General features: G+C 36.8%; 356 protein-coding genes, 8 tRNA genes, 3 rRNA genes and 1 riboswitch (2 of these 368 cut by a window edge). Of the genes, 202 read left to right on the forward strand and 165 right to left on the reverse strand.

The window, feature by feature from the left end; translation table 11 throughout:
• The 3 genes in view from tgt to KO02_RS03430 are tightly spaced (at most 22 nt apart) and all read left to right on the forward strand, a layout consistent with a single transcriptional unit that may run on beyond the window.
• Positions 1-1,053 carry the 3' portion of a tRNA guanosine(34) transglycosylase Tgt gene (gene tgt, locus KO02_RS03420; protein WP_038695853.1) on the forward strand. The gene continues 78 nt to the left of window position 1, outside the view, so 1,053 of the gene's 1,131 nt are visible here — the last part of the coding sequence; its start codon lies beyond the left edge, outside the window; the stop codon is at positions 1,051-1,053.
• Between the two features lie 22 nt (positions 1,054-1,075).
• Positions 1,076-2,155 (forward strand): LptF/LptG family permease, encoded by a 1,080-nt coding sequence (locus KO02_RS03425; protein ID WP_038695855.1) that lies wholly within the window; start codon positions 1,076-1,078, stop codon positions 2,153-2,155.
• Positions 2,156-2,167: 12 nt separating this feature from the next.
• Complete coding sequence (locus tag KO02_RS03430) at positions 2,168-3,079, forward strand: DMT family transporter (protein WP_038695857.1); 912 nt, start codon at positions 2,168-2,170, stop codon at positions 3,077-3,079.
• A 97-nt stretch (positions 3,080-3,176) separates the two neighbouring features.
• Here KO02_RS03430 and KO02_RS03435 read toward each other — a convergent pair whose 3' ends face one another.
• On the reverse strand, positions 3,177-4,634 hold the full coding sequence (locus tag KO02_RS03435; RefSeq protein ID WP_038695859.1) for a glutamate synthase subunit beta: 1,458 nt from the start codon (positions 4,632-4,634) through the stop codon (positions 3,177-3,179).
• 15 nt (positions 4,635-4,649) lie between these two features.
• Positions 4,650-9,164 (reverse strand): glutamate synthase large subunit, encoded by a 4,515-nt coding sequence (gltB, locus tag KO02_RS03440; protein WP_038695861.1) that lies wholly within the window; start codon positions 9,162-9,164, stop codon positions 4,650-4,652.
• 738 nt (positions 9,165-9,902) lie between these two features.
• Between gltB and KO02_RS03445 the strand changes: the two genes are divergently transcribed.
• From KO02_RS03445 to KO02_RS03475, 7 genes are all read left to right on the forward strand, one after another.
• A complete protein-coding gene (locus KO02_RS03445; protein WP_038695863.1) occupies positions 9,903-11,000 on the forward strand; it encodes a mandelate racemase/muconate lactonizing enzyme family protein in 1,098 nt (365 codons plus the stop codon).
• A 134-nt stretch (positions 11,001-11,134) separates the two neighbouring features.
• Positions 11,135-12,115: a deoxyhypusine synthase family protein gene (locus KO02_RS03450; RefSeq protein WP_038695865.1), complete on the forward strand. Its 981-nt coding sequence runs from the start codon at positions 11,135-11,137 to the stop codon at positions 12,113-12,115.
• 7 nt (positions 12,116-12,122) lie between these two features.
• Entirely contained in the window at positions 12,123-12,680 is a 558-nt protein-coding gene (locus KO02_RS03455; protein WP_038695867.1) for a hypothetical protein, read from the forward strand.
• Between the two features lie 65 nt (positions 12,681-12,745).
• On the forward strand, positions 12,746-13,321 hold the full coding sequence (gene rdgB / locus KO02_RS03460; protein ID WP_038695870.1) for an RdgB/HAM1 family non-canonical purine NTP pyrophosphatase: 576 nt from the start codon (positions 12,746-12,748) through the stop codon (positions 13,319-13,321).
• Positions 13,322-13,466: 145 nt separating this feature from the next.
• Complete coding sequence (locus KO02_RS03465; protein ID WP_038695872.1) at positions 13,467-14,285, forward strand: helix-turn-helix domain-containing protein; 819 nt, start codon at positions 13,467-13,469, stop codon at positions 14,283-14,285.
• Between the two features lie 80 nt (positions 14,286-14,365).
• The gene (locus tag KO02_RS03470) at positions 14,366-14,935 is read left to right on the forward strand and encodes a DUF417 family protein (protein WP_038695874.1); all 570 of its coding nucleotides are present in this window, start codon (positions 14,366-14,368) and stop codon (positions 14,933-14,935) included.
• Between the two features lie 195 nt (positions 14,936-15,130).
• A complete protein-coding gene (locus tag KO02_RS03475; protein ID WP_235212341.1) occupies positions 15,131-17,806 on the forward strand; it encodes a multicopper oxidase domain-containing protein in 2,676 nt (891 codons plus the stop codon).
• Between the two features lie 90 nt (positions 17,807-17,896).
• Here KO02_RS03475 and KO02_RS03480 read toward each other — a convergent pair whose 3' ends face one another.
• Positions 17,897-20,353, reverse strand: coding sequence for an OstA-like protein (locus KO02_RS03480; RefSeq protein WP_081918295.1), 2,457 nt, complete (start codon positions 20,351-20,353; stop codon positions 17,897-17,899).
• 142 nt (positions 20,354-20,495) lie between these two features.
• Here KO02_RS03480 and tilS point away from each other — a divergent pair, with 142 nt between their 5' ends.
• The 5 genes from tilS to KO02_RS03505 all read left to right on the forward strand — a co-directional run bounded on the left by tilS (position 20,496) and on the right by KO02_RS03505 (position 24,196).
• Positions 20,496-21,821, forward strand: coding sequence for a tRNA lysidine(34) synthetase TilS (tilS, locus tag KO02_RS03485; protein WP_038695876.1), 1,326 nt, complete (start codon positions 20,496-20,498; stop codon positions 21,819-21,821).
• A 1-nt stretch (position 21,822) separates the two neighbouring features.
• A complete protein-coding gene (locus KO02_RS03490) occupies positions 21,823-22,320 on the forward strand; it encodes a hypothetical protein (RefSeq protein ID WP_144243251.1) in 498 nt (165 codons plus the stop codon).
• A 91-nt stretch (positions 22,321-22,411) separates the two neighbouring features.
• A complete protein-coding gene (locus KO02_RS03495; RefSeq protein WP_038695878.1) occupies positions 22,412-22,738 on the forward strand; it encodes a DUF4834 family protein in 327 nt (108 codons plus the stop codon).
• A gap of 35 nt (positions 22,739-22,773) precedes the next feature.
• Positions 22,774-23,877: a DNA replication/repair protein RecF gene (recF, locus tag KO02_RS03500; protein ID WP_038695880.1), complete on the forward strand. Its 1,104-nt coding sequence runs from the start codon at positions 22,774-22,776 to the stop codon at positions 23,875-23,877.
• On the forward strand, positions 23,870-24,196 hold the full coding sequence (locus tag KO02_RS03505; protein ID WP_051959750.1) for a DUF721 domain-containing protein: 327 nt from the start codon (positions 23,870-23,872) through the stop codon (positions 24,194-24,196). Before recF ends, KO02_RS03505 begins: the two co-directional genes overlap by 8 nt.
• Positions 24,197-24,604: 408 nt before the next feature.
• Here KO02_RS03505 and KO02_RS03510 read toward each other — a convergent pair whose 3' ends face one another.
• From KO02_RS03510 to sucC, 3 genes are all read right to left on the reverse strand, one after another.
• Positions 24,605-25,225, reverse strand: a complete 621-nt coding sequence (locus KO02_RS03510) for an L-threonylcarbamoyladenylate synthase (RefSeq protein WP_038695882.1) — start codon at positions 25,223-25,225, stop codon at positions 24,605-24,607.
• Positions 25,226-25,324: 99 nt separating this feature from the next.
• On the reverse strand, positions 25,325-26,770 hold the full coding sequence (gene asnS, locus KO02_RS03515; protein ID WP_038695884.1) for an asparagine--tRNA ligase: 1,446 nt from the start codon (positions 26,768-26,770) through the stop codon (positions 25,325-25,327).
• Between the two features lie 182 nt (positions 26,771-26,952).
• Positions 26,953-28,146: an ADP-forming succinate--CoA ligase subunit beta gene (gene sucC / locus KO02_RS03520; RefSeq protein WP_038695886.1), complete on the reverse strand. Its 1,194-nt coding sequence runs from the start codon at positions 28,144-28,146 to the stop codon at positions 26,953-26,955.
• A 173-nt stretch (positions 28,147-28,319) separates the two neighbouring features.
• On the opposite strand from sucC, the gene KO02_RS03525 reads away from it, so the two are divergent.
• The 4 genes from KO02_RS03525 to KO02_RS03540 all read left to right on the forward strand — a co-directional run bounded on the left by KO02_RS03525 (position 28,320) and on the right by KO02_RS03540 (position 31,304).
• Positions 28,320-28,973: an ABC transporter ATP-binding protein gene (locus KO02_RS03525; protein ID WP_200878654.1), complete on the forward strand. Its 654-nt coding sequence runs from the start codon at positions 28,320-28,322 to the stop codon at positions 28,971-28,973.
• 142 nt (positions 28,974-29,115) lie between these two features.
• Entirely contained in the window at positions 29,116-29,604 is a 489-nt protein-coding gene (locus KO02_RS03530; RefSeq protein WP_038695890.1) for a hypothetical protein, read from the forward strand.
• 7 nt (positions 29,605-29,611) lie between these two features.
• Complete coding sequence (locus KO02_RS03535) at positions 29,612-30,169, forward strand: HAD hydrolase-like protein (protein ID WP_038695892.1); 558 nt, start codon at positions 29,612-29,614, stop codon at positions 30,167-30,169.
• 127 nt (positions 30,170-30,296) lie between these two features.
• Positions 30,297-31,304, forward strand: coding sequence for a LacI family DNA-binding transcriptional regulator (locus KO02_RS03540; RefSeq protein ID WP_144243252.1), 1,008 nt, complete (start codon positions 30,297-30,299; stop codon positions 31,302-31,304).
• Positions 31,305-31,378: 74 nt separating this feature from the next.
• Here KO02_RS03540 and lpdA (KO02_RS03545) read toward each other — a convergent pair whose 3' ends face one another.
• Positions 31,379-32,767, reverse strand: coding sequence for a dihydrolipoyl dehydrogenase (gene lpdA, locus KO02_RS03545; protein WP_038702079.1), 1,389 nt, complete (start codon positions 32,765-32,767; stop codon positions 31,379-31,381).
• A gap of 254 nt (positions 32,768-33,021) precedes the next feature.
• On the opposite strand from lpdA (KO02_RS03545), the gene KO02_RS03550 reads away from it, so the two are divergent.
• A complete protein-coding gene (locus KO02_RS03550; protein ID WP_038695894.1) occupies positions 33,022-33,315 on the forward strand; it encodes a DUF3817 domain-containing protein in 294 nt (97 codons plus the stop codon).
• An 18-nt stretch (positions 33,316-33,333) separates the two neighbouring features.
• Here KO02_RS03550 and KO02_RS03555 read toward each other — a convergent pair whose 3' ends face one another.
• The 3 genes from KO02_RS03555 to KO02_RS03565 all read right to left on the reverse strand — a co-directional run bounded on the left by KO02_RS03555 (position 33,334) and on the right by KO02_RS03565 (position 35,910).
• Positions 33,334-33,741, reverse strand: coding sequence for an acyl-CoA thioesterase (locus tag KO02_RS03555; RefSeq protein ID WP_038695896.1), 408 nt, complete (start codon positions 33,739-33,741; stop codon positions 33,334-33,336).
• Positions 33,742-33,810: 69 nt separating this feature from the next.
• Entirely contained in the window at positions 33,811-35,217 is a 1,407-nt protein-coding gene (gene lpdA, locus KO02_RS03560) for a dihydrolipoyl dehydrogenase (RefSeq protein WP_038695898.1), read from the reverse strand.
• Between the two features lie 159 nt (positions 35,218-35,376).
• A complete protein-coding gene (locus tag KO02_RS03565) occupies positions 35,377-35,910 on the reverse strand; it encodes a plastocyanin/azurin family copper-binding protein (RefSeq protein ID WP_038695900.1) in 534 nt (177 codons plus the stop codon).
• Between the two features lie 294 nt (positions 35,911-36,204).
• On the opposite strand from KO02_RS03565, the gene floA reads away from it, so the two are divergent.
• The 4 genes from floA (at position 36,205) to KO02_RS03585 (ending at position 40,239) form a co-directional block, all read left to right on the forward strand.
• Entirely contained in the window at positions 36,205-37,194 is a 990-nt protein-coding gene (gene floA, locus KO02_RS03570) for a flotillin-like protein FloA (protein ID WP_038695902.1), read from the forward strand.
• Positions 37,195-37,337: 143 nt separating this feature from the next.
• A complete protein-coding gene (locus KO02_RS03575) occupies positions 37,338-38,639 on the forward strand; it encodes a DUF3472 domain-containing protein (protein ID WP_038695904.1) in 1,302 nt (433 codons plus the stop codon).
• Positions 38,640-39,117: 478 nt separating this feature from the next.
• Complete coding sequence (locus tag KO02_RS03580) at positions 39,118-39,636, forward strand: KdsC family phosphatase (protein WP_038695906.1); 519 nt, start codon at positions 39,118-39,120, stop codon at positions 39,634-39,636.
• Complete coding sequence (locus tag KO02_RS03585; protein ID WP_038695908.1) at positions 39,637-40,239, forward strand: Maf family nucleotide pyrophosphatase; 603 nt, start codon at positions 39,637-39,639, stop codon at positions 40,237-40,239.
• Positions 40,240-40,260: 21 nt separating this feature from the next.
• On the opposite strand, the gene KO02_RS03590 is transcribed toward KO02_RS03585, so the two are convergent.
• The 12 genes from KO02_RS03590 to KO02_RS03645 all read right to left on the reverse strand — a co-directional run bounded on the left by KO02_RS03590 (position 40,261) and on the right by KO02_RS03645 (position 53,199).
• Entirely contained in the window at positions 40,261-43,188 is a 2,928-nt protein-coding gene (locus KO02_RS03590) for a TonB-dependent receptor domain-containing protein (RefSeq protein WP_081918296.1), read from the reverse strand.
• A 95-nt stretch (positions 43,189-43,283) separates the two neighbouring features.
• Positions 43,284-43,709, reverse strand: coding sequence for an HYC_CC_PP family protein (locus tag KO02_RS24325; protein ID WP_038695910.1), 426 nt, complete (start codon positions 43,707-43,709; stop codon positions 43,284-43,286).
• Positions 43,710-43,975: 266 nt separating this feature from the next.
• Positions 43,976-44,737, reverse strand: coding sequence for a tryptophan synthase subunit alpha (gene trpA, locus KO02_RS03600; protein WP_038695912.1), 762 nt, complete (start codon positions 44,735-44,737; stop codon positions 43,976-43,978).
• A gap of 3 nt (positions 44,738-44,740) precedes the next feature.
• Positions 44,741-45,925, reverse strand: a complete 1,185-nt coding sequence (gene trpB / locus KO02_RS03605; RefSeq protein WP_038695914.1) for a tryptophan synthase subunit beta — start codon at positions 45,923-45,925, stop codon at positions 44,741-44,743.
• Positions 45,906-46,544, reverse strand: a complete 639-nt coding sequence (locus KO02_RS03610) for a phosphoribosylanthranilate isomerase (RefSeq protein WP_038695916.1) — start codon at positions 46,542-46,544, stop codon at positions 45,906-45,908. The genes trpB and KO02_RS03610 overlap by 20 nt, the downstream gene beginning before the upstream one ends.
• Before the next feature lies 1 nt (position 46,545).
• Positions 46,546-47,535 carry an anthranilate phosphoribosyltransferase gene (gene trpD, locus KO02_RS03615; RefSeq protein ID WP_038695918.1) on the reverse strand — a complete coding sequence of 330 codons (990 nt, stop codon included), beginning with the start codon at positions 47,533-47,535 and terminating at the stop codon, positions 46,546-46,548.
• 211 nt (positions 47,536-47,746) lie between these two features.
• Complete coding sequence (locus tag KO02_RS03620; RefSeq protein WP_038695920.1) at positions 47,747-48,214, reverse strand: hypothetical protein; 468 nt, start codon at positions 48,212-48,214, stop codon at positions 47,747-47,749.
• Between the two features lie 77 nt (positions 48,215-48,291).
• Positions 48,292-48,513, reverse strand: coding sequence for a DUF2795 domain-containing protein (locus KO02_RS03625; RefSeq protein WP_021188822.1), 222 nt, complete (start codon positions 48,511-48,513; stop codon positions 48,292-48,294).
• 143 nt (positions 48,514-48,656) lie between these two features.
• Positions 48,657-49,415 (reverse strand): ABC transporter ATP-binding protein, encoded by a 759-nt coding sequence (locus KO02_RS03630; RefSeq protein WP_038695923.1) that lies wholly within the window; start codon positions 49,413-49,415, stop codon positions 48,657-48,659.
• Positions 49,416-49,443: 28 nt separating this feature from the next.
• A complete protein-coding gene (locus tag KO02_RS03635; RefSeq protein WP_235212343.1) occupies positions 49,444-50,043 on the reverse strand; it encodes a lysophospholipid acyltransferase family protein in 600 nt (199 codons plus the stop codon).
• A 240-nt stretch (positions 50,044-50,283) separates the two neighbouring features.
• Positions 50,284-51,654, reverse strand: a complete 1,371-nt coding sequence (locus KO02_RS03640; RefSeq protein WP_038695927.1) for a dipeptidase — start codon at positions 51,652-51,654, stop codon at positions 50,284-50,286.
• A gap of 369 nt (positions 51,655-52,023) precedes the next feature.
• Positions 52,024-53,199, reverse strand: a complete 1,176-nt coding sequence (locus tag KO02_RS03645; RefSeq protein WP_038694773.1) for an IS4 family transposase — start codon at positions 53,197-53,199, stop codon at positions 52,024-52,026.
• A gap of 127 nt (positions 53,200-53,326) precedes the next feature.
• Between KO02_RS03645 and KO02_RS03650 the strand changes: the two genes are divergently transcribed.
• Both KO02_RS03650 and KO02_RS03655 read left to right on the forward strand, forming a co-directional pair.
• A complete protein-coding gene (locus tag KO02_RS03650; RefSeq protein ID WP_144243253.1) occupies positions 53,327-55,966 on the forward strand; it encodes an outer membrane beta-barrel protein in 2,640 nt (879 codons plus the stop codon).
• Positions 55,967-55,975: 9 nt separating this feature from the next.
• Positions 55,976-56,770 carry a GLPGLI family protein gene (locus tag KO02_RS03655; RefSeq protein ID WP_038695929.1) on the forward strand — a complete coding sequence of 265 codons (795 nt, stop codon included), beginning with the start codon at positions 55,976-55,978 and terminating at the stop codon, positions 56,768-56,770.
• 135 nt (positions 56,771-56,905) lie between these two features.
• On the opposite strand, the gene KO02_RS03660 is transcribed toward KO02_RS03655, so the two are convergent.
• Together KO02_RS03660 and KO02_RS03665 are read right to left on the reverse strand one after the other, a co-directional pair.
• Positions 56,906-57,085 carry a hypothetical protein gene (locus KO02_RS03660; RefSeq protein ID WP_038695931.1) on the reverse strand — a complete coding sequence of 60 codons (180 nt, stop codon included), beginning with the start codon at positions 57,083-57,085 and terminating at the stop codon, positions 56,906-56,908.
• Positions 57,086-57,211: 126 nt separating this feature from the next.
• A complete protein-coding gene (locus KO02_RS03665) occupies positions 57,212-59,350 on the reverse strand; it encodes a S46 family peptidase (RefSeq protein WP_038695933.1) in 2,139 nt (712 codons plus the stop codon).
• Positions 59,351-59,536: 186 nt separating this feature from the next.
• On the opposite strand from KO02_RS03665, the gene KO02_RS03670 reads away from it, so the two are divergent.
• The 4 genes from KO02_RS03670 to KO02_RS03680 are packed head-to-tail and all read left to right on the forward strand — an operon-like array spanning position 59,537 to position 61,920.
• Positions 59,537-60,886, forward strand: a complete 1,350-nt coding sequence (locus KO02_RS03670; RefSeq protein ID WP_038695935.1) for a DEAD/DEAH box helicase — start codon at positions 59,537-59,539, stop codon at positions 60,884-60,886.
• On the forward strand, positions 60,886-61,125 hold the full coding sequence (locus KO02_RS23505; RefSeq protein WP_144243254.1) for a hypothetical protein: 240 nt from the start codon (positions 60,886-60,888) through the stop codon (positions 61,123-61,125). Before KO02_RS03670 ends, KO02_RS23505 begins: the two co-directional genes overlap by 1 nt.
• Positions 61,126-61,149: 24 nt before the next feature.
• A complete protein-coding gene (gene gldC, locus KO02_RS03675) occupies positions 61,150-61,500 on the forward strand; it encodes a gliding motility protein GldC (protein ID WP_038702085.1) in 351 nt (116 codons plus the stop codon).
• A 12-nt stretch (positions 61,501-61,512) separates the two neighbouring features.
• Positions 61,513-61,920, forward strand: coding sequence for an EVE domain-containing protein (locus KO02_RS03680; protein WP_038695937.1), 408 nt, complete (start codon positions 61,513-61,515; stop codon positions 61,918-61,920).
• Between the two features lie 62 nt (positions 61,921-61,982).
• Here the strand turns inward: KO02_RS03680 and KO02_RS03685 are convergent, their stop codons facing one another.
• The 7 genes from KO02_RS03685 to KO02_RS03715 all read right to left on the reverse strand — a co-directional run bounded on the left by KO02_RS03685 (position 61,983) and on the right by KO02_RS03715 (position 69,561).
• The gene (locus KO02_RS03685; RefSeq protein WP_038695939.1) at positions 61,983-62,510 is read right to left on the reverse strand and encodes an acyl-CoA thioesterase; all 528 of its coding nucleotides are present in this window, start codon (positions 62,508-62,510) and stop codon (positions 61,983-61,985) included.
• Positions 62,511-62,524: 14 nt separating this feature from the next.
• On the reverse strand, positions 62,525-63,442 hold the full coding sequence (locus KO02_RS03690; RefSeq protein ID WP_235212344.1) for an SDR family oxidoreductase: 918 nt from the start codon (positions 63,440-63,442) through the stop codon (positions 62,525-62,527).
• Positions 63,442-64,389 carry a M20/M25/M40 family metallo-hydrolase gene (locus KO02_RS03695; protein WP_081918297.1) on the reverse strand — a complete coding sequence of 316 codons (948 nt, stop codon included), beginning with the start codon at positions 64,387-64,389 and terminating at the stop codon, positions 63,442-63,444. The genes KO02_RS03690 and KO02_RS03695 overlap by 1 nt, the downstream gene beginning before the upstream one ends.
• 63 nt (positions 64,390-64,452) lie before the next feature.
• Positions 64,453-65,103 (reverse strand): lipoprotein signal peptidase, encoded by a 651-nt coding sequence (locus tag KO02_RS03700; RefSeq protein WP_038695942.1) that lies wholly within the window; start codon positions 65,101-65,103, stop codon positions 64,453-64,455.
• A 60-nt stretch (positions 65,104-65,163) separates the two neighbouring features.
• Positions 65,164-65,550 carry a TraR/DksA family transcriptional regulator gene (locus tag KO02_RS03705; RefSeq protein WP_038695944.1) on the reverse strand — a complete coding sequence of 129 codons (387 nt, stop codon included), beginning with the start codon at positions 65,548-65,550 and terminating at the stop codon, positions 65,164-65,166.
• Positions 65,551-65,553: 3 nt separating this feature from the next.
• Positions 65,554-68,967: an isoleucine--tRNA ligase gene (gene ileS / locus KO02_RS03710; RefSeq protein WP_038695946.1), complete on the reverse strand. Its 3,414-nt coding sequence runs from the start codon at positions 68,965-68,967 to the stop codon at positions 65,554-65,556.
• Positions 68,968-69,207: 240 nt separating this feature from the next.
• On the reverse strand, positions 69,208-69,561 hold the full coding sequence (locus KO02_RS03715; protein ID WP_038695948.1) for a HesB/IscA family protein: 354 nt from the start codon (positions 69,559-69,561) through the stop codon (positions 69,208-69,210).
• A 409-nt stretch (positions 69,562-69,970) separates the two neighbouring features.
• Between KO02_RS03715 and glyA the strand changes: the two genes are divergently transcribed.
• Positions 69,971-71,242: a serine hydroxymethyltransferase gene (gene glyA / locus KO02_RS03720; RefSeq protein WP_038695950.1), complete on the forward strand. Its 1,272-nt coding sequence runs from the start codon at positions 69,971-69,973 to the stop codon at positions 71,240-71,242.
• A 243-nt stretch (positions 71,243-71,485) separates the two neighbouring features.
• On the forward strand, positions 71,486-72,076 hold the full coding sequence (locus KO02_RS03725) for an RNA polymerase sigma factor (protein WP_038695952.1): 591 nt from the start codon (positions 71,486-71,488) through the stop codon (positions 72,074-72,076).
• 62 nt (positions 72,077-72,138) lie between these two features.
• Here the strand turns inward: KO02_RS03725 and KO02_RS03730 are convergent, their stop codons facing one another.
• Entirely contained in the window at positions 72,139-72,771 is a 633-nt protein-coding gene (locus KO02_RS03730) for a hypothetical protein (protein ID WP_038695954.1), read from the reverse strand.
• Between the two features lie 327 nt (positions 72,772-73,098).
• Here KO02_RS03730 and KO02_RS03735 point away from each other — a divergent pair, with 327 nt between their 5' ends.
• The 6 genes from KO02_RS03735 to purE all read left to right on the forward strand — a co-directional run bounded on the left by KO02_RS03735 (position 73,099) and on the right by purE (position 78,288).
• Positions 73,099-73,782, forward strand: a complete 684-nt coding sequence (locus tag KO02_RS03735) for a zinc metallopeptidase (protein WP_038695957.1) — start codon at positions 73,099-73,101, stop codon at positions 73,780-73,782.
• A gap of 154 nt (positions 73,783-73,936) precedes the next feature.
• Entirely contained in the window at positions 73,937-75,274 is a 1,338-nt protein-coding gene (gene ffh, locus KO02_RS03740; RefSeq protein WP_038695958.1) for a signal recognition particle protein, read from the forward strand.
• 237 nt (positions 75,275-75,511) lie between these two features.
• Positions 75,512-76,105: an NADH-quinone oxidoreductase subunit A gene (locus KO02_RS03745; protein WP_038695960.1), complete on the forward strand. Its 594-nt coding sequence runs from the start codon at positions 75,512-75,514 to the stop codon at positions 76,103-76,105.
• A complete protein-coding gene (locus tag KO02_RS03750) occupies positions 76,102-76,605 on the forward strand; it encodes an NADH-quinone oxidoreductase subunit B (protein WP_021188837.1) in 504 nt (167 codons plus the stop codon). The genes KO02_RS03745 and KO02_RS03750 overlap by 4 nt, the downstream gene beginning before the upstream one ends.
• 25 nt (positions 76,606-76,630) lie before the next feature.
• Complete coding sequence (locus KO02_RS03755) at positions 76,631-77,773, forward strand: 5-(carboxyamino)imidazole ribonucleotide synthase (protein ID WP_038695962.1); 1,143 nt, start codon at positions 76,631-76,633, stop codon at positions 77,771-77,773.
• Positions 77,774-77,778: 5 nt separating this feature from the next.
• On the forward strand, positions 77,779-78,288 hold the full coding sequence (gene purE / locus KO02_RS03760; protein ID WP_038695964.1) for a 5-(carboxyamino)imidazole ribonucleotide mutase: 510 nt from the start codon (positions 77,779-77,781) through the stop codon (positions 78,286-78,288).
• Positions 78,289-78,340: 52 nt separating this feature from the next.
• Here purE and KO02_RS03765 read toward each other — a convergent pair whose 3' ends face one another.
• From KO02_RS03765 to bshA, 4 genes are all read right to left on the reverse strand, one after another.
• Positions 78,341-79,321 carry a sugar phosphate isomerase/epimerase family protein gene (locus KO02_RS03765; protein WP_038695966.1) on the reverse strand — a complete coding sequence of 327 codons (981 nt, stop codon included), beginning with the start codon at positions 79,319-79,321 and terminating at the stop codon, positions 78,341-78,343.
• Positions 79,322-79,451: 130 nt separating this feature from the next.
• Positions 79,452-80,015, reverse strand: a complete 564-nt coding sequence (frr, locus tag KO02_RS03770) for a ribosome recycling factor (protein WP_038695968.1) — start codon at positions 80,013-80,015, stop codon at positions 79,452-79,454.
• A 29-nt stretch (positions 80,016-80,044) separates the two neighbouring features.
• Positions 80,045-80,749 carry a UMP kinase gene (gene pyrH / locus KO02_RS03775; protein WP_038695970.1) on the reverse strand — a complete coding sequence of 235 codons (705 nt, stop codon included), beginning with the start codon at positions 80,747-80,749 and terminating at the stop codon, positions 80,045-80,047.
• A 77-nt stretch (positions 80,750-80,826) separates the two neighbouring features.
• Entirely contained in the window at positions 80,827-81,963 is a 1,137-nt protein-coding gene (gene bshA / locus KO02_RS03780; RefSeq protein WP_038695972.1) for an N-acetyl-alpha-D-glucosaminyl L-malate synthase BshA, read from the reverse strand.
• Between the two features lie 158 nt (positions 81,964-82,121).
• Here bshA and KO02_RS03785 point away from each other — a divergent pair, with 158 nt between their 5' ends.
• The 5 genes from KO02_RS03785 to KO02_RS03805 all read left to right on the forward strand — a co-directional run bounded on the left by KO02_RS03785 (position 82,122) and on the right by KO02_RS03805 (position 86,533).
• Positions 82,122-82,826 (forward strand): DUF1003 domain-containing protein, encoded by a 705-nt coding sequence (locus tag KO02_RS03785; protein WP_038702091.1) that lies wholly within the window; start codon positions 82,122-82,124, stop codon positions 82,824-82,826.
• A complete protein-coding gene (arfB, locus tag KO02_RS03790) occupies positions 82,823-83,233 on the forward strand; it encodes an alternative ribosome rescue aminoacyl-tRNA hydrolase ArfB (protein WP_038695974.1) in 411 nt (136 codons plus the stop codon). The genes KO02_RS03785 and arfB overlap by 4 nt, the downstream gene beginning before the upstream one ends.
• Before the next feature lie 237 nt (positions 83,234-83,470).
• The gene (locus tag KO02_RS03795; RefSeq protein WP_038695976.1) at positions 83,471-83,845 is read left to right on the forward strand and encodes a BlaI/MecI/CopY family transcriptional regulator; all 375 of its coding nucleotides are present in this window, start codon (positions 83,471-83,473) and stop codon (positions 83,843-83,845) included.
• Positions 83,846-83,873: 28 nt separating this feature from the next.
• The gene (locus KO02_RS03800; RefSeq protein WP_038695978.1) at positions 83,874-85,613 is read left to right on the forward strand and encodes an energy transducer TonB; all 1,740 of its coding nucleotides are present in this window, start codon (positions 83,874-83,876) and stop codon (positions 85,611-85,613) included.
• 41 nt (positions 85,614-85,654) lie between these two features.
• Complete coding sequence (locus tag KO02_RS03805) at positions 85,655-86,533, forward strand: hypothetical protein (protein ID WP_038695980.1); 879 nt, start codon at positions 85,655-85,657, stop codon at positions 86,531-86,533.
• Between the two features lie 47 nt (positions 86,534-86,580).
• Here KO02_RS03805 and KO02_RS03810 read toward each other — a convergent pair whose 3' ends face one another.
• The 13 genes from KO02_RS03810 to KO02_RS03870 form a co-directional block, all read right to left on the reverse strand.
• Entirely contained in the window at positions 86,581-86,871 is a 291-nt protein-coding gene (locus KO02_RS03810) for a chaperone modulator CbpM (protein ID WP_038695982.1), read from the reverse strand.
• A 4-nt stretch (positions 86,872-86,875) separates the two neighbouring features.
• Positions 86,876-87,772, reverse strand: coding sequence for a DnaJ C-terminal domain-containing protein (locus tag KO02_RS03815; protein WP_038695984.1), 897 nt, complete (start codon positions 87,770-87,772; stop codon positions 86,876-86,878).
• Positions 87,773-87,818: 46 nt separating this feature from the next.
• Complete coding sequence (locus KO02_RS03820; protein ID WP_038695986.1) at positions 87,819-90,506, reverse strand: TonB-dependent receptor; 2,688 nt, start codon at positions 90,504-90,506, stop codon at positions 87,819-87,821.
• A gap of 260 nt (positions 90,507-90,766) precedes the next feature.
• Positions 90,767-92,341, reverse strand: coding sequence for a M28 family peptidase (locus KO02_RS03825; protein WP_038702100.1), 1,575 nt, complete (start codon positions 92,339-92,341; stop codon positions 90,767-90,769).
• A 155-nt stretch (positions 92,342-92,496) separates the two neighbouring features.
• Positions 92,497-92,943 (reverse strand): ribose 5-phosphate isomerase B, encoded by a 447-nt coding sequence (gene rpiB, locus KO02_RS03830; RefSeq protein WP_038695988.1) that lies wholly within the window; start codon positions 92,941-92,943, stop codon positions 92,497-92,499.
• Entirely contained in the window at positions 92,943-93,812 is an 870-nt protein-coding gene (gene tatC / locus KO02_RS03835) for a twin-arginine translocase subunit TatC (RefSeq protein WP_038695990.1), read from the reverse strand. Before tatC ends, rpiB begins: the two co-directional genes overlap by 1 nt.
• Before the next feature lie 76 nt (positions 93,813-93,888).
• Positions 93,889-95,238: an acetyl-CoA carboxylase biotin carboxylase subunit gene (gene accC, locus KO02_RS03840; protein WP_038695992.1), complete on the reverse strand. Its 1,350-nt coding sequence runs from the start codon at positions 95,236-95,238 to the stop codon at positions 93,889-93,891.
• Positions 95,239-95,321: 83 nt separating this feature from the next.
• Entirely contained in the window at positions 95,322-95,792 is a 471-nt protein-coding gene (accB, locus tag KO02_RS03845) for an acetyl-CoA carboxylase biotin carboxyl carrier protein (RefSeq protein WP_038695994.1), read from the reverse strand.
• A gap of 80 nt (positions 95,793-95,872) precedes the next feature.
• Positions 95,873-96,862, reverse strand: coding sequence for a beta-ketoacyl-ACP synthase III (locus tag KO02_RS03850; RefSeq protein ID WP_038695996.1), 990 nt, complete (start codon positions 96,860-96,862; stop codon positions 95,873-95,875).
• A 5-nt stretch (positions 96,863-96,867) separates the two neighbouring features.
• Positions 96,868-97,806, reverse strand: coding sequence for a phosphate acyltransferase PlsX (plsX, locus tag KO02_RS03855; protein WP_038695998.1), 939 nt, complete (start codon positions 97,804-97,806; stop codon positions 96,868-96,870).
• 106 nt (positions 97,807-97,912) lie between these two features.
• Positions 97,913-98,104: a 50S ribosomal protein L32 gene (rpmF, locus tag KO02_RS03860; protein WP_038696000.1), complete on the reverse strand. Its 192-nt coding sequence runs from the start codon at positions 98,102-98,104 to the stop codon at positions 97,913-97,915.
• Between the two features lie 14 nt (positions 98,105-98,118).
• Positions 98,119-98,655 carry a YceD family protein gene (locus tag KO02_RS03865; protein WP_038696002.1) on the reverse strand — a complete coding sequence of 179 codons (537 nt, stop codon included), beginning with the start codon at positions 98,653-98,655 and terminating at the stop codon, positions 98,119-98,121.
• 108 nt (positions 98,656-98,763) lie between these two features.
• Complete coding sequence (locus KO02_RS03870; protein ID WP_038696004.1) at positions 98,764-99,414, reverse strand: epoxyqueuosine reductase QueH; 651 nt, start codon at positions 99,412-99,414, stop codon at positions 98,764-98,766.
• 154 nt (positions 99,415-99,568) lie between these two features.
• On the opposite strand from KO02_RS03870, the gene KO02_RS03875 reads away from it, so the two are divergent.
• On the forward strand, positions 99,569-100,696 hold the full coding sequence (locus KO02_RS03875) for a hypothetical protein (protein ID WP_038696006.1): 1,128 nt from the start codon (positions 99,569-99,571) through the stop codon (positions 100,694-100,696).
• 3 nt (positions 100,697-100,699) lie between these two features.
• Here KO02_RS03875 and KO02_RS03880 read toward each other — a convergent pair whose 3' ends face one another.
• From KO02_RS03880 to KO02_RS03975, 21 genes are all read right to left on the reverse strand, one after another.
• Positions 100,700-101,548, reverse strand: a complete 849-nt coding sequence (locus KO02_RS03880; RefSeq protein ID WP_038696008.1) for a transglutaminase-like domain-containing protein — start codon at positions 101,546-101,548, stop codon at positions 100,700-100,702.
• Between the two features lie 77 nt (positions 101,549-101,625).
• Positions 101,626-102,285, reverse strand: coding sequence for an ABC transporter ATP-binding protein (locus tag KO02_RS03885; RefSeq protein ID WP_038696010.1), 660 nt, complete (start codon positions 102,283-102,285; stop codon positions 101,626-101,628).
• A 98-nt stretch (positions 102,286-102,383) separates the two neighbouring features.
• Positions 102,384-104,780 carry an ABC transporter permease gene (locus tag KO02_RS03890; protein ID WP_038696012.1) on the reverse strand — a complete coding sequence of 799 codons (2,397 nt, stop codon included), beginning with the start codon at positions 104,778-104,780 and terminating at the stop codon, positions 102,384-102,386.
• 232 nt (positions 104,781-105,012) lie between these two features.
• Entirely contained in the window at positions 105,013-107,421 is a 2,409-nt protein-coding gene (locus tag KO02_RS03895) for an ABC transporter permease (protein WP_038696013.1), read from the reverse strand.
• A 219-nt stretch (positions 107,422-107,640) separates the two neighbouring features.
• A complete protein-coding gene (locus KO02_RS03900) occupies positions 107,641-108,549 on the reverse strand; it encodes a DUF4097 family beta strand repeat protein (RefSeq protein WP_038696015.1) in 909 nt (302 codons plus the stop codon).
• Between the two features lie 251 nt (positions 108,550-108,800).
• The gene (locus tag KO02_RS03905; protein ID WP_038696017.1) at positions 108,801-111,245 is read right to left on the reverse strand and encodes an ABC transporter permease; all 2,445 of its coding nucleotides are present in this window, start codon (positions 111,243-111,245) and stop codon (positions 108,801-108,803) included.
• Positions 111,246-111,497: 252 nt separating this feature from the next.
• A complete protein-coding gene (locus tag KO02_RS03910) occupies positions 111,498-111,719 on the reverse strand; it encodes a helix-turn-helix domain-containing protein (protein ID WP_038696019.1) in 222 nt (73 codons plus the stop codon).
• A 163-nt stretch (positions 111,720-111,882) separates the two neighbouring features.
• Positions 111,883-114,324 carry an ABC transporter permease gene (locus tag KO02_RS03915; protein ID WP_038696021.1) on the reverse strand — a complete coding sequence of 814 codons (2,442 nt, stop codon included), beginning with the start codon at positions 114,322-114,324 and terminating at the stop codon, positions 111,883-111,885.
• A 605-nt stretch (positions 114,325-114,929) separates the two neighbouring features.
• A complete protein-coding gene (locus tag KO02_RS03920; protein WP_038696023.1) occupies positions 114,930-117,335 on the reverse strand; it encodes an ABC transporter permease in 2,406 nt (801 codons plus the stop codon).
• A 15-nt stretch (positions 117,336-117,350) separates the two neighbouring features.
• Entirely contained in the window at positions 117,351-119,729 is a 2,379-nt protein-coding gene (locus KO02_RS03925) for an ABC transporter permease (RefSeq protein ID WP_038696025.1), read from the reverse strand.
• A gap of 207 nt (positions 119,730-119,936) precedes the next feature.
• Positions 119,937-122,297: an ABC transporter permease gene (locus KO02_RS03930; protein ID WP_038696027.1), complete on the reverse strand. Its 2,361-nt coding sequence runs from the start codon at positions 122,295-122,297 to the stop codon at positions 119,937-119,939.
• A 202-nt stretch (positions 122,298-122,499) separates the two neighbouring features.
• On the reverse strand, positions 122,500-124,863 hold the full coding sequence (locus tag KO02_RS03935) for an ABC transporter permease (RefSeq protein ID WP_038696029.1): 2,364 nt from the start codon (positions 124,861-124,863) through the stop codon (positions 122,500-122,502).
• 51 nt (positions 124,864-124,914) lie between these two features.
• Positions 124,915-127,296 (reverse strand): ABC transporter permease, encoded by a 2,382-nt coding sequence (locus KO02_RS03940; RefSeq protein ID WP_038696031.1) that lies wholly within the window; start codon positions 127,294-127,296, stop codon positions 124,915-124,917.
• A gap of 131 nt (positions 127,297-127,427) precedes the next feature.
• Entirely contained in the window at positions 127,428-129,800 is a 2,373-nt protein-coding gene (locus KO02_RS03945; protein WP_038696033.1) for an ABC transporter permease, read from the reverse strand.
• A 180-nt stretch (positions 129,801-129,980) separates the two neighbouring features.
• On the reverse strand, positions 129,981-132,386 hold the full coding sequence (locus tag KO02_RS03950; RefSeq protein WP_038696035.1) for an ABC transporter permease: 2,406 nt from the start codon (positions 132,384-132,386) through the stop codon (positions 129,981-129,983).
• 52 nt (positions 132,387-132,438) lie between these two features.
• Positions 132,439-134,844 carry an ABC transporter permease gene (locus KO02_RS03955; RefSeq protein ID WP_038696037.1) on the reverse strand — a complete coding sequence of 802 codons (2,406 nt, stop codon included), beginning with the start codon at positions 134,842-134,844 and terminating at the stop codon, positions 132,439-132,441.
• Positions 134,845-134,904: 60 nt separating this feature from the next.
• On the reverse strand, positions 134,905-137,304 hold the full coding sequence (locus tag KO02_RS03960; RefSeq protein ID WP_038696039.1) for an ABC transporter permease: 2,400 nt from the start codon (positions 137,302-137,304) through the stop codon (positions 134,905-134,907).
• A 50-nt stretch (positions 137,305-137,354) separates the two neighbouring features.
• Positions 137,355-139,757, reverse strand: a complete 2,403-nt coding sequence (locus KO02_RS03965) for an ABC transporter permease (protein ID WP_038696040.1) — start codon at positions 139,755-139,757, stop codon at positions 137,355-137,357.
• 115 nt (positions 139,758-139,872) lie between these two features.
• Complete coding sequence (locus KO02_RS03970; protein WP_038702102.1) at positions 139,873-140,550, reverse strand: ABC transporter ATP-binding protein; 678 nt, start codon at positions 140,548-140,550, stop codon at positions 139,873-139,875.
• A gap of 91 nt (positions 140,551-140,641) precedes the next feature.
• The gene (locus KO02_RS23720) at positions 140,642-140,803 is read right to left on the reverse strand and encodes a hypothetical protein (protein WP_158500262.1); all 162 of its coding nucleotides are present in this window, start codon (positions 140,801-140,803) and stop codon (positions 140,642-140,644) included.
• Between the two features lie 292 nt (positions 140,804-141,095).
• Positions 141,096-142,349: an efflux RND transporter periplasmic adaptor subunit gene (locus KO02_RS03975; RefSeq protein WP_038696042.1), complete on the reverse strand. Its 1,254-nt coding sequence runs from the start codon at positions 142,347-142,349 to the stop codon at positions 141,096-141,098.
• A gap of 323 nt (positions 142,350-142,672) precedes the next feature.
• Here KO02_RS03975 and KO02_RS03980 point away from each other — a divergent pair, with 323 nt between their 5' ends.
• The 4 genes from KO02_RS03980 (at position 142,673) to KO02_RS03995 (ending at position 147,612) form a co-directional block, all read left to right on the forward strand.
• A complete protein-coding gene (locus KO02_RS03980) occupies positions 142,673-143,974 on the forward strand; it encodes a TolC family protein (RefSeq protein WP_158500263.1) in 1,302 nt (433 codons plus the stop codon).
• 17 nt (positions 143,975-143,991) lie between these two features.
• Positions 143,992-145,353, forward strand: coding sequence for a sigma-54-dependent transcriptional regulator (locus tag KO02_RS03985; protein ID WP_038696046.1), 1,362 nt, complete (start codon positions 143,992-143,994; stop codon positions 145,351-145,353).
• 2 nt (positions 145,354-145,355) lie between these two features.
• Positions 145,356-146,672 carry a sensor histidine kinase gene (locus KO02_RS03990; protein ID WP_038696048.1) on the forward strand — a complete coding sequence of 439 codons (1,317 nt, stop codon included), beginning with the start codon at positions 145,356-145,358 and terminating at the stop codon, positions 146,670-146,672.
• A 412-nt stretch (positions 146,673-147,084) separates the two neighbouring features.
• Entirely contained in the window at positions 147,085-147,612 is a 528-nt protein-coding gene (locus KO02_RS03995; protein WP_038696050.1) for a hypothetical protein, read from the forward strand.
• A gap of 75 nt (positions 147,613-147,687) precedes the next feature.
• Here the strand turns inward: KO02_RS03995 and KO02_RS04000 are convergent, their stop codons facing one another.
• Positions 147,688-148,851: a BamA/TamA family outer membrane protein gene (locus tag KO02_RS04000; RefSeq protein ID WP_038696052.1), complete on the reverse strand. Its 1,164-nt coding sequence runs from the start codon at positions 148,849-148,851 to the stop codon at positions 147,688-147,690.
• A gap of 456 nt (positions 148,852-149,307) precedes the next feature.
• Between KO02_RS04000 and KO02_RS04005 the strand changes: the two genes are divergently transcribed.
• From KO02_RS04005 to KO02_RS04170, 34 genes are all read left to right on the forward strand, one after another.
• A tRNA-Thr gene (locus KO02_RS04005) sits at positions 149,308-149,380 on the forward strand.
• Positions 149,381-149,401: 21 nt separating this feature from the next.
• Positions 149,402-149,482, forward strand: a tRNA-Tyr gene (locus tag KO02_RS04010).
• A gap of 54 nt (positions 149,483-149,536) precedes the next feature.
• A tRNA-Gly gene (locus KO02_RS04015) sits at positions 149,537-149,609 on the forward strand.
• A gap of 93 nt (positions 149,610-149,702) precedes the next feature.
• Positions 149,703-149,774 (forward strand) — tRNA-Thr (locus KO02_RS04020).
• Positions 149,775-149,830: 56 nt separating this feature from the next.
• Positions 149,831-151,018, forward strand: a complete 1,188-nt coding sequence (gene tuf, locus KO02_RS04025) for an elongation factor Tu (RefSeq protein ID WP_038696053.1) — start codon at positions 149,831-149,833, stop codon at positions 151,016-151,018.
• Between the two features lie 163 nt (positions 151,019-151,181).
• Positions 151,182-151,252: transfer RNA gene (locus KO02_RS04030), tRNA-Trp, on the forward strand.
• 19 nt (positions 151,253-151,271) lie between these two features.
• Entirely contained in the window at positions 151,272-151,466 is a 195-nt protein-coding gene (secE, locus tag KO02_RS04035; protein ID WP_038702104.1) for a preprotein translocase subunit SecE, read from the forward strand.
• Between the two features lie 18 nt (positions 151,467-151,484).
• Entirely contained in the window at positions 151,485-152,030 is a 546-nt protein-coding gene (gene nusG, locus KO02_RS04040) for a transcription termination/antitermination protein NusG (protein WP_038696055.1), read from the forward strand.
• 186 nt (positions 152,031-152,216) lie between these two features.
• Positions 152,217-152,660: a 50S ribosomal protein L11 gene (gene rplK / locus KO02_RS04045; protein ID WP_021191050.1), complete on the forward strand. Its 444-nt coding sequence runs from the start codon at positions 152,217-152,219 to the stop codon at positions 152,658-152,660.
• Positions 152,661-152,680: 20 nt separating this feature from the next.
• Positions 152,681-153,379, forward strand: a complete 699-nt coding sequence (rplA, locus tag KO02_RS04050; RefSeq protein WP_038702107.1) for a 50S ribosomal protein L1 — start codon at positions 152,681-152,683, stop codon at positions 153,377-153,379.
• Positions 153,380-153,381: 2 nt separating this feature from the next.
• The gene (rplJ, locus tag KO02_RS04055) at positions 153,382-153,900 is read left to right on the forward strand and encodes a 50S ribosomal protein L10 (protein ID WP_038696057.1); all 519 of its coding nucleotides are present in this window, start codon (positions 153,382-153,384) and stop codon (positions 153,898-153,900) included.
• Positions 153,901-153,980: 80 nt separating this feature from the next.
• Complete coding sequence (gene rplL, locus KO02_RS04060) at positions 153,981-154,352, forward strand: 50S ribosomal protein L7/L12 (RefSeq protein ID WP_038696059.1); 372 nt, start codon at positions 153,981-153,983, stop codon at positions 154,350-154,352.
• Positions 154,353-154,521: 169 nt separating this feature from the next.
• On the forward strand, positions 154,522-158,331 hold the full coding sequence (gene rpoB, locus KO02_RS04065) for a DNA-directed RNA polymerase subunit beta (protein ID WP_038696061.1): 3,810 nt from the start codon (positions 154,522-154,524) through the stop codon (positions 158,329-158,331).
• Between the two features lie 76 nt (positions 158,332-158,407).
• The gene (gene rpoC, locus KO02_RS04070) at positions 158,408-162,685 is read left to right on the forward strand and encodes a DNA-directed RNA polymerase subunit beta' (protein ID WP_038696063.1); all 4,278 of its coding nucleotides are present in this window, start codon (positions 158,408-158,410) and stop codon (positions 162,683-162,685) included.
• A gap of 1,147 nt (positions 162,686-163,832) precedes the next feature.
• Positions 163,833-165,362 (forward strand): 16S ribosomal RNA (locus KO02_RS04075).
• Between the two features lie 122 nt (positions 165,363-165,484).
• Positions 165,485-165,561 (forward strand) — tRNA-Ile (locus KO02_RS04080).
• An 11-nt stretch (positions 165,562-165,572) separates the two neighbouring features.
• Positions 165,573-165,646 (forward strand) — tRNA-Ala (locus KO02_RS04085).
• Positions 165,647-165,871: 225 nt separating this feature from the next.
• Positions 165,872-168,758, forward strand: a 23S ribosomal RNA gene (locus tag KO02_RS04090).
• Between the two features lie 111 nt (positions 168,759-168,869).
• Positions 168,870-168,981 (forward strand): 5S ribosomal RNA (rrf, locus tag KO02_RS04095).
• Together the 16S, 23S and 5S rRNA genes with 2 tRNA genes alongside form the textbook arrangement of a ribosomal RNA operon.
• A 213-nt stretch (positions 168,982-169,194) precedes the next feature.
• Complete coding sequence (locus KO02_RS04100) at positions 169,195-170,211, forward strand: LacI family DNA-binding transcriptional regulator (protein ID WP_038696065.1); 1,017 nt, start codon at positions 169,195-169,197, stop codon at positions 170,209-170,211.
• A 184-nt stretch (positions 170,212-170,395) separates the two neighbouring features.
• Positions 170,396-172,987: an alpha-amylase family glycosyl hydrolase gene (locus KO02_RS04105; protein ID WP_038696067.1), complete on the forward strand. Its 2,592-nt coding sequence runs from the start codon at positions 170,396-170,398 to the stop codon at positions 172,985-172,987.
• 22 nt (positions 172,988-173,009) lie between these two features.
• Positions 173,010-176,009, forward strand: coding sequence for a SusC/RagA family TonB-linked outer membrane protein (locus tag KO02_RS04110; protein ID WP_051959753.1), 3,000 nt, complete (start codon positions 173,010-173,012; stop codon positions 176,007-176,009).
• A gap of 19 nt (positions 176,010-176,028) precedes the next feature.
• The gene (locus KO02_RS04115; protein WP_038696069.1) at positions 176,029-177,591 is read left to right on the forward strand and encodes a RagB/SusD family nutrient uptake outer membrane protein; all 1,563 of its coding nucleotides are present in this window, start codon (positions 176,029-176,031) and stop codon (positions 177,589-177,591) included.
• A gap of 12 nt (positions 177,592-177,603) precedes the next feature.
• The gene (locus KO02_RS22685; protein WP_051959755.1) at positions 177,604-178,584 is read left to right on the forward strand and encodes a SusF/SusE family outer membrane protein; all 981 of its coding nucleotides are present in this window, start codon (positions 177,604-177,606) and stop codon (positions 178,582-178,584) included.
• A gap of 467 nt (positions 178,585-179,051) precedes the next feature.
• The gene (pgmB, locus tag KO02_RS04125) at positions 179,052-179,699 is read left to right on the forward strand and encodes a beta-phosphoglucomutase (RefSeq protein WP_038696071.1); all 648 of its coding nucleotides are present in this window, start codon (positions 179,052-179,054) and stop codon (positions 179,697-179,699) included.
• 15 nt (positions 179,700-179,714) lie between these two features.
• Positions 179,715-181,997: a family 65 glycosyl hydrolase domain-containing protein gene (locus KO02_RS04130; RefSeq protein ID WP_038696072.1), complete on the forward strand. Its 2,283-nt coding sequence runs from the start codon at positions 179,715-179,717 to the stop codon at positions 181,995-181,997.
• 19 nt (positions 181,998-182,016) lie between these two features.
• Positions 182,017-183,357 (forward strand): MFS transporter, encoded by a 1,341-nt coding sequence (locus KO02_RS04135; RefSeq protein WP_038696074.1) that lies wholly within the window; start codon positions 182,017-182,019, stop codon positions 183,355-183,357.
• 106 nt (positions 183,358-183,463) lie between these two features.
• The gene (locus KO02_RS04140; protein ID WP_038696076.1) at positions 183,464-184,354 is read left to right on the forward strand and encodes a DUF4886 domain-containing protein; all 891 of its coding nucleotides are present in this window, start codon (positions 183,464-183,466) and stop codon (positions 184,352-184,354) included.
• A gap of 162 nt (positions 184,355-184,516) precedes the next feature.
• Positions 184,517-185,005, forward strand: a complete 489-nt coding sequence (locus KO02_RS04145) for a DinB family protein (RefSeq protein ID WP_038696078.1) — start codon at positions 184,517-184,519, stop codon at positions 185,003-185,005.
• A 158-nt stretch (positions 185,006-185,163) separates the two neighbouring features.
• On the forward strand, positions 185,164-185,679 hold the full coding sequence (locus KO02_RS04150) for an RNA polymerase sigma factor (RefSeq protein WP_038696080.1): 516 nt from the start codon (positions 185,164-185,166) through the stop codon (positions 185,677-185,679).
• The gene (locus tag KO02_RS04155; RefSeq protein ID WP_038696082.1) at positions 185,645-186,298 is read left to right on the forward strand and encodes a hypothetical protein; all 654 of its coding nucleotides are present in this window, start codon (positions 185,645-185,647) and stop codon (positions 186,296-186,298) included. Before KO02_RS04150 ends, KO02_RS04155 begins: the two co-directional genes overlap by 35 nt.
• A gap of 5 nt (positions 186,299-186,303) precedes the next feature.
• On the forward strand, positions 186,304-186,774 hold the full coding sequence (locus KO02_RS04160) for a DUF4252 domain-containing protein (protein ID WP_038696084.1): 471 nt from the start codon (positions 186,304-186,306) through the stop codon (positions 186,772-186,774).
• A gap of 7 nt (positions 186,775-186,781) precedes the next feature.
• A complete protein-coding gene (locus tag KO02_RS04165; protein ID WP_081918298.1) occupies positions 186,782-187,309 on the forward strand; it encodes a DUF4252 domain-containing protein in 528 nt (175 codons plus the stop codon).
• 2 nt (positions 187,310-187,311) lie between these two features.
• On the forward strand, positions 187,312-187,797 hold the full coding sequence (locus KO02_RS04170) for a hypothetical protein (RefSeq protein ID WP_038696088.1): 486 nt from the start codon (positions 187,312-187,314) through the stop codon (positions 187,795-187,797).
• 66 nt (positions 187,798-187,863) lie between these two features.
• Here the strand turns inward: KO02_RS04170 and sucD are convergent, their stop codons facing one another.
• Together sucD and KO02_RS04180 are read right to left on the reverse strand one after the other, a co-directional pair.
• Complete coding sequence (gene sucD, locus KO02_RS04175; RefSeq protein ID WP_038696090.1) at positions 187,864-188,742, reverse strand: succinate--CoA ligase subunit alpha; 879 nt, start codon at positions 188,740-188,742, stop codon at positions 187,864-187,866.
• A gap of 91 nt (positions 188,743-188,833) precedes the next feature.
• On the reverse strand, positions 188,834-189,367 hold the full coding sequence (locus KO02_RS04180) for an RNA methyltransferase (protein WP_038696092.1): 534 nt from the start codon (positions 189,365-189,367) through the stop codon (positions 188,834-188,836).
• A 111-nt stretch (positions 189,368-189,478) separates the two neighbouring features.
• On the opposite strand from KO02_RS04180, the gene rpsT reads away from it, so the two are divergent.
• Complete coding sequence (gene rpsT / locus KO02_RS04185; protein ID WP_038696094.1) at positions 189,479-189,733, forward strand: 30S ribosomal protein S20; 255 nt, start codon at positions 189,479-189,481, stop codon at positions 189,731-189,733.
• A gap of 141 nt (positions 189,734-189,874) precedes the next feature.
• On the opposite strand, the gene KO02_RS04190 is transcribed toward rpsT, so the two are convergent.
• Together KO02_RS04190 and KO02_RS04195 are read right to left on the reverse strand one after the other, a co-directional pair.
• Entirely contained in the window at positions 189,875-190,717 is an 843-nt protein-coding gene (locus KO02_RS04190) for a DUF1080 domain-containing protein (RefSeq protein ID WP_038696096.1), read from the reverse strand.
• A 43-nt stretch (positions 190,718-190,760) separates the two neighbouring features.
• On the reverse strand, positions 190,761-191,594 hold the full coding sequence (locus tag KO02_RS04195) for a helix-turn-helix transcriptional regulator (protein WP_235212345.1): 834 nt from the start codon (positions 191,592-191,594) through the stop codon (positions 190,761-190,763).
• A 403-nt stretch (positions 191,595-191,997) separates the two neighbouring features.
• Here KO02_RS04195 and KO02_RS04200 point away from each other — a divergent pair, with 403 nt between their 5' ends.
• Positions 191,998-193,488 (forward strand): succinate CoA transferase, encoded by a 1,491-nt coding sequence (locus tag KO02_RS04200; protein ID WP_038696098.1) that lies wholly within the window; start codon positions 191,998-192,000, stop codon positions 193,486-193,488.
• A 209-nt stretch (positions 193,489-193,697) separates the two neighbouring features.
• On the opposite strand, the gene KO02_RS04205 is transcribed toward KO02_RS04200, so the two are convergent.
• From KO02_RS04205 to KO02_RS04220, 4 genes are read right to left on the reverse strand one after another with little or no spacing between them, the layout of a single operon-like run.
• Entirely contained in the window at positions 193,698-194,639 is a 942-nt protein-coding gene (locus KO02_RS04205) for a glycerophosphodiester phosphodiesterase family protein (RefSeq protein ID WP_038696100.1), read from the reverse strand.
• 10 nt (positions 194,640-194,649) lie between these two features.
• Positions 194,650-195,162 (reverse strand): shikimate kinase, encoded by a 513-nt coding sequence (locus KO02_RS04210; protein WP_038696101.1) that lies wholly within the window; start codon positions 195,160-195,162, stop codon positions 194,650-194,652.
• Between the two features lie 4 nt (positions 195,163-195,166).
• Entirely contained in the window at positions 195,167-196,354 is a 1,188-nt protein-coding gene (locus tag KO02_RS04215; protein WP_038696103.1) for a BT_3928 family protein, read from the reverse strand.
• Positions 196,355-196,358: 4 nt separating this feature from the next.
• Positions 196,359-196,904 (reverse strand): DUF1599 domain-containing protein, encoded by a 546-nt coding sequence (locus KO02_RS04220; RefSeq protein ID WP_038696105.1) that lies wholly within the window; start codon positions 196,902-196,904, stop codon positions 196,359-196,361.
• 187 nt (positions 196,905-197,091) lie between these two features.
• Here KO02_RS04220 and KO02_RS04225 point away from each other — a divergent pair, with 187 nt between their 5' ends.
• The 6 genes from KO02_RS04225 to KO02_RS04250 all read left to right on the forward strand — a co-directional run bounded on the left by KO02_RS04225 (position 197,092) and on the right by KO02_RS04250 (position 205,902).
• Positions 197,092-197,889, forward strand: coding sequence for a HipA family kinase (locus tag KO02_RS04225; protein ID WP_038696107.1), 798 nt, complete (start codon positions 197,092-197,094; stop codon positions 197,887-197,889).
• On the forward strand, positions 197,867-198,250 hold the full coding sequence (locus tag KO02_RS04230) for a DUF3037 domain-containing protein (protein WP_038696109.1): 384 nt from the start codon (positions 197,867-197,869) through the stop codon (positions 198,248-198,250). Before KO02_RS04225 ends, KO02_RS04230 begins: the two co-directional genes overlap by 23 nt.
• A gap of 68 nt (positions 198,251-198,318) precedes the next feature.
• Positions 198,319-199,128: a serine O-acetyltransferase gene (locus tag KO02_RS04235; RefSeq protein WP_400262445.1), complete on the forward strand. Its 810-nt coding sequence runs from the start codon at positions 198,319-198,321 to the stop codon at positions 199,126-199,128.
• A 2-nt stretch (positions 199,129-199,130) separates the two neighbouring features.
• A complete protein-coding gene (cysM, locus tag KO02_RS04240) occupies positions 199,131-200,003 on the forward strand; it encodes a cysteine synthase CysM (protein ID WP_038696113.1) in 873 nt (290 codons plus the stop codon).
• A 778-nt stretch (positions 200,004-200,781) separates the two neighbouring features.
• Positions 200,782-204,003, forward strand: a complete 3,222-nt coding sequence (locus KO02_RS04245) for a SusC/RagA family TonB-linked outer membrane protein (RefSeq protein WP_081918299.1) — start codon at positions 200,782-200,784, stop codon at positions 204,001-204,003.
• A gap of 12 nt (positions 204,004-204,015) precedes the next feature.
• Positions 204,016-205,902, forward strand: a complete 1,887-nt coding sequence (locus KO02_RS04250) for a RagB/SusD family nutrient uptake outer membrane protein (RefSeq protein ID WP_038696115.1) — start codon at positions 204,016-204,018, stop codon at positions 205,900-205,902.
• Between the two features lie 105 nt (positions 205,903-206,007).
• Here the strand turns inward: KO02_RS04250 and KO02_RS04255 are convergent, their stop codons facing one another.
• The 3 genes from KO02_RS04255 to KO02_RS04265 all read right to left on the reverse strand — a co-directional run bounded on the left by KO02_RS04255 (position 206,008) and on the right by KO02_RS04265 (position 209,212).
• Entirely contained in the window at positions 206,008-206,298 is a 291-nt protein-coding gene (locus tag KO02_RS04255) for a hypothetical protein (protein ID WP_051959756.1), read from the reverse strand.
• 61 nt (positions 206,299-206,359) lie between these two features.
• Complete coding sequence (locus KO02_RS04260; RefSeq protein ID WP_038696117.1) at positions 206,360-208,606, reverse strand: Tex family protein; 2,247 nt, start codon at positions 208,604-208,606, stop codon at positions 206,360-206,362.
• A gap of 96 nt (positions 208,607-208,702) precedes the next feature.
• The gene (locus KO02_RS04265) at positions 208,703-209,212 is read right to left on the reverse strand and encodes a twin-arginine translocase TatA/TatE family subunit (protein WP_081918300.1); all 510 of its coding nucleotides are present in this window, start codon (positions 209,210-209,212) and stop codon (positions 208,703-208,705) included.
• Between the two features lie 207 nt (positions 209,213-209,419).
• On the opposite strand from KO02_RS04265, the gene KO02_RS04270 reads away from it, so the two are divergent.
• Entirely contained in the window at positions 209,420-210,775 is a 1,356-nt protein-coding gene (locus KO02_RS04270; protein ID WP_038696119.1) for an MATE family efflux transporter, read from the forward strand.
• Between the two features lie 71 nt (positions 210,776-210,846).
• On the opposite strand, the gene KO02_RS04275 is transcribed toward KO02_RS04270, so the two are convergent.
• From KO02_RS04275 to KO02_RS04285, 3 genes are all read right to left on the reverse strand, one after another.
• The gene (locus KO02_RS04275; RefSeq protein WP_038696121.1) at positions 210,847-212,232 is read right to left on the reverse strand and encodes a dihydrolipoamide acetyltransferase family protein; all 1,386 of its coding nucleotides are present in this window, start codon (positions 212,230-212,232) and stop codon (positions 210,847-210,849) included.
• A gap of 107 nt (positions 212,233-212,339) precedes the next feature.
• Positions 212,340-213,602, reverse strand: a complete 1,263-nt coding sequence (locus KO02_RS04280; RefSeq protein WP_038696123.1) for a competence/damage-inducible protein A — start codon at positions 213,600-213,602, stop codon at positions 212,340-212,342.
• A gap of 94 nt (positions 213,603-213,696) precedes the next feature.
• Positions 213,697-216,342 (reverse strand): putative LPS assembly protein LptD, encoded by a 2,646-nt coding sequence (locus tag KO02_RS04285; protein ID WP_235212346.1) that lies wholly within the window; start codon positions 216,340-216,342, stop codon positions 213,697-213,699.
• 170 nt (positions 216,343-216,512) lie between these two features.
• Between KO02_RS04285 and KO02_RS04290 the strand changes: the two genes are divergently transcribed.
• Entirely contained in the window at positions 216,513-217,307 is a 795-nt protein-coding gene (locus tag KO02_RS04290; RefSeq protein ID WP_051959757.1) for an N-acetylmuramoyl-L-alanine amidase, read from the forward strand.
• A gap of 68 nt (positions 217,308-217,375) precedes the next feature.
• The gene (locus tag KO02_RS04295) at positions 217,376-218,323 is read left to right on the forward strand and encodes an MlaD family protein (RefSeq protein WP_038696125.1); all 948 of its coding nucleotides are present in this window, start codon (positions 217,376-217,378) and stop codon (positions 218,321-218,323) included.
• Positions 218,324-218,363: 40 nt separating this feature from the next.
• On the opposite strand, the gene KO02_RS04300 is transcribed toward KO02_RS04295, so the two are convergent.
• From KO02_RS04300 to KO02_RS04320, 5 genes are all read right to left on the reverse strand, one after another.
• Entirely contained in the window at positions 218,364-220,448 is a 2,085-nt protein-coding gene (locus KO02_RS04300; RefSeq protein ID WP_081918301.1) for an alpha/beta hydrolase family protein, read from the reverse strand.
• A gap of 364 nt (positions 220,449-220,812) precedes the next feature.
• Positions 220,813-222,255: a cell envelope integrity protein CreD gene (creD, locus tag KO02_RS04305; protein ID WP_038696127.1), complete on the reverse strand. Its 1,443-nt coding sequence runs from the start codon at positions 222,253-222,255 to the stop codon at positions 220,813-220,815.
• Positions 222,256-222,266: 11 nt separating this feature from the next.
• The gene (locus KO02_RS04310; RefSeq protein WP_144243256.1) at positions 222,267-222,770 is read right to left on the reverse strand and encodes a Coq4 family protein; all 504 of its coding nucleotides are present in this window, start codon (positions 222,768-222,770) and stop codon (positions 222,267-222,269) included.
• Between the two features lie 50 nt (positions 222,771-222,820).
• Positions 222,821-223,063: a winged helix-turn-helix domain-containing protein gene (locus KO02_RS04315; protein WP_200878655.1), complete on the reverse strand. Its 243-nt coding sequence runs from the start codon at positions 223,061-223,063 to the stop codon at positions 222,821-222,823.
• A 59-nt stretch (positions 223,064-223,122) separates the two neighbouring features.
• Positions 223,123-223,740, reverse strand: coding sequence for a hypothetical protein (locus KO02_RS04320; RefSeq protein ID WP_038696130.1), 618 nt, complete (start codon positions 223,738-223,740; stop codon positions 223,123-223,125).
• 158 nt (positions 223,741-223,898) lie between these two features.
• Here KO02_RS04320 and KO02_RS04325 point away from each other — a divergent pair.
• A tRNA-Leu gene (locus KO02_RS04325) sits at positions 223,899-223,980 on the forward strand.
• A 77-nt stretch (positions 223,981-224,057) separates the two neighbouring features.
• On the forward strand, positions 224,058-225,383 hold the full coding sequence (locus KO02_RS04330) for a trigger factor (protein ID WP_038696132.1): 1,326 nt from the start codon (positions 224,058-224,060) through the stop codon (positions 225,381-225,383).
• Positions 225,384-225,596: 213 nt separating this feature from the next.
• On the opposite strand, the gene KO02_RS04335 is transcribed toward KO02_RS04330, so the two are convergent.
• Positions 225,597-229,985 carry a translocation/assembly module TamB domain-containing protein gene (locus KO02_RS04335; RefSeq protein ID WP_144243257.1) on the reverse strand — a complete coding sequence of 1,463 codons (4,389 nt, stop codon included), beginning with the start codon at positions 229,983-229,985 and terminating at the stop codon, positions 225,597-225,599.
• Positions 229,986-230,004: 19 nt separating this feature from the next.
• Here KO02_RS04335 and tsaD point away from each other — a divergent pair, with 19 nt between their 5' ends.
• Entirely contained in the window at positions 230,005-231,006 is a 1,002-nt protein-coding gene (gene tsaD / locus KO02_RS04340; RefSeq protein ID WP_038702128.1) for a tRNA (adenosine(37)-N6)-threonylcarbamoyltransferase complex transferase subunit TsaD, read from the forward strand.
• Between the two features lie 71 nt (positions 231,007-231,077).
• On the opposite strand, the gene KO02_RS04345 is transcribed toward tsaD, so the two are convergent.
• On the reverse strand, positions 231,078-231,743 hold the full coding sequence (locus KO02_RS04345; protein ID WP_038696136.1) for a hypothetical protein: 666 nt from the start codon (positions 231,741-231,743) through the stop codon (positions 231,078-231,080).
• A gap of 298 nt (positions 231,744-232,041) precedes the next feature.
• Between KO02_RS04345 and KO02_RS04350 the strand changes: the two genes are divergently transcribed.
• Complete coding sequence (locus KO02_RS04350) at positions 232,042-232,935, forward strand: energy transducer TonB (protein ID WP_038696138.1); 894 nt, start codon at positions 232,042-232,044, stop codon at positions 232,933-232,935.
• A 149-nt stretch (positions 232,936-233,084) separates the two neighbouring features.
• Positions 233,085-233,594, forward strand: coding sequence for a hypothetical protein (locus KO02_RS04355; RefSeq protein ID WP_038696139.1), 510 nt, complete (start codon positions 233,085-233,087; stop codon positions 233,592-233,594).
• Positions 233,595-233,660: 66 nt separating this feature from the next.
• Here KO02_RS04355 and KO02_RS04360 read toward each other — a convergent pair whose 3' ends face one another.
• The 3 genes from KO02_RS04360 to aspS all read right to left on the reverse strand — a co-directional run bounded on the left by KO02_RS04360 (position 233,661) and on the right by aspS (position 238,114).
• A complete protein-coding gene (locus tag KO02_RS04360) occupies positions 233,661-234,797 on the reverse strand; it encodes an acyltransferase (RefSeq protein WP_038696141.1) in 1,137 nt (378 codons plus the stop codon).
• An 80-nt stretch (positions 234,798-234,877) separates the two neighbouring features.
• Positions 234,878-236,266, reverse strand: a complete 1,389-nt coding sequence (locus tag KO02_RS04365; protein WP_038696143.1) for a LutB/LldF family L-lactate oxidation iron-sulfur protein — start codon at positions 236,264-236,266, stop codon at positions 234,878-234,880.
• 93 nt (positions 236,267-236,359) lie between these two features.
• On the reverse strand, positions 236,360-238,114 hold the full coding sequence (gene aspS / locus KO02_RS04370) for an aspartate--tRNA ligase (RefSeq protein ID WP_038696145.1): 1,755 nt from the start codon (positions 238,112-238,114) through the stop codon (positions 236,360-236,362).
• Positions 238,115-239,029: 915 nt separating this feature from the next.
• Here aspS and mraZ point away from each other — a divergent pair.
• The 14 genes from mraZ (at position 239,030) to KO02_RS04440 (ending at position 256,163) form a co-directional block, all read left to right on the forward strand.
• The gene (gene mraZ, locus KO02_RS04375) at positions 239,030-239,503 is read left to right on the forward strand and encodes a division/cell wall cluster transcriptional repressor MraZ (protein WP_038702129.1); all 474 of its coding nucleotides are present in this window, start codon (positions 239,030-239,032) and stop codon (positions 239,501-239,503) included.
• Complete coding sequence (rsmH, locus tag KO02_RS04380) at positions 239,496-240,410, forward strand: 16S rRNA (cytosine(1402)-N(4))-methyltransferase RsmH (protein ID WP_038696147.1); 915 nt, start codon at positions 239,496-239,498, stop codon at positions 240,408-240,410. The genes mraZ and rsmH overlap by 8 nt, the downstream gene beginning before the upstream one ends.
• A gap of 20 nt (positions 240,411-240,430) precedes the next feature.
• On the forward strand, positions 240,431-240,841 hold the full coding sequence (locus KO02_RS04385) for an FtsL-like putative cell division protein (protein WP_038696149.1): 411 nt from the start codon (positions 240,431-240,433) through the stop codon (positions 240,839-240,841).
• 9 nt (positions 240,842-240,850) lie between these two features.
• Complete coding sequence (locus KO02_RS04390) at positions 240,851-242,974, forward strand: penicillin-binding protein (protein WP_038696151.1); 2,124 nt, start codon at positions 240,851-240,853, stop codon at positions 242,972-242,974.
• 1 nt (position 242,975) lies between these two features.
• Positions 242,976-244,433 (forward strand): UDP-N-acetylmuramoyl-L-alanyl-D-glutamate--2,6-diaminopimelate ligase, encoded by a 1,458-nt coding sequence (locus tag KO02_RS04395; protein ID WP_038696153.1) that lies wholly within the window; start codon positions 242,976-242,978, stop codon positions 244,431-244,433.
• A 4-nt stretch (positions 244,434-244,437) separates the two neighbouring features.
• Positions 244,438-245,682 (forward strand): phospho-N-acetylmuramoyl-pentapeptide-transferase, encoded by a 1,245-nt coding sequence (mraY, locus tag KO02_RS04400; RefSeq protein ID WP_038696155.1) that lies wholly within the window; start codon positions 244,438-244,440, stop codon positions 245,680-245,682.
• Positions 245,683-245,687: 5 nt separating this feature from the next.
• Positions 245,688-247,061, forward strand: coding sequence for a UDP-N-acetylmuramoyl-L-alanine--D-glutamate ligase (murD, locus tag KO02_RS04405; RefSeq protein ID WP_038696157.1), 1,374 nt, complete (start codon positions 245,688-245,690; stop codon positions 247,059-247,061).
• Between the two features lie 38 nt (positions 247,062-247,099).
• Positions 247,100-248,308, forward strand: a complete 1,209-nt coding sequence (locus KO02_RS04410; protein WP_038696159.1) for an FtsW/RodA/SpoVE family cell cycle protein — start codon at positions 247,100-247,102, stop codon at positions 248,306-248,308.
• Positions 248,309-248,321: 13 nt separating this feature from the next.
• On the forward strand, positions 248,322-249,431 hold the full coding sequence (gene murG, locus KO02_RS04415; protein ID WP_038696161.1) for an undecaprenyldiphospho-muramoylpentapeptide beta-N-acetylglucosaminyltransferase: 1,110 nt from the start codon (positions 248,322-248,324) through the stop codon (positions 249,429-249,431).
• Positions 249,431-250,786 carry a UDP-N-acetylmuramate--L-alanine ligase gene (gene murC / locus KO02_RS04420; protein ID WP_038702131.1) on the forward strand — a complete coding sequence of 452 codons (1,356 nt, stop codon included), beginning with the start codon at positions 249,431-249,433 and terminating at the stop codon, positions 250,784-250,786. The genes murG and murC overlap by 1 nt, the downstream gene beginning before the upstream one ends.
• A complete protein-coding gene (locus KO02_RS04425; protein WP_038696163.1) occupies positions 250,779-251,621 on the forward strand; it encodes a cell division protein FtsQ/DivIB in 843 nt (280 codons plus the stop codon). The genes murC and KO02_RS04425 overlap by 8 nt, the downstream gene beginning before the upstream one ends.
• A gap of 24 nt (positions 251,622-251,645) precedes the next feature.
• Positions 251,646-253,010 carry a cell division protein FtsA gene (gene ftsA / locus KO02_RS04430; RefSeq protein ID WP_038696165.1) on the forward strand — a complete coding sequence of 455 codons (1,365 nt, stop codon included), beginning with the start codon at positions 251,646-251,648 and terminating at the stop codon, positions 253,008-253,010.
• Between the two features lie 140 nt (positions 253,011-253,150).
• On the forward strand, positions 253,151-254,833 hold the full coding sequence (gene ftsZ, locus KO02_RS04435; RefSeq protein WP_038696167.1) for a cell division protein FtsZ: 1,683 nt from the start codon (positions 253,151-253,153) through the stop codon (positions 254,831-254,833).
• A 199-nt stretch (positions 254,834-255,032) separates the two neighbouring features.
• Positions 255,033-256,163, forward strand: a complete 1,131-nt coding sequence (locus KO02_RS04440; RefSeq protein WP_235212347.1) for a sugar phosphate isomerase/epimerase family protein — start codon at positions 255,033-255,035, stop codon at positions 256,161-256,163.
• A 25-nt stretch (positions 256,164-256,188) separates the two neighbouring features.
• Here KO02_RS04440 and KO02_RS04445 read toward each other — a convergent pair whose 3' ends face one another.
• Entirely contained in the window at positions 256,189-256,830 is a 642-nt protein-coding gene (locus KO02_RS04445) for a response regulator transcription factor (protein ID WP_038696176.1), read from the reverse strand.
• Positions 256,831-257,114: 284 nt separating this feature from the next.
• On the opposite strand from KO02_RS04445, the gene KO02_RS04450 reads away from it, so the two are divergent.
• The 6 genes from KO02_RS04450 (at position 257,115) to tsaB (ending at position 260,634) form a co-directional block, all read left to right on the forward strand.
• Positions 257,115-258,290 (forward strand): IS4 family transposase, encoded by a 1,176-nt coding sequence (locus tag KO02_RS04450; protein WP_038694773.1) that lies wholly within the window; start codon positions 257,115-257,117, stop codon positions 258,288-258,290.
• Positions 258,291-258,447: 157 nt separating this feature from the next.
• Complete coding sequence (gene mscL / locus KO02_RS04455; RefSeq protein WP_038696178.1) at positions 258,448-258,855, forward strand: large-conductance mechanosensitive channel protein MscL; 408 nt, start codon at positions 258,448-258,450, stop codon at positions 258,853-258,855.
• Positions 258,856-259,042: 187 nt separating this feature from the next.
• On the forward strand, positions 259,043-259,201 hold the full coding sequence (rpmH, locus tag KO02_RS23170; RefSeq protein ID WP_045753170.1) for a 50S ribosomal protein L34: 159 nt from the start codon (positions 259,043-259,045) through the stop codon (positions 259,199-259,201).
• 67 nt (positions 259,202-259,268) lie between these two features.
• A complete protein-coding gene (locus tag KO02_RS04460) occupies positions 259,269-259,706 on the forward strand; it encodes a ribonuclease P protein component (RefSeq protein WP_038696180.1) in 438 nt (145 codons plus the stop codon).
• A complete protein-coding gene (gene yidD, locus KO02_RS23175) occupies positions 259,657-259,911 on the forward strand; it encodes a membrane protein insertion efficiency factor YidD (RefSeq protein ID WP_081918303.1) in 255 nt (84 codons plus the stop codon). The genes KO02_RS04460 and yidD overlap by 50 nt, the downstream gene beginning before the upstream one ends.
• Before the next feature lie 15 nt (positions 259,912-259,926).
• Positions 259,927-260,634 (forward strand): tRNA (adenosine(37)-N6)-threonylcarbamoyltransferase complex dimerization subunit type 1 TsaB, encoded by a 708-nt coding sequence (gene tsaB / locus KO02_RS04465; protein WP_038696182.1) that lies wholly within the window; start codon positions 259,927-259,929, stop codon positions 260,632-260,634.
• Here tsaB and KO02_RS04470 read toward each other — a convergent pair.
• Positions 260,629-261,531: a CorA family divalent cation transporter gene (locus KO02_RS04470; RefSeq protein ID WP_038696184.1), complete on the reverse strand. Its 903-nt coding sequence runs from the start codon at positions 261,529-261,531 to the stop codon at positions 260,629-260,631. The genes tsaB and KO02_RS04470 overlap by 6 nt on opposite strands.
• A 113-nt stretch (positions 261,532-261,644) precedes the next feature.
• Positions 261,645-262,256 (reverse strand): OmpH family outer membrane protein, encoded by a 612-nt coding sequence (locus KO02_RS04475; protein WP_038696186.1) that lies wholly within the window; start codon positions 262,254-262,256, stop codon positions 261,645-261,647.
• Positions 262,257-262,449: 193 nt separating this feature from the next.
• Here KO02_RS04475 and gyrB point away from each other — a divergent pair, with 193 nt between their 5' ends.
• From gyrB to KO02_RS04495, 4 genes are all read left to right on the forward strand, one after another.
• On the forward strand, positions 262,450-264,408 hold the full coding sequence (gyrB, locus tag KO02_RS04480; protein WP_038696188.1) for a DNA topoisomerase (ATP-hydrolyzing) subunit B: 1,959 nt from the start codon (positions 262,450-262,452) through the stop codon (positions 264,406-264,408).
• A 580-nt stretch (positions 264,409-264,988) separates the two neighbouring features.
• Entirely contained in the window at positions 264,989-267,037 is a 2,049-nt protein-coding gene (locus tag KO02_RS04485) for a ComEA family DNA-binding protein (protein WP_038696190.1), read from the forward strand.
• Between the two features lie 65 nt (positions 267,038-267,102).
• Entirely contained in the window at positions 267,103-269,121 is a 2,019-nt protein-coding gene (locus tag KO02_RS04490; RefSeq protein ID WP_038696192.1) for a ComEC/Rec2 family competence protein, read from the forward strand.
• A complete protein-coding gene (locus KO02_RS04495; protein ID WP_038696194.1) occupies positions 269,118-271,019 on the forward strand; it encodes an ATP-dependent DNA helicase RecQ in 1,902 nt (633 codons plus the stop codon). The genes KO02_RS04490 and KO02_RS04495 overlap by 4 nt, the downstream gene beginning before the upstream one ends.
• Before the next feature lie 226 nt (positions 271,020-271,245).
• Here KO02_RS04495 and KO02_RS04500 read toward each other — a convergent pair whose 3' ends face one another.
• The 6 genes from KO02_RS04500 to KO02_RS04525 all read right to left on the reverse strand — a co-directional run bounded on the left by KO02_RS04500 (position 271,246) and on the right by KO02_RS04525 (position 277,829).
• Positions 271,246-272,073 (reverse strand): sulfurtransferase, encoded by an 828-nt coding sequence (locus KO02_RS04500; protein ID WP_038696196.1) that lies wholly within the window; start codon positions 272,071-272,073, stop codon positions 271,246-271,248.
• Between the two features lie 104 nt (positions 272,074-272,177).
• A complete protein-coding gene (gene rpsA / locus KO02_RS04505; RefSeq protein ID WP_038696198.1) occupies positions 272,178-274,112 on the reverse strand; it encodes a 30S ribosomal protein S1 in 1,935 nt (644 codons plus the stop codon).
• Positions 274,113-274,596: 484 nt separating this feature from the next.
• Entirely contained in the window at positions 274,597-275,568 is a 972-nt protein-coding gene (locus KO02_RS04510; protein ID WP_038696200.1) for a YihY/virulence factor BrkB family protein, read from the reverse strand.
• 2 nt (positions 275,569-275,570) lie between these two features.
• Positions 275,571-275,978, reverse strand: coding sequence for an acyl-CoA thioesterase (locus tag KO02_RS04515; protein ID WP_038696202.1), 408 nt, complete (start codon positions 275,976-275,978; stop codon positions 275,571-275,573).
• Between the two features lies 1 nt (position 275,979).
• Positions 275,980-277,020: an endolytic transglycosylase MltG gene (gene mltG / locus KO02_RS04520; RefSeq protein ID WP_038696204.1), complete on the reverse strand. Its 1,041-nt coding sequence runs from the start codon at positions 277,018-277,020 to the stop codon at positions 275,980-275,982.
• A gap of 29 nt (positions 277,021-277,049) precedes the next feature.
• A complete protein-coding gene (locus tag KO02_RS04525) occupies positions 277,050-277,829 on the reverse strand; it encodes a PASTA domain-containing protein (protein WP_038696206.1) in 780 nt (259 codons plus the stop codon).
• Between the two features lie 156 nt (positions 277,830-277,985).
• Between KO02_RS04525 and KO02_RS04530 the strand changes: the two genes are divergently transcribed.
• Entirely contained in the window at positions 277,986-278,990 is a 1,005-nt protein-coding gene (locus tag KO02_RS04530) for a D-alanine--D-alanine ligase (RefSeq protein WP_038696208.1), read from the forward strand.
• Between the two features lie 53 nt (positions 278,991-279,043).
• On the opposite strand, the gene KO02_RS04535 is transcribed toward KO02_RS04530, so the two are convergent.
• From KO02_RS04535 to KO02_RS04545, 3 genes are all read right to left on the reverse strand, one after another.
• Positions 279,044-280,228: a serine hydrolase gene (locus KO02_RS04535; protein WP_144243258.1), complete on the reverse strand. Its 1,185-nt coding sequence runs from the start codon at positions 280,226-280,228 to the stop codon at positions 279,044-279,046.
• Positions 280,229-280,347: 119 nt separating this feature from the next.
• Positions 280,348-280,842: a dihydrofolate reductase gene (locus KO02_RS04540; protein WP_038696212.1), complete on the reverse strand. Its 495-nt coding sequence runs from the start codon at positions 280,840-280,842 to the stop codon at positions 280,348-280,350.
• Between the two features lie 36 nt (positions 280,843-280,878).
• Positions 280,879-281,700 (reverse strand): thymidylate synthase, encoded by an 822-nt coding sequence (locus KO02_RS04545; protein WP_038696214.1) that lies wholly within the window; start codon positions 281,698-281,700, stop codon positions 280,879-280,881.
• A 384-nt stretch (positions 281,701-282,084) separates the two neighbouring features.
• On the opposite strand from KO02_RS04545, the gene mtaB reads away from it, so the two are divergent.
• Positions 282,085-283,404, forward strand: coding sequence for a tRNA (N(6)-L-threonylcarbamoyladenosine(37)-C(2))-methylthiotransferase MtaB (gene mtaB / locus KO02_RS04550; RefSeq protein WP_038696216.1), 1,320 nt, complete (start codon positions 282,085-282,087; stop codon positions 283,402-283,404).
• A 75-nt stretch (positions 283,405-283,479) separates the two neighbouring features.
• On the opposite strand, the gene KO02_RS04555 is transcribed toward mtaB, so the two are convergent.
• The gene (locus tag KO02_RS04555; protein ID WP_038696218.1) at positions 283,480-284,379 is read right to left on the reverse strand and encodes an EamA family transporter; all 900 of its coding nucleotides are present in this window, start codon (positions 284,377-284,379) and stop codon (positions 283,480-283,482) included.
• Between the two features lie 183 nt (positions 284,380-284,562).
• On the opposite strand from KO02_RS04555, the gene KO02_RS04560 reads away from it, so the two are divergent.
• The 3 genes from KO02_RS04560 to KO02_RS04570 all read left to right on the forward strand — a co-directional run bounded on the left by KO02_RS04560 (position 284,563) and on the right by KO02_RS04570 (position 287,378).
• The gene (locus KO02_RS04560) at positions 284,563-285,063 is read left to right on the forward strand and encodes a C40 family peptidase (protein WP_235212348.1); all 501 of its coding nucleotides are present in this window, start codon (positions 284,563-284,565) and stop codon (positions 285,061-285,063) included.
• 181 nt (positions 285,064-285,244) lie between these two features.
• Positions 285,245-285,670 (forward strand): hypothetical protein, encoded by a 426-nt coding sequence (locus KO02_RS04565; RefSeq protein WP_038702133.1) that lies wholly within the window; start codon positions 285,245-285,247, stop codon positions 285,668-285,670.
• 136 nt (positions 285,671-285,806) lie between these two features.
• Complete coding sequence (locus tag KO02_RS04570) at positions 285,807-287,378, forward strand: calcineurin-like phosphoesterase C-terminal domain-containing protein (RefSeq protein ID WP_038696222.1); 1,572 nt, start codon at positions 285,807-285,809, stop codon at positions 287,376-287,378.
• A gap of 242 nt (positions 287,379-287,620) precedes the next feature.
• Here the strand turns inward: KO02_RS04570 and KO02_RS04575 are convergent, their stop codons facing one another.
• The 5 genes from KO02_RS04575 to KO02_RS04595 all read right to left on the reverse strand — a co-directional run bounded on the left by KO02_RS04575 (position 287,621) and on the right by KO02_RS04595 (position 292,848).
• Positions 287,621-288,940 carry a mechanosensitive ion channel family protein gene (locus KO02_RS04575; RefSeq protein ID WP_038696224.1) on the reverse strand — a complete coding sequence of 440 codons (1,320 nt, stop codon included), beginning with the start codon at positions 288,938-288,940 and terminating at the stop codon, positions 287,621-287,623.
• 48 nt (positions 288,941-288,988) lie between these two features.
• The gene (locus KO02_RS04580) at positions 288,989-290,362 is read right to left on the reverse strand and encodes a nucleoside permease (protein WP_038696226.1); all 1,374 of its coding nucleotides are present in this window, start codon (positions 290,360-290,362) and stop codon (positions 288,989-288,991) included.
• A gap of 44 nt (positions 290,363-290,406) precedes the next feature.
• Complete coding sequence (locus tag KO02_RS04585; protein ID WP_038696230.1) at positions 290,407-291,015, reverse strand: bifunctional nuclease family protein; 609 nt, start codon at positions 291,013-291,015, stop codon at positions 290,407-290,409.
• Positions 291,016-291,113: 98 nt separating this feature from the next.
• Entirely contained in the window at positions 291,114-292,088 is a 975-nt protein-coding gene (locus tag KO02_RS04590) for an electron transfer flavoprotein subunit alpha/FixB family protein (RefSeq protein WP_038696232.1), read from the reverse strand.
• A gap of 22 nt (positions 292,089-292,110) precedes the next feature.
• Entirely contained in the window at positions 292,111-292,848 is a 738-nt protein-coding gene (locus tag KO02_RS04595) for an electron transfer flavoprotein subunit beta/FixA family protein (protein ID WP_038696235.1), read from the reverse strand.
• A 332-nt stretch (positions 292,849-293,180) separates the two neighbouring features.
• Between KO02_RS04595 and KO02_RS04600 the strand changes: the two genes are divergently transcribed.
• The gene (locus KO02_RS04600; RefSeq protein WP_200878600.1) at positions 293,181-293,516 is read left to right on the forward strand and encodes a tetratricopeptide repeat protein; all 336 of its coding nucleotides are present in this window, start codon (positions 293,181-293,183) and stop codon (positions 293,514-293,516) included.
• Positions 293,517-293,601: 85 nt separating this feature from the next.
• A complete protein-coding gene (locus KO02_RS04605) occupies positions 293,602-294,018 on the forward strand; it encodes a copper resistance protein NlpE (protein ID WP_038696239.1) in 417 nt (138 codons plus the stop codon).
• 61 nt (positions 294,019-294,079) lie between these two features.
• On the opposite strand, the gene KO02_RS04610 is transcribed toward KO02_RS04605, so the two are convergent.
• The 5 genes from KO02_RS04610 to mgrA form a co-directional block, all read right to left on the reverse strand.
• On the reverse strand, positions 294,080-295,207 hold the full coding sequence (locus tag KO02_RS04610) for a cysteine desulfurase family protein (protein WP_038696241.1): 1,128 nt from the start codon (positions 295,205-295,207) through the stop codon (positions 294,080-294,082).
• Positions 295,208-295,256: 49 nt separating this feature from the next.
• Positions 295,257-296,888, reverse strand: coding sequence for an apolipoprotein N-acyltransferase (gene lnt / locus KO02_RS04615; protein ID WP_038696243.1), 1,632 nt, complete (start codon positions 296,886-296,888; stop codon positions 295,257-295,259).
• Between the two features lie 2 nt (positions 296,889-296,890).
• Positions 296,891-297,556: a PH domain-containing protein gene (locus tag KO02_RS04620; RefSeq protein WP_038696245.1), complete on the reverse strand. Its 666-nt coding sequence runs from the start codon at positions 297,554-297,556 to the stop codon at positions 296,891-296,893.
• Positions 297,557-297,589: 33 nt separating this feature from the next.
• Complete coding sequence (gene rsmI, locus KO02_RS04625) at positions 297,590-298,255, reverse strand: 16S rRNA (cytidine(1402)-2'-O)-methyltransferase (RefSeq protein ID WP_038696247.1); 666 nt, start codon at positions 298,253-298,255, stop codon at positions 297,590-297,592.
• A gap of 69 nt (positions 298,256-298,324) precedes the next feature.
• On the reverse strand, positions 298,325-299,317 hold the full coding sequence (gene mgrA / locus KO02_RS04630) for an L-glyceraldehyde 3-phosphate reductase (RefSeq protein ID WP_038696249.1): 993 nt from the start codon (positions 299,315-299,317) through the stop codon (positions 298,325-298,327).
• Positions 299,318-299,574: 257 nt separating this feature from the next.
• On the opposite strand from mgrA, the gene serS reads away from it, so the two are divergent.
• From serS to KO02_RS04650, 4 genes are all read left to right on the forward strand, one after another.
• A complete protein-coding gene (gene serS, locus KO02_RS04635; protein WP_038696251.1) occupies positions 299,575-300,846 on the forward strand; it encodes a serine--tRNA ligase in 1,272 nt (423 codons plus the stop codon).
• A 528-nt stretch (positions 300,847-301,374) separates the two neighbouring features.
• The gene (locus tag KO02_RS04640; protein ID WP_038696253.1) at positions 301,375-304,578 is read left to right on the forward strand and encodes a SusC/RagA family TonB-linked outer membrane protein; all 3,204 of its coding nucleotides are present in this window, start codon (positions 301,375-301,377) and stop codon (positions 304,576-304,578) included.
• Positions 304,579-304,589: 11 nt separating this feature from the next.
• Positions 304,590-306,188 (forward strand): SusD/RagB family nutrient-binding outer membrane lipoprotein, encoded by a 1,599-nt coding sequence (locus KO02_RS04645; RefSeq protein WP_038696255.1) that lies wholly within the window; start codon positions 304,590-304,592, stop codon positions 306,186-306,188.
• 192 nt (positions 306,189-306,380) lie between these two features.
• Positions 306,381-307,415, forward strand: coding sequence for an endonuclease/exonuclease/phosphatase family protein (locus KO02_RS04650; protein ID WP_038696257.1), 1,035 nt, complete (start codon positions 306,381-306,383; stop codon positions 307,413-307,415).
• A 1,171-nt stretch (positions 307,416-308,586) separates the two neighbouring features.
• On the opposite strand, the gene KO02_RS04655 is transcribed toward KO02_RS04650, so the two are convergent.
• Entirely contained in the window at positions 308,587-308,850 is a 264-nt protein-coding gene (locus KO02_RS04655; protein ID WP_038696259.1) for a hypothetical protein, read from the reverse strand.
• A gap of 35 nt (positions 308,851-308,885) precedes the next feature.
• Positions 308,886-308,978: riboswitch (SAM-I-IV-variant riboswitch) on the reverse strand.
• 197 nt (positions 308,979-309,175) lie between these two features.
• Between KO02_RS04655 and KO02_RS04660 the strand changes: the two genes are divergently transcribed.
• Complete coding sequence (locus KO02_RS04660) at positions 309,176-310,105, forward strand: hypothetical protein (RefSeq protein ID WP_038696261.1); 930 nt, start codon at positions 309,176-309,178, stop codon at positions 310,103-310,105.
• A gap of 160 nt (positions 310,106-310,265) precedes the next feature.
• Here KO02_RS04660 and KO02_RS04665 read toward each other — a convergent pair whose 3' ends face one another.
• Complete coding sequence (locus KO02_RS04665) at positions 310,266-310,853, reverse strand: hypothetical protein (RefSeq protein WP_038696263.1); 588 nt, start codon at positions 310,851-310,853, stop codon at positions 310,266-310,268.
• Between the two features lie 888 nt (positions 310,854-311,741).
• Here KO02_RS04665 and KO02_RS04670 point away from each other — a divergent pair.
• The 4 genes from KO02_RS04670 to KO02_RS04685 all read left to right on the forward strand — a co-directional run bounded on the left by KO02_RS04670 (position 311,742) and on the right by KO02_RS04685 (position 320,090).
• Positions 311,742-312,407 (forward strand): hypothetical protein, encoded by a 666-nt coding sequence (locus KO02_RS04670; RefSeq protein WP_038696265.1) that lies wholly within the window; start codon positions 311,742-311,744, stop codon positions 312,405-312,407.
• Positions 312,408-312,702: 295 nt separating this feature from the next.
• Positions 312,703-317,451, forward strand: a complete 4,749-nt coding sequence (locus KO02_RS04675) for a SusC/RagA family TonB-linked outer membrane protein (protein WP_038696267.1) — start codon at positions 312,703-312,705, stop codon at positions 317,449-317,451.
• A gap of 11 nt (positions 317,452-317,462) precedes the next feature.
• Positions 317,463-318,821 (forward strand): RagB/SusD family nutrient uptake outer membrane protein, encoded by a 1,359-nt coding sequence (locus KO02_RS04680; protein WP_081918306.1) that lies wholly within the window; start codon positions 317,463-317,465, stop codon positions 318,819-318,821.
• 18 nt (positions 318,822-318,839) lie between these two features.
• Complete coding sequence (locus KO02_RS04685) at positions 318,840-320,090, forward strand: TlpA family protein disulfide reductase (RefSeq protein WP_081918307.1); 1,251 nt, start codon at positions 318,840-318,842, stop codon at positions 320,088-320,090.
• Between the two features lie 961 nt (positions 320,091-321,051).
• Here KO02_RS04685 and KO02_RS04695 read toward each other — a convergent pair.
• Complete coding sequence (locus KO02_RS04695; protein WP_038696275.1) at positions 321,052-321,903, reverse strand: hypothetical protein; 852 nt, start codon at positions 321,901-321,903, stop codon at positions 321,052-321,054.
• Positions 321,904-321,959: 56 nt separating this feature from the next.
• Complete coding sequence (locus tag KO02_RS04700) at positions 321,960-322,211, reverse strand: hypothetical protein (RefSeq protein ID WP_038696277.1); 252 nt, start codon at positions 322,209-322,211, stop codon at positions 321,960-321,962.
• A gap of 1,025 nt (positions 322,212-323,236) precedes the next feature.
• On the opposite strand from KO02_RS04700, the gene KO02_RS04705 reads away from it, so the two are divergent.
• The 11 genes from KO02_RS04705 to KO02_RS04760 all read left to right on the forward strand — a co-directional run bounded on the left by KO02_RS04705 (position 323,237) and on the right by KO02_RS04760 (position 345,667).
• Complete coding sequence (locus KO02_RS04705; RefSeq protein ID WP_038696279.1) at positions 323,237-326,245, forward strand: SusC/RagA family TonB-linked outer membrane protein; 3,009 nt, start codon at positions 323,237-323,239, stop codon at positions 326,243-326,245.
• Positions 326,246-326,258: 13 nt separating this feature from the next.
• Positions 326,259-327,623 (forward strand): RagB/SusD family nutrient uptake outer membrane protein, encoded by a 1,365-nt coding sequence (locus KO02_RS04710; protein WP_038696281.1) that lies wholly within the window; start codon positions 326,259-326,261, stop codon positions 327,621-327,623.
• A gap of 1,097 nt (positions 327,624-328,720) precedes the next feature.
• Complete coding sequence (locus tag KO02_RS04720) at positions 328,721-331,891, forward strand: SusC/RagA family TonB-linked outer membrane protein (protein ID WP_038696285.1); 3,171 nt, start codon at positions 328,721-328,723, stop codon at positions 331,889-331,891.
• A gap of 20 nt (positions 331,892-331,911) precedes the next feature.
• On the forward strand, positions 331,912-333,390 hold the full coding sequence (locus KO02_RS04725) for a SusD/RagB family nutrient-binding outer membrane lipoprotein (RefSeq protein WP_038696287.1): 1,479 nt from the start codon (positions 331,912-331,914) through the stop codon (positions 333,388-333,390).
• 21 nt (positions 333,391-333,411) lie between these two features.
• Positions 333,412-333,939 carry a lipid-binding protein gene (locus tag KO02_RS04730; protein WP_081918308.1) on the forward strand — a complete coding sequence of 176 codons (528 nt, stop codon included), beginning with the start codon at positions 333,412-333,414 and terminating at the stop codon, positions 333,937-333,939.
• A gap of 199 nt (positions 333,940-334,138) precedes the next feature.
• Complete coding sequence (locus tag KO02_RS04735; protein ID WP_051959759.1) at positions 334,139-335,452, forward strand: PDZ domain-containing protein; 1,314 nt, start codon at positions 334,139-334,141, stop codon at positions 335,450-335,452.
• A gap of 533 nt (positions 335,453-335,985) precedes the next feature.
• Entirely contained in the window at positions 335,986-336,876 is an 891-nt protein-coding gene (locus KO02_RS04740; protein WP_235212349.1) for an alkaline phosphatase, read from the forward strand.
• An 87-nt stretch (positions 336,877-336,963) separates the two neighbouring features.
• Entirely contained in the window at positions 336,964-337,791 is an 828-nt protein-coding gene (locus tag KO02_RS04745) for a glycoside hydrolase family 16 protein (RefSeq protein WP_038696290.1), read from the forward strand.
• Positions 337,792-338,138: 347 nt separating this feature from the next.
• On the forward strand, positions 338,139-341,393 hold the full coding sequence (locus KO02_RS04750) for a SusC/RagA family TonB-linked outer membrane protein (protein WP_200878601.1): 3,255 nt from the start codon (positions 338,139-338,141) through the stop codon (positions 341,391-341,393).
• Positions 341,394-341,403: 10 nt separating this feature from the next.
• On the forward strand, positions 341,404-343,188 hold the full coding sequence (locus KO02_RS04755) for a RagB/SusD family nutrient uptake outer membrane protein (RefSeq protein WP_038696292.1): 1,785 nt from the start codon (positions 341,404-341,406) through the stop codon (positions 343,186-343,188).
• A 106-nt stretch (positions 343,189-343,294) separates the two neighbouring features.
• A complete protein-coding gene (locus KO02_RS04760) occupies positions 343,295-345,667 on the forward strand; it encodes a PQQ-binding-like beta-propeller repeat protein (RefSeq protein ID WP_081918479.1) in 2,373 nt (790 codons plus the stop codon).
• A 63-nt stretch (positions 345,668-345,730) separates the two neighbouring features.
• Here KO02_RS04760 and KO02_RS04765 read toward each other — a convergent pair whose 3' ends face one another.
• Positions 345,731-346,465, reverse strand: a complete 735-nt coding sequence (locus KO02_RS04765) for an HAD family hydrolase (protein ID WP_038696294.1) — start codon at positions 346,463-346,465, stop codon at positions 345,731-345,733.
• Positions 346,466-346,752: 287 nt separating this feature from the next.
• Here KO02_RS04765 and KO02_RS04770 point away from each other — a divergent pair, with 287 nt between their 5' ends.
• The 4 genes from KO02_RS04770 to KO02_RS04785 all read left to right on the forward strand — a co-directional run bounded on the left by KO02_RS04770 (position 346,753) and on the right by KO02_RS04785 (position 350,784).
• Complete coding sequence (locus KO02_RS04770) at positions 346,753-347,334, forward strand: helix-turn-helix domain-containing protein (RefSeq protein WP_038696296.1); 582 nt, start codon at positions 346,753-346,755, stop codon at positions 347,332-347,334.
• 185 nt (positions 347,335-347,519) lie between these two features.
• Positions 347,520-348,857, forward strand: coding sequence for a DUF5690 family protein (locus KO02_RS04775; RefSeq protein ID WP_038702144.1), 1,338 nt, complete (start codon positions 347,520-347,522; stop codon positions 348,855-348,857).
• Positions 348,858-348,870: 13 nt separating this feature from the next.
• Entirely contained in the window at positions 348,871-350,028 is a 1,158-nt protein-coding gene (locus KO02_RS04780; RefSeq protein WP_038696298.1) for a TIGR03364 family FAD-dependent oxidoreductase, read from the forward strand.
• 282 nt (positions 350,029-350,310) lie between these two features.
• Positions 350,311-350,784: a hypothetical protein gene (locus KO02_RS04785; protein ID WP_038696299.1), complete on the forward strand. Its 474-nt coding sequence runs from the start codon at positions 350,311-350,313 to the stop codon at positions 350,782-350,784.
• Between the two features lie 116 nt (positions 350,785-350,900).
• Here the strand turns inward: KO02_RS04785 and KO02_RS04790 are convergent, their stop codons facing one another.
• From KO02_RS04790 to KO02_RS04800, 3 genes are all read right to left on the reverse strand, one after another.
• Entirely contained in the window at positions 350,901-351,602 is a 702-nt protein-coding gene (locus KO02_RS04790; protein ID WP_038696301.1) for a class I SAM-dependent methyltransferase, read from the reverse strand.
• Positions 351,595-352,767, reverse strand: a complete 1,173-nt coding sequence (gene pncB, locus KO02_RS04795; protein ID WP_038696302.1) for a nicotinate phosphoribosyltransferase — start codon at positions 352,765-352,767, stop codon at positions 351,595-351,597. The genes KO02_RS04790 and pncB overlap by 8 nt, the downstream gene beginning before the upstream one ends.
• Before the next feature lie 153 nt (positions 352,768-352,920).
• Complete coding sequence (locus KO02_RS04800) at positions 352,921-354,420, reverse strand: DUF6600 domain-containing protein (RefSeq protein WP_038696303.1); 1,500 nt, start codon at positions 354,418-354,420, stop codon at positions 352,921-352,923.
• Positions 354,421-354,679: 259 nt separating this feature from the next.
• On the opposite strand from KO02_RS04800, the gene KO02_RS04805 reads away from it, so the two are divergent.
• The 6 genes from KO02_RS04805 to KO02_RS04830 all read left to right on the forward strand — a co-directional run bounded on the left by KO02_RS04805 (position 354,680) and on the right by KO02_RS04830 (position 358,791).
• Complete coding sequence (locus KO02_RS04805; RefSeq protein WP_038696304.1) at positions 354,680-355,438, forward strand: MlaE family ABC transporter permease; 759 nt, start codon at positions 354,680-354,682, stop codon at positions 355,436-355,438.
• Positions 355,439-355,440: 2 nt separating this feature from the next.
• Positions 355,441-356,214, forward strand: coding sequence for an ABC transporter ATP-binding protein (locus KO02_RS04810; protein ID WP_038696305.1), 774 nt, complete (start codon positions 355,441-355,443; stop codon positions 356,212-356,214).
• A gap of 4 nt (positions 356,215-356,218) precedes the next feature.
• Positions 356,219-357,223, forward strand: coding sequence for an MlaD family protein (locus KO02_RS04815; RefSeq protein ID WP_038696306.1), 1,005 nt, complete (start codon positions 356,219-356,221; stop codon positions 357,221-357,223).
• A 140-nt stretch (positions 357,224-357,363) separates the two neighbouring features.
• Positions 357,364-358,059 (forward strand): RluA family pseudouridine synthase, encoded by a 696-nt coding sequence (locus tag KO02_RS04820; protein ID WP_038696309.1) that lies wholly within the window; start codon positions 357,364-357,366, stop codon positions 358,057-358,059.
• A gap of 40 nt (positions 358,060-358,099) precedes the next feature.
• Entirely contained in the window at positions 358,100-358,369 is a 270-nt protein-coding gene (locus KO02_RS04825) for a hypothetical protein (protein WP_038696310.1), read from the forward strand.
• Positions 358,370-358,380: 11 nt separating this feature from the next.
• Positions 358,381-358,791 (forward strand): DUF983 domain-containing protein, encoded by a 411-nt coding sequence (locus KO02_RS04830; RefSeq protein ID WP_051959760.1) that lies wholly within the window; start codon positions 358,381-358,383, stop codon positions 358,789-358,791.
• Positions 358,792-358,805: 14 nt separating this feature from the next.
• Here the strand turns inward: KO02_RS04830 and KO02_RS04835 are convergent, their stop codons facing one another.
• Positions 358,806-359,090, reverse strand: a complete 285-nt coding sequence (locus KO02_RS04835) for a DUF4286 family protein (protein ID WP_038696311.1) — start codon at positions 359,088-359,090, stop codon at positions 358,806-358,808.
• Positions 359,091-359,248: 158 nt separating this feature from the next.
• Here KO02_RS04835 and KO02_RS04840 point away from each other — a divergent pair, with 158 nt between their 5' ends.
• From KO02_RS04840 to KO02_RS04880, 9 genes are all read left to right on the forward strand, one after another.
• Positions 359,249-361,138, forward strand: a complete 1,890-nt coding sequence (locus KO02_RS04840; RefSeq protein WP_038696314.1) for an alpha/beta hydrolase family protein — start codon at positions 359,249-359,251, stop codon at positions 361,136-361,138.
• A 5-nt stretch (positions 361,139-361,143) separates the two neighbouring features.
• On the forward strand, positions 361,144-362,802 hold the full coding sequence (locus tag KO02_RS04845; RefSeq protein WP_038696316.1) for a sensor histidine kinase: 1,659 nt from the start codon (positions 361,144-361,146) through the stop codon (positions 362,800-362,802).
• 14 nt (positions 362,803-362,816) lie between these two features.
• Complete coding sequence (locus KO02_RS04850; protein WP_038696317.1) at positions 362,817-363,515, forward strand: response regulator transcription factor; 699 nt, start codon at positions 362,817-362,819, stop codon at positions 363,513-363,515.
• 145 nt (positions 363,516-363,660) lie between these two features.
• Positions 363,661-364,134, forward strand: coding sequence for a transcription elongation factor GreA (gene greA, locus KO02_RS04855; RefSeq protein WP_038696318.1), 474 nt, complete (start codon positions 363,661-363,663; stop codon positions 364,132-364,134).
• A 117-nt stretch (positions 364,135-364,251) separates the two neighbouring features.
• A complete protein-coding gene (locus tag KO02_RS04860) occupies positions 364,252-364,665 on the forward strand; it encodes an HIT family protein (protein WP_038696319.1) in 414 nt (137 codons plus the stop codon).
• Positions 364,666-364,841: 176 nt separating this feature from the next.
• Positions 364,842-365,495 carry a DedA family protein gene (locus tag KO02_RS04865; RefSeq protein WP_038702148.1) on the forward strand — a complete coding sequence of 218 codons (654 nt, stop codon included), beginning with the start codon at positions 364,842-364,844 and terminating at the stop codon, positions 365,493-365,495.
• 5 nt (positions 365,496-365,500) lie between these two features.
• A complete protein-coding gene (locus KO02_RS04870; protein WP_038696320.1) occupies positions 365,501-366,043 on the forward strand; it encodes an inorganic diphosphatase in 543 nt (180 codons plus the stop codon).
• Between the two features lie 8 nt (positions 366,044-366,051).
• Complete coding sequence (locus KO02_RS04875) at positions 366,052-367,365, forward strand: hemolysin family protein (RefSeq protein ID WP_038696322.1); 1,314 nt, start codon at positions 366,052-366,054, stop codon at positions 367,363-367,365.
• A 5-nt stretch (positions 367,366-367,370) separates the two neighbouring features.
• Positions 367,371-368,084, forward strand: coding sequence for a 16S rRNA (uracil(1498)-N(3))-methyltransferase (locus tag KO02_RS04880; RefSeq protein ID WP_038696324.1), 714 nt, complete (start codon positions 367,371-367,373; stop codon positions 368,082-368,084).
• A 36-nt stretch (positions 368,085-368,120) separates the two neighbouring features.
• Here the strand turns inward: KO02_RS04880 and KO02_RS04885 are convergent, their stop codons facing one another.
• The 3 genes from KO02_RS04885 to KO02_RS04895 form a co-directional block, all read right to left on the reverse strand.
• On the reverse strand, positions 368,121-368,597 hold the full coding sequence (locus KO02_RS04885; RefSeq protein ID WP_038696326.1) for a hypothetical protein: 477 nt from the start codon (positions 368,595-368,597) through the stop codon (positions 368,121-368,123).
• A gap of 92 nt (positions 368,598-368,689) precedes the next feature.
• Positions 368,690-370,036, reverse strand: coding sequence for an ABC transporter permease (locus KO02_RS04890; protein ID WP_038696328.1), 1,347 nt, complete (start codon positions 370,034-370,036; stop codon positions 368,690-368,692).
• A 1-nt stretch (position 370,037) separates the two neighbouring features.
• Positions 370,038-370,703 carry an ABC transporter ATP-binding protein gene (locus KO02_RS04895; RefSeq protein WP_038696330.1) on the reverse strand — a complete coding sequence of 222 codons (666 nt, stop codon included), beginning with the start codon at positions 370,701-370,703 and terminating at the stop codon, positions 370,038-370,040.
• A 276-nt stretch (positions 370,704-370,979) separates the two neighbouring features.
• Here KO02_RS04895 and KO02_RS04900 point away from each other — a divergent pair, with 276 nt between their 5' ends.
• A complete protein-coding gene (locus tag KO02_RS04900) occupies positions 370,980-373,853 on the forward strand; it encodes a TonB-dependent receptor (RefSeq protein WP_038696332.1) in 2,874 nt (957 codons plus the stop codon).
• Between the two features lie 66 nt (positions 373,854-373,919).
• Positions 373,920-375,296 (forward strand): hypothetical protein, encoded by a 1,377-nt coding sequence (locus KO02_RS04905; RefSeq protein WP_038696334.1) that lies wholly within the window; start codon positions 373,920-373,922, stop codon positions 375,294-375,296.
• A 153-nt stretch (positions 375,297-375,449) separates the two neighbouring features.
• Here KO02_RS04905 and KO02_RS04910 read toward each other — a convergent pair whose 3' ends face one another.
• Entirely contained in the window at positions 375,450-376,652 is a 1,203-nt protein-coding gene (locus tag KO02_RS04910) for a hypothetical protein (RefSeq protein ID WP_235212350.1), read from the reverse strand.
• 249 nt (positions 376,653-376,901) lie between these two features.
• On the opposite strand from KO02_RS04910, the gene KO02_RS04915 reads away from it, so the two are divergent.
• The 3 genes from KO02_RS04915 to rlmB all read left to right on the forward strand — a co-directional run bounded on the left by KO02_RS04915 (position 376,902) and on the right by rlmB (position 380,469).
• Positions 376,902-377,621 carry an MIP family channel protein gene (locus tag KO02_RS04915; protein WP_038696336.1) on the forward strand — a complete coding sequence of 240 codons (720 nt, stop codon included), beginning with the start codon at positions 376,902-376,904 and terminating at the stop codon, positions 377,619-377,621.
• Between the two features lie 152 nt (positions 377,622-377,773).
• On the forward strand, positions 377,774-379,585 hold the full coding sequence (locus tag KO02_RS04920) for a DNA polymerase III subunit gamma/tau (protein WP_038696338.1): 1,812 nt from the start codon (positions 377,774-377,776) through the stop codon (positions 379,583-379,585).
• 107 nt (positions 379,586-379,692) lie between these two features.
• Entirely contained in the window at positions 379,693-380,469 is a 777-nt protein-coding gene (rlmB, locus tag KO02_RS04925) for a 23S rRNA (guanosine(2251)-2'-O)-methyltransferase RlmB (RefSeq protein WP_038696340.1), read from the forward strand.
• A 102-nt stretch (positions 380,470-380,571) separates the two neighbouring features.
• Here rlmB and KO02_RS04930 read toward each other — a convergent pair whose 3' ends face one another.
• From KO02_RS04930 to KO02_RS04945, 4 genes are all read right to left on the reverse strand, one after another.
• Positions 380,572-382,476, reverse strand: coding sequence for a DEAD/DEAH box helicase (locus tag KO02_RS04930; RefSeq protein WP_038696342.1), 1,905 nt, complete (start codon positions 382,474-382,476; stop codon positions 380,572-380,574).
• 299 nt (positions 382,477-382,775) lie between these two features.
• Positions 382,776-384,116 (reverse strand): OmpA family protein, encoded by a 1,341-nt coding sequence (locus KO02_RS04935; RefSeq protein ID WP_038696344.1) that lies wholly within the window; start codon positions 384,114-384,116, stop codon positions 382,776-382,778.
• A 202-nt stretch (positions 384,117-384,318) separates the two neighbouring features.
• Positions 384,319-385,194 (reverse strand): universal stress protein, encoded by an 876-nt coding sequence (locus tag KO02_RS04940; RefSeq protein WP_038696346.1) that lies wholly within the window; start codon positions 385,192-385,194, stop codon positions 384,319-384,321.
• Positions 385,195-385,199: 5 nt separating this feature from the next.
• Positions 385,200-386,042: a universal stress protein gene (locus KO02_RS04945; RefSeq protein WP_038696348.1), complete on the reverse strand. Its 843-nt coding sequence runs from the start codon at positions 386,040-386,042 to the stop codon at positions 385,200-385,202.
• A 380-nt stretch (positions 386,043-386,422) separates the two neighbouring features.
• Here KO02_RS04945 and alaS point away from each other — a divergent pair, with 380 nt between their 5' ends.
• The 7 genes from alaS (at position 386,423) to KO02_RS04980 (ending at position 395,652) form a co-directional block, all read left to right on the forward strand.
• Entirely contained in the window at positions 386,423-389,038 is a 2,616-nt protein-coding gene (alaS, locus tag KO02_RS04950; RefSeq protein ID WP_038696350.1) for an alanine--tRNA ligase, read from the forward strand.
• A gap of 10 nt (positions 389,039-389,048) precedes the next feature.
• Positions 389,049-390,149: a TlpA family protein disulfide reductase gene (locus tag KO02_RS04955; protein ID WP_235212351.1), complete on the forward strand. Its 1,101-nt coding sequence runs from the start codon at positions 389,049-389,051 to the stop codon at positions 390,147-390,149.
• Positions 390,150-390,250: 101 nt separating this feature from the next.
• Positions 390,251-390,943: a response regulator transcription factor gene (locus KO02_RS04960; RefSeq protein ID WP_038696352.1), complete on the forward strand. Its 693-nt coding sequence runs from the start codon at positions 390,251-390,253 to the stop codon at positions 390,941-390,943.
• A gap of 254 nt (positions 390,944-391,197) precedes the next feature.
• A complete protein-coding gene (locus KO02_RS04965; RefSeq protein ID WP_038696354.1) occupies positions 391,198-392,535 on the forward strand; it encodes a dihydroorotase in 1,338 nt (445 codons plus the stop codon).
• Between the two features lie 18 nt (positions 392,536-392,553).
• On the forward strand, positions 392,554-393,606 hold the full coding sequence (locus KO02_RS04970; RefSeq protein ID WP_038696356.1) for an LD-carboxypeptidase: 1,053 nt from the start codon (positions 392,554-392,556) through the stop codon (positions 393,604-393,606).
• 64 nt (positions 393,607-393,670) lie between these two features.
• Complete coding sequence (locus KO02_RS04975) at positions 393,671-395,071, forward strand: M14 family zinc carboxypeptidase (protein ID WP_235212352.1); 1,401 nt, start codon at positions 393,671-393,673, stop codon at positions 395,069-395,071.
• 92 nt (positions 395,072-395,163) lie between these two features.
• Entirely contained in the window at positions 395,164-395,652 is a 489-nt protein-coding gene (locus KO02_RS04980; RefSeq protein ID WP_038696358.1) for a GNAT family N-acetyltransferase, read from the forward strand.
• A 76-nt stretch (positions 395,653-395,728) separates the two neighbouring features.
• On the opposite strand, the gene KO02_RS04985 is transcribed toward KO02_RS04980, so the two are convergent.
• The 4 genes from KO02_RS04985 to KO02_RS05000 form a co-directional block, all read right to left on the reverse strand.
• Positions 395,729-397,186: a RagB/SusD family nutrient uptake outer membrane protein gene (locus KO02_RS04985; protein WP_038696360.1), complete on the reverse strand. Its 1,458-nt coding sequence runs from the start codon at positions 397,184-397,186 to the stop codon at positions 395,729-395,731.
• 18 nt (positions 397,187-397,204) lie between these two features.
• On the reverse strand, positions 397,205-400,360 hold the full coding sequence (locus tag KO02_RS04990) for a SusC/RagA family TonB-linked outer membrane protein (RefSeq protein WP_038696362.1): 3,156 nt from the start codon (positions 400,358-400,360) through the stop codon (positions 397,205-397,207).
• Between the two features lie 138 nt (positions 400,361-400,498).
• Positions 400,499-401,554 carry a dipeptide epimerase gene (locus tag KO02_RS04995; RefSeq protein WP_051959762.1) on the reverse strand — a complete coding sequence of 352 codons (1,056 nt, stop codon included), beginning with the start codon at positions 401,552-401,554 and terminating at the stop codon, positions 400,499-400,501.
• A gap of 9 nt (positions 401,555-401,563) precedes the next feature.
• Complete coding sequence (locus tag KO02_RS05000) at positions 401,564-402,790, reverse strand: NlpC/P60 family protein (RefSeq protein WP_038696364.1); 1,227 nt, start codon at positions 402,788-402,790, stop codon at positions 401,564-401,566.
• Between the two features lie 301 nt (positions 402,791-403,091).
• On the opposite strand from KO02_RS05000, the gene KO02_RS05005 reads away from it, so the two are divergent.
• Both KO02_RS05005 and msrA read left to right on the forward strand, forming a co-directional pair.
• Positions 403,092-404,117, forward strand: coding sequence for a N(4)-(beta-N-acetylglucosaminyl)-L-asparaginase (locus KO02_RS05005; RefSeq protein WP_038696366.1), 1,026 nt, complete (start codon positions 403,092-403,094; stop codon positions 404,115-404,117).
• Positions 404,118-404,192: 75 nt separating this feature from the next.
• On the forward strand, positions 404,193-404,708 hold the full coding sequence (gene msrA / locus KO02_RS05010) for a peptide-methionine (S)-S-oxide reductase MsrA (protein WP_038696367.1): 516 nt from the start codon (positions 404,193-404,195) through the stop codon (positions 404,706-404,708).
• Between the two features lie 58 nt (positions 404,709-404,766).
• Here msrA and KO02_RS05015 read toward each other — a convergent pair whose 3' ends face one another.
• From KO02_RS05015 to KO02_RS05035, 5 genes are all read right to left on the reverse strand, one after another.
• Positions 404,767-407,460, reverse strand: a complete 2,694-nt coding sequence (locus tag KO02_RS05015; RefSeq protein WP_038696369.1) for a DNA gyrase/topoisomerase IV subunit A — start codon at positions 407,458-407,460, stop codon at positions 404,767-404,769.
• Between the two features lie 177 nt (positions 407,461-407,637).
• Positions 407,638-408,177, reverse strand: coding sequence for a GNAT family N-acetyltransferase (locus KO02_RS05020; protein WP_038696371.1), 540 nt, complete (start codon positions 408,175-408,177; stop codon positions 407,638-407,640).
• A 204-nt stretch (positions 408,178-408,381) separates the two neighbouring features.
• Positions 408,382-409,581, reverse strand: a complete 1,200-nt coding sequence (locus tag KO02_RS05025; protein ID WP_051959763.1) for an AI-2E family transporter — start codon at positions 409,579-409,581, stop codon at positions 408,382-408,384.
• A 48-nt stretch (positions 409,582-409,629) separates the two neighbouring features.
• Positions 409,630-410,805 carry an MFS transporter gene (locus KO02_RS05030; protein WP_410528208.1) on the reverse strand — a complete coding sequence of 392 codons (1,176 nt, stop codon included), beginning with the start codon at positions 410,803-410,805 and terminating at the stop codon, positions 409,630-409,632.
• 67 nt (positions 410,806-410,872) lie between these two features.
• Positions 410,873-411,622: a TrmH family RNA methyltransferase gene (locus tag KO02_RS05035; RefSeq protein ID WP_038696375.1), complete on the reverse strand. Its 750-nt coding sequence runs from the start codon at positions 411,620-411,622 to the stop codon at positions 410,873-410,875.
• 6 nt (positions 411,623-411,628) lie between these two features.
• Here KO02_RS05035 and KO02_RS05040 point away from each other — a divergent pair, with 6 nt between their 5' ends.
• Entirely contained in the window at positions 411,629-413,974 is a 2,346-nt protein-coding gene (locus KO02_RS05040) for a BamA/TamA family outer membrane protein (protein ID WP_038696377.1), read from the forward strand.
• Here KO02_RS05040 and KO02_RS05045 read toward each other — a convergent pair.
• Positions 413,971-414,498, reverse strand: coding sequence for a hypothetical protein (locus KO02_RS05045; RefSeq protein ID WP_038696379.1), 528 nt, complete (start codon positions 414,496-414,498; stop codon positions 413,971-413,973). The genes KO02_RS05040 and KO02_RS05045 overlap by 4 nt on opposite strands.
• Before the next feature lie 286 nt (positions 414,499-414,784).
• Here KO02_RS05045 and KO02_RS05050 point away from each other — a divergent pair, with 286 nt between their 5' ends.
• On the forward strand, positions 414,785-415,042 hold the full coding sequence (locus tag KO02_RS05050; RefSeq protein WP_038696381.1) for a hypothetical protein: 258 nt from the start codon (positions 414,785-414,787) through the stop codon (positions 415,040-415,042).
• 259 nt (positions 415,043-415,301) lie between these two features.
• Here the strand turns inward: KO02_RS05050 and KO02_RS05055 are convergent, their stop codons facing one another.
• The 5 genes from KO02_RS05055 to KO02_RS05075 all read right to left on the reverse strand — a co-directional run bounded on the left by KO02_RS05055 (position 415,302) and on the right by KO02_RS05075 (position 420,961).
• Positions 415,302-415,715 carry a hypothetical protein gene (locus tag KO02_RS05055; protein ID WP_038696383.1) on the reverse strand — a complete coding sequence of 138 codons (414 nt, stop codon included), beginning with the start codon at positions 415,713-415,715 and terminating at the stop codon, positions 415,302-415,304.
• A 45-nt stretch (positions 415,716-415,760) separates the two neighbouring features.
• Positions 415,761-417,407 carry a M20/M25/M40 family metallo-hydrolase gene (locus tag KO02_RS05060; RefSeq protein ID WP_038696385.1) on the reverse strand — a complete coding sequence of 549 codons (1,647 nt, stop codon included), beginning with the start codon at positions 417,405-417,407 and terminating at the stop codon, positions 415,761-415,763.
• 2 nt (positions 417,408-417,409) lie between these two features.
• Positions 417,410-418,027, reverse strand: a complete 618-nt coding sequence (locus KO02_RS05065; protein WP_038696387.1) for a hypothetical protein — start codon at positions 418,025-418,027, stop codon at positions 417,410-417,412.
• Between the two features lie 103 nt (positions 418,028-418,130).
• Positions 418,131-419,744 carry a DUF4139 domain-containing protein gene (locus KO02_RS05070; RefSeq protein ID WP_038696389.1) on the reverse strand — a complete coding sequence of 538 codons (1,614 nt, stop codon included), beginning with the start codon at positions 419,742-419,744 and terminating at the stop codon, positions 418,131-418,133.
• 131 nt (positions 419,745-419,875) lie between these two features.
• Positions 419,876-420,961 carry a Fic family protein gene (locus KO02_RS05075; RefSeq protein ID WP_038696391.1) on the reverse strand — a complete coding sequence of 362 codons (1,086 nt, stop codon included), beginning with the start codon at positions 420,959-420,961 and terminating at the stop codon, positions 419,876-419,878.
• Between the two features lie 650 nt (positions 420,962-421,611).
• On the opposite strand from KO02_RS05075, the gene recN reads away from it, so the two are divergent.
• Positions 421,612-423,279: a DNA repair protein RecN gene (recN, locus tag KO02_RS05080; protein WP_038696393.1), complete on the forward strand. Its 1,668-nt coding sequence runs from the start codon at positions 421,612-421,614 to the stop codon at positions 423,277-423,279.
• 281 nt (positions 423,280-423,560) lie between these two features.
• Here recN and KO02_RS22690 read toward each other — a convergent pair whose 3' ends face one another.
• On the reverse strand, positions 423,561-424,028 hold the full coding sequence (locus KO02_RS22690; RefSeq protein ID WP_051959764.1) for a helix-turn-helix domain-containing protein: 468 nt from the start codon (positions 424,026-424,028) through the stop codon (positions 423,561-423,563).
• A gap of 1,077 nt (positions 424,029-425,105) precedes the next feature.
• Between KO02_RS22690 and KO02_RS05090 the strand changes: the two genes are divergently transcribed.
• The 3 genes from KO02_RS05090 (at position 425,106) to KO02_RS23510 (ending at position 426,453) form a co-directional block, all read left to right on the forward strand.
• Positions 425,106-425,918 carry an RNA polymerase sigma factor gene (locus KO02_RS05090; RefSeq protein ID WP_144243259.1) on the forward strand — a complete coding sequence of 271 codons (813 nt, stop codon included), beginning with the start codon at positions 425,106-425,108 and terminating at the stop codon, positions 425,916-425,918.
• A 69-nt stretch (positions 425,919-425,987) separates the two neighbouring features.
• Positions 425,988-426,158: a hypothetical protein gene (locus tag KO02_RS23725; RefSeq protein WP_158500264.1), complete on the forward strand. Its 171-nt coding sequence runs from the start codon at positions 425,988-425,990 to the stop codon at positions 426,156-426,158.
• A 52-nt stretch (positions 426,159-426,210) separates the two neighbouring features.
• Positions 426,211-426,453: an IS200/IS605 family element transposase accessory protein TnpB gene (locus KO02_RS23510; RefSeq protein WP_144243260.1), complete on the forward strand. Its 243-nt coding sequence runs from the start codon at positions 426,211-426,213 to the stop codon at positions 426,451-426,453.
• Between the two features lie 222 nt (positions 426,454-426,675).
• Here the strand turns inward: KO02_RS23510 and KO02_RS05100 are convergent, their stop codons facing one another.
• From KO02_RS05100 to istA, 3 genes are all read right to left on the reverse strand, one after another.
• The gene (locus KO02_RS05100) at positions 426,676-428,265 is read right to left on the reverse strand and encodes a hypothetical protein (RefSeq protein ID WP_144243261.1); all 1,590 of its coding nucleotides are present in this window, start codon (positions 428,263-428,265) and stop codon (positions 426,676-426,678) included.
• Between the two features lie 191 nt (positions 428,266-428,456).
• A complete protein-coding gene (istB, locus tag KO02_RS05105) occupies positions 428,457-429,206 on the reverse strand; it encodes an IS21-like element helper ATPase IstB (RefSeq protein WP_038696399.1) in 750 nt (249 codons plus the stop codon).
• A gap of 69 nt (positions 429,207-429,275) precedes the next feature.
• On the reverse strand, positions 429,276-430,841 hold the full coding sequence (istA, locus tag KO02_RS05110) for an IS21 family transposase (RefSeq protein ID WP_051959765.1): 1,566 nt from the start codon (positions 430,839-430,841) through the stop codon (positions 429,276-429,278).
• A gap of 64 nt (positions 430,842-430,905) precedes the next feature.
• Here istA and KO02_RS05115 point away from each other — a divergent pair, with 64 nt between their 5' ends.
• Positions 430,906-431,232 carry a hypothetical protein gene (locus tag KO02_RS05115; protein WP_038696401.1) on the forward strand — a complete coding sequence of 109 codons (327 nt, stop codon included), beginning with the start codon at positions 430,906-430,908 and terminating at the stop codon, positions 431,230-431,232.
• A gap of 403 nt (positions 431,233-431,635) precedes the next feature.
• Here KO02_RS05115 and KO02_RS05120 read toward each other — a convergent pair whose 3' ends face one another.
• The 3 genes from KO02_RS05120 to KO02_RS05130 all read right to left on the reverse strand — a co-directional run bounded on the left by KO02_RS05120 (position 431,636) and on the right by KO02_RS05130 (position 434,068).
• Positions 431,636-432,286, reverse strand: coding sequence for an HIRAN domain-containing protein (locus KO02_RS05120; protein ID WP_038696403.1), 651 nt, complete (start codon positions 432,284-432,286; stop codon positions 431,636-431,638).
• Positions 432,279-433,031 (reverse strand): hypothetical protein, encoded by a 753-nt coding sequence (locus KO02_RS05125; RefSeq protein ID WP_144243262.1) that lies wholly within the window; start codon positions 433,029-433,031, stop codon positions 432,279-432,281. Before KO02_RS05125 ends, KO02_RS05120 begins: the two co-directional genes overlap by 8 nt.
• Positions 433,032-433,561: 530 nt before the next feature.
• Entirely contained in the window at positions 433,562-434,068 is a 507-nt protein-coding gene (locus KO02_RS05130; protein WP_038696407.1) for a hypothetical protein, read from the reverse strand.
• Positions 434,069-434,941: 873 nt separating this feature from the next.
• Between KO02_RS05130 and KO02_RS05135 the strand changes: the two genes are divergently transcribed.
• The 4 genes from KO02_RS05135 to KO02_RS05150 all read left to right on the forward strand — a co-directional run bounded on the left by KO02_RS05135 (position 434,942) and on the right by KO02_RS05150 (position 441,691).
• Positions 434,942-435,637, forward strand: a complete 696-nt coding sequence (locus KO02_RS05135) for a hypothetical protein (protein ID WP_038696409.1) — start codon at positions 434,942-434,944, stop codon at positions 435,635-435,637.
• 97 nt (positions 435,638-435,734) lie between these two features.
• Positions 435,735-439,079 carry a SusC/RagA family TonB-linked outer membrane protein gene (locus KO02_RS05140; protein WP_081918309.1) on the forward strand — a complete coding sequence of 1,115 codons (3,345 nt, stop codon included), beginning with the start codon at positions 435,735-435,737 and terminating at the stop codon, positions 439,077-439,079.
• Positions 439,080-439,089: 10 nt separating this feature from the next.
• Complete coding sequence (locus tag KO02_RS05145) at positions 439,090-440,442, forward strand: RagB/SusD family nutrient uptake outer membrane protein (RefSeq protein ID WP_038696412.1); 1,353 nt, start codon at positions 439,090-439,092, stop codon at positions 440,440-440,442.
• A gap of 4 nt (positions 440,443-440,446) precedes the next feature.
• Positions 440,447-441,691, forward strand: a complete 1,245-nt coding sequence (locus KO02_RS05150) for a TlpA family protein disulfide reductase (RefSeq protein WP_038696414.1) — start codon at positions 440,447-440,449, stop codon at positions 441,689-441,691.
• A 60-nt stretch (positions 441,692-441,751) separates the two neighbouring features.
• Here KO02_RS05150 and KO02_RS05155 read toward each other — a convergent pair whose 3' ends face one another.
• Positions 441,752-441,979, reverse strand: a complete 228-nt coding sequence (locus tag KO02_RS05155; RefSeq protein ID WP_038696416.1) for a hypothetical protein — start codon at positions 441,977-441,979, stop codon at positions 441,752-441,754.
• 26 nt (positions 441,980-442,005) lie between these two features.
• A complete protein-coding gene (locus KO02_RS05160; protein ID WP_038696418.1) occupies positions 442,006-442,335 on the reverse strand; it encodes a hypothetical protein in 330 nt (109 codons plus the stop codon).
• 326 nt (positions 442,336-442,661) lie between these two features.
• On the opposite strand from KO02_RS05160, the gene KO02_RS05165 reads away from it, so the two are divergent.
• Together KO02_RS05165 and KO02_RS05170 are read left to right on the forward strand one after the other, a co-directional pair.
• A complete protein-coding gene (locus tag KO02_RS05165) occupies positions 442,662-443,189 on the forward strand; it encodes an RNA polymerase sigma factor (RefSeq protein ID WP_038696420.1) in 528 nt (175 codons plus the stop codon).
• 44 nt (positions 443,190-443,233) lie between these two features.
• A complete protein-coding gene (locus KO02_RS05170) occupies positions 443,234-444,529 on the forward strand; it encodes a FecR domain-containing protein (protein WP_038696422.1) in 1,296 nt (431 codons plus the stop codon).
• A 222-nt stretch (positions 444,530-444,751) separates the two neighbouring features.
• On the opposite strand, the gene KO02_RS05175 is transcribed toward KO02_RS05170, so the two are convergent.
• Both KO02_RS05175 and KO02_RS05180 read right to left on the reverse strand, forming a co-directional pair.
• Positions 444,752-445,204, reverse strand: coding sequence for a hypothetical protein (locus KO02_RS05175; protein ID WP_038696424.1), 453 nt, complete (start codon positions 445,202-445,204; stop codon positions 444,752-444,754).
• A gap of 124 nt (positions 445,205-445,328) precedes the next feature.
• Entirely contained in the window at positions 445,329-447,863 is a 2,535-nt protein-coding gene (locus KO02_RS05180) for an ATP-dependent Clp protease ATP-binding subunit (protein ID WP_038696426.1), read from the reverse strand.
• A 181-nt stretch (positions 447,864-448,044) separates the two neighbouring features.
• On the opposite strand from KO02_RS05180, the gene ettA reads away from it, so the two are divergent.
• The 7 genes from ettA to ccoS all read left to right on the forward strand — a co-directional run bounded on the left by ettA (position 448,045) and on the right by ccoS (position 456,579).
• A complete protein-coding gene (gene ettA / locus KO02_RS05185; protein ID WP_038696428.1) occupies positions 448,045-449,727 on the forward strand; it encodes an energy-dependent translational throttle protein EttA in 1,683 nt (560 codons plus the stop codon).
• Between the two features lie 3 nt (positions 449,728-449,730).
• A complete protein-coding gene (locus KO02_RS05190; protein WP_038696430.1) occupies positions 449,731-450,921 on the forward strand; it encodes a PAS domain-containing sensor histidine kinase in 1,191 nt (396 codons plus the stop codon).
• Between the two features lie 6 nt (positions 450,922-450,927).
• Positions 450,928-451,989, forward strand: coding sequence for a response regulator (locus KO02_RS05195; protein ID WP_038696432.1), 1,062 nt, complete (start codon positions 450,928-450,930; stop codon positions 451,987-451,989).
• A 196-nt stretch (positions 451,990-452,185) separates the two neighbouring features.
• On the forward strand, positions 452,186-452,599 hold the full coding sequence (locus tag KO02_RS05200) for a lactate dehydrogenase (RefSeq protein WP_038696434.1): 414 nt from the start codon (positions 452,186-452,188) through the stop codon (positions 452,597-452,599).
• Positions 452,600-452,603: 4 nt separating this feature from the next.
• A complete protein-coding gene (gene hemN / locus KO02_RS05205; RefSeq protein ID WP_038696436.1) occupies positions 452,604-453,980 on the forward strand; it encodes an oxygen-independent coproporphyrinogen III oxidase in 1,377 nt (458 codons plus the stop codon).
• A 9-nt stretch (positions 453,981-453,989) separates the two neighbouring features.
• Positions 453,990-456,377, forward strand: a complete 2,388-nt coding sequence (locus KO02_RS05210; protein WP_038696438.1) for a heavy metal translocating P-type ATPase — start codon at positions 453,990-453,992, stop codon at positions 456,375-456,377.
• Between the two features lie 25 nt (positions 456,378-456,402).
• Positions 456,403-456,579, forward strand: coding sequence for a cbb3-type cytochrome oxidase assembly protein CcoS (gene ccoS, locus KO02_RS05215; protein ID WP_038696441.1), 177 nt, complete (start codon positions 456,403-456,405; stop codon positions 456,577-456,579).
• 19 nt (positions 456,580-456,598) lie between these two features.
• Here ccoS and KO02_RS05220 read toward each other — a convergent pair whose 3' ends face one another.
• The 4 genes in view from KO02_RS05220 to KO02_RS05235 are tightly spaced (at most 23 nt apart) and all read right to left on the reverse strand, a layout consistent with a single transcriptional unit that may run on beyond the window.
• Entirely contained in the window at positions 456,599-457,564 is a 966-nt protein-coding gene (locus KO02_RS05220) for an FAD:protein FMN transferase (protein WP_200878602.1), read from the reverse strand.
• Positions 457,565-457,587: 23 nt separating this feature from the next.
• Positions 457,588-459,771 (reverse strand): PepSY domain-containing protein, encoded by a 2,184-nt coding sequence (locus tag KO02_RS05225; RefSeq protein WP_038696445.1) that lies wholly within the window; start codon positions 459,769-459,771, stop codon positions 457,588-457,590.
• Between the two features lie 6 nt (positions 459,772-459,777).
• On the reverse strand, positions 459,778-460,263 hold the full coding sequence (locus tag KO02_RS05230; RefSeq protein WP_038696447.1) for a DUF2271 domain-containing protein: 486 nt from the start codon (positions 460,261-460,263) through the stop codon (positions 459,778-459,780).
• 4 nt (positions 460,264-460,267) lie between these two features.
• Positions 460,268-461,373, reverse strand: the 3' portion of a protein-coding gene (locus KO02_RS05235) for an ankyrin repeat domain-containing protein (protein ID WP_038696449.1). It continues 403 nt past the right edge of the window; the window shows 1,106 of its 1,509 coding nt (coding positions 404-1,509); the start codon falls outside the window, past its right edge — the gene reads right to left on this strand; the stop codon is at positions 460,268-460,270.

Below are 461,373 nucleotides of genomic sequence, written 5' to 3' on the forward strand. Positions count from 1 at the left end.
CAAACGCCTATTTTCATGCCTGTTGGTACCGCCGGTACGGTTAAAGGTATTCATCAACATGAATTAAAGAATGATATTGAGGCTCAAATAATATTGGGTAATACCTATCACCTGTACTTAAGACCGGGATTGGATGTTTTGAATAAAGCTGGAGGACTTCATAAGTTTATCGGTTGGGATCAACCGATTTTAACGGATTCAGGAGGCTATCAGGTGTACTCTTTATCTGACAACCGTAAGATAAAGGAAGAAGGGGTTACTTTTCGTTCGCATATAGACGGCTCTAAGCATTTGTTTACGCCAGAGAATGTGATGGATACCCAACGTGTCATCGGTGCAGATATTATTATGGCATTTGATGAGTGTACGCCATACCCATGTGATTATGGTTATGCGCGACGTTCGATTGAAATGACGCATCGTTGGTTGAAGAGGTGTTGTGACCGTTTTGATAGTACAGAGCCTTTATATGGTTATGACCAGACGTTATTCCCAATTGTTCAAGGGTCTGTTTATAAAGATTTACGAGAAAGATCTGCTGAGAAAATTGCTTCTTTCAATCGTGAAGGAAATGCGATCGGAGGCTTATCTGTTGGTGAACCGGCAGAGGATATGTATGCGATGACAGAAGTTGTCTGTAATATCCTTCCAGAAGATAAACCGCGATATTTGATGGGAGTGGGTACACCGATTAATTTATTGGAAAATATCGCACTGGGTATCGATATGTTTGATTGTGTGATGCCTACACGTAATGCACGTAATGGCATGTTATTTACACGTCATGGCACCATTAATATCAAGAATGAAAAATGGAAAGATGATTTTTCTCCGATTGATCCTGATAGTGATCTTTTTGCAGATCAGGTATATACAAAAGCTTATTTGCGTCATTTAATTCGTTCTCAAGAACTTTTAGGTGCACAAATTGCTTCTTTACATAACTTACACTTCTATTTGTGGTTGGTGAAGGAAGCACGTGAGAAAATTGTAGATGGTACATTCTACGATTGGAAAAATAAAATGGTAAAGGTTTTGGGTCAACGTTTGTAATTTTTTGCATCTTAGTAACATTATGTTTTCTATCATTGATCGTTATATTATTAAAAAGTACTTGAGCACATTTGTGTTCACGATGGCTATTTTTACAGTTGTCATGGTTATTTTTGATATTTCAGAGCGGTTGGACGATTTCTTGAAGTATAATGCTCCTATGGACAAGATCATATTTGAATATTATGCGGGATTCATTCCGTTTTATTTGAATTTCTTGTGTCCTTTAATCAACTTTATCGCTGTCATTTTCTTTACTTCGAAGATGGCCGATCAAACGGAAATTGTCCCCATATTAAGTGCTGGATATAGTTTTAATCGTCTTCTAAGGCCGTATGCGTTCTCTGCAACCTTAATATTTGCGGTTTCTTTTATTTTTAATCTCTACATTATTCCGAAAACGAATAGAATTAAGATTGGATTTGAGAATATCTATGTGAAACCACTTAAAGATAATACCAAGATTTCTACGCATATGCAGATTGATAAAAACAGTTATGTGTATATAGACAATTTTGATAATAATTCGAAGGTTGGCTATAAGTTTGTCTTAGAGAAGTTTAAGGGCGATACCTTGTTGGAAAAGATGATCGCTGAACGTATTACTTGGGATTCTGTGTCGACGAAATGGAAAATACACGATTATACAAATCGGGTTATTAATGGTCTTCATGAACGGATGGATAAAGGGGTCGTAAAAGATACGACCTTGGATATGAAACCAAGCGATTTCGAACTGTACGATAATATTTTTACAGCAATGGATACCAAGGAGCTGAATGAGCGCATCTATAAAGAAGAGATCAGGGGGACAGGGATGATGACGGACCTTAAGTTGGAAAAGTATAAGCGGTATGTTTATCCTTTTTCGGCATTTGTATTGACGCTGATGGGGGTAGCATTGTCTTCTAAAAAAGTAAGAGGGGGTATTGGTTTGAGTCTAGGGATTGGTATTGGTTTGAGTTTTACCTATATCGTTTTTATCCAGTTTGCCAATATGTTCTCGTTAAAGGGTGGGCTTCCACCTTTGATTGCGGTATTAATTCCCAATGTAACATTTTTAATTATTGCAATCTATTTGGCGATTAGAGCGCCAAAATAAATATTTCCACTGATGTCTAAAATAAAAATTAATCAGAATGTTCTTATTCTGCATTTAACGATTCTGATATGGGGCTTTACCGGTATTTTGGGGAATTTAATTTCGATTTCTGCGATACATCTTGTTTGGTATCGGGTTGCCATTGCGGCGATTTCCCTATTTATATATCTTATTGTAAGTAAGCAACAAATCCGTGTGACGCGCAGAGACTTGCTCTCCTTTACTATGGTTGGGGGGATAGTAGGTCTGCACTGGGTCTTGTTTTTTTATGCGATAAAAATATCGACAGTATCAGTGGCTTTGGTCACTTTGTCTTCCCTCACGCTGTATACTTCTATTTTGGAACCTCTTATCAATAAGCAAAAGATAGCGATGATGGATATGGTTGTCGGTATTGTGATTATAATGGGAATCTATATGATATTCCAATTTGAATCGAATTATATCGAGGGTATTATTGCGGGTCTGTCCTGTGCATTTTGTGCGAGTATTTTTTCTATTGCAAACTCAAGGATGGTAAAAAAATCGAGTGCTACCTTAATCACTTTTTATGAAATGGTGGGTGCTTTCTTTTGGGTATCTCTATTCATGGTTTTTAGTGGAGACTTCAATGAGCAGATGGCATTGAATCAATCGGATCTCATCTATTTATTGATTTTAGGTGTTCTATGTACTGCTGTTGCGTATGTGTTAGGTGTTGCGGTGATGAAAGAATTGAGTGCTTTTACGGTTGCGCTAACCACTAACTTGGAGCCTGTATATGGTATTCTGTTGGCGATGCTCATCTTTGGACAGAAGGAAACAATGAGTCTGGGATTCTATGGTGGCGCTGCTATTGTTTTGGGTGCGGTATTCTTTTATCCTTATCTGAAGACAAAAATTGAAAAACGGAAACAGGATTTGATTATTAGAAAGATTTATTAGTATGGTAAAACGCAGCTGACTTTGCGTTATATTTTCTTCAATGAATAAGCCTCGTAAATATACTTTACGAGGCTTATTTATTTTTAATAACTGGTATTTACGAGAATTGATGGATCATTTCTTTGCTTTCAAGTTCGGATACTCCCATGAGAAATTCATCGACTTTTCGGGCGCATTCACGACCTTCTGCTATCGCCCATACGACTAATGATTGCCCTTTTCTACAATCTCCGGCGGTGAAAATATGATCGACCGAGGTTTTAAAGGCTTTATCTGTTGCTATGATATGACCATGGATATCGACTTGAACACCTAATTTTTCTGGTAATTGTTGTTCTGTATGTTGATAACCAACAGCTAGTAGCACCAAATCTGCCGGAATTTCTTTTGGTTCGGATTTACTTATCTGGGTTTTTCGTCCATAATCATCCACTTCATATTCGACTTCTATGATTTGTACAGTTTTGACATTCCCATTTTCATCACCAATAAATGCTTTTGTTTCTGTTGCCCAGAGGCGCTCGCATCCCTCTTCTTGAGAAGAGGTCGTATTGAACGTGATTTTATCCATTGGCCAAGGGTTGTTTTTCAATCTTTGTTTTGCAGGGATGGGTTTGCGGGCGATCTGTCTGATGCTTTTGGCTTGTTGACGATTGGCCGTTCCGATGCAATCTGACCCTGTGTCACCATCACCAACAACGACAACATGCTTACCAGTTGTCATGATTTGAAACTCATGATCTTCAATTCCACTTACTTTCTTATTTTGCTGTTTTAAGAAATCCATTGCAAAATGAATACCTTTTAAGTCTTTTCCGGGGATATCGAGCTGCCAGGGCACAGTAGATCCTGTGGCTATAATAACAGCATCATAGGCCAGCAATTCGTGGATAGGAATATTTTTTCCGACTTCAGCATTTACCTTAAACAAGATACCTGATGCTTGCATGATGGAAATTCGTCTATCGATAATTTTTTTATCCAATTTAAAATCAGGGATACCATAGCGTAATAAACCGCCTACTTGATCATCGCGTTCAAACACCACCACATCATGTCCGGCCTTATTCAATTGTGCTGCGGCTGCTAATCCTGCAGGGCCAGAACCGATTATAGCGATTTTTTTATTCGTTTTAATATAATTTTTATGTGGTTTTACGTAGCCTTTGTTAAAGGCGATTTCGATAATATGCTTTTCAATCTCTTCAATGGCAACAGGTGAACTATGAATGCCGAGAACGCAGGCAGACTCGCAGGGGGCTGGACAAATTCGTCCCGTAAATTCAGGGAAGTTATTTGTTGAGGAAAGGATATTGTAGGCATCCTCCCATTTTCCATCGTATACGGCATCGTTAAATTCAGGAATAACATTGCCTAAGGGACAGCCTGAATGACAAAATGGTATACCACAGTCCATGCAACGTGCTGCTTGTTTATGTAGTTGGCTATCGGAATAGCCTTTGTTAAATTCTTGATAATTTTGTATCCTGCTTGCTACCGGTTCTTTTTGTGGAAGCTCGCGCGTGTATTCTTTAAATCCTGTTATTTTTCCCATGATTTTTCCTCCTGATTATGCTTCTACTAATTTTGTCCGTAATACCTGTTTGTATTCTTTTGGAAATACCTTGATAAAACTGACCTTTTTCGTTGTCCAATTTTCGAGTATATCTTGTGCAATGATGCTACTAGTCAATGAAATGTGTCTTTTTAAAAGGGCAATGATCGCCATCTCATCTTCTTGTTCTAATGGGTCTAGGTCAATCATTTCAGTATTGCAGTTTTCTCTAAAAGTTCCTAATGGATTATATACCCATGCGATACCACCGCTCATACCGGCGCCAAAATTACGTCCTGTCTCTCCTAATATAAGTGCTCTACCTCCTGTCATATACTCACAACCATGATCTCCAACTCCCTCTACGACTGCCGTAGCACCAGAATTACGGACCGCAAAGCGTTCACCTGCTTGTCCATTAATAAAAAGATGACCTGATGTGGCGCCAAAAAGGGCGACATTGCCGATGATAATATTTTCATGAGGTACTAATATGCTTTCGGCTTTTGGGTAAATGGCCAATTGTGCTCCAGATAACCCTTTTCCGACGTAATCGTTTGCTTCACCTTCCAGTTCGAAAGATAATCCTTTGGTCGAAAATGCTCCGAAGCTTTGTCCTGCGGACCCTTCGAATTTATAATTAATCGTGTTGTCAGGTAGCCCTACTGAGCCATATTTTTTGGATATTTCATTCGAGAGCAAGGTGCCAATAGTACGATCGGTGTTTTTGACAAGGAAAGTTCCAAAGACAGGAGTTTTGTTTTCTAAAGCCTGTTTTGCTTGTGTAAGCAATCCCCAATCTAAAATCATACCCATACCATGGTCCTGTTCTTCGGTATTGTATAGCGATTGATCGGAATCATTAGGTTCGACATATAGGATTCCTGAAAAATCTATCTTTGAGGCTTTCCAATGATCTATGTTCTCTCTTTTTTTCAAGAACTGAGCTTTTCCTACCATTTCATTGATGGTTCGGAATCCCAATTCAGCCATCGTTTCGCGGATTTCCTCTGCCATGAAGCGAAATAGGTTAACAATGTCTTCTGGTTTTCCCGTAAATAATTTCCTTAATTCAGGATCTTGCGTCGCTACGCCAACAGGACAGGTGTTTAAGTGGCATTTACGCATCATGATACATCCCCCAGCAATAAGAGCTGCGGTCGAGACACCCCATTCTTCAGCACCTAATAAGGTTGCTACAACAATATCACGGCCTGTTTTTACTTGACCATCTGCTTGCAATACTATGCGGCTTCTTAGTTTGTTTTTAACTAAAGTTTGATGCGCCTCCGCTAGACCCAGTTCCCAAGGTAAACCAGCATGTTTGGTCGAACTGATGGGAGAAGCGCCTGTTCCGCCATCGAATCCTGCTATTAAGATGACGTCGGCATGTGCCTTTGCTACACCAGCGGCTATGGTACCTACACCTGCTTTGGAAACTAGCTTTACATTGATACGTGCTGCCCGATTTGCATTTTTTAGATCAAAAATTAATTGGGCTAGATCTTCAATGGAATAGATATCATGATGTGGGGGCGGGGAGATTAACCCAACACCCGGTGTGGAATGTCGTGTTTTAGCAATCCATTCGTTGACTTTAGGACCCGGGAGCTGGCCGCCTTCTCCTGGTTTGGCACCTTGAGCCATCTTAATCTGTATTTCATCTGCTTGTGTCAAATAATTAGACGTTACGCCAAAACGTGCCGATGCCACTTGTTTGATTGCCGATCGCATAGAATCACCATTGGGTAAAGGTTGGTATCGTAATTCATCTTCACCTCCTTCTCCGGTATTTGACTTTGCTCCAATGCGGTTCATCGCGATTGCTAACGTGCTATGCGCTTCATGCGAAATGGATCCAAAAGACATCGCACCAGTTGCAAAACGTTTTAAGATCTCATTGGCAGATTCTACCTGATCCAATGGAATGGCAGTTCTATGTTTTGCGAAATCCAACAATCCTCGTAATGTAAATAGCTGTTCTTTTTGATTGTTTATTTTTTCAGCATATTTTTTATAGGTTAAATAGTCATCATTTCGACAGGCTTGTTGTAGTAAATGTACGGTCTCTGGATTCCAAAGGTGTCCTTCGCCGCGACGTTTCCACTGATATATACCCCCTTCTGGAAGTAATGTTTTTACGGTTCTACTTTCTTTGAAATTGCTCCAATGTTTAGTCAATACTTCTTGTGCAATATCATCGAGATTTAGACCCCCAATACGTGATACGGCTCCACAAAAATACTTATCAACTACGGTTTTGTCTATTCCTAGTACTTCAAATATTTGTGCTCCATGATAAGATTGTAGGGTGGATATCCCCATTTTGGAGAATATTTTTAAGAGTCCTGCATTAACTGCTTTTACGTAGTTTTTAGAAAGTTCTGGCCAGGTCAATTCGGTATCCAATTTACCTTGTTCTTTCATGGTACGGATACTTGCTAAGGCCATGTAAGGGTTTATTGCGGTGGCACCAAAGGCAAGTAGACATGCAAAGTGATGTACTTCCCAAGTATCTCCAGCTTCAACAACAAGTCCAACTGCTCCGCGATTACCGGTTTTAATGAGATGGTGATGTACTGCTGATACCGCTAAAATTGATGGGATTGGTGCATGTTGCGAGTCGATTGCACGGTCAGAAAGGATCAATACCTCGAATCCATCTTTTACCGCATCATCTGCATAGCGGCACAGTCGCTCTAAACCTGCTTCTAGTGAACCGTTTTGTCCATCTGCTCTGAAATATGCTTGTAAGGTTTTTGCTTGAAAAGCTCCTGTATCAATGGAACGTAGTTTCTCTAATTCTTTTGATGTTAGGATGGGGTGTTCAAGAGTTACACAATGACAGAATTTTTTATCTTCAATCAATATGTTCCCAGCATTTCCAATGAATGTGGCTAAGCTCATCACTAATCTTTCGCGAATAGGATCAATGGGAGGATTTGTAACTTGTGCAAAAAACTGTTTAAAGTAACTTGAAAGATGTTGTGGGTGATCCGAGAGAATGGCCAATGGTACATCGGATCCCATAGACCCTGTAGGCTCATAGCCATTGATTGCCATGGGTGTCAATATTGTTTCGAGATCTTCTCGGGAATATCCGAATGTCTGTTGGTATTTAAAAACCGATTCTTTGGATAAGTAGGTGTATGTAACTCGTGGTTCTGCTAATTCTGCTAATTTTATTTTGTAACTGTCTAACCAATTGCCATAAGGTTGTTGACGTACTAATGCTCCTTTCACTTCTTCATCGGATAAAATTTTCCCCTGCTCCATATCCACCAAGAAAATTTTCCCAGCTTGTTGTCTTCCTTTTTTAATGATTAAGGATTCGTCAATAGGAAGAGCGCCCGCCTCGGAAGCGACAATAACGCGATGGTCAGCTGTTATGGCATAGCGAAGGGGACGTAGTCCATTGCGATCTAAGGTAGCACCGATCGATTTTCCATCTGTGAAACAAAGGGCTGCGGGACCGTCCCAAGGTTCCATTAGTGTAGCATGATATTCATAAAATGCTCTTTTGAGTGGGTCCATCTGGGTATTGCCATCCCATGCTTCGGGTACAAGCATCAACATAACGTGTGCAAGGCTTCGGCCACTATGCAATAAGAGTTCTGCAACATTATCTAAGCAGGCCGAATCCGATTGCCCATAATCTACCACAGGTAATAAGATTTCCATTTCTTCTGGTGTAAAGTAGGGCGACGATAGTGCACGCATGCCTGCATAGAACCAATTGAGATTGCCTGTTAAGGTATTGATTTCACCATTGTGCGCTAACATCCGAAATGGTTGTGCTAATGACCAAGAAGGGAATGTATTGGTTGAAAATCTGGAGTGTACTAAGCCGAATGCTGATATTACTCGTGGGTCTCGGAGATCTTCGAAATAGGATCCAACTTGATAGGTGGTTAGTTGACCTTTATATATAATTGTTTTGCAAGATAAGGAAGCGAAGTAAAGCGGGAGTGGGTATTCTTGGTACTGTTTGATTTTTTGGATAATCAAGCGTCTTAGGACAAATAGTTTGCGTTCAAATTCTTCAGTGTTGTGAATGGTATCGGGTCTGTCGATAAAGAATTGAACGATTTCGGGCTCTGCACTTAATGCGGTAGGTCCTATGCCAGCTCTGTTTACTGGGACTTCCCGAAACCCAAGGAACTTCATTTCTCTTTCAGTTGCTGCTTCATGAATAACTGTTCTACATATTTTATTCATTTCCGGTTCTTTGGGAAGAAAAACCATTCCAGTCCCATAATATCCGGGTTCTTTTAATTGTATACCGAGGTTAATACACTCTTCCCATAGGAACTCATGCGGTAATTGGATCATAATACCTGCTCCGTCACCACTTTCTGGGTCGCAGCCACAAGCACCGCGATGTTCCATGTTTTCTAACATGGTTAGTGCATCTTTTACCTGATTATGTGATTTTATTCCTTTAATATGCGCTACAAAACCAACCCCACAGGCATCATGTTCAAAGCTTGGGTCGTATAGACCTTGCTGATTTTTGTTACTTTCAATCATCTTCCTTTTCAATTATTACTTTGCTAATATACGAATAAAATCACTATAATATTATAGATATTATAAGTTATTTTACATTAAATTGTGTTATTTATAATTAATACTGCTTTTATTAAAGATATTGTATTTACTTGTGCTTTTGGATTTTATTTTTTTTCAATTGTACTGCCGCTGTTATTTTGGTGTTATAGGTTAAACCGTGGTCTTAAAAATTGTCTATTGCAATTGGAAAAAAATAGTGAAATATTACACCTTCTTAAGTACTGGTCCTGATAAAAGCCGTAGCAAAAGCTTATTATTATGATCGCATGATTGGTGTTCGACGTACAATCGAGCTTGCTATAGGACTTGTAGGAGCCAAGTACGGTTGTTTATCGGGGTTTGTTCGGTTGTTGTTTGTCTTTTTGTCGACCCCAAGTTGAACAGCAGTCGAATGCAAGTCGAACAAGCCCCGAAGCATTGTCCTATCAGTGTCCTAGCATTCTCAGAGAGTTGTTAAGTATTGTATGCACTTTCATGCACTTCTATGGACTCCTGTGGACTTTTATAGGCTTATTGTCGTTCAGTGTATTCAGATCTTAAAAGGTGGATATAATTTCTTTGTTTTCTTAAAAAAGAACATTTTCAGGATAGGATAAGTTCTGCAACTTGTTTTTTCTGCTCTATATATTTGATATTCTTTCTATATCTTAGCTTTTATTATTTTCCTTATAGAAGGAAGTAGAAGACAGTTTAACCATGAAGATTACTGAAATAGAAATATATCGACTAAGTATTCCAATGGAACCTTTTGTGATTGCAACAGGAACCATGGATTTTGCCCAGAATACTTTTATTCGTATCCATACGGATGCCGGTATTTTTGGCGTTGGGGAATGTTCGGCGTTTCCGATGATTGTTGGCGAAACACAGGATACTTGTCTCGTCATAGCACGTGATTTTGCTAAAATATGGAAGGGAAAAGACCCTTTACAAATCAGTGAACGTCTAGCCGAGTTGGATCTATATATCGCTGGAAACACAACCATAAAGTCTGCATTTGATATGGCTTTATATGATATTGCTGCAAAAAATGCGGGATTACCCTTATATCAATTCTTAAAAGGTGCTCCTCGCGAAATAGTCACCGATATTACTATAGGTATTGGTTCTCCAGAGGAAATGGCAGCTAAGGCCAAGTTGTTGTACGATGCTGGTGCTGTCATGTTGAAAGTAAAATTAGGAAAAGAAGCTAAAACAGATATTGCACGTGTTCGTGAAATTCGAAAAGCTGTTGGATTTGATATGCCTATTCGTATAGATGCCAATCAAGGGTGGTCTTATCATGATGCGGTGGAGGTTTTGCAAGGTTTGGAACCCTTTAAGATTCAATTTTGCGAACAGCCTATGCGCACTTATTTAGATCATATGCTGCCTCAACTTAGAACAGAAACCACGGTGTTGATCATGGCCGATGAGTCTGTTTATTCGCATCACGATGCTGAGCGCCTTTGTCGTGCTGATGCTTGTGATTATTTGAATATCAAATTTTCAAAATCTGGAGGTATTCATGAAGCATTGAAAATTGCTGCAGTGGCATCTGAATTTAATATGCCATGTATGATAGGAGGGATGTTGGAAAGTCGTTTGGCACTATCCGCTAAAGTTCATTTTGCATATGCTGTGCCAATTGTGAAATTTTATGATTTGGATACGTGTATGGTCGGCCATTTGGCAGATCCTGTTATTGGGGGTATTCAGTATAATGGTTATCGGATAAGCATTTCAGATAACCCAGGGATTGGGGCTGATATGGAACAGGAGTATTTGAATTCCTGTGAGTCTTGGATTATTTAGTCCTTGCTATCATTTTTTAACATTTGTTAAAAAATGATAGCAGAGCGTGTTGTTTGCTAGTCCTCTGGATTTAAAATAAATAATATTCAGTACCTTTGTGACACTTATTATTGTATTAAAAGTAGCAAAATATTATGAGTACACAAAAAGGTCCTATTTCTCAGTTTATTGAGGAAAATTACCTTCACTTCAATGCTGCGGCATTGGTGGATGCAGCTAAAGGTTATGAGGCTCATCTATTGGAAGGTGGTAAAATGTTAATTTCTTTAGGTGGTGCGATGAGTACTGCTGAATTGGGAATTTCTTTGGCTGAAATGATCCGTCAAGATAAGGTACAAATCATTTCATGTACAGGTGCAAACCTGGAAGAGGATGTGATGAACTTAGTGGCACACTCACACTATAAGCGTGTCCCTAATTACCGTGACTTGACACCAGAGCAAGAAAAAGAATTATTAGATCAACATTATAATCGCGTAACAGATACTTGTATTCCTGAAGAGGAAGCTTTCCGTCGTCTACAAAAGCATTTGGAAGATGTATGGCATGCTGCTGAAGCGAAAGGTGAACGTTATTTACCGCATGAATTTTTATACCAAGTGGTTAATTCTGGTGTGTTGGAACAATACTACGAGATTGATCCTAAAAATTCTTGGATTGTTGCTGCTGCAGAGAAAAATTTGCCAATTATCTGTCCAGGATGGGAAGATTCTACAACGGGTAACATCTTTACTTCCAATGTGATAAAAGGTAAATTGAATGTTCATACTGTAAAATCGGGTATTGAATATATGATTTATTTAACGGAATGGTACCGTGCAAACTCTTCGGGTAAGGGTGTTGGTTTCTTCCAAATTGGTGGTGGTATTTCTGGTGACTTCCCTATTTGTGTTGTTCCGATGATGTACCAAGATTTAGAGTGGGAAGGTGTACCTTTCTGGTCTTACTTCTGTCAGATTTCTGATTCAACTACTTCATATGGTTCTTATTCTGGTGCTGTTCCAAATGAAAAAATCACTTGGGGTAAATTAGATATCGATACACCAAAATTTGTGGTTGAGTCCGATGCAACAATTGTTGCTCCTTTGATTTTCTCTTACATCTTGGGTAAATAATAAAAATATGTCGAATTTACTGACTTCTGATCCCATTGCTTTACAAGCATTTATGACCGAAACTATTTTCGCGACTTCTGATGCTGTTGATGCTATGCTGGTTCAAGAAGAGTCTGTATCTTCATCCTTAATTCCTCAACAGGCTGCTGCTCATCCAGAACCTGTTGAGGAATTTATTTATCAAGGTGATAAAGCGCAGGGAATACTTTTTATCTTAAGATATCCTGCTTATCCTTATTTCTCTCCCGAGGCTGAGGATGCTTTTATTAAAACGATTGGTGCCTTGAAGTTAACACCGTCTGATGTTGCGGTCGTTAATTTGGCTAATGCTCATAATCCAAATGAATTTAAAAGAATCATGACATTTTTCACGCCGCAAAAGATTATTCTTTTAGGTGTGGAACCTGAATCTTTAAAATTGCCTGCCATCGCGCATAATTCTTATATGCATGGACGTATTGCTACTGTTTTCAACACTTATAGTTTTGAAGAAATGTTTGCAGATATGACCAAGAAAAAAGCCTTTTGGTCTGAGTTTAAATCATTAATTCAGCATCAGCGCTAACGTTGTTGCGCTATAATTAGCTATTTTTCTAATATATTTATACATTTGGGTAAATTCCTATTCAGATGATTGAACTTATTTTTGCGACTAATAATGCACATAAATTGGGCGAGGTGCAAGCTATTGTGGGCGAGCAATTTCTGCTTAAATCTTTGGCGGACATAGATTGCCATGATGATATCCCAGAGACTGGGGTTACTTTTCACGAAAATGCAAAGCAGAAAACAGATTTCTTGGTCAATAAATACGGATTAAATTGTTTTGGAGATGATTCTGGACTAGAGATTGATGCCTTAAACGGCGAGCCTGGTGTTTATTCAGCACGTTACTCTGGTACTCGAGATATGCAAAAAAATATCAGTTTGGTGTTGGAGAAATTAACACATGAATCAAATCGCAATGCTCGTTTTAAGACTGTAATTTCTCTTTATTTGAATCAACAACAATATTTTTTTGAAGGAAGTATTGAAGGGAAAATTATAATGGAACTTAAAGGTACTGACGGATTTGGTTACGACCCTATTTTTATTCCGAATGGTTTTAGTAAAACATTTGCAGAAATGACTGCGGAGGAGAAAAATAAAATTAGCCATCGCGCTATAGCGGTCAGTAAATTAGCCGAATTCTTGGGTAAATTGTAAGGGGTTTCAAATCTACTATTTTAAACTTTACGTCCTTCTTGGTTTTATAAAAGTTTTTTAAGTTAACGGCACCATAGTATGGTCAACAATTTAATGTGCTTTCATTAGCATTATTCTTAGGTATTCTAAACCACATGGACAAATTATGCTAATCGAAATACAAAATCTCGAGTCTGCTGTATTGGAAGGTGATGTTCAATCTCCTTTTTATCAAATTATGATGCTGGAGAACTGTTCGGAATTTTCCGTTGATTTTACTTCTTATATCAGTCCAAGTTACTCTTTGGTTTTTCTTTCTCCTTATCAACATTTTCAATGGCAAGGTAAAGGGGCGTCTTTAATAAAAAAATTAGAATTTCATGGTGATTTCTATTGTATAGAGTATCATAAGAAAGAGGTAGCCTGTAATGGACTATTGTTTAATAATATTTATTTAGAGCCTTTTGTAACCGTGTCTAAAATGCTCTTTGATGAAATATCGTTGATTTTTGATAAGATCAATGATGAACAATCTTTAAAGAATAGTTTTTCGGAATCTGTACTGAAGGCTTACTTGCAATTAATTTTGGCGCTTTGTAGCAAAGCGAAATCTTCACAAATTGGTCAACAAATGATTTGTCAGGATGAATTGACTGTTGGTCTGAAGTTTCAGAATTTATTGGAATCTTATTTTTTGAAGGAGAAATCTGTGCATTTTTATGCTCAAGAACTTGCATTGGCTTTGGACACGTTTAGTAAGCGGGTAAAAAAGGAATTGGGTAAATCTCCTTCTCAATTGATACAAGATCGTGTTGTTCTTGAAGCAAAGAAAATGTTGCATCTAACGTATTTGTCTATTAAGGAAATTGCTGCTAAACTACAGTTTGAAGATGAATTTTATTTTAGCCGCTATTTTAAAAAAAATGTAGGAATTTCTCCTTCTGGCTTTCGAGATCGAGTAGGTATCTCTATTGTAGCAAAATAATCTATTGAATTTACGGATTTGTCCATGTAATATCTGGTTTATTTATAGGTACTTTGTAAGTACATTAAATTTAGATACTTATGAACGAATTTATTTCTTTTTTAGCCAAGTTACAACATCAATTTATTAATTTTTTATGTATCGCTATTTTTGTTGTAATGGCATGGATAGGGGGCTTAAAGGCTTTTCAATACGAGGCTGATGGGATTGTTCCATTTGTTGCAAATAGTCCTGCAATGTCTTTTTTGTATACCAAAGCTGCTCCCGAATACCAACAATATAAAAATCCCGAAGGTAAAACTGTTCAAAAAAATATAGACTGGCATAAGGAAAATGGGACCTATTTGTTTTCTTATGGTTTAGGTACTGTAATCTTAGGGATTGGATTGTGTGTTTTGTTGGGGATTTGGTTTCCGAAAATTGCGGTGATTGGTGGAATATTGACTTTCGGAATGTCATTGGTAACGCTTTCTTTCCTGTTGACGACTCCAGAGACGTTTGTTCCAAATTTGGGTGGTGATTTTCCTACACCTCATTTTGGGTTCCCCTATCTGTCGGGTGCTGGTCGATTGGTTATAAAGGATATCATTATGATGGCTGCTGGTCTGGTTATTGCATCAGATGGTGCTAAGCGATTGTTGAAACGTTAAGTCATTGATTAGCTATCGGAAATTCTATAAATTTAACCTAAAATAGTATAATCCTTAGGCTTTTCTAAAGACTATTTTTGTGATGTACATTTTAAAATCTGCTTAGCTTTTTTTTTGGAGAGCTATTTGTGCTCTCTGAATGTTCCCAGTCTAAGCGGTTTTTTAACATGTTAAACAATCATTAAAATAGGTTTTATGTTATTAAAATACATTACACTCGTCGTTGGTTTATTTGTTGCTTTTCCACATACATTTGCCCAGCATCATCATCAGGAAGTAAGTCAATCGGAAGCATTATATGTTTGCCCGATGCACCCTGATGTAACTTCTAATAAGCCTGGAGCCTGCCCTAAATGTGGTATGGCGCTTGTAAAGAAGGAAGGAAAAAAACAAGATACCGTGCATCATCAGTCTCAGGGTGAAAATCCTTACTTAGGAAATAATAGCAAATATACCATTTTTCAGAATTTTGCTATTCCAGTTGCAAAACCAACCACTGACCCTTCGGGGATTCCAGCATTTACTTTATCGAATCTAGAAAAGGATATCGAGACCAAGACGATAGCAGGGGCTCGTGCAGGTTTGCATCTGCCTGCTGGGACGGAAGGAGTAAAGACTGTTCGTTATGATTTATTTGTATCGGACTCGATTGTAAACTTTACTGGTAAAAATCGGAAAGCTATTGCTGTGAATGGAAGCCTTCCAGCACCCCCGTTGGTATTTACTGTAGGCGATACGGCTTTGATTTATGTGCATAATAAAAGTGATGAACCTACGTCTATACATTGGCACGGTATATTCCTCCCAAACCGTATGGATGGTGTTGCGCATTTAACGCAGCACCCGATACCTCCTCATGCAACTTATGTCTATAAATTCCCAGTGTTGCAGGATGGTACATTTTGGTATCATAGCCACTATTCCTTACAGGAGCAAATTGGCTTATACGGAGCTCTGATTTTTAATAAAAGGACGGAACCTGATATTCCGACAATACCTGTTGTTTTGAGTGATTGGAGTGATATGAATCCACATGAGATTAATCGGAGTTTACATGCGGGAAGTGACTGGTTTGCTATCAAAAAGAAAGCGACCCAGAGTTACAGTGAGGCTATCAAAGCAGGACGTTTAAAAGTGAAATTGACGAATGAGTGGAAGCGGATGACTGCAATGGATGTCAGTGATGTGTACTATGAGAAGTTCTTAATAAATGGTGCCCCAGCGCAGCATTTGTCTCAATTTAAAGCGGGTGATGAAGTTCGACTAAGGATTGTAAATGGTGGCGCTTCCACCTATTTTTGGTTGAGTTTTTCTGGAGGTAAATTGAAAGTTATCGCCAATGATGCCAATGATGTTACTCCTGTAGAGGTGGACAGAATGCTGATTGCTCCTTCTGAAACATACGATGTTGTGGTTACCATCCCTGAAAACATGAAGTACGAGTTCTTGGCGACGGCAGAGGACCGAACGAATCATGCTTCATTATGGCTGGGGTCTGGTATGGAAATGCCTGCTGATAAATTGCCCAAGTTGGCCTATTTTGAAGGAATGAAGATGATGAATGACATGATGAAAATGAATGGGGATATGAAACCCATGGGTCATGAAATGAGTTTGCAACAGGTCGATATGAATGCGGTGATGTATCCTGAGTTGAAAAAGGATGTAGAAGATGATTCCAGTGGTTCTCATGCAAAAAAAGTATACGTATGTCCTATGCATCCCGATGTTGTTGCTGATCAACCAGGCAGTTGTCCGAAATGTGGGATGCAATTGGAGTTAAAGAAGCAATCTCACCAGACTGAATCATCGCATCATCATGCTACCAAAGGTGCGGGTGATTTGGTAACCCTAAACTACAATATGCTTGAGTCTGTTGAGAAAACGACTTTACCTGCTGGGACATGGAAAGAGCTGGATTTTGAACTGACGGGTAATATGAACCGTTATGTATGGACAATAAATAATAAGACGGTTTCGGAGTCAGATAAAATTTTGATTAAACGCGGTGAAAATATGCGTATAAAACTGTATAATAATTCGATGATGCGTCATCCGATGCATCTTCACGGACATGATTTTAGATTAATCAATCAATATGGCGAGCGATCTCCTTTGAAAAATGTAGTCGATATCATGCCGATGGAAACCCTGACTTTGGAGTTTGCGCCTACGGAGGATGGTGATTGGTTTTTCCATTGTCATATTCTGTACCACATGATGAGCGGTATGGGGCGGATATTCAACATGGAGAATTCGGAAGCTAACCCTGAGATTCCGAATCCTGAAGAAGCTTATCGCATGATTAAGATGGATGATAGGATGTTTACCTTATCAGGCGAAGGTAGCCTGCAGAGTAATGGTACAGAAGGATTGGTTACCTATGCTAATACACGTTGGCAAGTATCGCAGATGTGGAATGTAGGCTATAAAGCTACGCATGGTTACGAAAGTGAAACGACTGTGGGACGCTTTATTGGTAAAATGCAATATTTAATGCCTTATGTCGGTTTTGATTACCACTATAAAAAAATAACGGACCATGAAAAGAATCTGTTTGGTAACACGGAGCGGAATATGTTTGGTCAAAAAGCAAATAGAAGTAATCGAAGGGTACCTGTATTCGGTATCGCCTATACCTTGCCTTGGTTGGTGACTGCAGATATGCGTGTGGATACAAATGGGAAACTACGTTTTCAATTGGGCAGGGAAGACATACCGCTAACTCCTCGTTTACGTATGAATTGGATGGTGAATACGGATAAGGAATATACTATTGGTTCCCGATATATCATGACGAAGTATATTTCGTTAGGTGCACACTACGATAGTGATATGGGGGCCGGAGCTGGATTGGTATTCACTTATTAATCGATAACCCTTCTTGTGTAGGAAGAATAAGAAAGGTCGGATTTGCGCATTGCAATCCGACCTTTTTTTATCCTTGTAAGCGTGCTACATTTAAGATTTACTGGACTCTTTTAATGTTGCTTCAGTTTTTTTAATAGGTTCTGTCTTTAAAGAGTCCTTCTGTAACGGGTTGATTTTTTCTAAGCTTTCTATTGTTTTGGGCAAAACCTTTTTGATATCCTTATCCTTAGGTTCTGCTGGTTTATTATCAACCTCTGAAGTTTTATCTTCAACTAAGATGTCCAGATTGTCATTCACTTTCTTTTTTTGTCCTGCCTCTTTATTTTCAGTTTCGGGTTCTTTATTCTCGGTTCCACTGTCTACATTGCTATTAGCCTTCTCTTTCTGTTTTCCGTCTTTATTTTCCTCTCCAGGTGCTTTGACCTCCTCTTTTGTTAAGATTCTTTTTCTATTGAGAAGATCTTCTTTGGATTTTGGCCTATCTTCTGGTTTCCAAATAAAACCGGGTAGAAATTCTTTTTCTTGTGTTAATTGGGCAACCGGGTAAACCTTGCCATCTACTTTTCGAACGGAAATATATTCTTTCAACTTATTGTTTTCCATAAAGATCTTGATGCGACTACTTTTGTCATGGAACAATTCTGTTGCGACATTAGTTACTTCATTGACGACATAAATGATGTTTTCGGCATTACCATCTACGAACATACGTTCTAAGCTATTCTTATTAAAGAACCCTGTTATTTTACGACCCTTTAATTGATTGTATTTGCTTGAGTCTAAGGTAGAGTTTACCATAAAGGCATTGCCCAAGATTAAAGTATTATCTAGCTTTTGATTGACAAATTGTAGGAAAATAGTATCGCCCGTCATTTGTGACTTTTCTGCCCAAATCATTGGTTTTCCCATTAGTCTGAACATAGAATCTGCCATGCCATAGTAAACAGAATCGGCTACGGCTTGAAAATCCGATTTAAACATACGTACACTATGATATGCTTTGACAATGCGGGTTTTAGCAGTGTCTGGTGGACTTGCAGATTCGGCATCATTGTTTTTAGCTGAGCGGAGTGCTTTATTGAAAATTTGGTCGCTATAGTCCGCCTTGGGTATAACGGCATTTTTTCGTAAAAGGCTATCAGCATTGCTGTTTTTTTCTAATTCAAATCGATTTAAATCTTTAGCCACAGGTTTTGTTGCGGCCTTATTTGTATTTGATTTTTCTTTTTTAGTTTCTGGCGCAGCTTTATCTTTTAAAGTGTTGGTGGTATTCTTTATTTCTTTTTCGGGTTTCTCCGTAATGATTTCTTTATTACCTAAAGAGTCCTTTTTAAATTGCAATGAATCTAATCCATCGGTGAAAACAGTGCCTGTACTATCATCGTCACCATAATCTTCATCCACCTCATCATCTAGTTCACCTCCATCTCGACTTAACTTGAAATCTTTGGGTATGTAGTCACTTCGGAGGATCATTTTAGAGAAAAGTGTATCTGCGGTCATGAAAATAGAATCCATCTGAACAGAGTCTTTTGGTAGGTCTACAGGTTCAAGCTTTACGAGCTTGTTTTCCCTAGCCTCATTTTCAGCTGTCGAAACGACTTCATCCTTTTCTTTTTTGTCATTTTTTTCTTTTTTCTTTACCTCTTTAGCACCTTTTGTTTCGGTATTTGCGATTGCTGTATCGGTTGAATCGCTTGGTGCATTATCTTTCTTTACAACAGATATGATTAAAGGCTTCTCGGTCATCGTAATGGACTCATCCGATTGGCGGTAAAGACCTTTGTTACCATAGGCATAAAACTTATCGGTGGTGTCAATAAAAACAACATTATGAATGGCTTGGCCTTCACCCGTACGTCTGTCATAGTGTAGCGTATCGCCCTTTAGTAGTTTACTTCCTTCTGTGTAAAGATTCTTTTTAGTGAAATTGGCAACACCTGTAGTAGTATTATAATCTCCTTTCTCTGTGTAGAGGTTTTCGCCCTTATTCCCCTGAATATTAGTGGGGGTAAAAAAGTACGTCATGCTACTTGGAGAGTTGTATTTCATCGAGTCTGTATAAATTTTAACATTCTGACTACGTACCACTACCTTTTTGTTGAAAAATGCATCTTGAGTGTTTTCGAAATAGGTGGCATTCGTACTTGTGATGGTATCGGTACCACTGGTTATACGACCACCATCGTAATAGTTTCCGATGCTGCTCCGCATATTATATTGCAGGTGATTTGTCGTTAATACGGAGGAACGACTAACCATCCGAACATTTTGCGTTAAAGTCGCATTTTGAGATGCTGCTTCATAATGTAGCTTATCTGCGAAGATCTGTGTTCCGGTTGGTTGTGTAATGATAACATTACTGTAGGCTTCAAAAAACTGTCTTCCTATTTCATCTTTATGTAGGTATCCGCTATCTGCGGAAAGCGTAGACCCTTTATGTTCAAATACAGGGCGGTAGAACATGGCATTATTAGACATGCCAGTGATCATATTGGAAGACGAAAGTAAACGAAGTTCATCTTGCTGTTGCGCTGACACTAGCATAAGGCTCAAGGCCAGAAATATAAAAGACAAAAGGTATTGTTTCACAGAAGCAAAAATATGTATTTTAATTGAACTTGTAGATTATTGGTAAATTTTCACATAAACAAATATACGCTCAAAAAATATACATTATCTTTGATGTATGAATTTGCTGGAGAGATTGACTTTTTTTATCCAAGATAATAATCTTTTTGAGGTTAATGATAAGATATTGTTGACTGTAAGCGGTGGTCGGGACTCCATGCTGATGACCTATTTATTGGCTAAAGCGGGTTACCAGATTGCAATTGCACATTGTAATTTTCAATTGCGTGATGTAGCGTCTGATTTGGATGAAAATCTAGTGCGAGATTTTGCGATTATGCACGGTATACCCTGCTACGTAAATCATTTTGAAACGGAACGGATAGCTGGTGAGAGAGGAATCTCTATCCAAATGGCTGCTCGTGAATTACGTTATGCTTGGTTCGAGGAATTGAGACAAGCAATTGGTTTTGATAAAATTGCTGTTGCGCAACACTTGAATGACCATATTGAAACTGTTTTACTCAACCTTACTCGCGGGACAGGTCTACAAGGGTTACAGGGCATTCAGTTGAAACGAGACCGATTGATTCGTCCTTTGTTATTTTTGAAAGCCGATGAAGTGCTGCAATATGTTGAGGAGTATCAGATTCCATATCGTGATGATCAATCTAACTTTTCGACGAAGTATGCTCGAAATAAAGTTCGTATCGATATCATTCCGCAGTTCAAAAAAATGCAACCTGATTTTGAGCGTATTTTTGAACAGAATATCATGCATTTTAAAGAAAGTTATACGTTGTTGCAGCAGTTTATAACGCCTATACGGGAAGCGCTTTTTAAGAAGGACCAAGATGCATGGGTAATCGAAAAGTTGAAATTACGTCAATACATCCAAGACTTACCATTGCTCTATGAATTGTTTTCTTCTTTTGGCTTTACGAAAAGTGTATTGAAGGATTTGCAATCGTGTTTTGATAAGGAGTCTGGGAGGCTTTTTCAATCTGAACATTATGATTTATTGTTGGATCGCGATTTTCTAATTATTCGAGAAAAAGAGTATGTGCAGGAGGATGAAACTGTTATTACTTCAGAAACAAAATCAGTATCTTGGAGAGGTTATAATTTTAGTTGTGACAATAGCTATGACTTATCTATCTATCCGGATAGGGCAGTAGCAAAAATAGATAGCGACCTTTTGGTTTTTCCGCTTACTTTAAGAGCATGGCGAACCGGCGATTATTTTTACCCATTGGGTATGACTGGAAGAAAAAAAATAAGTGATCTGTTTAATAATTACAAAATCAATGTTTTCGAGAAGGGAAACATTCCGATTTTGGTAAATGGTAATGGGGATATTATTTGGGTAGCTAACTATCGACTTGATAATCGATATAAGATAAGTGGTAATACTAAAAAAGTGTTTATTTTAGTTTGTAAATAACATGATGAAAGAAGGACTCCTATATACAGAAAACCAATATTTAGGTCGAGACCGTGTTTGGATAAGTGTGCGTCTGGTACTTGCGCTATTTTGTTTCACGGCGGTTTATTTGAATATTGACCAATTACTATCCAGTCAGTTGTTTTTATTAGTTGGCATAGCCATTATTATCACATCTGTGGTCATGATGTATTTGTTATTGTACCGTATCGAAGTGTTTGAAGGCAAGGTCATGCTGAGTGGTTTGTGGACAACACGATTAGTAAAGATTGAATTGAGCTCAATAGTGAAGGTTGAGAAAAAACCATTCAGTAGGTTCTTTTTTAACAATCCGGTTTATAACCTCCATATCAATGGTAAGATTAAATTTTATGCTGGTGGTAAAGATGCTGTTTGGTTAACGGATAAAGACGGGTTGGTTTATGTAATAGGAACGCAACGTCAAGAAGAGTTATTTCGCGCTATTCAGCAAGCAAAAGCTGGTCAAGGAAATTCTTAAAAATTGTTAAATCAAATATACTGACATTTTTAAGACAAGTGTTTTCAGCGAGATTCTTTATTTTTGATAAAATGACAACGAATATAAAGTTATGGCAGGATTATTAAAATTTTTATTGATTGCATTTGCTGTTTGGTATTTAGTTAAATTTTTAATTCGATTATTACTACCATTTGCAATGCGAAAAGCTGCAGAGAAGCTGATGAAAAAAGCACAGCAGCAGCAAGGTGGCTCTACTTATACAAATGGAGGAGGGAGTTTCCGTTATGAGACTTTTGGTCAAAATAATGATAACGCACATTCTACTCCAAAAAATGATGGACGTATATCGGTAGATTATGTACCTCCTAAACAAGAACAAAAAAGAAAAGTAGCTGATAATGCGGGGGAATTTGTAGACTTTGAGGAAATAAAATAAATGAGTTGCTACGCTAAATAGCGTATCTTTGTGCTATGTGGTTGCGTCAGCTTTCAGTTTTAAATTTTAAGAACTATACAGAATCTTCTTTAGAATTCTTGCCCGAAGTAAATGCTTTTGCGGGTGATAATGGTGTTGGGAAAACCAATTTGTTGGACGCTATCCATTATCTTTCTTTGTGCAAGAGCTATTTTAATCCTATTGATTCGCAGCATATAAAACAGGGCCAAGACTGGTTTATGCTGCAAGGTTCTTTTGAGAAGGACGAACTCCATGATGATATCTCCTGTAGCATCAAACGAAATCAGAAAAAACAATTTAAGAAAAACAAGAAGGATTATCCTAGATTGGCTGATCATATTGGTCAATTTCCTTTGGTGATGATTTCTCCTAATGACAGTCTAATTATTACAGATGGGAGTGAAGAGCGTCGAAAGTTTATTGATAATGTCATCTCGCAGACGGATAATAAATATCTCGATACACTGATCATCTATAATAAGATAATCGCTCAGCGCAACATGTTGTTGAAGCTAGCGAGGCAGAGTGGTGTATTGGATTTGAGTCTTGTTGAAGTGCTGAATATGCAACTTGAAGAGGTAGGAACTGCTATCTATAATAAGCGTATTGCTTTTATGGCGGAGTTTCAGCCGGAGTTTGATCGCCATTATCTCTATCTTACGGAGGGCGCAGAAACCGTTCAGCTGGTGTATGACTCTCCATTGATGCAGGATTCATTCCTGAATATTTTAGAGAAAAACTTGGAGCGGGACCGTATTTTAGAAAGAACCTCTGTTGGTATTCATAAGGATGATCTGATCTTTACCATACATGGAGGTATGCCTTTGAAAAAATTTGGATCTCAAGGTCAGCAAAAATCTTTTTTGATTGCCTTAAAACTCGCACAGTATTCATTTTTTCAACAAAAGAAAGGTTTTAAACCGCTTTTGCTATTGGATGATATCTTTGATAAATTGGACGATAAACGCACGCATAAATTGATGCAGATGGTTTCGGATGATGAGTTTGGTCAAATTTTTCTGACAGATACGGATTCAAAAAGAATTAAACGGATTTTTGATGCTATTGCCAGTCCAGTGCGTATCTTTGACATAGCAGGAGGTGAAGTTTATGTATAATAAGAAGTATAAGGGCGGGTTAGAATATATTCGGTCTAGTGATGATATCACCATCAAAGAGGCAATTGATCGCCTTCTTGATGCCTACAAGCTGAAACGTAAATTTGAAGAAACCTCTATTTTGGCTGTATGGCCATCGTTGATCGGTAAAGCTATTGCTAATCGAACAAAACAAATCTATATCAAAGATAAGAAGCTGTTTGTGAAGGTTGAGTCTGCTGTAATCAAAAATGAATTGGTCTTGATGCGCAAGCAAATTTTAGGACGTGTAAATGAACATGTGGGCCATGTTATCGTAGAAGAGCTGGTCGTACTGTAATATTAAATTAGTATATTCATCAAAATGGATGGATTTTTTCATGACTAATCCCTAATTGGAGCCCTACCATTAAGCAATTTGTTTCTGGATCCCACAGGTTGGACATCGTGCGTAAGTTAGATTAGAACAGCCCAATGGGCCAAGTATGACGATGAATCCACTGTTTCTAAACATCATTCCTCTAAAAGAGTTTCGGTGGAAAAGCAACCTGTTTATTTCTGTTTTATTTGATGGGAACACTATTTTATACTCGAAAAAATAGCTGATCATGAAACGCTTCTGAATCAGGGGAAATACTTTTCAGGAATTTTGACTTACTTTTTTCGAAAGATGATTTGCGGAGTTACTCACGATGGTTTAAAGCTTTTTAATAAAGCTTTAAAAATACAAGTTGAGCGTGGGAATATCTTATAGATATTCCTCTAAATTTCCTTTACCCGCTCTGATAACTTCAAATTCACCTTCTGTAAGATCTACGACTGTAGAAGCCACATTGTCACCGTAACCACCATCAATGACTAGGTCAACAAGATTTTCATACTTTTCGTGGATTAATTCGGGATCGGTGGAATATTCTAGAATGTCATCTTCATCCCGGATAGAGGCTGTAACAATGGGATTGCCAAGCACGCGTACAATTTCGCGTACGATATTGTTGTCAGGAACTCGGATACCCACTGTTTTCTTTTTGGAGCTTAATAATTTTGGTACCTGACCACTGGCATTAAAAATAAATGTAAACGGGCCTGGAAGGGCTTTTTTTAATACTCGAAAGACTGCTGTATCGAAAGGCTTTGTGTACAATGCTATATCTGTTAAGTCGTAACAAATAAAAGATAGGTTCGCTTTATCGGCTTTTAATCCACGAATTTCACAAACTTTTTCTATTGCTTTCTGATTCGTAATGTCGCATCCGATACCATAAACCGTATCGGTGGGGTAGATGATGACTCCACCTTTTTTTAGAACGTCAACTACTTGCTGTATTGACTTTTCATTGGGATTATTATCGTAGATTCGGACTAACATAACGTTGAGATATATACTAAATTACAAATAAATTATAGATAAACGAAAAGCGGTCAAAACTGAATGTGTTTTGACCGCTTACTATATGATTGCTATTAATTAAAATTCTGCATTGTTCGGCGTACGTGGGAATGGGATGACATCTCTAATATTGGTCATACCGGTCACAAATAATACCAAACGCTCGAATCCTAGTCCAAAGCCTGAGTGCGGTGCTGAACCGTAACGACGTGTATCTAAGAACCACTCCATTTCTTCAGCAGGGATATTGACTTCATCCATACGTGCTAATAACTTCTCTAAGTTTTCTTCACGTTGAGATCCGCCCACCATTTCACCGATACCTGGGAAAAGAATATCCATTGCACGTACTGTTTTGTGTCCATGGGCATCTACATCATTTTGTTTCATATAAAATGATTTGATTTCTGCTGGATAATCGATTAGAATAACCGGTTTTTTGTAGTGCTTCTCTACTAAGTAACGTTCGTGCTCAGATTGTAGGTCAGCTCCCCATTCATCAATTAAATATTTGAATTGTTTCTTTTGGTTCGGCTTACTACGTTTCAATATTTCAATTGCTTCAGTGTAAGTAACACGCTCAAAGTCGTTATTTAAAACAAACGTTAACTTATCGATCAGATTCAATTCTGCTCTTTCTGCTGCAGGCTTATTTTTTTCCTCTTCTAATAAACGTGTTTTTAAGAAGTCAATTTCATCTGGACATGTATCTAGTGCATATTTGATGACATATTTTAACAGCTCTTCTGCTAAATCCATGTTGTCTTCCAATTCATAGAATGCCATTTCTGGCTCGATCATCCAAAACTCGGCTAAGTGACGTGTTGTGTTTGAATTTTCGGCACGGAATGTAGGCCCAAAGGTATAGATATTACCCAATGCCATTGCTGCTAATTCGCCTTCTAATTGTCCTGATACAGTTAGATTAGTGGATTTACCGAAAAAATCTTCTTTAAAATCAATATCACCATTTTCTGTACGTGGGAGGTTGTTCAAGTCTAATGAGGTGACGCGAAACATCTCTCCAGCACCTTCAGCATCAGATCCTGTGATAATTGGCGTGTGCATGTATACAAATTCTTTTTCATTAAAGAATTTGTGAACAGCGTATGCTAATGCATTACGAACTTTAAAAACAGCATTGAAGGTAGTTGTACGGAAACGTAAGTGCGCTATTTCACGTAAAAATTCCAAACTATGCTTCTTAGGTTGTAGCGGATATTTCTCAGCGTCAGAATCGCCTAAGATCGTCAATTCGTTTACTTTGATTTCAACTTTCTGACCTTTTCCTTGTGATTCGATTAAATTCCCTTTTATACGTAATGCAGCACCTGTGTTGATTCTTTTTAAAAGACCTTCTGGTGTGTTTTCAAAATCAACTACTGCTTGTATATTGTGAATGGAAGATCCATCATTAATGGCTATAAATTGATTGTTACGGAAAGTTTTAACCCAACCTTTAACAACAACTTCATGCCCAAATTCAGTGGCATTTAATAATTCTTTTATACGAGTATGTTCCATTGTGATATAGCATTTCAAATAAGGTCTAAATATTTGTTCAGGATCTTATTTTTTTATACGAAACTCAAAAATAGGGTATAATTTATAATTATCCTTGATTTATTTAGAAATTGTCTGTATTTGTTAAATTGAAAAAGCCTCTGGAATTTTCCAGAGGCTTTGATATTGTTTTAAAGGGAAAATTAACCTTTTAATACTTTAGTTACCAATTCAGCAGCTTCATGTAATTGAATTGCAGAATAAACTTTTAATCCTGAGTCATCGATTAATTTTTTCGCTTCAGCGGCATTAGTACCTTGAAGACGTACGATAATTGGTACAGGGATATTTCCAATTTCATTGTAAGCATCAATCACACCTTGTGCTACACGGTCACAACGAACGATACCACCGAAGATGTTAATTAAGATTGCTTTTACATTTGGATCAGATAAGATGATATTAAAACCAGCTTTTACTGTTTCAGCATTAGCAGTACCACCAACATCTAAGAAGTTAGCAGGCTCACCACCAGCAATTTTGATGATATCCATTGTAGCCATTGCAAGACCAGCACCATTTACCATACAACCTACGTTACCGTCAAGTTTCACATAGTTTAGGTTAGATTTACCAGCTTCAACTTCTGTAGGGTCCTCTTCCGTTACATCACGCATTGCTGCATAATCTGGGTGACGGTATAATGCATTCTCATCTAAGTCTACTTTCGCATCTACTGCTAAGATTTTGTCGTCAGATGTTTTTAATACAGGGTTGATTTCGAACATAGCAGAATCTGTTGACTCATATGCTTTGTATAAAGCAGCAACAAATTTTACCATTTCTTTCTGTGCACCACCAGTTAAGCCTAAGTTGAAAGCAATTTTACGAGCTTGGAAACCTTGAAGACCAACTTTAGGGTCGATTTCTTCTTTGAAGATTAAGTTTGGAGTTTTTTCTGCTACTTCTTCAATGTCCATTCCACCTTCTGTAGAATACATAATGATATTACGACCTTTAGCACGGTCTAGTAAAACAGACACATAGAATTCTTTTGTTTCACTTTCACCAGGATAGTAAACATCTTGAGCAACTAATACTTTGCTAACTTTTTTACCTTCAGGACCAGTTTGAGGAGTTACTAATTGCATCCCGATGATATCGGTAGCACGTTGTGATACCTCATCTAGGTTTTTAGCTAATTTAACGCCACCACCTTTACCGCGGCCACCAGCATGAATTTGAGCTTTGATTACAACCCAGTCAGAATTGTATTCTTCTTTCAATTTTTTAGCAGCTTCTACAGCTTGCTCTGGAGTTTCAGCAACAATACCTTCTTGTACTCTTACGCCAAAACTTTTAAGTATTTCTTTTCCTTGATATTCGTGAATGTTCATTGCAAAAATGTTTGTGTTGTAAAAGTATTATTTTTTAAGCGAATGGTCAAGCTATTGAGCATAATATTAGCTTAAATTGACTTTTATTAAATACTATTTGGCGGATATGGACTATTTAGGTGTTTATTTATTCAAAGCTTTAGTTTGTAAAAAATATTTAACTTTGTGATATGATGTTACAAGCCAAAAGTATTTTCAAATCGTACGGTCCATTACCCATTTTAAAAGGTGTTGATATCGAAGTAGCGAAAGGAGAAATTGTGAGTATTGTTGGTGCTTCGGGTGCTGGAAAAAGTACGCTTCTACATATTATAGGTACATTGGATTCGGCTGATAAGGGTGAATTATTTATCAATGGAATTGACATAAGTAGTTTGAATACAAAAAAACTGAGTGCATTTCGCAATGAACATATCGGATTTGTCTTTCAGTTTCATCATTTACTTCCTGAGTTTACGGCTTTGGAAAATGTTTGCATTCCGGCTTTTATAAAAGGAGAAGGACGTAAAGTTGCGGAAGTCCGTGCGATGGAAATCTTAGATTTGTTAGGAGTCTCGCATCGTGCAGGGCACAAGCCGACGGAAATGTCTGGTGGTGAACAACAGCGGGTTTCTGTTGCCCGTGCTTTGATTAATAACCCGGCTATTATTTTAGCAGATGAACCGTCAGGTAATCTGGATTCGGAGAATGCTACTGCCCTGCATCAGTTATTTTTTGATCTTAGGGATAAATTTCAACAAACTTTTGTGATTGTAACTCATAATGAAGATTTAGCACGTATTTCTGATCGCACGATTCATATGCGTGATGGAAATGTGATCGTGTAGATCTGAAATCATCATGAGTAAGATGAATGCACAAACTGTAATCTCGCGCTCATGATCTCTTCATCGCCTTTAAAACCGAGTGAAACCAGCTCAATGGTATAATTAGAGCTAACACTCATTAATCAAAACAACTTATTTTCTGATGAGAAAAAGAATATTAATAACATTTGGGACAAGGGGTCTAGGACAACGTATTGCAAAACTATTGGAAGATAAATTTGATATCTTCTTTGCGAGCTCGGAGGAAATTCCATCCCTTTTAATTGATTCCGGAAAATACTTTAAAGTACCGACCGGTTTGATGCCTACCTATGCACACGAGATATTAAAGATAAGTTTAGATAATCAGATTGATTACATTCTGCCTTTGGGAGGTTTTGAATTTGAACCTTTGGCTGAAGCTAAAGTTTTATTTGAAGAATATGGTATTAAGGTAATTGTTCCTGCCCAAGATGTGCTACAAGATTATTTTATAATTGAAAATCCTCCTAAGGACCTTTCATTGACTATCCTGGTTAATGGTAAGTCTTTAATTGATGATTTTAGCACTCCGGATACCCAATTGGATGGTTTGTTTGTCGTTTCAGACTCTGGCGATGATTTCGCTTTATGCGCGGTTTCTAAAGACTAATAATTTTATGTTAAGATATCAGGATTTCCCATTGGATAAACAAGTCTTCGTTTTTGAATTGGATGAGGTTATTTATCCAAAACGCGATTACTTATTGCAGGTTTATTATTTGTTCGCTAATTTTCTAGAATTTACGGAAACGTATCCTCCTCAGGATGATTTGGTTTCTTTTTTCAAGAAACATCTGGATGCTAGAGGTGAAGAAATGATTTTTGAACATGCTGCGGAGGCTTTTCAATTTGATTTAAAATACAAAGAGCATTTTGAACGATTATTTGTCAATGCCGTATTGCCGGTTAAATTATTAATGAAAGAAGGGATGGAGGACTTGCTCCATGAGATTGTTAATGCAGGTAAACCGATTTGTATTTTGACAAAAGGTAATCCCTTGATGCAATTGAATAAGATTAAACATATTGAATGGGGAAGTTTAGCTTCTAAATTAAAAGTTTATTTTGTTGATGAATTAAAATTTCGTGATTTGGAACCGCTGGATTATATCGCAGATGAATTGCAAATTGCTAAAAATCAACTAATTTATATCGATGGTACGACATCTGCTTAATCGGTTATCTTACAAGTAGTTAATGTGTATTTTTTGGATTAGTTAGTTTCTTAAATTAAACTCTTATTCTAAAAATAGGCTAAAAAATGGTATATTTATCGGAATGTAAATTTAGTGAGATTCGACTATGAGTATGCAAGGGGATAAACCAACAACAATTAAAGAAATAGCTAAGAAGCTGAAAATTTCGCCGTCTACTGTATCTCGAGCGTTGAATGACCATCCAAGTATCGGATTAGTGACGACAATGCGAGTGAAAAAAGTTGCGGAGGAATTGAATTATGAACCTAACCAAACGGCGATTTTTTTCAAACAGCGCAAGACTTTTACAATAGGCGTTTTATTGCCAAGCCTGTCTGAACCATTTTTCGCTTCTGCTATCAGTGAAATTGAAAATGTGTCTAATGAACGTAAGTATACGGTAATTATGGGGCAGTCTTTGGATGATGCTGAAAGGGAAGAGCGGATATTGAAGACATTCAAAAGTCATCGTGTTGATGGTGTATTGATGTCTGTGGGGAAAAACACAACAAATTTAGAATTTCTTGAGAAAATAGAAAATTCGGGAACACCAATAGTATTTTTCGATTGTGTGCCAGATATCCCAAAAATTAATAAAGTAGAGAGCGATTTGGCCACAGGAATGAATGAAGCTATCGATGCATTTGTAGTTCGTGGACATGCTAAAATTGCGCTTATTAATGGGCCGCAGCTACTTCCTGCTAGTGAAGAACGTAAGCATTCTTTCTTGTCCGCCCTAAAACGAAATGGGTTGGATTATGATGAGAAATATATCGTTAATACGGATTTAACAACAGAAGGCAATGAGGCGGCAATGGAAAAGCTATATGCACTTTCTGAAAGACCAACGGCCGTAGTTTCTTTTAATGATTTTGTGACCTTAGACGTTATGAAGGCTGCTCGTAATAGAGGGCTGGTGCTGAACCATGATATCCATTTTATTAGTTATGCCAATTACCCACTGTGGAAATATATGGAAAATCCGCCAATGGGCTGTATTGAACAATTTCCTGGTAACCAAGCTAAAAAAGCAGCTGAAATTTTATTTGAAAAAATAAATAATGCAGATTTAGCACCGCAACAGATTGTTTTTAAATCACGATTGATTATGTGATCTGATGTTATATTAAAACAGAAAAGGCTTATCCTATGATAAGCCTTTTCTGTTTTAATATAGTGCTGGTTCGATTATAAATGAATAACTTCACCATAAGCATCCGCACAAGCTTCCATAATTGCCTCACTCATGGTTGGATGTGGATGAATTGCTTTAATCATTTCATGACCAGTTGTTTCAAGTTTTCTTGCAACTACAATTTCAGCAATCAGCTCGGTAACGTTCGCACCAATCATATGTGCTCCTAGGAATTCTCCATATTTTGCGTCAAAGATAACTTTCACAAAGCCGTCTTTTGCACCAGATGCAGAAGCTTTACCTGAAGCAGAGAAAGGGAATTTCCCTACTTTTACTTCGTAACCAGCTTCTTTTGCAGCCTTCTCCGTATATCCTACTGAAGCAACTTCAGGAGAGCAATACGTACAGCCTGGAATGTTGTTATAGTCAATAGCTTCTACATGGAGTCCTTTGATGGCTTCGATACATAAAATTCCTTCTGCTGAAGCTACGTGGGCAAGGGCCTGTCCTTTTACAATATCGCCAATAGCATATACGCCATCGATATTTGTTTTGTAAAAATCGTCAACAACAACACGACCGCGTTCAGTTTTTACACCAACTTCTTCAAGACCAATGTTTTCAATGTTTGGCATGATACCTACAGCTGATAATACAACTTCAGCCTCGATAACTTCCATGCCTTTTGCCGATTTGATATTTACTTTACTTAAAGTACCTGATGTGTCAACAGATTGTACTTCAGATGAAGTTAAAATGTTAATACCTTGTTTCTTTAAGCTTTTTTCTAATTGTTTTGATATTTCCTCATCTTCAACTGGAACAATGCGATCCATGAATTCAACAACAGTCACTTTCGTGCCAATTGCATTGTAAAAATATGCGAATTCAATTCCGATAGCTCCTGAGCCAACGATCACAAGTGATTTTGGTTGTTTAGGGAGAACTAATGCCTGTCTATATCCAATGATTTTTTTACCGTCTTGAGGCAGATTAGGTAATTCACGAGAACGTGCACCTGTTGCTAATATCGTATGTTTTGCGGTATATTCTTTAGAAGAGCCATCTGCTGCTTTTACATCAATTTTACCACCTTTTTTAATTTTAGCAGTACCCATGATGATGTCGATTTTATTCTTCTTCATTAAGAATTGAATACCTTTGCTCATTCCATCAGCTACGCCACGACTTCTTTTAACGATAGCATCAAAATCAGGCTCACCGCCTTGTACATTGATACCATATTCAGCAGCATGATTTAAATATTCAAAAACTTGTGCACTTTTTAAAAGAGCTTTGGTTGGGATACATCCCCAATTTAAACAAATACCTCCTAAAGATTCGCGCTCGATGATAGCAGTTTTGAAACCTAATTGTGAGGCTCTAATGGCAGCAACATATCCACCAGGACCACTACCAATTACAATGATGTCGTAATTCATAAAATAATTATTGTGTAGTTGAATGCTCAATTTATTCTTTACATCTAGCGTTTCAGAATAACCAAGCTTCTTCAAAAGTAAGCATTTTTTCTGAATGTTATAAAATTGATCGACATTATATTGGCAGATTTTAATAAACGGGAGTCAGTTGATTTCTAATTATGTCAAAAGAAGGTCAAAGCATAAATTATAAAATATTCATCTCGTAAAATAATTCTATTTTTGGGATTACACATTTTTTAAATCACGTTTTTATGCTCCGAATTTTTAGACAAATAGCACTTTGGGAAGCTGTTTCAACCATTTGTTTGTTTTTCATTGCTATGCCGATGAAGTATTTTTTTGATACTCCTGAGGCGGTAAAGATAGCAGGTTCAATTCATGGTTTTTTTGTGGTTGTATTTGTAATCATGCTGATTATGTGTACAATTGAATATAAATGGAATTGGAAGCGTCCATTGGCATATATGTTTGCCTCGCTCATTCCCATTGTAGGATTTTGGGTGGAGTTAGATTTGAAAAAAGTAATCAATGGTCAAAAGAAATAGAAAATAAAAAAGGATGATTTAGAGATCATCCTTTTTTATTTTATCATTACTTGCATAAGCGTAGGTAATTTCAGTCTTACCATGTGCTGTTGGTAATCCTTCTTTATTGAGGTTGACAAAAACGAGTTTATCGATGGATAGAATTGTTTTTCTTGTAATTTTATTACGGACTTCGCAGCGCATCGTTATGGAAGTTGTTCCAAATTTAATAGCTTCGATGCCTAATTCTATAATGTCACCTTTTTTTGCAGAACTCACGAAATTAATTTCAGAGATGTATTTAGTCACGACATGTGAGTTGGCTAATTGAACGATAGCATAAATTACAGCTTCCTCGTCAATCCATCTTAGGAGTGTTCCTCCAAATAGTGAGCCATTTGGGTTTAAATCCTCTGGTTTCACCCATTTTCGCGTATAGAAATTCATATGTTTTCTTGGCTTAGGTAGTTAGATGAAAGAAAAAGGGGAAAATTTTACTTTTCCCCTTTCGTATTTTTAAGCATGAATTGCTCTATTAGAAGTTGCTGCTAAAGCAGCTTCTTTAATCGCTTCAGTATAGGTCGGGTGTGCATGACAAATACGACCGATATCTTCTGCCGAAGCACGGTATTCCATAGCCACTACCGCTTCCGAAATCATATCTGCAGCTCGTGGTCCAATCATATGTACACCAATAACTTCATCTGTTTCAGCATCTGCTAATATCTTAACAAATCCGTCTGTGTCCATCGACGCTTTGGCACGACCAGAAGCTTTGAAAGAGAATGAACCAGTCTTATATTTTACACCAGCTTCTTTTAATTGTTCCTCTGTTTTACCAACTGAAGCAACCTCTGGCCAAGTGTAAACAACTCCTGGAATTAAGTTGTAATCGATGTGTGGTTTTTGACCCACGATGCTTTCTGCTACAAAAACACCTTCATCCTCTGCCTTATGAGCAAGCATAGGACCTGTAATCACATCTCCAATTGCATAAACACCAGGTACGATTGTTTCTAAATGATCATTTACGCTGATTTTTTTACCTCTTTCCTCAACGGTAATACCAATATTCTCAAGACCTAAATTCTCCGTATAAGCGGTACGGCCAACTGCTACGATACAGTAGTCACCTTCTAAAGAGATAGTTTCTCCTTTTGGGTTTTCAGCTGTTACTGTAACTGTTTTACCTTTAGAGCTTGCACCTGTTACTTTGTGGCCCATATAGAACTCCATGCCAAGTGATTTTTTCAAAACGCGTTGCAGCTCTTTACCTAAACCACCGTCCATCGTGCCGATGATTGATTTCGCAAATTCTACAACCGAAACTTTAGCACCTAAACGAGCGTAAACAGAACCTAATTCAAGTCCAATAACACCACCGCCAATAACGATTAAGTGTTTAGGGATTTCAGTTAAGTTTAATGCTTCTGTCGAAGTAATGATTCTTTTTTTATCTACAGGTAGGAAGGGTAGATAAGTCGGTTTTGAACCTGTTGCGATAATTACGTTTTTACCCGTAATCTGCTCCGAAGTACCATCTTCTTTTGTGATTTTGATGGTGTTCTTGTCAATAAATGAACCAATACCTTGGAAACTTTCAACTTTGTTCTTTTTGAAGAGGTAAGTGATACCTGCAGTATTTTGGTTAATTACATCGTCTTTACGAGCAATCATTTTTTTGATATCAACTTTTAAGTCACTTACGCTGATACCATGTGCTTCGAATGAGTGTGCAGCATTGTGGTAATGCTCTGATGAATCTAATAATGCTTTTGAAGGGATACAGCCTACATTTAAACAAGTTCCCCCAAAAGAGTTATATTTCTCAATTATAGCAGTTTTTAACCCTAACTGTGCACAACGGATTGCTGCTACATATCCGCCTGGCCCACTTCCAATTACTATTACGTCGTATTGCATCGATTACGTTTTAAATGTTTTAGCAAATTTAGTTATAATTAACATTATAGGAAATCTATTTTGTTAAAATGCGGTATAAATTTGATAAGATATAGTCTATTACTCAATAAAAAAGGCATCCCTTTTGATGGAATGCCTTTCAGAATTATTTCTTAAAGATTATTCGGCAACAATTTTACCTTGCATTACTCCGTAGTGACCAGGGAAGCTACAGATGAAATCGTAAGTTCCTTTTTCTAGTGTAAAGGTAATTTTATCAGTTTCACCTGGACCTAGTAATTTTGTATGTGCTACTACAGAAGAAAGTGCCGATTTTGGAACATATTCATCCGCTTGTGCAGCTGCTGCTTCTCCACCAAAAGTAGCTAGGTCAGTTCCTGGTTTTAAGATTACCACGTTATGTCCCATAGATTCTTTTGGCATTGTACCTGCATTCTTAAATGTTAATTCAACGCTTTCTCCAGCTTTTACGCGGAAAAGGTTTTTATCATATTTCATTGCATCATTACCTTCTAATGCTAAAGTGTTAGAAAGCTCGACATTTTCAATTCCAGGGATTGTTTCTGTTTCCGCCTCAACAACTTCTGGAGTTGTTTGTTCAGTAGTTGAACTGTTTTCTTTTGTTGTATTGCCTCCGCAAGAAGCAAAAGTTATTGCCAATGCAATAGCTGGTAAAACAAATAATTTTTTCATTATGTTATTGTATTTGTGTTTTTCCCTAAAAATAAGCAAAATATTGCTTTTAATTGTTTCTTTTTCGTAATAATTTCTAAATATACGACAAGGTTGGTGAGTTGCAAAAGTTTTGCAATTGTTTATCGACACAAAGTCTGTTTTTTTTACGTGATTAGATTATTGAAAATAAATTTAACGCAATCAGATAATCGCTTATGCTTATAATTAATGCTGTTTTTTTTTCTACAATAGTAAATGTCTGCTCATTATTTAATATCTTTAAAACAATTACTATTTAATTAATCTAATCAGATGGATCCAAATTTTTCTTTTGCTTTAATGATTATAGGCTGTGTAGTAGCCTTGTTTCTTTTGCTTTATTTATTACCCGTCAATCTTTGGTTCACGGCTCAACTGTCTAATGTTAAAATTAGCTTATTGAATTTGGTATTGATGAGATTGCGTAAAGTGCCACCCTCTTTGGTGACAAATGCGATGATAATTTCGACAAAGGCAGGCTTAAATATTACATCCAACGAAATTGAGACCCATTATTTAGCAGGTGGGAATGTGAATAGAGTGATTAAAGCTTTAATCTCAGCAGATAAGGCGAATATTCCCCTAAGTTTTAAACTAGCTACAGCTATTGATTTGGCTGGACGTGATGTTTTTGACGCAGTTCAATTATCGGTTAATCCACAAGTTATCAATACTCCTCCAGTAGCTGCTGTTGCAAAGGATGGTATTCAATTAATAGCGAAAGCACGTGTTACTGTCCGAGCTAATATTAATCAATTAGTTGGAGGTGCAGGTGAAGAAACTATTTTAGCTCGTGTTGGTGAAGGTATCGTGACAACGATTGGATCTTCGGAAAGCCATAAGCAGGTTTTAGAAAATCCAGACCGCATATCAAAGACAGTCCTTGCTAAAGGATTGGATAGTGGTACAGCTTTCGAAATTTTATCTATCGATATTGCAGATATTGATATTGGTGAAAACGTAGGTGCAAAATTGCAAACAGATCAAGCTGAGGCCGATTTAAAAGTTGCTAATGCAAGAGCGGAAGAGCGCAGAGCTATGGCTGTAGCCAATGAGCAGGAAATGCGTGCCAAGGCGCAAGAAGCAAGAGCAAAAGTGATTGAGGCTGAATCTCAATTACCGTTAGCAATGGCAGAAGCTTTTAAAAATGGAAATTTAGGTATTATGGATTATTATAAGATGCAGAATATCCAAGCAGATACTGATATGCGAAGTTCTATTTCTAAGCCTGGTCATGACACTAGGGGACCCCAAAAAGACTAAATATTGTTGTAACAGTATTTTTATACAATTTAACAACCGATTGCATCGTAACTGCAATCGGTTGTTTTTTTTTAAGTGTTTCTAACGGTTCGATATTCATATTCCTATCATTATATTTAATGTTATAATTAATTGTTATGAACATGAAATCAATAAAAAAGTTATTATTCCTATTTTTCTTTTTAAATCTGACGTTCGCTTACGCTCAGTCTTTGACATCTGAAAAGGAGAGTTTTGTGCCTATCGGTGGCAATACTTGGGAGTATCCGCAAAGCGATAATAAAGAATCGATTGTGAAGACCGGGAAGATCGAACATTGGAATGATGCAGGACGTACGGTCAAAACATTTGTTCGCTTTGGCAAAACAGGCAATGTGCATGTTTCAGTTCAAGTTATTAAGGCTAATGATGGTGGAGAATTTACCTTTACATTGGCAGGTAAAAGTGTCGATGTTAGCATATCGCCTGACCAAAAAGGTCAGATAAATATTGCTGATTTTACAATTGCAGACACGGGATACTATGCAATTGAATTAAAAGCAAAAACTGTAGCTTCATTATATCCTACCATTGATGGTTATGTTTTGACGGGAGCAGCTTCAGAACAAATGAATTTTGTTAGAAATAATGAAGATAATTTCTTTTACTGGGGTAGAAGAGGACCATCAACTCATATGGGCTATGAGCAACCAAAAGATAAGAATATTGAATATTTTTATAATGAAGTTACCGTTCCGAAAGGAAATGACGTAGAGGGTTCTTATTTTATGTCTAATGGCTTTAATGTCGGTTACTTCGGTATGCAGGTAAATAGCAGTACCGAACGCCGCATTTTATTTTCTGTCTGGAGTCCTTTTACGACAGATGATCCAAATGAGATCCCTGATGATCACAAGATTATTTTAAAAACTAAAGGTCAAGCAGTTCATACCGGCGAATTCGGAAATGAAGGTTCTGGTGGTCAAAGTTATTTAAAGTTTAATTGGGTCGCTGGAAATACCTATAAATTTTTATTGCGTGGTAGACCTATAGCAAATAATTATACGGCTTACACTGCTTGGTTTTATGCTCCAGAGGTAGGTGAATGGCAGATTATTGCGGAATTTGAACGTCCTCAAACGAATCAATATCTATCCAGATTTCATTCTTTTTTAGAGAATTTCAATCCAGAGCAAGGTATTTATCAAAGAGAGGTACAGTTTTCAAATCAATGGGTAGCTGACGATAAGGGAAATTGGTACGAATGTACTGCAGGTAGATTTACGGTTGATAACACAGGACATAAAGGCTATCGTATGGATTATGCAGGAGGGGTTAATGATAACAGATTTTACCTCAGGAATTTTGGTTTTTTTAACGATTATGTTCCTGCAGGAAGTACGTTTACTAGAAAACCTAATGGAGTAAAGCCAAAAATTAATTTAAAGATGCTTCCGAAAAAATAGAACTTTGTTAAATCTGATTATAGCTGTAAATGATTCATTTGCAGCTATTTTTTTTAGTCTAGTTGTTTAAAAAACAAAACCCTGATGATGGGCACCAGGGTTTGTTACTAACCAATTATAAACCTAAATTATGAAAAGACATTTTAAATAAATCGCCATCTTGTGGTGATTTGTTACTGCAAAATTAATGATAAACATTTGATTTAATGTTGTGTGAATGTCATTTCGATTAATTCTTCATGACACTCATCATTACTTTTTAGTAATAGATAACCTTAATTATCTTCTACAAAGATACATGAAAATAGCAGTTGCATCCAAATATTTTATCATAAAGTTGTCGTCACAATATGTGTTGTGACATTAATATGATTTTTTGTCTAAATGGAATAAAAAGATGTCTATTTGAAGGATTAATATTCATAAAAATATATCGTATTTCGAATTTTTTAATACTTATTTTTGAAAAAAAAGAGTTATGATTTTTGATAATCTAAAAAAAGTGAAAGCTTTTGTATTGGATGTAGACGGTGTATTAACTGATGGTCGAGTACTTGTAAATGAAGATGGGCATCAGATGCGATCTTTCAATATTAAGGATGGATATGTATTGCAGTTGGCTGTTAAGCGGGGTTATCCGGTCATCATTATTACAGGAGGAAATTCGAAAGGTGTAGTAAAGAGGCTAGAAGGACTAGGAATCAAAGAAGTTCATTCTGGGATTTCTAATAAAATGGAGAAGCTAAAAGAAATATTGGAACGCTATAATTTAGAATTTGAAGATATTCTCTATATGGGGGATGATATGCCTGATTTGCCATGTATGCAATTTGCGGGTTTGGCTACCTGTCCTTCTGATGCTATCGAGGAGGTTAAAAAAGTTTGTCACTATATATCGCCTGTAGCAGGTGGCTTTGGTGCTGTTCGCGATGTGATGGAAAAAGTCCTGAAAATACAGGGAAGATGGGAACTGGATCATGAAATTAGAAGCATTTAGATGATGGTGAATTTAATTGATAAACATATCATATTGGGATCTCAGTCTCCAAGACGAAGTCAATTATTAAGTGAGTTGGGATTGAAATTCGAAGTTATTGTTCGTGAGACCGATGAAGTGGTTGATGCGCTATTGAAACCAATAGACGTGGTCCGATCAATTGCGGAAAAGAAGGCTGCAGCTTTTTTAAACGACTTTGAGCATGCATTGATCATTACTGCAGATACGATTGTCGTAACTTTGGGGCAGGATATTTTGGGGAAGCCTAAAAATAAAGAGGAGGCATTTAAGGTTCTTAAGATGCTGTCAGGAACTGTTCATGAAGTGATAACTGCGGTATGTATTCTGAATAATCAGAAATTAACGACTTTTTCAGAATCTACCGAAGTTGAATTTTATCCTTTGAGTGATGAGGAAATAAATTTTTATATTGATGAATTTCAACCTATGGATAAAGCGGGTTCGTATGGTATACAGGAATGGATTGGTCGTATTGGCATTAAAAGTATAAAAGGAGAATATACGAATGTCGTAGGCTTACCAACAGCTCGTCTTTATCAGGAATTGAAGAAAATAGCTGCACATAAAAAAGGGGAACTATAAGTATAGTCCCCCTTTCTGTTTCTAATTGATATGAAATCTTACTCCTGTGTAGAACATTCTACCGGTTAGTGGACCCCATAATAGTGAGGTATCAAAATAAGAACCGAATGGATCATCAGCACCTATAATTGGGTTTTGTTGAAAATGGTTCGTTAAATTTTCTCCTCCCACATATATTGTGAAATTTTTATGTTTTCCAAAATCTTTACTGACTTGCGCATTCATTGTTACATAAGCGTTTGATTTTGTTGGTACTTGATATGCTATTGGATTTTCAATGGTAGATGGAATTCTCTTATCACCAACGATGTTGAGTGTATAATCAAAGCTCCAACCTGAAGGAAGTGAATATGCTAGGTTTGTAAATCCTCTATGTTTAGCCAATAGCGGCTTGCTGTTTCGTCCACTTTCAAAATCTGTTTGAACATCTAATAAACGGTATGCAAGTCTTGTCTCTAAACGTGGCAATGGGTTGAATCGTAATTCTGCTTGTAGGCTATTGGAGTATGATTTTCCGTCGAGGTTATAGAATGAGATTTCTCTTGGGTTTTCATAATCTACAACGACTTGGTTTTCAAAATTGTTTCTAAACAATTCTACTGATGCAGTTGCTTCTCTATTAAATAACCTAAAAGTTTGGTCTATTGTAAATCCTGTATTCCAGGAGACCTCAGGCTGTAGACCGTAGGCATTTTTAAAGTTGTCTTCATTTTTGATGATTAATGTACGGCTACTTGCTAATGCGGACATGTTTTCAGCAATGATATTCGCCGTTCTTTGGCCTCTTCCTGCGCTTAAACGCATTGTATTGCCCGTAAATGGTGCATAACGTAAGTTTAGGCGAGGCGTAGTAAACCATCCATATAATGAATTGTAATCTTGTCTAAGGCCTACTACGGCATCAAATTTTTCATTTGGGCTAAATGTATACTCTAAGAAAGCCCCCGAAACAGTTTCTTTTCTTTTGAAGTTTTGAACATCTAAGTATAATTCGTCATAGTTATCGTAATTCACGGAAGCCCCAACGCGGTATTTATGAGCTACAGTTCCAAGAACATCTTGGAAAATCAAATTTGCATAACCGTTCTGTTGCTCGCCATTATAATTCTTCAAGCCAAAGTAGCTTTTTTGATTATAATTGGAACCTGCTAACTGTAAGCCTATACTACGGTGTCTATTTTCAGGAAAGACATAGCCAATTTTCGCAAACCCCTCAATTCTTTCGATGTCAAAACCCAAGCCATATTTGTTTGTTGTGCCTTTATCAGTTTTTTTATTAAAATCTGTTTGACCACCTGTACGGTCATCATTTAAGTATTTGACACCAAATTGTGCTATAAAGCCTTTGCCGTTTTCATAATTCCATCGATTGATCCCTGAAAATAGATTACCAACTGGAATGTCGCGAAATCCATTGTCACTGAAATTCATGCTTTTGTTGAACATGAAATTATCGTGTAATAGGACTGACGTTGACCAATTGTCATTGATTTTTTGTGCTAAGTTCAAATTTACATCAGTTCGTCCCATGTTATTAGCATAGGCATTGAAGAATAAACGATCGGAATTTTGAGGTTTTTTTAATTCAATATTAATTTGACCGGCCATGTTCTCATATCCGTTAGCGACGGAACCAATACCTTTTGCTATTTGAATAGATTCAATCCAAGTTCCAGAAATGGAATTAAGGCCAAGCGGGGCTGCTAGACCACGAGGTCCAGGTAAGTTCTCAACGGTTAATTGCGTATAAATACCACTGAGTCCAAGCATTTGAATCTGTTTTGAACCTGTCACTGCATCATTGCTGACCACGTCTACGGATGCATTTGTTTCGAAGCTCTCACTTAAATCACAACATGCCGCTTTAAACAATTCCTTAGCCGTTATGACTTCTACACGAGCCGGATTCATACGGTTTATGAAATTGGACTTTCTACTACCTGTAATGACTACTTCTGCTAATACATTACCTTTGGCATTGATCATAAGAACTTCGTGTAAGTCTTTGACGGTGATGGTATCCGATTGCATACCCGCAAAACTAACTACAAGTTGTTTGAAGTTAGCGTAATGCTGCAATTTGAAAACACCGTTTTCATTGGTTCTTGTATTTTTGCTTTTATCTTCTAACCAATGGATGTTAACACCAATAATTGGGTTTAAATCTCCTTTCTCATTTTCTTCAACAACGACACCTGTAACGATATGGTTGTGATCTTGGTGATTCTCTTCCTTTACTTTTTCTGCCGTTATTTGACCATTTTCCATTCTTGGATATAGGCAACATTCATGCAGTGCTTCATATGCTTGATCATCAGCAGGTACATGGTCAACATCATGTCCAGCTGCCGCAATACTTTTTCTTATAGCATCTGAATTAGCGGATTGGTTATTGTATTTTATAATTAATTTTTTTGTGTCGACATCCCAAACTGCTGCGGAAACACCTGTAATATTTGCAGCAGTCTCTATACGTTTTTTACACATTGGGCAGTTTCCTGCAACCTGCATAGTCACTGTACTATCTGCCGATGGTACGGTATGCATTGCACTGCTCGTTGCATTACCAACATTCGCAGTCGGAAGTGCATTTGAACTTTCTAATCGTGGATACAAACAACATTCATGCAATTCTGCATATGCTTTATCATCTCCACGAAGATTTTCAACATCGTGTCCTACATGGGCAATACTTTTTTTAATATCTTCTAATGTAGACTTTTTGTTACTGTAGGTTAAATTTAATTTCTGGGTATCCTCATTCCAAGTTGCAGCAGAAACACCCGGAAGTTTGGCTGCCTTTTCGATACGTTTTTTGCACATACCACAATTACCTGCTACGTGTAATGTAGTTGTGCTATCTTGCTTAGCGAAATTAAATTCTGCTTTTAATGAATTTGATAGAAAAAGAAATAAAGGTATAAGTGCGTATTGAATAATTTGCTTCATGATTTTTTAAATTTTTAAAATAGTAATACACTTCAAAATGTATAGTTGAAGTTTGATTTCCGTGTCTCATAGAGACCAATAAAAATTTATTTTAATCAGATTCTGAAATTACAATTGACTAAATAAGGGGGAATATCCGATTCACTTATGGGCTTACTGCAAGGTAAGACACTTTTAGGATTGGTAATATTTTCAAAATAAAATTGATTGATAATAATCCAATTCAAAACAAGTATAGCCGGACTGAAAGTCGGATAAATCTTTGTACTGTCGGAGGAAAAGTGATTGTCATCTACATTTTTCAAATCAACAGAAACGTTTTTACATTTGTTATCTTCAGTGGAAGTTGTCTTGTGGCAGGTATCATTTTTTTTGCACAATGAACATTCTGAATGCGATGTCTTGTCATTACTCAGAGAGATAGACTGTGTTTCACCATGGCAAAAATGAAAATATACAGTTGCGCTAGTCGCCGTAAGGGAATAGTGTAAGATTAAAAATAATACAATCAACTGTTTCATTGTGACAAATCTAACAAAGAACTTGCTATCTGGTGCATACTTGGTGTCATAATATTGCTACATTAATATATTTTGAATGCGAAAATGATTCCAATAATTGTTGTTTGCGACAATATGGATTGAAAGATCAATGGGAGGTGAGGCATGAGTATATTAAGCAATTATATGCTTTGTTACTCGATCAGTATTTATGGTGAAGTCAATATGCTATACACAATATGTAGGGTTGAAAAATAAAAAATCCCTGCTTTGCAAGGATTTTTTTATTATGCTTTGATGGATTCAATAAAGTGGGGAATTTCGTCCAAATAATTGTCCTTAGTCAATAGTTTAACGAATGCAGTTCCAATAATTGCGCCGGTAGCGTAAGATACTGCCTGTTCGAAAGATTCTTTATTGGAGATGCCAAAACCAATTGCGATTGGACTTTTAAGATTCAGATCTTTTATGCGTTGAAAGTAAGCTGCTGTTTTATCTCCTACATTCAATTCAGTACCTGTAGTTGCATTGGACGAAAGCAGGTATATAAAACTGTTAGATAAATTATCAATTTTTCTAATGCGATCTTCCGATGTTTGCGGAGTGACAATAAATATATTTGCAACATCATTTTGCTCAAAAATATCCTTATACAGTTCTTCGTACTCATACATAGGTAGGTCGGGTACAATAATTCCATCAACTCCTACACTTTTACAAGCTTTGCAAAAACGCTCTACCCCATATTGTAACAAAGGGTTTACATAGCCCATCAAGTACACAGGAATGCTGACATGTTTACGGAGGTCTTTTAATTGTTCAAAAAGAATTTCAACTGTCATGCCATTCTTTAGCGAAATCTCGGAACTATGTTGTATGGTTGGACCATCAGCAACAGGATCAGAATATGGAAATCCGATCTCTAAAAAATCAGCTCCAGACTCTTCAAGTTTTTTAGCAATAGCTACTGTACTATCAAGAGTAGGATAGCCGGCTGTATAATATATGGATAGGAGACCTTGATCTCCTTTTTTTTCTATTTTTCTCATTGTTTAAAAACCAAAGTATTTCATATAATTGTCCAAATCCTTATCCCCACGACCAGATAGGCAGATAACGATTGTTTCTTCCGGTTTCCATTTTTTCTTTTCTAAATAAGCGAGTGCATGGGCGCTTTCAATCGCAGGGATAATACCTTCAAGTCTCGTTAATAATAGACCCGCTTCCATTGCTTCTTTATCTGTCGCACTAACATAATTACCGCGACCTGATTTAAATAACCAGGCATGCTGAGGACCAATACCCGGGTAATCCAAACCTGCAGATATTGAGTATGGTTCTACTACTTGTCCATCTGGAGTTTGCATAAGCAGTGATCGGCTTCCGTGTAATACACCTTCTTTTCCCAAAGCGGTGGTTGCTGCAGATTCTCCCGAGGATACTCCATGTCCAGCCGCTTCAACAGCTATAAGTTGGACCGATTCTTCATCTAAAAAATGATAAAACATACCAGCTGCATTCGACCCACCTCCCACACATGCAATGGCATAATCAGGGGTTGATTTCCCAGTTTTTTCCAAGAGTTGTTTTTTTGTCTCTTCAGAAATGATAGATTGAAAACGAGCTACCATATCTGGATAGGGATGAGGGCCTACCACCGAACCAATAATATAGTGGGTATCCACGGGGTTATTTATCCAATCTCTTAATGCCTCATTTGTTGCGTCTTTCAAAGTTTTACTACCTGATTCAGCAGCAATTACTTCAGCACCCATCATCTTCATCCGAGCGACATTAGGCGCCTGTCTTGCAATATCTACTGCCCCCATATAGACGACGCATTGTAAGCCTTTTAAAGCGCACACAGTGGCAGTAGCGACACCATGTTGTCCTGCGCCTGTCTCTGCAATTATTCTCTTTTTTCCTAACCTTTCGGCTAATAAGATTTGCCCAATGGTATTGTTTATCTTATGTGCACCTGTATGATTGAGGTCCTCTCTTTTCAAGTAAACGTTGGTACCGTATTTTTCAGAAAGTCGACTGGCAAAATACAGTGGTGATGGTCGACCAACATAATCTCTTAAAAGTTGATTAAATTCTTCTTGGAAACTCGCCTCTTGGATGATATCTAAATATTTTAGACGAAGTTCTTCAACATTCGGATATAACATTTCAGGTATGTAAGCTCCCCCAAATTGACCGTAATATCCTTTTTCATTAACTTGGTATTTGCTCATTTCTAATATTTTTCAAAGTCTGTTCTAATAATTCTACATTTTTTATTCCTGATTTAAATTCAAATTTTGAATTTAAATCGAGTCCGTACAAACGATGGTCAGGAAACTGGATTGCTGAAGCAATATTCTCGGAGCTCAAACCGCCGCTTAAAAAGTAAGGTTTATCCAAAGGATAATGAGCGAGTAGGTCCCATTCAAACTGTTCTCCAGAACCGCCATGGTTTTTACTTTTAGTATCAAATAGAAAATAATCAACAACATCCTCGTACGGTTTTAACGATTTCCAGTCGAAATTTTCGTCTATACCAAAGGCTTTGATTACCATGAAATCTTGAGACTTAAGTATTTGACAAAGCTCAGGACTTTCTTGCCCATGTAATTGTATCCCCATAAGGCCAAAATTATTGGCTTGTTGTATGATTTCTTGTTCATTGGCATTTACAAAAACGCCTATTTTTTTTATCCCTTGGATTGATTTTATAAAATGGGCATCCAAGGCACTGACATATCGTTTTGATTTCTCGTAGAAAATCAAACCCATATAGTCGATTGGTAATTTAATTAGATCTAACATATTGTCTAGATCTTTCATACCACAAACTTTTATTTTTAAGCTCATGTTATTTGTTTATAATTTTATTGAAACTATTGAATGCGCTACCACTTTTTAATGATTCCTCGGCTTCATAAAAGCAGTCTCCAAAAGTCCTTTCTGGATTAAATGTTTTAATAGCAAATGCAGCATTTGTGAGTACGACATTGTTTTGAACCTCGTTTCCCTCATTGCTGATAATTTTTAAGAATGTTTCGGCAGCCTCACGAATTGTTTCTCCACTTGCTAAAGAAGCTGGTGATACAGGTTCAAAACCAAGTTCGGGTATGTTGTAATAATGTTCTCCACTATTCGTAATGACTTTAAAATCTCCCGTTAGCGATATTTCATCATAGCCATCGAGCGCATGTATTATTGAATATTGTTTAGCAGACTCTTGGTATAGATAACCGTATAATCGTGCTAATTCTAAACTAAATACACCCACTGATTGAAATTTTGGATTTGCCGGATTGGTTAACGGCCCTAGCATGTTGAAAAAGGTTTTGACACCTAACGCTTTTCGAATTGGAGCTACAATTTTCATCGCAGGATGAAATAGTGGAGCGTGTAAAAAGCAGATGTTAGCCTGATCCAGTTGTCTTGTCAATTCATCCTTATCGTTTGTAAATTGATAGCCCAGATATTCCATTACATTGGAAGATCCGCATCCTGAAGAGACACCGATATTTCCATGTTTCGCAACGTGGTAACCAGCACCCGCAACTACGAATGAAGCCAATGTGGAAATATTAAAGGTGTTTTTACCGTCGCCACCAGTACCACATAGGTCAATGAGGTCATACCCATCGAAATCGACCTTAAGGCAAAGGTCATACATAGCATCTCTAAACCCGCCAAGTTCTTCAACACGGATACTGCGCATGCCATAAGCGGTCATAAATGCTGCTATTTGATGGCTTTCATATTTTCCTTCTGTTATATTAATGAGGATATCGTAAGCCTCTTTACGACTGAAAGATTTGTATTCAAATAAATGTGCTAATATTTTTTTCATTCTGCTATTAAAATAAAAAAAGGCTCGCCTAAAAAAGGCAAGCCTACTATTTTGATGTATAGATAAATCTAAGCAATAGTTTTTTGCCACAACAGTTTTAACTGCTATGCCACCACCACGACTTATTTAATACGTTTATATTCATTTCTTTATTGTACTAAACAAATATGGTTGATTATTTTAAAAAAAGCAAGGGATTTGGTGAATAAATTTAATATGTTACAAAATGGGCTAAATTATTTCCTTTGGATACCAATGTAAAAGATGCTATTTTCTCATTGTCTAAGTAAAGTGCAACAATAAGTCTATCTTTTACTTTCAGAAAATAGATGTTATTTGGATTTTTGCCTTCTAAGTCAATATCACGTGTTTCTTTTTTCTGAAGATCAAAATAGTTGAAATACTGTATTTGACTTTTATCTTTCATTTGTATGTTGAGTCGTATTTCATCAAGGCTTGCTTTAAGGTAATCAAATAATTCATCGGTCAATTCATTGGATATTACAATATATTGACTCAGTATGACATCAGTAGCAACAGTTGTATCGTTCAAATCATCCGTAAACTTTTTGATATAAGTTACCTGTTCCTCAGCATATTTATTTTCCTGTGCGAACATGATATTTGGAATCAATAATAAAATTATAATTCCTATTTTTCTAAAAAATGTCGATATCATAGCAAGCGGCTTAAGTTAAATTGAAAAAGTTAAAATGAATAAAAAATGCCTTACAATTTATAGCAAGGCATTTTTTATTAATACTCGTCTTCGTTAAAGAAGAAATCATCCTTTGTTGGATAATCTGGCCAGATTTCTTCAATATTCTCATAGGGCTCACCGTCGTCTTCTAAATCTTGTAAATTTTCGATTACTTCAACAGGCGCACCAGAACGAATACCGTAGTCGATTAATTCATCTTTTGTTGCCGGCCAAGGGGCATCTTCTAAATGTGAAGCTAACTCTAATGTCCAATACATAATAAAAACAGATTAAGTTTTCAATTTTCGCAAAAATATAATTTAATTTGTCTTTAGCAAGTTATTTAGCATTTATTTTTAACGCAATAGATTAAACGTCTGGTATTCAGGGTTAAAAAAAATCACGGTCAATAGCCAGCTTTCTACATTTTTTCGAAATCGTCACCTTTTTCATGCAAGGCAGATAACCTTGGGGATACCGATTTGATATCCGTGTTTGGATAATCAGCCTCAATAAGTCCATCTCTCATACGTACGATTCGATGCGCATGAAGTGCTATATCTTCTTCGTGCGTGACGAGTATTATCGTATTACCCTTCGAGTGTATTTCTTCTAAAAGCCCCATGATTTCAATGGAGGTCTTCGTGTCTAGATTTCCGGTTGGCTCATCGGCAAGTATGATCGATGGATTGTTAATCAATGCCCGCGCAACAGCTACTCGTTGTCTTTGCCCTCCAGAAAGTTCATTGGGGCGATGATCCACGCGATTACCTAAGCCAACACTGTTAAGCGCCTGTGTTGCTTTTTCCTCACGGATATTTTGTTTAATCCCTGCATAAATTAAGGGTAATGCAACATTTTCTAAAGCGGTACTTTTCGGTAAGAGATTAAATGTTTGAAAAACAAAACCAATTTCTTTGTTTCGAACCTCGGCTAACTCATCGTCAGACATGTCACTTACATTTATTCCATTTAGGATATACGCACCTTTGTTGGGCGTGTCCAAACACCCTAAAATATTCATTAGCGTAGACTTTCCAGATCCAGATGGCCCCATTAAAGCAACAAATTCACCTTTATTTATATTCAAGGAAACAGATTTTAAGGCATGTATAGTTTCAGTCCCTATTGTATATTGTCGGGCAATTTCTTGAATTTCAATTAATGTTGAGGAGGCCATAGTGTACTTGTTTAAATATGATTTGAAATTACGATTTATTCTGTGATTTCCAATGTGAAAGCATCTTATTATAGACGTGATTTTCTAATTCAGTGGCATTTTGTTCGTTGTATTCTTCGGTGTTTATTGGTGCAAGTACTTGAATATTTACACGACCAGGATGTGATCCCGTTTTGCTTCCATCGTCCCAGAGAATTTCCCATGCGTTCTCGATGACGATGGGTATTATTGGAATATTGTTTTCGATTGCCATACGAAATGCTCCGGATTTAAATGCGTGTAAATCTGGAGGATAATGGTCTGCGATCTTACCTTCTGGAAAAATTGCTATAGATTTACCTTCTTTTAACATTTCATTGGCTTTTTTAAAAGATCTGAAAGAGGACATTCTACTTTTACGATCAACAGGGATATCGATTGTTTTAAAAAATATACGCGTTACTGGATTTTTCAGTAATTCAACTTTACCAATAAATGTAATCGCTTTGGGAGAGACATAGTTTATTGCTGTAATATCTAAAACAGAGGTATGATTAGCACATAAAATATAGGGTTTTGACCAGTCGATTTCTTTTTCAAATTTAACGGAATAAAAAATTCCGGAGCAATAGGAGCCGATTAAACTCATCCACCTTCTGAGGAATGCTATTTTGCTATAGTTTTTGGAAACATTTCTAGCATAAAACCATATCAGAGGAAATAGTATGCAGAAAACAATAAAGACATTGGCAAAGTAAAAACAGCGATGTACGCTCTTCAAGAATTTAATCATCTATGTTTCTATTGGTGGGATATCTTATCAAAGTTTTATTATCATGGAAAAGGGGTTCAATATTTGAACCCCTTTTTTTATTAATTATATGGATCTTTATTTATTTAATTCAGCATAATATTTGTGAAATAAAGGAATAGTAGATATACCTTTAAGGTAGTTCTCAACACCATATTTTTCATTTGGAGAATGTAGGTTGTCACTATTTAAGCCAAATCCAAGTAAAACGGTCTTCAATCCAAGAACTTCTTCAAATAAAGCGACAATAGGAATAGAACCTCCACCTCGAGTTGGAATAGGTTTTATACCAAAGGTTTCTGTTAATGCTTTTTCTGCAGCTTTGTATGCGATACTGTCTGTAGGAGTGACCACGGGTTCGCCACCATGATGCGGTTTAACTTCAACTTTAACGCAATCTGGAGCAATAGCTTCAAAATGTTTTTTAAACAAATCAGTGATGCGCTGAGAGTTCTGGTTGGGAACCAGTCGCATCGAAATCTTTGCATATGCTTTAGAAGGAAGTACCGTTTTAGCACCCTCGCCGATATACCCACCCCAGATGCCATTCACTTCTAATGTTGGTCTAGTGCCCGTGCGCTCGATTGTTGAATATCCTTCTTCACCCCATACTTCTTGGATACCTAAATCTTCTTGATAAGCTTCAATTTCAAATGGAGCTTTATTGAGTTCATCTCGCTCTTCTTGTGTCAATTCTACTACGTCATCATAAAAGCCAGGAATCGCAATATGATTATGCTCATCGTGTAAGGAAGCAATTAATTTAGCAAGGATAGTCGCAGGATTTGCAACAGCTCCACCGTATACGCCCGAGTGCAGATCTCTATTAGGACCAGTAACTTCAACTTCTACATACGATAGGCCTCTTAATCCTGTTTCCAATGAAGGAGTCTCTAAGCTAATCATCGATGTGTCAGAGATAACAATTACATCGGCTTTTAATTTTTCTTTATTTTCTTTAACAAAGTTTCCTAAGTTAATTGAACCGACTTCTTCTTCTCCTTCGATCATGAATTTAATATTGCACGGTAGCGCATTATTTTTCATCATATATTCGAATGCTTTTACATGCATATAGAACTGCCCTTTATCATCTGCAGAACCGCGAGCATAAATCTTACCATCACGAATAGTAGGTTCGAATGGAGGCGTATCCCACAACTCATATGGATCAGCGGGCTGTACATCATAATGGCCGTAAGTCAATACCGTAGGTAATGCCGGATCAATGATCTTTTCTCCATAAACTATAGGATAACCAGCGGTTTGACAGATTTCAACATTATCAGCGCCAGCTACTTTTAATTTTTCTGCAACAAATGCTGCAGTTTTCTCAACATCTCCTTTGAATTTCGGATCAGCACTTACTGAAGGAAGGCGTAATAAGTCAAACAACTCATCTAAAAATCGTTGTTTGTTTGCCTCAACATATTCTTGTATAGTTTGCATAGTATGAATGTATTTATAACAAAAATAGGTAAAACATTGTAATTTCACTTTGATAATTATGCTTTTACAACCATAATTAGAGTAATAAAAAAAAATATAACAATTTTTGTAACATTTCCATGGAAACGCTATCTAATAGGAGTAACTATACAATATATTTGTGCAGTTTTATTAACCAACCTGATAATTATAGTTTTTAAATGAAAAGAAAAACAGTTTTCCATTTGTTATTGCTTTTACCGATGCTTGTGAGCTTCTGCTTTGCTCAAAGTAAAATACAAGGTCACTTCCGTCCTAAATAAATTTTAGGCGCGTGTTTCCCTTGAAACAGTATCTATTTTTAGATAATTTCAATTTTGACCCTATTTTTTAGTCTGAGAATATCTGTAGCTGTCCATTTTTACCCTTAACTGGTGGCCTGATAAAAGGATCATCTATCCATTGCCATATATTTATTTTCACGAATATATTCATCCTGATAAACCCGACCAAGTTAGACAGATTCCAATCGTATTTAGCCTTCTTCTGAAGGTATTTGAGCAGTAATATTCCAATCAACGAAGTCCATATTTGGATCATGACCGCATTTTCAGAAGTACCCACAAAAGATGATATTTTTAAGCGTTGCTTCAGATGCTTGAAGAAAATCTCGATCTGCCATCGCTGTTTATAAATGTTAGCTACTAGTGATGCCTTCCATTGGATATTATTTGTCAGAAAGTGGTACTGGTTGTCTGTGCTGCTGTCCCAAAAGTGAATCAAGCGTAATGGTTTAGAGTTGTATCTATCTGCTGATGGACCAGAAAGCTCAATGATCTCATCTTTAATGATTCCCTTTTCAAGGAGTGCTTCACTCTGGTATGACTTGATAACGTTGTACTTCATGTTAGTTTTACTCCTGGTAACAAAATAACAACCTCTGCTGTCCAAATCCCCGAGCCAGTTGTAATCCACATAACCTCTATCCACCACTACAACGCTTCCTTTGGAAAAACTATAGCTACCCGCACGCTGGCTTTCATGAACTTTCCCGTCTGTAATCTGCATGAAAACAGGAAGACATCCATCATAATCCAGCACAGTGTGCAGTTTTACAGCACCTTTGGTGCTTCTAAATTTAGCCCAGTCAAATACAGATAAACATAAAGGGATGATACTGGCATCCATCAGATAAACCTTGCGCTTTAATTGCGTTAGATCTTTGCGCAAATGGGTATCCTTTTGCCATAGCTTATCTAATAGCGAAAAGTACAGATCTTTAAAGAGTTCATGGGTGCGGTGCTTGTTGATATAGGAAATATTGGACTTGCTGGGTGCTCTACCAACACCTAAATGGTTCAAATTACCAGTCGTACTACGTAAGCCATTACTGATATCACGAACTGAATCTGCAGAAGAAAAATGGCAAAACAACATGCTAGCAAGATGCGTCCAGCTGTTGATCCCTTTACAATGTTTGTCACTCTTGTGCTTAGCAACCAAAACCTTGAATAATTCGCGGTCGATAAGTGATAAAATCTGACTAAAAACGTTTAAATTTACCATGGCGGTGTGTTAAAATTTGACGATTTAAATATAGCAACTTTGCTATAGCAAAACACCGCCACTTTTTTCAACGTTTAGGACGCTACTGATACAAGGTAAAATTAGCGATGCCAAAGATCAGCAGAAGTTGTCAAATGCAACGATCATGCTTTTGAGTGCCAAAGATTCTATTCTTCTAGATTTTACCAGATCTGATGAAAATGGAAATTTTTCGTTAAATACACCACTAGAAAGTGAAGGGGTGCTTATTGTGAGTTATCCTAAATACGGCGATTATTATACCTCAATATTACCTAATCAAGATTATTCAGCCTTAAAGGTTGGTCTGACGAGTACTACGCAGCTTTTACAAGAGGTTATCGTAACAGGTCGTATTCCGGTTACTATAAAAGGTGATACGACAGAGTATGATGCTGGTAGCTACAAAGTGGAGAAAAATGCCAAAGTCGAGGACTTGTTAAAAGTATTACCGGGTATTACAGTCGATGCGGCGGGTAATATCACTGCACAAGGAAAGACGGTTAAAAAGGTCTTGGTGGGTGGCGAGGAGTTCTTTGGTGATGATCCAAAATTAGTAACCCGTAATATCCGTTCGGATATGGTAGACAAAGTTCAGGTTTATGAAAAACAATCTGAGCAAGCAGAACGAACAGGTGTCGATGATGGAAATAAAGAACAAACGATCAATGTGAAGCTAAAAGAAGGTTCTAAAAATGGGGTGTTTGGGAAAGCTGTTGCTGGTGACGGAACTGATGATTATTACAATGGTCAATTAATGCTGAATAAATTTAAAGGCTCACAAAAGATATCTGCTTACGGATTATTTGGTAATAATGGTGGTACGTCTTTGTCTTGGGAGGACGCTCAAAAGTATGGGTCAGATGCTGGTGTGAATTATAATGAGGATGGTATGTATTATAGTTCTGGAGGTGATGACTTTTCTGGTAGTGGTGCTATTGGTGTCCCTAAAGTGATGAATACGGGAGTCAACTTTTTTGATAAATGGAATTCAGACAAGCATAAATTGAATTTGAGTTACAAGTACGGGAAAATTGAAAGCGATGGTAACGAAGTCACGAATAGACAAAATAACCTAGAAAATGATATTCAATTTACGGATAAAATAAGAAACGCCAAATCAGATTTAACAAAGCAAAGGATGAATTTGAAGTATGACTTGAAGTTTGACTCGTTGACCACGTTAACTATTCAAGGTAATGCCTCAAAAAATAAGAATTGGACGGACGATCGATCGTTTTCAACTACGATCAATAAGAATGGTGATTTTTTGAACTCTGATTCGACCAATAATAGTAGAAATTCTGATGGACAATCTTTTGGTATAAATGCTTTTTTGACGAAAAAATTTAAAAAGGCTGGACGTTCAGTCTCTTTAAATATGAATATCAATAGAGATGAAAATGATGGCGATACTTATTTATTGGCTTTCATCAACTATAACAAAGACAATGTTTTTACAAGAGATACCACAGATCAGTTTAAAAAGAATATTGGTAATAATACGACTAAAGGTGCAACCTTGACTTATACTGAACCGTTAACGAAAAAATTGAATCTTTCTTTAAATTATGGTTTGAATAAAAATGATAATAATTCTTCTCAAATGTCTTTTAACAAGGGCCAATCGGGTAAGTATGATGCCTTGGATGATGATTTTAGTAATGATTATAGTTATGATCGATTCTCTCATATTTATAAGGTAGCGCTAAGTTATAAAAGTGAAAGCTTTAGGGCAAATCTGACGAATAGTATCAACGATGACCAGTTAAAACAAGTAGACAACCGTTCGAAAGCTGATATTGAGCGTTCGTTTCTGACGTATAATCCTAACCTGAGTTTTGGGTATAATATTACAAAAGCAAAAGGGATTTATTTTAGTTATTCGGGAAGAAATCAATTACCATCTTTGAATCAGATTCAGCCTATCCTCGATAATACCGATCAATTTAATTTGGTCGTAGGTAATGAGAATTTGAAACCTTCATTTAGTAATAGTTTTAATGTCAATTATAATTCTTTTAAAATTCTTTCTGGATCTTATACTTATTTAGGTGTAAACTATAGTAATCAGAAGGATGCTTTTGTTCAGAACATTACAACTGATGAAGAAAGTGGTAAGAGTGTTTACCGTTGGGAGAACTTAACGGATAATACGAATCAATCTTTTAACTTATATGGGGGTTTCCATTTTAAATTGAATAAAGATATAGGACTAGAGAATTCGCCTCGGATAAATATGAGTGGTTCACAAAGTTATAATATGATAAACGGTGCTTTGAATAAGGTCGATGTGTTTAATTATAATGTGACGTATTCCATCTTTAAAAATATGAAGAAGGGCTTTGATTTTGATGTGAATGTTACGCCTGGTTTTAAAACCATGAGTTCCTCATTGCAACAAGATGTAAACAGTAATGGTTTTGTGTTTTCAAGTAATGGTGGTATGAGTTATTATTTTCCTAAAAAATTAAAACTTTATGTCAATTACGATTATACTTACGAGGCTGCTACTGATGCGTTTGCGACCAAGCTTGATCAATTACTTATTCACCCTGGAGTGAGTAAGAAATTCTTGAAAAATGAATCCTTAGAATTGGACTTTACGGTAAATGATGTTTTGAATCAAAATAAAGGCTTCTCGAGAAGCCAAAGTAGCTCCGTTTTCACACAACGTCGTTATGACACGATTCAACGTTATTACATGTTGAAATTGAGTTGGGATTTCACTAAAATGTTTATGAATTAAAATTTATTTATGAAAATATTAAAATTTTTAGCGGTTTTATTACTACTGTTTGTAGTAGGGGAGAGTAAAGCACAATATACCTTGTTTTCAAAATCAGGGACAATTACATATGATAAGACGATGTATATTAAAAATATCATCGCTAAGCAATTCGTAGCAAAAGCTGATGAGAATTCTCGCCATTGGTTTCAAGAGATGGTTTCAACAGCCCCTCAAAGTGTCACAATTCAAAAAACCTTGAAGTTTAATGGAAGTGAAACACTTTTCGAACCCGTGAAGAAAGAGCTGGATCCAGCATCCTCTCGTTTCATTATGCAATTAGCATTAGATTTTGACGGTGTCACATCTTCTAATCTTGAACAAAATAGCTATAGACGATTCAATGATATCTTTGGAGAAAAGATTGTTATTGCAGATACATTGAAGACAATAAAATGGAAAATAACAGATGAATATCGTGAAATAGCAGGCTATAATTGCCGAAGGGCAAATGGAGTTACCTCTGATTCAATATATGTAATCGGATTTTATGCCAATGAATTACCTGTATATGGTGGCCCTGAATCAATAAATGGCCTACCAGGAATGATTTTAGGACTTGTAGTACCTAATCAACACGTCTCCTACTTTGCTTCTAAGGTGGAACTTTCTAGTGCTCCGGTGATGGATAAGAAGGTATTTGAAGCCAAAAAGGTTAAAGTATTATCAAGAGCTGAAGTCGATAAGCAATTTACACAGACTCTTTCTTCAGGAATGATGACAAAAGAGATGGTTAAATATATTATGCAATTACTTTTAATGTAGTGAAATTTAGATTGCCATTTGAATACATTAAGGCCCATGAACTTAAAAGTTTATGGGCCTTAATGATTACTATATAAGGTTAAACGTAAAAGGCGCTTTAAAAGCGCCTTTTACGTTTAACAAGATAAATAAAAACTATTTACCATCATTTTTTTTAGACGTAACGTCGTTACGAATTTCTTGTGCTAATGTTTTAATGTCCTGTAATCCTTTGCGTACACGAGTACCGGCAGCAGAGTTACCATTGTTGAAAAATTTGTCTGCATCTGCTTCGATTGATGCTACTAACTCTTTTAATTTTACGTAGTTTTCCATTTTAATAATTATAATTTTAGTTTTATGGTCTTGTTTATTACTCTAATTAACACAATAAATATACAAAAACCAATTTAATAGAAAATATTTTTCTGAAATTTTTGTGTTAAAAAACGTGAAATAATATTAATCTACAATTTTTAATTCATTTATTATATTTGTAGCTCCGGCGAATTTGTCAATCACAAATAGTACATAGCGAATATCAACAGATATCGTACGTTGCAATTTGTGGTCAAAAATGACGTCTCCTGCCATTGCTTCAATATTACCATCAAAAGCCAAGCCAATTAGCTCTCCATTTGCATTTATTACAGGAGAACCTGAGTTTCCACCTGTAATATCATTATCACTCAGGAAGTTAACGGGTAAATATCCTGCTTTATCTGCATAACGGCCGTAATCTTTATTGTTCTGTAAATCGATCAATCGCTGAGGTAAATCAAATTCTTCATCACCTTTTTTATACTTAGCAACTGTACCCTGTAGGGTTGTATAGAAGTTTTCAGCTGCATCATTGCGTTTATCAGCAGGTAATGCTTTGATCGAACCGTAAGTTAAACGTAAGGTGCTATTTGCATCAGGATAGAATTTACCTTTTGGATTTGATGCTAATACACCAGCAACATATTTACGGTGTGCTGCTTCAAATCTATCAGTTGCTGCTTGATCATTTGCAGATGATTCACGGTATTTGTTTAATAGGGCAGAAGATAATTTATACAATGGATCGTTTTCTAAAGCCAAGGCAGTTGGATTCTCCAAAAAGTTGTTTAAGCGCTCTTCAGATGCAAAAACACTGTTTTTTATAGCTTCGCTTACATATGAAGATAAATCATTGTTGTTTTGATTTGCTAATTCTGCAACATATGGCGCTATATTGCCACCTTTTTTTGCATAAAGATTAAGTTCGTCGATCAATACATCTTCCTCAAGAGGTAAGTATAATTTTTCATAACCAGAACTAATAGCTGCTTGCAATTTTGGTAATAATTCTTGACGCTTAGCCTCATTTGACTTCACATATATATCCAATCCATTACCAATTGAGAAAGGCAATGCAGCTAATGAGCTAGAACGTAACATACCACTTAGGTAGTTGTCATGACGTGCTTTTTCATTTGTAGAAGCGTAATAGTCGTTGATCGTAGCGATAACATCGCCATATTGCGCTTTGTTTTCTTTTTTATTGGCCCATTTATTGAATTTAGCTTCATCCTGCGCTTTTGTTATTGCGGTTTTGTGTAATGTTAAAGCGTCAATCATACCTTGACGGTTTTTCCAATAGTTTGCAACTTGAGAATATTTTGAAGCATAATTAATCTTAACAGCTTGGTCCTTGTCCATGTATTTTTTCATGGCATCCATTCCTGTTTTCGAAGCTTCTACCCATGCCGGATAAGCAAACTTTACGTTTTGGTCAATTCCACCAGCAGGCATCCAACGGTTTGTACGACCAGGATAACCTAGGATCATGGCAAAATCACCTTCTTTGAAACCTTTTAAGCTGATCGGTAGAAAGTGTTTCGGTTTTAAAGGAACATTATCTTTTGCATATTCAGCAGGGTTGCCATTGCTATCCCCATATACACGGAAAATGGAAAAGTCACCTGTATGGCGAGGCCATTCCCAATTGTCTGTATCTCCACCAAATTTACCGATGCTATTAGGCGGAGTACCTACTAGTCTAACGTCTGTATAATCCTGATACACGAAGTAGTAATATTCGTTACCATTGTAAAACGATTTTACATTAACGATGTACTTGCCATTCTCGCTGTTCTCTTTTTCGATTTTGGCAATTTCTTGGTTAACTACTTTTTGGCGTTCAGATTCAGACATTTTATCATTTACTAAAGATAAGATTCTTTTAGAGACGTCATCCATACGAACGAAAAAGCGCACGTATAAAGATTTTGGCTTTAACTCCTCTGATTTTGTTTTTGCCCAAAACCCATCGGTAAGATGATCGTTTTCTGGAGTAGATAGCTCGGCAATAGCACCATAACCACAATGGTGGTTTGTAAATACTAGTCCTTGATTAGAAACGATTTCTGCAGTACAACCACCGTTAAATTGTACAATCGCGTCTTTTAAACTTGAATTGTTGATACTGTAGATTTCTTCAGCCGTCAATTTCAATCCCTTCTTTTGCATATCAGCCTCATTTAGGCGCTTCAAATGCATTAGGAACCACATTCCCTCATCTGCGAAAGTGGTCAAACTTGCTGTGATTAGCAGCAATAAGATCCATAATTTTTTCATACAAACTTGATAAAAAAGTTTAGTTATTTACTACAAAGGTGGTTTAATTCTGCTTTAAATCAAAATGCACCTACTTTTGCCTCCCAATTTGTATAAAAATGAAATAGTTGTGTCAATTTTTCGTCAATCTGAGATTCATTGAATGCTGAGGATAAGCAAGTGGATGCTTTTCCTTACCTTTGTAAAATGCAGCAAACATTTGAAAATTTTAAATTGAATAAGCAGCTTTTGAACGCAATTGAAGAAGCAGGTTATACAGTTCCAACAGAAATACAACAGAAAGCTATTATACCGACGCTAGCCGGTCAAGATATCATGGGAGTAGCACAAACAGGCACTGGGAAGACTGCTGCATTTGTCTTACCTATATTGATGAAATTAAAATATGCACAAGGACAAGACGCGCGTGCTTTAATTTTGTCTCCGACTCGTGAGCTTGCTATGCAAATCGAAGAAAGTATTCGAACATATTCAAAATATCTTGATTTACGTACAGTCGTATTATATGGTGGTTTAGGGCCTAAAACCCAGATTGAAATCCTTGAAAAGGGAGTGGATATTATTGTAGCAACACCAGGTCGTTTCTTAGACCTATACTTAGAAGGGCATATCAATGTAAAATCATTGAAGTTCTTAGTCATGGATGAAGCCGATAAAATGATGGATATGGGGTTTATTTCCAAACTTCATCGTATCTTAGAAGTTGTACCACGTAGGAGACAAAATCTTTTATACTCCGCGACTATGAGTGAATTGGTTCGTAAAATTGCCGGTGATTTTTTGGCATTCCCTACTGTTATTGAAGTGTCTGAACAAGCAACTCCTGCAACGACAATCAGTCAGTGTGTTTATTTTGTCCCAAATCAAAAAACGAAATTGAATCTCTTACAGCAATTGTTGAAAGATGATGCATCATTCCATCGTTTAATTGTATTTTGTAAAACAAGAACTGTTGCAGATAATGTTTTTTCCTTCTTAGAACGTAAATATGGTAAAGATCAAGTTCGTGTTATACATGCGAATAAAGGTCAAAATACGCGTATTAATTCTATAAACGCATTCAAAGAAGGTAATATTAGGATCCTTGTTGCGACTGATGTAGCTGCTCGTGGTTTAGATGTTTCCAATGTGTCCCATGTGATTAATTTCGAGGTACCTATTGTAACAGAAGATTATGTACACCGTATCGGAAGAACTGGAAGAGCCTTTAACTCGGGCGATGCTATTACTTTTTGTAATGACGCGGAGAAACACTATTTCAGAAAAATCGAGAAATTAATCCGTCAATCTGTTGATGTTATCCCATTACCAGATGAAGTATTTATAGAAGAGACTCCTTATTTTGAACGTCAGTTGATTGCGAAGGAAATCGATAATCAGAAAAGAAAAGCAGATCCTGATTTTCTAGGTGCATTCCATGAGAAAAAATTTGTGATCAAACAAAAAGAAGCGAAAGCATCTCAACGTGCATCAGGATTTAGATCCAATAAGCAAGGACCTAAAACTTCGACTAAAAGGAATTATAGGACAAAATAGTGAGGTTAACACCAATTAATATCGTATCGGCATGTTTAGTGGCGTGGTATATCGTAGAAGATATGGGAGACAACAATCCATTACTTTCTACAACTGCGCTAGTGATATTGCTTGTCGTACTTTTATTAGTGGATGTTTTCTTCCGTGTCTTCATAAAACAAGATAGAAAACTTTGGCTTTACGAGTTGGGTTTTGTAGTAGTAGTTGCTATATTAACGCTCCTTATAAAAATAACTTAAGCCTTTTTAAATAGCATGATTAATATGAAAAAAGCAGAAATAAAATTACAGATTGAACTGGATGAAACTAATGTTCCAAATACGATTACTTGGTCTTCTAGTGATGGCGAATCTTCGGATGAACTTCCTGCAAAAGCCATGTTTTTAGCGCTATGGGATTCCGCTTATAAGAATTCTATGCGTATCGATTTATGGACAAAGGATATGCCATATGATGAGATGAAACGTTTCTTTTATGAAACTTTGCAAACATTAGGGGATACTTTTTTACGTTCCTCAGGTGGCGACCCCGTGGCAGAAAAAGTTATTGCAGATTTACGTGATTACTGCGCACATTTTGCAGATAAGATGGAAGTTCTGGAACAACAAAATTAAATTTTCTCCGATATGAATTACTTTTTAGTCAAATCAGAACCTTTCAAATACAGTTGGGAACAATTCAATAAAGATGGCGAGACGTTTTGGGATGGGGTACGCAATTATCAAGCGCGCAACAACCTCAAAGCAATGAAAGAGGGTGATCTTGTTTTATTTTATCATAGTAATGAAGGAAAGGAAGTCGTAGGGATTGCTAAAGTGGTAAAAGAATATTATCAAGATCCAACAACAGAAGATCCAAAATGGGTGGTTGTAGACTTAGCTCCGGTCCAAACCTTTAAGAAGGCAGTAACCTTAGAACAAGTTAAGGCTGATGAGTTTTTACAGGATATAGCATTGGTACGACAAGGTAGATTGTCAGTTATGCCCTTGAAAGCAGAGGAGTTTGATCGTATTGTAGCTTTAGGTAACGAATAATAACATCTTTCAATAGAAAAAAATAGAAAAGCCTCAGATTATATAATCTGAGGCTTTTTAGATTAACCTTTGTGATCAAATAGATTAACCAGATTTTTTAATTCAGTAGCTTTACTTGGGTCTAATTTACCACTTAATATTAAGCGTAATTCACGACGCCTCATCGCCTCGTCATACAGCCTATGTTCCAATTCTGTTTCAGGAACGACTTTTGGAATAGGTTGCGGCTTAGCATGCTCATCTATGGCCACGAATGTATAATAGGCCTCGTTTGATTTTTCTTTTGTTCCTAATGGAAGATCTTGAGCAAAAACTTCCATTCTTACTTCAATTGAAGTGTTAAAAGCACGTGTTACTTTTGCTTCAATTGTGACAACCTCGCCCAGTCGAATAGACCTTTTGAATGAAACGTTATCAACAGATACGGTTACGACAGGACTGTTACAATGTTTCTGCGCTGCCATGGCAGAGCAGATATCCATCCAATACAGTAATCTACCTCCCATTAAATTACCAAAAGTATTCGTATCATTCGGTAATACTAATTCATTCATTACCGTAGTAGACTCTTTAGCACATTTATCCTTCATCTCTATTTTTATTATTAACGGAAGATTCCGTATTGTTTGTCGATTATTTCTAAACTCGCTTTGAAAGGAGTTGGTTGAAAGCCCAAAATCGATTTGGCTTTTGATAATATAAAACCTGTTTTTTGTGGACGATTTTCAGATTGATTTATGGATGCTGCCGTTATTTCTGAAATTAATGATTTATCAAAGTTCCAAAAATCTGCAATTTGATAGACGGCTTCTGCAATTGTAAACATTTCTTCTCCGCTGATGTGGAAAACTCCAGTTATACGTTTTTCAATAGCTAAAAGACAGGCTTCTGCTAAATCATCAACAAAAGTTGGCATGCGCCATTGATCATTTACTACTTTTATTGCTTCATTTTTTGAAAGTTTTTCTTTTGCCCAAAGCACTAAGTTAGAGCGATTTGGATTGGCATTTATTCCATAAACCAATATGGTTCTTAAGATAGCATACGCACATCCAGAGCTGTGGATAACTTGTTCAGAACGTAGTTTGCTTTTCCCATATTCACTCAGTGGATTGGTCGAATCATCCTCATTATATGGTCCATTTTTTCCATCAAAAACAAAATCTGTGGATAACTGTACTAAAAAAGCGTTTGTACGCTCGCAGAATTTTGCTAATTGCTCAACAACTTCAACATTCATCTTTTCACTGAGAGCCTTATCGGCTTCACATCCTTCAACACTTGTGATAGCCGCAGTATGAATGATATAATTGGGTTTAACTTCTGATAGGTAGCTGTCTAGAAGTTCCGAATTCATTAAATCCAATTGTTGAAAATGATAATTTTCTACGTTTGGATTATTGTTTTTATTCATTGAAATAGCAAAAACCTCATAATTTGGGTTCTTACTAAGTAAATCAATTAATTTCTGTCCTAAAAAACCATTAGAGCCAGTTATTAACACTTTGTTGGTAATCATCATTAATTTGTGAATTCAAATTTTAGTTTTTCAGTTTGTTTCAACATATTGTTGATAACCATGACTTCGAAGTCAATTATACCTGTTAGCCCTGTATAATTGATTTTTTCAGGATCATCTGTCGGCATATGGTAATCAGGATGTCCACCAGTATGAAAAAACAGAACAGGGATATCTTTTTTGTAGAATGAAGTTTGATCAGAGCCACCATTTCCATCATGTCCTGTATAGAACTTGATACTAGGGGTAATTCCTTCAAATATTTCTGGCCATGCTTTACTTGTACCGTAACCGATTACAGCTACACCTTGTTCAGGGTTTAATCTTCCGATCATGTCCATATTCAACATGGCTGTTATTTTGTTTAGGGGCAATGTTGGGTGTTCAGTAAAGTACTTAGAACCTATTAAGCCTAATTCCTCAGCTCCGAATGCGATAAAAAGAAAATTGTAACTTTCTTTTACATTATTGGTGCTGTAATAACGAGCCAGTTCTAATAGTCCAGCCACCCCAGAGGCATTGTCATCTGCACCATTATGAATTTTACCAACACCTAAAGAGTCCTTCGAACTCCCTTGATGCCCTGTTCCCAAATGGTCATAGTGAGCGCCAATTACAATCGTTAGCGGAGCGCCATTATCTAAAAAAGCGATAATATTATCTGCTTTTCGAATACTATCACTCACCTTTACTTTCCAGACTTTAGCATCGAAAGATTGACGGTATCCTTTTTCTCCCAAAGGTTGAAGATGCAGCTTTTTAAAATATTTTTTAATATAATTTGCGGCCTTGAACACTTCCTTGCTGCCCGTTCCGCGACCTTTCATTTTATCGTTCGCAAGGTAGTTAATATGTTTTTTCACCAAATTAGTATCGCTGTATTGTGCTATACTAGGTAGACTTAGGACACTGAGGAGTGTCAATAGCGTCCATTTAATGTATAAGTTCATTTGAGTTATTGTTATTATGCAATAAAAAAAGCCTTGATAATTCAAGACTTTAGTAAGCCATATTTAATCCTCCACAATTTCGCTGTGAATACTCGTTTTTTCTTCCTTTTCTTCTTTAAAATATTTCTTTTGAAAGAGTAATATTAAGACCACTCCGACAGAAATAGCTGAATCGGCAACATTGAAAACTGGTCGGAAGAATAGAAAGTCTTCACCTCCCCAAATTGGGAGCCATGTTGGAAAGGTCCCTTCAACAAGAGGAAGGTAAAGCATGTCGACTACTTTTCCGTGAAAGAGTGTGGCATAACCCCCATCAGCAGGAAAGAGAGATGCTTTGTCGTACCATGTACTTTCACTAAAGATTAAGCCGTAAAAAGTGGAATCGATGATATTACCGAGTGCTCCTGCAAATATTAAAGCAATATTGAGGATAAATCCTCTATTATATTTCTTTTTGACCATGTAATGCAGACCATAACCAATTGCTGCAACAGCGATAATACGGAAAAGTGTTAGCATGAGTTTTCCAAATTCACCGCCGAATTCCATTCCATATGCCATCCCATTATTTTCTATAAAATGTATTTGTACAAATTTGCCAATCACTTCATAGCTTTGACCGATGGTCATATTTAATTTTACCCAAATTTTTGATATTTGGTCAATTAAAAGAACAAGAATAATTAATATTACAGGTTTAGTATAGCCTTTCATAGTTGTAAAAATGGTCTTTACCGACAGTAAAGACCATTGTTTTTTTGTATTTGAATAAAATTAATACTGTTTGTTTTTAGCTTCAATACTTAGCGTAGTATGTGGAACAGCTTTCAATCTTTCTTTTTGGATTAATTTACCTGTTTCTCTACAAATGCCATAAGTTTGGTTCTCAATACGAATTAAAGCAGCTTCTAAGTTGTCTATGAATTTGCGTTGACGAGCAGCCAATTGATTGGTTTGCTCTTTTTCTAATGTTGCCGAACCATCTTCCAATGTTTTATAAGTACCAGCAGTATCATCAGTGCCATTCGCATCGCTATTATTCAGGGATGCGGTCAATGAAGCAAGTTCCTCTTTTGCTATTCTCAATTTTTCCAAGATAATGCTTTTAAACTCTTGAAGCTCTGAATCGCTATAGCGTGTCTTTACGTGGTTAGTTACCATAATTTAAATTTTTTCGATTAAAACTTTCAATTCCTTTCCGTCGATATCAACCTTATCTCCGGTAGTTAGTGATTCTTCAAATCTCAACGAATCAGCTAGAATTTCGGTACAAATATAAGATAAATTTTTATTCGTGGCCTCCTCAATATCAGCATCTTTGCTGACTAAAACATGAATGCGGTCAGTAACCTCAAAACCTTTATCTTTTCTTAGGTTTTGGATACGGTTAACCAACTCTCTTGACAGTCCTTCTTGTTTCAATTCGTCAGAAATATGGATATCTAGCGCAACGGTTAATTTAGCTAAATTAGCGACCTGCCACCCAGCAACATCCTCTGCTATAATTTCTACATCAGTTAATTGGATCGTATAAGGCGTATCAGCTAATGTAATTTCGCCTTCGCTTTCCAATTTCGCAACCTCATCCATAGAAAGTGCATTGATCTTTGCAGACACTAACTTCATGTCTTTACCAACTTTCGAGCCAAGAGCTTTAAAATTTGGCTTTATTTTTTTCTTGATGATACCTGTAGTGTCCGTAATGAATTGAATATCTTTGATATTCGTTTCAGAAAGTATCAAATCTTTTACCTTTTCTACACGTTCTTGGAAGCTATTATCCAAGACCGGAAGTAAGATTTTATTTAATGGTTGGCGTACATTGATGCCTACTTTTTTACGCAGTGAAAGTGTTAGTGACGAAATATCTTGGGCCAATGACATGCGCTCTTCTAAATCCTTATCGACCAATTGTTCTTGGTAAATTGGGAAATTAGCTAAATGTACAGACTCAAAGATTTCTTTTCCTGTTGCGGTGTTTAAATCCAGGTACAACTGATCAGAGAAGAAAGGAGAGATTGGCGACATCAATTTAGCAACCGTGTCCAAGCAAGTAAATAAAGTCTGGTAAGCCGAGATTTTGTCTTCGGAGTATTCACCCTTCCAGAAACGACGACGACACAGACGAACGTACCAATTACTTAAATGTTCGTCGACAAAATTTTGAATCGCACGTGCAGCTTTCGTAGGTTCGAAGTCTGCATAAAAATCGTCAACCTCCTTAGTTAAACTATTCAATAGTGAGATTACCCAACGATCGATTTCCGGACGATTCTCTAACGCGATATCTGCTTCAGCATAGCTGAATTTATCAATATTAGCATATAGAGCAAAGAACGCATACGTATTATATAAGGTTCCGAAAAACTTACGTCGTACCTCATCCAATCCTTCTTCGTTAAATTTTAAGTTATCCCACGGTGAAGCATTACTAATCATGTACCAACGAGTTGCATCAGCGCTGTATTTATCTAACGTAGCAAATGGATCAATACCATTGCCAAGGCGTTTAGACATTTTATTGCCATTTTTGTCTAAAACCAAACCATTGGAAACTACATTCTTAAAAGCAACAGATTTCTGAAGCATCGTTGATATAGCATGCAATGTAAAGAACCAACCACGTGTCTGATCCACACCCTCAGCAATAAAATCCGCTGGAAATGCCTTGTTGTATCCCTCCTTAAACGGGAGCGCTTCCCCCTTAGCCAGTTTGTCATAATCCAAACCCCATTGCGCATAGGGCATGGCACCAGAATCAAACCAAACATCGATTAAATCAGGCTCGCGGAATAGTTTTTGACCAGCATCAGAAACGAAAACGATATCATCTACATAAGGACGGTGTAAATCTAGTTCCTTGGTGCCGAATTTATCTAAATATGATTTGTTTGTCTCTTTTTCTTTTTCGGATAAAACGTCTGAAACTAAGGAAGCTTCCAATAGAGCCTTTAATTCAGGCATAGAACCTACACAGATCTCTTCATTTTCATCTTCAGAACGCCAGATTGGAAGAGGAGTCCCCCAGTAGCGAGAACGAGACAAATTCCAGTCAACTAGATTTTCTAACCAGTTACCGAATCGTCCAGATCCAGTAGCTTCAGGCTTCCAGTTAATGGTTTTATTTAAAGCAACTAAATCATCCTTTACCGCTGTAGATTTGATAAACCAACTGTCCAATGGATAGTATAAAACAGGTTTATCTGTACGCCAGCAATGCGGGTAAGTATGCTCGTATTTTTTAACATCAAATGCTTTGTTATCTTCTTTTAGTTTGATAGCAATAAGCACATCTGTCGGACGAAAATCTTTATCGGCACGTTCAGCATCAGAATAATATTCCTCTTTAACGAAACGGCCAGCAAAGTCCGTTATTTCTTTAACAAAACGTCCTGTGCGATCAACAGTAGGAACATCTTTGCCATTTTCATCCTTAATCAAGATTCCTGGTACGCCCTGTTCTTTAGCTACTCTAAAGTCATCTGCACCATATGTTGGCGCAGCATGCACGATACCAGTACCATCTTCTGTTGTTACAAAATCACCAGGGATGACACGAAAAGCTTTTTCTTGCAGTTCATCCGAAGTAATATAAGGCATCAGTTGCTCATAACGTAAACCGATAAGCTCTTCACCTGTAAATGTTGCCGCTATTTCCCAAGGAATAACTTTATCACCTAATTTATAATCCTGAAATTCGGCTTCTTTACCTTCTGCCTTGAAATGTTTTGAAATCAGATCATTTGCCAATATTACGGAAACAGGAGCTCCTGTATATTGATTGAATGTTTTGATTTTGACATAGTTGATTTTTTTACCAACTATTAACGCTGTATTAGAAGGAAGTGTCCAAGGGGTTGTTGTCCATGCGATAAACGCAACGTCTTCGGCTTCATCTTCAACTAATGTCGCCATGATCGGGTGCAACTGATCTTTGACCAATCTGAATTGTGCAACGATAGTAGTATCCTTTACATCCTTGTAAGTGCCGGGCTGATTCAATTCATGAGAACTCAATCCCGTTCCTGCAGCAGGAGAATAAGGTTGTATGGTGTAACCTTTGTATAAAAGGCCTTTTTTATAAAATTCTTTCAACAAGTACCATAGTGTTTCAATGTACTCATTTTCATACGTGACATATGGGTTTTCCAAATCTACCCAATACCCCATTTTAGTCGTTAGATCATTCCATACATCTGTGTATTTCATTACTTCTGTACGACATGCATCGTTGTATGCTTTAACCGTTATCTTTTTTCCAATATCTTCTTTCGTAATTCCTAGTTTCTTCTCTACAGCAAGTTCAATTGGAAGACCGTGTGTATCCCAGCCTCCTTTACGTTTTACTTGAAAGCCCTTTAAGGTTTTATAGCGACAGAAGATGTCTTTGATTGTACGACCCATTACATGGTGAATACCAGGCATACCGTTGGCAGAAGGTGGTCCCTCGTAAAAAGTGTAGGGCTTATTTTCTGGGCGGTTTGTGATACTTTTTTCGAATATTTTCTCCTGTTCCCAACGGGTCAATATTTCTTTGCCTATTTCCGGCAAATTAAGTTGCTTATATTCTTTATACATCCGTGTCTCGTATTCTTTTACTAAAGGTCGCTAATTTAATGAATTAAGCTGAAAGCTGAAAGCTAAATAATGAACCCGCTATGAAGAGAACGCTTCCTCGTTCTTTTAGCTGCATCATAGCAGATATCTTCTTGATGGGGTAACGCTTATGAACGATTTACTTTCAACAATTCTTTGAAAATGAAAAAAGCCTAATATTATTAGAATATCAGGCTTTGTGTTTTTATTAAAATGGAATTCTTATGCGGAGAAAGAACTTCCACAACCACAGGTGCTCGCAGCATTTGGATTGTTGAAAGTAAAACCGCGTGCATCTAACCCATTTTTAAAATCGACTTCCATGCCTGCTAAATATAAGCCATGCGCTTTATTCATAAAAACTCGGATACCAGCGATTTCATATTCGCTATCGCCTTCTTTCTTTTGGTCGAATCCCAAAATATAGCTCATTCCAGAACAACCTCCACCTTCAACACCAATACGTAATCCAAAATCATCGGAAATCTCTTGTTGATCTTTTAGTTTATTTAGCTCCTTTATCGCTCCTTCAGTTAATGTTAATGGAGCTTTTTCTGTTATATTTTCTGTACTCATCGTGATATTATTTTAACCAGCTTAAACAAAATTACATATTTTAAACCGAAAATTGGAGCGCTTCTATTTTATGACATTGATTAAACAGAGTTCGCATTTACCCATGATTTAGATTATTTACAAGGTCATTTGTTATGCGCGAAATTAAAAACAGCATGAAGTTTTCGGATTATTGGAATAAATAGGTAGTTATTTAAGAATGAGGGGTTTTATATAATGAAATTACGACAAGCAACTCTAATGTGAATATTTTAAGGGTTAAGGTAGTAAAATTAGATAAATGATAATAATTATGTCTTTTTTGTGATATTTTGTAATAATAAAGGCTGTTTAGTGGAGTGTTTTTTAAGTATTATACTATATTTGTAGAATAAAATCACAATATTCATATTTTATATTACATTAAACAATGGAAAGAGATCAAGCCATTTTCAATTTGATATCTGATGAGCTTAAACGCCAAGAAGAAGGTATCGAATTAATTGCTTCAGAAAACTTCGTTTCAAAACAAGTTATGGAAGCTGCAGGTTCAGTTTTGACAAATAAATATGCTGAAGGCTTACCGGGAAAACGTTACTATGGTGGTTGCGAGGTAGTCGATCAAATAGAAACTACTGCTATTGATCGTGCTAAGCAATTATTTGGTGCAGAATGGGTAAATGTTCAACCTCACTCAGGAGCGCAAGCAAATGCTGCAGTTTTTTTAGCAACGATCAAACCGGGGGATAAAATTTTAGGCCTTGATTTATCACATGGTGGTCACCTGACGCATGGTTCTCCTGCGAATCTTTCAGGTAAAATTTACCAACCGTTGTTTTATGGTGTAAAAGAGGATACTGGTTTAATTGATTATGAACAATTAGAAGAAACTGCTCTTCGTGAAAAGCCTAAGATGATTATCTGTGGTGCATCAGCATATTCTCGTGATTGGGATTATGCACGTATCCGTAAGGTAGCTGATGAAATTGGTGCTTTAGTATTAGCAGATATCTCACATCCTGCAGGTCTTATTGCAAGAGGGTTATTAAACGATCCACTTCCACATTGTCATATCGTAACTACAACCACACATAAAACACTTCGTGGACCTCGTGGTGGTATGATCATGGTAGGGAAAGACTTCGAGAATACTTGGGGAGTGAAAACACCTAAAGGAGAAACACGTACCATTACACAATTATTGGATTTAGCAGTATTTCCTGGTACACAAGGTGGACCATTGGAACATACAATCGCTGCTAAAGCAATCGCCTATGGTGAAGCTCTTACAGACGAATACATGGAGTATATCATTCAGGTGAAGAAAAATGCGGCTGCATTAGCTCAATTCTTCGTTGAAAGAGATTACAAAATTATATCAGGAGGTACAGACAACCATTTAATGTTGGTAGACTTACGCAACAAAGATATCTCTGGTAAAGCAGCAGAAGCGGTATTAGGAAAAGCTGGAATCACAACTAACAAAAATATGGTTCCTTTTGATTCTCGTTCTCCATTTGTAACTTCAGGTGTACGTTTTGGTACAGCAGCAATTACAACTCGTGGTATTAAAGAAACAGAGATCGTTCAAATCGGTGAATTGATTGATGCAGCTATTGTTAATTCAGCGAATGACGCAGAGCTTGCTAAAATACAAGTAAAAGTAAAAGAGATGATGGCAGCTTTCCCTCTTTATAAATAAGAGCGACTGTAACATGTCAATAACTATGAAGTGCCTCTGATGTAAATCGAGGCACTTTTTTTGTGCAAAATGTTAAAAAGTCTTAAATAACATTGTAATAATTTGATTACTCGATAATTTTCTCTTGTTTTGAGTATACAAACAGGATCATATCATTAAATTAAAATACTATACGGGATACATTTACTTTTTTTATACAGGTGTTAATAAATTAATTTGGTAACTGCTAAAAATAGGTGAGGTATGAGTATTTTAAATAAGAAAACGGATCAAGAATTAATCCACATATATTTAGATGGTAAAGAAACAGCGTTAGCAGCTTTGTTAGAACGTTATAGATCTAAAATATATACTTCCATTTATATGAAAGTAAAAGATGAATATCTTGCAGAAGATATTTTTCAAGAGACTTTTATAAAAGTAATCAATACGCTAAAAGGGGGCAAATATAATGATGAGGGTAAATTTTTACCTTGGGTCATGCGTATAGCGCATAATATGATTATTGATCATTTTAGAAAAGAGAAAAGAGCACCAAATATTGTCAATACAGACGGCTTTGATATTTTCGATGTACTTGACTTTAGTGATGAAAATGTCGAATCCAAGATGTTGAAAGAACAGCGTGATATTGATTTGAAAAAAATGATTCAAAAACTTCCTGATGACCAAAAAGAAGTGTTAATTATGAGACATTTTTGTGATATGAGTTTTAAAGATATTGCTGAAATTACAGAGGTGAGTATCAATACTGCATTAGGTCGCATGCGCTATGCTTTGGCCAATCTGAGAAAAATGATTGAAGGACAAAGTCTCATGTTGCAGATAAATTAATAAATATAAATAGTATAGAAAAGGGGAAGAGTCAAACGGTTCTTCCCCTTTTTTATACTAAACTATTTTCTAGTATTGGTCTTGAGTTGTAGTCCTTCATAATTTGAAGACATTATTCCAACTAGTCCAAAAACTGTTTCTCCTTTTTTTATGGTTCTACCAATTAGGTTGTTTTCGACCAAATTTGTTCTAAACTTTTTGTTTGCAGCACTTGCAACAGCAAGATTTCCAAATGCAATACCTGGCCCGATAGCGAGACCAACTGGAATACTTGTTTTGTCTGTAGTATATCCGTTTTCAGTTTTTGTAATATTAAGCTGTAAAATGGATAAGGGTAGATACCATAAGTAAGTTGCAGGCCTTTGTTTAAGTGCATTAAACGCTTGGTCAATATTTAATATATCTACCTCACTGCCATTTGCATAACATAAGTGTAGATTTTGACCGAAAATCAAATCTCTATCAGATTCGTTTTGGATTTTTAGTGATACTATTTTAATGTTTTTTTTAGTTTCTTCCTTTTTGTACTTTCCAGATAAAAGATCATAGTTGTACCCTAAAATTACTTCTTTATCAGATTGATCAGATTTGTAATATAGCTGCTCAGGAGTAATAGAATGGAATTTAGAGGCGCACGAGGATAATAATAAGACTACAACAGCTGTTAATAAAGCTGAAATTTTACTTTGATTCATTTTTTGTTTTAACTTGGTTTAATAAATTGTTTACGTTGGCGCAAATATAATCATGTATTTTTTATTCCACTCAGAAGAAATATTCTTTTCTATAAAATAGTGGATATTTGTATTTATTTAAATTAAGCTTGATGATTAATCTAAATTATACTGTCAATTTTGAAATATGTAAGGTAAAATAGATGTAATAATGTCATATTTTTAATTCGCTTGGTCATCATTTTCATATTTAAGAATGATTTTGGTATTTTAGCAAGTGAAATTTTGTCTACTTTGATAAGATGGAATGTATTTTGATTAGGTAATTATTAAAACAAGGAAAATATTATGTATTGGATTTTATTTATAGGGATCATGGTTGTCAGCCTGGTCGTACAAACCCGATTTAAAAATAAGTTTAAAAAATATTCTGAAATTCCGTTAACAAGTGGACTGACGGGAGCAGATATTGCACAAAAAATGCTGAATGATAATGGTATTTATGATGTTAAAGTCGTATCCATTCCAGATCGCTTAGGAGATCACTATAATCCAGCTGATAAAACAGTAAATTTAAGTCCCGAAGTATATAGTGGACGCAGTATTGCTGCTGCAGCTGTTTCAGCACACGAATGTGGACACGCAGTTCAGCATGCAACAGCTTACAAATGGCTAGGGTTTAGATCTGCTATGGTACCAATGGTTAGTTTTGCATCAAAATTAACGTCTTGGGTATTGATGTTAGGTGTTATGTTGATGATTTTCTCCCAAAATTATATTGTATTGGCGGTAGGAGTAGCAGCATTGGCGATTACGACAATCTTTAGTTTCGTAACATTGCCTGTAGAGTTTGATGCATCTAACCGTGCGAAAGCCTGGTTGAGCAACAATGGCGTAACATATAGTTCATCAGAAGATGAGGGAGTGAAAGATGCATTGAAATGGGCTGCTATGACTTATGTAGTTGCGGCATTAAGTGCTTTGGTAACTTTATTATATTATGCTTCTATGTTATTCGGAAGAAGAGATTAATCATTTTAATTATACTTAAAGCATAGAAAAGCGAATATCTTTAAAAATGTTCGCTTTTTTCATGCTTTAATGCTTGGAATTGAAATCTATATGCTTCAGCTTCCGACAATTTTTTTAACTTTGCTTTTTATAATAGCATAGACTTACAATTATCATGTTTCAGAACTTACAGGATAAATTAGATAGAGCCTTTAAGGTTTTAAAAGGCCAAGGTAGTATTACCGAGATCAACGTTGCAGAAACGATGAAAGAAATTCGTAAGGCATTATTAGATGCCGATGTGAATTATAAAACTGCAAAAGTATTTACGGATGATGTTAAACAAAAAGCCCTAGGGGAAAATGTACTAACAAGTATTTCTCCAGGTCAATTGTTGACAAAAATCATGAATGATGAGTTGACAGCGTTGATGGGTGGTTCTGTTACAGAATTAGAAACTTCAAAAAACCCAACTGTTATCCTTATCGCTGGATTGAATGGTGCTGGTAAAACGACATTTGCAGGAAAGTTAGCATTACATTTAAAAGATAAAAAAGGCAAAAAACCTTTATTGGTGGCAGGTGACGTTTATCGTCCAGCAGCTATTGACCAATTGGAAATATTGGCCGAACAAGTAGGCGTTCCTGTATATGTGGATCGTAATTCCACAGATCCTATTGCTATTGCAAGAGCAGGGGTAGAAGAGGCAAAAAGAAATGGGCATAATGTGGTCATTATTGATACTGCAGGTCGCTTAGCAATCGATGAACCATTGATGGTGGAGATCACGGCTGTAAAAGAAGCTACTCAACCACATGAAATTCTTTTTGTTGTCGATTCAATGACAGGTCAAGATGCGGTGAATACAGCGAAGACATTCAACGATCGATTGGATTTTACGGGTGTTGTATTGACAAAATTAGACGGCGATACCCGTGGTGGTGCTGCATTGTCTATTAAATCTGTTGTCAATAAACCAATCAAATTTATTGGTACTGGCGAGAAGATGGATGCATTGGATGTGTTTTATCCAGATCGTATGGCCTCTCGTATCTTGGGTATGGGTGACGTTGTTTCTTTGGTAGAACGTGCGCAACATCAGTTTGATGAAAAACAAGCGGCTGAACTACAAAAGAAAATTCGTAAAAATAAATTCGACTTCAACGATTTTAAATCGCAGATCCAGCAAATCAAAAAAATGGGTAACATGAAAGATTTGATGGGGATGATTCCTGGAGTTGGTAAAGCAATGAAAGATATTGAAGTTGATGATAATGCTTTTAAACCAATCGAAGCAATTATTGATTCGATGACTCCTTTTGAAAGAGAAAATCCTGATGCAATCGATCAGAAACGTCGTATCCGCATCGCAAAAGGATCAGGTACTGATATTAATGAAGTAAATAAGCTGATGAAACAATTTGGAGATATGCGTAAAGTCATGAAACAAATGTCAAATCCAGCAATGGCGGCTAAGCTAATGAAAAACATGCCTAAAATGCCAGGAAGATAAGAGAGAGTGTATTTCTTATATTATAAAAATACCCTAAAAATATCTTATTTTTAGGGTATTTTTATAATATAATAGGCTGCCGCCTCTGCAAGATGAATGATATCGCATCAAAGTTAGGGCATAGTTATATTGAAATATTTGATTAGGCCTCATTATCGATTTATATTTCGTATTTATTTTTTGTATTTTAGACTTAGTTCTGATTGTAATAGATTTATTTTTTAACTTTGTAACACAATGGATGACCCCGGGCAATTATCGGAATACGGAAAGATACTTATCATAATTTTGGTAGGGATATTTTTAGTTGCGATGACCATTATGGCAGGTAGAATACTGTCTGTAAAAAAACCAACTCCCCAAAAATTAAGTACTTATGAATGTGGTGAAGATGCAGTCGGTTCTTCTTGGGTTCAATTTAATCCAAGATTTTATGTGATTGCACTTATTTTCTTGCTATTTGATGTTGAATTAATTTTTATTTTTCCTTGGGCCACTGTTTTTGGACAAGTAGAATATATCGCTGCAGACGGAAGATGGGGCTGGTTTACACTAATTGAAATGGCACTTTTTGTGGGTGTCCTAATTTTAGGGTTGATATTTGTGTGGGTAAAAGGCGATCTCGAGTGGGTGAAGCCCATTCATCAACGACCAGTAGTAGATGTTAATATTCCAAACGCTGCTTACCATGCCATTAATCAAGCAACCTATCCCTTGAGGGATTATAAAGAAACATTTCATAAAGACTATAGCGCTAAGGTCGAGCATGAAACAGTTACTTCAAAAATCGCCTTTAAACCCAGATTCAAAAAACCAGGAGCATCATCATGAGTTTAGAAAGCCAAATACAAAATAATGGTGTGATTGTCGCTAAATTAGACGATTTACTAAATTGGGCAAGATTGTCATCTATGTGGCCTATCAGTTTTGGTATCGCTTGTTGCGCAATCGAGATGATGGGAGCTATGGCTGCCAATTATGATTTGGATCGTTTAGGTGTTTTTCCGCGCCCTTCTCCAAGACAATCAGATGTGATGATTATAGCAGGTACGGTAACCTTTAAAATGGCAGATCGTATCCGTAAACTATATGAGCAGATGCCCGAACCGAAGTATGTGATCTCGATGGGCTCATGTTCCAATTGTGGAGGACCCTATTGGCAGCACGGCTATCATGTAGTAAAAGGAGTCGATCGTGTAATACCTGTAGATGTGTATGTACAAGGATGTCCCCCAAGACCTGAAGCACTGATTGGTGCATTTTTAGAATTACAAAAGAAAATTGAAAAAGAAAGTTTGTTGGGAGAACAGTTGTTTAACCAAAAGGCTTAAATAGAATAGAAATAGAAAAATAGACATGGGAAAAGATTTTTATGGTGATTTGCAATTAGGTATTCTTGGCGGTGGTCAATTAGGCCGGATGTTGATTCAAGAGGCCATTAATTACAACGTTAATGTTCATATTCTTGATCCAGATAAGAATGCACCTTGCCGTAAATTATGCAATCGTTTTGAATGTGGCTCTTTGAGCGATTTTGAAACCGTATACAATTTTGGAAAAGATCTTGATATGATAACGATCGAGATTGAAAAAGTGAATGTAGATGCGTTGGAAAAATTGGAAGAAGAAGGAGTGCTTGTCTATCCACAATCTCGTATCATTCGTTTGATACAAGATAAAGGACTACAGAAACAGTTTTTTAAACAAAATGATATACCAACTTCAGCATTTCAGCTCATCTCCACAAAAGAGCACCTTAACAATGCCAATTTAACCATTCCTTATATTCAGAAATTACGTAAAGATGGTTACGATGGTAAGGGCGTAAAGAAAATAAATGCAATAGCTGATTTAGAGACCGCATTTAATGAACCCTCTTTGATAGAAGAATGGGTTGATTTTGAAAAAGAGATTGCTGTTATCGTAGCTCGAAATGATGATGGTGATGTAGCTACTTTCCCAATGGTGGAAATGGAATTCAATCCTGAAGCTAACTTAGTTGAGTTTTTGATAGCACCTTCTACTTATGGATTCGATATCCAACAGAGAGCTGAAGAACTAGCCAAGAAGATTGCGAATGATCTACAGATTGTTGGATTATTGGCTGTTGAAATGTTTTTAACGAACGATGGAGATATTTTGGTCAATGAAATTGCTCCTCGCACACATAATAGTGGACATCAAACCATCGAAGGTAACTACGTTTCACAGTTTGCACAACATTTGAGAGCTATTTTTAATCTACCTCTTGGAGACACCCGTTGTCGGTCAAATGCAGTAATGATCAATCTTTTGGGAGAGGAAGGATATGAAGGATTGGCAAAATATGAAGGTGTTGAAGAGATTTTGGCTATGGAAGGCGTATATGTCCATTTATATGGAAAGAAATTTACAAAACCTTACCGTAAAATGGGCCATGTGTGTATTATAAATGATGATCGTGAATTGGCCATCAGTAATGCAAGAAAAGTACAAGAAATTTTGAAAGTAAAAGCTTAATATATATGTCAACAGTGAACCAAGCCTTAGTTGGAATTATTATGGGAAGTAAGTCAGACTTACCTGTAATGCAAGATGCAGTGGATGTATTGAAAACATTAGGAGTCCCTTTTGAGGTCACTATTGTTTCAGCACATCGTACTCCACAGCGCATGTTTGATTATGCACAAGATGCTGCGGAGAGAGGTTTGAAAGTGATCATTGCTGGAGCAGGTGGCGCAGCACATCTACCAGGCATGGTCGCGTCGATTACACATTTACCTGTTATCGGTGTTCCGGTCAAATCATCGAATTCAATAGATGGCTGGGACTCTGTTCTGTCTATCTTGCAGATGCCAAATGGTATACCAGTAGCTACCGTTGCATTGAATGCTGCTAAAAATGCAGGTATCCTTGCTGCACAGATTCTTGGGACCCAAGATAAGGAAATCGAGAAGAACGTTATTGCTTTTAAAGCTGAATTAGCGGCAAAAGTGATTGAGACAGCTGAAGAAGTAGAGAAAATGACTTTTTAGTACAGCTAGCTATAATATAAAAAAAAAGGGCATGTAGCCCTTTTTTTTTATATTATATTTTTGCTAAATGTTGCTCAACGTAATCGTAGCTTTTCTTTAAGCTCTCAAATTTGTTTGGAAGGTAAATATCATCCTGTTCTACAAATGCATATTTTAAACCAGCTTTCGCTTTCGCTTGTGCAATTGCGATAAAGTCGATGTGACCACTCCCTACCTCCGTATATCTTACTTCCTTAGCGATTCCGCCAAAGTCCAGCTTGTCATACTCAGGTCCGACAATAGTTTTGGTAAACGCTTTATCCATATCCTTAATATGCCATAACTTGAATCGGTCTGGAAATTTTTCGAATAAGCTTACCGGGTTAATTCCAGCTTTTTCTGCCCAATATAAGTCGAGTTCAAAATCTACTAAATCGGGTTCTGTAAAAGCTAATAGGACTTCCTCACCTCGAGTACCATTTCCTAAATCTCTAAATTCCCAAAAATGGTTATGGAAGGCTACTTTCAATCCATGGCTTTTAGCTTGCTCTCCAGCTTTATTTAATTGTTCTGCTATATATAGAAAGTCATCTTTTTTCAACGATGAAATGTCAAACATAGGCGACACTGGTGCGATAACGTATTCTTGACCTAGTTCTTTTGCAGCATCAAAATAAATGTTTAAATCTTCCTTATCTTGGTGGTTACGGCTGAAATATTTTGACATATCATAGTGACCACTGTGTGATTTTAAACCATTATCATCCAATACTTTTTTTAGACTTTTATAATCGAGACCCCAAAAAGATTTAGCGACAGGGTCGATTCCGTATGTTTCTACGTGCTTATAACCAATTTTAGAAACCTCTTGTAATGATGCTGTCGGATTTGCAGCCATGAGATCACGAATGGAATAGAGTTGGACACCAATATTTGCAAATGGTGAATCAAGAACTTTTGTATTATTTTCGCAAGACACGAAATGTGGTAAAAAATACGCTGCAGAAAGCCCAAGACCAGCTTTTTTGATAAATTGACGGCGTGAATTATTCATACTGTTTAATTTGATTTAAATTTAGTTTTAAGATCAAGTTACGACTAATTTTAAATAAAACTATTATCACAAATAAAAAATGGGGATGTATATGATACATCCCCATTCTAATATTCTTAAAATAAGAAAATTATACCGTCATGATATCTTTTTCTTTTAATTCAGCTAATTTATCAACTTTTGCAATAAATAAATCTGTCAATTTTTGAACTTCAGCTTCACCAACTTTAATTTCGTCTTCAGAAGCTCCATCGTTTTTCAATTTTTTAATTGACTCATTTGTCTCTTTGCGGATATTACGAACGACAACACGACCTTTTTCAGTTTCTTCTTTAGCTTTCTTCACTAAGTCACGTCTTCTTTCTTCTGTCAAAGCAGGGATAACCATACGGATGACAATACCATCGTTTTGAGGGTTGACACCTAAATTCGCATCTGTAATTGCTTTTTCAATTGCAGATATTAGTTGCTTTTCCCATGGTTGGATAACAATCGTACGTGCGTCAGTTGTATTAATATTACTAACTTGAGACAATGCAGTTGGAGATCCATAATAATCAACTGAAATACCATCTAACATAGAAGGAGAAGCTTTCCCAGCACGTATTTTAGTTAATTCTGATTCTAAAAAAGAAACAGCTTTGGACATATTCTCCTTACAATCGTCCAATTCAAGTGAAATTAATTCATTCATATCTTAATATCGTTTTTATCTTTTTATGATTAGCGTACGACAGTACCTACTGGCTCTCCGTTAGCTAATTTTAGCAAATTACCTGGTTTATTCATATCAAATACGATAATCGGTAAATTGTTTTCTTGACATAGCGTAAATGCAGTCATATCCATTACATTTAAACCTTTTTCATAAACTTCAGTAAATGAAATTTCGTCAAAACGTGTTGCTGTAGGATCTTTTTCCGGATCAGCAGTATAGATACCATCCACACGAGTACCTTTTAATACTGCGTCTGCATTGATTTCGATAGCACGGAGTGAAGCCGCAGTATCGGTCGTGAAGTAAGGGTTACCAGTTCCTGCACCAAAGATAACAATACGTCCTTTTTCTAAGTGACGCACGGCTCTTCTTCGAATAAATGGTTCACAGATCTGTTCCATCTTAATAGCTGTCAACAATCGAGTTTTCAAACCTACTTTTTCAAGACCATCTTGTAATGCCATACTGTTGATAACAGTGGCCAACATACCCATATAATCCGCTTGTACACGGTCCATACCTGACTGTTCTGCACTTAAACCTCTATAGATATTACCTCCACCAATAACAATAGCAATTTCTAAACCTTGAGTATGTAACTCTTTGATATCTTTCGCATATTGGGCAACTCTCTTGATATCAATGCCATAGCTTTGATCACCCATTAAGGATTCGCCGCTAAGTTTTAATAGGATACGTTTGTATTTCATAATTGTTTTTTTGGAAATTCTCCAAAGGCCAAAGATAAAATTTTTTTTTCATCCGATGAGGACGAATGTTACATTTATTAAGAATTTTTAACTTTTTCTATCACATTTCTATAGTATTCCTCATATTGAGGCATAATATTGCTCAATTGAAATGTCTTTGCACGTGCTAATGCAGCATCTTTAAACTTTTCTAAGCGTTCTTCATCTTCCAAAATATAAATGGCGTTTTTGGCCATATCAGCGACATCACCGATATCACTTAAAAATCCAGTTTCACCGTTCACATTTAATTCAGGTAGGCCTCCTGTATTTGTAGATACAACAGGTACTTTACAAGCCATTGCCTCTAAGGCAGCAAGTCCAAAACTTTCGGAGCTTGAAGGCATCAAGAATAGATCCGAAACGGATAAAATCTCTTCAACTGCATCTTGTTTACCTAAGAATCGTACATCTTGACAGACACCTAAGTCACGGCATAATTCTTCCGCATTTGTACGTTCTGGACCATCGCCAACCATCAATAGCTTGCTTGGTATATGTTCGTTCACTTTCTGGAAGATACGGATGACATCGCCTGTATTCTTTACTTTTCTAAAGTTTGAAGTATGGATAAGTATACGCTCATTTCCGGGTGCAATAGCTCTTTTGAAGTGCGAGCGATCTTTTATGCTGAATCGTTCCAAGTCGATGAAATTTGGAATGACTTCAATATCTCGTTTAATATCAAAGAAAGTAAGGGTCTGGTCTTTCAAGCTTTGTGATACGGTCGTTACTCCGTCAGATTGATTGATGGAGAAGGTAACAACTGGGCTGAAACTTTTATCTTTACCTACCAAAGTAATATCTGTACCATGTAAGGTGGTCACGACCGGAATATTAATACCATAGGTCAATAATATCTGTTTAGCCATAAAGGCTGCAGAAGCATGAGGAATAGCATAATGAACATGAATGACATCCAGTTTTTCAAAACGAACCACATCGACCAGTTTACTTGCTAGAGCAGACTCATAAGGCAAAAAGTCAAAAAGCGGGTATTGTGATACGGCAACTTCGTGATAAAATAGATTTTCCGAAAAAAAGTCCAAACGAGCAGGTTGACGATAGGTAATAAAGTGCACTTGGTGTCCGTGCGTTGCCAATGCCTTTCCAAGTTCTGTAGCTACGACGCCACTACCGCCAAATGTTGGATAACATACAATCCCTATTTTCATAATGCTTATTTATTTACTGCAAATTAAAGATTATTTTGGAAAACAGCCAATCACACGAATGCAATAATTTCTGAAGCTATAGATTTATGCTCAGGGAAGGTAATTGGGGCATTATTCACGGAAAAAAATTATCTTGTAGCATATTAAGTAAGCTTATTATGAAGACTTTTGTTAGTAATATATCAGGAAAGACCTTCCCGGTAACAAGTAAGGTGAGGGGAGCAACATTGCGAACTTCGATTTTTGATCTCGTAAAGGAAGATTTTCCAGAGTTTTCTAAAGATTCGCTTATAGCTTCCAGCGAATTGGATGGCTACAAAGAAAAATATATTTCTACTATTTTAAAAAATGAGTTAGGTGAACTGAATCGTTTGGATGAATTAGTTTTACAAAGCCTAAGCAATAATCAGGTTATTACAGCTTCTATTGATCAAGAAATCAAAGCCGAAACATTTGGTGGAAAAGTTGCGGATAAAGTTGCAGCTTTTGGGGGGAGTTGGACTTTTATATTATCCTTTCTAGGATTTTTAGTATGCTGGATTATATTAAATATATACTGGTTGAGCGATAAAGGCTTTGATCCATATCCTTTTATTTTGCTCAATTTGTTATTATCATGTATAGCTGCCCTCCAGGCGCCAGTAATCATGATGAGCCAAAATAGACAAGAAGAAAAAGACCGTCAACGGGCACAAAATGATTATATGGTCAATCTTAAAGCCGAATTAGAAATACGGACTTTACACGAAAAAATAGATCATTTATTGATTCATAAAGAACAAGAATTGATAGAAATGCAACAATATCAATTGGAAATAATAAAAGATCTTATTGAAAAGATAGATAAACTGGAAAAGAAATGAGCATAGTAGATAAAGAAGAATTATTAAAAGAGTTAACATTTAAATTTACACGTTCAGGTGGGGCAGGAGGTCAGCATGTGAATAAGGTATCGTCTAAAGTGCTTTTACAATGGCCAGTATTAGCTAGTGGGTGTTTGGATGAAGAAGAAAAGCTGTTGATCATGGAGACATGGAGTAACCGTATTAATAAAGATGCAGTATTTCAATTAGAATGCGATACCGATCGTTCACAATTGAAAAATAAGGAAATAGCAATCGCACGATTTTTAAATATCATTACAACAACACTAATACCTACTAAAAGACGGAAGAAAACAAAAATTCCTTATGGGAAAGTACTTAATCGTTTGGATCGTAAGGCTAAACAATCGGAAAAGAAAAATAACCGTAGGTGGAGTATGGATTGAGCAAAATTATTTCTAGTGCTCCATTAGATTTTCTGGGAAATAAAATAATCCCAGAGCGAATACCTACTGTAATGAAAAGCGAATAATGATGACAATTTAATCTAAACCTTAAAATTATACGATTGATTATCAGTTAATTGTGTCAAGAACTAAAAACTTAGTTTGATAACTAAGTTTTTAGTTCTATCTTGTTGTATAATCGATTATAGGCAGACGTGCCGTATTAATAGAAGTGTTATGAACGAAATTAAAGAACTTACAAAAGCTGAAGAGCAAATTATGCAGGAGTTATGGGAAATGGAAGGTGCCTTTGTAAAAGAAGTGATTGACCGTTTACCAGAACCAAAACCAGCTTATAATACAGTCTCCACAATAGTGCGCATTTTGGAAACCAAGGGTTTCTTGGTGCACGAGTCTTTTGGAAAAAGCCACCGCTATATCCCTAAGATTACGAAAGAGGAGTATAAAAAACTAATTACAGGGAAACTATTACATAATTATTTTGATAATTCAGCTTCGAGTATGATGTCTTATTTTTTGGAAGAAAATAAATTGGATCTCAATGACGTGAATGACTTATTAGAATTGATTGCGAAACAAAAGAAAACTTAGTGTATTTCAAAACCTAAAAACTCATATTATGATGGCTTACCTAATTTTAGCGAATATAAGTTTAATTGTATTTTATTTCATTTATCATGTTTTCTTAAGGAAGCTGACATTTTTTCAAGGAAATAGAATCTACTTATTAAGTGCTGTGATATTGTCTTATACTGTACCAGCAGTACAATTTATGGATCTATCTAGACTGGATTATAGGACGAAGTTGTTACCAGCCATTTCGTTAGAATTCGCAGATTTGAGATTACCTGAAATCGAGATTGTAGGCAAGCACCCATTAGGATATTTGGATTGGAATTTTGAAATACTCTATACAATTTCCATTCTGGGAATGATCGTATTTTTATTGATAAGATTGTTTAAACTATATCGACGATTTCATGAAATAGATGGGAATGCATCATTTTCCTTTTTAAATTTTATTTACCTCGGTGAAGCAGCAAAATCAAATGCAATCATTCATCGACATGAAATGGTCCATGTGCAACAAGGACATTCATATGATATCTTATTGTTGGAATTTGTGCGTGTTTTTAATTGGTTCAACCCTGTACTCTTTTTTTATATCAAAGAATTAAAATTTCAGCATGAATGTATTGCTGATGAACTTTGTGCTGCAGAAGATAAAACATCTTATGCAGAATTATTAATTGCAAATGCGCTTCGGGTGTCAACTGATATGTTATCACATCAGTTTGCCAGCGAGTCCATTTTAAAAAAGAGAATTATGATGTTATTTCAAAATAAATCAAAAAAATCCAGTCAATGGAAATATATGCTCATGGTTCCATTCGTTGGTATCATAGCATTAGTAGGATTGGTATTGAATAATACCGTCGATGCTAAAACAGAAATCATCAATACGGTGAACGATGTACGTTTGCCCGTGGTATCCAATGTTGTTAGTTCGCTTATAGAGCTACAGAGTGACCATACACAACAAGAAAATATTGTTGTCAATCCTGAAGTTAAGGCAGAGCCTGCAGGGGGTATGAATGCTTTTATGAAGTATGTAGGCCAAAATTTTAAGTATTCTGAAGAAATGATTAAAAATGGCATTAACGGCACTATTGAAGTTCAGTTTATGATCGATAAGGATGGTACTGTTTCACGTGTTAAAGCGAAAAATGATTTAGGTTATGGTTCCGCAAAAGCAGCAGAGCAAGTGATAAAAGATGGTAAAAAGTGGAGACCAGCAGTTCATCATGGTAAAGCAGTCCGGTCTTCATATTTGATACCGATAAAGTTTGAAGCAGGTCGTTATCCAGAGCCAACGGTGACAAAAATAGACCAAAATAAGCAAGAGAGTAGCAAGCCAGCTCAAGGAACAGCTGACAAAAAAGACAATCAAAATTTCAAGGCAAAACAAGATGCTGATTTCTCCAATAATGAAAAAGAGGTGAAATTCCCTGAACCAAAAAACTCGCAAGAAGATGTCACATTATTCTCGGCAGTAGAAGTAAAGCCTTCTCCACCTAATGGCATGAATGAATTTATGAAGTATGTAGGAGAGAATTATGAATATCCTGAAGAGGCATTAAAAAATGGAATCAATGGGGTTATCGAGTTGAGCTTTATTGTTGAAAAAGATGGGAGTCTGAGCAACTTGAAGATTAAGAAAGACTTAAAATATGGGGCTGGTCAAGCAGCTTTCAATTTGTTGAAAAATTATCCAGAGAAATGGAAGCCAGCAATTCAAAATGGTCAAAATGTACGCGTAGCATACACGTTGCCTATACGTTTAAGTATATCGAAGTAAAATAAAAAGCTCCAGTTGATGGAGCTTTTATTCGCATCATTATGAGAGCTATCTATCTATTATTCTATATAACCTTATTCACCTCCTGTCAATCTGCGTATCAATTTACACCAAAAGGTTTTCTTGTTGATGGCGATGACTACTTTGTGAACATCGAACGTAATTTGTCTGTTTATGTAGGTGATAATTTTTTAAATTATGATAAAAAATCAAAAAAAGGATTACAGAACCTGCATATTTCAAGAGCTGATCAACATCTCATCAAGAGATTGGGATATAAAGCCGATGATTATACCGTTTTGTTTACAGGAAAAAGCAAGAATGATACCGCATTTAGATTGATTACCCTTATTAATAATAAATCGGAAGATCGCTTTAAAAATACGAAAACCCTCATTTCTAGGGATGGATTCTCAATTAAAAAAACAGTCGAGGGGAAGTACTATTATCAAACTACGGCTGTGAAAAATCAGGTCATCTACCATGCTATAGTACCCTTTAAGCAGTCCTTGGGACGAGAAGAATACCTGAGTTTGATTTATATAATTCCTAAGCAAGATTTTAAGAATTTCGATATCATCGAAGATCTGGCGATTTCAAATGCCTCTATGTTCCGAAGTAATTATATTTTCACACCCAGTCGTACCGAAATTCTTTGTCCAGATGATAACAGTAGAGGTCATTTTGATTACCGAATACCGGATCAGTTTATACAAAAGGATAATTACACATTACTGAAAGGTTATTTAGGAGGGGAGTCAGACTCAAATAAATTGATTATCTACCGTGTAGTCGCACCAGGACAATCTTATGGTTCTTTCGTCGTTTGTAAAGGGATCTATCGCATAGAACTGACAGATTTGCATCACCGTACCATTTGGCAAGATAAAGTAATTGTCGACAAAGACCTAAGTGATTAGTAAGTCTAATATTTTACATCACTATCGGGTTAACTCAAAGCATAGGACTATGATTCCAATGCTTTGAGTTGATTTTTTAACTTTTGTAATTCATGTTGCAGCTCCTCTACTTTTTGGACAAGATAATGGGCAACCTCAATACCTGCAGGATTGACGTCAAGGTCATAATACCAATCTGAAAACCTTTCTAAATCCCTCAGCTGCTCCTCTTCGATGTATTTTTCCTCCTGTTGGATGATAATATGTAGAAGTCCATATTCATTTAATGTCTCTATAAAAGTAATTTCTGCTTTCCTAGAATGGCAGTAATCTGATAATCGGATTAGCGTTCTTTCCATTAGATTATTTTTTTAAATCTGCTAATTGTTTAAAAAGTTCTTTTTCTTTATCACTTAAATTTGTTGGGATAAGCACATTCATGCTGACATATAAATCACCAAATTCACCTTCTTTTTTATAGATAGGGAAGCCCTTTCCCTTCAACCTTACCTTGGCATTGTTTTGTGTTTCAGGTTGAATCTTAAGTTTTATTTTACCACCATACGTATCAATGATTGCTTCACCCCCTAAGACTGCAGTATATAGATCGATATCTAGTGAGGTATAAAGGTCGTTACCCTGTCTTTTGAACTTATGATCGGGAATGATGTTGAAAGTGATGTAGAGGTCACCCTTAGGTCCTCCATTTACGCCATCACTGCCAAGACCTTTCAGCTTTATTTTTTGACCGTCTTCTACACCAGCCTGAATGTTGATGCGAATGTTTTTACCATTTATCGTAAAGGTCTGCGGGTGGGTAGTATAAGCCTGTTGCTGCGTTAATTCCAGTTCAGCATTGAAATCCTGACCTCGAAAGTTATTTCTTCTTCCCCCACCTGTTCGACTGCCAAACATTTGTTCGAAAAAATCAGAAAATTGTCCGTCATCAAAATTACCCGAATAGCTTTGCGATCCCCCAAATGGGTTGCCATCTGGTTGACGATATTGTTGTTGTGCCCTTTCGTATTCTTCACCACGTTCCCAGTTCTCGCCATATTGATCGTACTTTTTACGTTTTTCACTATCTGAGAGCACTTCGTTTGCTTCATTTATCTCTTGAAATTTTTGTTTTGCCGCCTCATCATTCGGATTTAAATCTGGATGATACTTTCGCGCTAATTTCCGATAAGCCTTTTTTACAGCATCTATGGATGCAGTTTTGTCAATACCAAGTACTTTATAGTAATCTACAAATGCCATATTAATTTTAATTTCTACAGTTTCAACAATCTAAGAGCCTGTTTGTTTAATTTTTGAGTTTTGTTATTTTAAATTTATAAATGTACCCCACTAAAAAGTATTGTTGCAATGTAACGGTGTTTTGGTAATAAGTAGTATTTCCGTGAGTACCCCAATAATTTTGTCTGTTCTGGTTTAAGATATCAAAACCCGTTAACTTAATCTGTGAATCGTTTTTTAGCGTATAGTAAAGCGAAGAATTTAAGATATGATAATTTGCCCTATCATTTAAGCCACTTGCTCTATTATCCAAAGAATAAGAAGTTTCCAATGAAAAACCTTTTATTGGATTTATATTTAATCCCACACCAATTTTATGCGTTACATAGGCACTTTGAATAAAATCAGGATTGTTTTTGACTGAATTCATGGATTTGCTCCAACTGTAAGTATATTTTGGGGTAAGACCAATCAGGTTTTTCCAAGTTACAGAAAATTCTTGAGCGAGATGAATGCTAAGATTATTCATTTTATTATCCACATCATTGATGGTGGCATATTGTTGATAAGTATAGAAGCTACTATTCTGGGAAATGTAGAATACCCAATCTTTATCAGATTTAAAATTATATCTTCCATACAGGTAAGCATTATAATTCGTTGTCGAACCGGCTTGAAAAGCCAGAGCAGTATAGTGTCCTGTGGTGGCATCTCTCCAGCTCTTATATCCCTCGCTTTTATCTTTGTAATCCACATTGGCATATAGACCAAACTGGTATTTTTGCGCATATTTATTAAATGAAAACCGCACATTTTGTAGAAGGATGTTTTCATAAAAAAATGCGGGCAATCGGGTCATAAGTGGATTTAATGAGTCTGTTACAGTCTGCATTCTATTTGTTGAAGGTCTTTGAAGATCTTTAGCCCATGAAAAATCGAAATCCTTATACCGAATATTAATATTCGGAAGCCAATATCCATTTGAAGTCTTTTTACGTTCATTGATCTTGAATAACTCAAACTGATTGTCTCGTAGTGAATAAGCAGTACCAAAATTTATGGCCAATTTTTTAAATGGCTTCCAGAAAAACCGAATACCCGATATATAATATTGTGATTTAACGCGATAACTGTTTTCGAATTGGTCACCGTGAATTACCCCTGTACTGTCCCGATTGTAGTGTAAACTTTCTGTGGGGCTCCTGTTCTCCATATTATGGGAAATATAGAAGTCAAAATTCAGCTTTTCGATACTTTTATTATTATAACCTAGATGAGTATTGCTACTACTCGATTTTTGTTTTTTAAACTTGTCCTCGAATAGACTCGCATTAGGTATAGGGTTTTGAAAAATAGCAGTAAGGTGATTGCCGATTTCACCCGATTCGATTTTGTTGATATTACTGCTATTTCTAAAATTTATAATATGGTTTTTATGCAACTGTTTTTCAATATAGAAGCTATGGCTATAATTAATATTGTATTGATCCGTAGTCGAGCTGTCCGTACTCGTATTTAAAACTTTGTCATTGGTATAGGTTTTCATCCAGCTGTTACTATTTCCATCATTGTTCGAAATACTAAATTTTGGTGTAAACTCGAAATAGGCAGTCGTATCCATCCGATGCCTAAACAGGGTATTGATATTGTGAGCTAAAGATTTATTATTGGTATTATATGTATTTTCGTTGAACTGTTCGATATTATCATACATGGAAGTTTGATTTCCAGAGTTTTGGCCTTCCTCTTTTTTGTATTTCAACATGTACATCACGTTTAGCTTGCTCTTTTTACCCCAGTCATTATTGAGGTTAAATCCAATCGCCATATCATTCGCCTTACCATTGTAATTTCTGCCACCAAAATCTCCAAAACCATAATTTTCCGCTCTCCCTAATCCAGCATGTTGATTCAGTTCATTATAATCAAAACTTTCACGATTGATGTTATTACCAAAGCCTATAAAACTCAATTGTAGCGTATCTTGAAAAGTATTGACCAGTCCCCCAGCTTCATAGCGACCTCTTGTACCCGCACTACCGTAAAGTTTACCAAAACTTGCTTTCAGAAAATCTTTTTTAAATTTAAGATTGATGGTAATGGGTAATTTTTCTTCATCTTCCACTATTTTTTTTGATTCACCCTTATCCCGATAGACCTGTACCGTCTTGATTAAGGAAGCATCCAGATTACGTGTTGCTATACGTAGATCGCTTGAAAAAAAATCTTTGCCATTTACTTTCACCTGCGAAACTTCCTTACCCTCGTAATAGATAGTCCCGTCCATATTAATCTGTAATCCAGGGAGCTGCTTTAATAGCTCTTCTGCATTGGCATTAGGCCTTGTTTTAAAAAAATCAGTATTGTATTCTAGTGTATCTTTATTCATTCGAACAGGCGGATCAACAGATATGACCACCTCATCCAATAGTTTTCCACCAAGCTTGATTGTATCTAATTGTTTCTTCTCATCAGGCTGTAATAGAATATTTTGATGATGGTTGCTACTATTGACATGAGAGATATACAAGATCAGATTTTTGTTTGTAGGAAGTTTGACCAGATTAAATTCACCCTTATCATTGGTTAAGGAATACGAGAGAACAGCAGAATCCTGTTGCATGAGTAAGGATACAGTCGCTTTTTCAAGAGGTTTGTTGTCCTGATCAATAACAGTTCCCTTTAACACGCCCGAATTCTGACATAGTGCATACTGGGAAAAAAAAGATAGCAATACTATAAGATATAGTTTCATATTTGGTTTAGATACGGTTAGTTTATCCACATCTAATATAAATTTAATTTTCCCGATAAAGGGTAAATTAACGTATTTTAACAGTATGATACCTCGAAATTGGAGTGCTGACTTCTTGTTTTAGGTGGGCTTAAACTATTCATAGGATACAATGGGGCCATTGCTCATATTATTGCCACATCAACCAAGATGGCTTATGCTAACAAAAAAAAGGTGGCCTTCTACTTAAAAAAGGCCACCTTATTATCTTATATGTAATTTTAATCTTTTTTACTATCTACAGCAGGTTTAGTATCACGATTGGCAACATCCCAAGCCGTTTGAAAAATAAATTTTTCTCTTTTAACCATAACAGGGAAGTCAATTTTATCGATCGTATCTTCTGGTGTGTGATAATGTGGATGTAATCCTGAGAAGTAAAATATTGAAGGAATTCCTTTACTTGCAAAATTATAATGATCTGAACGGTAATATAATTTCATTGGATCTTTAGGGTCATCATACATGAAATCTAATTCCAATTGGCTGGATTTCTCATTAGCTTCTTTGTTGATCGCTGACAATTCAGAACTCAGCTTATCAGCACCAATGGAGTGGATATAGTTATGGTTACCATTCAAATGTTTGTCATCAATACGGCCTATCATATCTATATTGATACAAGTCACCGTATTTTCGAGTGGAAAAACGGGGTTTTCAGTATAGTATTTAGAGCCTAACAATCCTTTTTCTTCAGCAGCATACGTGATAAATAAAATGCTTCTTCGAGGGCCATTACCTTCTGCCTTTGCTTGACTAAATGCCTTGGCTAATTCTAAAACAGCAGTAGTACCTGAAGCATTATCGTCCGCTCCAGGGAAAATAGTACCATTCGAACTTTTACCATCATGGTCATAATGACCACCGATGACAATGATTTCATCTTTTAAGTCCGAACCTGCTAAGTAACCCAATACATTGGGGTCTGAAAACTGCTCGGTGACCATCCCCATCTGCGCATTGAATGTGCTCTTTATAGCAAAAGATTGCGGCTTCTGAGTCCTGTTTATTTTGGTAATAACATTGGCTAGGCTTGATTTTCCTAGATTTAGGATATAGTTTGCAACGTGATCTGTTATATTGACCACGATAGGCATCGGATTAGTTTCAGGTGCAACTTGGTCTTGAGCCAGATTAAAGCGTCCGTCTGTTGCACGATCACCTGCGCTTTCAAGCCATTTCCCAAGATCCTCTGTATAAGCTAAAACCAATTTAGGTTTATGCTTCAGGATTTCTTTCACCTTCTTATTGCGTACTGTTGACCATTCAGATAATTTTGTTGTTCCTGTAATAATAGAATTTCCTTTTTCATCAACAGGCTCTTTATCATTAATCAGAAAAACGACCTTATCTTTTAAATCAAGTCCTTTGATATCAGAATATTTTGGATCATCAATGCCGTAACCTACAAATATGATTTCATTATCATCGATAGTTTTCAACTCATTGTTTCCTAAGGCCAATAAATCTTGACCATGTAAAAATGGTCGGCCAGCGATTTTGAAACTTTTAACCTGATAGCTATTTTTCAACAGACTTACGGGTTGAAAATACTTGCCTTCAACGGGTGGAGTCAATCCCAATTTCATAAATTCATTCGCGATGTATTCGGTCGCCAAACGTCCACCTTTCTGACCTGTACCACGTCCTTCTAAATCAACAGATGCTAAGACTGACAAGTGTTTCTTAGTTGATTCCTCAGTAATCGTACGGGCGTATTTTTCAGCTGGATTCTGAGCAATGGCACAACTGTAGATAGAAGAGACAAAACAAATTAGACTAACTATTTTTTTCATTGAAATAAAATTTATTTTTAATAGTAATGAAGCGATCATGCTTATTCATTTGATATACATAAAAACATGATTGTTTCATTGTTTTCTATTTAGAACAAAAAAAACGGAGAAAAAGTATTTCGACACCTTTTCTCCGTCCTTTAAATTATGTTAAATTAACAACCACAAGCAATTTTATTGACACGAGTTGCATGTCTACCACCTTCGAAATCTGTGGAAACAAAAGTTTTAACGATTGATTTTGCTAATTCTAGATCAATAAATCGAGCCGGAATACAGATTACGTTCGCATCATTATGTTGACGAGCTAACGCTGCAATTTCTTCTAACCATGCTATAGAAGCACGGATTCCTTGGTGTTTATTCGCGGTAATAGCAACGCCATTTGCGCTTCCACAGATCAACACGCCTAAAGCTGCTTTATTATCCTCAACTTCAGTTGCAACAGGGTGTGCATAGTCTGGGTAATCAACAGAATCGGTATTGTAAGGACCGAAATCTTTTACCTCGTATCCTAATTCTTTTAATAAAGCTACGATAGCAGTTTTGTATTCAATTCCTGCGTGATCACTTCCTATCGCAATTGTTTTTAAAGTACTCATTATATATTATTTTTTTCTTGTGCTAATTTTTGTTTTTTTACTTTCGCCGATACTAAAATACTGATTTCGTATAATATAAACATCGGAGTCGCTACCGTTAACATCGTGATGACATCTGCAGTAGGGGTGATGATAGCGGCAATAACTAAGATAATTACCGTTGCATATCTTCTACTAGCACGCATAAACTCAGGAGTCATGATACCCATTTTTGATAAGATAAAAATCAATATCGGTAATAAGAACACGATCCCACAACCTAATGATAATGTCGCTATCGTTGAAAGATAAGAATCAATAGTAATCTGATTCGTAATTTCTATACTCAGGGAGATATTCGCTAAAAAGTTGACCGAAAGAGGAACAACAACATAGTATCCAAATAAAACTCCTAATACAAATAACAAGGTTGCATAAAAAACAAATCCACGAGCAGATCTACGCTCTAAATCTGTTAATGCGGGCTTTATAAAAAGCCAAATCTCAAACAAGATGTAAGGGAACCCTAAGAGCAACGACATCAATAAACAAGAGTTTATCTGTAACATAAACTGTCCGGCCAATTCCGTATTGATAATATTGAAAGGAATATGTTCCACACAAAACCCATCAATATTAAACTTGTCACCCACAAGACACATCATTCTATATGTCCAGAAATTAAGATTTTTAGGTCCCATTATGATTTCGTTGAAGACGAAATCGTAAAAGGTGAACGATAAACCTGCAAAAATAAATATTGCTATCACCGAACGAACTAAATGCCATCTCAGAACTTCGAGATGATCAAAGAAAGACATTTCTGCTTCTATATTTTTTCCTTTATCTTTTATAGATTCAATTAGGCTTTTGCGATCTGTAGTACTCATAAAAATTGTTTGTAAACAAAAATACCATTCTTATTGAAAAGAATGGTATTTTTTTATCTATGTAAAGATAATATTATTATACATTATCTTCTGAAAGGTCAAAAGTCTCCATAAACTTCGTAGTAAAGTTACCCGCTCTGAAGTTTGGGTCACGCATTAAGCGTAAATGAAGAGGTATAGTTGTTTTAATACCTTCGATAACAAATTCGCTTAAAGCTCTTTCCATTGTTGAAATTGCTTCTTCACGTGTTTGTGCCACGCAGATAACTTTTGCAATCATCGAATCGTAATACGGTGGAATCGTGTATCCAGCGTAAACATGCGTGTCGATACGTACACCGTGTCCACCTGGTGAATGGAAATTTGTTATTTTTCCTGGTGAAGGACGGAAATTATGGAATGGATCCTCAGCATTGATACGGCATTCGATAGCATGCATCGTAGGCTCATAGTTTTTTCCAGAAATTGGGATACCAGCCGCAACTTTGATTTGTTCTTTGATTAAATCAAAATTAATGACCTCTTCCGTTACTGGATGCTCAACCTGAATACGGGTATTCATTTCCATGAAGTAGAAGTTACGGTTTTTATCAACTAAAAACTCAATTGTACCTGCACCTTCATAGTTAACAGCCTTTGCTCCTTTGATAGCAGCTTCACCCATTTGTTGACGTAATTCTGGCGTAATAAATGGTGAAGGAGCCTCTTCTAATAATTTTTGGTGACGACGTTGAATAGAACAATCTCTTTCAGATAAGTGACATACGGTACCGTATTGATCACCCACTACTTGAATTTCGATATGTCTTGGTTCTTCCACATATTTCTCTAGATACATACCATCGTTTCCGAAGGCAGCAGCAGATTCTTGACGTGCAGAGTCCCAAGCATGTTCAAATTCTTCTTCGTTCCAAATAATGCGCATACCTTTACCACCACCACCAGCAGTAGCTTTGATAATAACAGGATAGCCAATTCCTTTAGCGAGTTTAATGCCTTCTTGGAAAGAGCTCAAAAGACCATCAGAACCAGGTACCGTTGGTACGCCAGCTTTCTTCATGGTATCTTTTGCCTGCGATTTATCGCCCATTTTTTCAATCTGCTCTGCTGTGGGACCAATAAATTTGATACCATACTGCGCACATATTGATGAAAATCTTGCGTTTTCTGCTAAGAAACCATATCCAGGGTGAATCGCATCTGCGTTTGTTAACTCTGCAGCTGAGATAATATTTGGAATGTTTAAGTAAGAATCTTTACTGGCAGGAGGACCGATACAAACAGCTTCATCCGCAAAACGAACGTGTAAACTATCTTTATCAGCTGTTGAATAAACAGCTACACTTTTGATACCCATTTCGCGACATGTGCGAATGATACGTAAAGCGATTTCTCCTCTATTAGCTATTAATATTTTTTTAAACATTGTATTTTCTGTGAAGTTTTCGGGTATGAGTGCACAGTTCCTGTGCGCTCATGTTAATCGGCAATAAAAATATTGACGATTGCTTATCTAGGATCTACCAAGAATAAAGGTTGGTCGAACTCAACTGGTTGAGCATCTTCCACCAAGATTTTAACAATTTTACCTGAAACTTCAGATTCAATTTCATTGAATAATTTCATTGCCTCAATGATGCACAATACTTTACCATTATTGATTTCGTCGCCAACATTTGCAAATGTTGGTTTTCCTGGTCCTGCTGAACGGTAAAATGTTCCGATCATTGGAGATTTAATGGTGATAAAATTAGCCTCTTCAGAAACTACCGCTGGAGCTGCTGCAGGAGTAACTGCAGTTGGTTGAGCAGCGGCTGCGATTGGTGCAGCAGCAACTGGAGCCGAAGCTGTTACGTAAGTAGGTTCTTGATTTGTTTTTATCGTAATTTTGAAATCTTTTTCTTCGATTGCTACTTCATTCACACCTGATTTTGAAACGAATTTAATCAAGTCTTGAATTTGTTTAATGTCCATACCCATAGTTATGCAGGTTAAATATTTTAGTTTTAATTTTTAAAATTCTTAAAACAACTTTCAAAGTTACAAAATAATTATTGTACTTAGTAAGCCCATTTTAAGTATACAGATCCCCAAGTAAATCCACCACCGAAAGCAGCTAAAATCAGGTTATCACCCTTCTTTAACTTACTTTCCCATTCCCATAAACATAAAGGAATAGTAGCGCTTGTTGTATTACCGTATTTCTGAATGTTGATCATTACCTTTTCCTCAGGTAAACCAGCGCGATCAGCTGTTGCATCGATAATACGTTTGTTCGCTTGATGCGGTACTAAATAAGCAATATCCGAAGCTTGAAGATTATTTTTCTCCATAATCTCTGCCGCTACGTTGGCCATATTGGTAACCGCAAATTTGAAGACAGTTTTACCTTCTTGATAAGCGTAGTGTAGACCAGCGTCTACAGTTGCATGCGAAGCAGGGTTTAAAGAACCACCACCTTTGATATTTAGATATTGACCACCAGAACCGTCAGTTTTCAAAATACTATCTTGAATACCCATACCTTCAGTATTTGGCTCCAATAGAACGACACCACAGCCATCACCAAACAAGATACACGTGTTGCGATCTTGATAGTTGACTACTGAAGACATTTTATCTGCGCCAATAACCAATACCTTTTTGTGTTTACCTGATTCAATAAATTGAACACCAGTTGTTAGGCCAAAAAGAAAGCCAGAACAAGCGGCTTGTAGATCATATCCCCAAGCATTGGTAGCACCAATTTTATCCGCCAAAATATTTGCTGTCGCTGGAAACAGCATATCTGGTGTACTTGTACAGAAAATGATCAATTCAATATCTGTTGCAGCAATTCCTCTTTTTTCTAATAACTGTTGTACCGCAGGTACAGCAAGATCTGAAGTCGCTTTACCTTCTCCTTTTAAGATTCTACGTTCTTTGATACCCGTACGAGATACAATCCACTCGTCATTGGTATCAACCATCGTTTCCAACTCTTTATTTGTGAGGATATAATCAGGTACATATCCACCAACTGCCGTAATTGCAGCATGAATTTTTGACATAAAATTTAATTAAATGCAGATCTGATTTTGTCAATTAAGTCTGACTGGATCATATCTCTAGATTGTAAAACCATATTTTTAATAGCCTGTGGAGTTGATATTCCATGACCTATTATCACAGGAGCATTAACTCCTAAAACAGGACTACCTCCATATTGCTCGTAGTTGAATCGATCGAAGAATTCATCTTTGAATCCTTTTTTCAATGTCACTACATAAAATGATTCTGCTAGCTTTAAAACAACATTTCCAGTAAAACCATCACAGACATATACGTCAGCTATATCTGAAAACAGATCTCGGCCTTCCGCATTTCCGATGAAATTAATGTGTTCGTTGTTTTTTAAAAGGGGATAGGTGGATGTGGTGAGGATATTTCCTTTTTCTTCTTCTTCACCGATATTTAATAAACCAATCCTCGGTGAAGGGATACCAAACATATGTTGCGAATACAGGCTACCCAAAACCGCAAATTGATTCAGCATTTCGGGTTTGCAATCTGCATTTGCGCCGACGTCAAGTAGTAATCCAAAACCTGATTTAAGTTTTGGTACAATTGTCGTTATAGCAGGTCTTAGTACTCCAGGTACTGCTTTTACACTAAAAAGTGAGCCGACAAGCATTGCTCCCGTGTTACCGGCAGATGCAAATGAGTCAATTTCCCCTCGTTTTAGTAATTCAAAGCCTTTGGCTATACTAGAATTAGGTTTTTGCGTAATCGCTTTAGTAGGGTGTTCTCCCATACTAATATTTTCAGGTGCATGCACGTATTCAAAGTCTGAAGGATTACCCCCAGCTTGTTCGATAAGCAACTTAGTCTCTTCTTCATTACCAAATAGAACAAGTTTTTGATCATTTGATAAAATTTGTTGAGCTTCTATTGCACCTAATATTGTTGCTTTAGGGGCATAGTCGCCACCTAAAATGTCTAAACCAATCTTCATTCGTGATTATTTTTCAAGTCAATAATACGCAAAAAACATCCCAAATTAAAGTATAATTTGAAAATTATACTCGTTTTGGGATGTTTTATGTTTTGAAAGATCTAAGTTAGACAACAGCTGTATTATCAATGATCAATTTACCGTTGTAGTATAAATTACCATCTACTGTGTATGCACGGTGTGGTAAATGAACTGCACCAGTTTCTTTACAAATGCTTAAGCTAGGTCTGTCTGCTTTATAATGTGTTCTTCTCTTGTCTCTTCTTGATTTAGAAGTCTTACGCTTTGGATGTGCCATCTCGTATTTCTGTTTTAGTTATTTTTAATATTTCTTAGTGCGGCCCAACGTGGGTCAATGTTTTCTTTTTTTGCTTGATCTTCCTTGCTTTGCTCAACTGATAAGTGGGCTAACATCACCGGGTCACAAGTATTATCTTCTCCTTGGTCACTGCATTTAGCGAACAAAGGAACTGCTAAATTAATATATTCATATAGCAATTCGGTCAGGTCTAGCTCATGATCGCTTTTGGATAATACCAGTACTTCTTCGGTATTATCGGTCCAGTCTTCAGCTGTGAATTTGACTAAAACACGCTCTTTAACTGCAATCGGCGATGGAAACTCGCTTAAACAAACGTCGCATGTTAATTGGATATCTCCAGCAATTGTGAAATTCAATATAAGCAAATTTTCTTGCTTTTGTAATTCAACATTTGCCATTAGATTTCCACTTTTAACAATGGAATGCTCAAAACAATCAAAGAACTCTTTATTTATTTCAAACTCAAAATTATGCTTTCCTGCATTTAGCCCCGAAAACGGTATTCTATATTGTTTTAGATGTTTCACAATCTTGCATTTGAGCCTGCAAAGGTATATATAAATAAGTTAGAATTGAAATTTTTTTGTAAAATATATTTCAATTGTTATTATAGATATTAGCCTTTCTGCAAGCGGTTATTCATAAAAATTTTTACCCAATTCTATTTTTGCTCTACCAGTCTCCATTCTCCATCGATTGGTATCGCGAAGGGAATAGGCACAGCCGCAATATTCCTGCATGTAAAAACGTTCCTTTTTAGATATTTCTAGCATGCGAATTGCACCTCCTTTTTTTCGCCAATTGAACGTCCAATAGTCCATATCTTGATGACGGGATGCAGCTCGTACACCACAGTCATTGATCTGATCCATGTTTTTCCACCTCGAAATACCCAATGAACTTGAAATCACATCAAATCCATTTGCAGCAGCATATTCTGCTGTTTTCTCAAACCGCATATCAAAGCACATGGTACAACGAGAACCTTTCTCAGGCTCGTTTTCCATTCCCTTTGCCAATTCAAACCAATGATCAACATCGTAATCGGCATCAATAAAGGGGATATTATGTTTTTCTGCAAAACGAATATTCTCCTCTTTTCGTAAATCGTATTCTTTACGTGGGTGAATATTGGGATTGTAGAAATAGATCGTGAATGCGATATCCGAGCTAATTAAAGCCTCCATTACTTCTCCAGCGCAGGGTGCACAACACGAATGTAAAAGCAGTTTTTTGCCTTCGTTGGGTAATGTTAACTTTTCTCTGACGAACTCCTTCTCTTCCATTGCTATTTACTGATAAAAGTTTGGCAATTTTACTCAAAAAGTACTGAACTAGCAAATATTTGATTAATAGATTTTAGAGAGTCCTACCGAATCTCGTTTTTTTTATCTTTATATGCGTTCATATTTGTAGATTTGTACCTATATCAGATTAAAAATGAAATCACTAACAACATATATAGCTGTTCTATTTTTTGCGATTGTAACATGTTTAACTTCTTGTGTGCGAGAAGACGACGAGCCTGCTTTATCCGAAGTAGCGATATCCAGGCTTTACGTTTCTTTTTCGGAATTTCAATTGGATGAGGCGCAGACTCCTTATAATAACCTGGATATTATCGATCCCGCAGATTCCAGTACTTTTTTTCAATCCTCTTTGTCGCATAATTCTGGGATCAAAGGTGGTGCAGCAATATTATTCAGTCCGATTGCAAAATATGTTTTTCAAAGCAGTGCAAATAGTGGAAATATACAGGATACCAGTATTCAGGTCATGTCCGTACATCCAGAAACAGGGGCCCCAGCTGCAAGAGGTTTGATTTCAAATGGTTTGCTCACGAGTGTCAAGGGATTGGCATACCACTATAATAGAGGTACAGAAAATCTTTATGTAGCCAATATCGGTAACGAGACCAGACCATCATTTATCTATTTATTTCAAAGACCTGGTAATTATAGAGGAAGGGCAGACATAAAACAAAGTATTGCCTTAGGTTCACTGACGCCATGGTCTATGGCTTTTAAAGGAACTGAAGAGAATTCAGATCTCTATATGTCTGTCACAGGGGCTAAGAAGGGAATTGCCATATTCAGTGATATCTTAAGAAAGAACCCCGGAGTAGATTCCATATTGAATGCTGAATCTTTTCCTCCAAGAGCAGTATTGACCATAGCTGATCAAGGGGAAATTAGAGGATTTAGTTATTCTGATCGCCAAGATTTACTAGCCGTTGCTGCTTATACAAAGACTGGAGATGTATCAGTTGGTAAGATTTTGTTATTTGAAAAAGCCTCTTTATTATTGTCCAGTACCAGTGATCGCGCTATCACACCTACACGCATTATTACAGGCGTGTTAACAGGCTTAAAAAGACCATTGGACGTTGCTATTGATAACCGTGATGGAGCACAATACATCTATGTTGCCGATGCTGATACAAAGACTGTCTCGCGTTTCTTGAATACAGATGATGGTAACGTCAAACCGAATATTACAAAAGAATTTAGATTAACTCCAGTTGCCCTATCATTGGATGCACGAGGACCTGGCGAAGGTGTCGAATAAAACTTATTCATCTAAGAGCCTAAAGAGTGTTTCGATTTCTAGTTTCTTGCTTGTACTTTCATTTTGTTCGTAAGCAGTGATGAGATTACGAAGTACTCTTTTTAGTATGGTCACGTGATCGCAAGGCAACATATATTCCTTTGATAGGGGTAGGTTGAGTTGTCTCAGGAATGATACAACATCCGATTTTTGCATCACCTGTCCCTTATTGAAGGCATTCAAGTAAAATAACAAATCATCTTCCGGTTGCAGCTCATTTTGATAAGATAGGATAAAATGTTTGGGTAGATTAATACCAAAAATAGGGATATCAAGTTTTTGTGCAACAATACTGTAGATACAAGAAAGTGTCAAAGGGTTTCCTTTTTTAGATTCCAATACCCTGCCAATAAATGAGTTTTGAGGATTGTGATAGTCATGTGTATTTCCCGATAGGCCAAATTTATCAAACAAGATATGATTGATCAACGACACTTTCTCCAAAGGAGTCATCTCGTACCTTAGCGCTATCCATATTTCTCGTTTTAGCTCTTCTAAGGTGACCCGTATAAGGCTATTGTTGTAGGAAGGATATTGGTAGCTATTGATGATCAACAATCCCTCTAAGAGGTCAAAAGAGTTGCTCATCTTCCATACCAAGAGTTCATTTTTAATTTGGGCAAATTGTATTTCATGGATGATACGCTCTAGACGCTCTTGTATAAAGGGGTCAAATGCAGACTCCCAATATTCCTCCAAAGCAGGAATGATATCAGGTCCCAAGCTTAAAAGCTTATGCTCGATTTCTTCTGCAATCAATTGATCAGGATCATCCAATAAGGTAACCAAAGCCTGTAATTCTTTTTCATCCATACACAAATTTAATAAAAATCCCCGCGATATGCCAAATGAAGCATATGCAGGGATATATTTAGGTATATTGGTACTGATTATTTTAATTGACCGTCCATCATGTGCACCGTTCTTTTTCCATAAGTGGCATTTTTTTCAGAATGTGTTACCTGAATGATCGTTACCCCCTCTGCATTGAGCTGCTGGAATAGCTCCATGATTTCCTCTCCTTGTTTCGAGTTCAGATTTCCCGTAGGCTCATCCGCGAGCAGGAGGGATGGCGAACCCGCCAGTGCTCTGGCAATCCCAACAATCTGTTGTTGGCCTCCAGATAACTGAGAAGGAAATAAATCCTTCTTTCCCACAATATTAAAACGGTCCAACAGATCGCTCACGATTGACTTACGCTCAGAAGAAGATTTGTTCTTATAGATCAATGGAGTTTCGATGTTTTCGTATACCGTCATCTCATCAAGCAAATGATAAGATTGAAATACATAGCCAATATGCGATTGAAAAAGCTGCGTTCTTTTCTTTTGTTTCAGTTCTAAAATACTTTCTCCTTTAAATAAGTACTCCCCCTCATCCGGTTCATCCAACATACCGATGATGTTCAGTAAGGTCGATTTTCCAGAACCCGACGGGCCCATAATCGATACAAAGTCCCCTTCTTCGATATTCAGACTGACATCTTTGAGTACGAATGAACGTGTGCTCCCTACATTATACCATTTAAATAAGTTCTTTAATTGGATCATATCATCTATTTTTCGTTGTTAATTTTTTAAAGCTTATTATGTATTCTCATTTAGGCTTCCCTAAGCCAATAAGTGAATATCACCTTACCTCCCATATATTACTCATTGCGCAGACTATCTACAGGATTGGCTTTTGCAGCACGTATCGTTTGGTAGCTGATGGATATGCATATGATGATGAAAATTATCACTATTGCAATCAGAAAATGCCACCAACCCAGTTCAATGCGGTAAGCAAAATTGTCCAACCATTTGTTAAGTATCAAATAAGTTAGGGGGATAGAGATCATACTACCAAATATAAATAATCGTAAGAAAGGTTTGTTCAATTGCATGAAAATGCTTTGAACAGAAGCCCCCAATACTTTCCTTACACTCATTTCCTTCTTACGAACAGTCACTTGAAAAGCAGACATACTAAAGAGGCCTAGGGCAGCGATGATAACAGCCAAGAATGTAAAACCATTGAAAGCAGTTTGCATTTCTTGTTGTTTTTTATGTAACAAAGCATATTGTTGATCCATGAAAGCATATTCCAGCGGTAATGACTTTGTGGAGGGGTTTTGTTGCCATTCCTTTTTTACAGTTTCGATAGCTTGATCCGCTTTCCCCTTTGCAGCCTTAACCATTAATACTGCTTGTGGCCGCATCGTGCCACATTCACTCTTATACGAGTAGATGGTAGGCTTCACACTATTCTCAAAACCATAAGCTTTACTATCCTTTACGACGGCGATGATTTCGAAATTCACATCACAGCCCGCTAGTTTAGCCCCGATAGGCGAACCTAGATTTAGAGCTGTAACCGCAGCTTCGTTAACAACAGCATAATGTGCAGTAGAATCTTGGAGTAACTGTTTTATCGAAGTCGGTATATTTCCTTTTAATATGTTCATATTCAAGGTGCTGAAATAACCTTTGTCAATACCGATATGCTCAAGATCGATCTCCTTGTGATTATGGGTGAATTGCTTTTTTGGTGGGAGATCCCCTTCTCCAGGTATATTTGTCGCCGAAGCAACCGACAAGATGTTAGGATCCTGTTCTAATCGTTCTTTGAGATTTTGGTAAGTACCATTTAATGCACCATCATAGTACATACCCAAACCCTTATAAGTGATTACTTGAGCAGGTTCGAATCCTTTATCTGTAGTTTGTATATAGTTGATCTGCTCATGAATTACGAGCATTCCGCTGATAAACAGTAAGGCAATACCGATCTGAAAGACCAACAAACCGTTACGAAGTGTGTTTTTCCTTTGCGATTGATTTAGTCCTCCCTTTAATGCATGCACCGATTTGAAACCGGATAGTATGAGAGCAGGGTATATACCGGATAAACAGGTTGTCCCGACAATACCGATGATAAGATAAAGTACAGTATCTTGATTTAAAATATATTGTTTTAGGTCATCATTGAACCATTTCTGCAAGATATTTCCTGTTATACTGAGCATAAAAAAACTAAGTACAGCAGCAATTAATGTCAAAATGAATACTTCCATCAGCAATTGACGTATAATCGACCAACGTGAGCTTCCCAATATCTTTTTTAAAGCCAATTCTTTGAACCGTTTGTCAGCTTGCGCCATGATCATATTTGCAAAATTTGCTGATGCCAATACAAGAATCGTAATCGATACAATACCGATTATCCAGAGCATGAGATAGGGCGTATTGCTTCCGGTTTTTGGTCTTAAATGTAAACTGGATAAGGGATCTAGATAGATTTCTCCCTTTCCTAAGCTCGATGAAAACCCTTGCTGTAAAACCTTATCATGATAGAGTTGGGTTATTTTTTTCCCTAAGGCAGTGATATCTGTTCCTCGTTTTACTTGAATATAAGTTTGGTAAGAAAATGGATTGTCGCCTGCAAACAGATCTTCGGGTTCTTTGATGAAGAGCAAATCATTATTGATCAAAGAAAGGCCTTTATCCTTACTGATTCCATAGATACGTTCTTGTTGATCTAATAATAAACTCAGGACCGAAATAGATTTTGGGGTATCAAAATTTAAATCCCCGTTTTTGAATATTTTTTTAGCTACAGCCTCCTTCACTAACGTCGCTTCATTTTGAATATTACTCTTGTAGAGGCTACCTGTTGTGTTTTCTACTTGAAAAATATGTGCAGCAGCAGAATCTATTACTGCAGCATTTTTAATCAATACCGTGTTTTCTCCAAATAGCGGATAGGAACCAAAACTATAGATGGTTTTTCGACCTGCAGTTTCAATCTCTGGCAGACTCGCTTTCAATAATGGGGCGAGCATGGCATTTGTTTCATCAGAAAATGCACCATTGGAAGTCAATCCAACCAAATAGATGCGGTCATAATTCGGATTCCATTTATCATAGCTCGTTTCCCTATTGATATATTGGTAGGCTAGGATAAAGCCACTAAAACCCAACATCACCCCGAATATGTTTAACAATGAAAAAGCTTTGTTTTTCAATAGACTTCGCCAAGAAATTTTGATTTCCTTCAAGATCATAAGTTGCCTATTTAGTCCGTTGTTATAAAATGAAATGATATCCAACTTTGCTGAAAGGATACAATTGCTTTGCCATTTTATTTATATTTTGATAATCAGTGTCTTGTAGTTTAAATCACGATGGTCACTGTTCATTATCGTACAGTTAACGTTCAGTTTTGGACAAGAAAAATCTATTTATCCATATTGCACCTTTACAATTGTTAATAGCAGATTATTTAAACAGATGATGTTAATCATCCTTCAGACTATCTACAGGATTCGCTCGTGCTGCTTGTATTGCTTGTACCGCGACAGTGGATAGCGCAATCGTCATAATAGCCATACCTGCTAAGGTAATCATCCACCAACTTATATCGATATGGTATGCAAAGTCATCCAACCAACCATTCATCATCCACCAACTCAAGGGTGAAGCCAAAAGAAAGGAGATAAACAGTAATGTCATAAAATCCTTGGACAGCAGTAGGACGATCCCCGATACGGATGAACCCAGTGTCTTACGTATGCCAATTTCCTTGACACGTCGGTTTATCATTAACAAAGACAAGGCAAATAGTCCTAAGCAAGCGATTAAGATAGCAGTGCTCGCCCCCCCAATGATAATACGCGAAAAACGCTGCTCAGCTTTATACATATTGTTGGTATTTTCGTCTAAGTAGGATGGAGCTACATTGGCTTTTGGATTGATTTTTTTCCAAGTATTTTCTATTGCTTGGATAGTCTCGGACGGATTGTTACTTTCTACTCGTACAAATAAATATTCAACGGAAGATTGATTTGGATTAATCGATAGCGTGAGTGGTTGTACTTCGCTGTGCAGTGTCTGAAAATTAAAATCGTCAATAATACCAATCACTTGAGGATTACCATCTAGGTCCAACGTCTTGCCGATAATGGTTTCAGGGTTGCCAAGCTGCTCAGCCATCCGTCTATTGATTAAGATGGCAGCCGTATCGCTCGAAAATGTACGGTCAAAATCTCGCCCCTTTAAGACTTTAATCCCCAGAGTCTTGGCATAATCATAATCGATACGCATAAAGTTCGAATAGATTTGTTTGCCTTCGTATTCGAATCCAAATCGACTATTAGCGGTACTTCCATCTCTCCCTAAACCTAAATTGATGTCAGAAGCGGTGATGCCTTTTACCCAAGGTAGAGACGCTAGTTCGATTCTCATCTGTTGTAAAGCACGTTCTTGACCGATGCCACTACCTATTGGAATACTGATGACATCAGTTTTATCAAATCCTAGTGAGCGGTTGGTGATATAATGCAATTGTGAAGCGATAACAATTGTAGCCACAATAAGCACCATGGCTATGGTAAATTGTATAACAGTAAGGCTGTTTCGTAATCGACCTGTTCTAATATTGGCCGTACCTTTTAAATTGGCAATGACATTTGTACGGGCTATGCGCCAAGCGGGATATCCTCCAGCAAAGAGCGTTAATATGATAAACGATAGTGTGAATATAAGGAGGTTTTGTGGAACAAACAGCTGTCCTATATTCAGTCTGTAATTCATATTGGCGTTATATTCTGGGAGAAGTATAAAAGCTATCCCTAGCCCCAGAAATAGGGCGATGAAACAAAGTAAGAGCGCTTCTATCCATAGTTGTGTGGTCAAACTACTGATAGTTCCACCAAGAGTCTTTCTCGTACCTATCTCTCGGTTGCGGACCAAGGAACTGGCCAGCGAGAGGTTGATGAAGTTGGAGCAGGCAACAAACAAGATGAGTCCTGAAATGAGCAGCAGGATCCACGGGAATGTCGGAGAAGCTGCATCTCCCAAACCTTTATTGTTCAAATGATAATCGGCTATAGGGAGGATATGTAGTGACAGGTAATCACCGGCTTTATTGGCAAGTGCCCCATCGCGTTTCAAAATACGCTCACTATCTTTATAATATTGTTTGATAAAAGAACGGGTAGCCTGTGTAAAGGCAATATCATTGATGGGATCAGATTTCATTTTTACAAAAAGATTGTGATCCTGATGGCCCCATTCTTCTTTATATTGTTTGTAGTTGGGTTTTTGTTCGAAGCGTAAAAGGGTATTGAAGTTGAGACTAGAATTGGACGGCAGTTTCTCGAGTACAGCACTGATTGTTTTTGTTTGCCACTGTCCTCCAGCTAATACTTCTACTTGCTTTCCGATAACATCGTTGCTACTAAACAGATTTTTAGCGATGTCTTCATCGATGACGATATTGTCAAGATCTTCCAAAGCATGGTTATCCCCCTGTACAGTAGGCAAGCTAAATATGGGAAGAAAGTCAGCATCTACGTATTTGTTATTCGACTGCAGCTGTTTTTCTCCATGACGCAAATGGATACCATCATTATAATAGCGACTGATGTATGCTATTTCCGGTATCTGTGTCTTCAATAGCGGAGCGAGAGGTGTAGGGGCAGTTGCACTGTTTTGTAGCCCATTTTGTGGCTGCGTCTGAAAATAAAGCAGGCCTATTTTTGAATAATCTTTTAGTTGCTTATTATAAGATAACTCAAACGTTGCTGTCAGATAGAGTAAGGTAGCCGTAGCAATGGCGACAGCAAGTCCAATAATATGGATAAAGCTCAATGTCTTGTGCTTAAACATATTTCGATAGGCTACTTTGAAGTAATGTCTGATCATTATTATTTTATTATCCAGAATCGACCAATTCGTATTAGACACTTCAGACTTCTGAAACACCTTCTAAAAGGGAGGTCTGTCGTTGAAAATTTGTCCCGTTTTTACTCGCTTACTTCTTCCAGAAAAGCAAGCGAGTAGCCCTAAAAGCTTGCTGTTGAATCAGATCCAACAACGTATTATCTATTGGTTTTATATCGTAAGTTCTTAATATGGGACCAGTTAATGAAAATCTAGCGATACAGAACCTGCAGAAGTGCGTGCATCTATTTTTTTGCCGCCACCATTTATTGTTCCTTGAGCCAAAGTTTTTTTAGATGTACCCGAAAAATTACTAGCGGAAGGAAGGCTGACGCGTGATCCTTTGAGGTTTATGTTATATTTTCCTTTTGGTACCTTAACCCGCACGCTACCACCCGATGTAGCCAATACCATATCATCCGATAGCGTATCCATATCCATATTGATACTTCCACCACTTGTGTGCGCATCAATCGATCCTTTTAGATTCTTCCCATTAATCGATCCACCGCTAGTAGCGACCCGGATATTACCAGAACAATTATCCAGCGTTATGGAACCTCCTGAGGTGTTGAGTTGGAGATCACCCTGGCTGTTGCTTGCATTGATACTTCCGCCCGAAGTCTTACCTGTAATGTTTCCTGATAACGATCTAATTTGTAAGCTGCCACCCGAGGTTTGGAACATTTGATTGCCATTCAATGCACTTAACTGTATACTACCTCCAGCGGTTTTCAGATTGCTATTGACCGATTCGGGGACGGTGACATAGAAAGCTACTGAGATCGGATTGTTACCACTTTTTCCACTTTTACGTTTAGCAGATGCTGTCAATTTTCCAGCCTCTAATTGAATGGTTACGTCAAAGTGCTCATTCAATATTTTTTCTAGATCAGCCGAGGAACCGAGGATGTTGCCATTGCGAGATATCCAGATTTCCACCGAAGCAGATTCTTTATCTGATCCATTTACTTTGATGGCCCCTCCTGATGTGCTGACTTCGAGATCTTTGATTTTGTTGTTCTGAAAAGTTTCTTTACGTATCATTTTTTGACCGAAAGAAACTTGTACCAACAGTAATAATACTGTTGTCTGAATAAACCTTTTCATATAAGTGTTTTATTAAAAATATACTTGACTATTTAGTCCCTTGTTAAAAAATTATAAGGACAATACATGGAATGAAAATATACAATTGCTTTGCCACTCTGATTATTAATTGATAGTCAGTGTCTTACTATTTTTATTTTAAGCAGTAACTGTTCGTTATTGAACAGTTAACGTTCAGTTCTGGACAAAGCGCACTTGGTATCAAATTGCGCCGAGACAGCTCAGTAGAAAATTGGTGATCGTAGCTCATCCTATTCATTTTTCAGACTATCCACAGGATTAGTACGAATCACCTTTAGTGTTTGGAAACTGATTGTTCCCAAGGCAATGAAAGTCGCACAGCATCCAGCTAGCATAAAATATCCCCAGCCAATCGCAATTCGGTAATTAAAATCAGCAAGCCATTGGTTCATTGCCCACCAAGCAATTGGTATGGCGATGACAATTGCGGCAAACACCAATTTCATAAAATCTTCAGATAATAATGTTAATATACGGATGTTACTTGCACCAAGAACTTTTCTGATTCCTATTTCCTTAGTCCGTTGTTGCGTGATATAAGTAACCAGTCCAAATAAACCAAGGGAAGCAATACAGATAGCGATTATTGCAAAGCAGGTGAATATATTTTTTGTTCGTTCCACATCCCGATATAGCGACTCAAATCCCTCATCCAAAAAACTGTAATTTATTTTTTGATTAGGACTAAATTGGTTCCATACTTTTGTGATAGCCATCAGCGTTTCATCCATATGTTGCGGTTTTACTTTAATGGTCATCAGAGTGGGGCTATCGCGCAATACTAAACCAATGGGGGCCATTCCTTCTCCTTTTAGAGATTCGAAAATGAAATCATTTACTACGCCCACGATGGTCCAAGTTTCCCCATTGGTGATTTTTGTACCTATTGGATTCTTGATACCCAGTTCTTCAATCATTTTTTTGTTGACGATTATACCCGAACTATCTGATGCCATTTGTGGGTTGAAATTGCGACCTTCCACCAGCTGGATGCCAAAAGTGGCCAGATAATCAGCATCTATTCTCCAGAACTGTCCCTGAGTTGCTAGATCCAGCTCTCGCTTTCCCTCTAGCCAAAAAGGGTTACCATTTCTTTTTACCCCGTCGATGGGTACCGGAAGGTATTCGCCAATGGAAACGTTGTTTACCGAAGGGATATTCCTGAGTTCATTTTTAAGGGGCGTGAGTTGGTCGGTTATTGTATTTAATCCTCGTAGTACGATCAACTGATCTTTGTTGAAGCCCAAATCCTTCTGTAAGATATATTGAATCTGCTGATTACTGATTAATGCACCGATGATCAGAACGATGGAAGTTGTAAATTGAAAAATGACCAGGCCATTGCGCAACAAAGAATTGCGAGGATTGCTCACCGATTTACTTTTTATAGCAGATATAGGCTTAAAACTAGAGAGATAAAGCGCAGGGTAAATACCTGCAATTAAACCAATGACAACAGTCGAAAGAATCAAGCAGGGGACAAAATACCACGTTAGCCAAGGGATCTCAATGGTTTTGTTCGCGAGGTTATTAAACAAAGGGAGCAATAGGTAAGCCAAGAGTAAAGCAAGAAGCAAGGATAAGAAGCTATAGGTCATTGCTTCAGATATAAACTGCTTGATTAAGCTTTTTCGATCAGATCCAATTGTTTTACGAATGCCGATTTCCTTTGCTCGAGTTGCGGCATTAGCTGTTGATAAGTTGACGAAATTAATACAAGCAATCATCAGGATAAAAAATGCTACTGCAGCAAATGTCCATACCATGCGAATATCGCCACGATTCAAAGTAGAAACCTGATCGTCCTCGATATCCGATGAATGCAAATGGATGTCCAGAGCAGGCTGCAGGTTGATTCTGATTTGATGGACGATGGGACCAATTTTTCGTCCCGCTTTAATGAGTTCTGGAATATAGTGCCCTGTGATGTAATTTTTGAAAATTTCTTCTTCCGCAAGTTTAACATTTGCCTGAGGTTTCAATTTAACGTAGATGGTGTAATTATTGCTAGTCCACTTGATCTGTTCACCTGGATAAAATGGTTCTCCAGCCAAAGACATAAAGTAGCCATAACCAGACAAGGTAGAGCTACTAGGTATATCATCGATAACACCTGTTATGGTATAAGCATTGGATTTATTGTTATTTAAATAAATCTGTTGACCAATAGGATTTCCTTTGAAATATTTAGCAGCTTTACTTTTTGTTAAGACTAAAGAGTTTGGCTTATCCAATGCATGTTGCAGTTGCCCATATTGCATTGGAGAGGGGAACATGTCCAATATAGACTGATCGATATAGACAAATCCATCATCGTAATAAATGTCCGCAGCTTGGTTTATCGATAATTGATTACTCCCCGCACCAAATAGCGGATTGGAAAGTATTCGACCCGATGTTTCGATAGCAGGAATTTCCGCCTTTAATGTTGCTGCCCCAGGAGCAGAAAGCGATACCCAACGATTGATTTTATTACCTTCCGGCGCTTGGACAATAAGACGGTAAACCTGATCCATTTCTGGATAGAACTTATTGTAACTGGTTTCATGTTTAATATAAAGAACGATCAGGATACAGATCGTAATACTAAAGGCAAATCCACCAATTTTGATGCTGGAATATAATTTATTCTTTGTGATATTTCGCCAAGTGATTTTAAGATTATTTCCAATCATTAGGATAGCGTTTACTTAGAAAATCTCATACTACAATTGAAATGATGAGTTATAGTTCATCAAACAATTGCATTGCCAAATATGTAGTTTGTTCTTTATTAGTGTGTTGTGGTTTATTTGGGATGGGGTTTGTACGATATCGAACAGTTTTCGTTCGGTATCGTACAAATTTTTATTTAAGATACTTGCGATATCATCTGATTGGATAGTGCATTACTTTATTTTAAAATTCTGCCATCCGTTCCTATTAAGTTAATCTAAATCTTTTAATTGTAGGTCTTCACATAATCTAAGCATCATTTCATTCGGGTCACTATCCGTAGCTAGCGCAATGAGATACATTTCATCCAATCGCAATTTTGCGGTTTCGTTCATCGTAAGTTCATTGATACGCGCCTTACTTAATCCGGTCTTACGTGCTACCATCGATTTATTGACTGATTTCTTTGCTAAAATTTCTCCGAGTTTTGTCATTATAATACCTTTTATTATCAGTTCATCTGTATAGATAAAATTACATAATGTTATTATTAAATATACAATCGTTTTTGATATTCATATTTATTATAGCTATTTGTATAGAATAACCATTCAAAAAGATATGATTTCGGAAAAAAAATAGAAAGAAATACACAACCTACTCATCGCGAAGACTATTTACAGGATTAGCTCGAATAACCTTCAATGTTTGGTAACTGATTGTGACAATAGCAATAAGAATAGCTGAAAAACCTGCCAGTATGAAGTATAACCAATTTATTTCTATGCGATAGTTAAAGTCCTGTAGCCAAGTATCCATCGTCCACCAAGAAATAGGGACAGCAATTACAATAGCAATAAATACTAATTTTATAAAGTTGCTGGAAAGCAGTGTTAAAAGCCCTATACTGCTCGCTCCAAGCACCTTCCGGATTCCGATTTCTTTTGTACGCTGTTGGGTGATATAGGTAGCGAGCCCAAATAAACCCAGTGATGCAATAAAAATAGCGATAAAAGCAAAGCAGGTGAAAATATTTTTTGTACGTTCAACATCCTGATATAAACTTTCAAAACCTTCATCTAAAAAACTATAATTGATTTTTTGACTTGGGGAAAACTTGTCCCAGACTTTGGTAATCTGAGCAAGAGATTGATCTATATGACCTGCTTTAACTTTTATGGATAGGAGAGAAGGACTGTTTCCAAGCACTAAAGAGACTGGTCCAGATTCTTCTTTTAGCGATTCAAATATAAAATCATCCACCACTCCGATGATAGTCAAAGACTGGCCGTTATTTATTTTTGCTCCGATCGGATGAGTGATTCCCAATTGTTCTACAAGCTTTTTGTTAACAATAGTCGCAGAACTGTCTGAGGCTAATTTGGGATTGAAATTACGCCCTTCAGACAATCGCAGTTCAAAAGTGGATAAATAATCATCATCAACGAGCCAGACTTGCCCTCCTCTAGGAAGTTCCACGTCTTTTTTATCATCAAGTGAAAAAGCATTGCCATTACGTTTCACACCATCAATAGGTACAGGAAGGTAGTCTCCCACAGAAACATTAGAGATATAAGGAAGGGATTTTAATTCATTTTTTAGGCTACCTAAATCTTGAGATAAGGTTTTAAGTCCACGCAATACGATGACCTGATCTTTACTGTATCCGAGATCTTTATTCAAAATAAAATTGATCTGTTGATTTGCGACAAGTGCACTCACGATTAGAATAATGGAGGTTGCAAATTGAAACGTTACAAGACCATTGCGTAACAAAGAACTTTTAGGATTAGATTGCTGTTTATTTTTTAATGCTGAAATAGGTTTGAATCCAGAAAGATAGAGTGCGGGATAAATACCCGCTATACTTCCAATGAATATCAAAGCAACAAGGAGTGTTGGAATAAAATACCAGCTAAATATGGGGATGTCCAAACTTTTATTAGCGAGGTTGTTAAATAAGGGCAACAGTACCCAGGCAAATATTAGGCCAATGATCAAAGAGATTAAGCTATAGCAGATTGCTTCGACCATAAATTGGTCAATTAAGGATTTTCGGTCAGAGCCAATCGTTTTACGAATACCAATTTCTTTAGCTCTTGTCGCTGCATTTGCAGTAGAAAGATTTATGAAATTGATGCAAGCTATCAGCAATATAAAGGCCGCAATAGATGCAAATGCCCAGATCATTTTAATATCCCCCCGATTGAGCGTAGATACCTTGTCATCACGAATACCTGAAGAGTACAGATGGATATCAACAGCATTTTGCAATGTCATTTTTAGCTGATGAACGTAAGACCTTATTTTTCCTCCTGCCTTCAGCGTTTCGGGGATCAGATGACCTTCGATGTATACTTTTTGAATAATGCTTTGCGTCTGTTCTGGATCACTGTTTTCTTTCAGTTTGACATAAACGGTATAGTTTGTTGCCATCCAATTATTTTGCTCACCAAGATAAAATGGCTCGCCTGCCAAAGACATAAAAAAAGTATAGCCGTATAGCGTTGAATTGCTCGGGATATCATCGATGACTGCGGTAATCGTATAAGGTTTTGATTTATCATTGTTGAGGTAGATCTGTTGACCAACTGGGTTATCCTTGAAATATTTAGCAGCTTTACCTTTTGTCAAGACAATTGTATTCGGATTGTCCAGAGCATGATCCAATTGCCCATAAATAATTGGCGAAGGAAACATTTCCAAAATCGATTGATCAACATAAACGAATCCATCGTCATAATAGTTTTCGGGTTTGGACCCGAGCGTCAATTGATTACCTCCAGCACCAAAAAGCGGATTAGGTAATATACGACCCGATTGTTCTACTGCCGGAACCTCATCTTTGATTGCTTTTGCAGCAGGTGCGGTCAAAGATAATCCCCTCATTACATCGTCTCCATCTGGAATTTGTGACACGATCCGATAGATCCGATCTACATTTGGATAAAACTTGTTATAGCTCGTTTCATGTTTAATATATAAAACAATAAGGATACAAATCGCGATGCTAAATGCAAAGCCACCAATCTTAATACTGGAATACAGCTTATTTTTTGTGATATTTCGCCAAGCGATTTTAAGATTATTTACCAACATAACAATTACGAATATTTAGAAAATCCCATCCATCTTACAACAAGGATTATGTCTTATAAAGACAATAGCATTGCCAAATATGTATCTATCTGTGTATTAATTAGTTGTTGTTTATGTAGGGTTGATATTTGTACGATATTGAACAGTTTACGTCCATTATCGTACAAACCTGTTAGAATAAAATATTGAGCTATTTGAAAAATTGCGTATCATTTATCGTCAGTTCATGGATGCGCTTTGCTCAGTCCAGTCTTGCGTGTAACTATCGATTTATTGAAGGAGTTTTTCGCTAAAGTCTCTCCTGATTTAGCCCTGATAATACTTATTAAAGTCTATTTGTATGTATAGATAAGATTATTAAATGTTTTTTTTAAATATACAGTTGTTTTGAATATTGCCGCATATTATGTTTATTTGTATAGAATATCTATAATGTTAGTTTATAGATACTAATGCAGTTGTGGAAGTCAGATTTACTTGTACACTGTTGATGAAAATTTACATCGAATTCTAAAAATCTTAAGCCGTAGGAAAACACCAATTATAAACCGCCACTCCTCAGTCGGTTTTTGCACTTTTTTAATTAGTAGCTCCTACGGCTTTTTTTATTCATCCCTTAACTTCTCAATAGGATTAAACCGTGTAGCTCGGTATATAATGCCTATAATCAATGTACCCAGTAATAAAGTCAAAAAGCCCAATGGGAGCAAGTAAGTCATGAAATCAATATCAATCCGGTTACTGTAATTCTGTAACCAAATATGCATCAATAAATAACTTAAGGGTATTGTCGCAAACAATGCTAAAACAAAAATCATATAAAACTCCTTAGAAAAAAGTAAAATTAAATGGACAGCAGAAGCACCTAGCACTTTGCGTACTCCAACTTCTTTATTGCGTAAATTAATGGATAAAGTAATCAACCCGATGATACCCAATGAAACAATTAATAAGGATGCAATAGTGGCGACTTGCGAAGCACGCTGCAACTGGAGTTCCGTCTCATATAGTTTTTGGATGCGTTCATCCATAAATTGATATTCAAATGGTGCATCAGGAAGAAGCTCTTTCCACTTTTCAGCTAAGGCCGACATAGAAGAACTCAGATTTCCTGGTTTTAAGCGGAAGCTTAAATATCGGAACTGCATTGATTTGTTAATATCGATCCAGGCAAGAGCTGGAGTCTCTTCCAACATCGAATTTGGAATAAAATCTGCCGTTACACCCGATATGGTGACATGTTGATGGGCATCATCCAAACTTATTGTTTGACCAACGGCGTCTTCGGCATGTTCAAAGCCTAATGCATGCAGTGCTTTTTTATTGATGACAACATAGAAATTTTTCTTATTGTCAGCCGTATTTTTCGAGAAAAAGTTTCCTGCTAATACTGGAATCTGATAAGTCTGAGCAAACTGATCATCAGATAGAATAATCTGAGTATGGACCTTTTTCTCTGCTTTACTGTTCATCAATGTCCCGGTATTTCCTCCTACAAATCCTGGAATTTCATAAGAAAGACTTAAAGACGCAATTTGTGGAAGTCTCCGGAATTCATCTCGTGTAGTCTCCATCTTTTTAAGACCTTGTTCACTCCAGTCTCGTGGCACTTGTACCGCTAATAACGATTCTTTGTTATAGCCTAAGTTGCCATCTATAAATAAATTAATCTGTTTGGATATGATGATGGTAGCCATTAAGATGATGATGGCAACGGCAAACTGAATAAAGATGAGGACTCGACGGACGATTTGTTTGCTGTTATTTCTTGTGAATTTGTTCTTCACAGATGCTAGAATACCATTGCTAGATAATTTGACAGCAGGGTAGATGCCCGCTAAAAGACCGACTATACATGCGAAGAGGAATAGAAACATAAAAAACTCAAAAGGAAGAGCCGTCAATGCAGGTAACTTACGCATAAAGATACCTTCAAAAACAGGAGCAACTAAAATATATAGCGGAAGACTAATGGTCACCGCAACGACGAGTGTGATGATATATTCGGTGAGCAATTGCCAGATAATCTGGATACGGGATGAGCCCATTACTTTGCGAATCCCGATTTCTTTTAGACGCGTGAAGTTCTGACTGATTGAAATATTAATAAAGTTGATCACAGCCATCAATAACACGAACCCAGCTATCCAAAATAAAGTGGAAATCATTTTTCGGATAGCGCCGTTGTTATCATCAAGAAAATAGCTTGTTAAAGGTTTGATATCTGGAGCATAGTTTGCTGAAAATTTTCCATCCGTATTGCGTTTCACAAGGTCTACAATAGGAGCGCGCAATTGATCGGCAGAAACACCTTTTTGCAATTCGATAAAAGAAACAATATAAGGGTTATGCCAGCTGTCGATCGATCTTCCAAAATACGTTTCGCTTGCTATCGGTAAAAAAAAATCGCTCTTTGTCGCTTCGTTAAAGTGCATCACCGAATTTTGCGCACTAGCTTTAATAACTCCGGTGATGTTGAATGGATGCTTCTCGCCATTGAAATTTTTTATCTCCAGTGTTTCCCCCAACACATCTACTTTCCCAAAATATTTAATAGCCGCCTTTTCTGTTATGACTACGGAGAAAGGTTTTGTTAAAGCGGTGTTCGGGTTTCCTTCAAATAAAGAAAAACCAAACATATCCAATAGCGTGGCATCACCAATAGTTGTTGCTTCCTGAAAAACTTGCTGACCATTGGAAACGATACATGTCAACCCATCGAACCGATAATAATTGGCCACTAATTGTGGATATTCATCCTTCAACGCTTTTGGTAAGGCACCAATACTGGTGAAAGGAATACCAAAACCTTCTTGTTTATATTGACTCTGAAGTATGTATTGCTGCTCCTTGTTACGTACCTGACTATTAACTTGATGCACCTCCCATACATATGCACCGACCAACATAACAAAAGTAATGCTACACAGGAGACCTAACAGGTTGATTAAACTTTCGTACTTGCGCTTTATGATGTTGCGCCAAGCGATTTTTATATTGTTGTTTAGCATAGCAGTCTTTTTAGATTATTCATCACGCAAACTATCAACAGGGTTGCCAAGTGCTGCTCTTATCGCTTGGTAACTGATGGTTACTAAGCTGATGATAATAGCCATAAGACCTGCAATGCCAAAATATTGCCATTGGATTTCAATGCGATAGCTATAATCTTTCAACCACATATCCATCGTCCACCACGCAATAGGAGAAGCAATTAGTATAGCGATAATCACCAATTTGAGAAAGTCAGTCGAAAGTAATGCCGTAATTTGAGCAATACTAGCCCCCAGTACCTTCCGAACAGCAATTTCTTTCATACGTGTTTCCGCCATATAGGCAATTAAGGCAAATAATCCCAAACAAGAAATAAAAATGGTCAAGCCTGCAAAAAGCATAGAAATCGTACCAATGGATTGTGTTTCTTTAAATTTTGTTTCAAAATTTTTATCAATGAATTTATATTCAAAAGGGTAATCAGGATTGAATTTTTTGAAAATAGCTGCTATCGTTTTTAAATTGGTTGCGGTATCATTGTTTGGATTTAATCGGTAATGAATATTTGTAAACCAAGACCTAGGACCGAATATAACCATAGGTATGATTTCATCAAACGGAGATTCAACAATAAAATCTTTAATTACACCAACTACAGTCCAGTCTTTACCGTCGCCATTGATGGTTTGACCCAACGGATTTTGTAAACGCATATTCCGAACAGCAGTTTCTGTTAACAGCATTGCATTGCTGTCGGTCTTATATTTGTATACATCAATATCACGTCCCGTCACCAGTGTGAATCCCAGGTTTTTCACGGCATCAGCATCGGTACTGAAACGATTGAAAGATATTTTTTTATCACTTTCATTACTTCCAGGCCAGCTGAATCCCCAGCCATTACTGTATCGGTCTGTCACAGGAGACATGTTTTTCGATACCGAAAGTACGGCATTGCTGGCTAGTAATTCATTACGGAGACTCAAATAATTTTTGTCTAGTTCTCCCGAAAACCGTGACGTTAGTAATCCATTATCATTATACCCCCGATCGCGATCCTTCGTATGTCGGATCTGTTGGGAAACGATTATAGTTGCTATAGTCAAAATAATCGCGAGTGAAAATTGTATGATTACTAAAATGGAACGCACGCTGATACCTTTATTATAAGTGTTCAATTTTCCCTTCAGGGTTTTCAATGGTTTGAATGCGGAAAGGAAAAATGCGGGATAACTTCCTGCTAAGACACCCGTCAGTAAAGTGAACCCTATTAAAAATAGCCAAGTGCTTCCTGATAGCACGGATATCGTGAGGTTTTTTTCAACCAAATTGTTAAAAGCTGGTAGGACCAATAGGATGCAAATGATGGCAACGATCATGGCTGCAAAACTGATTAAGATACTTTCTACAATAAATTGAAAAATTAAACTTTTGCGATCAGCACCTACCACTTTGCGGACACCCACTTCTTTGGCTCTTCTTTCAGAACGCGCTGTACTTAAGTTCATAAAATTGATGCAGGCTACAAGCAAGATAAATGCTCCAATCCAAGTAAATAAATGAACCAATTGAATACGACCTGCAGTATATGCTCCATTTATGCTTTTATTATATAAATAGGTGTCTTTGTATGGGAATGCGAAAATCTCATTTGTTGACTTAATTTTATTGTTGCCTACGTTTACATGTTTTTGGCTAACAAGTTTGATCTTATTATTAAATTTTGATAGAGACGTCCCTTCTTTCAGTAAAATATAAGTATAGGTCGAATTATTGGACCAGTTTTCGTCAACAAATCCTAATTTTTTCGCAAAGTCCCATGATAGGAGATAATCAAATTGGATACTGCTATAACTTGTAGGATCTTTAATTACAGCCTGAACTGTGACCAAGTTATCGGATTCTATTTTAATAGATTTTCCTATAGGATCTTCATCTCCAAAAAGAGATTTAGCATATTTTTCAGTGATTACAACTGAATTGGCATCTTTAAGAAGATTCGTTTTGTCTCCTATTACCAAAGGGTAACTAAACATCTTAAAAAAACCAGGATCAACAAAACTGGCACTGGATACTAATTTTTTGTTACCATAAGTTGTTAAGAATTCATTGCCATCATCTATACGGCTAAAACTTTCAATTTCTGGAAAATCATTTTTTAAGGTAGGACCCATTATTTTGGGCGTATTGGTCCACGCATGTATCTCCCCTTGGTAAGTGTCGTGATTACTGATGATGTAGAGTCTGTCGCTCTTCTCATGAAAGCGATCCATGGTCAACATATTCTGTAGCCACAATGCGATGAGCAAAGCACCTGCCATGCCAATAGCCAAGCCAATGATATTGATGAAAGAAAAAGTTTTATTTTTTAATAAATTACGCCAAGCGATTTTGATATAATTTTTAATCATGGTTTTCTCTTTAGCTTATTAATCATATGAGTTCACAGATACTATTGCGCTACAATTTACTTACAGTTGAAATTTACAATACCAATCTTCAATCCATTTATATAACTATCTGCTGGTCAAATGCTAACAATTAATTACAGAAGGTTTAAGTGTTCGATTTCGAACAGTGTCTGTTCAAGACCGAACAACGCTAATCTTCTGATTGTATTACTCATCACGTAAACTTTTTACAGGATTTGAAAGCGCAGCTTTTATCGATTGCATGCTTATGGTAACAATTGCCAAGGTTAAAGCAGCTAAACCTGCTAAAACAAATACCGACCATTGCATATCGATGCGGTAAGGAAAATCCTGTAACCATTTGTACATGGCCCACCAAGCGATAGGAGAGGCAATAAGAATCGCGATTAGAACTAACTTGATAAAATCTTTTGATAGCATACCCGTAATACCTGATACAGATGCTCCCAGTACTTTCCGGATACCAATTTCTTTCGTGCGCAGTTCTGTGATATAGGACGCTAAACCAAATAACCCAAGGCATGAAATAAAAATAGCCAAAGACGAGAATATGAATGCGAGTTGTGCTGTTTGCTGTTGCTCTTTAAACTTGGCAGCAAACTGTTGGTCGACAAATTTGTATTCGAAAGGATAGGCTGGATTGAATTTTTTGAGAAGCTGTTCCATTTGTTTCAAATTCTGTTCCATGGAAGACGATACATTGGTACGTACGACCATATTAAACAACCATTGTTTTGTTGGATAGATGAGTAAAGGTGTTACTGGACTATAAGGCGAACCACTAATGTAATCATTTACTACCCCTACGATAGTAAATGTCTTATTCCCCCATTTAAAGTAACTTCCAATGGGATTTTTTAATTTCATTTCTTTGATGGCAGTTTCATTTACCAATACAGATGCACTATCAGCTGCCAATCGTTCATAATCAATATCACGGCCTTCCAATAATTTTAATTCAAGCGTTTTTACAAAATCACTTTCTGCTTTGGAGATATTAAATACGATTTTTTCACCCTGTTCAGGCGTTGACCCCTCCCATGAAAAACTACCACTGGCGCTTGACGCATTATTGGTAATTGACCATCCGGTTCGTGTTACAGCTTGCGCAATGCCCTTATTGATCAATTCAGATTTGAGGACCTCATAATTATCGTTCATATCACCCTCCATAGGGATTTCGATAAGTTGCGAGGCAGAATAACCAACGTCGCGTTTGCCTGCATATTCAACCTGCTTACGTATAATTAGAGTAGCAATAATCAAGACAATGGCAATTCCAAATTGGAAAATAACTAGTATTTCACGGAAATTGAGATTAAATTTTTTAGAATTTCCAAATACTTTCAATGATTTAATGGGTTTGAAAGAGGATAGGACAAAGGCAGGGTATAATCCTGCCAGTGCTCCTGTTAATAGTATAAATCCGATTAAACAAGCCCAAATCATAGGATCAGCTAGCGAAAATTCCAATGGTTTGTCCAATATCTTATTGAATAGCGGAAGTACCAAGGTCGTTAAAGCTAGAGCGAGAATTCCTGAAATGAAAGAAAGTAAGACCGATTCCATTAAAAACTGTGTGATTAAACTGCTGCGTTGAGCACCCACGACTTTACGTACAGCTACTTCTTTTGCTCTTTTTTGGCTCCGATCGGTACTGAGATTAATGAAATTGATACATGCAATCAACAGAATCAGTAGCCCAATGCCAGCAACTAGTTTTACCTGATCTATCTTACCACCAACGGGGATGCCCTGTTCAAATTTTGAATACAGGTGCATTTTGGATACGGGGTATAAGAAGAGCGATCCTTTCAGTTCATTACTCGTTTTATTGGCTATGATATTGACGAGTTTTTTATTGAAAGCAGTGACATCTGTTCCATCTTTAAGTTGTATGTAAGTTAAGAATGTATTCGTATTCCAATTAGGGGAATAGCTATCTGCCTTGCTCAAGGGAATTAAATAGGTGAAATTAAAATCGGTATTGCTAGGCAAATCCGCTATGATTCCGGTTACTTTATAAGGTTCTTTATTGTCTAGAATAAGGGTTTTGTCCAATGGATCTGTATCGCCAAATATATTTTCCGCGAGGCTTTTGGTCAAGACGATATTTTTCGGATCCCCAAGAGCTTGATTTCGATTACCTTTCAAGAATTTAAAATCAAACATTTGGATAAAAGATGCGTCAACCTCAGTTCCTTTAGATTTGATTTTTTTATCGCCAAAGGATAATAATCTATCCGTGTCCCAATACATGCGAGCAGTATGCTCCACTTCGGGATATTCGGCTATTAGAGCGGGAGATGCTTTTCCCGATGTGATATTCTGCAGTCCGATTTCTCCTTCATCCTCATATTTGTTCCAAAGTCTATAGAGATTGTCTTTATTGCTATAGAAATTGTCAAATTGAAATTGATTTTGTACCCAAATGCCAATAAGCAAGACTGCAGTCATTCCAATGGCTAGTCCTGTGATATTGATAGTGGCATATCCTTTGTTTTTCCAAAGATTACGCCAAGCGAATTTGATATAGTTCAGTCTCATGGATTGTAATGCATTATGCCTTTTGCTAGTGTTTATTAGCTAGAAGCGATAGTTTAATCGTTAAGTTAAGGGTTCACAGTGATGAAAGACAATTGCATTGCCATAGTTATAATGTATTGATTATTAATAATTTGTTGTCATTCACCCACTTTCGAGTTGTTCGAAAACGGACAGTTGATCGTTCGTTCTCGAACATCCGCCCTTATTTATTCTTTAAAGAGTCAACTGGATTTGCCAATGCTGATTTAATGGCCTGAAAACTTACGGTCGCAAGTGTTATCAATAAAGCGAGGACACCTGTCACAATAAAAATAGACCAGTTTATAGAAATACGATAAACATAATTTTCTAACCATTTCTCCATAAATAGGTATGCTAATGGTGCGGCTATAGCAAAACCAATTATTGTCAGCCAAATATATTCAGTAGAAAGCAATCGCCACAAACTCAGTTCGGAAGCCCCAAGTACTTTACGGATACCAATTTCTTTCTCGCGTTGTTCGGTTAAGAAAGAAACAAGCGCATATAGTCCAAGACAAGAGATTAAAATTGCTAGGCCGGTAAACAGGCTGGTCAGACTTCGAATCATCTCCATCTGCACGAACTGTTTAGCGTAGACTTGATCCGTAAAAGTATATTCAAATACAAGATTAGGATCTATGGCAGTGAACATCTTTCCGATAGCCTTGAGCGTTTCACTTTGATCCTTCCCATCTTTTAAGCGAAGAGTAATCTTATTTCTAGGCAGGAAGTCTAAGAAATAAACGGTTGGTATTATAGATTTGAAAGGAGATTGTGAAACGGTATTTTGGATAACACCCAAGATTTTATAGGTATTTCCCCATTTCGTTATTTCTTTGCTCGTCAATGAAGTCAATCCCATAAATTTTGCGGCAGCTTCATTCAGAATAACACCAGCGGAGTCAGTCTTGAAATCTTTGGAGAAGTTTCTACCTTTTATAAAATCCCATTGTACCGTATTTGCAAAATTTTCATCTACAGAAGAGATACCCATTATTGAACCCGCTATAGGGTCGTTACCTTCCCAAATAAATCCGCCACCCGATAGTCCAAGGTTATTGACAAAGTTGGAAGAAAGTGTGGCTTCTTGAATGAGACTTTCATTTTGTAGGTTCCGCTTAAGGACGTCAAAATTTTTGATGATTTCTGTACTGCTGCTTGTTACATTAACTAAATTATGATTGTTATAACCGATCGGTCGATTTTTGACATGGTATAATTGCTGTATGACCAGGTAGGTAGCAATCATCATAAAGATAGAAATAGCAAACTGAACCACCACCATGACTTTGCGCGGTTGAAACCTTCCTTTGCTGAACTGCAGTTTTCCCTTAAGTGCAAGAATCGGATTGAAAGAGGAAAGAAACAATGAAGGATAAATGCCTGCTAATAATCCAAGCAGTATAATCGCTACTAAAGATATACAATAAAATAGCGGAGAATTCCAAGGAAGTTCAAGTTGAGCTTGTGTAAGTTTATTTATCCAAGGTAAAAGCAAAAGGGTGAATAATAAAGAGAAGATATAGGCAACACCTACCGAACATATCGATTCCACCAAAAAACCTTGAATGAGCTGTTTTCTATTGACCCCTATGGATTTAAGGACGCCAATTTCTTTACCTTTTTTTAGACTTCTAGCCGTACTGAGATTGATAAAGTTGATACAGGCCAATGCGAGGATCAAGATACTGATAAGGGCAAACATCCAAACATATTGAATCTGTCCACCATTATTTTTACCATTTTTAAAAGACTCAAATAGATGCCATTTTGCCATGGGATGCAGGAGTATTTCTGGTTTGATATCCGTAAGTTTCGTTTTGAAAAAATTCGTTAGCTTTGATTCAAGTGAAGAAATAAGCGCGTTGTTGGATATCTTAACATAGGTATTAAAGTAGCAATTGTTCCATCCATCTGAAATCCCTTCATTTTTTTGTAAATAGTCTGAAATTGGAAGTATATAGTCCAATCCGTAAAAGGTACTGTTATTAGGTAAGTCGGTATAAACACCTTTTACTTGGTATTGCTCCTTTCCATTAAACTGTACAATTTTTCCAATAGCATTTTCATTTCCAAATAAACGGGAGGCCAATGATTGTGAGATAATGAATGTATTAGCTCGAGTAGGAGTAGAGATTTCTCCTTGTGTGGCTTCAAAACTAAAAATTTCGGTAAACTTCCCTAAAGTATAGAACCCGTTTGCAGTTAGTTTTTTGTCACCAACTTTCAAACTGCTATTTTCTAAACCTGTCGTCAAGGTGACTTCCTCCATTTCATTTTTATAATCAGATTCGATCAGTTTTGCCAACGGAATCGGTGTTGACGGGTCGGTCGATATCTCATTATTGAAAGTGCCGGTAACCATGACTTGATATATGCTATCATAGTTCTTAAAGTTTTTATCAAAGGAAAACTGTTTCCATATCCAAAGCGTACTTACCAATGCAACGGTGAAACCAAGAGCAAGACCGATAATGTTGATCGCTGCATGTAATGGACTAATTTTTATATTACGTAAGAAAGTTTTGAAAAATAGCTTTATCATAATTTTTGAACAATTATCTTATTGAGGGTCTCTTTATTTGAATATATGAAATCATTCGTCTCTTAAACTGTTTACAGGGTTAACGATTGCTGCTTTGATAGATTGAAAGCTCACGGTAAGTAATGTGATTAAAAGAGTCAAAATACCCGAGAGAAAAAACACTGATATCGGTAGGGTAGTTCTAAAAGCAAACTCCTGAAGCCAGTTTGTAGCAAAATATAAAGCAATAGGTATGGCAATTATATTTGCTATAATAACCAAGATGAAAAATTCCTTATTGAGCATTTGAATAATATTGAATACTGTTGCGCCGAGCACCTTTCTAATTCCAATTTCCTTGGTTTTCACTTTTGCCGTATACGTACATAAACCTAAAAGTCCTAAACAGGATATTAATATTGTTATTATTGCAAAGAAATTAAAGATTGTGCCTTGTTTTTGGTCAGTAGTATACAATTTTTGATAGCTTTCATCTAGGAAATTGTAAGTGAAAGGCATATCATTATAATATTGCTTCCAAACTTGTTCCATGACATGTATAGCAGCAACAGTTTTATTTTCATTTGTTTTTATATAAAGCTGCCAAGCATCTTTTGGATTAAACTTGAAGACGATAGGTTCGATCTTCTGACGTACACTAGCATAATTAAAATCCTTTACAACACCAATAATGGTTCCCGGTACAGTTCTGATTCTCAAACGTGTGCCAATAGGATTTTTTAATCCCATTTCTCTGACAGCCGTTTCATTAATGATGAAATGAGTAGAGTCCGCCAATGAACCGGTGAAATTTCGTCCTTCTAATAGTTTTATCTTAAAGAAATCGAGCGTATGTTGATCTGAATGTGTAATATTAAACCAAAGATTTGACTTTGCAGGTTTTCCCTCCCAATCGTTATCTCCTGTAGCATCACCACCATAAACCATATCTCGGCCAAGTCGGATGACATCACTTATCCCTTCGTTTTTTAGCAATTCATTTTTGATAGCATCAAAATGTTGCCCCATTTTTGGACCCATAGGAACCGAAAAGATATGACTCTTTTCGTAACCGAGATTTTTGCTGCGTATAAACTCTAATTGCCGACCGATTACAAGAGTCATTGTTATTAGAACAATAGAAACAGTAAACTGCAAGATGACCAATACCTTGCGAAAACTTGATTTCTTTATACCAAGATTACCTTTTAATACCTGGATAGGGTCAAAAGTTGAAAGTAAAAATGCAGGATAGATACTTACAAGCAGCAATGTACCAACAAGTAAGATCAAGATATAGCACCATAAATTAATCTGATTTATATGAAGAGATAGCTGTTTACCAGAGAAGCTATTGAAAAGCGGGAGGAAAATGAAAACAACGGTTAGTGCTATTGCCACAGCAAAAAGGAATAACATCGTAGTCTCTAAGATGAATTGAAAAAAAAGTTCTTTTCTTCCTGCACCTATAATTTTGCGAATACCAACCTCTTTTGCACGATATAAGGAGCGCGCGGTCGACAGATTGATGTAATTAATACTTGCTATCACCAGAATCATCAGGGCAACGCCTATAAAAATATGTACCGTACCGATTCCACCATCGCTGCCATCCATGTGGTACAAGTGTACTTGAGACAAAGGTTGGGCCACATAGGGTACAGGTGTATCCTCTGGCTTATTGCGTTCATGTATCTGCTGTAATTTTTGGGTTAAAGCAGTTAAGTTCGCATGCGGTGTTAACATCAGATAAGTCTCAAATGAAAAACTAGACCAATCCATATCCATTGATGACAAATAGGTCTTATTGTCGTAGGTGGTTTTCTTTTTTATATATGCTTGCTCATTGAATCTCGAAATGGGAAGAAGGACCTGAAATTGCATACTCGAGTTTTCGGGGTAATCTGCTATAACACCAGACACCACACATAGCTCATCTACTCCAATCGTGACAGTCTTACCAATTGCGTTTTCATCACCAAAATAACGACGAGCGGTACTTGCTGTGATGATGATCGAATTGTTGTCAGGAAATGGTAACTGCTTGTTGCCTTGAATTAAAGGGAAACTAAAAACAGAAAAGTAGCTAGGATCTACAAAAGCGAAACTTTTTTCGATAAATCTTTTTTCTTTATACTTGATAGGAGCATCACCAATTTTGAATATACGTACGGCATCTTTAACTTCCGGAATCTCTTTTTTTGCAACAGTTCCGACAGGGGCAATAATATTCTCAAAGATTTTTTTAGATATTCCAGTGCCTCCTTCAATGCCTATTTTGTAAATAACCCGCTCATTCTTATGGAATCGGTCGAAGGATAATTCATCCTGTATCCAAAGCATGAGAAATATGCCTACGACTAGTCCCGCCGACAATCCTAAAATATTAATGGCAGTATAGAATTTATTAGAAAAAATACTTCGCCAGGCGATTTTGATATAATTCTTTATCATGATTGGTCGGTTATTAAATCGATTGGGTCAATTAATATTATCTTTTTTTTTAACATAGAAAGCCGTCGATTTCAATAAATCGACGACCTTCATTCTTATACTTAACACTTAACAAACTCAACATATTATAATTACTCATCCCTTAAACTATCGATGACATTTACCTTCGCTGCTCGTATAGCTTGATAACCAATGGTCAATCCTGCTAGCAGTAGTGCGATGCTTCCACCGATTAAGAACAACCCGATATTCAAGTCCGTTCTAAAACTAAAATTGGTCAACCATTCATTTGAAAAGTACCAAGATAAGGGGCCTGAAATTAAAATAGAAATGACCAATAAACCAACAAATTCTTTTCCCAGTAATTGAACGATTTGTGGTATGGTTGCACCTAAAACTTTGCGGATTCCGATTTCTTTCACTTTTGTCTGGGCTGAATTGGCCGCTAAAGCTAAGAGTCCCAGTGAAGAAACAAAAATTGCAATCGAAGCAAAGATGTTGAAAAGCAGTCCGGTACGTAAATCCGACTTGTACATCTGATCAAACTTACTATCCAAAAAAGTATATTCAAAAGGTTGTTCCGAAGGATAACTATTGTAAATCGTTTTTACTTTTTCAATCGCTTTTTGTGCATTTAAAGCTGTGGTTTTGATATACAATGTACCTGCGAAACTATGTGTCCAAAAGACCATCGGACCAATCGGTTTTTTCAAATTATTGAAGTTGAAGTCCTTCACTACTCCAACGACTGTCCCAGGTACGTCATGCAACGACATTTGAGCTCCCACATAAGGTTGTTTCAACCCCATCTGTTTGGCCATGGTTTCGTTGATAATATAACTTGAAGAGTCAGCAGGCACACCTTTGATATTACCACCCTCAACAAATTTCATACCCATTAATGGAATGAAATTTTTGTCTATAGTAGCTCTACCAACAATGAGCGAATAATCTTTTGGACGGTTTGGCCAATCGATATCGCTGGTAGAATTGCCATAACTCATGGGGTCGTAAAAACCATTGATGGAATAAGAAACAATGCTAGGATCTTCGGCAAGTTTAGCAGCTACAGTGGATTTATTTTCAAAGGCCCCTTCATTCAGCTTTACAGTAAAAATATACGAAGTGTCGTACCCTAGGTTAAATTCACGGATAAATTTCATCTGTTTTTGAATGACTAAAGTACAGATGATCAAAATAATCGAAGTTACATATTGAAATACGACCAAAGCTTTTCGAAAAATACTATTATTAGGCTTCGATGATTTACCTTTTAATGCTGCTATTGGTTTAAACGAGGATAGTTGAATGGATGGGTAGATGCTAGACAGTAATACTGTCAACAATAATGCAGACCCAATTAAAATCCAAAGTGCAGGATTATACAGGTTAAAAACCATTGATTTCCCAGAGATGCTGTTGTACGCAGAGAAGGATAATCCAACCCAGAGAGCGGCGACAAAAGTCGCTATAATAAAGGTTAAGAAGGTTTCGGCCATAAATTGAAAGAACAACTGCTTTCGACTGGCTCCTACAATTTTTCGGATACTGACTTCCTTCGCCCTATCCATAGCTCTGGCAGTAGAAAGGTTGACATAGTTGATAGCACCAATAAACAATAATAGCAAGGCCACTATTCCAAAAATCTGCACCATGCGCAATGCCGATTTATTACCGTCTGGAGCGATCAAATGCTGATCAGTAAGTGATCCAAGTTGGAAGGTAGTCTTTGTATCTCCTTTCCGTGCTTTGATATATGCGTTATTAATGTGTGCAATTGCTTGTTCCGGATCAGCTGCTGGATTTAATTTTAAATAGGTACTAAAGTAATAATTACCCAAATCTTCATCAATCGTTTTCCATGCCCCATTGCCACCATTTTCAGTAAATGATTTAGCAAGATATCCCATGGGAAATATAGCATCATATTTGATTGATGAGTGTTGAGGCATATCCGCAAAGATCCCTGTCACTAAAAATGGTATTTTACCTAATAGGAGCGTTTTGCCTAAGGCATCTTGTCCATTGAAAAGTTTTTGACGCAGCGTTTCGCTAATGGTGACCTCGTCTATGTTTGTCAATAAATTAGGCTTACTGGATTGTAGAATAGGGAATGAAAAGAACTTAAAGAACGAACTATCAGCATAGGCTATCGCAAGTCCCGTATAGACGTCTTTTTGCTCCTTTAAACTTATGATTCCATAATCTTCAGTCGCTATCCTGACAGATGTTTCAATGGCAGGGACGTCTTTTGCATAAAAGCCAACAGGGCCAGGTGTACTATTGGAAATTTGTTCCTTATCTCCGTCTTTCCAAATGTGATGAACATTGTAGATACGTTTGTAATCTTGGTGAAACCGGTCATAACTAATTTCATCCTGTACCCAAAATAAGATCAAGATGGCAGCCGCAATACTGATGGAAAGTCCTAAAATATTGATGGCTGTGTAAAACTTACTTTTTTTAAGATTACGCCATCCAGTTTTGATATATTTAAAAATCATAAGGAAATTATGTTCTAGTTGGTAGTTATCACTTTTCGAATTTTCTATTTAATTTTAAAGTCCAATACCTAAGCCATTGTTTTAATTCGCTCATATATAGATTTTTAGCTATTTTTTTTCATTCGTTAAAGTGTACGCTTACGAACACTTAGCGTTCGTAAGCGTACACTTTAAGAAAAGTTACTGATCCCGTAAACTTGTTACTGGATTAGCTTTAGCTGCTTTTAAAGCCTGGTAACTGACTGTTAACAAGGCAATGAGCAAGGCACTTACGCCAGCTACGGCAAACATCCACCAATGCATATCAATATGGTAAGCAAAATTATCCAACCATTTATGCATCGCCCAATACGCGATAGGTGTCGCGATACAGATAGCAATAAAGACAAGTTTGATAAAATCAAGAGACAATAATTGTATGATTCCAAAAACACTTGCTCCCAAGACTTTACGAATTCCAATCTCTTTAGTACGTTGTTGCGCAGTATAAGTAACCAGACCTAAGAGTCCTAAACAGGCAATAAAAAGAGCAAATCCTGAAAAGGTGGTGAAAATTCTTTGGAAGCGGTAATCTGCTTCATATTGACGTTTAAAACTCTGATCCAAAAATGTATAATTAAATGGAATCTGGGGAGCGAGACCTGTCCAGATCTTTTCGATTCGGGCAATAGTTTCCGGTTGATTTGCTTGCTGTAATTTAATCGTTATAAACTTGCTGCTCGACGGCTCTAATCGTAAAGCAAGTGCTTCAACCTTATTATGTAGAGATAGGTAATTAAAATCTTTTACAACGCCAATAACCTGTCCCTCTTTACCCCATTGAGCAAATCGTTTCCCAATAATCTCCTGCGGATTGCTATAACCCCAGAGTTTAGCGGCAGCTTCATTGATGATCATGGAATGCGCAGTGTCGGCGGGAAAATCCCGGGAATAAGCCCGTCCTGCCACCATTTCAATACCCATGTTAGGGATAAAATCAATATCCACCTCAAAAAGTGCAGGACCCATTTGAACCATTTTTCCTTCAGTAGATTCTATCTCTGTGCCAGCATTAGGGAAAAATGTACCCGGAACACTGCGCGATGATGATACCGCAATGACGTCTTTATCTCTCTTAAACGTATTTTTAATTGCTTCTAAATTTTTGTTGACCTCATCGTCAAAATTATAATCGATAACAAGCATCTGATCTTGCTGAAAACCAAGATTCGTATGTTGCAGGTGATATAATTGTGAAAAGACAATACAGGTTCCTGAAATAAGCACAATGGATAAACCGAATTGAAAGATCACTAATCCTTTTCTTAAAAATTGGCCTCCAGCAGCAGTTTTAAATGTTCCCTTTAAAACTTCAATAGGTTTAAAACGCGCTAAAATAAAAGCAGGATAACTGGCTGCAACAATACTGGTTATCGTCACAATACCCAAGAAGATACCGAGTGTGGTCAAATTGAATAGATTGCTCCAGGCAAAGTGTTTTCCTGCAAAGGCCTCCATGGAAGGAAGAAGAATGATAACCAATAGCAACGCCAGTAATGCCGCGATAAAAACTAAAGCTAACGATTCACACATAAATTGAAAGATCAAATTACGGTGGTTTGCACCGATAGCTTTACGGACACCTACTTCTTTTGCTCTTTCCATAGATCGGGAAGTCGCCAAATTCATGAAATTTACACAAGCTATAAAAAGGATAAATAGACCTATGATGGCAAATATGTATAGATTCTGTACACTACCTGTTACACCGGGCTGTCTACCTGCAGCCGAATGCATATACGCATCCAGCATCGGTTCAAGATAGAATTTAAATTTACCTTTTGCAGAAGGAACATGCTTTTCGAGAAATTGAGGAATTTTCTGATTAAAATTAGAAAGGTTAAATTGATCGGATACCAGTATGTAGGTATAAAAATCGACATATCCCCAAGAGTCAAAAACATCTGAACGCGCTTGTTTAAATGTACTCATCGACAACAAGGCATCAAATGTAAAGTGAGAGTTGGTAGGCACATCTTCAATAACCGCTGTGACTTTGTATAGTCCCGGGTCTGCACGTCCAGCGGCAAGTCCCCCTTCAAGTGTTTTGCCAATCGGATTTTCATTGCCAAAATATTTTTTGGCTGTACTTGCTGTTAAGACAACAGTATAGGGTGCTGTCAAAGCGGTTGTTGGATTACCAGCCAATACTTTCCAGCTAAAAACATCAAAGGCAGTAGAATCCATGAAAAAGATACGTTCTTCTTGGAATACCTTTTCTTTATTTTTTAAAGAAATAGAGGTTACTCCTGAAAATTGAACCACATTTTTGACTTCTGGAAAATCTGCTTTTAAAGCTGGACCTATAGGGGCAACCCCCCATACATTATGTCTGATTAGTTTTTCGTTGTCTTCGAAAGAATTGATAACGCGGTAAATACGGTCTTTTTTAACATGGTATTTATCATAAGATAGCTCATCATGAATATATAAGACGATTAATAAACAGCAAGCTAAGCCTATGGCTAACCCAACGATGTTGATGGAAGAGTAACCCTTGTTTTTCCAAAGGTTTCTCCATGCGGTTTTTATATAGTTCTTAATCATTTTTTATAATTTAGGTAGTTAATTTCGTTGGAGCATTTAAGCTTTAATTGCATTATTCATCTTTTAAACTATTAACGGGATTGGCTATTGCCGCTCGGATGGCTTGGGTACTGACCGTAAATAAAGCGATGATGATGGCTAGAAGTCCTGCGACAGCAAACATCCACCATTGCACCTGGATACGATAAGCAAAGTCTTGCAACCACATGTGCATCATCCACCAAGCTATAGGCGATGCGATGATGATGGCGATGAACACCAGCCGGATAAATTCGAAGGATAACATCCGCGCAATATCGGATACCTTAGCCCCGATGACTTTTCGAATCCCGATTTCTTTTTTACGTTGATGTGCAGTGAATATGGCCAAGCCCAGTAGTCCCAAACAGGCTACAAAAATGGTCAGTGTCGCAAAAATGGTTAAAAGCTGTCCAGTCTTAAGTTCCGATTGATAGGTTTGGTTATAGCGCTCATCAAGAAAAGAATAGTCGAAAGGAAGATCTGAAGGAAAGGCATTGTACTGCTGTTTTACTGTTGTCAGTAATTTTTCCATGTTTGTTGCTTTGGTTTTGATAATCAGATTTCCTGCCTGATCACTTAAGACCATCACTAAGGGAGCAATGGTTTCATGTAGGGGCTTGAAATGAAAATCTTCGACCACACCAATCACCTGTAGTATCTGATTATCCTTATCAGTCAATGTTCTTCCAATGATATTGTCATTCCACCCCAGATTTTTAGCTGCTGTTTCATTGATGACTACCGAAAGGCTGTCGTTACCATATGTCTTTGAAAAATTGCGTCCCTCCTTTAACTTCATTCCCATGGTAGGAATGTATTGATCGTCTACATCATATCGCAGTGTTTTTACCCATTGATTTGGGCTCTCCTTAGGGTAGATGAAAAAATTGTTATTATAGGTCGCTCCAGCGGGTAGGTAAGAAGAGTGGGAGATATGTAATATCCGACTATCTTGAGCCAATCGGTCTGCAAATGCTTTTTCATTTGAACCTAAAGGCCAACTTTGAACAATAATAACATTTTCCTTATCGTAACCCAATTTGATATGGCGCATGAAATCCAGTTGGCGGCTAACCACGACCGTACAAAAGATCAAACCCACTGAAACTATAAATTGAAATACCACGAGACCACTCCGTAGTCCCAAACCTTTTGTCGAAACATTAAATCTGTTTCTTAAGATCATTATTGGATTAAAGGAAGATAAATATAAAGCAGGGTAGCTACTCGAGAATAATCCAATCAGTAAACCAAAACCAATTAACATGGGAATGGTTGTAAATGGAGATAGCTGTTGTATCTCTAGCGATTTTCCTGAAAAATGATTGAATACTGGGAGGCTGAGCAGGACAATAACCACTGCCAATAGGAGTGCGATATAAGTGATGAGAATCCCCTCTGTGAAAAATTGGATCAATAACTTTTGCTTTCCCGCTCCCAAGACTTTTCTTACGCCAATTTCTTTAAATCTTTTAGATCCACTGGCAGTGGATAGGTTCATGAAATTGATGGTAGCGATCAATAGCATAAAAAGGCCGATTACGCCAAAAATGTAGAGGTAGCTGATATTTCCAGAAGGGCTTAGGTCGTAAACGAAATCGGAATGTAAGTGGATATCGGTTAAAGGTTGCAGGTAAAGTCCAATATTATTTCCAGTTTTTTTATAATCCTCATAACTCATTCCAAAACCAGCCATAAACTGTGGCCCTACATGTTTATCAAATAAAGAAGCGAGCTTGCTTTCAACCTGTTTTAGAGAAGCATCCTTTTTCAATAGGGCATACGTATAATATTCGGAGGTCATCCAGGAAGTGGACCTAGCATCTTCGAGGGCTTCAATAGAAGTGAAGATATCAAAATTGAAATGAGAATTTTTGGGGATGGCCTGCATCACACCTGTTATTTTTAAAATAGACTCACTCCCTTTCATCGGCAACTCTTTTCCGATTACATCAATCGTATTGAAGTACTTTTGAGCCATTTTTTCAGATATGATGGCGGTATTAGGTTCTGCCAGTGCCGTCAGCATATCTCCTTTTAATAAGGGTAATGTAAACATGCTAAAGAAGGATGCATCCACATAAGCCAGCTGCTCTTCGTGGAAAACTTTGTCACCAACTTGAAATAGTGGGGTACCACCTATTCGTAGACGGGCAGTTTCTTGGACATCCGTTAATTCAGCCTTCATGGTAGACGCTACAGGCGGCATGACATGAGCTTCCTTGATATCACCCCCTTTTACATTTCCTTTAAAAACAACACGAACGATGCGGTCGGCTTGTTTATTGTACCGATCATAGCTGAGCTCATCCGTAATATATAGGCTGATGAGTAAGCATGTCGAGATGCCTAAAGCCAATCCACATACGTTGATTAATGAAATCGAAATATTCCGCTTTAGGTTTCTTACTGCTATTTTGATGTAGCTCTTGATCATGGCTGTTGTTTTTTAAGATGTTATCATGGATTTATGATTTTAACCTTTATTCATCTATCGCTATTCATCACGTAAACTTTCTACGGGGTTTATAAGGGCGGCTTTTAATGCCTGATAGCCTACTGTAATTAAAGCAATGCTTAGCGCAAATACCCCAGCGACCGCAAATGACCACAATGGAAATGTAATCTTATCATTAAAGTCTTGTAGCCAATGAGAGAATATCCACCAAGCTATAGGGGTCGCGATAAGTAAAGACAGGATAATTAAGCCTATAAATTTCGTGGAGAGCAATTGAACAATTTTAAAGGAACTTGACCCTAAAACCTTCCGAACGCCAATTTCTTTTTTTCGTTGTTCCGCAGTGAAAGCAGCCAATCCAAATAAACCCAAACAGGCAATAAAAATGGTGAGCACTGAGAAGGTTGAAATGATATGGTTTGTTCGGTTTTCCGCTGTGTAATATTTCTGGATGTGTTCGTCTAAAAATTGGTAATCGAATGCCACTTCAGGGAACTGCTGATTGAATAATTGCTGTATCTGAGCGATATAAGATGGTACGCTTTGCGTATCGTAACGAATGAGTAAGTAGCGGTAGCTTTCATTCGGGCTATTGGTGCGATAATACATATAACCACCTACAGCATCTTTTAAACTTTGAAAATTAAAGTTGCGTACCACCCCTACAATAGTTGTGCGGGGAGATAGTTCAGTGGGAATAATCTGTCCCACAGCCTCATTGGGGTTTGTATAACCTAAATAAGACGCAATCACTTCATTGATCAACATGTAGCAGGAGGAATCCGTAGGTGCTAAGTCATTCGGTAAATCTTTCCCAGCAATGAGGTGAAGACCAAGGGTAGGAACTACGGCTCCTAAACTACTGGAGGTATTGACCGGTAAGCCTTCTTTAGTCTCGCCAGGACGATGGATTTTTTTGCCACTTTCACCAAAACCTGGGAAGGTCTGTAGCGTAGCAATACTTTGGGTACCAGTCAAACTTTGAATGGACTCATTTAAATTTTTCAACTTATCCATCGATGTGATGTAACGTATTGGCATCGTAACGATGTTGGTTGGTTGATAGCCGAGGTCCTTTTCAGAGATATGATGCATTTGTAAGGAAATAATGATAACACCAATAATCAAAACAATGGAACAGGTGAATTGGAATATAACCAATCCGTTACGAAGGTACTGTGCAATTTTACTTTGCGTGATGCTGTTTTTCATCAACGAAAGGCTTGGGATATTGGCCATCACGAAGGCTGGATAACTTCCCCCCAGGAGTGTTATGATGAACCATATGGCCAAAGAGATACCTATATTCGCCATGCTGAGCAGGTTAGCAATGGTAATGTCAGAGCCAATGACATGGCTGAACGAAGGGAGGGCTATTATTGCCAACAACAATCCAAACATAATGGAAAAAAAGGCGATAATTCCTGTTTCAAGGTAAAATCGCAACTTGATTTGGTTGCGGTGGGCACCCAATACTTTATTAATTCCGACTTCCTTACCATTTTTTTGGGAGCGGGCAGTCGCTAAGTTCATGTAGTTAATGCAAGCGATAAGAATAATAAGAAAAGAAAGGAAAAATACAGTATTTACCGTTTTCATATTTCCTTTACGGGTGGACATATTATCCCGTAAATCCTGTGAATTTAGGTAAACATGCGATAACGGTTGTAAATGAAATTGGGTCAAGTATTGATTCTCTTTTGGTACATATTTATCAATGAGAGCGGTCGCCTTTTCTGCTATGATTGTAGGGTCAGCATGTTTGTTCAACAAACAAAAAGTAAAATAGCTGGCATTGGACCAATGGACATTTTTACCCATCCACGAATCCAGGATATTCAGGAAAATGTCTCCTTCAAAAGAACTATTCACCGGGAAGTCCTGAAATACGCCCGATATGTTGAGTGTATCTCGCTGATTGATGATTATTTTTTGGTTTAATGCAGGTTCTTTACCAAATATTTTGTCCTTCTTACTGGAAGAAATGACGACACTATTGGGGGTCGAAAAAGCGGTAAGGCTATTTCCTTCTGTAAATTCCACATCGAAAAGATTAAACAGGGAAGAATCCGTGAGGTAAATGTTTTTTTCAATGAAATTATGATCATTAGCACGAATAGAACCAAATCCAGTAAAATCTAAGCGTACCAAACGAGCAGTTGTATTTACTTCCGGAATGTCACTCTGCATTGCTGGGCCAACAGCATTAGGAAGGTTACTCCATTTTTCGTGATTGTATTCAGCATTTGCCTGCATGATGACACGATAAATGTCAGCCTCTTTCTTAAATTGTCCATTATAACTTAATTCTTGACGGCCATAGGTAATCAATAAGATAGCAATGGCTAAACTGATGGCTAAGCCAAAAATGTTTAGCATACTGAAAAAACGATTCTTCCAAAGGCTACGCCAAGCGATTTTGATATAATTTTTTAACATGGTATTTTTTATAACACTAATTTTATTGCCTGTAAAGGCACCATTACTTTTTACTCATTCCTCAGGTTGTCAGAAATATTCGAACGCGATGCTTTTAAGATATGGACACCTATCGTACAGGCTGCGATGACGAGAAGGACAGCAGCAGAAATCGTGAATAGCCACACATTAAGCGATATCCGGTAGACAAAGCTTTGTAGCCAAGCATCAGCTGCCCACCAGCCAAGAGGGAGAGCAATCAATACCGCCAATGCCACAAGTCGAATAAAATCCTTACCAAGTAAAATACCTAGATCGCCCAAGTCTGCACCCAATATTTTACGGATACTGATTTCTTTCGTCCGACGTCCGATCAAAAAAGCGGTAAGCGCGAAAAGGCCCACAATGGCCAACGCAATAGCCGTAAATCCGAAAAAGGTAACAATGCGTTGCAAACGGATATGACTGGCAAATAATTGCTGAAAATTTTCATCTAAAAAGGAGTAGCGGATGCCTAAACCTGGTTCGATATCTTTCCAAAGTTTTTCAATTCCCGCAACCGTTTTGTGGCTATCACTGCCAGAAATTTTAATCAATATGGCACCACCAGATTGAAAGTAACAAGCTTCATTACCAATGGTGAAGACTGTAGGTTGTATTTCTTGCTCAAAACCCGATACATTGAAGTTTTTTACGATTCCAACCACTTCAATAGGGATGCTGTCACAACCAAGGTAGCTGATATACATCCCGCCGTTTGCGTGTTGAAGGCCTAGTTTATAAGCAGCAGCTTCATTAATAATCGCCGAACGGGTATGTTGGTCCCCATGGTTATTATTGAATAACCTACCGTCAACTAAATCGATATGGAGTGTTTTAAAATAATCCTGACTAACCTTGACCGATCCCATGCGATACGATTCACCTTTATGTTTAAAGTCTGTGGTCGACGTATCCGATAAAACATCGCCAGGTACTTTTGTTGTTTTCGCTACGGACTGTACCCCTGGGATACGAAGCAGTTCATTTTTCACCTGATCAAAATTCTCTTCTCGAGTTTTCATCATGAATGCCTGTACACGTAATACCTGTTCGCTAGAAAAACCCTTGTCCGAATGCTGCATATACGTTAATTGACGGTTGACAACAACGATGCTGATAATGAAAAAAGCAGCTACCACAAACTGAACCACGATCAACCCATTGCGCAAAGCAAGCCCCTGTTTACCCGTAGAATAATCACCTTTAAGTACCTTTGTCGTATTGTAGCGCGAGAGGAAAATAGCGGGGTAAAGACCAGAAAGTAAGGTGACTACTAGGAGACATCCGATGACTTGGGCTATTAATGTCCAAGAAGAACCTAGTCCGAATAAGCTTAGCGATACGTGGAATTCACGATTGAAATAGGGAATAGCGATGCTCAGAATTAAGATGGATAGGAGTAAAGCGATGATACATTGCAACGCAATCTCGATCATAAACTGCCAAAATAAATTACCTCGGCTGGAACCTAATACTTTTTTTATACCCACTTCCTTAGCACGACGCAAAGAGGAAGCAATGGAAAGGTTGCTGAAGTTAATCGCACCAGTAAAGAGCAACAATATGGCTAAAATGAGTAAAATGGAAATCGTACTAATTTGACTGCTTCCATACTTGGGGAAGTTATGGATATCATGTACCGCGTCGACAAAAAGACTTTCACGATTAGTAGATTTGATATACTCCGGATAAGTTTTTCCTTTTTCTTTCTGTAGTCTTTCCCTGTAGTAGATCTGATCGATGGCAGATTCTAGCTCATTTCCCGCTAGGACATTTTTGGTTTTGACATAGGTATGGAATGACCAATTTCCCCAATGATAATTGTCATTTTCAAATGGCGAACGGTGTACGATTTCAATAGCTAAGTGGGTAGGTCCTTTTGGATTTTCCATAACGGCAGTGACCTCCAACTCAAACGAATTGAATACTTTAATGGTTTTTCCTATTGGGTTTTCTTTTCCGAAAAACTTGGATGCCATTGCTTCACTGATGACCATAGCATTGGGTTTTTGCAGTGGATTTAAGGCATCACCCGCTACGATCTTATAAGGAAACACGTTGAAAAATAGCGAATCAGCTGAAATCATACCGCTTTGTGAGAATGTTTTTTCACCCACCGAAAGGGGTGCTTCAAAAGTGGCATCTGGCGAAATCTTCGTACTTGCTTCTATTTGTGACCCCTTTTCTCGCAACAAATTTGCCAAAGGAGCTTGTGTGTTGGGAGAAATATCGCTCTCGGCTTTACGTAGAGAAACTTTGTATACTTTTTCCAACTCCGGATCCCAACGATCATAATTCAGCTCATAATTGAGGTATAATAAGATGATCAAAAAACTGGTTAAACCTACGGTTAGTCCAAGAATATTGATGGCCGAGTATCCTTTGATTTTCCAAAGGTTCCGAAAGGTTAACTTCAAATAGTTCTTTATCATATTATTTCGTGTTGGAGTATGGATATCTCTTTTATTTTTTGCTGAGTATCACTAAGTGATATGGTTCTAATGTATTGTTATGGTATTTGTCCTCAATCAGTGTATGCAATTCTCTTTACAAAGCTGCTGTCTCCATAATCACCTGCCCATCAAGCATGCGGATCACACGGTCTGAAAATTTAGCATCATGCTCACTGTGGGTAACCATCACGATCGTTGTACCTGCTTCATTCAATTCGGTCAATAATTGCATAACTTCATTACCATTATTCGAATCCAAGTTACCTGTAGGTTCATCGGCCAAAATCAGTTTAGGATTATTGACCACCGCACGAGCCACGGCAACACGTTGTTGCTGTCCTCCAGAAAGCTGTTGTGGAAAGTGATTGCGACGGTGCATAATCTGTACTTTTTCCAAGACCTCTTCTACACGACGCTTGCGCTCAGCTGCAGGTACGTTGGTATAAACCAAAGGAAGTTCAACGTTTTCAAATACCGTCAGTTCATCAATGAGGTTAAAACTCTGAAAGACGAAACCAATATTGTGCTTGCGCAAGTCCGAGCGACCACGCTCTTTGAACTTAGCCACTTCAATATCATTGAACAGGTAGCTTCCTTCATCCAAATCATCTAAGAGACCTATGATATTGAGCAAAGTCGATTTACCACATCCTGAGGGGCCCATGACGGCAACAAATTCACCCTCTTTCACATGGATATTCAAATTGTTGAGTGCCACGGTTTCCACTTCTTCTGTACGGTAGTACTTTTGAAGGTTGCTGATTTTGATCATATTTTTTGTGCTCATAGCTAAGTGTATGTTATTTCAGTTATCAATGGGTAATTAAGTTTATTTTTACGTTGTCTTCCATTTTATTCAGGCCTTATTCGTCCCGTAACGTTTTAGTTGGATTTGCTAGGGCAGCCCGTAAGGCTTGTGAGCTTACCGTTAGCGTAGCAATTGCTAGGGCAGCTAATGCGGCCAGGGCAAATACAATCCAACCTATTTCTATTTTATAATGATAGGAGTTTAACCAGTCCTGCATAAACCACCAAGCGAGCGGAAAAGCGATGAGACATCATTTCGGGTCACTTCATTCTCCACCCATAGAAAAATCAGAGACGCTGCCGCAATTCCAATGGCTAGTCCAAAGATATTCAGAAAGCTATAACCTTTGGTTTTCCAGAGATTACGAAAGGCGGATGTGAAAAAATTCTTAATCATTTTAATGCATGTTTTGGTTAATCAGTTTAGGGCTCATTCCAATGAACATTCTATACTTTTGTCCTCTTTTTCTGTTTTTTTTAATTAAACGCGTGTATACTTTTTGATGACCACTATCGTTTGATATTCAGTTCCTGCACTTTGTCATAAGTTTCATAACTCGAAACAATAACTTTATCTCCAGGTTGCAAACCTTTAATGACTTCGTAATACTCTGGATTCTGTCTACCCAATTGGATGTCTACGCGATAAGCAGTTGTTCCATTTTTATCTAATTTGAAGATCCAGTTACCACCAGTTTGTTGGTAGAAACCTCCTTTAGCCAGTAAGAGCGCCTTGGTTTCATCGCTTAAAGCCAATCGAATCTGTAAGGTTTGTCCACGGCGAATACCTTTAGGTACTTCATTGATAAATTCCATGTCGACTTGAAAGCGACCATTGGTCACTTGTGTATAAACCTTTTTGATACTCAGTTTATAGTTTTTATCACCGATGCTGAATTCTCCCTGTAAATCTGGAAAGATCCGGCTGATATAATGTTCATCGATATCTGCCCTAACTTTGAAGCCAGTCAATACATCGATCTGCCCTAATCTTTCTCCAGCATTCTTGTTTTGCCCTATTTCCGCGTCAAATGAAGTCAGTTGTCCATCAACAGGGGAACGGATGACCAAATCACCTATTTTTCGTTTCATTAACTCCAACGCACTTTGTGTGCGGTGATAAGTCTCTTTATCCTGATTTGCTTTTTGGTTCGTTGAAACTTCATCTTGCTTTAAAATCTGTTTAGTCAGATTGACACGCTCTTTTTGATAATTATATTCATTTTTAGATTTTTCAAATTCTTGCGAACCAATAGCTTTCTCGTTCAATAATTTTTGATTTAACTGATATACCCGTTCAGCCTCTTTATAAGCCTGCTCTACATCAGCCATCTGATTACGGTTGTTGATCGAAACCTGTTGTGCATTGGTTTGAGCAATCTGAGATTGCGTAAGTAAGTTTAATACCTGGGTTTCCTGTTGTATGAGGTTGAGTTCCTGATCCATGTTGGAAAGACGCATAATGGGATCACCTTTTTTTAATATTGCTCCATCTTCTACATATTTTTCCTCCACACGGCCTCCTACAGAAGCATCTAGATAGATGCTGCTAATCGGTAGAACACTACCGTTAATGGGTATAAATTCCTGAAAATTGTTGTTGGTAACCTCCACGATAGAGATACGGTCTGCCTCAACATTCAGCTTACTGTTTCCACTTGTAAAATAAAAACTAGCTGAAATAAGACCGACCAAACCTGTGATACCTACCAAGGTTAATATGCGTTTATTGTTCCACTTTTTCTTCTCTAAGGGTCTGTCCATAATTCGTATCAATTTCACAAGTAACTATGAAAGCTGTGCCATAAATATAAGTTGCTGTTAATTAGTTATTTGGTTGCTTTAGCTAATGGTCGCACTGTTCGATTACGGACACTAGCTGTACGTAGTCGAACATCCTGTATAAAAACAGTGATTAAATTGGATACAATTCCCCAAATAAATCCATCCAAGGACAGGTGTTCGTAATCGAACACCTGATTGTACGAAGATGAACATGTATCATTAACCGTATTTGTTATTGCGCTGATAATTAACTTCTTGTTTGTTTGGCATGGCCTATGGTTAATGAATCAAAAATATGGAATATGAAACGAATCGTCCTATATAGTATATGCTTTTTTTATAGTTTGACACATATACATGCTCAAGAACGCTCACTTGCCGAATGTGTGCAATTGGCCGTACAGGAAAATCCGACCTTGTTACAAAATGGATATGAAGTTAAGCGTGCGAATATCCAACTGAATCAAGCAAAAGCCAATCGCCTGCCAGATGTCAATGCCAATTTAAACCATGGCTTGAGCTCCGGACGCTATTTGGATAAAACACTCAATCAATACACCACAACCAACAATTCTTCAGGTGGCTTTTCAGTAGGGGCCAACGTTCCTATTTTTAATGGGTTTCGTATTTTACATGATATCCGCATGAAAGCAGATGCAAAAGCAGCAAGTAAATTGGAATTTGATACCCAAATCAATGAATTAAAACTGGATGTTATTGAAGCGTATATCCAAATTTTAACGGCACAGGATGTATTGAAACAATCGGAATTACAAACTGAAGTGACAGAAGAACAGTTGCGTAGGGCAGATGTGATGCATGCGGAAGGTGCATTTGCTCCGGGGGATTATTATGATTTAAAAGGTCAATATGCGAATGATATCAATACGATCGAAAATAATAAGCAGCTCTTATATATGAATCGGCTACGCCTTGCTAATTTGCTTAATCTAGAAGAAGTGGATTTAGGAGAATTGAAACCTGTGGAGCTGAAGCATGATGCCGAAATCAGAACTTCATCACAATTATATGCCACTGCCCGCGAAAGTTTGCCCATCATTCCTGCCTTAGACTGGCGGATAAAAGCAGCTGAAAGAAATATCAAATTAGCAAAATCGAGTTATTGGCCATCACTTTCTTTAAGTGCCGGATTGTCGACAAACTATTCCAATGTGGCCGATTTTGGTTATTGGAAACAGTTTAATAATAATTTAGGAAAATCTGTATCATTAAATCTAGCGATTCCGATTTTTAATAATCTAGCGGTCTATAATCAGGTGAAATTAGCTAAATTGGATTTAGAGACGACTAAACTACAAAAGGAAATTGCCTTAAATGAGCTACGAATGGAAACTTCAAAGGCTGTATTTAATCTAAAAAATGTAAGCAGTAATATTGTACACTTAAGGGAACAAGAGCAGAGCTATACCGAATCGTTTCGTATAGCACAAGTTCATTTTGAAGCCGGGAATAGCAATTCTGTTGTCTTCTTGACCGCAAAGAATAAATTGGACAATAGTCGGAATCAATTGCTCGTGAAGCAGTATGAATGGTTATTGCAAAAATATATCAATGATTACTATGCAGGCTCTTTGAATTTATAACTACCTTAGATTTGTAAATGAAAAAAGCAGCTATATTGGTCGTTGATGACGATCAAGATTTATTAACAGCCGTAAGGATACTACTCAAACCGAAAGTAGGGCATGTCCAGGTGGAACCTAATCCAGAAAATCTGATAGGACACCTAGATAAAATGGCCTATGATCTGGTATTGTTGGACATGAATTTTAAAAGTACAATCAATACCGGTAATGAGGGTTTATTTTGGCTGTCTCGAATAAAAGAAAAATACCCAGCTATTCGGGTCATTATGATCACAGCTTATGGAGCAGTGGATCTCGCTGTTAAATCACTCAAACAGGGAGCTTCTGATTTTGTCGTGAAACCATGGGTAAATGAACAGCTATTAACGACCATATCGAGTACTTTATCTGAGAATAAAAACCAGGAAAAAAAATTAAAAAATGATTTTTTAAGTGGAAATGGTGCCCCAGATATTATTGGACAATCTGTTATTATGGATGAGCTCCAATATAAATTGGAGAAAATAGCACCTACTGACGCTAATATTCTTATTTTAGGAGAGAACGGAACAGGGAAGGATTTAATCGCTCAGGCTATTCAAAAACGATCGCTCCGTTCACATGAAGTCTATGTTAAAGTAGATGTAGGATCGTTGACTGAAAGTTTATTTGAAAGTGAACTGTTTGGTTACAAAAAAGGCGCTTTTACAGATGCTCGCGAAGATCGCCAAGGTCGTTTTGAAGCGGCTCATGGTGGCACCTTGTTTCTGGATGAAATTGGTAACATATCGCTACAGCAACAGGCTAAACTTTTGACGGTTCTCCAAAATCGGTATGTAACTCCGTTAGGGTCACATCAGATGATACCTGTTGATATTCGGTTGATTACCGCTACAAATGCCACTCTAAAAGTGCTCGCAGATGAAAATAGATTCCGAAAAGATTTGATTTATCGGATCAATACTGTTGAAATTCAAGTGCCACCCTTACGACAAAGGGGACAGGATGTTCAACTATTGGCAGAATATTTTTTAGGACTCTATGCTAAGAAATATAATAAGCGTATTGATGGTTTTGAATCCGATGCATTGAAAAAGCTTTTTGCTTACCATTTCCCTGGTAATGTGCGCGAGTTACAATATAGTATAGAACGTGCAGTCATCATGGCTGATGAGGTGAGTATCACTGGGAATGATATCTTTTTCTCCCCAATTGAACAATTACCTGAAGAAAAACCTCTCGATGTGTCAATTTCTGGTAGCAATTTGGAAGAATTGGAACGGAAAGCGATTAAAGCAGCCATCGAACGGTTTAATGGAAACATTAGCAAGGCTGCCAAAGAATTGGGCTTAACGCGAGCTGCTTTATATCGGAGATTGGAAAAGTATGATATTTAATAATGGGTAATCGATTGTTGATTTTCTTTAAATTACTCTTTTTGCTGTTAGGATCTGTGGCAACAGCCTATCTTTTGATATTAGGCATGCATCTATATGCTTTTCTAACTTTTATGCTTCTTCTTGTTTTGGCTTACCGCTTCTATCAGCAGTTCCATTTCCTATCCAAACAGTTGGTTGAGTTTGCCGAAGCGGTTAAATACCATGATTTTACACGAAGATTTGTTGTTAAAAATCCTAAAACGGAACAAGGACAGCTTTTTACTGCTTTTAATCAAATCAACAGTACTTACAAAGAAATCAGCATTGAAAAAGAAATTCAACATCAGTATCTGGATCGGGTAATCAATATGTTGAATTCGGCCATTATCTTTTATCAATTGGACAATGGTAAAGTCATGTGGGTCAACGACGCTTTTAAGCAGTTTTTCCATATGCCACATTTAGGGAATATTGCTGCTTTGAAAAAAAAACATGCGGAGCTTTATGAAAAAACGATGCGTCTGAAGGTAGGGGAGCAACAGATGGAGTCCGTGCAATCGAGTAAAGGAAAAATAAAGCTACTCATTCAAAGCTCTAGTTTTGAAACGCAAGAAGCGGTATTTCGAATTGTAGTTTATCAAAATATCAATGAAGCCATGGATGAAACGGAAACGAAAGCATGGCATAAGCTCCTTAGAGTGTTGACGCATGAAATCATGAATTCTATTGCTCCAATCAGTTCATTGGCAGAAACTTTAAATGGTAGACTGGATCATTTCAGGGGTCAGGAAGATATTGAGGATTTAAAAGTTGGTATCTCTACAATCCAAAGAAGGAGCCAAGGGCTATTGCACTTTGCAAAAAGTTATCGGATGATCAATAAAGTGGATGAACCGCTGCTGATACCGATCTCTGTGGCCCAGCTCTTTGAGCATATCTATCAATTATTGGAGCCCACGATTATTCAGAAAAATGTAGATGTTGATATCATTCTTAAAAATACCAGATTGGTGCTGCATGCTGATGTTAATCTGATCGAACAGGTTATCATCAATTTGATGTTAAATGCCATAGATGCTGTCAAAACAAAAGACGATGCTTATATCAGTCTATCTGCGGTTGAGGTAGACGGTAAAATACAGGTGAGAATCGAAGATAATGGCATTGGTATTCCTGCTGATTTACAGGAACAGATTTTTACGCCCTTCTTTACCACGAAGAAGACTGGGACAGGAGTTGGGTTGACCCTGAGCAAGCAAATTATGCTACTCCATAAAGGGACGATCTTTGTGACTAGTGAAGAGGGAAAAGGAAGTGTTTTTATTCTGCAATTTTAAATCATTATCAAAACATTGCTTAGGTATACCTCCAATCAATAGTATCTTTAATAGTCATTGCATAAAGATTCTTTCTTTCTTTCACTTGTTTGAGGGATGTTCCATGTGAAAAATAGCTGTTCCTAAAAATGCACCTACTCTTCTTTTAACTTACCAAATTTCAGATGCTTCATGTTACATGTTTACAATGAAAATTAAATCCCTATTCTATAGGGATTGGCTTATTACCAAAACTGTAATTAAGAGGGTACTAATATGGGGTTAACAGGGGGTTAGTAGGGGGTTAATAGGGGTATACCCCTATTAACCCCCTACTAATCCTAAGTAAGTACTTTGTAATAGCTATGTTAATCTATAATTTGGTACCTACTTGGTTGGAAATTGTAGCACTCTATGTACATTTGTACCCGAAATGCATTATTATTTAAAATACTTACGCCATTATTTAGTTTCCCATAGTCGGCATGGTACGCATTCACCTTTTGTATATCGATTGGTGGATGAGGTCCTTTATCAGAGACCCAGCTCAATTGCGGTCGAAGCTGTTCCTTTAGTGTATAAAAGGGGAGGGAAGAAGGCTGTGAAAAAATTTTTGTTCTTGGAACGCTTGTTGAAAGCATTTGCATTTGAGGAATTCAAAATAGCGGACAAATCAATGCAGCATGATCTTGTGCAATTATTTGAACGTCATAGCCATGCCTCGTCTAAGAGAACTATTCATTATATCAATACTGATGCAGATTATTCAGAAATATTGGCAGACGTTGCTGAACATGATATCCTGATTATAGAAGAACCACATCTATCTGAGAACAGGGAAAAGCATTGGGAATTTTTAAAAAGAGCTCAAAATGTTGTCGTAACGATTGACCTTTTTCACCTGGGTTTGGTGTTTTTTAGAAAAGGGCAAAGAAAAGAAAATTTTCTGATTCGTTTTTAAGGGGAGAAGCGACCGCTTAGAAAATAAAGTGATCACCTCCATATAAAGGTGATCATTGAAATAACTATAATCTATTTAAAAAGCTTCACTTAGTGATAAATAAAAGCCTGATTGTCTTTTTTCGCCAGGACGTTGTTCACCATATGCATATTCGAGACGAATATTACTGCTATGCTCTAAGCTAAAGAAATAGCGTAGTCCACCACCATATGAGGGAACAAACCTCGCTTGGTATTCTTTTGAGAATACGGATCCCAATCCTGTAAAGCCCGCGATTGCAAATCGAGGATGAAACCTGTATCGAAGCTCAGCTTGTGACGCCAAGTAATTTTTATCCTTGTACCGACCTATATAATAGCCTCTCATCATCATATCACCGCCAAGGTCACGATAAGCATAATAAGGTACTGTCTTACCGAACGTACTTCTATAGATTGCTTGTCCAGCAAGTGTCACTTTTTGATGCAAAGGAAAAAATACACGCAGATCGGCATCGAAATTTACACCTTCAAAATCCTCCTTAGTCCAAAGTTTTGGAGCATATGCCAATTTTGCGCGTGCATAATAGCCTTTTGTCGTATAGGATACATTGTTTCGGTTATCGTATAATTGTGAGATTCCCACCAGCAGTTGTTGGCCGCCTGCTTTCCCCAGTAAAGGAGCCTCGTTGAAAATACCGTCGGTTTCTTTGTCCCTAAATTTAAAATAATCGTATTGTAAATTTATACCCGTATAGTATTTAGGAGCAATCTTTTTTTCCACTTCAATCTTAGCACGAAATAATTTTTGACTGATCAAATCTTCATCTGCCTTTTTGGTATCCATGCCAATACCATAGAAATTGGAAGGCCAATCGCGGTATCGGATTTCAGAGATAATGTGGTAATCATTATTAGTAGTCCAAAGATCTGCTTGTAATTTTATATTGGATTGTTTTTTTGAAGTATAGGTTCCCATCAATAGTATATTGGATGACCTGATGCTGCTGTCTTTTTTATTTAAATAAAAATTGTAATTACTGGCGACGCCATATTCAACACCTGTTTCCTGGGCATAACCCAAAGCGGGCAAAATCATGAAAACTCCAGATCGAGTGGAATCTTTTTCTGTGGAAAAGACTTTTTTGACAATTTTTTTGACAGGGTTTTGAGCTCTTAATGTTTGTGTATCGGTGATGAAAACAAGGAGTAGTACTGAAACTAATATATTGATGACCTTTTTATGATCTTGATTTTGCATGGCCAAACTTAGATAAATTTGTTTTATTTACAATTTTTATTGCGTCATATATAGAACAAATTTATGCATCCACATTTATTTAATGTTACATATGATGGCTTTGGTTTAGCAAACTCACCTCTGCGATCAATAATTATTTAATAACGGGAATAGCGAATTTTGTGCCAACATTATAAATCGCAAGATTTCAAGTGAATTTTATTTATCTGCATATCAGTGGGGTTGTGAAAAAGTGTAGTTTTTTTTAAATAAATATTTTTGTAATGTGGGTTTAGTGTATATCTTTGCATCAGCAAACAGGGAAATAGCGCTGCTACTGACCGAAAGTTTGATAGTTCTTTTAAGAGTGAAAAAAAATAAAAAAAAGCTTGCACATATCAAAAATTAAATAGATATTTGCACTCGCTAAACAAAAGAAATAACGTTTAGAGATTAAGAAAGCTTTTAAATAAAGATGCCTCTTTAGCTCAGCTGGTAGAGCAACTGACTTGTAATCAGTAGGTCATTGGTTCGATTCCGATAAGAGGCTCAAACATAACTTTAGAGTTATGGGGGGGTTCCAGAGCGGTCAAATGGGACGGACTGTAAATCCGTTACTTCGGTTTCGAAGGTTCGAATCCTTCTCCCCCCACACTAAGCAGTTAGCGTACTGTTGGTGACGAAAGTCTAAGAAAAACGCAAAAAAGCGAAAGTAGCTCAGTTGGTAGAGCGATAGCCTTCCAAGCTATAGGTCGCGAGTTCGAACCTCGTCTTTCGCTCAAATTTTTAAGTATTGATTTTTAGTCTCTGTCTTCTTTGATAATATTATATCTAAAGGTGGGGGCATTAATCTGTAAATAGGATTTTTTAAAGCCGAAGTAGCTCAGGGGTAGAGCGCTTCCTTGGTAAGGAAGAGGTCGTGGGTTCAATTCCCATCTTTGGCTCGTACAACATTGTATAACAAGTATAGAAATATTTATAATTACTAATTCGCATAAACATGGCAAAAGAGAAATTTGACCGTAGTAAACCACACTTAAACATTGGTACAATCGGTCACGTTGACCACGGTAAAACTACTACAACTGCAGCTATTACTAAAGTATTAGCAGATGCAGGTTTATCAGAAGCTCGTTCATTTGATTCAATTGACTCTGCTCCTGAAGAAAAAGAACGTGGTATCACAATTAATACTTCACACGTTGAGTATTCAACAGCTAGTCGTCACTATGCACACGTTGACTGTCCAGGTCACGCGGATTACGTGAAAAACATGGTTACTGGTGCTGCTCAAATGGATGGTGCTATCATTGTAGTTGCTGCTACTGATGGTCCAATGCCTCAAACGCGTGAGCACATCTTATTAGGTCGTCAAGTAGGTATTCCTGCAATTGTTGTTTTCTTAAACAAAACTGACTTAGTAGATGATGAAGAATTATTAGATTTAGTTGAAATGGAAATTCGTGAATTGTTATCATTCTACGATTATCCAGGAGATGATGTTCCAGTAATCAAAGGTTCTGCTTTAGGTGCCCTTAACGGAGAGCCTGAGTGGGTTGCTAAAATTATGGAATTAATGGATGCTGTTGATAACTACATTCCAATTCCTCCACGTTTAACTGAATTACCTTTCTTAATGCCAGTAGAGGATGTATTCTCGATCACAGGTCGTGGTACTGTTGCTACAGGTCGTATTGAAAGAGGTGTAATCAACTCTGGAGATCCAGTTGAGATTTTAGGTATGGGTGCTGCTGAAGGTTTGAAATCTACAGTAACAGGTGTTGAGATGTTCCGTAAAATCTTGGATTACGGTGAAGCTGGTGATAACGTAGGTTTATTATTACGTGGTATTGAGAAAACTGATATCAAACGTGGTATGGTTATCGTTAAACCAGGTACAGTAACTCCTCACGATTATTTCAAAGCTGAGGTTTACGTTTTATCAAAAGCTGAAGGTGGTCGTCACACACCATTCTTTAACAAATACCGTCCTCAATTCTATTTCCGTACAACAGATGTTACAGGTGAAATCACTTTAGCTGAAGGTACTGAGATGGTAATGCCAGGTGATAACGTTACGATCACTGTTAAATTGATCTCTGCTATCGCAATGGAAAAAGGTCTACGTTTCGCTATCCGTGAAGGTGGTAGAACTGTAGGTGCTGGTCAGGTAACTGAAATTTTATAATCTGAAAAGATTTTAAAACACTATATAATAAGCTAATCAGTTCATACTGATTAGCTTATTTTTTCCATCCGGAATATTGATTAAAAAACAATAAAAAAAGAGTAAAAATATTTGCAGGGAATAGTTTAAAACACTATATTTGCATCATCAAAATAAGAAATACACGGGAATAGTTCAACGGTAGAATAGAGGTCTCCAAAACCTTTGATCAGGGTTCGAATCCTTGTTCCCGTGCTTAATAAATAAACTGAAAATGGCAAAAGTACTGGATTTTTTTAAAGACTCTTATGTCGAGATTACAGAGAAGGTTACTTGGCCTACTTGGGCTCAGTTGCAAAACTCCGCTGTAATTGTACTTGTTGCTTCTGTTATAATAGCATTATTGGTTTTTGTAATGGATAAAGCTTCAAGTAACGTATTAGAGTTGTTGTACGGTATTGCTTCTTAATTTCATCAAACATTATTTATGGCAGATCAAAGTTTAAAATGGTACGTAGTTCGTGCAGTGAGTGGTAAGGAGAAGAAGGTAAAGCAATATATTGATGCCGAAGTTAGCCGTTTAGGAATTGAGCATTTGGTTACTCAAGTGTTGATTCCGATGGAGAAGTACTATTTGATGCGTGATGGGAAGAAAGTGGCTAAAGAGCGTAACTATTATCCTGGGTACGTTTTAATAGAGGTTGCTTTAGATGGTGAGTTGGAACACATCATTAAAGGAGTTAATAGTGTTATTGGATTTTTAGGGGATAAAGCAGGTAATGCTATTCCATTACGCCAAGCAGAGGTTAATCGTATTCTAGGTAAAGTAGATGAGATGGCTGAGCAAGGTGAGACAATTAATGTACCATATTACGTTGGTGAGACTGTGAAGGTGAATGATGGTCCGTTTAATGGTTTCACAGGTGAGATTGAAGAAGTTCACGAAGACAAGAAAAAATTAATCGTAATGGTGAAAGTTTTCGGAAGAAAAACACCATTGGAATTAAACTACATGCAAGTAGAAAAAGAATAATAAAAAGAGCGAAGTTCAACTTTGCTCTTTTTATGTTAAATAAAATTTGCATTTAGATTTAATTCTATATATCTTTGCACCTCATTTGGTGGTTAAACGCAAGTTAATAGCCAAGTGAAATAATAAATGTTACGTTATTTGCTTCCAACTTACTAACAAACATTTAATAATTTAATTCAAAACAAGATGGCAAAAGAAGTCAGTGCGTTAGTAAAATTACAAGTTAAGGGCGGAGCTGCGAATCCATCACCACCGGTAGGACCTGCATTAGGTGCTAAAGGTGTGAACATTATGGATTTCTGTAAACAGTTCAATGCTCGTACGCAAGACAAACCAGGAAAAGTATTACCTGTTGTCATTACAGTTTACGCCGATAAATCTTTTGATTTTATCATTAAAACTCCACCAGTTGCTATTCAATTGAAAGAAACTGCAGGGTTGAAAAGCGGTTCAGGTGAGCCTAACCGTAAAAAGGTAGCTTCAGTTACTTGGGAACAAGTTGAAGTTATCGCTAAAGATAAAATGGTAGATTTAAACGCGTTCACTTTAGATGCTGCTATGAGAATGGTAGCTGGGACAGCACGTAGTATGGGGATTACCGTTGCCGGTAATGCTCCTTGGAACAATTAATTAAAATCAATTTAAGAAAAGTGGCTAGATTAACAAAAAATCAAAAAGCGGCACTATCCAAAATTGAAGCTGGTAAAGCATACTCTTTAAAAGAAGCTGCGGCTTTAGTTAAAGAAATCTCATTGACCAAATTCGATGCTTCTGTGGATATCGACGTTCGTTTAGGCGTAGATCCTCGTAAAGCAAATCAAATGGTTCGTGGTATTGCAACTTTACCTCACGGAACTGGTAAAACTGTTCGTGTTTTAGTTTTATGTACTCCTGATAAGGAAGAAGAAGCTAAAGCGGCAGGAGCTGATTTCGTAGGTTTAGATGAGTATATCAGTAAAATTGAAGGCGGTTGGACTGACGTTGATATCATTATTACAATGCCTAGTGTGATGGCTAAAGTAGGTAAATTGGGTCGTATTTTAGGTCCAAGAAACTTAATGCCAAATCCTAAAACTGGAACTGTAACTACAGATGTAGGTAAAGCAGTAACAGATGTTAAAGGCGGTAAGATTGATTTCAAAGTTGATAAAACTGGTATCATCCATACTTCAGTTGGTAAAGCGTCGTTCGATGCAGACAAAATTTATGAAAACGCATTAGAGGTATTACAAACTATCTCTCGTTTGAAACCGTCTGCAGCTAAAGGAACATACTTTAAAAGCATTCACATTTCCTCAACTATGAGTCCTGGTATTCATATTGAAACTAAATCAGTAGCGGGTATTTAATCATGAGAAAAGAAGAAAAACAAGAAATTGTTCTAGCTTTGGCCGAGCAGATTAAATCCTTCGGTAATTTCTATATTACTGATACTTCTGATTTATCGGTGGAGAAAGTGAATGGCATTCGTCGCAAATGTTTCGAAAGTGATATTCAAATTAAAGCTGTTAAGAACACTTTAATCAAAAAAGCATTAATCGAAGCTGGCATTGAGTCAGAGGAATTAGTAGGAGCATTGAAAGGTGCGTCAACTATCATGTTCTCTGAAATCGCAAATGCTCCAGCTAAATTAATCCAAGCTTTACGTAAAGAAGGTGCTAAACCTTTGTTAAAAGCTGCTTATATCCAAGAAACTGCATTTGTAGGTGATGATCAGTTGAAAGCATTAGTGAGTCTTAAATCTAAAAATGAACTCATTGCTGATGTTATCGCTGCATTGGAATCTCCTGCTAAGAATGTTATTTCAGCTCTTCAATCGGGTGGAAATACGATTTCAGGTTTAGTAAAAGCTTTAGAACAAAGAGGTTAACGAATACTCTTTTAAAATAAAACATTCGTACTATTATTAATAACAATTTTTCATAACGACATTCAAAAATTCAAAATAAAATGGCAGATTTAAAACAACTTGCTGAACAGTTAGTAAACTTAACAGTAAAAGAAGTTAAAGAATTAGCTGATATCTTAAAAGACGAGTACGGTATCGAGCCTGCTGCTGCTGCTGTTGCAGTTGCTGCTGCTCCAGCTGAAGCTGCTGCTGCTGAAGAGAAAACATCTTTCGATGTTATCTTGAAAGAAGCTGGTGGTGCTAAATTAGCTGTAGTTAAATTAGTAAAAGATTTAGCTGGATTAGGCTTGAAAGAAGCTAAAGATTTAGTTGATGGTGCTCCTAAAGAAATCAAAACTGGTGTTTCTAAAGACGAAGCAGAAGCTTTGAAACAACAATTAGAAGAAGCTGGAGCTGTTGTTGAGATTAAATAATCTTAGCTAACAAGCCCTTAAAAGGTTTAGACTCTGACGTATTTTCGTTAGAGTCTATTCCTATTTATGATATTTGACTACTAGTCTATGTGTGTGCTGAACATAGTCGAGATGTAGTAATAACAGCATAGTTAAGCTCAGTTTTTTTAAAACTAAAATTCATATCCCCTTGGCAAACAATAATATTCAACAAGAAAGAGTAAATTTTGCGACAAGCAGGAAAGTTCTGGAATATCCAGATTTCTTAGATGTGCAATTGCAATCTTTCAAGGAGTTTTTTCAATTAGAAACTACTTCTGACAACCGCCATCAGGAAGGGCTGTTCAAGGTATTCTCGGAAAACTTCCCTATTTCTGATTCAAGAAACATTTTTGTGCTCGAGTTTTTGGATTATTTCATTGATCCTCCTCGCTATGATATTCAAGAATGTATCGAACGTGGGTTAACTTATAGCGTACCTTTAAAGGCTAAGCTGAAGTTATCATGTAATGATGAAGAACACGAAGATTTCGAAACTATTGTACAGGACGTATATTTGGGAACTATCCCATATATGACACCGAAAGGTACTTTCGTGATTAATGGTGCGGAGCGCGTGATCGTATCTCAATTACACCGTTCACCTGGCGTTTTCTTTGGTCAAAGTAGACACACAAATGGTACTAAACTTTATTCTGCAAGGGTAATCCCTTTTAAAGGGTCTTGGATTGAATTTGCAACGGATGTTAATAACGTCATGTATGCTTATATCGACCGTAAGAAAAAATTCCCAGTTACTACTTTATTACGTGCTATTGGTTATGACTCGGATAAGGATATCTTAGAATTATTCGATCTTGCTGATGAGGTTAAAGTTAGTAAATCTGGTCTTAAAAAATACGTTGGTCGTCGTTTGGCGGCAAGGGTATTAAAAAAATGGATTGAAGATTTCGTTGATGAAGATACGGGTGAAGTAGTATCCATCGATCGTAATGAAATCATCCTTGAACGTGAGACTGTTTTAGAAGAAGATCACATTGACATGATCATCGATGCTGGAGTTAAATCTATTATTCTAGCGAAAGAAGATGCGTCTAACAATGCTGACTATTCGATTATATATAATACATTACAAAAAGATACGTCGAACTCTGAGAAAGAAGCGGTAGAGCATATCTATCGTCAATTGCGTAACGCTGAACCACCTGATGAGGAAACTGCTCGTGGTATCATCGATCGTTTATTCTTCTCGGACAAACGTTACGATTTGGGGGATGTTGGTCGTTACCGCATTAACCGTAAATTGAAATTAAATACGCCAGATGAAACGAAGGTATTGACTCGTGAAGATATCATCGCTATCGTGAAGTATTTGATTAACTTAATCAACTCTAAAGCTGAAGTCGATGATATTGACCACTTATCTAACCGTCGTGTACGTACAGTAGGTGAGCAATTATACGCACAATTTGGAGTAGGTCTTTCTCGTATGGCACGTACAATTCGTGAGCGTATGAACATTCGTGATAATGAGGTGTTTACACCTACAGATTTAATTAATGCACGTACGTTATCGTCTGTTATTAATTCTTTCTTTGGTACTAACCAGTTATCGCAGTTCATGGACCAGACGAATCCTTTAGCAGAAATTACGCACAAGCGTCGTCTTTCAGCTTTAGGTCCAGGTGGTCTTTCTCGTGAGCGTGCAGGTTTCGAGGTTCGTGACGTTCACTATACGCACTACGGTCGTTTGTGTACTATCGAAACTCCTGAGGGACCAAATATTGGTTTGATTTCATCATTAGCTGTTCACGCTAAGATTAATAATTTAGGTTTTATCGAAACGCCATACCGTCGTGTTGAAGATGGTCGTGTTGTGGTTGAAGAACCTGTTCATTATTTATCTGCAGAGGACGAAGATGAGAAAACAATCGGTCAAGCAAATGCACAATATGATGATAATGGTAATTTTATCGATGCTAAAGTAAAAGCGAGATATTTTGGTGATTTCCCGGTAATCGAACCTACGCGTTTGGATTATATGGATGTTGCTCCTAATCAAATTACATCTATTGCGGCTTCATTAATTCCTTTCTTGGAGCATGATGATGCCAACCGTGCATTGATGGGATCAAACATGCAGCGTCAAGCTGTTCCTATTTTACGTCCACAAGCACCTATCGTGGGTACTGGTCTAGAAGGCCGTGTCGCGAAAGATTCTCGTACATTAATTAATGCTGAGGGTAATGGTGTGGTTGAGTACGTAGATGCGGATGAAATCAAAATTCGTTATGACCGTACTGATGATGACCGTTTAGTGTCATTTGATGATGATGTCATGACTTATAGATTGATTAAATTCAAGAAAACCAACCAGAATACGTGTATGAACTTAAAACCTATCGTAGGTAAAGGTCAACGCGTGACTAAAGGTCAAGTATTGTGTGAGGGTTATGCAACTGAAAATGGTGAATTAGCTTTAGGACGTAACTTGAAAGTTGCATTCATGCCTTGGCAAGGATATAATTTTGAGGATGCGATCGTAATTTCTGAGCGTGTAGCAAAAGAAGATTGGTTTACTTCTCTTCATATCGAAGAGTTTGAACTTGAAGTTCGTGATACAAAACGTGGTGAAGAGGAGTTAACAGCAGATATCCCTAACGTTTCGGAAGAAGCGACTAAAGACTTGGACGAAAACGGAATCATCCGTATTGGTGCTGAAGTGAATGGTGGTGATATCTTGATTGGTAAAATTACGCCAAAAGGTGAATCTGATCCTTCTCCAGAAGAAAAGTTGTTACGTGCAATCTTTGGTGACAAAGCTGGCGACGTGAAAGATGCTTCATTGAAAGCTTCTCCTTCATTGAAAGGTGTAGTTATCGATACGAAGTTATTTGCACGTGCTAAAAAGATGTCTAAAGAAGTTGAACGTAAGACATTAGATAAATTGGAAATAGCACACGATAGAGCTGTTAAGATTTTGAAAGAGCGCCTAATAGAGAAGTTGTTTACGATTGTAAATGGTAAAACTGCTCAAGGCATCTATAATGTTTATAAAGAATTATTAGTAGCAAAAGGTGCTAAGTTTACGCAAAAAATCTTAGCTGAACTAGACTATAATAATATCAACCCAACAGGTTGGACAACAGACGAAGATAAGAATGAAATGATTAAAGCTTCTTTGCACTTCTATAACATCAAGTTAAACGAAGAGTTGGGTAGTTTTAAACGTGATAAATTCGCTATTTCTGTCGGTGATGAATTGCCATCGGGTATTGTTCAAATGGCTAAAGTTTACGTAGCGAAGAAACGTAAATTGAAAGTAGGGGATAAGATGGCTGGTCGTCACGGTAATAAAGGTATTGTTGCACGTATTGTACGTGATGAAGATATGCCTTTCTTAGATGACGGAACACCAGTAGATATCGTGTTAAACCCATTGGGTGTACCTTCTCGTATGAACTTAGGACAGATTTACGAAACTGTTTTGGGTTGGGCTGGTCAAAAATTAGGTGTTAAATTTGCAACTCCTATTTTTGATGGTGCAGAAAAAGAAGAGGTAGAAGACTGGGTAGCTAAAGCAGGTTTACCAGCTTCAGGTAGAACTTACCTTTATAATGGTTTAACGGGTGATCGTTTTGACCAACCAACTACAGTTGGTGTGATTTATATGTTAAAATTAGGTCACATGGTTGATGATAAAATGCACGCTCGTTCTATCGGACCATACTCATTGATTACTCAACAACCATTGGGTGGTAAAGCCCAATTCGGGGGTCAGCGTTTCGGTGAGATGGAGGTTTGGGCATTAGAGGCATTTGGTGCATCTAATATCTTGCAAGAAATCTTAACTGTTAAGTCTGATGATGTTGTTGGTCGTGCTAAAACTTACGAGGCTATCGTAAAAGGAAACAACTTACCAACTCCATCGGTGCCAGAATCGTTCAACGTATTGGTACATGAGTTACGTGGTTTAGGTCTAGATATCACATTGGATTAATTAAGCAAAAGATAGAGTTTTAGTGGCTACTATGGTCACTAAAACTTCTTTATAAAGCTTTAACTTTTGAATAAGTATGTCTTACAAAAAAGATAATAAAATTAAAAGCAACTTTACATCAATTACTGTAAGCTTGGCATCTCCAGAAACAATCTTAGAGCGTTCTAGTGGTGAAGTTGTAAAACCGGAGACGATTAACTATCGTACCTACAAACCAGAACGTGATGGTTTATTCTGTGAGCGTATCTTTGGTCCTGTAAAGGATTATGAATGTCACTGTGGTAAATACAAACGTATCCGTTATAAAGGTATCGTATGTGACCGTTGTGGTGTTGAAGTTACGGAGAAAAAAGTACGTCGTGAGCGTATGGGACACATTTCATTAGTGGTTCCTGTTGCACATATCTGGTATTTCCGTTCTCTTCCAAATAAAATTGGTTATTTATTAGGTCTTCCTACTAAGAGACTAGACATGATTATCTACTACGAAAGATATGTAGTTATTCAGGCTGGTATTAAAGAGGATGATGGTATCAACTACATGGACTTCTTGACTGAAGAAGAATATTTAGATATTTTAGATACTTTACCTAAAGAAAACCAATATTTAGATGACAACGATCCTCAGAAATTCGTTGCTAAAATGGGTGCTGAAGCGTTAGAAGAGTTGTTGAAACGTATTGATTTAGATAAATTATCTTATGATTTACGTCACCAAGCGGCTAACGAAACTTCTCAACAACGTAAAAATGAGGCTTTAAAGCGTCTTCACGTTGTAGAAGCATTCCGTGGTTCAAGAGATCGTATTGAGAATCGTCCGGAGTGGATGATTGTTAAAATCGTTCCGATTATTCCACCGGAATTGCGTCCATTAGTGCCTTTAGATGGTGGTCGTTTTGCGACTTCAGATTTAAATGATTTATACCGTCGTGTTATTATCCGTAATAACCGTTTGAAACGTTTAATTGAAATCAAAGCTCCAGAAGTAATTTTACGTAATGAGAAACGTATGTTACAAGAGGCTGTCGATTCATTATTCGATAACTCACGTAAAGTTAACGCAGTGAAAACTGAAGGTAACCGTGCGTTGAAATCATTGTCTGATATTTTAAAAGGTAAACAAGGTCGTTTCCGTCAAAACTTATTGGGTAAACGTGTGGATTATTCGGCTCGTTCGGTAATCGTCGTTGGACCTCACTTGAAATTACATGAGTGTGGTATCCCTAAAGATATGGCAGCAGAACTTTACAAACCGTTTATCATTCGTAAGATGATTGAGCGTGGTATCGTGAAAACTGTAAAATCAGCCAAGAAAATTGTTGATCGTAAAGATCCAGTTGTTTGGGATATTTTAGAAAACGTGTTGAAAGGTCACCCGGTATTATTAAACCGTGCTCCTACGTTACACAGATTGGGTATTCAAGCTTTCCAACCTACATTAGTAGAGGGAAAAGCAATTCAATTACACCCATTAGTGTGTACAGCATTTAACGCGGATTTTGATGGTGACCAGATGGCAGTCCACTTACCTTTAGGTAATGCTGCAGTTTTGGAAGCCCAAGTATTGATGTTAGCTGCACATAATATTCTTAACCCTGCAAATGGTTCTCCAGTAACTGTACCTTCTCAGGATATGGTTTTGGGTCTTTATTACATTACTAAAGGCCGTAAAAGTACTGAAGAGCAAATTGTACATGGTGAAGGAATGACTTTCTACTCTTCTGAAGAGGTTATTATCGCTTTAAATGAGAAGAAAATTGATACGCATGCTTTTATCAAGGTAAAAACTAAGATCAGAAATAAAGAAGGTAATATCGTTGATGCATTAATTGATACAACAGTTGGTCGTGTTATATTCAACCAAGTTGTTCCTCATGAAGTGGGTTTTATCAACGAGTTATTGACAAAGAAATCTTTGCGTAATATCATTGGAGAAATTGTAAAAACTACGGGTATGGCTCGTGCTGCGCAGTTCTTGGATGATATGAAAGAATTAGGTTTCCAAACAGCTTTTACAGGTGGTTTATCGTTCAACTTGCAAGATTTGAATATTCCTGCCGCTAAAACTGATTTAATTCAACAAGCTACTAACGAAGTTGAAGATGTAATGGGTAACTATAATATGGGTTTCATTACAAACAACGAACGTTATAATCAAATCATCGATATTTGGACACGTATCAACAATAAGTTGACATCACACGTAATGGATATCTTATCGAATGACAATCAAGGTTTCAACTCAGTATATATGATGCTTGATTCTGGAGCGCGTGGTTCGAAAGAGCAAATTCGTCAGTTGTGTGGTATGCGTGGTTTGATGGCTAAACCTCAGAAATCAGGTTCAGCAGGTGGTGAAATTATTGAAAACCCGATTTTATCAAACTTTAAAGAAGGACTTTCAGTATTAGAATACTTTATCTCTACCCACGGTGCTCGTAAGGGTCTTGCCGATACGGCATTGAAAACTGCCGATGCGGGTTACTTAACACGTCGTTTACATGATGTGGCACAAGATATGATTGTCATGATTCAAGATTGTGGTGGTTTAAGAGGTATTTACACGACTGCATTAAAAGATAATGATGATGTTGTAGAACCGTTATATGACCGTATTTTAGGTCGTGTATCCTTATACAATGTATATGATCCTGAAACAGGTGAGTTACTTGTTTCTGAAAATGAAGATATTGAAGAAGCTACTGCTGAACGTATCGAAGCTTCAGGTATTGAAGGTATCGAGATTCGTACAGTATTGACTTGTGAGTGTAAACGTGGGGTATGTGCTTCTTGTTACGGTCGTAACTTAGCATCTGGTAAACGTGTTCAATTGGGTGAAGCTGTCGGAGTAATTGCAGCACAATCAATTGGTGAGCCAGGTACACAGTTAACGCTTCGTACGTTCCACGTCGGTGGTACGGCATCTAACATTGCCAATGAGTCTCAGATTTCTTCTAAATATGCTGGTACGGTTGAGTTTGAAAACTTACGTACAGTATCACAAGAAGGTGAAGATGGTACACATCAAGTAGTATTGGGTCGTTCTGGTGAGATTAAAATTTTGGATGAAACGAGAAAAGTTGTATTCCAACAAAATATCCCATACGGTTCCCAATTATTCGTTGAAGAAGGAAATCAAGTAGCTAAAGGTGATAAGTTAGTAGCATGGGATCCATATAATGCTGTTATTATCTCTGAGTTTGCCGGTAAAGTTGAATTTGATGCAATCGTTGAAGGTGTTACTTTCCGCGAAGAATCAGATGAGCAAACTGGTCACAAAGAGAAAGTAATTATTGAAACTCGTGATAAAACGAAAAACCCTGCTATCAAGATTATGGATAAAAAAGGGGAAGTAATTCGTACCTATAATATTCCAGTAGGAGCTCACGTTTCGGTATCGGATGGTGTAACTGTAAAAGAAGGTGGTATCTTAGTTAAGATTCCTCGTTCTACAGGTAAAACTCGAGATATTACAGGGGGTCTACCTCGTGTAACGGAATTATTTGAAGCACGTAACCCTTCTAATCCAGCTGTTGTAACGGAAATTGATGGTGTTGTAACTTTAGGTGGTGTTAAACGTGGTAACCGTGAGATTTCTATTGAGTCTCGTGATGGTCAAATTAAAAGATACCTAGTTCCACTTTCTAAGCATATTTTAGTTCAGGATAATGACTTTATCAAAGCAGGTATGCCTTTATCAGATGGTTCGATTTCTCCAGCAGATATCTTATCAATCAAAGGTCCTTCAGCAGTACAGCATTATATTGTAAATGGTATCCAAGAGGTCTACCGTCTTCAAGGTGTGAAAATCAATGATAAGCACTTTGAAACGATTGTTCACCAAATGATGCAAAAAGTTAATATCGAGGATCCAGGAGATACACGTTTCTTAGAAAAAGAAGCTGTTAACAAATGGGATTTCATGGAAGAAAATGATTCATTATATGACAAAAAAGTCGTTGTTGAATCGGGTGATTCTAATGACTTACGTCCTGGTCAGATTGTTTCGTTACGTAAATTACGTGAAGAAAACTCTAGCTTGAGACGCCGTGATCTTAAATTAGTAGAGGTTAGAGATGCAATTCCTGCAACTTCTAGTCCTTTATTGCAAGGTATCACTAGAGCTTCCTTAGGAACAAAATCATTTATCTCAGCAGCATCATTCCAAGAGACAACTAAAGTCTTGAACGAAGCGGCTATTGCAGGTAAGCGTGATAATTTATTAGGATTGAAAGAGAACGTAATTGTGGGTCACTTGATCCCTTCAGGTACAGGTCTTCGTCAGTACAGTAGTATTATCGTTGGTTCTCGTGAAGAATACGATCAATTATTAGCTTCTAAAGAAGAAGATTAATAATTCTTAAAATAACAAAAAGGGTTGCAGATTTTATCTGCAACCCTTTTTTGTTTTGGAACACATTGTAGCCCTTCTTTTCAAATGCTGTATTGTCATCTTTATATTTGTTCGTACGTTATCTTCAACAGATGATTTCTGCTGTCTGAACATCTCTTGATACTGCTTTATAGTAGTTACTATGATGGATCCTATTGTTTGTGGCAGGTGTATTTTTGATTTTTATCCGATTTAGAAATGATAGGCTTGTATGTTAGCTAAGTGTAGGTGGTCTTTATCTATAATACGGTATCATATATGACAAAAATAGCTAGCTAGGGGAGGTCATGCTTTAATTATTTTCTCTTTTATTCATAATAAAAGAGAAAATAATTAAGAATATACAAGGATTAGATTGTTCTGGACCTTTTTTTTAAGTCTGATGCATGGAAAATATATAAGCATTTTATAATCATAGTCCCATTTTAAAGGAAGTTTTTATTTTTTAGACTATTATTGTTACTGCATGTGACCGTTTTTAATACCTGTACGATTAGTAGATGAATATAGATTCATATTTAAAGCGTAAAATTAGGGAATGGAGTAAGCCGCATTTTAAAAGGTAAAGAATGGTTTTAATCCTATTTAAGTACTGAGAAAATACGGATTAATAATGAGGATTGAAATCAATCATCCAATGATACAGCAAGTTACCCCCTTTCTCAATAAATAAGCAAGAAAACGTTTGGAAGTGATTATAAAAATGGTCTATCTTTGCACCACTCCGCAAGGGAGGAACGGTCGGTTCGAAAGGGCTGACACTGAAAAAAAGAGGGTCTATGTTATTTAGACGCAGAAATCGAAAAGGTCTCCAAAAATAAATTTTCACATTTATTTTGGATATACCAAAAAGATCTCTACCTTTGCAGTCCCAACGGAAACGAAGGGAATCAAAACAAGATCGATAACGGCGCAATGCCGACATCATATAGCCGAAGCGAGATGCGGAAGCGAAAAAAGTTCTTTAAAAATATAATCATGTAACGTAACGAGTAGTGTTGAGAAACGACGAAAGTTAAAAAAAACAACCTGTTCAATTTTAGAATCAGAAATAAAATACAAGACAATTCTATTTATTATAAATAGTCTTGATCTTACACTTCATTTTACAATGGAGAGTTTGATCCTGGCTCAGGATGAACGCTAGCGGCAGGCCTAATACATGCAAGTCGGACGGGATTCAGGACTAAGCTTGCTTAGTTCTGATGAGAGTGGCGCACGGGTGCGTAACGCGTGAGCAACCTACCCATATCTGGGGGATAGCCTCTCGAAAGAGAGATTAACACCGCATAACATCAGAGAATGGCATCATTTTCTGATCAAATATTCATAGGATATGGATGGGCTCGCGTGACATTAGCTAGTTGGAGAGGTAACGGCTCACCAAGGCTACGATGTCTAGGGGCTCTGAGAGGAGAATCCCCCACACTGGTACTGAGACACGGACCAGACTCCTACGGGAGGCAGCAGTAAGGAATATTGGTCAATGGAGGCAACTCTGAACCAGCCATGCCGCGTGCAGGATGACTGCCCTATGGGTTGTAAACTGCTTTTGTCAGGGAATAAACCTACTTACGTGTAAGTAGCTGAATGTACCTGAAGAATAAGGATCGGCTAACTCCGTGCCAGCAGCCGCGGTAATACGGAGGATCCAAGCGTTATCCGGATTTATTGGGTTTAAAGGGTGCGTAGGCGGTCCTATAAGTCAGTGGTGAAAGACGGCAGCTTAACTGTCGCAGTGCCTTTGATACTGTAGGACTTGAATCTATTTGAAGTGGGCGGAATAAGACAAGTAGCGGTGAAATGCATAGATATGTCTTAGAACTCCGATTGCGAAGGCAGCTCACTAAGTTAGCATTGACGCTGATGCACGAAAGCGTGGGGATCAAACAGGATTAGATACCCTGGTAGTCCACGCCCTAAACGATGATAACTCGATGTTTGCGATACACAGTAAGCGTCCAAGCGAAAGCGTTAAGTTATCCACCTGGGGAGTACGGTCGCAAGATTGAAACTCAAAGGAATTGACGGGGGCCCGCACAAGCGGAGGAGCATGTGGTTTAATTCGATGATACGCGAGGAACCTTACCCGGGCTTGAAAGTTAGTGAATGATCCAGAGACGGATCAGTCCTTCGGGACACGAAACTAGGTGCTGCATGGCTGTCGTCAGCTCGTGCCGTGAGGTGTTGGGTTAAGTCCCGCAACGAGCGCAACCCCTATGTTTAGTTGCCAGCGAGTTATGTCGGGGACTCTAAACAGACTGCCTGTGCAAACAGTGAGGAAGGTGGGGACGACGTCAAGTCATCATGGCCCTTACGTCCGGGGCTACACACGTGCTACAATGGATGGTACAGCGGGCAGCTACATAGCAATATGATGCTAATCTCTAAAAGCCATTCACAGTTCGGATTGAGGTCTGCAACTCGACCTCATGAAGTTGGATTCGCTAGTAATCGCGTATCAGCAATGACGCGGTGAATACGTTCCCGGGCCTTGTACACACCGCCCGTCAAGCCATGAAAGTTGGGGGTACCTAAAGCATGTAACCGCAAGGAGCGTGTTAGGGTAAAACCGATAATTGGGGCTAAGTCGTAACAAGGTAGCCGTACCGGAAGGTGCGGCTGGAATACCTCCTTTCTAGAGCATTCAAGATTGAAGCTCGTTACGTATACACATGATTTATATTTTAGAAACAAAAAGAAACATTTGAAGAAATGTGCCCATCCCTGTAGGATGGTCCAGAGAGAGAATGATAAGCTAGTCCCGTAGCTCAGTTGGTTAGAGCACTACACTGATAATGTAGGGGTCAGCAGTTCAAATCTGCTCGGGACTACCATAAAACGATACGGGGAATTAGCTCAGCTGGCTAGAGCACCTGCCTTGCACGCAGGGGGTCATCGGTTCGACTCCGATATTCTCCACAGGTCTGCCCGAACACCAAGATATTGTGTTCATGATAAGGGCGACAAAGAGTTCTTTGACATATTGAAAGAAAAAAATTACAAGAGAAGACAACAGTAGAGACAATACTGTGATGTGCTCGATGTATTATGAAGACCCTCGGTCAAGGCCGAACGGATTAATGCGTAGCATCATGGTTATATATATCAAAAAGCAACCCATAGTAGCAAAAGGGCTATGAGGTGAAGAAAGTAAATAAGGGCACACGGGGGATGCCTAGGCTCTCAGAGGCGATGAAGGACGTGATAAGCTGCGATAAGCTTCGGGGATCAGCAAATGTGAGTTCGATCCGAAGATTTCCGAATGGGGCAACCTAGCATACTGAAGGTATGTTGTATAATACGCGAACGCGCTGAACTGAAACATCTAAGTAGGCGTAGGAGAAGAAAATAATAATGATTTCCCAAGTAGTGGCGAGCGAACGGGAAAGAGCCCAAACCATTGATGTTACGGCATCAGTGGGGTTGTAGGGCTGCGATGTGGCATTAGCAAACAGAAGTGGAATGGGATGGGAAGCCCAGCTATAGACGGTGATAGCCCGGTACACGTATAGAATGCTAGCCTAGCAGTACCCTGAGTACCGCGGGGTCGGAGACGCCCTGTGGGAATCTGTCAGCACCATCTGATAAGGCTAAATACTCCTGAGAGACCGATAGTGAACTAGTACCGTGAGGGAAAGGTGAAAAGAACCTCGAACAGAGGAGTGAAAAGAACCTGAAACCGTGTGCTTACAAGCGGTCGGAGCTGCCAGGTGCAGTGACGGCGTGCCTTTTGCATAATGAGCCTACGAGTTACTCTTGTCTGGCAAGGTTAAGTGGTTCAGCCACGCAGCCGAAGCGAAAGCGAGTCTTAATAGGGCGCATAGTCAGATGAGGTAGACGCGAAACCTTGTGATCTACCCTTGGGCAGGTTGAAGTTGCAGTAACATGTAATGGAGGACCGAACCGATAAACGTTGAAAAGTTTTCGGATGACCTGAGGGTAGGGGTGAAAGGCTAATCAAACTGGGAAATAGCTCGTACTCCCCGAAATGTTTTTAGGAACAGCGTCGGCATAGAGTCTTATAGAGGTAGAGCTACCGATTGGGTGCGGGGGAGTCAAATCCTACCAAATCCAGACGAACTCCGAATGCTATAAGATATGGCCGGCAGTGAGGCTTTGGGTGCTAAGGTCCAAGGCCGAGAGGGAAAGAACCCAGACCATCAGCTAAGGTCCCTAAATATACGCTAAGTTGAACTAACGAGGTCCGGTTGCCTAGACAGCTAGGATGTTGGCTTGGAAGCAGCCATTCATTTAAAGAGTGCGTAACAGCTCACTAGTCGAGCGGCCGGGCGTGGATAATAAACGGGCATCAAGTGTATTACCGAAGCTATGGATTTGTATCATTAGATACATCTGGTAGGGGAGCATTCTATTTACGGTGAAGCGATCTGGTAATGGGTCGTGGAGTGTATAGAAAAGCAAATGTAGGCATAAGTAACGATAAGGCGGGTGAGAAACCCGCCCACCGAAAGACTAAGGTTTCCTGATCAACGCTAATCGGATCAGGGTTAGTCGGGGCCTAAGGCGCATCCGAAGGGAGCAAGCCGATGGACAACTGGTCAATATTCCAGTACTTTTTATAACTGCGATGTGGTGACGGAGTAGTGACACTGCCGCGAACTGACGGAATAGTTCGTTGAAAGGCGTAGGTATAGGGACGGTAGGCAAATCCGCCGACCCTGCTGAAACCCAATAGTACAGCAAAGCTTCGGCGGCGTTGATAGAGCAGGTAAACAGACTTCCAAGAAAACCCGCTAAGCTTCAGGTTATAAAAACCCGTACCGTAAACCGACACAGGTAGTCGAGGAGAGAATCCTAAGGTGCTCGAGTGAATCATGGCTAAGGAACTCGGCAAAATGGCCCTGTAACTTCGGGAGAAGGGGCGCTTCCTCCAGCAATGGAGAAGCCGCAGTGAAAAGGCCCAGGCGACTGTTTAACAAAAACATATGGCTTTGCAAAATCGAAAGATGAAGTATAAGGCCTGACACCTGCCCGGTGCTGGAAGGTTAAGAGGGGATGTCATCGTAAGAGAAGCATTGAATCGAAGCCCCAGTAAACGGCGGCCGTAACTATAACGGTCCTAAGGTAGCGAAATTCCTTGTCGGGTAAGTTCCGACCTGCACGAATGGTGTAACGATCTGGGCGCTGTCTCAGCCATGAGCTCGGTGAAATTGTGGTATCGGTGAAGACGCCGATTACCCGCAACGGGACGGAAAGACCCCATGCACCTTCACTATAGCTTAACATTGGAATTGGGTACAGGATGTGTAGGATAGGCGGGAGATGTTGAAGTGGCTTCGCTAGGAGTCATGGAATCAACCTTGAAATACCGCCCTTTCTGTATCCGGTTTCTAACTCGGTTATATCGAGGACATTGTTTGGTGGGTAGTTTGACTGGGGTGGTCGCCTCCAAAAAGGTAACGGAGGCTTTCAAAGGTAAGCTCAGTACGCTTGGTAACCGTACGAGGAGTGCAATGGCATAAGCTTGCTTGACTGTGAGACCAACAAGTCGAACAGGGTCGAAAGACGGACATAGTGATCCGGTGGTTCTGTATGGAAGGGCCATCGCTCAAAGGATAAAAGGTACGCTGGGGATAACAGGCTGATCTCCCCCAAGAGCTCATATCGACGGGGAGGTTTGGCACCTCGATGTCGGCTCGTCACATCCTGGGGCTGGAGAAGGTCCCAAGGGTTGGGCTGTTCGCCCATTAAAGTGGCACGCGAGCTGGGTTCAGAACGTCGCGAGACAGTTCGGTCCCTATCTGTTGTGGGCGTTGGAAGTTTGAGTGGATCTGTCCTTAGTACGAGAGGACCGGGATGGACTGACCGCTGGTAAACCAGTTATGCCGCCAGGTGTACGGCTGGGTAGCTACGTCGGGAATAGATAAGCGCTGAAAGCATCTAAGTGCGAAACTAGCCACGAGATGAGACTTCCTTATAGGGCCGTAGAAGACTACTACGTCGATAGGTTGCAGGTGTAAAGGTAGAGATACCATAGCTGAGCAATACTAATCACCCGAAGCTTTCTCAAGCAACGCAGACACTGTTGTCTTCCTCTTTTAGTTTTTCTTTCAATTGTCTATAGATCGGATGGTCGCTTTATCCCTTATGGATATTGTTTCTATATTCTGATAACCTTATTTTAGGTGCCTATATCGGCGGTGTCTACCTCTTCCCATTCCGAACAGAGAAGTCAAGCCCGCCAGAGCCGATGGTATTGCCGTAACAGGTGGGAGAGTAGGTCGGTGCCTTTTTTTATACAGAAGCCCTTGCAGTACAGCAAGGGCTTTTTTGTGTTCCGTATTTTCTGGGGGACAGCACCACTGGACCGGACATCACACTACAGTCGATGTTATGTCGTATGTAGTCGTAAATACTGGGAGTTAGAAGGTTGCCTTTTTTGTGTTATAGGCTAGCTTAAACTGCTAAATTTGTTCTATATTTGGAATGCCTTTATTTCAGCAATAATGTCACAGATAACGATTATAGAACTAGCAGAACGATTGGGATTATCCAAATCAACAGTATCTCGAGCTTTTAGGGATGGCAATGATATTAATCCAAATACTAAGGCACGTATTTTGAAAATGGCCGATGAATTAGGCTTCTCGCCTAATATGTATGCCAGTAACCTAAGAGCTAATAAAAGCAATACCATTGCTATTATTATTCCTGAATTTGGTAATAAATTCTTTAGCCAAGCTATTAAAGGAATCGAATTGGTCGCTAGATCGAAAAATTATCATACCTTAATTTATGTAACAGATCATCGTGTAGACAAAGAAGCCTCTATTATACGTTCATTAATCAATGGTCGAGTAGATGGGGTTGTTATGTCTGCATCCGGCGAAGGACATGATCATAGCCATCTTCAGGTTTTAAAGGATAATGACTTACCTATCGTTTTTTTTGATAGAACTTATGATGATGTATACACTCCATTTGTGACAGGTAATGATTTTGAAGCGAGCTTCTTAGCTACGGAACATCTCATCGAAAATGATTGTAAGCGCATAGCTTATTTAGTGATCAATCAAAACGTTTCTATTGGTAAAATACGTATGGCTGGCTACAGGGCCGCTTTAGAGAAATATCAAATTCCCTTCGATTCAAATTTAATCCTAGATACGGTAAATGAGCCGGAAGGCAATATGGAAGATATTAGAAATCTTTATCGTATACAAAAACCTGATGGGTTACTTGCTTCAGTTGAACGTTTGGCAATATCAGCTATGCGTGTTGCCAAGAATGAAGGTATATTGATTCCCTCCGAGTTAAAACTGATTTGTTTTTCATGTTTAGATATAGCAGACCTCATTGAACCTGCCTTAAGTGTTGTTAAACAACCAGCATATGAAATGGGAAAGATGGCAACAGAATACCTTTGCCAATTAATTGCTAAACCGTTTATCTTCACTAATCAAGAGATTACTTATCTCGATTCTTCATTAATTTTTCAAAAATCGAGTAAAAAAAGTTACTAAAAAGTTTGGATTTAACTCTTTAGCTTTTTATCTTAGATAAATATTGGGAACGTTCCCAGTATAATGCAGCCAATTGTAACAAGATTTTACTGTTTAATTTATAGTATATTTTATAGAATGAGCCATTATTTGAACTAAATAATGGGAACGTTCCCAGTGATGTTGCAACCAATTATAGATAGTTATGAAACATTATTTTATTTCCCTATTTTTTAGTGTATCGATCGTGTTTTTTGGTTGTAAAAAAAACAATCCCTCATCTGAAACAACAGTAGAGGAGGTAGCACCAAATGATATAGGTTTAGCAACCACAAATCAACTATTTAATTATTGGGATGAATCGATTACGTTGTTTTTTGATTTAAATAAAGGTAATCGTGCGCTAGTTTCTGAAAATGAATCTTTATACCTACATATCGGTCTCATTACAACAGGAAGTAAAGATGAGCATGATTGGAAGGAAGTTGCTACAGATTGGTCTAAAAATATAGAAGCTTATAAACTCAATCGTCAACCTAATGGTAGCTATTCAATAACCATTAACCCCACGCAGATTTTTAAAGGTATTAATGGAAGTGAAGTTTTTAAAATTGCGCTATTGATACGAAATGCTGCAGGTACTTTAGTGCAAAGAAATAAGGATGGATCTGATATCTATATACCAGTAGCGCTGAAAAATAAAGCTGCGCTTGTATTTTTACAGCCCAATACGCAGCCGACCTATATTTTAACAACGGAGAAAGAGTCATATATGTTAAACGAAGAATTGGCTATAGATGTCTTGTCTAATATAAGAGGGAAACTTTCTATTCGGATTGATAATGTAGTACAGGAAAGTGTAAATGACGTATTAAAACATACGTTTACATGTAAATTTGGGAAGCTTGGTTTTCATATTATTACTGCACGGATTGAGGCTAATGGAAGTACTTTTGAAGAGCAGATTCAAGTCTTTGTTAATGATAAGCCTGAAATTGCAGAATTGCCTTTGCATGCCAATAAAAACGGTATAACTATCGATAAGCAAAGTAAAGCTGTAACTTTTGCCCTAACAGCTCCAGGGAAGTTGAATGTTTTCTTGTTGGGTAGTTTTAATAATTACCAGGTTGAATCAAAGTATGTCTTGAAGCAAACACCCAATGGCGATACTTGGTGGCTTACTTTAACAGATTTGGACTTTTCAAAAAAGCATACTTACCAATTTTTAATAGACGGTCAATTCAAGATAGCAGATCCTTATAGTCATATTATTTTAGATCCAGTTTATGATGGCAGTATAGGGAAATCAATTGCTTATTTGCCTTCCTATCCTAAAGAAAATACAGCGGGTAATGTGAGTGTATTGGACTTAAATAATGAGGAATATCGTTGGAAAGTTCAGAATTTCATTAAACCAAATCCATATGATTTAGTGATATACGAATTGCTTACTCGTGATTTTTCCATGGCACACGATTTTTTGTCAATTCGTGATTCGATTCCTTATTTGAAACGGTTGGGAATTAATGCAGTAGAATTGCTGCCTATTCAAGAAAGTGAAGGAAATTCCAGTTGGGGTTATAATCCTTCTTTTCATTTGGCTTTGGACAAATATTATGGCCGTGAAAATGAACTAAAAAGTTTGGTTGACAATCTGCATTTGCAAGGAATCGCCGTTATTGTTGATGTGGTCTTGAACCATGCATTTGGGCAGTCTCCGCTTGCTCAGCTATATTTTGAAAACATTACGACTTCGTCTAGTAACATTTGGTTTAATATGCAAGCGCGTCATCCTTATAATGTTGGATATGATTTCAATCATGAAAGTGCATACACACAAGATTTTGTTAAGGATGTCTTGAAGTATTGGATGGTTGAATTTAAAATAGATGGTTTTCGATTCGACTTATCAAAAGGATTTACACAGAAAAATACAGGTGTTTCAGGGGATGATGTTGCTTCATGGTCAGCTTATGATGCTGGTCGAATTGCAATCTGGAAAGATTATCATAATTATCTAAAAACAATTGACCCTACCTGCTATGTGATTTTAGAACATTTTGCCGTAGATGAAGAAGAACGGGAATTGGCGGCGACAGGTATGCTGTTATGGAACAATATGAATAGGAGTTTCAATGAGGCCACAATGGGTTATCATACGGCCTCTCAATCTGACTTGAGTAGATTATTTGCGGAAGCACATGGATTTGAAACGCCCAATTTGATTAGCTATATGGAATCTCATGATGAGGAACGTATTCAGTTTAAAAATGCACAGTATGGAAATGTAGTTGGTTCTTATTCTGTTAAAAATCTTTCAACTGCTTTAGATAGAATTAAAGCTGCTGCGACTTTCTTACTAACAAGTCCAGGACCTAAAATGATTTGGCAATTTGGTGAATTTGGTTATGATATTTCTATTGATGAAAATGGTAGAACGGGAGAAAAACCTTTGAAATGGGATTATTTAAAAAATGCTTCTCGTAGCGGTTTGTTCGACCATTATGCCAAATTGATACGTCTAAAAAAAACAAATCCAATTTTTCGAAATGCTACTTTACAGCTATCCTCTTTAAAGGATGGTTTGAAATATTATGTTATGACTGCTGGTGGTCAAAGGGTACTCGTGATCGGTAATTTTGATATCGTGAATAGGGACCTTTCCATAACAAATGCTTTATCGGGTACTTGGTATGATAATATGCACCATTCAATTTTAAACTGGGAAGTAGGTCATCATATTGCTATTAAACCTGGTGAATACTACCTTTTAAGTAAAACTAAACTAATAAACTAAACAAATTTAAATCAATTACATTATGAGCAAATTTACATTACAAGCTGTAATGACCTTTGGTCTTCTGATGTTGCTTTGGGTAAATGCTTTTTCTCAAAACTCATCACTTTCTGGTAAAGTGGTCGATGATAAGGGGGAAACATTAGTGGGAGCAACCATTCTAATCAAAGGAAGTCAAATCTCGACAGCTACAAATCAAAACGGGGAGTATCAATTTAGTAAAGTACCAGTTGGTAAGGCGACTGTCACGGTCAATATGATTGGTTATGGTACTGTAGATCAGTCTATTCAAATTATTAATGGTGCTAATGTTTTAAACTTTAACTTAAACTCAACAACGAGTGATTTAGAGGAAGTCGTAGTCATCGGTTATGGTGTAGCTAAGAAGAAACAAATTACGGGTTCCATTTCTAGTGTAGGCCCTAAAGAATTTAATACAGGTGTAGTGAGTTCACCGGATCAGTTATTAGCTGGTAAAGTTGCTGGTTTGACCGTGAATAGATCAGGTGGAGACCCAACAGCTGCATCGACGATTCAATTACGAGGCCCCTCATCATTAACAGCCAGCTCTTCACCTTTATATGTTGTGGATGGCGTAGTTGGTGCAAGTATTGAATTGGTAGCACCAGATGATATTGTTTCCATGGATGTCATGAAAGATGCCTCGTCAACTGCTATATATGGATCGAGGGCGGCAAATGGTGTTATTTTCGTGACGACAAAACGTGGAAAGGCAGGTAAGCCAGTTTTATCTTATAGTGGTTATGCTGCTATTGAGCGTGTCGCGAATAGCGTTAATGTGCTAAGTGCTGCTGAACATAAGCAATTTGTTATGGATAATGGTTTGACCGTTGCTCCTTCTGAAACTGGTTTTGATACCGATTGGCAGGACGAAATAACAAGAACTGGGGTTTCACATAATCATAATCTATCATTAACAGGTGGCTCGGAAGGTACGCGATATAATGCTTCTGTTAATTATTTCAATAATCAAGGTATTGTTAAGAGAAGTGATCTTGAACGTGTTGTAGCAAGAGTTGGAATTGATCAAAATGCTTTTGACGATCGATTAAAATTGGCATTAAATATAGCCAATAGTATGAATAAGTCAAACCATGTTGATTATGGAATATTTAACGGTGCTGCACGCTATTTACCAACCTCTCCTGTACGCTCAGATGACGCAGGTTACGCAGCGTATGATGGTTATTTCCAAGTACCAGGTAGAACAAACTATTTCAATCCAGTTGCGATGTTGAATCAACGCGATGAGGAACGGAATAATAATACTTTACTCGCTAGTTTAAAGGCAGATCTTACAATTTTCAAAGGATTGACCTGGACGAATGTCATCTCGTATCAACAAAATCAATTTGATAAAAAATACTATATGCATCGAACAGATTTTGATTCGAAAGCATTAGGTAGGGGGTATGGTTCACGTACAATTTTAAAAAATATAGATAAAATTTTAGAATCTTACCTTACTTATAGTTATTCCATTAATAGTCATAATATAGATGCATTGGCTGGCTATTCTTATCAGAAAACAAACAATAATGACGGCCTATGGGCGTCTTCGGTTGGATTTATGTCCGATGATTTGGGTTCAAATAATTTGAATCTAGGTACTTTGCCAGAAGGTTACAATCCTTTTTTAGTGGAAGATAACTCAAATAAACAATATCTTCTTGAGTCATTATTAATTTCTTATTATGCTCGCGTTGGTTATAATTATGATGATCGATATATGTTGAGTGCATCTGTACGTCGTGATGGTTCTTCAAAATTCGGGGTTAATAATAGATGGGCAACATTTCCGTCTATTTCTGGAGCATGGAGAATCGGTAAAGAAAGTTTCATGCAAGATCAGGATTTGTTCAGTGAATTAAAGTTACGTTTAGGATATGGTATCTCGGGTAATCAGAATATAGATCCTTATCGTCAGATTATTATTTTTGGTCCTCAAAACGGACAATTTCTATACAATGGTAAATGGATGAATGCCTATGGTGTCAATCAAAATGAGAATCCCGACTTAAAATGGGAAAGTACATCCATGTTCAATGCTGGATTGGATTTTGAATTATGGAAAGGTCGATTTGGTGGTACCATTGAATATTATAATAAGGAAACCAAAGATCTATTGTATGAGTATGATGTGCCTTCGCCTCCGTACCAATTCAATCGCTTATTGGCTAATGGGGCAAGCATGAGTAATAAAGGTGTTGAAATTACTTTAAATGCTGTCGTTTACCGCAATAGTAATTTTTCATACAATACAACTGTCAACTTTGCCCGTAATATTAATAAAGTTGGATCATTATCATCAAATATTGAAAATATTGGTGTGTCAGAACGTTATGAAGGGGGTGTAGGCTTAGATGGTTGGACAGGTCAAACGTCAGCTATTGTTCTACCAGGGCATGCATTGGGAACCTTTTATGTTGCTAATTATATTGGTTATGATGAAACTACTCAAAAGACAATTTATCAAAAACCATCAGGTGAACTCGTAACACAAGATCAGATTTCGGCACCGGATGACTATATGGTCATGGGACAGGCGCTTCCTCAATTCACTTACGGTTGGAATAATAGTTTTCAATATAAAAAATGGGATTTAAATTTCTTTCTACGTGGGATGTATGGCAATAAAATTTTTAATGCCACAAGAGCTGATTTGAGTCGTCTTCAACAAGCGAATGTAACTAATATCTCTAAGGATGCTGTTAAAGAAGGAATATTTGAAACACCATTGATTGCCTCGAGCAGATTCATTGAAGATGGTTCGTTCTTACGATTGGATAATGCAACTGTGGGTTACACTTTTGATACGAAAGAATCAAAGTATATTAAAAATGCAAGGTTGTATGTGTCTGGTCAAAACCTGTTTACGATTACCAAATATTCAGGTGTCGATCCAGAGGTTAGTTTAGGAGGTTTAGCTCCAGGTCTTGATAATAGAAATTATTATCCAAAGACAAGATCATTTTTAGTAGGTGTAAAATTAGCTTTTTAACCTTTATTCACAATTAGTTATGAAAAAGAGATTCAGTAAAATTAATTTATTCTTATTCGCGGGGTTTTTGTTAGCAGGACAGTCTTGCACAAAGTTCGACGATAAGATGTATTCCGCATATACCGAAGATACGTTTCCTAAAACGCCGGAACAATTTATTGCAGTAACAGGGCCTGTATATACTGCTGCTAGAGGTTACTTTGATAATTATTTCAGCCTGCAATCTGCGGGAACCGATGAAGTGATTATTCCTACAAGAGGAGGCGATTGGTTTGATGGGGGAAAATGGCGCGATATGCATTATCATACTTGGTCAGCTTCACATGAAGTGGTTCAGAATAATTGGGATTGGGGATTCAATGCCATTGGTACTTGTAACCGTGTATTAAGTGTTTTAGAAAAAGCTCCAGAATCAGAAACAAAAGCTCAGACTATTTCTGAAATAAAGGCTATGCGTGCTTGGTATTATTTCTTGATGTTGGATGCATATGGAAATATACCTTTGGTAACCAGTTTTGATTCAGGTACAGAGTTGCCTGCAACTACTCCTAGAGCAGAAGTTTATCAATTTGTTGTTCAAGATTTAGAAGAAAATCTGCCAAATTTAAGCGAGGATAAAAGTGAGGCTACTTATGGTCGACCTACCAAGTGGTTTGCACATACTTTATTAGCAAGACTTTATCTAAATGCACAGGTATATAGTGGTACTGCGAATTGGAATAAGGTGGTCGAACATAGTGATGCCGTGATTAATTCTGGGAAATATGCTTTAGAAAATGATTTCCTGACACAGTTTAAACCAGATAATGGCGCATCAAATCCTGAACCAATTTTTTCTATTCCATATGATGCTTCTCGTGCTACAGGTAATACTTTGTTTAACCGGGTGTTGCATTACGGACATCGTCAAACTTTTGAATTGAGTATTAATCCTTGGAATGGATGGAGTGCTCAACCTGCTTATTTTGATCTGTTTGATAATGCGGATAATCGCAAAAAACAATGGCTATTTGGTCAGCAATATAATTCTACGGGACAGCCGTTGGATTATAATGGTCTTAATGTGGTTTTGGATCCATATGCTTATAACTTGTTACCTGGTTCTGATTTTGATATAGGTGGGGCAGATGATGGTGGGCGTTTAGCTGGAGCTCGATGCATTAAATATTATCCTGATAAAAATCAAATCAGTAATAATGCAGGAAATGACGTCGTTGTTTTCCGTCTAGCAGATGTGCTATTAATGAAAGCAGAGGCCGTTTTAAGGGGGGCTACAGCAGCTAGTGTAACGCAAGCAGTGGACGCCGCTAATCAGGTACGTAAACGTGCATTTCCTATCAATCCAGAGAAACATTTTACAGCAAGTACATTGACATTGGCAGCTATCTATAAAGAGCGTGCCTTGGAATTTACATTTGAATTGACTCGAAGAACAGACATGATCCGCTTTGGTAAATGGGAAGATGCGCAATTGTTTAAGCCTGCAAATCCTGGTGAAGAATATAAACGATTGTTTCCAATCCCAGCAAGGGCTAGAGCAAATAATAATAAATTGGATCAGAATCCTGGTTATAATCTTTAAATGATATAAATTATGAAAATATCTAAAATATTTCGATTACTATTAGTTTTATGTATTGGGGTTTTTAGCTTCTTGTCTTCTTGTAAAAAAGTAGAACATGGTATCGATGACCCTATCGTTTCAATCAATGAAAATACATTGTCCACTATCCAAGTTGGGAAAAAACTAAAAGTTGGTTTTATAGCTAATAATATTAAGGAATTTACATTTGCGATTGGTCCGGTAAATGACAGCGAAATGCTGCTTACAGAACATATCACTGTTGATCCCAATACCTTTATTTTGTCAAAGGATTTTGATATTCCAAATGAAAAATCCTGGATTGGAGAGGCATTGCTGAAAATAACTTATACTTCTGGAGGACAGGTTATAGAGAAGACAAAACCTATAACATTTACGGAGAGTAATCCACAGATGTTTGTGGTAGGAGGTTCCATAGCTGCAGGATGGGAGCCAACGTTAGCACTTCCGATGAGTCTGTACGATGAAGAAAGTAAAACAAAGTTCGAAATTTTTGAATATGTCACAGTTGATGGTTCAGGAATCAAGTTTTTGCCGACGAATGTAGACTGGACGGATGCTTTTGGTAAAGGTGCGTCTGAGGGAATTTTATTACAAGATGGCGATGCTGGAAATATCACAGTTACTGAGGATGATTTTTATAGAATTCGTATGGATTCAGAAGCGAAAACATATGAATTGTCCAAATCAACGTGGGGTGTTATCGGTAGTGCGACTCCGGATGGCTGGGACAGTGATACGGACATGAAATTTGTCGGCAGTAAAGGTATCTATACCTGGAAAGTAACATTAAACTTGACTGCTGGGGAATTAAAATTCAGAATGGATGATGATTGGGCAATCAATATTGGTGGCACACTTTCGTCTTTGCAACAAGATGGAGCAAATATAGTGATTGAGGCTGCAGGTAAGTATGAGATTGAACTGTCGCGGACGGCATCAGGGTATTCTGCAAAAATTTCTAAGAACTAAAAAATAGGGAGCTCATGCTCCCTATTTACTAAACTTTTATTACCTGATGATATGCCTATTGTTGAGTAGTGTTTTTATACTACTTCAGCTGTCCTATGCCGTTTATCAAGATAGTTTTCCGATTTAAAGGATCGAATCATTGCATAAATGTTATGGAATGAAAGCCGACAATCTAGAATTTATCCGCACATACTCGTTAAAGTAATCCGGTATTATAATATGGAATTACACCGCATGTTCGAGAGAATAACGGGTATAACTATTTTAAGCTTAATGAAAACCGAGCGGTATCTATTTTTACAAATCGTAATGCGCAAAAATTTATGCTGTGCTTACCTCGGTTTTAGGAAAATTTAAAAAGGCGTCATACAAATGAAAAATAGCTTAACAGATGTTGAATAAGATATACCATTAGTAATAACATGCTATCCTTATCAAACACGCATGTTTGATTTAAAAAAATAAAAATGAAAAGCGTATTAGATCTCTTGGAGAAAGTAAAAGGGGTGATTTTTGACCTGGATGGTGTTTTGGTAGATACCGCTGTGTTCCATTTTCAAGCTTGGAAAAGGCTTGCTCAAGAATTCGATTTTGATTTTACAGAGATTCAAAATGAACAGTTAAAAGGTGTTAGTCGAATCGATTCATTGGAAATGATATTGAATTGGGCACATGTAGTCGCATCCGAAAATCAAAAAATAGCATGGGCAGCATTAAAAAATAGATGGTACTTGGAATTTGTTGCCCAGATGAAAGAAGATGATATTTTACCGGGATCTATAGCGTTGCTACATTGGTTAAAGCAGCATGGTTTTCTGGTTGCATTAGGATCTGCAAGTAAGAATGCACCACTTATTCTCGAGAAAACGGGTATGTTTTGTTTTTTTGATGCCCTTGTAGATGGTAATAGTGTTACGCTGTCTAAACCTCATCCAGAAGTATTTTTACAAGCGGCAGGTCAACTAAAATTGAAACCATCAGAATGCCTTGTATTTGAAGATGCACAGGCTGGGGTAGATGCAGCAGTAACTGCAGGGATGAAAGTAATTGGCGTTGGTTCTCATTTAAAGGGAGCTGACTTGTCAGTCTGTAGTTTGATGGAGGTTTTGAATTAGTAATTTGATTTTGTAATGAAGAATTATATTGTCCACGATGAGTGGAATATTATAGAAGAAGGTTTTCGTCCTGCATATAATGAAGTTTCAGAAAGTTTATTTTCTATTGGAAACGGAAGAATGGGACAGCGTGCGAATTTTGAAGAAGATTACAGTGGAAAAACACTTTCGGGATCATATTTAGCGGGGATTTATTATCCTGACAAAACGCGAGTAGGCTGGTGGAAGAATGGATATCCTGAATATTTTGCTAAAGTAATTAACGCAGTAAATTGGATCGGACTTCATGTAAAAATAAATGATGAATTATTGGATTTAGCAAATTGTGATGTGCGGAGTTTTCAACGTAGACTCGATATGAAAAATGGATTGCTAATAAGATCTTTTGATGCAAAACTTCAAAATGGTACAGAGGTTCGTATTGAGAGTACGAGAATATTTCACCTGTTCCAATCTGAGACGGCTTCCTTAAAGTATACTATTCAGGTGCTTAATCAGCAAGCCTCTCTACAGGTTGTGTCATATATGGAAGGGGATGTTGTGAATCGCGATAGTAATTATGATGAACATTTTTGGAGTTTTATTTCAAGTGGTTCGCTGAATTCACAGCTACATGTAACGATGAAAACAAAGAAAACTGATTTTATTGTTCGAGCCGATTTAGTGAATAATTTTACGATTAATGATGGGGCAATTGAATCTGAATTATCAAAAGAAGGATCATGTATTTCTGAAACTGTAGCAGTTTCTGTGGGTATTAATGATGTGTTTTCCATTGAAAAACGTGTTTCTATTGTAAGTTCTCAAAATCATGCCGCAGCAGAATTGATGTCATTAGGAAAAGCGAACCTCGAAAATATCTCTTCTTTGTCCTATCAAGAAATAAGAAATAAACAAGCCTTGGCATGGGGAAATTTCTGGAATGAAAGTGATATCCAAATTACAGGAGATATTGCTGCTCAGCAAGCTATTCGATTTAATATATTTCAATTATACCAAACTTATACGGGTGAAGATTCACGCCTTAATATTGGGCCAAAAGGTTTTACAGGAGAAAAATATGGTGGGGTGACGTATTGGGATACAGAAGCTTATTGTGTCCCTTTCTATCTGGCAACGCAACCAGCTGATGTTGCGCGCAATCTATTGTTATATCGTTATCAACATCTGGATAAGGCGATTGAGAATGCGACGAAACTTGGTTTTTCAAACGGCGCTGCTCTATATCCTATGGTAACGATGAATGGAGAAGAATGTCATAACGAATGGGAGATTACTTTTGAGGAGATTCATCGTAATGGAGCAATTGCATTTGCCATCTATAATTATCAAAGGTATACTGGCGATTGGTCTTATATCGAAAATTATGGACTTGAAGTGTTGATTGCAATCAGTCGTTTTTGGGCCCAGCGGGTGAACTGGAGTGCTGAGAAGGAGAAGTATGTCATATTGGGAGTTACTGGTCCGAATGAATATGAAAACAATGTCAATAATAACTGGTATACCAATACCATTGCAGGTTGGTGTCTAAAATATACCTTGGAATCCATCCTTACTTTAAAAGACAGTAACCATACTAAATTAATTTGTCTGTTTGAAAAAGTTGGTTTTAATAACGAGGAATCTGTACAATGGCAGCATGTTATTGATTATTTGTATTATCCAATAGATACCGAATTGGATATTTTCTTACAGCAGGATGGCTATCTAGATAAAGAGCAAGTATTAGTTTCTGATTTACTGGAGAAGGAGCGGCCTATCAATCAAAAATGGAGTTGGGATCGTATTTTAAGATCATGTTTTATTAAGCAAGCCGATGTATTGCAAGGCTTATATTTTTTCGAAGATCAATATGACTTGGAAACCATAAGAAGAAATTATGATTTTTATGAACCAAGAACCGTTCATGAAAGTTCGTTATCGCCTTGTGTTCATGCTATTTTAGCTTCAAAACTTGGAAATAAGGCTAAAGCTTATGAGTTCTATTTAAGAACTGCTCGATTGGACTTAGATGATTATAATAACGATACTGAAGATGGGTTACATATTACATCGATGGCTGGATCTTGGATGTCAATAGTAGAAGGGTTTGCGGGTATGCGCGTGAAAGACAATACCTTAAGTTTTCAAACTTTTATTCCTAAAACTTGGGAGAGCTATGCGTTTCATGTTCAGTTTAGAGGGGTTAAATTATTTGTAAAAATAAAGCAAGATGATTTTGAACTGATCAATAAGTCTAATCAAGAAATTAGTGTTATTTTTAACGGAGAGGCAGGTACAGTTAAACCATGTGCATAACCACTAAGCTATAAAAATTATGACTTCAAAACTGCATAAACCAAAAATGTCGACGGTTCAAATCATCAATATGAGCATCGGTTTTTTGGGCATTCAAACAGGGTTTGCCCTTCAAAATGGTAATGCATCACGCATTCTTCAAACATTTGGAGCAGATGTTGAGCATTTATCACTTTTTTGGTTAGCAGCTCCCATTACGGGGATGGTCGTACAGCCGATTATTGGCTATTATAGTGATCGCACATGGAATAAGATAGGTCGTAGGAAACCTTATTTTTTGATTGGTGCCATTTTAACAGCAATAGCGCTGATATTAATGCCAAATGCCGCTTTATTCACGGCCTTGTTACCTCCTTTGTTAGTAGGAGCTGGTATGTTAACCATTATGGATGCTTCTATAAATGTTACCATGGAACCTTTTAGAGCTTTGGTCGCGGATAATTTACCGAGCGCACAGCGAAGTTTAGGGTTCTCTATCCAAACTTTTATTATCGGTTTTGGGGCAGTGGTAGGTTCTTGGTTACCTTATGTACTAGCTCATTATTTTGGAGTGGAAGGAACTGCTGCTGAAGGAATGATTCCTCCAAATGTCATTTATTCTTTTTATTGTGGAGCTGCAATATTGTTGCTATCCATATTATGGACGTTGTGTACTACCAAAGAGTATTCGCCCGAAGAAATTGTTTCTTTTGAAGATGCTGTATTAGAAGTAGAAAATACGAAGCATCGTTCTGGTCTACTTGCTATCGCAGAAGATTTTAAATTAATGCCCATCACCATGAAGCAGTTGGGTACAGTTCAATTTTTTTCGTGGTTTGCTCTTTTCATGATGTGGGTGTATACAACTCCTGCTATTGCAGAGCATATTTTTTATTTGAAAGATGGTGAAAAATCGAAACTCTATATGGATGCGGCGAATTGGGTGGGTGTCTTGTTTGGTATTTATAATGGTGTTTCAGCAATATATGCTTTGTTTTTAGCTAAAATTGCCAATAAATATGGTCGTAAGCAGACACACGCTTTTTCATTGACTATGGGTGGTCTTGGGTTGATTTCGATATTTCTTATTAAAGATCCTACTTTCTTAATTATTCCTATGATTGGCGTAGGGCTAGCATGGGGAAGTATTTTAGCGATGCCGTATGCCATTCTTAGTGATACTTTACCGGCAAAAAAAATGGGCGTTTATATGGGTATTTTCAACTTTTTTATCACATTCCCACAAATTGTTTGTGGTTTTTTAGGAGGTTATATGATTAAGCTATTTTTCAATAGCAATTCTATTTATGGAATTTTATTAGCTGGTATTTTTATGTTATTAGGTGCGTTATCTGTATTGCGGATTAAAGATAAGATTTAAGAAAAAATGCTTTTAGAAAGAGCTTCTCCATAGAGAAGCTCTTTTTCTTTGTTCATATTGAAAGATATTCTTTAATTTAGAGATTATCTTTCTAAAAGGCGATCATATGTATAGTTCTCGAATTAGTTTTATTCTTACTTTTTTTATATTTATTTCTTTATCAAAACTTGTTGCAAAAACCAGTGATAATGCTCTAGATGATGGTGTTATTCGCATATTGGCCATAGGAAATAGTTTTTCGGAAGATGCTATTGAAAACAATTTATTTGAATTGGCACATGCTCGTGGTAAAAAGATAGTAATTGGGAATCTATACATTGGAGGGGCTCCATTAGCATTGCATGTTAAAAATGCATTGGGGGATAGCAGTGCCTACAGCTACCGAAAGATAAATGAGTCGGGTGAAAAAACTGTAATTGAGCACATGAAAATTTCTACCGCTTTGGCGGATGAGCAATGGGATTATATCAGTTTTCAACAAGCAAGTCCACTTTCAGGAAAGTATGAAACCTATGTAAAAGATTTACCTCATTTATATGCTTATGTAACGCAACATGTAAAATACCCAGAGACAAAGTATATTTTGCATCAAACATGGGCCTATCAACATGATGCTGATCATAGTGGGTTTAGTTTTTATGAACGCAACCAAAATAACATGTACAGTGCTATTGTATCTACATCTGAAAAAGTTTATCGCTGGGGTAATTTCTCTATTTTAGTTCCGACTGGCACAGCAATACAAAATGCAAGGACTACCTATATAGGCGATCATTTCACGCGTGATGGATACCATCTTAATTTGAATTATGGCCGATTTATTGCAGCCTGTGTCTGGTATGAGGCTTTATTTAACGAAAATGTCCAGTACAATGCTTTTGTTCCGCTTTCTATAAGTTATGTAGAAAGTAAAATTGCAAAGCAAGCTGCACATGCTGCCACGATTCAACCTTATAGCATTACTCCCTTAACTCATTATACGCTTTGGACTTATTGATGTAATTTTCCGATGAAACAAATAGGCTTCAATATGATGTTTAAGTACATTGGTCTTATTAATTTACTAACATTGGGTTTTACATGACCTTCATGAGGGTATGGAATACTAATGTTAATTTTTGGATAGTGTAAATAAATCATTTTTTTTAAAAGTAAGTTTATGAGTATTAAAAAGAGTATTCTAATAGAATTAGAAAGAGAAACACACAATACTGGGCGTATTTTAGAACGTATTACAGACGAACATCTGGATTGGCGACCGCATGAGAAATCGAGGAGTTTAGGAGAATTGGCAGCACATATAGTGGAATTACACAATTGGATCTCTAAGGCTCTATCAAAAGATGTCTTCGATTTTAACACAGATTATCAACCGTTGAAAATTAATGCTATTGAAGAGTTGAAAGGTATTCTAGCGAAGGGCCTAATTGCTAATCAGGAAATGATTGAACAATTGCCTGAAGAATATTGGCTGAAGGAATGGGTATTAAAGGCTGGTGATTATGAAATGGCAAGATTGCCAAAAGTTGGCGCTGTACGTTACATTATTACCAATCACCTTATTCACCATAGAGGTCAGTTAACGGTGTATTTGAGATTGCTTAATATTCCGGTACCAGGATTATATGGCCCTTCTGCCGATGAATAATTAAATGTATTAACCGAAGCCGAAAGCTTCGGTTTTTTTATGTTCCTTAGTATAGGGTGCATATTTTCTATAATGAAATGATACTATTTATATTTTTTTAAAATTATGTAATGTTTCTATACCCTAGTTTGTCTTCTATATAAAAGCAATTAAAATTTATGAACCAAGAAACCTTTAAAACGACAGTCTTCATCCATAAGGATCGCTTATTTCGTTTTGCAAATAGGTTTTTACTAGATCAAGATGATGCCTTTGATTTGGTTCAGGAGGTTTTATTGAAATTGTGGGAATCGAGGAATGAGCTATTAAAAATAACGAATATCGAGGCATATGCCATGCGAATGACAAAAAATTTAGCATTGAATAGATTGAACCGTGAAGGAGTAAAGATTAAATATATGGCACAGCTTGATGAGGATATTCAAAAGGAAAAATATCCGTCATTGACAAGAGAGTTAATTTTGAAATTAATTGATCGTCTCCCTGAAAAGCAAAGATTGGTTATGTTCTTAAGAGATATAGAGGAATATGAAATTGCAGATATTGTCACTTTAGTTGGAATAGATGAAAATGCAGTACGTGTGAATTTGTCCCGAGCTCGAAATGTTGTAAAAGTCAATTTGACAAAAGTATTTGATTATGAAGAAAGAAGAATTAAAGCAATTAGAGGCTAAATATCTGGCTGGAGAAACAACTTTAGCTGAAGAAAGATTACTGAAGGAGTATAGTGAGGATGGTTATTTTTCAATTTTGTCAGAACAAAATTCTGATGCGATGCCGTTAGATTTTGATTCTTTTTTAGCGAAAACGAATGATGTACCGCATGTTTATCCGCTACATAAAAGAAAGATTTGGGTCATATCTTCATCCATTGCGGCGGCAGTTTTACTGATTTGTTTGGGAGTATGGTTCTTTCCTGATCAACAAGTAGTGCAGCCTATCCAGCAAACAGCGGATGTTGCAGTTCCTTTCAAAGAGACATCTATAACGGATAGGAGTAGAGTAGATCGGTTGGCTCAAGATAAAGATCATTCAAAAAAAATGTCACATAGACCACCAGTAGTTCAGAGAGGTACAGCTACAGATTCAGAACCAATCTTGGCTAAGGAGTTAGCTTCTACAGATAATCAGCTGGAACCAGAAGAGTTTTATGTAGAAGTAAATGGTGTAAGGATAACAAATGAGGAGGAAGCATTAAGGATTACTGAAAACGCCTTGCAATTCGCTTCTCTGAATTTAAAAAAGGGAATGAAAGAAGTTGAAAATATAAAATGTTTAAGTATTGAATTATAGAAATTATGAAAACGGTATTATTAATAATTGGACTGCTGTGCTCTACTTTAGCACAGGCTCAAATTTCAAAATTAGATGAGATTTTCGAGCAATATAAAGAAGGTAAGGGGGTGACTTCGATCAAAATCGGTAAACCGATGTTTAGTATGTTGAATAAAATGAAATTGTCCGATAATGAGGTTAATAGTATTAAACCTCTGCTTTCTAAAATTAACAGTATAAAGATGCTGATCTTAGAAGAGGCCGATCAAACAGTTCAATCTGATGTATCAAAAGCTATTGATAAGTTGAAATATGAAGAACTGATAACGATAAATTCGGAAGGTAATAGAATTAAATTTTTAGCTGAAGATACGGCTACAGATGTTATTAAAAATTTATTGCTCAGTATTCAATCTGATGGGAGCACGATTTTTATGATTCTCGATGGTAAGGTGAGTTATGATGATGTGAATAAGTTAGTGAATAATAAATAAGCGGGATATGAAACAATCAATAATTATTGGAGCCCTTTTATTTTTTTGCTTGACACTACAGAGTTGTTTTGTAAAAACCAGTCCGAACATGTCTTTTATTGATAAAAAAGATTTAACAAATGATACTGAGGTCGTTTCAGTGCGGGTACCTATGTTTATGACGAAGGCATTTTTGAGAGGTAAGATCAAGGAACTTAATGAAGATGATGCAATTGCAGCCTTAGCATTAAGGAAAATTAAAAAAATGAAAATTATGACAATTTCTGGAAATGGGAAAGATGACCTCATGAAGAAGTTTAATGCCTATTTGGTTAAAAATAAGTTTGAAGAATTGATGAGTTTGTACAGCGAGGGATCAAAAATCACCATTAATACGGAGATAAAAAACGATCAAGTTAAACGCGTATTACTCGGGATAGCAGATGATGAAGATTATGTATTTGTCGACATAAAAGCCGATTTGGATTTAAATGAATTATCCAAGATGATTGAATACTATGAAAACAAAAATGAAAAAGCTAAAATTATAAACTAGTTATGGAAAAATTAATAATTGCAATCGCACTCGTTTTTAGTGGGTTTACCGCTCAGGCGCAAGTGTCAAAAGTTAATGAATTTATAAATTCACTATCAAAAAATCAAAAAGAAATAAAAATTTTTAGATTTAATAGTGAGAATATAAAAGACGTTGCTAAACTTAAGGATGGAGACCTATTTTTCGATATTAAGCCAATGCTCTCCGATTCAGTGTTGATGAATCTTCAAGATTTAGTCATCTGCCAAATTGGTACAGAACAAGCCAATGAATCAAAATCTCTTGAAAATGTGATTAAAAAAGCAGACTTGAAAACTTTGTATGCCATAGAGCAAGAAGGCGTACTGGTCCAAATGTTAACGTCAAACATTGAAGATGACGTTAATATGGAAGATTTATTAATTGATGTAAAATCGTACGATAACTCTAGAATGACAGTGATGTTAATGGGGAAGAATCTAAGGGAATTTACCAGTAAAGGAAAGTAAAAGATGCTATATATAAAAAAAGCCTTGCAGTTCTTGCAAGGCTTTTTTTATGTATACAGCTTACGCTTATTTTTTCTTAGCTAATTCTTCAGCGATTGCTATTCCGATTTCAGCAGGAGACTGTACCACACGAATACCGCACTCAGCCATGATTTTCATCTTAGCAGCTGCAGTATCATCAGCACCACCAACAATAGCACCAGCATGACCCATACGACGTCCTGGAGGCGCTGTTTGGCCTGCGATGAAACCTACTACTGGTTTCGTGCCATTTTCTTTGATCCAAAGAGCAGCTTCAGCTTCCATACCACCACCGATTTCACCAATCATGATGATTGCTTCTGTTTCTGGATCATTCATTAATAACTCTACAGCTTCTTTCGTTGTAGTACCAATGATTGGGTCACCACCAATACCGATGGCAGTAGTGATACCAAGACCAGCTTTTACTGTTTGATCAACCGCTTCGTAAGTTAATGTTCCTGATTTAGAAACAATACCAACATTACCTTTTTTGAAGATAAAGCCTGGCATGATACCGATTTTAGCTTCATCTGCAGTGATAATACCTGGGCAGTTAGGTCCGATTAAACGAGAATTTTTGTCGCTCAAGTATGATTTTACTTGAATCATATCTTTAGTAGGGATACCTTCAGTAATACATACGATTACTTCGATACCAGCTTCAGCTGCTTCCATAATCGCATCTGCTGCAAATGCAGGAGGTACGAAAATAATAGAAACGTTAGCACCAGCTTTTTCTACGGCATCTTTAACAGTATTGAATACGGGACGGTCTAAATGCGTTTGACCACCTTTTCCTGGTGTAACACCACCAACTACGGTTGTTCCGTACTCGATCATTTGACTAGCATGATAAGTACCTTCTGTTCCGGTGAAACCTTGAACAACTACTTTTGAATCTTTATTAACTAATACACTCATTTCTTCTTAAAATTTTGCATCACAAATCTACCATTTTGCATTGGAAATAGGAAGTAATATGAATACTTATATGTCCTTAGTTGATAAAATGTTAGCAGAACTTGCTTTTTTGAATAAAATCCCAAGTTACAATGCCAATTGTGACAGAGACATTGAATGAATGTTTTGTTCCAAATTGTGGAATTTCAATGCAATGATCTATTTGTTCCATAACTTCTTCGTCTACACCATTTACTTCATTGCCAAATACTAAAGCATATTTAGCATCTTTTGATGGAATAAAATTTTGCAATAGCACGCTATTCTCAGCTTGTTCGATAGCAATAATGGTATATCCTTGTTCCTTTAATATGTTAATCGCTTCAGTGGTTTCTTTGATGTGTTCCCAAGGAATAGATTGGGTTGCACCTAAAGCAGTCTTTTCAATTTCGCGATGTGGAGGTGTAGCCGTGATTCCACATAAGAATATTTTTTCTATAGCAAATCCATCAGCTGTTCTAAAAGCTGATCCGACGTTATGCATACTCCTCACATTGTCTAGGACTAGTGTTATGGCTGTTTTCTCCTGTTTTTTGAACGATTCAACATCAGCGCGTTGAAGCTGATCCATTGATAATTTTTGCATATTGCAAAGATAAGTATAGAAAACTTTAAAATAGATTTTGAATATTAGAAATAAGATGTTATTTTTGCATTCCGAATTTTAAGTAAAGAACGAATAAAAATTAGCTAAAAAATGGCAAATCATAAATCAGCGATCAAAAGAATTAGAGCAAACGCTACAAAGCGTTTAAGAAACCGTTACCAAGCAAAAACTACGCGTAACGCAATTAAAAAATTACGCACTTCTGCTACACCAGAAGAAGCTAAAACTTTATTGCCACGTATAATTTCTATGCTTGATCGTTTGGCTAAGAAAAATGTAATCCACAAGAAAAAAGCTTCTAACAACAAATCTAAGTTAACGAAATTCGTTAACGGATTAGTTTAAGCTTTCAGTATAATATATAAAGGGATACAGTTTCTCTGTATCCCTTTTCTTTATGTTTTTACTTTACCCTGGATTTTCTCTTTTCCAAGCGAATGAATGTAAAAAAAAGTGTCGAATTATTCGACACTTTTTTATTTACTTTTATTTTTCCATTACTGCTGCAATTGCCTTTTCTAAAGTTGCAGGGTTTTTCATATAAGGTTCTAGATTATAGATTTCAACTTTTTTGAAATCAATAGGATGACTTTCACTTTGTAGTGAGATGGTGCCTTTACTGATTAACTGACCCGCTTTCTCTTTTGCAAGGTCTGAGTGGGATACATTACCACCGCCATATTGAGGTTTTTGATATTCCAAAACTTTCTCCCCATTTACAAAATGTTGGATAATAGAATCACCTAATACAAGGAAATCTGCTGTTACCCATTGATCACCATGGTAAGTTTTGGATGTTGAACTGACACAATGAGGAGTGAATAATTTTCCATCCATGACAACATTGGTTCCTGGAGTACATAGATTACTTGTTGTACGCTCGTTCTCTCCGTCGCCACCGAGCAATTGACCTTCAATTGAAACAGGGAAATCTTGGTCTTTTGACATTGTTTTAGGGTCTTGACCATGTAGCATCGCGCCACTGTTGCGGAGCGCCCAGCCTTCTCCTCCTTTTGCTTGCTCACCTACGAATCGGTATTGGACACGAAGGATATAGGCAGAAAATTCTTTATTGTAGAATAAGTGGCCATATTGTTGATCAAATTGATCATAACCATCGTATCTAACTTTTAATAAACCATCTTCTACACGAAAAGTGTTTGCATAGTTTTCTCCAACTTCGTGTTTACTAATTTTTACTGTCCAATTTTTTATGTCCTTGCCGTTGAACAATTGTACTGCTTTTGGTTTTTTGTTTAATGAACTGGCGCTAACCGTAACACACAGGGCAATTCCTGCTAAACTAAAAAATAGTTTTTTATAATTCATGATTAAGATTTTAGGTATTAGAGACCTAAAATACTTAAAAAAATTAGATTAACAATTGTTTTTGCTTAACATACTCGCTTGGTCTGACCCCAATTACTTTATTGAATGTATTGCTAAATGTGGGTAAGCTGCTGTATCCAACCTTTAATGCAACTTCGTTAACGCTCAATTTTTCATCCAAAAGGAGTTTAAGTGCCGTCAACATTCTCAAGATGGTATAGTACTGAATAAAAGACATGTTTAGTTCTTTTTGAAAAAGTCGCGCTAAAGTACGTTCGCTGATGTTGAATTTCTGAGAGAGTATTTTGAAACTCACATTCTCCTCAATTCTACTTTCTAAGAAAGTAACGATATCTTTTAGTTTTTGATTACTAGGGTAAGGAAGTGCCAGGGGCAATTCATGCTGTGATATTTCGGGTAATAGTAATTTAAAAGCCTTTGCTAGCGAGTACTTCGGTTCTTCTACAGGGAAAATATTACCATTCCACCTATTTGTAAACATGATCAATTCATTTAAGAGATCATCTACGGGGTAGATACTGATTTTTTTATAAAACTCTTGATCAGTCTCATATTTTGGAAAATAGAGGTTACGCATGACGACGTCGGGCGTACTGGGATGAATGCTGTGTCGAATACCTGCCGGTATCCAAATATAGTGGCGAGCAGGTAGAAAGTACGATTTTTCTGCAGTTTTTAAAAAAACAACACCACCTTCTGTATATAAAAACTGATCTTTATTATGAACATGCTCTGCAATGAAATTTTCGCCAATAATGGCGTGATGACAATAGATACTATCTTCAAAGGAGTCAACCTCTGTTACATAATAACGATGGACGTATTTTGAGTCTATAATAGTGCTTTTTTTATTCATGTTTTTCTTCCCTTTCCCGTTACAAAGTTAAAATTTTTATACAAAAACGACGTATTTCTTTATGAATGTAAGTTGGTACTCACCAGTAATGATTGTGGTTTTGCTCTTGTAAGTAAGTGTGGACTAATTTTACCTGAATTCAACAATATTTAAAACTCTATCTATCAGTGTTTTAGTTGTTTTTTTTAAATATTGGATTCGAATAGTTCTGTCGTATTTAAAATATTAGATGCTGATTATTAAATAATTACAAATATATCGTCTTTATTGGATAATTTTGTGACTAGTTGCAATAAATTGACACGAAAAAAATAGCTTATTATTGTTTGTTCTCATATTCAAACAATTACTAAGAAAATGTAATGTTTAATATGAGTGAATTGAGGAAATAAGTTAAAGGTATATGTCGTACGATAGAATTAAACTTAAAAGTTTACATGATAAGGTAATTACTGCAGAACAAGCAGCGCAGCTATTTGAAAATGGTATGATAGTTGGCTCTAGTGGTTTTACAAAAGCGGGTGATAGCAAGGTTGTTTTGCCAGCATTGGCTGAACGAGCGCTAGTTGATCCTTTGAAAATAACATTGATTACTGGCGCCTCTTTAGGTCATGGTACAGATGGTAAATTAGCAGAAGCTGGTGTTTTGGCGAAACGTATGCCTTTTCAGGTTGATCGTACACTTAGGGCGAAGATTAATAGTGGGGAAGTCTTATTTATAGATCAACATCTGAGTGAAACTGCTGAATTATTACATAATAAAAATTTGGCAGCTGTTGATATTGCTGTATTGGAAGTTGCTGCTATTGAAGCTGATGGGAGTATTGTTCCAACAACCTCAGTTGGTAACTCTGCGACTTTTGCAGCCTTGGCAAAGCAAGTGATCTTAGAAATTAACACGGCTGTTCCCTTGGAAATTCGTGGTATCCATGATATTTATCAAGCAGAAGATTATCCGAGACGAAATGTGATTCCTATTGTTGCTCCTGAAAATAAAATTGGACGTAAAACAATTGCGCTGGATCCTTCAAAAGTTGTTGGTATCGTTTTTAGTAATATTGAGGATAGCCCAGCTGAAATAGCGGAGCCCGATAGTAAAACAACGGCTATTGCTGGTCATATTTTAAATTTCTTTGAGAGGGAAGTTGAAATGGGGCATTTGACGTCTAGTTTATTACCACTTCAAGCGGGTATTGGTAAGGTTGCAAATGCAGTTTTAACTGGATTTAAGGATAGTAGTTTCCGTAATTTAACGATGTTTTCAGAAGTACTACAGGACAGTACTTTTGATTTGATTGATGCTGGGGTAATGGATTTTGCTTCTGCCTCTTCAATTACCGTTTCAAAACCTTGCTACGATCGTGTATTTGGTAATTTGGACAAATATCGCGATAAGATGGTTTTGAGACCTCAAAATATATCCAATACACCAGGATTAATCCGTCGTCTAGGTGTTATCGCTATTAATACAGCTATTGAATTTGATATTTATGGTAATGTAAATTCAACACATATTTCGGGAACAAATATTATGAATGGTATTGGTGGATCTGGTGATTTTGCTAGAAACGCCTACTTGAGTATATTCGTAACACAAGCGGCTTCCAAAGAGGATCGTATTTCGCATGTATTACCAATGGCTTCACATGTGGATCATACCGAGCATGATGTTGATATTTTAGTCACGGATATCGGCTTGGCGGATTTAAGGGGTTTAGCGCCTCGTGAGCGCGCTCAAGTTATTATTGATAACTGTGTGCATCCTGATTATAAAGAGCAGCTACAAGACTACTATGACCGTGCTTGTGAGCGAGGAGGGCATACACCACATATTATTGAGGAGGCTTTTAGCTGGCATGTACATTTGCGCGATCAGGGTACTATGAAGAAATAATAGTATTCAAATAAAAACAGAGCAATCCAGATGGACTGCTCTGTTTTTATTTGAATACTTTACTTGTAAAGAACAATGCCCAGTGTTATGTGGATTAACTTGGGTTAATAACGTCTTGTAATCGTTTTATAATACTCCAGTTTAATATGGAGATCTGATAGGATGATATTATTTTTTGTGACCGCTTTTAACATTACTTCTATTCATCATTACTGAATGAATTTTGAAGTGATATTTCGTTTTTTGATATAAAAATCCAAAATTCTACCCGCTTCAAGGGGTCTATCGGTGCTCAAGATGTCCGCACCATTTTCGATAAACCGCGCATATAGCTGATCACCTTTTTGCTTAGCCTGTCTGTCCAAGTTTCCTAATGTACCTAAAATACACATGATGCCATGACCATGAATATGCTCTATTAGCGTTCGGTCTGCTTCTCTGGTACCTATAAATGCTATAATACGATTATCTGGGATATCTCGTTCATTGAGCCTTGTTAGGTCGGCAGTATTTTTTATAGGTGCTGATAGCATTAAGTCTGGTGCTAAATTGTGGACAACCGTTGCTTGATCTGCCGAATAGGTGATAATAACAGCGTAGCCTTCTGCTTTTTGCTTACGAATGGCACTTATCACTAAATCGTAAGGCACTCCTTGCTTGACATCTAAAGTGAAAATAACTTTTCCTTTCCCCCATGATAAGGCTTCTTCTAATGTTGGAATTCGGTAGGGTGTCAATTTTCCATTGGGGTCTTTTAATCTTAAGTTCTTCAATTCATGAAGTGTCTTATTATCAAGAGGGCCAGAACCATTTGAGGTTCTGTCCAGATTTTTATCATGCATTAATATTAATGCGGAATCTTTTGTTAATTGGACATCGCATTCGACGATAACGGGTCTGTAGCTAGCATTGAATGCAAAAGTTTCTATAGCGTTCTCTGGATAGCCTGTTGTTGGCCCGCCACGATGCAAGCTGATAAGCGGATATCGGTTTTCATCATATGTTAAGAATTGATAAAGCTCCTCTACTGTCTGTAAGTTAAGATTTTTATTGTTAGTCAGTACGTCTGAGGAAGTACCACTTCTAAAGCAGGACGCAAAAATGACTGTAATAAAGGTTACAAATAGAATGAGATTTATTCTATGATGCATATAATAAGGATTATGAGTGTTTCTTTAGTAATAAAATGAGCTCTTCAATAGAAGTGTTGATATGGTCAATTGTCAAATGTGCTTGTTTATAAAAAGGTTCTCTTTCTATTAATTTTTCACTAATGAAATGAAACAATTCTTCTTCGGTTTTTCCAATTAATATAGGTCTTTTGTTAGGTTTTGACTGAGATAGACGGTCAAATAGCGACTTAGGTGACATCTCGAGATATACCGTGATACCATTTTCATTCATCCACTGCATATTATCAAAGAAGCATGGCGAACCACCACCTGTGGAAACGATTGCTTCTTGTAGGGCGGTATTTTGTAAGTGTCTGCGTTCTAGTGCCCTGAACTTATCTTCACCGTGTAGTTGAAAATATTCTGTAATGGACATGCCAATTTCTTTAACGATTTCTTCGTCCGTATCAATAAATGGTAATGCTAATTTGCTCGTTAGTTTTTTGGCTAATGTGGTTTTTCCACTTCCCATATAGCCAATTAAGTATATTGGTTTTGGCATGCTATTATTTATCTAAACTTAAGTATCTATTTTCAATTTCTGTCGCATCAGGTAGCGCATTATAATGCCATTTTTGCATCACTGTTCCTGATTTTAATAAGATGATACCTGGATTGGCACGTATCATACTCTTAAGCGGAATTAGATCTGCATAAAATATTTCTGAAATTAACTGTAATTTGTCACTTAGATAATCAGCGTCTTCAGAAGAGCTTGCTGTCAGTAAAACAATGCGAAGATTGTAATCTTGCGTTAGTTTTGTGGCAATCTTATTTACTCTTTCAATCGCTTCTAAATTCGTTTTTGAGAGATCTTTAGCAACAATTATTAGGTTATAATAAGGATTGTTGATTATTTCTTGTGTATGATCATTGCCTTCTGCATCTGTAATCAACAAATCGGTAATGGGTATCTGATATCCTTTTTTTACCAATCTGCTTTGTGGTTCCCCTATTATTTCCCAAGCAGTATCTTCCCAAACTTTCTCAGACATATAGATTTTATCCGTAATTTTTTTAGTCGCTCCAGTTTTCGTATTTTTCATACTGTAGATCTGTTCATATACGTCACCTTCTTTTCCTTCTGGCAAAACCATAAGCGAAGGGATATTATTACCTACCTTGTAAGGTAAAAAGTCAATAAATGGTAAATACATAAAGGTGTAAATTCCAATGGCGAAAGATATGATAGCAGTAATAGTGGCTATAAGAGTACGATTAAAGGGTTCCTTAATGACTGGTGTAATTTGATTTCGATAGACAAATATAATTAATATGAATGCCAGTAACACGAGGTCTTTACCGAAAGATTGCCAAGGTGTTAGTGGGATTGCATCTCCAAAACATCCACAGGAGGTAACGACTTCGAAAAATGCAGAATAGAACGTTAGAAAAGTAAAGAATATAATCAGGAGTAATAATCCCCAGGCGACAAGCTTTTTATAAAAACCTAGTAAAAGCCATAGTCCTAAAATAATTTCTAAAGCACATACCACGATTGCGATGCCGGTGGCATAATCATTTAAAAAATCGGTATGAAATACATGGAAATATTCTTCAAGTTTATATCCAAATCCTGTAGGATCATTTGCTTTAATAAAGCCGGAGAATATAAATAGAAAACCTGTAAATAATCTAGCAAACCACAAAAGATAGTTTGTTTTTTGTGGTTTATGGTTAATGACTTCTGACATAATTTTATTTTGTATTAGCTAATCCCATTTTTATTAATGCAAAAACAGCGTAGTTTAACATATCTTGATAGTTGGCATGGATTCCCTCTGAAGCAATTGTGCTACCATTATTATCTTCAATCTGTTTGACACGGTAAATCTTCATGAGTATCAGGTCAGTTAAAGAAGAAATACGCATATCGCGCCACGCTTCGCCATAGTCATGGTTTTTGGCAAACATGAGGTCGCGCGTTTCGGACACCTTCTCCTTGTATTTTTCATTGACGAATTCAGGACTTAAATTTTCTTCTCCACCCTCACCTAATTCAAGTTGGATCATGCCCATAATACAGTAATTGATGATGCCAATATATTCTTCCAAGATACCTTCGCCTACTTTGGAGACTTTTTTAATCTCTAAGGTGCGGATGCGTTGGGCTTTGATGTAAATTTGATCCGTTATAGAAGGAAGTCGCATAATACGCCACGCTGTTCCATAATCTTTCGTTTTCTTGATAAATAAATCTTGGCAGTGCTCGATAACTGTATTGTATTCCTGAGTCGTATTCATAACTATTTTTTGCGTATTTCACGAGAAAGTGATTGAACTATTGTTACAAATATAATCAGAATTAACCATTTTCATACGTCACAATTATGTCCAATTTGGCTGAATATCGATAATAAAAAATAAAATTGTTGATATTTGATTAAAGGATTTATCGCCTGTGTATGGGTAAATTGTAAAAGGATAACAAATGAGTATTAAAAAACCAGAAATAAGGGAGGTAACGATCACCCGGTATATACAGCCTTTTCGTGAAGGTGGTTCTTTGCCGGCTTTGGTAGATGCTGATGATGGCTTTAATTACGTGATAAAGTTCAGAGGGGCTGGCCAAGGAAGAAAAGCGCTAATTGCAGAGTTGATCGGTGGAGAATTGGCTCGTATTCTAAAACTCAGGATGCCTGAGCTAGTTTTTGCCGATTTGGATGAGTCATTTGGTCGGACAGAACCTGATGAGGAAATTCAAGATTTACTAAAATTTAGTGTTGGTAAAAATCTAGGTGTTCACTTTTTAAATGGCGCTATTACATTTGATGCAAATGTAGACAAGATCGGTGGTGAAGAAGCTTCTCGAATCGTATGGTTGGATGCGCTGTTGATGAATGTGGATCGGACTGTTCGGAATACGAACATGCTAATTTGGCATAAAGAGTTATGGTTAATTGATCATGGTGCTTCTTTATATTTTCATCATAGTTGGGATAATTGGGAAGAACAGGCATTGAAACCTTTTGTTCAGATTAAGGACCATGTGTTATTAAGGTTTGCTGATCAAGTTGGTGCAGTAGACAAATACTACCGTTCACGATTTACAGAGGAGGTTATTCGGGATATTGTAGCTATTGTGCCTGATGAATGGCTGCACGATGAATCTAGGGATTTAACGGCCGCTGAAGCGCGCGATGTTTATGTGTCATTTTTTATGAAGCGGTTATCACATGCTGATTATTTTTTAAACCAAATTGAAGATGCCAGAAAAAACATTATATGAGTATGCTGTGGTACGTTTGGTGCCACGTGTGGAACGGGAAGAATTTATTAATGTTGGCGTAGCACTTTATTGTCGAAAAAATCGTTTTGCAAATGTATTGTTCCATATCGATGAAACACGTGCCCATTTGTTATGTCCGGATGTTGATTTGGAGATGATTCGGAAACACTTGGAATCTTTTGTGAAAATTTGTGTTGGTGACAAAGATGGTGGAAAATTGGCAACACTGGATCTCACCGAACGTTTTCGATGGTTGACTGCAAATCGTAGTACGGTTATTCAATGTTCTCCAGTTCATCCAGGATTATGCAATGATCCAGCAGTAACACTACAGTTACTTTTTGAAAAGTTAGTTTTATAATTGTCTGTTTTGTCTATCATATAAGTATAGTATATTTGTGTTGTCATATTTAAATAGGGATGAAGCCCATGAGTAATTTTTACGAACATATTTATCAAAAACAATTAGAGGTATTTGAGATGCCCTCCAATAAAAAAATTTCGGGTTGGGCAGTTGGTATCCTAGACTTGTTGTTTCCGGAGCGTAATGCTGGAAGTATAAAATCTGTAGAAGGAGTTCAACTTGCTTTTCAACAAGCTGAAATCGAACTGGAACAGTTGTTGAGTAAATCTAAGGCTTGTGAAGCATGCGATCATTATCGAGTTGCCCATAGTTTTTTTCAATCTTTACCCCAACTCTATGAATTGATGTGCTCGGATGCCGATGCTTTGATTTCGGGCGATCCAGCAGCAAAGAATCAGCGGGAAGTAATTAGAACATATCCCGGTTTTTTTGCCGTTAGTATCTTTAGGATAGCAAATAGTCTTTATCGACTTGGAGTCCCCTTAATTCCACGAATTTTAACGGAACACGCACATTCGAAGACAGGTATCGATATTCATCCTGGAGCGACCATTGGACACCATTTGTATATCGATCATGGTACAGGCTTAGTGGTTGGGGAGACTTGCGTTATCGGTAATTATGTAAAACTGTATCAGGGGGTCACACTAGGGGCATTAAGTGTGGAGAAAATCTTATCTGATGTGAAAAGGCACCCTACAATTGAAGATCATACGATTATTTATGCAGGAGCAACGATATTGGGGGGAGAGACTATCGTAGGGCATCATTCAATAATCGGTGGAAATGTTTGGTTGACTAATTCAGTCGAACCCTATACCACCGTTTATCACCAAGCAAATGCTAAATTTATAGATTCCAAACCTTTAATCTAAATATGGGAAATATCATTGATACAATTGGAAATACACCATTGGTTGAAATTACAAAATTCCACGCCAATAAAAAGGTGAAAATTTATGCTAAAATGGAGGGGAATAATCCTGCTGGTAGTGTAAAAGACCGAGCTGCATTGAATATGATTCGATCGGCAATGGAAAGAGGTGAAATTACAAAAAACACCAAATTAATTGAAGCAACAAGTGGTAATACTGGAATTGCATTAGCAATGATTGCTGGAATGTATGGACTGCATTTGGAATTAGTGATGCCAATAACGTCAACCCGGGAACGAACGCTTACCATGGAAGCATTTGGTGCAGAGGTTACTTTATTGGACACCATGGAAATATGTCGTGATTATGCCGAAGAGAAAGCTGCTTCTGAAGGTTATTTTATCTTGAATCAATTTGCTAATCCTGATAATTACCAAGCGCATATTAAGACTACAGGTCCCGAAATTTGGCGTGACACTGAAGGGAAAATTACCCACTTTGTGAGCGCAATGGGTACAACTGGTACCATTATGGGGAATTCCATTTATTTGAAAGATAGAAACCCTGTCATTCAGATTGTGGGTTGTCAACCAACAGCGGAATCTTCAATTCCTGGCATACGTCGTTGGCCAGAAGAGTATTTACCTAAAATATTTGATCCTTCTCGTGTCGACCGTATTATTGATATTTCACAAAAAGAATCTACTGAGATGGCGCGCGCATTAGTCAAAAAAGAAGGTGTTTTTGCTGGGATGAGTACCGGAGGAGCATTTGCTGCTGCCTTAAAAATAGCGAATGAGATTGAAGAGGGTGTGATTGTGTTCATTGCTTGTGATCGCGGTGATCGTTATTTAAGCTCAGACCTATTCGCTTAAATTTACCTTATATTATATTAAAAAAGAGCTGTTCACATATGAATAGCTCTTTTTTTGTGGATAATTTATATGAGATGAATATATCGGCAGTCTATAGTTAAAGATGTAATGCAGGTTATATGCTTGTATTACAATTCGTTTGTTATAAACCGGTTTTGGTTTTCCACAATGTGAATCCATAATGTGGAAAACTGTATAAGTGACTCTGATAGTTATCCACATTAATTATACACTATGTTAATAATTATTTTAAAACATGTATTATATAACTTGTTGTTTATGAGTGAATAATACGTTGTTTTAATGTGTAATTATTTTTTGTGAAATAAGTATTCCACATTTTAAAGAAGAGTATATGTTTATTTAATTTATGCTAAGGTGTAATTTAAGTAACTCGTTAATATTAGGATATAGTAACCATAATACGACTTTCGTTTTTGAATTCTACACAATTTGCAACAGTTATTAACATAAAAATGTTAATAACTGTTATCGTAACCGCTATGATACAATTGATTTAAGTTTCCTTTTAATTATTTAATTGAATATCAAGTAGTTGCTTTATTATTTCTAAGGTTTTATATTTTCTTTTTTAGATTCAGACAATTTCATTTATCTTAGATTGTGTACATAATACAATCTTAGTGTTATGTATACATCACCAATTTAAACCATTGAATCAAAGACATATACAGTCTATTGTTATATAGTATGACCTATTTCGGCTGTCTGTGCTTTTATTTAGTTATCAATTATTTTTAAACCAAACCTAGAAATTATGAGTAATCTTAATTTAAGTCAATGTCATTGGAAAAAGGCTTTTTGGATGGGAGCAATAGTCTCTTTATCTACGATTTGCCAATCTCCGGTGCTTGCAAATGCTAAGGGAGGAACCCTTATGATGTTAGCACAAGAGAAAATCTCTGTTCAGGGTATTGTTACCAACTCTGATGATGGCTCTCCAATAGCTGGAGTGACCGTTTCGGTAATCGGTACCACTATTGCTGCAAAGACTAACCAACAGGGGGAGTATGTGTTAGCAAATGTTCCTAGTAATGGGAAGATAAGTTTCCGTATGGTTGGTATGACATCAACGGATGAAGATGTAAAGGGGAGAACCCGTATCATGGTAAGCTTAGCAAATTCTAATTCAAATTTAGATGAGGTCGTGGTGGTTGGGTATGGCGTTCAGAAAAAAGAAACTGTGACAGGATCCGTTGTTTCTGTAAAAGGTACTGAGCTATCAAAATCACCCGCCTTAAATGTTTCTAACTCGTTAGCAGGACGTGTACCAGGGGTTATTGCTACGAATGGCTCTGCAGAGCCAGGATATGATGGGTCTAGCATTCGTATACGTGGAACCAATACGTTAGGAAACTCAAGTCCTCTTATTGTTATTGATGGAATTCCTGCACGTGAAGGTGGTTTTGAACGCTTAAACCCAGCTGATATTGATAACATCTCTATCTTAAAAGATGCTTCTGCAGCTATTTATGGAGCTCGGGCTGCAAATGGTGTCATCCTTGTTACCACTAAACGAGGAGCAGAGGGAAAACCTAAATTATCTTACAATTTTAATAAAGGATTTTCGCAACCTACTGTTATTCCAAAGCTGGCAGATGCAGCTGAATATGCTGAAATGCGAAATGAGTTGGAGATCTATAAACTCAATGTTTCAGAATGGGCTGATGCACAAAATGCATTTAATACAACAGGGAACTATATCCGACCGGATAAAACGACTATTTCTGCACCTTTTACACCAGAGGATATCCGACTCTTAAAAGATGGAAGTGATCCATGGGGGCATCCAAATACAGATTGGTATGGTGAGACCTTAAAAGATTGGTCACCTCAAGAAAAGCATAATCTGCAGATCTCAGGTGGTAACGAGAATGTTAAATATTTAACTTCAATTGGGTATCAAAATCAAGATGCTTTTTATAAAAAATCAGCAACAGGTTACAAGCAATATGATCTGAGAATTAATTTGGATGCAAAAATCAGCAAATACATTACCACCAAATTTGGAGTCTTAGGGCGTCAGGAAAATCGTAGTTTCCCAACTAAGTCGTCAGGAACTATCTTTAGAATGTTAATGCGCGGGAATCCGACTGAACCTGCTTACTGGCCAAATGGTAAGCCTGGACCGGATATCGAGTACGGTGAAAATCCAGTTGTAATTACGACTAATGAGACTGGTTATGAGCGCGATAAGCGATATTACTTTCAAACTAATGGTCAAATCGATATCACGATTCCATGGGTTGAAGGACTTAAGTTTTCTGGAAATGCAGCGGTCGACAAGTATATAAAAAAGATCAAACGTTGGGAAACACCTTGGTACCTTTATACTTGGCAAGGTGCCTATGAGGCCGATGGAGTGACTCCACAATTAGTTCCTGGTAAACGTGGACCTGCGGACCCAAGACTTAATCAATCTGATGAAGATCAGCTAAATATTTTATTGGGCGGTGTGCTGACTTATGATAAAGTTATTGGTGACCATACTTTTAACGTATTGGCAGGGGTGAACAGAGAAACCATTCAAAATGATAATTTTTCAGCATATCGTAGGTATTTCTTATCCGATAATATTGATTATCTATTTGCTGGTGGGGATGTGGAAAAGAATAATGATGGTTCTGCTTGGGAGCGTGCCAGATTAAATTATTTTGGTCGTTTTAATTACAATTATAAATCTAAGTATATCGCAGAATTACTATGGCGGTATGACGGTTCGTATATGTTCCCAGAAAATACACGTTATGGATTTTTTCCTGGAGCAATGTTAGGTTGGGTAGCTTCAGAAGAAACATTTTGGAAAGACAATATAAAAGCAATTAATTATTTCAAAGTTCGAGCATCATATGGTCAGATGGGAAATGATAACGTAGAGTATGATGATGTACTTAAAGAATATCAATATTTTTCTACTTATGGTTTTGGATCTTATGTGATTGGTGATGAAGTTGTAAAAACGCTTTCAGAGAGTCGCGTGCCTAATAAATTTATTACTTGGGAGGTATCTAATAATTACAACTTCGGAATTGACGCACAATTTCTTGGTGGTAAAATAAATTTTGAATTTGATGTCTTTAAAAATAGTAGAAATTCTATTCTGTGGTTAAGAAATGCTTCGATACCACAAAGTACAGGTATGAAATTGCCAGCTGAAAATATTGGGAAGGTTGATAATAAAGGTTGGGAGTTTAATTTAGGATATCGCGATCAAAAAGGAGATTGGGGTTACAGTGCTTCCATTAATGGAGGTTATGCTAAAAATAAAATTATCTTTTGGGATGAAGCTCCTGGAGCCCCAGATTGGCAAAAATCAACAGGTCGTGTAATAAATTCTCAACTGTATTATCAATATGATGGCATATTTAAGAACCAAGCGGAAATTGATGCCAATACCCTCGATTATTCCGATATTAATAAAAACCTCAGACCTGGGGATATGAAATACAAGGATTATGACGGTGATGGTAAAATTACAGGTGATGATCGTGTACGGTCAGATAAAAATTCAAGTCCTACATTTCAAGGAGGTTTGAATCTGGGACTTCGTTATAAGAATTTTGATTTATCCGTATTATTTCAAGGAGCTACAGGAGGCGAGGTTAGGGTCGGTACAGATGAATCTGGTGCAATTGGAAACTACCTACATGAGTTTTACGAAAATAGATGGACTATAGATAATCCGAGTAGTATACACCCACGTATTGCAGACCGATCAGATCAGTACTATTCTAGTGGTAACTCTTATTGGATGCATTCTAATAATTATCTCCGTTTAAAAAATGTGGAGATTGGTTATAATTTAAGTTCAAAACTTACGGAACGCTTAGGTATTTCAAGTTTTAGAGTCTATGCAAGTGGTATGAACTTATTGACCTGGTCTAAATTGAAAATGTACGATCCTGAATCGACGAATGCTATAGGACAATATTATCCGCAAGCACGATTAATCAACACGGGCATACTTTTATCTTTCTAATTCGCTATTATTATGAAAACAATAAAATTATTTTATATACCTATTTCGGCATTATTATTTACGGGCTTATTTACAAGCTGTAATGATGATTTTGTAAATACGAAGCCTCTTAACGAAGCACCTAAAGAATTGGTCTGGGCAGATGCAGGATTAGCACAGGCATTTGTAAATGATTTGTATAATGGGTTTGGACAAGGAGGTTTTAATGAACAAATGTTAGCCTCTTTATCTGACGAGTCTATGTTTACACACCCGGGAAGAGGAATCAACACGATTACAGAAAGTAGGTCAACGCCAACAGATCAGGGCTGGATTGTAGATTCTTACGAGTATGGAAATATGTACAAGTATATTCGAGCTGCAAATACAGCTATTGAGAATTTAAAAGAGCCTAAGTTTAGTAATGCAACGCAGGCTAAGCAAATGTTGGGAGAAGCTTATTTCTTAAGAGCCTATTATTATCAACAATTGTTACGTTTTTATGGAGCAATTCCACTGATTACAAAAATTTATTTGTTAGAAGATACGGATTTCACAGCTGCACGAAATACTTATGAAGAATGTGTAGATTTTATCGTAAAAGATTGTGACGAGGCAGCAGCGCTGTTGCAAGATGCGGTTAAGGTTGAAGGGCGCACAAGCCAAGCGGCGGCGCAAGCATTAAAAGCGCGCGTATTAACCTATGCTGCATCTGACCTCCATGATGTACCCACAGCAAAAGGAAAGTCTCCAACCATTGCTGCATATGGTAATTCGGAGTATCTAGGCTATGTTTCTGGTAGCCGTGTGGAGAGATGGCAAAAAGCTAAAGCTGCGGCAAAAGTCGTATTAGATCAAACCGCTTTGGCTTATAAACTAGATTTATTAGATAGCGTAACGGCAGCAGAAGGAAAGGCAAACTACATTGCTTTAGCTATGGGAGGAAAGTCAAAGGTGAGTGAAATTGATGCTAAACGCGATTTAATTCTCGGTCGCTTTTTTAATGATTTAAAAGATGAAGGTGGCGCTTATGTAGGACGAAATAATGGTCCTAATGGCTACCATAACTGGTCCGGTAACACCCCAACACAACTTTTAGTTGATGATTACGAGATGTTGTCAGGTGAGAAATTTGATTGGAATAAGCCATCACACTCCTCGAATATTTATGCCAATCGTGATCCAAGATTAAGTGCTTCCATCCTCTATGATGGTGCAAATTGGAAACCTAGGACTGATGACGTGAAGGAAAGAGATCCTGCAAATCAAATCCAAACAGGACAGTATGAAGTGTTAAATGAGAAGGGGGGTAAAGTGATTCAATATGGATTGGATACCCGTAATTCTCCGGTGGAAGATTGGAATGGTAGTTATATGGGCTATTATATGCGCAAGTTTGTTGATGGGGATCCCACGATCATAGATCAAAACTCTAGACAGCGTATACCGTGGCCAATACTTCGTTATACGGAGGTCGTGCTCAATTATGTAGAGGCTTGTATTGAATTGGGAGAAAATGATGAAGCACGCAATTGGCTCAATAAAATACGCTTCAGAGCAGGTATGCCAGCTATTCCTAAGACGGAATCGGGACAAGATTTAAAAGCGAGATACCGTAATGAAAGACGTGTAGAATTAGCGTATGAAGAACATCGCTTTTTTGATACCCGTCGTTGGATGATAGCGAAAGAAACGGTCGGAAGACCAGTGACTTATATTAGTGTCTTTGGGTCTTTAAATACAGGGAAAAAAGTAAGTCTTTATCAATACAATACAGGTAATTACACCTATTCATATAAGGTGAATACCATAGCTCCAGGTATTGAAAATAGAAACTGGCTTGATAAAATGTATTTTATTTCTATTCATCGTGATGAAATCAATAGAAACAACAAATTAGTTCAAAATCCAGGATATTAATTTCAAAATCAGGCTATATAGCTAAAGGGGGTATTTCAAATTATAGGTAAAGTTCTCAATGTATGGATTTGCTTAAATATTTGAAGTTCCCCCTTTTTATTGATGTTAGTAGAGGTAAGTGCGGACCAATTGTTCCCATTCTTCATCTAAGGAACCTTTAAATTCAGTTTTTTTTGCACGGTTATACCAATATTGTGCATTCCATAGGTCTTTTTCTTTACGATGGAGGTATGCATGAATATGTGCAGATTTAGAATCCTGTAGATGATCGATAAGATCATGGGCTTTTTGCCAATCTCCTTTTTTATCCCACCATAAGGATTCTAACCATACCGATAGCTCAGCAGGAGGGAGAGCCATAGCTGTAGAGGATGAAAATTTTTCGAATGTTAACATGATTCTAAAATAATTAATTTTGCCATAAAAAAGGGTGATTATTTAATAATCACCCTTTTGTTTATTTAAATTTACTTGCCAGTGCAGCCAATTTAGAGGCCATATCTGTTACTGGTTCTTTTTCTTTCTTATCTTTATTGTTGAAGTTCTTCATTTCCCTTTTAGGTTTTGGGGATGAGGGAACTTCGTTAGTCTTCATGGAAAGACCTATGCGATTTCTTTTTTCGTCGATTTCAGTCACTGTAACTTCCACATGTTGCTGTACTTTTACGACCTCATGTGGGTCTGAAATAAAACGATTTGACAGTTGACTTAAGTGTACAAGACCATCTTGGTGAACACCAATGTCAACAAAAGCACCAAAATTGGTGATATTGGTAATTATGCCTGGCAATTTCATTCCCACTCGCAGGTCTGAAACAGCATTTACCCCATCTGTAAAGGAAAAGGTTTCGAATTTTTCACGCGGATCCAATCCAGGCTTCGCCAATTCAGCGATGATGTCATTGAGAGTCGGAAGACCAACTTCATCTGTGATGTAGTTTTTTAAAGGTATCGTTTTTCTTAACTCTGAATCTTTCAATAAGTCTTGGACACTGGTTGCTAAATCCTTTGCCATTTGTTCGACCAATTTATAGCGTTCAGGATGTACTGCTGAAGCGTCTAGTGGATTTTCAGCATTTCGGATTCTTAAAAAACCTGCTGCCTGCTCAAATGCTTTTTCTCCTAAACGAGGAACCTTTTTCAATTCACGACGTGACTTAAATGGACCATTTTCCTTTCTATAGTTGATAATGGATTGTGCCAAAGCAGGACCTAAACCAGATACATAAGCTAGGATTTGTTTTGAAGCTGTATTCAACTCAACACCAACATTGTTGACACAACTCATGACCGTGTCGTCAAGAGATGTTTGCAGTTTGTTTTGATCTACATCATGTTGATATTGTCCAACACCTATTGATTTTGCATCGATTTTAACTAATTCTGCAAGGGGATCCATCAATCGTCTCCCTATTGAAACAGCGCCGTGGACTGTGATGTCTTGATCGGGAAATTCTTCTCTTGCAGTTTCTGAAGCAGAGTAAATGGATGCACCGCTCTCGTTGACCATGACGATAGTGGCATGCTCTAAATTAAGTTTACGAATAAACTCTTCTGTCTCTCGACCTGCAGTTCCATTACCAATGGCAATAGCCTCGATATCGTATTTTTTTACTAAAAAAGGAATCGTTCGTGTTGCCTCTGCTAGACCTCCAGAACCACTGTGTGGAAAGATCGCCGTATTTTCTAATAATGCACCCTGTTGATCTAATACTACAGTTTTGCAGCCTGTTCTAAAGCCCGGGTCGATTGCTAAGATTCGTTTTTGTCCTAAGGGAGCAGCAAGAAGTAATTGGCGTACATTATCAGCAAATACTTTAATCGCTTCTTCGTCTGCTTTCTGACGTGTTAAGACCCGGACTTCCGTTTCCATGGAAGGTTTTAATAAACGTTTATAGCTATCTAATAATGCTAAACGAACCTGTGTAGCGGCATCATTTTTCGCTACTATATATACCTGTTCAATAGCAGGGATAACCAATTCTTCCGAAACTTCAATATCTAAGTAAAGGAGTTCTTCTTTTTCCCCACGACGCATCGCTAATACGCGATGAGATGGCGCACTTCTAAGTGATTCGGACCATTCGTAATAATCTTTATATTTTATTGCTGCTTCCTCTTTACCTGGAACTACGCGCGATACGAATTGACCTTTTTCTAAGAATACCTTACGTGTCTTATCTCTTACTTCTGCATTTTCAGCGATCGTTTCAGCAATAATATCTCTTGCTCCTGAAAGTGCTTCTTCCACTGATTTCACGCCCTTTTCTTCATCTACTAGATCGTTTGCTAACGTATTAAAATCTGTAGACTTTTGTGCTAATAAAATGTCGGCAAGCGGTTGAAGGCCTTTTTCACGCGCAATGCTAGCACGTGTTTTACGTTTTGGCTTATACGGAAGATAAACATCTTCCAAATTTGCCATTGTCTCCACCGTTTGAATTTTAAGTTCCAGCTCTGCAGTTAGTTTTCCTTGTTCTGAAATGGATTTTAAAATAGCATCCTTCCTTTTTAGCAAGTCGCGTAATTGCTGCATACGATCGCGAATCGTTGTAATTTGTACCTCATCCAAACTACCAGTCATCTCTTTTCTATAGCGAGAGATGAAAGGGACGGTAGCACCTTCGTCTAATAACGCAATCGTTGTCCGTACCTGTTTTTCGCTTATTGCTAATTCCTTCGAGACTATAATTTCATGTGCCATAAATAGGGAATGTAATATGTATTAAAATAGAAAGCTGTTGGAGATAATCCAACAGCTTTATTCGACAATATCTTATTGATAATACTCGCTTTAAATCTATGCTTCTTTAGAAGGTTCCGAAGGATTCTTAGCTATATCTGGAGTTGTTTTTTCTACAGAAGTTGTTGGGTTTTCTTCTGAGGATGTAGTTTGCTCTTTTTCAGCAAAATGATCGGAATAACCATACTGAAAATGATTAGGTTCTTCGCCATATTCAGGCTGACGATTATATTGCATCGTACCTTCAGGCGCTGTTAACTGTGGAGTCTTTTTTTCTGATTCCTCCGTGTTTTCAGCTTCTTCTTTTACCTTTTGCTCTGCAGCTTGTGCTTCTGCTAAAGGATTTTCCTCAATTTTTAAATCTATATCTTTTTCGAAATTATTAATTTGATCTGAGATTTCTCTTTTAATGCCTTCTGAGGCATCCTTAAATTCTCTTATCCCACGACCTAGGCCTCGGGCTAATTCTGGAAGCTTTTTACCACCAAATAATAAAAGAGCGATTACCAAAATCAACATCATTTCTGATGTTCCTATGTTAAGAAATGCAAATATTTGACTGTACATCTTACTATCTTTTTAATAAATTATAAATGCTAAGTTACAGCAATATTTTAAAAATGAAATAGTGTTTCAAGAAATATTAACAATTCGATTGTAAAAATCTTGTAGGCAAATTTGATAATTTCATTTTGGTTTATTGATAGATAAGAAATGTAAGATTGATAAAAATCTCGTACTTTTGCAATCTTTTCTAATTAAGTAGCAGGAAATATGTTGAAGCGATTAAAATCTTATAAGCCTTATTATTGGAGTACATTTATATTGGCTGGGCCAGTTGTAATTTCTCAACTTGGACACACTATGGTTCATATGGCTGATAGTGTTATTGTCGGTCACTTTGCTGGCACCATCCCTTTAGCTGCGGTATCATTGGTCAATTCGGTCTTTATGATTGTCATGGTTATTGGTTTAGGAATTGCTTATGGGATCACACCCTTGATTGCGCAAGAGAATGGACGGGGTAATAAAGAGGAGTGTGCTAAATTATTGTCCAATAGTATTTGGATTAATGCGCTGGCAGGCATTCTTTTATTTTGTCTTGTATATTTTGGATCCATGTTAGCTATTGATCATTTAGATCAAGATCCAGCAGTTGTGAAGGAAGCAAAACCTTATTTGCTTATTTTAAGCCTCTCTATTGTTCCATTAATGATTTTCAGTGCCTTTAAACAATTTGCTGAGGGTCTGGGTTTTACAAAGCAAGCCATGAATATTACCATTTGGGGTAATCTGCTGAATATCATTTTGGCTATTATTTTTGTCAATGGGATGTTTGGTATAAAGCCAATGGGTGTAAGTGGAGTTGGATATAGTACTTTAATCGATCGTGTCATGATGATGGTAGTCATGTTATTTTATGTGATGAGATCTTCTTATTTTAAGCCCTATATCAGTAAGTTTAGTATATGGGCCGTGGATACCATTCGTGTCGGTAAAATACTAAAGATAGGTACACCAGTGGCTATGCAATATGTTTTTGAAATTGGTGCATTTGCTGGTGCTGCACTTATAGCTGGGACTATTGGGGCTGTTGAACAGGCCTCGCATCAAGTTGCGATTCAACTCGCAGCGATGACTTATATGATGGCAAGTGGTATTGCAGCAGCTGCAACCATTAAAACTGGAAATAGTTTTGGTAATAAAAATTATTTCCGTTTGCAGCGTTTCGCGATTTCATCTTATCAATTGGTTTTGGTATTTATGCTGTTAACAGCCTCTATTTTTGCAATTTTCAACAATTACTTACCTTTTATTTTCACTAAGGATATGGCAGTTGTCACCATTGCTTCACATTTATTAATTATAGCGGGTTTGTTTCAACTTTTTGATGGAACGCAGGTAGTCGGACTTGGTGTATTAAGAGGAATGGGGGATGTAAATATCCCAACACTTATTACTTTTATAGCCTATTGGGTAATTGGATTGCCAAGTGGATATTTTATGGGGGTACATTTAAGAATGGGGGTAGAAGGAATCTGGTATGGCTTAACCTTAGGGTTATTGACATCATCCGTTTTACTATATTGGCGCTATAGAATTGTTATTCAAAAGCATTTAAACTCATAGTACAATTGTTTTTCGGCATAAAAAAGCCTTCTTTGAATGTTCAAAGAAGGCTTTTTATGCGATAGCGCACTTTATATTTCTCGATTGATATCCCAATTTTCTAAATAATCGGCCACGCGTTTCAAAAATGTACCTCCTAAAGCTCCATCTATAACCCGATGGTCATAAGATAGGGAAAGGTACATCATTTGCCTGATACCAATCAGATCACCATGCTCTGTTTCTATGACAGCAGGTTTCTTCTTAATCGAACCGACTGCTAGGATGGCAGCTTGTGGTTGGTTAATGATCGGAGTCCCCATAATATTACCAAAAGCACCAATATTTGTGAAGGTAAATGTTCCTCCTTGTGTATCATCTGGTTTTAATTTGTTTGAACGGGAACGGTTAGCAAGGTCATTGACCGACTTACTAAGTCCTACTAGACTCAACTGATCAGCATTTTTTATGACGGGAACGATTAAATTTCCGTTTGGTAATGCTGCAGCCATTCCGATATTGATGTTTTTCTTTTTGATAATATGATTTCCATCTACGGAAATGTTAACCATTGGAAAATCTTTTAATGCCTTGGCAATTGCCTCAATAAAGATAGGAGTGAAGGTAATGTTTTCACCATCTCTCTTTTTGTAAATTTCCTTAGCTTTAGTACGCCAAGTGACCAAATTTGTGACATCAGCCTCTACGAATGAGCATACATGTGGCGAAGTTTGAACACTTTTTACCATGTGATCCGCTATGATTTTGCGCATCCTATCCATCTCGATGATTTCATCGCCACCAGAATTTATGGTATGAGCTGTTTCTGTAGTTGTTTTACAACATTTAACTTTTTCGGCACTAGGTACAGAAACTGCTGGAGTAGTATGTGGCGTATTTGGGCTTGTATGAACGATTTGTCCACCCTTACTCGCTACATACTTTAAAATATCTTCTTTTGTGACACGGCCTTCCGAGCCAGTACCTATAACCTGATCTAGTTCTTGTTGGCTCAAACCTTCATGAGCAGCTATATTTTTAACTAACGGAGAATAGAACCTGATTCCATTATGGAGGTTGGGTTGTTGACTTTGAATAGTAGGCTGAATTTGATTCAATCCAGGTATTTCAATTCCTTTATCTTCAAGTTGTACCTCCGTTGAAACGATCTCTAATTTCTCAACAATTTGATCTTGGGGTTGTTTCGAACTTGATTGAGGTATTTCATTTTCCCCATTTTCAATTTCGATAATAGCGATTATATCACCTACTTGTGCAACTTGGTCAACTGAAAAAAGTTGTTCCTTTAATATTCCTTTTACTGGAGAAGGCACATCAGAGTCTACTTTATCTGTTGCGATTTCTAAAACTGCTTCATCTTCACTAATGGTATCACCTGGTTGTTTTAACCATTTCGTTACAGTAGCTTCAGATACACTTTCCCCCATTTTAGGAAGTAATAATTTATATAATGCCATAATAATTCAACTGCAATCCTTTTAAACACTAAGTTAGTTATTTTAAGGTTTATATTTTACAAAGTAAAATATAATTTTTGATAAATCAACTTTTACGGAATAATATTTTAAAAACTGATACCTATTTGATGTTCTTTGACAAGAAGTTGCCAAAGCATAAAAAGCGCTAACTGTTTCGTCCGTTCAATATTTGTGGCTCGGTCATTTTGAAATTGAAATTTTTTAGTTACTGTTTCCTGTTCACCTGCAATTGCAATCCAAACAGTACCGACAGGCTTTTCTGTTGTTCCACCGCCTGGACCTGCAATACCGCTTGTAGCAATAGCATAGTTGGTTTCAAATCTACTTTTGGAGCCTTCAGCCATTTCAATTACTGTTTGTTCACTTACGGCACCAAATTGAGCTAAAGTCTCTGCTTGAACACCTAATAACTCTTGTTTTAGTTTGTTCGAATAGGGGACGGTTCCACCTACATACATTTCACTGCAACCAGCTACAGCTGTTATTAGGGCAGCAAGACTACCACCAGTACAACTTTCTGCGGTTGTCAATGTTAATTTTAGATGGATGAATTTTTTAATCAAAAAATTCTCTATTGATGTATCATAATCCGCGATAACATGACCAGTTAGTCTGTCTATTAGCTTTTGGGCATAACGCTTCGTATTGTTTTCAATCTCCTCTTTATTGCTTCCGCTACCCGATAGTCGTAATCGAACGAATGCTAGTGTTGGAAGATAAGCCAATTTTATAAATGCCGGTAATTCGGATTCGATATCGGCTATTTTTTCGGCAAGATATGATTCTCCGATTCCTCCTATGATAATATTTTCTTGAGAAAGGAAAGTGTTATTATTTTGGTTTGAAAATAGGGGTAATATTTGTGTGCCCATTAAGTGTTTCATTTCAAAAGGGACACCAGGCATAAAGATATAAGTAGTTTTCTCTTTTTCAATTAACATCCCTGGTGCTGTACCATATTGGTTGAATAGTACTTTGCATCCATCTAAAACATCTGCTTGCTGCTTGTTTATATCAAGCATCTTTTTTCCGCGTTGTTCGAATAATTGCGTTACATGATGAAGGACTGTTTGATCTCTTCGGAGGTGGGTATTGAAGTATTTTGCAGCAGTCTGTTTTGTAATATCGTCATTTGTGGGACCTAATCCACCAGTTATAAATACCAGGTCAACTTGATTATGACTTTCGGATAATGCTGCTAAAATTTCACCTTCTTTGTCGGATATAGAACGGATTTGTGATACCGAAATGTGGTTGTTTTGGAGTTGGGATGCTATCCAAGCTGAATTGGTATCTACAATTTGACCAATTAGGATCTCATCTCCTATAGTGATGATGTGCGCTTTCATAGATATGTTTAAAAATCCTTGTTATATTAAATAGCATAAGCTATGAAAATTTCTCGAAGAGTTGGTGTACAATTGAAAAATAAAAAAGCAGTTATTAATAATAACTGCCGCCCGAACTATTTCTTTTCGAAAGTTTTAAATCTTGGAGAATCGAAGATTTAGCCCTGATGGTAACATTGTAACTTTGGTACCTTCCAAAGGGTGTCCATCCCATTGCGATATCCCAACAGTGAAGATCTCTATAAATATTGAATTGTGTTAAGGTAATTTCTTTCGCTTTTAAGTCGTATCCTGAGTTAAATGTAACTTTCCATTTTGGTGTTAAACTAAAGTCTCCATGAATATTTACAGTACTCGTAATGGAAGAAGTATGGCCCGGCTTAGAGTATTGAAAGCTAAATGAGCCCGCTAAATTCCAGGGAATACTAAAATTGACAAATGCATTCGGATCGGCGCTGATGCGTGATAAAGCCTGCGCTTGTTCCGGTGTCATATTGCCTCCCATTTGGTTCCGAAGGGAGTCAATATTGTTATTCCTATTTTGAGCTGCTTTGGGATTAAAACTATAATCAAAAGAAAGACCGAAATTAGTTAATCGCGCTAACTTACCGTCATTAAATACATATTTGTCGTAACGCTGCCCCATTTGGTCAATAGCATAAGGGTCTAAAGTACCATTGAAGTTGATATTTACCTTTTCTTTGAATAATGCCGTTCTACCTGAAAAATTAAGGGGTGATAATTTCATCGAATCCGCAACGAAATTGTAATTTCCACTCAGGGACAATCCTTGAAGTAAAGGGATTTTCTTAATCCCACCATCTGTCGTGTCCGATTTACTTTTTATTTTTGCTTCTATATTATTGTCGATCGAGAAGCCAATACCCATTGATTTTCCTGCAGATGGTGTACCATATACATTGTTTTGGAAAATAGAATAGCGGTTGAGCATACCATACTGGTCGATGTAATTCTTGTAAAAACCGTACATAGCATCCGAAAAATCGGGTCTATAGTTTAGGTTAACAGATGGTGTGATGACATGTCTTATTGCTTGTATTTTACCCATTTTTGGATAGCTACCATAAATTTTGGTAGACAAACCAGTTGATACCGAATAATCGTAAGCCCTCTTAAATCCTTGCACCGTATCAATTACAGGAATATATCCTTCTTTCGTGTTTTCCATCCTTTGACGGGTACTTTGTAGGTACCATCTTTCCGTATAGTTGACACTTGTATTGAACTGGAAATGCTTGAATGCATTTAAAGATAAACTGATGGGGATATTATGTTGAAAGCCGTTTGTAAACTCTTTTAAAGTCTGTTTAGAGAATAAAGTCGAATCACCTGTGTTTAATGTGTTTGTTCCTTGTAAACTATAACCGACATTGATTCGTTGATACCATTTTTGTTCATCCACACGGTCTTTAGAATCAAAGGGATTAAAAGAAGAAACGTTTAAACTAAAATTAGGAAGTTGTAACTGCACACTTCCTAATGACATGTCCTGATTATGACTTATGGTTGAGGTAAAGTTGACTTTTCCATCAGCAAAGACTCGTCCATAAGCGATAGAGGAAGCCATCCTGTTTTTAGTTAAGTCATTAAAATTATTGGTACCATTTGCTCCCGTATTTCTAAAATAAGAACCCGTTCCGAAGTTTACATTTGCGGAAAAAGATGTTCCAGGATTTGCTTCTTGTCTTTGCGTATGATTCCAGGTAACATTAAAATCTTTGTTTGTACCATAATTATCGGTTCCCTCAACGCCTGTTTTTGTAGCGGCGTAGCGTATGTTAAAGCCACCGTTGTACTTATAATTAACCATATACCTCGTGTTAACAGAGGCTTCCCAAGATCCTTTTGAATAGATACTACCGCGTATTTCACTATCCCAGTAATCATTAAATGCTAAATACCAACCTGCGTCTCGAATAGCAAATCCGCGCGTATAATCTTCCCCAAATGAAGGAAATAAAAATCCTGAAGACCTTTTGTCAGGTTTTGGGAAAAAGGCGAAAGGGAATCCTATAAACTTTAAAGGAATGTTTTGTAAAACAAGGTAGGAAGGCCCCGCTATGATCTGATTTTTAGTAACAATACCTTTGCTCAGAAAAATACCAAAGTGTGTATGTGGTTCAGGCAGATTACAGGTACTATAAAGTCCATGATATAAAGACATTTCATCGTATAGGTTTTTACGAACTACTTTCGCTTGGATGAAACCTCCTTCTACATCGGTCATAATACCATAAGTATTACCTTCTTGTTTCTCGTAATCATATAGCAGTGAATCTACCGTTTTAGGGCTTTCTCCACCCATCATGACAATAGGACGTCCGGTGTATTTTCCGTTGTGGTCTATAATACCTGAAGCAAATATCTGTTTTTTATTTCGGTCGAGTCTGATATAATCTGCAGATAATTCAAAATCTTGATATTTAACCTTAGCGCCTTTATATAAATGACTTATGTTTTTATCCACTTCGGTACGCTGTGAATCGCGCGCGATAATGCTCACTTCTGCTTGAAGTCCACCATTATTTTTGGTACTGTCTTTGTTAATTAGCGTAGAGTCCCTCGTCATTTTAACGGAGTCAGGGTTTCCTTTGACCGAAACTGAATCTTTTAGACTCGTTGACGTTGTCTTTACTGGAGTTTTTCCTTGCGAAAATGCTGCATGAACACTTAGCGAAAGAATAAGAAATATTGTTAAAATGTGTGTTAACGACTTCAAAATTAAAGACAAATGTTATTTTTGTAAATATATTAAACTAAGCTTGACAAAATTAGTCAAAAACAAATAGAAAGTGATGTTTTTTAACGAGATTAACATTTCCTACTTTTGTTGTACAATAATACTCATTACATTTTGTTATTAAATTACAGAATTTATAAAATATATACATGAAATCAGATTTGAATAGTAGTAAGCGGAAATTTATATTTTTTTTAGCCCCAGCGATTTTTTTATTTATGGTTTTAACCAGTGCTACTCCGCCGCAGGCTTATCAAATTCGAACGATTGTCATTGATGCGGGGCATGGAGGTAAAGATTCAGGAGCAAAGGGGTCTCGATCTTTGGAGAAAAATCTCGCATTGGAAGTGGCCTTGAAATTGGGAAAGGAAATAGAGCGCCAATTGCCTGGCGTGCGTGTATTGTATACGCGTAGAACAGATGAGTTTATTGATTTATATAAGCGTATTCGTATGGCTAATGCTGCTAAGGCGGATATATTTATTTCAATCCATTGTAATTCTGCCCCTGGCCGTTCTGCTAGAGGTACAGAAACTATCGTATCAGGTTCTCATCGATTAGGAGAACAAGCTGCGGCGATACGTGAGAATGCTTCCTTATTATTAGAAGAAAATTATAAGGAAAACTATCAAGGTTTTGACCCTAAAGATCCAGAAAGCTACATTATTTTTTCATTGATGAAAAATCAATATCGAGAGAAAAGTGTCAAATTGGCGAATTTGATGCAGCAAGAGTACGTGAAATCTGGCCGTGTAAGCAGGGGTATTTTAGAGCAAGGGTTGGCGGTTTTAGCAGAAGCAGGAATGCCCGCGGTGTTAACAGAAATTGGTTTTATGAACAATCGAGAAGAGGAAGCTTTTATGATATCTGATCAAGGGCAGCAGGAAATTGTTCAGAACTTGGTGGATGCGGTTAGTGCTTTCAAAAAAAGTGTAGAACGATAAACATATTTACTATTGTCTTGTTTAAAGGATAAATAGAATTCATTAAAAAATCTTAAGGAAATATTATTTTGAAAGTATCAAACGAGACCAAGGTCGGAATTTTAGCTGTAGTTGCTGTAGCATTATTATTTATAGGTTATAGTTTTTTAAAAGGTAACGATGTTTTTAGTAGCGACAATACTTATTATAGTACCTATGAATCAGTAGATGGTTTGACAGCTTCCAAACCTGTATTGGTTAATGGTTATCAGATTGGTCGTGTTTCTAAAATGACGCTGCAAGCTGATGGTAGTATCTTGACTCAATTTAAAATCAACGCCGAATATCAAGTGCCTAAAAATACAGTAGCACGGATATCCAGTACAGATTTGTTAGGAGGAAAAGCGATTGTTTTTGATATGGGAGACAGTCCAGAGTTTGCCAAAGATGGGGATATGTTGGCTTCGGGTATCCAGGCTAATATCATGGATAAGGTAGAACCTATTCAAAAAAGGGTGGAAACGATTACCGTGAAGTTAGATTCTGTGTTAACAGTGGTCAATTCAGTACTGGACGATCAGTTTCAAGCAGATTTTAAGAAAAGTATTCACAGTATTTCGACATCATTAAAAAATGTGGAGGTCATTACAAAAGATGTAGAAGGACTTGTTGGTTCGGAAAGAAAAAGATTATCTGTTATTTTGGGTAATTTGGAAGTTATTACCAATACATTTAGAAATAATAGCGATCAAATTACAACGATTATGTCAAACTTAGGTACTGTTACAGATAAAGCTGCTAAGTTGGATTTCCAACAGACGATGGATAAAGCAAATACTGCCATGACCGATTTCCAAATGATAGTAGATAAGATCAATAAGGGACAAGGTTCAATAGGCTTATTGATCAATGATGATAAGCTTTATGATAATTTGAATAATGCATCACAAAGTCTTGATCATTTGATGAAGGATATAAAAGAAAAACCGGGTAAATATATCAAGTTATCCATTTTTGGTAAAAAGGGAGAACAATAGCAAATAAAAAGGCTTGATTCAAATCAAGCCTTTTTATTTTTTATAAGGTTTCCTTTAACCATCCGAAAAATTCTCTTTGCCATACTTGAGCGTTGTGACCAGAGAGTACCCAATGATTTTCGTCAGGTAGATAAACTAATCTACTTTTAATTTTCTTTAATTGCGCTGCTTGGAAAGCTCCAAGTCCTTGACCTATTGGTACACGATAGTCATGACCACCTTGAAAGATTAAAATTGGCGTATTCCATTTCTCAATATATTCCGATGGATTGAATGTTGTGTATGATTTTTCATTTGCTTTATCCCAATAAGGACCACCTAATTCATGATTTGCAAAAAATATTTCCTCTGTTGTGCCATACCAGCTTCTCATATCAAATAGCCCATTGTGAGCAATTAATGATTTAAATCTATTTTCATGGACTCCAGCGAGCATATAAACTGAGTACCCTCCGTAACTTGCTCCAATAGCAGCGCGGCGTGCTGTGTCTACGTATTTTTCTGTGGAGATATCGTCTATAGCAGATAGATAATCACGGATGGGTTGTCCACCCCAATCTTTTGATATGGCTTCATTCCACTTAACACCCCAACCTGGCATACCACGACGGTTAGGAGCGATAACAATATAACCTTGAGAAGCGATTAACTGCAAGTTCCAACGGAATGAATAAAATTGGGTTAAAGCAGATTGTGGACCTCCTTCACAGTATAGAATAGTGGGGTACTTTTTTGTAGGGTCAAAATCAGGGGGATAAATTACCCAAGAAAATAAATCAGCACCATCTGAGGCTTTTGTAACTCTTGATTCAACTTTGTTATCACTAATTTTAGCATACATATTATCGTTAACAGTTGTCAAAGTGGTTAATTCTTTCGTAGCTAAGTCATATTTATAAATCTCAGTAGCACGTGTGAATTTCGTGGAAGTAACAATTAATTGATTATCTACTTGTCCGACAATGCCTGTAATATCGAAGTTCCCTTCTGATATTTGTTTGATGGTAGCTAGGGATTTGTTTTTGAAGTTTGTGGGAATGGTTAATTCGAAAAGTTGAACTGTACCTTTGGATGGTGCTACAAAATAAATTTTACGGTTGTCCTTACTCCACATAAATGAGTTTACCGTACCATCCCAATGTGCCGTTAAATTTAATCTTTGGGATGAAGATTTATCAAATATGATGATGTCATTTTTATCTGCTTCATAACCATCCGTTTTCATGCTTAACCAGGTTAACTTGCTGCCGTCCGGACTATAAGTGGGGTTGGTGTCGTATCCGGACATACCTTCTGTTAAGTTGATGGTTTCTTTGGACTTAAGATCATAGCGATAGATGTCGGTATTGGTACTAAGGGCATAATCCGTTCCAAATCTTTTTTTACTTACGTATAAGATGCCTTTACTATCTGGTGTCCATTCAAAATCTTCAGAACCTCCAAATGGCATTTGGGGGCTATAAAATGGCTCGTCTTTTAATAAATCTATTGCTTCTCCAAGTTTGCCATTATCATATGGAGCTACAAACGGGTGAATAAATTTTCCATCATTGAAGGTATCCCAATGACGATAATCCAGATTATTGAATACATATGCATCAGATTTTGGAAGATCTGGATACTTGTCGGTACTGTGATACTTTTTTAATAGTACTGATTTACTGAATAAGATATGCTTTCCATCTGGCGATAGTTTTACATTTTCTAGTTCTGTAACATTATTGGTCAATTGTGTGGCTTCGCCTTTGTATCGGTTCCTTTTCCACAATTGGCCATTTAACAAATAAATGATATCACCATTTTCTGTAATCTGCACAACAGATTCTGCACCCTTTTCATTTGTTAATGGAGCTGAAGTGCCCGTTTCCAAAGATAGTGTGTAGAGATTTTTCTCGGAACTATTGGTTTCCATGGCATAATTCGAGACACCATAAACAAGGGTCTTTCCATCTGCTGAAATCCCCTCTGCAGAAACACGACCTAACTTCCAAAGTGTCTGAGCATCTAATGGAGTTTTTGTAGGTGTTTCCATATTGAGAATAAGTTTAGCTTCTATTTTTTCTTGTGCTATTATTGCCGAAGCACCTAACAAAAGAGAAAGGGTTATTAAAGATTTTTTTTTCATAAAAATACGAATATGAGCATGCAAGATACAAAAATCTACCTTATCTAACCCAATACGATTCTTTGGTCTGTCTGTTTTTTGTTACCCTTCAAATGCATTTGTATCAAAGTATATAAAGTGATGTGTCATATACCTACCTATAGATGAAATTATTATTCGTGTATTATCAGATGGGTATGAAAAGGATTTTCCGTGAATTCAAGTTAATTAATTGGATGAGAATGTAGGTCATGTTCAATTTCTGAAGAATATATGAAAGCTGATGGCATTTGGGGATAAAACTACCATTCCTATTATAACACTTTCTTTTTTAGTAGGATCAAGATGTATGTTAAATACATCTTGATCCCTTCTGTTGTTAATCTCATCGTTTATCGAATTGATACCAATTGATTTTTGTAGATAGTCGCATGAGTATAGCTAATATAATAAATATACCTATAGTGCCTACGATAAGCGAATAATCACGAAGTTGCATCAGGATAAATATGAAACTATAGAAAAGCCCTAAAACTCCAGAGAATATAAAGGCTGATTTTATATCTCGAGTAATGGACTTGATGAATGATGCAATTAAGATGATTGTTGCTATTGCGGCTAAGAGATAGGCCATATTGAAACCGAGGTGTTCACTAATTGATAGAAGTAGCGAATAAAATAGGACCATAGCAAAACCAATCAACATATATTGTATGAGGTGGATGCGTTGTTTTTTAATGATTTCTGTGAAAAATAGTGCTGCAAATGTCAAAATAATAATGAGTATCCCATATTTGGCTACCCGCATTGTTTTTTGATAATTATTGACTTCTTCTAAGAAATTGATTTGAATCATATCTTTTTCAGATGCAATATGATTATTCGTGGAAGGAGCAGGTTCTGTCTGGTTATTATAGCCGTCATTCATGGGGGCGTTGATCGCATAATTGTTATTTATTTCATATAACTTCTCAACAGCGCCTGTCCACTGCTGAGAAAACTTCCTGTTGAAACTTGGGATATTCCAAGTTGCTTCAAAACTATTGTTTGTTATTTTTCGGTCGTCAGCTAAAACTGCTCCATTGAAGCTTGGATTTGCCCAAGTACCTTTTGCTTGAATGGTCGTTTGTTTTGCAAGGGGGAGAAAGTTGATGGATTGTGAACCTCTGATATTAAACTTAATCTGAAAATCACCTAAGGTGGTTTTTGTAGTAGAAAGATCAATTGCTGCAATCATATTGTTTTCAAAAGGATTCAATACTGACATATTGGGTTCAAATTCCATATCCTTTTGGTTGAAGACAAGAGTGGGAGATGCTCCAAGCCCTTTAAGATCACTTAGACCAATTATTATCTTAGCATTTTTCCATTCTAGATCAACTCCATTCAGATCTATTTTATTAAAATCAATTTCATCGAATGAACCTTTTAGGTTTAATTGAGCATTATATACAACACTTTTATAAATACCTCTTTTAAGCGATTCAGGGGAGATGGTACTGTTGATGTTTAATGTCTTTGGTAACAAGTACACGTACTGTGTTACATAAGTATTCTTGGTAGAAATGATATTTTTATCAGTAGTGACAATTTCTTTTACAACCTGATAGGGGATGGCGATAACAGGGCCTGAAATGACCTGTTGACCAGCCCATTTAAAGGCAATCTCATCACTTACTTCAGATTGGCGATTTTTTCTTTCTTCAATTAGATTTTTGACCCAGAATAGGGGAATGAGAAGTAGTAAGACAAGAATAACAATTGTGATCAGTTTAGTGAAGACAGAAGTTCCAATACGGTCTAAAAGGGATGTTTGATTCGTTTCCATGATTTTTGGATTTATAGTGTTGTTAAATTATGATGGTTGAGGTATTTTTTTAAGTTAAATGCTAATGAGCTTTTAATTTCATGCAGTGGAATCTTTAATAAATTTTCGAAATCTAAATCATAGAATTTTTGCATGGTATTACCTTTTGAAAATGCCATTAAGTACATTTTGAAGTATTCAGGATAGATGCAGGTTCCGATTCCAATCATAGCAAATTGGTATAAACTTATTTTCCCATTGCCCAATAATAAATATTGCATAGCAACTTCATCTTGTATTTCAGTACCAGAATCCGTGATGACATGAAAAACATCGTGATTTTCTAATTTTGGAATAACATCAAAGCCTTTTTCATGATAAAATAAACCGAGGTGATATCCCAACGATTTTTTTGGGAAGCTCAAAAAATCTTCTTTGCGAATATTCCAAGCTAGTTTATGTTGCTTGAATAAGTGTGTGTAAATCTTTTGACTTGAGTTGTATAAGGCAATCATTATGGTTAGTCGTATATTCATTTTATTTGTTTTAAAAGTACTTTGAATTTCAAAGTAAATGGGTAAAAAAATTATTTGTACTGTTGTTTGATCAATTTTTCAAGCGCTTTTAAATGATCTTCGAAAGCTCTTTCACCAGCAATAGTCCTTCTATACCGTGTGTTTGGTTTCCTGTCAACGAATGTTTTGAACACTTCGATGTAGCTTTCCTTTTCTAAAGTCTTTAAATTAGAAGCGAGGTTACCATCAGTAACATCCAAAATAGCTTTCAAAGAATTAAAATCATATTCGTCATTAGCCATCAATACGCTCATAATTTGGAGGCGGACTTTATTTTCAAATATTTTATTGTATTGTGTTAAGTCGAAATTCACTATTCGTATTTTTTATGAACGATTATTCCATAGATGATGTGCAGTACACCAAATCCCAAAGCCCAAAAGATAATCCCGTTACCAGGGAAAAGCAAAGCTAATAGTCCTAGCACGATTTCTAAAATTCCAAGGCCTTTTATTTCATTAAAAGTATAATGACTACCTGCTGTAAGTGCTAAACCATAAAAAATCAATAGGATAGAGGCAACTATAGCATAGTTTTCTTTGAAGATGGATATGATTGCAAAAAGACCTCCGGTACATAGGGGGACGGCCATCGCAAACAATAGGGAGCGACTTGTCGTATTCCAGATACTTTGGCCGGTAGTTTTGGCTTTTTTTATGGCCATATATACTCCTGTAAAAATAGAAGCTAATAAAACGAGCGTTGCTGTTGTTAAAAGTTTCGTTATAACCAATGGCTCATTGACATAATGGTCCCGATAGCCCATCTGGCTATTAAAACCATACACTTCATAATAAGCATATGCTGATCCGAGTAGTGCATATGTACCTATGAGTACACTGGAAATTCCGCTAATGGAGATAAATTTGCTGGATTTTTCCATCAAATTTCGAATACTTGCTATTTCTTTTACTAAATCTTCTTGTTTCATAAAAGTACTTTGTTTTTCAAAGTAAATGAATAAGAATGAATTATGCAAATTTATTTTTTGACCGGAAAAATAAATCAAAAAATAATGAAAATTTATTGAGAAAAGACTTGCATTGTATGCATATGGTTTCTATCTTTGTGCCAACAAGAAATCCTAATGCGGAAGTGGCGTAATTGGTAGCCGCACCAGACTTAGGATCTGGCGTCGCAAGACGTGGGGGTTCGAGTCCCTTCTTCCGCACTTGAATGTCCTCCCGAATTTAAAATCCTCGGGAGGATTTTTTTTATCAAAATAATGCGTAAAGGTTTAGAAAGAGTATGAACATTTCACACGAAAAAGTTGACGCGATCAACGCAGTAATTAAAGTTGAATTAGCGCCAGAAGATTATAACCCACAAGTAGACAAAGAAATCAAGGATCAAGCCAAAAAAGCGAAATTACCTGGATTCCGTCCTGGATTAGTGCCTGCTGCACATATTAGACGTACTTATGGTAAATCAATTTTGCTTGACACAGTCAACAAAGTGGTTAATGATAGCATTACAGCGTATATTGGAGAAAATAAACTAGAAGTATTGGGTCAACCTCTTCCTCTAGAAGAGACAGCTGAATACAATTGGGATTATAAAGATACTTTCCAGTTCAAATATGAAATTGGTTTAGCTCCAGAATTTGCTAATCCTTTTACTAAAGATGCAGAATTTAAAGAGTACGATATTAAAGCGGATGACGAAACTTTAGAGTCTCGTATCAAAAATTTACGTCGTAGCTATGGTAAAATGACCAACCCTGAAGTTTCTGAAGAAGGTGATGTGTTATATGCTACTTTGAAACAAGATAAAGAAGAAGGTATTGAGAAAACAACTTCTGTGCGTACTGATATTATCGAAGATGCAAAGATTAAAAAATCTTTGATAGGTCTTAAACAAGATGATTCAGTTAAAATTGATATCAAAAAAGCATTCAAAGCAGAAGACATTGCTCGCTTATTAGGTATTACTCCTGAAGAAGTTGAAGCTCTAGATGTTACTAAATTTGATCTTACAGTAAAAAACATCAATCGTCTTGAAGAGTCTGATTTAAATCAGGAATTTTTCAATAAATTGTTTGCTGAAGGAGAAGTAACAGAAGAGTCTCAGTTCAGAGAAAAAGTAAAAGAAGAAGTTGAAAACTTGTTCAAACAAAATTCTGACCAACGTTTACGTAATGATATGTATACTTTCGGTATGGAAAAAGTTGCTGTTTCTTTCCCTGAAGAATTCTTGAAAAGATGGTTAAAAGCTACAAACCCAAGTATTTCTGAAGAGGAATTGACCGAAGGTTTTGCTGATTTCTTGAATAACTTGAAATGGACTATTATCGAAAACCGTGTCGTAACTGAGAATAATCTTGAAGTTAAGTATGATGAGGTAATCAACTTGGCAAAAGAGCGTATCTACGCACAAATTAAAATGTATAATATCAATGAAGAGCCTACTGATGAGCAATTATCACAGTATGCTATTCAATTATTGCAAGATAAAGAGCAGGGTAACCGTTTGTTCGAAGAAGCAAAAGCACTTAAAGTGTTTGAATTCTTAAAAGGTCAAATTAAAATTAACAAGGAAGAGATTGAATACACAGCATTCGAAAAATTAGCATAAGCTAATTCCTTCTAACTTTATAGAAAGCCTTTCCTTAATTGGAAGGGCTTTTTTTATTTGAGATCTGTCATGTTGTTCTCTTTGTTTTTTGTATACAGAAGGGTAGATATGCTATAAGCAGCTACTTGTAGGTTTTGAATTAGCTGTTCAAGAAGCTTTTAGAATTACAGTGTTCTTTAATTATGTATATATGCTTTTAGTGTATTTATAAGCTTATTGTTGGACAGCTTTTTTCTTTTTTCCGAAAGGAAACATACGTTTTATAAATTCAGAAAATGAATTAAATTCTTGACGGTAGACTAATCCTACTGCGCTTACATATTCCTCACCATTAGGGTTAATAAGAAAATTTCGTGTATTGAGGCGGTTTGAACCTCTTAATAACAAGCGACCGTCCTTTCTAAGGTAGAATAGGGCTTCTGCATCGGTGGAAACACGATCTGAGAATACATTTAAATCTGTCAATTGATTACTTCTGTTATCGGTGATTCCTCCAGTAAGAATTAAGCGATCGTTGAAAAGTCTAAGGGATGCTGAGGCATCGTTTAAAGACTTGATATTGATGTCGAAAAAGTTAATGTTTAATGATTCAGCAATGATATTATTCAATTGATTGAAGGCTATTTCGGTACCGGCAGATAATAATGTATTATTCACCTCTTTTCCAAAATCAGTCTGTGAACCTGGTGTAAAACTGCGTCTGACGATTAAACTCAGCGCTTGTTGGTTGATATTATTTACATCGGAAAGATATCCTTGTAATTCATCCTTAACATACGGATCCTGAGGGAAGTTTAAATCAAAATTGATTTCAGGTTGGCTTAATAACCCTTTTAAATTCATATCTGCCTGCGCTAATATACGTTGTGGATTGTCTGTTTGTCCAGCGGCATTATACAAGGCAGATAAAGAAGTCCTCTGTTGGTAAATTGCCGTTAAGTTAATATTCGCTTCAGATGGGTTGCCCGCCCAGCGAATGGTACCTCCTTCTTTAAGATCAAATATTTTGTTGATATAATCTTGGGCTTTAAAATTGAATTTTCCTGAACTAATGATATAATCTCCAAACATTCCAAAATCACCTAAAGAAGCGATCTTCATGGTAATGTTACCTGTCCCACGACCCGATACACCCCCTAGAGATGTGTAGAGGTTCATTTCGGCATTAGGAGTGAGGGAAAGATCCATATTCATAGTAATACCATTGAAACTTTTCCTTTTCACTTGATCAGTGCTATTCAGACTATCTTTCGAAACAAAATAAATGAAATCATTATCACTAATGGTCATTGAACTATTGAATGGAATATTTATAATGGTATTATCGTTCGATTTAGCTTTGATATCAATATTGATAGCTGAAGTTACTCCTTTGAAATTGAAATCACCACTGGCATATGCTGTTCCATAATAGAGGTTGTTATCTTTAATTGTGGTATTAAGTGTTAAAAAATTATTTGCTTTAATTTTGATATCAATATTAGGGTCAGATAGTTTATTCAAATCGATCATGCCATTGATGATGGCCTCATTATCTTTTGGGTCAAGGAGTTTAAAGTTATTTAGGAAAATCCCATTGGAAAGTATAATCACCTTATCTGATAGGTGATAAGGTGTTTTTAAATAGTTGATGATAAATGCTGCGTCTGTAAAATTAGCATTTCCGCTAATTTTGGGGTTCTGGATATCTCCTTTGATATTTAGTTCAGCATCCGCTTTTCCATGGAGATTTGATACCAAAGATTTAAGAAATGGTTGAAAAAGAATCAGGTCCGTATTTTGTAGTGCAGCCTTAAGATCTAATTTATCATTTTTGTCATTGATGTTGTATGTGCCAGATAGTGCAATACGTTTACTTCCATCTTCAATTTTGCTATCTAGATGAACGAGATCTGCATTCTGATCATAATTTGCTGTTAATTTTAACTGACCAATGGGGATTTGATTATAAATTATTGGGCTTGTAGATAAATTTGCAATAAAATAGGGTGATTTGAAAATGGAATTAATCTCTAAGTTTCCATTCATTTCACCGAGCATATTGATGCCAAGTGGTTTTGTAATACCATTTAATGAACTGAGGTTAAAATCTTTGAATAAAATATTTACGCGATCGCTTTCTTCATTCGATAACACCCCATTAAGCTGTACTTTTTGTTCATCGTGTTTTAATACTAAATCTTGGATATACCATTTTCCTTTTGAAACTTTTAATTCTGAGCCCTGGTTTAATGTCCATTTATTCTTATTTATTATAATGGTTGACGGGTCGAAGTTAATAAATGCAGGTTTTTGATGGGCAAATTGAATTACTCCGTTGAGATCTAAATTATTGCTGGCATCTAGTTCTGATAATTTGATGTTAAACCTTAGACTATCGTTAGCAAGAATATTAGCAATGTTTATATTCTTAATATAGGTGCTATCAGTGAGATTAATGCGGTCCGCTGAGGCAGAGACTGACATAGATTCCGTATTCGAAATTTGATCAACAATTAGGTTTGCCACCTTAATGCCACTATAATTAAAGATGGGACTATACAAGTTGAATTGTGCATGATGATCATCACTTGAAAATTTCGCATGAAGTGTTGCACCACTATCTAAGCTAATTTCTTTTTTAAAAAAAGTGGCTATAGGTTCAAATGACTTGATGTCAAGGTTAAGTTCAAAATTTTGCGTATTGTATGTATTTGTTTCAAAACCGATTGCTGGGGCATAGCGCATAGCAAGCATCTTGAAGTAAGATACTATGGTATTTAAATCGATTCGACCATTTAGAGAAGCGTCGACGACATCAGAAGAAAGGGTTAGTACTCTGTTATTTTCATCTCCGATAGCTTCGAATGAAAATGTGTTGATATCAAAATTTCCTTTTTGTGTGCTGAAGTTAATATTATTTGCCTGTAGTTCTCCGACTAGGTTATTGATATTGCTTCCCATTAAGTTAGTCTCGATTGTTGTGCTATGCACAATGATACCGTTTTGTTGTGAGAAATGAAGTGCGTATAAATCAGTATCATTAATATCCGCGGTAAGGTTATATCGAATAGCTGGATTTGACCAGTCTACCTCAGTTTGAAAATCAATTTTAGCATTTGGATCTTCAATTGCTCCTGAGCCTATAAATTTTTTATCAACAATTTTACCTGTCAATGGAATGTGCTGATAGGTATAATTCTTGAAGTCTACATTTTCTAAATGACCATCAATCGCTAACAACAAATTGTCGGAGCTGGTGCCACTACCTTTTAGATTAAGATCAAAACCACTTGTTTTTAAAACCTGATTATCCAATAGTGTGCCTATGCTAAAAGCTTTTGACTGATATAGGCCATCATATTGAAAATCATTCTGAAAGTTTAAGGATGACTCGGTATAAATTGAACCTAAATCAGTTTTTACTTCTCCATGAATTTTGAAGTTATTATATAAGCCGTTCAAACTTCCGTTGTATATGATTGTATTTGCACTTTTTAGAAGTTCAGGAAGTTTAAAATCTTTTCGATTACTAAGCTTAGGGAGAATGTTTTGTAAGTCTTTATACGTAGACTCAAGTTTGAGGTTAGATAACTTAAATTCTGTTTGCTCGATATCTGGAAGACCTGTTATTTTAACATTTCCAATTAATTTCGTTGATTTTTCGGTCTCAATGTGAATATTTTTTGCATCTATGTGATTTACTTTACCTTTTGCAGTTGCTTTTTTTATTTTTAAATCAAATTTTACGCGATGCATTGCGGAAGAAAAAAAGGCAATATCTGATGAATTTAGAACTGAATTTTTAATATTTAAATCAACATCAACACGATTGTTAAAATCTGAGAAATCCTCAAAACCATTGAACTCTAGCTTAACATAATCTTTTATAATAGAACTATTCGTAATCAGTAATAATTTTTTTAATTCGATTTTGCGATTGCTTACAAAAGCATTGGTAGCTAGACCTTTTATTTCTAGCCCTTTTTTTTCGATTAAATTAAGTTGTTTTATATCAAGTTGGATTGTATTATTATCAAATTTTATTCCTTGAAAATCTGCATTGAGATGTTTAATATCTAGGTCTCCGAAATCAACTACTTTAGCATAATGCTTCTTCGTATGATCAATATAGCGAAATTGATTGTTTACTAATTTCAATTGTTTTAAGTCAAAAATCAGATTTTTACTCACCTGTTTTTTATCCTTTTTAGGAGGGTTTAGATAATCTAATAAGAACTTAATGTTAGAACTATCTTTGTATACTTGATAATAAGCTGATGTATTTTCTAAGGTCAATTTATTGATAACAATTTTATTGTTTCCCCAATACTGATTTAGATTGATAGACGCATTTAATCTTTCAGCGATTAAAATCGTATCACCTTTGGTATCATATAATTCAAATCCTTCTAAAATCAAAGAATGGAAAGGCTTGAAATAAATATTTTTTAGCGCAATTTTTGTGTTTAACTCTTTAGAGAGATAGGATACCGCTTTTTTGGCAATAAAGTTCTGAACGGGTTTCAATTGTAACGATAGCACCAATCCAGCTAGCAAAAGGAGTATGCTAACCAATGTAATGAGTGCTATTTTAATTATTTTTTTGATACTTTTGTACAATATTAATTACCCCAAAGCTATGGCTGTTATTTTAGGTATTGAATCATCTTGCGATGAAACATCTGCTTCAATTTGTATCGATGGAGAAATATTTTCCAATGTTATTGCTACTCAGGCGATTCATGCAAAATATGGAGGTGTAGTTCCAGAATTAGCATCACGTGCGCACCAACAAAATATTATACCAACGGTTGAAGAAGCCATTCGTGTTGCAAAAATACATAAAAATCAAATAGATGCAGTAGCTTTTACGCGCGGTCCAGGATTATTAGGTGCTTTATTGGTTGGAACTTCATTTGCAAAGTCTTTTGCTTTAGCTCGTAATATCCCATTGATTGATGTAAATCATATGCAAGCCCATATATTAGCACATTTTATTGAAGGACCTAAGCCTACTTTCCCTTTTTTATGTCTTACGGTATCTGGTGGACATACACAAATCGTATTGGTAAAGGATTATTTTGAAATGGAAATTTTGGGACAAACTTTAGATGATGCGGCTGGAGAGGCATTTGATAAAACAGCAAAGATTTTAAATTTGCCATATCCTGGCGGACCATTGATCGATAAGCATGCTCAAAATGGAAACCCGGATGCTTACAAACTCCCAGAACCCCAAATACAGGGTTTAGATTTTAGCTTTTCGGGGCTGAAGACTGCAATTCTTTATATGGTGCAAAAGGAAGAAAAGTCAGATTCAGATTTTTTGAAAAATCATATTGATGATGTGTGTGCATCTGTTCAATCTCGTATTGTATCGATATTGCTCAATAAGTTGAAAAAGGCTGCAAAGGAAACCGGTGTCAAAGATATTGCTATTGCTGGAGGAGTCTCTGCAAACTCAGGTTTGCGTAAAGAATTGGTTGCAATGGGGGAGCGTTATCATTGGAATGTATTTATCCCTAAGTTTGAATATTGTACAGATAATGCGGCAATGATTGCTATTGCCGGATATCAGAAATATGTAATCAAAGATTTCGTCGGACAGGATGTAGGGCCATTGGCACGTATGCATATGTAGTCCGTTGATCTTGACCGTAAAAAAAGACTAGATTAAACAGCAATGCCCCAAACAGCTAGTCTTTTTTTATTTTATTGAGGAGCACTATAACCGTATGCTTCAGCGATACTTTTAAAAACTCCGGCTGTTGATTCATAAAAGTTCAAATTGTAGCCCTCAGCTCCCCAAAATACGGTTGCTATTTTGATGGATTTACCGGATTGAAAAATAGATAATACTTGTAGATTTTCGAAGTCGAATATTCCACCGTCATCTACACGCCAGGTGCTCATTTCATCATATTTTGCAGGAAAATCTAATGTGATGATTTGATTATTGTGTAGATATGATAGTACAGCGAGTGCGGAATCATTTTTAACTTCAAAAAGCGTTAAGTTTATTTCATCTTGATTATTCAGTTCTGCTATCGTTAGGCTTTTTGTTATATGTCGATTATATTTATTTGATAATGTAGTTTTTGTCTGATGACAGGTCTCTTTTTCGGTCTTTTTGAAAGGTGAAAATTTGTTGTCATCAATGAATTTTTGATTCACTAATAGTGCAAAATCCCCCTCATTTATTTTTTCTTTTATAATGAAAAAATCGCCACCATTGTTTGAGAAATTGAAACTAGTTTGACGTCCATTAGAGGCTTCACTTTCAGGTTTTGTTGCTGAATAAATAATTGGAGTCATTTTATTATTGATGATGGCATATGTTGCGAGTTTGGGATTTATTTTCTCATTCTCTACTGGCAAGCTGACTAAAGAATCTTTTTTCTCATTTAAAAAAGAAAAGATTATTAGGTCTTTGGTACTATCTTTTTTTTTCTTGACTGCTTTCTTTTATTTTTTCTTGCATGCAACTTGTTAATATTGTGCTCAGTATGCTAAATGATAGCCATATTTTTAAGGTTGTTCTCATCCTTGTTCTTGTATGTTTTTCTATTCTGTATTTTAAAAATACGGTAAATATCGTGAAAGTAAAATTTTCTTTTTTATGGAATTTTATTAACTGTGCATCCTAGTTTAAAATGTAAACTTAATTTTTAAAGCTATGCTAAATTCGAAATTGAATATTTATCAAAGAGAATGGTTAGAGGTTGTCTTTGCAGGGCGTAATCAATCTTACGGCGCTTTTGAATTACGAAATTTATCGAATTGGGCTACGAATTGGTCTATTGTGATTGTCTTGAGTTTGGTTGCTTTAGGTGTGGTGGGCAACAGTATTTATAATCGATATTTCAAACCTGATGTGCCAGTTGTTCAGCAAAGAGAAATTGTTGTTGATCTTAACACTTTGTATGAAATGGAAGAAAAAGTGAAGGAAAAGCAAGTAGAAGAACCTGTTCCTGTTCAAGAAAAAACCTCTTTGCAGATTGCTGTAGATTTACCAAAAGAGGAATTGATACGTTTCGTAGAACCGAAAGTTACACATAGGGATCGAGTTACAGAAGATATTGCAACGCAAGATGAATTGACTAAAACGAACAGGATGTCGGCACGTTTGAGTTTGAAAGCAAGCGCCACGGGCACTTCTATACCTAGGGGTGAGTTTGGCTCTGTAAAACGCGATGGCGGTATTACAGGTGTCAAAGAAGGGGCAGTAAATGGAAATTCGGATGTTGTTAATGATTTTAAAACTGTAGAAGTAATGCCAACTCCACATGGAGGGATGCAAGCTTTTATGAAATGGGTGGGTGAGTATTACCAATATCCTGAAGCAGCTTTACAGCATGGTGTGAATGGGGTGGTTGAAGTTTCTTTTGTGGTAGAAAAGGATGGGACACTGACGGATATTTTGGTTAAAAGAGATATCTCCTATGATACAGGAAAAGCTGCTATCGAATTATTGCTTAAAGCGAAGAAATGGAGGCCCGGTATTCAAAATGGAAGACCCGTTCGAGTAGCCTATACATTGCCTATTCGTTTGAATACAGTTTCACAATAGACATGTCGCTTTTCGGGTTTAACTTTATTTAACAGTGAGCGATTTAAACTTTAGACAGTTTTCAACATCTTACTAACACATGTCTGCAAAAGTATGTGTTCATAATTGCGCAGACAAAAATATGTTAATTGTATTAAAAGAGAAATATCATGAAAAAGTTAATGTTAAGCTTGTTGCTATCTGGAGTTATATTTGCAGGTGTTGCGCAAGAAAAAGTTAATGTTAAAGTAAACGTAAGCCATGATGGTCGTCGTTCTGTTAACAGAGAATTTAAGGTAGATAAAAAATCGGCAGAAGAGATTGCGCAAATCCGTACTGATCGGATGGATAAAAAATTAAAATTTACTGATAAGCAACGTAAGGAAATTTATTCATTGCAATTGGATCAGGCTAAAAAAGATAAAAAGAACTTTGCCGATCGTCGAGTCGCGATGGACCAAGTGAAAAAAGATCGTATGGCGCAACGTGAAAAGTTGATTAAAAGTTTGAATCCTGAGCAACAAAAAATATATAAAGAGTCTTTTTCGGAAAATCGTAAACAGCATCGTATGCGTAAATCAGGAGATCGTCCCGTGCGTCGTGATCATATAGAAAGAAATCATAAAGAGGAGAAAGGTAAGATAGAGGTTAGTAAAGAAACTTCGGTAAAGAGTAGTTAATGTGTTTTAAGGTTTTGTGTTAATTTTTTTTTCAGAAAGGTCCGCTCGTAAGAACGGACCTTTTTGTTATTTAATAAACCTTCTAGTTATTGGATTCATATCAAATATTTTAGTAACCAAATAACTTAATACAAAACTAATAATCGAAATCAATACTATTTTTATACCTGCTGGCAGATAAGGTACTTTGAAAAATAGATCTGATATTCCTTGTACAATTATAAAGTGAGACAGGAATATACCGAAGGTGGCGAGTGACCAATCCTTGAGCGCTTTTGATTCTTTAATTTTTAGTTTTTGAAAAATAATAAAGACCGAAAAAGTCATCATGGCAACATTAATAGAACAGAAATACCATACAATTTCCAAATTAGCATAATTAGCAGGATAGAACTTTTGAGTAATTAAAAAACCAGAAAAAGTGATGGTAAATCCGACTAGAAATACCGGTATTGAAATCGCTAATGTTTTGTTCCAAGACCAAGTTAAAGGGAATTTGACTAAATAATAAGCAAGGACAATGTAACCAATGAAACCTGAGAAATAATAAAATGTCCCAAATTCATTCCATGTACATACACCCCAGATTCCTGTATCGCCATAATTACCTGTATAACCGAGTAAAGGTGCAGCCATTTTAATGTAGGGTAAGATCAAGGTTATGATCCAAAAACTCAAAAAGATTTGAATATCTTTTTTTGAGGCACGATCTAACCAAGAACCAAAAATGGGAATGATTAAGTAGATACCTATGAGCATATAAATATACCATAGCGGAGTCGTGTCATAATTAAAATTGAAAATAGAAGTGATTATCTTAGTTAGCGTACCTTCTACAGTATATTTTTCAATTGATATTAGCCCATTTGGACTCGATTTGATAAAATAGGCATAAAGGGCGAATGCTATGGGAAGGGCTATGGACCAAAATAATAATGGAATAATGATGCGTCCAATACGTTTTTTATAAAATGTGGCCAGATCTGTCTTGACAGGGAACAATAAGATGCCAGACATCATCGCAAAAAGTGGTACACAAGGCCTAACGAGACTTCCTATAAACACCGCAGTATGAAACGAAATACTATTGTCAAATGACGCTACAAAAGCATCACAACTGTGACATAATACGACTAAAAAGCAAGCGAAAATTCTTAAAAAATCAATCCAGGGAATGTAAGTTCTTTTTGTTTGTGAATCCATAAATAAGTGAGGTTTTTATTGATGGCGCTAAGCTAACAAAAAAAATAGCAATTGATTTCAAACCAATTGCTACATTTTTGTTAATCTTTATTCTTTTGTTGCTCTTTCCATTGTTTAGAGAAAGATTTGTCGGCTAGTTTTGGCAGCTGTCTGTTGTTGCCCCATATTTTTTTAAAGAATGTACTTATAAAAAAGTTTTTCAACTTACCTCCGAATAAATCAATTAGCTTTCTTCTCTGTATGAAGTACGTAAAGCCTTTCCATGCTTTTTTCTCTATTGACGGGGCTAAATCTTCCGCTACAGCATCTCTTCTATTTAACAATAGCATTCGTTGAATGTCAATACCAACAGGACATACCTCTGTACATTTACCACAAAGGGAAGAGGCGTAGCTTAAGTGTTTAAATTCTTTCATTCCACTAAGATGTGGTGATATGAGAGAACCAATAGGACCTTGATAAGTAGTTTCATAGGTGTGCCCACCAATATTTTGATAGATAGGGCATACATTTAAGCATGCTCCGCAACGAATGCAGTATAAACCTTGTCGTTGTTCCTTTTGGGCTAAAAGATTGGTGCGGCCATTGTCTAATAGGACTACGTACATTTCTTCAGGACCATCAGACTCATAAGCTTGTCTGGGACCACTTAGCAAGGTGTTATAAACCGTTAAATTTTGTCCTGTTCCATGAGTGGAAAGCAACGGCCAAAATAAATCAAGGTCGTTTATCGATGGTAATATTTTCTCAATGCCAACAATAGCAATATGAATTTTAGGAAAAGCTGTTGTTAAACGTGCATTACCTTCGTTTTCCGTAATGGCAATACTACCAGTATCTGCTATTAGAAAATTGGCTCCCGATATGCCTATATCAGCTGTTTTATATTTTTCGCGCAACAGTTCGCGCGCTTTCATTGTTAATTCTTCTGCAGTAGCTTCAAGTGGTGTTCCAAATTTATCGTGAAATAACTGGGCGATATCAGCTAGACTCAAATGCATCGCTGGAGTGACGATGTGATAAGGTTTTTGACCTAGTAATTGAATGATAAATTCACCAAGGTCACTTTCCAAAGCCTCAATTCCTTTTTCCTCTAAAAAATGATTCAGTTCAATTTCTTCTGAAGCCATGGATTTGGATTTGATAATGCTTTTGGCATTATTTCGTTCCATGATTTTCCAGATTTCCTGACGGGCCTCTTCAGCGTCATTGGCCCATATCACTTTTCCACCTCTTTTTATGAATTTGCTTTCAAACTCTAATAGATATTTATCTAAATGTTCAATAGCTCTCCATTTTGTTAGATTTGCTTCTAAACGAGAGTTCTCCAGATTCACGAATTTACTCTTCCCTTTTTCGAAAGCAATATTATACTTGTCGATATTATAATTGATAATATCGCGATGCTTACTGTCGAAAGATTTGGTTGCACTTTCTTTCAAAAATTTATCTGCAGAGCTTACTGACATCTAATTCTTTTAATTTTATAAAAAAAGTTGGTAATAAATTACCAACTTTTAAAGATAACGCTTATAAATTATTTCTCGCATGATGCGATCAATTTATTTAATTTTTAAGTTCAAATTTAAGCTCAACTCATCCAATTGATTTTGATGTATTGTAGAAGGAGCATCAATCATCACATCTCTACCTGAATTGTTTTTAGGGAAAGCGATGACATCACGAATAGAATCTATTCCTGCTAATAAAGCTACCAAACGATCAAATCCAAATGCCAGTCCACCATGTGGAGGAGCGCCATAGGTAAATGCTTCCATTAAGAAGCCAAATTGTTTTTGTGCTTCTTCTGGTGTAAAGCCCAAATGTTTAAACATGAGGGACTGTAATTCACGGTCGTGAATACGTATCGAGCCACCGCCGACTTCAGTTCCGTTCAGGACGAAATCATATGCATTGGCCCTCACTTCACCTGGATTAGTATCCAATAAAGCTATATCTTCTGGTTTTGGTGAAGTAAACGGGTGGTGCATCGCATGATAACGCTCCGATTCTTCGTCCCATTCTAACAATGGGAAATCCAATACCCAAAGTGGAGCAAATTTATTCTTATCGCGAAGACCTAATTGATTGGCAACTTCTAAGCGAAGTTCATTTAATTGCTTACGAACTTTGTCCTTCGGACCTGCCATGATTAAGAATAGATCTCCAGGTTTTGCTTGGAGTAATTTTGCGAATTCTAATAATTGCTCAGGGGTATAGAATTTGTCTACGGAAGACTTAACTGTACCGTCTTCGTTATAACGTGCATATACCAGACCCGTTGCACCAACTTGAGGACGCTTCACATAATCAGTTAATGCATCCAATTGTTTACGCGTGTAGTGCGCACAACCCTCAGCGTTGATGCCAACGACTAATTCAGCAGCGTCAAAAACTGGGAATCCTTTATCTTTTGCAACTTCATTCAATTCTACGAATTGCATGCCGAAACGAATATCAGGTTTATCAGAACCATATAAGCGCATCGCATCGGCATACGTCATACGCGGTACTTCTCCTAGGTCAATATTTTTAATTTTTTTGAATATATGCTTTGCCAAACCTTCGAAGAGATTTAATACATCTTCTTGTTCGACAAATGACATCTCGCAATCGATCTGCGTAAATTCTGGTTGGCGGTCAGCACGCAAATCTTCATCACGGAAACATTTTACAATTTGAAAGTAACGGTCAAAACCAGATACCATCAATAATTGCTTGAAAGTTTGAGGAGATTGCGGTAATGCATAAAACTCTCCTGGATTCATACGTGAAGGGACAACAAAATCGCGTGCACCTTCTGGTGTAGATTTGATTAAAACAGGAGTTTCAACTTCAATAAAATTTTGCTCATCAAGAAATCGACGAACTTCCTGAGCAGTTTTATGACGTAATATTAAATTTTCTCTTACGGGTGTACGACGTAAATCTAAATATCTGAATTTCATTCTAATATCTTCTCCTCCATCTGTTTCATCTTCGATAGTAAATGGGGGTGTTTTAGACGAATTTAATATTTCCAGAGAAGATACCTTGATTTCAATTTCTCCAGTTGGAATCTTTAAGTTTTTGCTAGAACGTTCAATAACAGTTCCAGTTACCTTAATTACGTACTCACGGCCTAGTTCACGAGCGCTAGCACGTAAAGAATCATCGTCATCAGAATTAAATGTTAATTGTGTAATGCCATAGCGATCTCTTACATCTATGAAAGTCATCCCGCCTAAATCGCGTGATTTTTGAACCCAACCGCTTAGTGAAACCGTTTTACCTAAGTCAGCTATTGTTAATTCTCCGCACGTGTTTGTTCTATGCATACTCTAATTATAATTTTATACAAAATTATCTGTTTTTCGGGAGAATAACGAATGGCAATTTTGTTTTATTGAAAGAAAGATCAATCGTTTTTTTTTAGTTCGTTTCATTTGAGCTATAAATAAAATTTCGAAACGTAAATTTTTGTATTGTTTATATGGTATTTAATTACTCATTTTTAATTTTAAACTATTCATTTCAATTAAGTTAATACGCATTGTTGAGAATGGAATAGCGATTCGTTTCATTTGTTTTTAGCTTAACCTTTCCATTTTTTTGTTAAGGTAAAATACACCTGATATTTTGTTTTAAAACAGGTTCACTAAGGTCCGATTTACATGGGAAGTTCGAGTGTAGTTGGGACTCGATATAGCCTCAGTTTTTGTCTTTTTTGAAACATCAACTTTGTGGTGAGCATGAAGTATTTCTCTACGTGTAAATCTGACTTTTAATCATTTTAAAGAAAGATTGCTTTGCCAATCTTTCTTCTTATTTCTGTTTCCCCTTTTAGATATTTTTTTGCTATAAATGGCGCGTTTTTAACGTCATTGTTTTGTAAGTATAAGTTGATTATTAACATCTTGTGATTTACTAAGAAAGCGGTAGAAAATCTAATTTTTATTTCATAATATCATGATTTTTTTAAAAAAATATGATATTTCACCTATACTTTCAACAATTTATAGCGAAAAAATGTAATTTCTTGACAGTTTTTTTTTGTGGTGGACCGTTTTTGAAAACGGTTCAAAAACTACATTTGGGAGCTATTTTTTAGCTTTTTGTTGTCTCTGTAATGCGGTTGTTTTTGCTTAAATGTAGCGCTTTCACTATGTGGAAAACTTTTTTGTGGGTAAAAGTGGGTAAAAGTGGGTGAAAGTGTATACTTTTACATTGAATTTGAAACCAATGTGTACAAAATGAGTTTTTTAATTGGCGAATATGAATGCAAGATGGACACCAAAGGAAGAATGGTGTTGCCTGCTGCGCTCAAAAGGCAGTTGCCTGATGTTGAGCGCGAGGGGCTTGTAATCAATCGTGGATTTGAAAAGCATTTGGTGATTTATACGCGCGAGGAATGGAATGCGATAACTGCTCGTTTGGCTCAGTTGAATCAATATGTTGAGAAAAATCGAATGTTTATTCGGAGTTTCACAAGAGGGGCAACCGAGTTGAGTTTAGATGCGGCAGGTCGGGTTTTATTACCAAAAAGCTTATTGGAATATTCAGGTATAACCGGAGAAGTTGTTTTGGCTTGTCAGGTTAATAAGATTGAAGTTTGGTCTAAAGACGGGTACGAGGATTTTATGAATGGTGATTTGGGAGAGGATTTCTCGGCTTTAGCTGAACAGGTTATGGGAGGTTTTGATTTAGGAGGATTAGCAAATGGATAATGTTTATCATGTGCCAGTTATGTTGAGGGAATGCATGGATGCATTGGCGATAAAGCCAAACGGCATTTATGTGGATGTGACATTTGGGGGAGGAGGTCACTCCAGAGAAATTTTAAAACACTTAGGACCAGAAGGTCGATTGTTTGCTTTTGATCAGGATCCAGACGCTTTGAATAATGTAATTGATGATTCGAGATTTACTTTGATTCATCAAAATTTTCGTTTCCTAAAAAATAACCTTCGTTTAAATGGCGTAAAACAGGTAGATGGTATTTTAGCGGATTTAGGAGTGTCTTCTCATCAGTTTGATGCTGCCGATCGTGGTTTCTCCATCCGTTTTGATGCTGATTTGGACATGCGGATGGATCAGATTTCTGATGTGGATGCTCGAACTGTATTGGCGACATATGCGGAAGAAGATCTTCATCGGATATTTGGGATGTATGGGGAGATTATCAATGCGAAGACATTAGCAAAAACTATCGTCACTGCGCGGTTAACATCACCCATTAATACTGTCGCAGAGTTAAAAGATGCTATAAAAAAGTTAGTTCCCAGAGGGAAAGAACATAAATATCATGCGCAGGTTTTTCAGGCTTTGCGTATTGAGGTTAACAGAGAGCTTGAGGCTCTTCAGGAGTTTCTGTTGCAAACTGTAGATGTCTTAAAGGCTGAAGGGCGCTTAGTGGTGATGTCCTATCATTCATTGGAAGATCGTTTGGTGAAGAACTTTATGGCTAAGGGTAAATTCAGAGGGGATGTGGAAAAGGATTTTTTTGGAAATGAAATTAAACCATTTCTAGTTATTAGTCGTAAGGCAATTACGGCAAATGAGAATGAGTTGGTGGAAAATAATAGATCGCGTAGTGCGAAACTACGCATTGCTGAAAAGTTGGATATAGCTTAATGCTTTAATTGATTGTCAGGATGGGTAAGAATACGATAAGACAGCAAGAATTAAGCGAAGAGGTTCAAGAGGAGTTGCAAGAAGCAGTTGAGGAGAAAGCTGAGGAAACGCAAAAGTTTTTGAGAACGTTGCTTACTGCGGGTAATCTATCAATTTATTCGATTGTAAACTACTTGCCTTTTGCTGGTTTTGTTACCTTGTTGATGTTGCTCTATATTACAAATAGACATTACGCAGAGCGTACGATACGTAATATAGATAAATTGAGTAGGGAAGTCAAAGAGTTGAGTTGGGATCATAAGTCGCTCTCTGCTGAACTCATGAAAATGTCTACCCAGACAGAAATAGCAAAGCGTGTGGATTCTTTAGGTTTGAAAGAGCGAGTGGAACCACCAATTAAGATTGAAATTGTAAAAGAAAAAAAGAAATAGGAGACGTTTATGAATATCAGAACTACCATTCTATTTCGTGTTTATATTGCTTTCGGTTTAATCGTCCTTGTGGCGATTGCTGTGTTTACGAAGCTTTTTCATTTGCAATACGTTGATGGTGATAAGTGGCGTGCTCTATCGGATAGTTTGTCTATTCAGGAGCGTGAAGTAGAGGCTGCAAGAGGGAATATCTATTCCAATGACGGAAGTCTTTTGGCTACGTCTGTTCCGGAGTATGATTTGCGTTTCGATGCAATGGCGATTCCAGAAGAGGAAAATGATTATTTTAATCTGAAGGTTGACTCTTTAGCAATTAAGCTGTCTGGTTTTTTTAAAGATAAATCTTCCAGGCAGTATTTGACATTATTGAAGCAGGCGAGAAATAAAAAACAGCGTTATATTTTGATTAAACGTGCTGTTTCACATCAAGACTTGAAAGTTCTTAAAAGCTTTCCGCTTTTTAAAGCTGTACGGGTGGGTAAAGAGCGTTATCCCGGAGGCTTGATTACTGAGCGTCAGAATAAGCGTATTCTACCATTTGTGAATTTAGCTGCACGTACAATAGGTTATAAGAATGTTAAAGAAAACATTCATGTAGGCTTAGAGGGTGCGTACGGTGAATATATTGATGGAAAAAGCGGTAAACGATTGATGCAAAGAATAGCTGGAGGTGTTTGGATTCCGGTAAATCGTGATATTGAGGTGGCTCCAGTTGATGGTGCTGATATTATTTCGACGATTGATATCAATATGCAGGATATGGCGCAGAGAGCCTTAGAAAAGCAGATGATCGCAAGTAATGCAGATGAGGGTTGTGTGGTGATGATGGAAGTCAAGACTGGGGAAGTTCGTGCTGTAGCTAATTTCACGAAAGACAAAGATGGAGTCTATCGTGAAAAGATGAATATCGCAATTGCGCAAAGTGCAGAGCCAGGTTCTACGTTTAAATTAGCTTCTTATCTAGCGGCTATCGATGATGGTTTGATTGACTCAAGCACGCATGTGAATGTTGGAAATGGTAACTGGCCGATTTATCGTCATACGATTAAAGATTCACATGCACCTAAAAAATCGGTGATGAGTGCACAGGAGGCTTTCGAGCAGTCATCAAATGTTGGTATTACGAAGCTGATTTATGAGAGTTATAAAGATAATCCAGGTAAATTTTCAGCTAAACTGCATTCTTTTGGTTTAGATCAAAAATTAGGATTACAAATAACAGGAGAGGGAGCTCCTTTAATAAAAACTCCAAAGAGTAAAAGTTGGAGTGGCTTGTCCCTAGTACAAATGGCTTATGGCTATGAATTGAAGGTGACACCATTACAGATGCTGGCATTGTATAATGCTGTTGCAAATAACGGTAGAATGATTTCACCCTTATTTGTTAAGGAGATTAGACATCTGGGGAATACGATTGAAAAATTTGAAGCTCGCGTTATCAATGAAAAAATTGCTTCAGATAAAGCAATAGGACAAATTAGAGGGATGCTAGAGGGGACAATGAAGCAAGGGACGGGGAAAACGTTACGGAATCCTTTGTATACCTCAGGTGGTAAAACCGGAACGGCACAGATGGCGGATGGCGCGATGGGATATCGTAACCGTAAATACCAATCTTCTTTCGCGGGATATTTTCCTGCTGAAGATCCGAAGTACTCGATTATCGTAGTGATTCGAAATCCAAGAAATGGATATTATGGTGCATCTACTGCAGGACCTGTGTTTAAAGAGTTGGCTGATATGGTATATGCAAATGATTTGGATATGCATAGTGCCTTTAATAGAAAAAAACTGAATACTTCGGTATTAAACACGAAGGCATTGACACTTAAAGGGTCGCGTGAAGCAACTCAAAAGGTATATGAGCAGTTAGGTTTGAAGATTGTAAATTGGAATTCAATTGCACAGAATGACACAACAAGTTCGACTCTTGGGGTTCCATTTGTGGAATATCAAATAAAAGAAGGTGTAGTGCCGAACGTTATGGGGATGGGATTGATCGACGCATTGTTTGCGTTAGAAAATTCTGGATTTAAAACAAGCGTGATCGGAAAAGGAAAAGTGATGAAGCAGTCTTTGATTGCTAGTCAAAAGTTACCAATTGGTACAGCAGTAACAATAGAATTGAAGTAGGATGAAGAATTTAAAAACCATATTACATGCTATTCCCGTACAGGAAGTAGTCGGTCAGCTAGATGTTGAGGTAGTATCGCTTTGTTTCGATTCTCGTCAAGTTGTATTGGGTAGTTTGTTTATTGCAGTTAGGGGTGTGCACACAGATGGACATCTATTTATTGATAAAGCTATTGCATTTGGAGCCAGGGCGGTTATCGTAGAAGAATTGCCAGTGGAGACATTGGATTCGGTAGTTTATATTGTCGTAGCAGATTCTGCTCTTGCATTGGGAATAGTTGCAGCTAATTTTTATGATAATCCGTCGAAGAAAATGAAGTTGGTAGGGGTTACAGGTACTAATGGTAAAACAACCGTTGCAACTTTATTATTTCAATTGTTCACAGAATTGGGCTATCACGTTGGTTTGTTATCAACAGTGCAAAATCAAATCGGTGACCGTGTCATCCCAGCAACACATACAACACCAGACCCTATTCAGTTGAATTACTTGCTACATGAAATGGTGGAAGAAGGCTGTGATTATTGTTTTATGGAGGTGAGTTCGCATGCAGTTGTACAGCAGCGAATAGCTGGGTTAAAATTTACGGGTGCTATTTTCACCAATATAACACATGATCATTTAGATTTTCATAAAACATTCAATAGTTATATTAAGGCGAAGAAAAAGTTCTTTGATGATTTAGATACAGCTGCTTTTGCGCTGACAAATGAAGATGACCGAAATGGCCAGGTGATGTTGCAAAACACATTTGCATATAAAAAGACTTATGGTTTACATTCAGGTGCTGATTTTAGTGCTAGAATAGTGGAAAGTCATTTCGATGGTATGTTGCTGAATATCGACGGTCATGATGTATGGGTGAAGTTGGTTGGAGGCTTTAATGCTTATAACTTATTAGCGGTCTATGGGGCAGCTATTTTGCTTGAACAAGAAACTGTTCGGGTATTAACCGCGATGAGCGTATTGACAGGTGCTGAAGGGCGGTTTGAAACCATGAAAGCGCCAAATGGTGTCTTTGGAATTGTGGATTATGCACATACTCCTGATGCGGTTGAAAATGTATTGCAGACTATTGAGAAATTGCGCAATCAGAATCAACAGATCATTACCGTATTAGGTTGTGGTGGTGATCGTGATAAAACAAAGCGACCGGAAATGTCACAAGCGGCTTTGCGCTATAGCAATCGATTGATTATTACATCAGATAATCCGAGAACGGAGGATCCGCTCGTAATCATTAAAGAAATGGAAGCAGGTGTTGCTCCCGAACAAAAAAGTAAAGTTCTTTCCATTGCAGACCGTAAAGAAGCAATTCGTGTTGCTTATCAATTGGCAAAGCCAGGGGATATCATTGTGGTCGCAGGAAAAGGACACGAGAAATATCAAGAGATAAATGGTGTACGTCAGCATTTTGATGATAAAGAGATTTTAGAATTAACATTTAACGAAGTATAATAATATGTTGTACCATTTATTCACATGGTTAAACGAATACATGCACATTCCAGGAGCTGGTTTGTTTCAGTATATTTCTTTCAGAACATCGATGGCAGTGATTTCTTCATTGATCATTACTACTGTTTTTGGAGGGAAACTGATTCAGGTGCTTCAGAATAAGCAAGTGGGAGAGACTATTCGTGATTTAGGATTAGAGGGGGAGAAAAAGAAGCAGGGTACACCAACAATGGGTGGCTTAATCATTATTGCTGGAATTTTGATTCCAACTTTGTTGTTTGCTAAGTTGACCAATATTTACGTCATCATTATGATTGTTTCCACATTATGGATGGGAGCTGTCGGTTTTTTGGATGATTATATTAAGGTATTTCGTCATAATAAGGATGGCTTGGCTGGACGTTTTAAAGTAATTGGTCAGACAGGTTTAGGTATTTTCATTGCTTGTACGATGTATTTTCACCCAGAGATTGTCGTGCGTCAAAATGTAGCATCACCCACATCGACTAAGCCAGTTGAGGTTGTAATCAATCAAAGTACGGGCGAGAAGACGTATGCAGAGAATGTAAAATCATCAAAAACAAACATTCCATTTTATAAGAATAATGAATTTGATTATGCTAAAGTGTTCAAGATGTTTGGCTTGCATAATGATGTTTTAACATTTATTGTCTTCTTGGTTGTGGTTGTTTTTATCGTAACAGCCGTTTCCAATGGCGCTAATATAACAGATGGTATTGATGGTCTGGCAACGGGAACTTCTGCAATCATTGGTGTTACCTTGGCGATATTGGCCTATGTATCTGGTAACGTTATCTTTTCTGATTATTTGAATATCATGTATATTCCTAATTCTGGAGAGCTTGTGATTTTTGCAGGTGCTTTTGTTGGCGCCTGTGTTGGATTTTTATGGTACAATACTTACCCTGCTCAAGTATTTATGGGTGACACTGGTAGTTTGGCTATCGGCGGGATTATCGCTGCTTTTGCAATATTGATTCGTAAAGAGTTGTTGATTCCGATTTTATGTGGTGTTTTCTTATTGGAGCTGGTTTCTGTAATTCTGCAGGTTTCTTATTTCAAATACACAAAGAAAAAGTATGGGGAAGGACGTCGTATATTTTTGATGTCTCCTTTGCATCATCACTTTCAGAAGAAAGGTTACCATGAGGCTAAGATTGTGACCCGTTTTGTTATCGTAGGAATTATTTTGGCCATTTTGACCATCGTAACTTTAAAAATTAGATAATCGACATGGCAAACATTTCATCAACATATTATCCACAGTCGGGAAAACTAATTGTTCTTGGTGCAGGTGAAAGTGGTGTCGGTACTGCGATCTTAGCTAAGCAAAAAGGATTTGATGTTTTTGTTTCTGATAAAGGAATGATTACTGAACAGTATAAAGCACAATTAGAGGGTGAGCAAATCTCTTATGAAGAGGGTGAGCATAGTGAAGATCATATTTTACAAGCTGATCTTGTTGTTAAAAGTCCTGGAATTCCGGAGCATGCTCCTCTTGTTGTTGCCTTGAAGGCAAAACAAATTCCCGTGATTGCAGAAATAGAATTTGCAGCACAATATACCGATGCAAAGTTGATTTGCATCACAGGATCAAATGGGAAATCCACAACAACGATGTTGACGTACGAGATGCTGAAACACGCCGGAAAACATGTCGGTTTAGCTGGGAATATCGGTAAAAGTTTTGCATTGCAGGTGGCGCGCGAGCAATTTGATGTTTATGTACTGGAGATTTCAAGTTTTATGTTGGATGATATGTATCAATTTAGAGCTGACATCGCAGTGATTTTGAATATTACAGCTGATCATTTGGATCGCTATGATTATAAAGTGGAGAATTATGTGGATTCTAAATTTAGAATGATTCAAAATCAGACGAAAAATGATTATTTCATTTATTGTCTGGATGATCCACAAACAACAGAAGGGTTGAAAAGGCATCATACTGCTGCGACACATTTACCCTTTACACAGGAGCAAAAAGTAGCATTTGGAGCGTATTTGTCTTCAATTAAAGATATTATAATTAACATACCTAATAGCGATACATTTACTATGAGAACGGAAGAGTTGTCTTTGACAGGGAAACACAATGTGTACAACAATATGGCTTCTGGCCTTATTGCCAAGGTTCAAGAATTGAGGAATCAAGCTATGAAGGAAAGTATGAGTTCATATGTCAATATTGCACACCGTTTGGAGCAAGTTGCATGTATTGGAGGTGTTCAATATATCAATGATTCAAAAGCAACAAATGTCAATTCTGTGTGGTATGCGCTGGAAAGTGTGTCTACGCCTATCGTTTTGATGTTGGGAGGAGTAGATAAAGGCAATGATTATGAGATGTTACGTGATCTAGTGAAAAATAAAGTACGCGCAATTGTCTGTATTGGGAAAGATAATGCAGCTATTCATGCTGCTTTTGAAGAGGATACGGATCTGATCGTAAACAGTTCTTCTATGCATGATGCAGTTCAGTTGGCATCGCATTTAGCACAAAAAGGAGATACGGTATTGTTGTCCCCAGCTTGTGCAAGTTTCGATTGGTTTAAAAATTATGAAGATCGTGGTGATAAATTTAAAGCTGCGGTTATGGAATTGTAGTAGAATAGGTTTTTAAAATAAATCTAAAGGGATTAATTATGGTAGAGCAGCTACTTTCTAAATTAAAAGGCGATCGTTGGATCTGGATTATTGTGATCCTGCTCTCGGGGTGGTCTTTGTTGGCGGTTTACAGTTCTGTAGGAACATTGGCCTATAAAGAAGGAAAGGGAACGGAGTTGTATTTGTTCAAGCACTTCTCATTAATTGTTGTAGGGTTTGTTTTGATGTATTTATCGCATAAACTGGATTACCGGTACTATGCGGGTATATCCAAATTATTAATGGTGATAACAGTTCCACTGTTATTATATACGTTGATTTTTGGTAGTAAGGTAAATGATGCAAGTCGTTGGGTAACCATACCTGTTATCAATCAAACATTTCAAACTTCCGATTTGGCAAAGTTGGCGTTGATTACTTTTTTGGCTCGTATGCTTTCAAGAAAGCAAGAGGAAATCAAAGATGTAAAAAAATCATTTATTCCAATAATGGGCGCTGTTTGTGGTGTTTTTGTGTTAATTGCTTGGGCGAATATGTCTACAGCAATTATGTTGTTTGGGGTATGTGTATTGTTGCTTTTGATCGGTCGTATTAGTTTTAAACAGATTGCTATTGTATCGGCTGGTGTGTTTTTGTTAGGGATCATCGTTGTTTCCGTAGGACCAAGACGTGCCACCTATTATAGCCGTGTTAAAACATTTATGGGGGTAGAAAAAGATAGACAGGAAGGTATGCCTGTTTCTTTTCAAGATGATAAAAACTACCAGGCAAACAATGCGAAGATTGCAATAGCGACTGGAGGTGTATTCGGTAAGGGGCCGGGCAATAGTATTCAAAGGAATGTGCTGCCACACCCTTATTCAGATTTTATATTTGCCATCATTATCGAGGAGTATGGGACGATAGGTGGAGTTGTATTGATTTTTCTATACCTCGCATTGATGTATAGGTGTATTCGCATCGTAACATTAAGCCCTAAAGCGTTTGGTGCTTTTTTGGCTGCGGGTTTAGGATTTAGCTTGACCATTCAGGCATTTGCAAATATGGCTGTAGCAGTAGGTTTAGGACCCGTTACAGGGGTACCGCTTCCATTGGTCAGTATGGGGGGGACATCTATTTTATTTACAAGTATTGCATTAGGGATTATCCTGAGTGTAAGTAGAAATATTGAAGAATTAAAGGGTAAGCAGGAATTGGACGAACGACCTAAAGCAAAAAGAGTGGTTGTTGGTACTATTCCAGCATAAATATAGAAAACGAATGGCTATACGTGTGATCATAAGTGGAGGTGGTACTGGCGGACATATTTTTCCAGCAGTAGCAATTGCTAATGCACTGAAAGCATTGGATCCGCAAAACGAAATTCTTTTCGTTGGCGCCAATGGTCGTATGGAAATGGAAAAAGTTCCTGCTACTGGTTATAAAATTGTTGGTTTAGATATTCAAGGGATAAATAGACAAGTGTTGTGGAAAAACATCTTTCTACCATTCAAACTTTTTAAAAGTATGAACAAGGCACGTAAGATAGTCAGGGAGTTTAAACCCGATGTTGCAGTTGGTGTTGGTGGTTTTGCTTCGGGACCATTATTGATGGTTGCAAATCGATTGCATATACCAACTCTTGTACAGGAGCAGAATTCGTATGCGGGTGTTACCAATAAAAGGTTGGGAAATAAGGCAGCTAAGATTTGTGTCGCTTATGAGGGCATGGAACAATTTTTCCCTGCAGATAAAGTTTTGTTAACGGGTAACCCGATTCGTCGCGCTTCTGTTGAGATTGATGGTAAGCGTGATGAGGCATTTGCTTTTTTTGGTCTAGATCCTGATAAAAAGACCATTTTAGTAACAGGAGGAAGTTTGGGAGCGCGTACTTTAAATGAAAGTGTTATCGCTTCCTTAGAGAAACTCAAGCATGCAGATGTACAATTGATCTGGCAATGTGGTAGTTATTATTACGATAAATTAAGTCAAGAACTACAGGGTAAATTGCCAGCGGGAATTCATATGTTAGCTTTTTTGCAACGAATGGACTTTGCGTATGCCGCAGCAGATGTAATCATCGGTAGGGCTGGTGCTGGTACAATCTCCGAATTATGTGTTGTTGGTAAACCGGTGATTTTGGTTCCTTCACCTAATGTAGCTGAAGATCATCAAACAAAAAATGCAATGGCTTTGGTGCAAAAGCAGGCTGCTGTATTGGTGAAAGATGATCAGGCCGTAGCAACTTTGTTCGAGTCAGCTCTAGCTCTGCTGAATAACGCTGTCGAATCAAATTCTTTGGCTTATAATATAAAGAGATTAGCACTTCTTGATGCAGATGTTGTCATCGCTAGAGAAGTTTTAAAATTGGCAAATAAAGGAGGTAGATGATGAAAATTGATGCAATCAAACAAGTATATCTGATCGGGATAGGTGGAATTGGAATGAGTGGACTTGCTCGTTATTTTGCTCATTTAGGATGTGTGGTAAATGGGTATGATCGTACAGAAACGGAATTGACTAAAAAATTGGTTTCAGAAGGAATCGTTATTTCATACGTGGATGAGGTAGACACGTTGGATCCTATTTTTAGTTGTTCAAATGAGGAAACATTAATCATTTTTACCCCTGCTATACCTAAAGATTCAAAAATTAAACATTTTTTGGAGGCGGTGGGGCATACCTTGCATAAAAGATCGGAAGTCTTAGGTATCATTAGTGAAAGTCGTTTTACAATAGGTGTGGCTGGTACGCATGGTAAAACAACCACTTCGACAATGGTCGCTCATATTTTAAAAGATAGTGGTTTTGATTGTTCGGCCTTTTTGGGAGGAATCAGTTCCAATTACGATACCAACGTTTTATACGGGAATAATAATGTCGTTGTTGTAGAAGCAGATGAATATGATCGTTCATTTTTAACATTGCATCCCAATATTGCGATTGTGACTTCTGCTGATGCCGACCATTTGGATATTTATGGCGATGCAGGTCAATTATTGGCATCATTCCAAATGTATTTGGATCGGGTCGTTGATGGGGGTACACGCATCGTGAAGAAAGGTTTACCATTTGATGGAGAAATCTCTTATTCAGGGCATGAAGTAGCAGATGTTTATGCTTCTCATGTACATGTTAGAGATGGAGAGTTTTATTTTGATTATATTTCGGGAACGACGAAGATTGTTGATATCCATTTAGGATTACCAGGAACACACAATGTTGAAAACGCAGTAGCGGCGATAACAGTTGCTCGTATTTTGGGTATCGAAGATGATAAAATTAAATCAGCTTTGACGAATTTTAAAGGAGTCAAGAGAAGGTTTGAATACATTGTAAGAAATCAATCTGCTATTTATATTGATGACTATGCGCATCATCCTGAGGAGTTACGCGCATTTTTGTCTTCAATGCGGAAGTTGTATCCAAACAAGAAGTTAACAGTTGTTTTTCAACCGCACTTATTCACAAGAACACGTGATTTTATAGATGGATTTGCAGAAGTGCTTTCGATGGCCGATCGTTTACTTTTAATGGAAATCTATCCTGCACGTGAATTGCCGATTGAAGGCGTAAATTCATCTTGGCTGTTAAGTAAAATTACAGCTCCGGAAAAAGCAATTGTTACTGCAGAAGAGGTGTTGGCGATAGCTAAAACTGAAAAGCTTGAATTATTGGTAACAGTTGGAGCCGGTGATATTGACAAATTAGTAAAACCGTTGAAGGAAATTATAGAACATGCTTAAATTTTTACACAACATACAATGGAATCGCGTACTGTATCTATCGCTCTTTTTTCTAGGAGTCATAGCTGTAGTTATCGTGATGTCTTTGGTCAACCGTAAGGATGATCAACAAGTATGTCGTGAAATCAATATTTTTATTGAAGGAAAGGAAGCTTTTATTGATCAGGGAGATATTTCCGCACTTATTAATAAAAATTACGGTAATATCACTGGAAAACCATTGGTAGATATTCCTTTACATAAGATTGAACAGATGTTAAAAAAATTGCCTTATGTCTCAGAAGCAACGGTGCATTTGGATATGACAGGTATATTGGCTATTAATATCGCACAACGTGAGGTTGTCATGCGTGTCATCAATAAGAATGGCCGCGAATATTACATTGACTTAAATGGGCTGAAAGTACCTACTACGTTAAAGTATGTGCCACATGTGATGATTGCAACAGGTAACATCGATGAAGGATATAAAAACCCGTTAGACTCTGTTAGTTCTACTTTGGTAAAAGATTTATTCCGAGTGACACAGTTTATCGAAAGGGACGAATTATGGAGTAATCAAGTAGTCCAAGTATTTGTTAATCAGGATAAGGATATCGAATTGGTCCCACGGGTTGGTAATCAGCAGCTTATTATTGGAACTGCTGATTCGTTGGCTCAGAAATTTAGTTTATTACAGACATTCTATAAGGAAATCATTCCAAAAGTTGGAGTGGATGCTTATAATAAAGTGAATGTAAAATATGCAGGTCAGATTATTTGCGAAAAACGCGGTGCCTGGACATTTGACGACTTGTATAATCCAGAGAAGAAAGTAAAGAATAACACATTATAGTATACAGCATCAATACAGAATATTATGAACCCAAAATCAGCAGAAATTGAAAGAGAGAACCCGATTATTGTCGGACTCGATATTGGCACGACCAAGATTTGTGTTACGGTCGGAAGACGTAGCGGTGCAAATAAAATAGAACTTTTAGGCGTTGGTAAGGCAGATTCGGCAGGAGTAAGTCGAGGTGTAGTTGCCAATATTCAGAAAACAGTTAGCAGCATTCTTGAAGCGGTTGAAATAGCCGAAAATCAATCGAATGTTGATATCAAAGTTGTGAATGTTGGTATTGCTGGTCAACATATTAAAAGTATCCAACATCGTGGTATTTTTACCAAGACTGATAGCGATGATGAAGTGACAAGAAAAGATATTGAACGTCTCATTTCAGATATGTATAAATTAGTGTTGCCTCCGGGAGAAGAAATTATCCATGTGTTGCCTCAGGAGTTTACCATAGACAATGAGCCTGGTATCCGAGAACCTATTGGTATGGCTGGTCGTCGTATTGAGGCGAATTTCCATATTATTTCGGGTCGTGTTACGGATATCCGTAACATAAAAAGATGTATTGATAATTCAAATTTAGAAGTTTCAGAATTGATTCTTGAACCTTTGGCATCATCTGAAGCTGTATTAGATGATGACGAAAAAAATGCTGGTGTTGTTTTAGTTGATATTGGTGGAGGTACTACAGATGTGGCTATTTTCCATGAGGGAATAATCCGTCATACTGCTGTTATTCCTTTGGGTGGGAATATCGTAACAGAGGATATTCGCCAAGGTTGTTCTGTATTAAGAAGTCAAGCGGAGTTGTTAAAAACACGCTTTGGTTCTGCACTTGCTGATGAAAATAAAGAAAATGAAGTTATTTGTGTTCCCGGGCTAAAGGGTCGTGAACCAAAGGAGATATCGGTTAAAAATCTAGCTTATATCATACAGGCACGCATGGAAGAAATCATCGAGCATGTCTATTATGAAATCAAATCTTCGGGTTATGAAAATAAATTAATCGGAGGTATCGTTATTACTGGTGGTGGTGCACAGTTGAAACATTTAGTGCAACTCGTTGAATACATAACGGGTATCGATTGCCGTATAGGTTTTCCTAATGAATACCTAGCAAAAAATGAAGTTTTACCAAAACCTTTGTACGAGGAATTGAAGAGTCCATTGTATGCAACGAGTATAGGCTTGTTGATGAAGGGTATTCAAGCGCACGAGGATGAGGTAGAAAGCCGTCGCACACCTAAGGTTGTAAAGAAAGATGTTGAGTCCGTCAAAGAGGTCGGTGAGCAGCAACAAAAGGAACACGGTTTATTGACCTGGTTCAAGAAATTAATGAAAGATGGCAACGAAATTGATGATGCCACTTTCTTAGATAAAAAATAGTTTTCAACATAAAATGTTTTTTTCCACATTTTAAACAATTGTGGAAAAAAATTGTTGAAAATATGTTATTATTACATTACGAATATTGAGTTTAAGTGAGGTTTGTACTGAGTTCATTATGAGTTAAATAGGGATAAGTTATGTCGATACAGTTTGAAATGTTAAAAGAACAATCATCAATAATTAAGGTTATTGGGGTTGGTGGTGGTGGCGGTAATGCCGTTAACCACATGTATAAGCAAGGAATTAGTGGAGTAGATTTCATCGTGTGTAATACCGATGCTCAAGCTTTGGAATTAAGTCCGATACCTAATAAAGTTCAGTTGGGTATGAGTTTGACAGAAGGTATGGGTGCAGGTGCAGATCCTGATGTTGGTGAAAATTCAGCTATCGAGAGTATTGATGATATCAAACGTATGTTGGGTACGAATACGAAGATGCTTTTTATCACCGCAGGTATGGGAGGTGGAACAGGTACTGGAGCAAGTCCGGTATTAGCGAAAGCTGCTAAGGAATTGGGCATTTTGACTGTAGCTATAATTACTACTCCTTTTACTTTCGAAGGTAAGCGCCGACGCTCTCAAGCGGAGGAAGGCTTGGCCGAATTGCGGAAATATGTTGATTCTTATTTGGTTATTTCTAATGACCGTCTAAGAGAAATATTTGGCAATCTCACCATGACAGCAGCTTTTGCAAAAGCTGATGACATTTTGACAACAGCTGCTAAAGGTATAGCTGAGATTATAACAATCCCTGGTTATGTGAATGTCGATTTTAAGGATGTGCGTACAGTTATGAATGATAGTGGCGTAGCCATTATGGGTAATGCTGTCGCTGAAGGTGAAGATCGTGCGATTAAAGCTGTAGAAGGAGCTTTGGCTTCTCCATTATTGAAAGATAATGAAATTGAAGGTGCTCGCTATATCTTATTGAATATTACTTCAGGTTTAAAAGAAGTAACGATGGATGAAGTGGCAATTGTGACGGATTATATTCAGGAGAAAGCTGGACTTTCAGCTGATTTGATTTGGGGTAATTGTATCGATGAAAATTTCGGTGAAGAATTATCAGTAACAATTATTGCTACAGGTTTTCAAACTTCTGAAGAAAGAGATATTGAACGTGAAAATACAAAGGTTACTTTGCCCTTGACAGCTGCAGAACAAGTGGCATCTTTCATTAAACCGGTGAATCAGTTTGTGCAAAAAGAGGTATCAAATACTCCTTTAGTGAATCCTGTCCAAACCAATACAGAAAACGTATCAGCTCCTAATACGACGAATGATTTATTTTCAACACCTAAGAATGTTGTTCAACAAGTCGCTGTTGAAGAAAATACAATTATACGTCATGAATTAAATTTTGAGGAAGTGATTGAAGAAGAGACTTCTGCTCAACATAAGGGCAATGATTTCCAATTAAAAACGTCACCTTCTGTATTTCAATTTCAGATGCCAACTGTTTTTGATGATTTTTCAACAAATTCAGTTTCTCCACAAGAAGATCAAAATAGCAACTTTTCAGCCTCTGTCAATAATAGAGCTGAAATCGAGCAGGTAGAAGAAGAACAAGTTTCATTTGAGGATCAATTGGTTCGTACAAAAGAACGTATCTTGAGATTAAAGGAATTAAGTATGAAGTTGAAGTCTTCAAACGGACTTCAAGAATTAGAAAATGAGCCTGCTTATAAAAGAAAGCAGATGTCATTGGATGATACTCCGCACTCTTCACAATCTCAAGTTTCACGATTTACGTTGTCTTTCGAAGACGGAAATACGGAGATTAGACCAAATAACTCTTTTCTACATGACAATGTAGATTAGTTTATTTTAAGATAAATAATATGAAAGCTATCTCTTATGAGATGGCTTTTTTTTGTACCTTTAAATTTGTACCCTTTATATAGAATTGCATAATATTTATGAAATATCCATGTAGCAGAAGCTGTCGAATGCGGAGGAATGTACTATGGGTATTTCATATGATCGATAAAAAACAAGTAGTATACATATGAATAGCAAAATGAATAATCCAATATGGGTAATGAGTTCGGCATTTGACAAGCTGGATTTACCGCAATTAATCGATAAGACAAAACAAGTAGGCGCTTCGGGTATTGACTTGTGTGTGTTTAGAAAAGATGGAACACGGCAGGATCATACTGCGACTCACCTGAATTATGAAGGGTTTACTCTTGAGGATGCAAAACATACCATTGATATTTTCAATCAGGCAAAACTGCATCTATCTTTAGGTGCATTTGAGAATATGATTGGTGGAGAGGAGAGTGAGCGTGTGAAAAATCAAAACCATTTATTGAAGTTGATTCGTATTGCCCATTTATTAGGAGGTGATGCTAATAATGTTAAGGTAGGAACTTTTGTAGGGTATAATCATGATCTTGGAAATCAAATTGATGGGTTTCAGAAAAATCTCGATGAGTATAAACGTGTTTTTGCTCCAATTATAAAATATGCGGAAGATCTGGGAGTAACTGTGTTGTATGAGAACTGTCCAATGGAAGGCTGGAGGTCATCACGATATAGCAGTACTTATAATAATTTACCTGCAGTATTGGCTGCGCGAAAATTAATGTACGAAGTGATACCAAGTAAGGCTCATGGTGAGATTTATGATCCATCACATGATGTTTGGCAGAATACCGACCCTGTAGCTGTGATAAATGCCATGGACATCAATAGGCTACACCGTATTCACATTAAGACTACACGCAATCTAAGTACACAGGCACGTGTAGATTGGGGAGGGATGTATCCAATGCAACATGTGGATACCGAACTTGCTAGGAGGGCTAATATTGCTATACCAGCACATGATTGGGACAGACATCATTATGAAGCAATGCTTCCTGGTTTTGGTGGTTCGGATAGCATGGATTGGAGAGCGTTTGTAGATACGCTTCAAAGTAAAAAGTTTTCGGGTGTATTTGAAATCGAAAACGAAGCTAAGAATTCAAAAGATACAGGTGTTATGTCAGCGATATTACAAGGTTTTACCACCTGTGTTAATTACTTTGCGCCCATGCTTTGGGATTTGGATGAAAAGAATGGATATGCTTATAAAGCGGAATCGGATTTGTCATTTACTACTGATAAAGATATTCCTGTGATGACTATCGATCAATTGAGATAGTGAATTTTAGAATTCACTTTGTCAGCTAATTGGCAGAGTGAATTCTAAATATTTCTATAAGTTCTGGAATATTGGATACATTTAACTTGTCGAAGATTCTACTTTTGTAGGTACTTACTGTTGAGGGGCTCAAGTCCAAAGTTGTCGACACTTCGATAATTCCATATCCTTGAATTAAGTATTTAGCAACATCAACTTCTCTATTTGAAAGCCTCGAAAGCGGGCTCAACGTATTCATCTTCGCCTTACTTTGTGTCAATTTTTTAACGTAAAGATCTTTTACTTCGTTTGACATATATTTACCTCTTTCCTGTATCGTTAAAATGGCATTGTTTAATTCAGCCATAGCAGTGCTTTTATTGACAAACCCAGCAGCACCAGCTTCTATATAGCGTAAGGCGTAAAGCGATTCGTCATAAGAAGAGAATATTAGAATTTTGATGTTAGGCTGCATTTCGAGAATTTCTTTCACGACGCTAATATTGTTGCCACCTGGCATATTGATATCTAGCAAAAGCAAATCGAAATCTTCTTCATTAAGCAACTGTATGACCTCTTTGTAGTCTTGTGCCTGTGTAATGGCGCACTCGGGTATACTCTCTTTTATAATGACAGATGCTCCTAATCGAACAATACTATGGTCGTCGGCAATTAATATTTTTTTCATGATAAATATTTAGTAAATATTATTTTGCAAATTTGTTGTTTAAAAATAAATAAAAATATTGGGTTACGGGTTGTAAAATTTGTGTAAATATAGTCAAAGATTAGTTCTCTCCTGTTTATTTTATTTCTTTGCACTTTGTGTTTTAATCAGATTGGCGATAAGGTAATACAAATTGCTATATTTTTATATTGATTTTCAGTAGCGTCCTAAACGTTGAAAAAAGTGGCGGTGTTTTGCTATAGCAAAGTTGCTATATTTAAATCGTCAAATTTTAACACACCGCCATGGTAAATTTAAACGTTTTTAGTCAGATTTTATCACTTATCGACCGCGAATTATTCAAGGTTTTGGTTGCTAAGCACAAGAGTGACAAACATTGTAAAGGGATCAACAGCTGGACGCATCTTGCTAGCATGTTGTTTTGCCATTTTTCTTCTGCAGATTCAGTTCGTGATATCAGTAATGGCTTACGTAGTACGACTGGTAATTTGAACCATTTAGGTGTTGGTAGAGCACCCAGCAAGTCCAATATTTCCTATATCAACAAGCACCGCACCCATGAACTCTTTAAAGATCTGTACTTTTCGCTATTAGATAAGCTATGGCAAAAGGATACCCATTTGCGCAAAGATCTAACGCAATTAAAGCGCAAGGTTTATCTGATGGATGCCAGTATCATCCCTTTATGTTTATCTGTATTTGACTGGGCTAAATTTAGAAGCACCAAAGGTGCTGTAAAACTGCACACTGTGCTGGATTATGATGGATGTCTTCCTGTTTTCATGCAGATTACAGACGGGAAAGTTCATGAAAGCCAGCGTGCGGGTAGCTATAGTTTTTCCAAAGGAAGCGTTGTAGTGGTGGATAGAGGTTATGTGGATTACAACTGGCTCGGGGATTTGGACAGCAGAGGTTGTTATTTTGTTACCAGGAGTAAAACTAACATGAAGTACAACGTTATCAAGTCATACCAGAGTGAAGCACTCCTTGAAAAGGGAATCATTAAAGATGAGATCATTGAGCTTTCTGGTCCATCAGCAGATAGATACAACTCTAAACCATTACGCTTGATTCACTTTTGGGACAGCAGCACAGACAACCAGTACCACTTTCTGACAAATAATATCCAATGGAAGGCATCACTAGTAGCTAACATTTATAAACAGCGATGGCAGATCGAGATTTTCTTCAAGCATCTGAAGCAACGCTTAAAAATATCATCTTTTGTGGGTACTTCTGAAAATGCGGTCATGATCCAAATATGGACTTCGTTGATTGGAATATTACTGCTCAAATACCTTCAGAAGAAGGCTAAATACGATTGGAATCTGTCTAACTTGGTCGGGTTTATCAGGATGAATATATTCGTGAAAATAAATATATGGCAATGGATAGATGATCCTTTTATCAGGCCACCAGTTAAGGGTAAAAATGGACAGCTACAGATATTCTCAGACTAAAAAATAGGGTCAAAATTGAAATTATCTAAAAATAGATACTGTTTCAAGGGAAACACGCGCCTAAAATTTATTTAGGACGGAAGTGATTGATTTTATTGAAATAACCTTATATTTAGGTAGATTATTACGATAATTGCAAAATTAAACAATTTATTTTATGGGATTTTTGAAAGAGTTTAAAGAATTTGCTATGCGCGGTAGCGTAGTTGATTTGGCAGTCGGTGTTGTTATCGGCGGTGCATTTGGAAAAATTGTAACATCGTTGGTAGACGATATTATTATGCCTCCGATAGGATTTTTAACGGGCGGTGTTGATTTTTCGCAAATTAAGTACGTCCTTAAAGCAGCAGACGAAGTTGCAAAAAAGCCTGAAGTAGCGATTAATTTAGGGAATTTCATTAACGTTGTGATTCAATTTCTTATTGTTGCACTTTGTATTTTTATGGTGATAAAAGCCTTGAATTCGATGAAACGTAAAGAGGAAAAGGCTCCAGAAGCGGTAGTTCCTCCAACAAAAGAAGAAACACTTTTAACAGAAATCAGAGATTTACTTAAGAATAAGTAAGCGAATATCGTTGTACGATAAACAGATAAAGAATCTAGACTCTTTATCTGTTTTTTTATGGAATATTCCAATTTTTTAGAGAAGTTGTAATAATTGTTTGTAATTCTCTAAAAAATATTTTACTTTTGCATTCCTCTTTAGGGAGTATTATTAATAGAATCAAAAATAATTTAGCATATTAAGCGTCATGAAAAGAACATTTCAGCCATCGCAAAGAAAAAGAAGAAACAAGCACGGATTCAGAGATCGCATGAGTTCTGCAAATGGTAGAAGAATTTTAGCTTCTCGTAGAGCAAAGGGTAGAAAACGCCTTACAGTTTCTGACGAAGGTCGTCACAAAGGTTAATATTTTTTGCGTAGCTGGTGGCCAGGAGGCTCGTGTAATAACATGGCCGACTTTTCAGTCATCGATTATGATTAAAAATACATTTAAGAAAGAAGAACGTTTATGTAGTGTCAAGTTGATTGATACATTGTTTCATAAAGGTTCTTCTTTTGTTTGTTATCCCTATCGTGTTGTCTTTTATTCTCCAAAAGATGATAACCACCTTGTTTTAGAAAATACAGCATCACAAGTCATCATATCGGTTTCTAAGAGGCGCTTTAAAAGAGCTGTTGATCGCAATTTGATGAAACGACGTATGAGGGAGTGTTTTCGCTTGCAAAAAAACGTAGGTTTGACACCGTTTTTACAACAACATCACTTACCTTTGTTATTCACGATACAATATGTAGGTAAGGGCAAGTTAGCCTATGACTTTTTATATAGTCATATGGAAAAAGCGTTGATAAAGTTAAAGAATGAATGTTCTAAATTATATTTGGCAAAAGATAATCAAGCAGATTTTTAGTCTGTTATTTTTAGCGATTATTAGGATTTATCAAATTTTTATCTCTCCTTTTTTGGGAGCAAATTGTCGTTATACACCAACCTGTTCCCAATATGGCTATCAGGCTATTCAGAAGCATGGTCCTTTTAGAGGAGGCTGGTTAACCCTTAAACGTATTCTGAGTTGTAATCCCTGGGGTGGGCATGGTCATGATCCTGTTCCTTAATATCTTTACTATCATATGCATACTTATATTTTACAAATCGAGACCTCTACTTCTGTATGTTCAGTAGCTTTAGTTGAATCAGGCAAAATCTGTCAACACGAAAGTGTGGATGAACCTAATGTTCATGCAACTAAGCTCACAATCCTCATACAGGCTTTGCTAGATCGTCAAAATATAGGTTTCACGGAATTAGATGCCATTGCCGTGAGTATGGGGCCCGGCTCTTACACTGGCCTGAGGATTGGTGTTTCTACAGCTAAAGGACTTTGTTATGCTTTGGATATTCCCTTAATAGCGGTAAATACCTTATATGGAATTTACGCTGGATTTCTTGCTCATCATGCTAATGCTCAGGAATACGATCTTTATATCCCGATGCTAGATGCCAGAAGGATGGAAGTCTACTGTACTGCATTTAACAAAGAAGGATTGGTCGTTACAGCGACACAGGCACTGATTGTAGATGAAGCTAGTATGGATCACTATTTGGCTAAATATCCTCGCATATGCCTATTCGGGCCGGGTGCAGATAAACTAGAAGCCACTTTCAAGGCAGCGAAGGGTGTAGAGGTCATTACAGGGGTTCAGACCAATGCCGTTGATATAAGTCAAATAGCTTTCGATCGATATCAAGCTAAGGAATTTGAAGATGTCGCCTACTTTGAACCTTATTATTTAAAGGATTTTGTTGCCACTACTCCAAAGAAAAGACCGGTCTTATAACCACCCTTTTCTTTTGAACCAATAATAAATTGCAATACAAATTCCGAGCATTATTCCTATTGCAACAGGGTACCCATAATACCATTCCAATTCTGGCATGTTTTTAAAGTTCATACCGTATATGCCAGCAACAAATGTGATTGGCATGAAAAAAACAGAGAAAATGGTCAGAATACGCATAATCTCATTGGTATGGTTAGAAGAGATATTAAAGTAGATATTTAATAGTTGACTCGTATTTTCCGAAAGATTATCATAAAGGGTATTCGTTCGTAAATATAGATCTTTTAGATCGCGACTGTAGACATCTCTTTTTTGGCTCGCATGAAAGTGTTCTACTATTTCTTTGTAAAGGATAATCACTTTTCGAACGACATCAATCTGTCTTTTAATAAAATAAACATGCTTGAGAACTAACTTTTTTTGACGCGTTAGAAAGACACCTTCCTCGTACTCATCTAATTTAGTCGAGATTTTAGGTAGTATCTTTTCAAAGGTTCCGAGTGCTGCCATACTTAAATAATTAGCCAAGTGTTTACTATCTTTTAATTTAGCAGATTTAAAATCCAGCAGTTTCATCTTATGTATGAATTCTACATTTTTTTTATGAAGCGTAATGACGAAGTCTGAACCATAAAAAATAGTCAACCGGTCGGTAATTTCACCAATATTGTCGGAATTATCTTTAAATGTAGAAGAGACCATACGTAATATGATGAAGGTGTAATTATCAAACTCTTCTATTTTTGGTAAATGTTCGGGTTCTAACGAGTCTTTAATCGATGCTTGATTGAGATTATACTTTTCTTTTAAGATCTCTAAATCCGCAATACTGGGTTCGAATACATCAATCCATTCGTAACTAGCCTGCTCTTTACTTATTATTGTGGATATCATAGGTTACATTAGATTTAGATGTTAATATACCGAACACAATTTCAAATTGCAAATCGTTAATAAATAAAGAAAGCCGCTAATCAGCGGCTTTCTTTATTGACATTTTTATAACCTTATTTTTTTTCTTTTTTATACTCTTCATTTAATTGTTTTACCACCTCATTGGTGATTTCCAATTTCGAATCCGCGTATAAAACAGTTGGGTTTGTTTTTGAATAGGTTAAAACAAGTGTATAACCATTGTCGCTAGCATGTTTTTTCAAAAATTCAGTTATCTTATTATAGACATTGTTAAATTCTGAAGACTCATCTTGTGCTAATGAAGAAGAAGCATTTTGATCCAGACGGCTTAACTCATCTTGTTTACGTGCTAATTTCTCTTCTGTTGCTTGTCTTTCATTGGCACTCATATTTGGTGCTTTTTGTTGATAATCTGCAACTTCACGTTGGAAAGCTTGGCTTTTACCTTGTAAATCTGCTTGAGCCTTCTTAACCTTTGCTTCTAATTTCGTTCTGATATCTTTGAAGTATTCATATTTTTGAGATAATGAATCAGAATTGATATAGACAATTTTTTCAGCTTTTGTTGAAGCTTCTTCTGTTAATGCAGCATCTTTTGTCGAGGTAGTACTTGGAGTTTTTGATGCTTGATTACAGGAAACAGCAGCCACAGAAATAGCTAGACCTAAGGTTACTTTTGATAAAGTTGAAAATATATTACTCATTGTTTATTTAGATTACACGTTTATTATAAGAACAAACCTACTATAAAAAAATTACATTTTAGTTTTGAGATTGCTAAAATATAAAAAAAATATGGAATAATAGTGTGGTTATATTGGCTGATAGTACTGATACTTGACTTGTTAAAGTGGTTAAAATTTCGTATTTTTGATTACAAGTATTTAATTATTTTCAATGAGCGAAGAAAACAAAAATGCATCATCCTATTCAGCCGATAATATCCAAGTTTTAGAGGGATTAGAGGCTGTACGTAAACGCCCTTCCATGTATATTGGAGACACTGGGGTTAAAGGTTTGCACCATTTGGTCTATGAGGTAGTCGATAACTCTATCGATGAAGCCGTTGCAGGTTATTGTACAGATATTTTTGTCACTATCCATACAGACAATTCTATTTCTGTAAAAGATAACGGACGTGGTATTCCAACAGGTATCAATAAAAAAGAAAATAGATCCGCACTGGAGATTGTAATGACTGTATTACACGCCGGTGGTAAATTTGATAAAGATACTTATAAAGTATCAGGTGGTCTTCACGGTGTGGGGGTTTCTTGTGTAAACGCTTTATCAGCGCATTTATCTGCAGTGATCCATCGTGATGGTAAGGTATTTCAGCAAGAATACGAAAAAGGGAAACCTTTATATACGGTAAAAGAAATTGGTGAATCAGATATAACAGGAACTATTGTTACTTTTAGACCTGACCAAGAGATTTTCACAACTACCACTATTTATAATTATGATACCCTAGCAAGTCGACTTCGCGAGCTGTCTTTCTTGAATAAGGGACTTAAATTATCTTTAGTAGATGAAAGAGAAACCTTAGAAGATGGTACTTTACGTCAAGACGTATTTTTATCTGAAGGCGGTTTACAAGAGTTTGTACAGTTTTTAGATAGCAATCGTCATCCGATAATACCACATCCAATTTATGTGGAAGGTATTAAACAAGGTATTCCTGTAGAATTAGCGTTGCAATATAACGAGACTTATACAGAGAATGTACATTCGTACGTGAATAACATCAATACCATTGAAGGTGGTTCTCACGTTGCTGGTTTTCGTCGTGGTTTGACACGTACCTTAAAAGCGTATGCTGATAAGTCTGGCTTATTGAAAAATTTGAAGATTGAAATAACTGGAGATGATTTCCGAGAGGGTTTGACTGCGGTGATTTCGGTTAAGGTAGCAGAACCTCAGTTTGAGGGGCAAACCAAAACAAAATTAGGTAACTCAGAAGTAATGGGTGCTGTTGATATCGCTGTGGGTGAAATTTTAAATATTTATTTGGAAGAAAACCCTAGAGAAGCAAAAGCAATTGTACAAAAAGTTGTTATCGCTGCTCAAGCTCGTGCTGCTGCTCGTAAAGCGCGCGATTTAGTACAACGAAAAACAGTAATGGGTGGTTCTGGTTTACCAGGAAAATTGGCTGATTGTCAAGATAATGACCCTACTAAATGTGAGATTTATTTCGTCGAGGGAGATTCAGCTGGTGGTACAGCAAAATCTGGTCGTGACCGAAAATATCAAGCGATTATGCCGCTACGTGGTAAAATCCTAAACGTAGAAAAGGCAATGGAACATAAAATCTATGAAAATGAAGAGATCAAAAATATGTTTACTGCCCTGGGTGTTAGTTTGGGTACTGCGGATGATCCCAAAGCTTTAAATTTAGATAAATTACGCTATCATCGCATCATTATTATGACCGATGCGGACGTAGATGGTTCTCACATTACGACTCTTATCCTAACATTTTATTTTAGGTATATGAAAGAGTTGATTGAGAAGGGGTATATCTACATCGCAACGCCACCTTTATATTTAGTGAAAAAAGGTAAGGAATTTCAATATGCTTGGAACGAAGACCAACGCTTAAATGCTATTCAGCAATTAAAGGGTGGAGGTAAAGAAGATAGTGTACATGTACAGCGCTATAAAGGTCTTGGAGAAATGAACGCAGAACAACTATGGGATACAACTATGAATCCTGAGACGCGTACATTACGTCAAGTAACGATAGAAAATGCTGCTGAATGTGATCGTATATTCTCAATGCTAATGGGCGATGAAGTTGCTCCACGTCGTGAGTTTATTGAACGAAATGCACGTTATGCTAAGATAGATATCTAAAAGTTTTTATTTCATAAACTTTATAAAGGTCTAACTACGATGGTAGTTAGACCTTTTTTTGTTCTTTATTTTTTGCTTAAAATTTGAAATAATATTTTGTGAAATTTGGAGATTACAAGTAACTTATAGTTTACGATTATATGTTTCCTTTAAAACCAGCCCTTTTTTATAAGATAAAGGGATAGGTTGATGGAGTAGATGCTATACCAATTATAAGATAAAACCTTACTGATTATAAGTTCATTTCTGGTTTTTTAACGATTTGACTCAACTCTAAAAAGATTTCGAGTCTGTAGAACTACGTTTTGTGTTTTCTGGTCTGTTAATTTTCTGATGGTTTTTAGCCGGTTCGATAGCGTTGTGTTAAACTTCAATAGTTTGATTTTTATTTTTTGATTTAAAGGTAATTTGAAATTATTTTTAATAATCTGGATATATCTTGTTACAAATCAGTGCGATAAAATCATGTTTAGAATGGAGGTTTTTCGAATCAGTTACGCCTAATATTATCAAAAAAATATGCAGTTAATATTTTTAATAATTGAATTTTTTAATATTTCACTTTTTATGGAATCAGCCTATGAAAATAAAACTTTACTTATTGATTTGGTCATCCTTTTTAACACCATATTACCTTTATGGGCAGGAGTATGAACAGTTAGCACTAGACCAGTTATTTGAACAACTGTTGGAGGAGTTAGAAGAGGGTGTTGATGCTAGTGAGCTATCTGAAAAATGGGGCTACTATTTGAAAAACCCAATAGATCTAAATAAAACAAATGGAGAAGAACTGCGTGACTTAATATTTTTAAGCGCAATTCAAGTGGAAAATTTATTGACACACCGGAAGGAGGCGGGTGATTTTCTATCTGTACAAGAGTTGCAAAGCATTACTGGATTTGAATTAAGTACTATTCAAAATTTGCTGCCCTTCGTGACTGTGAATAATGCCATTCATTATCGAGATTTTAATGTTAAGAATTTATTGACCAAATCTAAACAAGAGGTTATGATTCGTTATGGACGTATACCACATAAGGCTAAAGGTTATGCTATAACAGATACTGCGCGTTCTCGATATCTTGGAGACCCTAACAGGTACTTGTTACGCTATAGGTTCAATTATAATAATAAGATTCGCTTAGCAGTCAATATGGATAAGGATGCAGGAGAACCATTTTTTAAAGATAAACAACAATACGGTTTTGATTTTTACTCCGCAAGTCTTTCCATCCGAGATTTGGGAAAGCTGAAACATGTGGTGATTGGTGATTTTGCATTGCAGGTAGGGCAGGGGTTAACTATGTGGAATGGATTGAGTTTTGGGAAAGGGAGTATGATTGAAAGTGCAGCTAGGCAAGGAGCAGGGTTGCGGTCCTATACATCTTTAAATGAAGCAAATTTTTTAAGAGGAATATCTGGTACCATTTCATTAGGCAGTTTTGAGTTGACCCCTTACGTTTCCTATAGACATATCGATGGTAAGGTCGAAAAGAGGCATGACGAATGGGCTATATCAACTTTAGCCATTTCAGGATTACATCGAACACCGACAGAACAAAACTATAGAAAGGCTATTGGTCAACTTGTCTACGGAAGCAATATACGCTACGGAAAAAACAGATTTAAGATAGGGGCAAATTTTGTCGCAACACAGCTTGATGGTATAAAAACCCTAGGTAAGGCCCCTGAAAATAAGTTCGATTTTGAAGGTAATTTATTACGAAATGGAAGTCTCTATTATAACTATTCTTATAAAAGCGCTTATTTCTTTGGTGAAGTTGCCACTAGTTTAGACGAGGGGTATGCTTGGTTAACGGGATTGATTACGAGCATTACTCCGAAGTTCTCGACCGTATTCTTGTATCGCGATTATCAAAAAAATTACCATAGTTTCTTCTCGCAGGCTATCGGGGAGACTAGTGGTACTCAAAATGAAAAAGGATTTTATTCCGGCTTAGTCTATCATCCATCACGGAAAATTCAATGGACAACTTATGTTGATTTTTTTAAGTTTCCTTGGTTACGATATCGGGCTTTAGAACCTTCTTCAGGTTACGATATGATGTCCCAATTTTCTTATATATGGTACAAGAAGGGACAGCTATCCCTGCGCTTGCGCTATCGCCTACGGGAAGAAAATACTTCTAGTTCGAAGACTCAAAAAGTCATTTTAGCAGAAGTTAAGAAGTATCAGATCCGTTTGGAGTACAAGTATAAGTTAAGTAGTATCTGGAGCATCCGTAATCGCATTGAGGCTATCCAATATGAGAAAGAATATCAAGTTAAAGAATTGGGATGGATGGTGTATCAAGATTTGTTTTATAGTCCTAACCAAAGTAAAATAACTACTAATGTGCGATTAGCCTATTTTCATACCGATAGCTATAATACTCGAATCTATGCATTTGAAAACGATGTTTTATACGCATCATCTTTTCCGTTGTATTATCAAAAAGGGTGGCGTATCTATAATAACATGAGGTATAGAATAAATCGTCATGTTGATTTATGGACTAAAATTTCGGCTTTCTACTATCCAGAATTAGATCAGATAGGTTCTGGTCTAGATGAGATTAAAGGAAATATTAAGTCAGAACTTAAAGTACAGTTGAGGATTCAATTCTGATGAAGACTAACTTCCATGAACAAGTAAAGAAGGTCCCATTTCTCAAAATTGTAATTTTTTATAGTATGGGTATTGGACTTGCGCATTTTATACCAGCAGGTAATGCGGCATTTTCTATTTTGAATGCTATACTTATCACTGTTTTACTGAGTCAAGTTGTGTGGTTCATTATGCAACCAAGATTTCGGAGCCTTTATATCATGAACAGCTATGTCATACTTTTTGTATTTGGCTTATGGAATATATCTAGAACACACTTTAAGAATGATGCCAATCATTTTCACTTAGGAGCGAGTGATCAATTTATAGCAATAGTGGATGATGAACCAATTGTTAAAAATAATACGGTGAGATTTTCTGCTCTATTGCGAGCAAAAGAAACAAAGTCAACATTTCGAAAAGCGACGGGTAATCTGATGATGACTGTGGAATTAGATCGTACAGCCCCCATTCAATACGGAGATGAAATCATTTTTATCAACAAGATTAAAGCTATACCCAACCATTACAACCCTCTTGAATTTGATTATAAAAACTATTTAGCAAACCGCGGTATATATTTTCAAAACAGGTTAAGTTTAGGTGAATATAAAGTCATCGGTCGGAATAAGGGCAATCGTATTAAAGCATTAGGATTGAACTTGAGACAAGGGTTAGTCCATAAGTTTAGAAAATATTTGGATGATGAAGAAGCATTTCAAATAGCAACAGCTCTTATTTTCGGATATCGTACTACTATGTCGACAGATACCTTACAGACCTTTAGTAATACAGGTACGATACATGTATTGAGTGTTTCGGGTATGCATGTAGGTATTGTTTTTCTATTGCTGTTGTGGTTGTTGCAACAGGTAAAAGGAAATCATGTTCTCCATATCACTCGCACTGTTTTGTTGTTGTTAGCAATCTGGAGTTATACCATTCTCACTGGGATGGCTCCGTCCATATTAAGGGCTGCAATTATGTTAAGTTTTTTTCTAATAACCCGTTTACTAAGGAGAGAGGTGAATATTTTAAATACCCTAGCTGCATCAGCATTTCTACTCTTACTGTTTCAACCAAATATGCTCTTTGACATTGGTTTCCAATTATCGTATAGTGCCGTCTTAGGTATTGTTTTTCTTTTTCCATTATATAAAAGAATCGCACCCTATACGGACGGTCGTTTTAGTCATCATATATGGGACAGTATTGGTATTTCATTAAGTGCTCAAACCTCTACGGCACCGTTGTCTTTATTTTATTTTGGTCAGTTTCCCAATTATTTCTTGATTGCAAATGTGCTTGTCGTGCTACCTGTTACGATTATCATGTATGTTGGTTTAGTCTTGATGTTCTTACCATTTGATTCTATTAATATATGGCTAGGGCATGTGCTACAATGGCTCGTTAAGTATATGTTTCTTATGCTTAAATTTTTGGATAAATTACCCTATTCTACATGGACAGGAATTGTTCTTTCCCCTATTATGGTGTTTGTAAGCTTAACCATGCTTTTGACCCTTACCTATGCTTTTCAATGGAAAAGTAAAAATGTAATGTATTTTAGTCTGTTTTTTTTATTGATTTTCGTTATAATTTTTAACTACCAACAACATCTTAAATTAACCTATAAAGGTTTTCGAATATACAATACAGGAAAAGATATAACGCTTGCATTTATTAAAAGGAATAAAGTGACTGTGATTAGTTCTTTTGATTCACTTAATACTAGGGCATTAAAGTACAGTATATATCGGGATTTGAGTAGATTTTCCAATTGGAATAGGATTGGTTATCATAAATTGATTTCTGATGATTCTTTACGAGTTAATTATCTCATTCAAAAATCGGGCTTAATTATTCAGATTATGGAGCATGCAACACTTCAAGTCTTACCTACGGATGTATTGATTGTAAGAAAAAATAGTAAATGGAACTTTGTGGATAATGTAAAGCTTATTAAACCTAAAATTGTTTTGTTTGATGGGACAAATAGTGATCATAATATTCAGGTATGGCAGCAACAGTTGGACAGTTTGGCAATACGGCATTATAGCATAAAAAATAATTTTGCGTATGTTTGGGATAAGGAGTTATTATGAGTGTAGATAGCGTTAGCATATTAAGGCAATACTGGGGACATGATGGTTTTAGACCACTGCAGGAGGAAATAATTCAATCTGTTTTAGATAAGAAGGATACATTAGCTTTACTGCCCACTGGTGGAGGAAAATCAATCTGTTTTCAAGTTCCTGCGATGTTGATGCCAGGTATTTGCATCGTGGTGACACCTTTGATTGCATTGATGAAGGATCAAGTACAACATCTTAAGGATATTGGTATTGATGCGGTTGCCATCTATTCTGGACTGAAGCCAAGGGAAGTAGATATTATTTTAGATAACTGTATTTTTGGTCATATTAAGTTTCTTTATCTTTCACCGGAGCGGCTGTATAGTGATTTGGTTCAGGAGCGAATAAGACATATGTCTGTTAATCTTTTCGCAATCGATGAAGCACATTGTATTTCTCAATGGGGGTATGATTTTAGACCACCTTACTTACATCTTTCTAAGCTTAAAGAATTACATCCCGATGTACCTTATTTAGCACTTACAGCGACAGCCACAACAGAAGTAATTGCAGATATTCAGGATAAATTGCAGTTTAAAACTAAACATGTATTTGTTAAAAGCTTTTTACGGGATAACCTTGGATACATGGCGCTGGAAGAAGAAAATAAATCGGCACGCATGATTCGTATCATTCAAAAATTAGGTGGTTGTGGAGTAGTATATGTACGGAATAGGAGAGAGACCCAAGAGATTGCTCAATTTTTAACGAATAATGGTATTGCAGCAGATTTTTATCATGCTGGTTTGCCAGGAAAGGATCGAGATCGTAAGCAGGAGGATTGGATGCAAAATAGAACACGCGTTATCGTTGCTACAAATGCCTTTGGGATGGGGATTGACAAATCTGATGTAAGATTCGTTATCCATTTGGGCATTCCTGAATCGCTAGAGGCGTATTATCAAGAAGCAGGTCGTGCGGGGCGAGATGGGAAAAAAGCATTCCCAGTCCTATTGTATCAACAAGAAGATAAAAATCGACTTTTGAAAAATGCAGAACTCAGTTTCCCTACTGTGGCTTTCATTCAACAAGTTTATCATCACTTATGTAATCATTTTCAAATCCCTTATGGTGCAGGGGAAGGCCTTAACTTTGATTTCGATGTTGTTGCTTTTATAAAAAAGTATAAAATAGAAACAATACCCACGCTAAGTGCGCTCAAGTTTTTGGAGAAAGATGGATGGTTAGCATTATCAGAGGCAGTATTTATACCTGCGCGATTTAAATTTGAGGTCCATCATCAGGAACTCTATAAAATCCAAGTTCAATATGAGCGATTCGATAAACTTATCAAGGCTATATTGCGATCTTATGGTGGCGTATTTGATGATTACATCACCATAAATGAATATGAGTTTGCCAAGAAGCTTGGCGTATCATTTGATCAAATAGTAAGCTTAATCCAAGGCCTAGTACAAATGGAAATAGCGAGTTATATACCTCCAACAGATGCACCACAGTTATCTTTTTTGCAAGATCGAGTAGATTATAAAAATCTATATGTAGATCATATTTTTATAAGGGAAAGAAAGCGTGTAAAGACAAAGCAGGTCGAGGCAATGCTCAACTATATTGATCATTCGCAATGTCGTAGTCAATCACTATTGCATTATTTTGGTGAACAGCATGCATTATTTTGCCAAGTATGTGATCTTTGCCTTATTCGAAATCATCAGGCTAAGATGCACAAGAATATAAAATTAGAGATAGAACGGATTTTATTGAAGGAACCTCAAACTATACATGATTTAATAGAGCATATTTCCTTCGGCGACGACGAAACAAAATTGGGAATAGTGAGAAGCTTGATTGATCATTTGAAAATACGCGTTGTAGAGGATTTGTATCATTGGAACACGAAAATCTAGTCGCTGTGAATACTGCTACTAAATCCTGGAGATGCAAACTGTTAAAGAACCAGCATACAAAATGGCCATTAAATCCAGCAAAAGAAATTACATTTTTTATTTTGGAATTTAAATATTGAACCACCCCACCTAGTTACTTCTACAGGAGCAAACTGCTCATTTATGAGACGTAAGGTCAATAATTCTTCCGTCCATTTGTTTATTTTGTCTATATCAGTCTAGGTGATTAACGTTCGATTGGTAATTTAAGTTCTTTTTGTCCCCATTCAGACCAAGATCCATCGTATACACTGATGTTTTTATTCCCGGAGAGATAACTTGCGAAAGCAAGAATGGATGCAGTGACACCAGAGCCACATGTGTAAATCTGATGGTCGCAATAGTCGGAGAAAAGTGAGGTTAATTCTTCTTTTGAGCGGTAGTAATTGCCATCCAATACACGGTCGAATGGAAGATTATGTGAATGAGGAATATGTCCGCCCAATAATCCTGCTCTGGGTTCTGGAGCTGTCGCATTAAACCTTTCTTGACTCCTAGCATCAATGATGCTAATATCTCTGTTGTTATAGGCGCTTAATATAGTTGCTTTGCCCGCATAATATTGGGGGCTGAATTGCGCAGTAGCATTACCTGCCTTTGTCGGAATTAAATATGTATTCATTACTGGAAGTTTTTCTTTTTCCCATGCTGGGAGGCCACCATCTAATACGAATACTTGTTCAAATCCCATCACTTTAAACATCCACCAAGCTCTAGGACTAGAATATATACCCCATCGATCGTAGAGGATTATGATATTATCGTTATCAATTCCTAACGTTTGTATTTCTTTTGTAAATTCATCTGCAGCAACGAGGGTATGGGGTAATGAGTTTTTTACATCTGAAAACTTATTTTCGATATCAAAAAATAAGGAATTTGGAATCAATCGTAGTTGAGAACCTTTCATGGATTGTCCAACTTTATCAATTGTACAGTCTACTACTACTATTTTAGGATTGTCAAAGTTCTCTTGTAGTTGTTTAATTGTTATTAATGAAGTTTCAAAGTGCATGGTTAACTAAATTTATGTAACCTAAATTTAGTTATGTTTTTGATATAAACAAAAAAGCCCTAGCAAAATGCTAGGGCTTTATATTATTGAGTTGATGTTAAAAACTATTTAGCGTTTTTCTCATCACCTTCCATTTGCTCTTTCAATTGTGCAAGAACGTCTAAGTCACCTAATGTAGATTTCTCAACTGAATCTTTCACTTTTTTAACAGCATTGTTAGCTACTTTAGCTTCTTTCTTACGAGCATTGAATTCTTCAACACGTGCTTCAGCTCTTTCATCTTCCCAAATACGAGAGTGAGAAATAACTAAACGTTTGTTTTCTTTGTTGAATTCAATGATTTTGAATGAAGCAACTTCATCAACTTTAAGTGCAGAATTATCTTCTTTTACAGAGTGTTTAGATGGACAGAATCCTTCAACACCGTATTGTAAAGCAACGATATCACCTTTGTCACCAACTTTCAATACAGTACCTTCATGAACTGAATCAATTGTGAAGATAGTTTCGAAAGTATCCCAAGGGTTTTCTTCTAATTGTTTATGACCTAAAGATAATTTTCTGTTTTCTTCATCTAATTCTAAAACAACTACATCTAATCTTTCACCAACTTTAGTGAATTCGTTAGGGTGGTTGATTTTCTTAGACCAAGATAAGTCAGAGATATGGATTAAACCATCGATACCTTCTTCTAATTCTACGAACACACCGAAGTTAGTCATGTTTTTAACTACTGCAGTTTGTTTAGAACCTACTGGGTAACGTTCAACGATATTTTTCCATGGATCAGGAGTCAATTGTTTGATACCTAAGCTCATTTTACGCTCATCGCGATCTAAAGTTAAGATCTCAGCTTCGATTTCATCACTTACTTTTAAGAACTCTTGTGGAGAACGTAAGTTTTGAGACCAAGACATTTCAGAAACGTGGATTAATCCTTCAACACCAGGGATGATTTCTAAGAAAGCACCGTAATCAGCAACTGTTACGATTTTACCTTTTACTTTAGAACCAACAACTAATTCTTTATCTAAAGATTCCCAAGGATGCTCAGAAAGTTGTTTCAAGCCTAAAGCGATACGTTTTTTCTCATCATCAAAATCTAACACAACTACGTTGATAGTTTGATCTAATGTTAATACCTCTTTTGGATGCTCGATACGACCCCATGAAATATCAGTAATGTGAAGTAAACCATCAACACCACCTAAATCGATGAACACACCGAAATCTGTGATATTTTTAACAGTACCTTCTAATACCTGACCTTTTTCTAATTTAGATACGATTTCAGATTTTTGGTTCTCTAAGTCGTTTTCAATTAATACTTTGTGAGATACGACAACGTTTTTGAATTCGTGGTTGATTTTAACAACTTTGAATTCCATTGTTTTACCTACGTAAATATCGTAATCACGGATAGGTTTGATATCGATTTGAGATCCAGGTAAGAATGCTTCCACACCTTTGATATCAACGATAAGACCACCTTTAGTACGACTTTTAACATAACCGTTAATGATAGCATCATTTTCCAATGCCTCATTGATAGCTTCCCAAGATTTTTGAGTTTTAGCACGTTTGCGAGATAATACTAATTGTCCATTAGCATCTTCTTGCGACTCTACAAAAACGTCAACTACATCGCCAACTGCCAATTCTGGTAAGTCACGGAATTCAGATAATGAAACCAAACCGTCAGATTTGAAACCAACATTTAAGACAACGTCTTTATTGTTGATAGAAACAACAGTACCTTCGATAATTTCACCTTGATTAATTTGGTTGAAAGTACCTGCGTATTGTTCTTCTAATTTAGCGCGCTCAGCATCGCTGTAATTTCCGAAACCTTTGTCATCTGCATCCCAGTCGAATTCACCCTCAGGAGTGATCCACGTGTTAGATTTGATTTCTTCGATTAGTTTTGAATCAGCCTCTGATTCAATTTTTTCTGTGTCTTTCACCACTTTGGTGTCAGCGCCTTGTAGCTCCGCGTTTTTCGCTGCTAGCTCTTTTTCTACTTCTTGTTTTTTTGCCATTAATTATTTTTTCTCCTTTTCCCCACATTGTAGGGACTGCAAAAATACGAAAAACTTTTATTAACAAGGATTTATATCTTGTTTTTTTTAAATTGTTATCCACATTCTACTTGTATCATGTTATTTCGAACGAATTAACGTCAGAAAAGGCAACTGCTTTTATCGTTTAAAATGCCTAGATATTAAGTTTGGGTTCTTGTTTTAGTTTAATTTTAGGTTTTACTCCATGTTTATGGGGCTAGCGTACTACTAGTACGCTAAATGAAATTTTCATAACATTATAGGAGGTCTTTGTAACATATTCAAGAAGATGTCATGATTTTATATAAGCGCTACCTGTCAACAGCATTTCTATTGAATAATTTAGGTGTCTTTAATAACAGTTCTGATAGGATGCCTAATGATTTAGCGTGCCAATATATACTCCTTTCAGTTACATTGGCGTATACTTAACCGTTTGAGGGGGAGTGGCAGAAACTTGATATTATTGGTTGTCGTTACCTCGGAAAGAGTTATACGATTTTGGTCTCACAAATTTTATACTTTGTTTAGAGAGGGCTATTGCAGCATTTAGTTCATAACCTATCAATAATATTAAGGTATTAAGGTACATCCAGATCATGATGACAATCAGTGTACCGATGGAGCCGTAAAGTTTATTGTACGTGCCGAAATTATTAATATAAAATGCAAAACCGGAGAAGGTTAAGATGGCTAAAATAGTTGCTAATGTAGCACCAGGACTAAATAATTTCCATCTTCGTGAAGATGTTGGAGCAAATTTATAGAGACAACTAACCGTAAAAAAATAAATTCCAAATATAACCAGCCAGCGTGCAGCTTTAATAACAAATGCCCAAAAGCTATTAGTGATGGCTATGCTATCTTTTAAATAGTTGACAATAATACCAGCATAAGTAAATATGGTCATACCTATTGTGAGGGCAGTAATGATTAGAAAGGCCAAGCCTAGGGCAATTATTCTACGTTTAACCCAACTGCGTTTTTCAGCGATAAGAGACGATTTATTAAAAGCCCGCATCATAGAGGCCATGCCATTGGTGGCAAAATATGTCGCTAATATAAAACCAAAAGATAAAAGTCCTCCATTTTGATTTTTGATGATATCTTCTAATGTCGTTTCGACAACCTCATAAGCATTGTGAGGGATTACTACTTCAAGGAACTCGAGTAGTTTCTCTTGGAAATTGTCAATCGGTATATAAGGTATTAATGTGAAAAGAAAGATAATACCTGGGAAAATAGCCAACATAAAACTATATGATAGCGAAGATGCTTTACTTAAGATGGAATCTCGTGATATCTCTTGAAAAAAAAATACCGCGACAGTATATAAAGGTAAAGAGCCGAATCCAGGTAAAATGACCGTTTTACTCCATTCAATAACTTGATTGTAAAGTTTTAATTTCAATAAGTATGGATGGATATTTGACATGATTATTCAAAATATTGAGCCATTTTCTCTAGAAAAATAGCGGGTGGCATGGTTGGCTTATTCTTATTGATATCAACAAATACCAATGTTGTTTCGCCTGTATTTAGCAAGTCTCCATTCTGATTGAAGAGTTCATATTCAAAGATAATTCTGATAGCTGGTTTTTTTCGAATAGTGGTCTTGATCGTTATTAAGTCATCATAACGCGCAGGCTTGATGTATTTACATTTCATTTCCATTACGGGTAACATGACGCCCATTTCCTCCAGTTCTCGATAAGAGATACCCGTACTTCTCAACATTTCGGTACGTGCTATCTCATAAAAAGCAGCATAGTTACCATAGTAAACATATCCCATTTGATCGGTCTCGGCATAACGTACCCTTGTTTGATATTCGGATTGAAACATATTATTTTTTGATATTTCGGTCGTCTAAAGCTTTTTGAAATTTACGGGCATTAACGAGGTGTTCTGCAATATTTGTAGCAAAAGCATGGTAACCCGAAAAATCCTCTTTGGCACACATATAGATGAAATCGTGTTTTTTGTAATTCAATACTGCATCTATTGACGCGATACTTGGCATCATAATAGGACCTGGAGGAAGACCTTTATAGATGTAAGTATTGTACGGATTATCCGTTCTTAGATGTTTATTTAAAACGCGACGGATTGTAAAGTCGTTATTGGCGAAAATTACCGTTGGGTCAGCTTGCAATAATATTCCCTTCTGCAATCTATTCAGGTATAATCCCGCTATTGCAGGCATCTCATCCTTATGTAAAGCTTCTCCCTTTACAATCGCAGCAAGTGAACTTACCTCTTGTGGTGTTAGATTGATTGCTTTTGCTTTAGCAAGGCGTTCACTAGTCCAAAATTTAGTCCATTCATCGTGAAATCGAGCGAATAGCTTTTCAGGTTCTGTGTTCCAGTATAGCTCATAAGTATTAGGAATAAACATGGCTAAGAAATTATCAGCAGTAAACCCATATGACTTCGCTAAACTTTCATTATTCAATAGGTTTAGGAATGTGAGCGAGTCGGCTTCAAAATTTTCTCCTAGTTTGCCAGCGAAATTTTCTTTTAAACGAATGTTTTCGAATCTAAATTTCACGGCATCCTGATAGCCACCTCTTAGATTTCCGATGAACCTTCTGTTGTTCATACCAGGAGTCAAAGCATATCGGCCAGCTTTAACACTTTCCTTGTAATTTTGATATTGAGCAGCACGGTCAAAGCTAACAGGGTCTGACACAATTTTTTGATCTTTAATCTTTTGCAATACATTTTCATAGGTGTCGCCTGTATTGATATAGAGATATTTTTGAATATCCGTTACATTTGGAGCTAAAAAAGTACGATATGCTGTCCATCCGAAATATCCTCCTATAACTAGAAAAAGAAGAACAATTAATTTTATCCAAGTTGGTATTTTCTTTTTATTTTCCATTTTTTATGGATCTTTTTATTTTTTTCTAATTAGGGAGTTGTTGTTACTGGAATGCTATTCGATAGTGTCAGGTCTATTTTTGCACCTATACTGGTAATACCTACTTCCAAACCAGGTGATTGCGTAATGACTCGAGCAGTGCTCGTATCTGAAACTCCAATATCATAAGTCACTGTTCCTAGTGATAAACCGATACCCTGTAAAGCAAACCTTGCTTCTGCTACAGTTAAGCCAGATAAGTTTGGTATCTGTACTTCATTGGCACCTTGTCCATTACCTAGAATTAAATCTATTTTTGATCCTTTTGGAATCATTCTACCATCACGGATTGACTGTCCCGCAAATTGTGCATCTAAAACAATATCCCTTGCGATATCGGCGATGTAAGTGGTATCACCTATACGCAAATTATGATTTTTTAGTATAGAAGAGGCCTCAATTAATGTCTTGTCCTTAATTTTAGGAAATGCAATCTCCGGTGCTACCTCCGTAATAATTGTCAGGTAGATGGTACGGCCGCTTTTAACATGAAATTTTGCCTCTGGATCTTGTTCAATTACTAAACCTGGTTTAGTATCCATTTGATATACAGAGTCAATTTGATACTCCAAATTAGCATTTTCCAAAGCTGTAATAGCGGCGTTAATATGCAGGCCTTTTACAAGGGGCACATCGATTGATTCATCATGTTTCGTATAAACCTTTAAGCCTAAATATATAAATAGAAAAATTGCTGCAACAAATCCGATGGCAATAAGAAGGTTGTTTCTAAACGTATTCGTTCTTAAATATTGTAATATCTTTGACATTTATATTTCTTTAAAAAATCATTTTATACTATTCTCATCAAGCAAGATTAAAGCCATTATTTGTTTCGTTTATCCTACCAGCTAAATAATGAACAAAATTATTCGTTTTTCTGTGTATAGCAAATTATATTTGTTACAAGAATCACAATAATTTTTATGAAAACAAAAATAGCATTAATAACTGGAGGTTATACAGGCGAAGCAGAAGTTTCTTTCAAAAGTTCTGCATTTGTCTACTCGCAGCTGGATCAAGATAAGTATGATATCTATCAAATTACTATTACTCAGGATTCTTGGTTTTATGTGAGTGATTCTGGAATTAAGGTTCCGATAAACAAAGAAAATTTTACTTTAGCGCTTGATAATAGCATCATAAAATTTGATTTAGCATTTATTATGGTTCATGGTTCCCCTGGTGAAGATGGTCGATTACAAAGCTATTTTGATTTAGTGGGCATGCCCTACTCATCATGCGATGCACTTACTTCAGCTCTAACGATGAATAAGGGCTATACAAAAGCTATTCTAGCAGACATCAGTGATTTGTACCTCGCAAAATCTGTCTTGTTATTTGAAGCGCAGCGCGCTGAAGGTGTTGCTCTTGTAGAAGAGAAATTAGCGTTGCCGTATTTTGTCAAACCAAATGCTGGTGGTAGTAGTATTGGCATGACGAAGGTAAAAGTAGCAGAAGAATTAAAAGAAGCTATTGATAAGGCATTTGATGCTGAAAATACAGGAAGTCAAGTTATTGTTGAAGAATTCGTTCATGGTCGTGAATTTTCTGAAGGTATTTATCGGAATATTGATGGTGAATTGATTGTACTTCCTGCGACGGAAGTTAAAACTACACGTGAGTTTTTTGATTTTGAGGCAAAATATATTCCAGGTTTAACGGAAGAAATAACTCCTGCAAGCCTAAATGAAGAGCAACAAGTACGCATATCTAAGATACTGAAGGAAGTATATGTGCGATTGAATTGTAAAGGAATGGTCCGTATTGATTTCTTTTTGGAAAACGATTCAGATAAGTTTTATTTTATTGAAATCAATACAATACCAGGACAAACGCCGCAGAGTTTTATTCCGCAACAAGTAAGAGCGGCAGGTATAACAGAACAGGAGTTTTATGGGGAATTAATTGAAGTTGCTCTGAAAAGATAAAGACATATAGATATAAAAAAAGGCTTATCAAATTATTGATAAGCCTTTTTTTATTATTTTCTAAAGTCGAACTTAGCGAGATTGGGTTTAAATTTTTTACTTCTCTTCAGCTCCTCTTGATAGATAAGCTGACCGATATTTTTCAGAAATGGATAGGTGACGGTTTCATATTCATAAACTCCGTCATTATATATACCATTTTCATTAGATTGAATAACTACTGCTAATAAATATTCAACACCATTTTCAAAATCAACGATATAGGCATTGTCAATGTTGTAGCCATATGAATCGCCATATTTATTGAAAATGCGCACATTAGCGTCTATTAAAGCATTTTTATCTCGACCGTAAAAAAGTAATTTACTATACGCAGGCCAAAATTCGTTCGTGTCGTAATTCGGATAATCAGATTCAAATGGATACCTTGACATATAATCATATATAAGAGCATAGTCTTCTTTTGTTAATCTGAATCTGTCTTCACGATTGAATGCCTCTGGGAAAAGTAGCTTTTTCAAGACCAATTGTTGATCTTCTAGTGGGTAAACATTGAGGCCTTCAAAACTCCAGGGCTCATTAACAATTTCATCCTTATCATTCATATAGCCGACACCCTGAATTGTATTTTGAAGCAGAATAGGATAATCCTTTGGGTCAAATTGCGCTGTCTGATGATAGATGGTTTTTTGATTTTGGTAGAAAGTAACAGGATTGGTATGTTTAGCCCAGATACCTTTATCCCCAATTGCTAATCTGTTAACTATTCGACTATATTTGGTTCCATGTTTTTTTAATTTACGATTGAGCTCAGCACGACCAATAAATTCATAGAGCCTATTTTGCGCATCATTATCACTGGTCAGTAAAATTTTTTTGATGTATTGTGCTACAGAAGGAAGTCCATTGGCGGCAGACTCATCGCGCAGTACAGTTGTTTGTTTTTCATAAGCTGAGTCGATACGTAACGGCGTGTCTTTTGATAATCCAGTTATGTTTAACTCATTTATTTTTTCTAAAGCTAAGATAGCTGTAGGTAATTTCACGGTACTAGCAGGGTAGAAGTACCAATTCGGATTTAATCTGTAGCTATAGGATGTAAAATGAGGAATATTGTTTTTGTCCCGATCAATCTGTGTATAAAGAATTTGAACTTCATTTTTAGTCGGGTGATCTAAAATATGTCGAAACAGCTCAGGATGACCTTGCAGTAATTTTTCAAGGTAAACAGTGTCCATATTTTGAGCAAAAGTATTTGACATGATGCTGATACAAAAAAATGTTAGGTATTTGTACATGTTCTGTTAGTTCAAAAGTTGGTTTATAACAAAGGCCTCCTAGTGTGGAAGCCTCTTTTTTATTTTCTTACATATACCTGAAAACTGTAGTCAAAAGCATGTTTTTCATCTTTCTCATGTTTGTCTTCACTTTCTAATGTCCATTCATGAGCTGGTAATTCAGGAAAGTATGCATCTCCATCAATCGTAGTATGCAGTCGCGTGAGTAGTACTCTATCGGCAAATGGTAAAGTTTGTTTAAAAATCTCACCTCCACCAATGATAAAAATTTCTCTTTCATCTCTACAATAATTCAATACTTCTTGAAAGCTATTGGCGATATCGACCTCATCTGATTTTGCTGTCATGTCGCGTGTTAGGATGATATTTCTACGATCAGGAAGTGGTTTTCCTATAGATTCAAAAGTTTTTCTACCCATTACAACACTATGTTCTAATGTGTTTTTTTTGAAATACTTCAGATCATTGGGTAAATGCCAAGGCATTTTATTTCCTTTGCCGATTACATTGTTATCAGTAGCGGCTACGATTAATGTTATTTTTAGTTTGCTCATTTTATATTTTACACAATTGTATACGGATAATTGTACTTATACTGCTACTGGGGCTTTAATATGCGGATGTGATTCGTAATTCAACAATTCGAAGTCCTCAAATTTAAATTCGAAAATATCCTTTATCTCAGGATTGATTTTTAATTGAGGCAAAGGTTTGGGTTCACGACTCAATTGCAATGTTGTTTGTTCGAAGTGATTGCTGTAGATGTGGGCATCTCCTAGGGTGTGAATAAACTCGGCCGCTTCCATATCACAAACTTGTGCCACCATCATCGTTAACAAAGCATAAGAAGCAATGTTAAAAGGTACGCCTAAAAATATATCTGCACTTCTCTGATATAGTTGACAGGAAAGCTGTGGTTTCAAAATTCCGTTTTCAGGATCGGCAGGTGCCACATAAAATTGAAAAAAAGCATGGCAGGGAGGTAAAGCCATATTTTCAATTTCTGCTACATTCCATGCAGAAACAATGATTCTCCTTGAGTCCGGAGTAGTTTTTAATTGCTTGATTATTTTCTCAATTTGATCAATATGGCCACCATTAGGTGTTGGCCAAGAACGCCACTGTGACCCGTAAACAGGACCTAAATTACCATTTTCATCAGCCCATTCATCCCAAATACTAACACCGTTATCTTTTAAATATTTGATATTTGTTTCACCTTTCAAAAACCAGATTAACTCATGTAATATAGATCTAAGGTGTAGCTTTTTTGTCGTGACAAGAGGAAATCCTTCTTTTAAATTGAAACGCATCTGATGTCCAAATACACTCTTAGTTCCTGTTCCTGTTCTGTCAGTTTTAGTCACCCCATTGGTATATACGTGTTGTAGTAAATCAAGATATTGTTTCATGTTACGGCTGCTTTTGTTGTGATTATTAAGTGGTTAAGTTTGTTTTCATTGCAATCATCTTAACCAACAGTATATTCATGTTTAAATTAATATACGAAGATAAGATATTTTCGAAGGATTTACGTCATCATTAAAAAAGTGAGCAGGTGTCAGAACACCATAAAGTTTTCTGTAATTAACAGTAAAATGGTGCAAAAAATATATGAATTCACTCGGGATATAAAAATATAGAGCATGCTTTTGACTGCACGGAATTTAGTGTGTTCTCTCTTGGTCCATCACTGCTTTTAGGATCATTAAAATCTCATAATTAGTGGAAAAGCGATTAAATCAGGATTAAGAATTTTCATTTGGTGCTTTTTGTTGTATTTTTGCAAAATCATTATGAGTAAAAAAGTAGCTTTCTATACCTTAGGATGTAAATTGAATTTTTCAGAAACATCCTCCATAGGTCGCGTCTTTCAAGACGCGGGTTATGAAACGACACCATTTAATAGTGCCGCAGATGTTTATGTTATTAATACATGTTCAGTAACCGATCATGCAGATAAGAAATGTCGTAAGGTGGTAAAGGAAGCACTCAAGTATTCACCAAACGCCTATATCACAATTGTTGGTTGTTATGCCCAATTAAAACCTGCTGAAATTGCCGAAATTCCAGGAGTAGATATGGTTTTAGGTGCAGCTGAGAAATTCAATATTATTGAACACATCAATGATTTGACAAAAAACGAAAAAGCAATCGTTCATAATGCACCTATTGATGAAACGAATCAATTTGTGTCAGCTTATTCCATTGGGGATCGTACGCGTACATTCTTGAAAGTTCAGGATGGTTGTGACTATTCTTGTACTTTTTGCACCATCCCTCTTGCGCGTGGTGCAAGTCGGTCGGGTAAAATCGATGATATTGTGCGTCAAGCAGAAGAAATTGCAGCCTCAGGTGTGAAAGAAATCGTACTTACAGGAGTTAATATTGGTGATTTTGGGATTCGTGATGGGCTAAGACAAGATAAATTCTTGGATCTTGTAAAAGCTTTGGATGAAGTACAAGGGATTGATCGTATTCGTATCTCCTCGATTGAACCTAATCTTTTAGCAAATGAGATTATCGAATTTGTAGCACAATCAAAACGTTTTGTCCCTCATTTTCATATGCCACTACAATCTGGTAATAATAAAGTGTTGAGTATGATGCGCCGCCGTTATAAGCGAGAACTTTATGCACAGCGTGTGGAGAAAATTAAACAATTAATGCCCGATTGTTGTATTGGAGTGGATGTAATTGTTGGATTCCCTGGAGAAACTCATGAAGATTTTATCGATACTTACAATTTCTTGAATGAGATGGATATTTCTTATTTGCATGTGTTTACTTATTCCGAACGTGAGAATACGATAGCAGCGCAGATGGAAGGTGCTGTACCTGGATCTCAACGCAGTGAGCGGAGTAAGATGTTACACATTTTATCAGAGAAAAAACGTCGTGCTTTTTATGAAAAACAGCTGGATAAAGTGGGGGAGGTACTCTTTGAAAGTGACGAGAAGGAAGGCTTTATGCATGGGTTTTCTAAAAATTATGTAAAAGTACGTACAGCTTACGACCCTTTGTTGGTCAATGAAGTAGCCAACGTGAAATTCTTATCCATAACTGAGAATTGTGAAGTAGAAATAGAAGAATTGAAGGAACAGTTAGTTCACTAAGGTTTTGCAAAATAAAGAATATAAAAAAGGATCGGCTCAATTCCATTGGAATTGAGCCGATCCTTTTTTATCGTATTATAATGTTGACTCTTTAGTTTTAGCATTCAGCCAGATAACAGTCGCTAATATCAGGATTACACCCAGCCATTGTATGGGGGTTACGGCCTCCTTTAATATGAAGTAAGACATACAAACTGCTACTGGCAATTCTGCAGAACTTAAAATACCACTTAATGAGTAACCAATCTTTGGAATCCCATAAGCAAAAAGAAGGGGTGGTATTACAGTTCCGAAAAAGGAAAGGATAAATCCAAAATGCCATATGCTATCGCCTAATGCTCCAGTGACTAAAAATGTGGGTGGAAATAGGCAGCAAATCATTATGCACGACCCTGTAACCATAAGAGCACTTTTTTGAATAGGGGGGTAGTCGTTTCCAACCCGTCCATTTACAATCAAAAATACGGCGTATGCGGTTGCTGCCAAAAGACCATATAGGATGCCAGTCCAATTGAGTTTATCAATCCCTTGTTCTATAAGGCCCGTCGCTAGCAAGGTTCCGACAAGAACAATAGCTATTCCAGTCAATTGACGATTTGAAGGCTTATTTTTAAAGAAAATAAATTCAATTAAAGTACCGATCCAAATATATTGCATCAACAATACAATTGCCAAGGAGGCAGGTACCACTTGTACGCATTTATAATAAACAATGCTAACTAAGCCTGTAGAGATGCCACTGATGACTATTTTCCATTTATTAGTTTTCTTAACATAAGCTTGATTCACTTTAGGGCTGAATAGTTGGATGAACCCATATACCATCCATAAGATGAGCATACCAAATATGGCTTGTACACCCGTAACTTGTCCTAACGTATAATCTTGGGCATATGCTTTTTTGACAAATGTGGATAACAGCCCGAAACTGCTAGCCCCCACAAATACCGCAATTGCCCCCTTTAATTTTTCCATATGAATTTTTTACAGATTTGGACAAAATTACAATTTGCAGAGGTATAAGAAGAACCAGACGAGTGTTTGGCTGTTAAATATGGTTTTATTACATTTGATTAACAATTTATCTTTTTTATCATGGCTCTACAGCGCATTTTCTTATTTTTTATTAGTCTCGTATTTTTCTTGAGCAGTTGTTCCGTGAATAAAAAAGTAGCTGGTTCAGGAGGGAAAAATACAGTGTTGACTGATGCCAGTGAGGCAAGAGGAAAGAATTATAGCAAAAGCTCTCTAGAAAGTTATGCCGATTTACTTCAAGTGAAGAAAAAAGAACTCAATCCTAATTTGTACTCTTTTATCGATGATTGGATGGGCATACCACATCGCATGGGCGGTGGTACAAAACGCGGAGTAGATTGCTCAGGGTTTGTCAATATCCTTTATCTAAAAGTATATCAGGAAGATCTACCTCGCTCTTCACGAGATATGAGTGTTGCGGTTAAGAAAAAGAGAAATTCGCAACTTAAGGAAGGAGATTTGGTATTTTTCTCATTTGGCGGACGTAATGTGGATCATGTAGGGGTTTATCTTCATAATAATAAATTTGTACATGTATCAACTAAAAAGGGGGTTATTATCTCCGATTTGTCAGATTCTTGGTATGCTAAATATTTTAAAAATGCAGGGACACCCAAATCCTAAAGAGTGATAGTATTTGAATTCCCTTTTTTGTGTCAAATAATGGATAAAACTTTATAAAACTATTTTTATCCTTATTTTTGTCAAAAATAAAGTAAAGATGAGTATCAAGGGTAAAAAGATTTTTTTGGCATTATGTATTGTTGTACCATTTCTAATGTATTGTGTTTATTACTACAGTAACATGATTAGTAATGCACCTTTCCGATTTACAGATTTCCAATCTGTAGTCTTTCGGTACGGCGAGCCTAATCATTTGGATAATCAATATGACTCCAATACTGGTATCTTTCAATATGTAACCAAGTCTAATGAAATCGAGAAGGATACGGTACGCATGAGTAAAGACGATTTGCTTTACTTACACCGTAAAGCGCAAGAGTTAGGTTTTTGGAATCTCGATGATGATATGACAGGTCCTGAAGCAAAGCAAAACCCAAAGAACGCTACTATTCCTCGTTATTATTTAGAACTGAATTACAAAGACAAATCTAAAAAAGTAACCATGGATGCGGATTTTGCGGGCAACCCCAAAATGCGGGATGCTGGTAAATCCATGATTGATGAAGTCAATAGGATTTTAGCCTCAGCGCAATCTAGATCAAATTAAAAAAAAATCAGTAAGATATTATAAAGGGAATCATTCGATTCCCTTTTTTTGTTAAATTAATGGTTTGTTAATGATATGGTTGTTATTCATTCACATTAGAGCAGTAGCTTCGCCCTAAACTTTGTAACAAATCCAAATGAAAAATATTTTTGCTGTTGCTGCAGCTATGTCCTTGAGTTACTATGCTAGTGCTCAAGAAATCGCGAAAGGTATTGTTTTTAATGATATCAATAAGAATGGTGTTTTAGATAGAAATGAGATGGGGATACCCCATGTTTCAGTTAGTAATGGTATAGATGTCGTTCAAACAGATGCTAAAGGACGCTATAAGCTAGCAGTTGCTAAGGATAACATTATCTTTGTTATCAAACCTTCCAACTTTGGATTACAACTGAACAAGAGTCACGAACCTCAGTTCTACTACATTCATAAACCTGAAGGTAGTCCAAATTTGAAATATAGTGGCGTTTCGCCAACTGGAAAATTGCCAAAAGAGATTAACTTTGCATTGACCGCTCAACCCGAGGCCAAAGAATTTTCTGCTTTTGTGTTTGGGGATCCTCAAGCTTATAATATGGCAGAGATGGATTACTTTAAACGAGGAATCATTGATCGGATAGCGAATAAAAAGGAAGCTGCATTTGGTATCAGTCTTGGCGATTTAGTTGGCGATGATCTGTCTTTACATCCGGCATATAAAAGTACCATTTCATTAATGGGATTACCTTGGTTCAATGTAATTGGAAATCACGATTTAAATTACGATACGAAGGAAGATCGATATTCAGATGAAGCTTTCGAAGCGTCATTTGGTCCTGCAACATATTCCTTTAATTATGGTAATGCTCATTTTTTGATCATCGACAATATCATTTATCCCAATCCAGATACAGGCAAAGGATACAAGGGAGGTTTACGTCAAGATCAGTTAGATTTTATTGCCAATGATTTGAAATTTGTTCCTAAAGACAAACTAATCGTACTAGCCTTTCATATTCCACTAGAACATGATAATCCTGCAGTATTCCGTACGGCGGATCGTGACCGTTTGTTTGATATCTTAAGTGAGTATCCGCACACATTGTCTTTATCAGCGCATACACATTATCAACAGCATAATTTTTTCGGAAATAAGGAAGGGTGGAAGCAAGAAAAACCTCATCATGAATATAATGTAGGAACCACCTCTGGCGACTGGTACTCTGGAGAATATGATGCTGATGGTATACCCCAATCGACCATGCGCGACGGTACTCCAAAAGGATATGCGATGCTCCATGTTAAGGATAATCAATATAGTTTTGATTATAAAGTGGTTGGAAAAGAATCATCATATCAAATAGCGCTTTCAGGGGCAAGTGTTGTTGATCAAAAATATGTGCAACGCTACCCAATTTATGCCAATTTCTTTATCGGCAAAAGCGATGATCAGGTACAATACCGTATAAATGATGGAGAATGGAAAGATATGAAGCATGTGAAAGAAGTCGATCCATCTTTCGATGATAGTGTTAATCAATTTGATTTGGCAATTAGTTACAAAGAGGGGCGAAGACCATCAGATGGTACAGTATCTCCTCATTTATGGAAATTGAAATTACCGAAGCTAAATGCAGGTAACTATAAAATTGAAGTTAAAGCAACGGATATGTTTAATCGCATTCATACAGCAGTGAAAGAAATCCAAGTTGTCAATCACGTTAAATAACTAATCACTCTGAAAATATCGTAAGCAACCTTTAATAGGTTGCTTTTTTTATGAAAGTTATTGAAAGTTTAAACATTACTTAAGGCTGGCTTAATATGGCAATTCTATATTTGTATCAGAGTAATTTTTGATTCATATAGTAAGGGTTAATGTGGGATCTGTTGGGAAACATGTCCAAAATTTAGTTTGTTTTTTAAGAAGAAAGGTAATCTTGGAGAAGATTACCTTTTCTTTTTTTTACCTTATTTTTCTTGATCGATTTTGATACGTAAATTTCGCAGATCATCGGAAGCGGGGCTTTCGAAGACTTCTAGCTTGAAGAAGGTAATCGCGGCAAATAAGTGGTCAAATAAATCCGAACGTATCCCTTCGTAGATCTCAAATCGAGTATCATTTGTGAAAACGTAAATTTCTAAAGGTACACCATGCTCTGTAGGATCCATTTGCCGGACCATACTGATCATTTCTTTATGCATATTTGGGTTCTGCCTTATGTAAGCAGTAATATAAGCTCTAAACAATCCGATATTAGTCATTTTACGACCATTTACAGGCATTGTCTGGTCGGCTTGACTCTTGATGTTGTATTCGTTAATTTCTAATCTTCGCTGCTCTATAAAAGGTTTTAGAAGTTTTATTTTTTCTAAATCCATTATTTCTTCCTCCGTCATAAAACGGATCGTGGAGATTTTAATATTTATCGCACGTTTTATTCTCCGTCCACCAGAGGTTTGCATACCTCTATAATTTTTAAAAGAATCGATAAGTAACGTGTGCGTGGGTATCGTCGTGATGGTTTTGTCGAAATTTTGAACCTTTACATTATTCAAGTTTATTTCGATGACAGATCCATCTGCATTATGTTTTGGCATTTCGATCCAATCTCCTACACGTATCGAATCATTAGCAGATACCGATATACTTGCAACAAACCCTAGGATTGTATCTTTAAAAACTAAAATTAATACGGCTGAGGCTGCTCCCAAAGAAACTAAAAAAGTCTTGGGTGAAATTCCGGTTAATATAGAAAAGATGATTGTTCCACCGATGCAGATTAAGACAATTTGAGCAACTTGTAAGTAACTTTCTAATGGTTTGTCAGCAAAGCTTTTCCGGGATTTTAAAATATCGCGTATGATTTTCAAAGCAGAATGGATAATGGCCATAATGATTAAAACGAGCAATACTTCAATGCCTTTGTTGATTGCTTTTAACCAGTTTGGAAAACCTAAAAAGATAATGGGGCTAATCTGTTGAGCAATGAAGAGGGGAATAAAATGACTGATGTATTTTAAGGTCTTGTTTTTGATCAAATGATCATCAATTACATTTTTTGACCTTGTGATAAATCGAGTTACCAGTGTAAGGACTACTTTACGCGTAATAAAGTCAATCGTTAATAAGATAATAATAACGATTAGTAATAAGAATAGAGAATTTATCGTATGTGACCATTCGCTATTAAAACCTGCTTGAAGAAACTTTTGGTATGACCAATCATATATTTTTGATTGGGACTGCTTATTGATTTTCTCTAATAAGTCGGTAGACGGTAATTGCATGTACAAATATAAAAAAAGCCATTTGTGGAATGGCTTTTTTTATATTAATTATTCACCCTCCAAAGGTAAGGTTTTTTCGTGTTTATGTTTAAAAAGTACTGCAAATAGAATCGCTAATACTAGGGTGTAAATCGAAAATGCTAACCAGATATGATGCCAGTCTTTTAGAATTAAATCGGCGTTGAATAACCCATTTTCACCAATTGATACCCCTCGTTCTTTTACAAAAGAAAGCAAGGTGTTATTATGCATATCGGTATTTAAAAAAGACGCAAGATCTGTCATATTGTTAAACGAAATGGAGTAATACTTATCTATGATCAAACCAGATACTAAACTACCAAATACGGCTCCAAAACCATTGGTCATCATCATAAATAGGCCTTGAGCGGAACTTCTAATCTGAGAGCTAGTAGATGTTTCTACAAATAACGAACCTGATATATTGAAAAAGTCAAATGCCATACCGTAAACGATACAGGAAAGGACGATCATCCACAAACCCGATGATGGGTCACCGTAGGCAAAAAGTCCGAAACGTAGTACCCATGCAAACATCGAAATCAGCATTACTTTTTTAATGCCAAATCTTTTTAAGAAAAATGGAATAGCAAGAATAAAGAGGGTTTCTGATATTTGTGAAATCGACATGATAATTGTCGAATATTTAACAACGAACGAATCGGTGTACTTAGGGAAAAATTTGAACTCATCTAAGAATACATCTCCATAGGCATTTGTTAATTGAAGAGCGGCACCTAAAAACATGGAAAAGACAAAGAACAATGCCATTTTATAGTTCCCAAACAATTTGAACGCCTCTAATCCTAAGGTATGCAATAGGGAAGAATTTTCATTTTTAATATTGCGAGGGGGGCATTTTGGGATGGAAAATGAAAATAGACCTAATCCCACTGCTGAAACACCTGCTATGTAGAACTGCATGCCCGAAGCTTTGCTTCCCGTTAAATTGACAATCCACATCGCGGCAATAAATCCAACAGTTCCCCATACACGTATAGGTGGAAAAGCTTTGACTAAATCATATTTCCCTTGTATGAGAACCGTATAAGCTATGGAATTGGATAAAGCTAATGTTGGCATGTAAAAGCACATGGCCAGGAGCATCGCATAAAAAAATGTAACGGGGTCATTTATTTGAGGTAGATAGAACAGAACAGCTGCATATAAGAGATGGAGTATTAAGTATAATTTCTCTGCATTTACCCAGCGGTCAGCAATAATCCCCATTAAAGTAGGCATGAACAAAGAGGCAAAGCCCATTGTTGCAAAGATAGCTCCAAACTGTGTTCCGTCCCAATGTTTCGTTCCAAACCAGTAATTGGCTATTGTAATTAACCAAGCTCCCCACACAAAAAACTGGAGAAAGCTCATAATGGTTAGCCTTAATTTAATAGACATAAGTAATATATAGTTGAGTTTGTTTTGTTTCGATTATGCAATCGTTATTTTCTTCGAGATATCTCATCTCGAATTAAGGCCGCTTGCTCATAGTTCTCATCGTGGAGTGACTGCTCGAGTACAGTTTTCAATTGATCGTCTGAAAGACTAGAGAATGGATTCTGTATTGGTGACTTTATATCATCCGTTATAACATCTGCATTTACGGCATGCTCTAGATTCTCAAGAAAAGCAAATTCGTTGCCTTCTATAACGATTCCAGCAGACGATAATATAAAGTCATAGGCATAAATGGGGGAACCAAAGCGTACAGCCAAAGCAACTGCATCTGAAGTCCGCGCATCAATTTCTACTGTTTTTTGTCCATCTGAACAAATGATTTTGGAGTAGAAAATACCTTCAATAAGATTGTATATAAGAACTTCCTGAAGGTTAATTTGAAATGCTTTAGCGAAGTTTTGAAATAAATCATGGGTTAGAGGACGACTGGGAACCATTTTTTCAATTCTAATCGCTATAGCTTGTGCTTCATGACTTCCGATGATGATAGGGAGTCGACGATTGCCACCAGATTCACCTAGAACTAATGCATATGCTCCAGATTGTGTCTGACTATAGGATAAACCAACGATGTCTAACTTGATTTTCTTCATTATGATACCTTTACGGTTTACAAATATGCGAATAATTTGGAGCGAAAAAAAACTCCATTCACAAATTTATTGCGAATGGAGTTTTTAGATTAAGAATTTTATAATCCTTTATAAGTTTTTAAAGCTGTAATTAATTTGGGAACCACTTCAAACGCATCCCCTACAATACCATAATCAGCTACTTTAAAAAATGGTGCCTCAGGGTCTTTATTGATAACAACAATAGTTTTTGAAGAACTTACTCCCGCTAGGTGTTGAATAGCACCAGAGATACCAATGGCAATGTACAAATTAGGGCTCACGACGATTCCTGTTTGACCTACGTGTTCAGAGTGAGGTCTCCAGCCAGCATCAGATACAGGTTTTGAACAAGCGGTAGCAGCTCCTAGCACATTAGCCAACTCTTCTATCATAGCCCAGTTTTCAGGACCTTTTAAGCCTCGACCTGCCGAAACAACGATTTCTGCTTCTGGTAATGAAATTTTATCCGTTGCTCTCACGATTTCCTTGACAATCGTACTGAAATCTGCAGCATCGATGCTCGGATCATAATTTTCAATCGTCGCTGCAATATCCGACTCTTTGATTTCAAAAGAATTGGGATTGAGCGATATGACTTTGATGGGCGATGTTAAAGCAACAAATGCAAATGCCTTACCTGAAAAGGCTCCTGTTTTGACTTGCAAGTTGTCACCACTTCCAGTTGGTAATTCAATTGCACCATCGGCTAAAGCCGCATTTAATTTAGCTGCGACACGTGGTGCAAGCCCCTTCCCTGAAAAGGAATTTGATAAGACAATTAGCGAAGCTTCAATTGACTTTGCTGCGTCGACGATGATGGCAGTATAAGCTTGGTTAACAAAAGATTTTAATTGCTCTGTATTGACGTTTAGAACTTTTGTAGCACCATATTTACCCAACAGATTTAACTGACCTTCTGCTACATTTCCAATTGATAATGCGATAACGTGATTTCCGGATTGATCAGCAATAGCTTTAGCATAAGAAACAGCCTCAAAAGCTGATTTCTTAAACTGACCATCTGTGTTTTCTACATATACTAATATTGACATATTCTTTTTCTTTTAGTGTTGGTTAAATAACTTTTGCTTTTTCGTGCAAAAGCGAAACTAATTTTTCCACATCTTCCGCATCGACCAAGGTAACCACACCACGTGGGTCTGGCGTTTCAAATTTGACAATATGTGATAATTGCGCGACCTCAATAGGTTCAATAATATCCAGAGGTTTTGTTCTTGCAGTCATGATACCTCGCATATTAGGGATTTTTGTTTCGGCAACACCCTCAGCAGTTCCAATAACAGCAGGTAGATTTAAGGTTAGTACCTCTTTTCCTCCCTCGATCTCACGCTCAACAGTGGCAGTATTGCCTTCAATAGTTAATTTTTTACTGATTGAAACTGAAGGAATATTTAGAATTGAAGCTACGAATGCACCTACTTGTGTGCCATTATAATCGATAGACTCCCTTCCTGTCAATATGAGGTCAAAGTTGTTTTCTTTAGCATAGTTTGCAATTTGGTTGGCTACAAACCAAGCATCTCTAGGTGTGGCATTCACGCGAATTGCATTATCAGCACCTGTTGCTAAGGCCTTGCGAATGGTGGCATCAGTGGTTACATCTCCAACCGAAATAACAGTGACAGTACCTTTGCCTCCTTCAGCTAGATCTATTGCTTTTGATAAAGCAATTTCATCATATGGATTCACAATGTATTGCACACCAGCATTATTAAAAGCGGTGTTGTCATTCGTGAATGTAATTTTGGATGTCGTATCAGGGACATTACTTATACACACTAATATTTTCATAATCTATTACCGTTTTATTAAAACTTATTATAATTAGGTTAAATGTAAAGATAATTTAAGAGAGTTTCATCATTCTGCAATTTGGATTTGTAATTTTATTTTTAATAAAATTAGGTTTAAATATTACTAATTTTATATTTAAACTTCGAGTATTCGGTGTTTTTTTTATGAAATGTGTAATTTTTGTCTAAAGATTGTGAAAATAATCAAGATGTCATGTTTCGTCAATATTCTGTCATTTTTATATGCTAGCATAGTAAATGGGTTTTTTATATTGGTTTTTGAGCCTGTTCATTTATTTGTAGCTTTGTTTCTATAAAATTAGAAAATAAATGATGTCAGACCGTTTAGAACAACTACAGGAATTTTTGAAAGATTCACCTCAAGATCCCTTTTTGAAATATGCCATGGCTACCGAATATTTAAAATTAGGCAACCAAGAGGAAGCACTTAAGGGGTATCTGGATTTAGTGACCAACCATAGTGATTATGTTGGAACCTATTATCATTTGGGGAAGCTTTATGAAAAGATGACGCGTGTGGAAGAAGCTCGTGATATTTATCAAAAAGGAATCGTTATAACACAAAAGAAACGCAATATGCATGCCTTAGGAGAATTACGTGGGGCATTGAATTTACTCGATGGTGAGGATGAAGATGAATATTAACATTTCTTTAACATATTGATATTGATTTTTGGTATCCAATTTGCCTATACTTTTTTGAATATTGTTAGAGAGGATTTTAAAGAAGATGAAAAGGCTATTAATTTTACTGTGTTGTATCCAATTTTTGTTTATTGCGTGCGATAATCAACGTAAGGGTGCGGAAGCAGTGAAAGATAGTGTGGATAAACAATATAGTTTACAAGAACTTAGTGGAGCATATATCGGTATTATGCCTTGTGCGGATTGTGATGGGATAGAGACTGTATTAAAATTGAATCAAAATTTTTCATACCGCTATACCTCTAAATATTTGAATAAGAGCGATGAAGTTTTTGTGAAAGATGGAAAGTGGAAGTTTGAAAACGATATCGTTACGCTAGAAGGAGTAGATTATAAATTCAAACTAGGTGAAAAAGCAAAGCTTTGGCAATTGGATTTATCAGGAGATGATATTGTTGGGGAATTGGCGGAAAATTATAAATTAGAGAAAATAAAAGATTAATGATTGTGCAGCAATCAAGATAAAAAAAGGACCTTCAATTTGAAGGTCCTTTTTTATGATGTTATTTGCATAAATCTTTTAAATGGTTGACAACAAAGTCAATTTCTTCTTTTGTATTGTCGCGGGAGAATGAAAATCGAACAGACGGTCTATTGCCATCCGCTCTTATAGCTCCAAGCACGTGCGAACCAATATCTGTTCCAGAGCTACAGGCACTTCCTCCTGAACAAGAGATGCCAGCAATGTCCAAATTGAACAATAACATATCTGCCATGTCGGTACAAGGAAATGATACATTCAATACGGTATAAAGTGCTTTATTAGCAGTTGTGACTCCGTTGAACTTGATATCTGGTATTGCGGCCTGTAGCTGTTCCATCATATATGATTTTAAGCCTTGTATGTAAGCTGCATGCTCTTCCATGTGTTCATAGCTCAGCTCAAGTGCTTTCGCTAATCCTGCGATACCATATACGTTCTCGGTGCCACCGCGCATATTTCGCTCTTGGGCACCACCGTAAATCATTGGTTTTATTTTTGTGTTGGCATTGATATAAAGAAATCCTACACCCTTAGGTCCATGAAATTTGTGCGCGGCTCCAGTAATGAAATCGATTTTTAATTTACTCAGATCATGTGGATAATGTCCCATTGTTTGCACGGTGTCCGAATGAAATATAGCATTGTATTTTTGACATATTTCAGCTATTTTTTCAATATCATTCAAGTTTCCCAACTCGTTGTTCCCGTGCATGATAGAAACAAAAGTTCTTGGATTTTTTGATAATAAATCTTCCAATTGAATCATGTCAATGTTACCATCTCCATCTACCTGTAAGAGGTCGAGATGAACTTTTCCTGATTTTTGCATTTCCTCCATCGTATGAAGTACCGCATGATGTTCAATGGGCGTAGTGATCGCATGTGTGATACCAAAATCTACAATTGAACGTACGATTGCCATATTATCAGCCTCCGTACCGCCAGATGTGAAAAATATTTCAGAAGGAGAAGTATGTAAGATATGTGCAATTGTCTTACGGGCTTTTTCAACAATTGTTTTTACTTGTCGTCCGTGTGAATGAATAGAAGAAGGGTTTCCAAAATTATTTTCCATCGTGTCTATCATGACACGGATGACCTCTGGATCTAGCGCTGTAGTTGCAGCATTATCAAAATATACTTGCATAATGGACAAATTTAAATAAAACTAAGTTTACTTACAGTACTGTTCATGATTATTTAACAGAATTGACTCTTTTTTGATTTTTTCTGAAAAAAGTAACGATAGCAAGTAAGGCGAATAAAAGACACGCGTATGCCAATAGATCTCCAGTTCTAGTATACAGTGTTATTTCTTCGTTGAGATTAATCTCTTGGGTTAACGCTGCTGGTTCCCACCATGTCGATTTTTGAACGATATCACCACGTTGGTTGATAAAGCCGGAGATACCTGTATTAGCCGAGCGCGCTACCCATCTACGATTTTCGATAGCCCTTAATTTGGCATAATCCAAATGTTGGTCTTTTCCAGAAGTATTCCCCCACCAACCATCATTGGTTATGATCGCAATAAATTGAGCGCCTTGCGCCACATATTGTGCTACATAGCTTCCCCAAATCGATTCATAACAAATGACCGGTGCTGCTCCTATACCACTTTGTGAATAGAATACAGAGGGTTTATCCTGTTTACCATAACCACCTGTAGTACCCCCAAAAGCACTAAATAAGGGTTTAAGGAAGTTGATAGCCGTACCAAACGGCATTTGTTCTACTCCAGGGACTAATTTTGATTTATGATAAAACTGTAATTTGGACGATACGTCAATTAGTGTTGCAGCATTGAAATTGTCTTTATAAACATTTGGTGCAATTTCTCTTGCCGTAAGCGTTCGTTTATCGTTATACAGTCGATAGCTTTCAATACCAGAAAGCACATTTCCATTTTTATAGTCATTTAAAAAATCGATAACGGTATGATACGTATTTGAATTTCTAAAATCTTCTTCATCAAAATCACCTCTTTGTGATAAGGCCGTTTCTGGCCAGATAAAAAACTCGGTATTCGATTTCGCAACAGAACGTGACAATTGCATTAAAGTTTGCAGCTGCTCCTCAGGGTTGATATAGCCGAACTTTCCAAAAGGATCAATATTAGGTTGTACCGTAACGATTTGAGAAGGATTGATATGTTCTTCATAAGTGCTGTAACGTACAATAGAATAAATTGTTGGGACTGCCAATAGTAGAACAAGCATGACCTTCACCAAACGCGGTCTAATCAATACATTCATTTTCTTCTTGTTTAAATAAAGTAAGAAAACCAATATGTTACTCAACCATATCCAGATACTTCCACCATAAACACCCGTAAATTCGTACCATTGGATCAATTGATGAAAATTAGCAAAACCATTGCCTAGCGTCATCCAAGGAAATGCTAAATCCCAAGATTGATGTAAAAACTCGTATGATATCCAAAATGCCAATAATCCGAATAAAGAAAACCCAATAGATACTTTTTTACGCATCTGGTAGTATAGGCGAAATGCAATTGCCATTAACAATGCTCCCAATAAGAAGGGTATGAGTGAAATGAAAATTGCGATATACCAAGGCATTACTGCCGAGATGGAGTTGTAGACCCAATAGATAGATGCGGTGTTCCAGATCACTGCCGTAAGTCCAGCAGTCAGAAATACCTTCTTTCCCTTTTTTGTAAAAGAATCGCTTCGAATGATATTTTCAATGGCGATTAATAAAGGAAGAAATGCGATTAATAAAATAGGACTACTATAGGGCACAGGAGGCCATCCTAACCATAATAAAAAGGCACTTAAAAGTGCCAGTAAATATTGATTTCTCACGATTAGATTTGAGATAAGATTTCGTTTTTCTTGTTTTCGTATTCAGCTTGCGTAATCAGTTGTTTGTCAAATAAGTTTTTCAATTTCCTTAATTTGAGTGTCATTTCATCATCTTCTTCCTCTATTTTTGGAATAATTATTTCCGCAATAGGTGGTTGTGCGATTTCTTTAACATCTTCTACAACAGGTTCTATATAAGTATTAGTGATTTCCACCTCTATAGGTCTCTGGATCTCAAATGTTGGTGCTACTTGACTAGGAGGGGGAGCGATTTCATTTAACTTGGAATTCTCCAATGCACCTTTAATCAATTGATACAGTTTTCGAGCTTGAACTTTAGGAATGTAGTCGATACTTAAATTTTCACCAGTAAAGGGGATTACGGTTACTTTCGACCCAAATATTTCCTCTTTAAAAGCAATATCCTTAATATCTTTCCAACTGAATATTTCGAAATCTGTAGCAAGACCCAACTTTGTGAATTCGCACAAGAAGATGCGCTTATTACTGATGGTAATACTATCCGGTAGGATGGTTACAGCGGGTTTTTTTTGTACTGCAATATAATCGATACGTTCCCCATCAGTCATCATATCTTGTAATTTGACGAGTAACCTTTCTACGATTTTTATATCTTGGCCATCGATGGCAAATAGTTCAAAGTTCATGTTAAATTTATTTTAAATAAACGAAGGCCAAACCTATTCTAAACCTCCCACACAAAATACAAATTCTCCTTTAATAGGATTGTTTTCAAAATGTAATTTTAAATCAGTCAATGTTCCGCGCACATTTTCTTCATATAACTTGCTCAATTCTCTGGAAATAGAAGCTTGTCGCTCTGCACCAAAGACTTGAATAAATTCATCTATTGTTTTTAGGATACGATGCGGTGACTCATAAAAAATCATGGTTCTTTTTTCTTCAGCTAGGAACTTCATGCGTGTCTGGCGACCTTTTTTAACGGGAAGAAAACCTTCGAAGCAAAAACGATCGTTTGGCAGCCCTGAATTAACCAAAGCGGGAACAAAAGCCGTGGCTCCAGGTAGACATTGTACCTCAAGACCTTCTTTGATGGCCTCTCGGACCAATAAAAAACCGGGGTCAGAAATAGCTGGTGTACCTGCATCGGAAATCAAAGCAATATTTTGGCCCTCCTTTAGAAATCTAATGATCTCGGAAATCGCTTTATGTTCATTGTGCTGATGATGCGCGAACACTTTTTTCTCGATTCCAAAATGTTTTAAAAGGGGCGCACTTGTGCGTGTATCCTCAGCAAGAATAACATCTGCTTCTTTTAACACACGTATAGCGCGAAAAGTCATGTCTTCTAAATTGCCAATTGGCGTAGGAACTAAATAAAGCATTTACAAAGGTAAGTTTTTTTTAATAATTGCAATCAAGGCTTTGACTTGCTATTTTCCTTCTCTTTCCTATTATGTCGCTAAAATCAGGTCAATCTGTCTTAATTCTTGTTCTGAGAATTGTTGGTGTTTCACGGCTTCTATTGCATCTTGAATTTGACTTACCTTACTTGCTCCAATCAAAACTGAAGTCACCTGCGGTTTATTCAATAACCAAGACACCGCCATTTGCGCTAGTTTTTGATTCCTTTGGGAAGCAATTTCATGTAGGGCTTTTATTTTTTCAATTTTTTCCGGTGTGATATCACTTTCATGTAAAGATATGCTGTCAGAAGCTGCACGGGAATCTTTGGGAATACCGTGAAGGTATTTATCTGTCAATAGACCTTGTGCCAATGGTGAGAAAGGAATACATCCCACGGCTTCTTCGTCCAGAAGATCCAATAAACTTTCTTCAACCCAGCGTTCGAACATGGAATATTTGGGCTGGTGAATCAAGCAGGGAGTGCCCATATCTCTCAATAGATCTATTGCTTGCTTCGCTTCAGAGGTTTTATAGTTCGATATACCTACATAGAGTGCTTTTCCTTGTTGCACAAGAAGACTTAAGGTGGCCATCGTTTCTTCTAGTGGTGTTTCAGGATCAGGTCTATGGTGATAGAAAATATCAACGTAATCAAGCTGCATTCTTTTTAGACTTTGATCTAAACTGGAAACCAGATATTTTTTTGATCCCCAATCTCCATAAGGGCCACTCCACATGGTATATCCAGCTTTAGACGAAATAATCATTTCATCACGATAATTTTTGAAGTCACGTTGTACTATTTTCCCGAAGTTCTCCTCTGCAGAGCCTGGAGGCGGACCATAGTTATTGGCCAAATCAAAATGTGTGATACCAGCATCAAAGGCTGTTTGGATTAGTTGTCGACTGTTTTCAAAATCATTATTATGGCCGAAATTCTGCCATAATCCCAAGGAAATTGCGGGTAGTTTTATTCCAGAATAACCTGAGCGGCGGTATTCCATTTCTTGATATCGATTGTCATTCGGTGTATAATGCATACTTTTTCGCGGTGTTAGATTTTACATAAGCAATTTACAAGTATTCTTAAATAAAGAAGCATGATGAGGGAAATGATTTATATTTCCTCATCATACTATTTCTTGATGAAGGAAGAGATATCGATAATTGTAATAACAATCGTGAGTGCCAATAGAAAGGACCCGAAGGAATAACTTTGTTTTAATTAAATGACAGAATTAAAATTGTAAATAAAACAAATTTATCTAAGTTTGTTTCTTTAAAAATACACACAATTATGTTGCAATTGAATTATATCCGTGAAAACAGGGATAAGGTAATCGAGAGATTAGGTGTCAAAAATTTTAAGGAAACTGGATTAGTTGATGAAATCATCGCATTGGATGAACAACGTCGCAAGATTCAGACCGAATCAGATGCCCTTTCAGCTGAAGCAAATTCATCCGCAAAAAAAATCGGAGAATTGATGCGTCAAGGTAAAAAAGAAGAAGCTGAAGCCGTGAAATCCCAATCCTCAGGATATAAGGAACAAATCAAACAACTTATTGAACTGTTGAATACGATCGAGCAGGAATTGAATGCTAAGATCGTTCAACTCCCTAACCTTCCACATGAGACTGTCCCACTTGGTGTTGCTGCAGACGACAATGAGGTGGTGTTAGAGCACGGTGCTGTGCCTGTATTGTCAGAAGATGCCGTAAGCCATTGGGATCTATTGACTAAATACGATATTGTCGATTTAGAATTAGGTGTTAAGGTAACAGGAGCAGGTTTTCCAGTATATAAAGGAAAAGGTGCGCGTTTGCAACGTGCATTAATCAACTTCTTTTTAGATGAGGCTGCAAAAGTAGGATATGAAGAAGTGCAGGTACCCATTATGGTAAATGAAGCTTCGGCTTTTGCTACTGGACAGTTACCAGACAAAGAAGGACAGATGTATCATGTGACACATGATGACCTATATTTAATTCCAACGGCAGAGGTTCCAGTTACGAATATGTACCGTGATGTGATTGTTAAGGAAGAGCAATTCCCAATCAGACACTGTGCTTATACACCATGTTTCCGCCGTGAAGCAGGTTCATATGGGGCGCATGTCCGCGGATTGAATCGCTTGCATCAGTTTGATAAAGTAGAAACGGTACAAATCGTTCATCCAGATAAATCTTATGAGGTGTTAGAAGAGATGAGTGCTTATGTACAAGGATTATTGCAGAAATTAGAATTACCTTATCGTGTATTGCGCTTATGCGGTGGCGATATGAGTTTCACGTCAGCTTTGACTTACGATTTGGAAGTATATAGTGCTGCCCAAAAACGTTGGTTAGAGGTTTCTTCAGTTTCAAACTTTGAAACTTACCAATCTAATCGATTGAAAGTGAGATTTAAAAATGAAGACGGTAAAATGCAATTGGCGCATACTTTAAATGGATCAGCATTAGCGTTACCACGTATAGTTGCTTCATTATTAGAAAATAATCAGTCTGAAAAGGGAATTAAAATACCAAAAGTATTGGTTCCATATACGGGTTTTGAATATATCGATTAATTTTTTTTATATAAATGGAAGGGCTTGTAATAAAATTGCAAGCCTTTTTTTATGTTAAAATTTTGTTAAATCTATTGATTGCCGTATATAATTCTGTTATAACGGTTATTATGAAAATTTAGTTTATGTTTAGATGTTTTTGCTTATTTGATAAAAGATAAGGTGGTCAGTTGCGTTTCTTTGCTGTTTTAAACTTTTTCATTAAAATACTTGCAATAACAACAACAACTCTATATATTTGCTATCCGTTTTTCACATGTACTTCATGTGTTAAATTTACTATCCATTATACATCGTAGATTTTTGAAAAGAAAATTTACAGATTCTCGTAAGATCACTTAAAAGGAACTATAATAAAGTCCTCTTTCCGGTCTGTCATTCGCTCTATCTGTTACCAAACAAAGGATACCTGAATAGGAGGTAGATTTTTGTGTTGTGTCATTAAGGTTGTTTTAACAATTAAAGTTTAAACATTCCTGTTTACACATCCGATTTTATTAACAAATATTAATTAACAAACTAAATAGCATGAAACAAACATTACTTAGTTTTCTTTTAGGGGGGATGATATTATCATCAGTAGCATTCGCTCAAGAGAAAAAGATTAGTGGCCGTGTAACATCAACAACTGGTCAAGCAGTACCAGGCGTTACTGTTGTTGTACAAGGTACTAATCAAGCTACTCAAACTGATGCAAACGGTAACTATTCATTGAATGTACCTGCAGGTAAGGTAGTTTTATTTCGCTCCATTGGTTTTGGCGAAAAAACAATCCTTGTTAACAACAATACTTCTGTATTCAATATTTCATTAGAAGATAATACCAATACGATTGAAGAAGTTGTGGTTACGGCAATGGGTCAATCTCGTCAAAAGAGATCATTAAGTTATGCAACGCAAGAAGTAAAAGGTAGCAAATTGACAGAAGCTGCTAACAGTAACTTAGCAACAGCATTACAAGGTAAAGTATCAGGAGTACAGGTAACACCTTCATCAGGTATGCCGGGTGCATCTGCTAACATTACGATTCGTGGAGCGCGCTCATTCACGGGTAACAACTCACCACTATATGTAGTGGATGGTATGCCTATTTCTTCTGGAAATGATGTTTCTACAGGAAATGGCGTAACAGGATCCGATTATGCTTCTAGAGGTTTGGATATCGATCCAAACGATATCGAGAGCATCAATATCTTGAAAGGACAAGCAGCATCTGCATTATATGGTATGCGTGCATCCAATGGTGTTATCTTGATTACGACTAAAAGTGGAAAAGGAAAGCAAGGGAAACCTCAGATTTCTTATAATTCTAATGTTTCTTTTGATAAAGTATCTGTTCTTCCAGATTTTCAAAATACGTATGCACAAGGGGCAGGTGGCAAATATTCGCCAATGGCTTCAACGGCATGGGGACAACGTATCGATCAATTGCATTTAGATCCAGTGTATGGTGGAAATGTTGATAATGACTATACAAAGAAATATGGTAAGCATGAAGGAATGTATTATGTGCCGCAACGTGCAAATGCAGGATTAGATCCATGGGCTACGCCACAAGCATACAATAATGCGAAAGAATTCTTCGATATCGGACGTACTTTTAACAACTCTTTCAATATTGTGCAAGGGTTTGACAAAGGAAGTTATGCGATGTCCTTAGGAGCGACTAATGCCGATGGTATAGTGCCATCTACAGGTATGGATCGTTATACGGCAAAATTAGCTGGTGAAGCTAAATTATCGGATAAATGGACAACAGGATTCTCTGGTAATTATGTCAATTCAAGAATCACAAAACAAACAGGTGCCAATAATGGTATCATGGCTACATTATTTGGAGCTCCTTCGTCTTACGACTTAAAGGGAATCCCTTCTCACTATTTAAATAATCCTGCACAACAAAATACATACCGTAGTACAGGAGGGTTCGATGGGGCATATTGGGCTACTGAGAACAATAAATTCTCTGAAGATACGCAACGTTTTTTTGGTAATGGATTTGGTCAATATGCGACTGATTTAGGAGAAAATCAAAAATTGACATTGAAATACCAAGCAGGTGTTGATTCTTATACATCCAATTATACCGATCTTTTTGGTTATGGACATTCCAATGGAAAAGGAGAAGTGGAGAACTACCATATCTCGGTAACGGAGTGGAACTCATTGGGTACTGCAGCATACAACTGGAAAATTAACGATGATTTAGTTTTCGATGCGATGGTTGGTAATGAAATAGTTAATCGTGTACGTAGAAGAGATTATGCCTTTGGTATGAACTTCAACTTTCCAGGATGGGATAATATCAATAATGCCTCAACAGTTACTACAGAGCAGAACTTACGCCGTACGCGTACATTCGGTACTTTTGGTAGTTTAGCGTTAGCGTACAAGAACATGTTGTTCTTTAACGCAACAGGTCGTAACGATATCGTTTCTTCGATGCCACGTAACAATCGTTCGTTCTTCTATCCATCAGTATCGGCTGGTTTTGTTTTCACAGAACTAGAAAGCCTTAAGAATTCTATCCTAACCATGGGTAAGATCAGGGCTTCATTTGCCGAAGTAGGACAAGCAGGTGATTACTATGAAAGTTATTATGACAAGCCCGTATATGGTGGTGGTTTCTCATCAGGTACTCCTATTTTGTACCCAATCAATAGTGATGGAATAACATCTTATACTCCGTATTCTAAAGTTTATGATCCAAACTTGAGACCTCAAAATACGCAAGCAATTGAGGTGGGTACAGATTTGACTTTCTTGAACGGATTGATCAATATGAACTATACGTTCTCACGTCAGAATGTAAAAGATCAGATTTTTGATGTGCCATTGGCAGCTTCTACTGGTTATTCAAGTTTAGTAACCAATGGTGGAAAAATCCATACGAATGTTCATGAGTTAACTTTAGCAGTTGCTCCTTACCGTTCTGGTGATTTCAAATGGGATTTTGCTTTTAACTTCACTAAAATAGACAACTACGTAGATGAGTTGAAAGAAGGAGTAAACAGTATCTTCATGGGTGGCTTCGTAGAACCACAGGTACGTGCAGGTATTGGTTATAAATTCCCGGTTATTTATGGAGTTTCTTACTTAAGAAACGAGGCAGATCAGATTGTTGTAGATGAAAACGGCTTACCACAAGCTGGTGAAGAAAAAGTAATTGGTAATGTATCTCCTGATTTCAATTTAGGTTTCAATACAAACTTTGAATACAAAAAATTCCGTTTATCAGCAGTGATTGATTGGAAACAAGGTGGACAGATGTTCCATGGAACAGCAGGAGTATTGGGTTATTATGGTGTCACGCAACAGTCTGCAGATTACCGTAATGGGGATGGATTTTTATTCGAATTGCCAGCGGTGAAAGCTAACGGTGAAGTGAATGATATTATGATCGATGCACATCCTGAATTTGATGCAAATGGTAAGCAAACGAATACAGATGCCTTCAAATATTTCACTGCAATGAATGATATTTCCGAATCATCGATTCGTGGTACCTCATTCGTGAAATTGCGTGAAATTGCAGTAGGTTACCCAGTATATCAAAATTCAAAAATCAAAGTAGATGTCAATGCATTTGCACGTAATATCATTCTTTGGTCTGAACTGAAAGGATATGATCCTGAAGTATCTCAAGGAAACACCAATATGTCAGGTGCATTTGAACGTTTCTCTCTTCCAGGAACCTCAAGTTATGGTCTAGGTGTAAACATTAAATTCTAAAAATTAGGACAATGAAATTTAAATTAAATATAGTAGGATTATTAGCTATGGGAGTATTAGCTGCTCCAGTGGTTTTTACTTCTTGTTCAGAGGATGCGATGGACAATATCAACGAGAATGTTGATAAACCAAAAGACGTTCAAGCAAAATTTATTTTAACAGACGTCATTACACGTACTGCATTTTCAAATGTTGGTGGTGATTTCAATACGTATTTATCAAGTTATGTGGAGCACGAAATAGGTACGCATAATCAATTGTGGAATGCGGAACAAAGAGGTAACTCGGTAGCTGTAGCTTCCACTTTCAATAATACTTGGGGAAATGTGTATACCACATTGCGCGATGCTCGTTTAGTCATTGAAAAATGTTCAGTTGGTGGAAGCCAAGAGGGGAACTATGCCACTTTAGGTATGGGTCAGGTTATGGCAGCGTATAACTTAGCATTGTTGACCGATTTGTTTGGTGATGTACCTTATTCTGAAGGATTCAATCCTTTAGAAGTTCGTAATCCAAAATTGGATAAACAAGAAGATTTGTACAAACAGGTCAATGCCTACTTAGATGCAGCAATTGAAAATCTACCGAAAGGAGATACGCATGGAACTGGATCAGCAGGAGGGCAAGATTTATTATTCAGAGGAAATGCAAATAGTTGGTTGAAATTTGCACATGGCCTAAAAGCACGTTATGCGATGCGTTTGTTGAAAACTACTGTTGGTAATCAAGATGTGTTGAATACGGTAATTAATCATGTGGACAAATCATTTGCCAATGCAAATGAGGAAGCAAAATTTACAGAATATAGTACGGCTAACTTAAATCCATTATTTGACTTTCAATGGTCTAGAGATGGATTGGCTGCTAGTAGAAGTATCGTAGACAAAATGATCGATCGTAAAGATCCACGTTTGACTCGTAATTTTATGACGCCACCAAAAACAATTAATCGTGTAACTAATTGGATTCAAGTTTCGGATCTCGCGACCAATAAAGCGGCCTATGATTCATTAGCTGTGAATGGTCAAAATGAGCAAGTTCAGAATAAATATTTGACATCTACATTTGTTTACGCGCAGACTGCTCCAACGCAATTGTTGAGTTATCATGAATTGCAGTTTTTGAAGGCAGAAGCAATGCAACGTTTAGGTCAAGGTACTAGCGCTATTGAACCTGTATTAAAGAATGCGATAACAGCTGCAATTAAAAATTCAGAGATCGCTGTAAATGCAGCTTTTTCAGCAGCTACTGTTCTTAACAGTGGAAATATTATTGAAACTTCAGCAGATTTAAATGATGCGGATATTTCAAATTATTTTGAGGACAACGTAAAACCATTATTTGTAGCTAATCCTTTAAAAGAAATTGCTAATCAAAAATACTTAGGTTTCTTTGGAGCATCAGGTGAGTCTACAGAGATGTACAACGATATCCGTCGTTGGAAAGCAAATGGAGAAGAATTGATCGAGTTGAAAAACCCAGGTAAGTTCCCATTGCGTTTGCCATATGGTAGCGATGATACGACAACAAACCCTTATGTTCAAGCTGCATACGGTAATGGGCAATATGTCTTTACTGAAAATGTATGGTGGGCTGGTGGAACAAGATAATATCAGTTTATAGTTTATAATCTAGACGGCAATCTCGAAAGAGGTTGCCGTTTTTTTTATTTTGTTACGGTTGCATATAATTACTGTAAAAGTAGAATACGTTGGTTTTATATCAGAAATAATTATCTTCACTTTAATTAAAATTGAGAACTTATGTTGTCAATCTAAAATAATTAGTGGTATTATATATATATGAAGAAGTTTCTATTTACAATAATGATTCTTGTTGTTGGTAAGGTGGTCCTTTCCCAAACTAAAAATCAATTGAACGTCTTGCAGATTAATATCTGGCAGGAGGGTACGTCCGTTCCAAATGGTTTTCCGGCTATAGCCGATGAAATCATTGATAAGAAAGCAGATGTTGTCTTATTCAGTGAGGTTAGGAACTATCAGGAAACCGATTTTGTACAACGTATTTTGGACGAATTAAAAATAAAGGGGGTGGAGTACTATGGTACTGCAAGTGCACCAACATTAGACGTGGCATTTATTTCTAAGTTTCCAATAAAAGAGCAGCAACCTTTGTATGACGAGGCAAGTGATATGGGCGGCGTGTTGAAAAGTAAGATTCAAGTTGCTGGAAGAAATTTTACATTTTATTCGGTTCACCTAGATTATACCAATTATGCCTGCTATCTACCAAGAGGCTATGACGGTGTTACCTGGAAAAAATTGGATGCCCCCATTGTAGATGCTATAAGTATCCTAGAAGCCAATCGTAAGGGAAAGCGTGATGATGCAATTCTTGATATCATTATAGACGCCGACAAAGAATCGAAAGATGCTACTATTATCATTGCGGGAGATTTTAACGAACCCTCACACCTAGACTGGATTCACGCAACAAAAGATTTGTTCGATCATAGAGGTGCTGTAGTTCCTTGGGATTGTTCTGTATTATTGACAAAAGCAGGATTCGTAGATAGTTTTAGAGAAAAGTATCCAAATCCTGTTACACATCCAGGATTTACATTCCCATCATTTAATAAAGATGTAGCCATTGAAAAGCTTACTTGGGCACCTTTGGCAGATGAGCGTGACCGGATTGATTATGTTTATTACAGAACGAATAAACCACTTCATGTCGCTGCGGTCAAAATTGTTGGTCCTGAAGAAACGGTGAAATTTGGTAAAAAACAAGAGCAAGATAGCAAAGATGAGTTTTTATTGCCAAAAGGTATATGGCCTACCGATCATAAGGCTTTGCTGGTGAAGTTTGAGTTTTAGTTAGTTTATAATAGAGTTAAGCTTTGATTTAGGTAAGCTCAGTCTTTTTGGTTATTAGTAGACCTAAAGTTTCATATCTATCCATATAAACAACCACAACATATGCCCAGTGATAGGTATCACAGGCTATCATGGCATAAGGGTATATTTGAGTTTAAAAGAGATATAGTCTACGATGAGAAAAGGGCGCATCAATTAGCAATCTATCATTCTTTTATAAGGAATATTTTATAGCGGTATTATGAGTTATATTTGAACAACTAAATTGTCGTTCACATCCGTCATAAAATAAATAAGAGTACTGAAATATTCCTAAATAATCTGTCTCATGATAGTTCGCATGCTAATAGTTTTTGTATTGGGGGCTTAAGTTGTAATAATGGAGGCTTCAACAGGAACACTTTATTGCTTTCATGAAACACAGTTAGCCTGTTGGAAAAGCCTTTGGTTCAAATGTTATCCACTTATTCATTTTGAGTAGTTATTGTCAATGCATGAACAACCCCTTTTTTGATTTTAGTAGCTTGATATCACATTAATAATGGGAAACAATCTATAATACTGCTTGGTTATCTGTTGAAAAGAAGCAATTATGTTGAATAACTACAGCATTACTAAAAAAAAGCTGTTAGTTATTGATAAGTTGTTCATACTTTTTGCGTAGCGGAGAAATTATGGGCACTAGATATCTATCTATTCACAGCCATTATCTACTTGTTGTTAGTAACTAGCTACATGTTGACAATAAATGTCATCATTTGTCGGCTAAAGGTCTTCTATTTAAATGAAGGTATGCTGTTATTGGGAGAAGGTAGTAATAGATTTAAACAATAGGAGGCATGATATCGAAAAAGTGACTAGCGAAAGCCTAAAGGTAGTTCCGGTAAGCGGTAAATTAAGCCTAGTAATGGGTCCTACAGGCGTTAAAGGACATTTTTCATGAGTACTATCGCATAGTAACAATGGTTTAATAGGGTGTAACTATATGGTTGTTGTGGTAACTTACTCCAATCCTATCAGCTATCACCGGTTGTCAGAATTGAAAAGGTGGAGCTCGCTAAAACAATATGTTAAAATATTATCACTCATTAAGAGGAGCGTTTAAATAGTCAACGTTCTTCTCAGTGAGTGATAAATCAACTAGAAAATTCATTCTAAAACGGAATTTGCTTTACTGAATAATTGGAATAAGTGTATTTTCCTCTAACCTCACTGCTACATGTTTTACCGAGGTAAAGCCATCTTCTCTCGAAATAATGTTTGAAAGATCTAAGCCTCTTTTTGAGAAGGTACTTAGAAGAGCGGTACGAAATGTAGATTTGGAGGAACCCCAACCTTTCCCTGATATGGTATCATTGTTGAGTTGTATCAGTTCGTTGATTGAGTAATAACTGAATTTTTCTAGTAAATGTTGATAAAGATTTGTTGTAGCCATACAATTTAAAAATTTAAAGGATTAAACCATAAACTGTATCCAGATATTTTTGGTCGAAACCCATATTAATTTACCACCGTGGTTCTCAACTCGGTTGGTATTGCATCGTGCAATTCTGAATACTCTACAAATATAGTAGATTTTATTTTTATTTATAATTTTTTTTAAAATAATTAGATATTGAAGAGGATTTTATCGATTGCTATCCAATGAGTACTATATGACTAAACATTATGATGTCCTGAAATTTTTTACTAAAATAATTAGTTTTTACATATATTATTTTGTATATTTACTATAGTAACCAATTTATTAACAATCTATTATGAGTAATTCATCCAGTCGTGTCGACGATCTGCTGTGGAAATCTATCTTAGAGCAGACGTTTGCGCATTTTTTACGATTTTTCTTTTCAGATGCCGATGATGTATTTGATCTGAGCAAACCGTTTGATTATCTGGATAAGGAGTTTGAAACCTTGTTTCCACCCGAACCGAATGGTAGGGGCGTTCGTTTTGTGGATAAACTGGTCAAGGTGCATCTCAAAGATGGTGGCATGAAGTATGTGTTGTGCCATATCGAAGTGCAGTCCAGTAAGGGTAAAGGGGATTTAGCCGAGCGCATGTTCCAATACTATTACAAAGTTTATGATAAGTACAAAGTTCCGATTACTGCTATCGCTATATTGGTGGATGATAACGTCAGTTACAAGCCATCATCCTATAAGGATGAATTTATGGGTACCAGCATCCAGTACAATTTTAATTGTTACAAAATTTTAGATCAAGAAGAGGCACTATTACGTGATGATGCCAATCCATTCGCAGTGGTTGTACTGACCACGTTATTGGCCATCAAAAATAAAAAAGTCAGTGACGAAAAGCTGAAGCACATTAAGCATGATCTTTATGATCAGATGGTGATTCGTAATATGGATAGGAGTACGCGTCAGAGTCTCTATGATTTTTTGACGTATTACGTACGCTTTGATAATCAGTTGAATTTAAGTATATTTGAGTCAGAAATTTATAATCAATCAGGGAAGGAGAGTATTATGGGTACTAAAGAATATTTATTAGATAAAGCAAAAAAAGAAGGCATCGCATCTGGAATTGAGAAGGGGCGATTAGAAGAGCGTGCTAAGCTCAAGACTGAAAAAAGAGTTATTGCATTAGAATTTAAGAAAATGGGACTACCTCTTGCGGATATCGCTAAAGGGACTGGCCTTTCCATTGAAGAAATCGAAAAACTATAATAGGAACACTATAAGATATAATGAACCGATTGGGATGACCAGTCGGTTTTTTTGTGCCTTTCCTACCTTGCTAAAGGTTATTTAAGCAATATATTAATACTAAGTGAAGGATTTACCTTAGGTTGTAACTACTTCATTATTTTTTCTAATCATCCAATCTCTAAAGTTTAGGTAACTCTTTTAATAACCTGTAATATTCTTCGGAACGGCCAGCTTCTTTTTTACCATCCTTTAAAGTTACCTTGGCTTTTGTTACACCAGTTTTTTTTACATATTCTTTCAAATCTGAATTTAAAGATGAAGTGACTCTTGAAGAAGAACCTAAATGAATTTGAAGATTTGTAGCAAGGTTCGAAAATACTTCATTAGGAAGAAATTTATTTGAATCTTTAACTTTTGAAATAGCTTTTAAAATTTCATTTTTCAAATAGATTTTACTGTACGTAACTTCAGGTTGTGGTTGACCAACTCTCTTTCTCCATTCAATTTTATTTTTAGTCTCTATTGGTAAATCTTCATATGATTTGATAGGGTATTTGGGATCTAAAAATTGATAAAGTTTCAAATTAAATACAGAGCCGATTGCTGATAATGTTTTATGGCTCAATCCAGTCTTTGATTTGTCTAAATCCTTAATAATATCTCTGGTGCTTCCAGCTAGTTTCGAAACATCCATTGAATATAATTCAAACTTATCCATATATAAGTTTAATGTTTTTATAAAGTTTTTTAATTCATCTTCGAACATATTATTTTATTTTTATAGAAATATTTAAATATTTGTATTTATATACTTATATTTGAGTTATATTTAATTAGCGACTTTATTTAGTAAGTTATATCACTTACTTTACGATGTCTATCTCACCCAAAAACCGCAAATTTTCCCGTGAGATGATCGGTAGTTCGCCTTAAAATCTATTGGATAATTATTACCTTCGTGATATAATTCCAATAGGGCGTACTGCTGTCAGTCTTAATAGGGGAAGATCCGAGTTTCGTGTAAACTTGGTGACTGGTTTCTTTGCGGTTTCCGGGCTATAAGCATGTAGTACGCTTTATTGGTTGTTTAATAAAGCTTAACTTATTCTCAGAGTTAGATATTGTTCGCATAAAACCAAAAATTATGAGAACCATTAAAAACCAAATTCTGACCTTTCATTACCCGATCAAACGTCAGGATAGAAGGTCTTACCGATCACCACCATTAAAGAACGTTATCATTCCACCTGAATGATGACATCTTGAAAATAAAAACCAAAACAGGGGATAGGAACAGTTTTGCTCCTACGATTGTATTTAACCGTGCAAATGACAAAACCCTGATAACAGTTTTTACCGATTCATGCTATAGTAATTCCTTATTTAGTTAATAATTCTTAAAATGCTCTTTCAAGCGTCAGACACTTTAAAAGTAGCACTAAAGAATTAGATTACCAAATATTCTAATGCAATACGGTATAGTTTATCTATACTTCTGTGAATGGTTTTTTATTTATTATTATGAAATGCAATACCGATAGCCAATTATAACACGTACAATTGCATTTTCCTTATTTATTCTTTAACTGTTGAAGAGGCTATATAGTACCTAGGCTATAACATCCGTCTAACCTTCAATTAACCATTTAAAATAATGCAAAAAATCTGCAATAGGGAGAGCTATGCGCTATCCACAGGTGAAGATATGTCTTTTTTTTTGAGTGAAATGCCTGTTCCAATTATTAAAAAACCAGTTATGATAACAGATTTACCAGAACAATATTTTAAGGAACTGAGGTTTGATATTGTGCAGGGGCTATCTCCAAAATCATTGAAGTATGTCATGGGCGAGCGCACCAAACAGCCCTATTATTCGTTGTTGATAAACTTGTTGGAAACCTCGGATTCATTCAGTATGGTCGTGCGCAATGACAGTATCGATGTACTGCGGATATCTTTGATCAGTATGGAGGTATATGAGATCTACCTATTTGCCTTAGGCTTGCCGGCAGACTTTCCGACCAATCGGATATTGGTACTCGGTGAGGAGCGCGAAAAGTTGGTGCCTAATGATAAATTGGTAAAAACGCCATGCTATTGCTATGAACTGACTGTACCTGCTAATACCGAACGCGAGGAATACCGTCAGCGGATACTGAACGATATGAACAAACACTTCCAGTTAGATGTAAGGGTCGATAAATTGGCCGTTGTTCAAGGTAGTCGAAAGGTATTGACCATTAGTGGTGAGTCTGTGGAGTTGATCTGGGATGAGCAGTTGATGATGATCATAAAGTCTAATAAAGTTAATCCTTCCTGATACCATGATAAGACAGACAAAAGTTCCGCCTTAAGATGTCGGGTTGCAAGTCGTCAAGGATGACTTCATATCGATGAAAGCGTGCTGATAACCAATTATGATAAATTAACGACAGACGTATAACGCTTTTCGATTCCAACTTTTTATTATAGCCTGAGCGCAAGCTTATGGGCACCTGACTAGCTTCAATTGGAAGCTGTCCTGGATGTCTATTGCCATCAGGTAAACGCCAAATTTTAAACCTTTAATACTTAGCGAAGCGATCTCTTTCGTGCCATTAAGTATTAAATAAATTATGAAAAAAATGAATAGTTTTTATAAGGATGGGAGAGTACATGCCTATTTTAAGGGTATTCTCCAATCCATTTATAACCTAAAAAGCAGGTGCAGTAAGCTAGGGATAGCACGTCGATTTCCTACAGCTGAATATGCGCTTGAAAATAATATTGCACATGCAACTAGTGTGCGTTTTAGTAGTCAATATTCTCCCGATGAACGGTCGTCTATTCTTGGGGACAGCTGTGTACCTGAGTCGGGATTGGGTCGCCATTCGTTTGGTGGTTCTTCGACCGTTGTTCGGCAATTTCCCGAAGCCCAGTCGAAGCGGAGTCGAACAACACCCGAACAAGTGTCGAAGCGGTCTCGAACAAGTGTCGAAGGATACTCGAACAAACCTCGAACAGGAACCGAAGAAATAGCAAGCAAATACCAAGCTAGAAGCAGAGGAGAAGCAAACAATAAGCACAGAAACGGCAAAGAAATAGCAGAGAACAAGCAAACAAAGACCAGAGCCGAAGCAGAGAGTTGTGTAGAAACAAGCAGAGCCGAAGCAAGGGATTTAATCGAAATAGGCAAAGGAGAAGCAAGGGAGGTAGCTTGTTCTGATAAACTTCTGACCAACTTCGCACCAACTTCTAACTTTCTACGAGTGGGGTTCGAGTCCGCTTCGAATTTTCTTCGAGTCAAACAGGATGAAAACTCAAAGCCAACTCGAATAAAATTGGATAAAAAGCCGAAGTATGGCAGAATAAAGTCAGAAGAAAGGGGGAATAAGGTCGGTGGCAGGACAGGAGTTATTGAGGATAGGTTGTTCTCAAATTCGGGTCTGATTCGTACTGTATTCGTACCAGCTTCGGAGTATTTATTACCAGCTAAATATCCTTTAATTGCCTTCCAATACCCTTTTCTTGGGCAGCCGATGTTTGGGAGATGTGCCGGAGGTGTGCAAGGGATGGGTGAGGTACGAAGCAGGTTAGAAGCAAGCACGAATCCGGTACCCAGAATGTACGGTTTAAGTACTGTTAGTTCACGGGGAAGGTACCGAAAAGGTACCGAGAGTGTACTAAGAAGCTACTGGAAAGGTACTAAAGAGGTACTGAGTAGCTACTGGAAAGGTACGACATTTTGTAAGTTCGGAGTGCCTTCTGGTCGAGAAGCAAGTAGTTCGACTTCGAACGAATCTGGGGTTTCCAAACGATGGTTCAAAAGTAGATTGTCTATCAATCAAGCATGTGTAATGCGTATGCTAAGCGTTTGCAAAGCCTGGATAGTGTGTAAAACGGTACCCGTTTACGCACTATCAACGCACTATGTACGCTTAGGACTGGCTTCATCCATGCTTAATCCCTACTTGGACAGTGTGTTATCTCAAATAAGCTCTTTTAAGCCTTTTAAATTCTTAAGTCAAGTATTTACTCATGTTGAATGTGATAATTCTTTAAATCGTTTAAAAAATAGTTTAAACTTCATGCAAGAAGTGGGGAAGGATATTGAAAATAAGCGAGTTGTCCGTTTGTTTCGTTCGGCAAGGTTTTCGATTGTCCCGGTTTTACTGATACTGCTGACGTTCGGAGGGTTAATTAGCCAAGCCCAGAGTAAGCAGGGCTATGTATTGCAGGGCACGGTCGTATCCGCAGAGGATAAGAAGCCACTGCAAGGCGTATCCGTGCGGGTTGAAGCAGAAAACATCAAGGTCTCCACCAAGAAAGACGGTTCGTTCAGTATATCGGTCACAAAAGAAAAAGGCAAAGTCAAATTTACCAATGTCGGTTACAAAACAGTTGAGCAGGAGTACACCTCGGGTGTTGTATTGTCTGTGCAACTAAATGCATCCGATAATCAATTGGAAGTAGTCGAAGTCGTGAGTACAGGATTCCAAAAAATCCCAAAAGAAAGAGCAACGGGGAGCTTTGAGTTTGTGGATAATAAGCTGTTCAACAGAAAAGTGTCAACAGATTTTGTGAGTAGGTTGGAGGATGTGGTACCAGGGATAACATCTAGAAAGGTTTCGAACAATCGTGGAGATCTATTGAATGTTCATGTTAGGGGAATAAGCACTTTGGGTTCAGAAGGCTGGCCCTTGGTTGTTGTCGATGGAGTGCCTTATGACAATAAAGGGGCTGATGTTGGTATAGGTGCTTTTAATAACATCAACCCCAATGATATCGAAAGTGTAACCGTATTGAAAGATGCGGCTGCATCTTCCATTTGGGGGGCACAGTCGGGTAATGGTGTAATTGTGGTTACCACAAAGCGTGGAAAATTTAATGAACGTACACAGTTGAGTTTTAACTCTAATATCAGTATCAAGGCTAAGCCAGATCTGTATTATTATCCCCAAATGAATACATCGGATTATATCGGTGCACAACAATATTTATTTGATCAAGGGAAATACAACAGTTGGTTTACAGATAGATTTTATAATCCGCAGCCAGCGCTGTGGCACATGTACAATAGAAAGAATGGAAATCTATCGGAATCAGATTTTAATAAAGAAATTTCGGAGATGAAGAATACCGATATGCGGGATGATTTTCTGAAGTACGTATACCGTAATGCGGTCAACCAGCAATATCATGCACAACTGCAATCGGGTGGTGAGAAGGTCAATACCCTTTTTTCAGCAGGATACGACAAAAACTTAAATGATGTTGTCACTTCCTCTCTCCGTCGTTTGAACCTCAAATCGAACACCCAGTTCAAGCCCCTGAAAAATATGGTGCTGGATTTAGGGGTGCTATATACGGAAATAAAAAATCAAAAATCGTTCTTGCCATCAGGATACAATGGATTGGCTAAGGGTATGCAAAATTATCCTTATATGCGGTTGGCAGATGAACACGGGAATCCCATAGAAGTAAATGTGGGCGGGTTTAATCCTATTTTTAAGGATACGGTAGCTGGAGGTCGCTTATTGGACTGGTCCTATTTTCCTTTGAACGAATTGAATGATACGAAAGAAACGCAGCAGATCAACGAGTTTTTAACGACGATAAATGCTGGTTATCATTTTGATTTTGGATTAAAACTGAATCTTCTATATGCCTACCAACGCTCGAATACAGAAATAGAATTATGGAGTGGTATTGGTTCGTTTTTACAACGAGATCTCGTTAATAGTTACGCGAGTTGGACAAATACCAAAGTTACTTGGAATATGCCTGTTGGTGACAGTTTTTATTTGGCAAATTGGGACAATCGTACGCATCAGGGACGTGCTACTGCTGAATATTATAAAAAATGGAACGATAAACACGAGCTGTCTTTGTTTTCTGGTATGGAGATGCGGAGTATTGAAAAAATTATGACTTCTAGTCAATATTATGGTTTTAATCCAGAGACGGGTTCGTATAAATCTGTTCCATACGGGATAGCCGTGCCCATGTTGAATGGTATCATGGGTTCTTCTGCCATTCGTGACCCCAATAGCTTTCAACATTTTCAAAATAATTTCCGATCCTATTTTGCCAATGTAGGTTATACCTATTTAGATCGGTATATATGGAGTGGTTCCTACCGAAAAGATGCTTCCAATCTATTTGGCGTTAAGAGTAATGATCGTGGGCAACCTTTTTGGTCTCTTGGTGGGGCTTGGATTGTGTCTAAGGAGTCCTTTATGCGATACAGTCCATTTGATTATTTGAAGTTACGGAGTACCTATGGTTATAATGGTAATGTGAACAATAGAACTTCTGCCTACCCGATCATCAGTATCGCTACTAACCCGAACAGTACGACTGGACAGAATTATGGGATGATTACCGCACCACCAAATCCCAGTTTGCGTTGGGAACGGGTAGCGATCACAAATCTCGGACTTGACTTTGCACTGAAAGGAAATAGGATTTCTGGAAGTGTCGAATATTACATTAAAAATGCCAAGGACCTGATTGCGGCAGACCGTGTCGATCCAAGTACAGGGTTTACGACCTTGATGATCAATAGTGGAAACATACGTACCAAGGGTTGGGATGCTAGTTTGAATATTGTGCCTATTCAAAGCAAAAACTGGACTTGGAACAGTCATTTGGTTTTTACTTACGGGCGGACAAAAGTGCTTAAATCATACGTTCAAAATGAGAATGGAAAAGATTTTATCGGTTCGGCCCAATCTAATCCCAGAACACCAATAGAAGGTATGGAATTATATAGTCTTTTGGCTTATAAATGGGCTGGTCTCGACCCTGAAACGGGAGCAGCTCGTGCATATATGAATGGGGAGTTATCCACCAACTATAATGCCATATTAGCCTTGAAGGTGCATGATCTTGAAAATTATGGTTCGACCGTTCCTGTGTATTCTGGAAGTTGGCGGAATTCCGTTCGCTATAAAGCCTTGGAGCTTTCTTGGAATATTTCCTATCAATTGGGACATAAGTTCCTGCGGAATTCTTTTGATAATAACCTGTTTTTAAATAGCGATATCGGGCATAAAGATTATGCTTTGCGTTGGCAAAATCCAGGGGATGAGTTGAAAACGGATGTACCTGCTTTTAAATTTCCTTCTGATTTAGGTAGTCAAATTTTTATGAAATCCTCTGCTTTATTGGAAAATGGTGGGCAGATCAAATTGCGGGATATGCAATTGAGTCTGAACCTGCCTTTTGCCAATAAGTTCAAACTGAAGAACTGTCGGGTATATGCTTATATCCAAAATGTCGGCATCATTTGGCGTGGTAATAAGCTGGGTATCGATACAGAGTATGGTTCCAATATACCAGACGCGATGCAATCGTCCTTAGGTCTTAGTTTTAATCTTTAATACCCAGAATCATGAAAATATACATTTCGTTTTGCAGTGTCTATGCCATGCTGGCTTTTTGCTGCTGCACTAATTTTCTGGAGGTCAAACCAGATATCAAGATGGTTATTCCAAAAAGTCTGCAAGATGCTGAGCTCTTGCTCAACGATTATGCAACGATGAATACTGGCTATCCCATATATGGGGAGTGGTCGGCTGATGAGTATTATATTACGGCTGAAACATTTGATGCACGTTTAGATTTTGATCTACGGAACACGTATACCTGGATGGATATCATCTATGACGATGTGTCGCAATGGCAAAGACCTTATAGAACAGTATTCAATGCGAATCAGGTCATTGAAATCATTGATAAAGGGAAGGTCGATAACAATACCGCGAAAGCTAAGAGTTTATTGGGTGTAGCACATTTCTTTCGGGCATTTGCTTTCCAACAATTGGTAGAAGTTTTTGCACCTGCATATCAGGTTACGACTGCTTCTACGGAGATGGGGATTCCCCTGCGGTTGTCACCTGACATGGATGAGCCCTCCACCCGTGCTTCTGTGCAAGAAACCTATAATCAAATCGTACAGGATTACAAAGAAGCATCCTATCGATTGCCTATTGATGAAGGGATAAAGGGCAGGCCTTTTCAGGCGAGTGCTTATGCGGGTTTGGCAAGAACCTATCTGGTGATGGGAAAATTTGAAGAAGCTTATGCTTATGCGGATTCCTGCTTGCAGTTGAATAGTGATCTGATGGATTTTAACGACCTGAAGAGTGGGAACAGTTTGCCTATTGCAAGATTTAATATTGAGGTACTTTTTGCTGCTATATCGGCAACTTCTGGGCCCATGAATCTGAATTATGGGCTGGTTGACTCTACATTATATAAGAGTTATGCGCCCACCGATCTTCGGAAAACTATTTTCTTTCGAGCGAACACCTATCCCTTAGATTCTTATGGCTATAAAGGCAGCTATGATAACGGTATGGCGAACCTTTTTGTTGGTCTGACCACAAGCGAAGTCTATTTCATCAAAGCTGAGGCAGCTGTACGGATTGGGAAAATAGATGCGGCCTTAACAGCTTTAAATACCTTGGGTGTAAGTCGATATGAACGGGATAAATATGTTGCTGTTACGGAAAGAAATCCAGCATCTTTATTATCCTTAATCTTGAAAGAAAGACAAAAGGAGTTGGTCTTTCGTGGACGTCGTTGGTCGGATCTAAAAAGATTGAATCTAGATCCTAGATTTCAGAAAACGTTGAAGCGAGAGATCCATGGTATAGTCTATCAACTGGAACCCAATAGCCGTAAGTATGCCTATAGAATTCCTGAAATCGTGGTTAATAATGGGAAAATACCACAGAATATCCGATAATAATAAAGTACTATAAACATGAAATATTTAAAATTAATGGCATTGCTGTGCTTGATGTTGATGACGATTCTATTTGTAAATGCACAGTCAGACAAAAAAATAGATTTTAGTAAAGCGCTTAAAGTGGGCGATACTTTTGTGCCGCCAAATGCAGTACAGCAGATGCGCGGTATAGGAAAAGTCGATTTAAAAAATTTAGGGAACAAGGTAGTCATCTTGGATTTCTTTGATACCTTTTGTGGTACCTGTATTGAAACGATGCCTAAGCTGCAAAAATTGCAGGATAAACTGAAAGACAAAGTGCAGATTATTACCGTCGGATGGCAGGATAAGGAGACTTTGGAGAAGTTCTTTGATAAAAATGAATTTCTCAAGGAGAATAAGGTCAATTTGCCTGTTATCTATTCGGATCTGTATCTGAAAGAGCGATTTCCACACCTCACCGTTCCTCATGTGGTATTCCTCTATAAGGGAAAGGTGCAAGCGATATCGGGTAATAAAGTGGTCACTGAAGAGCATATTTTGGCATTATATGATAAGGGAGAAATTGAATTACCACTTAAAGACGATTTTGGCAAAGGAAATTTGATGGGATTGAGTAGGAGTGAAATGGAAGTTAAAGGAGCGATATCATTTTCTGGGTATCAAAACGGTGTACCGTTCGAATCCTTTAGAAGAAAACTGGACAGTGTAAGTGGCTTACAAAAAACATCCTTTTACAATGTTTCGGTTTACAGTGCAGTACTATTTAATTGGGCGAAAATACAAAAGGCAAATTATGTGCCAAGACCAGAACGACTGGTATTGAAGGTTAAAGACTCGAATCGTTATCAGGATACAGCAAACATAGGCGATGTCTGGTATGCGCAGTATGCGATTTCGTACGAACGTTTGGACGAGATACAACGGACGGATTCGGCTCAGGCACGAATCGTTTTGCAAGATTTGCATAGTTTTTTGGGCATCAGGACATACAAAACGATGAAAAATATCGAATGTCTGATATTGAAACCTTGTCCGGTAAAACCTTATACTGGTAAAGTACCACTGAATGGAATGACTTTTAAGGGAAGCTCGGTCTTGGCAGTGATGTTGGATATGGGACGAAAATTTCCCCCTGCCTTAGACTTGGCCAAAAGTAAGGTGGATATAAAACTTGGGAGATACAGCAATTTGGAGGAATTGAACGAACGGCTTGCAAACTATGGTATCGTAGCGGAGATTGGGATGGGAGAGCAGGAAGTGTTGGTAATTGAAGAGTTGGAGTAACATAAAAAAATATAGGGTATGATGAATCATACCCTATTCTAAGTTTAGCGATCGCTGATGTCGTAGTTCTAGTTAAAAGCTATCTTGCTTTTAAGAAAACATGTAGCCCGTTTACTTGATTTTGAAGCGAATTGAGCATTTCGTCCTTCAAGTCTTCTGTGAGAATGGGCTCGTTGCTAAAGTCTGGATCAGCCTCTATGTAACACATTTGCTGTTTGGGCGTAGAACATGGAGGCGTACCTGATGTTAGAGTATAAGAACTTGGTTGCGAGGGATCTGGTCCCGTGTATAAAAATAAAGACATTGCTTTAATATTTAAACTAAGTAAATGTGGATGTGATTATCACGTATAATCAGATCGGTTATAATCATTCATCTTGCATAAAGTAAGATGGCCACATAAGAGCTTTCATGTGTCATGGAGGCTCTTATAGGTTGGTGGTCTTATTTTCACTTACCCGTCCACCCATGGGGAACACAGCAAATTTTCGTTTGTATCTCTTGATACTTGTGTTATTTGTTTTCATATTATTCTTTTTAAATTTTAGTCATTGAAACCCTAGCTCTTTTGGAGCTAGGGAGTCATGGCTGGTTCACATTAACGGGCGGCATCCTACACATCACCGACTATTAATATTTTCAATAGGGACTTTTACCTTTTTATTTACGCGATATCGTCACCTTCAGAAAGCTTTTGAAATATTGTTTTCGTATGCTTCAAATCAAATGTACTATTGAAACCAACTAATTGGAGGGGAAACTTTTCGGCTATGGGAGCTCGTTTAAACGACTTTAAAGCGCTGTCCCTTTTGGGTTAGGGGACAAATGGCATGAAAATAACATAGCAGAGATTCTTGAGATAAAAGGTTATTCAAGCGAACCACGCTTGAATATTAACCTTTATATCGGGTGTAATTGAAAGGGCGGTTGGGGATTCCCCTGATTTCCTAAAATTTATTAATTAATTGCGATTTTTACCAATCAGATAGTCAAAATCACGCTCCATGGCCTGCGCCATTTTTATTATGATGCTGTAAACGGATTGAACACTACTTTCTAATTTTGGTCTATCGAATTTCCTTAAACCTTCTTTAGCGGGTAATTGTCCACTTTTGGTCAGGACAAATTCGGAAATATAGGAACAGACCTCAGTCTTGTTCATGTTTTCTGGAAAAACTTCTGCACCGTGTGAGTAATGTATAAATATATTGATCTGGCTCGCTGTAAATCGTGTAGGAATTCCGTTCGGCTTCAAAACCTCTTCTGGCTTAACTTTTTCGGGTTTGGTTTCGGTTGCCTCAATAGGTTTTGGTTTAACGGTCTTTCTTTGTTTGGTATATCGGATAAGCATATCAGCGAGATGGGCTCGGGTAGGATCAAAGTATAATTTGGGATCTCGGGAAGCTTGGCTTATACGCAGTTCATTCTCATCAATGCACATGATTTTATTTTCTTCGGAAAGTTCACTGAGCCTAAAGTTAATCAGCTCGGTACATCGATTAAAAAATCCCATATGATTGAAGTTGATATTGATCATGGTCTCGATAAAGCGACGTTCCCAGTCTTTGTCACGAAGATCTTCAGCAATATGTGATAATGACTGTAACAACTTGGTGAAAAACCGATAATGATAATAGCAGATCTTGGAAACAGCGCTATTGAAATGATTATCAATTGCTGATTGGATTTCAGCCAGCAGGTGAGCCCAGATTTTCTTTTGTAATAGTGCTTCTTTTAAAATAGGAAATTTCTCCTGAAATTCTATTTTTAAAAGGTGATATTGATAATCGGTCAATGATTCCTCAAGATTCATATGTGGACTGTATATATCTTCATAAGTCTGGAAGAGCTCGTGGAATTTTAAAATTATTAAATCGACCTGTTTATTTTTTTACGATAAATAATATTAAATATGCGCCGCAATTGACTGTAGAAGGTACGGAAGGATTCCTGCGCCATTTCTCGATTATCATGATTGAAATATCTGGGATGGGAATTGTTCTCGATCTCCGCAAGTTCCGCTAAGAGGGCCTGTTCGATCTGTTCATCTTCTTCTTGATTTAAATGGGGGATACCATAGGCTGATATGGCCTCTCTGAGGTTTGTTAATACGCTAATCATAATTTTATAATTGGTTAAAATAAATATGTCTACATTAAAAATAATTAAGAAAAGTATAGTGTGCAAAACATTTTTCCTGTAATAAGGAAAATTATAATCAATCAGAGATCGAAAAGACTACTTATTAAGCTTAAATCTGCTTTTTTAAGGAAATAAAAGGAGTGAGAGAGAAGAATTGGTGTGTAACAAAAGCTAAAGTGCCGAGTTACTCCAGTTTCAATTCATAAATGAATTGGTCTTAATAGCAAAAAGCCTTTTCAGTTTTTTAGCAGAAAAGATTATTGTCAACAATATGAATTGTAAACCAGCCAATAATACCATCAATGGTGATTTCAGCTTTAAGATGAATAGGGGCAGATCTATGTAACTATTTGTGATGAAGGTGTCTTGGTTTATACAGAAAAGGGATGATCAGTTTCTGTCCTTAGGATAACTAGGTGGGACTTGTTATTGCGCTGTCTAATGAAGAACCTTTGTTCGTCCTGAAGTTGAGGTGTTAATGATTTAATTTTAAAACATCACGTAATATTTTAATTGAAGAAGCTGAGAATTCATTATTTGTAATGCGTTTGGATATTTATTTTTATCAGTGATAATTTATTAAGTGATTGTTACAAACTTGTTTTAAAGTATTTATCTGTTAATCAGTCGTTTGTCTTTAGATGTCTGCTTTTTACTTCTTTTTTGTTATTTCTTCATTGTAAAATCGAATTATATTATAATATTTGTTTTAACATTTTTTAACAACTTGGTTGTTAAAAATGTAAGTTGCAAACCAACGTTATCATTGACCGAATAAGATTTTTAGAGAAGCTATATAAATATTTGAAAAGATATTTTTTACACATAAAAAAAGCAATCGATTGCGTTATTGACTAGACTTTGGATTTGAGATTTTATAATCATTGATTTATGGAATTTTCATTTTTGAAGTAATGGTGATAAATGGACGATTTTTAAGAAAAGAAACTTACTTAACCAAAGTCTTTTTTTATTGAGACTTTAACTTTAATAAACACAAACATATGAAACAAACATTACTCAGTTTTTTTGTGGGTAGTATGATCCTGACCTCTGTTGCCTTTGCGCAAGAGAAAAAGGTAAGTGGTCGTGTGACTGCAGCTGATGGTAAACCATTGGTTGGTGTGACGATTGCTGTTCAAGGATCAAACCTAGCTACCCAAACAGATGCGAATGGAAATTATTCATTCTCTGTCCCAACAGGCAAAATTATCGTTTTCCGTTCCGTTGGCTATACTGACAAGACATTAATTGTCAAGGAAGATCAATCGGCTTTTAATGTAACTTTGGACGGTTCGGAAAATGCTCTGAATGAAGTTGTCGTTGTTGGCTATGGAACTCAACTTAGAAGAAATTTAACAACCTCTATATCAACAGTTGGTGCAAATGATTTAAAAGAAATACCTGTGCCAAATATTCAGCAAGCTCTGCAAGGCAAGGCTGCTGGTGTTCAAGTTACTTCAGGGGGAGGAAGACCTGGAGCTCCTATGTCTGTGCAAATTCGTGGACGCTCGTCTATTAACGCAGGAAACAATCCATTATATGTGGTTGATGGGGTTATAATGCCTTCAAATAATACATTTACACCTAACGATGCTGGGGCTGGAATTTCTCCTTTAGCAAACTTGAATCCTGAAGATATTACTTCTGTAGAAATTTTAAAAGATGCTGCTGCAGCTTCAATTTATGGTTCTCGGGGATCAAATGGAGTGGTGATAATTACCACCAAAGGTGGAAGTACGTCTGGTAAATCAATTATAGGTGCTTCTACATATACCGGATGGCAATCATTGACCAAAAAGAAAGATTTACTTAATGCATCTGAATACCGTTCTCTTTATAACGAGGCAGCAGTAAATGCTAGTCTCCCTCAAGTTTTTACCAATGATCAAGTTACAAATCCGGAAAATAATGTAAACTGGTTAGATGAAATTCTTTCTAATAACTCAAGAGTAAATTCTGCTCAAGTATCAGTAACTTCAGGTGGAAATGAAAAGACACAATTTTACACATCATTTAATTATTTTGATCAAGATGGAGCTCTTTTAAACGGAGGATTTAAAAGGTATGCTATTAGAGCTAATCTTACACATCATATAAATGACTTTATTAGATTTGGTTCAAATACCGCACTTTCGCGCACTGAAAGAGCAGAAACACCAGTTGATAATAGTATTTTTTCACCATTTCCTCGTGCATTAGTTGCTAGACCTGATCAGCCAATTTTTAATCCAGACGGAACATTCGCGACAAACAGTTATAATAATCCAGTACACATGTTTCAATCTGAAAACTATGTGAACCTTTCCAATGTGTTTAATTCATCATATTTAGAATTTGATATCATATCAGGACTGAAATTTAAAACTGCAGTTGGTGTGGATTTTTCATATTTAGATCAACGTTTATATAATCCATTAACATCTTTATCAGGAGGTGGTAGTAATGGTTCTGGTGCTTCTGGATACGTTCAGACACGTAATTTACTTGCTACACAAACATTATCCTATGATAAATCATTTTATGGTGATCGTTTGGATTTAAACGCTATTGCCGTTTATGAGTATCAAAAAAATCAACGTGAAAACAATCGAGTTGATGGGTCTAATTTTCCATCTGATTTAACACCTTATATAACATCTGCAGCATCTATCACAGGAGGGACAGCAAATTTTACGGAATATGCGATGGCTTCTTCTTTAGCGCGTGTAAATTTAGGATGGGAAGGTAAATATCTATTCTCTGCATCCATAAGAAGAGATGGTTCATCTAAATTTCCTGAAGCTGGTCGTATTGGATATTTCCCATCAGTATCAGCTGGATGGGTGGTATCACAAGAGAATTTCTTGAAAAGTGTTGAAGCGATAAGCTTGTTGAAAGTTAGAGCTTCTTATGGATCAACAGGTAATCAAGAGGGAATTGGAAACTTTGCATATCGTAGAGCCATCGGTGGTGGCTTTAACTATTTAGATTCTCCAGGATTTGGATTGTCCGTTATAGGTAGCCCTGATCTGAAGTGGGAATCTACTGATCAAATAGATATAGGTATTGATTTAGGATTATTTAATAATAGATTAGAAATTTCTGCAGATTACTACAATAAGAAAACAAAAGACTTATTGCTAAATAGACCGATTCCTACTACTACTGGATTTTCTACTATTTTAGAAAATATAGGTAATCTTAAAGGATCTGGATTTGATTTCCAAATTACTTCGAAAAATTTCAATGGAAGTGACTTTACTTGGTCAACATCTTTAAATCTTTCAACTTACAAAAATGAAGTTACAAAGTTGTTTAATGATCAGCCAATTGATCAAGGATTTGTAGTGCGACATGCGGTAGGTCAACCTTTGGGTTCATTCTTTTTAATCAAATCATTAGGAGTAGATTCGGAAACAGGAGATATGAAATATGAAGATATTGATGGATCAGAATCAATTACTTCTTCGGATAGACAATTTTTAGGAAATCCTTTGCCTAAATTTCATGGAGGTATTACCAATAATTTATCATATAAGAATTTTGATTTAAATGTGTTTTTCCAATATAGCTATGGTAATGACATTTATAATTTAGGTGCAGAAGGTACAGGTGGATATGGAAGTATGGGAGGAGTTGTGAGTGCAACAGCCCCAGCAACAAATATGTTCAAAGAATATTATGATGAGCGCTGGACTCCAGAAAATACAGATGCAAAATATCCTCGTGCTGTTGGAGGAACTAGAGGGACTTACAATACACAACGTTCTTCGAGATTTTTGGAAGATGGATCATACCTTCGTTTAAAAACAATAACATTAGGATATAACCTTCCAAAATCTGTGGCTCAAAAAGCAAAATTTAGTAATGTACGCATTTATGCTAGTGCTTATAATTTGCTAACATTTACGAAGTATACTGGATTTGACCCTGAAGTGAGCTCAGAGTTAACTGTTTCCAACTTGGGGGTAGATCAAGGAGCAATTCCTCAATTTAAAACATTTATGTTGGGTATAAATTTGGGACTATAAAAGAGATTATAAGATGAAAAATAATATAATAAAATCAATAGGAGTATTACTTATTGCTGGGCATTTTGCAGCATGTGATAGTAAATTAGATTTGTTACCTCGTGATTCAGTAGCACCAGAATTGGTGGGGGGGGCTGAAGGTGATAAACTTTTAAATGGAATATACGATGCCTTTCAAAATGGAAATATAGGTTCTGCTTATGCTTATCTTAGTTATGTTACTGAAGATTTATCAGCGGACAACTTGAAATACAGAGCTACTTTTTTTCAACATGGAGAAGTTGATAATAATGCGATATTAGTTGATAATGTATTAGTATCTAGATATTTTAATTTTCCATATGTCGCCATTCAAAGAGCTAATGATTTAATTGAAATTGTCAATGCATCAAGTACTATTGATGAAGCAACTAAGAAAAAGCTATTAGGAAGCGCTTATTTTTTTAGAGCATATGGTTACTATCGTTTAGTTACCATTTTCGGAGCGGTACCAATTGCTCTAAATAGGGATATTGTTGAACTTCCCCGGAATTCAGTTGATGAGGTTTATAATCAAATCATCAATGATCTTAAGTTAAGTATCGAAAATCCAGCACCGTTTGAAAATAGCAATAAAGTATCTATTGAGGCAGCAAAGGCTTTACTAGCAAGAGTTTATTTAATAAGAGGTGATAAAGCATCAGCCAAACAAATGGCTACGGATGTGATAAATTCAGGTAAATTTGCAATTGAAAGTAATTATTCAAATATGTTTACGACTCCATTTGAATCTCGTGAGCATATTTTTAAAATTGCTAATACTGCTACTGAAGGTGATAATTCTTTGGACTATTTCTTGCAACATCCAACTATGCCAGGCGGAGGACGTGCTGAACTACCTGTAGATGAGAGTTTAGTATCTGCTTATGAGGAAGGCGATCAACGTAAAGAAGCTTCAGTTCAAGAAATTAAAGCTCCTACAGCTAATCCAGGATGGTATTCTAAAAAATATCAAGATCCATCAGGAAATGGTGCACATCCTTATTATATTCTTAGATTATCAGAAATGTATTTGATTGTTGCGGAATGCGATTTGACAGCTTCACCATCAAATGCCCTCGCGAATATTAATCTTGTGAGAAAAAATAGAGGCTTAAGTGATTTGAGTGTAGTAACATTAAATGATGTTATTAAAGAGCGTCGTGTAGAATTTGCATTTGAAAATCTTAGATGGATGGACATGAGAAGAACACCTTCTATTTCTAATCCATCAAAATCTATGGCTACTGTATTTTTGGAAGCCAAAAAGCGTTCAGTCAATGATGAACTTTATCCTATTCCACAATCGGCAATTAATACTAATTCATTATTACTACCTAATAATCCAGGATATAATTAATTAGTAGAGATTTTTCGCAAAATTTTTAGTTTAATCCCCGTCGTTATGTCGGGGATTTTTGTTTGTTTTTGAACCATAATTTTTAGACTTAATGCTTTATATGATGGATATAGGGGCATAAATACCTAAAAATTCTAAAACCTATTTTAATTCGAAGTAAGTTTTTTAAATACATAATTTGGATTTTTAATAGTCAAATTTCCGTATATGGTATCTACCAATATAAGCTTACATGAAATTAGCGCTCCTATTGTTAACATGTCTGTTATACCAATTAGCCCTTGGATAATCGGGCTTTGTTTTGCATAAAAATAAGAAACTTAGTTTTCCTTTTGTTTTCGTCCATAATCTCGTTATTGTTCCCGTAGATGTCAATGGTTTTATGATGAATTTTTTATTGGATACTGGTGTCAAGGAAATAATGATTTTTGGTAAGTCACTGACATACATCTATAATACTATTTTTAAAAATAAATTTCAGGGTCTGGGACGTAATGGCGGTATATAGTCTATCAACAATCAGGTCCGTATCGCAAAAAAAAAATGGTTGATCATCTTCAACATATTTTCTGAAATATCTTAATGGCATCTCTTTATGTAACATTTTAATTGATATATCTACCATTTTATTATGTGTGATAAATATTTTAGGATATCTAATGATAATTTATTAAGTTTTTGTTACAAACTATTTTAAATTATTTCTTTGTTAATCAGTTGTTTGAGTAGTTATATGTCATTTTTCATGTTTTTTTTATTATGTCTGCATTGTATATTCGAAATATATTATAATATTTGTTTTAACATTTTTTAACAACTTGGTTGTTAAAAAAGTAAGTTGCAAACCAACGTTAGCATTGACCGAATAAGATTTTTAGAGAAGCTATAAAAATATTTGAAAAGATATTTTTTACACACCAAAAAAAAGTAATCGATTGCGTTCTTAACTAGATTTTGGATTTGAGATTTTATAATCATTGATTTATGAAATTTTCAATTTTGAGGTATTTGTTATAAGTGATCGATTTTTAGAAAAGAAACTTACTTAACCAAGGTCTTTTTTTTATTGAGACTTTAACTTTAATAAACACAAACATATGAAACAAACATTACTCAGTTTTTTTGTGGGTAGTATGATCCTGACCTCTGTTGCCTTTGCGCAAGAGAAAAAGGTAAGTGGTCGTGTTACAGGTGCTGATGGTAAACCCTTAGTAGGCGTAACGATCGCTGTTCAAGGATCTAACCTAGCTACACAAACAGATGCGAATGGAAATTATTCGTTCTCTGTACCAACAGGAAAAGTTATCGTATTCCGTTCGATTGGTTATGCTGACAAAACATTAATCGTAAAAGAAGGTCAGTCAGCTTTTAATGTAACTTTAGATAATTCGTCCAATGAATTAGATGAGGTAGTTGTCACGGCAATGGGTATAACCAAACAGACTAAAGCTCTTGGATATGCTGCTTCAACGATTAAATCGGATGAAATAACTGCTGCCAATAATATGAATGCTATGTCAGGACTTCAGGGTAAAATGGCAGGCGTTAGCATATCAAACTCTGGTACAACAGGTGGTTCTACGAAAGTAATAATTCGTGGTGTTTCCTCATTTACGGGAAATAACCCTCTTTATGTCGTTGATGGAGTGCCTATTAGCAATGGTTATCAGTCTGATGTTACGTTTTCGAGATCTGTTGATTTAGGAAATCAGGCAAATGATATTAATCCGGATGACATTGAATCAATGACTGTCCTTAAAGGAGCTTCTGCTACTGCTCTTTATGGTTCTCGTGCCGCACATGGTGTAGTAATGATTACAACAAAAAAAGGTAAATTGGGGCAAAATTTACAAGTAACCTATACCGGTGCAATCAATGCAAGTAAGGTTGCTATGGTTCCACAAACACAGAATCTTTTTGGGCAAGGGTGGCCAGATTTTAATACTTTGGAAAATGGCTCATGGGGACCAAAATTAGATGGTATTACAAGACCTTGGGGATCAGAAATTGATGGTGTAAGCTTAACTAAACCGTATTCTTACGTAAAAGATAATATAAAGAATTTTTATGTTACAGGTTTAGATGCTACAAACGTTTTGTCAATATCAGGTGGCGGAGATAAATCATCATATATGTTCTCTTATGGTAATTTCTTCCAACAGGGAGTGTTACCTGGACATCCAGATAAATTGAAGAGAAATAATTTTTCTTTTAGAGGAAATACAAACCTTGATAAATTTGCTATAAGTTATGGTGTTAATTACGTTAGAAGAGATTTAGATGCTGTATATCAAGGACAGGGAACTTCTGACGGAGGAAATGTAACTTTTCAAGAATTGATCCAAATTCCTGTTGATATTGATATCAATTCTTTGAAAGATTATAATAATCCTTACAATAACGATGATAATTATTTCACTGCTTATGCTTCAAATCCTTATAAAGCTTTGAAAGATAATGGATCAAAATTACAAGATGATCGTTTTTATGGTAATATTGATCTTTCTTATAAAGTTCTTCCTTGGTTAACAGCAGTTGGAAAATTAGGTGGAGATTTTGCAAATACTCGCACTATAGATTTTGCTCAAAAAGTGTTTTATACAGATGGATCGCCATCTGCTAATAATGCAAAGGCGCCAGTAACGGGCCGTTATGGCGAGAATTATAGAAAAACCAATCAGATTGATGCAACATTTATGTTTCAAGCGGATAAAAATGTTTCAGATGATATTAATTTAGCAGGTTCAATTGGATATAATTTCAATCAGCGCGGTTACAGCTATTTAGATGCTTATGTAAGTGGACTAAATGTACCGGGATGGTATAGTTTAAAAAATACAAGCGAAGCACCAATTGTAAATAATGTATTTGTCAGACAACGTCTAATGGGCGCATTTGTTGATGCAACTTTTAGCTACAAGAACTACTGGTTTGTAAACGGTTCATTAAGATCTGATTGGTCATCAACTCTTCCTGTTAAAAATAATAATTACATGTATGGAGGTATAAATACTTCCCTTATTCTAACAGATGCTTTTCAAAATCTGAAATCTGACAATTTAAATTATTTAAAGGTTAGAGCTGCATGGGGTAAAACTGGTGCTGACGCGTCAACATATTTAACTGAAAATTATTACCAAGCTTCACAAATTGGATTAGGTTTTGGTAATACAATTTTACCTTTAGGTGGGGTAGCAGGTTTGCAACATGCTAAAACTTTAGGAAATGAAGATTTAAAACCTGAAATCACTACTGAATATGAATTCGGTGTTGAGATGAAATTATTGAAGAATAGAATCAGTTTAGATGCCTCATACTATAATAGAAAAACAGTTGATCAAATTTTTGCAATTGATCTTTCTCCAGAAACAGGATATACTAGACGCACAAGAAATATGGGAGATATCCGTAATAAGGGTGTTGAAATAGGTTTAAATACTACTCCTTTAAAGTTTAATGATTTTCAATGGGATCTAGGTGTGAATTTTACAAAGAATACGAGTAAAGTAATGGCTTTGTATGATGACACAAGAGAAACATTAATTGAAAATGCTTATTCTGTTGATTTTGTTGCGGAAATTGGACAACCTTTAGGTGTATATAAAGTACCTCAAGTTCTAACAGTTAAAGAGGGAGAGTTTGCTGGAAAAACTGTTGTGAATTCAGCTGGTATTCCAATTACTGAACCGAATACAAAGAAAACTATAGGTAAATTTGAACCTGATTTTCAAATGGGTTTTTCAACAAAATTTAGATATAAAGACTGGAGTCTTGCAGGAGTTTTGGATTGGAGAAAAGGTGGTTTCTTCTATTCATACACAGCTCAATTAAATTATTTTGTTGGGAATGCGACCGAAACTACATTTAATGAAAGACAACCTTGGTTAGTTCCAAATTCAGTTAAGCAATTAGCTGATGGAAAGTATGTTGAAAATGACGTTCAAATCTCTGTAAATAATCAATATGCATATTGGTATTCTAATACGAACAATTCGCAGTATGAAAAGGCAGTGTTAGAAAGAGATTTTGTTAAATTACGTGAATTGGTGCTGACTTATTCTTTACCAAAAAGTGTTTTAGGTTCTAAAATTAAAGGTGTTGACTTTAGTCTAGTTGGTAGAAACTTGTTTCTGTGGACTCCAAAATCAAACAATTTTGTTGATCCAGAAGCAACAAATTACGGTAATGACATCAGATCAAACTTTGGTGAATTTGCAGCTGGCCCCACTTTTAGAACTTATGGTGGTAGCGTAAAGGTTAGATTCTAAACTTAATTGGGAAATTCAAAATGAAAAATATAAAAAAAATAGGCTTTATATTGGTTGCAAGTGCATTAAGTTTTGCATCATGTACCAAAGACCTGGACATTAATAGAAGTCCATATAATCCGGTTGAAAATGACGCTAGTCCAGAACTACTTTTTCCTTCAGGTGTTGCATACAGTGCTGCTAAAATAGGTGGTGATTTACAATTAATGGGAGCCATGTGGTCTCAGCATTATACTCAGAATAATTCTTCTAATCAATACACAGGTATTGATTCCTATAATTTGACAATTTCATCATACAATGGAATCTGGTCCAATTTGATGGGCGGTGGTATGAAGGATCTTTTAATTTCTAAAGAAAAAGCCGCAACAGCTGGGTTATGGAATTTTTATGCCGCATCAGAAATTATGTTAGCATTTGATTATCACGTTTTAGTTGATTTGTATGGAGATTTACCGGTTATAGAAGGTCTCCAAGGTGATAAAGGTATTTATACTCCGAAGTGGGATGATGGTAAAACGGTTAATAAATTGATCGTAGAACAATTAGATGACGCAATTAGTAAAATTGAAAGTGGTAAACCTTTAAAATCTATGGGAGCGCAAGATTTCTTATTTGATGGAGATCTTGATAATTGGCATAAATTTGCAAATACATTAAAACTTAAGGTATTAATGCGTGACTTCACCGCGAATACAGCTGCTATTACTTCATTATTAAATGGAGGGAATCTTTTGGATACTGATGCGAAAATGACCGCATTTCTTGATGCAGTTAATAAATCAAATCCACTTTTTGAATCAGATAGGCGTGCACTTAATACATTTGCTAATTTAAGAGCAAGTAAAACGTTACTTTCTTATCTTCAAAAAAATAATGACCCGCGTATTGAAGATTTCTTTGAATTAACGACTGAGCAAGGCAAACCAGCAATTTATGCAGGATTAAGACAAGGAGATTATAATGCCTCTACAACAGATTACCCACCGGGATCTACGTCAAGAGCAAAATTGGGAGCAACTGATGCGGTTTATTTTATGTCATATGCTGAATCTGAGTTTCTTCAAGCTGAGGCATGGGCAAGATTAAATAATGCTGGCAAAGCTAAAACTCACTATGATCTAGCTGTTTCGGCAGCATTCTCTCGCTGGAGTAAATCTGCTACAACATTTATTGCTGGTGGAGTTTATGAATTTAAAGCTGGAACTGTTGAAAAAATGATTGAGCAGATTATTACTCAGAAATGGGTTGCTGCAACAAGATGTCAGGCTTGGGATTCTTTTTATGATCAAAATAGAACAGGTTACCCTGTAATGTCAACTTTAGATTCTGATGATCCAGCATATATTCCTGGACAGTATACACGTTCAATTACTTCTGTTTTAATAGGTCAAGAAATTCCAAGACGTTTACCATATCCAAAAATTTCGTCGGATAATAATGCTAATACGCCAAAAGCGGTTGCTATAAATGCAAAAATGTGGTGGCATAAACAATAATGTATTCTTAAACAAAGAAAAATGATGAAACATATATATAAATATTTATTAGGATTATTGGTTTTTGCTGCTGTTTCTTGTAAAAAAGATCAACCTGCAGTTGAATACTCACCTATTTTTCCTATTTCGGGTGAATGGCATACACATGTTTTTAATGAAGATGGGTCTAATGTCGCTACTTTGAATCCAAGTACGGGAAAATCTTTTTCACTATCTCTTGCAGCATTAAGTACATATAATACTGCAGATAATGATGACGATATAGCCTGGTTGAAATTTAGTACTGTAGCATATCCCTTTGGAATTTTGGCCAAAGTTAAAGTTGATGTTCCATCAGTGGCTATTCTTCCTGGTGAGTACGTTAATATTCTACCAGTAAAAAATACAAGTATACATCTTATTGAAGCTAAAATTTTGCAAAATGCTTCAAAGCAACCTAGTGGAGTGCTAGCTGACAGTATTTTAGTGAAATACAAAACAGGAGTAGATAATAAAGTATATATGATAAAAGGTCACCGCAGAACGCAATGGCCAGATGATCAACGATAATTACTTGATTTATTGATTATCTTTATTATTTTCTGAGAAGTATTTAGCATTATTATTAGTACTTCGACTTCAATAAAAAAGCCGGACTTTTAAAGTCCGGCTTTTTTATTGAAGATAAATTAAAATACGTTTATTATTACCTCTTAATGTTTACCAACAATTTTTTCTTCGTATATTGTATCTACCAATATAAGCTTTCATGAAATTAGCTATCCTATTGCTAGTGTGTTTGTTCTGCCAAAATGCTCTTGGGCAGTCAGGCTTTGTTTTGCATAAAAATAAGAAGCTTAGTTTTCCTTTTGTTTTCGTCCATAATCTCGTTATTGTTCCCGTAGAGGTCAATGGATTTATGATGAACTTTTTATTAGATACCGGTGTCAAGGAAACAATGATTTTTGGTAAGTCACTCGCTGAAATCGATAGTACTATCTTTAAAAATAAATTTCAGGGCCTGGGCCGGAATGACGGTATTGATGGCGTATTGGCCATCAATAATCAGGTACGTATCGCAAAAAAAATGGTCGATAATGATCATCCAATCTATATCTTAGAAAATGCGCAAATTGATATTTCATCAAGGATAGGGATTGAAGTCAACGGTATTTTAGGAAGTCGTTTCTTTACTGACCACAGGATCGCATTTGACTTTATAAAAAAGAGAATCACCATTTTCCCAAACGACAATAAAATCAAATCATTAGCTAAAATGGAAGTTTTGCCTGTTGAGATTATTGGAAGTCGACCTTATATTGCTGTTGTTGTACAACAAGATGAAGAACTGATTGCTGGGAAGGCACTAATCGATATGGGGAATAGTGATGCTATATTATTGTTAAAAGAACGGATGCCTAACTACCAAGTACGCTCTCCATTTATTGCCGATTATATTGGACAGGGTTTTAATGGTGAGATATATGGCTTGCGTAACCGTATCAAGGCCCTGCGTATGGGGCCATTTGAAATGTCTTACCCTTTGGTAGCTTATCCCGAATTACAATCAATGCAGAATGCAAAAATAGTGAACGAACGAATAGGGTCTGTTGGGAATGAATTGTTACGAAGATTTAAAATTATATTTGATTATCCCAATAAACGAATATATTTAAGTAAGAATAAGAATTTCAATAAATACTATTACCTCAATATGAGTGGTCTTGAGATTATTCATGATGGTGTGAAATGGGAAAAACAGGAGATTCCAGTAACATTGGAAAAAGATGGAAGTAAAGAAATAAATTTTGATAATAAAGTTCAGTTCAAATTTGTTCTAAAACCACAATTTAAGATTGATATGGTGAGATCAGAATCGCCAGCGGAATTGTCTGGGCTTATGAAAGGAGATCTAATTTTAACCATTAATGGTAAAACTGCTACTTCGTTCAGCTTAGAAGAAATTACCAATTTGTTGAAATCCGAAGAGGGAAAAGAGATTCTTCTAAAGATTGAACGAAATAACGTAAAGCAGGAATACCGATTTCTGTTGAAAGATCCTCTTCCATTTATCCATGATTGATTTTATGTTGAGGGTTTCCTATAATATGCTCAGTTAGAAATATTAGCATCCTCTTTTCCAGGAATTACCCCCACAATACTTTTAGGATTATTTGATAATTGTAAACTTAAGATTAGCGAATAATGAAGCTAATTTTAAATAACGCTCCTATACGCAACTATTTTGTTACAAATGTCTTTGGTAAACTTTTAATGTTTAATATTACTAAACTTTATTAAGTAATATTGTTCTTCTTTAATTTATACGTGATGCTAAACCTTAATCATTCTTTAAAAAAATGAAGTCTTCATGAGCTTGAGTCAGCTCAACTGCCGATATGTACCAAGCTTGCTAGATAATAATCGGCCCATGATAACTTCATCGAAACAAAATTTAGTGTAGCGATCTTTTTGAGACCGTTTGTATCAAAGACTAAATCAATAAACGGCCAAAGGCAACAGAAAGCCCTTTAAAGAGTTGATATATTAATGCAATTATAATACGGAGTGTAAAGAGCTCATTGATATCGATTAAACTTAAAACCTAAATATATAATGATGAAAAAAAATCTATTTTTTTTATTTGCTTTATTTTTTACGCAAACGATTAGTCAGGCCCAAACTGGGAAAATTAAACATGTTGTCATGGTCGGATTTGATGGCCTAGGTGCTTATGCAATACCAAAGGCGGATATGCCAAATTTGAAGCAATTGATGCAAAATGGTAGTCATAGCCTACATGTGAGAACAGTACTGCCTTCTTCAAGTGCTGTAAATTGGGCTTCCATGCTGATGGGGGCCGGACCAACGATGCATGGTTATACCGAATGGGGAAGTCAAACACCTGAAATCCCTTCTATAGCTACAACCAAAAACGGACTATTTCCATCTATTTTTAATGCAGTTGCTACGAAGAACCCAAAAGCTACTTTTGCGGTTATTCACAGTTGGCCAGGCATTGGTTATTTGATAGACAAAAAGGTTGTACAACAAGTATACAATATGGAGGATAATGACGAAAAGGCGCTCCATAAAGCAATCGAGATTATTAAAAAGGATAAACCAACCTTAACATTTGTACATTTTGATGAACCTGATGGTGTAGGACATAATATAGGTCATAACACACCTGAGTATTATGCCGAACTGAAAAATGTAGATTATAAAATTGGACAATTACTACAGGCGGTTAAGGATGCGGGCATGGAAAAGGAAACCATATTTGTCGTAACTGCTGATCACGGTGGCGTCGATAAAGGTCATGGAGGTAAGTCGTTAGCGGAAGTCGAAATCCCTTTCGTCATGACTGGTCCTGGTGTTCCAAAAGGAAAGCAGATTGATCAACCGATGATGGTGTATGATATAGGACCAACATTGACTTGGTTACTTGGTGCGGCACAGGAAGAAGTTTGGAGAGGGAAACCGATTAAATCTTTTCAAAAATAGACCTATACTACAATCCCAATATGTAAATATCAAGTATTGGGATTATTTCAACCCTAACCATACCTAACACAAAACGATTAATTATAAATGTTTAAATTTTACTGTTTTATTAGCGCAGGCATCATACTCCTTGCCAGTTGTAGTGTCAGTCAACGACCAAAACAACATCCTCATGTATTTATTCAAAATGATGGGAGAGCAACAAAGCAATGGAAATTAGTGTGGGAAGATCAATTTAATGTAAATACGCTCGATACGTCTAAATGGAGTCGTATCCCTTCAGGTAGTGCGGATTGGAATAGACACATGAGCACTGATGATGCTTGTTTCGAAATGAAAGATGGAAAGCTCATCCTAAAAGGGATCAATAATACCGATTTAACGAAAGATACTCGTCCTTTTTTGACTGGAGGAATTTGGAGTAAAGGGAAATTTGCCTTTCAATATGGTCGTGTCGAGATAAGGGCTAAATTGGGAAGTGCCCAAGGGGCATGGCCTGCTATATGGATGTTAGCCGAATTGGATAAGTACGGGAAATATCCTAAGAATGGAGAGATAGATATCATGGAACACCTTAATTATGATTCGATTATCTACCAAACGACCCATTCGTATTATACCTTAGACCTGGGGCAAAAAACGAACCCGCAACATCATGGTACAGCGAAAATTGATGCTGGACAGTACAACGTTTATGGTATCAGTTGGTATCCAGATCGAATCGTATTTCAGTTAAATGGAAAGGATACGTTTACGTATCCGAGAATAGCTGGTGTCGATCAGTCACAATGGCCTTACGATCAACCTTTCTTTCTACTTATCGATCAACAATTAGGAGGAAACTGGGTGGGTAAAGTTGATCAAAGCCAATTACCTGTAGAAATGGTAATCGATTGGGTCAAGGTGTATCAGTAGTATTATTAGGATATTTTTTCAGAGTGCTTCAAACTTTTTAAGAGGAGAAATTGTGTGTTAAAAATAACAATTCCTTAATTTTAGTTTTAACATATACTAAACTATCTGTTGTAGATTTGTATCGTTGGAATGATTTGAGCCACTGAGGTTTTACTATTTATAAACAACGAGGTAATTTTGATGAAATTTAATAATAGCAAAATGTTGATAAATAAAGATATAACTTATGCCTAATGAAGTTGCTTATGTAAATATTATAAGAATATAAAAAAGGAGATGCGGCAACATCTCCTCTAAATAGTCATCAAATTACTAGATAATTTTAATAACCTAATTATTTTTCAAATATGGAAAAGATTTCCTTCGTATCCAAATGGAAGGATAGATCGGTATTGCCTTTTTTTAAGCAGGCAAGTACCTCAAAAATGTTAGCCTTGTTGCTTCTATCAGCAAATGGAGTCGCGCATGCATTTGCTGAAACGACCACTACGTCAACAACCATTCAATCTCAAATCACTGTTAAGGGAACCATATTAGAAAATGGAAAACCTTTAAAGGGCGTATCAATTGTCGTTAAAGGAAACGGTCAACTGGCAACGATGTCTAATGATGCTGGACAATTTACACTTAAAGTTCCCCAGGGAGCTTATATTCGCGTCAGTTCGGTTGGCTTTGAAAATCAGGAAGTAAAGGCTGAAGAGTCGATGCGCATTAATATGCAGAGCAGTAGTGAAATGCTTGAAGAATTGATTGTGGTTGGATATGGTAAGCAGAAAAAAGTGAACTTGACCGGTGCTGTTGATCAAATTAGTGCGAAGCAATTGGAGAATCGTCCGGTGACAAATCTTGGAGCGGCACTACAAGGACTTATTCCTAACTTAAATATTACGAATCCAAGTGGTAGTCCGACTGCAGGTGCGGAGTTCAATATTCGTGGTACAACATCGATTAATGGTGGAGGACCATTGATTCTAGTGGATAATGTACCTTATTCTTCAGATGAGATTGCTCGTCTTAATCCCAACGATTTTGAAACGGTTACCGTATTGAAAGATGCGTCTTCGGCAGCAGTTTATGGTGCGCGTGCTGCATTTGGTGTGGTGTTGATCACAACAAAATCAGCTAAGACTGATCAGGTACAAGTTGATTTTGGTTACAATACAGCGATGAGAACAGTTGGGAAATTGCCAGAGATTGTGACAGATCCATTGACAGTGATGGAATATAAAAGATTGGCAGCAGCTCCGCTATATGATTTGTTTCCAGATGCTGTGCGTGAATATGCTAAACAGATCCAAAATAATCCAGATCTTCCTCGCGTTATTACTGACCCTACCAATTCACTCAATTACATGTACTATGGTTCGACGGATTGGATGGGAGAAGCCTATAAGAAATATGCACCAAGTCAAACCTTTAACCTGAATATTGGTAAGAAATCAGAGAAATTATCATACTTGGTTTCTGGTGAATATTTACGACAGGATGGCATGTTGAAATATGGTAACGATAAAATGAATCGATACAACACACGTAGTAAAGTTGATCTTCAAGTAAACGATTGGTTGTCTTTTGGTAATAATTCCATGATCTCCATTCGTGATTTTGATTCTCCTGTATTTATGGATGGCGATTTCTTCTGGAACGTGAACCGTACGAGTTCGCTTGATGTCGCTAAAAACCCGGACGGGAGTTGGACTCAGGCTGGAGCAGGATTATTGGGACGTATGCAAGAAGGTGGACGAACGCGAAGAAAAATTAACGAATTTCAAACTACATTTAATGCTAAAGCAGCCATCATTAAAAATGTTTGGGATGTGAATGCTGATGTAACGTTTAGAAGAACCTCGGGAAATAGAAATTCTTATGATATTCCGATTCCTTACCGCACTGGTCCGGAGACAGAAATTAAATATGCTGGATCCACCACTTCTTATGCTTCGAAGGGTAATGATAATAACAAATATGATGTTTTTAATCTATATACCAATTTTAACAAATCATTTGGAAAACATGATTTGTCCGCATTATTGGGATATAATCAAGAATATCAAAGGAACGAGTCAAGTTCTTTAAGAAGGAATGACCTGATATCTTATGATATGCCTTCTGTGGAATTGGCCTCTGGTGCCATGACGACCAGACATATGATCGATGACTGGGCTGTTCAGGGTGTTTTTTATAGATTGGGATACAACTATGATCGTAAATATTTGCTTGAATTGAATGGACGATATGATGGTTCATCTCGTTTTCCTGCCGGTGATCGTTGGGGATTTTTCCCTTCGGTAGCGGGAGCATGGTCTATTTCTGAAGAAGCATTTTTTGAGCCCTTGAAAGAAACCATCAACTTATTTAAATTACGTGCATCCTACGGTTCTTTGGGAAATCAGAATGTGACAATTAAGGGTAAAGAAACATTAGGTGCTATTTCCAATTCAGGAGAGGATAATTATTCCTTTATACCGACTATGGATGTATCAAAAATAGGATGGGTTCTCGGGCCGGATAGACCTATTGGTTCCAATCCTCCAAGCGCAATATCAAAATCTTTTACATGGGAAAAAGTGACAAGTACAAATTTCGGGGTTGATGTGTCCATGCTCAATAACCGTTTGAACTTGACAGCAGATATGTACACCCGAACGACCAAAGATATGTTGGTACCGGGCAGAACATTGCCAGGTGTATTTGGTGTTAATTCTCCAAAAATGAATGCTGGAGACTTGAAAACGCAAGGGTGGGATCTTCGTCTCGGATGGCGTGATCAGTTCAATTTAGGCGACTCTCCATTTTCTTATGATGTGGCTTTCGTAATCTCCAATTATAAGGCAACCATTACTAAGTATGATAACCCGACTAATTTGTTATCTGACTATTATGTTGGACAACGACTGGGCACCATATGGGGCTATACCTACGATGGGGTGTATGAAAATGAACAGCAATTAAAGGACTTAAGTATGGTGGACATTGGAAACTCCAATGTGGGCAATAACTCTTACATCGGTGATATAAAATTCAAAGATCAGAATGATGATCAGCGGATTAATAAGGGTAAAAATACCTTGGATGATCATGGTGATATGAATATTATTGGTAATAGTGATAAGCAATATCCGTATAGTTTGGACTTGAGTGGTAAATGGAAAGGCATTAGTTTACGGATGTTCTTACAGGGCGTGGGTAAAAGAGATTGGTACCCTGGAGGAAGTCATGTGTATTTCTGGGGTATCTACGCACAACCATGGACGAATGTGACGAAACAAAATTTGGACCATTGGTCTCCAGAGAATCCAGACGGTTATTTCCCTGCTGTTCGTGCTTATGCTGCTGAAGAAAGTGGAAAATCATTAGCTGCTGCTAATAATCATTATATGCAAGATGCGAGTTACCTGCGTGTGAAAAATATCACAGTAGGTTATGAAATTCCTAAACAATGGTTAGAACGTACAGGGTTGGGTAGATTGTACTTTTATGCAAGTGGAGAAAATTTATTTGAAAAATCGAATTTGAAAGTGTCATTAGACCCTGAGGGACTTGATGGACAGATCTATCCTTTTCAACGGACTTATTCATTTGGAATGAATTTAAGCTTTTAATAATAAGGTAATGAAGAGATTTAATATTTTTTTAAGTGTGGGCATGCTGATGGTATTTTTAAGTTCTTGTAGTAAGGATTTTTTAGACCGTATGCCACAAACGAATATATCGGAGGATATGACTTTCCTCAACGTAAAAGATTTGGAAGTCTATACAAATAGCATGTATGGTATGATAGGGCCAAATTATTCGGATGGGTTTTCCGATAATATCGCAGGGCTTAGCGGTTCATCAACAACTGATAATATGGTCAGAAGTAATTTGACTGTAGCAAATGCTGGAGGATGGGATGATTGGAAAAGTTTACGCCGTATAAATTTTATGTTACAAAATGTACATAAGACAAAAGGGGATGCGGCATCAATCAATCATTTTATTGGTATTGCAAGGTTGTATAGAGCCAATTGGTATTACAAGATGGTCATGACCTATGGTGATGTGCCTTGGTATAGTGCGAAAATAGAGGAAAATGAAGAAGAGCTGTTGATGAAGACTCAAGATCCTAGAACATTGGTCGTAGATTCAGTGATGGCTGATCTGGAATTTGCGGCAGAGCATATTAAGCCAGATGGAACGAATACCAGAATAACAAAGTGGGCTGCACTGACACTACTATCCCGTATTGCTTTATATGAAGGTAGTTATCGTAAATATCATACTTACTTGAAGTTAGATCAGACGTCAAATGTCTTTTTCGAGAAGGCTGCAAAAGCGGCGAAACAGGTGATGGATCAAGGTGGGTTTGATATATACAATACAGGTAAGATAGGGGAAGATTATCGCGCTTTATTTTCAAGTACGGATTTATCAGCAAATAAAGAAGTTATCTTCTATAAGAAAAATAGTACTGGAGAAGGGGTAGCAAATAATAGTCATACCGTATTTGATTATCAATGGGCCCTGAGTAAAGATCTGATGGAAGAGTTTTTAATGAAGGATGGAACACGCTTTACCAACCAGTCCGGATATGATAAAAAAGTAATTACGGAGCTATTTAAAGATCGTGACCCTAGATTAGCAGAGACCATCATGGAACCTGGTTTTAAAACGAATCCCGAATTGCCAGTTCCTTATATCTTGAAACCTACTTTTGGAGGCTATTTACAAGTCAAATTTTACCCTCGTGATCCTAGTATCCGTTTGGGATGGGATTTAAACTATACTGATTTACCGATCATGCGATATGCAGAAGTATTGTTGAATTACGCAGAAGCGAAAGCAGAATTGAACGATATCAGCCAAGCAGATCTTGACGTTACTATTGGCAAATTACGTAAACGTGTTGGCATGCCAAATTTAGTCGGAGGGAGTGTTACTGTTGACCCCATCTTAGCTGCTCGATATCCTAATGTCTCAAGTAATAAGGCCGTGATTTTAGAAATTCGTCGGGAGCGTAGAGTGGAGCTTGCAGCTGAAGGATTTCGCGCAAATGATTTAAATCGTTGGTATGTTGGTCAACTTTTTGCAGAAAATCCGAAAGGTATGTATGTCAAGGGACTTGGTGCTTTTGATGTTACAGGTGATGGTAAGGTCGATATTGCTATCCTAAATAGTAAAGATGATGTTACACCGATTGCAAATTTGCCAGAAGATGAGAAAAAAGACTTGGTGATATATTACCTTAGTGAAAATGTAATCTATCTTTCAGAGGGAACAAAAGGTCATATTCTATTTGCGCGAGATAGGGATCAGAAACGTGAATGGAAAGGTGATTACTATTATTATAGACCAATACCAATTCAACAAACAACATTGAATCCAAATTTAAAACAACCATTTGATTGGGCTAAGTAAGATAAAAAATAAATGTTGTAACCCATAACGACTTGTTAGTAATAATAGGTGGTTATGGGTTCATTTATAAACGAAGAATACTTATATAAGTATGATAAACACTAGAATGAAAAGTAAATATATGCTATTAACCTCCCTATTGGCATTAGGAATAGGAGGGGTAAATGCCCAGTATCGTGGTCAGGTCTTTATTGATTCTAATGGAAATGGAAAGCAGGATATAGGTGAAAATACAATCGAAAATGTAGTGGTTTCAGACGGTTATCAAGTGGTAAAAACAAATGCTGCTGGTCACTTTGAATTGCCTGACAACCCCAAAGCTCGCTTTGTATTTGCAACAATACCTACTGGTTTTAAATCTTCTAAAACTCACTTTTTGAAGATTGATATGCAACAAAAGGATTATTCAATAGGACTGGTTAAGGATCCATCTCAAAATCCCGATGAGTTGAATTTTATTCAAATTACAGATACCGAAACGGCATTGTATGGTTCTTGGGTTGAGAACGTGCGTAAGTATGCAGCAAATCAACAGAGTTCATTGGTTATGCATACTGGCGATATTTGTTACGAACCAGGTATGCGTTTCCATGCGCAACAGGTGAATAGTCAATTAATGGGAGTCCCTGTCTATTATGCCGTTGGTAATCATGATTTGGTCAAGGGAGAATATGGTGAAAAATTATTTGAGGACTTATTTGGCCCTACCTATTATTCCTTTGATGCTGGCCCAGCTCATTTTGTGGTGACACCTATGTGGGGTGGTGACTACCAACCTAGCTATACGAAAGATCAGGTGATTGCGTGGCTGAAAAAGGATCTTGAATTGAAAGATAAAAATAAACCTGTTGTTTTTATTAACCATGATTTTGCAATAGGACCTGACTTTGTGTTGAAGGGTAAAACCGAGGAAATAGACCTGAAAAAATATAATTTGAAGGCATGGTTATTTGGTCACTGGCATAATAATTATTCCTTTGTCAATAAGGAAAATGGTGTACGTGTCATTTCAACAAATGCACCTAATAAAGGAGGCATAGATCATGCTGTTGGTCAATTTCTACAAATCAAATTGACTAAAGATGGTGTGACTGATGTTGTTCCAAAATATAGCAATCTAAATGACCATATTCAACTTATAGATCCTGCGTTGCAAGGAAGCTCAAAGGATAAAATTCCTTTTCGTGTGCAGGTATACGATAGTAATCGTGAAGTAAAGTCTGTACATGTACGTGTGCTTGATGATAAGGGACAACAATTGTTACTAGAACCTTTAAAAGCACTTTCGGATTGGTCATGGGAGTCTCAGCCCATCCTAAAGTTGACGAATAAATCTTTTACGGCTTTCATTGAAGTCGAATATAATGATGGCACACAGTCCATTAAGAAGCAAAATTTTGGTGGGAGTGATAAAAATCATGACCTTCAACTTAAATGGACCGGTAATCTAGCGGGGAATAGTTGGAAGGTAAGTCCTTTAGTCGTAGAGGGATTAGTTCTTGGGGCTACCTTTGACGATGGTGGAAATGGGAAATCTCATATAACAGCTTTGGATGAAAAGTCAGGAAAAACTTTATGGACATTTACGACAGCTAATTCAATTAAACAGAAGTTGCGTTATGAAAATGGGATAGTAGCAGCTACTGATGTTGCTGGAAATGCCTATGCTTTGGAGGCTAAAACTGGAAAATTAATTTGGAAGAAGGAATTAAGTCAAGGAAGTCTGCCAAGTTTTGTGACAGCAGGTGTTATTTATGATGGAGCATATTATACAGGTTACGGTTCTTATTTAACGGCATTGGACTTAAAAACAGGCCAGGAATTGTGGCGTAATAAAGACTGGAATGGTGGGGAGGCGATGCCTGGAGAGATAACGGTAACTGAAGATATGTTATTTACTGGTGCCAATTGGAATAGTCTATTTGCACATGATCGTAAATCGGGTAAATTACTTTGGAAGAAGAATGAAGATGGTCTCCGCTTTAGAAGTAGTGGCGCTGCGGTTATTGGTCAAGAAGTGTATGTAACGGGATTAAATACCGTATTTGTTTTGGATAAATTGACTGGTAATGTATTACGTAAAAAAAGTTTCGATTATGATTTTAAAGTTATGGCTACCCCAGTGATTCGGGATAATCAATTGATACTGTCTACTTCTGGTCATGGTGTTATCGCTTTAAATAAAAATACGCTGGAGGAGAATTGGAACTTTATGACAAAAGAAGCACTGATCTATACTTCTTCCTACAGTTCTCCTGATCAAAATAAGCTAGTTGCAACCGTCGAAGCAGCTGTACAGTATATCGGTGATGACTTTATCTTTGCAGCGTCTGATGGATACCTATATCGCTTGGATAAAAATGGTAATCTAAAAGAAGAAATAAATATAGGTGTACCGATATTAGCAGAGGTAACGGTTAAGGATAACTTAATCTATGTTACTGATTTTGCGGGGAATGTATACTGTTTTAAACAATAATCCTATTAACAAAAGAGGTGAATCCAATGATTCACCTCTTTTGTTGTTTATAGACTTATACTTTTAGCGATTTAATTCTTGAATTAGGCCAATTAAATCCGTTGGTTGGTGAATTAATCGGTCATGAGCAAATGGAATTAACTCCGATTCGTTATGCGTACCGTAAAGCGAACCAACTGAGTACAATACTTGGGCACTAGCAGCCGATTGTAAATCGGAGGGTGTATCACCCAGATTAATGACTTGCTTTGGATCGGCTACTTGGCATTTCTTCATAGCCAATTGGATCATTTCAGGAGCTGGGCGACCATTGATAACATCGCTACTGGAAATCGAGCAGTTGATGATATTCTGACCTGTATTGTCCAGACTTAAGTACTGACTGTCTAATCCTTTATCCCAACCCAATTTTGCTAAGATGATATCGGTTACTTTTCTATAAAAGCCAGTGGTCAGTGCTATCTTTATATTTTGGCTTTTGCAAAATTCAAACACTTCCAATACGCCATCATATGGTTTAGCACCCACTGTCTCATAATGTGATTCTAAGGTATTGCAAAAATAATCGTATGATTCTTTTACTTTATCATGGAAGGAAGGATGATTTTCACCTATAGCTTCTTTCCAAATCGTTTCGAATACCAAAATTTTTGACCAACCCATCATACTATTGATTTTAGATGGTGTAATGTCCAATTGAGTAGCAGTGATAGCGTCAAAGAAACATTTTTCTACCTCTCTATGATCTTGAACAGTTGTTCCTGCCATATCAAGTACAGCTAATTTTAGTTTACTCATGCTTAATTTGTTTTTTGTTTTAATATGATTAAAAATATACGTTTAATTGCTTGATTTTTTATGCAAAAGATGTTTATTTCTTATTGATGCGGAACTTAAGTAAGAAATAAAAGCATCATATTTGTTTTGCAATACTAAACAATGTTTATATATACTATATTGATTTAATATTAAATTTATGTTATGAATTGCGCACTTAGGGACCATCAGAATTGGGTTCACCTTATGTTAAGTAATAGAAACTTAATGTATGTGAAAACAAATAATTGATTACATTTGATTTGATTATGGAAGATAATACGATATTTAAAATTAGTAGTAAAATAAGGGAAATCCGTAAAGTCAAAGGGATTACCATTCATGAATTGGCGAATAAAGCTGGTGTCAGTAAGGGATTAATATCACAGATAGAAAATAACCGAACGATTCCTTCTCTGTTCGTATTGATCAATATCATCAATGCTCTTGATGTGGATTTGAATGTGTTTTTTAAGGACTTTAACTCAGATAATGCATTAGGTCCTATAATTGTCAGAAAGAAGGATAGTTATGAAGCGTTTGAAAAAGAGCAAGCAATTGGTTTCCATTACAAGCGTATATTTTCTTCCTCTATTGATAGTTCAACTTTAGATATTGTATTGTTAGAGCTGTTGCCTGACGCCAAACGTCCAATGGTCAAAACCGAGGCTTTTGAATATAAATATATCCTGAGTGGTCAGGTTGAATATGTTTTCAAAGATCAGGTAATTGTGTTAGATGAAGGTGACTCTATTTTCTTTAATGGCCGATTGTCCCATACACCAAGAAATATTGGTCCTGATAAAGCGATTATGTTGATAATTTACTTTTTCGATCAAAATCGAAAATAACCTATGACAAATAAAAATAAAAAAGACTTTCCTTAATAGGAAAGTCTTTTTTATTTTTAAGATATGAGCGAGTTAGAAAAGCCGATTTATTGTTTACAAATACTTAACAAAAGTTTAGTATTGTGTTAATTTTTGAAGTTTACTTTTGGATGTAGAGAAAGTATCACAGATATAAGCACTAAATAATGGAGATAACACAAAGATTTAAAAAGCGTATCAGTCAAATGGATGAAAAATCTGTTGCCATTCTTTTGGCAGTCACAGCATTTCTATGTTATACTTGTATGTATTCTTTTCGAAAATCGTTTACTGCAGCTTCTTTTGATGACGCTACGGTCTGGGGTATTAATTACAAGGTATGCTTGGTGATTGCTCAGATGATAGGTTATATGTTCTCTAAATTTTACGGTATCAAATTTATTGCAGAAAGTAAACAAAAGAACCGTGGGCGCTATCTGATTGTTTTGATCTGCATTTCTTGGCTTAGTCTATTGGCATTTGCTTGGTTCCCTCGTCCTTATAATGTTGCCTTTCTTTTGTTGAACGGTTTCCCTTTAGGTATGGTATGGGGATTAGTCTTCAGTTACCTGGAAGGTAGGAAATATACCGAAATAATGGGTGCGGTGATGGCTGTTAGTTTAATCTTTGCTTCTGGTCTCATCAAGACGGTAGGACGTTGGCTGATGCACACTTTTCCGATTAATGAATATTGGATGCCGTTCTGTACTGGTTTTTTGTTTCTTTTACCTTTTATAGCTTGTGTCTGGCTTTTAGAGCAGGCACCCCATCCTACAGAGCAAGATAAGGCGTTAAGGACAGAACGTGTGGCTATGGATAAGACAAGCAGGAAGGAGTTTTTTAAAATGTTTAAACCAGGTATTATATTAACGGTGGTTATCTATACTATGTTGACCATAATACGTGATGTGCGTGATAATTTTGAAATCGAAATATGGGAAATGCTTCATTTAAAAGGTAACGGTGTTTTTGCAAAAGTTGACGGTATGATTGCGTTGATTGTCTTAATATTAATAGCGCTACTTATCTTGGTCAAGGATAATCTGAAGGCTTTCAAATTAATTCATATGCTCATCATAAGCGGATTTTTTATAGCGGGGGTTTCAACGTATCTGTTCAGTATCCAAATGATCAGTGGATTAAGCTGGATGTTGATGGTAGGTCTTGGGTTGTATTTAGCCTATATCCCCTATAATGCCATATTCTTCGAAAGAATGATTGCTACATACAAAATGAAAAGTAATATTGGTTTTGTAATGTATTTGGCCGATGCTATTGGCTATTTAGGTAGTTTCTTTGTCTTACTCAATAAAGAGTTATTACCCAATTCAGTGACTTGGGGAAGTTATTTTATACAATTAGTTTTTTTTACATCAATAATTGGAGGGGGATTATCCTTATTATCATTATACTATTTTGTTCGTAAAAAAGAAGCTGTCGACAAAAAGGAACAAGAAACAGTGAAATCTTGGTGTGTAAAAAATAGTGACGTTCAAATAAGTTAACATAAAACATAAAATGGATATAAATAAATATGATTTAATCGTTGTGGGAGGTGGGATTTTGGGGACTTTTCACGCTTATCATGCTTTATTAAAAGGATTAAAAGTATTACAATTGGAGAAGGATAATTTTCCTATAAGTTCTACAGTTCGTAATTTTGGACAGGTCGTACCTTCTGGAATGTCCGGTAAATGGTTTGATTACGGGGTTAGAGGATTAGAAATATATAAGGCTATCCAAAAGGAAATGGATATTTCTGTACGCAATAATGGAAGCATCTACATTGCATCCGATCATGACGAAGTTCAGATTGCACACGAATTGAGTACACATTATAAGCAAGTTGGCTATGAGCATGAGCTTTGGTCAAAAGAGCAAATATTGGCAGCCTATCCAATGATGCATGCAGATTATGTGAAGGAAGCGATTGTATTTAAGCAGGAGCTGAGTGTGGAGCCTGAGATGATGATCCATCGTTTACATCAGTATATGCAAAGTAAATTTGAAAAATATACGTTGAGGTTTAATAAGACGGTGATGGCTTGTGAAGATTATGCTGATTCGGTGAAAATAACAACAAGTGATTTGGAAACCTTTCAGGCGGATAAAGTCGTTATCTGTAATGGATATGAGTTTAAGGTGCTCTATCGTTCATTATTTGAAGATAGTGGTTTGAAGATTAGTAAATTACAAATGATGCGTACTAAACCGATGAAAACCATGCATCTGCCGGGTAATATCCTGACAGGACTTACCCTTCGTCGTTATGAAAGTTTTGAAGAGTATTGTCCTTCATTTCACAAGATAGCAGTGCCTGAGCATTATAAAGAATTGCGTGAAAATGGTATCCATATCTTATTTAAGCAAGCTGTTGATGGAAGCATCATTATAGGCGATTCGCACGAATATGCTAAAGGCAGTCAATTGGAAGAATTGGGGTTTTCTATCAATAGCCATATTAATGAATTGATGTTAATGGAAGCAAATCGTATCCTTCCTATGAATCATAATATGATCGCTAGCACATGGGCAGGTTTTTACGCACAGCATAAAAATGAAATTCTGGAAGTCGATGTTAGCGATCGTATTCATGTACGTACTGGGATCGGCGGTAAGGGGATGACTGCGAGTGCTGGCTATGCTGAGCAAAGTATTAAGCAGCTATTTGGATAAAAGATTTAAATAACAAACGCTGGGAATACCTAACAAAAAATTTGGTAGGTATTCCTGGTTATAGACGAATTGGTTCTTGACCCTTCATTTTTCCAACAGTGTTATCACAGTTGTTAAAGTCATCATGATTGAATTTTAGGATGTATGTTTTGTGGTGTAAAAAGTATGGATTTAGGATTTTAGAATAAATTGATAGGTCGAATTTGGTGGGACAAATAATTTATTGCAATTTTAACAGAGGTCAATGCTATTCGCTGACCCCCTGTTATTTAAAACCATTTTATGAAAAACCTAAAAGATCATAGCCTTATTATTATTTTATTCGGAATGATGTTTTTATCTTGCTCAACTCATGATAAAGAAACACATGAGCAGAAGCAAAAGATTGTTGGCACCTATCGTTTGGTAGATAGTAAAACAATTAGGGGTAAAGATACAATTGTTGCATTTACGGATACTTTAAGAACAGAAATGTTTAAAATGTTTAATGAAAGTCATTTCTCGTTCTTTAACCACGACAAAGAAAAAGGGAAGGGAAAAGATCCATTATTTGTCTCTGGTGGTGGTACCTATACGCTTAATGGAGTTAATTACCAAGAGCGTTTACAATATTGTAGTATGCGGGATTGGGAAAACAATATATTTGATTTCGAGTTGATTCAAAAAGGCGATACATTAATTCAAAAGGGAGAAGAAAATCTTCCAGAATTGGGAATCAAACAAGTGATCATTGAAACCTATGTTAAATTAAAATAGTTCCCGAATATGGGGACGCTTGTTTTTTTTATTTAAACATAGCGCATTAAAAAACACCTTTCTGCATGAAGTACTGAAAGGTGTTTTTTTATTGTATCGCTTTAAGCGATAACTTATTATTTTCTTTTTTCCATACGTACAAGGTATTGGTCATGTTCATCTTCGAATAAGACCTGAACCACCCAACCTAATTCATGGGATATTTTAATAAGCATTTTTTGATCAAGATAGAGCCATTTAAATTTTTCACCAAAATTCCCCTGGTATTGGTATTGGAAGTTGATCTCCCCAAAATAATGGTCAGGTCGCTTGATTTTATACTCTTCATATAAGTAATCAATATTTGAAGTGTCAAATAAAAGTTGCCCCCTATCAGTCAGTAAAGTTTCGGCATGGATCAATAATTTCTTAAAACCTTCAATATCTCCTGCTAGACCAATACCATTCATTAAAAATAAAAGGGTGTCATATTTTTGGTTTTCAAATTGATAAAAGTCCGCATGATGTATTTTTTGAACACCTCTTTGTTGCATGATTTGGCAGGCGATATTGGAAATTTCTAATGCCTCTACATCAAAATTCTTATCCTGTAAATATAGACTATGACATCCAGCACCCGCACCAACATCCAGTACACGACCATCACACAATGAAAGAGCTATGAATTCTAGCTCTGGTATCTCTTCGTCGTCACGGAAAAAAATATCTACAGGCATCTCTTCAATATCACCATAACTGCTGTGTAAAAGCAGTGGGGCTATCTCTTTTTGATGAATGTAATAATCGTTTAAGGCTTCGCCGTATATATCTCTATTCATGAATCATTAAAATTTGTTTTGCCAATTGAATGGTTGCTGGATCACCTGTATTTTTCTTTGGTTCATCAGAGAGCTTGATTACTTGTGTCCATTCATCATCTTCTGGTTGGGTTTCTGTCATTTTGAGGACAATATTCATTTGTGGCAAACCTACATCATTGGTGAAATTAGTACCCACTCCAAAGGAATAGCCAATTCTACCTTTACAATATTGTGTAATATGAGCGACTTTATCATAATCTAGACCATCTGAAAAAATAATGGTTTTTGATAAAGGGTCGATTCCCTTACTTACATAGTGCATGATAATTTTTTCCGCGAACTCTAACGGGTCTCCACTGTCATGTCTGACGCCGTCAAATAATTTGGTTAACTTTTTGTCGAATTGTTTGAAAAAAACTTCTGTGGTATAGGTGTCAGATAATGCGATTCCTAAATCGCCACGATAGACATCGGACCAGTGCTCCAATCCCAGTAGGTTTGCCATTTTGTAACCATATTTGGCCGCGTGAAACATAAACCATTCATGTGCATGCGTTCCAATTGGTTTCGTTTGGAATTGCATAGCAAGTAATACATTGCTGGTTCCAATGAATGTACCTGCTCCATATTGTTTTAAAGTTTCAACCACAAGCTGGTGAACATGAAAAGAATGGCGTCTTCGCGTTCCAAAATCTGCAATTGTAATATCTAGTTTTTTATATTTTTCAATTTTATTTTTCGCATCTTCAATGACCTGATTATCAGGGAGGCGTTTTTGCGCTGTAATTTCGTAATATAGTTCACATATTAAAGCCATGATCGGTACTTCCCATAAGATGGTACGGTACCAGTAACCTTCAATTTTAACTTCTAGATTATCGCCAGTTTGGTTGATCGTAATCTCATCCGGGTCATAGCGATAACCTTGTAGAAAATCAAAATAAGTGGGGTCGATATAGGGACAGTTTTGAGCGAAAAATGTTTTCTCAGCCTTTGTCAACTTTAAACTCGCCATGTCATCGATGGCGGCTCTTAATTTTAAATCAAACCCTGCAGGAAATTTATGCTGACCACGATTGATAAATTGATAGCGAGCCTTTGCTTTGGGAAAGAGCTTGACAACAGCATATTGCATTGTAAACTTGTAAAAGTCGTTATCTAGTATGGATGTTAATTGAGCCATTCGCCTCTTTATATAATATGAATAAGGATGTAAATTTACTAATTAACATCAATTTAAGGTAATTGTTCGAGAAAACCAATAGATCAATGACTGATTTTTTTCTCAAAAAAAGAGGTTTGATATTATTTATCAAACCTCTTTTTTATTTTTTGATTATCGAGTTCGTGATCCACTACTACGATTATTCTCGGATTGAGATGTATTCCTTTCTACTGTACTGGAGGAACTTCTGCTTGAAGAAGAACCGCGGTCCGTTGTAGAAGATTGTACCCTTGCAGGTTGTGCACTTCTGGTCTGTTGTCCTTGTGCAGGTCTACTTGTTCTAGCATCGTTGCTTGTCGAAGATTGTACCTTTGCAGGTTGTGCACTTCTGGACTGTTGCCCTTGTGCAGGTCTACTTGTTCTAGCATCGTTGCTTGTCGATTGTACTTTCGCTGGTTGTTCGTTTCTGGCCGGTTGTGTCTGCGTAGTTCTGCTACTTCTAGTAGCTTGTCCTTGTACAGGCTGGCCACTCTTACGTATTTCCTCTTGTTTTGAAGATGATGTATTACCCCTAGTTCTATCCGTGCGAACTGAACTACTATTTGTTTCAGTTCTGGCGTTGCCTGTAGTAGAAGAGTTATTTACCGTTGCATTCGAATTATCTCGAGTACGGCTACTACCCGTTACATTACTGCTATTTTGATTTCTGTTGGCCGCTCTATCATTGTTTCGTGTTGTTGTGCTATTATTTGAACCAGATCTTACTGTAGCATTTCCCTTGTTATCAATGTAAAGTTCGCGGTTACCTCTCGTACTCGTCATATTGTCTCTATCAGAAATGACCTTATCATTTCTATTTTGCAATGATGTATTGTTGTTACGTGTACGTGAAGAAGCTTCAGCAATACGACTCGGTCTTGCATCTGTTCTAGAATTGCGGTCAATATTAGGACGGTACATGTCTATACTGTTTTTGGTTACACGTGAAGTACCTGCTCTTCCAGAATTATTGATATTTCTTACGCTTACTCGTTTGCCTGTACTGCGTTCAATATCTGATCTTCTCGGACCTCCATAATAGTTTCTATTGTTGACAATAATTGTGTTATTGATAATCGTGGTTTTATTATAGAAATTATTGTAATTACGTGGATGTACATAATAGCGATCCAATCGGTTACTATAGATATTGGATGATCCAACAAATACCCATAAATTCATCGGTAGGTTAATGGAAATATTGATACCTAAAGGCGCCCAACCATAGTAACCAGAACCTTGTCTCCAATTTACCCAAGCCGGTCCCCACTCATAATCAGGAGTCCATGCCCAACCATAATTATTATTGTACTCCCATCTGCCATAGTGGAAGGGTGCCCAACCCCATGAATAGTTAGATACCCAAGTGTTTCCATATTCAGTCATGGTCCAATAGCCATTTGTTGAATAGGGTTGAAAGTTTGGACCTACATCCGGAATCCACATGTAACCATGTTCTCGGTCATTTACCCAATCTCCGTAGGGAGCGAGTTCATCATAGAACATTTGGAAAGAAACACCACTCTGGTAATCGTTATACCCGCGCTGGGCAAATGTTGTATTCGGATTTGCGAAAAATAGTATACTGAATATTGCAATTGCAATCAGTTTTATATGTTTAATTCTTTTCATGACAATTCAATTTTGTAAATCGTGAAAAATAAGTACTTTCAATTTGGTAAGTATGACACCTAAAATAAGCCTATGGTTTAATTAGACTTCTGTTTTTTTATTAGAAAACTTATTCTATATTATTTTGTTGTGTTTTAGGACTGTAAGTAAACTTACAATGAAAGTAAGTGATTATGGGTTGATTATAATTACCTATTTTTTGTACCTTTATCCCTTCAATCGTGTCATAAAATAGTATACACAGGAAATATTTATTTTAATGTTAAATAAACTTCAATCATTTTTTACCGAATTTGCAAATATTCATCGGTTCTTAACTCGCTTTTGGCGAGAGCTAGTTACACCTCCGTATGAATTTAAAGAAATAATTCGCCAATGTTTTGAGATTGGTTATAAATCGTTGCCATTAATCAGTTTAACGGGTTTTATTGTGGGGTTTGTTTTTACGAAACAATCGCGACCATCTTTAGAAGAGTTTGGAGCCACTTCTTGGTTACCATCTTTAATATCTATAGCTATTATTCGTGCATTGGCGCCACTGGTTACCGCATTGATCGCTTCGGGTAAAATCGGGTCGCAAGTGGGGGCAGAGCTGAGTTCTATGAATGTCACAGAACAAATTGATGCCATGGAAGTATCGGGAACGAATCCTTTTAAATTTTTAATAGTCAGTCGCATTATTGCAACTACAATCGGAATACCGATTTTATGTTTTTATGTGGCAGGCGTTGGGCTATTGGGCGGATATTTGAGTATGGCTGCGAAAGATGACTTAAGTTTTTTGAGTTTTTTTACACAGGTATTTGAAACAATTGGTTATCAAGATATATGGGCAATGGTTTTTAGAGCTGTTGTATTTGGATTTACTATAGGTGCGGTGAGCTGCTATTGTGGGTATTACTCTTCTAAAGGAACTGAAGGGGTCGGAAAGGCTGCAAATGCAGCTGTTGTTGCTTCTATGTTCTTGGTTTTTATTGAGGAAATAATCATCGTGCAAATCTTATCGATAATAAGTTAGATATGGAAAAAGTTAAAACACCTATTGATTATCAAGATGCTGTCATTACGATACGTGGCGTCAGTAAATCATTCGGAGAGAACCATGTTTTACGAAATGTTGATTTAGATTTATATCGCGGAGAAAATTTAGTTGTATTGGGTCGTTCCGGTACGGGTAAATCGGTCCTTATAAAACTGATAGCAGGTTTATTGAAACCGGATTCGGGCTCAATCCATGTTTTAGGTAGCTCTGTTAATGATTTAAGAGATAAAGATTTGATGCAATTGCGGTTGCGTATTGGTTTTTCATTTCAAAATAGTGCCTTATACGATAGTATGACCGTGCGTGAAAATCTGGAATTTCCACTGATTCGGAATAAAAGAAATCTGACACGTACAGAGATTAATAAAGAAGTAGAAGATGTACTTGAAGGGGTAGGATTATCTCAGGCGATTAATCAGATGCCTTCCGAATTGTCTGGTGGACAGCGGAAAAGAATTGGTATTGCGCGAACATTGATCTTAAGACCAGATATCATGATGTATGATGAGCCAACAGCAGGCTTGGATCCGATAACTTGTTTGGATATCAATAGTTTGATAAATGAAGTGCAAGAGCGTTATAAGACATCCTCTATTATTATTACACACGATTTGTCTTGTGCAAAATCGGTGGGAGATCGCGTGGTAATGCTGTTAGATGGTAAGTTTGAAAGACAGGGATCTTTTAAGGAAATATTTGAAACAAATGATGCGCGAGTTAAAGCGTTTTATGATTATAATTTTATTGTTTAATTAAATGAGCAAAGCAGAAAATAAGAGAGCAGTAATAGTGGGACTATTCGTTTTTATAGGGTTAGCTATTCTGATTGCGGGTATTTTTGTATTGGGTAGCCAGCAAAAGAAATTTACAAAGACTTTCGAAATAGCTACGTCTTTCCCAGATGTTGCAGGATTGAAAGTAGGGAGCAATGTTTGGTTTTCAGGAGTGAAAGTAGGGATTATAAAAAATATTCATTTCAAGAACTTGCAAGACGTAGAGGTTGTTATGACCATTGAAGAAAAATCTGCAGAATATATACGTAAGGATGCTATCACCAAATTAGGCTCAGATGGTCTTATTGGGAATAAGATTATTGTGATTTCTGGAGGTTCTCAAAATGCACCTTCAATTGAAGCAAATGATTTTCTACGTTCTGCGAAAGCTGCAGATATGGATGCTATGATGGAAACATTGCAACTTAATAATCAGAATTTAGCAAAAATAACGACTGATTTTGTTGAGATTTCACGTGGTTTGGTAGAAGGACGCGGCGTAGTCGGTTCATTATTGACCGATACGGCTTTGGTTTCTTCTTTACAACAATCGCTACAATCAATAAGTCTGGTAATGGCAAAAGCAAATACAGCAACTTCAAACCTGGTGTTGTTGACAGAAAAGTTGAATTCGAATAAAGGATTGGTTCACGACCTGACAACAGATACAGCAGTGTTTGCGAGTTTAAGAGCTTCAGCTGCTCAATTGCAAGGTGTTTCTCAGACAGCAAATGCGCTGATGACAAACTTAAATGCTGCTTCAGACAAATTAAGTAGTAAAGATAACGCCATTGGGACCCTGATCAATGACCCTGCAGTTGGTGACCAACTGAGAGATGTTGTTCGTAATTTGAATACAAGTACAGCTAAATTAGATCAAAATATGGAAGCTTTACAAAGCAATTTCTTGTTGAGAGGCTTCTTCAAAAAGAAGGAAAAGGAAGCGAAAAAAGCAACTGAAGAGTCATTAAAGGACTCTGTACAATAGAAATTAAAATAGGAATGAAAGTAAAGGACAATTTTCTCAAAAAATTGTCCTTTACTTTTTTAAGGTATTCTGATTAGCCGTATCTTTGTTCGATTAATCATAGTCTGATTATGACTATTGTTGGATTTTATTTGATATAAATGAATAGTATTACAGATAGAGATGTTATCTATGAAGATAATCATCTTATCGCGATAAATAAGAGAGCAGGAGATATTGTTCAAGTCGACGATACAGGTGATAAATCCTTAGAAGAAATGGTTAAGGAGTATTTGAAAAATAAATACAACAAACCTAATGAGGCCTTTTTGGGAGTTATTCACCGTCTTGACAGGCCAGTAAGCGGCCTTATAGTTTTCGCGAAAACAAGCAAAGCACTTGAACGAATGAATAAACTCTTCAAGGATCGTCAGGTAAAAAAAACTTACCTTGCTGTAGTGAGACAAAGGCCTGCTGAACCATCTGGGAAATTAGTTAATTGGTTGGTACGTAACCGTCAAAAGATGGTGACTAAGTCTTTTAACAAAGAAGTCAAAGATAGCAGTTACGCAGAATTAGATTATACCTTGATTGGAGAATTGAATGGTTTTCACTTATTGAGAGTTGAGCCATTGACTGGACGTACGCATCAGATTCGTGTGCAACTATCGACTATGGGATGTCCTATTGTAGGAGATAACAAGTATGGCTACCCCCGCGGCAGCTCCAAAGGTAGTATATGCCTGCACGCAAGGTCTCTAGATTTTGTGCACCCAACCAAAAAAGAACCTATAAAATTAACTGCTCCTTTACAACATGATGGTTTTTGGGAAAAATTCTCTAAGTTTAAAGATTAATCTCAATCAACTTTCTCCTATTTTTAAGTATCTTTGTATTATGAAAACGGTTAAGTATTTGCTAGTTACGATTGTTTTATTTTTCACGATTAGTGTAACGGCTATTAGTTCAGTACAAGCACAATGTGCCATGTGCTCCTTAAATGCAGAAAATTCTACACAGAATGGTAATACGCAAGGGAAAGGTTTAAATGATGGCATTTTATTCTTGCTAGCCATTCCTTATTTAGCAGCTGCAGGTTTGGGTTTCCTATGGTATAAGAAGTTTCGTACTTCTAAATCGGATAAAACGCAAGAAAAAATCCTTTAAAAATAAAAGCTATGCCAACATCTAAATTTCATGCGCTTGTTCATTCAAAGTGTCCAAGATGTCATGTGGGAAATATGTTTGATGGGTCTGCGTATGGTTTTCGTAAACAAAAGACATATGATACATGTTCGGTTTGTAATTTAACTTTTGAAATCGAACCGGGATATTTTTATGCAGCTATGTATGTCAGTTATGCCATGTCGGTAGCCGAAGTAGTCACTTTAGGTATTGCAACCGGAGTAATTACAGGAAGTGAGTCGCCTTGGACCTATATGATTGTGCTTTTTGCAACAATTATTATGTTTGCGCCTTTCAATTATCGCTATTCCCGATTGGTATTGTTGCATTTCATGACTCCAAAAATAGCTTATGACCCAAAGTGGGAGCTTATAGAAGAAATCAAAAATAAGAGCGATATTTAATATCGCTCTTATTTTTATAAGTATTTCATAGTACTATCAAAAATAAAGGCTTTATCCTTATATTTTGATAAAATCTCATTTTGAAGGTGAATGAGGTGATTTTGTTGAAATAACGCTATATCCTCTTCTGATGGAACCTGTATTTGTAAACAGTAGGTTACTCCTTCATGTGGAGAATTAAGCATTTCTAAAAAATGAGGATTAAACGTTGTATTGTTTAGAAGATTTTCTTTAATCCAAGAAACTATTTCCTGATGTACAGATTCTTCTGATATGATGGATATGTTATATAAATACATGAGGACAAAAATATAAACTTTAATTGCCTTATTGAAATATAAAATATATATATTGAAATACAATAATTATGAGTTGTTCTTGTAAAATTAAAGTTGCACATGATTTGTTATTGGTAATTAATTTTAATCTTTGATTAGGTTGACGAATGAGGTTTTTTATGCGCGCACACATTATATTTTCTACATTAATTATCATACTATTTCTAGGTATTGGCTGTTCGAGTAATAAAACAGAGCGTATACCTATAGAAAGTTTTTTTTCAACACCTGAAAAAACCTCCTTTAAGATTTCTCCAGATGGTAAATTTATCGCCTACATTGGTTTGGATAATCATTGTAAAAATATTTTTTTGTTGAATTTGGCAAATCGAGATAGTTCAAAACAATTAACCTATCAGAATGACATGAATGTCAATAGTTTTGTATGGGGGGATAATAAAGAAATAATTTTCTCAATTGAACAAACCTCTAATGATAGTCTGAGACTTTATTCTGTTAATATTTTAACGGATTCGCTTCAACCACTAATAAAGCCAATGAAGGCTAAGTTCCGTTGGGTTCAACCAGCTCAATTATATGATAATGGAATTATTGTGGCAATCAATAATCGGGATTCATCTATTTTTGACTTACATAAGCTATATATCGATGGTAGAAAATCTGAAATGATTCTTCAAAATCCTGGAAATCTAAATTCTTGGTTTGTCTCTAATGATGGTCAGGTAAGATTGGTGATGGCTAATGATAGTGTTGAAGAATCATTAATGTATAGGCCAGACAATCAGCAACCTTTCCATCAGGTTTTAAAAAATGATTTTGGGTCTACCATTATTCCGATGGGCTTTGTGAAAAATTCAACGACTAATATTTATGCACTATCCAATATAGGAAGGGATAAATTGTCTTTGGTAGAATATGACCTGAACCAAAAAATGGAAATTCATGAAGTTTTTAGTAATAAAGAGGTAGATCTTGACCGTGGGGGCTATTCATCCTTCACAAACGATATGATGTATTCTTCGTTTACTATCTTTAAAAAGAAACGTCATTTTTTCAGTAGCAATACAGCCCAAATTTTTAAAAGAATAACGGATAAGGCAAAAGGCTCTGAATTTGATATTATTGATGCAGACTCTACCTTTAGTAAAATTATAATCAGAACTTATACAGATACTAACCCAGGGGCAATTTATTATTTTGATTGCCAGGATAATGAACTACACAAGCTCACAGATAACAACCCTAATCTGAAAGATAGGGAATTGTCTCAAACAGAGTTGGTGAAGTATCAGGCTCGAGATGGTATGATGATTACGGGCTTTATCACCTATCCATTGCATGAAAAACGAAAAAATCTTCCCGTTGTGGTTTTACCGCATGATGGGCCCAATCAAAGAGAGGTTTGGGGCTTTGATCATGAAGCACAGTTTTTTGCGAATCGTGGTTATGTTGTGTTTCAAATGAATTATCGTGGGTCGGTGGGTTATGGGAAAGCATTTTGGTCTGCTGGATTTAAGGAATGGGGAGGTAAGATTCAAGATGATATTACTGATGGTGTAAAATGGCTTATTAAGGAAGGCATTGCCGATAAGGATAGGATTGCAATAGTAGGGAAGGGTTTCGGTGGATACTCGGCACTCCATGCAGCTTGTTTCAATTCAGATCTATATGCATGTGCTGTATCTTATTCTGGGTATACCAATCTATTTACCTATTTTAGGGATATACCACCATATGTAAAACCATATTTGCAAAAGTATTATCAAATTATCGGTAATCCTATTCGTGAATCGGGCATGTTTAAGCAAATTTCACCCGTATTTCATTCCAATCGGGTGAAGATTCCAGTTTTAATTGCTCAAGGAGGTAAAGATCGGTTTAGTTCTGTCACAGATGCTAATCAATTCGTCCAAAAGCTTAAGAATAATAATATTCCAGTGCAGTATATTTTGAAAGAAGAAGAAGGTAGAACGTTTAAAAAGGATGAGAACGTGATTCAATATTATCAAGAATTAGAGAAGTTCCTAGATAAATACATTGGTAATTAAGGGTGATGAAAGAAACGAGTTATAACTATCGTAAGAACTTTGGATTGCTTTTTGTCTTTTTTGCATTTGTTACGCTTTTGTATTTAGTCGTTATTTTTGCAGCTCGAAATTACACGATAAACCATGTTGATAATGAATTTACAAATAGAAAATCAGAAGTATTTGACTTAACATTAATGCCCTTCAATGATTTTTTTCAAAATAGAGTACCTGAAGTTTCTTTTTATCAGGGTTATCTAGATTCTTTGGAGGCTGGGAAATATGCGTACAGCGTTTTAAGCTCTTATCCCTTTGTGAAAGAGATTGTATTTTATGACATGCTTTTTAGTAACGATAATAGAATACTTGCCGGATTTTCTATCAATGGCTTAAATATCAGGCCAAAGACATTATCAGTTTTCACTGTTAATAATCGAGGGTTAAGCAAAAGGTATATTACCAAAAGAGAAGAGATGGGTCCTTTTAATGAAGAACTCAATAGTATGGGGATTAAGGTGGCAAGTTATATTGATAAATTGCAAGCCAATTCCAAATTGACGGATAAAGATATACTTCGGGTATTTTATGCTACACAGCCCGGGCGTATAACCTATCTCAACATTCCGAGAATCAATGATTTGTTCGTATATAAGGATATTATGGATGTTAAGTTAGATCACATCGTCAATTACGAACAAGATATGTTTGTGTTTAATGTAGATCCAACGTTTCTAGAAGTCAAAAATATCTATCCCAATCTTTATGAACGTATCGAAATAGTCCCAATTGTCAGAGCACCGGTAACCTCAGATATTAAAGAATTTGTCACAGAGATGCCTTTGCCAGGTGCTTTAGCAGATTATAAATTACTTTTTCGCTCAAGTGAATCTTTTATATCCATGGAGGTGAATCGGAGCTTTTTTCCGATTGTGCTCGGAATTTCCCTTGTGTATATTACACTACTTGTAATTTTATATTTGATTTACCGAAATTTAGAAATTAACGGAAGGTTGTTTAAATTGCAATATGATTTCATCAATAATTTGACACATGAGTTTAAGACACCGGTGAGTGTGATCAAGATCGCGGGGAATAACATTAAAAGCGCCCAGTCTTTATCCGATGAGGAGCGTACTATGTATGGTAATATATTGGACCAAGAATCAGATCGACTGAATAATTTAATGAACAAGCTATTATCCTTTAGTCAAATTGAGAATAAGACAATTAAGCTAAAAAAAGAAGAGATAGATTTAAATTCTTTTGTTGATAATATTGTTGCTTCTACCCAGTTGAAGCACACCGATTTTAAGATATCAAAAGACATTAACGTGAAATCCAGCTTGCTAGCCGACCCTGTATTATTAACAAGTGTATTTCAAAATTTAATGGATAATGCTTACAAATACTCAGATCAGAAGCGGAAAATACTAGATATTAAAATACAACAAAATAAAAAGAATTTTGTTATTATCTTTAGGGACGAAGGGATTGGTATAAGTAAGAGTGAGTTTTCAAATATATTTAAAAAATTCTATCGTATAAAGAGTCAATACAATCAGCAGGGGAGTATTGGTTTGGGTTTAGCCTTTTGTAAAGAAATAACAGAATTTATGGGGGGAGAAATTTCTGTTAAAAGTGAAATAGGTAAGGGAACTACCTTTACTATCATTTTTTCAGTTTAAAAATATAATTAATTATGAGCAAAGAAATAACTGTAGCTGTTATTGAGGATGATGAAAACCTTCGCTTTTTAGTTCGTCACAGATTAGAAACTGAAGGGTATAATGTTGTTCAAACGGGGGATGGAAATGAAGCTGAAAAGTTGATTTTAGAAAAAAAACCGGATGTTGTATTGTTAGATTGGATGTTACCAGGTAAAGAAGGTAATGAAATTTGTGAAAACATTCGTAAAGCAGGATTTGAAAATATAGTCATCATGATGACTGCTAAATCACAGGATATAGATAAGATAGAAGCATATAGTTTTGGAGTAACGGATTATATCAGTAAACCTTTCAATATGGATGTATTGATTGCGATGATTGAAAATAAAGTTCGATTTTTCTTACCTAAAAATACACCTGAGGTTTATCATTTTGGTAAAACTGAACATCAACCAAATATACATTCGCTCATCAGAGATGGTAAAAAGATTGAATTGACTATTCTAGAGAACCGGATCTTGTTGCATTTTTTACAAAATGTGGGTAAAGAAATAACACGTGAAGAATTAATGGAAGTAGTATGGGGATATAGTTCAAATGTCAATACAAGGACGCTCGATATGCATGTTGTGAGATTGAGAAAGAAGATTGAGAAAAATCCAGATAAGCCATACTATTTACAGACTGTGAGAGGTTTAGGTTATCGTTTTGTAGACGAAGAAGAGAATTAATCTGAATTGCTGAGTAAGAATTTGTTTTGTTAAAAACAATTCTTACCTTCGTATTATATACTGCGAGACCATGTTATCTGACAAGGATAACATGGTCTTGTTTCATTTTTGAAATAAGAAGGTAAATAAAATAATAACTAAAATTATGGCAGAAGTAACTTATTACACCGCAGAGGGATTACAAAAACTCAAGGAAGAGTTGCACTATCTTAAAACTGAAGGAAGAACTCTTATCTCAAACGCAATCGCTGAAGCTAGAGATAAAGGTGATTTATCTGAGAATGCAGAATATGATGCTGCAAAAGAAGCACAGGGTATGCATGAGGCGAAAATTGCTAACTTGGAAAATACAATGGCTAGTGCGCGATTGATCGATGAATCAAAATTAGATTCGACAAAAGTGTTGGCCTTGTCTATCGTGAAGATTAAAAATAAGAAAAATGGCGCAGAAATGACTTATCAACTGGTTTCTGAAACCGAAGCTGATATGAAGTTGGGTAAGATTTCTGTTAAGTCTCCTATTGCCAAAGGATTACTTGGTAAATCCAAAGGAGATATAGCGGTAATTGATGTGCCAGCTGGTCAAATCGAATTCGAGATTATCGAAATAACAAGATAAATTATAACGGTTATGTGCGGTTTTGCCATAACCGCATATTATTAAAACATTATCTCATCAATTAAGGTTGCATTACATGCAGCCTTTTTTTATATTTGGTTTATAAACAACTCAAATATGTCTACAATTTTTTCAAAAATAGTGTCGGGGGAGATTTCTGCTTATAAGGTCGCAGAGAGTAATGATTTCTTAGCTTTTCTAGATGTTAGCCCTTTAGCTAAAGGTCATGTCTTAGTTATCCCAAAACGTGAAACAGACTATATATTTGATATTCATGACGACGAGTATATGGCTCTTTGGGTTTTTTCAAAAATAGTTGCTCAAGGTATTCAACGTGCTTTTCCTTGTAAAAAAATAGGAGTAGCAGTTATTGGATTAGAAGTTGCCCATGCTCATATCCATTTAGTCCCCCTTAATAATGTTTCTGATTTAAATTTTTCTCTTCCTAGGCTGTCCTTTACACACGAAGAATTTACTGAAATAGCAGAAGCGATAAAAGAGTCAATTATCAATGTTACAACTGATAATTAATCTTAAAGAAGCTTATCTAAAGTAGTATTTTAAATATAAATATAAAAAAAGACTATAATATATTATATCTTTGCAGCTTATATAGAAACTATATGTCTATATAAATTGTCATAGATTGTGATTATATTATCATGACATTTTTTCACAAAAATAAGTGGAAACATAAAAAAGAAATTATGCAAGATCTTTTGTTGTCTTTTCAACAATTACTGAACCCAGAGGAATTATTGAGCTCTGGAGGTTTTTATTTAGTTTTACTAATTGTATTTGCTGAAACAGGTTTGTTTTTTGGTTTCTTTTTGCCAGGAGATTATTTGTTATTTTTAGCTGGACTTTTTTGCGCATTAAATAAAATCGAAATTGATATCGTAACACTTTGTGCAGGTTTAATTGTCGCAGGTGTACTCGGTAATTTTGCTGGATATTGGTTTGGATATCGAGCGGGTCCCATGCTCTTTAAGCGGAAAGATAGTTTTATTTTTAAGCGTAAGTATGTCGTAATGGCCGAAGAGTTTTACCATAAATACGGTGGTACTGCACTTATTATTGGAAGATTTGTACCTATAGTAAGGACTTTTGCTCCTATTTTTGCTGGGGTCGTTAAATTAGATTTTAAGAAATTTGTAATTTTCAATATTTCCGGAGCTATGCTTTGGGTATTGCTATTAACCTTATCGGGTTATTTTCTGGGGATAGAATTCCCTTGGATAATAGATTACGTCGAATACATTATTGTTGGATTAATTGCCGTTGCCTTCTTACCGATTGTCATTGCATTGATCAAACGTAAATTGAATGATAATAAAAACAAACAAAATAATATACAGTAAATCAAATGAGTACACAAAATCCTTGGCATAAAGTATCTCCTGGTGCTAATGTGCCAAATTCAGTAAACGCAATTATTGAAATTTCAAATGGTTCAAAAGGCAAATACGAATTAGATAAAGAAACAGGTCTTTTATTATTAGATCGCGTTTTGAGTTCGTCTGTTGTTTATCCTGCTAATTACGGTTTTATTCCACAAACATATTGTGATGATAATGATCCTTTAGATATTTTAGTGATTTGTTCTGTTGATATTCTTCCATTGACGTTGGTAGAAGCACAAATCATTGGTGTGATGAACATGGTTGATGGTGGTGAACAAGATGATAAAATCATTGCTGTAGCTAAAAACGATCCTGTATATAATTATATTACAGATATTGAACAACTTTCCCCACACAGTATGAAAGAAATTGTTCAATTTTTCGAAAGCTATAAAGCATTAGAAAAGAAAAACGTTGTTGTAGAAGGAGTTCAAGGACGTCTGGTAGCACAACAAATTCTATTGGATAGTATAGAATTGTACAATAAAGAATTTGGTAATAAATAAACCCCATAATGGCCCTCGATATTTTTTGGACAATATTTTTAGTAGTTGCAAATGGTTTTTTTGTTGCCGCAGAGTTTGCTATTGTCAAAGTAAGAGCCTCGCAGATTGAGCTCCAAGCAAAATCAGGAAGCAATGTTGCTAAAATTGCAAAAAATATTACAGAGCATTTGGATAAATACCTAGCTGCAACCCAGCTAGGTATTACTTTAGCATCCCTAGGCTTAGGCTGGAAAGGTGAAGCTGTGATGACCGAAATTGTGTCAAATATGTTTTCATATTTGAATGTTGACACTTCTCAAAGTTGGGCTAAATGGACAGGTTTTGCGCTTGCATTTGGTACCATTACATTTTTACATGTCGTTCTTGGTGAATTGGCACCGAAATCAATCGCCATACAAAAACCTGTAGCAACAACCATGAAAGTGGCTATACCATTACGGATATTTTATTGGCTATTGATGCCTTTGATTTATGTTTTTAATGGCTTTGCTAACTTTTTATTAAGATTGATCGGTATTCAATCTCATTCCAGCGAGTCTTCCCATTCTTCGGAAGAATTACAGTATTTATTGGATAAGGGAAAAGAAAGTGGTGCCTTGGATACTTCTGAACATGAGCTGATTAAAAATGTTTTCGATTTTAATGAACGTATCGTAAAGAATATCATGGTTCCTCGAACCAAGATTGTTGCTGTAGAAGAAGATTGTGCAGCCATAGATTTCATTAATACAGTTACTGAAGAAGGATATTCTCGTATTCCTATTTATGACGATAGCATTGATCAAATTGTCGGTATCGTGCATACAAAGGATATTCTACCCATCGTTATGAAAGGTAAGGAAGTCGTATTGAAAGATATTATGCGTAAACCATACTTTATTCCCGAAACCAAAAAAATTAATGATTTGATGGCCGAGTTTCAATTGAAGAGAATTCAGTTGGCTATTGTTTTAGATGAATTTGGAGGAACGGCGGGTATGGTCACTTTGGAAGATATTGTTGAAGAACTTGTAGGAGAGATTCAAGATGAGTACGACGAGGAGACCCCAGTGGTTGAGCGCATTTCTGAAACAGAATATATGGTTGATGCTGGCGCAAGTATTCATGATGTAAACGAATTTTTACCTCTTGATTTACCAGAAAGTCAAGATTACGATACCGTTTCGGGATTGGTAAGTGATTTATTTGATAAGATTCCAGAAGTAGGAGAATACAAGGAAATATATGGTTATACGTTTACGATTATTCGTAAGACACAACAAAATATAGAATTTGTAAAATTAGAATTGGTTGAATCCATGGATGATGACCGAGAGGATTAATACTTATGCAGTTATTTTTTACAGAAGAGATTAGACCTGATTTCAAAAACTTTATTCTAAGTGAAGAAGAGAGTAAACATGCTATTCGAGTACTTCGACTTCAAGGAGGGGATAAAGTTCATCTCATTGATGGTCGCGGCGGATTGTATGAAGCGGAAATTTTAGACCCACACCCTAAAAGAACAGTCTTGACGATAATCCATGTTCAAGAGAATTTCCAGAAATCATCTTATCACCTACATATCGCTGTGGCACCAACTAAGAATATCGATCGCTTCGAATGGTTTTTAGAAAAAGCAACAGAGATTGGTATCCATGAAATTACACCTTTGATATGTGAACACTCAGAACGTAAGGAAGTTAAGTTGGATCGTTTGAATAAAGTGATTGTGTCGGCGATGAAACAATCTTTAAAAGCTTATATTCCAAAACTGAATCCCGCTATTACTTTTTCTCAGTTTTGTAAACAACAGGAAGAAAATACCGCTACAAAAGTTATCGCTCACTGTATTGATACTGAAAAGCAATATCTAAATCAGGTATTACAACCAGGTAAGCATTATATAGTAATGATTGGTCCGGAAGGTGATTTTTCGACAACAGAAATCGAACAAGCTTTAAATTTAGGTTATCTTCCCATTTCACTAGGAGAAGCAAGATTAAGAACAGAAACAGCAGCGCTCACTTCATGTCTTGAAGTTTCGTTACTCAATAGATAAAATAAAATAAGCCGCTATTTAGCGGCTTATTTTATTTTATTTTATAAGAATTGCATCTATAATCATGATTTCAGAGTTCCCTTGTAAAGGATCTTTATTGAATACCATTTTTCCCTTTAGTTTGACAGGTTCTTCGGTAAACTTAATCGCATCACCTTTTAAAAAGACTTCCACCATTGGTGGGATTCCATTTGATCCACAAAACATACATTGTGCTACCGGAAGTACGGATATCATGAAATTTTTGTGCGTCCGTCCACTTGTCAAGGGAACCATATAACCAGGGATCTCAACAATTTTATTTTCTAACGCCTTCAATTCAGCAGGGTAGAAAGGTGTGTATATTTTTTTACTCCCTTTATATGAAACCTGATAGGCCATTTTATCAATTGCTTCCCAAGTTTTGTTCATCATTGGGGTGTGGTCAGGCACACTTGGATCAAGCCCAATCTGCGCATTTGCAGTAAAGCAACAGGTTATCAGTAAGCTTAAGAATACGATTATTTTTTTCATCAGAATATATTATTTATGCGTATAAAGTTAAATGGTATAGTTGAACTAGTTACCCTCGGTTTGTTATTTAAAGCGCCTCGTTTCATAGTGTTCTAATTGTGCGATAAAATTTGTGAGATGGTAGTTCTATATGCCTTTATTGCCGGGATTAAAGCCGAAATGATACCGATTGTACAAGCTAATAAAATAAAAATAAATTCTATAGGATTTAGACGGAAAGCATCAATAAAATCAGCACTTTGACTTGTTTGTAAACTAATCATGTAAAGTGCGATATGTGCAAAAATAAGACCTAAAAATCCTCCTATTATTGTGATGACCATGCCTTCAAGAATAACTAGTGAAAATAGTTTAAGTTTGGAGGCTCCTAAAGTGCGCATGATTGCTAAGTCATATTTACGCTGTTTCAGCGCGTTGTACAAGCTTATAAAAACACTCAATCCAGCGATCGACATAATGATATAGGCTAATATCTGTAAAGAGTCTATTCCTACACCTAATAGTGAAAATAAGCGTGAACTTTCTATCGCAGGTGAGGCTGCTTGCATTTGTGTATTTTGAGCTATAAATTTTGGTAATACAGCAAGTGCCGCTGGCGAGCGGTATTGTACCAGTAAAGCGGTGATCTCTAAGCCAGCAGAGTGAATCATATCTGCTCCAATGGATTTAACCATCATACCATTATTCTGTTGCTCATGAGTATGATCGTGTTCATCATCGCTAATTTCACCATGATGATGGAGATAAGCATCCCTAGTCTCCACTAGATCTTCTTTGGCTTCGGCCTCTTCCGTAGTCAGCTCGTCATGGTGGCCCGAATGTTCGATTCCATGCACATCCCAAACACTACTAAGACTCGTCAGAATGAGGTTGTCCGTGATGTTGTTATTATGTGCTAATATCCCTACAACTGTAAATGGATGTTCAGCATGGCTATGGCCATCTTTGCTTAGGCCGTGTGAACTATGGATTTGATCGCCAATTTTAATATGCTGCTTGCGGGCAACATCAGTTCCAATAACGACCTCGTAGTCTTGATGAAATAATGTCCCTTGTTGAATTTTGGTTTCATATAAAGTAAGAAAACTCGAATCCGTACCTACTATGCGATGCCCTTTATAATTGTCACCTAATGAAACCGGAACAGCAAGTTTTACAAGTGGGTTATGCTGTATTTTTTCAGCTTCAGCTAGGGAGATATTTCCAGTGGGGTTATCCATATGATACACACTAGACAATATCAGCTGAAGTGGGCTTCCTTTGGCCCCTACTACTAAATCAATGTTTTTACTATTATTTTCCAGTTGTTTTTCAAAGCTATCGCTGGTAATTGAAAGTACGCATAATATAGCTACACCAAAAGCAGTGAGTAAGATACTAAGTACAGTCGATCCAGTTTGTTTACTGATGTTCTTCCAAACTAATTGAATGGTATTCATACTATTTATGATTAGGATTGAGGGTATTTAAGTCGTAGGTATTCGAAAAGTTGTTTTTTATTCTTTTATCATGGGTTGCGATGAGGAGTGTAGCTCCCTGTTGATCCGCTATTTCCATCAATAAAGATAAGACTCGTATTGTATTTTGATCATCAAGTGAAGCTGTTGGTTCATCTGCAATCAAAAGTAAGGGTTTATTGATGACTGCTCGAGCAATAGCAGCACGCTGCAACTGGCCTCTACTTAATTCATTGGGATAGGCGTGAGCCTTGTCAGCCAGTTGAAGTTTAGTTAATACATCAAGCACATCATTTTTATTAACTGTTTTTTTTGCAAGTGATTGTGCTAGCTGAATGTTTTCAAGGATAGTCAGATTTTTGAGCAAATGTGCCTCTTGGAAAATAAAACCTATATGTTGTGACCGAAATTCATCTAATTTCGAAGTATTGAGTTGATAGATATCTTCTCGATTGATCCATACCTTTCCTTGCGTCGGTTTCGAGAGTCCTCCTAATAAATGAAGCAATGTTGTCTTACCTGTACCAGAATCTCCAAGCAAAAGAGTATGTTGACCTTTTTCAATTTGAACTGAAGGGAAACTGATTGACACAGCCCCTTTGTATTGAAAGGAGAGTTCTTGAGTTGTTATAATCGGATTTGTCTGCATGGTATCTTCATTTTTTCAAATGCTAAATTTAACCTAATTCTAGCACATAACCCGAATTGTTGTGACAATATTACATCACATGTGTATTTATTATTAAGACCGACCATACTTAACATTTTGCATGTTAATCAAATATTAAGCCCATAATGTAGCCTCATTGTCTCGATATGGTGTTGTTAACAATTACTTAACGCAGAGTGAGTACAATAGTAATGTTAAGATAATATATACATAATATCATGATAATAGATTTGCAGAAACAAAAAAACAAATAAATTGAAACCACAATTAAAACTAAAGAAATTTGTTGCTACCCTAATTCTATTGGTAATAGCAACAGCTATTTTTGCACAAGGTAGTGGAAAGGTCGTTGGAAAAGTAAGTAACAGCAAGACGGGCGAAACAATTGCAGGTGTTACTGTGAAAATTTTAAACTCGGCTCGTGCAGGCAGTACAGATGTAACGGGTAATTATAGCATTCCTGGACTTTCTGTTGGAAAGTATACCTTGGAATTTAGCTATATCGGATATGCAACAAAACAGATAACAGACGTTGAGATCAAGGACAGCGAAATCACAAGCCTTGATATTATCTTAGATAATTCGGCAGGTAATGTTTTAGAGCAGGTCGTAATAACAGGGAGTTATAAAAAAGAATCTATTGGTGCATTATATGCACAGCAAAAAAATAGCATCTCGATTTCAGACGGTATCTCTGCTGAAATCATCAAAAGAACGCCAGATAAAAATACAGGTGAAGTTTTAAAGCGCGTGAGTGGTGCAAGTGTTCAAGATAATAAATTTATTGTTATTAGGGGATTAAGTGATCGCTATAACGCTGCTTTATTAAATAACAGTCCTTTGCCAAGTACAGAGCCAGATCGAAAAGCATTTTCATTTGATATTATTCCTTCTTCTTTAATAGATAATATAGTCATTAGTAAATCGGCTACTGCAGATTTACCTGGCGATTTAACTGGAGGTGCTGTTAATGTTAAAACTAAAGATTTTCCAGAGCGAAAAACTGTTGAAATAAGTGTTGGTTTAGGTGGTAATTCACAGACCACGTTTAAAGATTTTTACGGAAGTAAAAGAACAGTGGGTAATTATTTTGGAGTCAAAAATCCAGATAATAACTTACCATCTTCTTTTCCAGTAGATAGAGCAAGCTATACAAACTTAACTTCCGAACAAAAGGCCGATCATACCAAAGCATTTAAAAACACTTTTGGTTATAAAAAACTAGGCAAATCACTTCCTTATCAAAATATGCAATTTATCTATGGTAATTCATATCGTTTGCGTAACGAGGGTAAGCTCGGATTCATTGGTTCCTTTACTTATCGCAATTCCGAAAGCATAACCAATGAAATTAGAAATGATTTTAATGGTCGTGATCAAGGATTAAACAGTTATTATTCTCAATATGAGGATACCTATTATCGTTTTAATTCTTCAATTGGAGCACTTGCTAATGTATCGTATATAAAAGATAATTTTAAAATCTCTTTGAAAAATATTTTCAATCAAGGACTTGAGCAAAATTTCATCAATAGATTTGGTGTTTTAGATAATGAGTCATTGCGTAAAAGTACATTGCTTGAAGTGCACCAAAAACGTATGATGAACTCAGTGCTTGATGGTGAATACCTGTTGAATTCGGATAAACAAACGAAACTATCGTGGAATTTATCGTACAGCAATATTAATGATGATACACCAGATTTAAGACAGTTGTCGTACGCAAAGAATATAGCACATAAAGATGACCCATCTGTCCCGTTTGAAGCATCTATTCCAAATGGATCGGCTACTTCCGAGCAAGCTGGAAAGTTTTACAGCAACTTAAATGAAAATATTTACAGTGCGGCGCTTAATTGGTCCCAAAAGGCTAATCTATTAGGATTGGAGCAAACATTAAAATTTGGTGCATTTAAACAATATAAAAAACGTGAAATGAATGCACGTGTTTTAGGCTATGTTGATAAGAATGAAGATTATGCAGAATATAAAAGGTTATTACAGTTGCCGCAAGATCAGTTGTTTGCAGAGGAAAATATAGCGAAGAATAAGTTTTTCTTAGATGATATTACCAATCCAACGAATAGTTTCGAAGGTATCGGAGATCTTAGCGGGGGATTCGGTATGATCTCAGGTAACGTTTCTGAAAAGTTGAAAGCAACGGTAGGGTTAAGAGTTGAAAACTATATTGAGAAATTGATGACAGGATCAAATTCAACAGATGTGGATAATAATGTCAACAATACTTATACCGATTTCTTACCATCATTGAACTTGTCTTATGAGTTGAATCCTAAAACAAACTTACGATTCAGTTATTCAAATACAGTGGCTAGAGCTCAATTTCGTGAACTCGCAGCATTTAGTTTTTATGATTTCGTAACTGGTAATGTGAAAATTGGTAATCCTGATTTGAAAAGAACAAAAATATCCAATTTCGACCTTCGTTATGAATTTTATCCAAGCTTAGGGAAATTATTTTCAGTGTCCGCATTTTACAAGAACTTAACAGACCCTATTGAATCTAATATTATTGCAGGTTCTACATCAGCGAGTAAGTCAATGTCTTTTACGAATGCGCCGAAAGCTTATATAATGGGAGCCGAAGTTGAAGTGAGACATGATTTAGGAATTTTTAATGAAGACTCTGATTTTTTAAAGAAGTTGACATTCAGTGCTAATGCTTCTTTGATTAAGTCTGAAGTTAATTTTGAAGGAACAGAATCATTGTTGGAAAATAAAAGATCCTTATATGGTCAATCACCTTACCTTTTAAATACAGGTCTTCAATACTCGAGTGATGGTGGCTGGGAGTCCAGTGTTTTTTTCAATAGAATCGGACGTAGGATTGATATTGTTGGATTTGGGAACTATGTGAATGGTCAGTTTGAAGATGAGTACTCAACCATCTATGAGGCACCGAGAAGCATGTTGGATTTTCAATTAGCAAAGAAAATCATTGCCAATAAAGCAGAATTGAAATTTAATGCTGGTAATATCTTAAATAGTCAAGTTGTTTTTTACCAAGACATTGATAAAAGTGGTAAGTATAACAGCAATAGTGATCAATTAATTAATTCAGTAAAATACGGTAGAAATTTCTCACTATCATTTAGTTATAAATTTTAAAGATTAAATCATCATTCCTTAACATTAAGGTTACAACAAACAAATAGATTTACAAAAAATTAGATTATGAAATTGAATAGATCGACAAAATGGTTTGCATTAGCATTAGTAGCAACTTCAGTAAGTTTTGCAAGTTGTAGTAAATCTGATAATGATCCGGTAACTCCTCCTACTCCAGAAGAAAAGAAAGAAGCGGTTATCGAGGGAAAGATTTCTACTCGTAGAGTGTTAAGTGCAGATACGACTTATTTATTAAGAGCGTACGTACAAGTAGTAGATGGTGGTACTTTAGAAATACCAGCCGGTACTATTATTAAAGGTGAAAAATCAACTAAAGCAGCATTGATTGTTGAACGAGGTGGTAAAATCAAAGCAAATGGTACTGCCGAGAAACCAATTGTGTTCACGTCAGATCAAGCAGATGGTAACAGAGATAAAGGAGATTGGTCAGGTATTATAATATGTGGTAAATCTCTTGTGAATACATCTACAGGAACTGCGCAATATGAAGGGGGAGCTTTAGGTGCTACAATAGCAAATTACGGTGGTGGAACATCACCAGTCTTGGACGATAATTCAGGAGAGTTGACCTATGCTCGTATCGAATTTGCAGGTATTGCTATTGAGAAAGATAAAGAAATCAATGGTTTAACGTTATGTGCAGTTGGTTCGGGAACAAAAGTGAGTCATATCCAGGTTTCTTATGGTGGTGATGATTCTTTTGAATTTTTCGGAGGGACTGTTAATGCCTCTCATTTAATCGCTTACCGTGGTGTGGATGATGATTTTGATTTTGACCAAGGTTATAATGGTAAGATCCAATATGGTATTTCTATTAAAGATCCAATGATTGCTGATGCAGCTGGAACTTCTAGAGGTATCGAATTAGAAAATAAAGGTACAGTAGCTAATAATCAATATTCAAGACCGGTATTATCGAACTTTACTTTTATTGGCCCAGGTACAGAGTCTTCAGCTGCTCATGGTGCTGGTGTTCATTTCGGATTAAATAGTCGTATTGTATTAGCAAATTCAATTATTGTAGGTGCTAAAACAAGTGCTGTAGAATTTAATTCAGATTTCCCTGCTGCAGAATTGAAAGCGGGACGTTCTATCTTCTCAAATAATATGGTATTTGGAAATGTAGCGAACTATGGCTTAAAAGATGTTAGTGCATTTGCGTCGGTTGCTGATTTAACAGGTTATTTAAATGGATTTGGAGACTTTACTGTAGCATCTGTTGCTGCAGCAGGATTAACAGCAACAACCCTTTCAACTCCGAATTTATTATTAAAGTCTGACTCTCCTGCGTTAGGAAAAGCTAAATTTGAAGGTGCTGATTTTGCAAGCTTTAAAACAGAAACTTTCGTTGGTGCGATGGGTGCGACAGAAGACTGGACTAAAGGATGGGCTAGTTGGGATCCAAAAAATAATAAATACTAATAATAGTCTTAATCATATAAAGCTCGATCAATAGATCGGGCTTTTTTTATGTTTTTATGTATCCTACATCGGATTTAGATTTACTATTTTTCAATGCGATGACAAGGTCTAATAGCCAACCAAATTTAGATTAGAAAGAATAAAAGTTTAGCGCTACTTCGGCTCATAATGATAGACCACCTGGTAAGTTTCATTCTTTAGGTTGTCCGCCATTTGTCCAATGGCTAAATTCTGCTTCTGTGGTGTCGGTTCACATAAAGAATAATATTTGCCATTGTATAGAATTGCATCGCCAATGGGTTGATCGAATTGTACAGCCATGGTAATATGTGTAGGGAACAATAAAGTAATCATTGGGAGATTGTATATCTCTTTCACCAAGTAAAAAAATAAAGCTGCTCGATCATCACAATCGCTGTATGAAGTATTGAGCGTTTCTTCTGGAGAGAGTCTCTTTTCCTTTCCAAAATTAATATCATCATTTTCGTAGAGAAATGCATATCGCGTAAAACGCATTAAATAGTCAACACCTTTTGTCGTATCCATTTTTTTTATGTTTTCTCTCAGGACAGGAATGAGTGTTTGATACGTTTCCCTGCTTAAAGGAATATTAAAGTAAGTTTCATAGTCCACTCCAGGGTAATTGGCGAAGATTTTATTTACCTCAGCATTTATCTTCACTTTAAAGTGATACAACCGTTCATTGTATTTGAAGTTAATTTTTCTATCCACATATTTTTGTGGACTAAAATCAGGCATTTGAGTCACCTTATAGCTGAAATCATGAACCGCTTCATCTATTTTAATATTGACGGGTTTATAAACCCCATTACGTTGAAATAGTTTTCCATAATCGTGATAATTCAAACAGGTATATTGATTGTCATCAATAGAAAAAAATGGAATGTCAGCGATATCCTCGTTATTTTTTATATAAAATATAATCTGGTTATTACCCACAGCAAGCCTTGCATCATAACCCGAGCGACACATCAAGTACCATTTATAGAGGGTGTATCTACTGTAGTTATCTTCTTTTGCGCTTATCGCTTGAGCCGACTGACGTATCAATTGATAATAAATCCAATCGTTCAGTCTGTATTTTTTTTTATAAGCTAGTAATGCATCTATGATTGAAGAATTTTGATTCGATGCTATTTTTTTGTAAAAATCTAGGATATGACCTTCGTTTACCTCAGTAGGAAAGTCTATTAAAAATGTTGAATCTAACGAGAATGTAAAGGGTGCATTATAGAAATCAACATGATAATCTTGTGCATAACTATTCGGCTTTTGAATAAAAATAAACAAAAGATAAAATAAGCCAGCAAGCAAATATGTATGAAATGATTTCAAGTTCTTAACAATTTGTTAATAATCAAGTTACATAAAAATAATATCAAAATAGATGCCTAAATTATTTGTTTACAGCTAAATGACTATATGTATCGATAATTTCTTAGTTCATTGTCGTTATTCATCTATAAGATTTTATAATTATGATGCATTTGTAGTTGAATCCTTACCTCAAATTAATTTGTTAAAGTTATTGTAAAAAGAAGCTAGATATTTAAGGCCTATTTAAAAACTTAACGATTTAAAGAGATGGAAATAAAAATTACACAAAAATTTGTTGCTGAGCTAATTGGAACTTTTGGTTTAGTGCTATTTGGTTGTGGTGCTGCTGCTGTTGCAGGCACGACAACATTGGGCGGGTTGTCAGGATTAGGCTTGTTGGGCATCGCCCTAGCATTCGGTCTTTCCGTTGTTGTTTTTGCCTACGCTATTGGCGGATTAAGCGGTTGTCATATTAATCCTGCAGTAACCATTGGAGTTCTTGTCGCCGGAAAAATCACGGCGAAAGAAGCCGTAATTTATATGATTGCACAATTCTTAGGTGCATTACTGGGAGCTTTTGTTTTACAACAGATTCTGAGTGGGCAAATTGCGGGCTATAATGCTGTAGAGTGGGCATATGGAGCAAATGGATGGGGCAAGGAATATCAGAATGAATATGGTGTAACAGCTGCATTTTTAACAGAAGCTGTTTTAACCTTTATTTTTTTATTCGTCATCTTAGCCACTACATCCAAAGTGGGCAATCCGACTATGGCCGGATTAGCTATTGGGATTACCTTGGTATTGATCCATCTAGTAGCAATTCCGATCACAGGTACATCTGTAAATCCAGCTCGTAGTTTTGGTCCTGCTATTTTAGCTGGAGGAAAAGCCCTTTCGCAACTGTGGTTGTTCATTATCGCACCAATAGTAGGAGCAATAATTGCTGCTTTTGTTTGGCGAACCCTCGAACCAAAAGGAAATTAACTCGCAGATTTGCCTAAGAATTGTAGCTTCATTGCAAAATGAAGCTACTTCTTTTTCGTGTATAATTTTAAGGAATAATTATTAAGAAGGGTCTTTTTTGAAGTATCACTTTTTATATTGTGACGGAGATACAAAATTTGTATCTTCGTACAATGGAAAATTTTATTGTTTCTGCTCGTAAATATCGCCCAGTCACCTTCGATTCGGTTGTCGGTCAGCAACACATCACCGGTACCCTTAAGAATGCTATTCATAACAATCAGTTGGCACAGGCATTTTTATTCTGCGGACCTCGAGGTGTTGGTAAGACAACTTGCGCACGTATTTTGGCTAAAACAATAAATTGTGAAAATATTTCTGACAAGAGCGAGGCCTGTGGCGTATGCGATAGTTGTAAATCTTTTCAAAATGGAAACTCCTTTAGTATACATGAGTTAGATGCAGCGTCGAATAATTCTGTCGATGACATTCGGAGTCTAATTGATCAAGTACGTATACCACCTCAAGTAGGAAAGTTCAAGATCTATATCATAGATGAGGTTCACATGCTTTCACAACAAGCCTTCAATGCTTTTCTGAAAACATTGGAAGAACCACCGGCTTATGCAATCTTTATATTAGCAACAACAGAAAAACATAAAATCCTTCCGACTATCTTATCAAGATGTCAGATTTTTGATTTTAACCGTATTCTTGTGGAGGATATGGCCAATCATTTAGCACGAATTGCTAAGAATGAAAATATTCAATATGATCAAGATGGACTTCATATCATTGCTCAAAAAGCAGATGGAGGATTGCGTGATGCACTTTCTATGTTTGACCAGATTGTCAGCTTCTCAAATAAACAGGTAACTTATCAAGCTGTCATTGACAACTTGAATATTTTAGACTATGATTATTTTTTCAAGCTGACGGATGCTATTATTACTGAAAACCCAGCAAATGCATTATTGGTACTCAACGATATCTTGAACAATGGATTTGATGGCAGTCATTTTATAGCTGGTTTAGCATCACATTTCAGAAATTTATTAGTGGCAAAAGAACCTGCTACTTTAAAATTATTAGAAGTAAGCGAAAGTATTCGTGCGAAATATTTAGATCAAGCACAAAAATCGTCAACAGGACTTTTATTATCAGCATTGAATATTTCTAATCAATGTGAGATTAATTATAAAACAAGTAAAAATCAAAGGCTTCAAGTTGAGCTAGCACTCTTAAAAATGTGCCACTTATCCAGTGCCATCCAATTGAGCAAGTTAGGGACTATCCAGCTACCTAATACTAGTGAAGAATTAAAAAAAAAACTCCCTAATCTAGTACAAATCCCAGATAATCCTATTTCTGAGGTAAAAAACGCAGTACCAGTTCCGGAAAAAAATAGTGTCGAAAACTCAAATGCAGGAGCCAACACGACGCCAATAGTTGCGGAAGCAAAATCTCCAGAGGCCACAAACCTACCACCTAAACTAAAAAAGGGTGCTTGGGGAACAACTAAAAGCTCCATGCCGTCATTGCCTGATTTGAATGCTATTTTTGATTCAAAATCGGTAGAAGAAACAGATAATGAACCTAGTTTGGTTAAAGGTACAGAGCAAGAAATTGTGACCTTTGAGCAATTTTCCCAGGTTTGGAATGCATTAGCTATTCAAATCAAAAAAGAAAATAAGATCAACTTATATACTTTAATGACAGCAGTCCCTCCTAGGTTAGTTGGAATTCAAATTGAAGTAGATGTAGAGAATATGGTGCAAATGGATGTACTGAGTATGGCGAAAATTGATTTATTAAATTTTCTACGCCCAGCACTGCGTAATTTTTCTTTAGATTTAAGAGGAGTTGTCATGAACCATGATGTTGTGCGTAAACCCTATACTTCACAAGAAAAATATCAGGCCATGGTTCAAAAAAATCCACTACTCGAGACTTTAAGAATAGAGTTGAACTTAGGCTTGAGTTAATATTTACAGATCTTTTTCTTGCACTAAGCCATATTTCTTTTTGTATCTTTGCCTTTCAAATTGGTTTGCTAATTGCTAGAAACCAACTCTTATTTAGAATATTGAGCATGCAAAATTTTCAAAGACACGATAGGTCATCAGATCAACGTGAAACCAATCAGATGGTTTTCGGTATTCGTGCCGTTATAGAAGCGATAGATAGTGGTAAAGAAATCGAATCATTATTTGTACAAAGGGGTTTAGCCGGAAGTTTGTTGTTAGAATTGAAAGCTCTTTTGAAAGAGCATGAAATTGGATTTCAACAAGTTCCTATCGAAAAATTAAACCGTATCACACGCAAAAATCATCAAGGCGTTATTGCTATTATTTCCCCTATTATATATCAAAAAATTGAAGACATCGTTCCCGAGATTTATGAGAAAGGGGAGGTGCCGTTATTTTTAATGTTAGATGGTGTTACAGATGTCCGCAATTTCGGAGCTATTGCCCGTACGGCAGAATGTTCAGGTGTACATGCTATTATTGTCCCGAAAAAAGGATCTGCAGAGGTAAATCCCGATGCAATCAAAACATCGGCAGGCGCTTTATATAAAATTCCAGTATGTCGTCATGAAGGTTTAGCTAAAGTTGGTAAATTTCTGATTGAGTCGGGTATACAGTTGGTAGTAAGTACGGAGAAAACAAAAGACGGCATCTACGATGTGGACTATACGGTACCCACTTGTATTATAATGGGAGCTGAAGATGTAGGTGTTTCCGATGATTTAATCCGCATTGCCGACCATTTGGCGAAAATTCCTATGTTCGGAGAAATAGGGTCATTAAATGTATCGGTTTCAGCAGGAGTTGTGTTGTACGAAGCTATTCGTCAACGTTTAAAATAGATTAATATCAGTTACGGTCGTTTAATAATATAAACGTTATATAAACAAATAAGAGCGGCTACCTTTACGATAGCCGCTCTTATTATTTATAGCTTGAACAGATTAGTATTTGCTATTAGACTCTTTTCTTTTTCCAGAAAAGTCTCTAAAGCCACCACCGTTTCCTTCTTTACGATCTCCACCACGGTATCCACCTTCACGTCTTTCACCACCACCGCTTCTGCGTTCTCCGCCACCACGGTAACCACCTCCGCCTTCACGTCTTTCGCCACCGCCGAAGCTTCTGCGTTCTCCGCCACGGCTTCTGCTTCCGCTTCCACCGCCGCCACTGCTACGATTATCGCTTTTTCCGTCTCCAGAAACCTCGATACGTACGTTACGACCGTTGAAATCTACTTCTTTGAATCCTTCGAATACTTTAGTTACCTCAGCATCTTCTACTTCGAAGAAAGTAAACACTCCTTTTAAATCAATTTTACCAATTGATTTTCCAGAAATTTTAGCGTTGTTACAGATAAATCCTAACATGTCTCCACGACTGAATTCATCCACAGAGCCTAAGTTCATGAATAGACGAGTGAAGCCTTTAGAGCTACCACGATCTCCTCTTTCACCACGCTCTCCGCGTTCACCTCTTTCGCTGCGTTCACCGCGTTCACGACCATTACTGATATCACGAGCTTCGATATTTAAATCATGTGCACCTTTGTAATAATCTAAGAATCTGTTGAATTCTAATGAAGCAAATCTTTTCACGATATCTTCTTTTGATAACGATTCAAAACCTTCCATAATAGCAGGTAGGAATTGACTGATTTGTTCTTCGTTTACTTCAACACTCTGAACTTTATTGATGATTGTTAACAATTGTTTTTCAACAACTTCAGGTCCTTGAGGAACTTGTTTACGCTCGAATTGTTTTCCGATAACTTTTTCAAGTTGACGAATTTTACTTTGTTCTTTAATGTTGATTAAAGAGATTGAAATACCAGTTTTACCAGCACGAGCTGTACGGCCCGAACGGTGAGTATAGTTTTCAATTTCATCAGGCAAAGAGAAGTTAATAACGTGAGTTACGTCGTTTACATCAATACCACGCGCCGCAACGTCAGTAGCAATTAATAATTGTAAACTACGGTCACGGTAACGTTTCATCACTTTGTCACGTTGTTGTTGAGATAAATCTCCGTGAAGTGAATCTGCATTGTAACCATCTTTAATTAATGATTCAGCAATTTCTTGCGTTTCAATTTTTGTACGACAAAACACGATACCAAAGATATCAGGATTAGAATCGACGATGCGTTTAAAAGCTGCATACTTGTCTTTTGCTCTAATCAAATAATACTGATGTTCGATATTGGCATTACCAGTGTTTTTTGTACCTACAGTCATTTCTACAGGATCTGTCATATAGTTTTTAGCTATACGGCGTACCTCAGAAGGCATCGTTGCAGAGAATAACCATGTTTTTTTAGTGTCAGGGGTTTCTGACAAAATATTGTTGATGTCTTCTTTGAAGCCCATGTTAAGCATTTCATCTGCTTCATCTAGGACAACATATCTTACTTGAGAGAAATCGATGGCATTACGGCCAATAATATCTAACATACGACCTGGGGTCGCTACTACAATTTGCACACCACGTCTAATTTGACGAAGCTGGTCACTAATATTTGTACCTCCATAAACCGCAACAACATGTACGTTGTCAAGGTTTTTAGCATATCTTTCTATATCTTTCGAGATTTGCAAACAAAGCTCACGTGTTGGACACAATACCAACGCTTGAGGGTGTTTCTGAGAAAAGTCTAATTGCTCTAATAATGGAAGACCAAATGCTGCTGTCTTACCTGTGCCGGTTTGGGCTAATCCGACAAAATCGTCGTTACCAGTCAATAAAACAGGAATGGCTTTTTCCTGAATTTCAGAAGGTTTTTCAAAACCTAATTCTGAGATGGCATTAACAATTTCCTCACGGATTCCCAGTTCTAAAAATGGGTTCATGAAATAATTTATACAATAGGCTCAATTGCCTAAGGCGATGCAAAGGTAAGTAAATATTTTTTACCAAACTAATTTTTGCCGTAAGTATTTGATATAATGTGTTTTTTGATTGACAATCCAACAGTCAATGTTGCTTTGATATCGCTATACCCTGCTGTTTCGATTACAAAAATAATCTATTCGTCGATTCAAAATACTAAAAAGAAGCGAAAAAATCTGGCGAAGTTGAAAATAGTAAGACATAAAAAAGGGCTACTCATATGAAGAGTAGCCCTTTAATTATGCATTAACTTATGCTACTAATATAATGTAAATTCAACACGACGGTTTTGTTGACGACCTTCTGCAGTTTTATTGGATGCAATAGGTTGGTTTGGCCCGTAGCCAGTTGCTTCGATACGTGAAGGATTAGCACCTTTAGATACCAAGTAAGCTTTTACTGATTCAGCACGCTCTTTAGATAATCTTAAGTTCAATTGTAAAGAACCTGTATTATCGGTATGACCAGCTAATTTTAAACTGAAATCTTTCTCTACTAATAAAGCAGCTACTCTATTCAATGAATTGTAAGAAGTAGGGCGAATAACTGATTTACCAGTTTCGAACTCTAAATTTTTAATCGCTTCATCGACAGTTTTTCTATCTGCTTCGGTGATGACTACTTTTTCTACAACCTTAGTTTCGTTTTTCAATAATATAGGACAACCAGCACCATCTACTTGAACACCTGAAGGTGTACCTGGGCATTTGTCAAACTTGTTAGCTACACCATCACCATCATCATCTTGTAGGTCAGTGTTTAATGACGCTACTTTCGACTCTAATGCTTGGTTGGCAGCTACTAAGGCATCACGTTGTGCTTTCAAGTCATCATATTTTGTATTATAATCATTGACTAAAGTGGCAACCGGATTCGAATTATTCAAAGTAGGTAGTGAAGAGTTTCCTAATGCAATCTCTAAACCAGCGTGTGCATACGAGAATAAGTCGTTTTTGTAAGTCGGTACAGGACCTACAGCTGGATCAGATCCATCAAAGCGTTGATTAGCCCAGTTTAACTGATATCCCAGGTCAAGATTAATACCTTTCGCAATTGCGAATTTTAGACCAAAGTCAGCAGGTACATATAATTTTGATTGCGAATCAAATGTATTGCTCGTTGAACCAGTCATTACTGTTGCCTCAGAGTTCAATACTCCTAAACCTAATGAAACATAAGGTTTAATGAAACTGTTGAAGAATCTCCAATTGGTGTTAGCCATTGTCCATTCTCCAGATAAAGCTACTGACCATGGTGTCTTAGTCTCAAAAGATTGTGAGCCATCTTTATAGGCTCCACCAACTTTACCACCTAAATACGATGCTTTAAATCCAAAAGAAGGAGAGATTTGTTTCTTAATATAAGCGGAGTATCCTATATTATGATCCAAATCGTTATAATCTTTACGGTTGAAACCAAATATATTTGTTTGGTTGAGAACTCCAGCACCGATACCAATCGACCAGGTTCTGTATTCGGTAGATGGTCCTAGTGGAGTAGTTCCTTCAATTGAACCAATTTTTGCATTTTGCGCAAATGAAGCAGATGTCAATAATCCAGCCGCCACTAATAAACCAGTTTTCTTAAGGTTAATCTTCATGTTATTTAATTTTGTCTTTAAATTGTAAATCGTATTCTCTGTCCAGTTAAAGACAATTATGTTGCCAATATTGTTTCGTTATCTTGTGTTATTATGTAATTTATCGTCTGTGTAGTTAATAAGTGACATGCGATTTGATTACAAAAGGTCAAAATAGGGCACTATGTATACTATAATTTACATACTTACGTTAAAATGTCGCTTATTTAGGAATTTGGGTATTTGCATCAGTTCTGCCAAAAAAATTGGGAATAACGATGCCCATTGCCATCTCTTTAATGATGTTTTCCGAAAAGAGGTTTCTGAAAAATGCTTTACGGCTTTTGGTGATTAAAATAATGTCGATATTTTCATCGCGTATCATCGTCTGAATACCACTCGCAATGCGCTCAGCAGAATTTGCAAAGTAAGTTCTACTTTTTACAGTATATGAAACATCATCGATTCCTGTTTCGGTAATGATTTTGTCAATCCATTGGCTTAGATTCTTATCCAAGACTTTCATGTCAACCTCCAGTTTGTTGATATGGATAAGTAGCAAATGGAAGTTTTTCCCGAAAACAGGAATTGCTTGTTTTAATACTTCTATCTCACCAGGCTTGAAGTTTGTCAATAAAGCGACAGTATCTTTTCTATAAACAGTAGCATTGGAAGGAATCGCTAATATTGGTGTTTGACATTCCCGGATCACATCATAAGTATTGCTTCCAATCAATACAGATTCAAGTCCGGAAGCCCCCTTCGTGCCCATCACAACAACCTTGTAGCTATTTTTTGCAGTTTCTTTACTAATCACCTCCGAGAGTATACCTTCGTCAAATAGTTGGCTTATTGTTAAATCTGGAGATTTCGCCTTTACTTCTTCAACAAGTTCATTTAATTTATCTTGCGACTCTTGCACAGTTGGATCAATGATTTTTTCGCCATGCACCACGAAATTTGCATATTTATTGATATGCTTTGTGAAAACATGCAGGAAGACCAATTCATCTTGATTTTCAAGTGCAATTTTGGTTGCATATTGAGCAGCTATGGTAGAGTTTTTGGAAAAGTCGATTGGCACTAATATTTTACCCATAATAATTAAGCTTTAGAAAAAAATGTAGGAATGATAGGATGATGAATGATTTGTTTTGAGACCGATTTTTTAAATAGTCTTTCGAAGAATGAACGACGTGTTTTAGTGATTAGCACGACATCAATTTCCTCTTCTCTGATTATGTTATTGATTACTTCCGGTATCGTGTCAAGTTCTTCCACGTCAGTTTTGATGGATCCCACTTCAATGTCTACCTCTGTGATTTCGGTGTGTTTCTTAATTTGATACTTCCAGATTTCTAGTTTTTCTTCGATATCAGCTTCCGATTCGGCATGATAATGTACGTGTATAATTTCTACCTCTACATTTGTACCGAAAATCTTGATGTATTCGTTTAGTGTATCCAGCTCTTCATATTTGAAATTAGAAAGTAAGCCTATTTTTTGGATACTCTTCGTACGGTAATTAAAGGGAATAGCGATGACGGGGATATTACTTTTTTGACTCACCGCATAAGTCGTACTTCCCATGATAGCACTAGTATCATCAGTTTTTCCTTTTGTCCCCATGATGATGGCTAAATAGGTTTCATTTTTGGTTTCCTTCAATAATGATTCCGTAATGATACCCCGTTCGCACTTTGAACTAAATGTTAGCGTGGGGTAATCAGCTTTAAGTTTATCGATTAAACTAGACATCAAAACATCCGCTTTGAAATATTCTTCAGGGATTTGTTCGTTACCATCGTCAAAACTGCTGGATGAAACCGTATAATTATGATACAAATGAATCGAAAAACCTCTTTTTCTTGCCAAATCAATTGCAAATTGAATTGCGGTGTTGGCATTTTCTGAAAAATCAATCGGGACTAAAATTTTACTGCTCATAGTGTTAGATCATTAGTTGTATGGTGTTTCACACCTACCTCAACGCGGTGTAAAACAGTTATTATTGTCTTTTGAATTTACTTAACACATACTAGACCTGTCAAGTTTTTTATGCTGTAAAGGTAAATTTCCCCTTACCCTAAACATATGCTTAAATTAATGAAATAAAGTGATTTGTAATACATTATTTAATGCCGTATCTCACTAAATCTTATTTTTTTATTTTGTAATGGATTGAATTATTCATAAAAATAGTCAAAATTTATTTCAATTCATGACAATTTGAGTACATTATTATTGACTAAAACACATGTGCCTAATTGCATAACGAGGCAAATTTAAGTAAGTTTGCAACATCATAATTAGACAATTAGATTTCAATGACAAGTAAAGAAATTCGTCAGGCTTTTTTGGATTTTTTCAAAAGTAAAGGACACCAAATCGTACCATCTGCGCCAGTTGTGGTGAAAAATGATCCCACATTGATGTTTACAAACGCGGGAATGAATCAATTTAAAGATTTATTTTTGGGCGAAGCCGCCATTAAATTTCCACGAGTTGCCGACACACAACGTTGTTTACGTGTGTCCGGAAAGCATAACGATTTGGAAGAGGTAGGTATTGATACCTATCACCACACCTTATTCGAAATGTTAGGAAATTGGAGTTTTGGTGATTATTTCAAAAAAGAGGCTATTCAATGGGCTTGGGAGTTATTTACCGAAGTATATAAATTAGACAAAGATCGTCTTTACGTGACGATTTTTGAAGGCGATGATTCAGAAGGATTGGCGCGTGATACCGAAGCTTTTGATTTGTGGAAAGCCTTGATTCCTGAAGACCGTATTTTATTGGGAAATAAAAAAGATAACTTCTGGGAAATGGGAGAGACTGGCCCATGTGGTCCATGTTCTGAAATCCATTACGATATGCGTCCGGTAGAAGAACGCGAAGAAGTGTCTGGTCAATCGTTGGTTAATGAAGATCATCCACAGGTAATAGAGGTTTGGAACTTAGTTTTCATGCAGTTCAATCGCCTTAAAAACGGATCATTGCAACCGTTACCAGCAAAACATGTCGATACAGGGATGGGTTTCGAGCGTTTGGTACGCTCCATTCAAGGCAAGACTTCAAATTACGATACCGATGTTTTCCAACCTACGATTCAATTTATCTCCAAGAAAGCGGGTATCGCTTATGGGCTAGATGAGAAAACCGATATCGCCATGCGTGTTGTTGCCGATCATATTCGCGCCATTAGTTTCGCCATTGCCGATGGTCAATTGCCATCGAATAATAAAGCAGGCTATGTTATCCGTCGCATCTTGCGTCGTGCAGTACGTTATGCTTATACATTCTTGAACTTCAAGACTCCATTTATCAACGAGTTGGTGCCTTTATTGGCAGACCAATTTGACGGTGTCTTTAATGAGTTGAAAGCACAAGAGAGCTTCGTTCAAAAAGTAATTTTAGAAGAAGAGGTTTCTTTCTTGAGAACTTTAGTGACAGGAGTACAACGTTTTGAGAATTATGCAGAAGCGAATACCACCATCGATGGCGATTTTGCCTTCGAATTGTATGATACTTACGGATTCCCGATTGATTTAACCGAATTGCTTGCTCGTGAAAAGGGACTGAGCGTCGATATGGATGGTTTTACCAAAGCATTACAGATTCAAAAAGAGCGTTCCCGTGCAGCGACGGCAATTGATACTGGAGATTGGATTTTAGTAAATGAAGATGAAGGTTTTGAATTTGTAGGGTATGATACCTTAACTGCAAAAACAGAAATTATAAAATACCGTAAGGTTTCAGCAAAAGGGAAAGATCAGTATCAATTGGTCCTATCCGTGACGCCTTTTTATGCAGAAGGTGGAGGACAGGTAGGGGATACAGGTGTCTTGATATCTGAAGTTTCAGGAGAGAAAATATACGTTACAGATACAAAAAAAGAGAACGGGCTATTTGTTCACTTTATTGATAAATTGCCCCAAAGTTTCGATGGTTTATTTGTTGCTCAAGTGGATCAAGCTAAACGCTTGGATACCGAGAATAATCACTCTGCGACACACTTATTACATGCAGCATTAAAACAGGTATTAGGTGAACACGTCAATCAAAAAGGCTCCTTAGTAAATGCTGATATCCTGCGTTTCGACATCTCACACTTCTCAAAAGTAACAGATGAAGAGATCAAACAAGTAGAGGATATCGTGAATGCGAAGATTCGTGAAAATATTGTATTGAAAGAAGAACGTAATATCCCATACCAACAAGCATTGGATTCAGGAGTAACGGCTTTGTTTGGAGAAAAATATGGCGATTATGTACGCGTTATTACATTCGAAGATAAGTTCTCCAAGGAATTATGCGGTGGTACACATGTAAAAGCTACTGGACAGATCGGATTCTTTAAAATCATATCCGAATCAGCAGTTGCCGCTGGAGTACGTCGTATCGAAGCCATCAGTGGGACAAAATCTGCTGCAGTAATCCGTGAACATTTTGAATTGGTCGATCAGATCAAAGCTTTATTGAATAATCCGAAAGACTTTGTTTCCGCAATGGGCAAAATCGTAGAAGAAAATAGTGCTTTGAAAAAAGAAATCGAAAAAACAATCACTGAAAAATCCTTAGCGTTAAAATCGGATTTAGAAAATAAATTACAACAAGTTGGAGAAGTTAACTTCCTTGCTACAATCGTTGATCTACCAAATGCAGAAGCTGTCAAAACGTTAGCCTATGCCTTGAAGGGTGCCGTGAATAACTTGTTCTTGGTTATTGGAGCTGAATTTGATGGTAAACCGAGTCTGACAGTTGTTATTTCTGATGAATTAGCCAAATCTAAAGGTTGGAATGCTGGAAATATCATTCGCGATTTAGCAAAAGATATCCAAGGTGGTGGTGGCGGACAGCCATTTTTTGCAACAGCAGGTGGTAAAAATAGCGCAGGTTTAGTTACTGCAATAGAAAGAGCAATAGAATTTGTAAAATAATAAAGAGAAGATGATGAAACAGGCGTTGCTGATGGTAGGATTTTTATTTTTAGTTCTTATCGGATGTAAAAATAAAGATGAGTTTTCGATTTCTGGTCAAATTGAAAATACGGGAAATGTGAAAGTTATATCCCTATTTGAGGGAGAACGAAAATTGGACTCCATGTTTTTTGGAGACAATAATGCGTTTCAATTTAAAAGACCCACTAGTCAAGCACGCTTATTATCGCTTCGTGTTGGAAAAAATCGCTATGACCTGATTGCTTCACCAGGAGAAGAAATTGTGTTCAAAGCGGATCTTCAAAAAGATGTTAATGATTATCAGATCGAAGGCTCTGAATTATCATCAACAATTCAGGGTTTTTCAAAAATGAGAAATCGCCGCGATGCTGTTCGCGATTCTTTACAAGCAGATTTTGGAAAGAGAAGTATAGCAGCAGATGCAGATGATATTGAAAATTTGAGAAGCGAGTACAAGCAGAAATTCATGGAGCAATTGCAGTCGTATACAAAAGCAGCAGTAGCATTTGCTAATCAGCATGATGATATTGCAGGTTTTTATGCCATCAGCACATTAGATCCAGAGATTGCAGAGTCCGAAATCATTGCCTACGCCAATCAGATTAAAGATAAGTTTTTAGATAATCATTATGTTACGCAGTTTAAGCAAGAAACAGATAAATTGAGAACCTTGGCTATAGGCCAACCAGCACCCGGTTTCGAATCTTTTACGCCCAATAACAAGCCTGTATCATTAGCAGATTTTAAAGGGAAGTATGTATTGGTCGATTTTTGGGCATCATGGTGCGTACCTTGTCGTCAAGAAAATCCTAATATAGTCAAGTTATATAATGCTTATAAAGGAAAGGGTTTTGATGTTTTCGGTGTTTCATTGGATGATAATCCAGGACCATGGATGCGTGCCATTGCAGACGACGGATTAAGCTGGACCAATGCATCCGACCTGAAAGCATGGGGATCACCCGTAGTTGGGTTGTATCGTATTACCGGAATACCAGCTTCTTATGTGTTGAATCCCGAAGGTCTAATCATTGCTAAAAATCTGAGAGGCAATGAATTAGAAGATTTTTTAAAAGAAACTTTAAGATAGCGCAAATTAAATATTAACTTACTGAATGTTACTTAACAATTTAATAACACTGCGTTAATGTTTTGTTGTCATTTTGTTCATAATTTAGCAAAAAAAAGAACATGAGCATTGCAAAGCAAAAAATATTAGTAGTTGATGATGAGCAGGATATTTTGGATTTAATTGCTTTTAATTTAAAGCGTGAAGGATATCAAGTATCTACTGCATCCAACGGTCACGAAGCTATCAATGTGGCAAAAGATATAAATCCAGATTTAATTATTTTGGATGTGATGATGCCTAAGATGGATGGTATTGAAGCTTGCCGACTCATGCGCGCAATGCCTGAGTTTAAAAATACATTTATGGTGTTTTTGACGGCAAGAAGTGAGGAGTATTCTGAAATCGCTGGTTTTCATGTTGGAGCAGATGATTATATAGCCAAACCGATCAAACCTCGTGCTTTGATGAGCCGCATCAATGCGATTCTAAGAAGAAATGTTTCGGAAGAAGCAGCAAGAGCACAGGATAGATTAGAAATCATGGATTTGGTCATTGATCGTGATTCATTTTTAGTTTATCGTGGTGAGCAGAAAATTGTTCTCGCAAAAAAAGAGTTTGAATTGATGTATCTACTCGCTTCAAAACCGAACAAAGTTTTTACGAGAGAACAGATATTGAAAAGTATCTGGGAAGACTCTGTCGTAGTAACCAATAGAACGATCGATGTGCATATCCGTAAACTAAGAGAAAAAATAGGTGAAGATTATGTTACCACTGTAAAAGGGGTAGGATATAAATTTGATGTAGCCTAAGGCTGACGTCCATATTAGAAAACAAAAAAGCAGTAATGATTCATTACTGCTTTTTTGTTTGAGCTTATTTTTGCTAAAATCCACGTTGTACTACCCCGACTACTACTTTTCGTATCTCCATGTTAACCTAGTAGTCATATCATAAATGCAGTCCCATAATAAAAGAAAGCCATTCGCTATTGAATTGTGGATTTAGTAGACTGTAAAATATTGAAATGCTTATATTTGTTAATATATCAATATTACAATCAGCAATGTCAACAATACTTATCAAATCTGCACAAATCGTTAATGAGGGTAAAATAACCACTGCGGATGTCTATATCAGCAATGGTCGTATCGAGATGATCGCAGCAGAAATCAATCATCCTGCCGATCAAGAGATCAATGCCGAAGGATTACACTTACTACCAGGATTGATCGACGATCAGGTGCATTTTCGCGAACCAGGGCTCACTTATAAAGCCGATATCTGGCATGAAAGTCGTGCTGCAGTAGCAGGGGGGACCACTTCATTTATGGAAATGCCCAATACCGTTCCCAATACCCTAACACAATCATTATTACAAGATAAATACGATATTGCATCCCAAAATGCTTTGGCCAATTATTCTTTCTTTATGGGAGCGGCCAATGATAATCTGGATGAAGTTCTAAAAACCAATCCACGCGATGTTTGTGGTGTAAAGGTATTCATGGGTTCTTCGACAGGAAATATGTTGGTCGATAACGAGCGTGCTCTGGAACAGATATTTGCCAACTCTCCGACATTAGTAGCTACACATTGTGAAGACGAAGCAACGATCCAAGCGAATTTAGCGGCCTATAAAGAAAAATTTGGAGAAGAGAATCTGACGATTGACATGCACCCGTTGATTCGCTCGGCAGAAGCTTGTTATCTATCATCTTCAAAAGCAGTTGAATTAGCGAAAAAAAATAACACACGTTTACATATCCTACATATTTCTACAGCGAAAGAAATTGCTTTATTCCGTAACGACATACCCTTGGCAGAAAAAATGATAACCGCAGAAGCATGTATTCACCATATGTGGTTCTCCGATGTCGATTATGCCACAAAAGGTAATTTTATCAAATGGAACCCAGCAGTTAAAACAGCGCATGATCGGGATGAGATCGTGAAAGCAGTGATGGATGGCCATATTGATGTGATCGCTACCGATCATGCTCCCCACACCATTGCAGAGAAAACACAAACCTACAGTTCAGCTCCATCAGGAGGACCGTTGGTGCAGCATGCTTTACAAGCTTTATTGGACATGTATCAAGCAGGTAAGATGACCTTAGAGCAAATTGTTCAAAAAACAGCACACAATACCGCTATCTGTTTCCAGATAGAAGAACGTGGATTTATACGCGAAGGCTATTGGGCAGATCTTGTTTTGGTCGATTTGAATAAACCCTATACCGTATCAAAATCAAACATCCTATCTAAATGTGGTTGGTCTCCATTTGAAGATCATACCTTCAAGTCATCCATCGAACATACCATCGTATCCGGAAGATTGGCCTATTCCAAGGGAAGTTTAATAGAGTACGGTGCAGGTCAACGTTTACTGTTTAATAGATAGTATATCCCATCACAACCTATGGATAAGCGAACATTTTTAAAATCCTTGGGCTTTGTAGCGTCAAGTATTCCAACGTTAACATTTGCCCAAGAAGATTTCTTTGACACCATTGGCCATCAAACGAAACTACTCGCACAAGTCTTGCGTAAAGGAGATACAATCGGATTAATAGCTCCTGCGGGAGTTATTGATACCGAAGAATCGATCGTGCTGACAAAGGAAATATTCGAGACCTTTGGATTTAAAGTCAAAGAAGGAAAATATATCCGCAGTAGATATGGTAACCTCGCCGGTAAGGACGAAGAACGCCTAGCCGATATCCATAGCATGTTTTCAGATCAAGAAGTCAAGGCTATTGTCTGTATACGAGGTGGTGCCGGTGCTTCCCGCTTACTGCCCCATATCGATTATCCATTAATCGCCGCCAATCCAAAAGTACTGCTCGGTTACAGTGACATTACCGCACTGATCATGGCCCTATTTAAGAAAACCGGATTGGTATCCTTTCACGGAGCAGTAGGAATTAGTACCTGGACCAATGCCGTAGCCCAAAGTTTCGAAAACCAGTTTTTCCTGAATAAAACAACAACATTTACCAACCCGACTGATAAGGGAGATAATTTCATCCAATATAAAGAGCGGATCACCACCCTAACTTCAGGACAGGCAGAAGGAATCTTATTAGGAGGTAACCTGACCTTAATATCTGGACTATGCGGATCAGCCTATTTACCTGATTTTAAAAATGCCATCCTCTTTCTCGAAGAAGTCGATGAAAATATCGAACGCGTAGACCGTATGTTCTGTCAATTGAAGCTATCCGGAATCTTAGACCAGATCAAAGGATTCGTGTTTGGAAAATGTACAGATTGCAGTCCAACAGCAGGCTATGGATCCCTGACCTTCGAACAAGTGTTGAACGATTACATCAGGCCATTAGGTATACCCGCCTATTCAGGAGCGATGATAGGACATATTGCCAATCAATTTATCTTACCCGTAGGTGCACAGGTAAGAATAGATGCCGATCAAGGTACGATCACGTTGTTAGAGAAAGTGTTATCCGATTAACGTGATGAAAATTATCATCTCTTTGATCTTTATTTTTTTCTGGAGTAAAATTTCAGCACAAACCATGAATTTGAATAAACAAGAATTCGAGGATGCATATGTTCGTTATAAAGAACATGCATTACAGTCGCGAAGATTTAAACATCAGGCTGTTGTCGATCTAATCAATAAGCATCAAGACCGTCAAGTCTTACACGTTACCCCAATAGGGAAGTCCGTACAGCAGCGCGCTATTTACGAGCTGACCTACGGACAAGGGAAAAAGAAAGTCATGCTCTGGTCCCAAATGCATGGCGATGAGCCTACCGCAACGATGGCACTTTTTGATCTGTTCAATTTCTTGGAAGGAAAAGATGATTCATTCGAACCCATCAGAACCATACTCCAGTCACAACTAGAAATTCACTTTATCCCCATGCTCAATCCCGATGGAGCAGAAGTATATACCAGAAGAAATGCTCAGCATATCGATTTGAATCGCGATGCTCGTGATACCGCAACACCAGAAGGTAAGGTACTGAGAAGTCGAGCAGAACTTATCAAGCCCCATTTTGGATTCAATCTGCACGATCAAAATATTTATTATAATGTTCCAGAAACTAAAACGCCAGTTACCATTTCCCTATTAGCACCAGCCTATAATTGGGAACGGGAAGTCAATGAAGTGCGTGGCAATGCCATGAAAATTATAGCAGGTATGAATCATACCTTACAAGAGTACATCCCCGGTGCAGTAGCCAAGTATGACGATGAACATGCACCACGAGCTTTTGGTGATAATTTTCAGAAGTGGGGAGCCAGTACGATATTGATAGAATCTGGAGCCTTTGCTGGTGATACTGAAAAACAAGAAATCAGAAAGTTGAATTTTATAGTCATCCTAAGTGCGCTACTACAAATAGCAGAGGATAGTTATCAGCAATATTCCATCGCGGAGTATCAACAGATTCCTGTCAATGCCTCACAATTACACGATGTAGTCTTACGTCGCGTGGCAACAGTTTCACATGGATTACCGCTTCAAGTAGATATTGCCATTCGCCGTGATGAAATTACCATTGGGGAAGATTATTATGCAAAAGGTTATATTGAGGATATAGGAGATCTGCATGATTTTTTTGGTTACGAAGATCTGGATCTAACCGGATTTGAACTGGTCGAAGGCAAAATATATGAAACGCTATTTCACGATATCAGCGATCTAGAAAAATTGGATATCAAAGATTTGCTCAAACAGGGATATGCAGCTGTGAAAATAACACATTCTCCAGCGGAACCTTTACACCATTACCCAATCAATGTTTTATCAAAAGGGCAGATGCAGAGCTTGAGGACGTTAAACCTTGGAAAGGAAGCTAATTTTTTCTTGAAAAAAGATGAAGAGATACGATATGCCGTGATCAACGGTTATTTGATTGATTTGGACAAGAAGCTGCCGGATCATATGAAGCAAGTGGTACGCTGATATAGGTATTTAGAATGGACAGAAAATAGCTTAAATCTATAATTTTGTCAGGATGTTCTAAAGAATAATAGTTCGAATGCTTACTTTTGAATATGGACATTAGAAAAACTAATTTACAGGATATAGACCAAGTCATGGCGATTATTGATAGCGCGCGAGGCTTGATGCGGGCGAGTGGCAATACGGTTCAATGGACAAATGGTTACCCATCTCGCGAATATATCCAATCTACGATTGATATTGGCGAGAATTATGTCTGTTTAGTAGCAGATACGATCGTAGCCACATTCTGTTTTTCCTTAGAACCAGACCCCAATTACGCCCATATCGAAGGCGGGAATTGGTTGAATGACCAACCCTATGCTGTTGTTCACCGTTTGGCATCAAATGGCCAAGTGAAAGGCATTGCCATGCGTTGTTTTGAATGGTGTTTTGAACAATGTCCTAATATTCGAGTGGATACCCATGAAACAAATATCCCGATGCAAAAAGTATTGACAAAATTAGGATACACACGTTGCGGTATTATTTACGTCGGTGATGGTACAGCACGTGTCGCATTTCAGAAAATCAATTCGTAATCATTCTCAACAATATTAAAAAAGAGCCTTCGGATTTATATATCCGAAGGCTCTTTTTTAATTAAAAGGAATACAATTAGTATCCTGGGTTTTGTTGTGCGGCAATACCTGGGTTAGTGTTCATTTCATCAAGGAAAATAGGAAGAATTGTTTTATTAGACTTTCTATCAATTGTTTTCCCTCGATTAGTGGTATTAATTGAACCCAGTTCGTCATTAAATTCAATGGTTTTATTCCAACGGATCATATCAAAAAATCGATGACCTTCACCAGCTAATTCCTTACTTCTTTCATCTGCGATCATATCTAAATTAATCGTAGTGGCATCTGCAAGAGCTAAATTAGGTGAGCGCATATGGATAGCATTTAAATAAGTTGCAGCAAGTGCTTTGTCTGATTTTAATGCGGCCTCTGCTGCCATTAAGTACACTTCAGAAAGACGGATAACTTTAAAGTTGACAGCAGTACTATTTGAAGATTTTTTGTCGCCCTCCAAATTGATACCACCACTGTATTTGTAGATTGAACCAAGTCGTGTAGCGGAGGTCTCATCCCTAGCCATGACTCCCCAACGTACATCTTCAGAATCTTCTTTTAGACGATTTAATAAATAATCACTCGCTAAGAAATTTCCTATAATAGCAGAACTTCCATGGTAAGATCTTCTGAAATATGCACCAAAAGAGGCATTTACTAAATCGCTTTCATTCGGATAAATCGCCAATTCAAAGATGGACTCGCTACCAAACTCTGATTTCCAAGAGTCAACCCACTCCGCATTACTATATAAGGTATATACTTTTGAATCGATTACTTCTTTTGCAGCAGCCAAAGCATTAGGATAGTCTTCCATGTATAAATATACACGTGCTTGTAATGCTTTGTTGGCATAATAATTTAAATAGCCATTCAATTTAGTTTTTGGCAGTAAGGTTTCAGCAGCTTTTAGATCTATCAATATCTGTTTGTAGTTATCTTCAACTTTTGACCTCAATTCTTGTGCATTTGACACTAACTTTGTTGTAATATTTGGAATCCCCCAAGCAGTTTTATCCTCATTGTAAGGTTCTCCATACAAACGAACTAAATCAAAATTAATCAATGCACGGCTTGTTAATGCTTGACCTTCATACGACTTAAAGTCTTCCAATGATCCCTCTGCTTTTAAAGTTTCAATTCTCGCTAACAAATTGTTGATCTGTGCGATACCATTGAAGCCTTGTGTCCAAACACCAGAATAGCTATTGGAAGAAGCACTATGGTTAAAAGTATACAAATAATCAAAACCTCGACCAGCAGCGAAAATAGTGAAATCACCACCTTTAACATCGGCATACAATGGAAAATTTCGACCATAATAATCTCGATTTGAAAGAATGCTCATCACGCCATTGACAATAACTTTGGCGTCAGCAGCCGTTTGTATGGAGGTTTCAGCATCTCCGGAATTTGTAGGTTTAACGTCTAAGAAGTCCTTACAGGATGAAACTGAAACGGATATAAAGATGCACGAAGCAATAAATAATTTTCTCATTTTTTTTAATTCAATAGGTTAAAAATTAAATTCTAATCCAAATGTATAGGTTTTAGGAGTGGGTGTTTCCCATCCACGTGTACCATACTGATTAACCTCCGGGTCCATATATTTGTATTTTGAGAAAGTCAAAAGATTACTTCCATTAAAGAAAATACGGGCACTGTTAATACCTATTTTGCTCAAATAATCATTGGGAATTTTATAGGACAATGAAATGTTTTTCAATCGTAAATATGAAGCATCATAGAGGTGGCGGCTACTGATTTGATTGACATCTTCTAGATCTCGACCAGAAACCATAGGGAAGTTACCATCCATATTGGTAGGTGACCATGACCCATCAACAAAGTATTGTGCGTGAAGTCTTTCCCAATAGTAGCCATCATCAGCTACATCACGGGAACTAGCATCGTATAATTTACCACCTAGTTTATACGCAAAATTTAAGCCCAATGATAGTCCTTTATATTCCACATCCGTATTGATACCTCCATAAACTTTTGGGTTAGCGTTACCGATGATGGTTTGTTTTGCATCACCATAATTATAAGACGCACCTCTGCCATCTACTAAGAAGTCGCCTGTTGTGCCATCATTCGTAAACCACATGTTTTTACCATTTGTTTTATCAACACCTGCCCATTCTAAACCATAGAATGCCAATGTCGATTGATTTTCTTGATAAATGAAACGAGCTCGATCGTCTTTACCTGTTGGATCGTACCAAACAATTGATTGACCATCACTTAATTTTTCAACTTTAGAATCAATAAATGTAGCATTAACACTTGCAGTCCATCTGAAATCCTGTTTTTTGATGATATCGGAGCCTAATTCAAATTCAATTCCTTTATTGTTGATTTCACCAATGTTTTTTATCGTATTGGAGAAGCCAGTTATAGTCGAAATAGGGACTGCTTGGATGAGGTCTTTTGAATCTCTATTGAAATATTCAACGGTACCGAATATTTTATTTTCAAACAAACCGAATTCTAACGCAAGATTGGTTGTATAATTTCTTTCCCAAGTGAGGTTAGGGTCAGCTATATTACTTAAAGCGCCACCCGGTTGTGTCATGTATTTATTGGAATAGCTCGTCAATGATCGCCAACCATAATTTGAAGTTGGTAAAGTGCCATTTACACCATATGAAGCTCTTATCCTCAAAGCATTGATATCTTCTACTTGAGAAATAAAACTTTCTTTAGCAATGTTCCAAGAGCCAGCTACTGACCAAAAGTTACCCCAGCGAGGTATAGGGCCTAATTGAGAAGAACCATCCCTACGAAAAGATGCCGAAGCAAAGTAGCGTTCATCAAAGTTATATTCAGCACGTGATAATACGGACATCATATTGTTGCCCCAAGCATAAGCTCCTGCATCCAATTGTCCCGCGGTAGAGACGGTATGTAAAGCGGAAGAAGGTAAGTCTTTTCCAGTTGCACGGACGAAGCTATTCTCATTTTTTTCGGCTTCAAAACCTGCTAATAAATCCACATTATGGAGTCCAAATGTTTTATTATAGTTGGCTGTAGTCGACGAAACTAATTTTTGACTGTTCGATGTGATTTCAGTTACAGTACCATTTGTAGACGATCCGTTATAATGTTTTGCACTGTAGTAAATATGATCTTTAGACTCTGTCTCATCATATGAAAAAATCGTTTTAAGCGTCAATTCAGGGAGCAGTCTTAAGGTCAATGATTCTACAGCAGATATTTTACTGGTTTTAGAGCTATTTTCCCATTCTTTGTTATAGTAAAGTGGGTTGTAGGCTAAACTACCATAGCGAGCAGTCCATTCATTACCCGTTTTATAATCTGTAGGCCAATAGAGCGGCCACAACAGATTTCTCGTTTGCAGTAAATAATTACTTCCGGTATTTCGGGTATCATTCATGCCGACTAATTTTGTTTTAGCAATATTGATATTCGACCCAAACTCTAAGTATTTACCGATTTTTTGGTTGAGATTTACACGTCCACTGATACGATCATAATCATTCAATATGATGCGACTTTTATCTTGGGTGTAGGAAAGCGAAGTATAGTAGTTCGTATTATCTGTTCCACCACTAACTGATAGATCATTCGTATTAAAGATGCCCGTTCTGAATAACGATTTGTTCCAATCGTAATATTTACCATCACGATTTTCGACACCATCAGTTTTACCAGTAATGTTTACTTTTTCAAACATGGATGTTCCTGGAGTAGAAAACTCGTAACCATGTATCCCAAACTTCGTTGCAAATCGATCGAGTACCCACTTGTTGGCAGCTGCTTCTGTAAGTCCTCCTGCAATACGAGAATCATAAAGAAGACTGTACAACATATTGATCTGGTCTTCAAGTGGTGCCGCTTCATTATTATCTGTTGCCCAACTCGGACTAAATCCAAGAGTAGATTTTAAGTTAATTTTTGGAGCTCCATTTTTTCCTTTTTTAGTCGTGATGATAATAACACCATTTGCTGCTCGAGAACCATACAGAGAAGATGCCGCGGCATCTTTCAGCACAGTTATTGTCTCGATATCAGAAGGATTTAAGGAACTCATCACATTATTTGAATTGACCAGATAATCGTTCATCTGTCCAGTTGACCCCGATACTACGGGAACACCGTCGATGACATATAATGGCTCATTCGAAGCACCCATGGAACCGATGCCACGGATACGGATAGCAGGTGTAGAGCCTGCTTGCCCCGAACTCGTGCTGACTTGTAAGCCTGCCACACGACCTGTCAAAGCATTTTGAAAGGAAGTGACCGGCTGTTTATCTATAGCGTCATTTTTAACAACTGCGGCAGAACCCGTGAATGTACTTTTCTTAGCAGTTCCATAAGCAACTACCATGACCTCATCCAAAGCATTTTCTTCTTTTTCCAAGGAAATGGTTAATGTCTTGCGACCACTTACTTTAACTTGCTGTTTTTCATAGCCCACCGCACTGATGATGAGAGTTGCATCTTGACTGGCATTTAGCGTGAACAGTCCATTTGAGTTTGTTGATGTAGCGGTGTTTGTTCCTTTGATAGCGACGGTTACATCTGGAATAGCAGTGCCATTCACATCTGAAACTTTTCCCGCAACTTGGATTTGCTGTGCATGTACGACTTGGAATGCCCCGCAAGCCATCGTACATAACGAGGTGAGTAAAATTTTATTCATAAGAGTGTTTTGGTTAGTTATGCTTTTAATAGATTGTGTTCAGGCAATCTATTTTATACCCTAGTAAGGTATAAGATAAGAATAAGATCATGATGTTTTATTCCTAAAAACCATAGATCTTATGCTATTTGTATTTTTTTATTGTGCTATAATACCTATTCCAGGTCGCTCAGATAAGACACAATTTCCATCGATGACTTTCATGCCATCATAAATATCATTACCGATCAGGAGTGCACCATCGAGATCAACCCAATCCGCCAAAGGACCCAATTGTGCAGCAGCAGAAATGGCACATGAAGTTTCCGTCATACAGCCGATCATAACCTTCATTTTTAAAGTCTGAGCCAATTCGGCCATACGTTTTGCTTCTCGCATCCCCGTGCACTTCATTAACTTGATATTGATCCCCGAATACACACCTTGCAGGGAAGGTACATCAGCCAATCGTTGACAAGCTTCATCTGCAATGGTTGGAATCGGGCTGTGTGCTGTAAGCCAAGCGTTATCATCGACTTGTTCTTTTGGCATAGGTTGTTCCAAAAATACAACACCACGCTCCGCTAACCAATGTGACATTTCCAAAGCCTCTTCCTTCACCTTCCATCCTTGGTTTACATCAGCGCAAAGTGGTCTGTCGGTACATTGACGGATGGTATCGATGATCATTTTATCAGTTTCAAGTCCCAATTTAACTTTTAGAATTTTAAACTGATCTGCTTCCATTACTTTTTTTCGAATGACATCTTCCGTATCGATACCGATGGTATAAGAAGTCGGCGGCGTCTTAGCTGGATCTAAACCCCAAATCTTGTATAGGGGTTGTCCAAGCAGTTTACCGATTAAATCATGGAGCGCAATATCGACCGCAGCTTTTGCTGCGGTATTATTAACCATGACCTGATCGATGTATTGTAACAGTTCTTCCGTTTGAAAAGGGGAGTTGAATCCACGTAAATCCAACTTGTTAAGAAAATGGATGACACTCTCCTGCGATTCACCCAAGTAGGGAGGCATGCTCGCCTCACCGTAACCAACCACTCCATCATATTCCAATTGTGTCAATACCACTGGTGTAGTCGTTCTACTGAACGATGCCACAGTAAAGACATAGCGCATTTCTAGTGTATACGGTTTGAACCTCAGTTTGAAAGCTCCAAAATCTTTAGTAATCCAATCTGAATGTGTGCTCATGCTTATCTTTTATTTGATACTATAATAGCTGTTATGCTGTACTTGTTGTATTTGAGCGTCATTTGCACCGAGGTATCTTTTAGCAGCAACTACGGTTCGTGTCTGGAAATCATCATAATTGGCAGCATCTTTCAACATACTGTTGATCCGTACAGATCCAGCTGCATGTATAAAAGTCCCATTGCCCATATAGATAGCTACATGCGTTACGCGCGCATTTGGATTCGTGTTCTTTCCTGCAGCAAAAAATAAGAGGTCGGCAGGTTTTAGATTTTTAAGTGCTTTTTCGGGGTCAAAGTGCCCTTCTGAATCGAGAATATCCACGGTTTCACCAGCCAATACCTGTTGCGAAGCATCGCGGGGAATCACGTAGCCATTCATAAAATAAGCTGTTTTAGTGAAGCCACTGCAATCCACACCTTTCACAGATGTTCCCCCCCATAGATAAGGTAATCCCAACATGGTCTTCGCACTTGAAATTAAATTTTCAGCAGTTGGATTACGAGAATCAATCCATTTTTTTAAAGATAAAGCCTCATCCTTTTTAATATAAGCTTTACGTCCATCAGGATAGGAGACCTCAAAATAATTATTCTTCTCTCCTTTAAGGACTAAAATATCACCATAAACAAGATCTGAAACGCGTTGACTTTGTGTATTGGGCTCCGATAGTGATTTCCCAAATTCGGAAGTATAGATTATTTTAGGCTGTTCATTCCATTGTTTAGCCTCTTCCTTGGTCATGGCTGTGATGGAAGAAGTCGGGATCCAGGCAATATACCCCTCTGGCGTACGGATACGATAATCACCACGATCTTTTTGTAGGATATCGACCTGTGTCCCCATCAATACCTGACTGGCCATCTCAGCAGCATGGTCGGGCTTGGTTCTCATATTGGCAACCGATAGGTTGACAATACCGACCCATTTATTACCGAGGTTTTGTTCAGGAAGAAGGGTTACTGCTACCTTAGCAGGGATATTTTTGAACCGTTGTTCGAAAGCTGCTTTAGCAGCAGGCTCTGTTGTTTCAATTTCATACTCATTTTCTGCAACTACAGTTTTTGTGAGCGCAAATATTTTAGTGCGTTTATCAGGTGCAAATTCTTTCCTTACGTTTTCTTGCAGTTCTTTAACCTGATAATAAATGGTTGAATCAACTTGTTGTGAAAAAGCATGATTAATCATGAAAAAGCCTGCACAGCTGAGGATAGCATATCTAAGTTTGTTTGTCATGCTGATTAGTTTGTTTTTTAAAGATAGACTAATTTGTATATTATCACAAAAAATGATGTCGATTTGTGAATTAATTTATGATTCTTTTGCATAAATGCGAATGCATAAGCCTTTTTTTCTAAAACGAGCGGAACGAGCTCATAGATTCTATTTAAGATAACTAGTATGTTAAACAAATCGACAGAAGTGAGCTCATGGGTACAAATGAAAAATGGAGACGCATAAATAATTATTCTGATGAAAAACTACCAAAAAGAAACACGCAATTGTGTATACTTGTATTGCAAAAATCGATTAAAATATGAGTTCAAGACGCCAATTTATTAAGAAGGGTATTATTGGAGCAACTGCCTTAGGTTCAATAGAAACATTATCAAGCTTTTCCACTGTCAGTAAAAAAGCTGGAGTAAAGCCTATTGTTATTTCGACATGGGATTTTGGTATTGCAGCCAATCAAGCAGCGTGGGAAGTGCTTAAAAATGGTGGAAAAGCCATTGATGCCGTAGAGCAAGGCGTCCGCGTACCCGAAGCTGATTTGAAAAATATGACGGTAGGTAAAGGTGGCTATCCTGATCGTGATGGATTTGTGACGCTAGATGCTTGTATTATGGATTCAGAAGGAAACTGTGGGTCGGTAGCCGCATTAGAGCATATCGCTCATCCCATATCTGTCGCCCGTCTTGTTATGGACAAAACACCACATGTGATGTTGGCCGGTGATGGGGCATTGCAATTCGCATTGGAAAATGGTTTTGAAAAAGAAGATCTATTGACCCCTGAAGGAGAAAAAGCGTGGAAAGAATGGCTGAAAGAAAAACAGTATAAACCGATTATGAATATTGAAAATAAGTCTTTCGCTGTCGAGCGTTTGCCTGGCAATCAATATAATCACGATACGATTGGTATGTTGGCACTGGATGCCGAAGGAAATCTTTCGGGAGCCTGTACCACCAGTGGCATGGCCTTTAAAATGCATGGACGCGTAGGAGATAGCCCTATTATTGGAGCAGGTCTGTATGTAGATAATGAAGTAGGAGGGGCAACATCCACTGGCGTAGGGGAAGAGGTGATCCGTACGGTAGGAAGTTTTCTTGTAGTCGAACTGATGCGTCAGGGATATTCACCAGAAGATGCCTGTAAAGAAGCAGTCAAACGTATCGTGAAAAAGAAACCGAATATTGCCAAAGATATCCAAGTTGGATTTTTGGCGCTCAATAAGAAGGGTGAATATGGATCTTATGCTTTACAAAAAGGTTTTTCTTACGCTGTTTGTCATAAAGAAAAACAAGATCTCTTAATTCCAGGGACTTATTATTATAAAAGCTAATTTAAAATCAGTAAACTGATATGACGCTTATTCTGTCATATAATTTATAAGTTTGAGTAATAAAGATATTAAAATATGAAAGCAACATTTGGAGGTGGCTGTTTTTGGTGTACAGAGGTTATTTTTCAAAATACCGAAGGCGTAAAAACTGTTTTACCAGGATATATGGGGGGATTGAATGATAACCCTACCTACGAACAAGTATGTACAGGTACAACGGAACATGTTGAAGTGGTACAGATCGAATACGATGAAGAGCTTGTGAATTATGAAGACCTATTGAAGATCTTCTTTAAGACACATAATCCAACGACACTAAACCGTCAAGGTAATGATGTCGGCACGCAATATAGATCCGTTGTATTTTTTCATGATGAGGAGCAAGAGATCTTAGCTAAAAACTTTATTGATGAATTAGACAGTGAAGATATATTTGAAGATCCGATCGTCACTACTGTCGAACCTGCTGTTACTTTTTGGGTGGCAGAAAACTATCATCATAATTATTTCAATACGCATCCGGAGAATCCATTCTGTTCTGTCGTGATTGCACCCAAATTACAAAAATTCATCAAAGAATTTAATTCATAAAAAAATCCGCTAAAAGCGGATTTTTTTATGAATTATAATTATTGAACAGCAGATTGATTTAAAACAGCTCAATCTGACCACCATTGTCTGTTTGGATATCATCGGGATTTGTTATCTCCAATTTGATATCACTGGCGTCCGCAGGTTCTGTTGCTTTTTCTTCGTTTACTGCTGTAGTCTCTTCCGAAACAGGCGCAGCTGTTTCTTTAACGCTCAATGCTAAATCAATTTCTTCCGTTAGCAACTTCACATTTTTCACCGTATGGAATGAAAGTCGGTTACCCTGAGCTTTTATCCCCTTAACATCGATGATTTCGTTCAAGGGTTGATCCAAAGATTCCTCTATTTGCGACTTGCCTTTAAGAATGTCTAAATGAACGAGTGGATCTGTATTATTTGTCAATAAAATAAGTTTAGACCCTGGGTCATCATTAATAAACGACATCCCTTTTCCTACAGGAAGATCATCAAACTTGAATCTTTTCACATAATAGGTGCCCGACTTACCATCCTGATGAATGGCCGTATAGACATGTTCAGGCATATATTTTTCGATACGAATCATTTTGTCATCGAAATAATTGCTCAAATCAAAATTGGACAATTCATACGACCCGTCAGATAGCACCATTAAAATCTTATCATCACCATCAAACTCACCCAAGTATTGACCTCTTTCATCCGCATTTAAGCGCTTCATGGTTTTATCAAACCAAATTTTGCGACCCGCTAACGTAGAGACACCAGCACTTTTGAATGTAATCTTTTTAACAGGATACTTCGACACGATATTTCCTTGAGAAGCACGGCCCTTTATTGCAATTTCAGCAAAATTCATATCAAAATTAAGTTTTCTTAATTTGGTATGTGGTTTTAGCTGAATGTTGACAATTTCAGCCTCACCGTTAGGGTTAGCAGTGAAATAGGTGACTTTAGAACCTTTAGAACCTTTGCTGATATCATATTCCTTATCGCGCGTAACACCAACAACTGAAAAACGCTTGATAAAACTTGTACCTGTATCGCCTTCTTTATAGATAGCATTGTAGATCGTCCTTTCATCGCCTTTTTTGAAGACTGCAACATGGATGATATCTTTTCCTACGAATACCTTGTCCTGAATTTTCGTGACGACATATTTACCATCAGAGCGGAACACAATGATATCATCGATATCGGAACAATCGCAAACAAACTCATCTTTCTTCATGCTCGAACCAATGAAACCCTCTTCACGGTTGACATAAAGTTTGGCATTTGCTAAGGCAACCTGAGTAGCCTCAACTTTATCGAATGCTCTTAATTCTGTTTTACGTTCACGTCCTTTACCATACTTCACACGCAGCCTCTCATACCAAGCAATCGCATATTCTGTTAGATTTTTAAGGTGGCGTTTGACATTTTTGATTTCCTCTTCTAAGGAAGCCATTTGATCATCCGCTTTCTTAACATCAAATCGCGTAATGCTACTCATCGGTTTATCGATCAGACGTTTGTAGTCTTCAGGAACGATAGCACGGTAGAACTGCGAGAAGAAAGGCTCAAACAGACCGTCTAGTACTTCTACAACGGTATCAAAGTCTCCAGCATTTTCATAGGCTGAATGCTTATACATACCTTCTTGAATGAAAATCTTAAGTAAGGTGCTGAAGAATATTTTCTCAAGGAGATCATGTAACTTGATTTCCAGTTCTTGCTTTAAAAGATTCTTGGTGTTATTTGTGTTCTCAATTAAGATATCATTAACGCTTAAAAAGTAAGGTTTATCTTTCTTGATAACACAGGTATTGGGAGAAATAGAAACTTCACAGGCCGTAAATGCAAACAAAGCGTCAATGGTTACATCAGGTGAGATACCTGGAGCCAAATGAACGATGATTTCCACAAATTCAGCCGTGTTATCTTCGATTTTCTTAATCTTGATTTTCCCTTTATCATTAGCCGCTACTACACTATCGATTAATCCACCAGTAGTGGTTCCAAAAGGAATTTCGGTAATGGCCAATGTTTTTTTATCGCGTTCTTCAATTTTGGCACGTACACGGATTTTTCCGCCACGCTGCCCTTCATTATAAGCAGAACAATCCGCCATTCCTCCTGTTGGGAAGTCGGGTAGGATATGAGGTCTTTCACCATGCAATACCTGGATAGATCCATCGATCAATTCCAAGAAGTTATGCGGCATGATCTTCGTCGCCAAACCTACGGCGATACCCTCAGCACCTTGGGCAAGTAATAAAGGGAATTTAACCGGTAAGGTAACCGGCTCCTTGTTACGACCATCATAGCTCAATTGCCAATTGGTAGTTTCCGGATTAAAGACCACATCCAAAGCGAATTTGGATAATCGGCCCTCAATATAACGAGGTGCTGCCGAAGCATCTCCAGTGATCGGGTCCCCCCAGTTTCCTTGACAGTCTATTAGTAGGTTTTTCTGACCTATCTGTACCATGGCATCACCAATGGAAGCATCACCGTGTGGGTGATATTTCATCGTGTTACCAATAACATTCGCTGCCTTATTGTATCTACCGTCATCCATTTCCTTTAATGAATGCAGGATACGGCGTTGTACAGGTTTGAACCCATCATTGATATGAGGTACTGCGCGATCTAAAATAACATAAGATGCATAGTCCAAAAACCAGTTTTCATACAAACCCGAAAGTGGGATTGTTTTACTATTATTTGTCTGTCCGTTATTTAATTCTTCTTGATTATCGTCTGCAGGATAGTTTGTTTCTTCACTCATGTAATCAATAATATGGTGTTTTTATTCTAATTTGCTGCAAAAAGAATAGATTTTTGCACGCGTAAAAATACGAAAAGCATTTCGTTTTATCCAATGGTAAAACAAATAGATTTATCCACAAAATGCCTGTGAAAATAAGTGCCTAAAACAGGATGAAAAGGGTTTATCGGTATGGCTTTAATTTGAAGCTGAAGCCAAATCATACCAATAACAATCGATACCCCATACGGTCAAATGAAAAGTGTCCGTTACTTTAAATCCGGCTTTTTCCAACACATTTCGAGATGCTTTATTGTCGATATCCGTCATGGCATGGAGCGGGAAATGGCTGAGGTGTTGATGGTAAAAGTCCATACAAGCGAGTGCGGCTTCTGTAGCATAACCTTTACCCCAAGTTTCTTTTCTAAAACGATATCCGAAATCTAAAAAATAGATTTTACCATTCGTCTCTTCATCCATAAATTTGAAACCTGTCCAACCGATAAATTGATTGGTCGATTTTTCAACTACCGCAACCCGAGCAGTACCATGCTGTTGGTATTGATCTAACAGATCCTCGATAACAAGTTTGGTATCTTCTATAGCGGTTGCAGGTTCCTTTTTTAAATAAGTATGGACCTCTGGTTGTGAATCCATCTCATAGAACCCCTGCAAGTCGTCCAATGTGATAGGGCGAATGATTAATCTTTCCGTTTCTAGTATAGGTAAGTATTTCATGTTATTGATATTTGGGACTAAAGTTAATAGAAATTAATGATCTTCAACAAGAATAGCTTTTGGAGGATGTGGGTGTAAGGGAATGGATATTTGGATTGTGTCCGAATCCCATGAAATGTTTCGACCTGTGTTATGGATAGTTATTGACTATCCATAACACAGGTCGAAATGCTGAATAAAACAAACAGAATGTGTATTTCTTGATTATTTCTGATCAGGTAATTGCGGTGAAGAAGTATCTTCCGCTGACGATTCGTGAACCTTTTGCTTATACACTTTTTTCGGTTTTCGGACGATTCCCCACTTTTGTAGGAGTTCTTGTGTTGCATTGCGTTTAAGATGTTCCTTTTCCGGCTCACCAATTAAATAACCAATGGGTTCCATAGAAGGGATAGCATCAAAAATAACTTTAAGTGTAGCCGTCATAGGAAGTGCTAAAATTAAACCCGCCAATCCAAAGATCATCCCGCCCAACAAGATAGCAATGATAGCCATCAATGGGTTGATGCTTACCTTACCTCCAACAATATTTGGAGTTATGACATTACCTTCTAAAAATTGAACGACTTGGAACCAAGCAATGACGCCAACTGCATAAAATCCAGTATCTTTTGTCGCTAAAGCAAAAAGTGCGGGTAATATGGATCCAATAGCGATACCGATATAAGGGAGTAGCATGAGTAAGGAAGCCAATGAGCCAAAAAACCAAGCGTACTGTATGCCCATTAACATCAGTCCAGCAGTGTTTAAAACGGCGACAATTCCCATCACAGTGACAAGTCCAAGGCAGTAACTTTGTACCACTTGGTAGATTTTACTTAACACACCGTGAATTTTTTTATTATCTGTGTTTTTAAAGGATTTAAAAAAGAACTCTTTAAAAAAGTCGCGGTAGTACAGTAGAAAGAAAATAAAGATAGGCACTAGGACTACCCCAGCCAACATACTTCCAATGGAACCAAATGCTGCCGAAATGTAGCCACCAACATTTTCTAGAACCCGATTACCTTGTTCTTGGACTTTCTCAATCACCTCACTTCGTTCTAATCCAAATTGTGATTGGATCCAATTTTGAATAGATTCTAACGCGACCAGCACCTTTTCTTGAATAGCGACAGCATCTTTTCCGATAATGATACTTTGGTGTATAATAAACCATAGCAACGTGCTGATAACCAAAATAGCCACAATGACAGCCATAATGGAAGCAAGTGCCTTTCCAAACCTTAATTTGTTTTCAAAAAAAGCGGCTACTGGGTAGAGCGTCATCGAAAGTATGATCGCAAAAAGTAAGGGAACCACTACGCTTTGCGTAACATATAGAAATCCAATAATTAGTGCTAATGCAAATAAGCTAGATGCGAGCTCAATTGAATAGGGTCTTTTTCCAGTTTTATTTTCCATATTAAAATTTGATAATAAACGATAGGGTGATATGCATTGGTAAACCAATTAATCTGTTTTTTTCTTAGAGCTAAATCCTTGCCAAAAAAACATGTATACAAGTGCTATAACTAAGAATAGGGCATTAAAATACATCACCTGTGGTATACGTGTGATGATATCTTGATAATATAGCCCTGCAAATAATGCCCCTAAGCCAATACCTGCCTCCATGGAAATATACATTGTCGCCACTGCACGTCCACGTTGGTTGGGTTTTCCAAGGTCTATCGTCCAAGCATTGATTGCAGGAGATAAAATACCGGTCCCGATACCGTAAACACTCGCACCAAGCATTAATTTATTGAAAGAATCACCCTGACCGATTAAATATAAAGAAACACCAACTATGAATAATCCGACCATAATGACTTTGATCCGACCATATTTGTCTGATGCTTTTCCGGAAACAAAGCGGATTAAAATCGAAGCAATGGTGAATGCTGCAAAGAAAATTCCTTTATTGCTAAGATTGAGGTGGTCACTCCAATCCGGAATCAGCGTTAAAATTGCTCCAAATGCTGAGTAAGATAAAAAGGTGACAATTCCCGCAGGCAATACGCCAACATCAATAATATCTGTTCGTGATATCTTGAACATGGAGAGATTGAGCTTTTCTTTTTTTGTAATTGTCTCTTTCATATTCATCACAATGACAATAGAGAGTAGCGCAAAAAGGGAAGAACTATAAAACATGATGTTAATGCCATAATATTGGAATATGGCACTACCAATGGCTGGACCTACAGCACCCCCAATAGCAAAACAAAGACCATGCATACCCAGAGCCTCACCCCAACGTTCACGCGGAATGATATCGGCAACATAGGCAGAAGTTGCGGTTGGTTTAAAACCAGTTGAAAAACCATGTATCAATCTCAGTAGGAGAAAACCAGACACAGTCGTCAGGACTGGGTACAGAAAACCACACAAGAAACAAACGATAGATCCGATTGCCATCACGGGTACACGTCCCCATCTATCGGTTAGCTTACCACTGAACGGACGTGATATCCCAGCAGTTAATGTAAATAATGCAATGATTAAACCCTTATGTTCAGCACCCCCCATCTCACTTAAGTAGTTGGGCAATTCGGGAATGATCATATTGAAACTCGCAGAGAATAAAAGCGAACTTAGACAAAGTAAGGCAAATTGTAATGTGTAAATGGATTTATTTTCCATCATAGTAGATGCGCTATTGTATGGTGTAAAAATGAATCGCCCTCTTTAGTGTAAAGAAGGCGATATCTTATAATTTCTTTAATCTTGCTATTTCTGAACAAAAAATAGTGGTGGCCACGGCAACATTGAGCGATTCTGCCTCACCTATGCGCGGAATCGTAATGGGTTTGTCAACAAGAGCGATAATTTCATCAGAAATACCGTTACCCTCATTTCCCAATACAATAAATCCTTCGTTCGTCCAATCCGTATGGTAGATACTATCTCCATTCAATAAAGCCCCAAATACCGGAATTTTAGCTTCTAAAATGAAAGTCTTGAGATCAATATAATGAACTTGGGTCCGAGAAAGAGAACCCATTGTCGCTTGCACGACCTTTGGGTTGTACGCATCCACAGTGCCGATAGAGCAAATGATATGTTGAAAACCAAACCACTCTGCCGTTCGGATTATAGTTCCTAAATTTCCGGGGTCTTGGATATCATCCAATAGCAAGGTATGCTTTGCTTTGAAATCTAAGACATTTAATTCCGCTTGTTTCGGGATATGTACTAAAGCTAATATCCCTTGTGGAGATTTTAATGCACTGATTTTTTCAAATTCCTTTTCAGTCAGTACATAAGATTTTATATTTCCCGATATTTTACCCACTTTTGCGAGTACATCTTCTGTATAAAATATGCTGTCAACTTGATAAGAGGATGATAGGAATTCGATAACAGATTTTATTCCTTCGACAATAAAAAGACCATGTTGTTTGCGAAACTTTTTATTTTGAAGTGATGATATTAGAGTAATTTGTGCTTTTGACAACATTTTTTAATGATAAATAATCAACGCTTTTTAGCTTTTACAAGTATAGCGCTTTTGTTGCTAATTTTCACATCTTGCCGTTCAGCACGTTTCTTGAATGAGGACCAAGCATTGGTGGCACATGTGGATATAGAAGGGGTGAAGCCAGAATTAAAAGAAGCAGCAGCGCTTTATGTCTCCAATGATATCAGAGCAAATTCAAGGGTTAATTTATTTATTTATAATCTTTTTAATACTAAAAACGGGGAATATAAAAAACGTAATTTACGGAATGTAGGTGAAGCACCCCGTTTGTTGGATACGAGTTTAGTGGAGTTATCTGCGACACAAATTAAACGGTTTTTATTTTCAAAAGGTTATTTTGCCGCCAGTGTAGTTTCCGCTATTACGGTTAAAAATAAAAAAGCAACACTAGATTTCAATACCGTTTTGGGCGAACCCTATTACCTAAATAAAATCACCTATAATTTTGCTGATACTGCTGTTGCTGATCTCTACGCACGTGAAGTGAAGCCGAATGGAAGTATTATTGTAGGAAAGCAATACGATGCTGTCGATCTTATTACGGAAAGGGAAAAGCTATATCAAACCATGCGCAATCACGGTTATTTTGATTATATCCGTCAATACATGCGTGTAGCAGTAGATTCATCATCAAAAAAGCAACAGTTGAATCTTGAGCTCCAAGTTGAAAATCCAAGTGATTCTACGACACATCAGGTCTATAAAATTGAAAATGTATTCGTCACGATTCGCAACTTTGGAACAGAAAAAAAGGAAATCAAAAAAACTTACGATAGCATTTCAAATATTCATTTCACAGACGAGACCAATAAATTTCGATTGAAACCATTAACACGGTACATGTACATCAAATCGGGAGAATTATACAATCTTTCGAAAGAAAACGCTTCTTACGACCGTCTGTATGAGATGAACGGATTTAGAAGTGTTAAAATCAATTACCAGAAGACCGATTCCAACCAATTGGATGTATTCTATGAGATGGTACCCCGACCGTTGATGGGAAACCAAATCGAAGGCGAATTTACCTTGAGTTCAGGTATGAGTGGTTTTAATATCGGAAATACATTTTCGCATCGTAATATCTTTGGTGGAGCAGAATTGTTGGAAGTGAAATTACGATACGGAGTCTTATTTGATCCGAGACTTAGCGGTGGACTTTCCAACAAGATATTTAACAATGATTTTCAAATTGGTGTAAATCTAGTCATACCACGATTAATGACACCTTTTCATGTGAATAATACGAGTCAATACGGATTAGCCAGGACGACCTTTTCTTCCAGTCTGCAAGTTTTCAATCAAGATGCCACTTATTCCAATCGATACTTTATCAATACTCTGAATTACTCTTGGTACGAATCTGAAAATAAATTTCACAGTTTTACACCGATTGTACTGGAATATAGACAAGGTCGGTTAAATGAAAATTTCGCACAGAATTTAATCGAGCAGGGTTATCTCTTATATGTAAGAAGTAACAATCGCGAATATTTTGGATTGGGTACACAATATGCATTTACTTACAATGCCAAGAAGCTGACTAAAAAAGAGAATTTCAATTACTTCAAAGGTTCTGTAGATTTGAGTGGCAATGTATTGGATTTAATAAGTCGCGTCATCAAGTTTGATGAAAATTTAGACGGTGAAAAAAAGATCCTTGGTGTTCCTTACCTACAGTATGCTAAAACGGAGCTCGATTATCGGCTTTACCGAAATCTAGGCGGAAATAAACAATTTGTGTTCAGGATCAACCCGGGTATTGCCATACCTTATGGTAATAATTCGTCGCTGATGATTTTTGAAAAAAGCTTTTACGGTGGTGGTATGAATGGTATGCGAGCTTGGCAAGCACGAACCTTAGGCCCTGGAAATTATAATCGTGCAAGTGTAAAGGAAGATCTAAGAGTGAATCTCCGAAATTTGGACCAACTGGGTGAGATTAAATTTGAAGGTAATGCCGAATACCGATTCCGGATATTAAACAGCTTCTTGGGAGCAAAGATGAATGGTGCTACTTTTGTTGATTTTGGAAACGTCTGGCGATTAAAAAAGAATGAATTAAATCCAGGCGGCGAGCTTAAGATGGATAAATTCTTAAAACAAATTGCAATAGGAACAGGGTTTGGATTGCGGTTCGATTCCGATTACTTTATTATCCGATTGGATGCTGGCTTGAAAGTGAAAGATCCTCAATTCGAAGGAAGTGATCAATGGGTATTAAAACATTTTTTCGACTCCAAGGAATTTAAGGATCAATATTATCAGACACATAGACCAGACCGTTATAATTTTATTCAATATAACTTTGGGATAGGGCTACCCTTTTAAATAATCAGATTTTTTATACTTGCGAAGATTGATTCGATTATAGAAGAAATATTTAAACCTTGCGAATGATTGAAGAAAAAGAAACCTATCGCGAGTATAATCGCAGTCAGCAATAACTTCTTAAATGCGTAAGCAATCAATAGGATGACAGCTGGGATAACCAAGAACATCAAGCCACTGATGGCAAATGCAGATAATCCTTTATCTGATTTGTAGATGTAAAATAAGCGTGCCTTCGAATTTCCTTGATTCTTGTGTTTAAAAAAGACAAATGTCGACGATTCAATCCTATCATCAGGAACAGCGATTCCCTGATGGAACTGCAAATCTTGGGTAAAACCATTGATGCTGAATTTATAAGTACCATTGATACGTTCATTTGTGTTTTCAGCAGAATCTACTGCGATAATAGCCAGTTTACCATTGCGCGACAGATTTTCTTTTACCACAAAATTTTCTATTTTTTGAATTTGTGCCATCCCAAAAATTGGAAGGAGTAAGAAGAGAAATAATAACTTTTTCATCAGAAAAATTTGTTTTTAATAATGAGCATCAGTTTTCAATCGTATTATTGAACTCGTTTTACTCGATTTATCGGTCATGAATCTATTATGAGCCAAGTGCTTTTCTCAATTTTAATTGATCTGCGCTCATCATGGTTTCATTAAAAATTGTTTTCACTGCAATTTTAGACATTTTCTAGCTCTTTATAAAATAGATAGCCTTTAAAACTGAATAAATGTTTTTGTTATTTTATTTCCGAAACAATGAATAATTTGTACCTTTGTGGTACAAAAAAATAAAATCGAAATGGCAGAAACAGTACAACATAGAGAACCAAAAAAGACTGATAATAACGCAAATCAAACTCATTATTACAAGACTTTAGTAGTAGCTATCGTTTTAGGTCTTATAGGAGTATTCATTAGATTTGTACCAGATGTTTGCACAAGCCTTGATCAACATGTATCGATGTTTTCAACAATAGCAAATATTTGTGTGATCGTAGCAACTTTAATTGCATTTAGAACAGTTTTCGGAATTTTAGGATTCGGAAAAAATAAATAAATCAAGATAGATATATAGTAAACGTCAATTCAAATCGAGTTGACGTTTTTTTATGCCTTTTTTTCATAACTCCTTTATTAAAAAAGGAGAGAGGACTGAGCCTCATTGATACATTTCGAACCTATAGGTAGAAATAGGTAAAGGATGGCTTAGGTCTGTTCTTTTGGCGTAATCAGGATGAAATTTGTCCTAATAAAAAAGGCGGTGTTTCTTATTTTAAGAAACACCGCCTTTTTTATATCGTATTGATAAGGATAGTTTATGCGAAGATCGACCATGTACTCCAAGGAATACGAGACAATATTAAAATTAATCCAAGAATGTAAAAAATCAATACTGTTTTATTTGCTTGCTTAGCATCAGTCAATTTTTTAGCTTTTGAATAACCAATTGTAATCAATACAATCGCGATAATCATTGTTAACGGATGTTCGATAATTTTAAAGCGCATCGTTGGATCTTTCATAATAGAGCCGGAGATCATGGATGGGTATTTTAATACGAAGAATAAAATCAATCCAATTAATAATTGCAAATGAGAGGCAATAAAACCTAAAAGAGCAATTTTTCTATTATACGGTTTATTACCTGAGAAGTTTACAAAGGTAATGATGATTGAAACAATCAGAGCTAACAATAAGATAATTGCTAATGTCGAGTGTAAGTGTAACATAATTTCTTCTTTAAATAATTCTTTGAATACAAAAGTATAAAATAACTAACGCTTTTCGCCTATTTCTTTAAATTCAGATTTATCTTTCCATTTTGGGAACGTAGCTTCTTGACTCAACGTATAACCAATATCAAAAAACAGGCGGATATCTGCCAGCATACCATCAAAATTCCATTCTGGAATGACCTCATCATTGACCGCATGGTAACGTCCAGCGAGTGCTTTTTTACGACCTGCTATAAGAGATGTATCTTGCTCGATATAGTCGCTACCACTTCCGGCATAGAGAGCAGGAACGCCCACCTTTGCAAAATTGAAATGATCGGAGCGATAAAAGCCTCCAGAACTCGGGTTTCCTTCAGCTTTCGTATAACGGTCAAATTTTAAAGCCGAACGTTCAGCATAATCGTCCATATCCGATTGGCCTTTACCAACGATCGATATATCTTTGGTTGCACCGGCTGCACTAAAAGCATCCATATTGATGTTGGCAACTGTTTTGTTCAACGCGTAAATCGGGTTTCTAACGTAATAATCAGAGCCCAATAATCCATCTTCTTCTGAAGTTACTGCGAGAAATACAATGGAACGTTCAGGCGCTTTTTTTGCAGCTTTAAAAGCTTTAGCAATTTCAAATAAGGCCGCGACACCAGCAGCATTATCAATGGCACCATTATAGATCGAGTCACCATTCACCGCCTCACCAATACCTAGATGATCCCAATGAGCAGTATAGATAATGTATTCATCTTTGCGACTTTTACCTTCTAGAATCGCTATAACGTTATTGGATTTTGATTTCTTAATTTTATTGCTGACCTCGAAATCTGTTTTTATACCTAAAGGAATCGCTTTGAAACCTTTCTGCTTTGCTTTGTCTAATAAAGAATCATCATATCCGGCCAATTTGAAGAGTTTGGAAGCACTTTCTGTAGATAACCAACCCTCAACTTGCGCGTATTTATTAGGCTCACTTACGTTGTCTAAATCCATTTGAGGAGCATTTCCCCAACCTGTTCGAATCACATTCCAACCGTAACTAGCTGCTTGGGTCTGATGGATGATCAGCACACCCGCGGCACCCTGACGTGCGGCTTCTTCATATTTATAGGTCCATCTACCGTAATAAGTCATGGTATCACCCTTAAAAAGAGTTTTATCATAATGACCAGGATCATTGACCATCACCACAACGGTTTTCCCTTTCACGTCCAAGTCTTTGTAATCGTTCCAATCATATTCAGGTGCTACAATACCGAATCCAGCAAAAACCAATGCTGTATTTTTCAATTCAACATGTTCCTGAAGACGACGACTGGTCACCACATAATCGGATAGATTGTGCAGGGTCATCTGATTTGCGTCAGACTTTAAGGTCAATAATACATTTGGAGTTGACGTAATTTCCACCATGGGCACTTCTTGGAAATAGCTCTTCCCATTTCCGGGTTTTAAGCCTAGTTTTTTATACTCAGCTGCTATATATTGTGTCGCTAAGGTATCGCCTTTGGTAAATGGCTTGCGTCCTAAAAATTCATCCGAGGAAAGTTTTAGAATTTGAGCTTTATAACTTTTTTCCGTGACACTCTTCAGAGCATTGTGGTCTAATGTCGTTTGATTTTTTTGTGCAACAACCGACAAGGTCGATGCCATTAACATGCTTAATGCAATATGTTTAAATTGTTTTCTCATATTTACTTGATTTGGATAGGGTCTACTTCAGCAATTGGGCTAAAGAGATAAACCTTATTGGTCATGATCTCGAGGCACCTGTAACGCTTCCTTATTTTTGACTGTTTTTGAAAGATACGACCATTCTTTAGTTTAAAATGCTCTTTTTCAGGGAGCATCTCTACCGTGAAAATTTGTTCCGATTGTTTATCAAATCGTTGTAGCGTTCTAAAAAGATGAAGGTCCGTACAACTTGAAGCAGCAGGGTTCTCTAAATATTTGACCACTGCATCTTTAATCTCCTGTGGAAAGACCTCTAACTGTAAGAATGGGTCCATCAATTGTTTGAAATTATCTTTCCATTCAATACCATGTGGCTTTACTTGATGTTTGAATTGTTGCCATGTTTTTAGATGTGCAAATTCATGAATCGTTGTGATTAAGAAAGCATAAGGATTCAGGTCATGATTGACAGATATGCGATGTCCTGCCCCACGATAAGGTGCTCTATAGTCACCAAATTTGGTGCTGCGAGACTTTGATATTTTTAATAAACATCCCGTATCATTGATCCATCTGGAAATAATGGGAGCGGCCACTTCTGGCATATATTTTCGCAATGTGCCACTATAATCTTCCATAGTACAAACATAAATATTTTATATGACCTTATAACAAACCGAAACTAAATAAGAAAACCGCTATATTCATACAGCGGTTTTCTTATTTAATTTAGACAGCTTTTTAATAAATACTGATCTGTTTATCCTTTGGATATTTGATGGAATACCCAAATCTTATCTTTTTAGTGGCACCTGCAGGGACATCCACATTCCACTTGAGTATACCTGTTTCTTTCGTTACGTCAGCTCCATTATGTTCATCTAATGTAATTTCCATCGATTTATCTGTCGCAATTGGAATCTGATCTTGTAGTGCGATGGTCACATTACTTTTCTTATTGTTTTTGATTGTAATTTCGTATACGAGACTTTGTTTTTTACTGCCACCCAAAATCTTGGTTTGGGATAGATCATTGACTCTATCGCGCTTAATACTGATCATCTTATCTTTACCCATGCTCATTCTGAGTGTGTCGCTAGTTGCATTTGGGTCAATGATGGTTTTGCCTACCAACATATTTTCGAACATCACATTTGCTGTACCTGGCATCAGGTTAAGTTTTTCATAATCCGTCAACTCAGCTATTAAATAAACATTAGGATCTAATCTTGGAAGCGCTAAATAGGTATAGTTTGCAGGATGTTTGTACTCTTTCAAAGAAACACTATGTGGTTTACCATTCGATGCGACATCATATGGAATAGCGATATCAAAGGTCGTGTTCAACTGATTCTCGTTTTGTTGCGTGAAATTATTAAGCGTGCTTGTCCCACGAATACGGATGTTTTTTTTCTGAGTTGTAGTCACCTCATCTAAAACAAGTCCCGCAGCCCTACCTTGCAAAGCCATCGGTGCAGTCGGTATATCTTGATTATAGTACAGTTGCCATGGTTCTAGTGTGGGGGCTATCCCGTATTGAGAAGGATTTCCGGTCGATAAACTTAACTTAACCTGCTTCCAATCTACGCCCGTTGCCTGCGTTACGTTCGCTTTATAGATAATTTCTAAGGGAGCGGAGATATTTGCTGAGCGCAGGTCATAAGATGCGTACCAAGATGCCTGAGTAGATGTGTAGGTAATATCAAAAGGTTGGCTACCAGCCTGATTGTTGATTACCTGCACGATCAACTGTCCGCCAGAGCCTGTTGTTTGTCCTCGTACTTCATCCAATTGTATCTTGGCTTTGTTGACGATATCCTGTTGACTCATGATTTGATCATCCAAAGTCGTTATATTGCTTTTTACTTCCAGATATTTGGTCTTGTAGTAATTAGCCATTTTAGCGAGTTCATCAACCGTAGTGCTGCCATTAGCACCTGCTATTTTTTGATTGCTCTCCAATAGCTTCAGGATACTTTCTTCCGTCGCTTTTTGATTTTCAAAAGTTTTAAGGGTGTTGGTCTCTTTCTTGAAATAGTTTTCTGCCTTTATAAAAGCATCGCTTTTAACATCAGTTTCGACATAGTTCACAGCCGATCTTACAGACATGACCGTAACATTCGGGGAACTACCGATCTGTATACTGTTTTCATCGATATTATTAGCTACATGCGTAAAAACGAGTTCACTTGCTCCAGTTGGAAGGTTTACCGTAGCATGATGATTAAGCTCGGCTGAATTGGTGTACAGCATCACTTCTTTTAAATCTGTTTTAATAACTTTGGCATTCTGAGCAAATAAACCACCACTGATCATGATGCTTCCAATTGTTAATGAAATCTTTGTTATATCCATCCTGTTCGTTTAATACTTTATATAAAGATGCGGTAATATTTTATATTCCATAAAATATTTTTGCACCTATTTAGTGCTACTTTTCGATTCTGTTTCACATAGCACTGTAAATTAAATAATCTATATGCAGGTTATTTTTTTAATATTTCGAACAGGGATTGATTAATATATAATGTTTCTTTCCAAACTTTTTTTGAAAATAATATGCCCAGTTCTTCTAAGCCTTTTAAATATTTAGCTGCGGTTATCCTAGAAACCCCCATGCGCTCAACGACAAACTCGATTTTACTATAGGGTTGTTCAAAAATTAGTTCCAATAATTCCTTATTATAGAGTTTTGGTGCTTCAGCTTTCACTTTTTCCTGTGTTTGCGTAAACATATTTTTTATGGAATCAATTTGTTGTATGGTTTGTTTTGCTGTTTCTTCAACTCCTTTTAATATAAAAAGTATCCAGTCCTCCCATCCATCTTTTGTTCTTACTTCTTGAAGTAAACGATAATAGTTAGACTTATTTTTAATAATATAGTCACTCAGATAAAGTACTGGACTGTCAAGTAGCCCGTGCAAAATCAGGTATAGTACATTAAGGATACGACCTGTCCTGCCATTACCATCGTAAAATGGGTGGATACTTTCAAATTGGTAATGCTGTATTGCTAACCTGATTAAAGGAGAAACCTCATTTTCTTCATTAATGTAATCCTCTAGGTTTTTCATTAATGATAGGATAACTTCCTTGTCATCAGGAGGTGTATAAATGACTTCACCTGTTACTGCATTTTTTAGAGAAGTGCCAGGAAGTTTTCTCAATCCTGCATTGTTTTCTTCCAGTACCTGTTGAATGGCAATAATTGTATTTGTATTTAAGAACCCACGCTTTTCTATAGTCCGGTGACCTTCTAAAATGGCTTCGCGATAACGCAAAACTTCTTTTGTTGACGAATCTATTTCGCTTCCCTTGATTGACAGTGCTTGATAAAGCTTATCATGCGTAGTAATTATGTTTTCAATTTCAGAACTTGCACGAGCCTCTTTGAGAATGACAGCATTTAATAAAATTGATTGATTAGGTAAAGTGTGAATTATTCCTTTCAACTCTGCCAAAGCTATACCAGACTTGGCGACTTGCCTTAATATGGGTATTGTCTCAATCTTTGATTGTAATACAGGTAAATTCGGTAATGAATTATATGGTGCTTCTAAATTTAGTTCCATCGTGCAAAGTTTTTATATATGAATACACTGTCATGTAAAGATAATTAAATTTATTTATCATGAAGAGTCTGTTATATATACTTTTTCACGATTACCTATTGATTTGTTGGTAGCAATCGCTTCTTTTGGAATAGTCTGAGCTAAACTGATAATCATCCTTTTGTAGTCGTTAATAAATGGGTAACTCCGTATGTCCAATTTTATATTCCATAAAATATTTTTGCCCCTATTTAGCTATTTGAGAGTTGGTTTTCGTCTATTTAGGGTCAATCTATAGTATATTGCTTACTAACAATAGTAGGTATTTGACTATTTTATTTAGTATTTATGGTTTTTTGTCTATACCTTAGTGCTTGTGATGATGTAGAGCATAGGGCTTTTTACAGCTACAATACCAAGACATTATTTATTAAATTTCCTTTGCAAAGAGATATTCTTGAAGGTCGGAAGGAAAATTATAAATTGTATTGATTTGAAACACAATTATATTGCATATAAAAAGCAATTTATCTAAGTTTGAGATAGAATCTGTATAAATCCAATATAAAATCAAGATGTTGTCGTATTGTTGTTTGCGTGTATACTGCTTTCCGATAGGATAATAAAAGGCTTTACAAAATACATTAAGTAAAAAATAGACGTATAAAAGTATGCTAGCAAGATTAGATATTAAGAATTACGCTTTAATTGATGAGCTATCCATTCGGTTTGATAAAGGGTTGAATATTATAACCGGCGAAACCGGTGCTGGTAAATCCATTATCATGGGTGCTCTGTCTCTTATTTTAGGGAGTAGGGTAGAAGGAAAATACTTTTTCAATCAAAATAAGAAATGTAGCATCGAAGGGTTCTTTCAAATTGAAGCATATGACCTGAAAGATTTCTTTTTGCTACATGATCTGGATTATGAAAAGGAAACCATTATTCGTCGCGAGATAAGTGTAGATGGTAAATCACGCGCTTTTGTCAATGACTCCCCCGTTACGCTAGCTGTACTTAAAAGTTTAGGCGAAAGGTTAATCGATATCCACTCGCAGCATGCTACTTTGCAGATCAATACCGAAGAATTTCAGTTTTTAGTGGTCGATAATGTCGCGAAATCTGCTGATTTGAAAGCAAGTTACCTCCATTCGTTCCTACGTTATAAAAAAGTAAAGAATGAATTGCGAAAAATAAGAGAACTTGCCAAACAGGCACATATTGAGGCTGATTTTAATCAATTTCAATTTGATGAACTTCATCATGCTGGTCTGGCTCAAGGCGAGCAGGTGAGTTTGGAAGCTGAGCAACAGCAACTGGAGAATGCAGAGGAAATCAAAAGAGGTTTGCTGGGTGCATTGCATATCTTGGAAGAGCAAGAGCAGAACGTAGTTTTGCAGTTGAAAGAGGCGCTGGTACAGCTAGAATCTGTGGCCCCATACCTAGCTGCTTTACCAGAGTTAAACAATCGACTTCGCAGTGTATGGATAGAAGCGAAAGATATTGCAACAGAAATTGGCAGTTTAGAACAAGGTACAAACTTGGATGAGGATAAATTATTAATCATCAATGAGCGTTTAAGTTTGATCTATAATCTTCAGAAAAAACATCATGTAGACTCTGTGGAAGAGTTATTAACTATTAAAGACGTCCTAGAGCAAAAATTACTGGATGTCAATAGCCAAGATGAACGTATTCTGGCATTAGAAAAAGAATTGTCTGAAACTTACCAGCATGCCTTGGAAAAAGGTAAAGCATTAACGGAACTACGTCAAACCGCTTTGCCGGAAATCGAAGAACATGTGGTTTCTATGTTGGCAGAAGTCGGCATGCCCAATGCTAAACTGGAAGTGAAATTGACAGATCTAGCAGAAAATGAATTAAAAGAAAGTGGAATGAACAACATTCAATTTTTGTTTTCAGCAAATAAAGGTCAAGAATTACAAGCGATCCATAAGGTGGCTTCTGGAGGAGAGTTATCGCGTGTGATGTTGGCTATTAAATCATTAATCGCGAAGAGCTCTGCTTTACCAACCATCATATTCGATGAAATCGATACTGGTATTTCAGGGGAAGTAGCACTGAAAGTTGGCGAAATCATGGAACGATTGGCTGGAGATATGCAAGTTATCGCTATTTCCCATCTTCCGCAGATTGCATCAAAGGGGAAATCGCACTTTAAAGTTTACAAAATCGATGAAGGTGATAAAACAAAGTCCAATATTGTGCTTTTAAACCAAGAAGAGCGAATCAAGGAAATCGCTCAGATGTTGAGTGGCATAAAACCAACTTCGGCCGCTTTGGCACATGCAAAAGCTTTGTTGAACATGGTGGGGTAAGTTTATGAAACATATAAAGATGATGCCACATTACGAAAGAGATCAACATAATTCTTCTGTTTCTTTTTGATTATGTGTAGTATGTTCTTAATCCTAATTCGGAATAAATTGGTATTTGGCAATTGGAAATAGGGTATATCCAAATTATTTTTGCTTACCTCCTAGAATAAGACTGTTTTACTGATGCTGAAAAGTGATGTTTAACAAACAAGGTCATACTCCACAATAGTAAAACCTTGTTTCTAAATTCTAAATCAAACAATATTGAACCGTCCTGTATTTTAATGGTTTTTATCTTCTTTCAATTTTTTCACTTCGCTCGCAAGATCTAATACCGCTTTACTTAATGCAGCAATGGATTGCGTTTTGATGCGGTCTTCTTCAATGAATTTTTCCAGTAGTGCTAATAATTTGTCTGAGCCGTCATTGTTAAATATGGGCTGTGCATTTTGACCAACAGAATTATCACTAAATGTTGAATTGTTGTTATTCTGTATATTATAGATAACATTTTCGTCTTTAAAAGATTTGACAAAATCTGGCGTTACCCCAAGTGCGTTTGCCAGTTCTTTTAAAAGCGGTTCGTCAAAAGCGACCATATTTTCAAAATCAGAAATACGTTGCTGAGAGTATTTGCTTCTGCATAATAGACCAAGTGCCTCCTGTTTAATTCCTTGAATTTCTCTTATCCGTTTTATATTGTGACCGATGTGCATGGTTTCTTTTTTTTCTTCAAAAATAGTATTCATATGCTATGATTTTGTGGATCGGTACTTTACCGGTAAATCGGTAGGATACCATGAATTAATATGGGTGACAAAGTCTAAATTTGATTTAAAATTACGAAAGTTTGTTGGTAATGACAAAATTGTAATTTGTTCTTCTGCAAGAGGAATTATAAGCCAAAATTAAACTTCTTAGTTCTTTGACGTATTGGTATTGATTGGAATAGTTAGTGGGCTAGAACTCACTGCGTGATGAATTAGTTAGATAGTTAGAAGGTTAGGAAGTTAAGGGGTTAGAAGGTTACTTTGGCTCTTATTATAAAATAATTGAGGCTTTTTGTGACGCCGTAGGGTGAGGGTTTTGCCACTCACTGATTACCGAAAATAGTATTGGTTGTAATTGATCTTAATTTGAAGGTATGTACAATCAATCATGAAGACCATTAATGGTATTTACAACTGATGAAACGATTATAAAGCAATCAAAAGATATTGCTATTAGTAACAAACTTGAATTTGAAAGAGCGTTTGAAAATAGTTAGAAAGTTAAGGGGTTAGAAGGCTAGTTTGTAGTTCACCATATAAAATAATTGAGGCTGCTTGTGACGCCGTAAGGTGAGGGTTTTGCCACTCACTGAATACTGAAAATATTCTGGGTTTGTAACTAACCAGAATTTGAAAGGTATATACATAAAACCACCCACAGAACCCATATCGACTTGTTAATGACGTCAATTTGTAAGAGGGTTTGAAAATAGTTAGAAAGTTAAGAGGTTAGAAGGCTAGTTTCTAATTCACCATATAAAATAATTGAGGCTGCTTGTAAAGCCGTAGGGTGGGGGTTTTGCCACTCACTGAATACTAATAATGAAACTAACCATGGTTGAATACATTTTGTATATACAATCATAGGGGATAGTTAGGATATAAAAATAATCAAATTCCAATTAATTCCAATATGACATAAACGTTCTAAGTCACTTTAATATACCCTCAAACATGATCTCAGTTTCCAATAAAATCCGCCAGGCCGGCTGAGGTCTGTTGAGGTGAATAACCAATGAATTGGCATGCTCATATGCCTTGACTAAAACGATGATTATGAATAAAACTTTACAAGTACTGAAAGCCGAAAAGTATATTTCCTTTCTTCAAGATGGAGACGAACGCGGCTTAAATTTCTTATACAATCGCTTTTACGGATATCTTTTTGCAAGAACATATCGGGCCACAAAGGATGATTGTGCAGCTGAAAGTATCGCTCAAGAAGCATTATTGCGACTATGGCTATATAGAAAACAGGTGAAGGATATAGACGATGCCTTCATCTTTGTAAAGGTACAGGTTAAAGCGGCTATCAATGCATTTTACGTTACAGCACGTAACAAATTTCACCGAAATCTTTTACGCTTAGATGGTATTGAGGATTATCAAGAGTTTTTACTCGGCTATGAAATAGAAGAAGAGGATGAAGCTGATCTGGTCTATTTGGAGAAACTGGAGGAAGAAAAGCAAGAGCGATTGGACAAGCTTAACAAACTATTGCCAAGCCTTAACAATCAACAGCAGCTATTCATCAAACTTTGTTTAAAATATAGTTTTAACTATGAACGTATTGCCCATTATTTAGGTGGTATATCTGACTATGAAGTGAGCTTGCAGGTTGAAAAAATCATTGAGACACTACGTTCTATATTCAGCTATTCGCAACAAATGGAGCTGTTAAACAGATCATCTAAAATTGTCCTTGAAGGTGAATTCAATGATCATCAGGCCGAGATCTTTCATATGTGCTATGAGCTTCAACTGTCATTTGAGCAAATCTCTGAATCTCTGAATTTGAATCCAGCTATGGTCAAACAACTGTTCGTACAGGCACATGCTAAGATTAAAACTGCCAAGAAAATGGCGTAATAAAATAACTCGTTATGGAACAAGATACCCTAATATTAACCCGAAAAGTTCAGATTTATTTGGATTGTGATGATAAAGAGCAACGGTCTGAGTATTATAAAAAGTTATTCGAATGGCAGGACGTTGTCCGTAGAGTATCCAATTACCGTAGCTATTGACAAGGACAGTTATCAAATAGGAAACAAAGAAGAGTTTTTATACCGTCGGATGGCTATTCAGGCTGCTAGGCAACGATTGTAAAAGCTGTGACATACAATAGGGGTGGTCATGGTCGTAAGAAAAAGATGAAAGTTTGGAACATTTTAACGAAAAGGAGAAAGGACGTGTAGATAGTCGTCTCCATCTATATAGTCGAAAGTTGATCGATATCTGTGTGAAATCTGAGGCTGGTACTTTACTGTTGGTCAATCAAAAGATGAAAGAAGAGTTCGCTAAAGGAGATGAATTTCTATTACGAAATTGGAGTTATTTTGGCCTGATTGAGAAGATCAAATACAAAGCTAATATGGCGGGTATAAACGTTATTGTAGAATAAGTTTTTTGCTTAGCTGATCAAAGTAAATCAAGAAAGAGATTAACAAAATTCTTTAGTTATATGATTTTCTGTTTTATTTTCAGCTGTTATTGTTTGTTGGTGATTTTCATTTAATGTTGCTAGTAGGGCTCAAATAACTATTTTAAAGAAATAACTGGTTAAAAAGTTATTATGGACAGGCTTTGATTATAATATCCTTAAATCCAGAATAACTCCTTATTATTAAAATTTTTTGACAGGCATCAACTGTATAGAAAAATACGAATTACTATAAGTTGTTAAATAATATATTCCTCCTCTTGCATCGTATCGGTCAATTATTGGGTCTCCAAAATTTACTAATACACTTCCTAAGTTATCTTCACCTAAGGTTCTTCTAGTTGAAATCTCTCTAGTGAACGTATCTTTATTTGTCATACCAAAGTTAAAGCCTATTTTTATATTTAATCCAAAATTTGTAGCGAACTCATTTGTGACTGTTTCTCTTTCATAAATTTCTTCTTGAGTATCGATTTCAGATAAAGATATTTTCCAAATTGGAGCATTTGATTTTATATCCCAGTTAATTATGGGAATGTTTAAATTTACCGTCTTAGGTCGACTACGGTAAAGTTGGGTTGTAGAGTATACAACTAATAGTTGTGGATTTTTTCCATTTGTAGTTCTGGTTGAATAACTGGTGGGTATATAAAAAAAATCGCTAGGGGATAGTGGTAGAAAATATTGATACGTAGCTCCAATACCTTGTTTGTTATTAATTAGGAAATCAAATCTAAATTCGTATTTTCCATCTGTCCACATATTTTTCTGTATTAGATCCATGATCGTTGACCTGTTATAATCATCGGGTAAATTGATAATTTGGTTTGGGTTTGGTGTACGTTTAGGATCTTCAGCTTGATCACTGATTTTAAGATAAGCATCTTCTGTTATAGATAAAGATACAATTGATTCGGTCATATTAGTTTGTAAAGGACCTGTTGTATCTGTTGGGCTTAATTTGTAATAAACATGATCTCTTTGCCATTTACTGACGTCTTTTCCAAAAATATTATAAGCATTAATAACTGAAGGATCAATTGGTAACGGATCTCCCAATACAACTCCGCTCGAATTTGCTAAATTTCCCGCCTTTAATTTATTATTTGCTAGATTTTTTTTAGTCTTATTCGAATTATCAAATTGTGGTGAAACAAATTCAAAGGCGGAAGATGTTAAGGAGTTGCTTGCTTTGATATTTTGGTTTGCTTTGACTTTAATTCTTTCATTTGCTTTCACGACCAGTACTGGAAACCCTGGGATTTCATTACTTTTTAATGAAAGAATTTTCTCTCCATTTTCATAAATTGGAATCATTTTATCAGAATCCATTATATTTGTCGCTATAAACGGGACAACTGAATTACTTTCCCATTTTGCTGGCGAGAATTTGCTAGGTTCAATAGTAGGAATAAATATTGTCAATAATGGAGCTCCATTCTCAATCTCCATTAGTTGATTAGGATAATCTTCATATTTTTTTAAAATATCTTTGAATGAAGAGCCATTTGATAGTTTTTCCTCTTTAACAAATTGATAGAAAACATCATGGTCATGATCTATTTCAAGTAAAGCATTTTGTTTAATAAAGGTTCTGACATTTGCATTGTCTTGTACCGCTTTTGATAAAATAATAGCAAATTCATTGTAATAATTTCTTGTAGCTTGATTATTTTTGAGGTCAAGACTGTCATTTGAATCGAATTCTTCTTTGCAACTAAATAGTAGGGTACTAAATAGTAAAGGAAATAATAAAAATTTTTTTTCCATCATTTTGTGTTTTAAATAGTATATTAATTATCTTAGATAATTTAGTTAACAAATTATTAAGTCGATTGTTTTTACTTGATTAGAAATCACTTACTGTAATCGGCAATTTAGAATGCAGCATAATTGGCAATTTGGAGTGCAGCAAAAATGGCATGAATAAATACACAATCCAGTTCAAAAGTATGTTATAAAATTTACTTGTCAAAAAAAGTTTTTCTGTTCTCCATTCTATAACTTTCTCCGGTTAGATTTATGACTTCACATCTAAAGAGTATTCTGTCCAGAAGTGCTGTTGCAATTACCTCATCCTCGAGCATTTTAGCCCATTCCGTTGGTTTCTTATTCGTAGTTACAATGATTGAAGTAGATTCATAGATCTGGTTGATGAAATTAAAAAAAGAGACAGCAACAGTTTTTTCTAAAGGAAAAAGCATTACATCATCGATCACAATAAGATTTGCCCTGATCATTTTTTTATATTCAGCTGCTTGAGACCGGACAAAGTCTTTGGTTTTCAGTGTAGAGACCATTTCTTCCATGGTTCTGAAGTATACATTGTAGCCTGCCTTCACGGCGTCCTTTGATAGCCCTGCTGCGAGCAATGTTTTACCTGTACCACTTGGCCCCATCAAGACGATGTTAAAAAGCTGATCGATCCAGTTCAGCTCCCTAAGTGTAGCGAGACGTTTGATGGTAAGTCCATTCCGTTTAGCCTCATAAATCGATAGATCATTGTTTTTAGGAAGGTTTGCAGATTTCATCCGTCTACTTTCATCCTTTTGTTGACGATGGACCTGTTCTACCTTCAGTAAGCGAGAAGCAAATTCAACATATACGATATGCTCACTTTCAGCAGTAGCGACGATGCTATCTAGTCCAGCGGCAATAGCCGAAAGTCGAAAACTTGTACAGAGTTGCTTGATTTCTTGTTTTTGATTATCCATAATTATTTTGTGCTGATATGTTATTCTATTTTTCCCTGCCAAGAAGAATGGCAGGGAAGATTTTTTACTTTATTGTTGACTAAACAAAGCTTCATAATTACCCAGGTCACTTTTTTGGGGTTCTATTTCTAATTGTGTATTTCTATTCCCACTGAGTGGATTGAGTTTGATTATCTTGGCTTCTAATCTGGTTTCTTCTGAACGTTCGGATTTTAGATATACCAGGTAAGCTCGAAAATCTGTAGCGCTCAGTATATTATTGGCATGTACATAATCCAGTGCCTTGGATATATCCATTCCAATATTTTCACCTATGATCTGTCCGAGCATCTGTAACTGGTCACGTATGTATCTTTTTTTATGGACTTTGATCATCATGATCCACTCTCTGGCCTTTATCTGATCTTCAAACATTTGGCAGACTGCATCGATCAGCTGCTCTATCTTAGGTTCCATATCACGACCATGGCTACGCTGGATGATTTTTTTCCCTTTCAGTTTACAGATATCATGTCTGCAGATTTCATCACCCGATAGCGCCGAGACAATCAATTTACCATTTTGCTCCATCAGATTAACTTTTGTGATCTTTGCATTGTAGGTGCCCGTAGGAACACTGTAGAAATTACCTCTATACGACACCTTATTGTCCTTGTGTACAGCATATAAACGGGTTGCAAAAATCTCTGGAATGATTTCAATCCATGGATCTAAGTGGGATTTCTCTATCTGGTATTCCTCTAATGGAACAAGTTTGTATGTGCCATGCGAAAGATTGTTGGCGGTACGGTATAACCAGGAAATACATTCATCATTAAGTGTTTCGATATCCCTGAAAGGCCTATTGTACAGAAAGTTTTGCGTGACATACTTAACAACGTTTTCGACCTTACCTTTACTCTGGGGGTCCGATTTTCTACCGAAGTGGAGTTTGATGCCACGTTGGCGAACATAGTTGGAAAACTCAGAAGTCAGAACGATATCCCCAAGGTTTTCTGAGACCATCAATAATCTGTCTTGGTCATAAACCATTTCCTCTGGACACCCTGCGATAAACTTAAATGCTTGTTCATGAGCCCGTACAACCATCGCTGTTGTAAATGGAACATCACTGAAAAGTACGAATTTATAGCGGCTATGGGAAAGAATGAACGTGAAGAACTGTACTTTCTTCACTTTGTTCTGGGTAGTGGTCATGTTGTAAAACCCGAAGTCCATCTGTGCCTGTTGTCCATAAGGCAGTTCTTCAACCATCTGGAAATCACGTCCGCTGACTGACTTTGGGATATTGAACTCATTGTGGATACTCTGTACAAAGTTGAATACGGTCTTGGTGTTGACCTTTGGGAAATCTGGATAATGCTCTTTGAGCCAATCATACATCTGCGCGGCAGAAGTATCGTTGTACAGCTCTAATTTACTTTTAACAAAGTCCCGATAGGGCTGCAGAATTTTTTTCTTAGGTGATGGCCGTTCTAATTCTTCTTGGTAACTTCGGTCGTCTTGATCCAATAGCTTTTTGACGGTACGCCAATTGAGCCCAAGATTACTGGAAATCTTCCGGATCGAGTTACCAGCTCGAAACATTCTGTGAACCTCATGATAGGTCATAATTTTACTTAAATAATAGTTCATAATAACTTTGTCTAATTGCTACGACAAAGCTTGTTTTTTCTTTTGGGACACCACGTCCCAAAAGATGGACTATGTATTTATTCTTGCTAAAAATGCTGCATTCATTAATGCCAAAAATGTTGCACCATTAGTGCCATTTTTGCTGCACGCTTATTTGCCAAAAGTGATGTATTCTGAAGTGCCGATTACAAAAGTGAGCATGTTGAATAAACTAGATAAAAAATCGGGTAATATTTCTTTCTCGGAGCGAGTAAGATTGGGTGTTCAAAAAGCATTAACAAAATTAGCTCATGAAACTGCGGAAAAGAATGGGACTTTAGTAGTTAAGATTAATGGGGAAATAAAGGAAGTTTCAGCCAAGGAACTATTAAGTAGCTTGCCAAAGGAATAAAGAATATATCGCTTCCAATATAATTATCTTTCGTCTACGTCGCAGATCTTATCCCTCACTTGCATCTCCATCAGCGGACTTAGGTAATCCTATTACTGGACGCTCGCCGTTTTTTTAACGTTATCATGTTATTAGGTGAGTAAGGTAGACTAATCGTTACTGCGTTACTCGTCACTGTGTTACTTGTTTAAAGTTAGCACCTAAAGTCTGCGGATAATTTATGATATTGATAAATAACAAAGCCTTATTTATCAAATACTAGTCGAGGAGTTGGTTAGGGTTGAAGTCCCGCGCTATACTTTCCTTTTAAGAATATTTCGGTAATTGGTTTTGGATTCAATTTTTAACTCCATCTAAGTTGATGGAATTAAAAATGATGATTATTTTATATCGTGTTGTTAAGCTAATTAGATACTTTAACGAATATTTTTCTGATTACGCCATTTTGTTCAATAGCTTTCACACTTAATAATAAGTGTGGAGTTTCTTGAAAAACCCTGCAATGTATTCTTTTTATATATCCCAGTTTCGTACCATTGAATGTTACCATTACAGCTTCTTTATCATGTTCGTTATCTTTTTCCAACGAATATTGGAGCAAGTCTCCGTTCTTTACAAAGTTTCTTGGTATATGAGCATAAGAAAGACCGGAAATATCGGTTAAAAAGTGAAGGTCTGTAGTAGTATGGTATTCTGCTAGAAATTCAAAGTTATCCGTTGCTGTTAAGCCCTGAGTTTTGCCAAGTAAATAAAATTTGTCATCTGCCTTATCAGCATTAACTTCCCAAAAGTCTAAAAAATTTTGAACATCAGGACGATCCGTTTTTATTAATCTATGGGAGAAAATAGAAAGTACATTGACGTGATATACCTTATCTAAGTCTTGAAACTCGAAATAAGGTATAAATCCTTGTGTCTTTCTTAATGTTTTGGCTTCAGGTAAATACTGAAATGTAACGTTATTATCGTTGTCTTTTTCCAAAAGTCCAACAATATGCCTACGGGATCCCGATCCCTTACGCCATGCAAGATATATTTTTGAAAACTCACTCATTGATAATAGATATTATGTTTTTGTGTCGCAAAGTTAGTAATTTTAATATCAACTCTTTCCTTATAGCAGATAATTTGTAAAAGGAGTGCTCTTCAGGTAGCACATTATCTATATTAAGTATGATTTGCTCGACTTTTTGGGAATCCCAATTTTTTAAAAAAGCCGTTGCTTGTTCGAAGTCGGACTTCAACTCTAGTTTTTTAAAGTGACGTAGTAAATCAAAATGTGGAACCTTACGCTTATCTTCCCAATGTAATTCGGAGGTTCCTCTTCGAATATAAGCATCCATCATCTGTTTATCCCTTAACATCTTTTCGATTTTATCTTCGGTAAGTTCTCGACCTAATGAGCTCCCGCTATCGTAAATCGGCGCTATATTTTTTATGGTTAATTTTCTTAGTTCAAATTCTTTACTAACCAATTCTGGAGTATATGAAAAATCTTTTTCCTTCTGGGCTCTTTCCACCATGTTACCAATATCAATATTTTCTTCCAAAATGTAAGAATCTGATATAAAAGCCCAATTTTCTTGATGCCGGTCGGAATTCCCAATTAGTGCATCAAATACTAAAGTCTGTAGGAAGTTGTGTTTATATTGAGCTAGACTGAAATGATGAAGAGTATTTTGTAGAAGTTGATAGGAATACTCGTTTCGTGTTTCATTTTGTTCAGGTATAAATTTTGGGTTAAATGTGACCATATAACGTCCAACTTCCACAAGTTGTTCATTATCTCTGTTAATCATGGATCTGCTAATACAGCCGATCTCACCTTTGCTTTTAGCCACGTCGTATCTTAGTACATCTAAATTGAGGAGTTTACCTATTTGAAAAGCAATTATTTCAGACCAAAATTCATCTTTATAATATTTTTCTGGATTATTGCCTTTTCCAGGCTTACGCTCAGATCGTTTAAAATACCAAAGATCATCATTCTCATCCTGTAGAATATGTTTTTCTCGTGTACCTCCACTATTGAGCCAATATGTCTCTTGCTAGCCAGTCGTATCTATAAATTTAACATCCATTTATGTTGTCGATATTATTTGTTAAAACTATTTCAATTGTTATTTAGCTACTCTAAATCCTTTAATAGATGCAACCTATTTGAAACAATCCATACATTTATTATTCTCTAATCAAACAGTTTCACCTCCATCTGCTGGCTTCGGTAATAATCCTATTACTGGACGTTCGCCATTTTTTAACGTTATCAGGTTATTAGGTAAGTAAGCTAGAACTAAAGTCTGCGCATCATCCATGATACCGATAGCTTTTACCCCTCACTAGCATCTCCATCAGATGGCTTCGGGAATAACCCTATCATTGGACGCTCGCCATCGCCGTAAAAGTATTCGAAAAGTTGGCTGGGTAGAATGTTAAAAGCGATAGCCAAACCGTTAACATCATTAGGGTATAAGTTGCTATATTCTCCATTGTGTAGTTTGATAAATCTATTATATTCAATTCCAGCCGAGTCTGCTATCTCTTTTAGCTCTTTTGAATATGTACTTATAAAACTATTCAGCTTATTTTCTTTGTTGGGGAATAAATTTAAATCTGGTAGAGATTGTGCTATTGGTAATAATATAAGACAAGTCTCATCAATATTTAATCCTAATTGTTTGATAATTGCATAGAAAATTTTTGCTAATACAAATTCTCTTGTACCTATTTTTTGATTAATTTCTTTCTCTAAATCCCTCTTTTCCTTTCCTTTATAATTTTTATCTAAAGTTTTTGATGTAAAATACTTGAATTTATCTGATTTTAAATAATTCATAATCAATATGTTGTGTTTGTTTTTAACAAAAAGAGTTATTTAAGTTCTGTTTTATATTTTTTGTGTGTATATTTGATTAACAATCAGTGTAATATGATTGTAGTCTCGTTAACGAAAACGACCAAAATTCATTAAACACGGGACAGTAGGGTTTGCGGACCCCCATACTTTTTGTATTTTAGCAAAAGGAAGGGGAAAGCTCCCTATTGGAAACTGTGTTTTGGGTGCTTGGTCGTACCTCGTTGACAGCGGAAAATAGTGGGCTTTCCCTTTTTATATAAAGCCTTATTACCTTCCGCACGAGACTTATTTTCATTGACCAAATATTTTAACCAAATAAATGATGAAAAGAAAAGAGTCCAAAAACCCACCCATGTTTCAGCTGATCCAGGATCGTGCTGTGCATAGCGCTATCAATGCGTTGTTTAAAAACAAGCTCCGACAACCGGAATAACTTGTATGCATTAAAAACCAAAAGGGCATGTTCACCCGATAGGGTAGGTGAAAGCACACAATAATGGTAAATAGCCATTATAATAGCTTAGCTTCTAGTGGTTTTTCCGATTCGTATTAGCGTTATTATGCCATAAGCAATTAATCTTCTGTTCCTTTAAATCTCACACTTTAAAAGTAATGAATATTTTTTGCAAAACAATAATTCCGCTTCATGAATGTATAGATATTCTATATTTTATCGAATCGGATTTTATTCGAATACCTTAAAATGCAATACTAAAGACCAATTATAACAAGCACGAAGACGTATAATTGCATTTTATTCACCTTATTTTTTAACTGTTAGGCCTAAAAAAACGGGGTGCTGATTTCTAGAATCACGCATCTTAAACATTGCTTAACGTGAACCTTAATATCATGCAAAAAACTTGCAATAGGGAAAGCTTTGTGCTATCCTCAGGGGAAGAAATGTCTTCAGTTTTGCGTAAAAACCGTGTTTCAGTTATTAAAGAACCAATTATGATAACAGATTTACCAGAACGATCTTTTAAGAAACGAGTTCCTTATGAAGGGAGGCATGCGCATGCTCTGAAAAGTCTTGTCAAGGGAAGACCTAAGGAACGCTATTATTCGTTCCTGAATCCGTCCAAAGAACAAGTAAGTTCTTACAGTGCAGTCGTGCGTGATGACCGTAGCGATGTGCTCCGTATTTCACTGGCTCATATGGCTATTTACGAATGCTACTTATTTGCCCTAGGACTGCCTACCAATTTCCCGACAGAGCAGATCATCGTATATGGTTACGAACGAGCCAAATATATACCCTGTAAAATCTGTCCCGACGGTGAAAAGAACCTGTATGATTATGAGCTCACCGTCCATGTCAATACCGAACGAGAAGAATACCGACAGCGGATGCTCAACGATCTGAACGAACACTTTCAGTTAGATGTCCGAGTCGAAAAGCTTTCTATCGTGAAGGATAGTCGGCAGATTATGACCAAACGCGGCGAATCCGTAGAGCTCATCTGGCAAGAACAGCCAACGATGATCATGAAAACAAAGCGAGGTAGGGTAGCAGCGGTCACCGCTAGACTGGCTGCAAGTAGTTAAGAAAAAAGGATTATAAGCTTTCTGAAGTCCTGATGATCAGGAGTAAAACAAAGCCTGAAAAAGGGTAAGGGGAGTGTTATGCCTAAAAATTCAAATTATGAAAAGAAAAATAAACCATATAAACAAGCTCTGGGGATATCTCCAGAAGCTATCTAAACATAGGGGAGACGGCTTGCTGTTGATGAGCAAGATGCTGTTTTTGACCCTAGTATTGAACTCTTTTATGGTTAGTTTATATGCTCAGGCGCCCCGCAAGGAAAGCGGGGTGAATGGGCAAATATATGAACTCACAGGACTTGTGGTGTCCGCCCTAGATGGTAAACCGATGCAAGACGTATCCATTCGTATCGATGATGAGAATCTAAAAATCCGAGCATCTAAAGAGGCAACTTTCCAGGTACTCGTCAAAAATCGAAAAGGGGAAATAAAATTCAGTTACGTCGGCTACAAAACCCAAAAACTCAATTATACCGCAGGAGTATCATTAACTGTGAAATTGATACCCGAAGACAATGTAATGGAGGAAGTGGAAGTAGTATCTACAGGTTTTCAGAAAATCCCGAAAGAAAGAGCGACTGGAAGCTTTGAATTTGTGGATAATAAGTTGTTCAATAGGAAGGTGTCGACAGACTTTGTGAGTCGGTTGGAAGATGTGGTGCCTAGTATATCGTTTGATAAAAGTTATGCTTCTGGTAGAGGCAAGGTGTTGGGATTTAGTGTTCGTGGCGAAAGTAGCATTAGTACTATAAAATGGCCTCTAGTTGTTGTTGACGGAGTTCCATATGAATCTAATTTTGATTTTTTAAATGGTTACTTTAATAATATTAATCCTAATGATGTTGAAAACATAACCGTATTGAAAGATGCAGCAGCATCTTCTATTTGGGGTGCTAAGTCTGGTAATGGTGTAATTGTGATAACCACCAAACGTGGGAAATACAATCAACCATTTCAAATATCGGTAAATTCTAATGTGACTATCGGGAACAAGCCTAATTTATACCTCTACCCGCAAATGGCAAGTGCCGATTATATAGAAGCTGAACGTTTCCTTTTTGATAAAGGTTATTGGAATAGTAAAATGAAAAGATACAGCACCAATTTAACTCCTGTTATTCAGTTATTAAAGAAACATAAAGAAGGTGATATTGGAGATTCTGAACTAGAAGGTGGACTAGATGCCTTAAAAGATATCGATATGCGCGAGGATTTTTTGAAGTATATTTACAGAGAGTCTACCAAGCAACAGTATAATGTCCAATTGCGCGGTGGTTCGGAAAAAATAAATACACAATTCTCCATTGGATATGATAAGAATCTAGAAACCGTTGTTACCTCTTCTTACAACCGTCTTACTCTGAAGAACAACACCCAAATGAGGCCCGTCAAAAATCTAAGTTTGGATTTAGGGATAACCTACACCGAGTCAAAAAGAAAGGACAGCGAAAGCCCTATGGGGTATAATCAAATGGGACGAGGTACTGGTAACTTTCCGTACATGCGGATGGCAGATGAAAACGGTAATTCTCTCGTGGTAGATGCGATCTCTCGAAATCCAATCTTTCGCGACACCGTAGCTGGCGGAAGATTATTGGACTGGAAATATAGACCTTTAGATGAGTTGTTTGAAACCCATGAGATCACCAATATTCGGGAGACCTTTGTAAATTTGCAAGCTGCATATCAGATTAAACCTACACTTAAAGTCTCCGGATTATATGCTTACCAACAATCCTATCAACCTACTGAAGAATGGCGGGGAATGGGCTCGGTCTACCAAAGAGAATTTATCAATTATAGGGCATCTTGGAATGATGATGAAGTGATTTGGAATATTCCTGTAGGCGATTATTTGAATACCTTGTCTCGATCTAATACCACACATCAGAGTCGAATACAGCTGGATTATACTAAAAATTGGTCGGATAAGCATAATCTAATAGCTATAGCGGGTACTGAACTAAGGCAGGTTAAATCCGCGATGAGAAGCTCTGTTTTTATGGGATATGATCCGCAAACCTTGACTTTTCAACCGGTAGCATATGGAAAACAGATCAAGGCATTAAATGGAATTGGGGGATCGACTCAATTGACCGATTATTCACAGATGGAAGCGTACACCAATCGTTATGTATCGTATTTTGCCAATGTAGCTTATACCTATAACTCCCGATACGTGATTAGTGCAAGTGCCAGACAGGACGCCTCCAACCTGTTTGGGGTAAGTACCAATGATAAATTTCAACCTTTTTGGTCTGTAGGTGGGGCTTGGGTACTTTCAAATGAATCCTTTGTAAATGAACAGTTATTTCCATTGTTGAAGTTGCGGGCTACTTATGGTTATAACGGTAATGTGAACAATAGCACTGCTGCCTATCCGATTATTTCATTGCAATCCGCTCCTCATTACATGACTGGTAATCCCTATGCTACCATGCAGTCGCCTCCCAATCCAAGCTTAAAATGGGAACGTGTAGGAATGTTGAATTTGGGGTTGGATTTTAATTTCAATAATCGGATATCTGGAAGTTTAGAATATTATATTAAGCGCCCGAAAGACTTGATTGCCAGTACGAAGATTGACCCAACGACTGGTTATAGTACATTGAATGTCAATTCAGCAGATCTGGATGGTCGTGGAGCGGATATATCGATCAACACAGATGTTATTCAAAATACTCAATTTAAGTGGTCATCTAATTTTGTATTCGCGTATAATACCACGAAAGTTAAACGTTCGTTTATTTCAGACAAAAGAGCAGACAGCTTTGTTTCATATCCTTATTACGGGGCAATGACAGCAGTAGAAGGTTTAGACCTTTATAGTTTACTGACGTATAAATGGGCAGGTCTAAGTCCAGAATCAGGAAAACCAAGAGGATATTTGAATGGTGAGGTGTCAGAGGATTATTTTGCGTTGGTATATGGGGCAGAGATTGATGATTTGGAAAACCACGGCTCTTCTAGACCCACCTACTTTGGGTCATTTCGAAATAGCTTTTCCTATAAGAATTTAGAGCTCTCTTTTAACATCTCTTATCAACTGGGTTATAAATTTATAAGAACATCTTTTGATAACCGGTTTTTTATTAATAATGATTTAGGTCATGCTGATTATGCTAAAAGATGGCAAAGACCTGGGGATGAAAAATGGACGGATGTGCCTGCTTTTGTTTATCCAAGTAGTATACCTGCATCTGAAATGTATTATTCATCTTCAGCATTGGTGGAGCGTGGAGATCAGATCAAATTGCGGGATATCCAGTTGAGTTACACTTTAACCCAAATGAATAAAATTGGTGTAAAGAATGCTCGAGTGTATGCCTACGTACAAAATATAGGGACTATATGGAGGGCAAATAAGCTTAATATTGATCCCGAGTATGGAGAGTCTATTCCTGATCCAATGTCCATTTCATTGGGACTTAATTTCAACTTGTAAATCATAGATTATGAAACTTATCGTATATATTCTGCTCTTAGCAGCGCCACTTGTTGGCTGTGCTGACTTTTTAGATATCAAACCCAATCAAAAGATGGCTGTACCTAAAACATTAGAACAGGCAGACATTTTGTTAAATGATTATAGCAGTATGAACACTGGGTATCCTAATCTGGGGGAAATAGCTGCAGATGATTATTATTTGAATTCAGCGGATTTAAGTGCAGTTGAACAGGAAGATGAAAAACTGAGCTATAATTGGTCTGGAACGATGATCACGATGAATACACAGTGGCAAAACCCATACAAAACGGTGTATCTGGCCAACCAGGTATTAGAGATATTACAAAAACTAGAAAGCAGTTCTGATTTTGTCAAATATAAGCAAGTAATGGGAGGAGCTCATTTTTTTAGAGCTTTTGCCTTTCATCAGCTTGCTTCGGTGTTCACCTTGCCCTATAACCCTACTACAGCACCACAGGAGTTGGGTATTCCTTTAAGATTGGATCCTGCGTTAGATTATAGATCAATACGGAGCAGCCTAGAACAAACTTATCAACAGATCATAAACGACTATAATATGGCCATCGGTAATCTTTCAATAGTAGAAACTCGTAAAGGTAGACCACATAAAGCAGCAGCATATGCGGGGTTGGCAAGAGTTTACTTGGATATGCAGGATTATGCCAAAGCATATGCTTACGCCGACTCGAGTTTGAGCCTCAAACATAGCTTAATGCAGTATAGTATGCGTGATCATACGATCAGGTTTCCTTTTGAACGTTTTAATGAGGAAGTACTTTTTCCAGCGACGATGCTATTTAGTTATGGATTAGATCAGTTCTTAGCTCGGGTCGATCCAGAGTTGTATGAAATGTATGCTGATAACGATTATAGAAAGCAATTGTACTTTCAGCATAATGATGCTGATCCTGAGACTTATGGCTTTAGAGGTTCTTATGATAATAGTTCAGCCATTAACTTTATCGGATTGACGACTGGTGAGACCTATCTGATCCGGGCTGAATGTGCTGTTCGTATCAATCGTAAGAATCAAGCTTTAGCTGATATCAATATGCTCCTGTCGCATCGTCTTAAAGTAGCTGAATTTCTACCCATTACTGAATCTGATCCAGATAAATTATTACGGATTATATTAGGTGAGCGAAGAAAGGAATTAATGTTTAGAGGGCGACGTTGGTCCGATTTGAAACGACTCAATCAGGATGTACGTTTTAAAAAGACATTGATTCGGGTACTCGATGGGAGAGAATATCGATTGGAGCCAAACAGTCTGAAATATGCGCATTTAATACCTGAGTTGGCCATAATGGAATCAGGTATGACACAAAATAAACGTTAGACCTATGAATAAGATATTAATAAATTTATTGATCCTATTGTTGTCAAGCTCGATAGTCAGTGCTCAAAAGGATACAGATCGTAGTCAAGAATTGAAAGTAGGACAGCATTTGCCAAAATTAGCTGCTTTTCCTGTGTTGAACTACAGTAGGGGGAATATTGACTTAAGTACTTTGCAGGGTAAAGTTGTTATTTTAGATTTTTTCGATACTTTTTGTGTTAACTGCATAGCAGCAATGCCCAAGCTCCAGCAGCTTCAGAATGAATTGGGAGACAAATTGCAGGTGATCTTGGTTACTTGGCAAGACAAAGCAACGATCGAAAATTTTTATAAGAGCAATGCATTTCTTAAAGAGCATAAAGTTGCCCTTCCAACCATATATGAAGATACGCTATTGCGTCTTTATTTTCCTCATAAAGGGGTGCCTCATACAGCTTGGCTCAAGCAGGGGAAAGTTCAGGCGATAACATTTGCAGATTTTGCTAAAGCGGAGCATGTGGAAAAACTCTATTTGGAAGGTAAGATACATTTGCCTTTAAAAGCAGATTTTAGAGATGAATCATCCCCGGTTAGTATTAATAAACTTGTGGATGGATCGCTTGTTAATCTTTCTATATCGGGATATCAAGATGGTAAAATGTGGCATGGAATTCAAATTAAAAAGGATAGCGTTACTCAAAAAAGGAAAGTGAGTTTTTATAACCGTGATATTCTTGGTGCATATACTGCGGCACTCAGCCTTATAAAAAAACCAACATTTGTTTTAAAAGAGGAGCGTATAAAGTGGAAAGTTAGCAACCCAGATCGCTATCGTTATTTAGCTAGTGGAGATGGTAAGAATAGCTGGCTACTGGATCATGGCATTTGCTATGAGCGTATAGATGTACTTGACATCGATACACAACGTGTGGCAAAGGTAATTATTAACGATCTTAATAATGGATTGGGATTGAATGTCTATTGGTCAATAGAGGAAATTCCATGTTTGGTACTGCAACGATTGGATGATGATGCTGTAATTATTGAAAAAAGCGAAGATGGACTGGAAGGGACAGAGGTATTGGTGTTTACAATTGATTATTTAGGGAAGTTTCCGCCGGTTTTTGACGAGGTTAAGTCTACAGTGAACATTAAGGTTGACGACTATTCAAGTTTGGATGCTCTTAATAAGCAATTGCAAAATCAGGGATTGGTTCTAAAAAAGGATGCTCGGAAAATGGAAGTTTTGGTCTTTGAAGAAAGCGAGTAATACAAATAGGGGTTAGCTCCTCGCTAACCCCTTTATTATACAAGTGTACCTCGCTAAAACCTACCTATCCCGTAACTTAACATTGGCAGACTCTTGACCTGAGTGTAAGGCTGTGATCATCTCGTCTTTCAATGTTGCAGATAATTCAGGTTTTAATCCTGAAGTGTCTGCATTTGCTTGAACAGCACAGATTTGATCTTGACCTCCACAACTTGGTGGAGTAGTTTCTAATGTATAGTTGTTAGGAGTAAGAGGGTTACCAGTTGCCGATAATTTAAACCAGTTCATTTGCACCTCCGTCTTTTATACTATTATCATAATTTAGTTAATTGATCACAATACTTGATCAGGGTATTGGCCCCCTGCAAATTCCGAAAGAAAGATGCTTTTTCTTGGTATTGGGACTCCTTATTCGACCAAAAAAGTTTTTCCTTGTACCCAATGGGGAAACTCGTAAACTTACGTCCATGTGCATCGTGCACCGGACCGGCGCAACAGCAGCTTCCGAGTAAAGAACGCAGGCTTTGCCCAATTCGGTCAACCATCCTGCAGCATATCGCTGTGGTGGCATAGCTTGCGCTTGCTACCCCGATTCTATACGGTGGTTTTCCAAATTGTCCTTTTCTATTTGTCTGCTTTTGCATGATCTTTTATTTTAATCTTTTTCGTTATAAATTCTCTAGTTCTTGTGAGTAAGAGAATTTATTCGTCGTATTACTGCAGTCCAATTTCCTGCCGCTATTTTTATGCAACTATTTATTAATCAGATATTTAATTTTGTTTGTTTAATTTTTGTGTTGTATCTTTGTTTTAACCATTAATAATTTCATCGTCTTCTATATATAACTGTCCTAACTAGAGGAAATGTACCCCCTGTATTTTCATTTATTTTTTAAATGTCTGATTATCAGGTTGATAATTTTTATTAAAATGGTTGGGATATATGAAATATGGAAGTAAAACCTAAGATATGGAAAAGGAAACCTTTAGTACATTGATTGATGATCCTGATCAGGGGATACGGCTCATCGTAGAACATTTTCGAGTTCAATTATTGGGGCAGATCAGCCGTTTTATTCATAATGATGATGAATTGGTCAAAGATGTGTTTCAGCTTACATTGATAGCGATATGGAAAGATCATCGAAACATTGGTGAAATGGCTGATCCCTTTGTATGGATAATGGCGATAGCTCGAAATATTGCTTATTGTACACTTCGGTCTGAACGAAAGCATCTTAAAGAACCAATCGAAGACCATGTGGATGTATGCAGTAATGAACTGGCGGATACGAAGCTGGTCTACCAAGAGACGCTTAATGAGCTGATGCTACAGGCAACAGAGCTTACTCCAATGGAAAGGAATATTTTGATAGGCTCTAAAGTCGATGGAATGGATAATAAAGAATTGGAAAAAGTCCATAAGCTCAAGCCGCAACGGGTCAGGAACTTACTGAGTTCTGCACAGAGGAAGATCAGAAAGCTATTTAAGCGTTGATCGGAACATTCAATTGAGTTATTCATATACTAGAACGGATTAAAATGGGACACAACAATATAAATATTGAAGACTTAATCAGAAAGCAATTATTGGAAGAGATTACCACAGTGGAAGAGCTGTTGTTGGAACGGGAGAAGTCTCGGTATTCGGAAGATGTGTATGAGTTGATGGTTATCGAGGTGCTACGGGATCTGGGCGGACAATTGCCCAAAGGTATATTGCGGGATTGGCAGCCTGATGTTGAGGCTATCATCAAAAGAGCAAAAGCCTTAAAACTTGATGAGGAATTAGTAGTAAAAATGCCAAAGGATGAAAAGATATTCTTGGCTATTGTTGCTGCTGTGGCTGTACTCTTCTTCTTTGGCTCCGTCGCTATTAATTATTTCAAAGTACGAGATGATGTTAATTATATACTGTCAGTGGGAAGCAACAGTCTGCATTTTGCGCATGACGGAGATATCCCGTCTGAAGAGTCTTCCTGTATGCTATTGGTCGGAGACTCGACCTGGGTAAAAGTATATCCTGATGATGTGGGAAGGATAAAGCAGGTGGGGGATTTATTGATTAGCAGAACTAGAGAGGGTGTGTTGAAGATTGAAAAAGTAGAAGGTGATGGTTATGAAGAGCCAACAATGATAGCAAATCTGGAAATCTACACGGAAGCACGGCAACAATGTGTACTGGAGACCGAAGATGGTACCCGCATCAGGATGAATGCGCAGTCTTGGGTGCGATACCCGATACAGAAAAGGGACACCACTTACATTGATTTGATAGGTGAGGCTTATATGGCGACCAGTAAAAACACACTGGTTGTAGGTACTGTGAAAGGTAAAGTGACTGCAACAGCGAGCGACTTTGTCATTAGAGCAACAAAGGATCATACCAAGTTGGTGCTTAATAATGGGGAGGTGGATCTGTATTCCTATAGTTTGAGGAAAAGCGAGCTCTTGTATTGCCCCGGTGATCTTGGGGTACTGATGGCAGAACGGTCGGATAAATCAGGTTTGGAAATAGATACTCTTTTTCGAGAAGTTAATGTGGATTTTGAAATGGCTAAGATGTGGACCCGTAAAATCCGCACTTATAAAAATATATCATTGAGGATATTTGTAGACGAAATGAGCCGTTGGGAAGGGTTTACTATAAAACAATGGGACTGTTTGCCGCAGGATAAGTTAGTCACGGTATCCGTACATTATCAGAGTAATAGAGAAGTGGTTTATAGCGCCATTCGTGACGCTGGCTTGATATTGTATGAAAATAGGGGAAGGATCAGCTTCTGTCCAGATGATGATAAAAATAAGATATCAATGATTGGAAGGAGGAAAAGATGATGATGAGCAACCAAAAAATAATGGGAGGCATGGCTTAGAATCCGTACCACAGTTCAAGGAGAACTACACCTAATACGCAACAAAAAATGATTCATATTTTTTATTAAAACAAATTTATCTTTACAGCACATACCTCATGTTAAGGTTTTAAGTAAGGAGGGGCAGCTAATAGAAAATGAACATAAAAAAGCCTCAGAATTTTACGCACTGAGGCTTTTTCTGTTATTCGACATAGTCTGTGTCTGAAATTATAACTTTGACAATTAAATCTCTCGTTGGAAAATTGATTAAGGCATCATCCAATGGATCCTCACCAATAATCATCACTTCACCTATTTTGTAATCAATATGAAAACTTATTGGAGCCGATTGTCCATTACCATAATCAAATGCAAATGAAGCAGGAAGAATTTTGTACGATGATTCTTTATTTAAGCTCATATGTACAGAAACGTCACCTTGATCAACGTAATATTGTGTAAGCTCTGGTAAACTTAGCTTATGGATAATGCGACCGCTATTATCAGAAGTCCATTGATTTGGCTTGATCGTATAAATAAAAGATCTGCCTGGATTAACAGTTATGTTTTCTTCAGTAATATACTCTTTCGTGCAAGAACTAAACACAGTTAAGGTTGCACCACCTATTAATAGGGCTGATAAAATTCTTTTCATATCTTTATTTTTCTTTTCTAAACTAATGAGATTGTCAAACGATGTAAAAGTTTAACATTCTATTAACACTACTAACAAAAAATGCACCACTAATGGTGCATTTTTATAAATAACTCAAATTCTATTAATCTTCTTTCTTATCAGCAGGCTCGATTGGTCTTTCAGAACGATCGGCAACTACTTCAATTTCTTTCGTTTCAGTATTTAAATCGACTTTTAGACGATCGCCAGATTTGATATCACCTTTTAATATTTCCTCAGCGATTGGATCTTCCAAATACTTCTGGATTGCTCGTTTTAATGGACGGGCTCCAAAATTAGTATCATATCCTTTCTCTGCAATAAAATCTTTAGCAACATCACTCAAGTCTATCGTATAGCCTAAATCTGTAATTCGACCAAAAAGAGATTGCAATTCAATATCAATGATTTTAAAGATATTCTCCTTAGATAACGAGTTGAAGACAATTACATCATCAATACGGTTTAAGAACTCGGGAGCAAATGCACGTTTTAAAGCTGTTTCGATAACAGTTCTAGAATGTGAATCCGCCTGTGTAGTTTTTGCCGCAGTGGTAAATCCAACACCTTGACCAAATTCTTTTAATTGACGTGCTCCGATATTTGAAGTCATGATGATGATTGTATTTCTAAAATCAACTTTACGACCTAAACTATCTGTCAATTGACCTTCGTCCAATACCTGCAACAACAAGTTGAAGACATCAGGATGTGCTTTTTCAATCTCATCCAATAAGATGACGGCGTATGGTTTACGACGGACTTTCTCTGTTAATTGTCCACCTTCTTCATAACCCACATATCCCGGAGGCGCTCCCACTAAACGGGAAATCGCAAATTTCTCCATGTACTCACTCATGTCGATTTGAATCAACGCATCTTGAGAATCAAACATAAAGCGCGCTAACTCTTTTGCTAGCTCGGTTTTACCAACACCAGTAGGACCAAGGAAAATGAATGAACCGATTGGTTTTTTCGGGTCTTTTAAACCTGCACGTGTACGTTGGATAGCTTTCACTAATTTATGTACAGCGTCATCTTGTCCAATGATTCTATTTTTCATCAAGTCACCCATGTTCAATAGCTTTTGACTATCTGTTTGGCTCACACGTTGTACAGGAATACCCGTCATCATCGAAACAACTTCAGCAACATTATCTTCAGTTACGACATAACGTTTCGCTTTAGTTTCTTCTTCCCATGCTAATTTTTCACGGTCGAGTTCCTCCAACAGTTTTTTCTCAGTGTCACGTAACTTAGCAGCTTCTTCATATTTTTGACTACGAACCACACGATTTTTCTCTAATTTGATTTCTTCGATTTTCTCTTCGATATCAATAATCGTTTGTGGAACATGTATGTTCGTCAAATGCACACGAGAACCAGCCTCATCCAATGCATCGATAGCTTTATCAGGTAAGAAACGATCGGTTATATAACGAGTCGTTAAGCTTACACAAGCCTCAATAGCCTCCGGAGTATAGTTTACATTATGATGCTCCTCGTATTTTTCTTTAATACGATTTAAAATTTCAATCGTTTCATCATGAGTCGCTGGCTCAATGGTTACGCGTTGAAAACGACGATCCAAAGCACCATCTTTCTCGATGTATTGGCGATACTCATCTAATGTTGTAGCACCGATACATTGAATTTCACCCCTCGCCAATGCTGGCTTGAACATGTTGGATGCATCCAATGAACCCGAAGCTCCACCAGCACCCACGATAGTGTGAATTTCATCGATAAATAAGATCACATCAGGTGATTTCTCCAATTCGTTCATCACCGCTTTCATACGCTCTTCAAACTGACCACGATATTTCGTGCCAGCAACTAAAGAGGCTAAGTCAAGTGTGACAACTCGTTTTCCGAATAAAACACGTGATACCTTACGTTGTACAATACGTAGTGCAAGTCCTTCTGCAATCGCAGATTTACCAACACCCGGTTCTCCGATTAACAACGGATTGTTTTTCTTACGACGTGATAAAATCTGAGAAACGCGTTCTATTTCTTTTTCACGACCTACGATAGGGTCAAGACGACCTTCCTCTGCGGCTTTTGTTAAGTCACGTCCGAAGTTATCCAAAACCGGAGTTTTAGATTTAATATCAGAGACCTTTTTAGGTTGAATGAATTGCTCTTCCTCAGGGTAATCGTCATCACCAGTCGACGATCCTGGAGCCTCATCACGAATTGTTGTCTTATTTTGTTCTACTTCCGCTTTGAAGATATCATAACTCACTTGATATTGCTGCAATATTTGAGAAGCGATATTATCCTCATCTCTTAAAATTGCCAATAATAAATGTTCTGTTCCTATGATTTCACTTTTAAAAATCTTAGCTTCTAAATATGTGATTTTAAGTACTTTTTCTGCTTGTTTTGTAAGTGGCATATTGCCAATAGGAGCGCGAGATACAGATGAGCTTTTCACGGCCTCCTCTACAGATAGACGTAAAGCTGCAGTATCGATTCCGATATTTTTCAGAATCTTGATTGCCATGCCATCACCTTCACGAATCAGACCTAACAATAAATGTTCCGTACCAATATAATCGTGACGCAATCTCAAAGCCTCTTCTCTACTGTACGATATGACATCTTTTACGCGCGGTGAAAATTTTGCTTCCATGTAATTTACCTTTCTTTTAATGACCAGAATGATATAAATGTAATAAATTTACTTTATCAATCCTTAATATTTTAGTAATATTTATCAACAATTAAGCCATCCTACAAATTCGATCAAAATGTCAGTATAAAAGTTTACATTTGTGTGTATTTATTGTCCAAATAAAGTATAATTGATTAGTATGTCAGACGAAAAAATAATCTTTTCAATGGCGGGTGTCAACAAAATCTACCCCCCTCAAAAACAAGTTTTAAAAAATATTTACCTTTCTTTTTTCTACGGTGCAAAGATTGGTGTAATCGGTCTTAATGGTTCGGGTAAATCCTCATTATTAAAAATAATTGCCGGTTTAGATAAATCATTCCAAGGTGAAGTTGTTTTCTCTCCAGGGTATTCTGTTGGCTATTTAGCGCAAGAGCCTATTTTGGATCCTGAAAAAACTGTTTTGGAAATTGTCCAAGAGGGTGTTGCTGAAATAACTGCTATCTTAAAAGAATACGAAGAAATTAATGAAAAATTTGGCTTACCAGAAGTGTATGAAAATGCAGATGAGATGGATAAGCTTTTAAACAGACAAGGTGAGCTTCAAGATATTATTGATGCGACTAATGCTTGGGAAATTGACTCGAAATTAGAACGCGCAATGGATGCTTTACGTTGTCCTGAACCAGATGCGAAGATTGCCAATTTGTCAGGAGGTGAGCGTCGTCGTGTAGCAATGTGTCGTCTTTTACTTCAAGAACCGGATGTTTTATTGTTGGATGAGCCTACCAACCACTTGGACGCAGAGTCTATTGATTGGTTAGAACAACATTTACAACAATATAAAGGAACTGTCATTGCCGTTACCCACGATAGATACTTCTTGGATAATGTGGCTGGTTGGATCCTTGAGTTGGATCGTGGCGAAGGTCTTCCTTGGAAAGGAAATTACTCTTCTTGGTTGGATCAAAAATCAAAACGCTTAGCGCAAGAAGAGAAAACAGAATCAAAACGTCAGAAAACATTAGAGCGCGAGTTGGAATGGGTACGTATGGCGCCAAAAGCGAGACATGCCAAATCTAAAGCGCGTCTTCATAACTATGATAAATTAGCATCTGAAGAAACGAAAGATCGTGAAGAAAAATTAGAACTGTTCATCCCGCCAGGACCGCGTTTAGGAAATGTCGTGATCGAGGCGGATAATATTTCTAAAGCCTATGGTGACCGTATTTTATTTGAAAATTTAAGTTTCTCACTTCCTCCTGCTGGTATCGTAGGTATTATTGGTCCCAATGGTGCTGGTAAGACAACTTTATTCCGCCTAATCACTGGTCAAGAGCAACCGGATACCGGTACATTTAAAGTAGGTGAAACCGTTGTTATTGGATATGTAGATCAAAACCATGATGACCTTGATCCTGAGAAATCAGTATGGGAAAATATTACCGATGGTAATGAAAATATCATGCTGGGCAATCGCTCGTCAAACTCGAGAGCATATGTTTCTAAGTTCAACTTTAACGGTGCCGATCAACAAAAGAAAGTAGGTGTTTTATCAGGTGGTGAGCGTAACCGTGTACACTTGGCAATTACATTAAAGAAAAGTTCTAACGTACTGCTTTTAGATGAGCCTACCAACGATATTGACGTAAATACCTTACGTGCTTTAGAAGAAGGGTTGGAGAACTTTGGTGGTTGTGCTGTAGTCATCTCCCACGATAGATGGTTCTTAGATCGTATCTGTACACATATTCTAGCCTTTGAAGGTGATTCTCAAGTGAGATTCTTCGAGGGTAACTATTCGGAATATGAAGAAAATAGAAAGAAAAGACTTGGTGATGTTACACCACATCGTCTAAAATATAAAAAATTAGTAAAATAGTTCATGGACAGTGCGAAGCTTTTAGAGGCGATTATTGATCATGCTATCGATGGGATTATTACCATTGATAATCGCGGTATTATAGAATCTATCAATCCGGCAGCTTCTAGTTTATTTGGTTACACTGGAGAAGAGGTAATAGGCAATAATGTTTCGATGTTAATGCCCGAGCCGTACCATAGTGAGCACGATAGCTATATCAGTAATTATAAAAGTACAGGTCATAAAAAAATAATCGGGATAGGAAGGGAGGTTCTTGGAAGGAAAAAAGATGGAACCACCTTCCCGTTTCGTTTGGCTGTGAGTGAGGTATGGTATAAAAGAAGAAATATTTTTACCGGATTTATTCATGACCTTACACGAGAGAAACTGGCAGAAAATCGACTAAAAAGACACGCCGTTGAACTGGAGCAAAAAGTAAGCGAAAGAACGAAGGATTTGATCATGCTGGTGTCGGAGTTGGAAAAAACAAAGGCTGAAGTCTCCAAATCCTTGGAAAAAGAAAAAGAACTTGGTCAGTTAAAATCGCGGTTCGTTTCCATGGCTTCACACGAGTTTAGAACGCCATTGAGTTCGGTGCAATTATCCGCAGCCTTAATCGATAAATATATCGAAAAACCCGATTTTGCTAGTGTGCTAAAACATACCAACAAGATCAAAGGTTCAGTTCAATTACTAACGAGCATCTTAAATGATTTTCTTTCCTTAGAAAAGCTCGAAGCTGGAGTGGTCACGGTAGATAAAAAGATGATTAATGTAGTCGAATTAGCAGAAGAAATTACTGAAGAGATGCAATTGATCTGTAAGAAAAATCAACATATCATCTATCAACATACCGGTGCCGTTGGTATATTTATGCTGGACGCTAACTTATTGAAAAATGCAGTTGTCAATTTGATTTCAAATGCCATAAAATATTCCGGAGAAGACACTTTCATTGAATTTAATACGATAGTTGACGCGGATACCTGTATTATAAAAGTGCGAGACAATGGCATTGGTATTCCTGTAGAGGAACAGGTCAATCTATTTGAACCATTTTTTAGAGCACATAATACGGGTAATATTCCGGGTACTGGACTTGGATTGAATATCGTGAAACGCTATGTTCACCTCATGGAGGGCACATTGGAATATAAATCTGCCATTAATGAAGGAGCTTTTTTTAAGATGATATTTACGCAAGAAAAATAGTTGTAAGTGGAAAAGAAGACAATACTAATTATAGAAGATAATTCAGATATCCGAGAGGGAGCGACAGAGATTTTGGAGTTAACCGGTCAATATCATGTAATCGCTGCAGAAAATGGACGCTCTGGAGTGGAACTTGCAACCACTCATTTACCTGATTTGATATTGTGCGATATTATGATGCCCGAATTGGATGGTTATGGGGTTTTATATATTCTCAGTAAAAACGAAGAAACGGCTCATATTCCATTTATTTTTATGACTGCTAAAGCTGAACGCTCGGATATGCGAAAAGCGATGGAATTGGGTGCTGATGATTATCTAACAAAACCTTTTGATGACGTCGAACTGCTAAATGCGATAGACGTTCGTTTTAAAAAACGTGGACAAATTGGAGAGGCCATCACCATCAAGAATTCTTTATACCTCAGTTCTGAAGAACAAGATTTCCTGTTAAAGGAATTGGTCGATAAATCGCGTGTTAAAGTATTTAAAAAAAAGCAACCCATTTACGAACAAGGAGATTCTCCGGTATTCGTTTATTTTGTAATAAGTGGAACTGTCAGAAATTTTCTTTGTTATGAAGATGGGCGTGAACTTTCTACAGATATGCAGTTAGCAGGTACATATCTAGGTTATGAAGCCATGTTATTGAATGAGAAATACTCCGATAATGTGGAAACTGTTGATAAATCTGAAATTGCACTCATTAGTAAGGAAGATTTTTTTGAATTGATGTACCGAAAACCACTGATAGCAGGAAAGTTTATTAAACTACTAACGGGTAATATCAGGGGAAAAGAAGAACAGCTGCTGGGATTCGCCTATGGTACCGTTCGTAAAAGAATCGCAAATGCCTTAATCAGTGTTGTTGAAAAAAGTATGGACCTGGGGAATGACGATGAATGTGTTATTCAGATATCCAGAGAGGGAATAGCGACGATTGCAGGTACTGCAAATGAAACTGTTTCTCGTATTCTTTCTGATTTTCGAGATGAAGATCTAATTGCTAAAGAGAAAAGTGCAATCCGTATTATATCGGTTAAAAAGCTTCGAAATATTAAGCAATAGCGCATTTTTTGCTGACTATAAAATATAAAAGGGGTGGATTCAAAAGAATCCACCCCTTTTATATTTTTAGACCATTGACCATTATCGCTTAAATATGTGACGAAGATCACTTTTTTAGCTGACCAACTTCATGTGTAAGAATTTGAAGTCTATTTACTTTTGTTTTATTCGGATTTAGAATTTCAAAAGAGATCGCATGAAAGTAGTTGTTTATAGTATTCAGACTCATGAAAAGGAGTTGTTAGCAGTAGCCAATGGCAAAATGCATGATTTGACATTAATCGCCAATGGCCTTAATGAAGAAACTAAAGTGTATGCTTCGGGAAAGGATGTTGTGGTCATTTCGGGAGCTGATATTTTGAAGTCTTCCATGATCCAGACCTTAAAAAGTATGGGGGTGGCCAGAATTATGACACGTACCTTAGGAACCGATCATATTGATTTGGTGGAAGCGGGAAATTTAGATATACAAGTAGCCAATACGCCATTTGAAGATCAAAGTCCAAAAGGAATTGCAGAACAAACGATCCGTAATTTGAATTTGTGGGGCGCAGGAAAATGCGTAGGTACCGCTTGTTGCTGTTTGAAAGATTGTCCTGTAAAATCATAGGTTCATGATAGACAATACAAGCGAATCTAGACTGCAAGCATTAATCGAAAAATACAATGTTGCAGCTCCACGTTATACGAGTTACCCAACCGTTCCTTTTTGGGATAATGATCATTTTTCTCCTGATGAATGGTCTACAAGGGTCTACCATTCCTATCAAAAATCGAAAGATGCTGGAATAAGTCTTTATATCCATCTTCCGTTTTGTGAAAGTCTATGTACCTACTGTGGATGCAATACAAGAATTACAAAAAACCATAGGGTTGAAATACCATATATAACTAGTTTACTAAAAGAGTGGGGGATGTATACAGCAATATTGAAGGATGGTGCGCCTTTGATCTCTGAAATTCACCTCGGTGGAGGAACCCCTACTTTTTTTGCACCAGAACATCTTGCAAAACTGATTAACGGTATTAAAGCACAAGCTCAAATCGCTAAAGATGCGTCATTTTCATTCGAAGCGCATCCGGGTAATACGACTTATGAGCACTTAGCTGTTTTGTATCAATTAGGTTTTCGAAGATTGAGCTTAGGAATTCAAGATTTTGATCCATTAGTACAATTCACAATTAATAGAAAACAGGAAGTGGCAGATGTGCAGCGTGTGATGCGAGAGGCACGTACACTTGGCTACACTTCTATTAATTTTGATTTAATATACGGTTTGCCTAAACAGAACCTAGCGACCATAACCGATACGCTAAAAGCATCTCTAAAACTGAATCCGGATCGCATATCTTTTTATAGTTATGCCCATGTCCCTTGGATTAAACCTGGGCAGCGTCATTATACAGAAGAAGATCTACCAAGAGGCGAAGAAAAATTAGCGCTATATACAGCTGGAAAAAAATTAATACAAGAGGCTGGATATGAGGATGTCGGGATGGATCATTTTGCTAGGATAGGTGATGAGCTGTTTCTTGCCTTTCAGCAAGAAAGACTCCATCGTAATTTTATGGGATATGCCGATCGTTATCGCCCACTTCTTATTGGTTTGGGAGTGTCATCTATCAGTGATTCGTGGGATGGTTTTGCGCAAAATGCGAAAAGTGTCGAAGAGTATCAAAAACTGTTAGCACAAAATGAAATCCCTGTAGTGAAAGGGCACCTACTTGATCCAGAAGATTTGGTCATTAGGCGGTATATCCTGGACCTCATGTGTAAAGGAAAAACAAAGTTCGTTAGCGGGTTTCCTTTCAATGAAGCGATTTTAAATAGATTGGAAGTGATGATATTGGAAGGATTGGTTACGGAGGAAGAGGATATTATCACGATTTCTCCATTAGGTAAGTCCTTTTTGAGGAATGTATGTATGCAATTTGATTTGAAGCTCCAACAGTCTAAGGGAGAAAAGAAATTATTTAGTCAAGCTATTTAAGATAAGACAATGGTTGAAATTAAGGATATCCAAGTAAATCAATCTTGTTTTCATTGTGGTGACGCGCTTCTTTCGAGCGATTATAGGTACGATGATCATGATTTTTGTTGTTTAGGTTGTCAGACGGTATACCAGATTCTACATGATAATAATCTGAAAAGTTATTATCGCTACAATCAACATCCTGGTAAATCGAATAAAGGGGAAATTGCAAATCTGGCATACTTAGATGAACCAGTAATTGCTGATAAATTGATTGATTTTAAAGGGGAGCAGATTACCATCGTTACTTTTTATATCCCTGTCATTCACTGTAGCTCTTGTATTTGGTTGTTAGAAAATTTATATAAAATAAATCCAAACGTGCTATCCTCGCAGGTCGATTTTATGAAAAAACAGGCGAGTATCACATTTAAACACCAAGATCTATCGCTTCGCAATCTTGTCGCCTTATTGATAAGTATTGGCTATGAGCCTAAAGTTACCTTGCAGGATATCGTTAAAGAAGGAAAAAAAGCGAATTCAAATCCATTAATTGCTAAAATAGCAGTTGCGGGGTTTTGTTTTGGAAATTCCATGATGTTGAGTTTTCCGGAATATTTCGGACTTGCATCATTTGAAAAATCATATTCTTTGTTTTTTGGATATGCAAATTTATTATTTGCGATACCTGTACTGTGTTATAGTGCATCAGATTATTTTAAATCTGCATTTCTAAGTATTCGCCAAAAAAGATTAAATCTGGATGTACCATTGGCCTTAGGGATTTTTATCTTATTTGTGCGTACTGCGTATGATGTCATCACGCAGTCAGGAGCAGGCTTTGCAGATACGTTATGTAGTTTGGTGTTTTTTATTTTGATAGGAAAATGGATACAGGAAAAAACCTATCATCATATATCTTTTGAACGGGATTATAGGAGTTATTTTCCAGTGGCAGTCACCACGATAGTCGACGGAAAAGAAAAAGCGATACAGCTTGCTGACCTACAGATCGGAGATCGTATTCTGGTACGTAATAATGAAATAATTCCTGCTGATGCGCTATTGTTAAATGGAGAAGCTTGTATAGACTTTAGTTTTGTAACAGGAGAATCAAAACCAGTTGCCAAAACTTTGGGTGAAGTCATCTATGCAGGAGGGCGTCAAACGGCTAAAGCCATCGAGTTGGAGGTCGTCAAGTCTGTATCCCAGTCTTATTTAACCAGATTGTGGAATAATGAAAATTATAAACACTACGATAAGCCATTCCAAACCTTTATTGGGTACATCAGTAAATATTTTACGATTGTTTTATTATTGATTGCTGTTTCTGCGACAGTATTTTGGATGATAGACCAAGATGGCAACAAGGCTTGGGGTGCTTTTACAGCAGTATTGATTATTGCCTGTCCCTGTGCATTGGCATTAAGTTCTCCTTTTACCCTTGCAGCCGCTTTAAGTGTGTTCGATCGAAATAAATTTTATGCCAAAAATGCAGCAACAGTAGAACAGATGGCTACGGTCGATACCGTAGTTTTTGATAAAACAGGAACAATTTCTTCTCCAATGGTGAATGGGATTGCTTTTGAAGGTTTCTTAACCGCAGAGGAAAAAAGATTAGTATATTCTTCTTGTCGTAATTCAAGTCATCCTTTGAGCAGAGAGATCGTCAAATGGATGGAGGATATAGAAGCTGTCCCGGTAAATAGCTATCAGGAAAGTGTAGGTGAGGGGTCGGTTACGCATATTGGTAGAGCGATCGTCAAGATAGGGAGCGCCCGATTTGTCGGTGCTTCTAAAACTATTGGTGAAGAATCCCACGTATTTGTTTCGATCAATGGTGAAGTAAAAGGTTGTTTCTCCATGGAACAGTCATGGCGTCCAGGATTATCGGGTGTTATACATAACTTAAAAAAATATGATCTGCATTTGATTTCTGGTGATAATGATCATAAAAAAGATGTTTTGAAGGATCTTTTTCCACCAACAGCCCAACTCATGTTTAATCAATCGCCATTGAATAAATTGGAAATTATAAACTTAATCCAAGAAAATGGAAGACATATCTGTATGCTTGGTGATGGCTTAAATGATGCTGGAGCATTGAAGGCTGCCGCATTGGGAATCGCAGTTAGTGATGATATCAATAATTTTTCACCTGGTTGCGATGCAATTTTGGATGGTGCTTCGTTCGAAAAATTACCGCAATTTTTTGACTTTAGTAAAGATGTGGTACGTGTGATACATTTGAGTTTCGGTATTTCACTTTTCTATAATGTCATTGGGTTGAGTTTTGCCGTCCAAGGTCAGATGTCGCCATTATTTGCTGCGATATTGATGCCCATCAGTACTGTCACCATTATATCTTTTACGAGCTTGTTGACACATTGGTATGCCAAGAGGAGAGGCTTATAGTGATTTTATTAAATACAAATAGTGTATGAGTATTATTTTTATGTTGATTGGGTGTAGTGTATTTCTTGCTTTAATATTTTTAGGGGCATTCTTTTGGGCTAATAAAACAGGACAGCATGATGATACCTATACACCTTCTGTCCGTATTTTATTTGATGATGATTTGGAAGAGATAGAACCTAAGCAGGTGCTTAAAAAATAGTAGTGGGCATGAGGAGTACCTAGTTACTCTTTAACACCTTGCCTTTATCTGTAATGAATAGGTAGTCGTAATCGGGGAATCTTTTAACCAATTTTACACCCTCTTTTTGGCCTAGGACCATAATGGACGTACTTAATGCATTGGCAAATTCTGCTGATGGACCATAGATCGTAACACTCGTGAGACCGGTTGCAGGGATACCCGTTTTTGGATTGATGATATGGGCATATCGTTTGTTATCAATCTCAGCATATTTCTCGTAACTACCTGATGTTGCAACAGCACTTTCTTTCATCTTCAGTATTTTAATCGTTTTGTAAGACTTAAAGGGGTTTTTAATCCCGATTAACCAAGGTTTGTTATTAGGCTGAAGACCCCAAGTGGCGATATCGCCAGAAGCATTTACGATTCCTGCTTTAACAGACTTCGCCTGCATCAAAGTTCTACCCATATCGGCAGCATAGCCTTTTCCAATTGATCCAAAACCAATCTTCATACCAGGCAAGGCGAGGTAAATACTGCTATTTATGCTATCTAAAATAATGTGGTTATAACCTACTTTTTCGACCGATTTACGAATTACTTCTTCTGAAGGTAATGCCGTCATTGATCCGTCGAATTGCCAGATTTTGTCTAAAGCAATGATGCTGATGTCGAAAGCCCCATTGGAAAGTTGTGCATATGCAATTGCCCTTTTTGTCAAATTAAAAACTTCGCGATCTACCCTTACTGGCTTGATCCCTGCATTGCGGTTAACTTCTGAAATCTGACTTTCAGGTCGCCATTCTGATATGAGATTCTCAATACGCGATACTTCAGCAATTACCAAATCAATATGATGATGCGCTGTTGTGCTATCGTGGTCAACGACAGTAATCTCAAATACAGAGCCCATCAAAGTAGCTTGTTGCCTCACGACAATTTGTGCATGGCTGTAGCTGTAATGGAAAAGTAGGAAAGTAGCGAGCGTATACAAAAACTTCATAATCTGTTGCGTGACGATTTACATTAATAGCAATCTGTTAAGATTTGATTGCTTTCCTTATAATGACTTAATGCTCTATCTTTATGTAATAACGTTATTTCTTCAATAACTTGCTCCACGTCGCGTTGCATACGGAGTGATCCACAAATCATAATAACGCCTCCACTTTCTAAATGTGCTAAGAACAGAAGAACATCCTGCTTAATCAGATCCATGACATACTGTGACTTTTGCTCTCTTGAATAAGCAAAGTGAAATGTATTGAGGTGGTTATTTGCAATTTGCTCTCGAGCGAAATCTTGATAGCGTTGCGTCAGACTGTTATCATATCGAAAGCCAGCATATAAATGAATAGCTGTGTTCTTGTTATTGCGGATCATTCCTAAAAATGGAGCTATACCTGTTCCATTTGCAATCATAATGACTGCTGGTACTTTTGGAAAGTGAAAGTCAGGATTACGCATCACACGAGCACGAATGATATCGTTCTCCGCTAATTGATATAGAAAATTTGATCCCAATCCATTTTCATGCAATTTTACTTCAAGCTGAATCATCCCATTATTTTGTCCAATAGAATAGAACCGTTCTCTATTATCATGGGCGGGGTAAATGGCCAAGAGATCGCCTGATTCAAATTTTAGTTTTGATTGTGGTTTTAGTAAAACTGTAAATGTTGCGTGATCTTCCCCTGTTTTTTTGATCACTTTCAATTTTCTAATCCCGTCAACTTTTGCTTGATATAATGAAGGTGCTGTAGCTAGGGCTATACATGATTTCTCACTCCAATGATGAATCCAGTTTGTGAATTCGGGAATTGATTTATCATTGATCTTATGCAGCGCTAAGAATCGGGTAGTCCAATTCTGTTTTTCTAGAATTTCGTCGATTTGTGCAGCGTACGCACAATAGTCAGGGTAAACTCGCGAGCCGAATCCTACAACGCTATAGTGTACATGTTTATTCTGCGGGAACTTCAGAACCAATTCTTCAAAATTTGAGGCATTGGTTGGTGCTGTCCCGATTCCATAAGTAGAGGTGAATATAATCAGATGCTGAGCATTCGGATATTTACCGTACTGATTCATTGAGGTAAGAAAAGAACGCTTGTCATCTCCTAACAATTGTTTATGTATTTGATTGGCATAGAATAAAGTGGATCCATTTTCCGAACCTACTAAAATAATGATTTCTGCTTGATCAGCTTTATATTTGTTCTTAACCTTAGTCTTTGTTCGCTTGAAAGTAATAACAAATCCTGAATAGATGAAAAAAACGATGTTTAATGAAGCGAGACCTAGGATAATTGCCCAGATAACATTTGTTCTACCCGTATGGATATCAAGACTAAGTTTTTCTAGAGCTGCGGTATATGGATATTTGACTTCGCTGATTATATCGCCATTAAATTGATTGACGGTTACCACGCGGTCTTTAAACTTAAGGGTGTAATACTCTTCTGGATCATCGTCCATAAAAGGAAAGTCTATTTTTTCAAGATCAGCAAACGTGTTCTCTTGAAAAATACGGAATTCTTCTATTTTTTTATTTTCAGTACCACCTATAAGCTTATGCTTGATTTCTTCGTTTGGTCTCTTCATAAGATCCATGCGAGCCATAAATAAGTATGTCCCAGTTAAGGCGATGATGAGTACTGGGATTAAGAATAGTCTACCGCTGACAACGTGGAAATATTGAGCGAAGAAATCGCGATTTATTTTAGCGCAAAAATTCTTGATTCCTTGTTGACGTTTAAGGATGAGCGCAATTCCACTTATGCTAATCAGTAAGAGTAAAAAGGAAACTATGCCGACTATGATACGTCCTGTTTCATGGAGAAATAAGGAGCGATGTAATGCAGTCGTCCATTGTATAAACTGACTTTTGGGTTTAATTTCACCTAATACTGCACCCGTTATCGGATTGATATAGGCTTTTATGGTATTGCCCTCCTCATCCAATGCATCGATACTGACAAATTGATTGTGATCGACTGCTATTTCAATGATTTCAGGATAAACCTTGCGCAATCCTGTTATGGATTGCGCAAGGTTTATGGAACTCGAATTTTCTACTTGGTATGCTTGTGTTTTTTCGTTAACAGCATCTATCGCTAATATAATTCCGGTTAAGGAAAGAATGAGTAAAAATAGGGATGATACTACGGCAAGAGCTAAATGTGCATACCTCCATATGGATAAGGTCATTATTACTTATTGGACTTTACTTAATTTTACAAATCGGATATATCCCTTACCATTGGCGCGTTCAGCAAGCGATTCTACGGTCAATGGTATTTCGACATCTGTAACATGATATTTTTGTTCTTCAACAGCAGATTCAAAACGTAGTTTATATCCTTTGTTTAACTTTGCATCGTCAATTTCAATTGTTCTCATTGCACGATCGCCTCCACCAACTGAGGCACCAGTAATTGCACTCAACTTTCCGTTGGACTTTGTTTGAAACTTGTGCCATTCCTTTAGGGTATTATACCATTGTTTATCTGGCCCCAAAACAGAAAGCGTTTTTTCATAAGCTCCTTTAGGGTTGATTAATGATATGATAACGTAAGCACCTTCGCCTTCGTAGCTATTCATTTGAATCATGCATTTGAATTTGCTAGTTTGCGCAAATGAATTTGCGCTGAAAAGCGTGATAACGGATATAAGTAGGATATATTTTAGTGAAATTTTCATACTGTTATTTTAAGAAATCGATAGATACATTGTTTTTCGTAAGAAATTCATTGTCCTTTGCCAAATCATAAGCGGTTTCATCAAATGATGTCATAAGGTCTTTCTTAGCACCAATCGAAATCAATTCTTGTAGAATAGTATCGTCTTTTGCGATTAATGCCGCTTTATGTAAGGGACTCATGCCATCATTGTCCTGCGCGTTGATATCAGTTCCCATTGAAGCAACCCTTTTGATTAGGTTTAAGTTTTCCTTCGCAACAGCTAAGTGCAATAGCGAGCTTTTATTTTTCTGAAGATCGGTAACTGTTAGTCCATTGTCTTTCAGTAAGGTTAGCTTTTCTTCAAAATTATTCCCCTGTTGATTTCCTCCTTGAGCAGCACGAGATCCTTGAGGAGCCGTTTCTGTGTATGAATTCAGCCAGTAGTAAGCTAGATTATTTCCATCCTTATTTAAGATCTTGATATCCGCTCCATTTTTTAGAAGTAAGGACGCAATTTCAGATGGACCACTTGTAATTGCTCTTGTCAATGCGGATTCGCCTTTATCATTAATGGCGTTTATGTTATTGGTTTTCGATAGTAATAACTCGACCAACTTAGCATCTTTTCCAGCAGAAGCAATCATAAGTACAGTGTTACCCTCTTTGTCAGCCTTGTTAACGTCTACATTTTTATCCAAAAAATAGTTGATGATTTCTATGTTGGGTCTACGAACTAGCGCTTGAAGAATCGTTGCACCATCTTTATTTGTCGCTTTAGGGTCTAAATGAAGGGTTTCTACTAGATATTTATACGTTTCAATACCGTTTGTAATTTGCTTTGATCCCTGCGTAGCGAAGAAAAGCGCTTCATTTGTAGGTTTTACACCCCTTGCTATAAGTTTTTCGATAATACCTATGTTGCCTAATTTTGCAGCATAGTCAGCAGCAGTTCGGTCAAAATTATCGCGTTCTGTTACGGATAATCCTTTTGATATAAAATAATCGGTTACTTTTAAATCATCATCCGATGCTACTGCTAACAATAACAATGTTGCCCCATCCTCATATTTTTGTTTTGGATTGACACCTGCTTCAAATAGAAGATCATAGATTGCTGTATTTTTATTTC

The sequence above is a fragment of the Sphingobacterium sp. ML3W genome, from assembly GCF_000747525.1.
Lineage (GTDB): Bacteria > Bacteroidota > Bacteroidia > Sphingobacteriales > Sphingobacteriaceae > Sphingobacterium.

What these genes read in the sequence shown, in the direction of transcription:
- KO02_RS03475 (WP_235212341.1), top strand. Translation starts at nt 15,131, where the DNA reads ATGTTATTAAAATACATTACACTCGTCGTTGGTTTATTTGTTGCTTTT.
- mltG (WP_038696204.1), bottom strand. Translation starts at nt 277,020, where the DNA reads ATGGAAAATAAAAAGAAAATACCAACTTGGATAAAATTAATTGTTCTT.
- KO02_RS04935 (WP_038696344.1), bottom strand. Translation starts at nt 384,116, where the DNA reads ATGAAGATTAACCTTAAGAAAACTGGTTTATTAGTGGCGGCTGGATTA.
- KO02_RS03920 (WP_038696023.1), bottom strand. Translation starts at nt 117,335, where the DNA reads ATGCTAAACAACAATATAAAAATCGCTTGGCGCAACATCATAAAGCGC.
- istA (WP_051959765.1), bottom strand. Translation starts at nt 430,841, where the DNA reads ATGAACTATTATTTAAGTAAAATTATGACCTATCATGAGGTTCACAGA.
- KO02_RS03425 (WP_038695855.1), top strand. Translation starts at nt 1,076, where the DNA reads ATGTTTTCTATCATTGATCGTTATATTATTAAAAAGTACTTGAGCACA.
- KO02_RS03685 (WP_038695939.1), bottom strand. Translation starts at nt 62,510, where the DNA reads ATGAAGGATAAATGTGCTAAAGAGTCTACTACGGTAATGAATGAATTA.
- KO02_RS03935 (WP_038696029.1), bottom strand. Translation starts at nt 124,863, where the DNA reads ATGATAAAGCTATTTTTCAAAACTTTCTTACGTAATATAAAAATTAGT.
- KO02_RS04460 (WP_038696180.1), top strand. Translation starts at nt 259,269, where the DNA reads ATGATTAAAAATACATTTAAGAAAGAAGAACGTTTATGTAGTGTCAAG.
- KO02_RS05175 (WP_038696424.1), bottom strand. Translation starts at nt 445,204, where the DNA reads ATGAAAAGAATTTTATCAGCCCTATTAATAGGTGGTGCAACCTTAACT.
- KO02_RS04735 (WP_051959759.1), top strand. Translation starts at nt 334,139, where the DNA reads ATGAAATTAGCTATCCTATTGCTAGTGTGTTTGTTCTGCCAAAATGCT.
- rpiB (WP_038695988.1), bottom strand. Translation starts at nt 92,943, where the DNA reads ATGAGTACTTTAAAAACAATTGCGATAGGAAGTGATCACGCAGGAATT.
- rpsT (WP_038696094.1), top strand. Translation starts at nt 189,479, where the DNA reads ATGGCAAATCATAAATCAGCGATCAAAAGAATTAGAGCAAACGCTACA.
- KO02_RS04205 (WP_038696100.1), bottom strand. Translation starts at nt 194,639, where the DNA reads ATGCATCATAGAATAAATCTCATTCTATTTGTAACCTTTATTACAGTC.
- KO02_RS05035 (WP_038696375.1), bottom strand. Translation starts at nt 411,622, where the DNA reads ATGTTGTCAAAAGCACAAATTACTCTAATATCATCACTTCAAAATAAA.
- KO02_RS04105 (WP_038696067.1), top strand. Translation starts at nt 170,396, where the DNA reads ATGAAACATTATTTTATTTCCCTATTTTTTAGTGTATCGATCGTGTTT.
- KO02_RS04265 (WP_081918300.1), bottom strand. Translation starts at nt 209,212, where the DNA reads ATGTACAGTCAAATATTTGCATTTCTTAACATAGGAACATCAGAAATG.
- rsmH (WP_038696147.1), top strand. Translation starts at nt 239,496, where the DNA reads ATGGATAATGTTTATCATGTGCCAGTTATGTTGAGGGAATGCATGGAT.
- trpB (WP_038695914.1), bottom strand. Translation starts at nt 45,925, where the DNA reads ATGAGCAAATACCAAGTTAATGAAAAAGGATATTACGGTCAATTTGGG.
- KO02_RS22685 (WP_051959755.1), top strand. Translation starts at nt 177,604, where the DNA reads ATGAAAATATCTAAAATATTTCGATTACTATTAGTTTTATGTATTGGG.
- mraZ (WP_038702129.1), top strand. Translation starts at nt 239,030, where the DNA reads ATGAGTTTTTTAATTGGCGAATATGAATGCAAGATGGACACCAAAGGA.
- tilS (WP_038695876.1), top strand. Translation starts at nt 20,496, where the DNA reads ATGAATTTGCTGGAGAGATTGACTTTTTTTATCCAAGATAATAATCTT.
- KO02_RS05045 (WP_038696379.1), bottom strand. Translation starts at nt 414,498, where the DNA reads ATGAAAAAGTTATTATTTCTCTTCTTACTCCTTCCAATTTTTGGGATG.
- KO02_RS03810 (WP_038695982.1), bottom strand. Translation starts at nt 86,871, where the DNA reads ATGGAAAGAACGCTAATCCGATTATCAGATTACTGCCATTCTAGGAAA.
- KO02_RS04595 (WP_038696235.1), bottom strand. Translation starts at nt 292,848, where the DNA reads ATGAAAATATTAGTGTGTATAAGTAATGTCCCTGATACGACATCCAAA.
- KO02_RS05030 (WP_410528208.1), bottom strand. Translation starts at nt 410,805, where the DNA reads ATGGAAAATAAATCCATTTACACATTACAATTTGCCTTACTTTGTCTA.
- KO02_RS04570 (WP_038696222.1), top strand. Translation starts at nt 285,807, where the DNA reads ATGAAAAATATTTTTGCTGTTGCTGCAGCTATGTCCTTGAGTTACTAT.
- pgmB (WP_038696071.1), top strand. Translation starts at nt 179,052, where the DNA reads ATGAAAAGCGTATTAGATCTCTTGGAGAAAGTAAAAGGGGTGATTTTT.
- KO02_RS05190 (WP_038696430.1), top strand. Translation starts at nt 449,731, where the DNA reads ATGGACAGTGCGAAGCTTTTAGAGGCGATTATTGATCATGCTATCGAT.
- KO02_RS04255 (WP_051959756.1), bottom strand. Translation starts at nt 206,298, where the DNA reads ATGTTAACATTCGAAAAATTTTCATCCTCTACAGCTATGGCTCTCCCT.
- KO02_RS04165 (WP_081918298.1), top strand. Translation starts at nt 186,782, where the DNA reads ATGAAACAATCAATAATTATTGGAGCCCTTTTATTTTTTTGCTTGACA.
- KO02_RS03470 (WP_038695874.1), top strand. Translation starts at nt 14,366, where the DNA reads ATGAACGAATTTATTTCTTTTTTAGCCAAGTTACAACATCAATTTATT.
- KO02_RS04750 (WP_200878601.1), top strand. Translation starts at nt 338,139, where the DNA reads ATGGAAAAGATTTCCTTCGTATCCAAATGGAAGGATAGATCGGTATTG.
- mgrA (WP_038696249.1), bottom strand. Translation starts at nt 299,317, where the DNA reads ATGCATTATACACCGAATGACAATCGATATCAAGAAATGGAATACCGC.
- KO02_RS04710 (WP_038696281.1), top strand. Translation starts at nt 326,259, where the DNA reads ATGAAAAATAATATAATAAAATCAATAGGAGTATTACTTATTGCTGGG.
- KO02_RS04250 (WP_038696115.1), top strand. Translation starts at nt 204,016, where the DNA reads ATGAAAACAATAAAATTATTTTATATACCTATTTCGGCATTATTATTT.
- KO02_RS03590 (WP_081918296.1), bottom strand. Translation starts at nt 43,188, where the DNA reads ATGAAGCAAATTATTCAATACGCACTTATACCTTTATTTCTTTTTCTA.
- KO02_RS04655 (WP_038696259.1), bottom strand. Translation starts at nt 308,850, where the DNA reads ATGGCTACAACAAATCTTTATCAACATTTACTAGAAAAATTCAGTTAT.
- KO02_RS03820 (WP_038695986.1), bottom strand. Translation starts at nt 90,506, where the DNA reads ATGAAACTATATCTTATAGTATTGCTATCTTTTTTTTCCCAGTATGCA.
- plsX (WP_038695998.1), bottom strand. Translation starts at nt 97,806, where the DNA reads ATGAAGATTGGTTTAGACATTTTAGGTGGCGACTATGCCCCTAAAGCA.
- accC (WP_038695992.1), bottom strand. Translation starts at nt 95,238, where the DNA reads ATGTTTAAAAAAATATTAATAGCTAATAGAGGAGAAATCGCTTTACGT.
- KO02_RS04600 (WP_200878600.1), top strand. Translation starts at nt 293,181, where the DNA reads ATGATGTCAGACCGTTTAGAACAACTACAGGAATTTTTGAAAGATTCA.
- KO02_RS04365 (WP_038696143.1), bottom strand. Translation starts at nt 236,266, where the DNA reads ATGTCAGTAAGCTCTGCAGATAAATTTTTGAAAGAAAGTGCAACCAAA.
- KO02_RS04680 (WP_081918306.1), top strand. Translation starts at nt 317,463, where the DNA reads ATGAAAATATACATTTCGTTTTGCAGTGTCTATGCCATGCTGGCTTTT.
- gyrB (WP_038696188.1), top strand. Translation starts at nt 262,450, where the DNA reads ATGAGCGAAGAAAACAAAAATGCATCATCCTATTCAGCCGATAATATC.
- KO02_RS04150 (WP_038696080.1), top strand. Translation starts at nt 185,164, where the DNA reads ATGAACCAAGAAACCTTTAAAACGACAGTCTTCATCCATAAGGATCGC.
- KO02_RS03905 (WP_038696017.1), bottom strand. Translation starts at nt 111,245, where the DNA reads ATGATTGGAAATAATCTTAAAATCACTTGGCGAAATATCACAAAGAAT.
- KO02_RS04385 (WP_038696149.1), top strand. Translation starts at nt 240,431, where the DNA reads ATGGGTAAGAATACGATAAGACAGCAAGAATTAAGCGAAGAGGTTCAA.
- glyA (WP_038695950.1), top strand. Translation starts at nt 69,971, where the DNA reads ATGGAAAGAGATCAAGCCATTTTCAATTTGATATCTGATGAGCTTAAA.
- KO02_RS04315 (WP_200878655.1), bottom strand. Translation starts at nt 223,063, where the DNA reads ATGAGCGTATTGATGGCTAATGACGAATATGATTTTAATTCTTTGAAA.
- KO02_RS03725 (WP_038695952.1), top strand. Translation starts at nt 71,486, where the DNA reads ATGAGTATTTTAAATAAGAAAACGGATCAAGAATTAATCCACATATAT.
- KO02_RS04425 (WP_038696163.1), top strand. Translation starts at nt 250,779, where the DNA reads ATGCTTAAATTTTTACACAACATACAATGGAATCGCGTACTGTATCTA.
- KO02_RS03495 (WP_038695878.1), top strand. Translation starts at nt 22,412, where the DNA reads ATGGCAGGATTATTAAAATTTTTATTGATTGCATTTGCTGTTTGGTAT.
- KO02_RS04800 (WP_038696303.1), bottom strand. Translation starts at nt 354,420, where the DNA reads ATGAAAAGAATTAAACATATAAAACTGATTGCAATTGCAATATTCAGT.
- KO02_RS04100 (WP_038696065.1), top strand. Translation starts at nt 169,195, where the DNA reads ATGTCACAGATAACGATTATAGAACTAGCAGAACGATTGGGATTATCC.
- KO02_RS04300 (WP_081918301.1), bottom strand. Translation starts at nt 220,448, where the DNA reads ATGAAAAAAAAATCTTTAATAACCCTTTCTCTTTTGTTAGGTGCTTCG.
- KO02_RS04350 (WP_038696138.1), top strand. Translation starts at nt 232,042, where the DNA reads ATGCTAAATTCGAAATTGAATATTTATCAAAGAGAATGGTTAGAGGTT.
- KO02_RS03875 (WP_038696006.1), top strand. Translation starts at nt 99,569, where the DNA reads ATGAAATCACTAACAACATATATAGCTGTTCTATTTTTTGCGATTGTA.
- KO02_RS04590 (WP_038696232.1), bottom strand. Translation starts at nt 292,088, where the DNA reads ATGTCAATATTAGTATATGTAGAAAACACAGATGGTCAGTTTAAGAAA.
- KO02_RS04660 (WP_038696261.1), top strand. Translation starts at nt 309,176, where the DNA reads ATGAGTAATTCATCCAGTCGTGTCGACGATCTGCTGTGGAAATCTATC.
- KO02_RS04585 (WP_038696230.1), bottom strand. Translation starts at nt 291,015, where the DNA reads ATGAAGAAAATCAAGTTAGACATCGTTGGTTTATCCTATAGTCAGACA.
- KO02_RS03995 (WP_038696050.1), top strand. Translation starts at nt 147,085, where the DNA reads ATGCATTATTATTTAAAATACTTACGCCATTATTTAGTTTCCCATAGT.
- KO02_RS03580 (WP_038695906.1), top strand. Translation starts at nt 39,118, where the DNA reads ATGATTTTTGATAATCTAAAAAAAGTGAAAGCTTTTGTATTGGATGTA.
- KO02_RS04960 (WP_038696352.1), top strand. Translation starts at nt 390,251, where the DNA reads ATGAGCATTGCAAAGCAAAAAATATTAGTAGTTGATGATGAGCAGGAT.
- KO02_RS04485 (WP_038696190.1), top strand. Translation starts at nt 264,989, where the DNA reads ATGAAAATAAAACTTTACTTATTGATTTGGTCATCCTTTTTAACACCA.
- KO02_RS04995 (WP_051959762.1), bottom strand. Translation starts at nt 401,554, where the DNA reads ATGAGCACACATTCAGATTGGATTACTAAAGATTTTGGAGCTTTCAAA.
- KO02_RS03445 (WP_038695863.1), top strand. Translation starts at nt 9,903, where the DNA reads ATGAAGATTACTGAAATAGAAATATATCGACTAAGTATTCCAATGGAA.
- trpA (WP_038695912.1), bottom strand. Translation starts at nt 44,737, where the DNA reads ATGAGAAAAATAGAAAAAAAAGGAGATCAAGGTCTCCTATCCATATAT.
- tatC (WP_038695990.1), bottom strand. Translation starts at nt 93,812, where the DNA reads ATGAGTACTACAGATCGCAAAAGCCTAATTGAATCTATAAAAGATAAA.
- KO02_RS04135 (WP_038696074.1), top strand. Translation starts at nt 182,017, where the DNA reads ATGACTTCAAAACTGCATAAACCAAAAATGTCGACGGTTCAAATCATC.
- KO02_RS04665 (WP_038696263.1), bottom strand. Translation starts at nt 310,853, where the DNA reads ATGTTCGAAGATGAATTAAAAAACTTTATAAAAACATTAAACTTATAT.
- KO02_RS03735 (WP_038695957.1), top strand. Translation starts at nt 73,099, where the DNA reads ATGTATTGGATTTTATTTATAGGGATCATGGTTGTCAGCCTGGTCGTA.
- bshA (WP_038695972.1), bottom strand. Translation starts at nt 81,963, where the DNA reads ATGAAAATAGGGATTGTATGTTATCCAACATTTGGCGGTAGTGGCGTC.
- KO02_RS03990 (WP_038696048.1), top strand. Translation starts at nt 145,356, where the DNA reads ATGGGTAATCGATTGTTGATTTTCTTTAAATTACTCTTTTTGCTGTTA.
- KO02_RS03900 (WP_038696015.1), bottom strand. Translation starts at nt 108,549, where the DNA reads ATGAAAAGGTTTATTCAGACAACAGTATTATTACTGTTGGTACAAGTT.
- KO02_RS04330 (WP_038696132.1), top strand. Translation starts at nt 224,058, where the DNA reads ATGAACATTTCACACGAAAAAGTTGACGCGATCAACGCAGTAATTAAA.
- KO02_RS04675 (WP_038696267.1), top strand. Translation starts at nt 312,703, where the DNA reads ATGAAAAAAATGAATAGTTTTTATAAGGATGGGAGAGTACATGCCTAT.
- KO02_RS04670 (WP_038696265.1), top strand. Translation starts at nt 311,742, where the DNA reads ATGCAAAAAATCTGCAATAGGGAGAGCTATGCGCTATCCACAGGTGAA.
- KO02_RS04115 (WP_038696069.1), top strand. Translation starts at nt 176,029, where the DNA reads ATGAAAAAGAGATTCAGTAAAATTAATTTATTCTTATTCGCGGGGTTT.
- rplJ (WP_038696057.1), top strand. Translation starts at nt 153,382, where the DNA reads ATGAGAAAAGAAGAAAAACAAGAAATTGTTCTAGCTTTGGCCGAGCAG.
- KO02_RS04555 (WP_038696218.1), bottom strand. Translation starts at nt 284,379, where the DNA reads ATGGAAAAATTAAAGGGGGCAATTGCGGTATTTGTGGGGGCTAGCAGT.
- KO02_RS04545 (WP_038696214.1), bottom strand. Translation starts at nt 281,700, where the DNA reads ATGAAACAATATCTTGATTTACTACAACACGTATATACCAATGGGGTG.
- sucC (WP_038695886.1), bottom strand. Translation starts at nt 28,146, where the DNA reads ATGAACATTCACGAATATCAAGGAAAAGAAATACTTAAAAGTTTTGGC.
- KO02_RS04130 (WP_038696072.1), top strand. Translation starts at nt 179,715, where the DNA reads ATGAAGAATTATATTGTCCACGATGAGTGGAATATTATAGAAGAAGGT.
- KO02_RS04850 (WP_038696317.1), top strand. Translation starts at nt 362,817, where the DNA reads ATGAGCAAAGAAATAACTGTAGCTGTTATTGAGGATGATGAAAACCTT.
- KO02_RS05125 (WP_144243262.1), bottom strand. Translation starts at nt 433,031, where the DNA reads ATGATTAACAGAGATAATGAACAACTTGTGGAAGTTGGACGTTATATG.
- KO02_RS03630 (WP_038695923.1), bottom strand. Translation starts at nt 49,415, where the DNA reads ATGGCCTCCTCAACATTAATTGAAATTCAAGAAATTGCCCGACAATAT.
- KO02_RS05040 (WP_038696377.1), top strand. Translation starts at nt 411,629, where the DNA reads ATGATAAATAATCAACGCTTTTTAGCTTTTACAAGTATAGCGCTTTTG.
- KO02_RS03450 (WP_038695865.1), top strand. Translation starts at nt 11,135, where the DNA reads ATGAGTACACAAAAAGGTCCTATTTCTCAGTTTATTGAGGAAAATTAC.
- KO02_RS03680 (WP_038695937.1), top strand. Translation starts at nt 61,513, where the DNA reads ATGAATTACTTTTTAGTCAAATCAGAACCTTTCAAATACAGTTGGGAA.
- KO02_RS04645 (WP_038696255.1), top strand. Translation starts at nt 304,590, where the DNA reads ATGAAATTTAAATTAAATATAGTAGGATTATTAGCTATGGGAGTATTA.
- KO02_RS04190 (WP_038696096.1), bottom strand. Translation starts at nt 190,717, where the DNA reads ATGAATTATAAAAAACTATTTTTTAGTTTAGCAGGAATTGCCCTGTGT.
- KO02_RS04875 (WP_038696322.1), top strand. Translation starts at nt 366,052, where the DNA reads ATGGCCCTCGATATTTTTTGGACAATATTTTTAGTAGTTGCAAATGGT.
- KO02_RS05060 (WP_038696385.1), bottom strand. Translation starts at nt 417,407, where the DNA reads ATGAGAAAACAATTTAAACATATTGCATTAAGCATGTTAATGGCATCG.
- KO02_RS04985 (WP_038696360.1), bottom strand. Translation starts at nt 397,186, where the DNA reads ATGAGAAAATTATTTATTGCTTCGTGCATCTTTATATCCGTTTCAGTT.
- KO02_RS04790 (WP_038696301.1), bottom strand. Translation starts at nt 351,602, where the DNA reads ATGAATAGAGATATATACGGCGAAGCCTTAAACGATTATTACATTCAT.
- KO02_RS05180 (WP_038696426.1), bottom strand. Translation starts at nt 447,863, where the DNA reads ATGGAAGCAAAATTTTCACCGCGCGTAAAAGATGTCATATCGTACAGT.
- KO02_RS03610 (WP_038695916.1), bottom strand. Translation starts at nt 46,544, where the DNA reads ATGAGCTTAAAAATAAAAGTTTGTGGTATGAAAGATCTAGACAATATG.
- KO02_RS03625 (WP_021188822.1), bottom strand. Translation starts at nt 48,513, where the DNA reads ATGTATTGGACATTAGAGTTAGCTTCACATTTAGAAGATGCCCCTTGG.
- murD (WP_038696157.1), top strand. Translation starts at nt 245,688, where the DNA reads ATGGCAAACATTTCATCAACATATTATCCACAGTCGGGAAAACTAATT.
- KO02_RS04230 (WP_038696109.1), top strand. Translation starts at nt 197,867, where the DNA reads ATGCCAGAAAAAACATTATATGAGTATGCTGTGGTACGTTTGGTGCCA.
- KO02_RS05145 (WP_038696412.1), top strand. Translation starts at nt 439,090, where the DNA reads ATGAAACTTATCGTATATATTCTGCTCTTAGCAGCGCCACTTGTTGGC.
- KO02_RS03850 (WP_038695996.1), bottom strand. Translation starts at nt 96,862, where the DNA reads ATGTCAAAAATTCATGCTGCAATTACGGCAGTTGGTGGATATGTACCT.
- KO02_RS04905 (WP_038696334.1), top strand. Translation starts at nt 373,920, where the DNA reads ATGAAATTGAATAGATCGACAAAATGGTTTGCATTAGCATTAGTAGCA.
- KO02_RS04975 (WP_235212352.1), top strand. Translation starts at nt 393,671, where the DNA reads ATGAATTTGAATAAACAAGAATTCGAGGATGCATATGTTCGTTATAAA.
- KO02_RS04870 (WP_038696320.1), top strand. Translation starts at nt 365,501, where the DNA reads ATGAGTACACAAAATCCTTGGCATAAAGTATCTCCTGGTGCTAATGTG.
- KO02_RS04390 (WP_038696151.1), top strand. Translation starts at nt 240,851, where the DNA reads ATGAATATCAGAACTACCATTCTATTTCGTGTTTATATTGCTTTCGGT.
- KO02_RS03910 (WP_038696019.1), bottom strand. Translation starts at nt 111,719, where the DNA reads ATGACAAAACTCGGAGAAATTTTAGCAAAGAAATCAGTCAATAAATCG.
- KO02_RS03620 (WP_038695920.1), bottom strand. Translation starts at nt 48,214, where the DNA reads ATGATATCGACATTTTTTAGAAAAATAGGAATTATAATTTTATTATTG.
- KO02_RS04955 (WP_235212351.1), top strand. Translation starts at nt 389,049, where the DNA reads ATGATGAAACAGGCGTTGCTGATGGTAGGATTTTTATTTTTAGTTCTT.
- KO02_RS04495 (WP_038696194.1), top strand. Translation starts at nt 269,118, where the DNA reads ATGAGTGTAGATAGCGTTAGCATATTAAGGCAATACTGGGGACATGAT.
- KO02_RS24325 (WP_038695910.1), bottom strand. Translation starts at nt 43,709, where the DNA reads ATGAAACAGTTGATTGTATTATTTTTAATCTTACACTATTCCCTTACG.
- trpD (WP_038695918.1), bottom strand. Translation starts at nt 47,535, where the DNA reads ATGAAAAAAATATTAGCACATTTATTTGAATACAAATCTTTCAGTCGT.
- murC (WP_038702131.1), top strand. Translation starts at nt 249,431, where the DNA reads ATGAAAATTGATGCAATCAAACAAGTATATCTGATCGGGATAGGTGGA.
- KO02_RS03985 (WP_038696046.1), top strand. Translation starts at nt 143,992, where the DNA reads ATGAAAAAAGCAGCTATATTGGTCGTTGATGACGATCAAGATTTATTA.
- istB (WP_038696399.1), bottom strand. Translation starts at nt 429,206, where the DNA reads ATGGATAATCAAAAACAAGAAATCAAGCAACTCTGTACAAGTTTTCGA.
- KO02_RS05015 (WP_038696369.1), bottom strand. Translation starts at nt 407,460, where the DNA reads ATGAGTGAAGAAACAAACTATCCTGCAGACGATAATCAAGAAGAATTA.
- KO02_RS03525 (WP_200878654.1), top strand. Translation starts at nt 28,320, where the DNA reads ATGTTACAAGCCAAAAGTATTTTCAAATCGTACGGTCCATTACCCATT.
- KO02_RS04725 (WP_038696287.1), top strand. Translation starts at nt 331,912, where the DNA reads ATGAAAAATATAAAAAAAATAGGCTTTATATTGGTTGCAAGTGCATTA.
- floA (WP_038695902.1), top strand. Translation starts at nt 36,205, where the DNA reads ATGGATCCAAATTTTTCTTTTGCTTTAATGATTATAGGCTGTGTAGTA.
- KO02_RS03945 (WP_038696033.1), bottom strand. Translation starts at nt 129,800, where the DNA reads ATGATTTTTAAATATATCAAAACTGGATGGCGTAATCTTAAAAAAAGT.
- KO02_RS04530 (WP_038696208.1), top strand. Translation starts at nt 277,986, where the DNA reads ATGAAAACAAAAATAGCATTAATAACTGGAGGTTATACAGGCGAAGCA.
- KO02_RS04970 (WP_038696356.1), top strand. Translation starts at nt 392,554, where the DNA reads ATGGATAAGCGAACATTTTTAAAATCCTTGGGCTTTGTAGCGTCAAGT.
- yidD (WP_081918303.1), top strand. Translation starts at nt 259,657, where the DNA reads ATGAATGTTCTAAATTATATTTGGCAAAAGATAATCAAGCAGATTTTT.
- KO02_RS03635 (WP_235212343.1), bottom strand. Translation starts at nt 50,043, where the DNA reads ATGAGTTTAATCGGCTCCTATTGCTCCGGAATTTTTTATTCCGTTAAA.
- KO02_RS23720 (WP_158500262.1), bottom strand. Translation starts at nt 140,803, where the DNA reads ATGCAGGACTGGTTAAACTCCTATCATTATAAAATAGAAATAGGTTGG.
- KO02_RS05210 (WP_038696438.1), top strand. Translation starts at nt 453,990, where the DNA reads ATGGTTGAAATTAAGGATATCCAAGTAAATCAATCTTGTTTTCATTGT.
- KO02_RS03930 (WP_038696027.1), bottom strand. Translation starts at nt 122,297, where the DNA reads ATGAGACTGAACTATATCAAATTCGCTTGGCGTAATCTTTGGAAAAAC.
- KO02_RS05200 (WP_038696434.1), top strand. Translation starts at nt 452,186, where the DNA reads ATGAAAGTAGTTGTTTATAGTATTCAGACTCATGAAAAGGAGTTGTTA.
- KO02_RS04740 (WP_235212349.1), top strand. Translation starts at nt 335,986, where the DNA reads ATGATGAAAAAAAATCTATTTTTTTTATTTGCTTTATTTTTTACGCAA.
- KO02_RS04540 (WP_038696212.1), bottom strand. Translation starts at nt 280,842, where the DNA reads ATGAGCAAACTAAAAATAACATTAATCGTAGCCGCTACTGATAACAAT.
- KO02_RS23725 (WP_158500264.1), top strand. Translation starts at nt 425,988, where the DNA reads ATGATAAAGAGCAACGGTCTGAGTATTATAAAAAGTTATTCGAATGGC.
- KO02_RS05020 (WP_038696371.1), bottom strand. Translation starts at nt 408,177, where the DNA reads ATGAAATACTTACCTATACTAGAAACGGAAAGATTAATCATTCGCCCT.
- KO02_RS04890 (WP_038696328.1), bottom strand. Translation starts at nt 370,036, where the DNA reads ATGAATACCATTCAATTAGTTTGGAAGAACATCAGTAAACAAACTGGA.
- KO02_RS04145 (WP_038696078.1), top strand. Translation starts at nt 184,517, where the DNA reads ATGAGTATTAAAAAGAGTATTCTAATAGAATTAGAAAGAGAAACACAC.
- KO02_RS05220 (WP_200878602.1), bottom strand. Translation starts at nt 457,564, where the DNA reads ATGAAGTTTTTGTATACGCTCGCTACTTTCCTACTTTTCCATTACAGC.
- KO02_RS04225 (WP_038696107.1), top strand. Translation starts at nt 197,092, where the DNA reads ATGAGTATTAAAAAACCAGAAATAAGGGAGGTAACGATCACCCGGTAT.
- KO02_RS04410 (WP_038696159.1), top strand. Translation starts at nt 247,100, where the DNA reads ATGGTAGAGCAGCTACTTTCTAAATTAAAAGGCGATCGTTGGATCTGG.
- KO02_RS04845 (WP_038696316.1), top strand. Translation starts at nt 361,144, where the DNA reads ATGAAAGAAACGAGTTATAACTATCGTAAGAACTTTGGATTGCTTTTT.
- KO02_RS04640 (WP_038696253.1), top strand. Translation starts at nt 301,375, where the DNA reads ATGAAACAAACATTACTTAGTTTTCTTTTAGGGGGGATGATATTATCA.
- KO02_RS04685 (WP_081918307.1), top strand. Translation starts at nt 318,840, where the DNA reads ATGAAATATTTAAAATTAATGGCATTGCTGTGCTTGATGTTGATGACG.
- KO02_RS04885 (WP_038696326.1), bottom strand. Translation starts at nt 368,597, where the DNA reads ATGAAAAAAATAATCGTATTCTTAAGCTTACTGATAACCTGTTGCTTT.
- KO02_RS04200 (WP_038696098.1), top strand. Translation starts at nt 191,998, where the DNA reads ATGTCGTACGATAGAATTAAACTTAAAAGTTTACATGATAAGGTAATT.
- tsaB (WP_038696182.1), top strand. Translation starts at nt 259,927, where the DNA reads ATGCATACTTATATTTTACAAATCGAGACCTCTACTTCTGTATGTTCA.
- KO02_RS03430 (WP_038695857.1), top strand. Translation starts at nt 2,168, where the DNA reads ATGTCTAAAATAAAAATTAATCAGAATGTTCTTATTCTGCATTTAACG.
- KO02_RS04160 (WP_038696084.1), top strand. Translation starts at nt 186,304, where the DNA reads ATGAAAACGGTATTATTAATAATTGGACTGCTGTGCTCTACTTTAGCA.
- KO02_RS04775 (WP_038702144.1), top strand. Translation starts at nt 347,520, where the DNA reads ATGGAGATAACACAAAGATTTAAAAAGCGTATCAGTCAAATGGATGAA.
- KO02_RS05160 (WP_038696418.1), bottom strand. Translation starts at nt 442,335, where the DNA reads ATGCAAAAGCAGACAAATAGAAAAGGACAATTTGGAAAACCACCGTAT.
- KO02_RS04765 (WP_038696294.1), bottom strand. Translation starts at nt 346,465, where the DNA reads ATGAGTAAACTAAAATTAGCTGTACTTGATATGGCAGGAACAACTGTT.
- KO02_RS04395 (WP_038696153.1), top strand. Translation starts at nt 242,976, where the DNA reads ATGAAGAATTTAAAAACCATATTACATGCTATTCCCGTACAGGAAGTA.
- ccoS (WP_038696441.1), top strand. Translation starts at nt 456,403, where the DNA reads ATGAGTATTATTTTTATGTTGATTGGGTGTAGTGTATTTCTTGCTTTA.
- KO02_RS03795 (WP_038695976.1), top strand. Translation starts at nt 83,471, where the DNA reads ATGAACGAAATTAAAGAACTTACAAAAGCTGAAGAGCAAATTATGCAG.
- KO02_RS04220 (WP_038696105.1), bottom strand. Translation starts at nt 196,904, where the DNA reads ATGAATACGACTCAGGAATACAATACAGTTATCGAGCACTGCCAAGAT.
- arfB (WP_038695974.1), top strand. Translation starts at nt 82,823, where the DNA reads ATGAGCATAGTAGATAAAGAAGAATTATTAAAAGAGTTAACATTTAAA.
- KO02_RS03435 (WP_038695859.1), bottom strand. Translation starts at nt 4,634, where the DNA reads ATGGGAAAAATAACAGGATTTAAAGAATACACGCGCGAGCTTCCACAA.
- KO02_RS04525 (WP_038696206.1), bottom strand. Translation starts at nt 277,829, where the DNA reads ATGTCAAAGATATTACAATATTTAAGAACGAATACGTTTAGAAACAAC.
- KO02_RS04450 (WP_038694773.1), top strand. Translation starts at nt 257,115, where the DNA reads ATGGTAAATTTAAACGTTTTTAGTCAGATTTTATCACTTATCGACCGC.
- KO02_RS05120 (WP_038696403.1), bottom strand. Translation starts at nt 432,286, where the DNA reads ATGAGTGAGTTTTCAAAAATATATCTTGCATGGCGTAAGGGATCGGGA.
- KO02_RS04215 (WP_038696103.1), bottom strand. Translation starts at nt 196,354, where the DNA reads ATGTCAGAAGTCATTAACCATAAACCACAAAAAACAAACTATCTTTTG.
- KO02_RS04720 (WP_038696285.1), top strand. Translation starts at nt 328,721, where the DNA reads ATGAAACAAACATTACTCAGTTTTTTTGTGGGTAGTATGATCCTGACC.
- KO02_RS03490 (WP_144243251.1), top strand. Translation starts at nt 21,823, where the DNA reads ATGATGAAAGAAGGACTCCTATATACAGAAAACCAATATTTAGGTCGA.
- murG (WP_038696161.1), top strand. Translation starts at nt 248,322, where the DNA reads ATGGCTATACGTGTGATCATAAGTGGAGGTGGTACTGGCGGACATATT.
- KO02_RS04650 (WP_038696257.1), top strand. Translation starts at nt 306,381, where the DNA reads ATGAAGAAGTTTCTATTTACAATAATGATTCTTGTTGTTGGTAAGGTG.
- KO02_RS05140 (WP_081918309.1), top strand. Translation starts at nt 435,735, where the DNA reads ATGAAAAGAAAAATAAACCATATAAACAAGCTCTGGGGATATCTCCAG.
- greA (WP_038696318.1), top strand. Translation starts at nt 363,661, where the DNA reads ATGGCAGAAGTAACTTATTACACCGCAGAGGGATTACAAAAACTCAAG.
- KO02_RS04920 (WP_038696338.1), top strand. Translation starts at nt 377,774, where the DNA reads ATGGAAAATTTTATTGTTTCTGCTCGTAAATATCGCCCAGTCACCTTC.
- KO02_RS03870 (WP_038696004.1), bottom strand. Translation starts at nt 99,414, where the DNA reads ATGGAAGAGAAGGAGTTCGTCAGAGAAAAGTTAACATTACCCAACGAA.
- KO02_RS04360 (WP_038696141.1), bottom strand. Translation starts at nt 234,797, where the DNA reads ATGGATTCACAAACAAAAAGAACTTACATTCCCTGGATTGATTTTTTA.
- rpoC (WP_038696063.1), top strand. Translation starts at nt 158,408, where the DNA reads ATGTCTTACAAAAAAGATAATAAAATTAAAAGCAACTTTACATCAATT.
- purE (WP_038695964.1), top strand. Translation starts at nt 77,779, where the DNA reads ATGTCAACAGTGAACCAAGCCTTAGTTGGAATTATTATGGGAAGTAAG.
- KO02_RS05005 (WP_038696366.1), top strand. Translation starts at nt 403,092, where the DNA reads ATGAGTTCAAGACGCCAATTTATTAAGAAGGGTATTATTGGAGCAACT.
- KO02_RS03700 (WP_038695942.1), bottom strand. Translation starts at nt 65,103, where the DNA reads ATGAAAGGCTATACTAAACCTGTAATATTAATTATTCTTGTTCTTTTA.
- KO02_RS03480 (WP_081918295.1), bottom strand. Translation starts at nt 20,353, where the DNA reads ATGCTAGTGTCAGCGCAACAGCAAGATGAACTTCGTTTACTTTCGTCT.
- rpmH (WP_045753170.1), top strand. Translation starts at nt 259,043, where the DNA reads ATGAAAAGAACATTTCAGCCATCGCAAAGAAAAAGAAGAAACAAGCAC.
- KO02_RS04940 (WP_038696346.1), bottom strand. Translation starts at nt 385,194, where the DNA reads ATGGGTAAAATATTAGTGCCAATCGACTTTTCCAAAAACTCTACCATA.
- KO02_RS04140 (WP_038696076.1), top strand. Translation starts at nt 183,464, where the DNA reads ATGTATAGTTCTCGAATTAGTTTTATTCTTACTTTTTTTATATTTATT.
- KO02_RS04810 (WP_038696305.1), top strand. Translation starts at nt 355,441, where the DNA reads ATGGAAAAAGTTAAAACACCTATTGATTATCAAGATGCTGTCATTACG.
- KO02_RS03750 (WP_021188837.1), top strand. Translation starts at nt 76,102, where the DNA reads ATGAGTTTAGAAAGCCAAATACAAAATAATGGTGTGATTGTCGCTAAA.
- KO02_RS05225 (WP_038696445.1), bottom strand. Translation starts at nt 459,771, where the DNA reads ATGACCTTATCCATATGGAGGTATGCACATTTAGCTCTTGCCGTAGTA.
- KO02_RS04000 (WP_038696052.1), bottom strand. Translation starts at nt 148,851, where the DNA reads ATGCAAAATCAAGATCATAAAAAGGTCATCAATATATTAGTTTCAGTA.
- KO02_RS04805 (WP_038696304.1), top strand. Translation starts at nt 354,680, where the DNA reads ATGTTAAATAAACTTCAATCATTTTTTACCGAATTTGCAAATATTCAT.
- KO02_RS03755 (WP_038695962.1), top strand. Translation starts at nt 76,631, where the DNA reads ATGGGAAAAGATTTTTATGGTGATTTGCAATTAGGTATTCTTGGCGGT.
- KO02_RS05000 (WP_038696364.1), bottom strand. Translation starts at nt 402,790, where the DNA reads ATGACAAACAAACTTAGATATGCTATCCTCAGCTGTGCAGGCTTTTTC.
- KO02_RS04620 (WP_038696245.1), bottom strand. Translation starts at nt 297,556, where the DNA reads ATGAACTTTGAACTATTTGCCATCGATGGCCAAGATATAAAAATCGTA.
- rpmF (WP_038696000.1), bottom strand. Translation starts at nt 98,104, where the DNA reads ATGGCACATCCAAAGCGTAAGACTTCTAAATCAAGAAGAGACAAGAGA.
- KO02_RS04565 (WP_038702133.1), top strand. Translation starts at nt 285,245, where the DNA reads ATGATTAGTAATGCACCTTTCCGATTTACAGATTTCCAATCTGTAGTC.
- KO02_RS03575 (WP_038695904.1), top strand. Translation starts at nt 37,338, where the DNA reads ATGAAATCAATAAAAAAGTTATTATTCCTATTTTTCTTTTTAAATCTG.
- KO02_RS03535 (WP_038695892.1), top strand. Translation starts at nt 29,612, where the DNA reads ATGTTAAGATATCAGGATTTCCCATTGGATAAACAAGTCTTCGTTTTT.
- KO02_RS04320 (WP_038696130.1), bottom strand. Translation starts at nt 223,740, where the DNA reads ATGAAACAAGAAGATTTAGTAAAAGAAATAGCAAGTATTCGAAATTTG.
- KO02_RS03825 (WP_038702100.1), bottom strand. Translation starts at nt 92,341, where the DNA reads ATGAAAAAAATAGTTAGTCTAATTTGTTTTGTCTCTTCTATCTACAGT.
- KO02_RS04310 (WP_144243256.1), bottom strand. Translation starts at nt 222,770, where the DNA reads ATGAATATACGACTAACCATAATGATTGCCTTATACAACTCAAGTCAA.
- ftsA (WP_038696165.1), top strand. Translation starts at nt 251,646, where the DNA reads ATGAACCCAAAATCAGCAGAAATTGAAAGAGAGAACCCGATTATTGTC.
- KO02_RS04745 (WP_038696290.1), top strand. Translation starts at nt 336,964, where the DNA reads ATGTTTAAATTTTACTGTTTTATTAGCGCAGGCATCATACTCCTTGCC.
- KO02_RS05135 (WP_038696409.1), top strand. Translation starts at nt 434,942, where the DNA reads ATGCAAAAAACTTGCAATAGGGAAAGCTTTGTGCTATCCTCAGGGGAA.
- KO02_RS04785 (WP_038696299.1), top strand. Translation starts at nt 350,311, where the DNA reads ATGAAAAACCTAAAAGATCATAGCCTTATTATTATTTTATTCGGAATG.
- KO02_RS04730 (WP_081918308.1), top strand. Translation starts at nt 333,412, where the DNA reads ATGATGAAACATATATATAAATATTTATTAGGATTATTGGTTTTTGCT.
- lpdA (WP_038695898.1), bottom strand. Translation starts at nt 35,217, where the DNA reads ATGCAATACGACGTAATAGTAATTGGAAGTGGGCCAGGCGGATATGTA.
- asnS (WP_038695884.1), bottom strand. Translation starts at nt 26,770, where the DNA reads ATGGAACATACTCGTATAAAAGAATTATTAAATGCCACTGAATTTGGG.
- KO02_RS04440 (WP_235212347.1), top strand. Translation starts at nt 255,033, where the DNA reads ATGAATAATCCAATATGGGTAATGAGTTCGGCATTTGACAAGCTGGAT.
- rdgB (WP_038695870.1), top strand. Translation starts at nt 12,746, where the DNA reads ATGATTGAACTTATTTTTGCGACTAATAATGCACATAAATTGGGCGAG.
- KO02_RS03655 (WP_038695929.1), top strand. Translation starts at nt 55,976, where the DNA reads ATGAAAATATTAAAATTTTTAGCGGTTTTATTACTACTGTTTGTAGTA.
- KO02_RS05165 (WP_038696420.1), top strand. Translation starts at nt 442,662, where the DNA reads ATGGAAAAGGAAACCTTTAGTACATTGATTGATGATCCTGATCAGGGG.
- pyrH (WP_038695970.1), bottom strand. Translation starts at nt 80,749, where the DNA reads ATGAAATACAAACGTATCCTATTAAAACTTAGCGGCGAATCCTTAATG.
- KO02_RS04470 (WP_038696184.1), bottom strand. Translation starts at nt 261,531, where the DNA reads ATGATATCCACAATAATAAGTAAAGAGCAGGCTAGTTACGAATGGATT.
- rlmB (WP_038696340.1), top strand. Translation starts at nt 379,693, where the DNA reads ATGCAAAATTTTCAAAGACACGATAGGTCATCAGATCAACGTGAAACC.
- KO02_RS04860 (WP_038696319.1), top strand. Translation starts at nt 364,252, where the DNA reads ATGTCTACAATTTTTTCAAAAATAGTGTCGGGGGAGATTTCTGCTTAT.
- KO02_RS03970 (WP_038702102.1), bottom strand. Translation starts at nt 140,550, where the DNA reads ATGATCAAAATCAGCAACCTTCAAAAGTACTACCGTACAGAAGAAGTG.
- KO02_RS05230 (WP_038696447.1), bottom strand. Translation starts at nt 460,263, where the DNA reads ATGAAAATTTCACTAAAATATATCCTACTTATATCCGTTATCACGCTT.
- KO02_RS04245 (WP_081918299.1), top strand. Translation starts at nt 200,782, where the DNA reads ATGAGTAATCTTAATTTAAGTCAATGTCATTGGAAAAAGGCTTTTTGG.
- KO02_RS04945 (WP_038696348.1), bottom strand. Translation starts at nt 386,042, where the DNA reads ATGAGCAGTAAAATTTTAGTCCCGATTGATTTTTCAGAAAATGCCAAC.
- rsmI (WP_038696247.1), bottom strand. Translation starts at nt 298,255, where the DNA reads ATGCTTTATTTAGTTCCTACGCCAATTGGCAATTTAGAAGACATGACT.
- gltB (WP_038695861.1), bottom strand. Translation starts at nt 9,164, where the DNA reads ATGATTGAAAGTAACAAAAATCAGCAAGGTCTATACGACCCAAGCTTT.
- KO02_RS05065 (WP_038696387.1), bottom strand. Translation starts at nt 418,027, where the DNA reads ATGGAAGATTATAGTGGCACATTGCGAAAATATATGCCAGAAGTGGCC.
- KO02_RS03890 (WP_038696012.1), bottom strand. Translation starts at nt 104,780, where the DNA reads ATGATCTTGAAGGAAATCAAAATTTCTTGGCGAAGTCTATTGAAAAAC.
- KO02_RS04815 (WP_038696306.1), top strand. Translation starts at nt 356,219, where the DNA reads ATGAGCAAAGCAGAAAATAAGAGAGCAGTAATAGTGGGACTATTCGTT.
- KO02_RS05130 (WP_038696407.1), bottom strand. Translation starts at nt 434,068, where the DNA reads ATGAATTATTTAAAATCAGATAAATTCAAGTATTTTACATCAAAAACT.
- KO02_RS03670 (WP_038695935.1), top strand. Translation starts at nt 59,537, where the DNA reads ATGCAGCAAACATTTGAAAATTTTAAATTGAATAAGCAGCTTTTGAAC.
- KO02_RS04915 (WP_038696336.1), top strand. Translation starts at nt 376,902, where the DNA reads ATGGAAATAAAAATTACACAAAAATTTGTTGCTGAGCTAATTGGAACT.
- creD (WP_038696127.1), bottom strand. Translation starts at nt 222,255, where the DNA reads ATGGAAACGAATCAAACATCCCTTTTAGACCGTATTGGAACTTCTGTC.
- KO02_RS04695 (WP_038696275.1), bottom strand. Translation starts at nt 321,903, where the DNA reads ATGAATCTTGAGGAATCATTGACCGATTATCAATATCACCTTTTAAAA.
- KO02_RS05055 (WP_038696383.1), bottom strand. Translation starts at nt 415,715, where the DNA reads ATGTTACACTTACACTCGACATTAGCAATTATCTTATTGTTAGCTCTG.
- KO02_RS04835 (WP_038696311.1), bottom strand. Translation starts at nt 359,090, where the DNA reads ATGTATTTATATAACATATCCATCATATCAGAAGAATCTGTACATCAG.
- KO02_RS03565 (WP_038695900.1), bottom strand. Translation starts at nt 35,910, where the DNA reads ATGAAAAAATTATTTGTTTTACCAGCTATTGCATTGGCAATAACTTTT.
- KO02_RS04445 (WP_038696176.1), bottom strand. Translation starts at nt 256,830, where the DNA reads ATGAAAAAAATATTAATTGCCGACGACCATAGTATTGTTCGATTAGGA.
- KO02_RS03955 (WP_038696037.1), bottom strand. Translation starts at nt 134,844, where the DNA reads ATGATCAAGAGCTACATCAAAATAGCAGTAAGAAACCTAAAGCGGAAT.
- KO02_RS04965 (WP_038696354.1), top strand. Translation starts at nt 391,198, where the DNA reads ATGTCAACAATACTTATCAAATCTGCACAAATCGTTAATGAGGGTAAA.
- KO02_RS04180 (WP_038696092.1), bottom strand. Translation starts at nt 189,367, where the DNA reads ATGCAAAAATTATCAATGGATCAGCTTCAACGCGCTGATGTTGAATCG.
- accB (WP_038695994.1), bottom strand. Translation starts at nt 95,792, where the DNA reads ATGGGTATGGACATTAAACAAATTCAAGACTTGATTAAATTCGTTTCA.
- KO02_RS04895 (WP_038696330.1), bottom strand. Translation starts at nt 370,703, where the DNA reads ATGCAGACAAATCCGATTATAACAACTCAAGAACTCTCCTTTCAATAC.
- aspS (WP_038696145.1), bottom strand. Translation starts at nt 238,114, where the DNA reads ATGCATAGAACAAACACGTGCGGAGAATTAACAATAGCTGACTTAGGT.
- KO02_RS05070 (WP_038696389.1), bottom strand. Translation starts at nt 419,744, where the DNA reads ATGGATATAACAAAGATTTCATTAACAATTGGAAGCATCATGATCAGT.
- KO02_RS04575 (WP_038696224.1), bottom strand. Translation starts at nt 288,940, where the DNA reads ATGCAATTACCGTCTACCGACTTATTAGAGAAAATCAATAAGCAGTCC.
- KO02_RS04580 (WP_038696226.1), bottom strand. Translation starts at nt 290,362, where the DNA reads ATGTCTATTAAATTAAGGCTAACCATTATGAGCTTTCTCCAGTTTTTT.
- KO02_RS05115 (WP_038696401.1), top strand. Translation starts at nt 430,906, where the DNA reads ATGGACTATGTATTTATTCTTGCTAAAAATGCTGCATTCATTAATGCC.
- mraY (WP_038696155.1), top strand. Translation starts at nt 244,438, where the DNA reads ATGTTGTACCATTTATTCACATGGTTAAACGAATACATGCACATTCCA.
- KO02_RS03455 (WP_038695867.1), top strand. Translation starts at nt 12,123, where the DNA reads ATGTCGAATTTACTGACTTCTGATCCCATTGCTTTACAAGCATTTATG.
- KO02_RS04770 (WP_038696296.1), top strand. Translation starts at nt 346,753, where the DNA reads ATGGAAGATAATACGATATTTAAAATTAGTAGTAAAATAAGGGAAATC.
- KO02_RS04490 (WP_038696192.1), top strand. Translation starts at nt 267,103, where the DNA reads ATGGGTATTGGACTTGCGCATTTTATACCAGCAGGTAATGCGGCATTT.
- KO02_RS03510 (WP_038695882.1), bottom strand. Translation starts at nt 25,225, where the DNA reads ATGTTAGTCCGAATCTACGATAATAATCCCAATGAAAAGTCAATACAG.
- nusG (WP_038696055.1), top strand. Translation starts at nt 151,485, where the DNA reads ATGGCAGATCAAAGTTTAAAATGGTACGTAGTTCGTGCAGTGAGTGGT.
- KO02_RS04260 (WP_038696117.1), bottom strand. Translation starts at nt 208,606, where the DNA reads ATGGCACATGAAATTATAGTCTCGAAGGAATTAGCAATAAGCGAAAAA.
- lpdA (WP_038702079.1), bottom strand. Translation starts at nt 32,767, where the DNA reads ATGAATTACGACATCATTGTAATTGGTAGTGGTCCTGGTGGATATGTT.
- KO02_RS04780 (WP_038696298.1), top strand. Translation starts at nt 348,871, where the DNA reads ATGGATATAAATAAATATGATTTAATCGTTGTGGGAGGTGGGATTTTG.
- ftsZ (WP_038696167.1), top strand. Translation starts at nt 253,151, where the DNA reads ATGTCGATACAGTTTGAAATGTTAAAAGAACAATCATCAATAATTAAG.
- KO02_RS05170 (WP_038696422.1), top strand. Translation starts at nt 443,234, where the DNA reads ATGGGACACAACAATATAAATATTGAAGACTTAATCAGAAAGCAATTA.
- KO02_RS04355 (WP_038696139.1), top strand. Translation starts at nt 233,085, where the DNA reads ATGAAAAAGTTAATGTTAAGCTTGTTGCTATCTGGAGTTATATTTGCA.
- KO02_RS03885 (WP_038696010.1), bottom strand. Translation starts at nt 102,285, where the DNA reads ATGATCCAATTAAAGAACTTATTTAAATGGTATAATGTAGGGAGCACA.
- gldC (WP_038702085.1), top strand. Translation starts at nt 61,150, where the DNA reads ATGAAAAAAGCAGAAATAAAATTACAGATTGAACTGGATGAAACTAAT.
- KO02_RS04500 (WP_038696196.1), bottom strand. Translation starts at nt 272,073, where the DNA reads ATGCACTTTGAAACTTCATTAATAACAATTAAACAACTACAAGAGAAC.
- KO02_RS03690 (WP_235212344.1), bottom strand. Translation starts at nt 63,442, where the DNA reads ATGATGATTACCAACAAAGTGTTAATAACTGGCTCTAATGGTTTTTTA.
- KO02_RS04110 (WP_051959753.1), top strand. Translation starts at nt 173,010, where the DNA reads ATGAGCAAATTTACATTACAAGCTGTAATGACCTTTGGTCTTCTGATG.
- KO02_RS04510 (WP_038696200.1), bottom strand. Translation starts at nt 275,568, where the DNA reads ATGTCAAATATCCATCCATACTTATTGAAATTAAAACTTTACAATCAA.
- mscL (WP_038696178.1), top strand. Translation starts at nt 258,448, where the DNA reads ATGGGATTTTTGAAAGAGTTTAAAGAATTTGCTATGCGCGGTAGCGTA.
- KO02_RS03880 (WP_038696008.1), bottom strand. Translation starts at nt 101,548, where the DNA reads ATGGATGAAAAAGAATTACAGGCTTTGGTTACCTTATTGGATGATCCT.
- KO02_RS04755 (WP_038696292.1), top strand. Translation starts at nt 341,404, where the DNA reads ATGAAGAGATTTAATATTTTTTTAAGTGTGGGCATGCTGATGGTATTT.
- KO02_RS03965 (WP_038696040.1), bottom strand. Translation starts at nt 139,757, where the DNA reads ATGATAAAGAACTATTTGAAGTTAACCTTTCGGAACCTTTGGAAAATC.
- KO02_RS05025 (WP_051959763.1), bottom strand. Translation starts at nt 409,581, where the DNA reads ATGGAAAATAAAACTGGAAAAAGACCCTATTCAATTGAGCTCGCATCT.
- KO02_RS04210 (WP_038696101.1), bottom strand. Translation starts at nt 195,162, where the DNA reads ATGCCAAAACCAATATACTTAATTGGCTATATGGGAAGTGGAAAAACC.
- KO02_RS04605 (WP_038696239.1), top strand. Translation starts at nt 293,602, where the DNA reads ATGAAAAGGCTATTAATTTTACTGTGTTGTATCCAATTTTTGTTTATT.
- KO02_RS04825 (WP_038696310.1), top strand. Translation starts at nt 358,100, where the DNA reads ATGAAAACGGTTAAGTATTTGCTAGTTACGATTGTTTTATTTTTCACG.
- KO02_RS03730 (WP_038695954.1), bottom strand. Translation starts at nt 72,771, where the DNA reads ATGAATCAAAGTAAAATTTCAGCTTTATTAACAGCTGTTGTAGTCTTA.
- KO02_RS03585 (WP_038695908.1), top strand. Translation starts at nt 39,637, where the DNA reads ATGATGGTGAATTTAATTGATAAACATATCATATTGGGATCTCAGTCT.
- KO02_RS03530 (WP_038695890.1), top strand. Translation starts at nt 29,116, where the DNA reads ATGAGAAAAAGAATATTAATAACATTTGGGACAAGGGGTCTAGGACAA.
- KO02_RS04155 (WP_038696082.1), top strand. Translation starts at nt 185,645, where the DNA reads ATGAAGAAAGAAGAATTAAAGCAATTAGAGGCTAAATATCTGGCTGGA.
- ettA (WP_038696428.1), top strand. Translation starts at nt 448,045, where the DNA reads ATGTCAGACGAAAAAATAATCTTTTCAATGGCGGGTGTCAACAAAATC.
- KO02_RS03645 (WP_038694773.1), bottom strand. Translation starts at nt 53,199, where the DNA reads ATGGTAAATTTAAACGTTTTTAGTCAGATTTTATCACTTATCGACCGC.
- KO02_RS04195 (WP_235212345.1), bottom strand. Translation starts at nt 191,594, where the DNA reads ATGAATAAAAAAAGCACTATTATAGACTCAAAATACGTCCATCGTTAT.
- KO02_RS04880 (WP_038696324.1), top strand. Translation starts at nt 367,371, where the DNA reads ATGCAGTTATTTTTTACAGAAGAGATTAGACCTGATTTCAAAAACTTT.
- tuf (WP_038696053.1), top strand. Translation starts at nt 149,831, where the DNA reads ATGGCAAAAGAGAAATTTGACCGTAGTAAACCACACTTAAACATTGGT.
- KO02_RS03660 (WP_038695931.1), bottom strand. Translation starts at nt 57,085, where the DNA reads ATGGAAAACTACGTAAAATTAAAAGAGTTAGTAGCATCAATCGAAGCA.
- KO02_RS03465 (WP_038695872.1), top strand. Translation starts at nt 13,467, where the DNA reads ATGCTAATCGAAATACAAAATCTCGAGTCTGCTGTATTGGAAGGTGAT.
- alaS (WP_038696350.1), top strand. Translation starts at nt 386,423, where the DNA reads ATGACAAGTAAAGAAATTCGTCAGGCTTTTTTGGATTTTTTCAAAAGT.
- recF (WP_038695880.1), top strand. Translation starts at nt 22,774, where the DNA reads ATGTGGTTGCGTCAGCTTTCAGTTTTAAATTTTAAGAACTATACAGAA.
- KO02_RS03975 (WP_038696042.1), bottom strand. Translation starts at nt 142,349, where the DNA reads ATGGACAGACCCTTAGAGAAGAAAAAGTGGAACAATAAACGCATATTA.
- KO02_RS03745 (WP_038695960.1), top strand. Translation starts at nt 75,512, where the DNA reads ATGGATGACCCCGGGCAATTATCGGAATACGGAAAGATACTTATCATA.
- KO02_RS03505 (WP_051959750.1), top strand. Translation starts at nt 23,870, where the DNA reads ATGTATAATAAGAAGTATAAGGGCGGGTTAGAATATATTCGGTCTAGT.
- KO02_RS03705 (WP_038695944.1), bottom strand. Translation starts at nt 65,550, where the DNA reads ATGGTAACTAACCACGTAAAGACACGCTATAGCGATTCAGAGCTTCAA.
- secE (WP_038702104.1), top strand. Translation starts at nt 151,272, where the DNA reads ATGGCAAAAGTACTGGATTTTTTTAAAGACTCTTATGTCGAGATTACA.
- KO02_RS04760 (WP_081918479.1), top strand. Translation starts at nt 343,295, where the DNA reads ATGAAAAGTAAATATATGCTATTAACCTCCCTATTGGCATTAGGAATA.
- KO02_RS04475 (WP_038696186.1), bottom strand. Translation starts at nt 262,256, where the DNA reads ATGAGTAATATATTTTCAACTTTATCAAAAGTAACCTTAGGTCTAGCT.
- KO02_RS22690 (WP_051959764.1), bottom strand. Translation starts at nt 424,028, where the DNA reads ATGAATACTATTTTTGAAGAAAAAAAAGAAACCATGCACATCGGTCAC.
- cysM (WP_038696113.1), top strand. Translation starts at nt 199,131, where the DNA reads ATGGGAAATATCATTGATACAATTGGAAATACACCATTGGTTGAAATT.
- KO02_RS04980 (WP_038696358.1), top strand. Translation starts at nt 395,164, where the DNA reads ATGGACATTAGAAAAACTAATTTACAGGATATAGACCAAGTCATGGCG.
- KO02_RS05155 (WP_038696416.1), bottom strand. Translation starts at nt 441,979, where the DNA reads ATGAACTGGTTTAAATTATCGGCAACTGGTAACCCTCTTACTCCTAAC.
- hemN (WP_038696436.1), top strand. Translation starts at nt 452,604, where the DNA reads ATGATAGACAATACAAGCGAATCTAGACTGCAAGCATTAATCGAAAAA.
- KO02_RS03695 (WP_081918297.1), bottom strand. Translation starts at nt 64,389, where the DNA reads ATGAACTTATACATTAAATGGACGCTATTGACACTCCTCAGTGTCCTA.
- rpsA (WP_038696198.1), bottom strand. Translation starts at nt 274,112, where the DNA reads ATGGCAAAAAAACAAGAAGTAGAAAAAGAGCTAGCAGCGAAAAACGCG.
- serS (WP_038696251.1), top strand. Translation starts at nt 299,575, where the DNA reads ATGTTGCAATTGAATTATATCCGTGAAAACAGGGATAAGGTAATCGAG.
- KO02_RS03925 (WP_038696025.1), bottom strand. Translation starts at nt 119,729, where the DNA reads ATGATTAAAAATTATATCAAAATCGCTTGGCGTAATTTATTAAAAAAT.
- KO02_RS04820 (WP_038696309.1), top strand. Translation starts at nt 357,364, where the DNA reads ATGAATAGTATTACAGATAGAGATGTTATCTATGAAGATAATCATCTT.
- KO02_RS03940 (WP_038696031.1), bottom strand. Translation starts at nt 127,296, where the DNA reads ATGATAAAGAATTATATCAAAATCGCCTGGCGAAGTATTTTTTCTAAT.
- KO02_RS04840 (WP_038696314.1), top strand. Translation starts at nt 359,249, where the DNA reads ATGCGCGCACACATTATATTTTCTACATTAATTATCATACTATTTCTA.
- KO02_RS03950 (WP_038696035.1), bottom strand. Translation starts at nt 132,386, where the DNA reads ATGATTAAGAACTATATAAAAACCGCATGGAGAAACCTTTGGAAAAAC.
- KO02_RS05050 (WP_038696381.1), top strand. Translation starts at nt 414,785, where the DNA reads ATGGCAGAAACAGTACAACATAGAGAACCAAAAAAGACTGATAATAAC.
- KO02_RS04610 (WP_038696241.1), bottom strand. Translation starts at nt 295,207, where the DNA reads ATGCAAGTATATTTTGATAATGCTGCAACTACAGCGCTAGATCCAGAG.
- KO02_RS03765 (WP_038695966.1), bottom strand. Translation starts at nt 79,321, where the DNA reads ATGAATAATTCACGCCGTCAATTTATCAAAAAAGCTGGTCTTGGGCTT.
- pncB (WP_038696302.1), bottom strand. Translation starts at nt 352,767, where the DNA reads ATGGCTCAATTAACATCCATACTAGATAACGACTTTTACAAGTTTACA.
- KO02_RS05150 (WP_038696414.1), top strand. Translation starts at nt 440,447, where the DNA reads ATGAATAAGATATTAATAAATTTATTGATCCTATTGTTGTCAAGCTCG.
- ileS (WP_038695946.1), bottom strand. Translation starts at nt 68,967, where the DNA reads ATGTATAAAGAATATAAGCAACTTAATTTGCCGGAAATAGGCAAAGAA.
- KO02_RS03665 (WP_038695933.1), bottom strand. Translation starts at nt 59,350, where the DNA reads ATGAAAAAATTATGGATCTTATTGCTGCTAATCACAGCAAGTTTGACC.
- tsaD (WP_038702128.1), top strand. Translation starts at nt 230,005, where the DNA reads ATGGCTGTTATTTTAGGTATTGAATCATCTTGCGATGAAACATCTGCT.
- KO02_RS03800 (WP_038695978.1), top strand. Translation starts at nt 83,874, where the DNA reads ATGATGGCTTACCTAATTTTAGCGAATATAAGTTTAATTGTATTTTAT.
- KO02_RS03805 (WP_038695980.1), top strand. Translation starts at nt 85,655, where the DNA reads ATGAGAGCTATCTATCTATTATTCTATATAACCTTATTCACCTCCTGT.
- rplL (WP_038696059.1), top strand. Translation starts at nt 153,981, where the DNA reads ATGGCAGATTTAAAACAACTTGCTGAACAGTTAGTAAACTTAACAGTA.
- mtaB (WP_038696216.1), top strand. Translation starts at nt 282,085, where the DNA reads ATGAGTAAAAAAGTAGCTTTCTATACCTTAGGATGTAAATTGAATTTT.
- KO02_RS04700 (WP_038696277.1), bottom strand. Translation starts at nt 322,211, where the DNA reads ATGATTAGCGTATTAACAAACCTCAGAGAGGCCATATCAGCCTATGGT.
- frr (WP_038695968.1), bottom strand. Translation starts at nt 80,015, where the DNA reads ATGAATGAATTAATTTCACTTGAATTGGACGATTGTAAGGAGAATATG.
- KO02_RS04705 (WP_038696279.1), top strand. Translation starts at nt 323,237, where the DNA reads ATGAAACAAACATTACTCAGTTTTTTTGTGGGTAGTATGATCCTGACC.
- KO02_RS03960 (WP_038696039.1), bottom strand. Translation starts at nt 137,304, where the DNA reads ATGTTAAAAAATTATATCAAAATCGCTTGGCGTAGCCTTTGGAAGAAT.
- KO02_RS05075 (WP_038696391.1), bottom strand. Translation starts at nt 420,961, where the DNA reads ATGGAACTAAATTTAGAAGCACCATATAATTCATTACCGAATTTACCT.
- KO02_RS03785 (WP_038702091.1), top strand. Translation starts at nt 82,122, where the DNA reads ATGAAGACTTTTGTTAGTAATATATCAGGAAAGACCTTCCCGGTAACA.
- KO02_RS04930 (WP_038696342.1), bottom strand. Translation starts at nt 382,476, where the DNA reads ATGAACCCATTTTTAGAACTGGGAATCCGTGAGGAAATTGTTAATGCC.
- KO02_RS03640 (WP_038695927.1), bottom strand. Translation starts at nt 51,654, where the DNA reads ATGCAAACTATACAAGAATATGTTGAGGCAAACAAACAACGATTTTTA.
- KO02_RS03980 (WP_158500263.1), top strand. Translation starts at nt 142,673, where the DNA reads ATGAAACGAATCGTCCTATATAGTATATGCTTTTTTTATAGTTTGACA.
- KO02_RS04990 (WP_038696362.1), bottom strand. Translation starts at nt 400,360, where the DNA reads ATGAATAAAATTTTACTCACCTCGTTATGTACGATGGCTTGCGGGGCA.
- KO02_RS04275 (WP_038696121.1), bottom strand. Translation starts at nt 212,232, where the DNA reads ATGGCATTATATAAATTATTACTTCCTAAAATGGGGGAAAGTGTATCT.
- KO02_RS04270 (WP_038696119.1), top strand. Translation starts at nt 209,420, where the DNA reads ATGTTGAAGCGATTAAAATCTTATAAGCCTTATTATTGGAGTACATTT.
- KO02_RS04170 (WP_038696088.1), top strand. Translation starts at nt 187,312, where the DNA reads ATGGAAAAATTAATAATTGCAATCGCACTCGTTTTTAGTGGGTTTACC.
- msrA (WP_038696367.1), top strand. Translation starts at nt 404,193, where the DNA reads ATGAAAGCAACATTTGGAGGTGGCTGTTTTTGGTGTACAGAGGTTATT.
- KO02_RS05100 (WP_144243261.1), bottom strand. Translation starts at nt 428,265, where the DNA reads ATGATGGAAAAAAAATTTTTATTATTTCCTTTACTATTTAGTACCCTA.
- KO02_RS04865 (WP_038702148.1), top strand. Translation starts at nt 364,842, where the DNA reads ATGCAAGATCTTTTGTTGTCTTTTCAACAATTACTGAACCCAGAGGAA.
- ffh (WP_038695958.1), top strand. Translation starts at nt 73,937, where the DNA reads ATGTTTCAGAACTTACAGGATAAATTAGATAGAGCCTTTAAGGTTTTA.
- KO02_RS03815 (WP_038695984.1), bottom strand. Translation starts at nt 87,772, where the DNA reads ATGGCATTTGTAGATTACTATAAAGTACTTGGTATTGACAAAACTGCA.
- KO02_RS04290 (WP_051959757.1), top strand. Translation starts at nt 216,513, where the DNA reads ATGAAATCAGATTTGAATAGTAGTAAGCGGAAATTTATATTTTTTTTA.
- sucD (WP_038696090.1), bottom strand. Translation starts at nt 188,742, where the DNA reads ATGAGTGTATTAGTTAATAAAGATTCAAAAGTAGTTGTTCAAGGTTTC.
- KO02_RS03715 (WP_038695948.1), bottom strand. Translation starts at nt 69,561, where the DNA reads ATGAGTACAGAAAATATAACAGAAAAAGCTCCATTAACATTAACTGAA.
- KO02_RS04535 (WP_144243258.1), bottom strand. Translation starts at nt 280,228, where the DNA reads ATGGACACTGTTTACCTTGAAAAATTACTGCAAGGTCATCCTGAGCTG.
- KO02_RS04235 (WP_400262445.1), top strand. Translation starts at nt 198,319, where the DNA reads ATGAGTAATTTTTACGAACATATTTATCAAAAACAATTAGAGGTATTT.
- rplK (WP_021191050.1), top strand. Translation starts at nt 152,217, where the DNA reads ATGGCAAAAGAAGTCAGTGCGTTAGTAAAATTACAAGTTAAGGGCGGA.
- KO02_RS04515 (WP_038696202.1), bottom strand. Translation starts at nt 275,978, where the DNA reads ATGTTTCAATCCGAATATCAAACAAGGGTACGTTATGCCGAGACCGAT.
- recN (WP_038696393.1), top strand. Translation starts at nt 421,612, where the DNA reads ATGCTAGCAAGATTAGATATTAAGAATTACGCTTTAATTGATGAGCTA.
- KO02_RS05090 (WP_144243259.1), top strand. Translation starts at nt 425,106, where the DNA reads ATGAATAAAACTTTACAAGTACTGAAAGCCGAAAAGTATATTTCCTTT.
- KO02_RS03550 (WP_038695894.1), top strand. Translation starts at nt 33,022, where the DNA reads ATGCTCCGAATTTTTAGACAAATAGCACTTTGGGAAGCTGTTTCAACC.
- KO02_RS03555 (WP_038695896.1), bottom strand. Translation starts at nt 33,741, where the DNA reads ATGAATTTCTATACGCGAAAATGGGTGAAACCAGAGGATTTAAACCCA.
- KO02_RS03540 (WP_144243252.1), top strand. Translation starts at nt 30,297, where the DNA reads ATGAGTATGCAAGGGGATAAACCAACAACAATTAAAGAAATAGCTAAG.
- KO02_RS03915 (WP_038696021.1), bottom strand. Translation starts at nt 114,324, where the DNA reads ATGTTGGTAAATAATCTTAAAATCGCTTGGCGAAATATCACAAAAAAT.
- KO02_RS04830 (WP_051959760.1), top strand. Translation starts at nt 358,381, where the DNA reads ATGCCAACATCTAAATTTCATGCGCTTGTTCATTCAAAGTGTCCAAGA.
- KO02_RS04280 (WP_038696123.1), bottom strand. Translation starts at nt 213,602, where the DNA reads ATGAAAGCGCACATCATCACTATAGGAGATGAGATCCTAATTGGTCAA.
- KO02_RS03895 (WP_038696013.1), bottom strand. Translation starts at nt 107,421, where the DNA reads ATGATCAGACATTACTTCAAAGTAGCCTATCGAAATATGTTTAAGCAC.